Source organism: Bacillus sp. FSL W8-0629, assembly GCF_038593225.1.
GTDB classification, from domain to species: Bacteria; Bacillota; Bacilli; order Bacillales; family Bacillaceae; genus Bacillus; species Bacillus altitudinis.
On sequence record NZ_CP151975.1, the window covers coordinates 461374 to 887500 of the forward strand.

Below are 426127 nucleotides of genomic sequence, written 5' to 3' on the forward strand. Positions count from 1 at the left end.
GAGACAAGCACAGCCGTCCCGATAGAGCCGCCCATTTGTCTCATCGTATTATTCATTGCTGTCCCGTGCGGAATCAAATGCGGTGGTAACGAGTTAATACCTGCTGTTGTCAGCGGCATCATGATCATCCCAACCCCAATTAAGCGAAGCGTGTAGGCCACTGTAATGAGGGCAATCGATGAATCAAGGCTCAGCATCATAAATGGCAGGGAAGTGACAGCTAATATCGTAAACCCGCCTAGAGCCAGCCCTTTACCGCCTACTTTGTCAAAAATTCGTCCGATAATCGGTGATAGGAATCCCATAAAGAGAGCCCCTGGCAATAAGATCAGCCCTGTATCAAGGGCAGATAACCCTCTGACATTCTGCGTATAGAGCGGCAGAATCGTCTCTGTTCCAATCAGTAAGGCAAAGACGAGCATACCGAGGAAGGTCGTTAAGCTAAAGATCGCAAACTTAAAGACGCCAAACTCAAGCATCGGTCTTTTCAAATTCGACTGACGCAGGATAAAGAAGAACAAGCTCACAGCACCGACAATGAGTGAAATCAGAACGGTCGCACTCGTCCAACCATACGTTCCGACACTTGAAAATCCGTACAGCAGTCCGCCAAATCCGAAGGAAGACAGGATCACCGATAAGACATCGATACGAGTGTCTCTTTGCTGTGTGACATTTTTCATTAAGAAGAAAGCAAGAATGAGATCAATAATACCGATTGGAAGAACAATATAGAATAAGAACTTCCAGCTAAAGGAATCGACAATCCAGCCGCCAAGTGTTGGTCCAAGCGCCGGTGCGAATGAAATCACTAGTCCGACCATACCCATGGCTTGCCCGCGTTTTTCTTTTGGGAAAATGGTTAAAAAGATCGTTTGCATGAGCGGCATCAAAATTCCTGCGCCGGCTGCCTGCACGATACGTGCTGCAAGAAGCACCGGGAAATTCGTGGCGAACGAAGCAAGAATGGTACCTGCTGTAAAAATGCTAAGAGCCGTTAAGACTAAGGAACGGCTTGAAAATTTCTCAATTAAAAAGGCCGTAATTGGGATGAGAATCCCGTTTGTCAGCATAAAGGCTGTGGTCAGCCATTGGCCTTTACTGACATCAATATTGAACTCTTCCATGATATGCGGGATCGCTGGAATGAGAAGCGTTTGGTTTAAGATCGCAACGAACGCCCCAACGAGGAAAATCCCAACAATCACAGACCGGTTATACGATGTTGTTGATTGGTTCATATTATCCCTTCTTTATCTATAAAATAATGCTTTTCAGCTGTGACACGTTTTGAGATAAAACGCTGTGTTTGCCTAAATAATCAAGCAATGAGCTGATTAAAAAGGTTCTCGGTTGGTCCTTTGACAGTTCTTGACTCAGCAGTTCAAACGCAGAGAGGAGATCGTCCTTTTCTTCTCCGTTTGATAGTGTGTGAAGCTCTTGTTTTATTTTTGTTAAGTACGAGATGACAAGCTTTTCTTCATCATATTCTTCCTGTGTGGAAAGCAAATAAGAGTCCATCAGCTGATCTGTTAGCACAGGCTCAATGGAGCAAGGCTTTATTGATACACGATCCATCACACCGATGATCATTTCGGCGGCATTTTCTAATTGGATGTTCTTGTGCTCGATCGCCAACATCAAGATGAATTCTCTCATTAATCCGTTGAGGACAATCACAAGATCCCACACATAAGGCGCAACAGATTCACCATATGTGCTTAAAATGATGTCTCTGTGTCGCTGCATGATAATGGAGCGTGTCTCACGTAAATGCTTAATGACGATGGGCGAATGCTGTGAAAAAGCTTCAAAGGACAGCATATTCAAAAATTTATGATTCTCTTTAAACTCTTCAAGCTCAAGCTTAATCTTTTTTGTGAATTTTTCCTTTTTGGACAGCGTCGTTTCGGAATGAATGATCTGAGAAATCTCTCTCATTTTGCGCTGATTGTATTTAATCAGTTCCAATAGAAGAGCTTCCTTTGAATCAAACAGTTTATAAATAGACGCTTTTGATATTTTACAGGCATCAGCAATTGACTGCATGGAGACACTCATATAGCCTTTTTGAGAAAATAATTTCTTCGACACCCGCAAAATCTCTTCTTGCTTTTCGTTCATCTTCATAAGTCCTTTCCGAATCGGCAAAACCATATGGTCACAATGGAAACCGAGTGGTCACTTTTGCTATGATAACAAAACCAATGGCACATGACAAGAAAATGAACTTAAAAAAATACCTATCTGATGACAGGTATTTTATCCTTCCGCATGTGCGGCATATATGTGGATTTGTCCGTTACGTTCGATGATCAAAAGATCTTCCCGCTCCTTGACAGAGTAAATAGGTGTTCCTTTTTTCAACCGAGAAGCTGTTCCATGTTCAAAATGTGTGGCAGCTGTTTTCTGAATGACACCTACTTGCTGATGTTTTGTTACATTTAATGATTTTGTCCAATCTATGTTTGTTTCATAGATCGTTTCTTCCCATTGAAATAAATCTGCCTGTGGATCGAGAGCTAATAACTCTTCTGCACTAGGTGGTTTTGACTCAAATTGCTGAACAGATTGGCAGGCGCATAAGCTCGTTGCCAATAAGAGCATGAATAAGCAAGTCCATATTGTACGTGTCAAATAAGGTTCTTCCCTTCAAAATAGTGTCTATGAGTCATAGTCGTTTCCAAAGGTTGTCTTGTTACAATGTCATAGGCGAGTAACGAGATTGTATGTTAGAACAAAATACGATACATTTATCGTATGAATAATCCAAATCATCCAACCCAAGAAAACATGAGACTCATTTCTGTGCTGCAAGCATTGGCTGACCCTGTTCGGCTGGAAATTGTCCGCTGCTTAGCAGAAGCGGGTGAAAGAACATGCGGTACGTATGATATGAACATTGCCAAATCCACGCTCTCCCATCACTTCAAAGTGCTGAGAGAGGCTGGCGTCGTGAAAGTGAGAATTGACGGGAAGCACCGTTACTACTCTCTCAGAAAGGACGACATTGATACCGCTTTTCCAGGCCTCTTGTCATCCGTATTAGCTGTAGACAAGGAGCGGTGGTAAGAGAATTTTGCATCAATAAATGACAAATCCCCAAGGCATTGTAACCTTGGGGATTTGTGATGCGTCTCGTGTAAAAGGGAATTAGGCCATTGAATGATCCATAGACAGATGGATAATCTCATAAGTGTGAATTTGCTTCTCTATATTCACTGGCAATGAGTCTAGAAAAGAATATTTGACGCATTTCCATTTATCGGGGTTATATACGATGACTTCACCCTTATTGTCGTTAAAATGGGAAAAGAGTTGAGCGATATCTAGGTTTTCCAGACAATCAGTAGGATGAATCGTCACATACTCTTCAAGAACGAATGTGCTACGATGAAAATCATCTGTTAAACGAACGGAATACGTGATGCCAATATTGATTTGTTTCCAGCCAAAAGAACGTAAAATATGATCAAATGACCCCTTAAACACAAAATCCGTCATGCCCTCAGATTGTTTCCAAATATACAATGGGCAATAGCCATTGTGTAAACTCCTATGTTTGTCTTTTTCAGTGATCAAATAAGCTTTAAATAATAAATCCTGATATCCATCTGTTTTCCATCCATTGTTTCGTACTCTTTTTCTAATGATATTCATATCATAATCCGCAGGCAGATCCACATGATATTGCATGGCATGCATAGAAACACTCCCTTTCAATAGCCATCATAATCGACTTAAAACCAGTTGAATAATACATATTTGTGTTATTGTTATCACAAAAAGTGATAGGTGATCATGATGAATATAAATGATTTGATTATTTTTATAGAGGTGTATCAAAAAGAATCGATTAACCAAGCGGCTAAAGCTTTAGGGTATGCGCAATCCAATATTTCTCAAAGAATCAAAGCGCTTGAAACTTTATATGATGCAACATTTTTTATCCGGCATCATCATGGAATCAGTTCAACAGGACAGGGGGATTTATTTTATCAGTACGCTCAAAAAATCGTAAAAGAAACGAAGGCCATTCAACAAAAATTGACTTCAAAGAAGAAGACCGTTTTATGCTCTGAGCTTCTATTTAACGTTTTATACGAGCAGCATGTTTTAGAGGATATTCAAGCCACTGATTTTATCATTGCTTCATCAAGTACGATCAACAAAAAATTAACAGAGGATGTGTATGATCAAATTATTTCTTTTAATCAAATGGAAAAAGCGGAATATCAATTAAAAGAGGTAAAGAGCTTGGCATTGAACGTATATGGAAAATCTAAAGAGATATACGATGATGATATTTCATTGGTCGTGAATCGTGATCAGCTTTGCCCATTAAGACATGAGGCCAGACGTATGCTGGGTGATCGAACCCTATTTGAGTTAGATTCGTTTGAAGGAATGATCAAAATCGTTGAACAGGGAGATGGTATTGCGTTACTGCCAACCAACTTAAAAAGCCTTCAAACACTCGTAAAATTGCTAGAAAAAAATATTCACATCAACTATTACGTTTATGAAAGAATGTGATCGTAACACTCCTCTATGGGTTTAGTCCCGTCAAAGGAGCGCCACGATTCATCTACATGAGCTGTTTCATTTCCCATAAATCGAGTCATACAGGCGTTTCACCGCTGGCTTAATATCCTCTGGCCGCATATGAGAGAAACCGAGGACGAGCGGGACAAAGCCTTCTTTGTGACCGGGTACATGCTCATCAAGGGTGAAACGGTCCATTCCGTACATTTTTAGCTTTCGCTCTTTGGCACGCTGTAAAATCTCATGCTGCGTCCGATCAGAGCGGAACTCTGCGATAAAATGAAGACCAGCATTTTCACCAATAATCCGCACATTGTCAGCAAAAACCGTATTGAGCTCTCCAATGAGCTGTTTTCGTTTTTCCTCATATAGCCCATTCATTCTTTTAATATGCCGCTGATAGGCGCCATCTTTTATAAAATAAAGAAGGGTGTATTGTGTAAAGAGATTGGCCGTTTGAATAAAAAAGTGCTGTTCTTCTTTATAGCGTCTTAGTAAATGCTGCGGCAGCACCATGTAGCTGATCCTCAAGCCGGGCAGCAATGATTTCGAAAAGGTCCCCATATAAATGACTTTGTCATAGCGGTCAAGGCTCTGCAGTGCCGGTATGCTGTCTGTGCCATACTTAAATTCACTGTCATAATCGTCCTCAATGATATAGCGGTCTGGCTGATCAGCCGCCCAGTTTAACAGCTGTATCCGCCGGGAAATCGGCATGATCACCCCTGTTGGGAACTGATGAGAAGGCGTAATGATCAACACATTTGGCTCTTTCTTCTGAATATCGCTCATCCGCACCCCTTTTCGATCAATGCCAATCGTTTCAATCCGGTGATGATTGTTTTTCAGCATTTGATACAGTCTGCGGTAGCCGGGGTTTTCTAATCCGTATATTTGATCAGCTGGAAGGATGCTAGATAACGAATGAATGAGCGACTGTGTACCCGCACTTAAAATGAGCTGTTCAGGGTAGCATTTGACCCCTCGTGCAAGTCCAATCAGCCGGGCAATCGTTTCCCTCAGCTCATAGACGCCTTGTGGGTGCGGAAGCTCACCAAAGGCTTCTTGGTGGAGATGAATCGCTTTTTGCTCACTTTTCAGCCAGCTTTTAAAAGGAAAATTGGCTGTATCAACAGAAATATGTGAAAAGGAATACCAGTCATCTCGCTCAATCGGATTCTCTTTTAAATCCGCTGGAAGGGAAGAGGGTTTCAGTTGACCTGATTCATGAAATGTTTCCAGTGATTCCACGAAAAAGCCTTTCCGTTCAACTGAATATAAATATCCCTCGGCAAGCAGCTGCTGATAGGCGCCATTCACTGAATTGACGCTGACGTTTAAAGTATCTGCTAACTCTCGTTTAGACGGTAATTGATCGTGTGGTTGCAGGTTGCGGTTTAAAATTTCCTCTTTAATTTTCGTGTAAATTTGATGATAAATAAACCCGTTTTCCCCTGTTTGATCTAGTTGAATTGTCAGCATCTCGTCATTCCATCCTCTCTGGTACCATGAAAAAAATGATATTGGTACTTTCTATCATACCAAAAAATATTCAGAATAATAAAAAAGACATAAAGGGGATGGATGACAATGAGTCAAACGACAACAAACCGTTTTTCAACAGAGGAATGGCAGGGGAAAAGAGATCAATACGTCGCAAGAGGCGTAAGTAATGGCAACCGTCATCTTGCAGCAAAAGGGAAGGGAGCCGAGCTTTTCGATATTGATGGCAATCGTTTTATCGATTTTGCAGGCGCCATCGGTACATTAAATGTAGGACACTCCCATCCAAAGGTTGTGGAAGCAGTCAAAGCACAGGCAGATAGCCTGATTCACCCAGGATTTAATGTCATGATGTACGAATCCTATATCGAATTGGCAGAAAAACTATGCCACCTCACACCAGGCGACCACGACAAAAAAGCCATTTTCTTAAATTCAGGTGCCGAAGCAGTTGAAAACGCAGTGAAAATTGCCCGTAAATATACGAAAAGACAAGCGGTTGTCTCTTTTACAAGAGGGTTCCACGGAAGAACGAATATGACGATGAGCATGACCAGCAAGGTCAAGCCTTATAAATTTGGATTCGGACCATTTGCGTCAGAGGTGTATCAAGCGCCGTATCCTTATTACTATCAAAAACCTGAAGGATTAAGCGATGCAGCCTACGACGAATACATCATTGATCAGTTCAATCAATTCTTTGTCGCAACCGTTGCACCAGAAACAGTCGCTTGTGTGGTGATGGAGCCAGTCCAAGGGGAGGGCGGATTCATTGTACCATCGAAGCGTTTTGTCCAGCACGTCGCTTCATTCTGTCAGCAGCATGGCATCGTATTCGTGGCAGATGAAATCCAAACAGGATTCGCAAGAACAGGGAAATACTTTGCGATTGAACACTACGATGTGGTGCCAGACTTAATCACTGTGTCAAAATCACTTGCAGCTGGCCTGCCGCTGAGCGGTGTCGTTGGCAGAAAAGAATTACTTGATGCAGCGGACCCAGGGGAGCTAGGGGGGACGTATGCTGGCAGTCCATTAGGCTGTGTGGCAGCATTGGCTGTACTTGATATTATTGAAACAGAACAACTGAATGAACGATCTGAACACATTGGACAAGTCATTGAGGACAAAGCGAATGAGTGGAGAAGTCAGTATTCATTCATCGGGGAAGTCCGGCGATTAGGGGCAATGGCGGCCATTGAAATTGTGGAAGATCAAAAAACGCGTACACCAGATAAGAAGACAGCCGCAGCGATTGCAGCCTATGCAAACAAGCACGGACTACTCTTATTAACGGCAGGGATCAATGGGAATATTATTCGCTTTTTAACACCACTTGTCATCACAGATGAGCTGCTGCAAGAAGGACTAGGGATTATCGAAGACGCCTTCACAGCACGCTAAACAACAAAGGGGGATGGTTGTATGCAAAAACAACAAATGGCTAAAACCATGTCGCAGTCAGACGTACTGTTTTTATCCATTGGTGCAATGCTTGGCTGGGGCTGGGTTGTACTTTCGGGAGATTGGATTTTAACAGCTGGATTTTTAGGAAGTGTGATTGCCTTTGTCATAGGGGGCATTCTCGTCATCTTTATTGGACTAACGTATGCAGAGCTTTCCTCTGCGATTCCAGAAACAGGCGGAGGACTTGTCTTTGTCCAGCGGGCATTTGGGATCAAATCAGCGTTTGTCTCCGCATGGGGCGTATTGTTCGGTTATGTGTCCGTGATTACGTTTGAAGCGGTCGCACTTCCGACAGTCATTGACTATGTCATTCCAACACAGCATGTTGGTTTCCTATGGAATATAGGAGGATGGGATGTTTACTTTACATGGGTATTGATTGGATCTGGCGGTGCGCTGTTTTTAACAGCTCTGAACTACATTGGCGCAAAGCCTGCTGCTATTTTTCAATCGGTGTTCACAGTGGCCATTATCCTGACAGGTTTTCTTCTATTAGGCGGAGCTACATTTAATGGAGATTTTGCAAACCTTGAGCCGATGTTTCAAGGCGGGGTTGGCGGTCTGATGGCTGTGTTAGTGATGATTCCCTTTTTATTCGTAGGGTTTGATGTCATCCCGCAGGTAGCGGCGGAGATTAACGCACCGAAGAAAATCATCGGGAGAATTTTGATTATCTCCATTGTGAGTGCGGTTGTATTTTATCTGCTCATTGTCTTTGGAGTAGCGGCAGGATTGTCAAAAGGTCAGCTTGAGGCTTCATCACTAGCAACAGCAGATGCTATGGTACAGCTTCTTGGTCATCAGGCGTTTGGGACTGTGCTTGTCATTGGCGGTGTAGCAGGTATTGTGACGAGCTGGAATGCATTTATTATTGGTGCAAGCCGTATCCTCTACGCAATGGCGGAAAGAGGCATGATTTCCAAATGGTTTGCGTATATTCATCCGAAGTATAAAACTCCGACAAATGCCATTTTGTTCTTAGGTGCATTGGCCTTTTTTGCACCATTACTAGGCCGACCTGCCCTCGTGTGGATTGTCAATGCAGGGGGTGTGGGCATCATCGTTGGGTATCTGATTGTGTCCATTGCCTTTATGAGACTTCGCAAGACAGAACCTGAGCTTGAGCGTCCATACCGCATTAAATATTGGCGGACGACCGGCGTTTTTGCCATTGGACTTAGTTTCCTTTTTCTTTCATTTTATTTTCCAGGGATGCCGGCTTCCTTGTCATGGCCAGCTGAATGGATTTTGCTTTTAGGTTGGGCACTCATTGGGTATATACTATATGTAATGAATCCAAGAACGAAGGAGAAGGTAGAGCATGACAAACGAACTCAAAGTGTATAATCCTGCAACCGGAGAAGAAATTGCCTCAGTTGCTCAGCATACAAAAGAACAGATTGAAGATGCGATCACTCGCTCACACAAAGCATTCAAAACATGGGCAAAAACGTCAGCCCATGAACGTGCAAATATCATTCGCAAATGGTTTGATCTCATGATCGAGCATAAAGAAAGGCTTGCAAAAATCATCACAGAAGAAAACGGGAAGCCGTATCAAGAAGCATTAGGAGAAATTGTCTATGCCGCTGGATATATTGAGTGGTACGCAGAGGAAGCAAAGCGGATTTACGGCAGAACGATCCCGTCTCATACGACAAACAAACGCCTATTTGTCACAAAACAGCCAGTCGGTCCTGTTGCCGCCATTACACCATGGAATTTCCCTGCGGCGATGATTACAAGGAAGGCGGCACCAGCGCTTGCGGCGGGCTGTACGTTTATCGTAAAACCTGCTGAAGACACGCCACTTACGGCCATTGAGCTTGTGAAATTAGGCCATGAAGCCGGAATTCCAGAGGAAGCCTTGCAATGGGTGATTGGAGATGGAAAAGAAGTGGGGGAAATTTTCACAGATAGTCCATTGATCCGCAAGATCACGTTTACTGGTTCAACACCAGTTGGAAAACATCTCATCAAAAACAGTGCGAGCACAGTGAAGCACGTTTCTATGGAACTTGGGGGTCATGCCCCGCTGATCGTAGATAAGGACGCCAACCTTGAATTGGCTGTGAAACAAGCAGTGGCATCTAAATTCCGTAATGCAGGCCAGACGTGTGTTTGTGCCAATCGCTTAATCGTCCATGAAGAAATTCATGAAGCATTTGCGCAAAGCTTCAGCAAAGAAGTGGAAAAGCTGAAAGTAGGAAATGGGTTTGAAGAAGGCACGTCCATCGGACCGATTATCAATAAGCGAGGCTTCAATAAAATTGTCGACCAAATTCAAGATGCCGTGGATAAAGGGGCGAAAGTTCTTGTCGGCGGCGATACACATTTTGACGAGGAGAAGTCGTATTATTTTGTTCAGCCGACGGTGCTAACTCATGTCGACCCTTCAATGAACATTATGCATGAAGAGACGTTTGGTCCAGTTGCACCAATTACGACATTTAGCACATTAGATGAAGCCATTGAATTAGCGAACGATACACCTTTTGGACTTGCGGCTTATTTCTTTACAGAGAATTACCGCAATGGCCTCTATATATCTGAGAATCTAGATTACGGGATTATTGGCTGGAATGACGGGGGACCATCCGCTGTGCAGGCACCTTTCGGCGGTATGAAAGAGAGCGGTATTGGCCGTGAAGGCGGCATCGAAGGCATCGAACCTTATTTAGAAACGAAGTATGTGTCAATTGGTTTAGATGAATAACATGTGAAAAAGACTGTCCGAGAAGTCTCGGCAGTCTTTTTTATGTTAAACAGCCGGTGGGAAAAGTTGATCCACCGTTTCTTTTGTTTCTTTGAGAATCTCGTGGATGTCGTCTGCAGATGCTTGTTCCATGCTGCTGAACAAGAGCCGTTCGACTGGCTCAACGCCGATCAGATCGAAGGCGGCTGTATCTGTCGTCATCTGATGGCTGGGGGTGATGATCATATTTGAATCAAGAAAGGTCCTCGGTGCATCATGCGTATTAATAATGACCCCTTTTTTGTCTCGAAGCAGATTTTTCACCACTCCGTTTTCATTGATCTCATACGCAAACCCCTCTGAAAAAACGCGCTCTACATAACCCTTTAGCATCGCCGGCAAGCCTGTCCACCATATTGGAAAGATAAATGTGAGGACATCGGCTTGCTGAATCAGCTTCTGCTCTCTTTGAACCGGTATCGGCACATGCCCATTTTTCATGGCAGCCTTTTCTGCTGTTGTCAGCTCTGGCGGAAAGCCAATGGCATACACATCACGAACTGTCACATCATGACCATTGTTCAAAAGAGTGCTTACAACAAGATCTAATAGGGTTTGATTTAAGCTTTGCTGGGGATGAGCAAATATGATTAGATGGTTCATCTCATAGCCTCCTAGGTGGTCATGTGTCTCATTATGGCATGCACGAGTATCCTATTCAATCCTATATTGGAAATGATAGGTTGGGAAAATAAAAAGCGACCGCTTGAAAAAACGATCGCTCATGTAAGGTTTATTTCTTTCTAAAAGCAAGCCCAAGTGCAATCAATGCCACAACTAAGGCTGCAATGGACAGACCAAGAACAAGGGGTGAAGAAGAAGCAGAGGCTGTTTCAGATGCCTTTTCTTCTTTTGGTTTTTCTTGCCCATGTGAATCCGTTAAGGTATTAGACGCAACAATATTTGTGATTGAATGAGGCTTATCAGCGTCCTTGTCGCCAGTCCATTCAACTACTGTTCCATCCTTATAATATTGATACGCATCCCATGCCGCTTCGCCGGCTTTTTCAGGGTTTTTTGCGACAAACACGAATTGCTGGAACTGCCCAGCAAGGACACCATCGCCAGTTGCTTCCCAAGTGACTCTTGTGACTTTTCCGTTTTTCTCTTCAGTTGTTGTTTTCCAGCCAGGCACTGGCTCATATTGCTGGAATTCTACGCCTTTAGGCATCGTGATGACAACCTTTGTTGTCGGACTGTCGCTTTCAGAAGGTACTTTTAACGTATAGGTTTCCCAAGCATTAGTTGCAGATGTATCAGGTTTGACTGTCACGTGTGCACTTACAGGAATCGCCAGTAAAAATGAAGCGAGAAGCATTGGTAATAAAGCTTTAACGTATTTTTTCATATCATATAAACTCCTTTTAGTTTCTTCTAATGAATGTCGTATCGATGTTGTCAAAAGAACCAGTTAACGCATGAATGTTAATTTTCCAAGTGCCTTTTTCATTTAGTAAGAGGTTTTCAGCCGAGAAGTGTCCATTCTTTAATCGTTTCAGCTGAAACTCGTTAGGCGTTTCATCACCGAACAAGGAGACTTTGTGGATCTTAGCTGTCACAGATTGAATGTCTGTGATCGTTTGTCCATCCTTCTTCGTAAATGCCACCTCGAACGTGTTTTTACCAGGAGCATTCGGGGTAATGCTCAAAGACACAAGGTCACGATGCTCCACCTGATTGGCTGCAAAGAATGGCTCTGGTGCAGGCGGCGGAGGACTTGGGATATTGGTGAATACGGCTGTTAATAGTAAAATAGCGATCCCAATGATCCACTCTGCTCGTAAAGATACGTTTCGTTTCTGCTTCTTTTCCCATCTCAGCATCAAATAATGGACGAGCCCAAGAAGACCCATGATGATAAATAAACCAAGTTTGATTAAGAAGGTGCGTCCATAAGCTGATTGGAAAAGGGCATCAAATGATTGCAGAATAAAAATCGCATTCACAAACCCAGAAAACACAATCAGTCCAACCGAGAGCAGTGCCCACGGATGAAAAGCTGTCAGGGTGCTGCGTATGAGCGGCTGATCTTCATTCGGCAGTTTCTTCATCAAAAGAAGAACAATGGCTGTTAAGCCGCCGACCCAAATGGATGCAGAAACGAGATGAATGAAGTCAAGTGACGTTGTCAGTATTTTATTATCTGTTGCGGCTGGATGACCGATTTGTGCTTTCAGCCAAAGGAGCACGATGAAAATGAGCAGTGGAAACAGCCATACCCGGAAGGAAGTGAAGTTTCCTTTTTTCATCGCCACAATCGTCCAGATCGTCAGTAGAACAAATGACGCCATTAGCATCATCCACAGACTCCCGCCTGAAGTCGACGCAATGGTTTCTTGTAAAAGCGATGGTTGAAATGCCCCTAAAAAGGACACGTCTGCCGCTGATTTAGTTTGAATCGGCAGCTGGAACAAGAGTGCTCCGCCCATCATGATCAATGAAACAGTTAAGAGTCGCTTCATTCGCCGGGCTAAAACGTCGGTTATGGCCGCTTTAAACCATAGAAGCCCAAATAAAATGGTTCCAAGAAATAAGCTAAATGACGTATACAGAAAGGCTTTGTCAATGGTTGAAGCCATATCGATGGATTCACTCGACTGTCCTTGATCTAATTGATCAAATCCTCCATCCGCTTTTCCGATACTAAACGGAATCATGCCAGACACAGAGTGTCCATCGGCTGATACCGCATTCCATTGAATGGTGTAAATTCCTTTAGGTAAATTCTTTTTTAAAGCTGCTTCCATGATCTTTTGCTCTTTGATGACCGTATCTCCTTGATCTACACGATCCCCTTTTGCATTGAACACCTTAATGGCATGAAATCCACTTTCGATTCCTTCACTAAAGGTGATCGAGACTGCAGGAGGCTGCTGATCTAGCTCTTCATTTGCCACTGGATTTGAGCTCACCACATATGCATGAGCAAATGCCTCTTTTGGCATGAAAAAGGAGAACATGAAGATGAGCAGCAAAAGCCACTTACTATATTTCAACAATGTGAATAACCGCCTTTCTACCTATGAAAATGTCTCATGTATCAGAAAGAAAGCGGCAGTAAACTGTGAGTCACAGAAAAACCGCTCTTTCTATTGTACCGCCCACTCTAAAAGGTAAACGAAACAAATAGCAAGATGGTTCACTTTTTCTGTGTCATGTCTTGTCTGCGCAGACGTTTCTTGAATGTTTGATCAATATAAGCCTATTCGATTTAAGTAGAGGAAACAAGAAGTGACCATTTGAAAGTTGTGAAATTCCAATGAATTTTGCGCCAAAACAACAGTAGATTCAACTTTTACCCCGCTATCATCTATGGTATGCCGAGAGGTGTCACATTATTTTTCAATTTTGTCACACACTAAGTGACAAAGTGACATTTAGTTTCAATTGAAGGGAAAGTGAAAGCGTTTTACGATAGGTATAAGGGCTTCACTGACTCTTGTTCTTATATCTTTTGACCTATAAAGCCCGAAATAAAGGGAGAGAAGAAAGGGGTTTTCACAGATGCAGGAAAAAAGCGGATTCCGCGTGAAAGTACAGCGCTTTGGAAGCTATTTAAGCGGCATGATTATGCCGAATATTGGTGCATTTATTGCATGGGGACTGATTACAGCTTTGTTCATTCCAAGTGGTTATCTTCCGAATGAGCAATTAGCTACACTCGTTGGACCGATGATTAACTACTTACTGCCGCTCTTAATTGGTTACACAGGCGGTAAACTCGTCTATGACCATCGAGGCGGAGTGCTCGGTGCTACGGCTACGATTGGGGTCATTGTTGGCTCAGACATTCCAATGTTTTTAGGTGCCATGATCATGGGGCCGCTGGGCGGTTATCTTATTAAGAAAATCGACCAGCTGTTCAAAGACCGAATCAAATCTGGCTTTGAAATGCTTGTGAATAACTTTACGGCAGGTATCCTCGGTGCCATTCTTGTTGCCATTGCATTCTATGCTATCGGCCCAGTGGTACTAGGTCTGAATAAAGCCCTTGCGGCAGGTGTAGATATCATTGTCAATGCTCATTTACTACCGCTGGCAAGTATCTTCATTGAACCTGCAAAAGTATTATTCTTAAACAACGCGATTAACCAAGGTATTTTAGGTCCGTTAGGGGTCGAGCAAGCAGCGAAGACAGGGCAATCTGTTTTGTTCTTGCTTGAAACAAACCCAGGGCCAGGCTTAGGGGTTCTTCTTGCGTATATGTTCTTTGGAAAAGGAAATGCGAAACAGTCTGCACCAGGTGCCATTGTCATTCAGTTCTTAGGAGGAATCCATGAAATTTACTTCCCGTACATCTTAATGAAACCAAAACTTATTTTGGCTGTCATTGCAGGGGGAGCAAGTGGTGTCCTGACGTTCACATTATTAAATGCAGGATTAAAAGCTGTGCCGTCACCAGGAAGTATTATTGCGCTTATGCTGATGTCTCCAAAAGGCGGTCACCTTGCCGTTTTAGCAGGTGTTGTCGTAGCAGCTATCGTATCGTTCCTTGTCGCATCGGTCATTTTGAAAGCATCTAAAGAAGTTGACGAAGATTTAACAGCAGCAACAGAAAAGATGCAGGACATGAAAGGCAAGAAAAGTGCAGCAGCCGCTGCTCTTACGGCACAAAAAGAAGACGCTCAAGCAAACGAGCAAGCAGCATCTCCAAGTGATGTCAATCCAGATGACGTGAACAAAATCATCTTTGCCTGCGATGCAGGGATGGGTTCAAGTGCAATGGGTGCGTCCATTCTGAAAAACAAAGTGAAAAAGGCAGAGCTTGATATCGATGTGACAAACACTTCTATCAGCAACATCCCAGACGATGCGGATGTGGTCTTTACTCATAAAGATTTAACAGACAGAGCCAAGGCAAAGCTGCCAGGCGCTGTGCATATCTCAGTGGATAATTTCTTAAACAGCCCGAAATATGATGAGCTGATTGAGAAATTGAAAAAATAACATGACGAAACGGGTTGAGTCCAATTTTTCCTAATTGAACTCCCCGTTTTGGTTGTTTTCCTGATTTTTATTCTAAAAAAGGTGTGTGATCATGTATGAAACAAGTACTTTCTAAAGACAATATTTTTCTAAACGAACAAGCAGGTTCTAAAGAAGAAGCCATCAAAAAAGCAGGCGAAGTCCTCGTAGCAAACGGCTATGTCACAAGTGATTATGTCGACAAAATGTTTGAAAGAGAAGAGATCTCTTCTACATTTATGGGGAACGGCATTGCAATCCCTCATGGAACAGAGGATGCGAAAGCGGCAGTCCTTCATTCAGGGATTTCGATTATCCAAATTCCAGATGGTGTTGAATATGGTGAAGGAAATGTGGCGAAAGTCGTCTTTGGGATCGCTGGGAAAAACAACGAGCATCTTGATATTCTGTCTCAAATTGCGATTGTCTGTTCAGAAGAAGAAAATGTAGAACGGATCATTCATGCAAAGGATCAGGATGAACTGATCGCCATCTTTAATGAGGTGAACTAATATGAAGGCACTTCATTTTGGAGCAGGGAATATCGGCAGAGGGTTTATCGGATCTTTGTTAAAGACATCAGGCTTTGAGCTTGTCTTTACCGATGTGAATGAAGCGGTCATCAATGAGCTGAATGAAAGAGGAGAATACACGGTTGAACTGGCAGCACCAGGGCAGAAGCAAGAAGTAGTCGGGCCCGTATCAGCGATCAATTCTTCGCAAAATCCAGCAGCATTAACAGAGGCCGTTGCCACAGCCAATTTGATTACAACAGCGGTTGGACCAGCCGTATTGAAGATCATTGCCTCATCAATTGCTGAAGGATTAAAACAAAAAAAGCCTGACCATATCATCAACATCGTGGCATGTGAAAATATGATTGGGGGAAGTGCTCATTTAAAAGAAGCGGTGTTCTCTCATTTAACAGCAGATGAGCAAGCAGCGATATCACAAACCGTGGGTTTTCCAAACGCTGCGGTTGACCGCATTGTTCCGATTCAGCACCATGAGGACATTCTCAAAGTGTCGGTTGAACCATTTTTCGAGTGGGTCATTGATGAGACGGGCTTTATTGGAGATGTTCCGCAAATTGACGGAGCGACCTTTGTCCAAGATTTGACGCCGTATATTGAACGGAAGCTTTTCACCGTCAATACAGGACATGCACTAGCGGCTTATGTCGGGTATCAGCAAGGCGTAAAAACCATTAAAGAAGCTGTTGATACACCAGATATTCGTCAAGTTGTCGAAGGTGCCCTTCATGAAACGGGCAGTTATTTAATTGACGCGTATGGCTTCCAAAAAGAAGAACATGATGCGTACATTCAGAAAATCATCAAACGATTTGAAAATGCTTTTATCTCCGATGAAGTGACTCGTGTCGCACGCTCTCCTCTTAGAAAGCTGGGAGCAGATGACCGTTTAATCGGTCCAGCGAAAAAGATCAAGCAGCCAGTGTACTTAATAAAAGGGATCGCTGCTGCTTTGGCTTACGACTTTGCAGAAGACGAAGAAGCGGTTCGCTTGCAGGCATTAAGGAAAGAAAAAGGCATTGAAGGTGTGCTTCAAGAGGTATGTGGACTCAAACCTGAAGACGATCTCTATCAAGCCATCCTCAAAGAAACCGAGCGATAATCAAAAGATCCCTTTCTAACGTGAAAGGGATTTTTTCTATGACTTTTTTAATACTTTCCCCTGCATGACGATATATGTAGTAAGGGGGAATTAGAACATGAAAAAGAAAGCGTTTGCTTCAAGAAGTGTCTTTTTTCAATTGATGTCAGCCATTATCGTTATTACGATTTTAACAGGCGGACTTGTAGGAACAACGGGGTATTTTTTAGCGAAAAATGTCTTAATTGATGCAGGGAAAGCAGATTTAAAACACATCGTAAATGGAGCGATGGCCACTCTTGAACAATTGAACGACCGTGTGGAGAACAAAGAACTGACGCTTGAACAGGCGCAGGAACAAGCCCGTATTTACTTGAGCGGGCCTAAAAATGACGACGGCAAAGGGTATCAATTTCAAAAATCAGATTTCATCTATAAAAATAAAGGCTACCTTGTCGCATATGGAGCCGATTATTCATCACAGGTTCATCCGGTTAACGACATCGGCGTCATCCCAGATAACACGACAAATCGTCAAAAAATGGTCGCTGGCGCTACAGCAAAAGGCGAGGATGCACACTATATCACCTATATGGATAAAGACGATGCCACGGGGGAAGAAAAGCAAAAACTCGCTTATATGAACCAGTTTACACCGTGGAATTGGAGTATAGGAATCGCCGTATTTCAGGATGAATTTTATAAAGAACTAGAGCAGATGAAGCTCTATATTATTCTCATTACAGCAGGTGTCGCTCTTTTAAGTATGGGTGTCTTTTATTTGGCAGCCCGAGGAAAAGTGAGACTGCTCAAGCAAGTTACGGCTGCTTCAAAAGAAATTGCGGCGGGCAATATTGAACGCACCAGCTTAAAAGAAACCTCGGATGAAATTGGGCAGTTGGCAAAAGGCTTTAATCATATGTCAGGAGAGCTTAGAGCACTTGTGAGCGGTTTGCAGGAAACGAGCAGCCAGCTCGTCGAATCTGCGACAGATCTATCCGCCATCTCTGAAGAAACATCCGCTAGCAGTGAAGAAATTGGCCGAGCGATTGGGGATATCTCAACTGGGACACTTCATCAAGCATCAGACCTTGAGGTAGCCAATCAACAAATGACTCAGTTCAATCAATCCATTGAAAACGTCAAAGAACAAAGCGACCAGATCAAACGAATTTCAGACCAGTCGAACCAATCTTCCGAGCAGGGTCAGCAAATTGTCCAGCAATTAAAACAATCAAATGAGCAATCCATTCAGGCATCTCAAGGTATTCGATCAGGGATTGAGCAGTTAAGTACAAAAGTACAAGATATTTCTCAAATCACAGATACCATTGAAAGCATTTCAAATGAAACGAACTTACTGGCCCTGAATGCGAGCATTGAAGCAGCTCGTGCAGGAGAGCATGGCAAAGGATTCTCGGTTGTGGCGAGTGAAGTGCGGAATTTAGCTGAACAGACAAAGCAATCAGCCGTTCAAATCCAGCAGATGATTCAAGGCATTAAAGAAGAAACGACGGCTACAGCTGGCATGATGTCCAAAACAATGGATCGTTTTGCCGAGCTTGATGAAGCGGTTCACGCAACAGAACAAGAATTCAATTCCATCTCTACATCGATTTCACAAACCATCGTTGAAACAAATGCGATGGCAAAAGAGCTGAACACATTACTGGAACAAAACGACCTCATCACAAAAGCGATGCATGGTGCAGCCCATATTTCTCAAGAAAATGCCGCAGCGATTGAAGAAATCACTGCATCTACAGACGAACAAGTCACCGCCATCTCCAATGTGGCGAAGGCAGCAGAAAGGCTCAATGAGCTAAGCATGCGATTGAATCAAGATATTGCACGTTATCGTTTATAAGGTATGGTCAAACGGACGTCGAGAAGTCGATGTCCGTTTTTTTATTTAGACAACTTTCGTCCTTATTGCCCGTCGCTTTTGATTTGTTTGGTACGTTCGATAGGCTTTCCAAGCATTGGCACATAAAAGCCCTGTGAGTAAGTAAGATAGGCTGTTAAATAAATAGAAGTCCACACACGAAACGACAGCACACAGGATACCAAAGATGATTTGATCACGATTCTTTGCTGGTGAAGTAGGTGGATCAGTCAACATAAAGAACGCAAGAAACAAGACAGCATTCAAGTAGGGCGTAATAAAAGCAGATGAAGCATCCGTTAAGCCAATGAATCCCAATATGAGGTGGATCAGGCCGTATGCTGCTAGAAAGGCGAAAACTTGCGGGAATTTTTGTACGCGGCTGGTCACCAAATAACCGCCGACCACCACAAGGAATAGGGTCCACCAAGGTAGAAGAGACATACCGCCCCACCAGCTTTGATTGGAAGAAAATAAAATGACTGAGAGCCATAAACCAAATGCGGCTGGATTCAAAATTGGTTTCTTTTGATAAGTGATGACATGCTTAGATAAAATGGCTGCTGCGGCTGTGAAAACAGAAACAGCAAAAGAAGTAGCTGGACTTAGAACAATGCCAATAATCAGCCCTGTGAGCAGAGCTCCATCAGGGAATGTGTGTTTATTGTTTTTCCAAATCACTCTTGAGATGAAAGAGTCAAGAATTAGTGCTGTCCCGATGCTGGTAGCAACTGTAGCGAGACCACTAAGAAAACCAGCGTGCAGACTCCCGGCGGATAAAAGGACCAAAAGAATGGCGATGACATACCGTTTCGGTGTCCGAATGTAGGCTTTTAGTGAGGGTGATGGTTTCAAAAATGTTTGGTTTGTGATAGGTGCTGGTTGTGATTCCATGAGTGAACCTCCTTCATCTCCGGTGTTACGATCATATCAGCGGTTTGATCTACCATCACGGCAGGTATTTCATGTTCGGCTAAAAATGAATAACCCTCTTCTCGACCTAATAAAAAAGCAGCTGTGGATAGACTATCGGCGAGCATACCGAGTGGTGCAATGACGGTACAGCTTAACAAACTTTGTTCAGACTGTTTCGTTTGAGGGTGTATCAAATGGTGCGTATGAGGATCATAACGACTGATCCGTTCATAGCTTCCAGATGTACAAATCGCACAATTGGTGGTTTGAATGACCGAGATGTTGGTCTGTTTGTGGATGGGATGCCGAATCCCAATTGTCCACTCTTCTTGTTGTTCGTTAAATCCAGATACCAACACATCCCCACCAGCATTCATCATAAAGCCTTCCCATGCTTCAAGTTCTTTTGCGGCAAGATCGCACGCAAATCCCTTTGCAATAGAACCGAAATCCAAAATCAGCGGTTTGTTCAAATAAATCGTCCGATTCGTCTCGTTTAACTGGACGTCACGGTAATGAACAGCTGTATGTGGAACGTCATGTGATGAAAAAGTTTGTCCTGTCGTATATAAACGATCGAATCCTTTTTGTTCCATGATTTTTCCGATGGTTGGATCATACTTGCCATTTGTTAACTCGGCTAACTCTAGCGCATAGGCTGTTAAATCGAAAAGCATTTCACTGACTAATACCTCTTGCTTTGAACGATTGGCTAACTTCATGACTTCAGAATCAGAGCGGAAACGGCTAAAACGATGCTCGATATCGTAAAAAATGGAAAAGGCACGGTTGATGTCTTCTAAAACAGCCCGTCGATCTTCTTCATAGGCAACCACTTGAATATTGATAACAGTTCCCATAGCCAGCATGGATTTTTGAAAAGTAATGAGTTTTTGTTGTCCTAACCATTTCATCATGGTGTCTCCTCTCTATGCCTTTGCCTGCTCTAAAGCCTGAGCAACGGCTGTTTCAAAATCCTGAGTACTTAATGTTGCGCCACTCACCGTATCTACATCAGCACTTTGTCTGATGACCACTTCATTGGGTAATGATGAAATGGAGCTTTGTCCGTATCTAGTGTTATCACTCGTAATCTCGACAGAAGTGATATTTCCTTGTTTGATGGTAACAGATACACTAATAGAGCCAATCTCATTTGATCCAGTACCAGAGAAAGTACCATCCGTGAGTTCAGTTTCTGAAGTGGTATCTTCTGTTTGAGCGGCGGTAGTATCTGATGTGAGAGATGTATGATTTGAAGAAGCGTCTGTTTGTGTATTTGATTGTGCTGTCTGAACGGCTTGCGCGTGATGGGTAGTTGCATAACCAGTGATGTATAAGCTGCTGATAGCTGCGGTGCAAAGACTAATCATTTTCTTATTTATTTTTGCCATGATGTATCCTACCTCCTATTACGATCTACTATATAGAAGAAATTTGAACAAACCATGAACAAGAAAAGAACGATTTTAGATAATAGGCAATAAGAATCAAGATATTGCACGTTATCGTTTATCATTTATTTTTGACTGTGGTTCATTTATCAGGTAGGATGAAATGAATCTAAACCTTGCTCACGCAATCAAAAAGGAGTGTTTCGTCCATGAAAAAGAAAATATTGATGTTCTTACCTTGTGGCTACGGATACTCCACTGCTGTTTTCTTTTAGGATAGACAAAAATTGGTGAAGTCTGTCTACAGGAAGAAAAACACGCAGAAAAATCATAGTGAGTGAGGGATTTACATGGAGAAAATTACGAGAAAAAATCCAGAAAGTATGCCGAAACCCGTTGGCAACTACAGTCATATCACAAGGGTGCCAAAGGGTGCGGGGTTATTTGTGACATCAGGTCAAGTAGGGACAGGAGCGGATGGACAGATCCCATCAAGCTTAAACGACCAAGTCACCAATACGTTTGAAAATATAAAGAGAATCCTTGCATCAGAAGGGTTGAATGAAGAACACGTCATCAAAGTCAATATTTGGGCAACAGAAGAAATTGATTGGGATCATCTATACCCACAGTGGGATGCAATCTTCAAAACGGCATATCCATCAATGACCGTTGCCTATGTGACTGCATTAGGGTGGCCAGAGCTGAAAATCGAAATAGAGCTATGGTGTGCCGATATTTAATCAAAAAAAGAACAGTGTAAACTGTTCTTTTTTTGATGAGTATTTATGAAACAACTTGGAATCGCTTTGTAATGAACGCACCGAGAAATGCACAGGCTGTGTAGATGATGACCCAAATGAGAAAAGATTCATTTCCACCAATAGAGGTGAACATCAGAATCACACTCGCAACCAGCACAATCAATGTAGGAAACCAAATGTTCTTTAAAAACAATGTGCCGAAAATACCAATCAGCAAAGAGATCATAGGTAAACCAAATACAACGAATAAGACAAAAACAGCCATGTTAATTACTCCTTTGAACCAAATCAACTATTTACATAAAAACATACAACAGTGCTGCACCCATATGCGGAAGGGCAAAGATGATGAAAAGAAAAGCCGTATCAAGACGAAACATCCGGTGTTCTTTTGTTTCAGAGTGATAGGCCGCTCGTGCCTCTTCCCCGTTGGTCCATGCACCCATAAGAAATCCAGATGCAACGAACGCAATAATAGAGATTCCACCACTGACGAATCCAATCCATTCATGGTGCTGTAATATGAGCGCCGCACTGCAAATCAACAGCATGGAGCAAACACCAGCAAAAAAAGCATGTTTCTTTCTCATTATGCTTCACTCCTTCAGACAGCTATTAGGAGACCGCATCACATATTTCAATGAAATGTCCATCAGGATCAGACACATAACTGACCGTTTGTCCCCACGGCTTCTTGGCAGGTTCCTTGATGACAGGTACTCCTTTTTCCTTCAAGGATGCAATTGTTTCATTCACATCATCCACAACAAAGCCAATCTCAAACGTTTGTGACGAGCTAACTGCCTCTGGAACAGGCAGACCAAGTGACTCTTTCACATCTTGGCGTGAATTAATCGATAAGGTCACTTCTCCTGTATCAAACTCAACATAGGATTCAACTCTTAATTTAATCGGGAAACCGAGGATATGATGGTAGAACTGAATACTTGCTTCAACATCGTTTACATATAGAATGGTATATTTCATTTTCATGTGGAAAGCTCCTCTCTTCATATACGTGTCAAAACCGGAAAGGTTTCCCACTCATTTTACCACATAGGCAATAAGATTCATTTAATTCCAAAAAAACCAATATTCCTACCTCGTTCGTCTTGAAAAACAAAATGTGGTGACATATGATAAAAATGTAAAATGAGAAAAAATAGGGGGGAACTTACATGTTGAAAAAAATCATGGTGGCTGTCATATCTTTCGGTCTTTTACTTAGCTTTACACAAGTTGACACTCACACAGCGGATGCAAAGACAGTCAAGTACAAAAACTGCAAAGCACTCAACAAAGTGTATAAAGGCGGCGTGGCAAAAAGCAAAAATACGAAAAACAAAGGTGGAAAAACGAAGTACAAGCCTTATGTATCAAAAGCACTCTACTTAAAAAATACACACCTTGACCGTGATAAAGACGGCATCGCATGTGAACGTTAAGAAGAAGAAAAAAGACCTGTCACAAGGTCTTTTTTCTTTGGGATCAAACTCGTCCCTTTGTGCCATCTTCATCTTTATATTAAAATAAAGATAGATTCAAAAAATGATACAAAGTGGGGTACTCAATTTGTCAACACAAGCTGATAAGAAAGACATCCGATTGATTGCCATTGATATGGATGGCACGCTGTTAAACAGTGAGCACGTCATTCCTGAGGAAAATAAACAAGCCATTAAAGAAGCAGAAGCCAAAGGGGTCCATGTGGTGATTAGCACAGGACGTACGCTGATGACATGCCGAGAGCTGGTCGAGCCGCTGAAACTCTCTTCTTATCTTGTCACAGCGAACGGAAGTGAAATTTGGGATTCAAACTTCCAGTTGATCGAACGGGAACTGCTGCATCCTGATCACGTTCAGATGATGTGGGATCTAAAAAACAGATACGAAACCGATTACTGGGCATCTACTGTGGATAAGGTGTGGAGAGGAGAATTCCCTGAACGCATTCATGACCACGAATGGTTGAAATTTGGTTTTGATATTCATGACGATGCTGTTCGTGAGGAAGTCCTCCATACATTGAAAACAAATGGACAGCTAGAAATCACGAATTCCAGTCCAACCAATATCGAAGTCAATGCAGCAGGCATTAACAAAGCGGCAGCTCTTGCAAAAGTAGCAGAACGCATTGGCTGCACAATGGACAACGTCATGTCACTTGGCGACAGTCTGAATGATATGGCGATGATTCAAGAAGCCGGATTAGGCATTGCAATGGGCAATGCACAAGAAGTTGTGAAAGAAGCGGCTGATTGGATTACAGCTCCTAATACAGAGCACGGGGTAGCAAAAGCCATCCAACATTGGGTGCTGTCTAAATAAACGAGTAGAAAAAGTGAGAGGACATGACCTCTCACTTTTTTGTTTTCTACTAGTTCTATTGTTATATTTTCTGACAATTTCATGTGCAGTCTATCCAAAGTTGGTATAATCAATATAAATTCGAATATTCGGACTTTCTATTCCGCAATTCGGAACGACAAGGAGGGGTCCTATGTATCAAGTGGATATTAACTGTGATTTGGGAGAAAGTTTTGGTCAATACACCATCGGTTCAGATGAACAAATTCTTGAATATGTTACCTCAGCCAATATTGCATGCGGTTTTCATGCGGGAGATCCAACTGTGATGAGAAAGACGGTTAAAATGGCACTGGATAAAGGGGTCCAAATTGGTGCACATCCAGGTCTGCAAGATTTAGTCGGTTTTGGCAGACGTCCAATCGCTATCTCAGCAGAGGAAGCCTATGATCTTGTGATCTATCAAATTGGTGCACTATCAGCCTTTCTGAAAGCAGAAGGCGGCATGATGCAGCATGTCAAACCACATGGTGCCCTTTACAACATGGCGGCTAAAAATACTGAATTATCTGAATCAATTGCAAAGGCTGTGTATGATATTGATCCTAACCTTGTGTTATTTGCGCTGTCAGGCAGTGAACTTGCGTCAGCAGGGGAAAGAATCGGTCTTCAAGTGGCACATGAAGTTTTTTCTGATCGGACGTATCAACCAGACGGGACACTGACATCACGCCGTGAACCTCATGCACTTATTGAAGAGGATGAAAGGGCAGTTCAGCAGGTCATCCGTATGGTAAGAGAGGGGAAAGTCCGGACAGTGCAAGGGGAAGATGTTCAGCTCAAAGCAGATACGGTGTGCATCCACGGGGATGGCAGTCACGCGCTTCAATTTGCAAAAACCATTACAGCGAAGCTAAAAGAAGCCACTATTCAACTCAAGGCCTTTCGATAAATCGTCATCAAAGGGGGAAACAGCATGAAAAGAGAGAAAGCCAAACACATGAAAGTTCAAAAAGGGAACCGTTCTATGCTGATGGGCGCAGCCTTTTTAATGGCAACGTCCGCCATTGGACCGGGATTTTTAACACAAACAACGGTGTTCACACAGCAGCTCGCAGCTAGCTTTGGGTTTGTCATTTTGATTTCCATTTTGCTAGACATTTTTGCGCAAACAAATGTATGGCGTATCATTGCCGTCTCGGAAAAAAGAGGACAGGACATTGCCAATATGGTTCTGCCGGGGCTCGGATATGTGTTAGCCTGTTTGATTGTCATTGGGGGTCTTGCCTTTAATATTGGAAATATCGCTGGTGCGGGTCTCGGTTTTCAGGTCATATTCGGCGTCGATCCCCGCATAGGGGCTGGGGTCAGTGCAGTCATTGCCATTCTCATTTTTGTCATCAAAGAGGCAGGAAAAGCGATGGACCGATTCACACAAATCGCTGGTTTTGTCATGATTGGTCTGATGCTGTATGTGGCTATTTCCACAGCACCGCCAGTTGGAGAAGCGGTCATGAGAACTTTCGTGCCAGAGAAAATTGACATGTTATCGATTGTCACACTTGTCGGCGGGACAGTTGGTGGCTATATCGTTTTTGCTGGTGGTCATCGTCTGCTGGATGCTGGCATTAAGGGGAAGGAAGCATTGCCGCAAGTGACGAAAAGTTCCATTTTCGGTATTTTGATCACATCCGTAATGCGTGTGGCTTTATTTTTAGCCGTTCTAGGAGTTGTCTCAAAAGGCTTACAGATTGATCCGTCGAACCCGCCTGCGTCTGTTTTTCAATTAGCATCTGGAAATGTTGGATATAAAATGTTCGGGATTATTATGTGGGCTGCTGCCATTACCTCAGTCATTGGAGCGGCATACACCTCCGTTTCCTTCTTTAAAACCTTCTCACCAAAAATCGAGAAAAATCAACGAGGCATTATCGTTGGATTCATTGCGCTCTCGACCATTTGTTTTATAACGATTGGAAGACCTGTGAACATATTGATTTTGGTTGGGGCCATCAATGCATTGATCTTGCCGCTTGCACTCGGAACATTGCTGATTGCTGCCTATAAAAAAGAAATTGTCGGTGATTATCGCCATCCATTCTTTTTGACCGCAACAGGTGCGTTTGTTGTTGTCATCATGGCAATCATGGGCGGATATACCATCATGAATGAAATTCCAAAACTATGGAGCTGATCACATGAAAGCATATCAAACCTATAAGCCGTCACAAATAAGGGAATTGATTCGTAAGCAGAAGATCACAGGACCAACGGCTGGCTTTGCTGAGGGATTTGCGCAAGCCAACTTAATGATCGTCAAAAAAGAGCTGGCCTTCGATTTTCTTTTATTTTGTCAGCGGAATCCGGCTTCGTGTCCTTTGCTTGATGTGCTCGACCCAGGTGATCCAGTGCCAAGGCGTTCAGCACCTGATGCCGATATTCGAACGGATTTCCCTAAATACCGTGTTTACAAAAAAGGGGTTCTTCAAGAAGAGATAACAGATATTTCTTCCTATTGGGAGGATGATATGGTGGGCTTTCTCATCGGATGTAGCTTTACGTTTGAGCATGCACTCATGCTGAATGACATTCCTGTCCGCCATATTGAAAATGGACATAATGTCCCAATGTATCAAACGAACATTTCATGTGAAAGGGCAGGTGTATTCCATGGTCCGATGGTTGTCAGCATGAGGCCGATCCCAGCGCATCAAGTCACAAGAAGTGTTCAGGTGACGTCTAGATTCCCATCGGTACATGGCGGTCCTATCCATATAGGTGATCCAGCTGTGATTGGCATAGAACATGTAGATCAACCAGACTTTGGAGAGCCATCTGTGATCAAAGAAGGGGAAGTTCCGGTGTTTTGGGCATGTGGTGTGACGCCGCAAGCCATCGTCATGCACACTAAGCCAGACATTGCGATCACCCATGCACCCGGTCATATGTTTATCACAGATGTAAGAGATCAAAAGCTCGGTGTCCTGTAGAAAGAGAGGTGTCATAAGAGTGACATTTTCAACGATAAAAGATACGATCACGTTCCACCCGCTAGGAGACGCAGCCATTGTCATCCAAGCCGGGACTGATATAAGTGAAGACATTCATGAGCGTGTGAAGCAGCTGTTTTCGTGTATTGAACAGCATCCATTTGAAGGATATGTGGAAGCTGTTCAAGCTTTTACAAACGTGACCGTCTTTTATGAGCCCTATAAGGTGTATCAATCTGCTCAGCTTAAGCAACGTGCGATCTCTCCGTATGAATGGGTCAAAGACTATATTGAAAACCTCCTTGAAGACAACTGGCACGAGGGGAATCAGGCAAAGCGCCGGATCGTCGACATTCCTGTATGTTATGGAGGAGAGCTCGGTCCTGACTTAGAAGAAGTCGCCCGTATCAATGATTTGACGCCTGAAGAAGTTGTACGCATTCACACCTCCGGGACGTATCTTGTCTATATGATTGGGTTTGCTCCTGGGTTCCCGTTTTTAGGCGGACTTTCTGAAAAAATTGCAGCTCCGCGCAGACAAACACCAAGAATGTCGATTCCAAAAGGATCTGTGGGTATTGCAGGGAAGCAGACAGGGGTTTATCCGATATCTACACCCGGAGGCTGGCAGCTCATTGGACAAACCCCTTTGTCCTTATTTCGACCGAATGCTGAGAGACCTAGTCTACTAAAGGCAGGGGACGAGGTTCGATTTGTTCAACTGTCTGAAAAGGAATTTTTCAGCATGAAGGAGGAAGATCGTTGAGTATGCATGTCATCAAGCCAGGAATGTTCACCACCATTCAAGATAAAGGGAGAATAGGCTATCAGAAGTACGGTGTGTTAACGAGCGGCGGCATGGACCCGCTCTCTCTCCGAATCGCCAATATCCTCACCGGGAATCAAGAAAACGAAGCGGTGCTGGAAATCACTTTAATGGGGCCCGGCCCAGTGTTGACATGTCAGAAGGATCAGCTGATTGCCTTGACCGGTGCTGATGTGGAGATTGAGATTGACGGGGAACAAGCGCCTCTATGGAAACCACTCTTCATTCGAGCAGGAAGCACGATCACCTTTGGCCCTTGTAAGAGGGGATGCCGCTCCTACCTCGCTGTAGCCGGTGGATTTGATGTTGAGCCGGTGATGAAAAGTAAAAGTACGTACGTCAGAGCGAAGATAGGCGGGATAGAAGGGCGTCCGCTAGAAAAAGGAGATGTCCTGCCAATTGGAGAACCGTCACCACTGGCGGAGCGCCTCGTTCACATGTTAAAAAGCAAAGGGGAACGTGCGCCAGACTGGACAGTCAATCATGCGCATTTTTTGCCTCTCGGGAAATCACCAGTCATTCGGGTGCTTGCAGGCAGACATTTATCTCATTTTCAGGAAGAATCGCAGCAAGCTTTTTTCGAGCGGTCTTATCAGGTCACTCCCCAATCTGATCGTATGGGATGCAGATTGAAAGGGGAACCGATTCGTTTAAAGCAAAAACTTGAATTGATTTCAGAAGCGGTTGCTTTTGGCTCTATTCAAATTCCTCCTGACGGCCAGCCGATTATTCTACTCGCAGATCGTCAAACGACAGGTGGATATCCCCGAATTGGTGAGGTGGCAACAGTCGATTTGCCGCTCATTGCGCAGGCGATGCCTGGAGCGAATCTCACGTTTCAACAAATTGGCCGCCAAGAAGCAGAGCAAGCCGTATTCACACAAGAAGCGGAGATGAAGGACCTGACGGCAAGATTAAAACTCGAAGCATTTTCATTTTAGAAAAGGTGAGGAACATGCAGAACACAAATAAAACCGTTGTGAAATCAATGGAGATATTACGGCTTTTTATCACACACGAACAATTAACGTTAAATGACATGATTGAGCTCTCGAGCATGCCTAAAACATCTGTACACCGAATGGCCAACTCGTTAGCCGATATGGGGTTATTAGAAAAGCATCCTTCAGGTGTTTACCGATTAGGATTGATGTTCCTTGAATACGGTCAGCTTGTCGCAGACCGCCTTGATATCCGTAGAATTGCAAGGCCCTTTATGGAAAACTTGCGTGATGAGGTAGGTGAGGCTGTTCAGCTCATTATTCGTGAAGGAGATGAAGCCATTTATGTGGAGAAAATGGAAGGAACGCAGCCTGTCCGGCTCTATACCGCTGTCGGAAGAAGATCTCCATTATATGCGGGAGCTTGTGCGAGAAGTATTCTTTCCTTTTTGCCAGAGGAAGAGAGACTTTCCTATATTGATTCGGTAGAGCTCGGGAAAATCGGGATCGGAACTATTACCGATAAAGATGTCCTGCGAAACATGATCGAAGAATCAAACAGGCGTGGATATACGTTAAGCTATTCAGAGCTTGAAAACTATACTGCGGCTATTGGAGCGCCCATTTTCAATCATCACGGAGAAGTGGCAGCAGGCATTAGTATTGCAGGGTTTGAGGCCGGCTATCAAAAGGAACGGCTTCCTTATTTAATTGAGCAGGTCAAAAAAGCGGCCAGCGGCATTTCAAAAGAATTAGGTTTTGCAACTGAACAAATAAAAAGCCAATGATCGTTAAGATCATTGGCTTTTTGCGTGTTCATGATTAGAAAGTTTTACCTAAAGCTTTTGCACGTTCGATCGCATCTGCTTTAATTTGTTCTGCTTTTGCAGGCTCAGCATTGTGACCTTCAACAATAAGACCTTCGAAAGAAGGAATACCGAAGAAGTTTGCAATTGTTCCAAGGTAACGGTGACCTGCTTCTAGTTCAGCAGCAGGACCTTCAGTGTAGTATCCGCCACGTGCTTGGATGTGTAGCGCTTTTTTGTCTGTTAGTAATCCAACAGGACCTTGTTCAGTGTATTTGAATGTTTTACCAGCTACAGCAACAGAGTCGATGTATGCTTTAAGAACTGGTGGGAATGAGAAGTTCCAAAGTGGTGAAACAAATACGTATTTGTCAGCAGAAACGAATTGATCGCTTAATTCGTTTAGGCGAGCAACTTTCGCTTGCTCTTCAGCTGAAAGTGTATCGAAGCCAGCACCAGATTGAAGCTTGCCCCATCCAGCGAATACATCTGCATCAATGTGAGGAATGTTTTCTTTGTACAAATCGATATGTACAACCTCGTCACTTGGATTTGCTTCCTTATAAGATTCGATAAATGCTTTAGCAGTAGCCATACTGTAAGAAACTGTTTCATCATGCGGATGTGCAGTGATGTATAAAACTTTTGCCATGTTCATTCAATCCTTCCTGTTTCAATGATTTTTTTAGTGTATCCCAAAGATACACTGAATATGTGGCATCTTTAATCATATTGGAATGATATGAAAAAGATGTAACAAGCACAGTTACATAAAAACTGATATTTTCATTGTAATCACTATATAGTTTGAAGTCAAGGTATAAAGTCTTGAAATCAAGATAAAAAGTTTGTAAATTTTTCTGAAACGCTTCAAGTCCGCGATTTAAGCAAAAAAACCCTACTCCCATTGAACAAAAAATGGATCGATATCGCAAGTAAAGTGTTTGTAAATGCGCTCATCCTGCGTTTTTGAAAAAAAGGTGGATGCCTTTAAGCCATCTGCTACAAGCATTTCTTCTTCTTTTTCGTATATATAAGAGAAGGCAGGAGAGAGTGAGGGATAAGAGTGGGACGATCCTATGTTGCGATTGGAGATTCCTTAACGGTTGGGGTGGGGGCACGTTTATTTGGCGGCGGTTTTACGGAGCGATATGCGGCGAGGCTTGAAAAGAAGCTGCATATACCGGTGAAACTGTCCGTATTTGCGAAATCAGGGTTAACAACGGAAGAAATCTTGCAGCTTTTTCAGCGGTCTGATGTAAGACGGGCGATTGCTCATGCTGACATCATCACCATCACAGGCTGCGGGAATGATCTTGTTCAAGCTGTTCTGCAGTATGAAAAAGGTGAAGATGAAAAGAAACTGCTGCAAGCGTCTATGCATTGTCAGGCGAATTTTAGCAAAATGGTTCAAGAAATTGCCCTGATAAAAAGAGGACAGCATCAACCATACTGCGTATATTTATTGAATTTATATAATCCTTTTCCTGAGATTCCGATCGCCGAGAGATGGCTGAAGCAATACAACCATCACCTTCGCCAGCTTGCTACGAATCCACATGTAGAAGTGGTGGATATATACGGTGTATTTGAAGGTCATCAAAGCGCATACTTATCGATTGATCAATTTCATCCGAACCACAAAGGATATGAAGCAATGGCAGAAGCGCTGTTTCAACAATCCGCTAAGCAACTGTGATCCCGCGGGATTACAGTTTTTTTCATTCTTTTAAATGAAGGGCTGTTTCGATATGATAAAAGAAACAAAGACAAAAGAGGTGTATGCATGCAGGAGATGAGTGCGTATTTTCATGAATTGAAAGGAACAGCTTATGAGGTAGGAAAGCAGCAGGCTATTTGGCTGAAGGAACGCCCTTTGCTTAAGAAACAATACATTCAATCAGAACCGTTATCAAAAGAGGCTGTGAAGGAAACAAAGCAGCTGATTCGCCCATTTCTTCCTCAGTTAGAAGAAGAGCTCTCGGGATTTTGTGATGAAATGCAAATAGATGAAAGCGATTTGACCTTTTTCTATTCTTCGCATCTTCAGCCAGGCTGTTCCCATTGTGTGATGCAGGGGAATGAGGCTGCCAATCAACAGACGGTGATGCTTCGCAACTATGATTTTTCTCCGCTGTTTGATGATATGCGTCTTGTATCTACACATGTGAAGGGCTCAGCAGTCCATACAGGCTCATCATTAATCTTATTTGGTCGATCGGATGGGATGAATGAGCATGGTCTATCGGTAACATTTTCTGCATGCGGTCCGCCTGTTGGCAACGAACCAGGCTTAAAGCCGCCGGCTGTTGCTGGCTTGCAAGTATATCATGTCATTCGTGCTGTGCTAGAGTCCTGTAAAACGGTGGAGGATGCCGTCCGTTTGGTACAGGAAATGCCCGTCGCGTCAAATGTTCACCTCATGCTTGCTGACCGGAAGGGAGAGGCGGCTGTGATTGAAATGATTGATGGGCAAAAAAAGGTGAGAAGGCCGGAGCGTGGATTTATTGCGGCTACGAACCATCCGCTCGCTGATCACACGGCAAAAGGGTTGACGAAACATCATTCTGTTGTCAGGTACGACATGTTAATTCAAGCTTTAGAAGAACAGCCGTCAAGCGAGTCTCTTACGGAACTATTTCAGACAGAATACCCTGCTGGTCTGACTGTGCACAATTATGAAGAGCTGTTTGGGACGATGCGAACCGTCATGTTTCGGCCGGAGGAAGGGACGATGGAGTATTGCTTTGGCTCTCCCGTCTATAATCCTACCTATTCATTAAAGGTCGGGGGCACACTGCCATTTCATGAACAAACGATTCAATTTCATCAAAAGGATTATGGACCTTCCTTTTGGAGAAACGTGTGAGTCTTTCATTTTGTCACAGCCTGTGTGCCAAATTTAGATCAACTTCAGGTTGCATCGATCAGTGAAAGCGTTTTATATTAAAGTGTGACAATAGACCTATTTAAGCAGAAGGAGGCATTTCATGTACATAACGGCACGAGAACAGAAAGTGATCAAATATATGATTCAGCAAAATCGTTATGTCACCATTCGTGAGATCGCCGATTCTGTTCAGGTAAGTACAAGAACCATTCATAGAGAACTTAAATCCATTAAACCTATTTTAAAGAATTACAACCTATCACTTGATAAACAGCCGGGGAAGGGCTTGAAGGCGGTCGGTGAACAGGAAGACAAACAGCGGCTTCTGTCTCATATCTCAAATGAAGATCAAATTGAATATAGTTCTGATGAACGGAAGCTCTTAATCCTGTGTGCCCTGCTTGAAGCAAAAGAACCGGTGAAATTATATACACTTGCAGCCGACTTGCAGGTCACAAATGCGACCATCAGCTACGACTTAGATGAACTGACGGACTGGATCGCTCCTTACGGTTTACTGCTTATCCGCAAGCGTGGGTACGGCATTGAATTAAAAGGACCGGAGGAAGCCAAACGAAAAATTGTCGGGAACCTGATCGTTGACCGTCTCGACATTCAATTATTTCTCGAAACGATTGAGATGAATATTAAACATCGAACGAAAGCGACTGAAAAGGTGTTTGGGGTAGTCAGTCGAGGACAGCTGCTCAAGGTAGAAAGGCTGCTCTTTCATTTGAAAAACAGACTCTCTCTCTCATTGTCAGATAGTGCCTATATTGCACTTGTCGTTCACTTAACCTATGCCATTGAACGCATTCAAATCGGTGAAACCATTCGGATGGAAGAGGAAGAATTGCTTGAATTAAAGCGGACGAAGGAATTTGAATCTTCACTCAGAATCGCGCGAGCATTAGAACGCATGTTTAATGTAGAGATTCCTGAAGCTGAAGTTGGATACATGACCATCCATTTGCGCAGTGCAAATCGAAGCTTTACGGCAGAATACCGCATTGATGAGATTGAGTTAGATATCGCGCTGAGAACGAAGAAACTCATTGATTTTATTTCTCATAAAACAGGCTATCATTTAAATGAAAACGATTCATTGTATGAGGGACTCGTGTCTCATCTTGAACCAGCTATGAACCGATTAAAAGAAAAGATGCGTATTTACAATCCGCTCACACAACAAATAAAAAAAGACTACTTCTTGCTGTTCATGGCGATTGAAGAAGGTGTGGAGCGCTTCTTTCCTGAGATCGAATTTCCAGAGGATGAAATTGCCTTTATCGTGCTTCATTTTGGTTCGGTGCTTGAAATTAAAAAAGAAGAAACCAAGATTCATGCATTGGTCGTTTGCTCAAGCGGTATCGGTTCGTCAAAAATGCTCGCATCACGATTGAAAAAAGAATTGCCTGAAATCGCCAAATTTGATCTATCTTCCTTAATGGAGCTAAAGGAAATCGACGCTGCAAGCTATGACATGATTGTATCAACCGTGCCGATCCCCTATGAGCATATTGATTACATTATGGTCAGCCCGCTCTTAAACGAGGATGACGCGGTGCGGGTCAAGTCTCATATTAAACGAAAAATTCCTTATCTGATTGAGAAAAAAAGAGCGCAGGAATCTGCAAAAGAATCGGTGGAGGAAACGGTTGATATGATAGGAATGGCAGAGCAAATCACGAATTATATGTCAGTGATTCGCAGCATCTTGTCCCATTTTACAATCGAAAAAAAGAAGACGACAGAGCAGCATGAGTCAACAATGAGAGAGCTGATGCGTCAGGTTGAAAGTCAAGGCTATTTAGAACGTGCAGACGAAGTGGCAGCCGGTTTGCTTGAGCGTGAGCAGCAAGGTGGTTTAGGCATTCCAGGAACCGAGTTTGCTCTTTTTCACTTAAAGCATGATCTCATTAAGAAACCGGTCTTTCATATCTATGATCTTGATGAGGCATACGAGATCAAAAGCATGGATGGCGGGCAGCAGCTCATGTCCAGAATGCTCCTCATGCTGGCGCCGCTAGAGCTTGGCAAAGAAGGGTCTGAAATGTTTAGCCTGATCAGTTCATCCATCATTGAAAGCGAAGAAAGCATGGCACTTTATGGACAAGGAACAAAGGAAGAGATTGAACAGAAATTACATCAACTTTTTTATCAATTTGTCAAAGAGGCAAAATGGTAAAAAAAAGCCGAGAGCTTATTCGCTTCTCGGCTTTTTTGCTGTGACACAGACAGCGAGGGTGGGACGAATCTCCTCATATTCAACAGAAAACTGATCAAATCCAGCAAATTCTAAATCATTGAGGATGCTTTCGCCCATTTCTTTTGTCCGATTGGCGTCCGCTCCTTTTTCTCTTGGTTGCATCACAATGACGAGTGTTCCGCCCGGCTTCAAGGTGTGATAAAGGTTGAGTGCGCCAGCCTTTGGGTCATCCCAAATCGTATAATTGTTAACAGAAAGTACTTTGTCATACTGATCCGCCGGCAGGCGCGTTTTTTCAATTTTCCCGACATACAGCCGGACCTGCTTCTCTTTGGATCGTTTCTTTATACGCGAATGCGCCTGTTCCTTCATAGTTGAAGAAGCATCTAGTCCATCAATGTGAAGATCGTCAAAATGCTTGAGCATATGTTTGATGCTATAGCCGGGGCCATAGCCTATTTCCAATATGTTTTCACCATCTGATAAATCTAAATGCTGGATCGCCCATTGATTCAGTGCCTTATTTTCATTTGCCATAATAAAACCTGCGATGCTTCCGAGCCAGCCTTTTGGTCTGCTAAAGGTTTTAGAAATGGTTGACAGCATGTGAGAACGCTCCTTTTTTGTGTTTATGTAACCGATTTTTCCCATCCTGAAACCTGTCAGTTTTCAAAACGCATCGATGACGCATAGGGATGTTTGAGTGAAAAAATGAAGTGGTAATGAAAGGATACATCAACAAATCAAGGAGGAGCTTACACATGGATTTACGTGAATACTTAACAAATGGCATTCCGCGCCAAACGCAGGATCAGCAGCCAGGCAGTGAAAGAGAAATGAATCCTGCCCCGATCTATGAGGATGAATCGTATAAAGGGTCTGGTAAGCTAAAAGGTAAGGTAGCGCTGATTACAGGTGGAGACAGCGGAATTGGACGTGCCGTTTCTGTTGCGTATGCCAAAGAAGGAGCTCATGTCGCGATCGTATACTTAAATGAACATGAGGATGCAGAGGATACGCAAAAACGTGTAGAACAGGAAGGCGTCAAATGTTTAACAATTGCAGGGGATGTCGGGGACGAAGCCTTTTGTGAGAAAGCGGTAGAAAAGACAGTTGAAGCCTTTGGACAGCTGGACATCTTAGTCAATAATGCGGCCGAACAGCATCCGAAAGAACGTATTCAAGATATTTCTAGTGAACAGCTTCACCAAACCTTTAGAACCAATTTCTATTCCTATTTTTATTTTACGAAGAAGGCACTCGATTACTTAAAACCGGGAAGTTCCATTATTAATACAACATCTATTAACCCGTATCGAGGCAACAAAGTGCTCATTGATTATACAGCGACAAAAGGGGCCATCAACGGCTTTACTCGTTCTATGGCACAGTCGCTTGTGAAAGATGGAATTCGGGTAAACGGTGTAGCACCCGGTCCAATTTGGACGCCGCTCATCCCATCTACATTTGATGAAGACAGTGTCGAAAGCTTTGGGGCCGAGACGCCAATGGGAAGACCAGGACAGCCTGTGGAGCATGTAGGCTGCTATGTACTGCTTGCTTCGGACGAATCGTCTTATATGACGGGACAGACACTTCATGTCAACGGCGGTTCCTTTATGAATACATGATCAATAGCACGCCGCCCAGATTTAATTGGGCGGTGTGTTTAGTATTTCTTCCGATTCTTCTGTACAGATGAGACAGACCATATGATAATGCCCACAACAACCGCTGCAATAACAAGTGAACTCAAATGGAACATCGTTTCATGATGCATATTCAACTTCCCCTTTCAATTATCCGTTTTTTATAGCATCAGCTAGAAGATGTCTTTTTATGAAAAGCACATTTCTTTGTTTAATGAATGGATTGTCGTGGAAACCTAAGAGTACGGATAACATTTTGAAGGAGTGAAGATACATGTCACAAGAAGAGTTAAAACAAAAGGTAATGAATTTATTAGACGAACAAAAAGTCGGAACATTGGCGACTGTTGAACAAGATAAGCCGCATACCCGCTATATGACTTTTTTTCATGAAGGGTTGACATTATATACACCAACAAGCAAAGAAACACATAAAGCGGATGAGATTGAAAAAAATCCGAATGTTCATATTCTCATTGGTTATTCAGGTGAAGGATTTGGGGACACATATGCAGAAATCGCAGGTAAAGCCACATTAACTGATGATCCAGAACTGATCGACCGCCTTTGGTCAGATGAGATGGAGAAATGGTTTAAAGGAAAAGATGATCCAAACCTAGTGATCCTTAAGATTGACCCAACCTCCATTCGTTATATGAACGAAGGAAACCGGACACCAGCAGAATTATCACTTTAACACTTGCGTAAGTTGGGGGAACGTGTTATAGTTTTATATTAAGTGTTGAAATAGCAAATAAATAAAGAAAGTAAACTTTCTTTTTTCTATGACATAATGAGAAGCAATAGAGCTTCTACTTGATAAGAACGAGACGCTGTCAAAGCGAACAAACTTATTCTTTTCCTTCTGCAACCGCCCCCTATAAAAGCGGAAGAATGGAAAAAAGACGTTTTGATTTACAATTCACACTGGCACGGCTTCGGAGCCGTAAGGACGAATGAGAGGTAGGGCTTTCGTTGTCTTGTTATCCAGAACTTCCATGGCGTTTACTTTCAAACGTAGGTTCACTCGGAACACATATGACACACTGATATGATCGAATCTTAATTCATACACTCCGTGACGGAGATTAAACATTGATTATTTATTTGCATGAAAAGAGTAAGAAACGGGCTGCCATCTATTTGGCAGCCTTTTTACGTTTTAAACAATAAAATAGGAAAAAGGAAGATAAAAGCGGACACCGTCCGCATGATATCTCCTTCAAAAAGATCCGCCGCCAACAATAGAACAACGAACACTCATCGACAGAAAGAGGAAATGCTTCATCATTACTCACTTCGCCCTTTCTTCTGATACCTCCAAATCCGGCCAATAAAAAAGAACATCACCGTAAACAAAATAGAGAAGATCAACATGTCCAGCAGTGTCACGCCTCTATCTGGATGCACAACCCCAAACCAAACCCATTGAAGAACAAAAGAGATAGCAAAATAAAAGATGGATTCTTTCATGAAATTCTCCTTTTTACTTGTTTTTTTGACTGTTTAGCCACACCAACCAGATGAAGAAGGAACAAATGGCGCATGCGAGCAAAGTAACAGGCGGCAAGGTGTACCAGCTAGTCAGCCCCTTTACAAAGCACATATAAAAAAAGAAAATGGTAATAGATACGAGCACCCCTTGCTTGAACCAACGGGGAACACGCAGCCAAGCCGCTAGAATGATCGATGATAGCTTATCCATTGAGATAACATCCTTTTTTGAATCTGATTGGATTTTATCGTAAATAATCAAATATGTAAAATATGGATTTAGAAAGTTGGAATGGTATTCTTCTAGCATGAAACATTCTCGCTGCACTGACGTATGAGAAAAAGGAACTCCATGAAAGGAAGCGATCAAGTGAAAAGAATACCAGTGATTTTCCTCAGGTATATTGTCTTCTTTATTCCAGCAATCATTCTTAGTGTCTTGGTGTGGAACCATTACCAAGATGATTTGTCAGCAGGGAAAGCGACAGAGTATGACGTCAAACGAATGTTTACATTCGATGAAGGAAAACGAGTGGTGAGTGCTGTATCAAAAAACCAGCAACTCCATTTTGCAATGTATGATCCTCAATCAGGAAAAAGAATCAGTGAATGGACCACGGAAAGCGATACGTTTAATGAAATGCTGCCATCTATTCAAGGGAACCATCTCTTACTTGCTTTAAAAAATAAAGACGAGCAGCTGTTGATCGAGAAACTGTCTCCAAGCGGAGCAAAGAAAGAACTCGTTAAGCAAAGATTACAGATTCCCTCATTTTTAAAAACGAATACATATCAATGGAATGGACGACTCTTGTTTACAGGAGAAAAGGAAGGCGCTGCTGCGGTCCTCGGTGAGCTAAAGAATGGTCAGTTTCATGTCCACAATCTCAACGAGCTGAAGCTGCCAGCAAGACCTGTTTCCATCGATGTCGTCATGAATTCTTTTAGAGGGCAGACCCCATTCCCTATGTTTGAATTGACTTTGAAAAATGACCAGAAGGCGTATGTCAGCGGAATCTCAAACGAGAAACATCAGCTTGGGGTCTATGTCTCCAAAAGTGCTGAACCGTTCAGCCTCATTGAAGATAAAGTCGTGCAGCAGCTGCAAAAAACGATCGGATCATCACAAAACGTTGCTGTCGCTGTCGAATCCACCTATCCAAAAAGACCAAGGAAAGTGGATGCAGAGGGAAGGCTTGGGGAAGTCGTCCCAACACCAAAACCGATTTACCAAACCTTTATCTACCAGCTGAATGAAGAAGAAGTTCTTCTTGCAGGCTCTACAGCAAAGGACGAAGCAAAAGGCAAGCTGACTGGTTATATTTATAATCATCGCACGAATAAGGCGACGTCTGCCAGCAAGCTTTTTCAGTCGTTGTCATATGAATCTTTACAAAAAGAAGATCTCTCTTTTCATAAAAATGTGAAGAGCGATTGGCTCTATTATTCACTTGGCAACCAATTATCGGGGGCATTTGAGGCGAAAAGCAAACAGCTAAAGGAATTCCCTTTGCAAAAGGTCATCTCAATCGAAAATGCCAGTCCAGCCCACCAAACGTCTGTTGACACCTTTATACAATATGTCATGAAGGGCGGACCACTCATTCTCAACTGGGCGATATGGCTCTTTATCCCACTGCTGTTATTTGTGCTAGCGATCTTCCTGCCGCCGATTTTGAGACTGGTGAGAAAGAACAAGATAAAGGACAGTGTCACATTAGAAGCCAATATTGTATCTGTCAAAGAAACGGGTACCTACATCAATGAACAGCCGCTGGTCAACATGCAGCTTCAATTTCAATATGATGGGGAAAATATCGAGAAGGCGGTTAAAACGGTTGTATCCTATACTCAGATACCGCAACCGGGTCAGCGTATCGCCATTCTCTACAATCCGAAAAAGAAAAAAGCGATGCTCTTAAAAGAGGGTGACTTCTCGCAGCCGAGCGAGCCAAAGTTCATCAAAGGCGCTATTTTAAGAAACATAGAATCATATGGAACCGTAGGACGAGGCACCGTCTTATCGCTTACATTTGAAGCAGATCAGAAAAGGTATACCATTCCGATGATTCAAGCCGCTGGTTTTGAGTTTAGAACAGGAGAAAAAGCCGATCTCGTTGTCATCAGCGGTCAGTTGAAAATGGCAGCCTATGGGCATGAAGTGCGGAATCGTGCGGGGAAAGACGTGACATTAACAGGAACGATCCAGCGGGTGAAACAATATCCAGTCACAATTCATGATCAGAAGCCTATTATGCTGGATGTGACGGTTTCTAGCGGAGATCAATCCATCACAAAAACGGTCAGTCAATTCATCCCTGACCATATGGAGGTCGCGCCAGGAACTCAAATCACGATGCAGACAAAACAAGAAGAGCTGGATAAAGAAATCAGTCTTATGCAAGAGAAACAAGGAAGTGCAAAAGTGACCCATGTCTCATTTTCCGGTGTCATCGGCAACCAGCCGTTAGCGATCATTCAGATTGAGAGAGATGGCGTGATGTATGAAGTGAAACAGCCAATCGATCCGATCACTAGCGTACTGCCTGGTGATGAATTATGGGTGGCGTATCACGACATGACGCGTCAAGCAGCCATTGTGAAATATGCATCGATTTAAAAAAGCGTTCCCCAGCGTGAAAAAAAGGGCTAAAACGAATTTCGTTTTAGCCCTTTTGATTAAGCTTTTGTATCATACTGGCGAAGCACCTTATCATAGGCGAAGTTGCCGAAAGGAATGAATGCCGCAAAGAATCCGGCGATGGACCATTTCAAATGCCAGCGAACTTTAAAGGTCACATATGCCAAAATGAGCATGTAGATCACAAACAATGCGCCATGAAGAGAGCCCACAATGGTGACCGCCATCGGAATATCCGCAAAATATTTTAGAGGCATGGCAATTAAAAGAAGGGTTAAAAGAGACATACCCTCAATAAAACCCGCCTGTCTCAGACGGCTGATACTTGTATGCATATACAAATCCTCCTGTATAAAAGCTAGTTTCTCATCTTCTAATATAAACGAAAGATCGTCTGGACATGCGGAAATCTACGAAAAATTCAAAATATGTTCATGTTATTTTTAAAAAATGGGAGAATTGCAGCTGTGATGGATTTTAAAGATTAATCGATATCATGAAATGAGCTAGGTCATAAATGCTAAATTCTTTTTTCTAACGCCTTTTGAATACAGAGGGGTTTTTGTATGACTGGAAAACATAAGATGGAACGAAAATTTGACGGGGTGGTGCATATGCGGCACTACAAGTTCTTATTTCGTGGTACTTTCTGAATACGTTTCAGTGTAGATATGTCTCTATTTCAAGTGTGTTGTCTTTACACTAGTATTTCAGCTCTATTTCTCATTTATGTTCAGCCATTAGAACCGCATCTCCACGTCTGCTATAATAAAAGGATGGATAGAAGAAAGAGATGTGAAATTTCGTGTCAAAAACAGTTGTATTAGCAGAGAAACCTTCGGTAGGACGTGACCTTGCACGTGTGCTGAAGTGTCATAAAAAAGGAAATGGTTTCTTAGAAGGAGATCAATACATTGTCACGTGGGCGCTGGGCCACTTGGTGACACTGGCTGATCCAGAAGGCTACGGGAAAGAATTTCAATCCTGGCGCCTAGAGGATTTACCAATTATTCCAGAACCACTCAAGCTTGTCGTGATGAAAAAAACAGGGAAACAGTTCCAAGCGGTCAAAGCGCAGCTGGCGAGAAAAGATGTAAAAGACATTGTCATCGCAACAGATGCTGGACGTGAAGGGGAGCTTGTGGCAAGGTGGATTCTTGAAAAAGCACATGTGAAAAAGCCTCTAAAACGTCTATGGATTTCGTCTGTTACAGACAAAGCCATTCAAGAAGGGTTCAAACGATTAAAAGACGGCAGAGAGTATGATAACCTGTATCGCTCGGCGGTTGCGCGTGCAGAGGCCGACTGGATTGTAGGGATCAACGCAACAAGAGCGCTGACAACGAAGTTCAATGCGCAGTTATCCTGTGGACGTGTGCAAACGCCAACGATTGCTATGATCGCCAAGCGAGAGGAAGACATTCAGCAATTCCAGCCGAAGCCGTTCTTTGGGCTGACTGCACAAGTTGACGGACTGACGCTGACTTGGCAGGATGCAAAGACAAAACAAAACCGTACATTCCAAGAGGATGTAGTGAAGGAGCGCTTGGCAGCCTGTAAAGGAAAATCTGCAGTGATTGATGCACTGAAAAAAACAGCGAAAAAATCCTTTGCTCCAGGGTTGTATGACCTGACAGAATTGCAGCGTGATGCCCATAAACGCTACGGTTTTTCAGCAAAAGAAACACTGTCTACACTTCAGCGTCTGTATGAGCAGCATAAGCTCGTCACGTACCCGCGTACGGATTCACGTTTCATTTCGGCAGATATCGTGCCTACATTAAAAGATCGACTCAAAGGAATGAACGTTAGACCTTACGCGCAGCATGTGAATCGCATTTTACAATCAGGCATTAAAGCACATAAAGGATTCGTCAACGATGCCAAAGTGTCAGATCACCATGCGATCATTCCAACCGAGGAAGAGCTGTATCCAGGTGCATTAAGCGATAAAGAACGTAAATTATATGACCTGATTGCCAAGCGATTCCTTGCTGTACTGATGACCCCTTTTGAATATGAGGAAACAACAGTGATCGCCAAGATCGGCAGTGAGACATTCACAGCGAAAGGAAAAATTGTGCAATCAGCCGGCTGGAAAGCCGTGTACGATGATTCCTATGAGGACGAGGAATCAGCCGAAGCAGATCAGCACTTGCCGGCATTAACAGAGGGGCAGTCACTTGACGTACGCCAATTAAAAGAGACAAAAGGCGAAACGAAACCTCCTGCTCGTTTTAACGAAGCGACCCTTTTATCTGCCATGGAGAACCCGTCTGCATTTATGGAGAACAAGGAAAAAGACTTAGTGAAAACCCTTGGTGAAACGGGTGGATTGGGGACAGTGGCAACTAGAGCTGATATCATTGAGAAACTGTTTAACAGCTTCTTAATTGAAAAAAAGGGCAAAGACATCTTCATCACATCGAAAGGGAAGCAGCTACTTTCTTTAGTACCTGAAGATTTAAAGTCACCTGCGTTAACAGCGGAATGGGAACAAAAGCTTTCTAAAATTGCGAAAGGCCAATTGAAAGCTTCTCAATTCATGAGTGAAATGAAGTCATATGCAAAACAAGCCGTATCTGAAATCAAACAAACGAATCAAACCTTTAAGCATGACAACATGACAGGCACACATTGCCCTGACTGCGGAAAACTCATGTTAAAAGTGAACGGGAAAAACGGCACCATGCTTGTTTGTCAGGATAGAGAATGCGGACATCGAAAAAATGTGGCAAAGAAAACAAATGCACGCTGCCCGAACTGTCATAAAAAGCTTGAGCTGCGCGGGGAAGGCGATGGCAAAATATTTGCCTGTGTTTGTGGTCATAGAGAGAAACTGTCTGTTTTCGAAAAACGCAAATCACAATCCAATCAAAAACGAGCCAGTAAGCACGATGTGTCCAAATATATGAAGAAACAAAAGAAAGTGGAAGAACCAATCAATAACGCACTTGCAGAACAATTGAAGAAACTAAAATTAGATCAATAGTCGTGTAAAAACCCATGTGAATTCGCATGGGTTTTTTGTTTGTTCGAGTATTTTGACATGTTGTTTTTCTGTAAATGGGAATATGTAAGCGAAAAGACTCGTAATTTGGTATAAAATATTTATTTTCATTTAAACAGAAACGCTCTATAATAAATCGTTAGATGCTTAGAGAGAACAAGGATTGAAAGGGGACACGAATGGATACACCCATATATCGTACAGCTATCGCTATACTCATTGTCATTCTACTAGGCGGATGTACCTGGAAACAGCAGCAACATTCAGCTCAACCAGAACCTGCAAAGCCAGTATTGTCAGGAGAGTACTTTATGACTCACCACTTAATGACAGATCAAGGCATGATCCGGACCTCGCTTGCGGAGCAGCCTACTTACTTATCAGAATCGCTCGGACTTTGGATGGATTATCTTGTTAGAAAAAAAGATCAAACATCTTTTGATCAACAGGTAGATGTCCTGCGCACTCAATTCTTACTGGAACATGATCTTCTTAGCTGGCAAATCGAATCTCATCAAAAAAGCAAAGTCAATGCTTTAGTTGATGACTTACGTGTAGTAACAGCACTTCAAAAAGCAGATCAATTGTGGCAGAAGTCAGTGTATCAAACCACAGCCAAAAAAATCGCAAAAGCGTTAAAAGACAAAAACATGTTCAAGGGTATGTTGACCGACTATTATGATGCATCGACAAAGCAAACTTCACATACAATCACACTTTCATATCTTGACCCAAAAGCAATCAAAGAACTAGTATCCCTCCACCTATTCACAGAACAAATGATGAACAACCAATTGGCCATTCTAAAAAATGCACCGAGACAAAAAGGATTTTTTCCAAAATCTTATGACATAGCGAAGAAAGTCTACTCGTTTGATCAGGAAATCAACTTGATCGACCAGCTTTATACGGCTCTTTATGCCGAACGTGCACAGGTTGATACATCAGTCATCATGAAATGGCTGAAAACCAACTTCCAAAAGGAAGGAAAACTGTATGGACGATATAAACTGAGCACATTACAGCCAGCAGTGACGTATGAATCGCCTTCAGTCTATGCACTGGTGATCTTATATGCACTCAAACAGGGAGAAGATGATTTTGCAAAAGACGTCTATCACCGAATGAAAGAGCTGCAAATCCAAGATCCTCTCAAGCCTTATTACGGAGGCTACATGAACGAAAAAGATACACACTCATTTGATAATTTATTGCCTCTAATTGCAGAAAGGGAGCTTCTAAATGAAAAGGTTATTCAGTAACACCTATCGCACGTATTATACGCTGCTCCTCACGTTTGCGGGACTCATTTTATTTATGGGCTACTTGAATGGACGTGATGCGGAGAGTGTCATGATCATCACACTCACATTTGTCGTGATAGGATGCGGCATTTTATTTGGTATTTTGCCAGCATTGGTTTTTACTTTGTTGATTTTGTTCTTTATAGGAAGCGGGATGTTCTTTACAGAGCTTGGTCACACAAATTCACTCTTTTCTAATCAAACGTTGCAAGATGTCGTGATATGGGGCGTGGCGCTTCTCTTTTTTGCTATTTCTGCTGGAAACGTGCATGAGCGAATAAAAACGATGCGTTACACCATTGACCAACAAAAGAGGGCCATCAAACAATTTGTAGCGATTGACTCAACCACAGGCTTTGACAATGCAGAGCGGATGAGGCTCGAATTGTCTGAGGAAATGAAACGAGCAGAACGATATAAACAGCCATTCGTCTTTATCCTTCTTCATATGCACTACTCAGCGGAATTCAAAACATTATATGGAGAAAAAGAAATGCAGCATCTTTTCCAGCAACTCAGTATGAAGATTCGCGAAAGTGTGAGAGAAACCGATAAGAAATTTCGATTATCCGAAGAACGAATCGGGCTGCTGCTCACTCACACACCTGCAGAAAACGTCTCGATCGTTCTTGAAAAGCTAAAGGATAAACTGCAAACGCATGTCCTGCTAAATGGTCGTGAAGTGACCTTAACTTTTCATGTCTGTCATTTAACAAGCAGCTCGGACTATCGGACACCAGAGCAATTTTTAGAAGAACTAGAAAACGAGATGATGATGAATGAACTTTAATGTTTTGACGAAATGTTGTTTGTTAATCGTTCTTTTCTCTATGCTTTCGATCAAAGACAGTACATCAGCCGGTGCACTTGAGAAAGAGTCAAGGACCCTCATCGTCTATTCCACACAATCAGGTGAGACAACGCCAACTGTTCATATGCTTGATGTACTTGTGGGGCATTTTTCCACACGAACGACCATTTTATCTGATGAACAAATCACTGAAAAGAACCTCAATGACTCTCAGCTAGTTATCTATATAGGTGAAGAAAAGAGAACGTTGAAAGCACAAACCATTCGTCTCATAAACGAATCAAAACGCTTAATCGCAATAGGATACAATGCGGAACAGCTTCGTCCATTCTCCAAGCTTACTTTTCACAAACAAGATCACATCAGTCAAATCAAAGATGCTGATGATCAAGAATACCGTCAGCTAGAGAGAGGAATCACAGCTCAGACGGTTCAAGGGACAGATCTGCAACGTAAATTCTTATTGAAGAAAAATCAAGCTGAACAGCCATTTGTGATTCAAACAAAAGAAGGTGCGGCATATGTCGGAATGCTAAATATCCTTCAGCACGACAAGCTGCTTGCAGAGGTGCTGGAAAGTCTCCTGTCGGCTTCTAATCAAACGACGACAAAGTACTTACAGCTTGGGAAGATTAACCCCGTCACGGATGAGAAGAAGTTACTTGAACTTGGACGATACGTAACAGCTCGCCACATCCCTTTTCTGCTGGCGGTGACCCCTATATGGATTGATCCAGCAACAGGGGATGAAGTGACGCTCAGTGACCGGCCTAAACTTGTCCACGTGTTAAAACAATTGCAAAGCAATGGAGCTAGTGTCGTTATTCACGGGTTTAGCCGTACGTATCGAACGGAGGAGTCGGGTAAAGGCTTTGAATTCTGGGATGTCAAGTACGATCAGCCCGTTACGTCAAATGAACCAGAGAAAGCTGATCAGCAGCTGAACAAAAGCTTTTTTCCGAATGAAAAAGATTTTAATGCGTATATCACATCCAATCAACATCAAGAAGCCATCTATACAGAAGAAAAGCTGACAAAAGGCATTGAACTGCTTGCGCAGCAGGGGTTATATCCGCTTGCATTTGAAGTGCCGAATGATGCCATTTCCCTGCAAGGCTATGAAGTGATTTCCCGCCATATGTCCAGTCTATTTGGACAGGTGCAGCTCTCAGACCGTACATGGAAATCAAGTAGTGAATCACCATTTTTGTCGACACCCGCCATGCTTCATGGCATGACTTTATATCCTGAACAGTCTATAGATACAGCGTCTGACCAAGAAGGTGCAAACATACTGACTGAGCAAACAATTCAATCCATGCAGCATATCCAATCCGCCGCCATTGGGCTGTCCTATGATGTGGAAGCGGGGATAGATGGGCTGCAAGATGTAATCACACAAATGGATGCGATCCCTTCTAGTGAATGGCTAGATTTAAAGAAAACAAAACAGACTGTTCAAACTCAGAATGTCCAGATCAAAACAGCAGGAAATGGACATATTCAAATAGAGCAATCCAATATAGCTGAACCAAAAACAAACAAACGAAGCGGGATGGAAAATATGCTTCGAATACTCACAATGGTGGTGCTGCTCTTTATTGTGGCATTTGCTTTTTACACATTGTATTTAAGGCTGACGATGAAAAAACGGATCTTTAAGGAGAGAAAATTAGGTGGCTGATATCTTATTTTACCTATCATTAATACTGATTTGGATCATGCTCCTATATCATATGTTTCTGATGCAGGGAGGCTTTCAGCACTATTTAACTTACGAAAAAGTGCTGCCTAAATGGACGAAACAAGGGAAAGATCTGCCGACCGTCAGCATTCTCATTCCAGCACATAATGAAGAAGTGGTCATTCGGCAGACGCTAAAAGCCATGGTCCAGTTATCCTATCCCAAACACCTTCTTGAAATCATTGTGATTAATGACAATTCCTCTGATCGTACAGGGGAGATTGTGCAATCATTTAGTGAGCTATACGATCATGTTCATATGATTGAAACAAAGCCGCCATTTGCAGGGAAGGGGAAATCTACTGCACTGAATGAAGGCTTGAAGGCTTCGACAGGAGACGTTATTTGTGTATACGATGCAGATAATATGCCTGAAAAGAAAGCTGTCTACCATTTGGTTCTTGGATTATTGAATGATCCTAAAGCAGGTGCTGTTGTCGGGAAATTCAGGGTCATCAATGCAGCCAAAAACCTCCTGACAAAATTCATTAACATAGAAACGATCTGCTTCCAGTGGATGGCGCAAGGCGGGAGATGGAAATGGTTTGGCATTGCGACAATACCAGGCACCAACTTTGCGATCCGTAGGCACATTTTAGAAGAGCTTGGCGGCTGGGATGTCCATGCACTAGCTGAAGACACTGAATTAACAATTCGTGTGTATAATCTGGGCTATGTGATTCGGTTCTTTCCTGCTGCGATTACATGGGAACAAGAGCCTGAAACATGGAAAGTCTGGTGGCGGCAACGAACACGCTGGGCTAGAGGCAACCAATATGTTGTGCTCAAATTTTTAAGGCAGTTTATGAAATTAAAACGAAAACGAATGATTTTCGATTTATTTTATTTTTTCTTTACGTATTTCCTATTTTTCTTTGGTGTACTGCTCTCCAACGGCATTTTTATCGTAAACTTATTCGTTGATCTTCACTTATCTGTGGGAGCTGTGGCACTCATCCTATGGGGATTAGCCTTCTTCCTCTTTTTAACAGAAGTGATGATTACGTTAAGCATAGAGAAAACAGAGCTGACCAAACAAAATATTCTCATTGTCGTTCTCATGTACTTTACCTATTCTCAAGTATGGATTGCGCTTGTTGTGTACTCCTTATGTGTAGAGGTGAAAAGCCGATTATTGAAACAAGAAGTGAAATGGTACAAAACCGAGCGTTACAATCAACAACAAAAGAAAAGCGGGTGACATATTGAAATCGTTAAAATGGTTGATTTATATATTAGGATTATCCTTAGCGATCCAGCCTTTTTTCATGGCAGGTCAAGCAATGGCGCAATCCAACCGAGTTCAAGTCAAAGATGATTGGGTTCAATCTTCAAAAGAAAGCAAAACAAAAACGCAGCATCTATCAGAAGACGTAGTGACCTTATATGGGCAAGAAGACCGCACTGAATTTACCTATCAAGTGGATCAGGAAAAAACAGAGTCAAGCACATTGACGTTCAATATAGAGGCTTCACCATTATTGATTTCACCTTCCTCATTCACTGTTATGATTGATGGAGAGATCGAAAAGACCATCCCTGTATCAGGGAAAAACCAGAAAAAGTCGATTCAAATCAAGTTGAACAAAGCACAATTGAAAAAAGGTACTCACCGCATTCAGGTCACATTTTATGGTGTTTTAAAAGAAGGCGTGTGTATCAACCAAGAGACACCTGCTAATTGGCTAAAAGTGTATCCTGAAAGTGAACTTACATTCAAAGGAATCCAGACAAAAGATTTCACATTAGATAGCTTTCCATCACCTTTTATTCAAACAGGTGATCAGAAAGAACAGACAGACATTGTAATTCCTAATTCACCGGATGCAGCTGAATTAGAAGCAGCCATCAAAGTATACCGTACGTTGAAAAACAAAGATCGCCAAAAAGAGATCAAACTTATCCAAGAAAAGGACATCAAGCAAGTGGCTCACCCAACGATTGCTGTGGGAGCTAAAGGAAGCTGGGATGGACGGATGAAAACGATTGAACAAGCTGCAGGAATTAAAACGAAAAGCAATCATCTTACGTTAGCGATGAGAACTTTGACAGCAAAGAAAACAGAACAGCCCATTCTATTTGTGACAGCGGAAAAGCCTGTGACAATCGCTGAAAAAATCAATGTTCTAACTCAGTCAGAATTAACGGATCAACTGACTGGAACAGACCTAGTGCTTCAAAAGGCTGCAGCTCAAACGTCTAAATCATCTCACAAGATTCGTTTGAAAGATTTTGGCGGAGATGATGTCACGGTTGGGACCAACAAGACGGCATCCGACCACTACTATTATCCGAAAGCGCTACTGGCTAACCAAAAATCAGGTGCAAAGCTCAATCTTTCATTCAAAAAATCTGATACAGCGGCAAGCAAAACAGAACGGTTAACTGTTATGATCAATGACGAACCGCACGACGTACCATTAACAAAACTAGGCAGTAAAGATGCGAATGGATTCTATCATGTCTCGATTCCAGTCGATTCAAAGATACTTCAAAAAAATGAATATATTGATTTGCAATTTGTCACAAGTGGTTTTAAAAACATGGAATCCTGCAGACATACGGATGAAGAAGGCTGGATATTCATTGACAAAAATAGCTCTTTACAAATACCAGAAGGAACAACGAGTGAAAAGACAGATTTAGCCGCATGGCCGCTTCCGTTCACTTCGAAAAATACATTGATCATCATACCAGATCAAATCAAACGTGAAATAATCAATCAAATGGCCATGTTGACGGAATCTTTTAGTCAGCCAGAAGTAGCTCAATATCATTTAATAAAAGCTTCTCAAGTAACAAATGAACAATTGAAAAATCACCCTCTCATTTTTATTGGAGGCATTCAAACATTCTCTCTTCTGAAAGAAAAAGCAGCCGATCTCGTTGTTCCGGTGAAAAAGGATCAGTATGATGTATCTTCTTTCGGCATGATCAACGAAACAACGGCTCGAATTGTATGGACGCAGCCATCTGTTTGGAATAAAGAACAGACAATGACAGTCTTTTCAGGAATGACTGCAGCTGAAGCTAACGTGTCAAATGAAGTAATACAATTTCTTCAAACAAATACAGAAAAAGCAACAGTTGCAATAGAGAGTAAAAACAAAGGCGTGTTTACTAATCATCAATCCGTCAGTAGCACATCGAGCAGTCTGAAAACAAGTGAAAAACAAAGCAGTAGCGAGTCTTGGATTTACTTTGCGTGTATCGCTGCACTCATCCTTTTTGTGCTTGTGATGATTGTCTATTTCGTACGAAAAAACCGTAAAAAGACTGAGTTCTAAACGATCAAAAGACCTTGAAAAAATCTCTTTACTTTGGTGTCAAACGGGAGTATGATCTCTTTTATAAAAGACCAATCGCTGAATCATTTCGATGAGCGGGGGAACCAATTGTGGTGGTATAAAACACCACGTGGGGTGAATCCTTTTAAGGTAGGGCAAAATCTCATGCGCCCGAATCCGTCAGCTAACCTCGTAAGCGTTAAAGAGAGCAAAGACCAACCTGTGATCTAAACAATAGGCACAGGGGCATTCTATTGCCTCTGTGTCTTTTTGGCGATCCAAATTTTGTAACTCAAATCGTTTGACACTAAAGGAGCGGGCATCACATGTACAGTTTGATGAAGCGTATTTTAATTGGTAAACCATTAAAATCACAGGCAGCAGGAGAACAAAAACTATCAAAAATCAAAGCTTTGGCATTATTGTCATCAGACGCATTGTCGTCAGTCGCATACGGTACAGAACAAATCTTGATTGTTCTATCAGTTGTTAGTGCGGCAGCGTTTTGGTACTCACTCCCGATTGCAGGTTGTGTATTAATTCTTTTAATGGCGTTAATTCTATCTTACCGCCAGATTATTTATGCTTATCCAGAAGGCGGCGGGGCGTATGTCGTCTCCAGCAGAAACTTAGGTGAAAAACCAGGGCTGGTTGCTGGTGGATCATTACTCGTCGATTACATTTTAACCGTAGCAGTGAGCATTTCTGCTGGGACCGATGCGATCACATCGGCTTTTCCAGCTCTATATCCATATCATGTCATGATCTCAATCGTATTAGTCCTAGTAATTATGGTGTTAAACCTTCGTGGACTGACAGAGTCGGCATCTATTTTGGCTTATCCTGTGTACTTATTTGTCTTTTCATTGCTCATTTTAATTGGGGTGGGCGGGTTTAAACTATTAACAGGGCAAGTGCCGCCAGCACCTGAACATACAGCATTTGGCACACATGTATCAGGCATCACGTTATTTCTTTTATTAAAGGCATTTTCGTCTGGCTGTTCTGCTTTAACTGGTGTTGAAGCGATTTCTAATACAATTCCATCCTTTAAAAAACCAGCTGCACAAAATGCAGCGAGAACTTTATTGATGATGGGGGGATTACTGGCCGTTCTATTTGTAGGAGTGACATTGCTTGCGTTTGGTTTTGGCATCTCGCCAAAGCCAGAAGAAACGGTTGTGTCACAGATTGCATCAGACACATTTGGACGGACATTTTTCTACTATGTCATTCAAGCTGTCACAGCTTTAATTTTAATATTAGCGGCAAACACAGGTTTTTCAGCTTTTCCATTATTGGCTGTCAACTTAGCAAAGGATAAATATATGCCGCGCATGTTTACAGTGAGAGGAGATCGACTCGGTTATTCCAATGGTATTATCTTCTTAGGTGTAGCTTCTATGCTGCTTATTTGGCTATTTGATGGGAGAACGGAACACCTCATTCCACTTTATGCTGTCGGTGTGTTTATTCCATTTACCTTGTCTCAGACAGGTATGTGTGTAAAGTGGATTCGTGAAAAACCACAGGGATGGAAAGTGAAAATGCCTATCAATATCGTGGGAGCACTTATTTCATTTACGGTTTTCATGATTCTCATTTTGACCAAGTTCCATCTTGTATGGCCGGTATTTGTTTTCATGCCAATTGTTCTATTTATTTTTCATTCTATTAAGAAACATTATCTGTCTGTTGGAGAACAATTACGTTTATTGAATGCAACCGAGCCTGTCGAAATCAAAGGAAATGTAGTCATCGTCCCAATAGCAGGTGTCACACGTGTCGTCGAACAATCTGTGCAATATGCAAAATCCTTATCAGACCAGGTCATAGCGGTTCATGTATCGTTTGATAAAGAGAAAGACAAGAAAATTGAAGCTGATTGGGAAAAGCTGAATAGTGATGTGCGTCTTGTGATTTTACATTCGTCTTATCGAAGTCTCATTCACCCGCTTGATAAGTTTCTTGAAACGATTGAAGCGAAAGCAAATGCGCATCAATATAGAGTGATGGTACTCGTCCCTCAATTTATTCCGAAAAAAAGATGGCACACCATTTTGCATAATCAATCTGCTTTCTTATTAAGGTTCCGTTTATTATGGAAACGGGATATTGTTGTCGCCACTCTTCCATATCACTTTAAAAAGTAACAAGAGCAAGTTGAAACGTTTGATCAAAAGGGTGCGGTGGTATGGAGTAAGAAAAAAGGAGTTTTCTCACATGCCGCAAAGAACCGCAGGAAAAGAAGTAACAGCGCTACTGGAAGAGTGGGGCGTGAAACATATTTATGGAATGCCCGGCGACAGTATTAACGAATTAATCGAAGAACTAAGGCATGAATCAAGCAAAATTCAATTTATACAAACAAGACATGAAGAAGTGGCAGCACTTTCAGCAGCAGCTGATGCGAAACTAACAGGCAAACTTGGTGTTTGTTTATCAATTGCTGGGCCAGGTGCTGTCCACTTATTAAATGGACTATACGATGCAAAAGCGGATGGTGCACCTGTATTAGCGATTGCAGGGCAGGTTGCCTCAACTGAAGTAGGCAGAGATGCATTTCAAGAAATCAAATTAGAGCGGATGTTTGACGATGTTGCTGTCTTTAATCAGCAAGTACAAACAGCAGAAGCTCTGCCTGACTTATTGAACCAAGCCATCAAAGCTGCGTATACCCATAAAGGGGTGGCAGTTCTCACTGTCTCAGATGATTTATTTTCTCAGAAAATTAAGCGGAGTCCCGTTTATACATCACCTCTTTATGTAGAGGGAGATGTGCGGCCGAAGAAAGATCAACTGCTAAAGGCTGCTCAACTCATTAACAATGCGAAGAAGCCAGTCATCTTAGCAGGAAAAGGATTAAGAAATGCTAAAGAAGAACTTCTTTCGTTTGCAGAAAAGGCAGCTGCACCGATCGTCATTACACTTCCAGCAAAAGGTGTTGTTCCAGACAGGCATCCATACTTTTTAGGGAACCTAGGTCAGATCGGGACGAAGCCTGCATATGAAGCGATGGAAGAGTGCGATTTATTAATCATGCTTGGAACCTCCTTCCCATATAGGGATTACTTACCGGAAGACACACCTGCCATTCAATTGGATATCAAACCGGATCAGATCGGTAAAAGATATCCAGTAGAAGTGGGGATTGTAAGTGACAGTAAGACTGGTCTTCATGAACTAACCTCTTATATTGAATATAAAGAGCAGCGCGGTTTCCTTGAAGCTTGTACAGAGCATATGATGAAGTGGCGAGAAGAAATGGATAAGGAAAAATCTATTGCCACATCACCGCTTAAACCGCAGCAAGTCATCGCTAGATTAGAAGAAGCGGTCGATGATGATGCCATTCTTTCAGTTGATGTCGGTAATGTGACGGTATGGATGGCACGTCATTTCGAAATGAAGCAGCAGGATTTCATTATTTCCAGCTGGCTTGCCACAATGGGCTGTGGTTTACCTGGCGCAATATCAGCTAAATTAAACGAACCAAACCGCCAAGCCATTGCTGTCTGTGGTGACGGAGGCTTCACAATGGTGATGCAAGATTTTGTGACGGCAGTAAAATATAAACTGCCAATTGTCGTTGTGATCTTAAACAACAACAACCTTGGTATGATTGAATATGAACAACAGGTAAAAGGCAACATCAACTATGGTATAGAGCTGGAAGATATTGATTTTGCAAAATTTGCAGAAGCATGCGGTGGTAAAGGAATCTCGGTGTCATCACATGAAGAACTAGCACCAGCCTTTGATCAAGCACTTCAATCTGATAAACCTGTGATCATTGATGTTGCGGTGACCAATGAACCACCGTTACCTGGTAAAATCACGTACACACAAGCAGCAGGTTTTAGTAAATATTTATTGAAAAAATTCTTTGAAAAAGGTGAGCTGGATATCCCTCCACTCAAGAAAAGCCTTAAACGCTTTTTCTAAACAGCAGGTAGTCGGTCTTCCAATTAGGGAGACTGACTTTTTTTGTTGAATAGGTAAAATCGTTTCAATTGTCACTTGTTTTCTTCTGTATAAAAATATAGAGACTGGATTTTTTGCAACTTAAAGCCTATTTTTCCAATTCGGTGAGAAAGGTAAAATAGACTTTATGATCAATAATGGAGGGAGTGGCTTAATCTGGGCAAGATACTTGATGCAAAAGCACTAACCAGTGCCATGGATACAAGGGCAAAACACTATCAGGAACTCCGTGAACAAATGATAGATTTAAAAAAGGCACTTCAAGGTGTTGCCAATCTCGGTGACGACTTCACTGGAAAAGGTGCCGATAACATTAAAAGCTTCTACAAAGAACTTGCAGGAAATGTGGACATGTTTATTAGCTTCATTGATAAACAAAAAGCCTTTCATGAAGGTGTTTCTGGGACACTTGATGATACAAATTTTGGCGGCGACACCTTTGTAGAAGAACACTTTTTAGACAACGCTGTACATATGGGAATCAAGAATGCCAAAAGCATCGTGAAGGATCAAAAAAAGGCACTCAAAACGATTTTTCAAGATATTGATGACCTCATTTCTCTGGAGGTATTTGATAGTAAAAACTTTGACGAAAAGATTGCAGATGCGGAAGATGAACGGAAGAAAACGGTTAAAGATTTAATAGAACTTGATCAAAATCTAAAAGATGAATATGCTTTGTCAGAGACTGAGGAGAAGGCTACAATGGCATTGTACGCAGAAATGATCAATGCCACAAATGACGGAAAATCCATTTCGCCTATGAATTTTGACAAGAAAGCGTATCAAAATAGTGAAATCTACAAGGCAAAAAGCGATATTGAGAAGCAAACTTCTGAATATCTAAAAATCAAAAAAGATCAAGAAGAAGCCCGCAAGATCGCAAAGGAACAAGAAGCACTCGCCAACCGTCCGTGGTATGAAAAAGCTCTTGATTACGGAGGAAATATCGTCAATGAACTGACAGGCGTGAACGATGCAAAACGTGCCGCAACAGGTGTCGATCCGATCACAGGTGAAGAACTTACCGCAGGCCAGCGAGTCGCCGCAGGCGGCATGGCAGCAGCAGGATACATCCCGATTGTCGGCTGGGCAGGACGTATTTTCAAAGGCGGAAAAGCCGTCTATAAAACGACTCAAGCCACGTCCGCCGCAGTCAGAGCGGTCGACATTTACAAGACATCACAGAAGTCTTTCGATGCGTTGAAAACATCACAAAAAGGCTTATATGGACTCACCGCGACCAACGGCTTCAGCGAAGCGATTACGGGTCGAGACATGTTTGGAAATAAAGTCTCGAAAGAACAACAGGAAGCGAGTATGAATGCGGCGCTTACAATGCTTTTACCGTTTGGATCGAAAGGTTTTCGTGGGAAGATGGGGATTAAGAGTACGAGTGAACTTAAGCATCCGGTTTTAGATAATCCAAGAGTAGGTAGTGCATTAAAAGATGATTTTTATCATAGATTTAATGATATTATTGACAACTATGCAGTTCATTCTAAAAGATTTGATTTGCCGAATAGAAGAGGACATATGGATTCGTTGTATCAAATTGAGGGATCAATGGTTAAGTATGAGACAAAGTTTGTAAAAATTAAGAATAATGCACCTGAAATGATACAGTCGAAAGAGATAAGAAATGGCGTGTTTGAATGGGTTGTAGATCCAACAACTAACAAAGTAACCCATAGAACTTTTATACCTGACGGCAAAGTTACAGGAAAAATAAATCAATGGGGGAAATAAAAAATTGTATAAAATTGAAATAATCAAGAAAAGTGGATTTGAATGTAATTGGGCTACGTTGTTTGTTGGTAGACAGTATAATTTAATTCCTGCCTTAGAAGTAACAAACTATGCAGTGGAATATCTAGAAAATAACCCTCATGATGATAACGAGCTCATTCTTGAATTAGCGTGGGAACAAGAAGAAGTAAAGGTAGATGATATACTTGAAAGCATAATCTCTGATAATTCTTCGGAAGACATGACGAGAGAATATCATAAGTGGCTATATAGTATTATGAAAGAAGCATATACTCACTCAACTGATGATACCATCTTTGAAGAAATTGAACATATTTTCTCAGTCTTTCACACGCCCGAAAATATGTATGATTTTTTTAGAGAAGTATCAGACGCATTTTATTATCCCCATGATTCACAAAAAACAATGAAAGAACTTGTAGAAGAGTTTTTAGAAAATGAAAAACAATTGATTTTAAATAAGTAGAGAACTTAAAGAAAACGATGGATAAATAAGCCATCGTTTTTTCGTACATAAGATTGTTTGTCTAATGACCTTTCTCTTGAGCATAGGGATTTTCATGCAATTGTAGAAGTCCTTTGGTGATTGAATTCTACGTGGAATGTTATATATAGGATCATTTTATAAAATTTTGAAAGAAACGGTGAAAACATAGATTGACAATAAAATAAGTATCATATCCGAGAAATTTGAAAATAAAAATATGGGTGAACTCGTAGAAGGAATTACGATTATCATAGATGGAAAATTTCACCTTGATTTTTCTGATAAAATCAAGGTTTTTTAAACTGTAAATTCACTTTCATACCAAATCACCCCACACATAATTGGGAATCATATGTTAAACTAACCCAATCACCACAAAAAAAGGGGAATAAACCATGCTATGGATTTTCACGCAAAACGAACAAAGTTTCGTTAATGTTCACGAAGTCACAGTAACCGGTAAAAAGATTGAAGGGTTTATCGCAGGCAGTGATTCTTGGGTCAAGACGCTCGGCAAGTATGACTCAAGCGATCGAGCGTCAGAGATCCTTCAAGACATTGTGAAAGTAATTGAAAAAAACCCAAATGGTACGATGACCTATCGAATGCCTCAGCAGTAAAAAAGAAACCACCTTTCCATCGCGAAAAGGTGGTTTTGTTTATGAAGGTGTTTTGGTAAAGGCTAAAAATAACGGGATGCCTGTGCCGACAAGTGTAGTGGCGAATAGGAACATACCGCAAATGAATAGAAAATGACTGGCTGAAAAGACGAGTGCCAGAATGAGAAACACGATGCTGAGTCCTGCCATGCTATATGATGGGACAAAGCGGCGTTTGTATGTGGCTTTCTTTGTTAGGAATGAGAAGAAAATGCCAAATAATAAAGGGACAATCCATAAGTAAAATAAAATAATAAGAGACATACATCATACCTCGATTTTTCCTTCTATTTTATCAGATGCCAATCACAACGGATACTACAAAGCTTCACTTTGTAAAATAGTTCATGCAATCGACACAATTAAGTGGGCTGATTGATCGAATTCGTTTTTTGTTTCATATATTCAGGCTGTAAAAGTGCGTACACACAGTGATCGGCAAAGTGGTCGCCCAGCCATTCACATTGTCTTAATATGCCTTCAAGTGAAAAAGATAAACGCTCTGCGATGCGTCTGCTTTTTTGATTATCAACAGCGGCCCTTATTTCAATGCGATGCAGACCGCACTCTTCAAATAAATAGTGAATGACCGCTTTGCATGCTTTTGTCATGATGCCTTTTCCTTGATAGCCTTCCCCGAGCCAATAGCCAATGGAAACCGTCCGATTAATCCAATGAATTTGGTGGGTGCCAATGATACCAACGAGTTCACCATGTGACCAGATTCCAGCCTGAAAACCATTGTTTTGCAAAGCTTGCTGCATGGCACCTTGAATAAACGCCATGCTGTCTTCTTCTGTCTGCGTCGAATCGACCCATAGCATCCATTCACGTAAGTGCTCTCTTGAGCGTTGGATGAGCAGATACAGACTTCTCGCGTCTCTTGGTTCAAGCAGCCGCATGGATAGATCTTGATCCTGATAAAAAAACATGTGATCACATCCTCTCAAGGGAAATTCTACCACAACCCGATATAAAAGACAGCATGATCACTGTCTTTTACATAAACGTATCCACAATTAAAAACAGATTAAGTGCGACAACAAGAGCTGCTATCACCCAAGATATTCCGGTTACCCAGCGAGCATTCGTCAAATCGCCCATAATTCGTTTTTTACTTGTAAACAAAATGAGTGGAATTAAAGCAAACGCAATTCCAAATGATAAGACCACTTGACTCATCACAAGCGCAGATGTCGGATTGACCCCAGATGCAATGATCGCAATAGGGGGAATGATGGTAATCAGCCGGCGGACATACAGCGGAATTCGGTACTGAATAAAACCTTGCATAATAATATCGCCTGACAGTGTACCGACAGAAGAACTGGAAAGTCCGGCTACAAGCAGACCTACACCAAATAAGATCGCTGATACAGGACCTGCGAGAGTTCCAAAATGCTGAAATGCTACATCTAAATCCTCAACAAAAAGACCATTTTTAAAAAATAAAGCAGCTGCTACAATCAACATGCTGGCATTGATGGCGCCAGCAACTATCATCGCAATGAGGATGTCTAAAAACTCAAAACGAAAAATCAGCTTTTTCTCTTTTTCCGTTCTGCCGACGACTCTTCTTTGGGTTAAGGCTGAATGGAGATAGATCGCATGCGGCATCACCGTAGCGCCTAAAATACCAGCGGCAAGCAGTACGCTGTCTGTCCCTTCAAACCTTGGAATGAACAGTCCACCGGCGACACTTGCAAGATCAGGTTTGGCGACAAAGGTTTGTACAGCGAAAGCAATCACGACAACAAACAGCATACCGGTAATTCCTGCTTCTAATGCTCGATAACCTCGTCTTTGGAGCTCTAAAATGGCAAAAGAACCGATCGCTGCAATAATCGATGCTTCAAGCAACGGGATACGAAAGAGTAAGTATAAACCAAGGGCAGCCCCGATAAATTCGGCTAAATCTGTGGCGATAATGACGAGTTCGCCCTGAATCCATAAACCGATCGAGACTGGTTTTGGAAACTCTTCTCGAGCAATTTCAGGTAAATTTTTCCCTGTTGCGATTCCAAGCTTTGCAGACAAAGACTGGATGAGTAAGGCCATGAGATTGGATATGAGAATGACCCATAACAGAAGGTAGCCATATTTCGAGCCAGCCGCAATGTTGGTCGCAAAGTTTCCTGGATCAATATAGGCAATGGCGGCGATAAAAGCAGGTCCGAGAAAAGGAAGAAGCCTTCTAAAACCCTTCACCTTTCCTTCAAGTGCACGCTCCGCTGCCACTGACATGTGGGCCTGTGCCTCGATGTATTTGTTTGTCATATGTCATCACCTAGATTCTACAAAGTTTTGCTTTGGCACAAAAAGTTTACTCGATGCAATTTTTAATCATCATATGCCCATCTTCATGAAAAGTCAACTATCTGAACTAATAGGTTTGTTTATCATATGTAAGTGAAAAAAATAGATACCTTGTCAATCAACACATAAAAAACACCGCCTCTTATCTTAGGCGGTGCATCCTCTGCTTCCTCTTCTTTTGTATCGTTTTTTAAGAAACCCTTGATCCAACGCTGCGGAAGATCAAGCTTAAAATAATGACGAAAATGGCTGCTCCTAAGATCGCTGGAATGATCGCAAATCCTGCCAGACTAGGACCCCACGTTCCAAGTAATCCATGACCAATCCAAGCACCTGCAAGCCCAGCAATCATTGAACCGATCCAGCCTCCTGGTACACTGCCTCCAGCGAGTGCACTCCCAATGAGACCAATGACAATCGCCACAACTAATGAAATCAGAAATCCTAACATGTTGATCACTCCTCTTTTGTTTGTTTACTAAGCAATAACCGTTTTAAAAGAGATTAAAACCTTTCGGAACCGCTTCAATGTTCGATACGTATGATGGACAAGGATTGTGTATAATAACAGACATATACTTGAACGGCATCTAAGGAGGCAAATGGCATGGAGGAAAGAGAGTGGCTAAAAGCACAATTAAAAGAGATTGAAAAATGGGAGAAAGACCAGCAAAAGGTATGGTTTTGGGAGAAACTCAGCCGGCTTCCATTTCAAATGCTGGACAAGCTGACCCCTGCCTTTATTCAAAAGAAAATCGGTGTGTTATTAGATGAGATGGGGCACTACATTCAATCAGGCGGTGTCTATTTGACGTCAGAGAAAGGCATTATTCATCAATTTCAAAAGAAATGTGCCGATGAATCGATTCAGCGTATTGAAGATATTGAGGCGGCTCCGATCGAGGTCATGGATGCCATTAGTGATCAGATGGGGAAAAACCGAACAAACCTCGCCACTGTACAAGGTGCGACAACAGGTGTCGGAGGTATGTTTACATTAGCGGCAGATATCCCGGCTGTCCTCGGTCTCTCTTTAAAAACATTACAGGATATTGCCGTCACCTATGGCTATGATCCGAAAAATAAAGAAGAACGAGTCTTTATCATTAAATGTTTACAGTTGAATTCTGCTGACGTTGTTGGGAAAAAATCAATATTAAAAGAGCTGAAGAGCTATCATGCATCAGAAGGGAAGCACGAAAACATGATCTCTCAAATTCAAGGATGGCGTGAGGTCGTATATAACTACCGTGATTCGTTTGGCTGGAAGAAGCTGTTTCAACTTGTCCCAATTGCGGGGATTTTGTTTGGTGCAGCGTCCAACCGCTCACAGTTAAAAGGAATTGCTGAAACAGGCATCATGCAATATCGAAAGCGCAGAATATTAACAAGATTAGAGGAGCTCGCTCAGCAAGAACAGCGTGACTCCGGCGCATAAAAAAATCCCTCTCTAAAGGGATTTTTTATTTGGTCTCAGCATCTTCTTCAAACGCTTGAATCAGAGAATATTCATAGCGTGCCCGGAGCTCGCGGATTTGTTTAATCAAGGTGGAACCGATGATCCTTTCTGCTTCATCATACAAAGGATCGAGCGCCTTCATCCATTTTTGCCGCTCTGCTGGTGTTAATTCGTGTATGGCAATTGGAGATTCGCGTTTAATATCCTCCAGCTGATCCTTGTTCATTTGTTCGGCATGTTTTTCGTTCCATGCCGTTGTTTCTTCCATCGCTTCGAGTAAAATTCGCTTCGTCTCAGGTGTTTGACGATCAAAAAAGGATTGATCTGTTAAGACGACATACCCTAAATACCCGTGATTACTGATCGTCATATAGTCTTGTATATGATAGAATTTTTTTGAATAAATATTTGAAATTGTATTTTCTTCACCGTCTACTTTTTTTGTTTCTAGCAGCTGAAAAGTTGAATTAAACGATTCCTGATAGGGTTTTGCGCCAAGAAGCTTGAATTGCTTTTCAATCATGTCACTTTGCATAATACGGAGAGATTGTTTTTTTAAATCACTAGGCTGCTTGATTGGGCCTTTATTCGAAGTGATTTGCTTAAAGCCATTTGTCCAGTAGGCCATTCCCTTTAGTCCGTCTTTTTGCAGTGTGCCGAACAGTCTCTGTCCAATCGCACCATGTAACCCTTCTTGGACAGCATCGTAGTTAGAAAAGGCAAAGGGCAGATCAAGTGCCAGCCATTCAGGGGACAGCATGCCGAGCTTTGACGTAGACGGAGCAATAAATTGAACTTGATTCTCTTTTAGTGCATTAATTTCTTCAATATCAGAATAAAGACTCCCGTTTGAAAAGATTTGAATGCTGATCCTGCCGTCGGATTTTTTATGAACAAGCTCAGCAAATTTCTTTGCAGCCAGCCCTTTTGGGGTATTATCTGCGACAACATGGCTGAATTTGAACACAAGCTGATCCTTCAGCCCAGTCTGTTCATCGTCGAAGATCGTCGCTGATTTAGGCATCATATGATAAAAACCAAAGTATAAAGCGGTTACAAAACCGATGATGAGCAATAGCGTATAGGCGAGTAAATTCTTCATGCGTTAGATCCCCCTTATGTCAAGGATACTTGACAGAGGAAGAATTCGTAAAGATACAGGTGAAAAAATGATGAGAAATCGACTGAAATTACAACAATTATCTATTAGATGGAAGCTCACCATCCTCACATATTTCGTTGTCATTTTTGCCCTTTTAATCGGAGGAATTGTTCTAGTCGGGGGAATTCAGCAAACAGAGGAACGAGAACTTCGAAAAAGGCTCATGAACACGGCAAGAACAGTAGCTGAGATGAATGAGGTAAAGCAGGCATTGGATGATCAGACAAAGGAGCGTGCGCAGTTACAGCATGCCATTGAAGAGATTCGGATTATCCAAGATGCTGACTACATTGTTGTCATGGATATGGATCACGTGCGATTGACACATCCAGTGAAAACAAGGATTGGCCAGCGCTCTGAGGGGACAGATGAAGAACCTGCCTTTGCAGAGCATATCTATTTCTCAGAAGCACAGGGAGAGCTTGGCACAGCCATTAGAGCCTTTTATCCAGTAAAGGATGAAAAATTTAACCAAACAGGGGTTGTACTAGTCGGAAGAACATTGCCGAGTATGGCAGATATATTAGGAGAAATGAAGCAGGATATCCTCATGATCCTTTTGCTCACGCTCAGCTTTGGTCTTGTCGGTTCATTTTTGCTCGCCCGTCATATTAAACAGCAAATGTTTAAGCTAGAGCCGCATGAGATTGTCAGAATGCTAGAGGAGCGCACCGCTACCTTTCATTCCATTAATGAAGGGGTCATTGCCATTGATAACCAGCACATGATCACCATTTTTAATGAAAAAGCAAAGCAAATTTTCAGCGTGACAGGTGATGTAGTGGGCCGAAATATTTGGGATGTGCTGTCAGATACAAGGCTTCCAGAAATCATTGACCGCGCAGAACCCGTCTACAATGAAGAAATTCATATGAGCGGAAAGCGGATCATGAGCAGCCGAATTCCAATTGTGATGAAAAAGAAAATCATCGGAGCGGTTGCGATTTTTCAGGACCGGACAGAGGCGGCCAAATTGGCGGAGGAATTAACCGGGGTGAAGAACTTCGTTGATGGCCTGCGGGTGCAAAATCATGAACATATGAATAAGCTTCATACAATTGCGGGATTAATTCAGCTGGGGAAAGCCGATCAAGCACTCGATTTAGCGTTTCAAACGACCGAAGAGCAGGAGCATGTGACGGACTTTCTCCACCGTGTGATACAGCATGACGCAGTGGCAGGTTTATTGATGAGCAAGATAAGAAGGGGCAAGGAGCTTGGCATAAAGGTTGAAGTAGATGAAAATAGCAGTCTGCGCGATTTCCCAGAGCGGCTGGATCAGCATGATATGACGAAGCTACTTGGCAACCTGATCGAGAACGCCTTTGCCGCGTATGATACTGTAGAAAGAGACACAAAACTCATTTCTATTAGTATTGATCAAACAGAGGATGTCCTTGCGATCTTAATTGAAGATTATGGATCTGGAATAGAAGAGGACATGATTCCTCATATTTTCGACAAAGGCTTTACTCACGGTAAAGAAGGCGGAACAGGCTACGGACTGTATATTGTAAAAACGATTATCGACAAAGGGATGGGAAATGTAGAAGTCACATCAAGCATCGGCATTGGTACCACCTTCTCAATCGAATTCCCAATGACAATAGAGGAGAGAGACAGATGACTCAGATTAAGGTGCTATTAATTGAAGATGACCCGATGGTGCAAGAAGTCAATAGAGAGTTCATTAAGAGTGTCCCTGGCTTTCAAGTTGCGGCTGTAGCAGGAAATGGCGAGCAGGGCATCCAGATGATCAAAGACATTCGCCCAGATCTTGTGGTGCTCGATGTGTATATGCCTAAAAAAGATGGCGTCAAAACACTGCAAGACATCAGAAAGCAAAAGATGCAGGTGGATGTGATTGTTATTTCGGCAGCAAAGGACAAAGAGACGATCGGCACCATGCTTCAAAATGGTGCCCGAGATTATATCATTAAGCCATTTAAGTTTGAACGGATGAAAGAATCTCTTGAAAGCTATAAAGCGTTCAAATCAAAAATTCGTACCGCAGCAGAATTTTCTCAAGAGATGCTCGATGATATCATACGAAAGCCTGCAGTTAAGCAGGAAGAGACATGGCTTCCTAAGGGGCTGAATGTGCATACGATGAATGAAATTAAAGCCTATATGCGTCTGCAAGAAGGAGCGCAGTCTGCAGAGGAAGTCGCCAATGCACTTGGGATTGCACGTGTCACGGCACGCCGTTATTTAGACTTCCTTGTAAAAGAAGGCGAGCTGAAATTAGATATGCAATATGGCGGGGTCGGACGCCCTGTGAATAAATATATCGTACATTCTGACTAAGAGACCAAAAAGACCAAAATGTACGATATGTCCATAAGCTTCACAGCCTTTGATGAAATCGCTATCATTTATCTACAGATAACAGTTAAGCGTTTACATCAAAGGGTGAGGGAGTTGATTTTTTTATGAAGAGGCTATTGAAGAACCTGACATTTCAGGTCATTGCAGCTGTCATTATCGGGATCATTGTTGGGATGGTTTGGCCAAACGTCGGAAAAGAAATGAAGCCGCTTGGTGACACATTTATTAATGCAGTGAAAATGGTCATTGCACCCATTATTTTCTTAACCATTGTTCTTGGAATTGCCAAGATGGGGGACATGAAAAAGGTTGGAAAAGTTGGGGGAAAAGCTTTTATCTATTTTGAAGTTGTGACGACGCTTGCGCTTGTCATCGGACTGTTTGTGGTCAATATCATGAAGCCGGGAGCGGGTCTTGACTATAGTAAGCTTGAAAAAGGGGATGTCTCGCAATATACCCAAAATGGGGGACAGGGTATCGACTGGATGGAGTTTGTCACACACATTGTGCCATCTAACATGGTAGATGCCTTTGCAAAGGGAGATATTTTACAGGTCTTATTCTTCTCTATTTTATTCGGTGTTGCGCTCGCTGCACTTGGCGAGAAGGGGAAAGGCATCATCGAATGGCTTGATAAACTGTCGCTTGTCTTCTTTAAAATCATTGGTTACATCATGCGTGCCGCGCCATTAGGGGCATTTGGAGCAATGGCTTATACAATCGGACACTTCGGTTTAGCTTCAATTAAACCACTGGCTAGTCTGATGCTTTCCGTTTATATGACGATGTTCCTGTTTATTTTCGTCGTGCTGAACATCATTTGTAAAATGTATGGCTTCAGCCTGTTCGGTTACCTCCGTTTTATCAAAGATGAAATTTTAATTGTTCTTGGCACAAGTTCTTCAGAATCTGTCTTGCCAAGAATGATGGATAAAATGGAACGCTACGGGTGCTCTAAGTCGGTCGTTGGACTTGTCATTCCGACAGGCTATTCTTTTAACTTAGATGGAACCTCAATCTACTTGTCCATGGCCGTGGTCTTCTTAGCGCAAGTGTTTGGGGTGGATCTATCCATCGGACAGCAGATCACGATTATCCTTGTTCTGATGCTCACATCAAAGGGAGCAGCTGGAGTCACAGGAAGCGGATTTATCGTGCTGGCTTCTACACTTGCTGCACTTCAGGTTATCCCGCTAGAAGGTCTTGCACTGCTATTAGGGGTCGACCGTTTCATGAGTGAAGGAAGAGCGATTACGAACCTGATTGGAAATGGAATTGCGACAATTGTTGTAGCGAAAAGTGAAGGGGAATTTGACGAAGCGAAGAGTAAAACAGCGCTACAGGAAATGCGAAATATCAAGCAGGCTGTTTAGTATAAAAACAACCAAAAACCGAAACCTTATGTCTACATGGGGTTCGGTTTTTTCTTGTGTAAAAAAAGAAAAAACATAAAAGCTTGATTAATTTAGGACGAATCGTAAGACCTCATTGACCTTTTGTTATATAATTTACAGAAAGATCCGATATAATGAATATGAGATCCAACGAAAAATAGACTTTAGTCCTGGCAGGTGTGTAACGTATGGCGGCATTTTTTAAATTGTTCGAAAAACCTGGTGTCAAGAGGTTTTCAGTATTTGTAGTATTAGCCACAGCATTATATCTATTAAGAGGAATGATGAATTTAATCCTCCTGACCTTCATTTTCACTTTTTTAATGAACCGGTTAGAAGAGGTCATAAGAGGCTTTTTAAATCGCTTCCTGAAAATAGGACAGAAATCAGTCATCACCATTTTGTACATCCTTCTGGCTGGTGGATTGACGTTTGGCGGCTTTGTGTTTGTGCCCATCATTGCTAAACAGGTGGAACAGTTATTTCATTTAGGGAAAAAGATTGCAGATCATCCACAAGATTTACCCTTCTTTGACGTCGTCACCAATGTGTTCGGAGATTTCAAAATATCTTCTTTCTTCGAGAAAGGGTTTAATTTCCTCTATACATACTTAACAGATTTCAGCACGTTCAGTATCCAGGTCATTATGTCCTTAATATTAAGCATGTTCTTCCTGTTCGAAAAGGAACGCCTCATTCAATTCATGAATAAGTTCAAAACGAGTAAAATCTCCGTGTTCTATCATGAAATTGCCTTCTTTGGACGTAAGTTTTCCAGAACATTTGGTAAGGTACTTGAAGCACAGTTCATCATTGCAACAGTTAACTGTGTCTTAACGACAATTGCGCTTGGCATTATGGGCTTCCCGCAATTATTTGGATTAGCGGTCATGGTCTTCTTGTTAGGTTTAATTCCGGTAGCGGGTGTGGTCATCTCCCTCGTTCCACTCAGCATCATAGCGTATACACTTGGAGGCGGAATGTACGTCCTATATATTGTGCTGGTGATTGTGATCATCCATGCCATTGAAGCCTACTTCTTAAATCCGAAGCTCATGTCAGCTAAAACAGAGCTCCCTATTTTCTTCACGTTTATTGTCCTGATCTTTTCTGAACACTATATTGGCATTTGGGGACTGATTATCGGCATCCCAATCTTTGTGTTTATCTTAGATATCTTGGAGGTCACGAATAAGGAAGAAAGTAATTAAAAAGTTCATATGAACCTGTTTACAATTTTCTGAAAATAAGGTATAAATAGTATGAAAATATCATATTACCACACGCTTAATCCTTCTAAAGGAATGGGGGACCCAAGTTTTTGGGGTGAATTTTTCTTATTTTAAGAAAAAAGGACATCTCTTCGTCCTAACCCGTCAGCTAACCTCATCAGCGTGAAGAGAGTAGACAGTGGTACACGTATGGACACGCAGGCCCACGAGAAGACTCTCTCGTGGGCCTTTTTGACGAGGAAGGGGAGATTTTATTGAAGCTTGCGACGAAAATTATTATTGCTTTAATTGTAGGTGCAATCACAGGACTACTACTCAACATTTTTGCTCCAAACGTATTCAAAGTGTTAGACCCTTATCTATTTACACCTCTAGGTCAAATCTTCTTAAACCTGATTAAAATGTTAGTTGTACCGATTGTCTTCTTTTCGATCACACTTGGTGTAGCAGGCCTTGGCGATCCGAAAAAACTTGGCAGGATCGGCGTAAAAACCATTACTTACTTTCTACTCACTACAACTTTTGCCATCATTATTGGCATTTCATTGGCCTTACTTATTAAGCCAGGCGCATTTGGCAATTTTGATACGAAAGCGGCAGAATATTCCGCAGAGGAAGCCCCATCAATGGCAGATACACTACTCAATATTATTCCAACCAATCCAGTCCAATCTCTAGTTGAAGGAAATATGCTTCAAATTATCGTCTTCTGTGTATTTTTAGGTCTTGGCATTGCCTTGCTCGGTAAAAAAACAGAAGGTTTGCTGAAGCTGTTTGAACAAGGAAATGAATTAATGATGTATCTTGTCGGTGTTGTGATGAAATTCGCACCGTACGGGACATTCGGTTTGATCGCAACGGCAATTGGCAGTCAGGGGCTCGATGCCATGAAAGCGATGGGACTTTACTTCTCAGTCGTCTTAATTGCGCTGATCTTGCATTTCTTCCTGACCTATGGGTCAACCGTTGCCCTATTAGCTAAACGAAATCCAATGGCATTCTTCAAAGGATTTTCTCCAGCGATGGTTGTGGCATTTAGTACATCAAGCAGTAACGCAGTACTGCCAGTATCAATGGAAACAGCTCAAAAGCGTTTGAAGGTGCCAGAACCTATTTCAAGCTTTGTGCAGCCGCTAGGTGCGACCATTAATATGGATGGTACAGCGATCATGCAAGGGGTTGCGACTATTTTTATCGCACAAGTGTATGGAGTTGAATTAACCCTTGTTCAAATGCTGACAGTTGTCTTAACGGCAGTACTAGCAAGTATTGGCACAGCAGGTGTCCCAGGGGTAGGGCTCATCATGCTAGCCATGGTTTTAAATTCCGTGAATCTTCCTGTTGAGGGCATTGCGCTGATCCTTGGCATAGACCGCTTATTAGACATGGCAAGAACCGTGGTCAATATTACAGGTGACGCAGCATGTGCGGTGATTGTTTCTGAAACCGAGAAGAAACATGAGAAGGAAGCACCAACACCTAATTTATCACTGTAACAACAAAAAGGGCTGACTGGATCAGCCCTTTTTTTCGTGGAACGGCTTGTCTAGCGTGATATACTTTTTACAGGATGAGCGGCCGTAACTGCCGCCATAGGTTTTACATCAGAAGGAGGAACCACTTTGCAGTCTGCTGTTCTACACATAGAGAACGTCGATAAACAAATTGGCCGGCATCAAATTTTGCAACATATTTCGATGGACATTAGGCAAGGAGAAATTGTCGGTTTACTTGGACCGAATGGGTCTGGAAAAACGACCTTGATTCGATTGATTGTTGGCTTGATGAAAAAAAACAACGGCCGGATCATCATTAATGGATATTCTCAAGATGATGATCATCTAAAAGCGATGTCATCTGTTGGGGCGATCATAGAAAATCCGGAATTTTATTCATATTTAACAGGTTTTGAAAACCTTGAGCTGTATGCGTCTATGCATGATGGAGTTTCAGAAGAGCGCATTTTTGAAGTGGTAAAAAGAGTTCGTCTGGAGCACGCCATTCACCAGAAGGTCAAAACGTATTCACTAGGGATGAAACAAAGGCTCGGGATTGCACAAGCCATTTTGCATAAGCCCAATCTGCTCATTTTAGATGAACCAACAAATGGGCTTGATCCCGCAGGAATGAAGGAGTTTCGAGAGCACTTGCAAATGCTTGTACAAGAAGAAGGTGTCTCTGTGTTATTTGCTACACATCTTTTGCATGAAGTAGAAGAGCTTTGTGACCGCATGATCATCATCCAAAAAGGACAGATCAAAGCCAATACAAACCTTCGCGACATGGAAGGAAAAGAGCAGGTGCTGATGAATATTCAGCCAGTAGAAAAGGCAGTTTCATGGCTAGATACGCAAGGATATACATATGAACAAAGGGATCAGCATGTACTGGTTCAACTGAATAAAGACCGTGTGCCGGAGCTGAATAAACAGCTTGTCTTAGCAGAATTTGATGTACTTGAAATGACGCCTCAAAAACAATCAATTGAAGAGGCCTTTATGAAATGGACGGAAGGCGGGACGGAAGATGCTTCAACTCATCAAGAATGAACATAAAAAAATCACGAGACAAAAGATCACATTCATTGCACTTGGACTGATTGTTGTCTTTCAATTGACGATGGCACTAGCATTAAAACGAGTCATTTCCGGGCTTGGCGGGCAAGATACAGTCGCGAACTATTTTGCTTATTCCACGAATGTTGTGTTTATTTTACAAGTGTTCGCTGTCGTGATTGGCGCCACATTGATCTCAACAGAGTTTCAAAAAAGAACCATCAAGTTCTTGTTGATTCGGCCGAAGACAAGGCTTCATATTTTTTTGTCAAAATATATCACTCTTGTGCTGATGGTCCTTTACCTGTTTGTTTTTTATTATGTGTTCGCTTTTCTTTTTGGCCTTATTTTCTTTGGTACTGATTTTGATGAAAGCACTGGGCGGTTATTTCTGCACACATTTGCTGTGATTGGATCACAGTGGGTGGAAGTGGTCATGATGGCAAGCTTTGCTTTTCTGTGCTCAAGTTTGTTTAGAAACAGTCTGATTGCACTTGTGACTTCATTTTTCGTCTTATACGCGGCGAAATCACTAGTGTCGATCATGTCTCTGTTAGAAAATCAGTGGGGGAAGATTCTACTTTTCGCTAATACGGACTTCACACAATACAGTTTTCAAGGTCCGCCGCTCTTTCAGGGCATGAGCCCTCTGTTTTCACTATTCATTGTAGGGGCGCATTTCGTTTTCTTTGTTGGTGCTGCTTGGCTCCTTTTTTGGAAGCGTGATGTAAATGTGTAAAAATTGTGTCAAATAACAAGAAAAATTCGTGACATCTTTGTGAAAACGAGTCTGTATTTCACGATAACCGGCTGATTTTGTCTTATAATAAGACAGAGTCATGGAGGTGGCACTATCGTGAAAAATTTTATTACGGCTTTACCTATTTTGCTGCTGTTGTCGTTTTCGTTTGTGTCTTTTGCCTTCCAGTTTGATCATCTTGTTTATTTCAGACTAGCGCTAGGGATCTTTTCATTAGCGGGTCTTTTCTTTCTGTATACACTTAAAAGAAACATGAAATGGTTCATGGTCTATTTATATGCGAGCTGGATCGTTCTTGCTGCCGTTACGACATTTGAAGAACCCGTGTTTTCACAATTCTTCTTCGGTGGTTTAACGATGACAATGGGTTATCTAACATATATGCTCATCTATTTAGGAATGAAACAAGACCGTGTAGCGAAATCACATTAAAACAAAAGCCGATAAAATCGAAGAATAGATTTTATCGGCTTTTTCTTTTCTTCAGGCAAATAAAAAAGCAGCCATCTGTTTGACTGCTCTTCTTGTGTTTATGATTCACGTCCAGCAGCGGCAAGCTGCTTCTGGTGCTTTTTGTCGATGGTTTCGTATATACTTTCCATCATTTTAGGGTCTTGCATGATTGCTTCCTTGTTTTCTTCGATCAATTGCTGATACGTTTTGATTTTCTTCTTAGACATGTAACTCAACGCTCCTTTGGTAGAATGGACTCTATAAGATTTCACACAGATGAAATTGATAATCATTTTCAATTAGCATCTCCATTATACAAAGCAGAATGTCATAAGTAAAGATTCAATTCAGAAAATTCACGTAACCGACATATTCCCATCCATATCGACGATGAATTCTTTCCCAGGAAATAATCCGCTGTCAAACCTTGTCATGAAATCAGATCAAACATTCCTGCCTATGTTGAAACATTTTAGCCGCACATCTCGTCTTATGAAGAGATTTGATTTAAAAGGATATAAAAAAGACACCAGCATGAGTTGGCTGATGTCTCCATTCAAATGAGTTATGAAACGTGTTCTTGAAGAAACTCTGTTACTTCTTCAGGTGATTTAGCGTTGGCACTGTGTAAATGACCTGTTTTTTCGCCATTTTTGAAAATTAACAGGCTAGGAATTCCCATGACCTGATACGTTTCCGCTAACTCAGGAAAGTCGTCTTTGTTTATTTCAAACCATTCATTCTGAGCATAAGCCTCTAAGATGTCTGGAATGAACATGTCCATTCTAGTGCAATCAGGGCACCATGTCGCAAAGAATTTAACGATGACCTCTTTGTCTGATTGAATGATTTCGTTGAATTGTTCAGTGCTTGTAATTTTTTTCAATTTGTCACAACTCCTTTTCAATGTCATTTTAATATAAAATAAAGGCGAATGACATACAAATGCTCGGGGGGCGCTTACAACCTTTACAAATCATTTCAATTCCGTAACAACAAAAATTAATTAGAGCATTTTTGCTTGAAAGTGATAAGATAGTAAAGATGAATTTTAGTGGGGGGAGTATCCATTGAAAATAAGTTTAGGATTGGTTTACGGCGGAAAGTCAGCCGAACATAATGTATCACTGCAAACAGCCCTTGCAGTTACAAAAGCACTTAACACTGAGAAGTTCGATATACATCCAATTTATATTACAGAAGAGGGCGAATGGCTAAGAGGAGAAAAACTCACTGAACCAGTATCAAACGTCAAAATGCTTCAATTTGAACAAAATGCAAAGACGTTTTTACCAACTTCTTTAAATGAAAGCATGTTTCCACAGCCTGCATCAGCTGATGAAAAGATTGATGTCGTCTTTCCATTGCTACATGGGCCAAATGGTGAAGATGGGACCATGCAAGGGTTACTTGAACTATTGAATATCCCGTATGTCGGTAACGGCGTTCTCGCGTCTGCTGCGGGTATGGATAAAGTCATGATGAAAGATGTGTTTGCTCAAGCTGGGCTTGCGCAGGCAAAGCATCTTTCCTTCAATAAAAAGGATTATGAGAAAGCCATATCAGACAGTCTAGAACAGGTAGAAGCAGTTCTCGGGTATCCTTGTTTTGTGAAACCTGCCAACATGGGATCAAGTGTCGGAATTAGTAAATGCCGCAGCAAAGAAGAGCTGCAAACAGCATTTGATTTGGCTTTCCAATATGATCGTCGTGTTGTTGTGGAAGAAGGCGTTGTAGGACGAGAAATTGAAATTGGTGTATTAGGAAATGACGAGCCGAAATGCTCAGTCGTTGGTGAAATTGCACCTAAAACAGATTTTTATGACTACAAAGCAAAATATGAAGATGGCGATACAGATTTGATCATTCCTGCGAGTGTGACAGAGGAAGAGTACAAGACGATTCACGATATGGCGATTAAGGCTTTTAAAGCCATTGATGGATCTGGCCTCGTACGTGCAGATTTTTTCCTAACAGAAGAAGGCGAAGTGCTGATCAATGAAGTGAATACAATGCCAGGATTCACACCTTTTAGTATGTTCCCGCTGCTTTGGAAACATACTGGTGTAGAATATCCTGAGCTGATTGAGAAGCTGGTGTCACTTGCAATTGAACGCCATCAAGAAAAACAAACCATTAAAACCACTTTTTAATGTAAGAAGCAAGCAGACACTATCCTACAGGTAGTGTCTCTTTTCCTTCAAACGTGAAATGAGAAAGAGAGGCGAAAAAACATGATCAAACGTACAGTGAAACAAGTCGCCCAAATGGCTGGTGGCACATTATCGAATGAAGCTTTTGGCGAAGAACAGATACACGGAGTGACAACAGATACACGAAAAGTATCAAAAGGCGCACTATTTATCCCGCTTATTGGGGAACATTTTAACGGTCACACTTTTGCTTCAAAAGCAGTGGAGCTTGGAGCGGCAGCGGTTCTTTGGAATCAAACAGAAGCGAATCCACCGTTCGGTGTACCTGTCATACTTGTAGAGGATACTTTGACAGCACTCCAACAGCTTGCAAAATCATACTTAAAAGAGGAAAACCCTCGAGTTGTCGGTATTACTGGAAGTAATGGCAAAACAACGACGAAAGATATGATCCATTCTGTCCTACAAACGACATACAGAGTCCACAAAACAGATGGCAACTTTAATAATCACATTGGACTTCCACTGACCATCCTTGCGATGCCAGAAGGAACCGAGATTGCTGTACTAGAGATGGGCATGAGTGCAAAAGGGGAAATCGAATTTTTATCTAAACTCGCTGAACCTGATGCAGCTGTCATCACGAATATTGGGGAATCTCATATGCAGGATTTAGGATCAAGAGAAGCCATTGCAGATGCAAAATGTGAGATCACAAAAGGGTTAAAAGAGGATGGGACTTTTTATTATTTAGGAGATGAGCCTTTACTCCGCCAAAGAGCAAATGCCCTGGCACGCAGCGTAAAAACGTTTGGAGAATCAGAGGACTGTGATATCAAGGTGATTCACATCCACCAACTCGCTGAAGGCACTGAATTTCAAGTGGAGGGATATGCTCAAGGGTTTCTCATTCCTGTATTAGGGAAACACAATGTAAAGAATGCTCTTGCAGCTATTGCAATCGGCCAGCATTTCGGTCTGAATGAAAGACAAATTGCCCAAGGGCTGTTGCAAACGAAATTGACAGGCATGCGTTTAGAACTGTTTAAAACAGATAAGGGCATCACGGTTATCAACGATGCGTATAATGCGAGTCCTACGTCGATGAAAGCAGCGATTGATCTTGTAGGAGATATGGATGGCTTTGCTAACCGCATTCTCGTACTCGGAGATATGCTGGAGATGGGCAGTGAAGAAGAGACCTATCATTTTGAAGTAGGGGAGTACATCAAGCCTGAGTTTATTGATCATGTTTTAACGTTTGGCCGTCTTGGCGCATTCATTGCTGAAGGAGCAAAGAAAGCATTTGGAGACGACCGCGTGTCTTCTTATATGGACAAAGAAGAATTGAAGAAAAAACTAGCGGATGTGGCAGGACCTGACGATGTCGTTCTGGTCAAAGCTTCCCGTGGCATGAGATTGGAAGACGTTATTACTGCACTATAAATCAGATCGGCAAAGAAGGTGACAGGGTGATTGGCTGTCTATGTATACACGGTTTTACTGGTGCCCCGTATGAAGTAGAGCCGCTTGCGGAATATTTAAAGCAGACGACAGATTGGACGGTACAATCTGTCACGCTTCCGGGGCATGGGGAGGAACTTCAGCTCAAAGGTATTCTCTATCAGGAGTGGATTGCCACCGCTGAATTAGAACTCTTATCCCTTTACCGAACATGTGACACCATTTATTTGGTCGGCTTTTCTATGGGCGGGATGATTGCCTCGTATTTAGCAGCGAAGTATCCAGTGGCCCGTCTTGTTCTGTTAAGTGCTGCTGCTAAATATGTAAACCCAAAACAAATGATTCAAGACACAAGGCAGATGGTGAAGGAATCCTTGTCTGGTTTGATTGATACGAACCCATTGTATGATCGATATCGTCATAAGCTGACGAGTACACCGCTATCAGCTGCTGTAGAATTTATGAAATTGGTGAAGCAAACGAAAGGTTCTCTTGAAAAGCTTCATCTACCTGTCTTGATCGTTCAAGGTGAAAGTGATGGGATCGTCCCCGCTTCTAGTGCAGAATTCATTTATCATAAAATCCCGTCCCGTCAGAAAGAAATGTTCTATTTACCTGATTGTAAACATCACGTTTGTCATGAGCCTTGTGCACAGCAATTGTTTGAGAAAGTCGAACAATTTCTAAAAAAAACAATTTAATCTATAGAAAAGCTAAAATGTGGCTAAACTAATATAAATTGAATCCCACTTGTTAAAATTTGCATCATTTTTGTCGAATGAGTGACAGGCCTATGTTACAATAGGTAAGAAAAGGTGGTCGATTCGGTTGTTTCAATATGACGGAAAAACCTTTATCCCGCAGTCTAATTCGAGCAATGGGGAAGTATCGGAAGGAACCATATTTCAATATCGTCAGGACGGGAATATTTTAACGGGCACATATCAAGGCGGCAGTATTCAATCTGGCGTGCTTGTAGGAACTGTGAATATAGACGGAGCACTTCATTTTAGATATCATCATGTAAGTAAGGATGGCAGCATGAGAAGCGGTTCATGTCATTCCACTCCTAAGCAGCTGGATAACGGAAAAATTCAACTGTTTGAAAAGTGGAAATGGATGGACGGAGATCAAAGTGAAGGTGAATCGGTCATTGTCGAGCAGTAGATATATCCATTTCTGTCTTGTTGAAAAACAAATAGTGTAATGGTAAGATATAATGTAGGGTAATTCGGGCTTTGTATATAATGGACCTGTCCTTTCATACAAAGGGCAGTTTTTAATGATCATTCACGAGATTACTGAAACAGCAATTAGAAGGAGTTTGAATAATTTGACTATAACGTTTCAAGATTTTCAATTAAGCGAAAGTCTCATGAAAGCTATTAACCGCATGGGATTTGAAGAAGCAACACCGATTCAAGCGGAAACAATTCCTCTCGGTCTTCAGAATAAAGATGTCATTGGACAAGCACAAACAGGAACAGGAAAAACTGCAGCGTTTGGTATTCCTCTTGTAGAAAAAATCGACCCAGCGTCTCCAAATATCCAAGCGATTATCATTGCGCCAACAAGAGAATTAGCGATTCAAGTATCTGAAGAGCTATACAAAATTGGCCAAGACAAGCGTGCGCGCGTACTTCCGATTTACGGTGGACAAGATATCGGTCGCCAAATCCGTTCGCTCAAGAAAAATCCTCATATCATCGTAGGGACTCCAGGACGTTTACTCGATCACATTAACCGTCGTACAATGCGTCTTCAAAATGTTGAAACTGTTGTGCTTGATGAAGCAGACGAAATGCTAAACATGGGTTTCATCGAAGACATTGAATCGATCCTTTCAAATGTACCAAGTGAACACCAAACACTTTTATTCTCTGCGACAATGCCTGCACCAATTAAGCGTATTGCAGAACGTTTCATGACAAACCCAGAACACGTAAAAGTAAAAGCGAAAGAAATGACTGTATCTAACATCCAGCAGTTCTACTTGGATATCCATGAACGTAAAAAGTTTGATACATTGACTCGTCTTCTTGACATTCAATCACCTGAGCTTTCAATTGTCTTCGGCCGTACAAAGCGCCGCGTTGACGAATTGACTGAAGCACTGAACCTTAGAGGTTATACAGCTGAAGGAATTCATGGTGACTTGACTCAAGCGAAACGTATGGTTGCGCTTCGTAAATTCAAAGAAGGTTCAATCGATGTGCTTGTAGCAACAGACGTTGCAGCACGTGGACTTGATATTTCAGGCGTAACACACGTGTATAACTTTGACGTGCCACAAGATCCAGAAAGCTATGTACACCGTATTGGTCGTACTGGACGTGCTGGACGTACAGGTATGGCGATGACATTCATCACACCACGTGAAAAAGATATGCTTCGTGCGATCGAGCAAACGACTAAGCGTAAAATGGATCGTATGAAAGAACCAACACTAGATGAGGCAATCGAAGGACAACAACAAGTAACCATTGATCGTCTGCGCACAATCATCAGTGAAAACAACTTAAACTTCTACATGACAGCAGCTGCTGAATTATTAGAAGATCATGATTCTGTTACAGTGGTTGCGGCTGCCATCAAAATGATGACAAAAGAGCCAGATGCAACGCCTGTTCGTTTGACAGATGAAGCACCAATGGTTTCAAAACGCAATCGTAACAACCGCAGCTCTTCAAAACGTAGAGACGGTGGCGGCGGAGGCGGCTATCGCGGAAAAAGCCGTTCATCTTACGGTGATAAAAAGCGTTCTTCAAATGACCGCAATCGTTCTTCTAACGATCGTCGTCAAAAGAAATCTTATAACAACTAATTCAAAAGCGAATCCTTTGCAGGGTTCGCTTTTTTTAACAGGCCTAATGAAACTTTTTAGGCTTTCTTTCGTAATATATTGATAGAAAAGTAAGAGAATGGGGGAAGAATGTGAGAAAACAGCCGCAACGTCAAATCAGCTTAAATGGATTAAAAGTATGGCGTCTTCAAAATGGAATTATCTCATTGATTTTCTTATTCATCATCATTGGGGTATTTGTAGCTAGTTATTATTTTCAATGGCCATATTGGATTGGAGCCATCCTCATCGGTTTGTGGATTTTACAGGTCATCTTCGGAATCTGGCTCATACCGAAAATCCGCCATCACATCTGGCGCTACGAAGTATTTGAGAACGAAATTGAAATACAGCACGGACTGATTCGTGTCACACGTGTCATTGTGCCAATGGTACGTGTTCAGCATGTGGATACATCCCAAGGGCCGCTTTTAAGGCGCTACCGGTTGGCATCTGTTCAAATTTCTACTGCTGCGACAGTGCATGATATTCCGGCACTGGAATTAGAAGAGGCAGATGAGCTTCGCGATTACATATCTCGATTAGCAAGGGTGACGGAAGATGATGTCTGAACCAAAACGTGTACATCCAATCTCGATGTTCATTGATTTTATATCAGATGCCGTATCCATGATCAAAAACTTCATTATCCCTTTTTTCGTGCTTATTTTTGTGAACTCGAATTCAAGTATTCGTTTTTATGCGTTTATCATTCTTGGTGTGCTTCTTTTATGGAAAGCTGTTTCAACCGTTTTAGCATGGAGACGATTCACCTACCGAATGGAAGACGATGAATTTCGAGTAGAATCAGGTGTCATCACCAAAAAGAAAAAGTATATCTCATTAGAACGAATTCAAACGGTGAATACAAGTGAAGGCATCTTCCAGCGGATTTTCGGTTTGGTTCGGGTGCAAATCGAAACGGCAGGCGGGACGGATGGACCTGAAGTGAGCCTGACGGCCATTACAAAAGCAGAAGCTGAGCAATTAAAGCAATCGATTTTCAACCGGAAGAAAAGCTTGCAACAAGAAGAAATGAATGATGAAAATTTAGATCTCCCTGATCCTCTGACAGCGCAACAGCCTGTAGAAAAAGAAATCAGTGTTTCCTACCGAATGGGTATACCAGAGCTGCTTTTGGCTGCGACCACTTCAAGCGGAATCGGCGTCATTATTTCTGGGTGTCTCGCCATTTACACACAAATAGATGAAATTCTGCCTTTGGACGGATTCTTCAAACGGTTTTCTTTTTTAAGTCATGCGAGTGTTGAGATTTATGCGATTCTCATATTTATTGCCGTATTGATTGCGTGGATTCTTAGTGTTGGGGTAACAGCCCTTCAATATGCGAATTTTAACGCAAAACGAAAAGGGAAAGACATCATCATCACAAGAGGACTCATCGAAAGGCATCAAATGACCATTCCGCTTGCGAGAATTCAAGCAGTGAAAATCAAAGAAAATATTCTGCGTGAACCATTTGGTTTTGCGACGGTCATGCTTGTCAGCGCAGGAGGTTCCATTACAGAAAAAGAGACTTCTTCTGTCTTATTTCCACTCATACGGAAGAAAAAAATCAATGAATTGTTAACGCAATTTACAGATCAATATCAGCTGGCACCAGAAAGTGAATTGAAAAAAGTGCCGAAGCGTTCACTGAAACGTTATCTGATATCTTACGGATTTGTTCCATTACTTGTAGGTATAATCCTTTCTGTACGTTTTCCACCATGGGGATATTTGGCGCTGATTCCATTACCATTTGCCTTGTTTTTTGGGTATTTAGCCTATAAACAATCAGGATATGTGATCAAAGATCAACTGATTCAATTAACGACAAGAGGTATCGGCAAGACCACCGGAATTGTTTTAAGAAAACGAATGCAAAACTATACGATGACCCAATCTTATTTTCAAAAGAAAGGGAGGGTGGCAAGTATTCACACCTTTGTGAAGTCCTCTGCCTTGCTTGATTCCTTTGGTGTGCATCACCTTGAAGAGGAAGACGCTGCACGTGTATGCGATTGGTATTCCTATGAAACGAATCAATCAACTTAAACCAAAAAATGTCGATCAGCTCCCGTTAAACAGAGTGATCGACATTTTTTATGAGCTTAATAGCGTCGTTTTTTTGAATGGAAGAATAGGGTGATCGGTGCTAGGATCATGCCGCCTATCAATCCAAATAAGTGGGCCATGATGTTGATGTTCGAGTTGACGAACGTCATAATGACAGAAACGCCGAGAATCGTTAAGATGACCTGAGAATTACCACGGTCCATCATATGTGGTTTAAATAGGACAAGATAAAGATAGACGCCAAATAAACCAAATATCGCACCAGAAGCCCCGACATGTACGTACTCTAAAGGCTCCACCCAATAGGTTCCGAGATTGCCAATGAATCCAGCACCCAGATAAATCACAAGAAATCGAACCTTTCCAAGCAAATACTCAAGTGCTGGAGCGAATAGGAAGAGCGACATGGAATTGAACAGAATATGTGTCAGACTTCCGTGAAGAAAAATAGGCGTTAAAAGCCGCCACCATTCTCCTGCTGCAACACCATAATTAAAACCAACGAGATGGTCCTGCCCAAGCTGGATCATTGGAATAGGGATTGCAAATAAAAGCCATAGGCCGATTTGCAAAGCAAGGATCGCTGTTACGATTGGATACGATCTAATAAATTGTTGAAAGCTCTCCGTTCGAATAAACATAACAAACCCCTTTTGACTAGATAATGGTAAGTTTATAGTAACACGTTTATGAAGCGAACAACCAAATTAGTACGAGTATCATAGGAGGTACCTCATGATTAAAGGAATCGGTATGGATATTGTAGAGATCGGCCGGCTGTCACGAGTGCTTAGCAGGCAGCCCCGTTTACCAGAAAGAATTTTGACTTTACGTGAACAGGAAGTCTTTCGCACACTAAGTGAAAAGAGACAGCTGGAGTTTCTAGCAGGCCGTTTTGCGGCGAAGGAAGCATTCGCAAAAGCATACGGTACGGGAATTGGTCAGTATGTCAGCTTTCACGACATCGAGATACAAAAAGATGCGAACGGAAAACCTCTCATCAAAAGTGAGAAAACAAAAGAAGACTACGTTCATGTATCCATTACACACACAAAAGAATATGCTGCAGCACAAGTTTTAATTGAAAGGTTGTCAAGCTAGTCTGCATATTGTTTGTCCCCCCTTCATATATTGGGTAGTGCGATAAGGAAGGGCGAGTTGCTAACAGGCTTTGATGGTTCGCGGTACGCAGTTAACTCTTGAGGCGTACTGTTAAAGTCAAACAAGCGGTTTCTTCCTTTTAACACAATTAACGAAGGGGTTGAAAAGGGTGAGAAAAAGCTTTGTTTTGCTTGTAACGGGGATCCTTTTTGTACTGATTCTCTCCGCATGCGGTCAAAAATCTCAACAGGATATCGTTGGAGATTTAAACAAAAAGGCAGAGGAAATGACATCATACAAAGCCAAAGCAAAAATGACCATTGAGACAGGAAATGATCCGCAGGAATACCATGTGGAAATTTGGTACAAGAAGCCGGAGCTTTACCGTGTCTACTTAGAAAATCCGAAGAAGGATCAGAGTCAAGTCATTTTAAGAAATGGCAATGGTGTATTTGTGCTGACACCTTCATTAAACAAAAGCTTCCGCTTCCATAGCGATTGGCCGAACAACAGCAGTCAGGTGTATTTATTTGAATCACTTGTGAAAGACATTAAAAATGACAGTGCAGCTCAGTTCAAAGCAAAAGAGTCGAAGTACGTTTTTGAAACAAAAACCAACTATCAGCACAACCAAATGCTGCCGACCCAAGAGATTACCTTTCATAAAAAAACAATGGCGCCTGCCAGTGTGAAAGTACTGGATAGCGATAAAAAGCCAATGGTGAAAGTAGAATTCTCTCACTTTGAATTCAACAAATCCTTTGACAAAGACGCCTTTGATGAGAAGAAAAATATGACACTTTCTCAAATGGATGTTGCCACAAGTGCAGATCCATCTGACAGCTTTGCGGTGAAAACACCTGTGGATATGCCAGAGGGCGTGAAGAAAATGGAAGAGAAAGAAATGACAACAGATGCCGGGAAGCGTTATGTGATGACGTATGGCGGAAAGAAATCCTTCACACTCATTCAGGAAAAAGCGCGGGTAGCAGAAGCGTCTACGCCTGTGACAATGAATGGCGAGCCAGTCGATCTTGGCATGACAGTGGGTGTTCTGACAGACAAATCTCTTTCTTGGACATCTGATGGAGTTGACTACTTAATTTCTTCAAGTGATCTATCGAAGGAAGAGCTCTTGATGGTTGCAAAGAGTGTAGAAGGCCAGTCAGCTAAATAAATACCTCAGGCGAGAGCCTTAGATATGAAACATCAGCCCTATACATGGGCTGATTTTCTTTGATTTGTTTCACTTTATTCCTGATTTTTAGTATCATATGAGGGGATTGAATCATTCAATAGGGAAGTGTGACGGATGGACACAAACGCCTTTTATAGAGACACATGGGCAGAAATTAATTTATCAGCAATCAAGCATAATGTTTCACATATGAAAGATCATATCGGTCAAAATGTTCAACTAATGGCTGTGGTGAAAGCCAATGCATATGGACATGGAGATATAGAAGTGACAAGAGCTGCTCTCAAAGCAGGAGCAGACGTATTAGCTGTCGCCTTTTTAGATGAGGCTATTTCTTTAAGAAATAAAGGCATCAAAGCACCAATACTGGTACTCGGCGCTGTACCTGCTGAATATGTCAAAGTCGCCGTTCGATTCAATGTCATCATGACTGCATACTCCATCGATTGGCTGAGAGACGTCACCAACATGATGAAAGGGCAGATGGGACAGCCTATACGAATTCATTTGAAAATAGACAGCGGAATGAATCGATTAGGTGTGAAAACGATTGAGCAAGTGAACGAAGTGAAAAAACTTGTCAGCGAGCACTCTTATTTACAGCTGGAAGGCGTATTTACTCACTTTGCGACAGCAGATGAAAAGGATGAGTCCTACTTTGATCGGCAGGTCGACACCTTTCAAACACTGCTTGAGCCGCTTCATACGGACAAGCTGCTCGTTCATTGCGCCAACAGTGCAGCGGGTCTAAGGTTTAAAGACGTCTTGTTTAACATGGTTCGCTTCGGTATCAGTATGTACGGGCTGTCACCGTCAGAAGAAATCAAGGATGAACTGCCTTTCAAGCTCGAAGAAGCTATGTCTCTTCATACAAAACTTGCCCATGTGAAGCACATTCAAAAGGGTGAGAGTGTCAGCTACGGAGCAACGTATACAGCCAATCAAGATACGTGGATCGGCACGGTTCCAGTTGGCTATGCAGATGGATGGATCCGGAAGCTGGCAGGAACGGAAGTACTTGTTGGCGGAAAGCGCCGGAAGATCGCCGGAAGGGTTTGTATGGATCAATTCATGGTTGAACTGAAAGACAAGCTTCCAGTAGGGGAACCGGTCGTTTTAATTGGTAAGCAAGGAGAAAACATGGTACCAGTCGATGAAATCGCTAAAAGACTTGAAACCATTAACTATGAAGTCACGTGCTCGATTGGCCACCGTGTTCCAAGAGTATATATAGAAGACGGCAAAAGAGTGCAAGTGCGGAATCCACTCCTTCAAGGCGGGTCAAGTTTTTTATAAACAACATTCAAAAAGAACGATAGTCAAACTGACTTCGTTCTTTTTTATTCGACAAAAATAGGGTAAACATTCTCCCTTTTTTAGAAATTTTGGAAATACCGTATGATTTTCGGAAAAAAGCGTATAATGGGAAAGAGGAACTCCATTATCATCTTGATTTACGGGTGGCGAGCCGCTTCATGTTCTAATAAGAAATCATGAAAAAACAGCTTTGCTTGTGCATTGAATAATGGTATGATTAGTCTTGGAATGGATCGATACGGTATCCGTAAGTTTTGTGGAGGTGTATGTTTTTTGTCTGAATCCAGCGCAACAAACGAAATGAAGATTCGACTGCCGGAGGCTTTGATGTCTGAGATCGAACGAGTAGCAGAGCAGGATAAGGTAACAAGAAATGAATTGATCTACCGAGCGACAAAAACGTATATTCGTGAACGTAATATTCGACAAAATCGTGAATCGATGAGACGCGGCTACATGGAGATGGCGAAAATTAATCTGAATATCTCTTCAGAAGCACAATACGCAGAGTTTGAGGCTGAGAATACAGTTGAGCGATTAGTCAGCGGGGGTTAAACATTTGATTGTTAAACGCGGTGATGTTTACTTTGCTGATTTATCTCCTGTTGTTGGCTCCGAGCAGGGCGGGGTTCGCCCAGTATTGGTGATTCAAAATGACATTGGAAATCGCTTCAGCCCGACTGCTATCGTTGCAGCCATAACAGCCCAAATACAAAAAGCGAAATTACCGACTCACGTCGAAATTAATGCAAAGCGCTACGGCTTTGAACGAGATTCTGTCATTCTTTTGGAACAGATTCGTACGATCGATAAACAAAGATTGACAGATAAAATCACACATCTTGATGATGAGATGATGGAGAAGGTTGATGAAGCCTTACAAGTTAGTTTGGCTCTTATTGATTTTTAATATGGTGATACTTGGTTGCTCTATTGGGAGCAACTTTTTTTGTGTTCAATTTTTTTTAACGTTATAATGAAGAAAGACTAAAGAAGAGCTTTAAATGTAAGTAGGGGGTAAAACATGTCGAATCATATCGTGTTAGCTTTTGCAAGAAAGCACCAAAAGGAATTAGAAACAGAGTGGACGGACATTTTAAAACGACTCGGAGAAAAAGAAACGGACATGATGCTGAACGACAAAATGTATGAAACCATCTGTTCGGAATATGTTCAACTTATCATTACATCTCTTTCAGAGGGGGATCATGAGGATTTTGAAGAAAAAGTGCAAAATTTTGCTTTGAAAATCGTTCAAATGGGTATATCACTTAAGTTACTGGCAAACGGTCTAACGGAAATCCGTACACATTTATATGAAAAAATGAACGATGACAAAGATACAACACAAGAAAGTCATGACCTCATCTGGCAAATCGATCGATTCATCACACCCATCCATAATGAGATCTTAAACCAGTATTCCATCTCATGGGAAAAAACCGTCAGCCTTCAAAAAATTGCGCTGCAGGAACTTTCTGCCCCGCTAATCCCTGTGTTTGAGCACATCACCGTCATGCCACTTGTTGGCACAATTGATACAGATCGTGCGAAAAAAATTATGGAGAACCTGCTTAATGGTGTCGTCAAACATCGCTCACAGGTCGTCCTGATTGATATCACGGGTGTACCTGTCGTAGACACAATGGTGGCACACCATATTATTCAAGCGTCAGAGGCTGTGAGATTAGTAGGAGCGAAGTGTTTACTTGTCGGTATTCGCCCAGAAATAGCCCAAACGATCGTTAACCTTGGAATTGATTTATCTCAGGTTACAACAAAGAATACCCTTCAAAAAGGAATTCAAACTGCTTTGGAAATGACAAATCGAAAAATTGTTTCATTGGAGGGATAACCAATTGAGAAATCACCCGAAGATTCCAATCTTAAAATTATATAATTGTCTTCTGATTTCAATACAGTGGGAGCTTGATGATCAAACGGCTCTTCACTTTCAAGAAGACTTACTGAATAAAATTCATGAAACAGGAGCAAACGGTGTGGTCATTGACTTAACATCCGTCGATATGATTGATTCATTTATCGCAAAGGTATTAGGCGATGTGATCACCATGTCCAAGCTCATGGGGGCAAAAGTTGTATTAACAGGAATACAGCCGGCAGTCGCTGTGACGCTTATTGAACTTGGCATTTCACTGGAAGAAATTCAGACAGCACTAGATCTTGAACAAGGGCTTGAGACACTGAAGCGGGAATTGGGGGAATAGATATGAAAGACCAATCCTGTGTAAAAATATTGACGGAATGGGACATAGTTGCAGCAAGACAATTGGGGCGGAATGTTGCAAAAGAACTTGGTTTTGGAACAGTTGACCAAGCAAGAATTACGACGGCCATTTCAGAATTAGCTCGTAACATCTATTTATACGCTGGTAAAGGTCAGATTTGTATAGAAGAAGTGATGGAGCGCGGAAAGCGTGGACTCAAAGTCATCGCAGCCGATGAGGGGCCTGGCATCATGGATATACGTAAAGTAATGGAAGACGGATTTTCTACATCAGGCGGACTCGGAGCAGGCTTGCCGGGCGTCAGAAGACTGATGGATGAATTTAAATTAGATTCCGCACCAGAACAAGGAACTGAGATACAAGCTGTCAAGTGGCTTCGCTAGGAGGGAAACCATGGATTTTAAGGAGGTAATGGAGCAGCGTTATCATCAGCTGCTCAGTCGTTATATCAGTGATTTAACTGAAACATCGCTTTATCAAGCTCAAAAATTTAGCCGTAAAACCATTGAGCATCAAATACCTCCTGAAGAAATAGTGAGTGTTCACCGAAAAGTGATTCAGGAGCTTTACCCTGATTTGCCGGAAGATGTCTTTCATTCACTAGACTTCTTAATTGAAGTCATGATTGGATACGGACTTGCCTACCAGGAGCATTTAACACTAAGAGGCATCCAGCAAGAAATTAAGTCGGAAATTGAAATTGCTGCAAATGTTCAGCAAACCCTTCTGGAAACGAAAATTCCAGAAGGAGACACATTTGATATCGGAGCCATCAGTGTGCCGGCAAAACAGATGAGCGGGGATTATTACCATTTCGTAACAGATCACGATACAATCAATATCGCGATTGCAGACGTCATTGGGAAAGGCATTCCAGCTGCGCTCTGTATGTCGATGATTAAGTATGCGATGGACTCCTTGCCAGAGTCAGGAAGCGGCCCAACGAAAGTGCTCAAAACCCTTAATCGTGTGGTCGAGCAAAACGTAGACCCAAGCATGTTTATCACCATGTTTTATGGCAGCTATAATAAAGAAACACATGAATTTAAGTACGCATCGGCTGGACATGAGCCGGGCTTTTTCTATTGCAAAAAAGAGAATCAATTTTACGATTTAGATGCGAAGGGTCTTGTGCTTGGAATTGCACCAGATTTTGATTATAAGCAGTATGAGAAGCATTTGGACGTAGGGGATATGGTGATCTTATTCTCTGATGGTGTCACAGAATCCAAATCGGAGGATGGCTTCCTAGAGCGTGAGGATATCAAAGCCCTGATATCTGAGAACCTATCCTATTCAGCTCAGGAAATGGTGGATTCCATCTATGACAGCTTACTCAAGCTGCAAGAATTTCAGCTGCATGATGATTTTACGTTACTTGTCCTCAAAAGGAAGGTTTAGAAAGTGCATAGACGGGTATATAAAATTCAAGGAAACAAGAATTTCGAGGTGAATGCATAATGAATATGTCTGTAAAAGAGCATCAAATAGATCAAAAAACAAAAATTAGTGTTAGTGGAGAAATCGATGTATACTCTGCTCCTCAGCTAAGAGAAACACTCATGCCTAAAGCCGAGGCGGGCGAGCATCTAGAGATCTGTTTGAAGGATGTTACGTATATGGATAGTACAGGATTAGGTGTATTTGTTGGGTTGTTTAAAGCAGCTCAAAAAGCAGGTGGAACACTAAAGCTTGAGAACTTGTCAGAGCGGCTTGTAAGGTTGTTTGAAATTACTGGATTAAAGGACATCATTGACATTTCTGCAAAGTCAGAGGGTGGGGTACAATGAACGAATCAGTAGATCTAATCGAGATGAAAATACCGGCGAAACCAGAATACGTAGGCATCATTCGTCTGACTCTTTCAGGCGTTGCAAGCCGGATGGGCTATGCCTACGAAGAGATTGAGGACTTGAAAATTGCCGTCAGTGAGGCATGTACAAATGCAGTTCAGCATGCCTATAAAGGTGCAGATGGCGAAGATGGAGAGGTAGCGGTTCGCTTTCTTGTCTATGAAGATCGTCTAGAAATCATTGTCGCTGATAAAGGCGGTAGCTTTGACTTTAAGCAAAAGCAGGAAGACCTAGGGCCGTACACATCTGCTCATACGGTGGATCAATTGGCAGAAGGAGGTCTTGGTTTATACTTAATGCAAACATTGATGGATGAAGTCGAGGTGCAAGCAAACTCCGGAGTTACCGTGGCGATGACAAAGTTTTTAAACAGGGAGCGAGTTGACCATGACACAACCATCCAAAACTATGAAACTAACTAAAGATGAAGTGGATCGCCTCATTCAAAGCTATCAATCCAACCAAGACGAGCAGGCGCAGCTAACACTAGTTGAGTGTTATACAAATCTTGTGGATATGCTCGCAAAGAAATACTCCAAAGGAAAAAGCTTTCATGAGGATTTAAGACAAGTTGGAATGATTGGTCTACTTGGCGCAATTAAGCGTTATGATCCACTTGTCGGTAAATCATTTGAGGCATTTGCCATTCCAACCATTATCGGGGAAATCAAACGCTTTTTACGTGATAAAACATGGAGTGTCCATGTACCAAGACGAATTAAAGAGCTTGGACCAAGAATCAAGATGGCAGTTGATCACCTGACAACGGAAACGCAAAAGTCACCTAAAGTACAAGAAATCGCAGAATATCTAGATGTAACAGAAGAAGAAGTTCTTGAAACAATGGAGATGGGCAAAAGCTATCAAGCGCTGTCTGTTGACCAAGGCGTAGAGGCAGATTCTGAAGGAAGCACTGTGACGATTTTAGACGTCGTCGGCTCACAAGAAGAAGGGTACGAACGTGTAAACCAAAAAATGATGCTTGAAAGTGTGCTTCACGTTCTGACAGATAGAGAAAAAGAAATTATCAATCTTACGTATTTGCAAAATAAAAGCCAGAAAGAAACAGGCGATTTACTCGGCATATCTCAAATGCATGTATCAAGGCTGCAGCGGAAGGCAGTTAAAAAGCTACGAGATGCATTGTCAGAAGATGCGTCTATGGAGCTAGGGTAATGAAGCAGATCGAACAGCATGAGCATGTAAACGCCATTATCTATCAATCGAACAAAGAAGGAAAATCATGCTGCGGGGACAGTTTTTTTATTAAAGCAGATGATGAAGAACTAATTTGTGCTGTAGCAGACGGATTAGGCAGCGGCCAGTTCGCCAATGAATCATCTTCTTTAGTCAGCGAAATTGTCGAAGAATATGGACATGAGGATGTGACAACCCTCATCGATAGATGCAATCAGGCCATGAAAAATAAACGCGGAGCCACTGTGGCCATATTGAAGGTAAATTTTTCCCAGCAGCAGTTTACCTATTGTTCGGTTGGCAATATTCGATTTATCTTGAATGCACCTTCTGGCGACTATATTTATCCACTTCCGACATCAGGATATCTATCAGGTAAACCTAGAAAATACAAAACATACACCTATTCCTACGAAAAAGGTTCGACATTCATTATGTATTCAGACGGGCTGAATGTGCCAAACATGCGAATGTGTTTAAAGCATAGCCATTCAGTTGCAGACATCGCAAAAGAACTTGAAACATACACACAAGACAAGAAAGACGATCTCACCTATGTACTTGGTCAGCTTACATGAAATAGCTGACCTTTTTTCTGTTTTGCCGGTTTTTTTGATACACTAAAAGAGAAGACACAGTGAGAGGATGCAAAGTATGAAGACATCTGACTTTTTATTGAAACAAATTGCGACAGAATTAAAGCTTTTAACAAAACAAATTGGAAGTGTGATCCAGCTATTAGAGGATGGCAACACCGTCCCGTTTATTGCACGCTACCGGAAAGAGCAGACAGGCTCACTAGACGAGGTGCAAATTCAAACCATTTCCGAACGCTATACATATATCCAAAATGTGACGAATCGAAAAGAAGAAGTGATTCGCTTAATCGCTGAACAAGACAAATTAACAGATGAATTAAAACAGAAGATCGAACAGGCGCATAAGCTGCAAGAGGTCGAAGATTTATATCGACCATTTAAACAAAAACGAAAAACGAAGGCCAATGTAGCCAAAGCAAAAGGACTTGAGCCGCTTGCGGAGTATTTACTGCAGCTGCCAAACGATGATATCAAAAAGAAAGCATCGGCTTTTATCAATGAAGAAAAAGAAGTCACAACCGCAGAAGAAGCACTGGAGGGCGCCCAGCACATCATTGCTGAACAGCTTGCGGATGATCCTGATATGCGGAAATGGATTCGCAGTGAGACGTACCAAAAGGGAAGTCTTGTCACATCAGGAAAAGACGTTGAAAACGACGAGAAAAACGTCTATGAAATGTATTACGACTATCAAGAGCCGATTAAAAAAATTGTGCCTCATCGTGTACTCGCAGTCAACCGAGGCGAGAAAGAAGGGATTTTGAAAGCAGCCATCGAACCACCTGCTGAAAATATTCGTTTCTACCTCGATAAACAAGTCTTAAAAGGCAAGCAAACGACGGCGAGGCCTTACATTGAAGCGGCCATTGATGATGCATACAAGCGCTTGATTCAGCCTTCAATTGAACGGGAAATACGAAAAGAGCTGACAGAAAAAGCAGAGGAACAAGCCATTCATATTTTCGCTGAAAACTTAAGAAAGCTCCTACTTCAACCGCCGATGAAAGGGAAACGTGTACTTGGGGTGGACCCTGCGTTTCGTACAGGCTGTAAATTAGCCGTCGTGGATGATACAGGAAAAGTCCATCATATTGGCGTCATTTATCCGCACCCGCCTGTGCAGAAAAAAGCGGAAGCCAAACAAAAAGTGAAAGAAATCATTCAATCATCCAACATTGAAGTCATTGCGATCGGAAACGGAACAGCCTCAAGAGAGACCGAACAATTCATCGCAGACTTGATCCAAGAGCTGGACCAGCCGGTTTCATATTTGATCGTGAATGAAGCAGGGGCAAGTGTATACTCTGCATCTGCACTGGCAAGAGAAGAGTTTCCAGACTTGCAAGTCGAAGAACGAAGCGCTATATCCATTGCTCGAAGATTACAAGATCCATTAGCAGAGCTCGTAAAAATAGATCCAAAATCTGTCGGTGTAGGACAATACCAGCACGATGTGAGTCAAAAGCAATTAAACAGCTCGTTAACCTTTGTGGTAGAGACGGTTGTTAACCAAGTCGGTGTGAACGTTAATACAGCTTCACAGGCACTGCTGCAATATGTGTCAGGTCTTTCAAAAGCCGTCGCAGGGAACATCGTCAAGCGCCGTGAAGAGATTGGGAGATTCACAAGCAGAAAAGAGCTGAAGGATATCCCAAGGCTTGGTGCAAAGACATATGAGCAGTGTATCGGCTTCCTGCGCATCACAGATGGACAAGATCCACTTGACCGCACAGGTATTCACCCTGAAAGCTATAAAGAAACAAAACAGTTTTTACGCATGATTAAGATGACGCCAGACGATCTTGGTACAGAGCAGTTAAAAGAGAAAATCGCAGAGGTCAAGCTAGACGAAGCCGCACAGCAGCTTGACATTGGTCCAATTACACTCCAGGATATCATCGATCAGCTGACAAGACCTGAGCGTGATCCGCGCGATGAAGTACCAAAACCTCTTTTGAAAACAGATGTGTTGAAATTGGAGGACTTGAAGCAAGGAATGGAGCTACAAGGAACGGTGAGAAACGTCGTAGACTTCGGCGCATTCGTTGATATTGGCGTAAAACAGGATGGACTTGTCCACATTTCCAAGCTAAGCAATCGCTTTGTGAAACATCCGCTCGACGTTGTATCAGTCGGTGATATTGTGACCGTATGGGTAGACTCCGTTGACCAGGCAAAAGGTCGGGTGGCTCTTTCGATGCTAAAACCAGATTAAACAAAAAACGAGGCGCACCTTAGGATGGGGTGTGCCTTGATGTGACTGAATGTTTTTTTCTATAGAAGTACCAGCATTGATTAAGCAATTTGATTTGATAATGATTTTTCTCATAAAATGCTTTCTGCATCTGATTTTTCAGCCAGTTGGGCATCGCCCATTCCTCCTTTGATCAAAACAGTGGGTGTACCTTCAATGTATGCAAAGAGGAAATTGTCCCGTTCGAGGTTTTTATAGAAAGGAACGATCTTGATTGAACGAGAGAGAGTTACAGCAGTTAACAGAAGACATTTCAGAGCAGTTCTTTGGTAAGACGTTTCGCCATCAGGCTGTTTTCAATCCCCGTTTAAAAACGACAGGCGGGAGATATTTACTTGGAACACACAATATCGAATTGAACCGCCGATACCTAGAAGAACATGGACGAGAAGAATTAATCGGGATCATCAAGCATGAACTGTGTCATTATCATCTGCATCTTGAGGGAAAAGGCTATCAGCATCGGGACCGTTCCTTTAAAGAGTTATTAAAACAAGTAGGAGCCCCGCGTTTTTGTACAGCGCTAAAGACCGTACAAAATAAACGACGTGGACAGAAGCGACAAGAATATGTTTGCACAGGATGCGATCAGTATTTTATCAGGAAAAGGCGAATTGATACCTCTCGTTATGTGTGCGGCGTCTGCAAAGGAAAATTAAAATGGCAGCGTACAATCGGTTCAGAGTGATATGCATTCCTTTATGGGATGCTTTTTTTGTGAGATGAAGTAGACATATTGAGACAAATAGAGACGCGAGTCTCATTTTGTCTCTTTTTTGATCGATGGGAATCGCTCAAATCCTAAGCTTTCAAGCGCCATGATGTTGGCACGCTTTTTGCTTGTATAGAAGTGCAAGCAAAAAAGATAGGAGGTTTTATCATGGAAATGGCACTTACAAAAGAAAAAGCCGTTTGGATGTATCAAAAAATGCAGGAGATTCGCCAATTTGAAGATCAAGTACACATGCTTTTTACAAAAGGGATCTTGCCAGGTTTTGTCCATCTTTATGCTGGTGAAGAAGCTGTTGCTGTAGGAGTCTGCGCTCACCTGAATGAACAAGACAGTATTACAAGTACACACCGTGGCCACGGTCATTGTATCGCCAAGGGCTGTGATCTAAAAGGAATGATGGCAGAAATCTATGGAAAAGCCACAGGTCTTTGTAAAGGTAAAGGTGGATCTATGCACATTGCAGATTTTGATAAAGGAATGCTCGGTGCCAACGGGATTGTTGGAGGCGGCTTTCCACTTGCGTGCGGGGCAGCCCTCACGGCTAAATATAAAAAGAAAGATAATGTAAGCGTTTGCTTTTTTGGGGATGGTGCTAACAATCAAGGGACTTTTCACGAAGGAATCAATCTCGCTGCCATCTGGAAACTGCCAGTCATTTTCATCGCAGAAAACAATGGTTATGGGGAAGCGACGCCATTTTCGTATGCTTCAAGCTGCAAATCGATTGTGGATCGAGCCGGCAGTTATGGTATTCCGGGTATTCAAGTGGATGGAAAAGATGTGACAGCCGTTTATCAAGCAGCAGAACAAGCGATAGAACGAGCAAAAAATGGAGAAGGTCCGACATTGATTGAATGCATGACATATCGGAATTATGGTCATTTTGAAGGAGACGCTCAGCGCTACAAAACCAATCAAGAAAAAACCGAACATCAAGAAGAGAAAGATGCCATCACTCTTTTTAAAAATGAATTATTAAAGCAGCAGCTGCTAACGGATCAAGAAATATCAAGTATTGAAGCGTCTGTAGCAGAAGCGATAGATGAAGCCGTGAGATTCAGTGAAGAAAGTGAATATCCAGATCAATCCGAATTATTGACCGACGTATATGTTTCGTATCAATAAATCAGAAAGGGGAGAGGGAAATGACAAGAGAAATCAGCATGTCTAGTGCTTTGAATGAAGCGATTAAACTGGTAATGAGAAGAGACGAAGATGTCATTTTAATGGGGGAAGATGTTGCGGGAGGTGCTCATGTAGATCACTTACAGGATGATGAAGCATGGGGCGGTGTTCTTGGTGTAACAAAAGGGATTGTTCAGGAATTTGGGCGTGAACGTGTCCTTGATACACCGATTAGTGAAGCTGGCTATATAGGTGCGGCCATGGCTGCTGCTTCAACAGGGCTAAGACCAATTGCAGAGCTTATGTTTAATGATTTTATAGGTACTTGTCTCGACCAAGTGCTGAACCAAGGCGCAAAATTTCGATACATGTTTGGCGGAAAAGCAGAGGTGCCTATCACGATTAGAACGACACATGGGGCGGGTTTTAGAGCAGCTGCCCAGCATTCACAAAGTTTGTATGCGCTATTTACAAGCATCCCTGGTTTGAAAGTAGTTGTGCCTTCTTCACCATATGATGCCAAAGGGCTGCTGCTGGCAGCCATCGAGGATCAGGACCCTGTCATCTTTTTTGAAGACAAGACGCTTTACAATATCACAGGAGATGTGCCGGAGAGGTATTACACATTGCCGCTTGGTCAAGCAGATGTGAAGAGAGAGGGATCTGATGTAACCATCTTTGCCGTGGGCAAACAAGTGTATACAGCACTCGAAGCGGCAGAGCAATTGTCTGCTCAAGGTATTGAAGCGGAAGTAATTGATCCAAGAAGCTTGTCGCCGCTCGATGAGGAGGCCATTCTGACTTCAGTAGAAAAAACTAATCGACTTGTCATTGTCGATGAAGCAAATCCAAGGTGCGGAATTGCCGCAGATATCTCTTCTTTGATTGCAGATAAAGGATTTGATTTACTGGACGCACCAATCAAAAAAGTGACGGCTCCTCATACACCGGTGCCATTTTCACCGCCTCTTGAAGATATATATTTGCCAACACCCGATAAAGTTGTGAACACCGTATTAGAGATGATTGGCAAGAGTCATGACAAGATCTTGAACTAAAGAAAGGAGAGAGGGAGATGGCTGTCGAAGTTGTGATGCCTAAATTGGGCATGTCGATGAAAGAAGGAATTGTATCTGTCTGGAATAAAGAGGTCGGTGAGACCGTAAATAAAGGAGAAAGCATTGCAAGCATCAACTCCGAAAAAATTGAAATGGAGATCGAATCACCTGCTGAAGGAACCATATTGGATATAAAAGTACCTGAGGGAGAAGGTGTACCGCCTGGCACGGTCATCTGCTATATCGGTGAAAGAAATGAACAGGTGGGGGAAAAGAAAGATAGAGACATCCAGTCAAAACCAAAGAAAGAGAGAAAGAAAATCTCCCCTGTTGCCCGTAAAATGGCGAATAGCGCAAATCTAGACATTGATACGCTGGTGGGGACAGGACCAGGTGGAAGAATTACGAAAGAGGATGTGCTTCGTGCACTTCCTGAACGGAAAGAGAAGAAACAAAACGAGACAGTGCAACAGCCTATTAACATGATGCGGAAAACAATTGCCTCAAGAATGATGGAAAGCCTGCAAACAAGTGCACAATTAACCATTACGATGAAAGCGGACGTGACAAAACTGAAAAACCTACAACAACAGCTGAATGAAACAGCCATCGCACGTTACGAGACAAGGTTGACCATCACCGATTTTGTAGCCAAAGCAGTGATCCTATCGTTGTTAGAACATCCTGCGATGAACAGTCAATATCATAACGGAGTTGTCGAAACCTTTGAGAATGTTCATCTTGGGATTGCTGCTGCGTTAGATAACGGATTGGCTGTACCGGTCATTCGGGATGCGGAGCGGTTAACGCTGATAGAGCTGGCGAAGGGCATTAAATTGTATGGTAAAAAAGCACGTGAAGGAAAGCTTCTACATGACGAAATCAAAGGTTCTACCTTTACCATCACCAATCTTGGAGCGTATGGTGTAGAGCATTTCACACCAATTTTGAATCCGCCGGAAGCGGGGATCCTTGGTGTCGGAACAATGTATGACACCCCTGTTTATCGAGAGGATGAGTTGTGCAAAGGGACCATCCTACCACTCAGTCTTACGTTTGATCACCGCGTGCTGGACGGGGCGCCTGCCTCTGCATTTTTATCAACGGTCAAAGCACACTTAGAAGAACCAATATCCATTCTTTTATAGGAAGAAGGTGAATGTACCATGACACTGGTCATTATAGGAGGCGGACCAGCAGGTTATGTGGCGGCCATAACAGCCGCCCGTTTTGACAGGGAGGTTGTGTTAATTGATCAAGGTAAGCTGGGAGGTACCTGCCTCAATGAAGGCTGTATCCCGACCAAAGCACTTTTGCAAAGCGCCGATATGTATGAGCATGTGAAATCGGCTGGACATTTTGGGATTGAGCTTCCAGAACATGAGCCTATCATTCAATGGAATGCTGTCCAAAAGCGGAAACAGTCTGTCGTCAAGCAGCTCACTGATGGTGTTCGTTACTTGATGAATAAAAACAAAATTACCGTGGTAAATGGGAAGGCTTCATTTCTATCAGCACATGAGCTATTCATAGAAAGTGAAGGAAATTCTGAAATCATTCAAGCAAAACAAATCATTATTGCAACAGGGGCTGTGCCTGTGGCTTTACCGTTTGCACCTTTTGATGGCGGATGGATCATTCACAGCAAGGACGCCATGTCACTTTCTTCGATCCCAGATTCACTTTGTATCATTGGGGGCGGGGTGATTGGCTGTGAGTTTGCGAGCATCTTTAGCAGAATGGGATCAAAGGTTGTCATGGTTGAACGGGCAGTGCACATTTTACCAGAAGAAGATCGTGATACAGCACAATGTCTTCACGAGCAGCTCGAAGAAACGGGTGTAAACATTTTGACGTCCGCCGCAGTCAAACAGCTTGATTCCTCTTCAAGAAAAGTAGTGGTGGAGAATAATCAAGGAGAACGTTGTGACATCCAGTCGGATCTTTGCTTAGTGGCCATTGGCAGAACTCCGCAACTTGGAGAGTTACATCTTGATCAGATTGGAATTGAATTTGATAGAAACGGAATCTATGTCAATGAACATATGCAAACCAATCTCCCGCATATTTATGCGTGCGGTGATGTGACAGGTGGGGTCCAGCTTGCTCATGCTGCCTTTCATGAAGGGACGGTTGCGGCTTCCCATGCATCAGGTGAACATATAAAGGTCAATGAACAAGTGATTCCGAGGTGCATCTACACCTCTCCAGAAATCGCGAGTGTTGGTTTAAATGAAGAGAGTGCTAGAAAACAATATGAGGAGATTCGGATAGGGACATGTGCATTTTCTGCAAATGGAAAAGCATTAATCTTAAATCAACCAGCCGGTCACGTAAAGGTCATTGTAGAACCGCAATATCAAGAAATATTAGGCGTTTCAATCATTGGACCGAATGCAACAGAAATGATTGGACAAGCGGCGGTGATGATGCATGCAGAGTTGACCGCTGATACATTAGAGCAGTTTATTGCGGCACATCCGACACTGTCAGAGGCAATACACGAAGCCGTTCTGCAAACCATTGGAAGAGCGGTGCACTGCTGAAAAAGACTCCTTTTCTATCCAATTGACTTCTTGGGTTAGCCAATGATAATTGAAAGCGCTTTTATGTTTATCTATAATGAATAAAAAGCCCCCAGAGGAGAGGATGGAATGAATCCGACGCCTTGTTATTTAAATACGTGGAAACGTTTTGTTCGTGAAGGTTTGCTTGATCAGTCTCGTCTGAATAAGAGAGTGGCAGAATCATGGCACAGGTGTAAACAGGCAAATGTGAATCCGTATTTAGATAAAGGACAGTCGTTGTTAGAAAAGGAACGATTCAGTGCCCAAAAAAAGAAATATTCATTATTCCTAAATGCGGCTCTTCCTTACTTAAATAAAATCAATCAGCAATTAAAAGATTCTGATATGCTGGCCTTACTCATCGATGCAGATGGTTATGTGCTAAGTCTGACAGGAAGCGAAAGAACGATGGTGGAAGCCAGAAGAATTAATTTTATGGAGGGTTCACGCTGGACTGAAACAGATGTAGGGACAAATGCGATCGGAACGGCACTCGTCATCGGAGAAGCGGTGACGATCAACGGAACGGAGCATTTTTCTATCGCCTCTCATCATTGGAGTTGTTCAGCTGCTCCAATTCGCGATGCGGACGGTACAATCATAGGGGTGATTGACATCTCCTGTATGACGGATAACAAGCACCCTTTTATGCTTGGAATGGCTTCAACGGTTGCTTATGCCATAGAGAGAGAAATTCAAGTCGAGCAAAAAAGGAGAGAGATGGAACTGATCACTCATTGTCTTCAGCAGGTGGAAGCAGATGAACCGTATGTGGTCTGTAATGAAAAAAAGCAAATTGTGTCTGCCAGCAGGTCGATTAGAGATCGATTTTCAGACTGGTATGGAATGGATGTTGAGCGGCTTAAGGATCATCCATTTGTTATCCGGGGAAAGCAGATCATTCAATCAGAGCAAGACGGGAAGGTGCTAGGCATATCCCTTTCTCTTGAAGAAGTAGCGAAAAGCAGCATGACCGTTTCTTTTGCTCAATTTCCCGGGGAATCAGGAACAAGTAAGGTATTTCAACAGACGCTTAGTGAGATGAAGAGAGCGGCACAAACAGATGCTCATGTGTATATTTGGGGAGAAACAGGGACAGGGAAGGAACTCGCCGCTAGAGCCATTCACTCCGCCAGTGAAAGGCATAAAGGGCCGTTCATTGCTGTTAATTGCGGAGCCATTCCTGAAAGCCTGTTAGAAAGTGAGCTGTTTGGCTATGCTGAAGGTGCTTTTACAGGAGCAAAACGTCACGGAGCTAAAGGAAAATTTGAACAAGCCCATAAAGGAACACTCTTTCTAGATGAAATAGGCGAAATCCCATATGCGATGCAAGTAGCGCTTCTTCGGGTGATAGAAGAAAGGGCAGTCGTACCGCTCGGCGGGACACACGAAATCCCTTTGGATATTCGAATCATTACAGCGACTCACCGTAATATGAACGAACTGCTGAAGGAAGGAAAAATACGAGAAGACTTGTATTACCGTCTTCATGTCTATCCGATCAATATCCCGCCGCTTAGAGAAAGAAAAGAAGACATTCATGATTTGTATCGTTATTACCAAAAGAAGCATCACTGGAATGCCGCGTTGCCTGAATCATTTTTTCAGAAATTACAGGCGTATCATTGGCCAGGGAATATACGAGAGCTTTTTAACCTGTTTGAACATCTAAGGGTCCTCTTTCCGAAAGGTGGATGGATTGGTGAATCGCAATATGCTTCAGTATTAGAGACGATTGATCAGAAAAAACAGAAGCTGCATCCAGCGGAGCAACCCGAGACTTCAAAAGAACTCACATTCAGGGAACGCATTCAAAAGCAAACAGTGATAGACGCACTGCATAAAACAAAAGGTCATGTGTCAGAAGCAGCGAGGTTAGCAGGAGTGCCAAGAAGTACTTTTTATAAGTGGATGCGAAAGTTTCATTTGTCTTAATCTTATGAGGAAGGCTGCATCAAGGCCCTTGGTCTACGTGGAGGTCGGGGGCTTTCTGTCAAGTTAAACAAATGGCATGGAAAAAGGCTTGACTGTTATATTAGTATATGTTAAATTATAAAAGCCGTCGCAAATGAAGCAGGAATGAAACGTTTAAAAATTCTTGACACATTTTTCTGGCATAGATATAATGAAACATGTCTCATTATTCCGCAGTAGCTCAGTGGTAGAGCTATCGGCTGTTAACCGATCGGTCGTAGGTTCGAGTCCTACCTGCGGAGCCATAATGGAGAAGTACTCAAGTGGCTGAAGAGGCGCCCCTGCTAAGGGTGTAGGTCGCGCAAGCGGCGCGAGGGTTCAAATCCCTCCTTCTCCGCCATTATCATATGGCCCGTTGGTCAAGCGGTTAAGACACCGCCCTTTCACGGCGGTAACACGGGTTCGAATCCCGTACGGGTCATGTTTTCTTTTTTATGTTGATTCGTTGGGCTATAGCCAAGCGGTAAGGCAACGGACTTTGACTCCGTCATGCGTTGGTTCGAATCCAGCTAGCCCAGCCATTTTTTTATATATGTTTTTCTGCATAGCAGATGAGCCATTAGCTCAGTTGGTAGAGCATCTGACTTTTAATCAGAGGGTCGAAGGTTCGAGTCCTTCATGGCTCACCATTGTCACGCGGGTGTGGCGGAATTGGCAGACGCGCTAGACTTAGGATCTAGTGTCTTTATGACGTGGGGGTTCAAGTCCCTTCACCCGCATTGTTTTTTCAAACAGTGCACTTATGAATATATGAGCACATCATACACGCGGTCGTGGCGGAATGGCAGACGCGCTAGGTTGAGGGCCTAGTGGGTGAATAACCCGTGGAGGTTCAAGTCCTCTCGGCCGCATCTAAGAAACCAAAGGTTTTAGACCTTTGGTTTTTTTGTGTTATTTTCAATATTTTTATTTTGGGGAGAAAAATTTGTATAATATTATATTCCTCGAGTAAGAGCATTATATGATCTGTGTTAAATTTTTAAACTTCCCCCTAAGTTTGGTTTTGTTACAAATTCGTCATAAAATGTGAAATATTTTCATTGTATGGATGTCGAGTATATTTCGAAATTTAATAATCTTCAAGGTCTGTATTTAAAAGAAGATAAGCATTTGTTAGACCGATGTTTTGGGTTCTTAAAAAGTAGGAAAATGTATAGTGATATTGAAGACTTTGAATTAGAAGCAGCTGAATACTTTAGAAGAGCTGGAAGATTTGAAATGGCTACCAAGCATGCACCTTTTGCAACAGAAAAATTAAATAATGTCATGTCAATTGATGGTTTATTTGTTATCAAGTAAATTTATGATACGTTTTCCCCGTCCACCTCCAGTTTCTAAGGAATGATGTGCTTTGGCAACATCAGATAAACGATAAATGCTATCAACAACTGGTCTGACCTTGTTGGAATCTACATAAGATGCTAATTCTTTTAAAATTTCATTTTTGGGGTTTGCGCTGAATGTGCGAACTCTACGAGAACCGAAAATAGTTGAAGTTAATATATATATGAAGGACGAAAAACTAGGAAATCCAATAGTAATCATTCTTCCGTTCTTTGTAAGCAGGCGCCTATAATGTTTGAGGTCAGTTCCAACTGTGTCCATGACTACATCAAACTTTTTAAGATCAGTAGGAGATGTTTCTTTATAATCAAATACTTCGTCTGCACCTAGCTCTTAAAGAAAAGTAAGATGTTTTTCGTTTGCAAGAGCAGTTACATGAGCACCTAACATTTTTCCAATTTGAATCGCAATGCTTCCAACTCCACCACTTGCACCACGTACAAGTAACTTTTCGCCTTTTCTAAGGTTCGCTTTGTATTTTAAGGCAATAATTGCAGTAGCACCTACGCCAGGCAATGCCGCGGCTTGTATGAGATCAATCTTTATAGGAGTTTTAGATATTTTCTCAGGTGATATAGCTACATATTCAGCAGCACTACCAATTTGGTTCCTTAAATTAATAGGGAGAACCCCCCACACATTATCACCTAATTGATAACTTTTTACGTTCGACCCTACTTCAACAACCTCTCCAGAAAAATCTGCTCCAGTCCCTTTAGGGAATTGATTACCCGTTAATAGTTTTAACTTACCTGATCGAAACAGTGTATCCATAGAGTTTACACTCGACCCATGTACACGAATGAGTACTTCTCCAGGTTCTATAACTGGTCTTGATATAAAATCTTCAAAAAGAACATTCGGTGATCCATAATTAGTGTATTGTGCAGCGCGCATCTTCTCATTTTTCATTTACTCACTCCATCTCCTTGAAAAAGTATTAACTTGAAGGATTTTTATAATCAATTTAGCTCTCTATTACATGGATGACACGGTTTACATATTTGATTATAATAAATGGAATTGATTTAACAAGTACGCAATATAAACTGCTTAAGGAAGGAAAAACTGACTAAGGGGTGGATAAAATATGACTGAAAGTGAGCTGAATAAAGCGATAGCTCCAGCGAGTTATGCATTAAATATATTAGCAGGAAAATGGAATTTAAAAATCTTAGCTGTACTATGTAGTTACAAGGAGATTCGATATAATGAGTTAAAGCGTAAAGTGTATGGAATTACAGGAACAATGCTCAATCAATCATTAAAGGACCTGATTGAAAACGGAATTGTTCAACGAGTTCAGTATAATGAAGTTCCATCAAGAGTAGAATATTCATTGACTGGGGCAGGACTAGAACTTATCCCTATATTCGAACAACTTCTTTTATGGGGTGAAAACCAATTAGAAAAATCAAAGTCATAATAAAATCCATCTGCGTGAGAAGTTCGTTGGGGAATCATAGCATAGCTTCCTAACAAAGATTTTATTCACTTTAAGCTATGATGAAGAAAAACAACAAAAAATCTTGAGATTACTAGGGAAGCGCTAGAAAAGGGGATGCAAATACATGTCAATTTACCATAAAGTCATTGGAGAAGGATTTCCGATCGTGATATTGCATGGTTGGACACTTGACCATCAAGTGATGTTACATGCATTGGAACCGGTATTTGAAAAACAAAGCGGTTGGAAAAGAATATACATAGACTTACCGGGGATGGGACGTTCCCAGCCTCACCCATCTATTCAGAACTCTGACGATATGTTAGAAGCGGTATTGCGTCTTTTGGATGAGATTATTCCTGATGAACAGTTTATTGTTTGTGGTTATTCATATGGAGGGTACATAGCTAGAGGGATTGTTCATTCACGCAGGGAAATCGTTCGTGGATTACTACTTGTGGCACCAATGACGATACCTACATTCGATGAAAGAGTCGTACCAGAGAAGACAGTTCTAAAAAGTGACAGCCACTTGATATCGCATTTGTCTTCAGAGGAGGCGGATGCATTTTGCTCCATGGCGGTTGTGCAAGGAAAAACGGAATGGGAGAGGTTTCGCGATGAAATTTACCTTCCTTCTAAACAAACAAATCATGAATTCATCAATAACATTCTTCAAAATGGGTATGGCTATACCTTCGACATTTCAGCTGAATTTCAGTATCCCACGCTCATGATCACAGGGCGTCAAGACGATGTAGTCGGATATCAAGATGCGTGGCGGCTGATCGAAGACTATCCAAGGGCCACTTTTGCAGTGCTTGATATGGCAGGTCACAACCTGCAGATTGAACAACCCGATGTGTTTCATTCATTAGTCCATAACTGGTTAAACAGACTTGAGTCGGAAAATATGTAGTTGTACACCTTTGTATAAATAGAAATTTTCTTGATTCGGGTTCGTGGCTGTATTAATAATTTTTATAGTTTCTGAACGAAAAAGTCCACTCATCTTATGTGAGTGGGCTTTTTGTATGAGTTATCATATAATAAATGTCATTCTAATCGATCGAATGGCTTCAAACTATTGAAATTTCCAACTAAACAACGAAATGATAAGGTGGGGTTGAGCTTATGCTTGGATTGCCAAGAGGGGAAGTTTTTTTAGTTCCCTGGTCTGCTGAATGGGGCAAAGAATTTGAAAGGGAAAAGAAACGCATAGTAGAGGTCATTGGTCAGTATACAGTGAATGTCCATCATATTGGAAGTACAGCAGTTAATGGTTTGAGTGCGAAACCCATTATTGATATTGCGATTGAAATAGATTGTTTTTTTGACGGGAAACAGTGTGTAACAGCTTTGCAAGGGCTTGGTTATTCATATAGAGGGACCAAAGTTTTACCTGAGAGACACTATTTTAACAAAGGAGAACCACGTACTCACCAAATTCATATGTATCAAACAGGCAATAGATATTTACTTGAACAGTTAAATTTCAGGGATTATTTAAGAAGTAACAAATTAGTAAGAATTGAGTACGAGCAACTCAAACTGAACCTATCTAGCTTAATTAAAAATGACAAACACAAATATGCCGAGGGAAAAACTAACTTTGTCCAATCGATTTTAGAGAGAATTTAGATAAAGATTTCTTTTCATGCTGAAAAAAGCTGATTTTATGCACAAATGATTGAACATAGCTAAATAAACATTTCATCATTAAATCTCTGTCTTATTTGTGTTACCATAGCACATTCGGTGCTCTTTTAAATCCTAAATTGCAATAATTTCCGATTCATGTTACAATAAGAATAATTATTTTTGTTCGGCGTAAAGGATAGCATGAAGAAAGACTTTTCGTCTTGAGGATACTTTGGGCAAGGATAGTATAATACATTGTGTGGTAACGCACTAGGAGGCAACAAACATGGAACAAGGTACAGTAAAATGGTTTAACGCAGAAAAAGGTTTTGGATTTATCGAACGTGAAGAAGGAGACGATGTATTCGTACATTTCTCAGCTATCCAAGGTGACGGATTCAAATCTTTAGACGAAGGTCAAAAAGTAACTTTTGACGTAGAGCAAGGTTCTCGTGGAGCTCAAGCTGCTAACGTTCAAAAAACTGCTTAATCTTCATTTTTTAAAACAGGTTCTCTGTAGAGAGCCTGTTTTTTTGTGTTTTCATTTATTTCTGCAATAAAAAACCCTACTCAGCGTACAAGTAGGGAGATGTTACAAGGTAATCGTAAAAAAATTCATGCTTCAAAGGTTTATCAACAGTATAGCATATTGGATTTACAATATGCGGAATTTGCTTAAATAAATTCTTTTTTCTTTACTGGTCGAAGATAGAGGGATTTGTTCGTAGAGAAAATGTATTCAAAAAATGGGGAAGCAGGTAGACAATATTAGCAGAAACTCTTGATTTGTTTTTCAGTGATTCCTTTGATGACTTCTAGCTCACTAATCAAATAACCATAAGCATCGTCAAGCATTTTCTTTTCGCTTGCATTCAGTTTTTTTTCTTTCTTCATTCGCATGAGATCACGTACCACTTCAGCGCCTTCTAGTATGTCGCCCGTTTTGATTTTGTCGGTGTTGATTTTATATCTCTCTTTCCATGGCAATAACTTATCTGATGTTCCATTTTGAAAAGTGTGCATAATGTTCTTTAAAGCAAGTATATCTGTAACAGGTCTTATTCTTGACCTTGACATCTTCCTTGTAGGAATCATCACTTTCATATGGCTAACGGCCATCTTAATGACATAATACTGTTGTTTTTCATCAGAGAATTCTTTTTCTTCTATGGCTTCAATTATACCTGCTCCGTGCATTGGATAAACAATGTTATCACCAATTTGAAACATATCATCCGCCTCCATATCATGTATCTACTTTAAGGGTACCACACTTAGAGGTAAAATAATCAAATTTTTAATAATAACATGTTTATTTATTTTTTGTCAATAAATTTTGTTCTGAAAAAGAGAGATTTTTTCATGTGAATTTCGGATGGTTTTTGATCATATCCTCAAGAATCCTTGCTACAAGAAAAACAGAATATCCACCATTAAAAAAGACCAGCCATTGAGCTGGTCTTTCCAAATAGAATCCGATCATAATGTCGAAATATCAATCACAAACCGATAACGCACATCACTATTGAGCACACGTTCATATGCTTCATCGACTTGGTTTGCGTTGATCACTTCAATTTGTGGTGCGATATTGTGAGCAGCTGCGAAATCGAGCATTTCTTGTGTTTCTTGGATGCCGCCAACGAGTGAGCCGGCGATGCTGCGACGTCCCGTAATTAATGAAAACACATGGAAGTTGTCTGGCTTTGGTGGTGCACCGACGTTCACTAATGTTCCGTCAACACGAAGTAAGGACAAATAGGCATCCACGTTGATATTGGCAGAGACGGTATTGAGAATGAGATCATATTGACCGGCTAGTGTCTTAAACGTATCAGGGTCACTTGTAGCAAAATAGTCTTTTGCACCAAATGACAGCGCCTCTTCTTTTTTATTCAAAGAACGACTTAATACAGTCACTTCTGCGCCAAGTGCGCGTGCAAATTGAATGGCGACATGACCTAGACCACCCATTCCAACAATCGCCACTTTTTTGCCAGGCCCAGCCTTCCAGTGTTTTAACGGAGAATACGTTGTGATGCCGGCACAAAGAAGGGGGCTGGCGACATCGAGGGAAAGCTGGTCAGGAATATTGACAACAAATCGTTCTGTCACAACAATTTTCTGACTGTAGCCGCCGTAAGTTGGTTCTCCATCATAATCCAGGTTATTATAAGTTTGAACGACTCCTTTCTTGCAATATTGTTCATCTCCATTTTGGCAATATTCACATGTACCGCAAGAATCGACAAAACAACCGACGCCTACACGATCACCAATGTTGAATTTCGTGACAGCATCCCCAACAGCTGAAACAACTCCAGTAATCTCATGACCCGGAACCATTGGGAAAATACCGCCGCCCCATTCATCAAAGGCACTGTGGATATCTGAATGACAGATCCCGCTAAACTGAATATCAATTAAAATATCATGTGGACGAAGTGCTCTTCGTTCAATGGTTGTCCGTTCAAAGTTTGCTTTTGCATGGGAAACACTTAAAACGTTTGATTGGTGCGTCTGACACATTCTTGATCATCCTTTCAAAAGTAAGATTCGGTCCTTCCTCTATACTGTACGTCTTAAAGTGAACTTTAAGTCAACATAGAACCCTCTGATCGCCTCAATTCAGGCTTTAGCATCAGCCTTGAATCAAGATTTGAGCCAAAAGTATCTTGTCTTCTCGATAAAAATGGAGATGATGGGAAAAGGGAGATCGTCAAGTAAGAGAAAGAAGAGAAGGGTGAAAACAATGAAAATAGCACAAGCCGCCAAACAGCTCGATTTATCTACTGCTACGCTCAGGTATTATGAGAATATAGGTTTAATTAGACCGATCAGGCGTGATGAAAATGGTGTTCGTGATTATACAGAAGAAGATATTCAGTGGATAGAATTTATTAAATGTATGAGAAATGCGGGTCTGTCAATTGATGCTCTTAGAGAATATACGGCTTTATTTATCGAGGGAGAGGATCGTACATTGTCCTCAAGAAAGAGTATTTTGGTCAATGAGAGAGAAAGGCTCGTAGACAAACAAAAGGAAATCGAAGAAACGATTAAACGGTTAGATTACAAGATCGAAAGTTATGAAGATATTATCCACAGTTATGAACAAAAACTAGTTCATCAATTAAAAACGAGCTCTATTTAAATGAAGAAAACCTGTGACTTGTCACAGGTTTTGTGATGTGGTTATCTTTTTGTGTAACGCACCCAATTGTAATGAGCGTAAAGTGGAGTAACACCGTTGTAGGAGCCGAGCCATTCATCGACACCTGCACCATTCCATAAGTTCATCATAATCTTTCCAGGTGTTTGAGGGATTTGAGTAGTAGCCGTATGTTTTAATTGACCGTCCACATACCATTTAATCGAGTTAGGCTGCCAGTCGAACGCATATGTGTGATAAGAGTTTGCTGCATCAAAACCAAGGTTGATGATTTTTTCATGATTTCCGACACCATTGGTATAATAGTTAAACTGAACCTTTGTCGTATCTTTTCCTAGAAATTCGATGTCGATTTCATCCCAAGGCGTACCATCAGTCGGTCCCGTATAAGTAAAGAACGAAGACACGATCCCAACATTTTTGGCTGGTTTCATGCTGACTTCATAAAGCCCATAGCCATATGTTTGAGTAGAACGGTTTTCTCCGCAGTCAAACTTATTATAGGAAGGACTTGTGAGCGATAATCGCATTTCCCCTAACGACGTCATGGAGACATTGTTTGCGCGCCACGTACAGTTAAACATATTTCCGTTCGAGTACCCATCGGCTTTTTGCCATAACCCGGTATTATAGTTGTTGAACGGTTCATAAAACGACCCACCCGTTTGTGCCGAGGCACTTGCAGCAAATGTGGACAAACTTAAGAATAATCCAGTGACAAGCAGCATCAACATTCGTTTTACACGGTAAGACATGTAGGCATTCCCCTCTCTTTTTGAAAGCGTTTTCTTTTTGATCATACATGATTCTCTCAAAATGGAAAATCGGTCTAAATAATGATAAACAGTGTGTTTTTTTAATAGAATGAAAAGAAAATTGATAGGTAAAAAATAATGATTGACAAAGCGGACAGTTGTCCGTAAGATAATACCGGTACAATTGTCCTAATGAAAATGAAAGAAATTTGATTTACACATAGAGATATATGCAAGGTGGATGAAGGTAAAGAAGGTGAAGCATCATGGAAAAGGATATTGGAAAGGAAATTGAAGAGGTCGCTTTTTCTTTGTTTCAAGAGTTTGGTGTAGAGAATGTCAGTATGCATAAAATTGCTAAAACAGCTGGTGTTGGACAGGGTACTCTTTACCGCCGATATGCCAATAAAAGTGATTTATGCCTTTCGATCCTTGGAGAAAAATTTGAACAACTGATCCCTGCGTTGCATCTTTACTTAAGTAAAATCAGTGATCAGCCGGTTCGTGAGCGTTTACGATATGTTCTTGAAGAAATTCATCTCATTGTTGGTCATCATTTAGATTGGATTCGCATGCTCACAATCTCTGGGAACTTAGAGCAGACAAGTAAAGTATATGATTGTCATTACAGTCAATCACTCAAACAAATCATTCGTGATTTGCTCGAGGAAGCGAAAGTAAAGGGAGAAGCGAACATACAAGACATTGAGTTGACGACATTATGTATGTCCTCTCCAATGACGCCTGAACTCATGTTTTATATTCATGAATCCGGCTACTCAATCGAAAAAATTGCACAATTCGCTGCGGAAAAACAAATTTTATCTGTTTTTCAACGACAATGAAGTGGCTCATTTCTGACTAGCCTGACTTCCTAAGATTGCTCAATATTGAAAAAGAAAAGGAGCCAACTTAATATGAACAAACAGAAAACAGCAGCTTCCGACATTCGAACGCTGCCCATTATTATTTCATTTATCACAGCTGGATTTATTGGACTGTTTAGTGAAACGGCACTCAACATGGCGCTGAGAAGTTTAACATTAGACTTTGGTATTGAAGCAACGACTGCTCAGTGGCTTACAACCGGCTATTTATTAACACTAGGGATTCTTGTTCCAATTTCAGGCCTCATTCTTCAATGGTTTACAACAAGACAGCTTTTCATAACTTCACTGGTCTTTTCGATCATCGGTACATTTATTGCGGCCGTTGCACCAGTCTTCAGTATTTTAATGGTGGCACGTGTGGTGCAGGCAGTAGGAACAGCCTTGCTCCTTCCATTGATGTTTAATACGATTTTGGTTATCATTCCGCCTCATAAAAGAGGTAGATCAATGGGGATTATCGGTCTTGTCATTATGTTTGCCCCAGCAGTTGGTCCAACGGTCTCTGGTCTCATTCTTAAATCGTTAACATGGCATTGGATTTTTTGGATTTCGCTTCCGTTATTATTTGCTGCACTCGTATTTGGGTATATTTTTATGCAAAATATTACGGAACCCACAAGACCGAAAATCGACATTTTATCGATTGTGCTATCAACCATCGGTTTCGGTGGAATTGTGTATGGCTTTAGCAGTGCTGGTGAAGGCGGCGGCTGGAGCAGTATGCATGTGATTGTGGCGATTGTTGTAGGTGTCATTGGCATTCTTGTGTTCTCCCTAAGACAGTTAAACATGAAAGAACCGATGTTGAATTTAAGCCCATTTAAATATCCAATGTTTGTGATCGGGTTACTTCTGATTTTAGTGTGTATGATGGTGATGCTGTCTGCTATGATGATTTTGCCATTATATCTGCAAACGTCCTTGGCACTTTCTACATTTACAGCAGGTTTAATGCTATTACCAGGTGGAATTATCAATGGACTGCTATCGCCAATCATGGGTGGGCTTTTTGATAAATTTGGGCCGAAGTGGCTTGTCATCCCAGGCCTTGTCATCGTTGCAGCGACCATGTTTGGCTTCACGAACTTAAGTGTGAATACGTCCATCGGTTATATCGTGACGCTTCATATTACGTTAATGATAGGAATTGCGATGATCATGATGCCTGCCCAAACAAATGGATTAAATCAGCTGCCGCCAGAGCTATATCCGCACGGTACAGCGATTATGAATACATTGCAGCAAGTGTCAGGAGCGATTGGGACTGCGGTTGGTATCTCGATCCTTTCATCAGGAGCGCGCAGTTTTATGGAAAATGTGGCTGATCCCGCAAATCCAGTCAATCAGCTGCTCGCCTTTACAAATGGCGTCCAGCATGCCTTTATCTTTGCTGTCATTATGACAGTGATTGGTTTGGTGATTGCTTTCTTTATTAAACGAGTGAAAGTAGAACAACAAGTATCATAATATATGAAAAGCACTGAGGACTTAGCGCCGCAGTGCTTTTTTTATTTACTCATAGGGGTGAATGTTTGTTTCAAAGAAGCTGAAAATGGGGAGATAGATAAAAAGTAACGACTCTCTGACGACATTGAAGGAAAAGGCGAAATTCGTAACGAATGGATAGAGATAAAAGAATAAGATAGGAGATGAGATCATGAACTTAGACGAACAAATTAAAATGGCTGAGTCATTGCGTCAACCAGCTGAAGATTCATTAGCTGGTCAATCAGAACTTAAGCCAGTCCACCCTCCTGAAGTGAACAAAATGGAATATGATATCCCAACGGGTGCTGGTGAAACAAAGGTGTGGGTATTTAAACCTGTGAAAACATTGAAACAACCCCTACCTGTTTTCGTGAATTTGCATGGGGGCGGTTTTATACTTGGAAGTGCTGAAATGGATAATCATTGGTGTCCAGTCATAGCAGATCGTGCGGAGTGTATCGTCGTCAATGTGGAATATCAGCTGGCACCGGAACACCCTTTTCCGGCCGCTCTTCATGAATGCTACGATGTGATGAAATGGTTATATGAACATCCTGATGAACTACAAATAGACCCAAATCGATTAGCCATTGGCGGTCATAGTGCAGGTGGGAACTTGGCAACAGCGGTTTGTTTGCTTGATATCCAAAAAGGGAACAAACTTCCGATTGTCTATCAAGTGCTTGATTATCCGCCGCTTGATTTGGCTACTGATCCAGCACAAAAGCCAGCGTTTGAAGAAGCAATTCCAGTTGAAATGGCGAGACTGTTTAATGCCTTCTACCTGCAAGGTCAAGATCCGCACAATCCGCTCGTTTCTCCAGTCTTTGCAGAGAGAGAAGTCTTAGCACAAATGCCCCCAGCTCTTGTTATCACAGCTGAGAAGGATTCACTAGCTGAAGAAGCTGAGCATTATGCGGACAAGTTAAAAGAAGCAGGGGTAGATGTCACATACAAACAATTTAAAGGAGTCCCTCATGCGTTCACTCATGCCGGAGATTTAGAGATAGCTGAAGAGGCTTGGCATCTGATGAGCGATCAGCTTAAGAAGGCGTTTGAATAAGAAATATTCGGATATAAGTAAAAAGCACAGACCTTTTTTTCTGTGCTTTTTTTGTGTTCTTGCTGACGTCCTGAAAAGAAGTGTAGATACAACAATCACAACTGTCGATATAATAGAAAGATAGAAGACAACTAAAAAAGGAGCTAATAGAATGAAAAAAGAGACACTACAGGCATTTTGTCTTTCTTTACAAGGAGCAACCCACGACTATCAACCTGAGTGGCAGGCAGATCGTTATCATATAGGTGGAAAGATGTTCGCCATGATGGGGGGAGACGTTGATCGCAAGCCAGTCATCACTTTAAAATGTGATCCGCAACGCGCTGAAGAATTAAGAGAAATGCATGAAGGAATTATTCCCGGCTATTACATGAATAAGACGCATTGGAATTCTATTTATCTCGATGCAGATATTCCATCTTCATTTGTCGAAGAGCTAATTGAACATTCCTATCAACTGGTTTTTCACAAATTAACAAAAAAAGCTCAGCAGGCTATCCTCCAACATGATTCAAAAGAAACCGATTAAAAGTTGAACGTTCAGTTGTTCATGTCTCTTTGAATCTCTTCAAAATTGACTAGAGTCATATGCTCTCGCTATACTTTAAACAGCTAGAAGATACGAATAGGGGGATATACAATGGGCTATACAGTCATTACAGGGGCAAGTTCAGGTATTGGGTATGAAACGGCTTTGGCCTTTGCAGCAAGAGGAAAAAATCTGATCTTAGCTGCACGCCGGCTTGATAAACTCCAAGAACTGAAAGAAAAGATTCTAGAAACATATCCCGATATTCAAGTGAAAGTCCAGTCTGTTGATTTAACAGACAGAGAGCAAGTGTATTCTTTCTATGAGTCATTAGCTGGTGATGAGCTGGATACGTTCATTAATAATGCCGGGTTTGGCCATTTTGGTTCAATAGGAGAGCAGGATGTGAAAAAAATTGGGGACATGCTTCATCTCAATATTGAAGCGTTAACAATTTTATCCACTCTGTTTGTCCGTGATTATGAGCAAAAAGAGGGGACGCAGCTAATCAATATCTCTTCAAGAGCGGGTTATACCGTCGTCGGCAACGCTGTCACTTATTCAGCCACGAAATTTTATGTGAGCGCCTTTACAGAAGGGCTGGCCCTAGAATTGAAAGAAAAAGGAGCCAAATTACAGGCAAAAGTATTAGCGCCTGCTGCGACAGAATCGGAATTCGCAAAGCGTTCATTAGATGTCGATCAATTCGAATATGAAGGCACTATCAAGAAATATCACACATCAAAAGAAATGGCAGCGTGCTTGCTTGAGCTTTATGACAGTTCAAAAACAGTTGGTATCGTTGATGGGAAGACATTTGATTTTGAATTGAAGGACCCCATTTTTTCACACGCTGGCACAAGCATGAAATAAAAAGTTCCAATCACTGAGATAGATTCTCTTAGCGATCAGCAGGTCACCGAGCTGAAAGATGTCTTGGATACTGTGGAGCACTGTCAACACATACTAGAATAGATAAAAACACCTACACATTAGGTGTTTTTTTTATGCTTCTTTGATGAATGAAAGAATCGCAGGTCCAGTAGATGAGACTGCTGACAATTATGATCGGAAGGGATGTGGAGCTCTCAATTCCATCCATAACAAAAAGCATGACAATCATTGCTATCAGTAAGTAAGCCGCTAAATAAAGAGGATGAAAAGCCTTGGGCTGTAAAGAGAACAACAACTGTAAAGGTACCGCAAAGATGAAATAATAAACAAAAAAGATGGGAGTGTAAAACATCATAAACGCAGGCTCGCCCTGAATCGGTGGATATAAACATACGAACAAGCTGAGTAAAATGGAACTGAAGAATAGTGTGAGTAGGATTTTGTAAAATGGTTGAACGAAACGCACTGTATGTATTCCTTTTTTGTAAGATTTCCTATATTTTATCATAAATGGGTTGAGAACAATTTCTGAAATCAATTTAGGTATTATGGTATAAATAAATTTTGATAATAGTGTCCTTTTTACTTTATTTGGCTCTGTGACTTTCACCTCATGCTGATGAATGAAGGAATGGTATAAAGTAAACCCTATAGATAGATAATTATTCATCACATTTAAGAAAAGAGATGATCTTATGAACGTAACAAAATGGTTTGGTGCTACCCTTCTTTCTGTTTCACTATTGGTGACCGCAGCTTGTGCGAATGATAGCACTCAAGAGAATAATCAAAGTAATCAAGAAAGCACTACCAGTGAAACAAAAGAAAAAAACACGGCTGTTGAGACAGGGAACAAATCTTTATCCAATATTAAGGTGCTGGCAACAGGCGGAACGATTGCCGGTAGTTCAGATAGTAATACAGATACGACTGGATATAAGTCTGGTGCACTTGGAATCGATAAAGTCATTGCTTCCGTACCACAGCTGAAGGATATTGCAAATGTCACGGGTGAGCAAGTAGCGAACGTCGGCAGTGAAAATGTGGATAACGCTCTTCTTTTAAAATTAGCGAAACGAGTCAATCAGCTTTTAAATGATGATCAAGTGGATGGCATTGTGGTGACACATGGTACAGATACTTTAGAAGAAACGGCCTATTTTTTACATTTGGTTGTAAAAAGTGATAAGCCAGTGGTGGTCGTGGGTTCCATGAGGCCAGCATCTGCCATTAGTGCGGATGGCCCGCTTAACCTGTATCATGCAGTGAAAATTGCTTCGACAAAAGAAGCCAAAGGCAAAGGTGTAATGGTGACATTAAATGACCGAATTGCCTCTGCTCGTTTTATTACGAAGACAAATACCACCACAACCGATTCGTTCAAATCTCTTGAGCAAGGGTACATTGGAGAAGTGGCGGGTGAAGTTGTCTCTTTTTATAACGAACCGACAAGAAAACATACAGCTGACAGTGAATTCGATATTTCAAAGCTAAAAGAGCTACCGCAAGTGGATATCTTATACGGCTATCAAAATGATCAAAAGTATGTGTATGATGCTGCGGTTAAAGCAGGAGCGAAAGGCATTGTCGTTGCCGCCGCAGGAAATGGAACGATGTCAACAGAAGCGATCAATGGGGCAACAGATGCAGTGAAGAAAGACGTGGTGATCGTGAGGTCAAGCCGTGCAGGAAATGGCATTGTCACACATGAAAAAATGGATGATGAACATCATTTTGTCTCATCGGATTCATTAAATCCACAAAAAGCCCGCATTCTACTCATGCTGGCTCTGACGAAAACAAAAGATCCAGATAAAATTCAATCCTATTACGAGCAGTATTAAAAAGAAAAAGACCCGACGTATCATTGGGTCTTTTTTTATATGTGTACCTGATGTTCAGCCCGTTTTTTTAAAGAGAGTAAAATGTCTCTCCAAACATCATCTATATCAGTAAGAAAATGTCCTGCTTGCTCGATATAGTGCGTTTTGGCGTTTGGAATGTTCGGAGCAATGCTTTCTATCTCTGCAAAAGGGGCCATCTGATCCTCTTTTCCATGCCAGACATCCACAGGGATTTGTATATCTTTCATATCGAATGCCCATGACCGTGAGAGTAAATCTGGTTCATGAATACATTCATCAACCGATTGACGAGTAGCTTCGTATAAATGCATCATCATCAGCTCCAGTTGCTCATCGGTTTGAAGAAATTGCCGATCCGATGGATGTAAATGTTTGTTCCCTTTTTTCGTTAGTTTCTTGAATTTCTCTGGTTTCTTTTCAATTAGTTTTTTCTGAGCGCGATAACTTGCCTTTAAGAGCCAAGGCATTCTTTTACTGAGGAAAAAGGCAATCTTGTTCTCCTTTAGCATACTTTTAGGCGGTTTACCATCCTGAAATGGGGTGGTACTTGAGACGAGAGCAACCGAAAGAATGCGATCTGGCAATTGATAGGCACAACCAGCAGCGAATGCCCCACCTCCAGAGACACCAATCACTGAAAAATGGGAGATGTCAAGATGATCGGCCACTTCCTGTACGTCTTTTGCCCAGTCTAAAATGGTGCGGTCAGGTTGCGGATCAGATAAACCAAAACCAGGTCTGTCTAAAGAAATGAGACGAATGCCAAGCTCTTTTGAGATTGGATCATCATCTAAAAACATCACTCTCGATCCAGGTGTCCCATGAAAAAAGAATACTGGGAATCCTTCAAGATCACCGTATTGAGACAAACCAATATGACGTCCATCTTGCAAATGAATCCTGTCCATATGATCATCCCCTTCATCGTTTATCTAGCTTACATATTCATGCATGAAAGGCCGGGTTAAGGCGTTTCTTTCGCAATTTGATAGATTTTTTCGTAAAGCGATAATAATGTTTTTAGATCTTCTTTTGAAAGCTTGGCATAGTATTTTTGAATAAGATGTAGCTGAATTTTTTCAATATCTTTATGATAGTCATGGCCCTTTTGAGCAAAATCAACAATGATTTCTCTACGGTTATGTGGATTAATCTCTCTTTTCACATATCCAAGCTGTTCAAGCTTTGATATGAGCTGGCTAGCGGCACTAGATGAAATGGAGAAATAATCAGCTAGTTCATTGATTGTTCTCGTCTTCGACCGCAGCAATTCAAGTGTCAGTTCTTGTTTGCTTGTTAAATCTGCATACTCATTTTTCAAGAATCGTTGATACTCTTCTACATAGATAGAGCCTAGTGCGTTTGAGTACTCAATGATTTTTTTGCTGTAATGAATGATATCCTCATCCAATGACATCACCTCTTTTCTCCTATATTATATGTGATCTTAATATTTAAGTGAAGTTAAATGTTAAGAAAAATTAAATAAAAGGAGGATAGACTGATGAGAAAATGACCTCTACCTCCACTTTCTCATCAACAATGGACAAAGAATACTTCCTGTTATCCCTAAGCATTCATAAAACATAGTTGGTTTGATTTTGAACATGTAGTAGGCTGAGGTGGCAATGAATAGATCATAGAAGAAAAACAAGTATACGTCCTTTTTGGTGATGGCATAAATGATCGTTTTGTTTGTTTTCACTGAGATTCACTCCTTAGGAAGTCGATGACTTTTTCATTGTATTATGGGCGATCTCCATTTATAATAAAAAAATAAACCAACTGGTCGGTTTTATTTGTCCGTGTGAAGAAAAGCAAGGTAGAAGGGATTGTTCATAGATGACAAGTACACAAAGCGGGGCTGGAAAAAGTGAAAAGACGAAGCAGAAGATTGTCACCGCTTCACGTGATTTATTTGCGAAAAAAGGATATTCCGAAACATCCGTGCGAGATATTCTAGAGGCGGCTGAGATTAGTAAAGGCAACCTCTATCATCATTTTAAAGGAAAAGAGTTTTTGTTCCTTCATATTATGGAAGAGGATCATCGATTCATGATGGAGACGTGGCATGAAGAGAAACAAACGCTGCATCGGGCCATTGATAAGCTTGCAGGGTTTGCAGAGCTGCTTAGTCAAATGGGGATTAACTATCCTTTAATGAGAGCGAGTGAAGAATTTTGTGCCAGTGCATTTACATCAGATGAAGTCATGGAGCGGCTGAACAAGATTGATGTAGACTTTGATGATGTAATGCGAGACATCCTGCTTGAAGGAAACGAAGATGGCAGCTGGTCGATTCAGCATGTTGAATCAAAAGTGAAAATATTACTTTCCGTATTCTATGGATTAGACGTGTTATATAAAAATGACACGATGCAGCAGAAAAAGGAATTACAAAAAGAGGCGATCTCATTGTTTATTCACGGAATTAACCATCATGAGTAACAAGTGAGTCAGTAAAGGGGAAACAAACATCATGCAAAAACCGATTCGTGAGCAAAAAGCGGTACTTGTTATTTTATTAAGTAATATATTTATTGCGTTTTTAGGTATCGGTCTGATTATACCTGTCATGCCGCTCTTTATGAATGTCATGCATTTAACGGGCAGTACGATGGGATATCTTGTGGCAGCGTTTGCTGTTGCACAGCTTATCGCATCACCTGTTGCGGGAAGATGGGTAGACCGATACGGAAGAAAGATCATGATTGTGTCTGGTCTGTTTCTATTCGCGTTATCAGAACTCGTTTTTGGCTTAGGAACACACGTATATGTTCTGTATTTTGCAAGGGTTCTTGGCGGCATTAGTGCAGCATTTATCATGCCGGCTGTCACCGCTTATGTCGCCGATATCACAACCGTTCAAGAAAGATCAAAGGCAATGGGGTATGTATCCGCTGCTATTAGTACCGGATTTATCATTGGCCCGGGAATTGGCGGATTTATTGCAGAATATGGCGTTCGCCTGCCGTTTTTCTTTGCAGCAGGGATTGCATTTATTGCTGTGATTTCGTCTATGTTTATGCTGAAGGAACCATTAACAAAAGAAGAGCGAGAGAAACAAATGGATCAAGTGAAGGAATCGAGCTTCTTTAAAGACTTGAAAAAATCGATTCATCCAAGCTATCTCATCGCCTTCATCATTGTCTTTGTGCTGGCGTTTGGACTATCTGCATATGAAACGGTCTTTAGCTTGTTTACAAATCACAAGTTTGGATTTGGTCCGAAGGATATTGCGATTATCATTACCGTCAGTTCAATTGTAGCCGTCATCATCCAAGTCCTCGTGTTTGGTAAAATGGTGAATGCGCTTGGGGAGAAACGAGTTATTCAACTATGCTTGATTGTTGGAGCAGTTCTCGCTTTTGTTTCCACAGTCGTGTCAGGCTTTATGGTTGTGCTGATCGTGACGTGTGTGATTTTCCTTGCGTTCGATTTATTGCGCCCTGCACTCACGACCTTCTTATCAAAAATCGCTGGCAATCAGCAAGGGTTCGTCGCAGGGATGAACTCTACCTACACAAGTCTTGGTACGATCTTTGGCCCGGCACTTGGCGGCATTTTATTCGATCAAAATATTCATTTCCCTTTCCTGTTTGCAGGTGTTGTCTTATTTCTTGGATTGGGCTTAACCCTTATTTGGAAGGGGAAGGCGACGGTTGAATCTGATTAGATTAGGGGCTCTAACTAGGGCTCTTTTTTTTGTTCCTTTTGGATAGATGATTGAAAAATAATCACAAGGTCCCTGTTGATAAGGTGTTATACATGTTAATCTAATACATGTTTTACCAAAATGCAGGAGGATGTTCAATGCAAATTAAAGAGATTTTTTATATTCGGTGTATCTCGTGTTTGAGTGTTGTGCTCATTCATGCAATAGCCATTTTATCTAGCTCTCATTCATCATCTATTCTTGTAGCACTACTCATGTTCAGTACCCCGAGTTTTATTTTCATTTCTGAGTTTTTATTGGCTCATGCTTATCCGAATGGTACCCCTAAAGGGTTTATGTGGAAGAGGGTGAAAGCCATCTTTTTCCCATTTGCTTTTATTGGGATTGTCGATGGTTTTTTGCATTCGGCATCGTTAAATGGAGGGGCAGCTGACTTTTTTAAAAGAGCTTCAGCAAATGTCTTATTGGGGAATTATATTGGTTATTTTGTTCTGATTATTTTTCAATTTTACTTTTTGCACATGTTTTTTCACAAAATGGCTAAGCGTACCTCAGCCAAATGGGTATTGCCGATCTCCTTTATCATCACAGTTGGTTATTTAAGTGTCATGAACCTCGTCAAAATCCCACAACCTCAATTACCTAATCCAATGTTCGGCTTAGAATGGATTCCATTTCCAGGGTGGTTGTTCTATTTTTGTTTAGCCTATTATTGCGGAGCGAATTATCAGCAGTTTATCACAAGACTTCATCGTTTTAAGTATGCCGTGTATGGACTTGTTTTGATTTCAGCAGCGACCCTTTTAAGCAATTCATATGTAGGCTTTTTCGAGTCTTCTTCTAAGAGGCCAGACGTTGTTCTTTATACAGTCAGTATTGTCTTCTTATGTTTTCTCTTGTTTTCTAAAGTGAAAAGCGTTCCACCTTTCGTAGCTGTCATTAGTCAATATTCATTCACCATCTATTTGCTTCACGGGTATTTTCTAGGTATCTCTGTGTTACTATGGGGACAATTAAAAGATTATCCATTCTTTGTAGGGACAATCATAACATCAGCACTTGCAATTGCTGGACCTATCCTATTGTCACGGATAGCAAATCATTATAAATATGGCTATATGTTTGTCGGTAAAATCAACAGAACGAGGCGAAAAACAGTCGCTTCATAAACGTTTTAAAGGGGATCTTAAGAAGATGCCCTTTTTTTGTTGCCTAAAAGTACAATGCTTCTTGCCCGAAAGTACAATTTCAATCGACCATCTCATTGCTTAGAATAAAGAGATCAAGTTCACGAAGTTGAAGAAAAAGGAGTAAGTGAATGGCAAAATTTTTATATCATTTAGGAAAAAGTGCATTTTCTAAGCCGAAACGGATGATTATCGGTTGGTTACTTGTTTTAGTAGCTGTTGTGGCGGCAACAATAGGGACAGGAGTTTCATTTAATGGCGATATGTCGATTCCAGGAACAAAGTCAGAAAAGGCAATGGATCTCTTGGAGAAAAAGTTCCCAGCAGGTGATGATGGCGGGACGATTCGTCTGATCTTTAAAGCACCTAAGGGTGAAACATTAGAAACAAAAAAAGTAAGAAACAAATTGAACGAAACGATCAAAGAAGTCAAAAAAGATAAAGCAGTCAAGCAAGTGACGGATTTATATCAGACATTTGCTATTAGTAAGGATAAGAAAATAGGGTATGCGGATATTACATACCGGGTAAAGGCGGATGAGGTAAAAACATCCTCAAAAGAGAAAGTATTAGATAGTATTAAGATTTCAAGAAAGGCTGGCATCCAAACAGAATTAGGCGGCTCCGTCACATTCTCAGAAATTGAGGTAGGCGGGATTTCGGAAGTCATAGGTATTGTCATGGCCTTCTTTATTTTAGCCTTTACCTTCGCTTCACTATTGATTGCAGGACTACCGATCTTGACGGCTGTCATTGGGTTAATAATCGGCGTGATGGTCATATTAATTACCTCAAATTTTGTTGAGATGTCTGCATTTAGTCTTACATTAGCTGTGATGATTGGACTTGCAGTAGGAATTGATTATGCATTATTTATCATTTCTCGTTATCGACAGTTATTAGCAGAGGGTTACGAATTGAAAGAAGCAGCAGCTAGAGCTGTTGCTACAGCAGGCAGCGCTGTATTGTTTGCAGGTGTTACCGTCGTAATTGCACTATGCGGACTTGTATTAGTCGGTATACCATTTTTAGGCGTTATGGGTCTTGTAGCTGCATTCATGGTACTATCAGTTATGCTTGTGTCTCTCACAATTGTTCCTGCCATACTAGGGATTCTTGGTGATAAAGTAAGCCCTTCAAGAAAGAATAAATGGTTCTCTAAATTACAATCTCAACAAAAAGAAGAAGCTACAGCTTGGGGAAGGTTTATCAAGAAGTATCCAGGTAAGATCATCCTAGGTGTCATTGTATTGACTGGTCTACTCAGTTGGCCAGCACTTCATATGGAGTTGGGTCTTCCTGATAACGGCATGAAGGGGAAGGAAACAACTGAACGTAAGGGCTATGACCTGTTAGCAGAAGGATTTGGTAAAGGGTTTAATGGGCCACTGGTTGTTATCATTGATGCCTCCCATGCAAATAACGCAATGAAATCTATTGAGAAAACAACAAAAGTATTAGAGAAGATGGATGGCATCAAACAAATGGCACCGCCTGTTCCTAATCCATCGGGTAAGTACGCCATGCTGACCATCTTACCGAAAAGCGGTCCGGAAGATAAGGCGACAAAGCAATTAGTCAAAGATATACGAAATGAATCTAGTCAGACTGCTGCAAAGTATGATACGAAATTACTTGTTACTGGTTCTACGGCAGTTAATATAGATATTTCAGATAGACTCAGTGAAGCGTTACCGAAATTTGCAGGAGTCATTATTGGATTTGCTTTGATTTTGATGATTCTTGTGTTTAGGTCATTCCTTGTTCCATTAAAAGCGGTTTTAGGATTCCTTATGACATTGACCGCTACACTAGGTTTTTCTGTCTTTGTTTTACAGGATGGACACCTTGCGCCATTGTTTGGAATACCAGCAAATGGCCCATTGTTAAACTTTATGCCTGTACTAGTAACAGGAATATTATTTGGTCTTGCAATGGATTATGAGGTCTTTTTAGTCAGTCGAATGAGAGAAGATTTCCTTCTATCAGGTGATGCGAAAAAGTCCGTTGTATCAGGTTTGAAGCATAGTGGGAGAGTAGTGACTGCCGCAGGCTTAATCATGATCTTCGTCTTTGCTAGTTTTATCTTTGCAGATGACTTGATTATCAAAACAATGGGGTTAACTTTGGCATTCGGTGTTCTGTTTGATGCATTTGTCATAAGAATGACTTTTATCCCAGCTTGTATGATGCTGATCGGACGAGCTGCTTGGTACTTACCCAAATGGTTTGAAAGCTGGCTTCCACGTATAGACATTGAAGGTGAGTCTATTTCTCAGAAGGATGAGAAAGAAGAGAAGGTGATTTAGTCACTGATAGTCTTACATGGTATGATTGATGATACCGCCATTACCTCGATAAAGGGTGGGCGGTATTTTTTGAGTGAATATGAGGCTCGGATGGTGATATTTATGGCGAAACGACGGGTAGACCCTTTTAATGAAATGATCTATTCGCGAATTCCAACATTATTATGGGTCATTCTTGTTTATATTGCAGCAATGATATTTCAGTTTATAACCACCCCATTAGCACTTTCTGGCCTGTTTTTTTCTGCACTTATTGCCATACATCTGATTCTGCATTGGTGGTCATTTTACTGGTTTCGGCAGAATCCATGGGTATATTTTCTGATTCAAGGAATAGTGATTCTACTTTGTGTTTCAGTCATGCAGGCGGCTTCCCCTGTGATCTTAATTGGTCTGTTACCGGTACTAATAGCGCAAAGTATTGGGGTATATTATCATACATTGAAGGTGATTTTGACAGGGCTTAGTTTTTATGTTCTTTTTTTTCTTGCCCTTATTTTGGTCAATGATACAGATGATTTGACCGTATACATTCCTATTTTGTTTTTGATTCTGATTGTAGTCATCGCATACTCCATTTTATTTTTTAGACAAGTCAAAGCTAGAATTCGTACACAAACATTTTTAAAGGAACTTGAATTGGCACATCAACAAGTGGAAGAGCTGACACTTGCAAATGAGCGTCAAAGAATGGCGAGAGATTTACATGATACCCTTGCACAAGGGCTGGCAGGTATTATTATGCAGCTAGAAGCGGTCCATGCCCATTTAGAGAATCAGAATGTTGAGCGTGCTCAAAGCATTATTAAAGGTTCAATGAGCCATGCGCGGACGACATTAGGTGAGGCGAGATTGGTCATTGACGACCTTCGAACATACAGCCAGGATCAATATGACTTAGCTGATTCTGTGAAAGATGAAGTGAATCGGTTTATGACGGCGACGAATATTCCAGTTCATACAAAAGTGGCTGTCTCTTATCAAGTGTCCCCTTTCCTCATCGAACATACTGTATACATTGTCAGTGAATGTTTGACGAATATTGCCAAGCATGCCAAAGCAAGTAAGGTCGAATTGATGATGAAGCAACAAGATGATCACATCTCCTTGCAAATCACAGACAATGGAGTGGGTTTTGATGAGAAAAAACAAGAATCCACTTCCGGGCATTACGGTCTAATTGGTATGTCAGAACGTGCCCGACTGCTTGATGCACAGCTACACTTGAAAAGCGAAAAAAATGAAGGTACACAAGTGACGGTAACCATACCTTTGAAAAAGGAGTAAAAACAATGTCTTATCAAATTGTGATTGTCGATGATCATTTTGTTGTTAGAGAAGGATTAAAATTAATTCTTGAGACAGATCAACGATTTGATGTTGTTGGTGAAGCAGAAGATGGAGCAAAGGGTTTAGATATCTTGAAAGAGAAGGCTCCAGACCTTGTATTACTTGACCTCAACATGCCTAACATGAGTGGGCTTGAGATGTTAAAAGAGATGCAGTCTCTTCAATTAAAAGTACCGGTCCTGATTCTCACTACCTATAACGAAGAGAAATTAATGATTGAAGGGCTGCAACTTGGAGCAAAGGGCTATCTTTTAAAGGATGCCAGCAGAGAAAATTTATTTTATACAATTGAAGCAGCTATCAGAGGGGATATTCTTCTTCAAGCAAACGTCGCTGCTAAAGTATTTGAATCAACAGAGCATCAAGTGACTCCGACCCATTTGAAAAAAGAAATAAACATGCTGACTGAAAAAGAGATGCTTGTCTTGCAAGCAGTGGCTAGAGGATATCGAAGTAAGGAAATTGCATTTGATATGGGGATTTCCGAGAGAACTGTCAAAGCTCATTTAACAAATATTTATCAAAAGCTGGAGGTCACTTCAAGAGCGGAAGCAATTAAAGCAGCAGTGGAATTAGGGGTGATTCATTTTTAGAGAGAATGAGTTAGCAGCAGAATAATAGACAAGAGACCTTTCAAATAAGGTCTCTTTTTTTAAGGCTGCGGCTTCAGGTGATTCAGTGCCTGCGCCAGTTTTTGATTTTGTTGCTTTTTGTAAAACAGAAAGGCGATGATATGGCCTACTAATGTGAGAAAGGCTATACCGATAAAATAAGGCATGATCCATTCGAGCAGTGTAGTCGAATATAAAGCGACGGCTCCTACTTGAAACCCTAAATTGACGACAGTGGAGATGAGAATGTTGATGGGTGCTGGAAAGGTAAAGTAGTTCCATAGTAAAGGATACATGACCCCAAAGACGATGCCTGCCAGAATACCGATGGCAATGATGTGCCACACGTAATGAAAAGGGATAGAGGATGACCATTGAGTGATTGACAGGATGAGTGTCAGCCATACGATAGAGACAAAAGCTGTTTGTATAAATTGATGTTTTAGTTCCTTGATCATTTGAATCGCTCCTTTATATATTTGGCGTAATGACGACTGACGGTGTAGCTGTTTTTCGAGATGGTTTCGACCTCTAAGCGAGCGTACGTACCAGCGACAAAGCTGTCGACTTGCGCTAAATTGAGAATGACTGCATTGTTGATACGATAGAAATGTTCACGCTCTAACGACTTCAGATCCTTCAGCCGTTTACTGAGAAAATACGTCGTACCCTGAGTCGTGATCACCTTTGACAGATGTCCAAGCGCAGAGATCGCTTCAATTTGTTCTAATGGTAAAAGAGACTGCCGATCATTTTTTGGATCTTTGACCGTTAGAGATGTACTAGTCTCCAGTATTGATGCCATCTTTTGTAAACGTTCTTGATTATGTGGATGGCTGATGACGTCTACTTCCGTCACATCCTTTTCTTGATTCCAGATCAAACGAAATTTCATCCATAAACCTCCTCTCACAATGAGCATAGCAATAGATGAAAGCGAATGCGATTGAATGTTGCTTTGATGCAGAAGAATTCTTTTTGTTGCAAAGATTCACCGTGTGTCTGCGGCTTTCCTTTATAATGAAAAGATACTCGTTCGTGAATGGAGGAATGATGTTGTATCTTGTAGATCAACAAAGGACAGGAGCGGTAAAAGAGGAAATTCGGCAGATTGATCCTGCCTATCCAGTGTTCGTAGATGCGATACTCGATGGCGTGATACAAGGAGATTTATATGTGGATCACCGAGATCACCCGTGTGTCTATTTTGCAGGGACGACAACCGGCATTTATTATGTCGCAGGCAAGACAGAAGCAGCACTCTCATTATGTTCAACGTTCATTGTGGATGTTTATAAAAAGCAGAAAAGAGAGAACAGACGGTTCACTTTGTTTTCAGCAAATCCAGCATCAGATGAGATGATGAAAAAATGCTTCGGTTCCCAACTGAATGAAATGCAAAGACATGCGTATTCTTATGATTTGACCTCTCCTGATCTGATTGTGCCTGATCAAGACGAAATGATCAAACGCACGAATGAACAAGTCATTGCCGCAAGCAAAGTATTCCCATCCAGCTATTATGAAGCATATTGGGGAGGAGTAGATCACTTTTTATCTAATGGCGTCGGAGTTGCCATCTTAAATGGTGAAGATGTGGTCAGTGAATGTATCTCTATTTTTTTAAGTGAAAAACGTGTGGAAATCGATATTTGGACAGATGAAGCCTGCCGTGGAAAAGGGTTGGCTTTGTTAGCAGCTCAGCAAATGATCAGCATCTGTGTTGAAAAAGGGAAGACACCGCATTGGGATTGCGATGTCCATCATGCAACCTCGGCAAAATTGGCAGAGAAGCTAGGTTTTCAGTGGACAAAGACGTATCGCTTATTTTATGCCTCACGCTGAAAAGGTTTTGAGATACCAAGCATCCATGGCAGAATGCTCTGAGCCTTCAATCGGTGCAGGAAGAAGAGAGAAGTCATACCGTTGATAAAGACCAGTAGCAGCTGTTAATTCACTGCGGGTTTCTAAATAACAAGCATCGTAGTATGTAGCAGCATATTGCAGGGCCGTATCCATCAGTTTCTTGCCCGCACCTTTGCCTTGTGCTTTTGGGCTTAAATAAAGCTTTTGCAGCTCACAAATGCCATCTGTGAAAGGGGCAATGCCAACGCCACCAACAATTTCACCATGTTCTTCGGCAATCCAATAGGCTGCATGAGTCAATGATTGATAGTATTCGAAAAGCTGATCAAGGTGTGGGTCTGTGTAGGCTGTACCTTCAATCGCAAGATTCGCTGATTCTAATGACTGGCGGATAATGGCCGCGATAAAAGGATTGTCCTGCTTTTGAATCGGTCTAATATTCATTGGAAAAACCTCCGTTGTCATAGGATAAAAAAGAAAAGGAGTTGATGCGATATGTTCTGGCTACAAACCACTATTTTTACTGTCATTGTACTCTGTCTCTCGTGGTGGGCAGGAAAAAGACGCAGGCATCGCCATGCCGGGCTGATTGTTCCGATATGTATCACTTTGTTTGGATTGCTCTTATTGATCGGGAGTTTCTTCATTGGCAGATGGGAAGGGATGGCGCTCAGCATATCAAGCGTCTCTATCGTTCTCTCTTCTATCATTTGTTTGATCATCGTTACAGGGGTTCATTTGTTTAAAAAAGATGACCCATCGTAGGCTGGGACATCTTTATGATTTGATTCTATCGTATTCCTCACGAAGGATGCCCATCATGATGACATCCGAATAAGCACCGTTGAAATAGAGCGCTTGACGTCTTTTTCCTTCATATTGAAATCCGGCTTTCTCATAGCTTCGAAAGGCTCGTGGGTTATGGGAAAAAACTTCAAGCTCAAGCCGATTGAGTTCTAACGTCTCAAAGGCAAATGTTTGAACCATCCGAACAGCCTCAGTACCATACCCTTTGTGAAAATGCTCTGGACCATGCAGCGCAATGCGGAAACTTGCCGTATGGTTTATCGGATCAATATCCACAATCGCCGCATCCCCGATCATTTCTTTCGTGTCTAGCAGACAAATAGCAAAGTCTCGTCTACTGTCATCCAGCAGAAAACGGGTATAGGCTGAACGAATTTCTTCTAGTGTGAACGTTTTGCGTGTGCCAGTCATATAAAGTGTTTCTGCATGCTGGCATCCCCTATGAATACCAGGATAATCTTTTTCTTCAATCGGTCTCAAAAATAATCGAGTCATGATGGATCAGCCTCCTCTATATATCGGGAGATTTCAATTAAGTTCATATCAGGATCACGGATATAAATGGATTCAATCGGACCTAATGCACCAGAACGTCTGACCGGGCCTTCTTCAATTGGAACAACCTGCTTTCGAAGATGAAGCAATAAACTGTCTATATCTAAATCGGTGATAAAACACAAGTCAGCAGATCCAGGCTGGGGATGAGCAGCTTTTGGTTCAAATTCATGACCCGCTTCATGAAGGTTAATCTTTTGTAAGCCAAAACGAAGGGCTTTACGGCCTTCTCCAAAAGTTTCTTCCTTCATTCCTAATACGTTTGTATAAAAGCGAATGGTTTCCTCCATATGTTGTACAGTCAACACGATATGATCAAGTCGTCGTATCATCAGTCTCTCCTCCAAGTATGATCATTGTTTGAACTGCTTCTATTATATCATCCCTTGAAGAAGATACCTTATTTGATCACGGTTTTATAACTCCAACTTTCTAGGGACATGTTTTCTCCGTGCAGTACTCTCTCATCAAACTCCGTCCACCCATTTTTTCGATAGAAATGACGATTGGCCTCGTTGTGTGTAATCAGTGTGAACAGTCCGCCGCCTTGCCGGGCGATAAAGGGGAAAAGACATTGCTTTAACATACGGCTTCCAAGTTTTTTTCCTTGTTGGTCTTTTGCAACGACAAGTGCTTCTAAATACCAGTAAGGTTTCTTTAAGGAAGAACACGCTTTTTTTGCCTCCTTTAACATACGGAACACATGCTGAATCGCCGATATGCCGCCAGTAAAGAGCAGCTTTAACCCACCAGATAACACATAATCCATGAGTCCTGGTTCAGGAAGACGGGGATGTTTTAACAGGGCGGCAGACACAATTTTCTCGTTCTCAACCCCGACCAAACAGATTTGATGCTGAAAATATACCCTTGTATTGATCAAATGCAGCTGACGGGCGAAAGCAGCACGCTTGGTAACCTTTTCGCATAATAAATCAAAAAATGAATAGTTCTGAAATGAATCATCTAACAACGCTGCCACTTGAGGCAGTTCATCCTCTCTAGCAAGTCTGAATTGAAACATATGATGGCCTCCTTTTTTTTGAACAGATATAGATTATTGAACATGTGTTCATTATAATGAGAGGAAAATAAACCGAACATCGGCAATGAATGATCTCTTGTTCATAAATAGACAGGTATAGCCAGATTGTTCAAAAATGGAGGGTGTTTGATGAAGGACAGACGAACAATCAAAACCAAAAAGGCGATACGGGAAAGCTTTCTTGAGCTTTTAAAGGAAAAAGATGTTCAGCAAATTACAGTATCAGAGCTATCTAGAAGAGCGGATTTAGGAAGAGGGACTTTTTATTTGCACTACCAAGATGTATTTGATTTGCATGAACGGCTTGAGAAGGAACTATTCGATCAGCTTGGCGGACTATACGATGAATCGTTTCCAAGCCAGGACCCGCTTGATATGCTGTCCTTTTTAAACAAAACAACTGAGTATTTAAAAGAAAAACAATTCATGATGACGTTGTTTGTCAAACCGAATAGCCCAACGACGAATCAATTCAAATCGTTTTTTAAAGAAAAAATCATGAAAGAGTGGCAGCTTGATCAGCGTCAAATTACGGAGCATGAACAGATTGTGGCCTCATTTGTTGTGTCTGGTGTTGTTGGTGTACTGGAGGAATGGATTCATGAAGGGATGACAGTCGAAGCGGGGCAGCTTGCACACATCTTGTACAAGCTTCTTATGAAGGTAGAACAGGAATCGTAAGAAACGAATTAATCATATACTCTTTTTCTTTTCTGTCTGTTAAGATAAGAATGTATGTTCTTAATTGAAGTGGGGAGTGGTGAGATTGAAAAGGAAATTACTATTTTATGGGGCAATGAGCATTGATGGATATTTAGCAAGGGATGATCACCGTTTAGATTGGCTCATAGGAACAGAGGGCGAAGAGGATACGAGATATGAGGAATTTTATGCTTCAGTTGATACGCTGATCATGGGACGGAACACATATGAACAGGTTCTAAAGCTCTCACCTGATGGGTTTCCTTATGAAGACAAGACATGTTATATCGTTTCTCGCACTTTACAAGACAGTCATACAGGAACCCGTATCATTCGTGAAGATGTTCTCTCATTTATCCACAACTTAAAAAATGAAAAAGGGCAGCATATCTGGATAGTAGGAGGCGGGGAACTGCTTCAAGCATTATTAAAAGAAAAATTAGTCGATGAGCTGTATCTCCAAATCGCACCTGTCATGATTGGAAAAGGAATCCCTCTTTTCCCTCCAACTGAACAGGAATCTAGATTTTCATTACAACAAGTGAATCAATACAAACAAATTGCTGAAATGCATTTTGTGTTAAAAGAAGACCACTAAATCAAAGGGGTCTTTTTTTAATCAAACAAACACGTTGACAAGAAAATATCCTAGTGTTAGGATAAATTTATCCTAGTTTTAGGATTTATTGAAAAAGGAGTAGTTGCCATGGTGAAGCAAGATCAGGAATTAGACTTAAGGCTTTTCCGAGTGTGGATGAAAGCCTACCATGCCCTTTTTGCAAACATCCAAAAAGACATTGAACGTTATGATATCGGATTTGAAAACTTTCAAATTCTTGAATTACTGTATAGTAAGGGACCGCATCCCGTTCAAAAAATTAGTGAGATTCTATCCATTCCAAGTGGGAGCATCACCTATGTGGTCAACAAATTAGAAAAGCAAGAATTAGTCAAAAGACAATGTGCACCTTCTGATAAACGTGTATTCCATGTATTACTGACAGATAAAGGGAAGCAGCTATTTGACGATATTTTTCCAAAACATACAGATGTCATTTCACAAAATCTGTCCTTTATCGAAACAGAGGAAAAAGAGCAGCTCATTGAATGGTTGAAAAAAATCGGTTTAGGTGCAAAACAACTTCACGAAAAGGGGAAACAAGATGACGCACAGCTTTGATACATTGGTACGTGAAAGACGATCAGCATCAAATTTTTTGCCAAATATCTCGATTTCGAGAGAAGAGCTTAATAGTATCTTTGAAGAAGTGAAGCTGGCACCTTCAGCCTTTAATTTACAGCATACGCAATATGTCGTCGTCCAATCAGAAGCGCTTAAAGAGCAAGTAAGAGATGCTGCATTTGGACAATATAAGGTGCATTCCGCTTCAGCAGCGATCATTGTGCTCGGCGATCCGAAAGCTTATGAGCAAGCAGGAAACATTTATGAAGGCCTAAAAATGCTCGGCATCTTAAATGCGCAACAATATGAGGAAATGGTCAGAGAGACGATGAGTTTTTATGTGCAGAGAGGATCAGACTTTCAGAAAGAAGAGGCGATTCGCAATGCTTCATTATCTGCCATGCTATTTATGCTTGCCGCCAAAAACAAGGGATGGGATACTTGCCCGATGATCGGCTTTGACCCCGAAGCAATGAAAAAGGTGTTAAACATCGAATCAGATTTGGTTCCTGTATTAATGATCACGCTCGGAAAAGAAAAAGTAGAAAGCAGACAAGCGAGAGGCTACCGCAAGCCGGTCTCTGAATTTGTGACATATTTATAAGATAGGGGGTTCCATTCATGGAACTAGGAATTAGTACATTTGTAGAAACAACACCTGATTTTCAAACAGGAAAAACAGTCAGCCACGCACAGCGTATTCGTGAAGTAGTAGAAGAAATTATTTTAGCAGATCAAGTGGGTCTGGACGTTTTTGGTGTAGGAGAGCATCATCGTGAAGATTTTGCCGCATCAAATCCAGCAGTCGTATTAGCAGCTGCGGCAACGCAAACAAAGAATATTCGTCTGACAAGTGCCGTAACTGTTCTTTCATCGGCAGATCCTGTTCGTGTGTTTCAAGATTTTGCGACATTAGATGGCCTTTCTAACGGGCGTGCAGAGATCATGGCTGGCCGTGGATCATTTATTGAATCGTTCCCGCTTTTTGGCTATGACTTAGATGATTATGAAGAATTATTTGAAGAAAAACTAGATTTACTGTTGAAATTACAGCAGTCAGAGCGTGTGACGTGGAGCGGTAAGCACCGTCCAGCCATTCAGGATGTCGGCGTATATCCAAGACCTGTTCAAGATCCGCTTCCCATCTGGATTGGCAGTGGAGGAAACAGAGAATCTGTCGTACGTGCTGGATTATTAGGATTACCACTTGTCCTTGCCATTATTGGCGGCAGCCCTAGACAGTTCGCACCGCTAGTGCAGCTCTACAAGCAAGCTGCGATTCACGCTGGACATGATCCTGAGAAATTAACGGTGGCATCCCATTCACATGGATTTGTTGCGGAGGAAACAGAATTGGCAGCAGATCAATTCTTCCCTTCTACACAGCATGTCATGAATACATTAGCAAGAGAACGAGGCTGGGGACCTTATACCCGTTCTACATTCGATGCAGCAAGAACATTAGAAGGTGCATTGTATGTAGGAGATCCAGATGCCGTGGCAGAGAAAGTGATACATCTGCGAAAAAATGTAGGCATTACGCGCTTCATGTTGCACGTACCGGTCGGTTCGATGCCGCATGATCAAGTGATGAAAGCTATTGAGTTATTTGGAAAAGAAGTGGCTCCTAAAGTAAGAGAAGAGGTTGCCCGCTGGGAAGCAGAGCAAGCATAACAAAAAAGTCGATCAAGTGAATAGGCTTGATCGACTTTTTCTTATGCTTAAGGATCAATAACACATGGTTTCACTGTAGGGCATGAAGCAGCAGAAGCAAATGGTGTGGCCGTCAAGGTGAAGAGGAAAACAAGTTGAAAACAGATAAGCCATTTTTTCATGAAATCACCTCCGTTATCAATTGTTTCACTAGAACGAGGTGAGGATAAAAGCATAGAAGTATGTAACACCCTCTATCCAGCATAAGACAATCATATCATAATTTTCAAAAAAATGAAAAAATAACTTACGAAAGTTCTAAATTATGGTATGGTTAATATGTTCAACAAAAAAAGGGAGGGATTTTTTGTATGAAAAAGGTCATAACTTCTGTTTTGGTTGGAGCAATTGTTTTAACGGGTGCGGGTGTCACCGCTGTCCCGGTAGAAGCGAAGGGGAAAGTAAGCAGTGAAGTAACGGTACAAGCAAGTCGAACCGTCTCGGAAACGAGAACATATACGACGTCAAACATCCCATCAAGTATTACATATGCAAAGGATGGATGGGTCGGTATTCTCTATCAATCGTCAATTGAAGAGTTAGGTTTAGGAAAATATAGAGTTACCTTTACTGGAACGGTTGTACGCGATCCAGGATTTAATTAAATGTAAAATGTAAAGCTGACAGGTGGACAAGCCTGTCAGCTTTTTTTAATGGGGATAATAAAGAATCATTTGCAGCCTGACCATCTGTTCTCCTGATTGTTTATACTCATGGGCACGGTCAGCTTTAAACCGAATCGAGTCGCCAGCTTGTAATGTGTATTGCTCATCACCGATCGATAAATCAAGTGCTCCCTCAAATACGGTAATCAATTCCTCTGTACCGCCGATATGTTCTTCCGCACTTAACGACCCATGAGGATCAATTTCTACCTGATAGACTTCAAATTTTCTCAGGTCATCAAATGGGAACGTCGTATATACCCGATACTTTCCCTCATCCTCGGTTAAAACTTGTCCTTCTTCTTTTCGCACGATCTTAATTTCAGGTTGCGGTGCGTATATGAGTTCACTAAAAGACACCTTCAACCCATTGGCGATTTTCCACAGAGTGGTGATGGTCGGTGTGGATTCTCCTCTTTCGATTTGCCCAATCATCGTTTTACTCACACTTGTTACCTCAGCCATCTTTTCTAGGCTTAATTTCTTTTGCTCTCTTAGCAGTTTGACATTTCTAGCAATAATTGATTGTACATCCTCCATCAAAAAACTCCTTTCTTTTATTTACTTTATAACGACCGAATAGTACAATGAAACGTAATATACGCAATAAAGACTTTTGAGTCTAAATAACGTATGAAAAGGAGGTAACGATTTGATTGTTTCCATGTTGATTTATGCTTTTGTTACCAGTTTCACCCCTGGGCCGAATAATATCATGGCGATGGTCTTTACGAATAAATATGGGGTCAAGCAAACATTTCGATTTTGTTTAGGGGTTGGGATCGGATTTTTGGTCATTTTGTGTTTGAGTGGTTTCTTTAATCTCATTCTTTATCAAGTCATGCCGAAAATCGGCTGGGTCATGGCTTTCATAGGAGCCGGTTACATGATCTATTTGGCTGTTAAAATCATGAAAAGTAAAGGCGGAGATGACGAAACATTAGACCGCTATAATCATTTTATCCCGGGAATGCTGCTGCAATTTATTAATCCGAAAGCCATTTTGTATGGGTTAACCGTCATTTCCACTTTTGTTCTGCCGTATGGACAGTCCAATATGCAATACATGTTGTTGACGCTGATTCTTGCCATCATTGGTTTTTTAGGCACATTTAGCTGGAGTTTATTTGGCTCTGTATTCAAGCGTTTTTTGACTCTTTATCAGCGGCCGTTCCAGTTCGTCATGGGGCTGCTGCTTATGTATAGTGCGATTTCGATGATCTGGAGTTATGTCATGTAAGCGGTCAGGAGACTGGCCGCTGCCTGCCCATCACAACCGTATCATAATACATGCCGTCCGCCAGCCGTTTATCTTTTTTTAACAAGCCTTCAATCTCAAAGCCATAGTGTTCATATAAACGAATGGCTTTTTGATTGGTTTCCATTACTTGAAGTGACATCTTTTGAATGCCTTGCTGATCTGCCCAGTCGATCGATGTAGCTAAAAGTTCTTTCCCGATGTGATAGCCCCAAGCGGCCTTCTGTACGGCGACGCCAAACGTTACTTTGTGAGCAGAGCGCTTAAGAGAATGTCCTTCGCATCTTGAAAAACCGACAATGTCTCCTTCAATATCTGCAACTAAAAAGAGATGACGGCATTCCTTGGAATCCTCTTGAATCAACGCCTCGAACCCTTTCTCATCAATAAAAGCTTCACCCGGTTCACGATCTAAATATTCGGTTTCACCATCGATTTTCAGTCTGAGAGTTGATAACTGTTTGGCATCTGCTAATGCAGCAGAGCGAATACGATAGGTCACACCACGTACAGTGAACATACTTTCAGAAATGATCATTGAACAGACCACCAACCTTTCATTCCATTATGTCTATCATACCTGAAACGCGCACACAGCACACTCAGATGTTTTGTCATGTGCAAAAAGGATAAATAAACAGTATCAAACGTGGAGGTGGAACAAATGAGTGAACAAAATGGACATATGGATAAAGCGAAAGGAAAAACAAATCAAGTCAAAGGTCAAGTGAAAGAAAAACTTGGCGAAGCGACAGATCGTGAAAACCTGAAAGCAGAAGGAAAGAAAGATCAAGTAAAAGGAAAGCTTCAAGATAAAAAAGGTGACGTGAAAAATAAGCTGAATCAGTAGTTTGCGCATACTTGCAGGTACTCGCCCCATGTATCCATCATCACATTCCTTTCATCAATAAAATCAATAGGTGTGTGAAAAGAATTGATTATAAATTCTTGCTTCCGTCATGTAGACTTTAAATAGAAGACATGAACAAGGGAGATGGATGAAATGGAGCAAGTATGGGGGAAAGTTGACGAGTATATCAAAGACAAATTGATGGCCAAAGATGACGTATTGGAGCAAACTCTTATCAAGAATAAGCAAGCCGGGTTACCAGAAATAGATGTGTCGCCGGCCCAAGGAAAACTGCTTTATTTGTTAGCAAAAACCAAGGGTGCAAAGCGCATTTTAGAAATCGGTACACTTGGCGGTTATAGTACCATTTGGCTTGCCCGTGCACTTGAAGCGGATGGAGAACTCATGACATTAGAGGCTGTCAGTCATCATGCAGAAACCGCACAGCAAAACATAGACAGAGCAGGCCTAGCAGAACGTGTCACCATTTTACAAGGAAAAGCGTTAGATACTTTATCTCAGTTAAAAGAACAGGATACGCTCCCGTTCGATTTGATTTTCATTGATGCAGACAAACCAAACAACCCGCAATATTTGAAGTGGGCGTTACATTTCTCAAAAAAGGGAACAGTCATTATTGCAGACAATGTGGTCAGAAATGGGGCAGTTCTCCATGCCTCTGATCAAGATGAGCGAGTGAAGGGAACGCGTGAATTTTTCGATTTACTCAAACAAGAGTCGAGAATTGAAGCAACCGCTATTCAAACTGTTGGCGAAAAAGGCTATGACGGCTTTATATACGGTATCGTAAAATGACAAAAAGCTTAACCGCATCCGGTTAAGCTTTTTCTATTAGAAAAACCATCTAGCTGTGCCCATCAGCATGACGCCTACTAGAACGGTGAGGGACAAGCTTTTTGTCCAAATAGCGATTAACACAGTTGGAACCAAGACAGCAAGGTACATCCAGTGAATGGTGACGCCTTCTGTAGTATGTATGAAAAGATGTTCTGCAATCAAAGCGGTAAATATACAAATAGGAATAAACGATAACCATTTGAGCACCACTTCTGGCATCTGGATACTCCTTACAAATAAAAATGGAACGACTCTTGGGATGATAGTCACAATCATACAGCCAAGAATGAGCCATAACATAAAACTACTAATCATTTATCTGTCACCACCCCAATAGTGGCAACAAGCACAGTTGCCAACAAAACAGCCACGTGTGAAGGAACAAAATGAAGCAGCACAAACATCGCAACAAACATATATAAAACAAGTGACAAGCGATGGGTTAGCTTATTTTTTGGCACCGTCTGTAAAGAAAGAATGAGCAGCGCAGCAAACATCGCGGATAGGGCAAAATCAAGACCAAGCGCCTCTGGATTTGAAATCCAGTGTCCGAATATTCCGCCAAGTGTACATGCAGCAATCCAGCATAAATAAGCTGTAATATTCAGTCCATGCATCCATCTGTTATTCAATTTTCCTTGCTGTGCTAATTTATTCATCGCTACGCCAAAGGATTCATCAGTAAGCAGAAGACCAAACCCGATGTTCTGCTTTACAGAGTAGCGTGTAAAATGGGGGGCAAGCGTAAGGCTGAGTAACAAATGCCGTAAATTGACAATGAACGTGGTGAAAATAATAGCGGAAAGGGGGCTTCCTGTCACAAGTAATGCACAGATGATAAACTGTGAAGCGCCAGCATAAATAAAGATAGAGAGCAGCGCGATTTCCCATATACTTAACTGCGAACTAATGCCAACAATTCCAAAGGCAAACCCAATGCTCATATAACCAAGCAAGGTTGGCACACAATCTTTTATTCCCTCAAGAAACGGTTCGTTTCCGGCAGTGGGAATGTGTTTCCTAGCTTCAACATCCAAAGACCTCTACTCCTTTTCTGTGTAAACATCAATTGTTTTACTTACTATAAGAAAACGAATTCATCATGTCAATCCTATTGAACTTCTATTATATGAAGAAACATGGGTGATAAAAAAGGATTGAAGTGAACCAGATTTTGTTATAAAGTAATCAGAAAATAAAAACAATTGGGGTGACTGATATGCAATGGAAGCCTTTATTTGAACATGATGTACCAAATCACCTCCGTCCATAACGGAGAGTGATCTCCGTTTATGGATATCGCAGTGAATATATCCAGTAACGGAGGGGAAAAAATGAATGAAAAATATATAGGAGCCCTTTACTTAGCGTTAGCTGCTAGTATTTGGGGCGGTATGTATGTAGTGGTCAAAGTAACAGTTGCGGTGGTCCCGCCACTTGAGCTCGTCTGGATGAGATATGCAATAGCTGGAGTCGTTCTTGTGTTCACGATTTGGCGTTTGGGCTACTCTTTTCGGTTAGATAAACAGGATATCCCGCTGATTGTGGCGATTGGATTGATTGGCAACTTTCTCTCGATCGTGACCCAAGAAATTGGCACAATGTATACGTCTGCACAAATGGGTGCCGTCATCACATCGGCCACACCTGCTTTTATGGTGCTTTTCGCTTTCTTTCTATTAAAAGAATCATTCACAGTGAGAAAGTGTGTCTCCATTCTGCTTGCTACAGTAGGTGTACTGATGATGATTGGGCCTGTCGCTGTTCAAACGGATGAGTTTGTTGGCGGTCTTTCACTGGTTATTGCTGCATTAACATGGGCGCTCATGTCTGTTCTTTTGAAACGAGTTCCAGGAAAGTATCCTCAAGTAGTGACGACAACATATGCGATCATTGTGGCCTTTATCGTGTTAACACCACCTGTCTTGTTTCGTTTGCCTCATCTTGATGTGCAGCAAATGGCAAGACCGGAAATATGGGGCGGCATTCTGTATCTAGGTATCATCTCAACGGCCCTTGCTTTCTTTTTGTGGAATAGAGGGCTTCAACTGATGGACGCTTCAAGCGGTGGTCTTTTTTTCTTCTTTCAACCAATCGTTGGCACGGTCCTTGGATGGATGCTTCTAGGTGAAGAGATGGGCTTACGTTCGTTTGTTGGGATTTTGTGTATTTTCGCAGGTGTATATACTGTCCTGCGTCAGAGAGAGTAAGACGAGATTCCCCTTGGAGAAGGGGAATTTTCTTTACAAAGAATAGATGAGAGACTCATAGAAGGTGGAGGTGAGCAGGATGATCCAGTATCCGCATTTGAAAAAGGGACAAACAATTGGTGTGACAGCACCATCCTCAGGTGTACAACCCTCTTTGCATGAGATGTTTCAACTGTCTTGCGATCGGATGAAAAAAAGAGGCTATGAAGTTATATGTGGAGAGACAGTATGGCAGCAGGAAAAAGCGAAATCAGCCCCTGCAATCAAACGAGCTAATGAGTTACAGCGGATGATGACTTGTCATGAGATTGACCACATCATCCCGCCATGGGGCGGACAGCTGCTTATTGAAGTGTTAGAGCATCTTGATTTCTCAGTGATGCAAAAAAAGTGGATTCTTGGTTACTCTGATACAAGTCTCCTTCTATTAGCTTTGACATTAAACACAGGCATTGCGACAGCGCATGGACCGAACCTTGTGGATCTTCAGGGGGAAGAGCTTGATCAGGTGACGGCTATGTGGGAACAAATACTTTCCACTCCAGAGAAAAAGGACGTTACTCAATTTTCTTCTGATATGTATCAAAAGGAATGGCAGCATGACCATCCAAGCATTCATGTCTTTCATTTAACCGAGCCAACCGCATGGCGTACTGTTGATCACTTAGAGACGACAATGAAGGGAAGACTGATGGGTGGCTGTATTGATGTGATCCGGCATTTAGCTGGCACGCCTTTTGGAGATGTCAAAGCTTTTCAAGAAACATACCTGAAAGGTGAACCCATTCTATGGTATTTTGAAAACTGTGAATTAAATGCTGCGAGCATGAAGAGGTCTCTTGTTCAATTAAAACTAGCAGGCTGGTTTGATCATTGCTCTGGCATCATGTTTGGCAGGAGTGCAGTGGACACTCCTGTGGAAGGATATGAATATACGGATCTATATGAAGAATTGCATAAGGAATTACACATACCGATTGTTTACGATATTGATTGTGGACACGTACCGCCTCAAATGACCCTCATTAATGGAGCATATGCGGAGGTGCAGTTGCAACAAGAAGGTAAAGCCGTGCTGAAGCAGACATTTTTGCCATAAAAAAAGGAAAGGGCGACCCCTTTCCTTCATAAAAAACATTACATTCCTTTTGTTTCTTCACCTGCTTTTGGAACTTCCCATGCAGACTCTCGGAATACTTTTTCCCATTTAGAAACGACAATACAGGCAACCGCATGTCCAGGAACATTCACGCCTGTTCGAGCCATATCCATAATTCGGTCAACCCCGGCGATAATAGCGACACCTTCTGCTGGCAGACCTACTGCATGAGCTGTTGCCAAAAGAACAACAAGTGAGCCAGACGGGACAGCTGCAATGCCTTTACTTGTTAAAACAAGGACAAGCATCATGAGGAGCTGCTGTGATAAACTCATATCGACACCAAACGCTTGTGCAAGAAACACACAGGAAACCGATAAATATAAACTTGAACCATCGCAATTAAGGGAAAGACCTGACGGGATGACGAAGGAAACGATTCTTTTTGGACAGCCGTATTTCTCCATCCGTGACATGAGCTGTGGAAGAACAGTTTCTGTACTTGTAGTAGAGAAGGCAACCAAAAACAAATCCCAAATCATTTTCAACACTTCGAAGTAGTTAAAACGGAAGATCAGTGCGACAAGAGGGAACAAAACAAATAGAATAATAAACAATCCTAAGAAGACAGTGCCAACAAGTTTCATCATAGGAATGAGTAAAACAATGCCGTATTGTCCAACAGAAGCTGCCATTAATGCTAAAACTCCAATAGGAGCTGTCACCATGACCATTTGTGTGAGCTTAAACATAATTTGTGCTACTGATTCAAAGAAGGTAAGGACAGGAGCGGAAGCTTTCCCAATGCCGCTTGCGGCTACACCGAATAAAATAGCGAAGAAAATCACTGCTAGTAAATCATTCTGAGCCATGACATCGATGATATTGGTTGGAATGATGTCTAAAACCATCTGTTTAAAATCGACGACCTTTTGAGTATAACCATCGAGTTCCCCAATATCTTTCTTAGCTAATTGAGAGAAATCGAGTCCAACGCCTGGCTTTAACACGTTGGCCAATAAAAGCCCAATTCCAAGAACGATGGTCGTAATGACTTCAAACCAAATGATTGTCTTTAATCCGAGACTGCCCATTTTCTTCATTCCACCGCTGCCAGCTGCGCCGATGACAATCGTAGAGAAAACAATAGGGACTACAATCATTTTAATCAATCGGATAAAGCCATCCCCAATGGGCCGCAGTGCCATTCCGAAATCAGGGAAGAAGTGGCCGATAAGAGCTCCTATCACCAAAGCGATCATGATTTGAAAAGCGACAAACTTTTTCATCATCTCCTACCTCCTTTAAATGCATGGAAAATATTAAGAATTTTCCAATAAATAAAAATTCTAGGTGACCATGTTTTGTCCTCCTTTGGATTTAGAAAGATTTTATTTAAGAATCATTAGAATTATGAAGAAAGAAATGAAAATAGGGCGATTGAAACTCTATTTATCTAACAAAAGAGCACTTCTTAAAAAACATTAAACTTTTTTAGAAAAATGTATTGACCCTTTTGTATGATCCATGGTATATTTTTATTCGTCGCTGATGACGCATCTGAAACACTGATGCTCAGACAGATACGACAAACAAACTTTAAAAAGATGTTGACTTAATAAAAACGATATGTTAAGATAATTAAGTCGCCTGATTAAGCGCCCGTAGCTCAATTGGATAGAGCGTTTGACTACGGATCAAAAGGTTAGGGGTTCGACTCCTCTCGGGCGCGCCAATAACATTTAACCACGCGGGTGTAGTTTAGTGGTAAAACCTCAGCCTTCCAAGCTGATGTCGTGAGTTCGATTCTCATCACCCGCTCCATTTTTAAAAAAATGATCTTTGAAAACTAAACAAGACAAAACGTACCTGTTAATTCGAGTTTTTATAAAAAAATCCTATGATACATCATAGGTAGTCAGTCAAACGCTGACGAAAAACAAAACTTCGGTTTTGTACTTTTTCGGAGAGTTTGATCCTGGCTCAGGACGAACGCTGGCGGCGTGCCTAATACATGCAAGTCGAGCGGACAGAAGGGAGCTTGCTCCCGGATGTTAGCGGCGGACGGGTGAGTAACACGTGGGTAACCTGCCTGTAAGACTGGGATAACTCCGGGAAACCGGAGCTAATACCGGATAGTTCCTTGAACCGCATGGTTCAAGGATGAAAGACGGTTTCGGCTGTCACTTACAGATGGACCCGCGGCGCATTAGCTAGTTGGTGAGGTAACGGCTCACCAAGGCGACGATGCGTAGCCGACCTGAGAGGGTGATCGGCCACACTGGGACTGAGACACGGCCCAGACTCCTACGGGAGGCAGCAGTAGGGAATCTTCCGCAATGGACGAAAGTCTGACGGAGCAACGCCGCGTGAGTGATGAAGGTTTTCGGATCGTAAAGCTCTGTTGTTAGGGAAGAACAAGTGCAAGAGTAACTGCTTGCACCTTGACGGTACCTAACCAGAAAGCCACGGCTAACTACGTGCCAGCAGCCGCGGTAATACGTAGGTGGCAAGCGTTGTCCGGAATTATTGGGCGTAAAGGGCTCGCAGGCGGTTTCTTAAGTCTGATGTGAAAGCCCCCGGCTCAACCGGGGAGGGTCATTGGAAACTGGGAAACTTGAGTGCAGAAGAGGAGAGTGGAATTCCACGTGTAGCGGTGAAATGCGTAGAGATGTGGAGGAACACCAGTGGCGAAGGCGACTCTCTGGTCTGTAACTGACGCTGAGGAGCGAAAGCGTGGGGAGCGAACAGGATTAGATACCCTGGTAGTCCACGCCGTAAACGATGAGTGCTAAGTGTTAGGGGGTTTCCGCCCCTTAGTGCTGCAGCTAACGCATTAAGCACTCCGCCTGGGGAGTACGGTCGCAAGACTGAAACTCAAAGGAATTGACGGGGGCCCGCACAAGCGGTGGAGCATGTGGTTTAATTCGAAGCAACGCGAAGAACCTTACCAGGTCTTGACATCCTCTGACAACCCTAGAGATAGGGCTTTCCCTTCGGGGACAGAGTGACAGGTGGTGCATGGTTGTCGTCAGCTCGTGTCGTGAGATGTTGGGTTAAGTCCCGCAACGAGCGCAACCCTTGATCTTAGTTGCCAGCATTCAGTTGGGCACTCTAAGGTGACTGCCGGTGACAAACCGGAGGAAGGTGGGGATGACGTCAAATCATCATGCCCCTTATGACCTGGGCTACACACGTGCTACAATGGACAGAACAAAGGGCTGCGAGACCGCAAGGTTTAGCCAATCCCACAAATCTGTTCTCAGTTCGGATCGCAGTCTGCAACTCGACTGCGTGAAGCTGGAATCGCTAGTAATCGCGGATCAGCATGCCGCGGTGAATACGTTCCCGGGCCTTGTACACACCGCCCGTCACACCACGAGAGTTTGCAACACCCGAAGTCGGTGAGGTAACCTTTATGGAGCCAGCCGCCGAAGGTGGGGCAGATGATTGGGGTGAAGTCGTAACAAGGTAGCCGTATCGGAAGGTGCGGCTGGATCACCTCCTTTCTAAGGATATATGGAGCAGCGTACGTTTTTCGTCTTGTTTAGTTTTGAAGGATCATTCCTTCAAAACATGTCTCTAGCGAGACAGGATTGTTCTTTGAAAACTAGATAACAATAAGTAATACATTCACATTGAATGCAATGCAAAGTTCATCACACATAGTGATTCTTTCTAAAGTAAGAAATGGTTAAGTTAGAAAGGGCGCACGGTGGATGCCTTGGCACTAGGAGCCGATGAAGGACGGGACGAACACCGATATGCTTCGGGGAGCTGTAAGCAAGCTTTGATCCGGAGATTTCCGAATGGGGAAACCCACTGCTCGTAATGGAGTAGTATCCATACTTGAATACATAGAGTATGAGAAGGCATACCCGGGGAACTGAAACATCTAAGTACCCGGAGGAAGAGAAAGCAAATGCGATTCCCTGAGTAGCGGCGAGCGAAACGGGAACAGCCCAAACCAAGAGGCTTGCCTCTTGGGGTTGTAGGACACTCTATACGGAGTTACAAAGGAACGATATAAGCGAAGAGGTCTGGAAAGGCCCGCCAAAGAAGGTAACAGCCCTGTAACTGAAATGTTGTTCTCTCCAGAGTGGATCCTGAGTACGGCGGAACACGTGAAATTCCGTCGGAATCCGGGAGGACCATCTCCCAAGGCTAAATACTCCCTAGTGACCGATAGTGAACCAGTACCGTGAGGGAAAGGTGAAAAGCACCCCGGAAGGGGAGTGAAATAGATCCTGAAACCGTGTGCCTACAAGTAGTCAGAGCCCGTTAACGGGTGATGGCGTGCCTTTTGTAGAATGAACCGGCGAGTTACGATCCCGTGCAAGGTTAAGCAGAAGATGCGGAGCCGCAGCGAAAGCGAGTCTGAATAGGGCGCATGAGTACGTGGTCGTAGACCCGAAACCAGGTGATCTACCCATGTCCAGGGTGAAGTTCAGGTAACACTGAATGGAGGCCCGAACCCACGCACGTTGAAAAGTGCGGGGATGAGGTGTGGGTAGGGGTGAAATGCCAATCGAACCTGGAGATAGCTGGTTCTCTCCGAAATAGCTTTAGGGCTAGCCTCAAGGTAAGAGTCTCGGAGGTAGAGCACTGATTGGACTAGGGGCCCCTACCGGGTTACCGAATTCAGTCAAACTCCGAATGCCGATGACTTATCCTTGGGAGTCAGACTGCGAGTGATAAGATCCGTAGTCGAAAGGGAAACAGCCCAGACCGCCAGCTAAGGTCCCAAAGTATACGTTAAGTGGAAAAGGATGTGGAGTTGCTTAGACAACCAGGATGTTGGCTTAGAAGCAGCCACCATTTAAAGAGTGCGTAATAGCTCACTGGTCGAGTGACTCTGCGCCGAAAATGTACCGGGGCTAAACGTATCACCGAAGCTGCGGACTGTTCTTACGAACAGTGGTAGGAGAGCGTTCTAAGTGCAGTGAAGTCAGACCGGAAGGACTGGTGGAGCGCTTAGAAGTGAGAATGCCGGTATGAGTAGCGAAAGACGGGTGAGAATCCCGTCCACCGAATGCCTAAGGTTTCCTGAGGAAGGCTCGTCCGCTCAGGGTTAGTCGGGACCTAAGCCGAGGCCGAAAGGCGTAGGCGATGGACAACAGGTTGATATTCCTGTACCACCTCCTCACCATTTGAGCAATGGGGGGACGCAGGAGGATAGGGTAAGCGCGGTATTGGATATCCGCGTCCAAGCAGTTAGGCTGGGAAATAGGCAAATCCGTTTCCCGTGAAGGCTGAGCTGTGATGGCGAGCGAAATTTAGTAGCGAAGTTCCTGATTCCACACTGCCAAGAAAAGCCTCTAGCGAGGTGAGAGGTGCCCGTACCGCAAACCGACACAGGTAGGCGAGGAGAGAATCCTAAGGTGATCGAGAGAACTCTCGTTAAGGAACTCGGCAAAATGACCCCGTAACTTCGGGAGAAGGGGTGCTTCTTAGGGTGTTAAAGCCCCGAGAAGCCGCAGTGAATAGGCCCAGGCGACTGTTTAGCAAAAACACAGGTCTCTGCGAAGCCGTAAGGCGAAGTATAGGGGCTGACGCCTGCCCGGTGCTGGAAGGTTAAGAGGAGCGCTTAGCGTAAGCGAAGGTGCGAATTGAAGCCCCAGTAAACGGCGGCCGTAACTATAACGGTCCTAAGGTAGCGAAATTCCTTGTCGGGTAAGTTCCGACCCGCACGAAAGGCGCAACGATCTGGGCACTGTCTCAACGAGAGACTCGGTGAAATTATAGTACCTGTGAAGATGCAGGTTACCCGCGACAGGACGGAAAGACCCCGTGGAGCTTTACTGCAGCCTGATATTGAATGTTGGTACAGCTTGTACAGGATAGGTAGGAGCCTTGGAAACCGGAGCGCTAGCTTCGGTGGAGGCATCGGTGGGATACTACCCTGGCTGTATTGACCTTCTAACCCGCTGCCCTTATCGGGCAGGGAGACAGTGTCAGGTGGGCAGTTTGACTGGGGCGGTCGCCTCCTAAAATGTAACGGAGGCGCCCAAAGGTTCCCTCAGAATGGTTGGAAATCATTCGCAGAGTGTAAAGGCACAAGGGAGCTTGACTGCGAGACCTACAAGTCGAGCAGGGACGAAAGTCGGGCTTAGTGATCCGGTGGTTCCGCATGGAAGGGCCATCGCTCAACGGATAAAAGCTACCCCGGGGATAACAGGCTTATCTCCCCCAAGAGTCCACATCGACGGGGAGGTTTGGCACCTCGATGTCGGCTCATCGCATCCTGGGGCTGTAGTCGGTCCCAAGGGTTGGGCTGTTCGCCCATTAAAGCGGTACGCGAGCTGGGTTCAGAACGTCGTGAGACAGTTCGGTCCCTATCCGTCGCGGGCGCAGGAAATTTGAGAGGAGCTGTCCTTAGTACGAGAGGACCGGGATGGACGCACCGCTGGTGTACCAGTTGTTCTGCCAAGGGCATCGCTGGGTAGCTATGTGCGGACGGGATAAGTGCTGAAAGCATCTAAGCATGAAGCCCCCCTCAAGATGAGATTTCCCATTCCGCAAGGAAGTAAGATCCCTGAAAGATGATCAGGTTGATAGGTCTGAGGTGGAAGCGTGGTGACACGTGGAGCTGACAGATACTAATAGATCGAGGACTTAACCTATATTCTAATGTGAAAAATGAACATTGTTATCTAGTTTTGAGAGAACATTCTCTCCATCAGGTTTGGTGGCGATAGCGAAGAGGTCACACCCGTTCCCATACCGAACACGGAAGTTAAGCTCTTCAGCGCCGATGGTAGTTGGGGGTTTCCCCCTGTGAGAGTAGGACGCCGCCAAGCTTGTCATTTTATATCGTCGCGGGGTGGAGCAGTTCGGTAGCTCGTCGGGCTCATAACCCGAAGGTCGCAGGTTCAAATCCTGCCCCCGCAACCAAATTATTTTACCTCTTAAATAGGGAGTACTCATTGAGTACAGCCAAAATGGTCCGGTAGTTCAGTTGGTTAGAATGCCTGCCTGTCACGCAGGAGGTCGCGGGTTCGAGTCCCGTCCGGACCGCCATTTTTATGACTTGTAAACGAAAACGTATAGTTTCGTTTTTTTTTATGTCTTTTTCTTTCAATAAGTATCCTAGATGCAATGAAACTCCTTGTGTTTGGCTACACTAAATGTGATAAGAAAAGATCATGACTTCAACAAACAACGCCTGGTTTTTTTATACCAGGCTTTCTTTATATCGTTTTTAGTTGGAACCGAGGCTCATATTCGCTACACTAATACTAACTGTGTCTGACATCATGTTTGCTCAATCAGTTGATTGTATGAAGGGGCTGTCTTTTATGGATGAATTTGATCTTATTCGCCGAATTACACCAAAAGAAACGCATCAGCGTTCTTTGGTCATGGGCATCGGTGATGATGCTAGTGTTTATCAACCTCATTCACATTGTGAAGAGGTCGTTTGTGTTGATACAATGGTAGAGCATGTCCATTTTCGATTTGATTTTTCCACACCCTTTGAGGTTGGATTTAAAGCGCTGGCAGTGAATATCAGTGATATCGCAGCCATGGGAGGAACCCCTAAGTATTATCTTGTATCAATTGCGATCCCGCCTCATGGGGATGAAGCAATTGTCGCAGCTTTTTACGAGGGAATGAAAGCATTGGCTGACAGATATCATATGGATTTAATCGGTGGAGATACTGTAGCCACCCGCAGTGACTTTGTCATCACAGTAACGGTCATTGGTGAGATTCCAAAGGGAACAGCCTGTTACCGTCATAGTGCTCAGACAGGAGACATTGTCTTTGTCACAGGTGAACTAGGTTCATCAGCTGCTGGGCTATCCCTTTTAATGAATGAAGTAAATGCTGTACATTCGATTGACACTGCTTTTTTTCTAGAGCGACACAAAATGCCGCAGCCACATATTGCTGCTGGCCTTATTTGTTCAAGCTTCCCCCGGGTGACCTTGAATGATGTGAGTGACGGATTAGCGAGTGAGCTGAACGAAATAGCGGAGGCCAGTCGTGTAACGCTGGAAATTGAGGCTGATCAACTCCCAAAACATCCACATCTCCCGTTGTTACATAAAGAGTGGATGGAATGGGTCTTGTTCGGTGGAGAGGATTTTGTCTTAACTGGTACGATCCCTGAAACGGATTGGAAGCGATTTGAGACGCAATGTAAAAAAGATCACATTCAGGTCACGCGTATTGGACAAGTCAAAGATGATCGAGCGTCCAGCGTTATTTTAAAAGACCATGATCAACAAACAATTTTAATGAAAAAAGGATATAATCATTTTAAGAAATGAGGTGACTCCACCATGAAGTTAACGTGGACAACAAAAGGTGCGGATGAGACGAAACGAATTGCTGCTGCCTTGGCTACACTTGTGATGCCCGGCGATGTCTTAACATTAGAAGGAGACTTAGGCGCAGGTAAAACGACTTTTTCAAAAGGTTTTGCAGAAGGCTTAGGTATTACCCGTATCGTCAACAGCCCTACTTTTACAATTATTAAAGAATATACGGATGGCAGACTGCCACTTTATCATATGGATGTGTATCGTATGGAAGATGCGGAAGAAGATATTGGACTGGGCGAATATTTTGAGGGGGAAGGTGTATGTTTAGTTGAATGGGCACATCTCATTGAACCTCAATTGCCTTCATCGTATTTAAAAATTGAAATGCTGAGAACAGAACGTGAAGAAGAACGTCATCTCACGTTTTATGCAAAAGGGGAGCGCTATGAGGCCCTTTGTAAGGAGATGAAAGACATTGACCATACTGGCAATTGATACGTCAAACCATACACTCGGAATAGCTCTTGTCCGTGATGACACTGTGGTTGGGGAAAGTATTACGTACTTAAAGAAGAATCATTCAGTACGAGCAATGCCGACAGTTGAAGCACTGATGAAAGAATGCGGCGTAGCACCGAACGAATTAAGCAAAATTGTTGTAGCCAAAGGACCCGGTTCTTACACTGGCGTTAGAATCGGTGTGACCATTGCAAAAACACTTGCTTGGACGCTGTCTATCCCGATAACTGCTGTTTCAAGTTTAGAAACGCTGGCGGCAAATGCTCGATATTTTGATGGAATGATTTCTCCTATATTTGATGCAAGAAGAGGACAAGTTTATACAGGGTTATATACATTTGAAGGTGGAAAGATAAAAGAAGCGAAACCAGATCAAAATATCCTGCTCACTGATTGGCTTCAAGAGCTGAAAAAGGAAGGGAACTCTGTTTTATTTCTTGGACATGATGTGCATCTTCATCAAGAGAATGTTCTCTCCATACTTGGAGAAACTGCTGTGATCGCAGACGAGGCATTTCATAACCCAAGACCTTCAGTGCTCGCATTTTTAGGGGCAGACCGCCCTGCTGAAGATGTCCATCAGCTTGTTCCTAATTATATTCGTTTGGCAGAAGCGGAAGTGAAATGGCTTGAAGGACAAAAATAATCTCAACACAGTAGAGATGCGAAGAATGACAGTAGAGGACATCCCAGAGGTATATACGATTGAAGTGCATTCGTTTACAGCGCCTTGGAAAAAGGAGTCGTTTGTCTATGAAATTCTCCATAACCAATACAGCCATTATTTCCTCATTGAAGAAGATGGTCAGCCTGTTGGGTATTGCGGCGTTTGGATTGTCATGGATGATGCACAAATTACGAATATTGCGATTCTCCCTGAGCACCGGGGAAAAGGATATGGGGAAGCGCTGCTTCGATATGTCATGGAATTTTGCAAAGAAAAAAAGACAGATCATCTTTCACTAGAAGTGCGGGTATCAAATACGCCAGCACAATCCCTTTATGAAAAGCTAGGTTTTAAACCAGCTTCTATTCGAAAGAATTATTATACGGATAACGGGGAAGATGCATTAGTCATGTGGGTGAAGATAAATGAGTGAAAAAAAAGATCGATTCATATTAGGTATAGAAACAAGCTGTGACGAAACAGCTGCGTCCATTGTGAAAAATGGGAAAGAGATCGTAGCGAATGTTGTCGCTTCACAAATAGAAAGTCATAAACGATTTGGCGGCGTGGTACCAGAAATTGCTTCAAGGCATCATGTGGAACAAATGACGATCGTGTTAGAAGAGGTCATGGAGCAGGCCAATATGTCCTTTCAGGATTTAGACGCTATTGCTGTGACAGAAGGTCCGGGCTTAGTTGGTGCACTTTTGATAGGTGTCAATGCAGCCAAAGCATTGAGTTTTGCACATCAAATTCCGCTTGTTGGTGTTCATCATATTGCTGGACACATTTATGCGAACCAGCTCGTTGGTGAACTGGTGTTTCCTTGTTTAGCTCTAGTCGTCTCTGGTGGGCATACTGAGCTTGTTTTGATGAAAGAGCATGGGTCTTTTGAGGTCATTGGTGAAACGTTGGATGATGCGGCTGGAGAAGCGTATGACAAAGTAGCTCGGACAATGGGTCTGCCATATCCAGGGGGACCTCACATTGATCGATTGGCACATGAAGGGGAGCCAACGATTAAGCTTCCTCGAGCGTGGCTTGAAGAAGGATCCTATCATTTTAGCTTCAGCGGTTTAAAATCAGCGGTTATCAACACGTTACACAATGCGTCTCAAAAGGGCGAAACCATTGCGCCAGAGGATTTGGCTGCAAGTTTCCAAGAAAGCGTGATTGAGGTGTTAGTCGGAAAGACATTAAAAGCGGCTGAAGCGTATGGTGTGAAACAAGTCGTTCTAGCTGGCGGGGTTGCTGCCAATAAAGGTCTTAGAGAAGCCCTTACTTCAGCATTTGCGAAGCTATCTGAAGTGAATGTCATGATTCCGCCATTGTCTCTTTGTACAGACAATGCAGCCATGATTGCTGCTGCGGGAACCATTGCATTTGAAAAGGGAATAAGAGGCGACATGGCAATGAACGGTCAACCTGGACTGCCGCTTGTCTCCTATGAATAAGAACTCCTGTGGATACAGGAGTTTCAGCGTGTAGACAAACCCTCGCATTCTTTGTCAGTCCTGCGCGCTGGTGCTCACGAATGTCAAATTCGCTCCGCGCCAGTACTCGTCCTTCCTAGACTGCAAAGGTTTTCTATCACGCTGAAAAGAAGACAAAGGGCTAAAATCAAGTTCATTTTAGCCCTTTGTCAAAAATTTGGAACTCCTGTGGATATACAGGAGTTTTTTCTATTGAAATGAAAGCGATTTATTCACATGTAAACGTTATATATCCACAATTGTTAGAAAATTCGTTTTAAAATGAAGAGAATGTGTATAAATGTGATCTTTTGTGTGGATATGTGATTAAAATACTGTGGATAAAGTGGATAACTTTAAAATATTTAAGAATAATCAAGATGTTATTGTGGGTATCATTGTGGATAAATATTCTCACCTTAAAAAAGAGCACCCGTTAGGGCACTCTTTATGCATCTGATAGATCTTCCCATTCCGCAAAAAGTGATTCCATCTCTTGATTGAGCGCATCATTTTCTGTTTGAATGGCTTGTACTTTCTCGTGATCTTGGAAAATAGCAGGATCACATAGAAGCTCTTCGTTTTCACCGAGCTTGTCTTCGATGACAGCGATACGCTCTTCAATTTCTCCAATTCGGCGCTGCTTTTGTCTTTCTTTCTTTTTGAGTTCTTTCTCTTCTGCATAGGAAAGTTTTGCTGTTTCTACTGGTTTTTCTGCTTGTTTTTTATGCGTCTCCTGAGTTTGGAGTGCTTCAAGCTCTAATTGTTCGTTTTTCTTTTCAAGATAATAGTCGTAGTCACCAAGGTATTCTTTTGTTTCATTTGGTGACAACTCGAGAACTTTAGTTGCCAGGCGATTGATAAAGTAACGGTCATGTGAAACAAACAAGATGGTGCCTGGATAATCTATTAGTGCATTCTCTAATATTTCCTTACTGTCCAAATCAAGATGGTTCGTCGGCTCATCGAGAATGAGGAAATTGGCTTTTTGGAGCATCAGCTTTGCCAGCGCAAGTCGTGCTTTTTCTCCACCACTTAAAGTATGGACAGGCTTTAAGACGTCATCACCTGAAAAAAGGAAGTTTCCTAAACAAGTCCGAATGTCTTTTTCAGTCATATGGGGATAATCATCCCAAAGTTCATTTAACACTTTTTTGGAGGATGTCAGCTTGGCTTGTTCCTGATCATAGTAGCCAATCGTCACATGAGAACCAAAGCTGATCTCGCCTTTTACTGGTTTTAACGTATCCGTTAAGGTTTTTAAAAGAGTTGATTTCCCGATACCGTTAGGACCGATGAGTGCCACGCTATCCTCCCGTTTAATATGAAAAGAGAGGGAGGAGAGGAGCGGCGTTTTTTGATCGTAACTAATATCGAGATCATGCACCTTCAGCACGTCATTTCCGCTTTGCCTCATAATATCGAAATGGAAGTTTGCGGATTTTTCATCTCCTAACGGCTTATCTAAACGATCCATCCGTTCCAGCTGTTTCCGCCTGCTTTGAGCACGCTTTGTGGTGGATGCTCTTGCTAAGTTGCGATCCACGAAATCTTGAAGCTTCGAAATTTCTTCTTGTTGTTTTTCATACAGCTTCATATCACGCTCTAGCTGCTCAGCTTTTTGGTCAAGATACTTACTATAGTTCCCAGCGAACTTTTTCATCGCTGTTCTTGACACTTCATATACATGGTTCACGACTTTGTCTAAGAAGTATCGGTCATGGGAAACGATGAGGATGGCTCCTGTATAATTTTGCAAATACTGCTCAAGCCATGATAAGGTATCAATATCTAGATGGTTGGTTGGCTCATCCAAAATCAAGAGTTCTGGTTTCATCAATAATAGCTTTCCTAGCGCTAGACGGGTTTTCTGACCGCCGCTTAAGGATTGGACGGTTGTATGGTCTTCAAAATGACTAAAGCCGAGTCCGTGTAAAATGGAGCGGACATCTGCTTCATATTGATAGCCGCCTTGATCTTTAAATGCTTGCTGCAGTCTGTCATAGGTTTTCATTAGAGAATCTAATTCTGTTCCTGTAGAAGAAGCCATTTTCTCTTCTATGGTTCTCATCTCTTGTTCCATTTCTTTTAAATGATCGAAAACGGATAGTAGTTCGTCTTTTAGCGTACGTGTAGACGTCACATCTGTATGCTGTGCTAGATATCCAATGGATAGGTCTTTCGGTTTGATGATCTCACCTTGTTCGTAAGACATTTGACCGGCAATGATTTTTAAAAGCGTGGATTTTCCTGCACCGTTACGACCGACAATGGCAATACGATCCCTCGCTTTGACTTCCAATTTTATATTCGTTAAAACGGTATCAGCGCCAAACGATTTGGACAGCTGATTCACTTGTAGAATCATCATGTAACTTCACCTCTGCTATAATATGTTAAGTGTAGCTTATCAGCAGTAAACCGGCAAATCTTACATACGGCTGCCATGGTCAAATGAAAGACAGATAGGAAAAAATAGTGTATGATTTGAGTGAGGGAGCGTTGAAAGATGAGTCAATTTAGCCACTTTAACGAACAAGGAAGAGCAAAGATGGTCGACATTAGTGACAAATCGTCTACAGTGAGAACTGCCGTTGCTGTTTCAAGCGTTCGTATGATAAAAGAAGTATTTCATCAAATACAAAAGCATGACATTGGAAAAGGGGATGTACTATCTGTCGCACAGGTAGCTGGCATCATGGCAGCAAAGCAAACGTCCAGCATCATTCCAATGTGTCATCCGCTTGCATTAAAAGGTGTCGATATCTCCTTTGATTGGGAGGAAGACGGAAATGCGTACATTCTGAACATACAAGTACAGGTGAAAACAAAAGGAAGTACGGGTGTGGAGATGGAAGCGCTCACTTCTGCCTCAGTATGTGCACTGACCGTTTATGACATGTGCAAAGCAATAGACAAAGGGATGATCATCGGCCCGACCTATCTAGTAGAAAAAACAGGCGGGAAAAACGGTGATTTTCACAGAGCATCTGATATTTAAGTTGGAGGATCTTATATGAATATAGACCAGTCAAAAATTCCACAAGCGACAGCCAAACGTTTGCCGCTTTACTACCGTTTTTTAAAAAATCTGCATGCATCAGGAAAACAAAGGGTGTCATCGGCAGAGCTTAGTGATGCAGTCAAAGTGGATTCTGCCACCATTCGCCGAGATTTTTCTTACTTTGGTGCACTTGGGAAGAAAGGGTATGGCTATAATGTCGATTACCTCTTGACCTTCTTTAGAAAGACCCTTGACCAAGATGAAATGACGAATGTCATGCTCATCGGTGTCGGGAATTTAGGGACTGCTTTTTTACACTATAATTTCATTAAAAATAATAATACAAAAATTTCAATGGCTTTTGACGTCAATGAGAGTAAAATAGGAAGTGAGATAGGCGGCGTGCCTGTCTATGATTTGGATAAGCTTGAAGAGCATGTGCAAGAGGTAGGAGATATTCCTGTTGCGATTTTGACAGTGCCTGCCGTAGCAGCTCAATCCATTACAGATCGTTTGATTGCCCTTGGCATCAAAGGAATCCTTAACTTTACGCCGGCTCGATTGAATGTGCCGGAACACATTCGAATTCATCATATAGATTTGGCGGTTGAACTTCAGTCTCTTGTGTATTTCTTAAAGCATTACTCTGTTACACAGGAGGACTGACGAAAAGGGGTAAAGGGGGTGGAGCAAATGGGTCCGATCGGTCCTGGAAGTTTGGTTCTGATTGCGGTTGTTGCGCTCATTATTTTTGGGCCGAAAAAGCTTCCTGAATTAGGAAGAGCAGCAGGAGATACATTACGTGAATTCAAAAATGCCACAAAAGGTTTAGCTGATGATCAGGAAGAAAAAAAGAAAAAAGAAGATCAGTAGAATAGGATGAGCTTCATGAATGTCAAAGATATGCCGCTTATGGAGCATATTGTGGAACTGCGAAAACGTTTAGTGATCATTGCGATGTTTTTTGTCACCTTTATGGTGGCAGGTTTTTTTCTCGCTAAGCCGGTCATTGTGTATTTACAAAATACCGATGAAGCGGCCACACTGACATTGAACGCGTTTAAGCTCACAGATCCACTGTACGTGTTTATGCAGTTCGCTTTTGTCATTGCTCTTGTTTTGACGTGTCCCGTGATCTTATATCAGCTTTGGGCGTTTGTGAGTCCTGGCTTATATGAAAAAGAAAGAAAGGTGACACTTGCTTATATTCCGATTGCACTGCTTTTATTTCTGAGCGGTGTGGCTTTCTCTTATTTTATTTTGTTTCCATTTGTCGTCGATTTTATGATACGGATGTCAAATGATTTACATGTGGAGCAAGTGATTGGGATTCATGAGTATTTTACATTTCTGATGCAGTTAACACTTCCATTTGGCTTTTTGTTTCAGATGCCTGTCGTGTTGATGTTTCTCACTAGACTTGGTATCATTACACCGATGTTTTTATCAAAAATACGGAAGTATGCCTATTTTGTCCTCCTTGTCATTGCCGCACTTATTACACCGCCAGAGCTCGTTTCTCACCTCATGGTTACCTTGCCAATGCTCGTTTTGTATGAAGTGAGTATTGTCATTTCAAGAGTGACCTATCGCAAAATGCAGCAAACAGAGACAGAGGAGAAAGAAAATGATGTTGTCTCATAAAAAAGCATCGTGATCCAAATAGGGGTCACGATGCTTTTTCTATTGTGAAAGAAATTGATTGATTGCTTGAAAGAGATGCTCATAATAGGCAGGTTCATGCGGGACAAAATCATGTACATGGACCTCTCTCTTTTCCTCACGTCGCTTGCCGTCTGCATCCACTTCAAAGCCCTCGATTTTCATTTTTTCGCATTCTCTATTTAAAAGCTGCTGTGCATCGATCAACCTTGCTCTATAAAGTCCAGCAACTTCTTCTTTCTGTAGATGGACATCCATGTGCTCTTTTTGATCCATATAAAAATACACATGGCAAAACTCACGATCGGTAAACGATGGCATATGGATTTCATCTTTAATGACACCAGCAAAGGTAAGGTTCTCAAACGAGATGGAAAGACCAAGCTCTTCTTCGACTTCTCTGATGCCATCAGAAGGCTGTTCATCTGCGAGAAGGTGGCCTGCTGCTGTGATATCAAGTAGAGAAGGAAAATCCTTTTTGGAGGGACTCCTCAGCTGAAAATAGAGAAACACTGTGTCATCTTCCTTTTTTAAAAGCCAGAAATGAAAGGTTTCATGCCAAAGGCCCTCAGCATGGATATCAGATCGAGCTGCTGTACCAATCGTTTCATGCTGATTGTTCATGATGTTCAGTTTTTCGTGTTCCATGAAAACATGACCTCCATAAAAAAACCATTTTCCAAACGGCGGAAAATGGTTTTTGCTTTATTTTTGCTGCTGTTTTTTCATTTTGACAGAAAAAGCAAACATTTTTAACGCGATATTGATATTATAGGCCGCAAACACCATCAGCAAAATGCTGTAAAATGACCACATGTCACCTGGATTTTGAATGGCCATATAGGTGAACGCCACACCTACGGCAAAATAAATAATGCCCCATACGACAGGGTTTCTCATGAGAAAAAGCCTCCAATAATCATTTGCATTGTTTGAGATTGTTCTTCAATCATTTTTCTTACTGGCTCAATCTGCACAAGGATAACGAGCGAGTTCATCAGCATATGAGCACCGATGGGCACAATGATTCGTTTTGTTTTCGCATATAAAAAGGCAAATGTAAAGCCCATTGCGGTATAGAGCAAGATATGTGGGAAATCATTGTGTACAGCAGCAAAAACCACTGAACTGACAAGTGCGCCAATGAAAAAATTCGTTTTTTCATAAACCACACCAAAAATGATTTTTCGAAAAATGATTTCTTCTAATATCGGTCCAATCAGAGCGATGACGATTACAAGCCATGGAACTGCATCCATAATGGCTAAAATGTTTTGAGTATTTTCGGATTCTCGGCTAATGCCAAATGCATATTGTTCAATCGCCCCCGCAATGGATTGTGCAAAGAGGGAAAGAAAGAAACCGCCAATGATCCAAGCGATTGCCACGCCGACTGATGCCGGTGCTTCATTTCGAAGTGAAGCTTTTGGTACAGTCCGAAGGATGAGCAGAATAATGATTAATCCGACACAGAAGCTAATGATTGTCCAGGTTCCTGACAATTCAGAGAGCTCTGCTTGTGTCATCGGTGTCTGAATGTATCCTAACCATTTCATAATGAACACATAAGGAATCGCAGAAACCTGCACCAATATATACGTTAAGATGATGTACCAATATTGTTTTTTCAAGTAACGAAAACCCCTTTACTAAAAGAACTAGATTTATTGTAACACAAGTCTTCTTTTTCGTTGAAAAGGAAAGAATCGGTGATAAAAAAAGATCATGAAAGCGTAAAAATTTTTAAAGGTTTTTACTTGAAATTACAGAAGACATTCTTTATTATAATAAATGTGTTAGCACTCGTTGATGATGAGTGCTAAAAAAGACTACATATAAAAATTGAGGAGGTTGTTTCTTATGTTAAAGCCATTAGGCGATCGCGTAATCATTGAACTCGTTGAATCTGAGGAAAAAACCGCTAGCGGTATTGTCTTACCGGATTCTGCAAAAGAAAAACCGCAAGAAGGTAAAATTGTTGCAGCAGGTTCAGGTCGTGTACTTGAAAGTGGTGAGCGCGTTGCGTTAGAAGTAAACACAGGCGACCGCATTATCTTCTCAAAATATGCAGGTACTGAAGTGAAATATGAAGGAAAAGAATATTTAATCCTTCGTGAAAGCGACATTTTAGCTGTTATTGGTTAATCACATAAACAAAGATTGAGATATATTTCTAAAAAGACTGAGGAGGTTTCGTTATTATGGCAAAAGATATTAAGTTCAGTGAAGAAGCACGTCGTGCGATGTTACGTGGTGTAGATGCACTTGCAGATGCTGTAAAAGTAACTTTAGGACCTAAAGGACGTAACGTGGTTCTTGAGAAAAAATTCGGTTCTCCACTTATCACAAATGATGGTGTAACGATTGCAAAAGAAATCGAATTAGAAGATGCATTTGAAAACATGGGTGCAAAACTTGTGGCAGAAGTTGCAAGCAAAACAAACGATGTAGCTGGTGACGGTACAACGACTGCAACAGTTCTAGCTCAAGCAATGATCCGTGAAGGTCTTAAAAACGTAACAGCTGGTGCAAACCCTGTTGGCGTTCGTAAAGGAATCGAAGAAGCAGTGAAAGTAGCACTTGAAGGCTTGCACGAGATTTCTAAACCAATCGAAGGTAAAGAATCAATTGCTCAAGTTGCGTCTATTTCTGCAGCAGATGAAGAAGTCGGCAGCCTAATTGCTGAAGCGATGGAGCGTGTAGGAAACGACGGCGTCATCACAATTGAAGAATCTAAAGGTTTCACAACTGAGCTTGAAGTGGTTGAAGGAATGCAGTTTGACCGTGGATATGCTTCACCATACATGGTCACTGATTCTGATAAGATGGAAGCGGTTCTTGAAAATCCTTACATCTTAATCACTGATAAAAAGATCACAAACATTCAAGAAATCCTTCCTGTACTTGAGCAAGTCGTACAACAAGGAAAACCATTATTGATCATTGCTGAAGATGTAGAAGGCGAAGCACTTGCAACACTTGTTGTGAACAAACTTCGTGGAACATTCAACGCAGTGGCAGTAAAAGCACCTGGATTCGGTGATCGTCGTAAAGCAATGCTTGAAGACATCTCTGTTCTAACTGGCGGAGAACTTATCACAGAAGACCTAGGACTTGACCTGAAATCAACTGAAATTGGTCAGCTTGGCCGTGCGTCTAAAGTGGTTGTTACAAAAGAAAACACAACGATCGTAGAAGGATCAGGAGATTCTGCTCAAATCGCAGCACGCGTGAACCAAATTCGTGCGCAAGTAGAAGAAACAACTTCTGAATTCGATAAAGAAAAATTACAAGAACGTCTTGCAAAACTAGCTGGCGGCGTTGCTGTCATCAAAGTTGGTGCTGCAACTGAAACAGAACTAAAAGAACGTAAACTACGCATTGAGGATGCACTGAACTCAACTCGTGCAGCAGTTGAAGAAGGTATCGTATCCGGTGGTGGTACAGCACTTGTGAATGTATACAATAAAGTTGCTTCCATCGAAGCTGATGGTGACGTTCAAACAGGTGTGAACATCGTTCTACGTTCTCTTGAAGAGCCAATTCGTCAAATCGCTCACAACGCAGGTCTTGAAGGATCAGTCATCGTTGAGCGCTTGAAAAACGAAGAAATTGGCGTAGGCTTCAACGCAGCAACAAACGAATGGGTAAACATGATCGAAAAAGGAATCGTTGACCCAACAAAAGTCACTCGCTCTGCACTTCAAAACGCAGCTTCTGTAGCAGCTATGCTTCTTACAACTGAAGCAGTCGTAGCTGACAAACCAGAAGAAGGCGGCTCAGGCGGCGGAATGCCGGATATGGGCGGAATGGGCGGAATGGGTGGCATGATGTAATAACGGATTTAAACCCTTGATTGATAAGGGTTTATCCGTTAGTCACACTCATTTTGGTGCCATTTTGATACCATATAGAAAAATTAGAGGCTTTTCATTAGTTCCCTGAACTCTTGAGAAGCCTTTTTTTCATTTTTTGTGTTACGTGGGGTACACATTATTCGTAATCTGGTGACCGAGTCGATCCATGATTTGTTCGAGTGATACACGGGCTTTGGCAAGCACTGATGTGATTGATGTACGGAAACTCTAAATATCATTTAAATTTCATAGACTTTGGCTCACTAATCGCTAGGGTAATTTATATTAATAGATACTAAAAAAGCGAGTTTTTATACCTTCTTTTTTTGGGCAAAAATATATAAAAAGAAGTCGCTCTTCAACAATATGAGCGGCTTCTTATTTGTTTATATGTGATTTAAGAAATTTGATAAATACACCTTCTATTTGTTTAATAATCTTTTTAGCATACTTTTGGGTTTTACAGGATTTGAACTTTCAAGGATAAGAGTAGATAATTTCCCAAGCATTTCAGTTAATTCATTTTCGAATTCTATAGTATTATCATCAGTGTTTGTATGAGCGTGCACCAACTCGTGCACAAGTGTACCTGCGAATGATTGTATATTTTTTAGTTGGCTACGTTTAATGATAATTCGTTTAGTGGACGGCTCCCATAACCCAAGTGCATCAGAACCCGTATAATTGTCTGGTCGCATTGAAACGGAAATCACAATATCACGGACAAGGTTATTCTTTTTTGGGAACCAACTTACTATGGTATTCTTGTAATTGAAAATTTCTTTTTCTTTAGCCGTTAATTGGTTGACGTTTACGATATCAAATTCGAATTGTTCGTTCCATTCTAACGCATAAGTCTCCAAGTTTCTGAAATTATTTCCATTCAGATCTTTACTAGTTTCAAGTTTATTCGCTAGTGAATCAGGAACAGTAATGATACGTATTCCTTCCTCTTTTGCGTAACTTAAGTATTTACCGCCATCCATTAAATCATAAGCACTTAAAAACATCACTTTTTTGTCCTGACTACTTAATATTTTACAGGCGTGTAGTTGAACATCAATCCATTGTAATTCATCGTGATAATTTCCTGTTTGAATCCTTTGTAAATCATCGACCAATTTTCCAGCGAATGTTGGGCTCTTACATTCTAAGAGAATAGACTTTACCCTGTCTGTGTAAGCACTTCTTCCTACATTTGTCCGCTCCCGATTTAACGATTGACGAAGTTTCTTAGTGGTAGAAGTGATATTGTAAGAAAAGAGTAAATTGTCTTCCTCAGCTACACAAATTCCGTTAACGTAGATTCTTGAACGATTTTTTTTGTTTTCAATGAGTTCCCCATACTTCGTTTTTTCAATCGTCTTTTCTCCAGAATAAAGTAAGAAGAATTCCTTGGCTTTTTCTATATCATCATCTTTGAGACCAGTAAACATAAAGTCTGTGCCTACCAAATTAGGATTAGTCGGACTATTAACGATGGCGTGCAAAGTTACCACATCGTCAAAGTCTCCCTTAGATAACTTCTTTATTGTAATATCACTATATTTTGATTGGATGAGGATTTCTACGTTCCTTCGATCGAATGTCGCCAATGCATCTTTTAAACCTACCCCGAACTTGCCAATGACTTTATCCGGATTCTCTGTCTTTTCTATATTCTCATTTTGTGTTAGATGTTCATACTTTAGACCTCTCCCAAAATCTCTTATATGCCATTTATTGTCTTCATCTTTAAAAATAAGAGGCTCTTTGGTGCTCGTTAAAATTGATTCATCCAGTGCATTTGCTATGATTTCTCTTAAGGCGTGAGGAATGGTCCAGTGCTCTAATACTTTTTCGATGTTCAAATCGAACTTTTTCATTATTAATGCTTCTCCTTTGCAATTGGTATTTTTTATAAGATGATTATACCTTATGCTTTTGAAACTAGACTATAATTTGATGTTTATTTGTGGTTTTGTCCCCAAAAATAGAACCTGTTAGTATATTCAAGATTGCCTCTTCTTTAATCTGAAATTATCTTCTGTATAAAATTCATTTCTAAAATAGAAAAATCCAAGTTGTGAAATACGATATTATTTAGTATTTAAATTATGATAAAAAGATGAGGTGGTTGATTTGACAGACTTCAGAGAGTTTTTATGGAGACGTCGTCTGAGAAACTGTTAGCAAAGCAAAATGAAAGGTATAGTAGGCTTTAAGTTTATTGATGAAGTTCAGGCTGCTTTTAAATTAATCCAAAATCAACACGAAAGGGATTATGCCGGCATCATCATTGAACAGATGAAAGCAGAGGGAGAAGTGGAAATGGCTGATGCGATGAAAAAAATTAGAAGAAGCATGAGAAATGCACTCTGACGATTAAAAGTGCTTTTGTTGATTTGAGAAACAAGAGATTTCATAGAGCATACAGTTTTTTCTTTAAAATTACATAAAAAAATCCACTATTTCCATAAAAAATCAGCTGAATTCCTTATAATAAAAGTATCTGAGAACGGGGAGTGAGTCGAGATGGACCAAAACGTGCTGCAAATGGATCAAGATAGATCAGAGAATGAATTCGCGGTTCTTAATATATCTTCTAAAGAGATTGGTGCTCTATCAAAGGGAGCAGCGGAGCAGATTTTACAAACGGGAGATACGGACCGTATTCATCAGCTGATGTACGTTCCGATTGAAAAGAAAGAAGATTTGAATTGGCTGATCCAATGTGTTGGGGAGGCGTTAAAGAATGAAGTTGGTGATGACGTTGCACTAGAAGTAGCTGATTTGCTCTATTTCTTTGTCATTCCGTATTATGGGAAGTATATGTTGAAAGATCGTCATTTGTATGAGGATATCGATCATTTACTGGTACGATTAGCATCTAGAGCTCACTCGGATATTGACACGCTGATTGATATCATAAGAGAAGATTTAAATGAAAATATACAATAAAAGAAGCTTGTAGAGTGGCCCTCTACAAGCTTTTTTATATCAACTTTATTCAGCTGGAACTGTTTTGACAGGCTCTTTTCTAAACACACCCATGCATCCTGCGATGAGGATTAAAACAGCTGGAAGGATAAAGAACATAGAAATAGAAATAATACCACCAACAGCAGATACTAATAATAAAATCCCGCCAAGCTTTGCTTTTTTCTTCACGATAACAGATGCCACAATCGCAAGAATAGAGAAAAGCATCGCTGCCCAGCCTAATCCTGTGATTTGACTCGTACCTGATTCACTAAATGCCGCATCGAGTCCTCCAAACGCAATGGCAAACATTGCACCGAAAAATCCAAAAATTCCTCCAATTAAGCCTAAAACAAATTCCGTTGTTCTTTTCATGATACTTTCCCCCGATATGTAAATAAGAATTATTGGTACTTAAGAACCAACACAATCTTACTCATCGGCATTCTTTTCACAATGTTAATAGTTTTGTTAAAAAAAACAAGAAAATCCATAAAGAATTTTCTTGTCCAATTACTGGGCTCTCTCCCAGGTAATCTTTGTTTCATTTGTTGTTTTCTTTCCTTTTGCCAGTACTTTTCCGTTTTCCTGTTTCACGGTAATGTTTAGGTCATAAAAGGAGTAGAGGGCGCCGAGGCTGTCATTTTCCGGTTTATGCAGGTTGTTTTCCTTTTCAGTGGATGCACCAATAGCTAGTGTTTTGGCAAAGTTCAAACCAATGACTTCAGCGTAATCACTATTGGTCTCAGATGAAGCCGTCACGTTTAAGGAAATGACTTTTTTCTTTTGATCAACTGTGATCGCTGTGTCTTTTACGAGCTTAGACTGCTCCATAACCTCTTTCGTTTCATTTTGAATGCGTTCATTAATCGTTGGAAGTGCCGTAGATTCTGTTTTTTCTTCTTTTGCCGTATTTGAGCATGCTGCTAGGATAGAGAAGGTTGCAACAAGACTCATGAAAACAAGTAGACTTTTTCTCACGTTCTTTCTCCTTTGTTCTTCAAAGTATGTATGCTTATGTTACCACGAATTGATGTTTTGATTAAAAGAGAAGTGTTGATAAGCTGTGAACAATCAAAAGCACCCAAAGTTGGGTGCTCCAGCGTGTAGACAAACCCTCGCATTCGGTGTCAGGCCTGCGCGCCGGTGCTCACGAATGTCAAATTCGCTCCGCGCCGGTGCTCGCCCTTCCTAGACTGCAAAGGTTTTCTTGCACGCTGAAAAGAAGACAAAGAGCTAAAATAAAATCATTTTAGCTCTTTGTCAGCAATTTTGAAGCACCCAAAGTTGGGTGCTCGTGTTTTATTGTGCTGAAAGGGTTGTACTAAGTGGGATAGACGAAATGACTGTGAATTTTGGAGCCGGAGCACCAGATTCTAGATTTTTGCGTAAAAGAGATGATTTGACGGTGCCGTCCCATTTTTTGTAGACACTTCCAGATGTATTTGCACGAAGCTGTACATTAGAGAAGCTTGCTTGCGAGTAGCTGTTTGTTCCATTATCTTGTACGCCGTGTACCATTTTGACGACATCGAGGTCTTTCAGACGACTAGGGTTGAAAACAGGCTGTTTATAACGCAGTTTCCCGTTGACGTATAGTGACACTGTGCCATCACCATTGTTGATGAGCTTTAAGTTGACACGTGCACCATCTTTAATACTTGAATCGTATTCGCTGTTCCAATATTGACTGCCGCCTTGGGAGCCGGTGCCCAGGAATACCTTATAACCAGAAGATGTTTTTGAAATCCCGCTCTCAACAACGGCAGAACCGAGACCAAGATACCAGTCGGCATAGCCATTTTTAATAGTGGCTGTTTTTGGCAGCACAATATCAGCCGAGATACCTGACCATTTGGCTTCATCCGTTTGTGTCACGATGGCGCCGTGACGAGGACCAGCCGCAGAGGCAGGAATACTTGAAAGCATCAATACGAAGGTCAAACTTACACTCAAAACGATGAACCACTTTTTCATGAAAATTCCTCCTTATCTTTGATTCATTTCTATTATATAAAACAAAAGGGAGGGATCTACTGACAATGTTCTGGCTGTTTTTGGTGAAATTTATGAACAAAATCGGTCATTAAGTGGTCAACTTGTATTCGAATTGTAATGTGACTGTAAAATAACTGGGTGCATCTTCATGTATAATAGGGTCAGAAACCAAATACGGAGGATTTTTTAATGAATAAAAAGCTTATCGCGACAATCGTAACAGTAGCTAGTTTATTTTTAGCGTTTAGTTTCTCACATGGAGCAAGTGCAAAAAAAGTAAGCGGCAATATTACATGGTATAATGGTGTCGGTAAAAAAGGCGCAGATGGAAAAAAACTCGGTCATTGGGATGCAGCAACAAAAATGGGATTTGACGTACCGAAAAAAGGTACAAAACTAAGAGTGACAACAAAAGCGAAACCACATAAAGTGATTACAGTATATAAATATGATGTAGGTAGAATGCCAAACGCAGTATTAGACGTAAGTCCGAAAGCATTCAAAGCACTTGGGTATAAAACAAGTAAAGGTGTCGTTAAAGGGCATTACACTTATTAATACATAGGCATGCAAAGAAGCGGGAAAAGTACATTTTCTGGCTTCTTTTCTTGTGGAGAGGGTCTGAAAATCAATGAAAAAATCAACATGGTGGATCATCACAGTGATTGGAGTCGCAGTAATTGCGGCCGTCATCTTCTTCATGATGAAGCCGGGGCAAGAGGCAAAACATGTAGGAAAAGTGAAAACAAATCAAGATGCAAAAGACGAATTGCTTGTTTCATTTACGGATCAAAAGTTAAACAATACTTATTACTTGCATGATAAGGCGCTTCATACAGAGAAACTGACAGCATATCCTTCAATTGCTTATGATCAGGCGAAACAGCTTTTATACTACACGTATACAGATGAAGACACACAAAAAGTAAGTATACGGGAATTGAATGTGAAAACGGATAAAGAAAAAACGCTCTTTACGAGTGACGATTCAATCGACAGTATGAGACTTTCTGGTGACGGAAAACAGTTATATCTAAGGTATAACAAGGATTCAGGTGAGCAATTTTATGTAGCGTCTTTTGATTTGAAAACACAGAAAGTGAAAGTGTTATATCCAGAAAAAAGTAATGATGATACGGTGAGTTCTTTTGCTTATGATCCAGCATCAAATCTGTTGGCCATTCAGCATTATTCGTTAAAAGAGGATTATAAAAAGACGGATGAGGCAAATGAAAAAGGAATGGATCCTGAACCAACGACCATGAAGATTACCCTTCAAACAGGTGAGAAGGGTAAGCGAATTGCACGTATTTCTCAAACCATCAATGATATTTCTTTTTCACCAGATCATAAAAAACTCATTTATACAGAAGTGAAGGTTCGAAATGAAAAAGAAGTATCATCTATTAAGGTGATGGATGTAGATACAGGAAAAACAAAGCCACTTGTTAAAAACAGCCAAGATGTGCGTATTTTAAGTGCTGCCCAGCCACAATTTTCTGCGGATGGTACATCTGTTTATTTCTTAGGTGTTGCAAAGAACGCAAAGGAATTAAAGGATGACACAGGACGAAAGGCGAAGGTCAGAACCATTTTTGAATATGATATTAAGAAGAAAACAGTAGAAACCGCTTGGGAGAAAGAAGGCGGGATTGTTAACAATTTCACTGTCAATCGGTAAAAGGTGCGCGTTCAGTTATTTTATATAACTGGACGTTTTTTTATTTTGTCATGGGATGTGTCGGTGAAAAATGCGGATTTGTGAAATGAACATCACTTTTTAAGCAAGGAAATGAGTGGTATTTTGATATTTTGCTACTGTGACAGAATCAGCGTAAGAGAGTAAAGTAAGTGGAAATAAAAAAACGAGAGGACAGAAGACTTCTCGTTTTCTCTTATTTATTTATTGTTTTCATCTAGTAAGTTTTGAAAAATAAACAAGGCATTAATGGAATGAGGGAATCCTGCAACCTTTGTACAGTGCTTAATGATCTCCATAATCTCTATAACAGAGAGCCCGATATGTAATGCTTGTACAAAATGAGCTTTTAACTCTTCATCACAATCACCTTTTGCAATGAGAGCCGATAATGTGCTGATGGTCTTCTGTTTTTCATCTAATATGAAGTGATTGAATTCTTTTTGTTCACCGAGTTCAATTGTTAGTTGTTCAATGTTTGATCGAATGCTCTCGTTTTCATGAATTGAAAGCTTCTCCCTGTTACCTGCCACTGTTTCTTGCTTGACATGGCAAGTCTCTTTTTCTTCATTCAAATTGAACTCCTCCGTTTTTTATGACGATTTTCTATTTGTTCGTGCTTGGTTTCTTAAGTGCCTTTTGATAGAGGTAATGGGTATATAGTAGTATTATCGGTTTACTTCGTCAACTTTTTAAGTGTGGAATGTTCAAAAAAATGCCATTCATGCGATACATTGTTCGTTTTTCTCATGGAGATTGAAAAGAAAATAGAGGGCTAATATATAGAAGCTGTTAGCCCTTTTTATATTACGCAATTAAGAGAGAGGAGGTTTCATATTTACTAAATGATATCCATCGGCCGCATCATGTCATAATCCTCGTGTTCTAAAATGTGACAATGCCACACATATCGTCCGCTATATGGGACAAACCGAGCGATGATGCGAATGACTTCACCGGCATGCGCCTGAATTGTATCCTTGTAGCCTTGTTCATGCAAAGGAGGCGCTTCATTTGGTCCTGTATACACGATTTCACCTGTTGATTGATAGATGTCTGTATCGAATGGTCTTCTATCAATCACCCGAAATTGAACAAGATGTAAATGAATAGGGTGTGTGCCCCTTGTTGGGTTGACAATGTTCCATACCTCTACACTACCAAGTCGAGGATTTTCCGTGACAGGATCATTCCAAAACCGGTTATCTAGCAATAAAATCGGGCGCCCATATTTATCTTGTGTGCCAGTAAGCGTTAGCGTTCGCTCGTTATCAGCTCGGCTCGGTCGGAGCGGTGGCAGTGGTTTGAAGATCGGACGTAATGTTTTAGCTGCTCTTCCTTTGAGCGGACGAGTGACTTTAAACTGCATAATGTTCGCATCTGTTTCTGGATTGACATCCTGACCGCAGCCTGCCGTATTTTTTAAAACAATCGTTTTGTTTTCATAAGCTGAGAAGTCGATGATGACATCAAAACGTTCAGCAGGTGCAATGCTAAAAGATTGGTGATGAACAGGTCTTGGCAAAAAGCCGCCATCAGATCCAATTTGTAAGATTGTGGCGTCGTTATCTAGATGAAGCTCGTAAGTTCTTGTATTGGACGCGTTTAAGATACGAAAACGATATTTTCGCGGCTCTACTTCTAAATACGGCCAAACTTTTCCATTGACTAAAATCGTTTCCCCGCAAAAAAATGGCACGATGGAGGGATCTGGAAGGTCACTATCTTCTGGTGTGTTATTTGGTCTACTTGGATAAAACAGTGCGCCATCCTCCTGGAATGTCCGGTCCATGATCATTAAAGGGATATCATATTCATCTTTCGGTAATTCGAGTGATTTTTCAAACGCATCTGAGATCAAATAAAAGCCAGCTAATCCGGCGTATACATTTAATCGTGTTAATGCCATGGCATGATCGTGATACCACAATGTGCATGCTTGCTGGTGATTAGGGTATTCGTAAACCTCTCGTTCAAAGAAGGGACCGGTCGCTTCAAAGTCTCGCGAAAACCAAGCCTCCGGATAACCGTCACTGCTTGCAGGTGTCACGCCCCCATGCAGGTGAACGACTGTTTTGACTTCGGGTTCATCATGATGTCCAGCGTGAATGGTATGATCGACAGGCAGGAAGTGTTTCAGCGGCAATTTGTTCATCCATTTCACTTTGACCTTTTCATTTCGATTCGCTTTAATGGTTGGACCCGGCAAACTGCCATTATAGGTCCATAGCTTGGTTGGGGGCAGATCTCTATGAACTTTTAGGAACACCTCCTCCATAGCGATTTCATAATACGTTTGTCTTGGGTTTTTTTTGACGGGCTCTGCGACTTCTGGAATTGGCAGCTCGTCAACAAACTTTTCTAGGTTCATGTTGACTAATCCTCACTTAAAATCAATTTGATACATTATAAGTGCGGACATCCAAATAGGTGAATAAAATAAAAAAACCCGCTTTTCAGCGGGAGAATTAAGGGTGTTTATTTTCAAGCGCTGCACTTGCAGGCACTTTTTTATTCGGTTTAAAGATGAAGTAGGCGGCTAGTACACCGATGGTAATGATGCTTGTCAGTATGAGCTGAGGTCTCATCGATTCGATAAACAGCATAGAGGCCAAGATGGCGCAGATGACCAAAATGGTAAAGTACGTAAGGTATGGGAACAGCCACATTTTGATTTTGAGTTGCTCTGGATTTTCTTTTTCAATTTTACGACGCATTCTTAATTGTGAAACGGCAATGACCAAGTAGACAAGAAGTGCAATGGCACCAGAGGCATTGACTAGAAATAGAAAGATGGTTTCAGGGTAAAAGTAGTTCATCATGACGGCAATATAGGAAAAGAAGGTACCTGCGACTGTCGCTGCTACAGGGACACCGCGTTTGCTGATTTTCATAAAACGTTTTGGTGCTTCGCCTCTTTCAGCTAATGAATAAAGCATTCTGGACGTTGTGTATAGGCCGGAGTTTAAACAAGAAAGAACGGCTGTTAAAACAATGACGTTCATGACTTGAGCGGCTGATGGGACACCGATGTATTCTAATACTGCAACGAACGGGCTTGTTAAAATATTCGCTGAATTCCATGGGAGTAAAGTGACAACGACGGCGATCGACCCGACGTAGAACACAATAATACGCCATACAACTGAACGGGTAGCTGTTGTCACAGATTTGACAGGGTCTGCTGATTCACCTGCGGCAATTGCCACAATCTCGGTTCCCATGAAGGAAAAGATGACAACGACAATCCCGAGGAGCACAGAGCCGAATCCGTTTGGAAGGAAACCGCCATTCCCCGTTAAATTGGCAAGACCTGCAGTATGATGACCGCCAAAACCAAAGATAAATGCAAAACCAATGAGTAGGAATAGAATAATGCTGATGACTTTAATCAATGAAAACCAATATTCAAATTCGCCAAAAGATTTAACAGAAAAGATATTTGTCAAAGTTAAGAGGATTGTGAGGATAAGACTTGTGAGCCAAACAGGTGCATCTCCATACCAATATTGAATAATGGCAGCACCGGCAATGGCTTCGATGGCGATGACGATGACCCAGAAGAACCAGTAAAGCCAGCCGATTGTAAACCCGGCCCACGGGCCGATGGCGTCGCTCGCATATTGTGAGAAAGAGCCGCTTGTCGGATAGGCACATGCCATTTCTCCAAGCATTCTCATAATAAAGATGACCAGAAGTCCGGCAAATGAATAGGAAAGAATCGATCCAGGCCCTGCAGAATGAATGACAGCACCACTACCAACAAATAGCCCTGCCCCAATGACCCCGGCAATGGAGATCATTGAAATATGTCTTGTCTTAAGGTTTTTTTGAAGACCGTTTGTCATGTTGGACATTTCTTTACCTCCAAACATTTCTCTTTTATTCGAGAGTTTGTTTTTAGAATATTTTAAATTTTATCATACTGAATTGTCATTCAGCATTGGACAGGTTATCAAACTGACATTTCAAACCTCTTAACATGATGTTAAAAAGTATAAAGGATTTGAGAGATTATGTTCCCTCATTTTCCTCTGCCCATTCTTAAAAATAGCATAAGAAGGAAGAAAGAAAAGTTGTGTTTTGAAATAAAACTATTCTGACAATTAGATAGTAGAGTGATTTTGTTCTTTTTCATTTTTCGGGGTGGTTTTGAAAAACATTGATGGGAGTAGGTCTTGAGGTCAATTGACCTTATAAAAATAAGTTTGCTTAGGTCAACACATTTCTATGTATCCTATTTTGCTGATTCAAGCGAATCATGTTGCTGTAGACCCACACGGGCTTGGCTTTGTAAGATAAATATAGAAAAGTAATGTGTGAGGAGGCGCTGTTCGGTATGGAGCGCTACAACGAATTAAGACAAGGTGAAACAGGTGCTTGGGTCAGCATTATAGCCTATGTGATCTTATCTGCTGTCAAACTGATCATTGGGTATGTGTTTCATTCAGAAGCCCTTTCCGCAGATGGCTTGAATAATACGACTGATATCATTGCTTCGCTGGCCGTATTAATTGGGCTGCGTATTTCTCAGAAGCCACCTGATGAGGATCATCCATACGGTCATTTTAGAGCTGAAAATATTGCGTCACTTGTGGCTTCCTTTATTATGATGCTTGTCGGGCTTCAGGTTTTGCTGAGTGCAGGCCAGTCGCTTTTCTCATCAGAGCATCAAACGCCTGATATGATTGCAGCTTGGACGGCAGCAGGAAGTGCTGTTGTGATGTATGGTGTGTATATGTATAACCGTAAACTGTCTAAACGAATTAATAGCCAGGCGCTATATGCGGCAGCGGCTGATAATAAATCAGATGCTTATGTGAGTATCGGGACGTTTGTCGGAATTATCGCCTCTCAATTTCAGCTGGCGTGGGTTGATACGCTTGCTGCGTTTGTGATTGGCTTAATTATCTGTAAAACAGCGTGGGAGATTTTCAGAGATGCGTCTCATTCGTTAACGGACGGTTTTCATATAAAAGATATGTCTAAATATAAAGAGACGATTGAAGCGACACCAGGAGTGGGCGATTTGAAAGACATTAAAGCTCGTTATCTTGGAAGCACCGTCCATGTGGATGTGGTCGTTGAAGTAGAACCGCATTTAAACATCGCAGAAAGCCATGATATTGCAGATGAAATTGAACGCAGAATGAAGCAGGAACATGATATTTTACACTCTCATGTTCATATGGAACCAGCAAGTGAGCCTAAAGAGGAGCAGAAGTCTTTTCCATCGTGAGAAGGCTTCTTTTTTCTACGTGTTGATGTTTCATGCAAATGTGTGTTGTATGGTAAAGTTAGACTATATGAAAATTGACGGAAACGTGATAGGAGGATCAGGATGGCATTTGATGAACCGATGCATTCAGATTTACAAAAAATCGTAGATAACATCAATAAAGTGATGGTGGGGAAAAAAGATATTGCGATATTAAGCCTTGTTGCGATTTTGGCGAAGGGGCATGTGCTATTAGAGGATGTGCCTGGCGTTGGGAAGACCATGATGGTTCGTGCTCTGGCAAAATCCATTGGGTGTGAGTTTAAGCGAATCCAATTTACGCCTGACCTTTTGCCTTCAGATGTAACAGGTGTGTCGATTTATAATAAAAAGACAAACGAGTTTGAATTTAGACAAGGACCGATTATGGGGCAGATTATTTTGGCTGATGAAATCAACCGAACCTCTCCTAAAACACAATCAGCCCTTCTTGAAGCGATGGAAGAAGGCAGTGTCACAGTGGACGGAGAAACGATGCCGCTGGCAGATCCTTTCTTTGTGATGGCTACGCAAAATCCAGTGGAGTATGAGGGAACCTATCCACTTCCAGAGGCGCAAATGGACCGTTTCTTGTTCAAGCTGCAGATGGGGTATCCAACCATGCTGGAGGAGCTTGAGGTGCTGAATTTGCAGGAGAAACAATCGCCAATTGACACGCTTCAGGCAGTCATGACAAAAGATCATATCCATGCTTTGCAGCAAGCGGTTCAGACCGTACATGTGGATGCATCGATTAAAGAATATATTGTCGAAATCGCCCAAGCGACGCGAAATCATCCGTCTGTCTATTTAGGTGTGAGCCCAAGGGGTTCAATTGCATTGATGAAAGCGGCTCAGGCGTATGCGCTGTTGAACAGGCGGGATTATGTGATTCCTGATGATGTACAGTATTTGGCGCCTTACACATTGCCGCATCGCATGATTTTGACATCAGAAGCAACATATGAAGGGAAGAAGGCGGAGACACTGTTGCGACAGATGATTGAGCATATTGGCGTACCAGTTCAAAAGTCGATGACTCAATGAAGTCACGTGACCGTTTCGCTTTTTCACTATGGTTACGGGTGTTTATGCTCCTTCTCCTTACAGCAGCAGCCTTTTGCTATGCCATGTTTCAGGGCGGCTTTGTGAGCTGGTTCCTTTTTTATGCATTTTCACCATATGCTTTGTATGCTTTGTTGTTTGCCCTTGTTCCACTTCGTGCAACAGCCAAAAGGACATTACAGCATACCCGGTTAAAGGCAGGGGATGTGCTGTCTGTTGACCTTGAAATCAAGCGGACGAATTTATTTCCGTACGTGTACGTCATACTTGAGGATGACCCGCCGGATACCTTCCATTTACAGGAACAGATTGAAATGAAGCGAATGATCTTTCCTTGGTTTCGGAAAACGTGGCGATTTTCATATCAATTCAATGACATCGTGCGGGGAGAGCATCAATTGACGGCGGTTAGAATTAAAACGGGTGATATGTTTGGGTTTGTTGAAAAAGAAGTGATTCTTCCATTAGAGAAAACATTGCTTGTGTATCCGAAAATGTTGAATATTCCTGTAGAATCTGCTGCATCGGTGAATGAAAATGGAGGCAAAGCGGTGCACTCTTGGTTAAATGAACCGACAAATGTGACGACAGGCGTGCGTGAATACCAGCAAGGAGATCGTTTCGCTTGGGTGGACTGGAAGACAACAGCTAGAAGAGGTCAGCTTATGACGAAGGAGTTTGAACAGAATCAGACAAAGGATCTGGTGGTGTTTGCTGATTTTACAGATGAAGCCGCTTTTGAAACGATTGTGTCTATGGCTGCGTCTGTTCTGCAAACGGCTGTGAAAAAAGGGGTGCCGGTAGGCCTTGTCCCGCTTGGGGATCAGCACTTATTTCGAGTGGATCAAGGAGAGTGGCATTTACAGGACATGCTCTACTATTTAACAAAGGTGCAGTATCAGCCTTCTCGTGCACCTGATTATCAATCATTAACATCGAGTGAGCACCAGCAGACAGGAAAGTATGTGGTGACAGGTCATCTGCAAGAAGAGCTTGCTGCCATTTTACTTGGGAATCGAAACAGAAAGAACATCACCGTTCTTTTAGTGAAGAGAGCCGTTGATCGATTGACGGCAAAAGAAAAACAGCTTGTGGACCGGCTTAAAGCTTCTGGGATACACACGACCCTTTTATTTGAGGACCGGCTGCACGAAAGAACTGTGAGGTGACAAACATTTATATGCATCAGCGGCAAAGCCGTTTTGAGTTGTTCATCTATTATGCTGTCGCATTTCTGCTGCTTTGGGAGTGGCTTCGTCCACTTCAAGATTTTACAGAGACGAGTCATACGTCTTATTTCATCATTTTTATAGGGCTTACGTGTTTGTTTACGTTCTTTCGATTGAAGTGGTATGTGACGTTTCCTATTTGTGCTGGATTGATCTTGCTCGCATTATATTTGATTTTTTATCAATCAGAGCCAAGTTATCTGCCTGCGCTGTTTGCTGATATTCAAGATAATATTTCTTTGATGAGCATGGGCATGTGGAGTGACATGTATCCGTCTTTCCGCACATTGTTGTTTTATATTTTGCTTTGGCTACTTGTTTATTTGCTTCATTATTGGGTTGTGTATCAGCAGCGTATCTTTTTCTTTTTACTGATGACGATTGTATATGTCACGATTCTTGATACGTTTACACCTTATGATGCGACTTTTGCGATCGTTCGAATTATGGTATTTGGCTTTTGTTTGCTTGGCCTGCTCTATTTCGACCGGCTTCGTTTGGCTGAAGGTGTGCGGGTGTCACAGAAAGCTCGTCTCAATTGGTTCTTACCCATGCTGGCACTTGTTCTTGTATCAGCATCACTCGGTGCTTCTTTGCCAAAATCTGATCCGAAATGGCCTGACCCTGTCCCGTTTTTTAAAGCGGTCACGAATCAAGATGGTTCTGCCGGGCAGAATAAGGTGGGATATAGTGCGGATGATTCGTCGCTTGGGGGACCGTTTAGTGAGGACCGTACACCGGTATTTAAATGGAGCGGAAAAGAGCCGTCTTATTTTCGTGTAGAAACAAAAAGTATTTACACGGGGAAAGGCTGGGAGGATGCTTCAAATGATACGAAACCTACTCGGTTAAAAGGGAATGAAGTGCCGAACCAGTGGTTTACCAATCGCGTGAAAACAGAGGAGCATGAAACGAGAGTCGATATGGAATCAAATTATCGATTTAATCATGCTGTTTATCCGATTGGTACGGTTATGATGACGCCGATGGAAAACATTCCACTGCAAATGATGGGCAAAACGGAGAAAATTGTCCCGTCCACTCAAAACCCGCCCAAAAATTTAGGGAACTATCGAGTCAGCTTCTTATCACCTACATTTATCCTAGAGGACTTACAGCGGATCAAAGTACCGACCAAGCAGCAAGTGAACCAGCAGGTCGGACGTGAATACTTGCAGCTCCCATCCTCGCTACCAGAGCGTGTGAAAACATTGGCGAACAGCTTAACGGAAACGAAGGATAATATGTATGATAAAGCAAAAGCGATTGAGGATTATTTAGGATCTGCGAAGTTTTCATATGAAACCCAAAATGTCGCTGTGCCTGGGCGTGACGAAGACTATGTGGATCAGTTCTTATTTGATACGATGATTGGCTATTGTGATAACTTTTCAACCTCTATGATTGTCATGCTTCGCTCGATTGGAATTCCGGCGAGATGGGTGAAAGGGTACACGTCAGGTCAGTTATATGAAACACAAATGGATGGAAACAATGTGTATGAAGTGACCAATAACAATGCGCATTCATGGGTAGAGGTGTATTTTCCAAACCGTGGCTGGGTGACTTTTGAACCGACAAAAGGGTTCACGAACCCAGAGACATTTACGAATGAAACAACGGCTAACAACGACCAAACAGATGATCAACAGGATGAAAAAGATCAGCCCGCATCTGATCAACAAGAAAACGAGCAGACACAACAGCCGCAGCAACAAGAACCAGAACAGGCGGCAAAACAAGAGGAACAAGCAACTAAAGCAAAGCCAAGTATGGTTCATGTTGGTTCAATCTTGGGCTACGCAGCAGGTGTCATTGTCTTTCTTGGATTTATAGGCTGGATGCTTTACCGGTTTAGAGCAAGATGGCTGCCAATCTTTATTGTGAGAAAGGTAAAACGTCTGCCAGATGAGGAAGCTTTTTTCTACGCATATGCTGCTCTATTAAAACAGCTAAGGCGCAGAGGGATCGATAAAAAGCCAGGCATGACGCTAAGAGAATTTGCTTCTTTGATCGATGACAAGGAAGGGAATCATCACATGTCTGAGCTAACGCAGTTCTATGAGCGGGCGCTCTATCGACAAGAAGATGCGTCGGCGCTTTGGCGGCAGTCGGTGAAGTTATGGGAAAATTTAATAAACAGGAGATAGTCTTGACCCCGTACCTTCCTGTTGTTAGAATAGGTGAATATTAAAACCTTCTAAAATACATGAAATTGAAGCGTTCGGATGTGAGTCTGGGCGCTTCAAAAGCGTGATTTACACTGAGAGCAGGTTTTCTCCTCTCATTTTTTCTGTGCGTTTATAAAAACTATATTGGACATAGAGGTGACACCATGACAAATTTAGTAAATGAAATGATTTTGGTTCTCGATTTCGGTAGTCAGTACAATCAGCTGATCACTCGCCGTATTCGTGAATTTGGTGTGTACAGTGAGCTTCATCCGCACACTTTAACTGCTGAAGAAATTAAAGAAATGGCGCCGAAAGGAATCATCCTTTCTGGTGGACCAAACAGTGTATATGATGAAGGATCTTTCCGCTGTGACGAAAAGATTTTTGATCTAGGTATTCCGGTTCTAGGCATTTGCTACGGCATGCAGCTGATGACTCACTATTTAGGTGGGAAAGTAGAAGCGGCTAGCCAGCGTGAATATGGAAAAGCAGACATCCATATTAACGGAACACCTGATTTATTCAAAGACCTTCCAACGGATCAAGTCGTTTGGATGAGCCATGGTGACCTTGTCGTTGAAGTACCAGAAGGCTTTACAGTTGATGCAACAAGTGCACATTGTCCAAACTCAGCGATGAGCTTAGCTGAGAAGAATTTCTATGGCGTTCAGTTCCACCCAGAGGTACGTCACTCTGAGTACGGAAATGATCTATTGAAGAACTTTGTCTTCGGCGTATGTGAGTGCGATGGCAAATGGTCAATGGAGAACTTCATTGAAATCGAAATGCAGAAAATCCGTGAAACAGTAGGCGACAAACAAGTATTGTGCGCACTAAGCGGCGGTGTAGATTCATCTGTTGTGGCTGTATTGATCCACAAAGCCATCGGCGATCAGCTGACATGTATTTTCGTTGACCACGGTCTTCTTCGCAAAGGCGAAGCAGAAGGGGTTATGAAAACATTTAGCGAAGGTTTCAACATGAACGTGATTAAAGTAGATGCGAAAGATCGCTTCTTAAACAAGCTAAAAGGTGTGTCTGATCCTGAGCAAAAACGTAAAATCATCGGTAACGAATTCATCTATGTATTCGATGACGAATCGGACAAGCTAAAAGGAATCGACTACTTAGCACAAGGAACTCTTTACACTGACATCATTGAGAGTGGAACAGCAACGGCACAAACAATCAAATCTCACCACAACGTTGGCGGTCTTCCAGAAGACATGCAGTTTGAATTGATTGAGCCACTCAATACACTATTCAAGGATGAAGTTCGTGCTCTAGGGTCAGAGCTAGGTATTCCAGACGACATCGTATGGAGACAGCCATTCCCAGGTCCAGGACTAGGAATCCGTGTACTAGGTGAAATTTCTGAAGAAAAACTAGAAATCGTCCGTGAATCGGATGCGATTCTACGCGAAGAAATTGCCAACTTCGGCCTTGAACGCGACATCTGGCAATACTTCACTGTCCTCCCAGACATTCGCAGCGTAGGTGTCATGGGTGACGCAAGAACATACGACTACACAATCGGTATCCGTGCTGTTACGTCTATTGACGGTATGACGAGTGACTGGGCAAGAATCCCTTGGGATGTACTTGAAAAGATCTCGACTCGTATCGTGAATGAAGTGAAGCATGTGAACCGCGTGGTGTATGATATTACGAGTAAACCGCCTGCTACGATTGAGTGGGAATAGTTATAATAGAGCTAGAAACCTTTGTGTATCAAGGGTTTCTAGCTCTTTTTTATGTTTAATTGCAGCACTTTTTCCTTCCATTTTATTGTATGAATTCATCATTCCATCCCTTACACACATCAATCCATTGTGTATAACCGGAGTGTTTTTCTAGTTGTTTGATTGTGAGTTCAATAGCACTGTTACTGCTGCCGCAGGCTGGATAGACTGTCTCAAAACGTTTGAGTGACATATCTAAATAAACAGAAACACCATTCTTTATAGCAAAAGGACATACTCCGCCAATTTCATGACCGACCAAGTCAACGACCTCTTGAGGAGGCAGCATTTTCGCTTTTGTTTTAAAATATTCCTTGAATTTTTTGTTATCAACTTTTGCATCGCCAGAGGTCACAACTAAAATAGCTTGTCCATTTACTAGAAAGGAGAGTGTTTTTGCGATTCTTTCAGGTTCGCAGCCCAATGCAGAAGCAGCTAAGTCTACGGTTGCACTAGATACTGAAAATTCCTGAATTCGAGTATCCATTTCATATTGTTTAAAATAATCTTTTACTTGCTTGAGTGACATGATGATGTCTCCTTTTTATTCGTATTGATTTGACATTTTCTTGATTTTAAAATTTTACTTTAAAGATAAGTGTCATACATTCTGCTCATTATGTTCTATTATTTAAACGATATTGATGTGGTGTTAGGTGATACTTTTTCTTAAATAAACGAATGAAATGCTCTACATTTTGATAACCAACGGCTCCCGAAATATGATCCACTTGTAAATTACTACCGGTTAGCATTTCGCAGGCTTTTTCCATTCTTATTTCTTGTCGAATTTCACGAAATGATTTGCCGAGTTTACGAGCTATATATTTAGACAGGTAAGATTGTGAAAGGTTAAATTCCTCTGCCATCTCCTGAATTGTTATATGCTCACAACATTGCTGAATATATTGAAGCATTTGAATCATACGTATATCACTATATTGTTTGACCTGAATGACGTTCATATGACTTGGTTTGAATCTTAATAAGAGACATAATAATATCTCAAACAAATTATTCATAATCAACTGGTAACTAGGAAATCGATTGTGATTTTCTATAAATAGTTGAAGAGAGCAGTCTAGCAAATTTTTATCCAAGTGACTATGGAAAATAAGAATATGTTTATTTTCTTTTATATACAATGCATTCAAAAAGAACTCTGAAATGACATGATTTCCTTTTAACATTTTAAAAAACACTTTTTGAAAAGTACTTTTACGGATCATGATTTGTATTGCGATTGTATTCTCCATTACAAGTGGCTTGTGTATTGTGTCAGGTGGAATAAAGGCAATATCTCCTGATTTTAAAACGATTTTTTTATCTTCCACTTCTACATACATCTCATTTTCCAGAACATAGATCATCTCAAAGAAATCATGGATAGCCGACAATTGAGACATAAAACGGCTATACTTTCTCACTTCGATATCTTTCTCCTGACCTAACCACATGGTATCCTCTTTTTCAAATTCGTTCTGCCCTTTTAGCAAAAATTCTTCTATATATATTTGCTTTTGCATGAAATTGTTTTGATCATAATCCTTCAAAAATAATTGCAATGATTGATTGTCATGCTTCTTCTGTTGGTATTGTTGATAAAAGATTTCTTGTTCGTTATATTCTCTTAAAAATTGCATTGCTTCATGTTTTTCAAGTTTATCTGTTTCCATCTACATCCAAACCTCTAGTTTATTTACTGCAACCACCAGGGCCTTCACTGTTGCTTCTATAATATCTTTATCGATTCCAGCACCCCAATGCATTTTCCCTTGATTTGAAATACCAATCTGTGCACAGGCTTTTGCTTGAGAATCGTTGCCCAAAGAATTCTGTTCATAGACTTCCAAATCATACTCGAGATGAAAATGTGCTTTTAACGCATTACTGATTGCATCTAAACTTCCAGTGCCAGTTCCTTGTATGTCAATTTGTTGATGATCTCTCAGCAAAGTTAAGGTGACTTCTTGATTCTCTCCTTTATGAAATTGATAATCAAGCAGCTGGAAATGAGGGTGAAAATCAACATACTGTTCTTCAAAAACATGATATATTTCTTCGACAGACAATTCCCTATTTGTCTGATCAGATACTTTCTTCGCTGCATATCCCATGGCTTCATTCATTTGATAAGGAAGTTGAATGCCATAATATGTTTCTAGGATATAGCCTATGCCGCCTTTTCCAGACTGGCTATTGATTCGAATTACATCCGTTTGATAATTCCTCCCCAAGTCAACTGGATCAACTGGGATATACGGAACGTCCCATTTATCAACATGATGTTCCTTTCTATATTTCATCCCTTTAGATATCGCATCTTGATGTGACCCAGAGAATGCGGTGAAAACCATCTCACCAGAATATGGCTGTCTCTCATGAACAGTGATTTTTGTTAGTTTTTCATATTTTTTACGAATCGCTTCTAGGTTATTGAAATTCAATTGTGGATCATAACCTTGTGAGTACATATTCATCGCCAAGGTAATCAAGTCTACGTTCCCTGTACGTTCACCGATACCAAATAATGTCCCTTCGACTCTTTCTGCGCCAGCTAGCACACCAAATTCTGCATCACTCACTCCAGAGCCACGGTCATTATGAGGGTGAACAGACAATGTCACACTGTCTCGGTAAGACAGATTTTTGTGTATATACTCAATCTGACTTGCAAAGATATGAGGCATTGAATATTCAACTGTTGTCGGAATATTGATGATCGCTTTGTGATGTGGTGTCGGTTTCCAAATATCTAAAACACTATTACAAATATCTAATGCATAATCCACTTCTGTTCCTGGAAAGCTTTCAGGACTATATTGAAAATAAATATCACTTTCTGTTTTTTCGGCCAGTTCTTTTACTAAAATAGCTCCATCAATGGCAATTTGTTTTATTTCATCTTTTGTTTTCTGAAATACTTGTCTGCGCTGCGCTTCTGAAGTCGAATTATATAAATGAACAATCGCTTTCGGTACCCCCTTAATGGCTTCGAAGGTTCGGCGGATAATATGCTCTCTTGCTTGTGTGATCACCATAATCGTGACATCGTCTGGAATCATATGACGATCAATCAGTGTCCGTAATAGCTTAAACTCCGTATCATTAGCAGCTGGAAATGCGATTTCAATTTCTTTAAAACCTATCTCTACTAGTAGCTGAAACATGTCCAATTTCTCTTCTAAGTTCATAGGAATAGGTAATGCTTGATTTCCATCCCGTAAGTCCACACTGCACCATATCGGAGCACGTTCTAATGTTTCTTTTTTCACCCAATCATAAGTAAGGTTCGGTGGCAAAAAGTATTTCTTTTCGTATTTTTTGTGGTTAAACATCATCGATTCCTCCTAGTAAATAGAATAAAAAAAGTCCTTCATCTCCAATATTTTCATTGGAGACGAAAGACTTCTTCTTACGCGGTACCACCCCTGTTTCATGATAACTTTACATTATCATGCGCTTATTCGGATACAGATTGTTTGATCTGATATCCTTCCCGTATAACGGCGGGGTGCCGACCTTAACTACATCAATCATTTTCATTTCACTAAGGCTACTCTAAGGTGAGTTCCCTACCTTTATGTTATTGCTTCTCATCAACCAGCAACTTTCTGAAAACATTTCGGCAAGTATTATTCCTTATCATCGCATTCTCATTTTTCTGATTTTTTCTATTATACCAAGATGACAAAAAAGTGATAGTGGTAGGGATGTCTTTTTTAATTGATTTTTTTTGTCCTATGGGTGTCTTGTCTTCATTTTACTTCTGTTTTAATGGTGAAAGTGAATTCTAGAATAACTAGCGTGTTTTGCTAGAATTTGAAGCGGTAATTCATCTTTCAGATGTTAATGGTCTTTGAACCGTTTTCTCATTCTTGATAGGACAACCGAGCACATCTTTACCTTACGAGTTTAGTATAACGGAAATCATTTTTAAGAAACTTGACTTTTTGTGCTATGGAAATTGAATGATTATTTTGTGGAAGGTTATTTAAAAATAGCACAAATGATCAAAAAATAAGAGGAGGAAAGTAATAAAATAAAAGGTAGAGGAGGGAGAAACAATGGATTACTATAAGAGAATACAGCTTTCGATTGAGTTTATTGAGGAGAATCTTCAAAACAATATAAGTATAAAGGATATTTCCTCGAAATCCTGCTTTTCAGCGTTTCATTTTCAGCGACTGTTTCAAGCCATTACAGGATTTTCTGTGCAAGAGTATATCAGAAATAGAAGGCTCTCTGAAGCTGCTAGGTTACTGAAAGAAACAAATCAGAATATTTTACACATAGCGATTGCGTTCCAGTATGGTTCTCAAGAAGCGTTTGCCCGTGCTTTTTTACAATTCTTTGGGGTGACACCAGGCAGGTTTCGAAAAGAGGAAATGGTGTTAAAGAAACAAAACAAAATGGATTTTTTAGCGTATCAATCTAAGTTAGACAGTGAATTCAATATGAATAAACCTGTCATGACTCAATTAAACAAATTTTATATTATTGGTTACGAGTATCAAACGAATCTTCAAAGTGAGGAATATTTCACGGACATTCCTTTGTTTTATATGGATTTTGGAAAAAAGGAGTATTATCAACAGATTCCAAAGAGAAAAGCACCTCATATGGCTTATGGTGTATCTACTTCTTTTCATGATGATGGCCGTTTTTCGTTTGTGGTAGGGGAAGAAGTGGAGGAATCCGATATAGATTTAAATGAAGGGTTTGTAAAAATAGTGATTCCTGAGGGGAGATATGCAGAATTTAAAGTGAGTGGCTCTCATGAAATGGTGCAAAACACTAGAAGGTATATCTATGGTAGCTGGCTTCCAAATTCTAATTATGAAAGAACGAGCGGACCAGATTTTGAAATAACAGATGTCCTACATTCAAATGGTCCGAACGATATCAAAATGAAAATCTATATTCCTATCGAGGAATAAGGGGGATTAAGAGATGAAAATAGAAAGTCTTTTTGGCACTTTTCCTGTAGTTGCGTCAAAGAATCTATTATTAAAAAAGGTGGAAGAACGTCATTTGCCAGAGTTGTTTTCAATTTACGACAATGACACAGTCTTTCAGTATTGTGGGATCATTCCCAAACATAATCTCCAAACGGTAAAAAAAATGATTGGACATTTTGAACGAGATTATACGAAGAAAAGCAGAGTGAAATGGGGAATCTGTCAAAAGGATAATCCTCATACGCTAGTTGGTATCATCGAAATAATGGACATCAATCAAAAAGTGAATGCGGTGACGATTGGCTATTTCTTTGCAGAGGAACATTGGGGAAAAGGCATCGCAACAGAAGCTGTCTCTACACTAGTGAAATTTCTGTTTGAAGAGATTGATATCAATAGAATTCAAGCGGAAGTCATGCCAGCAAATGAGGTATCAAAAAAAGTCCTGTCGAAAAATGGTTTTATCAAAGAAGGACTGCTTAGACAAGCTGTTTTATGGTCTGGCAAAGGAGTTGTTGATGTAGAAATATACAGCATGCTGAAAGTGGATTACATGAGTGAATAAGCTTGATAACATGATGCTGATATAGCGTTTAAGATATCAGCTTTTTATGATCTCATTTTTCTTTTATCGGAACCCTTTTAGAAAATAAAAAAGCGAACACTGAGCTCGCTCATTATGGTTAATTCAATTCGTTGGAAAATCGAATTTGTCTATCTTTTAGTTCATCATAGAATGTGAAGTGTTGTAACTTCAATTCTTCACAGACTTTTTTGATCATCCATTTGCCTCGTTCTTCGATTCTGAGATTTACTTTATGTAGGAACTCACTTAATTCTTGTTCATTTTGAGGTTTTAATTGATTGTAATTTCCTATACCTGCAAAATGACCTTCCCAAAATTCACTCACTGTCCATTCCTCATCATTGTTCACATAAGGTTGAAGGAAATATCGTTCGACGAACTGTTTCCAACAGCCTAATGGTTTAAAAAAGCCAAAGAATGATTGTAATGTCACATCCCAATAATCTTGAGAGAAACTGTATCGACCAGTGTTCATCCAATGAGGTAATACAGTGAAATTTCCAATATAATGAGAAGAAGTAGCGAATTTTTCAAACGCTGCAATATTATCTTTGATCTGTTTAAACTCTTTGAATTTCTCATTAGAAATCAATAAATGACATTGATCTATAAGAGGGTTTTTGGGGTTAATGCCAATTTCATTGTATAAAGCGTTTTTATTTTCTGAGCTTATCACACTGTTTTTATAAGTTGTCCAAAACGAATTCATTGTTTCGCCGCGGAGCAAATCATAATAATCTAAATGGTGTTTTGATTTAAGCTCAGGATCATTCTCTGTACCCCATAGTAATTGATAAATATGAAAAGGTTCTTTATCACAATCAGCTTTACTACGCGGTTTAACTTTAGCTTTGAGTTTACCCATTTTATACTCTAACATGATCTTAATTGATGATGTATCTTTGATCGGCTCTTTGATATAGCTTTGTTTAAAATCCCATTCCCAAGGCTTGATTTCAAGTTCTTCACACTTTTCAAACCAGCCTTCTATCCATGTGTTCCCCTTCATTTCTTTCCTCCTCTTTTCATTATCTATTGAATACTTTTTTCATTCTTAATCTTCTCCACAACACCACCGCAAGAACAAGCAAAATGACACATTGAATCGAAAGCAAAAGCATTTGCATTCCCACAGACGTTTGCCCATTTGTGGTTTGATCCACAATATTATGAACCGCATGCCATAAGATCACCCATTGCAAGCTGTTCGTGAGTGCAACGATTTCAGCTGCAACGAATCCAAATAAAAAGGCGAATAGGATTTGTGCGACGGTTAAGGTGAGGCTTTTTCCGCTTAGTAGATTCGCAGCATGGCCAAGTCCGAATAGTACGGCGGAGCCCCATATGGCAGTGCTCAAGTTAATTTGTTTTAAATATTGAAACAGAATGCCTCGAAAGATTCCTTCTTCAAAAAGACCGACACACACCATGAAGAAACAAAGTGCTAGAAAGGAATAAACGGTTAAATCCTTGTTGAATCCAGCAATAAACGGAATGGCCTCGATGATAAGGATCGGAAATATCCACATCCCAAGAGACCCTTTTCGAAAACCTATTTCTTTCAAGTGAAAACGACTTTTTTGAATAATGAATAGAAGTAAAAGACACCCAGCTAGCATGGTGCAGCCATTGATGAGATAGATGGTCATCGGATCGGTTACTTCTTTGATGGATAAATAGACACCTGCACTTGTTGGAATGATTAAAGAAAAGAGCAGTAGAAGTACTGATTTTCGAATGATTGTGATTGGTTTCATGTGTTGATTCCTCCTCTAACCTCAGAGTAGTGGAATCATGCAGAAGTCACAATGAAATCTTCCTAACATGTCAATATTTAGCCCTAAGATGCACATTAAGATGTTGTTCGTTTCTTTCGTTGCTGTAAAAGTTCGTTGATTTCCTCAGCAGTTGCTTGATCTTTTTTATACAATAGATACTTCATCAAAAAGAATAAAGCCATGACCACAAGGAAATTCACGATAAACGAAAGGGGGCTGATTTCACCGCTGACGATGATGATGGTGGTCATAATCATACACATCACAAGGACGATATATAGAATTTGTTGAAAAAGAATCCGTTTATGGCTGTACGTTTGTTTTGGGTATAGCAAGAAGGTCAGGGCGCTTGAAAAAAAGGAACTGAACATGATGGCTTGTAAAATATAGATGGGCATCGTTCCAAACGTGAAACAGTAAATCAATACGAGTGCAGTAAAGATCATACAAAATGTGATCAAAAGATTTGTGATATAACGTTTCATTCTGTTCACTTCCTCCGTAATCCAAGCTTCTCTTTTAATGCTTGGATATAAAAACGTGAAATCATTACTTTTTCTTTATTTGTAAGGCTTGCTTCAAAACGGCCACTCGTTTTAGGAGAAATAGCGGCAATAGAATCTATATTCAGAATCATCGATTTTGAAATCCTGACATAATCGTGCGCTTCAAGCCGTTTTTCAAGTTCAAATAACTTTTCCTTTAAGAGAAACACTCCATCTGACGTATACAAGAACGATCTTTTATCAACGCTTTCTATATATAAAATGTCGTGATAATAGACCTTTTTCACTCTTTCTTTCGTTGGTTCTTGTGCTAAGAAATAGGGGGCTGACTGCTCCACTTGCTGGACAAGTTTTTCAACCGCCGGATTGAGTTCATAAATGTGAAAAGAAACATACTCTGGTTGCGGCTTTTGGATGAAATGAATATCCGTTTTCATTTGTTTCTCCTCTGTTTAATAGGATTTTTCGTAATCTCTCTTCAAAATTGAATACATATACACATCATCGAATCCCTTCTGACCCAATTCATACTCTCTTAATAAACCCTCTTGTACAAAATGTATCTTCTCCAATAATTGAACAGAAGACGTATTTGCTGGATCAATGATCGCTTCAATCCGATTCAAGTTCATCTCCTGAAATCCATACCGCAACACCGCAGTAATTGCTTCCTTCATGATGCCTTTTCGCCAATGATCTTGGTGTAATTCATAGCCAATTTCCGTACGGCGGTGCTGTTTTTCTAGATTGAGAAAGCCGCAGCTCCCGATGATGGTGGGGTTGTTTTTTAAAGAAATGCCCCACCGGATGCCTGTTTGTTCTTTGAAGATATTGTCATACCACTTGATTTCTCCTTTTGTGTCTTCGATGGTTTCATGTGCATCAATGCCCATGTAGCGGCAGACAGTTTCATTGGATAAATAGATGTGCATATCCTCAGCATCTGTGATCGTTGCTTGTTTTAAGATCAGTCTTTCGGTATGTATCGTTGGAAATGATTGTGGAAATATCAGTTTATGTCTAGTCATATGTATCTCCTATAGTTTATTTTATTTAAATTATACCTGTATTGGTACAATTTGTGGAATGCTCTGATATAATATGAATTTATCATTGGGGTAATCATTTACATTCGAATTTTACTAAAAAAAAGAGGATAAAAGAAATGGGCATTTTTCTGATCATGATTTGTATCATGATGATCACCGTATCTTTAATGATTTATTTATTTAAAAAGGGAGCCTTTCGTTCTAAGGTGTTAGTGATAATAGGTTCTGTTTTAGGTGGAGCCATACTAGTTGTCTGGATAGCAATGTTTTTTAATTTTCACTCTATCACTTTAACAGATGAATCGATAGGTCATTTTAAGATTGGTCAAACATTTAAAGGAGATCATCAGTTTGTTGAGAATTCTCAATTCTCTCATCAAAAACAGACGGTCTACATGGAAAAAGAAAATGAAGATTTTGTCGTATCAGTTGATCAACATCATCGAGTAACATCTATTTACAATCAGTCAACTCAAAAAAGTTTTCAAACATCTAAGGGTGTTACAATTGGGGCAGATTATTCATCTGTGATACAAATGTATGGAAATCAATTCAAGCAGCTTTGGTTTGTCGAAGGGTATAGCAAAGGTATACAATACCAAGATCAATCAAATGGCATCATTTTGGAGTTCTTTTTCAATGAAGAGACACTAGCACTCATTGAACTTCGCAGTAAGCGGGAGTGAAATAGTAAAAAGTAAAAACGAGCATTCTATTGAAGTGCTCGTCTTTATGTTGTTTTTTCATAACATGCCTTACAATAAAAAACTCCTTCATTTCTTAGCCAAGCCTTTACTTCTGTCATTCCTCGTCTCTTTGGATAGACCAGCTTAACGTACACTTCTTCGTTTCCTTCTATTTTTTTCTGACAGCTAGCACACGTGGGTTCTTCGAATCGAAACAATCGACATACTCCTTTTTGTAGATATTTCTTCAATTATATCAAATATCCAACTTGTTCTTTCGACTCCATTCTTCACTTTCTCTATTTTTATCCGACATATGTTGAGTAAAAGAAATTTTTGTTTGTTGAAACCGTTTGAGAGAAACCTTGCTCTAACAGGTGTAGGAGGTGTGGATGAGATGAAGCAAGTGCGTCTAATTAAAAAAGCACAAAAAGGGAATGTCCCAGCATTTGAGACATTAATGCTGATGTATCAAGAGCGTTTATATAAAACGGCTTTTCTCTATACAAGAAATAAAGAGGATTCGTTAGATGCTGTTCAGGAGACGGTCATTAAAGCATTTAAGCATCTATCGGGCTTAAAAGAACCGGCTTATTTTTCTACATGGCTGACTAGGATTTTGATTCATACAATTTTTGCGATGAAGAAAAAACAGCAAGATGTTGTTCCGTTTGAACAGCATCATGAGAGCGTTGAGCGGCATGATTTTTTGGAAGACAAGCTGGATTTAAAAAATGCACTAGATGTATTAGATGAGCAATATCAGCTCGTGATTCAGCTATTTTATTTTCAAGATTATTCGATTTCAATGATTTCTGAACAGATGGGTGTGCCCGAAGGAACTGTCAAAACTCATTTGTATCGAGCAAGAAAGTTATTAAAGCAAACATTGGAGAAGGAGGAGAGTGTCGATGGAACGAAAAGAAATGAAAAAGCTCTATGATGAGATTGATGTACCAAAGGTTGAATTGACCTCTGCGGTTCGCCAAGCAATAGGAGATGTGAAAGCGGAAAAGAAAAGAAATTGGTTTAAATGGAATTGGAGAACGCCAATCTATTCAGTTATCGCCCTGGTTGTCCTTTACTTTTCATCAGGCTTCATTTTTCCTTCTCTTAATACAGCGATGGCTCGAGTGCCGTTTGTTGGACAGTTATATATGATGTTTCACGATAAAGTAGGAATGTCTCTTTTTCAGAGTGAGTTGGTGAAGCATGTCAATGAGGGGGCTGAATCAAGAGGGGTTACTGTGAAAGTGAACAGTGTGTATTATGATGCCGGGCGGCTTGTTTATACGTTTACTGTGGAGAACTTGAATACAAAGGAAGATTCTGTACCATTCATAGTCAACAACTTCGATCATAAAAATGACACTTTCCAACCGAGTTACGACAATCAAGGATTGAAAAAAATGAAAGATGGCCGCTATGTTGGGCAGACAGAAGTCTATACAAATGGACAGACGATCAAACAAGGTCAGCAAGTGCCACTTGTCATTTCGAAGATTGGGGATATTGTAGGGAATTGGCGCTTCAAATTACCTGTTGTCAAGCAAAAAACCACCTTATTAGTGGGGCAAAAAGACGTGTCTATTTTAAACGGCCGTTATCAAATAAGAAATGTAAAGGTAGAAAATGGAGTGAATGGCTCTGCTATTCAATATGCCATTGATTACAATGGTTTTGCCAAAGATGATAGAGTTAGTATTGATAGAATGAAGGATAATTTAGGTAATGAGTATGAGCTTGAGATTGGAACCGTTTTAAGAAAAAAACAACTGACTTCTGACAAAACTAGAAAAGATCATTTGACAATTTTGAATCAGCCGATCAATCCAAAGGCGACTGAATTGACATTTTACACAGATGTGAGATACGAACGAGAATACAGCCACATCATTCCTCTCAAGACAAAGCTGCCTGTTCAGTTCAAAACAAAACACCATGGCATCGGAATCAAAATCATTAAGATAGAGCAAAAAGACCGTTCTGTGAATGTTGATTATCAATTTACTGGAGTAGATCAAAAAGAATTAGATCAGGATGTGATGGAGAATATAGGTGAATTCATTGGATTAGGCGATGTTGAAAAGATGAAATCATGGCCCGATCCACAAGCAGACTATGAAAGCGGATATTACTTGAAGGGGAACCATGCGAAGGTGACGAATTTAAAGACAGCTTCCATGCAATCCACCTTTGAATTTGATGATAAGAATTTAGAGACTTTATCATTAAACCATTTTTCTTTTAAAGAATATGGGCTTTATCTTGATTTGACTGAACTGAACATGTTGGCACCACAGAAGGCGATAACGGTAACCATTCCAGTCAAAAAAGAAACATCAAAAGCTAATCGATAAATCAGAAAGCGAACATAATTACACATGTTCGCTTTTTATCTGTTGATGCGCCAGTCGATGACGATTGAACGAGTACCGAATCAACATCAATGCAACAAAACTAGCTATCCCACCAATCCAACTTAAATTCGTTACATTTGTATATTGAATAATCAGACCACCCATTGATGAGCCAAGCATCATGCCGATATTCATAATTGCTGTATTAAAGCTCAGCACAGTTTCCGATGTTTCGGGTTTTAGGGAGATGAGATAAAATTGCTTCGCTGGTGTTGTCGTCCATGTGGCGGTGCCCCAAATGGCGAGCGTGATGAAGACGCCAACTACAGAAAATTGTGTAAAAGATAATGCAAAGAGCATGAGCATCTGAACCGTGATGCTGATTGAAATGGTTCGGTTTGGTCCCCATTGATCGACAGCGTATCCGCCAAAGCGTGATCCGATAAAAGCAGAAATCCCTAAGACGAGCAAGGCAATGCTTGTCATTTCGAGCGTAAATCCGGATGTCTGTCGCAATAATGGCGAAATGTAGGCAAATACCATTGTGTAACCTAAAATCCAAAAGGCTGTCGTGGCTAATCCGCTTAACACCCTACGGTCTTGAAGAATTTGCATTTGCTGCTTAAATGGCACATGGGAATGTCCCTCCATAGGCGGTAATAATCGATACAGAAGAAACAAGAGACAAGCGGTTCCTATTGCAATGATGAGAAAAATGGCATGCCAATCTACATATCCTGCTAAAAATGTTCCAATCGGTACACCGAGTACTAGTGAAACTGTAAATCCAGTGATCACCGTGGCCATCGCACTCCCCTTTTTTTCTGGCGGGGCGAGCTGCGCTGCATAATTTGTTGCGAGTACAATATATAAGCCGCCACTCATGGCCATGATGACCCGTGAGAGCATGAGCAGCATAAAGTGATGGCTAAAAAAAGCAAGCACATTCCCTGCTATAAACATGGAAATCGCCGATAAAAGAACCTTTTTTCGATTCAATTTCGATGTGGCCATGACTAAAAAGAGGGCACCCACGGCATAAAAAAGAGAATAGATGGTGATGAGCTGTCCCGCAACCGGGATGGAGATGTGCAGATCGTCAGAAATGATGTCCAGTATGCCTGATACGACGAATTCTGAAGTGCCTGTGACGAAAGAACCGACGGCTAAAAGAAATATGAGCAATGGATAAGATGTACTTTTCATTTTGAACCCTTCCTTTATGTTGAAACGTTGTATTCATTTTAAATTCCGTGCTAACATAAGTAAAATTGATGTTTTTCATGAAAGGGATGAGTGATTACTCATGAGCTTTGTTCGTTTCGAAACGATGGCTAAGGTGGTCGAGCTAGGCAGTTTTACCGCTGCAGCTGAAGCATTAAATATGACACAGTCTGCCGTGAGTCATGCGGTGGCAAGTTTAGAGACGGAGTGGGGCGTGTCTTTATTCGTGCGTGACCGAAAAAAGGGCATTACGCTGACAGACATCGGTGAAACCCTTCTTCCGCATATAAGAGAAGTGTTAAATCGAGTAGAGAAAATTCAGCAGGAAATTGCGCTCACCAAAAATATTGAATCTGGCTTGATTCGGATTGGAACATTTGCCAGTGCATCCGCTTGTTTGTTGCCAAAACTGCTTGTGAGCTATCAGAAAAAGCATCCAAAGATTGAATTTAAATTTTATGAGGGGACATATGAAGAAATATTGGAGTGGCTCGATTCTGGCATTATTGATGTTGGGTTTGTTGTAAAAGGTAAAGCGGATGAAGCGTTTCATCTATTGCCACTTATGAAAGATAAAATGGTGGTCGCCTATCACGAAAATCATCGTTTTAAGCAGCAGCCAATTGTAGACATGGAAGAATTAGCAGATGAACCATTTATTATGCCAACTGGCATGTATCAATCCCATGTAGAGGATATTTTTTCAGAGGCGCAAATCAAGCCGTCTATTTTATTTGAAGTGCATGATTGTACGACCATTGCCCGCATGGTTGGGGAAGGACTTGGTGTGACGATAGGTCCTGAGTTATTCCTAAAAACGCAGCAACTTGTGCAGATCAGTCATCTGAATGTATCGCATCATCGTGAGGTGGCGCTTGCCTGTCCATCGGTCACGCAAGCTTCTCCTGCTGTGAAGGCATTTTTCGATGTAGCAGAAACGGTTTTTGCCAGAATTCAGTGATGGGTGTATAAAGAACTAGATGTGATTTTCCAAATTCGTGTAATAAGACGAATGAAGCGGACATTTCTTTGAAAAATGTTCGCTTTTTGTATTGTGTTTTAAAAATGAAGTTGGTACAATAGACACAGAAATCAAATAGATAGAAGTCGTATAATCGCGGGGATATGGCCCGCAAGTTTCTACCAAGCTACCGTAAATGGCTTGACTACGTCAATTCACACTCGTTTGATATAAATCATGCATTGTTCTTGTTTGATGTCACGGTCTGAATTCACATTGTAGTCAAGCGTCCCAAAAACTGTTGGGGCGTTTTTTATTTGACTTGTGAATGGGACAGACTAAAGCAAAAGGACATGAAGGGAGTCAGTTGGCTTTGAAACAGTTTTTTCAGTTTGATGAGTTAGGTACGAATTATCGCAGAGAGATCATCGGCGGTTTAACGACATTTTTGTCGATGGCTTACATCTTGTTTGTTAATCCGATCACACTTGCTTTAGTAGCAGTACCGGATTTTCCAGATAAATTACGAATTGATCAGGGGGCTGTCTTTACAGCTACGGCGTTAGCTTCTGCGGCAGGTTGTTTCCTGATGGGATTGATCGCCAGGTACCCGATTGCGATTGCACCAGGTATGGGTCTGAATGCGTTCTTCGCTTTCTCAGTGGTTCTTGGTATGGGGATTTCATGGCAGGCAGCACTTTCCGGTGTGTTTGTTTCAGGATTGATTTTCGTTGCTCTTTCTTTAACAGGTTTTCGTGAAAAAATCATCAATGCCATTCCAAGTGAGCTGAAGCTGGCTGTTGGTGCAGGGATTGGTTTGTTCATTACATTTGTGGGTCTTCAAGGCTCCGGTATTATTGCCAATAACGATAATACGCTCGTTTCGATTGGAAACATTCATAGTGGTCCTGTATTGTTGACGGTATTTGGAATCGTTGTGACTGTCATTTTAATGGTTCTTCGAGTGAATGCAGGTGTCTTCATTGGGATGCTTGTGACAGCTATTGCTGGGATGATCCTTGGTCTTGTGCCAGTTCCATCTCAAATTGTAGATAGCATTCCAAGCTTGTCTCCAACTTTTGGTCAAGCCTTGATTCACTTGCCAGACATCTTCTCCATTCAAATGCTTGTGGTTATTTTAACGTTCCTATTCGTTGGGTTCTTTGATACAGCTGGTACACTTGTGGCTGTGGCAACGCAGGCTGGTTTAATGAAAAATAATGAGCTGCCGCGTGCAGGGAAAGCGCTTCTGGCGGATTCTTCTTCTATCGTCGTCGGTTCTGTTCTTGGTACATCAACGACGACGTCTTATGTTGAATCTAGTTCAGGTGTTGCTGCGGGTGCCCGCTCTGGTTTTGCAGCTGTCGTGACAGGTATTTTCTTCTTACTTGCGATGTTCTTCTCGCCGCTTTTATCTGTCGTGACACCGAATGTAACGGCACCTGCTTTAATCATTGTCGGTGCACTGATGGTTGCACCTCTTGCGAAGATCGCATGGGATCGTTTTGAAATTGCGGTACCGGCCTTCTTAACGATGATTATGATGCCACTCACATATAGTATTGCAACAGGGATTGCAATTGGGTTCATTTTCTACCCGATCACCATGATCTTTAAAGGAAAAGCAAAAGAAGTGCATCCAATTATGTACGGACTGTTTGTCATCTTTATTCTATATTTTGCTTTCTTAAATCATTAATGATTTGTCTGAAACAGCAGCTCATGGAGGCTGCTGTTTTTTGTAGGGGAATTTTAAAAACATAGTTGACTTATAGGAATTATATGTTTATGATAAAAAGACATAATTCGCTGATTGGATCACCAAAGGCGCTTTGATTTCCTTTTTTCTATAGAAGGGTTCAGAGTGCCTTTTTTCTTGCATTCATTATAACGGGAGGGGATGACTTGTCACGCTGGCTTAGGCAGGTGATTGAGCGGAAAAAGCAGGTATTGATTGAGCAGCTCCTTTTATGGGGGCATGAAGAAAAACATGAAGCGCTCATGCATTATACGATTCATGAGCTGGAAAATGAGGTTCTCTATTTAAAAGAGCGAAAGCAAAATTAGTGGGATGGGGGATGAGCGATGGATGAACAAAAGCTGAATTTTATTTTATCTGCCTTAAAAGGGATTGAATACGGGTCGGTGGTGATCACCATTCATAATGGACAAATTACACAAGTCGATACGACAGAAAAGACTCGTTTCCCAGCACACCAGGAGAATCTTCGGATTCAGAAAGCAAAGCAGGGGCGCTATCGTTCATGAAAAGTAATGAAAGATGATGAAAAGCTGATCCACTCATCAGCTTTTTTGTTTTGTCTTATTTTCTCTCCATTTAAAACCTCTTCATTCTTTTATCCGTCTATTCGTATGAACGTCAAGGAATCTTGACTGAATAGAGAGACTCCGCTACTTTAATAGGAGTCATTCGGACAGGTCACCTGAGCCTGTGCGGATTGTCTGAGATAGGAGTTGATATGGGATGTTAGAGAAAGATCAAGAGCAGGTCACATCTGAAACGAAAAACGAAAACGAAGAGCCATCAATAGATCAAGAAACGAGGCAGTCCCGCCTCAGCCGCAGTGCTGCAAAACGAGGAAGAACGGCTAAGCCAGCTGATGAAGAGCGTTCAGCCATTCAGCGCATTGCAAGAAGTGTAGGAGGTGCGTTTAAGCGCTATGGCTCATATGGGCTCGCGATGTTAAAATCACCGAGCCGTGCGATCCATCAAGCGGACACTTTACGCATGAAGTACGCCTGGATTTCAATTGTGTTATTCAGTGTGTTTTTTGCTTTAGGCAACTACGTTCAATTAAAGGCGTCAAAGACCCGTTTATTAGGTTTTGGTATTCATTATTCTTTTGGTGACGCCTTTTTGAAGGTAGCGGTCTTTACACTCATTTTGTTGACACTGATGATGCTGACGGTTTGGGTGCTCGGTAAGTACATGCTGAAAGGGAACATATCGCTGAAAGAAGTGATCATGAAGTTCGGTGCCGTGCTTGTGCCGGTTTTGGTTTTATCTATCCTTTGGCTTGTATTTGCCATGCTGAATATTCCATATGTAACGGTGATTTTATCCGTCATGATGTTTTTTGGTCTTCAGCTGATTGCCATTGTGCTCTTCCGCTCCATTCAATCCGAGCAAGAAGCTGTGCGGGGAGACTTGATGTATGCCGGCTGGGTCTTTTTGTTGATTGAGCTCGTCATCATTGCCCTTTTATGGGGCATTGTCGGAGAGTATTTGATCCCATCACTTGTTCCAGTTCGGTTTGGATAGAATACGTTTCAGCGTGTACTCGGTCTTTTTAAAATTCAAAGGTTTTCTATCACGCTGAAAAGAAGACAAAGGGTTAAAATAAAGTTCATTTTAGCCCTTTATCAACCATCTAAAGCCTCCTTTTGAAAAAGGAGGTTTTTCATGTTGAGAAGAGGAAAAAACGGGTAAACTCTTGGTAACAAAGACCACCCCTTGTTGTCGAAAGATATATGTGTTTTTCTCGCGCAAATTTGATTGTATCAAGGTTTGTTCTCTAGTAGAATATGGGGTGCTTTATTTGATTTTTAGTGCAGGGGGTTCGAATCGTGCTTCAACAACTTTTATCCAATGCGTTCACCATGGTTTTGATTATTTTAGTGATTAACATTGTTTATGTTTCTTTTTCCACTATGCGTTTAATTTTAACAATGAAAGGCAGAAGGTATGCAGCCGCTTTTGCTGGTACTGTCGAGATGCTGATTTATGTCATTGGTTTGAGTATCGTATTAGATAACTTAGATCAAGTACAAAATGTCATTGCGTATGCGCTAGGTTATGGAATTGGAATCATTGTCGGGATGAAAATTGAAGAGAAGCTGGCACTTGGCTACATTACTGTGAACGTGATTACAAAAGAAATCGATCTAGATCTCCCAAAACAATTGAGAGAAAAAGGATATGGCGTCACCAACTGGGTAGTAGGAGGTCTTGAAGGAGACCGGTCAGCGATGCAAATTTTAACACCGAGAAAATATGAACTGCAATTATATGAAACGATTAAAACGCTTGATTCAAAGGCGTTTATCATTTCGTATGAGCCCAAAACGATTCATGGCGGCTTCTGGGTGAAGGCTGTGAAGAAAAGGAGAATTAAAGAATGACCGCAAAACCAAAGAAAAAGAAATTCTACGTGGAAGACAACATGACGATTGAACAAGTGTTGTCCCAGATGGCAGAGGAAGGCTACTCACCTGTCCGACGAATGGAGGAGCCCATCTTTCAGGAAAAGAAGGAAAATGGGTCGATTCAGATCATTCCGATTGGGAAAAAAATCGTATTTGAGGGAAAAATACTCTAAATCCGAACATTAAAACGACGACTTCATAGATTGTTCGATAAATCCGTTGACATCATGAACATCCGTTGTTAAGATAAACATGAAATCAAAACACGAGCCTCATATAATCTTGGGAATATGGCCCATAAGTTTCTACCCAGTTACCGTAAATGACTGGACTATGCAGGATAGTGAACAAAACTGACATGGCGTTTTAAAAGCGAACAGCGCTTACCATGGCCCGGTTTGTGTTGCTTCCTAACAATGCAATACAAACCGGGCCTTTTTGTTCGGCGTTTGACAAGCTACTTAGGTTTGGGAAGCGTGTCAAACGATACAAAATCGAATAATAGCTTAAAGGTGGGGACAAAATGAAGCCGCTTGTAGGTGTCATCATGGGAAGTACATCTGATTGGGAAACAATGAAACATGCGTGCGATATCTTAGAGGAATTAAACATTCCGTATGAAAAACAGGTTGTATCCGCACATCGGACACCTGATTTGATGTTTGAATATGCGACTGAAGCAAGAGGTAAAGGACTCAAGGTCATTATTGCCGGTGCTGGAGGCGCAGCACATTTACCGGGGATGGTCGCAGCAAAAACGACACTGCCGGTCATTGGTGTGCCCGTACAATCAAAAGCATTAAACGGGCTGGATTCCTTATTATCCATCGTTCAAATGCCAGGCGGTGTACCTGTTGCCACAGTGGCAATTGGCAAAGCCGGTGCAACAAATGCAGGCCTTTTAGCTGCACAAATGATTTCAGCATTCGATGAAGCCGTTGCAGCACGCCTTGAAGAAAGAAGAGAGCAAACAAAACAAACTGTATTAGAAAGCAGTGATCAGCTTGGCTAAGCAGACCATTTTTCCAAACGCAACCATTGGTATCATCGGCGGCGGACAGCTTGGCAGATACATGGCCGTCAGTGCAAAGCAAATGGGCTACCGGGCAGCAGTCCTTGACCCAGTCACACTTTCTCCTTGTGGACAGGTTGCTGATACAGAAATTACAGCCGCATACAGTGACCTTGAAGCGATCAGACAGCTGGCGGACATCAGCGATGTGGTCACATATGAATTTGAAAATATTGATTATGATGCACTCAATCAGCTGAAGGAAGAGGCGTATTTACCGCAAGGAAGCGAACTCCTTCTTTTAACCCAAAACCGTGAAACGGAGAAAAAAGGGATTGTAGATGCAGGCTGTGAAGTCGCCCCTTATCGCATCGTTCATGATGAGAAGGAGCTGAAAGATGCAGTAAATGCGCTTGGTTTGCCAGCTGTGCTGAAAACATGCAGAGGCGGTTACGACGGTAAAGGACAGTACGTTATCAAAGAGAAGGATCAGCTTCATGAAGCGGCTGCACTTCTCACGCATGGAACGTGCATTTTAGAAAGCTGGGTTCCTTTCCAAATGGAACTGTCCGTGATTGTGACGCGGTCTGTTCATGGGGAAATTGCGACATTCCCAGTCGCTGAGAACATTCATAAGCACAATATTTTATTCCAAAGCATCGTGCCTGCTCGGGTAGATGGCAGCATTCAGGAGAAAGCAAAAGAGCTGGCAACAACGCTTGCTGAAAAGCTAGGGCTGGTCGGTACGCTTGCTGTTGAACTGTTCCTGACAAATGAAGGGAAGCTGCTCGTCAATGAACTGGCACCGCGCCCGCATAACTCTGGACATTACACATTGGATTTATGTGAGACGAGTCAGTTTGAACAGCACATTCGCGCCATATGCGGTTTGCCGCTTGGCGGAACAGCTCTTTTATCAGAGGGTATGATGGTGAATTTGCTGGGCGATGAAGTGGACATCCCAAAAGAACATCCTGAGCTTTTAAAGGAAGCGAAGCTTTATCTATATGGCAAACATGAAGTAAAAGCCGGCCGCAAAATGGGGCATATGACATTTATGAAACAGCTTGATGATGAATGGATGGCAAACATCACAAAGATATGGACTGAAAGAGATGGAGGAAACGGGAAATGATCGAACGTTACGCACGACCAGAAATGTCAGCAATCTGGACAGAGGAAAACAAATTTAATGCATGGCTTGAAGTAGAAATTCTCGCTTGTGAAGCTTGGGCAGAACTTGGCATCATTCCGAAAGAAGACGTTGTGACAATGCGCAAGAATGCAAGCTTTGATATTGGACGTATTTTGGAGATTGAACAAGACACGCGCCACGACGTGGTTGCCTTTACGCGTGCTGTATCTGAATCTCTAGGAGAAGAAAGAAAGTGGGTTCATTACGGGTTAACATCTACAGACGTAGTGGATACGGCGCTTTCATATCTATTAAAACAGGCGAACGATATTTTGCTCAAGGACATTGAGAGATTTGTTGACATACTAAAAGAAAAAGCAAAAGAGCACAAATATACAGTCATGATGGGCCGTACGCACGGTGTACACGCTGAACCGACAACATTTGGCTTGAAGCTTGCTCTTTGGTACGAGGAAATGAAGCGTAACTTAGAACGTTTTAAACAAGCAAAAGCCGGCATCGAATACGGCAAAATCTCTGGTGCTGTTGGCACATATGCGAACATCGACCCGTTTGTTGAGCAATATGTATGTGAGAAACTTGGCATCAAAGCTGCACCAATTTCAACCCAAACCTTGCAGCGTGACCGTCATGCCGATTACATGGCAACCCTTGCTTTAGTGGCAACAAGCATTGAAAAATTTGCTGTTGAAATTCGTGGTCTTCAAAAGAGTGAAACACGTGAAGTAGAAGAGTTCTTTGCAAAAGGACAAAAAGGATCATCCGCGATGCCTCATAAACGAAACCCGATCGGTTCTGAAAATATGACGGGGATTGCCCGCGTGATCCGTGGTTATATGCTGACTGCTTATGAAAATGTACCGCTATGGCATGAGCGTGATATTTCTCATTCATCTGCTGAACGCATCATTTTACCAGATGCAACGATTGCACTGAACTATATGCTGAACCGTTTCTCTAACATTGTGAAGAACTTGACGGTGTTCCCTGAGAATATGAAACGCAACATGGACCGCACACTTGGCTTGATCTACTCTCAGCGTGTTCTTCTTGCACTTATTGATACAGGCATGGCACGTGAAGAAGCATATGACACGGTTCAGCCAAAGGCGATGGAAGCTTGGGAGAAACAAGTACCATTCCGTTCATTAGTAGAAGCAGAAGAGAAAATCACTTCACGCTTAACACCTGAACAAATCGCTGACTGCTTCGATTACAACTATCACTTGAAAAATGTCGATATGATTTTCGAACGTCTAGGTCTTGCGTAAGAAATGGGCCGCCTGCTAGTCAGGCGCCTAATCCTGAAAATTGCCAACATTCAAATTAGGAGGCCAATCTGAATGACTGTGAAACAAGAACTTCTCTACGAAGGCAAAGCGAAAAGAATCTATCAGACCGATGACGAGCATATTTTATATGTCGAATATAAAGACTCAGCTACAGCATTTAACGGTGAAAAGAAAGCGGAAATTGAAGGAAAAGGCAGACTGAATAACGAAATTTCTAGCTTGATTTTTCAAATGCTACATGAGAAAGGGATCAACAATCACTTTGTGAAACGCCTATCTGAAACAGAACAGCTCATTCAAAAGGTAGACATCGTACCGCTTGAAGTCGTTGTGCGAAACGTGGTGGCAGGCAGTATGTCAAAACGTCTTGGGATTCCAGAGGGAACGAAACTGGACACACCTTTGATCGAGTTTTACTACAAAGATGATGCACTCGGCGATCCACTCATTACAGAAGATCATATTCGCATTTTACATGCAGCGACACCTGAGCAGGTCGAGGAAATGAAACAAATCACAAGACAAGTGAATGAAGAATTGAAGCAAATCTTCTCAGATTGCCATGTGAATTTAATTGATTTCAAGCTTGAATTCGGAATAGATCACGAGAATCGTATTTTGCTAGCTGATGAGATTTCACCTGATACGTGCAGGCTTTGGGACAAAGACACAAACGAAAAGCTTGATAAAGACGTGTTCAGACGAAACCTGGGCGGCTTAACAAATGCATACGAAGAAATTTTCAAAAGACTTGGAGGCCATAAACATGTATAAAGTGAAAATTTTTGTCAGCTTAAAAGAGAGCGTTCTTGATCCACAAGGAAGTGCCGTGCAGCACGCTTTGCATAGCATGTCTTATCAGGAAGTAAAGGATGTCCGTATCGGGAAATATATGGAGCTAGTCATTGAGAAATCAGAACGTGACTTAGATACAGTGGTCAAAGAAATGTGTGAAAAATTGCTTGCCAATACGGTGATTGAAGATTACCGCTATGAGGTGGAGGAGGTTGTCGCACAGTGAAGTTTGCAGTGATCGTCTTGCCTGGCTCTAACTGTGATATCGATATGTACCATGCGATTCAAGATGAGTTAGGTGAACAAGTTGAATATGTATGGCACGACGAAACGAGTCTTGATGGTTTTGACGGTGTACTCGTACCAGGCGGTTTCTCTTATGGGGATTACTTAAGATGCGGTGCGATTGCTCGTTTTTCTAACATCATGCCGGCTGTGAAAAAAGCAGCTGCGGAAGGAAAACCTGTTCTTGGTGTTTGTAACGGGTTCCAAATTCTTCAGGAGCTTGGCATTCTGCCAGGCGCAATGAGACGGAATAAAGATCTGAAATTTATCTGTCGTCCAGTTGAACTCATTGTAGAGAACAACGAAACGCAATTTACAAGCGGCTATCAAAAAGGTGAATCGATTACGATTCCTGTAGCACACGGTGAAGGTAACTTCTACTGTGACGAAGACACGTTAGCGAAGCTGATTGAACGAGGCCAAATCGCTTTCACTTACGGTGACGATATTAACGGCAGTGTCAATCGAATTGCAGGTGTAACGAATGAACAGGGCAATGTACTCGGCATGATGCCGCACCCTGAGCGCGCGGTTGACTCATTACTAGGCAGCGCAGACGGACTTAAATTGTTTCAATCTATCGTGAAAAATTGGAGGGACACTCATGTCACTACTGCTTGAACCAAGTCACAAGCAAATTAAAGAAGAGAAATTGTATCAGCAAATGGGATTGAGTGATGAAGAATTCGCTTTAATCGAATCCATTATTGGCAGGCTGCCAAACTACACAGAAACGGGCATCTTTTCTGTCATGTGGTCAGAGCATTGCAGTTATAAAAACTCAAAGCCTGTTTTAAGCAAATTCCCGACAAAAGGAGAGCATGTTCTTCAAGGTCCTGGGGAAGGCGCTGGAATCGTTGATATTGGAGACAACCAAGCGGTTGTATTTAAAATCGAATCACATAACCATCCATCTGCAATTGAACCGTATCAAGGAGCGGCAACAGGTGTCGGCGGAATCATCCGTGATGTATTCTCCATGGGGGCTCGTCCAATTGCGGTATTAAACTCTCTTCGTTTTGGTGAACTGACTTCACCGCGCGTGAAGTACTTGTTTGAAGAAGTAGTGGCAGGGATTGCAGGCTATGGAAACTGTATCGGTATTCCAACAGTCGGCGGAGAAGTTCATTTTGATCAAAGCTATGAAGGCAACCCGCTCGTTAACGCGATGTGTGTAGGGTTAATCAACCATGAAGACATCAAGAAAGGGCAGGCAAAAGGTGTTGGCAATACGGTCATGTACGTTGGTGCTAAAACGGGACGTGACGGGATTCACGGTGCAACATTTGCGTCTGAAGAATTTTCTGATGAATCAGAAGAAAAACGTTCAGCGGTTCAAGTCGGCGATCCGTTCATGGAAAAGCTTTTGCTTGAAGCATGCCTTGAAGTCATCAAAAATGATGCGCTTGTGGGCATTCAAGATATGGGAGCGGCTGGCTTAACTAGCTCAAGTGCAGAGATGGCAAGTAAAGCCGGTTCAGGTATCGAAATGAACTTAGACCTGATCCCTCAGCGTGAAACCGGCATGTCAGCGTATGAAATGATGCTGTCTGAATCCCAAGAGAGAATGCTGTTGGTCATTGAAAAAGGCCGTGAGCAAGAAATCATTGATATTTTTGAAAAATACGATCTTGAAGCAGTCTCAGTCGGTCATGTGACAGATGATAAAATGCTTCGTTTACTCCATCAAGGAGAAGTAGTGTGTGAGCTTCCAGTTGATGCACTTGCAGAAGAAGCACCGGTTTATCACAAGCCGTCAAGTGAGCCTGCATACTATCGCGAGTTTTTAGAAACAAAAGTGGAAGCTCCAGCGATCACAGATGCAGCAGATACGTTGAAACAGCTGTTAAAACAGCCAACGATTGCGAGTAAAGAATGGGTTTACGATCAATACGACTATATGGTTCGTACAAACACAGTCGTTGCACCTGGCTCTGATGCGGGCGTGCTCAGAATCCGTGGGACGAAAAAAGCTCTTGCGATGACAACAGATTGTAACGCACGTTATCTCTACCTTGATCCAGAGGTTGGCGGTAAGATCGCAGTTGCAGAAGCCGCACGTAACATTGTCTGCTCAGGCGCTCGTCCGCTTGCAGTAACAGATAACTTGAACTTCGGTAACCCGGAGAAACCAGAAATCTTCTGGCAGATTGAAAAGTCTGCTGACGGCATTAGCGAAGCTTGCCGTACATTAAGCACACCGGTCATCGGCGGTAACGTCTCTTTATATAACGAGTCAAATGGAACAGCCATTTACCCAACGCCAGTTATTGGCATGGTTGGTTTGATTGAAGATACAGCTCATATTACGACTCAATCGTTCCAACAGGCAGGCGATGTGATTTTCGTCATTGGTGAAACGAAGGAAGAATTTGCAGGCAGTGAGCTTCAAAAAATGACAGAAGGCCGTATCTACGGAAAAGCACCAGAAATTGATTTGGATGTAGAACTGGCGCGTCAAGAAGCCCTATTAGCAGCGATTCAAAACGGACTTGTTCAGTCAGCACATGATGTCTCTGAAGGCGGTCTTGGTGTAGCACTAGCTGAAAGTACATTTGGAACAGATGGTCTTGGCGCTGATATCCAGATCGATCTAAACAGCGCAGCATCACTATTCAGTGAATCACAGTCACGTTTTGTCGTCACAGTGAAACCAGAAAATCGCGAAGCGTTTGCTGCGGCTGTGCAAGATGCAAAAGAAGTCGGAACGGTCACAAATGATGGTGTATTCACTGTCAAAAATCAAGAAGGACAACAATGGATTCATGCGGCAGTCAACGAGCTTGAACGCGCATGGAAAGGAGCGATCCCATGCTTGCTGAAATCAGAGGCTTAAACGAAGAATGTGGCGTCTTTGGGGTTTGGGGACACGAAGAAGCCCCGCAAATCACATATTACGGATTGCATAGCCTTCAGCACCGAGGACAAGAAGGTGCGGGAATTATTGCAACAGACGGTGAAAACTTGACGTCACACAAAGGCCTTGGACTGATTACGGAAGTGTTCCAAAATGGTGAGCTTAAGGATTTAAAGGGAAAAGGTGCGATCGGACACGTTCGGTATGCGACAGCAGGCGGAGGCGGCTTTGAGAATGTGCAGCCCCTCTTCTTCCGCTCGCAAAACAATGGCAGTCTTGCCCTTGCTCATAATGGAAACTTGGTCAATGCAACGCAATTAAAACAGCAGCTAGAGAACCAAGGAAGTATTTTTCAAACGTCTTCTGATACCGAAGTGCTCGCTCACTTAATTAAGCGTAGCGGATATATGGATTTGAAGGATCAAATCAAAAATGCTCTGTCTATGTTAAAAGGAGCTTATGCTTTCCTAATCATGACGGAAACAGAAATGATCGTAGCGCTTGATCCGAACGGATTACGTCCACTTTCACTTGGTATGCTTGGGGATGCTTATGTTGTCGCTTCTGAAACATGTGCCTTTGATGTCGTTGGTGCTACCTATTTACGAGATGTAGAGCCTGGCGAAATGCTGATCATTAATGATGAAGGCTTAAAATCTGAGCGCTTCTCGATGAACATTAACCGCAGCATGTGCAGCATGGAATACATTTATTTCTCAAGACCGGACAGCAATATCAATGGCATCAACGTGCATAGTGCGAGAAAGAATCTTGGTAAGAAACTTGCAGAAGAAGCACATGTCGAAGCAGATGTCGTGACAGGTGTGCCAGACTCCAGTATTTCTGCAGCGATTGGCTATGCCGAAGCAACAGGTATTCCATATGAGCTAGGTTTAATTAAAAACCGTTATGTTGGCCGGACATTTATTCAGCCGTCTCAAGCATTGCGTGAGCAGGGCGTGCGCATGAAGCTGTCTGCTGTGCGCGGGGTGGTCGAAGGCAAACGTGTCGTCATGGTGGATGATTCCATCGTACGCGGAACCACAAGCCGCCGGATTGTGACGATGCTAAGAGAAGCGGGAGCGACGGAAGTGCATGTACGCATTAGTTCACCGCCAATCGCTCATCCGTGTTTTTATGGAATTGATACGTCTACACACGAAGAGCTGATTGCATCATCTCATTCAGTGGAAGAAATTAGACAGGAAATCGGTGCAGACACCATTGCATTTTTATCTGTAGACGGTTTAATGGACGGGATTGGCAGAAAGTATGATGATCCGCAGCGTGGTCAGTGTTTAGCATGTTTTACTGGAAAATACCCGACCGAAATTTATGAAGATACTGTCCTTCCTCATGTGAAGGAAACAGTCCTGACGAAATAATCGAATAATGGAGCAGCAGTCAACGTGATTTGATATGCTGCTCTTTCATTCTGCCGAAAATACATGGAAGACAAGCAGATAAAAGGAGTGAATGGGATGTCAGAAGCATATAAAAACGCCGGTGTCGACATCGAAGCAGGATACGAAGCCGTTAAACGAATGAAAACACACGTAGAACGTACAAAAAGAGCAGGTGTCATGGGGGCTCTAGGCGGATTTGGCGGTATGTTTGATTTATCTGAACTGCCATACAAAAAGCCCGTTCTTGTCTCAGGAACAGATGGTGTTGGTACGAAATTAAAGCTGGCATTTTTAATGGATCAACACGATACGATCGGTGTAGATGCTGTTGCTATGTGTGTGAACGATGTACTTGCACAAGGGGCAGAGCCGCTCTTTTTCTTAGATTACTTAGCAGTTGGAAAAGCAGATCCTTTGAAAATTGAATCCATCGTCAAAGGTGTAGCTGACGGATGCGAGCAGTCTGGTTCAGCGCTTGTCGGCGGAGAGACTGCAGAAATGCCGGGTCTTTACACAGAAGAAGAATATGATATTGCTGGATTTTCTGTAGGTGTCGTTGAAAAGGATGAAATCGTCACAGGTGAGAACATCAAGGAAGGGCATTTGCTGATTGGACTCAGCTCTAGCGGAATTCATAGCAATGGCTATTCTCTTGTACGAAAAGTATTGCTGGAAGACGCAGGTCTAGACCTTCACCAAACGTATGAACCTTTTACAAGACCGCTTGGAGAAGAGCTGCTGGAACCGACGAAAATTTATGTCAAGCCTGTTCTTAAACAAGTGAAAGCTGGCAAGGTTGACGGTATGGCACATGTGACAGGCGGCGGCTTTATTGAGAATTTACCACGTATGCTACCTGAAGGACTTGGTGTGGAGATTGATAATGGCTCATGGCCGGTCCCGCCTATTTTCTCCTTTATTCAAGAAAAAGGGCAATTGAAAGCAGAAGACATGTTCAATGTATTTAATATGGGCATCGGCTTTGTCCTAGCCGTCAAAGAGGATGATCTCGTCGATGTGATCAGTGGACTTGAACAAGACGGAGAGAAAGCCTTTCTTATCGGACGAGTTCAAAAAGGAGAAGGCGTCACTTTCGGTGGTGGAAGCCTCTCATGAAAAAGTTTGCGATCTTCGCCTCTGGAAGCGGGACAAATTTTCAAGCCATTATTGATACGTTAAAAGAAGAACAGTGGCCGGCAAAAGCCGCCATTGTGATCTGTGATAAACCGGGTGCGAAGGTGCTGGAGCGGGCAGAGAAAGAGGGCATTCCGTCTTTTTCTTTTACGCCGAAGGCTTTCCCAAGTAAAGCCGCTTTTGAGCAAACCATCATTGAACAGCTGAAGCTGCATGAAGTGGAATGGATTTTCCTCGCTGGGTATATGCGACTGATCGGCCCGACATTGCTTGATGCATTTAGAGGGAAAATCGTGAATATCCACCCTTCTTTACTGCCAGCATTTCCTGGACTCGATGCGATTGGACAAGCCTATCAAGCAGGAGTCAAAGTGGCTGGCATCACGGTTCATTATGTCGACGAAGGCATGGATACCGGCCCGATTATTGACCAAGCCGCCATTCATATTGAACAAGGGGAAGACCTTGAATCCATTGAAAAAAGAATGCATGAATTAGAACATACACTATATCCAAAAGTGATCAAATCACTTTTAGAATTATCTTAATGAGGTGACAAAGGCATGACGATCAAACGCGCATTAATCAGTGTTTCCGATAAAACAAATCTTGTACCTTTTGTGAAAGAACTAACAGAACTTGGCGTTGAAGTGATTTCAACTGGTGGTACACACAAACTTCTTCAAGAGAACGGCATTGATGTCATTGGTATTTCTGAAGTGACTGGCTTCCCAGAAATCATGGACGGACGTCTCAAAACGCTTCATCCGAACATTCACGGTGGACTGTTAGCAGTGAGAGAAAACGATGAGCATATGGCACAGATCGAAAAGCACGGCATTCAGCCGATTGATCTTGTCGTTGTGAATCTATATCCATTCAAAGAGACCATTTCCAAAGACGATGTCACGTATGAAGAAGCGATTGAAAACATTGATATTGGCGGACCGGGTATGCTTCGTGCTGCGTCTAAAAACCATCAGGACGTCACGGTGATTGTAGACCCGCGTGATTATGATTCTGTCGTTCAACAAATCAAAGAAGGCGGCGTATCACTAGAGAAAAAACGTGAGCTTGCAGCAAAAGTATTCCGTCATACAGCTGCTTACGATGCCCTGATTGCGGATTACTTAACGAACTTTGTTGGCGAAACAGAGCCAGAACAGTTCACAGTCACATTTGAGAAAAAGCAATCTCTTCGTTATGGAGAAAACCCGCACCAAGCGGCGACGTTCTATGAAAATGCGCTTCCATGCAAAGGCTCTTTAGCTACTGCAACGCAATTACATGGAAAAGAACTTTCCTACAACAACATCAAAGATGCAGATGCAGCACTTCAAATTGTACGTGAATTTACGGAGCCAGCGGCTGTGGCTGTAAAGCATATGAACCCATGTGGTGTTGGGACAGGGGAAACGATTGCAGAAGCATTTGATCGTGCATTTAAAGCAGATGAAACATCTATTTTCGGCGGCATTGTGGCGCTTAATCGTGAAGTAGACAAGCAAACGGCTGAGGTACTCCATACGATTTTCTTAGAAATCGTCATCGCACCATCGTTTAGCCAAGAAGCACTTGACGTGTTAACAGCGAAAAAGAACCTTCGTCTACTAACATTAGATGTAGAAGCAGATCTTGGGAAAAAAGAAAAGCAGCTCACAAGTGTTCATGGTGGATTGCTCGTTCAGGATATCGACACATACGGCTTAGAGGAAGCAACGATCTCTATCCCAACGAAAAGAGAGCCGACTGAAGACGAATGGAAAGACTTAAAGCTCGCTTGGAAAGTCGTCAAGCATGTGAAATCAAATGCCATCGTTCTAGCGAAGGATCAAATGACAGCAGGTATTGGTGCTGGTCAAATGAACCGTGTTGGCTCGGCTAACATTGCGATTGAGCAAGCAGGTGAAAAAGCAAAAGGCAGTGCACTAGGTTCTGATGCATTTTTCCCAATGGGCGATACAGTGGAAGCTGCTGCAAAGGCAGGCGTCACAGCGATCATCCAGCCAGGTGGTTCCATTCGTGATGAAGAATCAATCCAAAAAGCAGATGAATACGGCATCGCCATGGTCTTCACTGGCGTTAGACATTTCAAACATTAAGGGGATGACAGTGTGAACGTATTAATTATCGGCAGAGGCGGAAGAGAGCATACCATCGCATGGAAAGTGAATCAAAGCGAACTTGTCAGCCAAGTATATGTCGCACCCGGCAATGATGGAATGACAGACGCAGCAAAGCTTGTACCGATCGACGAGGGAGATCATGAGGCGTTAATTCGTTTTGCAAAAGACAATAACATCGGTTTAACAATTGTCGGTCCAGAGGTTCCTTTAATTGCAGGTGTCGTCGATGCATTTGAAGAAGCAGGTCTAAAGGTATTTGGACCGAATGCAAAAGCCGCAGTCATTGAAGGCTCAAAAGAATTTGCAAAAGACTTAATGAAAAATTATGAGATCCCGACAGCCGCTTACGCCACTTTTACATCGTTTGAAGAAGCGAAGGCATATGTGGAAGAAAAGGGTGCCCCAATTGTCATTAAAGCAGATGGGCTTGCCGCAGGAAAAGGCGTGACAGTGGCAATGACGCTTGAAGAGGCAATCAACTGCCTACATGACTTTTTAGAGGATGAAAAGTTTGGCGATGCGAGTGCATCGGTTGTCATTGAAGAATTTTTAACAGGTGAAGAGTTTTCTCTGATGGCCTTTGTCAATGGAGAAAAGGTGTATCCGATGGTGATCGCACAGGATCATAAACGGGCATTTGAAGATGACAAAGGACCAAACACCGGCGGGATGGGCGCTTATTCACCGGTTCCACAAATTTCTGATGAAGTCGTACAAAAAGCGGTGGAAGACGTCGTCAAACCAGCAGCTCTCGCGATGGTGCAGGAAGAGCGTTCGTTTACAGGCATTTTATATGCGGGCTTAATGCTGACACCAGAAGGCTCTAAGGTCATTGAGTTCAATGCACGCTTTGGCGACCCTGAAACGCAAGTAGTGCTTCCTCGTCTTGAATCAGATCTAGTTCAAGTCTTCCTAGACATTCTAGATGGAAAAGATGTGGACTTGCAGTGGAAAGACACAGCCGCTGTCAGTGTCGTTCTTGCATCAGAAGGATACCCGGAAGACTACGCAAAAGGCACACCAATCGGTGCTTTGCAAACAACGGTCTCTGATGTCGTCACCTTCCACGCAGGAACAAAAAAGGAAAACGATCAATTCGTCACAAATGGCGGCCGTGTAGCAAATGTGACCGCATTTGACGACACATTTGAAGCGGCAAGATCAAGAGTGTATGAAGCGGTTGAAGAAATCATTCAGCCAGGTTTATTTTATCGCCGTGACATTGGCGCCCGTGCGCTGAAGGCTGCGGGGAAAACTACATGATTATACTAGACTCTCTCACTATGTGAGTGGGTCTTTTTTTATATTATAAAACTCACAGATAAACCTTAAAATTACTTTAAATGTATAAAAAAACCTTTTTATTTTCATTTTAATGTTATAAATTTAATATATTACAAAGGGAGGTATAATAATGAAAAAAGTGATGTCATCAGTTCTTCTAGTTCTCGTATTAGTAAGCTCAGCTTTTGCTATTCCTGCACCAACTTCTGCTAAAGAATTTGGTTCTATCAATCTTAATAAGGTTCATAATTTAGGTAAAACAGGAAATACCAAAATTGAAAAAATTTCATATGATCAATATGTTAAGGAAGTATCCAAATCAAGGGGTATCTCTAAGAAAGAAGTTCAAAAATCTTCTACAAATTTATCAAAGAAACAATTTAGTACAGCTGCAACAAAATACAGTATGCATAAAATGACAATTGTTCAGGATGTAGGTTTTTTATATCAACCTAAAGTTCAAATTTATGCTTGGACATATGCGAGTGGATCATTTGTACAATTTAAATATATTGAAGATATAGACTTAGACAGATATTCTAGCCTTGGTTCAAAACATTTTGCTGGTAAAGTTAAAGCAAAAATAACTTCTCCAACTGCTATTTGGTGGTATGTAAATGGAGACTTCTATAATAATGGAACCACTAATGTATCAATAAGTGGAAGTGGTTCTGCAGCAGTAAAAGGGGTAACAGTAACTGGTAGTTTCTCAGTTTCTAAATCTTCAAATCATTATAAATATTGGAATAATAGTGGTACTAAACATCGTTAATTATAGAAATTATTTTCTGAAATTTTCGAGAAAATTGGTTTAATCAAAACACCTTTCTATCTGACGAGATGGAAAGGTGTTTTTTCTTCTTTTGATGATTAGAAGGGATAAAGCCCGAATATGGAGAAGTGTTATTGGATGACCCATTCACGAGGAGGCAACATGGAATTTAAGGCAATTATTCTCTTTGCAATATTCATGATCATTTTATTTCTCATAAACATAAATAATATTATGTTATTTGCCATTAAACACAATAAAATGAAAAAAGCTTCAGCCATTAGTTATATGATCCTATCCATTTTTTCTGGCGTTGCTATTTCTTCATTTTTAATTTGGAAGTTTTTCATTAGCTAAGAGGGGAATGAGTGTATGGTGCAATTAAAGAAACTTGCAAACGAGCGTTTTTCTGCTTTGATCTGTATGGATCCATTCAATGAGCGAATTCGTTTGGATGACTATAGCGGCAGGGTGCAGGATGTGATTCAATCCGTGCTTCAGGAAGCGGCGGACTGCAAGGCGTCTAAGGTTATTGTAAAAGTAAGGCGCGAGCATATGCCTCTTTTTTTAGCAAAAGGCTTTCGGCTTGAAGGCGTGTTTTCTCATTATTTCCTCGGAAGTGATGCGTACGGCATGTCGCTCTTTCTGACCGAAGATCGAATGAACAGCCCATTTTGGCTGAAGGAAGATGAAATCGTTGCGTCTATTCAAGAAAAGCCGATGAAAAAAGACCAAGGCGTGTGGCAAGATGAGTATGTGATGAGGAAAGCTGGTCCAGAGGATGTGCACAAGCTGGCAGCGCTCTATGATACGGTCTTTGAAACGTACCCCACGCCAATGAACGAGCCAGATTACATCCAAAAGGTAATGGAGGAAGGGACGGTTTTTTATGCCGTTGAACATGACGGTCAACTTGTAAGTGCCGCATCCGCTGAAATCAATGTGCTGTATGGTCATGCAGAATTAACAGATTGTGCAACCCTTCCCACATACAGAAAACTAGGATTCATGCATCATTTGATTCTAGCCCTCGAACAAGAGCTTCAATCCATGCACATTTATGTCTTTTATTCTCTCGCCCGTGCACTGTCCTATGGAATGAATCAAGTATTTTATCAGCTCGGGTATACATACACCGGACGCTTTCAAAACAACTGCTATATTTTTGACAAAATTGAAGATATGAATCTATGGGTCAAAACGCCAAATGAATCATGAAATGGTTCTCATCTGATCAAGCAGACCAGATAGGCGGTACGCCATGATACTCAGCTGCAGCTTCATCCGATCATCAGTGGATTTGAGGCTGCAGCCTGTTCTCGTTTCAATTTGTTTCAACCGGTAGCTTAACGTATGCCGGTGAATAAACAATTCCCCCGCTGACTTTTGAATATTTTCATTGTGTGCCAAATACACTTCGAGTGTATGAATGAGGTCAGCTCCTTGTTTTTTTGTATAAAGCAGCGGGCTTAACAGCTCCACATAAAAGTCATGCAAATTCATTCCGGCTTCGTTCATTTCAAGCAGCATCCCATATAGGCCGAGCTTCTGATAATGAATGATGCTGTCATCTGTTTTCAAAAGAGGAAGAAGCCTTGCTGCATACTGGGCTTCTTTTGCACTTTTAGCAAAGAGACTGATCTGGTCGTAGGCTCTTCCAATGCCAATCACAATGGGATGGACGGGGAAAAAATAAGACCAAGTACTGCGGCATTCTTCTGATGCACGATACCAATTTGTTTCTTGATATGTGTTTTTTCCTGCGGGTGTCAGAACGAAAATGGAATCAAGCCTTGCTTTTAATAAAAAAGGAATTTGTCTGCGTTCAAAAATGGATGTGAGCAATTGGGATAGGCGCTGCACCATTTGATGATCGAGCTGTGTGTGCTGATGCTGAAATTGAAAGTAGATGACGACTTGTTCTTCGCTCATATCATATTGCAGCTTTCTTGCTTGTTCGATGACATAACTTTCTTCTGTGTATTGCTGTTGTAGCATATCATCCAATAAATGCCCCTGCATTTGGTTTTCTGTATCTTGAATGGCTTTTTGTTTCAACCATTCAATCGCATACACCGCACCGGCATGCTCAATGGCGATGGCATCGAGATGGTGCCACGTCTCTTTTTTCTTTAACGCCACAATGAACCCGAAAATATCCCCCATTGCAATCACAGGGCATGCCGCTAGAACAAACGCACCATATGTGTCATAGACGAGCCTGCCTTTTTCCTCTGCCTGCTTGAGCAGAGAAGAGGTTTCAATCGGTTCGTCATCTGTTAGAAAGCCAAAAGCAGGAGAATAGGTCACTTCGTCTGTTTCGAGATGAGCTGCTGTTTGGTGCAAAAACACATCCAGTACGACGATATTTGCTGCTGTGAGATGTGCCAGTTCATCCGTAATTTGCGTGACATTTTTATTGCTCACATTTAAATGGGTCAGTCTTTGATGAATCGCAGAAGAATATTTGAGCTGATGGAGCTGACTGCTGACGATTTGTTCTAGAACGGCTTTTGTGATGTCTGAAAAATTGACATGGGGCGGAATCTCGATGAGCGGAATACCGCTATTATCGGCGGCTTCAATGAGTGATGCGGGAATTTCCGTTAAGTACACGCCTTTATAAATGGCAATGGCTGAAAGACGATGAGATTGAATCAATTGTTCAAGCCGGATGCGTCTTTCTTTATTTTCTGTCAGCCCAAATCCAGTTGTAACAAGTAATTCTCCTTCGGAAAGTCTAGACGTGTCCTCAATAATTTCCACAATGGTCACCCACTGGATAAGACGATCCAGTCCATTTTCTCCAGCAAGCAGTTTGGTTTCTTTCATCATATCGAGCGAGAGTGCATCTTTGACGAGAATCGCCATAGACTCATGACCTCCTTTTGAACACTCTTATACACCATGTATAAAAAACACATGTGAAATTCGGGCATATGGCGAATGGAGGATGACTGCCCTCTTGATTAAGCTAATCTTATACCAAGTATACAAAATTTTCTTGCGATTCATGTAAAAAGAAAAGTGCAGCTGCTGACAAGAGAGGGAGGAATGACAAAGTGGAGACCCGGGATTACTTAATCAAACCGATGTTAAATCAGCAATATCCTGTGGCTGTGAGAGGAGAGGGGATTTATTTATATGATCGGGACGGAAAAAAATATATAGATGGCTCATCAGGGGCAGTCACGGCAAGTATTGGACATGGCATACAAGAGATTATTGATGCGATGACGGAGCAAGCGAAAAAGGTGAGCTTTACGTACAGGTCACAATTTACGAATGAACCAGCGGAAGAACTAGCGTATGAATTGAGTACACTTTGCCCAGGTGATCTGAACTGGTCTTTTTTTGTAGGGAGCGGTTCAGAGGCAACGGAGACTGCTATGAAAATGGCGATTCAGCATTGGCAGGAGCAGGGGAAGACGGAAAAAAATCATATCATCTCAAGATGGATGAGTTACCACGGCATTACATTAGGGGCGCTGTCGATGTCAGGTCATATTGCAAGGAGAGAGCGCTTTGAACCACTGCTTGAAAAGCATCCAGTGCTGTCTCCGCCCTATAGTTACAGGTCATGGCTGCCAAAGGAAGACAGCAAGCAGGTCGAGTGGTATGTCCAGGAATTTAAGACCGTCATCCAGCGTATAGGAAAAGAGAGGATCGCCGCATTGATTGCTGAACCGATTGTTGGCGCAGCGGGAGCGGCGCTCCTGCCGCCAGACGGTTATTTCGAAGCAATGAAGCGAGTCTGTGAAGAAAACGACATTTTATTGATCGCAGATGAAGTCATGACGGGCTTTGGACGAACTGGAAAAATGTTTGCGATGGAACACTGGGGCACGGTACCAGATATCATGGTTCTCGGAAAGGGCATGAGCGCAGGTTATTCTCCAATCGCAGCAGTTGTCTCAACGGATCGTGTGATGGCACCGATTATCAGCGGCTCCGGCTCTGTCATGGCAGGGCACACATATAGTGCCAATCCGCTTTCAGCAGCTGTTTCATTAGCGGTCATTCGATATATGAAAAAGCATCAGCTTCCCGAACGGGCTGAACTTTCCGGGCGATACATGATGAATGCTTTAAAAGATCTGCAAGTAGCCCATTCCATCATAGGGGATGTAAGAGGGAAGGGATTGCTTATTGGCATTGAATTTGTCGCAGATTGTTTATCTAAAACGCCATTTCCTGCACATGCTCAGATAACCAATCTCGTCGTTGAAACGGCAAAACAAAATGGACTGCTGGTGTATCCAGCAAGCGCTGGAGAGAATGGGGTCGGAGGCGCAGCGGTTATGATCGCACCGCCGCTTTCCATCACACAGCAGGAAATGGATGAACTCATTGATTTATTCGGGCAGACCATCACACAAGTCGAACAAGAAGTGATCAATCGAGGATTTTTCCCATCTGCTATGTAAGGAGGAACGAACATGAACAAAACTGTGGGTTTGGATGAAGTGATGACGCGATTAAAAGATGGCATGACCATCATGTTTGGCGGATTTGGCGGCGTGGGTTCACCACCATCGTTGATTGATGCCATTTTGCAAGCAAATATTCAAGATCTGACATTGATCGGAAATGATGCAGGTTTCCCGCAAATTGGTGTGGGCCGGCTCATCACAGAAGGAAGAGTGAAAAAAATCATCGCCTCTCATATCGGCTCAAATCCCATTGCCGGACAGAAAATGCAAGCTGGTACATTAGACGTTCATTTTTATCCGCAGGGCATTCTTGCAGAAAAAATCAGAGCAGGCGGAATGGGGCTGGCGGGCATTGTGACAGATGTTGGGATGGATAGCCTGAATCTCGATGAGAAACAATTGGTTCAACTGAATGGGAAGAATTATATGTTAGAGCCTGCGCTCACAGCGGATATTGCCATCGTCAATGCCTACAAAGCAGATGAAGTGGGAAACCTGATTTTTGATAAAAGCGCACGGAATACAAACCCGATTGTGGCGATGGCAGGAGACTGGACCATTGCGGAGGCAGAAGAAATTGTGGCAGCGGGGCAGCTCGATCCAGAAGAAATCGTGACGCCAGGCGTATTTGTGAATCAAATCGTGCAATCAAAAGGAGTGAACTGGACATGGGCATGGGAGACATCGATTTAAGACACCGCATTGCTAAAAGAGCAGCACAAGAAATTGAAGACGGCATGATTGTGAATCTTGGGATCGGCATTCCGACCCTAGCAGCAGATTACATTCCAGCACATTATGAGGTGTGGCTGCATGCAGAAAACGGCATTATGGGGGCAGGAGCCTCGCCTCTGCAAGGGGAAGAAGATCCGAATTTGTGCAATGCCGGTGGTTTTCCCATTACGTTGACAAAGTGCGGCTCGTACATGGACAGTACGACTGCTTTTGGCATCATCCGAAAAGGCATGCTGGATATGACGATTTTGGGTGCACTTGAAGTAAGCAGCCAAGGGGATCTTGCCAATTGGATTGTACCGGGGAAAAGAGTACCGGGTATGGGCGGAGCGATTGAGCTGGCGCAAAAAGCGAAAAAAGTGGTAGTGGTGATGAGCCATCTGGATAAACACGGTCGATCTAAAGTGAAAACGGCTTGTACATTGCCATTAACCGCTAAAGCGTGTGTCGATTTGATTATTACGGATATGGCGGTCATTGAGGTCAAGTCTCAGCTGCTGATTTTACGTGAAGTCATGCCACCATTTCAGCCGGAAGATGTCATAAGGGCGACTGAAGCGCCATTAATTTTAGCGCCTGATGTCAAATCTGTTGTGTAGAAAGGATGAACGACTTGCAGCCAATGACACGTATCAGAAACTGGATGAAAGAGCATCAGGATGAAGCCATTACGCTTCTTCAGCAAATGGTGCAATGTGACAGCACCCAAGGAAATGAAGAAGAGGTTCAGCAGATCGTGGCCAATAAACTGTCCGCCATTGGCTTTGATGTAGACGTTTGGGAAATTGGCGGCGATGAATTACTAGAGCATCCTTATTTTTATTCCCCACGCCGATCTTTTCAAGGGAGTCCCAACGTTGCTGGACGATTGAAAGGGAAAGGTGGTGGCAAATCGATTTTATTAAACGGGCACGTAGATGTGGTTCCGGCAGGAGATAAGAATCAATGGACATATCCGCCTTACAGCGGGCATATCATAAACGGGAGACTTTATGGACGCGGGGCAACAGATATGAAAGGTGGAAACGTTTCTTTACTCTTTGCGCTTGAGGCACTGCATGCGCTTCAGATTCCCCTGAAAGGAGATGTGGTGTTTCATAGTGTCGTCGAAGAGGAAAGCGGCGGAGCAGGCACACTTGCAGCAATATTGAAAGGGTACACAGCGGATGCTGCCATCATTCCAGAGCCAAGTCATATGAACATTTTTCCGCTTCAGCAAGGATCAAAGTGGTTCAGGCTGCATATTAAAGGAAGGGCAGCTCATGGCGGAACAAGGTATCACGGTGTTTCTGCTATTGAAAAGAGCACGGTGGTCCTTTCTCATATAGAGGCACTAGAAAAAGAAAGAAATCAGCGAGTGACGGAGCCGCTGTTTCAGCATATCCCGATTCCAATTCCAATCAACATTGGGAAAATTCAAGGCGGTGATTGGCCGTCCTCTGTCGCAGATCTTGTCACAATGGAAGGCAGGCTTGGTGTGATGCCAGGTGAGACAGTTGAGCAGGCAGAGAAGGAATTAGAAAATTGGATGACTGGACTCGCTGAAAAGGATGCTTGGTTTCAAGAACATCCTGTGGAGGTGGAGTGGTTTGGTGCTAGATGGCTTCCAGGGTCAATCGACTCTGATCACCCGCTTTTAGGTCTATTGAAGGAACAATATGAAGAGGTCATGCAGCACCCGCCAAAGGTGGAAGCCGCCCCTTGGGGGACAGACGGCGGATTACTGTCACAAGCAGCGGATATCCCAATCATTGTGTTTGGACCTGGAACGACAGTGCTTGCCCATTTCCCGAATGAATCCATTGAGATCAAACATGTGATTGAAGCAGCAGAAATCATTGCTGGTACGTTGGTCAAATGGTGCGAAGCAGCGGAATGATTCACACACAAAAAAAGAAGGCTGTCTACTCAGCCTTCTCCAGCGTGCAGATAAACCCTCGCATTCGTTGTCAGGTCTGTGCGCCGGTGCTCGCCCTTCCTAGACTTCAAAGGTTTTCATGTCACGCTGAAAGGAAGACAAAGGGCTAAAATAAAAATCATTTTAGCCCTTTGTCAACAATCTGACGAAGGCTGTCTACTCAGCCTTCTCTTTATGTGTATTCTGCTGTTCACACATATAGGTCACTGGACAAAAACGAAGAATACCAGAACCCAATTTTAATCCGCCGAGCATGATGCCAAAAAGCAGCATTTTACTCCATGGTTTTCGAGCATATAAGGATCCAGCTACAGTACATATCGTCATTCCGCAGGCAATTCTCATGAGCGCTTCCATTAAGCCAAGATTAGGTTTCATTGCAAGTGATTCTCCTTTTTTAAATTATTTTAAGTGTGATTTCAAGAAATTGTAACGTTTCATTAATGCGTAACGTGGTTCGTTATGTTACGATAGGGCTAATACAAATGAAGGAGAGTATGTGAATGTCCGAACGTACTTTTAATTGGAGAAACAATGACATCCGCACACAAATCGATGTAGTCGACTCAAAAATAGTTCCAACACTCCTTTTAACGAATGGACTCGTGCTAAACCCGTTTTTGAAGCAATGGGTGAAGGCAAATATTTGGATACATGATGATCGAATTGTTTATGTCGGAGCAGAGCTTCCTCAAAATAAATCAGCTAAACGTGTGATTGATTGTGAAGGTAAATACATTGTGCCGGGGTATATTGAACCTCACGCGCATCCGTTCCATATTTATAATCCCCAATCACTTGCAGAATATGTGTCTCAATTTGGCACAACAACGATGGTCAGCGATAACTTATTTCTTCTTTTGCAAAGCAACGAAAAGAAAGCGCTTTCCACTCTGTGTGAATTAAAAAAGCAGCCATTTCAGTACTTCTGGTGGTCCAGATACGATCTTCAAACCGAGGTCAGGTATGAAGATGAGATGCTTCCTATTAACTATCGGAAAGAATGGATTGATCATCCCGACGTCCTTCAAGGCGGCGAATTAACGAGCTGGCCAAGATTAATGGACGGTGATGATCTCATTTTATATTGCATGCAAGAAACGAAGAAGCAGAGAAAACGAATTGAAGGGCATTTCCCTGGGGCTTCTGAGAAAACGCTAACAAAAATGAAGCTGTTTGGAGCGGACAGTGATCATGAAGCAATGAATGCAGACGATGTGCTCAAACGCTTGTCTCTAGGTTATCATGTGTCCTTGCGTCATTCTTCCATCCGCCCAGATTTAGTGAACATTTTAAGGGAATTGCATGAGCGTGACTTTAGGCACTACGATCACTTTTTCTATACAACAGATGGATCAGCGCCTCACTTTTATGAAGAAGGCATGATCAATCGTCTCATTTCCATTGCCCTTGAAGAAGGCGTGCCTACTATTGATGCGTACAATATGGCGACTTTTAACATTGCGAAATACTATCAAATTGATGACTTATTAGGCGTGGTCGGTCCTGGCCGATTGGCTTCTTTGAATATTTTAGATGATCCGATGAATCCAAATCCAGAAACGGTGATTTCTAAAGGGGTAATCCTGAAATTAGAGGGGGAGAACCAGCATCAATTCCAAGAGACAAAATGGGAAAATGGTGGGCTTGAACCATTAGATTTAAGCTATGACCTGACAATGAGTGACTTGCAATTCTCAATGCCTCTTGGTGTCAAAATGCGCAATGCTGTCATCATGGAGCCTTATACAGTGGAGATTGATAACTCTGTCAATCAGCTGTCCTGTGACCATGATCAAAGCTTCTTCAGCCTGATTGATCGAAAAGGCGAGTGGCGCGTGAACACAATGTTAAAAGGATTTGCAAACAAGGTGCAAGGGTTTGTCAGCTCATTTTCAACCACTGGTGACATTTTAGTGATTGGGAAAAATAAAGATGATATGATGCTCGCTCATAAGCGAATGAAAGAAATTGGCGGTGGAATTGTGCTCACAGAAAACGGAAAGATTTTGCATGAAATCCCGCTGCAATTATCAGGCTGTGCATCAGCTGAACCGTTTGAAACGGTTCTTCAGCAGGAGCAAACGTTACGCAAGCTACTCATTGAGCGAGGGTATCCATTTGACTGCCCGATTGATACACTTGTCTTTTTCCAAAGCACACACTTGCCGTATATTCGAGTGACACCAAGAGGAATATTTGATGTCATGAAAAAAACTGTACTCTTTCCGTCTATAATGCGTTAAAATATAACAGAGTGGAGCTGTATCATATTTGCTAGATTTCTGACCGCTGTTATAGGGCAGGAGTAAGCAAAAGATCTCTTCGCTGCTAGATATGGTGACAAAGCATAGGGCTTTGACATGACGAATGAAGTGCCCAATTGTAAAATGAATCTGTCGGTTACGCTGGCCGACCAACATATTTTGAATAATTAAGCAAGGCGGGGCGCAGGTTTGTCGTCTCGCCAAGCTTTCTACACATACTGTTTTTTAGGGAAAGACTTAACAGAGCAGAAGTGTTCTAGATATCGGAGGCAAACAAGTTTGTCAGATTGTCGCACAAGGAATATGACAAAACTTGTCGAATTTGTTTACGATAAAGAAGCTTCGGCTTACGAAAGAACCTGATGGCATTTTCAGCGTAGAACCAAACCTGTCATGATTCGTTCAAAGCTCATTGCTGAGGTTGAAAAAAATGAGTCAGGAAAGATACCGCTTTCTCGGAAAAGTCAGTGCGGAGCGGTGTGCCAATAGTAAAGGAGAAGATGTATAAAGATGCAAATTGATAAATTAAGGGGCAAAAGCTTAGATCAGCTATTCAACTCCATCTTATCCCTTAAAGACCTGGAAGAATGTTATCGATTTTTTGATGATTTGTGCACCATCAATGAAATCCAATCTTTATCACAGCGTCTTGAAGTAGCGCGTATGCTTCGCGAGGGAAATACGTATCATAAAATTGAGACGGAAACAGGTGCAAGTACAGCCACTATCTCACGTGTCAAACGCTGCTTGAACTACGGAAATGATGCCTATACGATGGCACTTGACCGCGTAGCAGAGCAACAAGCAACGGACGAAACAAAATAAAGTAGCTTTCACTGCAGACATTCTTTATGATTTGTCGTTTTGAAGTTGAACAAATAGAGCCATTTCAGTTGAAATGGCTCTATTTGATATCATCAAGTTCTCCCATAAACCATCGTTCACCTTCATAGGACACTTCATCGTCATCAGTGATCACTTCCTTAAAACCGATGGTTCGCATATTTTGCGCAACAGATAAATCCCATTCTTTTTGAATATTTCTCTGATCAGAAAGGGGAAGCCATGTCTGATACTCATCTTGTCTGTTGAAGAAATCTTTCACATAAGAATCCCCTTTAAACACAATGATTTGTGAATGCCATAATCCAGGCAGATCGACTGCGACCACGACACGATATATGTCCCCGTCGTTTGGTTTCAAATCAATGAGATGCTCAGCTCTATTCAATAGAGTTTGAATGCATAGACGTTTGATCTTTTTCGGTGTTCTGTTGGAAGTCATAAAATCATAAGCCGCTGGTAGAGGAAGGTGCCAGTAGTCAGAAACATTCGCCGGAAACGACTGCGTATTTGCGTTCATTTCTTTTATGATCTGTTGAGTCTTTCGTTTCATACCGCGGACCTTTTTTTCACGCATACTCTTTCTCCTTATCAAAGATCTATTAAGTTCTTTATACGTGATTGAGCAAGAATGTCAACGAAAAAAGGTGCGGAAACGCACCTTTTTAAGCTAGACAGACTGCTCTGTGCCTGAGAACATAGGGACTTCACTTGTCTGGCCGTTTTCTTGTCTAAAAATAATATGTTTCTCATTAAAATGAATGGGAGATTCAATTCCAGCTGCTGCGCATAAATTAAACAAACCTTCTCTAAGAGAAAGGATATAATTACAGACGCGGTATTTCTTTTCTTCAATGGATAAACCCTTTTGCAGCTTTGGATCTGTGGTGGCAACCCCAACAGGGCATTTATTCGTGTGGCATACTTGCGCCCGAATACAGCCAACCGAGAACATCAAGCCCCGTGCGATATTCACAAAATCCGCTCCCATGGAAAGGGCAATGGCGATTTTATCAGGGGAGAGAAGTTTACCAGACGCAAACAGCTTGAGTTGATCTCGAACCCCATATTTCTTCAAAATTTGATGGACCATCGGCAGTGCGGTGAAAATGGGCAGGCCTGCGGAATCAGCCAGTTCATGAAAGGAAGCACCTGTGCCACCTTCTCCACCATCCACTGTAATGAAATCAGGATGTTTTCCGCTTTTTTTCATATAGAGAGCAAGCTCCTCGATATCTTCTTTATGTCCAACAACTAGCTTGATTCCAACTGGTTTTCCGCCGATGTTTCGCAGTTGTTCAATAAAATCAAGCATGTCAGGAATGGAGTGAAACATCTCGAACCGGTTCGGACTGTCAATGGATTGGTGCGGCGGCAGTTTACGGATTTGGGCAATTTCTTCTGTGACTTTTTCACCGTCAATGTGTCCTCCGCGTGTTTTTGCTCCTTGTGCTAGCTTGAGTTCAAAGGCTTTTACTTCATCATGTTCACTTTTTTTCTTAAACTCTTCAAACGAAAATGCGCCATCCTCTGTTCGAACCCCAAATAAACCAGGCCCAATCTGGCAAATGATATCGGCGCCCCCTTTGAGATGGTAAGGCGAAAGCCCGCCTTCACCTGTGTTCATCCACGTACCGCCAGCCATCTTTAATCCTGAGGATAATGCTGTAATGGCCCTGTCGCCTAAAGATCCGTAGCTCATGGCTGACTGACCAATCAGGCCTTTTACACGAAAAGGCTTTTGACATGTGTGCTCGCCTATCACTTGTACATCGTCTTGATGGAGATAGTAAGGTTTTGCTTCGACCTCTTTGGTATGTTCACTTCTTCTCAGTAAATTGTCTTGATCGATCTGATACACTTTTGTTTGGATTTTTTCAGATTGATCGATGCGTAACTCATCTCGCTGCTTTGGAAATAGGACGTTGCGAATATAGTAACCAGGCTTGTCAAAATCACGTTTTGATCCAAAGCCCATTGTCCGGCTTTTGTACTTCCCAGACATGACAGCTTGCTCGTATTCTCTTCTTGAGAAAGGAAGCTCCTCTCGATCATTTAGAAACAGATATTGACGAAGCTCAGGTCCTATTTTTTCAAAAATAAACCGTAGCTTTCCAATGACCGGATAATTTCGTAGGACAGAATGCTCTTCCTGTTTTTCATCTCGCATCCAAATCCAGATGAATAAAATGATTGGTATGATGAAAAAAATCACTAATAATGCGCCAATGACAATGAAAGTTGTTGTCACGAAAATCCCCTCTTTTCTCTATCATTACTGTTGTTATTCCACTTTTCATTGAAAGAGAAACCACTTCAACAGATTGTGACGTTTAGAAATGAAAAGGCAGGGTAACTTACAAATAAGATCATAAGGGGAGGGAACATACATGAATAAGCGTCCGAATGCGTATGTACTTGCAGGATTAGGGGTTGGTGGTGCCGTGTTATTAGCAGTGAAAAATAAACAGCATCTCAAAAAATGGGCAAGCATGTTCCGCTCAGATGAAAAGGTTCCTGAAAAAGCTGGTCACCCTGATCCGTTAGATATTCAAGACAACAAGATGGTCGATGAAGGGGCCATGACATCTGTTCATTATTTTAATGAAGTGAGACAATAGTTTAGAAAAACCGTTTTGACCATTCAAAACGGTTTTTTCTTGTCTTTTTTTTGATGTGATATCGAAGAGGATCGACAATCGTAAAACCGATCAACCCTTCGTGATCAGGCGTCGAGAAAAGAAATTCAATGCCCGATAAATGATAGGTTGAGAGAACTTCCTGATCCGTGAAACGTAACGAAAGCTCGTCCTCATAAACGGGTGTGTGCTTCAACACCTTGGCTTCTTCTGCAAATAACTCCAGCCCAGCCACTCGGCCCTCTTTGTCGATGTCTACGTTCACACATTCATTCACGTCTAATTCAATGGTTTCTTTGATTGTCCCGATTCGAGGCGGGATGAGATAGATGTATCCGATGTCGATCGTTTGATCATATGTGATGGTTCTTTTCAAATCATTCACCTGCTTGGTCGATAGTAAAATGTTCCTTTCATGTATAATATCATGTGATGAGATGAAGTAGCTCTCATTTCAGTTCAGCATCCATCTATTGATCTCCCTCGGCTCCTCTTGAAGTGGAGCTTTTCATATAGTCTCCATTCACCTCGCCTAAAGTGAAAATCGACTATTTTCAAAAGAATGAAACTTTTAGCTGAAGGAGGTTACCCATTTTTTGCGGTGTCTGATTTTGTTATAATATTTAAATGGAATGAAACGAATGGAGGAACGTTTTTCATGTATGATGTTACCGAGTGGAAGCATGTCTTTAAACTCGATCCAAATAAAGAGATTTCCGATGAACAACTTGAAGCGATTTGTGAATCCGGTACGGATGCCATTTTAATTGGCGGCAGTGACAACGTGACAGAAGACAATGTGCTGCAACTGATGTCAAAGGTGCGCCGCTTTCTTGTGCCATGTGTTCTTGAAATCTCGACACATGAGATGATTGTGCCTGGCTTTGACCTGTATTTTATCCCCACTGTGTTAAACAGCGCTCATCCTGATTGGATTGTTGGTCTGCATAAGGATGCGATGAAGGAATACGGTGATTTGATGTCAATGGAAGAGATTGTGCCGGAAGGATATGTCATCTTAAACGAAGAGTGTAAAGCGGCTAAGCTGACAGAGGCCAATACGTCGCTGGATATAGATGACGTAAGGGCATATGCGAGAGTGGCAGAGCACTTGATGAAACTGCCCATCTTTTACTTAGAATACAGCGGGACGCTTGGAGACATAGAGCTTGTGAAAGAAACCAAAGCAGTGCTACATGAAACGGTTCTATTTTATGGCGGCGGTATTGAAAGCAAAGAGCAGGCGAAAGACTTTGCACAGCATGCAGACGTTGTCGTAGTGGGAAACGTCATTTATGACAATTTTAAAGAAGCGTTAAAGACAGTCGACGCAGTGAAAAAGTCATCATAGTCAAACAAGACGAAACGGGTTAAAATAGAACATAAGTTCGAATTGGCGGTGAATGAAATGAATGAAATATCGAATCATCTATTAGAAGGGCTGAATGACGCGCAGAAAGAAGCGGTCAAAGCAACAGACGGGCCGCTGCTACTGATGGCAGGAGCAGGTAGTGGAAAAACACGAGTGCTCACGCATCGAATTGCGTATTTAATGGCAGAAAAGCATGTGGCACCGTGGAATATTTTAGCGATTACCTTTACAAATAAAGCAGCAAGAGAAATGCGTGAGCGTGTACAAGCGATTTTAGGGCCTGGTGCGGATGACATTTGGATCTCTACGTTCCACAGTATGTGTGTGCGCATTTTACGACGCGATATTGACCGTATTGGTGTGAATCGCAACTTTTCTATATTAGACACATCTGATCAGCTTTCAGTCATTAAAAACATTTTAAAAGAACGAAATATCGATCCTAAAAAGTTTGATCCACGTAGTATTTTAGGTTCAATCAGTAGTGCAAAAAACGAACTCATTGACGCAGAGGAATACGCTAAAACTGCTGGTGATTTCTATGATCAAGTGGTCAGCGACGTCTACACAGATTATCAAAAACGATTACTCAAGAACCAATCACTCGATTTTGATGATCTTATTATGATGACGATTCGTCTGTTTGAGCGGATCCCTGAAGTATTAGAACACTATCAGCGAAAATTCCAATACATTCATGTCGATGAGTATCAGGATACAAACAGAGCGCAGTACATGCTTGTGAAATTGCTCGCTCAGCGTTTTCAAAATATATGTGTGGTCGGTGACTCGGATCAGTCCATCTACCGCTGGCGTGGAGCGGATATTACAAACATTCTTTCCTTTGAAAAAGATTATCCGTCCAGTGAAGTGATTTTGCTTGAGCAAAATTACAGATCAACTAAACGTATTCTGAATGCCGCAAACACGGTCATTCAAAACAATTCAAACCGTAAGCCAAAAAACCTTTGGACAGAAAATGACGAAGGAGCGAAGATTGCCTATTACCGCGCAGATAATGAATTCGGTGAAGGTCAATTTGTCGCTGGAAAGATTCGTCAGCTCCATCAGAGCGGCAAGCGTAAATTATCTGATTTTGCGATCCTCTATCGAACGAACGCTCAGTCACGTGTCATAGAGGAAACGTTAATGAAGGCAAACATTCAATACAACATCGTCGGCGGCACGAAGTTCTATGACAGAAAAGAGATCAAGGACATTTTGGCTTACTTACGCCTTGTGTCAAATCCAGATGACGATATTAGTTTTGCGCGCATTGTCAACGTACCAAAGCGTGGAATTGGGGCGACTTCTGTTGATAAAATTGCCGCATACGCAGAAATGAATGATCTCTCTATGTTTGAAGCCCTTGGTCAGGTGGATTTCATTGGACTCAGTGCAAGAGCAGCCAATGCACTTGATGAGTTCAAACAGCTCATTGACCAAATGACAAACATGCAGGATTATTTATCTGTCACTGAATTAACGGAAGAGATCCTAGAGAAAACAGGTTACCGTGAAGCGCTGAAGATTGAAAAAACGATTGAAGCACAAAGCCGCTTAGAGAATATTGACGAGTTTCTATCGGTCACCAAAAACTTTGAAGAACAAAATGAAGATAAATCACTTGTCACCTTCCTGACAGACCTCGCCCTCGTCGCAGACATTGATAAGCTGGATGAGGCTGAGGAAGAAGATCAGGATGCGGTCATTTTAATGACCCTCCACGCAGCAAAAGGACTTGAATTCCCTGTTGTGTTCTTAATGGGTATGGAAGAAGGCGTCTTCCCGCACAGCCGTTCACTAATGGAAGATGCCGAGATGGAAGAAGAGCGCCGTCTTGCTTATGTAGGGATCACACGGGCCGAAGAAGAGCTTTATTTATCAAGTGCGAAGATGAGAACGTTATTCGGCCGGACGAACATGAATATGGAATCACGATTTATCAGAGAAATACCAGCTGATTTATTGGACAACCTAAATGAGAAAAAAGAAACGAAAACACCGTTTGGCCAAACGAGAGAAAGACCACAAAGGCGAGGGCCTGTCTCACGTCCCCAAACGCAAACCATTCAAAACACAGGCGGCGGCAGCATTGGCTGGGCTGTCGGTGATAAAGCCGCTCATAAAAAATGGGGCGTTGGCACGGTTGTGAGTGTAAAAGGTAGTGGGGATAGTACAGAGCTTGATATTGCCTTCCCAAGCCCTACAGGCATTAAGCGTCTCCTTGCCGCATTTGCGCCAATCGAAAAGCAATAAACTGATAGGACTGACAAAACGGATGAAGTGAAAGGAAGAAGCAGATGGATAAAGAAGCAGCGAAACGCCGGATCGAGGAACTACACCAGATTTTGAATCAATACAACTACGAATATCACACACTGGATCGTCCAAGTGTTCCTGACGCTGAATATGATGCGCGGATGCGTGAGCTGATCTCTCTGGAGGAAGAATACCCTGATTTAAAAGCAGCGGATTCACCCTCGCAAAGAGTAGGAGGTGCTGTTTTAGACGCCTTCCAAAAAGTACGTCACGGTACACCGATGCTCAGTCTCGGCAATGCGTTTCATGAACAGGACCTTCTTGATTTTGACCGCCGGGTTCGTCAGGCAGTCGGTGACGACGTCGCTTACAATGTCGAGCTGAAAATTGACGGACTCGCTGTTTCTCTCCGTTATGAAAATGGCGTGTTTGTCCGGGGTGCCACGCGGGGTGATGGGACAACAGGTGAGGATATTACCGAGAACCTCAAAACCATTCGTTCCATCCCGCTCAAAATCAATCGGCCTCTGTCGATTGAAGTGAGAGGCGAGGCATTTATGCCAAAACCTTCTTTTGAAGCCCTTAACGAAAAAAGATTACAAAACGAAGAAGAGCCGTTTGCGAACCCGCGTAATGCGGCTGCTGGCTCACTTCGTCAGCTCGATACGAAAATTGCAGCGAAACGAAACCTTGATATCTTCGTCTACAGTATAGCGGAGCTTGATGAAATTGGTGTTGAAACGCAAAGCGCAGGACTTGATCTTCTCGATGAGCTTGGCTTTAAAACGAACAAAGAAAGACGGATGTGCCAAACCATTGAAGAAGTGATCGACCTCATTGAAACACTGAAAACAAAGCGTGCTGATTTCTCATACGAAATCGATGGCATTGTTATTAAAGTCAATTCACTGGCTCAGCAAGAAGAACTAGGCTTCACAGCAAAAAGTCCACGCTGGGCTGTTGCGTACAAATTTCCGGCCGAAGAAGTCGTGACGAAGCTGATTGATATTGAACTAAGTGTGGGGCGTACTGGCGTCATCACCCCAACAGCGATTCTTGAGCCTGTAAAAGTGGCAGGGACGACAGTGCAACGTGCTTCTCTTCATAATGAAGATTTGATCAAAGAGAAGGATATCCGCCTTTTTGATCAAGTGATTGTCAAAAAAGCGGGCGATATTATCCCAGAGGTTGCAGGGGTTCTTGTTGATCAGCGAACAGGAGAAGAAAAGCCGTTTCACATGCCGACTGAATGTCCAGAGTGTCATAGTGAGCTGGTCAGAATTGAAGGAGAAGTGGCGCTTCGGTGCATCAATCCACAATGCCCCGCTCAAATACGTGAAGGACTCATTCACTTTGTGTCTCGTAATGCGATGAATATTGATGGGCTAGGCGAGCGAGTCATTACACAACTTTTCAAAGAACAACTTGTCTCTCGTGTATCAGACCTTTACCGTTTAACAAAAGAAGAGTTGATTCAGCTAGAACGAATGGGCGAAAAATCAGTCGATAACTTACTGCGTTCGATCGAGCAATCGAAAGAAAACTCTCTTGAACGTTTATTATTTGGACTCGGTATTCGGTTTATTGGTTCTAAAGCAGCGAAGACGTTGGCCATGCACTTTGAGGATATCGATCAGTTAAAACAAGCAACGAAAGAACAATTACTTGAAGTAGATGAAATTGGTGAAAAAATGGCCGATGCAGTTGTCACGTACTTTGAGAAAGAAGAAATACTAGATCTGCTAAATGAACTAAAAGAACTTGGGGTCAATATGACCTACACAGGGCCAAAACCGGTGAAAGTAGAAGAAAGTGATTCCTACTTTGCAGGAAAAACGATTGTGCTGACGGGGAAATTAGAAGAAATGTCTCGTAATGATGCAAAGGCAGCGATCGAAGCATTAGGCGGCAAGTTAGCCGGTAGCGTAAGTAAAAAAACAGACTTAGTCATTGCCGGCGAAGCAGCTGGAAGTAAGCTGACAAAGGCAGAAGAACTCAATATTGAAATTTGGGACGAAGCCAAAATGCTCGAGGAGCTAAAGAAATAAGAGGAGTGTTTTCTATTGAAAAAGTTGCTATTGCTGCTGACAATGCTCACACTGGTATTGTCAGCGTGTGCACCTTTTGGGGGAAAGGATGAGGAAGAGGTCACACAAAAAACGGATGAAACGAAAGAAACAGCGATCATCCCAATGTACAACATCTCTGATTCCTATTACAAAATGGTGCTGCCGTTTAAACAAGGAGCGGCAAGAGGACTAACAGCAGAGCGTCTCAATACACGCTTAGACATTGATGAATTTGAAACAGGACTCATGCGCCTGGCAACAGAATCATTCAATACAAACGACTATTTGTTCCAAGAAGGACAGCATTTAGATGAAGATACTGTTCTCAGCTGGCTTGCCCGCAAAAAAACAGGCAGTGATCTGAAAAAAGCTGAAAAAGAAGACAAAGACTTTAAGAACTTAGGCTTAAACCCTGCTCTTCCAAACTCAGGTTCAACAAAGTCAAAAAATGAAAATAGTCCAATCTACTTAGCTTCCATGCTAGAACATAATTACTTAATCAGAAAAGATAAAAATAGCTTACAGCTTGGCGGGGTTGTCATCGGTCTTGCGCTTAACTCTGTCTATTATTATCGCGAAAATATCGGGGATCCTCAGCAAGAGGTGACCATCGATTCATCGAAAAATTCAAAGAAACTTTTAGCAGAGGGCGAAAAAATTGCGGAACAAGTCATTAAACGCCTTCGTCAAATGGACGGACTGCAAAAAGTCCCAGTCATGATTGCTCTTTATAAACAAGCACCAAAATCATCTATTGTTCCAGGAAACTTCATCGCTAAAACCGATGTAAAAGCAGGATCAGCTGATATTGGCAGTTGGGATACGATTAAAGAAGAGAATGTCTTCTTCCCTTCAGATAATGCCAAGAGCAGCTACAAAGATGATTCAGAGCGATTTGACCGCTTTAAGACAAAGGTAGAAGACTACTTCCCGAATTACACAGGTGTGGTAGGCAAAGGTTTCTATAAAAACGGGAACTTGCAAAAAATGAAAGTAGAAATTCCAATGCAATTCTACGGAAAAACAGAAGTCGTGGCATTCACGCAATACTTAACAGGTGAAGTCATGGATTACTATAAGAGCACCAATATAGAAATCAACATCACCTCTTCTGATCAGCAAGAAGCCCTCATCACAAAAAATGCTGAAGACAAAGAACCAACGGTCCATATATATGACTAAATAAAAACTGCCTTTTGGCGGTTTTTAGCGTGTAGACAAACCCTCGCATTCTTTGTCAGTCCTGCGTGCTGGTGCTCACGAATGTGAAATTCGCTCCGCGCCAGTACTCGTCCTTCCTAGGGCTGCAAAGGTTTTCTATTACGCTGAAAAGAAGACAAAGGGCTAAAATCAAGTTCATTTTCGCCCTTTGTCAACCATCTGAAAACCGCCTTTTGGCGGTTTTTTATTTCTAATTAGAGGAATTTTTCAACTTTTGTCAAAGTATGTGAAGAAACCAAAAGGAAAGGCAGGTATGTTGATGCTCGTATAAATGCTGATTACCGTCATGTATAAGTAAAAAGACGATAAAAGGAGAATCAGCATGCATAAAGAAGTAAAAGCACGATACGATGAACAAATGGTCTTAAAGAAAGCGGCTCTACTCTATCATTTTCAGCCAGAACAGGTCACATTTCTAGCCGATGCAGAAAATTATGTGTATGAATATACGGATGAAAAAGGGTCAAGTTATATATTGAAAATTACCCATACCATTCGCCGCTCCCGCACATATATTTTAGGAGAAATGGACTGGATTCGGTATTTATTTCAACATGGAATCTCAGTAGCTAAACCGGTTTTATCCACAAGAGGAAAAGATGTTGAAGCGATTCCCGATCAAGCAGGAGGCGCTTTTTTGCTGAGAGTGTACGAAAAGGCGCCCGGCAGAAAAGTGACCGAAGCAGATTGGAATGGACAGTTGTTTCAAGCGTTAGGAGCCTATACTGGGCGTATGCATCAAACGACTAAACAATATCAAGTGAAAGATCCTCGCTATAAGCGTCAAGAGTGGTATGAGGAGGAGCAATTAAAGCTTGAAACGTATATTCCTTCTGATCAAACGGTTGTGTTGCAGAGAAAAGATGAACTGATGCAAAAGCTTCACCAGATCCGAATATCCAAGGATGTCTATGGACTGGTGCATGCGGATTTACATCACGGGAACTTCCATTATCATCAGGGAGAAATCATTGCATTTGATTTTGATGATTGTGGGTATCACTGGTTTATCAATGATATAAGCATTTTGCTATACAACGTTCTTTGGTATCCGGTGATTCCGTATGAGGATAAAGCTGAATTTACGGGTGAATTTATGAGCCATTTTCTCAAAGGCTATCGACAGGAGAATGAGCTTGATGACGCATGGCTGGCGACAATACCAGATTTCCTTATGCTGCGTCATATGCTTATTTATGGGCTTTTACATCAAGCATTTGATCTCCGAACACTAAGCGCTGAAGAAAGTGCCATGCTGGCGCGTTTTCGAAAGGAGATTGAGGACAAAACCCCAATTACGCCTTTTGACTTTCATCAGCTAACAACATAAATAGAAAGCCCCTTGCTGTTTCACATAGCAAGGGGCTTTTTATCCTAAACCGTATCACACTTCACACCAACAACGCCTTCTAAATCTTTAATATCAAAGTACACATCGGTTGTATAGCGGTCTTTATGTACGCGAACACGTACTTCCATGATCGGATAGTCCTTTTCCTTTAAATCATCAATACGTACAGAATGAATACGAATATTGAGTGCTTTCATTTCTTTTAAAATCTCTGTCATACGGTTTCGATCAGAAAGTGACATTCTGATGCGGATTTCTTTTTCCTGTAAGCGAATGGGTCCAATCCGCTGGAAGAGCCAAGGTAAAAATTCCACACTGACAAGAATAAAGAAAAGACTAAGGAAGGCTTCTTTATAAAAACCTGCACCTGTTGCAACCCCAAGTCCTGCTGCTCCCCAAATCATCGCAGATGTCGTAAGACCTGAGATGACGTCATTGCTTTTGCGAAGAATCACACCTGCTCCAATAAAACCAACACCAGATATAATTTGCGCCGGTAACCTGAGTGGGTCCATTTGAAGCTTAGAGACTCGAGGGAAATTGTAGGCTGCATCAATGCTGATGATGGTTAATACGCAGGAGCTGACAGCAATGACAATACACGTTTTCAGCCCAAGCGGCTTTTTCTTAAGTTCGCGTTCAAGACCGATGATCAAACCGATTAAGGTGGCAACGGCTAATTTTAAGACCGTATCCCATTCAATTGTCCAAAACATGCGTATCGCTCCTTTCACTTCATGTACGTTTCACATCATGTATATGATCTTCTCACAGCCCATATGGCTGCACAACTTCTATTTTATTCAGAAACGGGAGAAAGAAAAGCATTTTATTTAAAAATAAAGAGAGTCATCCGCATAATGCAGATGACTCCTCATGTCTGGTTATTTTGTTTCTTCTTCGAGATGGTCTTCCATTTTGCTAAATAGCTTTTTAGAAGCTTTAGACGGTTTATTTGTTAAGAGGCTGACAATAATAGCAGTCAAACCACTTAAAATAAATCCAGGAACCATTTCGTACAATCCAGTCGTGTTGTTTAAGCCTGTTGAAATCCAAACGAGAACGACAACAGCCCCAACAATCATTCCGGCTAAAGCGCCATGATGATTCATTCGTTTCCAGTATAGACATAACAAGATGACTGGACCGAATGAAGATCCAAACCCAGCCCAAGCATAACCGACAAGGTCAAGAATGGTATCACTTGGGTTTAGAGAGAGACAAATGGCAACAATCGCTACGACTAGTACAGAGATACGTCCAATCATCACAAGTTCTTTGTCAGAGGCTTTTCTTCTAAAGAATGTACGGTATAAATCCTCTGTCATCGCACTTGCAGTGACAAGTAGCTGAGAAGAAATTGAACTCATAATTGCAGCTAAAATGGCAGAAAGTAAAAATCCAGTAATATATGGATGGAATAACACTTTAGAAAACACAATAAAGATGGTTTCTGGGTCTGCCAAAGTGGTGCTTGTTTCATGAACATACGCCACGCCGACTAAACCGACAGATAGTGAACCAATGACAGACACAATCATCCAGCTCATACCGATACGACGTGCTGGCTTTAAATCTTTTACAGTCGTAATCGCCATAAAGCGAACAATAATGTGCGGCTGTCCAAAGTAACCGAGTCCCCAAGCGAGGAAGGAAATAATGCCAATGACGCTCGTTCCTCTAAAAATATCAAGCAATTTAGGGTCAATCTGTTGAATATCATTGAATGTGGCAACAGGTCCACCTAATTGAGTAAAGGCAACGATCGGCACGAGCACTAATGCTAAAAACATAATAGCTCCTTGAACAAAATCAGTTAAACTAACTGCCAAAAAGCCGCCGAATAGTGTGTACAAAATTACGATACTAGAAGTTAAGATTAAACCAAACATATAATGAGCACCAAACGCTGATTCAAATAAGCGTCCGCCTGATACCATACCTGATGAGGTGTAAAGCGTAAAGAAAATCATAATGATGACAGCTGAGACAGCTTTCAATAAAGTAGATGAGTCTTTAAACCGTTTGTCAAAAAAGTCTGGAATGGTAATCGCATCATCAGCAACTTCTGTATACGATCTCAATCGTGGCGCTAGGAATAGATAGTTTAAGTAAGCCCCACTAATTAAACCAACAGCAAGCCATCCAGATGAAAGACCAGTTGTATACATAGCGCCTGGAAGCCCCATCAGCATCCACCCACTCATATCAGCTGCACCAGCAGATAGAGCCGTTACATAAGGACCTAACCCGCGTCCGCCTAACATATAATCATTCAAGTCATTTGTTTTTCTGAATGCATACCAGCCAATAGCAAGCATTCCAATAAAATAAATAGATAGAGAAATTACAATCTCAATACTCATGTTTCCATATCACCTTTTTCGTATTAATTTGACATCACCTCAATCAAAATATACAAAGAACAGCCTATTGAACTGTCTGCTCACTGCTATGGTTACTTAACCTATCAGAGTATTCCCAAGTGATCAACCTTCTTAAACATCTTTATCTTTAAGAAAAAATGCACGGATCGGTGATAAGCGTCTATATGTATGCGTTTACAAAAATAAACTAAAGTAAAAATTTTCTGAAAAATAAAAAGGTACTTCGATGAATATTTTAGACACTGGCTGCACCACAATGACATATTAGGGGATAAAGCCTTTCTGGGCGACCTCGTAAAGTTGCTTTAGAACAGTAAAATTTGATATGATAAAGTGTATATGACTTATGATCATGACCACGAACACGTATCATTTTTGGAGGTGAACCTGCATGTCAAGAATTTCAATAGAAGAAGTAAAGCATGTTGCGCATTTGGCACGGCTTGCGATTACAGAAGAAGAAGCTGAGATGTTTACAGAACAGCTTGATAGCATCATTTCATTTGCAGAGCAGTTAAACGAGGTAGATACGGAAAACGTTGAACCAACAACACACGTATTAAAAATGAAAAACGTCATGAGAGAAGATGTTCCGAATAAAGGTCTTTCCATTGAGGCAGTCATCAAAAACGCGCCTGATCATAAAGACGGCTATATTCGTGTGCCATCAATTTTGGACTAAAGGAGGCCTGAGGCATGTCACTGTTTGACCACAAAATTTCTGAATTAAAAGAGCTTTTACATAAAAAGGAACTGTCTGTTTCTGATTTAGTGGACGAGTCTTATAAACGAATCCATGAAGTAGACGGGAAAGTACAAGCATTCCTAGCGCTGGACGAAGAGAAAGCACGTGCGTACGCAAAAGAATTGGACGAGGCCGTTGGTGAAAAGGACGAGCTTGGTCTATTGTTCGGTATGCCGATCGGTGTCAAAGATAACATCGTGACGAAAGATTTACGTACAACGGCATCAAGTAAAATCTTGCAAAACTTCGATCCTATTTACGATGCAACCGTTGTGAACCGCTTAAGAGAAGCGGAAGCTGTCACAATCGGTAAATTAAACATGGACGAATTTGCGATGGGATCTTCTACGGAGAACTCAGGCTTCAAAGCAACGAAAAACCCGTGGAATTTAAATACAGTTCCAGGTGGGTCAAGTGGTGGCTCAGCAGCATCTGTTGCAGCTGGAGAAGTACCATTCTCTCTTGGATCAGATACAGGCGGCTCCATTCGCCAGCCGGCATCATTCTGTGGTGTTGTTGGTCTTAAACCAACGTATGGCCGTGTATCTAGATACGGTTTAATCGCATTTGCTTCATCATTAGATCAAATTGGGCCGATTACGCGTAATGTTGAGGACAACGCATATGTTCTTCAAGCGATTTCTGGTGTTGATCAAATGGACGCAACGAGTGCAAATGTCGATGTCCCAGATTTCCTTTCTTCATTAACTGGCGACATCAAAGGCTTGAAAATCGCTGTGCCAAAAGAATATCTTGGCGAAGGTGTTGGCGAAGAAGCAAAAGAGTCTGTTCTTCAAGCGTTGAAAGTATTAGAAGGACTTGGTGCGACATGGGAAGAAGTGTCTCTGCCGCATTCTAAATATGCGCTTGCGACGTACTACTTACTGTCATCTTCAGAAGCATCTGCAAACCTTGCGCGTTTTGACGGTATTCGCTATGGCTACCGTACAGACAATGCAGACAACTTGATTGATTTATATAAAAATACCCGTTCTGAAGGCTTTGGAGACGAAGTGAAACGCCGCATCATGCTTGGCACATTCGCTCTAAGCTCAGGATATTACGATGCATACTATAAAAAGGCACAAAAAGTCCGTACGCTGATCAAAAAAGACTTTGAAGATGTTTTCGAAAAGTATGATGTCATTGTAGGACCAACAACACCAACTCCGGCATTTAACATTGGTGAAAAGACAAGCGATCCACTCACAATGTATGCAAACGATATTTTAACGATCCCTGTTAACCTTGCAGGCGTTCCAGGAATCAGTGTGCCTTGTGGATTTGCAAATGGTCTTCCATTAGGACTACAAATCATTGGTAAACACTTTGATGAAGGAACCGTTTACCGCGTGGCACACGCTTTCGAACAAGCAACAGATCATCATAAAGCAAAACCTGAACTGTAAGGGGTGAATCAGAATGAACTTTGAAACGGTAATTGGACTTGAAGTCCACGTAGAGCTCAAAACACAATCAAAAATTTTCTCAAGCTCACCGACGCCTTTTGGTGCGGCTGCCAATACGCAAACAAGTGTCATCGATCTTGGTTATCCTGGCGTACTGCCTGTGCTGAACAAAGAAGCGGTGAACTTTGCGATGAAAGCAGCAATGGCACTGAACTGTGAGATTGCAACTGATACAAAATTTGACCGTAAAAACTATTTCTATCCTGATAACCCAAAGGCGTATCAAATTTCTCAATTTGATAAACCGATCGGTGAAAACGGCTGGATTGAAATTGAAGTAGACGGCAAAACAAAACGAATTGGTATTACACGTCTTCATTTGGAAGAGGATGCAGGAAAACTGACGCACACAGGCGACGGTTATTCACTCGTCGATTTCAACCGTCAAGGAACACCACTTGTTGAAATCGTATCTGAGCCTGACATTCGTACGCCAGAAGAAGCGTATGCTTACTTAGAAAAATTAAAATCCATTATTCAATATACAGGCGTCTCTGACTGTAAGATGGAAGAAGGCTCACTGCGCTGTGATGCCAACATTTCTCTTCGTCCGATCGGCCGTGAAGAGTTTGGAACGAAAACAGAGCTGAAGAACTTAAACTCATTTGCTTTCGTCCAAAAAGGTCTTGAGTTCGAAGAAAAACGCCAAGAGCAAGTATTGCTTTCTGGCGGCTTGATCGAACAAGAAACTCGCCGCTATGACGAAGCGTCTAAAAAGACGATCCTCATGCGTGTCAAAGAAGGTTCTGATGATTACCGCTACTTCCCAGAACCAGATTTAGTGGAGCTGTATATTGATGACGAGTGGAAAGAACGCGTAAGAGCATCCATTCCAGAGCTTCCAGACGAGCGCCGCAAACGCTACATTGATGAACTTGGACTTCCTGCATATGACGCAATGGTACTGACGCTGACAAAAGAAATGTCTGATTTCTTTGAAGCGACCATTTCAGAAGGTGCTGAAGCGAAGCAAGCATCAAACTGGCTCATGGGTGAAGTATCTGCCTACTTGAACTCGGCTCAAAAAGAGCTGGAAGATACGAAGCTAACGCCGCAAGGACTGGCTGGTATGATCAAGCTTATCGAAAAAGGAACGATTTCTTCTAAGATTGCCAAAAAGGTATTCAAAGAACTTATCGAAAATGGGGGCGACGCAGAAACAATCGTCAAAGAAAAAGGACTTGTCCAAATTTCTGACGAAGGTGCACTGCTCAAACTTGTCACAGAAGCACTTGATAACAACCCGCAATCCATTGAAGACTTCAAAAATGGAAAAGACCGCGCAATTGGTTTCTTAGTCGGACAAATCATGAAAGCATCGAAGGGCCAAGCAAACCCGCCGATGGTCAACAAGATTCTTCTCGAAGAAATCAAAAAACGATAAATTGCAAAAACCGCCTCATGGAAGAGGCGGTTTTTTTGTTGATGGATATGACAGGGTCTTATCACAGATTCAGACCACCGCCGTATATCAATTCATTGGTTCTTTTTTTATAATGAAGCATAAGCTTTAGCACATATTCGAAGGGGATAAAGGTGAACTAAAGTGAACATCGCCACGTATTGTCATTGGAGGAATAGCTTCAATTGTTCCACAGCTCTTTGGACAGCGGAGTCCTCACACGTTTCTAAATTTGTCAGCATCCCTTGAATGACCGGCTTGCGAGGCTCAGCTTTGGCCAATTCTTCTTCAATAACTTCAATGGATACAAGGGTATCATCCGAAAGCAGATGCTCAGATTTTAACAATCGAAGCTCTTCTTGAAGAGTAGCGGCATTTGGCGCTTCATCATCCCAAATGTTTTGCTTCAGAATCGGCTTCGCATGAGAACGGAGAAGCCCATGCACCAAATCATCAAATCGGTCGAGAATAAAGGATGAGAGCTCATCACATGATAATTGCATCTGATCTTGCAAAAGCAGTACCTGCACATAAGATTGGATAATTCCTTGAATCATGACTGACAGGTCAGTTATATATGGTTCGATCTCCTGTCCATACGTGGTCAAAATAGAAATTTGGATTTCATCATTCATCTGTTTTTTAACCGTTTTGGAATACTTTTTAATTTGCTGGTTTTCCGGAATAATGTTCTCGCTGAGGATCAAAATGATAAAATCCTTGTTCTCAGCAAAGTGCTGGAACTGTTCAGCGATTTGTTTCTGAAAGATATCTCTAGGCGCAAGATGTTGATTTTCTTTTCGAATCTTTTCAATACTTTGCATAGACGTGTCGATATAATATTCAAACGCTCTGTTGAAAAGCTGTTCTTTTGATTTGAAATGCAAATAAAATGCACCTTTAGAAATTCCGCATTCATCTGCAATTTCCTGAATGGTCGTAGAAGAAAAACCTTTTTTCGCAAACAACTGAATGCTTGCTTTAATGATCTTTTCTTTTTTTTCGTTCATGAAATAAGGCCCCTTCAGCTTTAGAATGTTACGTCAAACGCAAGTGAAATGGTTGACGGCATTGTATATCACCGTTTATTATGATATAGAATGACCAGTCAGTCAATACATAAAGGAAAATGGAGGACATAATGAATTCGATCATCAATTTTGTATTAAAGAACAAGTTCGCTGTATGGCTCATGACGATTATCGTAACAGTTGCTGGTCTATATGCCGGATTGAATATGAAACAAGAATCAATCCCAAATATCAACACTCCAGTCATTACGGTTTCTACAACGTATCCTGGCGCAACGCCGGACGAAGTATCAGATAAGGTGACAGATCCAATTGAGAAGTCGATACAAAATCTCAATGGGGTGAATGTGGTCACTTCTAATTCTTTTGAAAATGCCTCATCGATTCAAATCGAGTACGATTACAATAAAGATATGGATGAAGCAAAGAAGGAAATTGAAGATGCCATTAGCAATATCAATTTCCCAGAAAATGCAGAAAAACCAAAAATCGCACGTTTTAGCATCAATGCGATTCCAATCTTAGCTCTTAGTGTCTCTGGTGATAAAGAATCATTACAAGACCTGACACAAAAAGTGGAAAATGACCTTATTCCTTCTCTTCAAGGCTTAGATGGTGTCTCTTCTGTCGAAGCTTCTGGACAACAAATCAAAGAAGTAGAATTTTCTTTTAAACAAAAGAAATTAAAGGAATATGGTTTAGATGAAGAAACTGTCCAAAACATGATTAAAGGCTCTGATGTCAATGTACCTTTAGGGTTATACACATTTGGCAACAAGCAAAAATCAGTCGTAGTGGATGGCAATATTTTAAGTGTTAAAGATTTGAAAAACATGCGAATTCCTGTTACACCAAGTGCAAGCGGCGGTGCGGGAAATGCAGGAGCTCAAGGTGCTGATCAACAGGCTGGAAGTGCAAGTCAGCAGCAGGCAGCAGCTCAGCAGCAAACTGGTGCAGGTGCAGCAAGCGGTCAATCGGTAGAGCTGCCGACGATCAAACTTTCTGAGATTGCAGATATTAAAGTCGTGAAAGATGCAGAATCGATTTCTAGAACGAACGGAAAAGACAGTATCGGTCTGCAAATTGTCAAAGGCTCTGATGCCAACACAGTGAGTGTAGCAGAAGCAGTCACAAAAGAACTTGAAACATTCAAAAAAGACAATAAAGGAATCAAAGTCAGCACGACATATGATCAAGCAGAGCCGATTAAAGAATCTGTCAGCACAATGCTGAACAAGGCGATCATCGGAGCAATCTTTGCGATCATTATCATCATGTTGTTCCTTCGAGATATCAAATCAACATTAATTTCGGTCATCTCTATTCCGTTATCCCTGTTGATTGCTGTTTTATTATTAAATCAGCTAGATATCACATTAAATATCATGACACTTGGTGCCATGACAGTCGCCATTGGACGTGTTGTCGATGACTCGATTGTCGTCATAGAAAACATCTATCGACGAATGGCGTTAAAAGATGAACCGTTAAAAGGCAAAGCACTCGTTAGAGAAGCAACAAAAGAAATGTTTATTCCGATTATGTCTTCGACGATTGTCACAATTGCGGTATTCTTGCCATTAGCGCTAGTGGGTGGAATGATTGGTGAACTATTCATCCCATTTGCATTAACCATTGTGTTTGCTCTAATGGCTTCATTACTTGTCGCCATTACAATCGTTCCAATGATGGCTCACAGCCTATTTAAAAAGAACCTGTACGGCAAAGCGAAAAAGGTAAAAGAACACAAACCAAGCAAACTTGCTGGTGGTTATAGACGTGTACTCAATTGGACATTGAACCATAAATGGATCACGTCAGGAATTGCGATTTTGATGCTGGTCGGAAGCTTATTCCTCGCACCACTTGTCGGTGTTAGCTTCTTACCACAGGAAGCAGAAAAAACGGCAATGGTGACATACACGCCAGAGCCTGGACAAACGAGAGAACAAGCCATTGCTGAAACGAAAAAGGCAGAAGATTACTTAATGAAACGGGATCATGTCAATACGGTTCAATATTCATTAGGCTCTTCAAATGCACTGACAGCAAGTGTTGGTGGAAACTCTAACGGTGCATTATTCTTCGTACAATACGACGATGACACACCGAACTTTGATAAAGAAAAAGATCGTGTGGTTAAAGCCCTTCAAGACAAAACGTCTAAAGGGGAATGGAAATCACAAGACTTCTCATCTGCTGGCGCAAGCAATACAGTGACGTACTATGTGTACGGTGACAAAGCAAGTGATATTGAAGGCACAGTCAAAGATGTCGAGAACATTTTAAAAGATGAGAAGAACTTGAAAAACGTCAGCACAAGCTTATCTGAGAAGTATGACGAATATACGTTTAATGCAGATCAAGAAAAACTGGCGAAACTAGGCTTGACCGCTTCACAAATCGCACAGGCGATCGCTCCTCAAAGTAATGAAACAACGTTGACGAAAGTAACAGAGGACGGCAAAGAACTAGATGTGAAGCTTCAAACGGAAAAAGATGAATACAAGAGTAAAAAAGATCTAGAGAATAAAAAGATCACAACACCAACAGGACAACAAGTCCGAATTGGCGATGTGGTGAAAGTGAAAGATGGCACAACAGCAAACACTGTGACAAAGCGTGATGGGAAGATTTACGCTGAAGTATCTGGTGACATGACAACAGACGACGTATCAAGTGTGACACAAGATGTCCAGAAGAAAGTTGACAAGCTTGATTTAAAATCTGGCGTTACGATTGATACAGGTGGTGTAAGTGCGGATATTGAGGAATCCTTTACACAGCTAGGACTCGCAATGCTTGCAGCGATTGCTATTGTATACCTCGTTCTCGTCATTACATTTGGCGGAGGTCTTGCACCATTTGCGATTCTGTTCTCACTTCCATTTACGATTATTGGTGCACTCGTTGGATTGTTTGTAGCGAAAGAAACCATCAGCTTAAATGCCATGATTGGATTGCTGATGCTGATCGGAATCGTTGTAACAAATGCCATTGTCTTGATTGACCGAGTGATTCATAAAGAAAAAGAAGGACTTTCAACAAGAGAAGCCTTACTTGAAGCAGGTACAACAAGATTACGTCCAATCTTAATGACGGCACTTGCGACAATTGGTGCATTGCTGCCACTCGCATTAGGTTTTGAAGGCGGAAGTCAGATCGTATCAAAAGGACTTGGCGTCACCGTTATTGGCGGTTTAACAAGTTCTACACTTCTCACATTGGTCATCGTGCCAATCGTGTATGAAATCTTAAGCAAGTTTAGACGTAAGAAAAAGTACGCTGAAGAAGAGTAAGAGGAAGCCCCGCTAATAAGCGGGGCTTTTTTATGATGAAATCTGACAAACCGCTTTTCTCATAAGCTCTTCAAAGGCTTGGAAAAAGACATCTCGATCAACGTGGTCAATGACTTGAATCGATTTTCCATCTGGATGTTCTTCGGTACGTCCTTGTCTTGGCGATTCGGTATAAACAATTGCATTCATTTCTTTTGAACGGGTAAATGAGGTGGATGCAAGAGTGATCGTTGTCAGCACATCCCATAAGTAGTAAGTCGAGTTCGTTTCGTGATGAATGAGAGGCGGACAAAAGGCATAACATTGTCCAATAAAGTCAATCCCGATGTGAGAGCGAAGGGAAGCCCATCGTTGACGGACATCGAGTGTGAGCGGGACTTGATTCGTGCTTTCCAGTGCGACCATTTCAATTGGAAAACGCTCTTGAAATACGGTGCTCACAGCATAAGGGTCCCAAAAAGCATTCCATTCTGCTGTTCCATCATGCTCGGGTTCTTCGACATTGCCTTTTTCAAGGAATGTGCCGCCCATCCACACCAGTTTCTCAATTTTATTTGAGATGGAAGGATCTTCTTCTAACGCGCGTGCAAGGTCTGTAAGCGGTCCTGTAAAGAGTAGCGTAACAGGTTCGGTTGACTTTTTCACCGTTTCAATCAGGTGAAGATGTGCAGGAAGCTTAGATACTTTTGTATCAATAGCGCCTTTTTCATTTAAAATCGGCAGGGCATCTACATAAAAAGCATGCATACGCCATTCCTTTGGAAATGGATTCACACCTCTAGAATTGGAAGCAGCTACTTCAATCTCATATGGGCTAAAACGATCAATAATTTTCTGAGAAGCGCTCAGCGCAGGCTCTAAATAACAATCAGCAGGAATCACAGACATCCCGATCACTTTCAGGTGTTCCATTTGAAGAAGCAGAAATAAGGACACGAGATCATCAACACCACCGTCATGGTTGAAATAGACAGGCTTTTTCATGGCATACCATCCTTTTCATCGTTTTCTTTTATCTTATCAGAATGCTGATCTGCTGAGGGAAACGTACCGTGAGATTTCAAATATTAGGGGGTTGTTCTGTTGCCATTTTCAAATCTCATAGTATAATTAAAGGTTGTTAGTGGTGAAAATAGATTGCATAATGATAATAGGATGATGATGAATGAAACGTGCTCGAATTATATACAATCCGACATCTGGACGTGAACTCTTTAAGAAGAATTTACCGCAGGTTTTGCAAAAATTTGAACAGGCTGGCTATGAAACATCTTGTCATGCGACGACATGTGCAGGAGATGCAACACAAGCAGCCGAAAAAGCCGCACAGAGAGATTTTGATTTAATTGTAGCAGCTGGTGGAGACGGCACGATTAATGAAGTCGTCAATGGATTAGCACCGCTTGAAAAAAGACCAAAATTAGGAATCATTCCAGTTGGAACGACCAATGACTTTGCAAGAGCACTTGGCATTCCAAGAGAAGATATTTTAAAAGCGACAGATGCCATCATTGATGGTGTAGCAAAGCCGCTTGATATTGGTAAAGTGAATGGACAGTATTTCATTAATATTGCGGGAGGCGGCCGATTAACAGAGCTGACCTATGAAGTGCCTAGTAAGCTGAAAACCATGCTAGGACAACTTGCGTATTATTTGAAAGGCATGGAGATGCTTCCTTCCATTCGCCCGACAGAAGTCGAAATTGAATATGACGGCAAATTGTTTCATGGAGAAATCATGCTGTTTCTTGTTTCACTAACAAACTCAGTAGGCGGCTTTGAAAAGCTCGCACCAGATTCCATTCTAGATGATGGGATGTTTGACCTGATCATTCTAAAGAAGGTCAATCTAGCAGAAGCCATTCGAGTGGTCAGCCTTGCACTCAGAGGCGAGCATATTCATGATAACAATGTCATCTACGCAAAAGCGAATCGCGTAAAGGTAGATGTAAAAGATAAAATGCAATTAAATTTAGATGGTGAATACGGCGGCATGCTGCCAGGTGAATTTGAAAACTTGTATCGCCATATTGAATTTATTGTGCCAAAAGCAACAGCTGAAAAAATAGGGTGAAGACTGAACTTGGTTCCTTATGGCGACCAAGTTTTTCTTTGCAAATGAGGTGATAAAATTGGTGAAAATGAAACCGCCTGTTGAAAAGAATGAATACTACAATGTAACCTTCGAAGATTTAACGCACGAAGGTGCAGGTGTAGCGAAAATTGAGGGTTTCCCTGTGTTTGTACCGAATGCCCTTCCTGACGAACAAGGGAAAATCAAAGTCACACGTGTCAAAAAAGGATTTGCTTTTGGACGACTCATGGAGCTGACAAAGGAAAGTCAGCACAGGCAAGATGCGCCATGTCCTATCTATAAGCAGTGCGGAGGCTGTCAAATTCAGCACATGAGCTATGAAGGTCAGCTGCTTTTTAAACAGAAACAAGTAAAGGACGTATTGGAGCGGATCGGCAAGCTTGATATGAGCCGTGTAAAAGTTCATCCTGTACTCGGCATGGAAGACCCTTGGAATTACAGAAACAAAGCACAAGTACCAGTTGGTGAACGAGAAGGCGGACTTGTTGCAGGATTTTATCAGCAGCGTACCCATGAAATTATTGATATGGAAAAATGCTTGATCCAGCAATCAGAAAACGATGAAGTCGTTCAAGCTGTCAAAGAAATATGCCAAGCGTTCGGTATCAAAGCATATAACGAAGAACGTCATAAAGGCTGGCTTCGCCATGTCATGGTTCGCTACGGTATTGCAACAGGTGAAATGATGGTTGTGTTTGTCACAAGAACGGCTGATTTTCCGCAAAAGCAACAAGTGATTGAGCAGATTATAGCACGCTTCCCACACGTTCGGTCAATTGTACAAAACGTGAATTCAAAGAAGACAAATGTCATTTTCGGAGACGAAACGACTGTTTTGTGGGGAGAAGAATACATTTATGACACGATTGGCGACATCAAATTTGCTATTTCAGCCCGCTCGTTTTATCAAGTGAATCCAGCTCAAACAAAGGTGCTTTACGATAAAGCCCTTGAATATGCCGAGCTGCAAGGAGAAGAAACCGTGATCGATGCGTATTGCGGAATCGGTACAATTTCCTTATTTCTCGCACAAAAAGCAGGCAGAGTCTATGGCGTAGAAATTGTGCCAGAAGCAATTGAAGATGCAAAACGCAATGCTGCCTTAAACGGAATCAACAACGTTGAATTCGCAGTCGGCGAAGCAGAAACCGTTATCCCAAACTGGTACAAAGAAGGCATCAAAGCAGATACGCTAGTTGTCGATCCGCCAAGAAAAGGCTGTGATGAAGCACTGCTTGACACCATTTTAAAGATGAAACCAAACCGTGTTGTGTATGTGTCCTGTAATCCTGGGACGCTAGCTCGTGATTTGCGTATTCTTGAAGATGGTGGGTATGTGACGGAGGAAGTGCAGCCGGTGGATATGTTTCCGCATACGAGTCATGTTGAATGCGTTGCTAGTCTTGTGATTCAACAGTCATAATGTATTGAAGCATCCCGATTTCGTGATATAACACCGATATCGGGATATTTTTATTTTGGCTGCCCTTCACTTGAATACAAAACGGAAATTATAGGTCGAAAATTAATTTTTACCCCGTATTTGGTTTTGAAATGTCCTTTTTTGCAATTTTGCCTAGTTCATATTAAAGTATATAATGATAAAAATTGCTGAAAGAATTTACAGAAGGACATGCCCTAAAAGGCGCTATGTCATGAGAGGAATTGGATGAAAGATGAGTAAAAATTTCTGGCGTGATTTACCACGGCCATTTTTTATATTAGCACCAATGGAAGAAGTGACAGATGTTGTGTTTCGTCATGTTGTGAGTGAGGCGGCGAGACCGGATGTGTTTTTTACAGAGTTTACGAACAGTGAGAGCTACTGCCACCCTGATGGCATTCAAAGTGTGAAAGGCCGCTTAACGTTCACCGAGGATGAGCAGCCGATTGTTGCTCATATTTGGGGAGATAAGCCTGAGAACTTTAGACAAATGAGTATTGGAATGGCGGAGTTAGGATTTCAGGGGCTCGATATTAATATGGGTTGTCCTGTCCCTAATGTTACGCAAAACGGAAAGGGCAGTGGATTGATTCTTCGTCCAGACGTTGCGGCAGAGCTGATTCAAGCGGCAAAAGCAGGGGGATTACCTGTTAGTGTGAAAACAAGACTAGGGTTTACAGAGGTTGATGAATGGCGTGGCTGGCTCAGACACATTTTGGAGCAAGACATTGTGAATTTATCGATTCACCTTCGCACAAGAAAGGAAATGAGCCAGGTGGATGCGCATTGGGAGCTCATTCCTGAGATTAAGAAATTGCGTGATGAAGTAGCACCTGATACGCTTTTGACGATCAATGGTGATATTCCTGACCGTCAAACTGGCTTAAAGCTAGCTGAGCAGTATGGAGTGGACGGAGTGATGATTGGGCGTGGGATTTTCCATAACCCATTTGCTTTTGAAAAAGAGCCGAAAGAGCATACGAGTGACGAACTGTTAGGTCTTTTAAGATTACACCTTGATCTTCATGATCAATATTCTTCATTAGGTTTGCGTCCATTTAAGGCACTGCATCGTTTCTTTAAGATTTATGTAAAAGGATTCAGAGGAGCGAGCTTCCTAAGAAACCAATTAATGAACACATCATCAACAGATGAAGTGCGTGCAATGCTAGATGAATTTGAAGCGAGAAATCAGGAACAATCATGATCAACAAGAGGAGGGGGAACCCTTCTCTTTTTTATGAATAGGACTATTAAACTAGTTCTCTCAAATGGTAAAATGAGATAGAAATAACAATTGAAGGTATTTTATTTGAAGCCATTTTGGGATACAGACAGAGAAAGTGAAGAGACATTTAAGAAAATCAATGAAAAAGGCATTGCAAAAGCGGAAAAGAAACTAGGCATCATCTTGCCTGATACATATAAGAAACTGATTCTTGAACAAAATGGAGGTTATACCTTGCATAATGCTTTTCCAACGGACCAGCCGAATGGATGGGCAGAGGATCATGTGTCATTTGATCATTTAAGAGGAATTGCCAAAGGCGAAGGTATTATGGATAGTGATTATTTAATAGAAGAATGGGAATTGCCAGAGGGGCTTGTACTGATTTGTGGGGATGGTCATACGTGGATCGCATTGGATTATAGAGAAACAAAGGAACATCCGCCAGTTCATTACTTTGATCTAGAATATGAGACGAATTTTAAATTAGCGGATTCGTTTGATGAGTTGATTGCGGGGCATTATACCGCAGAGGATAGTGAAGAAGATGAAATGTCAGATGAAGAATGGCTGGCTGAATATGAAAAACAGAATAAACCATTATCAAAAGAAGAAGTGAAAGATATCTTTTTAACCAAAGACCCTGAGCAACTTTCAAAAATCGCGAATTTCCAAGTGAAACAAATTGATGATATCAAGTGGATTTTTTCTGAGGTAGAAACGTATATGGATAGCCTTCAGAACGAAGAAATGTTAACGACTGCTGGTTGGGCAATCAATACGATCTTTATAATGAATGACGAAATGATTAAGCAGCATGCTGATGTTGTCGAGCATGCACGTCGTTTTGCGAAGCATTTGAATCAATCAGAAATAGATGAAATGCCCCACATGGCCTTTAATATATCAATCGCATTGGAATTTGATTTAGAGGAATAAGTATCTATCATTTTAAAAATAGACCCCCTTCCTAAAAAGGGGGTCACCAATTCCTTTACTCCGCACTCTCCTCAACATCACGGCTATCTTCTGTTTCACCAATATAAATAGGACCGTTTGCATGGTCGATTCGGATTGGCCATTCGTATGGGACTTGCAGGCGTCGTGCGATGGCTCTCCAAAACTTTGCAGAATCAAATTCTAGTTCTTGAAAGTCTTTAAGCAATTCTTTATAAGAAGATCCATCAAATTGAATGTACGAGTCTTGCAGACGCATAAAGGCGTAATGTCTCACTTCTAATGCTGCCGCAGCTTCCATTTCTTCTTCTGTTGCTTCGCCAATGATTGTTCCTGCGGGTGGAAGCATGTCGTATACGTTAAATTCCTCTTCTTCTTCGTGTGCTGCATTGTGCTGTTGATCTGACATTTTGTTCACTCCTTCTAGTCTTCATCAAGCTTTTATTCGTGCTTACTTCTATTATCGGAAGGAAATGCGAAATGTGGAATGAAAAAAGAAGCAGATCCACAATACTTGCTTTTTCTTCTTGAATCTTTTATGATCAATTACAGATATAAAAGGTCTACAATAGATAGAAAGGAATGTTTCTATGAAATATTCTAAAGCGACCAACTATGCGCTGCATACGATGGTATTTTTAACCCTTGCACCAAAGGGGAAAGCAATAGGCGTTGAGCCTCTCGCCAAGATGCAAGATCTTTCACCTACCTATTTATCCAAAATTTTAACAAAGCTTGTGAAGGCGGGATTGATTGAATCAACACCTGGCGCAAAAGGTGGTTACACCATTCTGAAAAAGAAGGAGGACATTTCGTTTCTAGACGTCATTCAGGCGGTAGAAGGACAAACCCATTTATTTCGTTGTTCTTTAGAACATGATTCTTTCATGCCTCATGATGACTGTTTGATTGAACAAGTCATGCAGGATGTTGAAACGAAAATGCAGGAGACGTTAAGTCAAAAGCGGTTAGTTGATATTGCAAGTCAAATAGAGCAGACAGAAAAAAATCCATTTTTCAACATGTGATTTTTTTGAGCAAATTATAGATATTAAGAGTCTTTAAAGTCTTGGATGAAAAGGAGCGGTTTATATGATATTAGATTGTGCCATTATTGGAGGCGGGCCAGCCGGATTAAATGCAGCTCTTGTTGTGGGGCGGGGCAGAAAACAGGTCATGATATTCGATGACGAGATGCCAAGAAATCGGGTGACTCAGGAATCACATGGATTTATTACAAACGATGGAATGACACCGTTTGAGATCAGACAAGCGGGAGAAGCGGATCTTCAAAACTACCCCAATATCCAAATCAAACGAAGTAGAATTGTGGAGATACAAAATCATGAGGAAAACTTCGCATTACTGACACAAGAAGGAGAAAGATTCGGAGCGAAGAAAATCATATTGGCAACAGGACTTCAGGATATACTGCCAGAAATGAAGGGGATTCATGAAGTGTATGGAAAGACGTTGTTTAGCTGTCCTTTCTGCGATGGCTGGGAGCTGAAGGACAAGCCACTTGCCCTGATTGCAGAGAACCAGCGCGCTTTGCATATGGCGAAACTTCTTTCCAATTGGACAAACGATTTGATTGTGTTTACAAATGGACAGCAAGTGTTAGCTGAAGAGGAGAAAGCACTGCTATCAGCACATTCTATTCAAGTTATTGATGTGCCAATTGTAGCGATCCATCATGACAATGGTCAGCTACGCTCTCTTCAGCTTGTAAATGGAGAGATAGTGATAAGAGAAGGCGGATTTGTCGCAAGTGATTTCAAGCAGTCAACCCCTTTTGCTGAAAAACTAGGCTGTCAAATGACGAAAAATGGGGGCATTGAAACAGATATTCTTGGGCGTACAACCGTCAGCGGTATTTTTGCATGTGGTGATAATTTAGGCGGACCTGCTCAGCTTGTTCTTGCAGCAGCAGCTGGAAGTCAGGCAGGAATGGGCGTCATTCATGAACTTGTGCAGGAAGAGTTTCAACAAAAAACATCTCTGTAAAAAGAGATGTTCAGCGATGAGCGATTTTCCGTTTTACTAAGACGTGAGCAGTCCATTCAAAAAGTGCGTAGATGACAAAGAAGATTAGGATCCAGCTACTGACATCGACCCATACATTGTTGATATGAATGATGTTCGCCTGATCAAGTCCAGCCTGTATCCACATCGTGATCAATGCGGTGAGGAACACCTGTAAAAACCATTTTTTCAATTGGTCACACCTCCATCTCTTTCTATCATATAAGAAATGACAGTTTATTTCCAATTGAATTTCCATCAGTTTCAACGGTAAAATAAGATATAAAACCAATGGAAGGACATGAGATGAGCGATCAAACCAATCGTTTTTTAAAAAGTCATTTTCCTGATCTTGTCCTCACACCGCCTCTTTTTTATAAGTGGCCTTTTGGTCTTCGCTTTGAAGTGGCAGATTGGTCATTAGGAGAAGAATCGGTTGTATTAGAAAAAGCAGGCGATCGGGCTTTAAAAATTGTCAGATATGCTTTTGATCCAGAAGACGATATTCTACTTGTCACGGATGTTTACACGCAGCATGAACATGAACTAACGAGGCAAAAGCTCCTTGTTTATCAAAAATATGCCGACCGACAAGTGCGTCACCGATTGCGTCACGAGCGTTTGACCTATGTACAACCAAAACAAGAAGAAACAATGAAAATAGAGAGATTTACACTCAAGTGTCAGCTACAAGATATTCGATTGCGCCCGCTATTACAAGCCATATGCCAAGAGGATTTCTACAAACCGAATCAAATCTTGAAAGGAAAGCTTGGTTATGACATTTATCTCATCAATCTCTCAAAACAGATGATTTTCCACTTATATGATGATCGAGGCTGTGATCTTATTGCGACAGATCCAGAACATCTGCGTCCAGTTTATGAAGGTTTACAGCACTGGCTCTTAGACTATGACCGTGCTCAGATGGATCAGTTGTTTGCCTGGAAATAAGAAAAACCGCACTTTTGACAAGTGCGGCTTCTTTTTATGCTTCTACTTTATTGAAAAACTGTGGTAAGTAGTCTTTGTGTGCTTCTAGCATTTCATCTAGGATGCTTTTTGCAATGGCATCTGATGGGACGAGCGGATTGATGGTCATGGCGACAAGTGCAGTGTTGTAGTCGCCTGTCACGGCTGCTTCAGCGGCTACACGTTCAAAGGATTTAATTTGAGAAATAAGTCCTTTGACAGCGACCGGCATTTCACCAACAGCGATTGGTTTTGGGCCGTCTTTTGTGATGACACAGTTCAGTTCAACGGCAGAATCATTTGGAATGTCACTGATGGCGCCATTGTTGATCGTGTTTACAGGCTGAATGTCATGCTTGTCGTTATAAATGGATGCGATCAAGTTACATGCTGCATCACTGTAGTAAGCACCGCCTCGTTTTTCAAGCTGTGGTGGCTTAATATCAAGATCAGGATCTTTGTAAAGCTCGAACAGGTCATTTTCTAGTGCACGGACGACTTCTGCACGAGTTCCTTCATTTTCTGCTGCTTTCTTCTCCTCAGCCAGCATATCACTTGTTTTGTAGTAGTAGCGGTGATATGGACAAGGGATCACGCCAAGCCCTTTTAAGAAATCTGCATCCCACGGAATGGCGTGAATGTTGTTCATGGACATGGTGGAGTTTGGATCTGCCATGTCTTCGATCACTTGATCCATGATGCTTTTGCCATCTAAGAACACGTTCAGTCCAAAGACCATATGGTTTAATCCAGCAAAGCTGACTTCGACTCTGCTTGCGTCGACATCAAGTCCTTTGGCGATGCCCATGCGAATGCCGATTGGTACGTTACATAGTCCAACGACTTTGCGGTGGTTTGAATAGCGAAGTACGGCTTCTGTGACCATACCAGCTGGATTTGTGAAATTCACAAGCCAAGCATCCGGGCATAATTCTTCAATATCTTTCACAATCTCAAGAATGACAGGGATGGTGCGCAGACCCTTGAATAGACCGCCTGGACCGTTTGTTTCTTGACCAATGACATCATATTTTAAAGGAATACGTTCATCCTTCATACGTGCTTCCAGTAATCCGACGCGGAATTGTGTTGTGACGAAATCAGCGTCTACCAGTGCTTTCCGGCGATCTAAAGTTAAATGAACCTCGATTGGAAGCCCTGCTTTTTTCACCATGCGTTTTGCAAGATTTCCGACGATCTCAAGCTTTTCTTTACCTGCTTCGATATCGACGAGCCAAAGTTCGCTAATTGGAAATTCCTCGTACCGTTTAATAAATCCTTCGACAAGTTCTGGTGTATAGCTTGATCCTCCGCCGATTGTGACAACCTTTAATCCTTTTGCCATGTTCTGCACCTCCGAATAATGTAACGCACAATGTTATAATAGAGTGAATCAATCTTTTATCATTTGTTTGTACATCTATAGCTTATCGTGAGAGTACCTTGTGCGTAAACGGTTTCAGCGTCTTTAGGCAAGGGTGCCCTATTTAGAGATTTGTTACATAAAAGAAACGTGTTGTGTCATGTTGTTGGAGAAAGGGGAAGTCAGATGTTTTCAAGTGAGGTCATTTCCAGCTTTAATGAACTAGAAAGCGCTTTATACCGATACATTATGGAAAACAGTGAAAAAGTCGTCTATATGAGAATTCGTGATTTGGCAGATGCCGCACATATATCGACCTCATCTGTCCTTCGCTTTTGTCGAAAAGTGAATTGTGAAGGCTTTTCAGAATTTAAGGTGAAGCTCAAAATGTATTTAGAAGCAGAACAAACACCTTCTTTGAAAAGCACGCAGCATTTCCTGTATGAATTTATCGAACGGACACTTAAAGGAGATTTTGAGGAGAAGATTAAAGAGGCAGCGAAGCTCATTGCGGATGCAAAGAATGTGCTGTTTATTGGGACGGGCAGTTCTGGTATTTTGGCGCAGTATGGGGCAAGGTACTTTTCAAGTCTGGAGAAATTTTCGTTTTACATCAACGATCCGTTTTTCCCGATGAATATGCAGTATTTAGACAATAGTGTCACCATTGTGCTGTCGGTATCAGGAGAGAACAGTATTACGATTGATCATATTTCGAAACTTAAAAGAGAAGGCGGCACGATCATTAGTATTACTAACAATCAGCACTGTACAATTTCTCGTATTTCTGACTTAAATATTGCTTATTACGTTACAGACGAACGAGTCCATAGAGCCAACATTACTACACAGACACCCGTTGTGTATATCCTAGAAGCAATGGCGCGTGACATGTTTGCGATGTTAAAAGAAAAGTAAAAGAGCCGCTGCCTTAAACAGCGGCTCTTTTTTTCTGCATCATGAAAGTGGTGATGGCAATGCTTGAGCAGATGAGTACAAACAGTCCGCCTAACAAATACACAAATCTCGCTCCGAATGTATCCGCAATTAATCCAACAAAGAAAATAGATAAACTGACAGACATAGAAGAGAGAACGTATTGAGCCGAATACACCTTTGATAACTCATGGACTGGCGTTTCCGTTTGGAGGATGGTTTGCTGCGAAACATCCCGAATTTGATAGGCAGGCCCCATTAAAATACAAAGCAGCAATGCAAGCCATGGCAGGCTGTTTAGTGAAAATAGGATCGTCAGCACTGCATAAATAAAAGAGCCCGCTGCCATAAAGAGGAGAAGTTGTTTTTGAATAAACTGACTTAGCCATGCAGCCATGAGTCCGCCTATAATGGCACCTATATAATATGCGGCATTGATATATCCCCACCATTCCGCACCTTCATTTAAAACAAGTGTGACAAAGGCAAGCGTAACCGGTCCGACCCACAAAGCACCTGCAATATTTTCACTAACATCCATGAAAGTCAGGATGCGAACCGTTTTGTTTGTCCAAATGATCTTCCAGCCATCCTTGAAACCGTTCATCTTATTTTCTTTTTGAACCGTGTCTTCTTGCTTGAGTAGAGAAAAAACAGGGATGATCAATAGATAGGACAACACAATCATGAAACAAGAGGCCCACATTAAATAAAATGGACCAATCAACAGGACGAGCATTCCAGTAAACGAATAGCCGGCGATTTGAACAGATTGATAAAAAACGGAGGCTGTACTGTTCGCTTTCACAAGCTGATTTGCTGATACAAGCATCGGCATGATGGCCTGTAATAAAGGGCTGATGAACCCGCCTGTGATGGAAATCAAAACGAACGCACTAAACAGCCAGATCAGGTGCTGCTGAAAGAAATCAAATTGGGTCGTGAATACGACGAGCATTCCAATACGTAAAAGAGGGACCCATTTCAATAGACGCTTGGCTTGAAAGAGTTCTGTCAAAACAGGAGAGAGGAGCCCAGCCAATAGCTGACATAGTGTTCTTATGAGCGGAAATACAGCCGCATAGGCGACAGATTGTGTATCTTGATAAATAACCAATGTGACTGTCATCAAAAATAGAATATCACTTAGCATGAGAAGGCTTTTACTGCCTGTATAAAACCAAAACTTATTTCCCATATCCAACCGACTCCTTTTCAAAAACAAGTTCAGTATAGCATGTTGGCGAAGTGTGCAGAGGTTTTCCATTGAAAAATACATCTTAAGGATGAGAGGATTGTGATAAGCTAAATGAAAGAACATCGTAAGGAAAGGGGTTCAATCCATTGAAAAAATTACCAGCACATGACTTTTTGGACAAGCATGGCATCCCGTATGACATCAAAACATTTTCTGCCGACACAGAGAAGGGCGCAGCGAATGTAGCGGCTGCTCTTGGTTTTAGAGAAAGACAAATGATCAAAACATTGATCTTTGAAACAGGGGAAGGGGAGCAGCTGCTTGTGATGGTTGGTGCTGACCAGCACATCAAATCAGGGAAACTAAAGAAAGCCGCAGGCTCTCGCAATATCAAAATGGCTTCACCAGACACGGTGCTTGAAGTGACAGGCTATCGCATTGGCTCCATCCCGCCATTTTGTTGGCAGCCTGAAGGGTTCCGCACGATTATCGAAGCATCGCTATTAGAAGAAAAGATATTAGGCGTTGGAGCAGGAGAATGGGGAAATGAAATACTCATCACACCAGAACAATTAGTGAAAGCCTCAAAGGCGGTCCCATTTGATCTAGTTCAACCATCCGAATAGAAAAAGTGCCTGTTGCTGAAGCAGGCACTTTTTTAATTGGAGTCAGGTGCTATAAAGGGTCCAATGTCTTTCATTTGCAGAAAAGCATTCACCGTCCTATTTTCCTCAAGGTCATTCGCCCGTTTGCAGACCACAACAGGTCTGATAATGTCAATTCCTTCGATATACACGCGCCCAATCTCTCCACGTTCTAAGCTTCGCTGAACAGCGTCACGAGGAACAAGGGTGATGCCATAGCCAGCTTTGATCATTTGAATGGCTTCGTGGACACCACTGAATTGTAAATCAACGGTCGGTTTTTTAATTCCTTTAGCGGTAAAAAGGGAAAAAAGCTTGTCTCTCGTTGAACTGCCTTCTTCTCGCATTAAAAAAGGTTCATGGCTCAGTCGTTCTAGTGGGACGGTTGTTCCATTTAACGGGTGATCCACAGGCACGATAAAGTCATAACTTAAATCAGTCAAGTGAGAGGTGTGAAGATCTTCGTGGTGCAGATCCTCTATTACGGCGATCGCCACATCTGATTGATATTGAAGCAGGCTTTCGATCACTTGAGCGGAGTTTCCGCTTTTTAATTCAATATCTGTCTGTGGCGATGATGTTTTAAAAGAGGCAAGCCAATCAGGCAGCAAAAAGTTAAGTGGTACATAGGTAGAAGCAATTCTGAGTCTTCCTTTTTTTCCGTTTTGCAGAAGGGTAATCTGATATTCTACTTCTTTTTCCGCCTCGAATACTTGCCGGGCATATGGATACAGGATCTTCCCCATCTCCGTCAGGGTAATCCCCCGGCCGTTTCGTTTGAAAAGACGAAAACCGATCTCTCGTTCAATGCTTCGTAATTGTGCCGTCACAGCCGGCTGCGTCAAAGACAGCACGTCTGCCGTTTGTGTGACACTTTTTGTTTCGGCTACCTTTGCAAAAATACGGAGGGCATGTAAATTCATCTTTGCACCGCCTATCAATTATTTTGATGATTCAATCAAAAACATTCATTAGATTTATTATAAGGTATCCCTTATCGTAAAGGTAGCGAAGGGGGAAGAAAAAATGGATCGTCGTCAAAAGCAAGTGGTGTCAATTGCGCTCATCACAGCATTTGCCCTTATTGGGGATTCAATGCTCTATATTGTTCTCCCGGTCTATTGGAAAGAGATTGGTTTATCATCCATTTGGGAGGTGGGGTTACTGCTGTCTATCAACCGATTCATTCGTATCCCGCTAGCACCTGTCGTATGGTGGCTTTATCGATATATCCCAATGAAGACCGGTGTACTGATCGCAATTTTGATCGCGTCAGTGACCACGATATTATATGGTATGAGTGGATTTTGGCTGCTATTGATTTGCCGCTGTGCATGGGGTCTCGCTTGGACGTTACTCCGTATGAGTGGGATGAGGGTCTTGGCTGAAATAGACGAAGGCTCACAAGGACATTTGACGGGTCTTTATAATGGGCTTTACCGGCTTGGCAGTTTATTTGGCATGTTATTTGGGGGAATCCTTGCCAGCTTGATCGGTTTTCAGTCCATGACGCTTGTCTTTGGCTTACTCACATTAATGGGCTGCATTTTTTATGTATCGTTGGATGAAATTGAAAAGAGAGAAGGCACGCAGGTGTATCATGGCATCAAACAGAAGTGGTTTACACGAGATGTGGTAAAAGTACTGATAACAGGCATGCTGATCGCACTGATCATCCAAGGTTTATTCGCATCCACGCTGAGTCATGTCATTGAAGCAAAGATTGACCAAGATGAATTGACTCTGTTTGGCTTTGTCATCGGAGCTTCGGCTTTAAGCGGTGTTATTCAAGCACTCAGGTGGGGATGGGAACCATTTCTCGCACCGAGAACGGGCAAATGGTTTGATCGTCTTGTGATGAAGGAACGAATGTTATGCTGGATGTTTCTTTCATTTGGAGGTCTCAGTTTTCTTGTGATCATGCTGAAGGTAAGCGGCTGGTTCCTATTGATGCTGCTTTTGATGCAACTAATGGCAACAATTGTCACAACGTTCACCGATACACTTGCCTTTCAAAAAGCTTCTGCTCAAACAGATAAGAACCGCTTTCTCGCCAGTTATTCTTTTGTTCAAGATATGGGGGCTGCTTTAGGACCTTTGTGTGGGTATACGTTGATCCAGTTTTTCGGAACAAACAGCGTCTTTTGGCTGATGCTTATCATAAGTTTCATGCTCGTCAGCATGTGGATAAGAAGCGGGCAGCATGTTTCTTCTAGTGCAGTGTAAGAAATAAAGCGTTATATAAAAAACTGCCTCATGCAGCTAATCGCAGGAGGCAGTCATATTCTCTTATTCTAAGTCTGAATCATAGGCTTTTTGCGTCAGCTGGCTGACGACCTCTTTCAAGCCATTGGGTTTATGGAATTCAACAGGTGTGCTTCCTTTTTCAAATACAATTTGATCTGCTTCAACGAGCACGACATATCGATTGTTGACCTTTGCGATATGAATCGAGTGGCCGAAGTCGGCTAAAAGTCCTTTAATTTCTGTTTCGCCTAGACGCATCTTCATCGTGATATCAGGGGTTTGTTCAACAATGTGTGAAGCGGCTAGCGTGACCTGTTCTGTATCGAGTGTTTCTCGAATCTCCCGTTTTTCACTTGCTTCCCATATTTCAAGGTCCTCTTCAAATTGTTTTAATTCTTCACTTTCATCCTGAAATGTTTCAAATACATGTTCCTGCACCATATTCATGACCTGTGATTTCATGATTTCAGGCATCGATTCCCCGTATTCGACGAATTTTAGAAAGTCTTCAAAATAACGAGCGTGTGAGGATTGATGAATTTTCACTTCGGCTTCCTCTGTCATGCCCTCTTCTGGCATGAACGGGTATTGAATCGATTTCATGTTTTTTGTTGTAATCGCCATTTCTACTTTTTTGATCAAGGTAGATGTATCAGCAATAGAAGCGACTTTCTGTTCAAAATCGCATTTCATGATAAAGACAAAAGAGTCATCGAAATATTTTTTAGGAACCGCAGATGCAACCAAAAACACGCCGCCTCTGACAGCACTTGTATCTAAATAGGTGCGAACAAATTGTTCACTGCATTCGTTAAATACTTCTTTTGTATCTGCAAATCTCGTCTGATGAAATAAATTGTAGTTTGGATTTGAATCGAGTTCATGCCCGGGTTCGACAATAAATCGGCCAATTTTAGTAGGTACTTGCTCAGACTTAGGGTGTCTGTCCACTTTTCGTTTGACGATTTTTTTAAGCTCACCGTCTAGAAAGTCTTTCAGCTCACTTTGTTCAAATTCCTCTTGGTCTAATGTTTGGTAATGTTTAAACCGTTTATTTGCTTGTTCTTCTTTGCCTTCTATTTCAACCACATAGAATGATAGAAATCGTATCGTAAAATCCACTGATTGGTCACCACTTTTTCTTCTTTGGATATGTTGAGTATAGAAAAAGGAGTGAAAATCGTCAACGAATGGAGAAATATCGTGTCATTATTTCCCGAGAAATGTTTCGTGAAAAACGCTTGATAATAATTATCATTCTTGATAGAATGATAAAAGAAAAGAAGGAACCTGCCAGTTCCTTCATCTCAGAAAATCATGTATTATTTTGTTTCAAATGTTTCGCAATCCGTTTCAGCATTGCGAGTCACGTCAGTCATTGTGCTTTTACCAATTTTAATGGTAGAAGCTGTACAGCTGTTGTCAGCCCAAAAACGGCAAGAGTTCACTTCACAAAGTACATTTTGTGCCATGGGAATTCACCTCCGTGATTCATATTAAGAATGAAGCAAGCTGCCACTTGAGTTCATTCAATCTAGTAGTCTCTTTATCGAAAGAGGCTGTTTGTGCTGTATATGCACATGTTTATCATACCATCTACCCTGAAAATATACAATTTAAACTTTGAAAGAGCGAGAATGCAAATCTCGCTCTTTTTTGTTTGTAAAAATAGTTAAATGCTAGGTGGCACCCTCTCTTATTCCGACATATGAATAGAGTAGATTCAAAACCTGATGTCGGACAAAGTATAAGGGTACATGTACTGATTTTCCGCATGAAGATAGGGTTTTCAATCAAAAATTTTCATAGAGAGATGAGGGGAGAAGATGAAAGCAGTCATTCTCTGCGGAGGAAAGGGAACGAGAATGAGTGAGGTCACACAAGCGCTTCCTAAACCACTTGCTATGATCGGAGACCGGCCTATTCTATGGCATATTATGAAAATCTATCAGTATTACGGTGTAGACGAGTTTATCTTATTGCTTGGATATAAAGGAGAGAAAATCAAAGAGTATTTTCTCAACTACGACTGGCGGCATCACAGCATGCAGCTGGATATGTCGACAGGGGAAATGAAGCTTTTAGGTAATTCGGAGAACTGGAAAATCACTTTTTTAGATACGGGTGAGGATACAATGACAGGCGGGCGGTTAAAGCAGGTACAGGATTATATTGGTGATGAGACATTTATGATGACTTACGGGGACGGACTTGCCAATATCAATATGTTTCATTTGCTCAAGCGCCATCAAGAGCTTGGAGCAGCTGCCACTGTCACAGGAATTGAAAAGAAATCACAGTACGGCACGCTGAAGGTGTATAACGGGATGGCACAATCCTTCTCTGAGAAGACAGACAGTATCGGGATGATCAATGGAGGATTTTTTGTGTTGTCTCCAAAGGTTTTTGATTATTTAACAGATGATGATCAATGTGTGTTCGAAGCAGAGCCTCTTCAGAACTTGGCGAATGATGGAGAGCTAGCAGTCTATGAGCACCACGGATTTTGGACAGCAATTGATACGTATAAAAACTTGAAAGAAATCAACGGCATGTGGGCAGATGGAAAACAACCATGGAAGGTTTGGTGACAGCATGAGCGGATTTTGGAATGGGAAAAACGTATTTGTGACCGGGTGTACGGGATTGTTAGGGAGTTACCTCGTCAAGGAATTGATTGATCAAGGAGCAAACGTAACAGGGCTTGTACGTGATCAGGTGCCAAGATCGAACTTATATCAAGGTAGTCAATTTGAAAAGATGAATGTCGTCCAAGGCGCACTGGAGGACATGCAAACGATAGAACGTGCGTTAGGAGAATATGAGATTGATACAGTCTTTCATTTGGCCGCCCAAGCGATTGTTGGGGTCGCAAATCGTCACCCAGTTTCTACATTTGAAGCCAATATTTTAGGAACATGGAATGTGCTGGAGGCATGCAGAAGGCAGCCGCTTATCAAACGAGTGATTGTGGCATCGAGTGATAAAGCATACGGGGATCAAGAACAGCTTCCTTATGATGAAGACATGCCGCTTAACGGCAAGCACCCATATGATGTGTCAAAAAGCTGTGCAGATTTAATTTCTCACACGTACTACAACACATATGGTCTTCCGGTTTGTATTACGCGCTGCGGTAATTTATATGGAGGCGGGGATTTGAATTTTAACCGAATCATTCCGCAAACCATCCAGCTGGTGTTAGAGGGAAAGGCGCCAGAAATTAGAAGTGACGGAACCTTTATCCGTGATTATTTCTATATTGAAGATGCGGTCAAGGCTTATTTACTGCTAGCTGAAAAAATGGAGGAAAAAGGGCTTGCAGGAGAAGCATTTAACTTTAGTAATGAAATTCAGCTGACTGTGCTTGAGCTCGTTGATAAAATCTTAAAGGCGATGGGCAGTGAACTAAAACCTCGTATTTTGAATCAAGGAACGCATGAGATTAAGCATCAATATTTATCAGCAGAAAAGGCGAGAAAGCTGCTTGATTGGAAGCCTGATTACTCCATTGATGAAGGGTTAGAAAAGACAATTGAATGGTACCGCGAATTCTTTCAAAAATAGAGGTGTATACAGATGAACAGCATATATTGTACGGTTCTATCAAGTGGAAGACTTTATCAAGCCATTGCGTTTTTCTTATCGTTGAAGCAAGTAGAAGATGATGCTGTCATCAAGACGTTATGTATGGATGATGCTGCATTTGGTTTGCTTCATCAAATGAATTTCCCGCATGTCGATCTTGTTCATGTACGAGATCTTGAAACGCCTGAGCTTCTAGAGATCAAAAAGGAACGAAATGATTCGGAATATTGCTGGACATTAAAACCGATTTGGATTGAGTGGCTATTTAAGCAGGACCAGGCGGAGGAAGTGACGTATCTAGATGCGGATTTGTTCTTTTATGAGAGTCCACAAGTGATTTTTCAAAACCAGCCTGATGCCTCTGTGCTTCTATCAAGAGGGGATATTGTCATTCCAAGCTTTGATCCAGAGGAAGTGAAGATGCTTCAGAAACTTTTAGGGCGCTATAATTCAGGATTCCTGCATTTTAAAGGAGATGAAGCCGGCCGGAAGTGCCTGAGCTGGTGGAAAGAAGAATGTCTAAAAGAATGCAAAAATGCGCCTGGAGAAGGGAAATTTGGGGATCAAGGGTATTTGGACCATATGCCGGTGCTGTTTGAAAAAGTAGAAGATATTCAAACAAAGGGTGTGAATATTGGTCACTGGAATTATGGCCAGCATTCTTATCAGGAAGAGAATGGACGTATTTTGCTTGAGGATGGAAGCCCACTCATTTGCTATCATTTCAGTGGTTTTCGGATCTTAAGCAAAGATGATATGCAGCAAATCCATGAAAAAGGAAGAGATGACTTGCCATTTTTCCAAGAAGCCTATCGGGAAGTGCTGCGTCATGTGATTGAATCGGTAGAACAAGTCAATCCGATGTTTAACGGCTATGCCAAACTGGAGGAGGATGGCGCATGAATGAAAAGCCGAAGGTGAGCGTCATTATTCCGAGTTATAATGCGAAAGAGCGTTTAGAAGGGAGCCTCTTTTCCTTAACGCTTCAGGAAACCGATATTCCATTTGAGGTCATTGTTGCTGATAATGGGTCAACAGACGGCACGATGGAAATGCTCGAAAACATTGAGGTGAACTTTCCATTCAAAAAGGTGCGTATTCCTGTCAATCAAGGAATTGCCAAGGGGCGCAATCATGCCATTCGTGAGGCAGAGGGAGACCTCTTAATATTCCATGACAGCGATATGTTGGCAGAGCCCCAATTTATTCAAAAGCACGCAGAGGCACATGCTGATCATGAGGATCGTGTCATTTGTGGTGTTTGCTGGAAGCGAATCTACCGTTATTTTTACACCGGTTTTGATCAAGATCATGTGAAACGATTAAAAAAACAAGGGCTGTATCAGCGGAAAATGAAAGACAAAACGTCTCTTGTGTCGATGGAGGAAGTGAAAAGCGGCGCATTTCTAGAGAGAAGCTTCGACTTGCAGTCCGAATTTATTGATATCCTGAAAGACATTTTAAGCACGTATGACTATGATTTAAGTTCTTATCAATTGCCGTGGCGATTTTTTATCACAAATAACTCTTCCGTCAAGCGAAAGCATGTCATGGAACTAGGGATGTTTGATGAAAAAATCGTTCGATACGGGTTTGAGGATTATGATTTAGGCATTCGTCTGCATCAGCTTGGCCTCTCATTTGAGCTGCGTGAGGATATTTTAAGTGTGCATCAGGAACATCCAAGTAATTTAACGTCATTCGATGACATCAAATATAACATTTTGTATATGTGCGAGAAGTACAACAATATTGATTCGATTGATGTTCATTTGGCTTTCTCTGGACCATTTTCTCATACCGTGACAAATGATATCGTGAAAGACATTCGCCAGCTGCGTAAGAATGAAGCATATGATGATCTGCTCGCTTATTTTTTGGAGCTGCTTCATATGATCACAGAGCGGAATGTGGGCATTAAACGTGATCAAAAGGACGTGCTGACGGCAAAGCATTTCCCTTTGAAAAAGCTGTCAGAGGCGGCCCAACTTGCCAAGCAGGAACATGGATGCACGGTGCTGGCAGAGGCCATTCAAGGGCTCACAAAAGAGCTACTGCATGTTGACTTGTTCCAAGTGGATGTGTTGTAGATGGCATCCTATCATTTCACAACCATTGTGTCCAATACCCATGTATTTAAGCTGCTGGCGCTGATTCATTCACTTGAGCAGACGGCTCAATCATACAAACTTTCTGTCTTATGTGCTGATCCTTTGGCTTACAAGGTGTTAAGTCAGTTTCCTCATCCACATGTCCAATATGAACAGCTTGAAGATGTGGAAGATGATTCGCTGCGAAAAGCAAAGGCGGATCGTACGTTCCACGAGTATTGCTGGACGCTTAAGCCTGCGTTTCTACTCAAAATTCTTGAGTCCTCTGATGCAGATTATCTCGCTCATTTGGATACAGATTTGTATTTTTATCATGATCCAGAGGCGATATTTGCAGAAAATCCACTCGCTCATGTATTTTTGACAGATCATATGAATTCCAAGCGATTCTATCACTTTTATGAATTATCCGGCCGTTTTAATACTGGGTTTGTAGGCTGTCGAAACACAGATGTGGCCAAACGGGCTGTGACGCAGTGGAAAGAGAACTGCATTGCGCACTGTACAGTAGAAATGGATACGGAAAAAAAGACATATGGTGATCAGCGGTATGTTGAAAGATGGGTCGATGATTTTGAGGGTGTCCATGTGGTGGCATCTAAAGGTGCCAATGCAGCGATTTGGAATATTGAAAACTATAAGCTCTCCGTTGTGAAAGGAGATATGTATCTCGACGAATGTCCACTGCTGTTCTATCATTTTTCTGCCTTTACGATCATTGATGAAAATACCTTTAATCTGAATTGGTATTACTATATGACAGAACACACTCTTGTGGATCATTTGTATATTCCGTATGCTGATTTGATTCATCTGAAAATTAAACAGGTGCAAAAGGTCTTTCCAGACTTTCAGCAGGGGTTTATTGCAAAGAAGCATGTTCCTGACACACATTTTTATAAGATATGAAAAAACCGCTCATTTATTGAGCGGTTTTTACCTTTTATGATTCATTCCATTTCGCTATGGTCTGATCGCTTGGCAGTAAGAAGGCTAGGATGCCTAATATCGGTAAAAAGGCGACACCAATCATGGTAGGTGTTAAACCGACTGCATCAATTAATGAGCCGAGGGCAACGGATCCAATCGCTCCCATACCAAACGCAAGCCCAACAGTTAAACCAGACATTGTACCAATTTTCCCGGGAAATAGTTCTTGGGCATAGACCACGGTGACAGAGAAGCTTGAGGTCAGAATGATCCCAATGAGTCCAAGTAAAACATAAGCAAAAACTGGTCCGGCAAATGGGAGAAGCAGGGCAAGCGGAAAGGATGCTAATAAAGAAATTAAAATGACGGTTTTCTTGCCGAAGCGGTCTGCAAGCGGCCCGCCTAAAAATGTCCCAATCGCACCCAATATAAGAAATAAGAAAATATAAGTTTGTGATTCTTTAATCGTCAAACCATATTGTTCAATCGCATAAAACGCATAGAAATTCGAGATCGCATTTCCATACCAAGAACGCGCGAAAATAAGAAAGACGATAATGCCAAGTGCTGTGAGCGCTGACTTGCGGTGAAGTTCAGATCTTGCTGCTTTTGCAGGCGCTTTTTTCGCTTGTGCTCGAATGGTTTGAAGTCTTCCTGCGTACCATCTTGAAATATAAAGAAGGAAACCGACAGCAATCATTCCAACAATCGTAAACCAAGCCACACCTGGCTGACCGAGAGGGACGAGCATTAATGCAGCGATTAGCGGAGCAAAGGCTTGACCTGTATTTCCGCCGACTTGATAGATGGATTGAGCAAGACCCCGTCTAGGACCAGCTGCCATGTTGGCAACCCGTGAGCCCTCTGGATGGAAAATCGCAGAGCCGAGTCCAATAAAGACGACGCACAGTAGGATGGTCGCAAATGATGGTGCAAACGCAAGGCCGAGAATGCCGACAGCACTTGAAAATAATGCGATAGGCAGTGCATAGGGCATCGGCCGTTTATCTGTGTACCACCCGATCGCAGGCTGCATGACAGAGGAGACCATATTTAATGTAAAGGCGATTAGCCCTAATTGAGTAAAGGTCAGCCCCATTGAGCGTTCTAAAATAGGGAACATGGCAGGAATCACGGCTTGCAATGTGTCGTTGAGCATATGGCAAATACCAATAATCAATAAAATAGGATAAACCGTTGAACCGGTGACCGCTTTTTGAGGTTTATTCTTTGTTTGAGCAGCAATAGCCAATGAGACTTCCTCCTTTCATTCAACTTGTTTCTTTTTTTCATTCTCCTCATTTTATTCATAAGGTGAACTATAAAACAATAGCAAATTGTCATGATTTAGAAAAAAAGAGACACATGCGCTTGATGGAGCGTGTGTCTCTTAAGGGTTATTTATAGAAAGAAGCGATGACAGGCTTCATTTTTTGAATGACAAGTCCACTGCCTCCACGGTTTTTCACACCTTCAATCATGCCGACGAGGACATAATCTTCTTTTTTAGGATTAAACGCAAGTAAAAATCCATTTTCAGTACCGTCTGTCGCACCTTGTTTGCTCTTTAGTTCCGCTGTTCCCGTTTTAGCGGCTATATCAGCCCCTTTTATTTGCAACGAGTGAGCGGTTCCGTTTGAATTGGTGACGACTTGAGTTAGTGCATCCTTCACCGTATTTGCTGTATCTTCTTTGATGATCTGTTTTGGTGATGCTGTTTTTTCATTCTGAATGACTCGAGGGTACACAAGCTTTCCTCCTGTTGCAAATGGAGAATAGGCATGTACTTGTTCAATTGGAGACATGAGTAATTCTCCTTGGCCATATGCTGAGTCGGCAAGTAAGATGTCTGATTTGATCCCGTCGTTAGACACTTGTGCTGGCTTCATTGTAAACGGCATGTTTAAATTATCGCCAAACCCAAATGTTTTCACTTTTTTCTCGTATTGATCTTTGCCGATTTCAAGGGCTTCCTGTCCAAAATAAATATTATCTGAGTACACGAGGGCATCGACCATATTGACTTGTTCTTTGTCATGAACCCGTGTAATGCGATAATTTCCCCATGATTGATCCTTTTGCCATTTCAGTCCATGAATGGTGCGCACTTTATTAGGTTTTGTGACACCTGTTTCCAGTCCAATCGCTGCTGTAATGGTTTTGAATGTAGATCCTGGTGCATATCTGCTCGCATATCGAGCTTGGAATGGGAGATCAGGATTTTCACTGTATGCTTGGTATTGTTTAGGCGTGATCCCGTTGGTCATTAAATTAACATCGTAAGAAGGGGTGCTAACAAGCGCTAATAAATCACCTGATGATGGATTCATAATGGTGACAGCCCCTTTTTCACCTTTCAGCTGTTGATAGGCTTTTTTCTGTAAAGATGCATCAATGGTCAGTTTGACTGTTTTTCCGTCTTTTCGGTCTGTTTTTTGTAATGTTTCTTCAATACCTGTTTCATCATGGATAATGAGGATGCTTCCGCCATCTTGTCCTCTTAAGTTCTTGTCAAATGTGAATTCAAGGCCGGTTTTGCCGATGATTTGATCCGCCTTTAAAGCTGGATTTCTTTTGATATCATCCGCATTTGCTTTTCCCACATAGCCTGTCAGATGAGCAGCGGCTTCGTTATATGGATAGTAGCGCATTTCCTTCGTTTGATAGGTGACGCCATTTATGTCTTTTGGAATCGGCTTTTGCTCTAACATAGACTTTAGCGGGACAAATGTGTCATCTGTGACCCATGCTTGTTTCAGCTGATTTTGAATCAGCTCTTCATCTATATCAAAAGCGCTGCTGATTTTTTTGATGTTGCTTTCTTTTTCCGTGCCTGTCCCGAGCTTTCCAGGGATGATGCCAAGCGCGTGTCCACCAGTTGTTTCTGCTAACGTGCGCCCTTTTCGATCTACAATATTTCCGCGTACCGCAGGATCCGTTGTCACTTTGATGGTGTCACCCTTTTCCATTTGCGGGAAGATGAGATTTGGTTTCCAGTCTACTTTCCACTCGTTATCCTCTTCGGAGAGAACGCCCTTGTAAGAGAGTTTGTTCAGTTTTCCAAGTGACGTTTTCATCGTGACTTCATAGGTGAATTGATACCCATTTCCTTTATCCTGTTTTTCTACGTTGACGTTTGAGACGTTTAGTTCATTCGCACCGATGCCGCTAAAGATATGATCGTATTTTTCGGCAAATTGTTTTTTAGAAAAGTCATTGGCTTTCAGAGAGCCGCTTGTGACCTCATCTGCCAATTTTGTGAATTCTTTTTTCTCCAGATGTTTCGTAAAGGATTCAGCGGCTTTCAGCGCCTCTTTTTCTTTGGAGAAAAGCGTATCTTTTAAGAAAAAGAGAGCAGCAGCAATCGCGATGATGCTAAGAAGGGGAATGATGACTTTTTTCTGTTTCCAAAATGATTTTCGTTGATCTGTATACAATGAAAACACCTCAATTTTTGATTAGATCCTCTATAGTTTACAGTTACTGTGTAGGATTTGTATAGTTTCTCCTATGAAAATAGACCAAGTCATGAAGTGGAAATATGAAGCAAGACACAGTTGCTGCTTAAGGATATCTTCATTTTTTCTTATGATTTAAAGGATTTTTTATGTGATCATCGAATGTGAAAAATTAGAAAAAATTAAAAGCGTTTTCATGAAGGAGGAATTGTGATCGTTTATAAAAAAGTGAATCTGACTGGACTTGTTCTTGGACCGATCTTCTTTTTGCTTATTTTTTTGCTCATTCCAGAAAGTGAATTGACCTATGCACCAAGAGTGGTACTGGGCGTTACGGCTTGGACTGCGACATGGTGGGTCACAGAAGCTTTGCCTATACCGGCTACCTCTTTATTGCCCATCATCCTTTTGCCAACACTTGGCGGGCTATCGATGGAGCAAACATCAAGAGCTTATGGAGACCCGATTGTTTTTATGTACATGGGCGGATTTATGATTGCCATTGCTATTGAAAAATGGAATTTACATAGAAGAATGGCCTTACATATTTTAAACATCATTGGCACAAGAAGTGACCGCATTGTATTAGGGGTTATGATGGCAACGGCCTTTTTATCTATGTGGATTTCAAATGCAGCCACAGCACTGATGATGCTGCCTGTGGCACTGGCTGTGATTAAAGAGGTGAAGGCGAACGATATTTTGTCTGGTGCATCTCTTGACCGATTCAGTAAAAGCATTCTATTATCGGTCGCTTATTCAGCCTCTATTGGCGGACTGGCGACACTCGTTGGGTCTGTGCCAAATGCTGTTTTTGCAGCGATGTCAAAAAAGCTATTAGATCGAGAAATTATGTTTTTTGAATGGTTTTTGTTTGGTTTTCCGGTGGCGGCTGTTCTGCTCATTCTCTTATTTCTGTATTTGACCAAGATACAGTTCAAGGTAGAGCACACAGGGGAAATGGGAGCAGCGTTTATACGGAAGGGTTTAGAGGATTTAGGCAAAATGAAACAAGAAGAAAAATGGGTTTTTGCTATTTTTCTTATGACGGCTTTTTTGTGGATTTTTAAAATCTTTTTGTTTGGCGGGCTTCCTGTCTCGGATACGTCGATCGCAATCTTTGGGGCGATGCTGTTATTTCTTATTCCAGCGACAAATGGAGAGAGAATACTAGAATGGCAGGATATGAAGCAGTTGCCATGGGGGCTTTTGCTTTTGTTTGGAGGCGGGCTTTCGCTCGCTACAGGATTTGCGGAAACGAATCTAACAGGATGGATCGGGGAAAATTTACAGCATTTAAATGGGTTGTCGTACCTCATGCTGCTAATTATTTTAACGGCTTCTATTTTATTTATGACCGAAATTATGTCTAATACAGCAGTTGCGAACATGATCATTCCGATTACAGTAGGGCTTGGACTTGCAATTGGCATGGAGCCGTACGGCTTAATGGCTGCGGCTGCGTTAGCATCTTCATGTGCGTTTATGTTGCCAATCTCCACACCACCAAATGCGGCTGTCTTTAGTGCGGACGTGCTGAAAATATCTGATATGGTCAAGGCTGGCTTTTGGCTAAATGTGATCAGTATTGTAGCGATTGTGCTTGCGGTTTATTTCTGGCTTCCGGTCGTGCTGAGATGAAGACTTTGATCGAATGGAGACTTTTGGTGTTTTTGTTTCTTTTGGCTTCGGTACTGAAGTTGCCTTTTTGAGGTGCGGGTCCTTTGGCGTGTAATAGGTGGCTCCAATGTTGAGTCTGCCTTTAAGCTGATCAATGGAAAGCTCACCAAACTCTAAATGGTAGTCAATTTTGTCCACATGCAGTGATTCAATGTGAATGTGCGTATCCTCCGAGACAGGCGGAGCAGGTGCAGACATTTTCTGCTCAAGAGCGGTGAGTCTTTTTTCCAGCTCGACGACAGATGGGGATGGACTGGCTTCGGTTTTTTTAAAGAGTGATTGAATGAAATGTTTCAAGTGGACCACAACCTTTTCTTTCGCCTTGCTCTAGTCTATGGAAAAGCTGCCCGGTATATACTTATAGAGATACATGAAAGGGGAGAAGTGCATGCTGCCTACACGCATTCAGATTACCCATATGAAGACGAATACGATTGGTACAGGGTCCTCGATGACATTCGGTTCGACGATCGTACGAAATCACTGCTCGACGATCAAAAGAAACAATGGTTTTGGTGAACAAAATGCCGATGGCGTGATCACGATCTTGCCGATTGAAACGATTGATGATCGTGATCTAATAGACGCAGTCAGTATCAATATTCGTCATCTATGATTATCGCAGTTGCTTTTCCTTCATCCTTTTGCAAGCGAATGTATAGCACGCCGTCTTTAAAAGCCGCATTCATTTGACCAAGAATCATATCTGGGAGCCGAATTTTTCTTTCAAACGGACCATACTTTCCTTGTTTTTGGCGAAAATCTTGTTCGTTAAAAAAGGAAAAACGCTGTCCTTTTACAACTAAATATTCACCATATGACAGCACCTGAACATCTTCCTTCCGGTAGCCAGGCAGATAAATTAAGTACTGAAATTCAGTAGGGGTTTCCACAATGTCGACTGGTGGAAACGATGCATCTGTTCCTCGCTGATCTTGCTGCGAGAATGTAAAGGGAGACGGACCATTTGCCATAAAGGGAGATCTTTGCTCATCATCGAATATCATTTTCCAAAAATCATCTCCATGCATTTGCTGGGCAATGTCCATCCACTGCTTCATTTTTTCGAAGTCCATGTGAAGACCTCCTGTTAACATACTTGATGGGTGCTCGCATATACCTATAAAAAGGAGGTTTATCTGTGGTTCAACCAACTCCGTATATCAATATTAATATTTTCATGTTAAAAATTAATTCCTTTGAAAATGCGTCGGCGGTGAATGTCGGACAAAATTTGTTAGCAGAGTGGCAAAACTCAGATAAAAAAAATCAGGGGTACGGACAGAATTTTGGAGATGCCAGCGGTTTTGTCGGAACAAAGAGCCATGTAGATGATCGAGATCAAGTGGACTCACCTGCCTCTTTTTCGCCAGCAGCTAAACCTATTCCAAGGAAGTGATGTGTGATGTTATTCTCACCCTCAGTCGTCAATGTCGGTGCTTTTAAAATCAATGCAATGGATCGGGGGGCATCACTGACGCTAGGACCTTATCAGCAGATCGATTATTTTCTCTCGATGAAATTGAACCAGGGTTTTGGTGAGGACAATGGAGATTGTTCACCGCTTGTCATTCCGATTTCAAGCGTACTCGATCCAGATATGGTGGATTCGAATTCAGTGAAAAACAGTGTGATTTAAACAAAAAAAGAGACCGGGATACCCCGTGTCTCTTTTCTATTGTGTTTGATTCAGATGGCTTTTGCGTCTTGCATAGGTAAAATACACAACGACACCAATGGCTACCCAGATGAGGAAGGCTCGCCATGTCTCCCATTTCAGTGTGGCAGCCAAGATCATACAAATGACCGCACTAATGATGGGAAGGACAGGAACAAAGGGTACTTTAAACGCTGTTTTCATATTCGGATGTTTTTTCCGGAGTATGATCACAGCGATCGAGATCACCGTAAAGGCCGCAAGTGTACCGATGCTGACTAAATTAGCAAGTGTTGATAAGTTGACGAATCCAACGATACATGCCGCAACAGCGCCTGTCAGCCAAGTGTTGGCAACCGGTGTCTTCGATTTTGGATGAACGTTTGAAAAGATTTTCGGCATGAGTCCATCACGGCTCATGGCAAAGGTTAAACGAACCTGAGCGTAGACAAGTGCAATTAACACTGTCGTAATCCCGATAATAGCACCTGCCGATATAATACCAGCGACACTATTCAGGCCAACCACTTGTAAAGCAAAAGCGACAGGGTCACTGACATTCAGCTTCGTGTAGTGAACCATGCCTGTTAAGACAAATGAAACCCCGATGTATAAAATCGTACAAACACCGAGCGCACCAATGATTCCGATCGGCATCGCTTTTTGTGGGTTTTTGACTTCTTCAGATGCATTAGCGATTGCATCAAATCCAAGGTAAGCAAAAAAGACAGTGGCCGCTCCAGCAATCACGCCATGGAAGCCCATTGGCATAAAAGGTGTCCAATTTTCAGGTTTAACGTAAGCAAAGCCTGAAATGATAAAGAGGAGGACAATGGCAATTTTGATGAGCACAATGATGTTATTCAGCTTTGTGCTCTCTTTTACGCCTCTTGAGACAATAAAGGTAATGAGTAAAATAATGAGTGCGCCTGGCAGGTTAAAGATGGCCCCATCAGCGGCTCCGGGTGCAGCCGATAAAGCCTTCGGTATGTGCAGACCAAATCCACTGAGCAGTGATTGAAAATAGGATGACCATCCGCTTGCCACAGCAGAGAGCGCAACAACATATTCAAGCATTAAATCCCAGCCCATTAAAAAGGCGAGGAATTCTCCAAGTGTTGCGTAAGAATACGTATAGACACTTCCTGACACTGGAATGGACGAGGAAAATTCAGCGTAGCAAAAAGCAGCAAGGGCGCATGCGATCGCAGCCAAAATAAAAGATATAATAATCGCAGGTCCCGCATCTTTCGCAGCCGCAACCCCCGTTATTACAAAAATGCCAGTCCCGACCACACAGCCAATGCCAAGCAAGATTAAATCAAATGTATTCAAAGAACGGCTCAGCCGCTTCGTTTGACTTTCAAGCATGAGCTGGTCGAGAGACTTTTTTCTAAATAAAGAACTCATGTTGACCTCCTAATGGATAAATCTTTTCGTAAGACGAATGTTAGTATATGCGTAAATGACAATTTAGTCAATTGGTTGAAAAACGCTTTAAATCACTAAAGTGTTAAACGTCACAAAAGGCTAATGTGTATCAAAAGACATCCGCCGTCATGTGACAGGCGGATGTGATAACAGGAGATTTACGTTTGTTCAGCAAATATTTTTTCGTTGTACAGCACACTCGGATGGGTTGGGTAATGGGCTGAGGATGCAAGATGATGGGTTTTGGCTTGAGCCAAATCACCGAGCTGATAATAACAATAGCAAAGCTGAAGGTGAGGATACCATGTTTTATATTGTGTCAGTGTAAAGGCTGTTTCGATTTCAGGTGCCTTCAGTGCCTGCTCATACCAATAGATGGCCGCTTTGTATTTATTTTGTGCTTTGAAATGATCCCCAATCCGGCAACAAAATTCTGGACGGGGTTGATCATATAAGAAGGATCGCAATAAGGAGGATAAGGCGGCTTCCTCAAAACCGACTGCATAATAGCAGTCAGCTAAATTTTGGCATGTGCGAATTTCATCCTCAATCCAGCATTGTTTTGTGGCTAAAAATTTGTGATAAAAGCGAATCGCCTTCACATGCTGCTTGTTATCTCGTAATTCATTGGCGAAGTAAAAGAGATCGCGAGGCGTCATCTCTTCGCCTTTTGCAAGCATGTTTTCATAAATGCGAAGATTGCGTCCAGGCTCTCCAGCGGTTGTTTTCTTACGCTTTTGATGGGTGACGGCGATATCAGCCGGTAAGATGTTGCCATACACCTGAAGAAACTCATGAACGGCCCCGTACCACTGAAAGTTCAAGGCACGCTTGACGAGCCGATTTCTTCTATATTTAAAATTCACCTGACCGTCCTCACTAAATCCAACGTGGTAAAACATCGAGACGGCATCTACTGCGGGATCAAGCGTCTGTTTGAGCTGAAGCAGTTTTTGCTGGTCCTCTTCAAGTAGGACATCGTCGGCATCCAGCCATAAGATATACTCTTTTGTCGCATGGGAAAAAGCGAAATTGCGTGCTTTTGCAAAATGCTGGACCCATTCAAAGTCGAGTACCTTTGCTGAAAAGGAGTGAGCAATGTCCTTTGTTTGATCCGTTGATCCTGTATCAACAATGATCATCTCATCTACAATGTCTTGAACAGAAGACAGGCAGTCAGCCAAAACCTCCTCTTCATTTTTCACAATCATACATAAACTAATGGTTATCATCTTTAGATCACCTCTTCATAGTGTATCGAGCATCAAAAGGAAACATTCTTTTCAGCAGCGGGTTTTTTTAAAACTAGTTTTCTGCTACTGGCTGATTTAAAATAAAGGAAGAATCTATGTAAGGGCTGATAAAATGAGTTTATTGAATGTAGAAGGATTATATAAAACCTATGGCGAAAAAACGCTGTTTGACCATATCTCTTTTCATATAGAACCAAAGGAACGCATCGGGTTAATTGGACCGAATGGAACAGGGAAGACAACGCTTTTAAAAGTCATTGCAGGACTTGAATCATTTGAGGAAGGCGACATCACAAAGGCAGGGACACTTGATATCGAATTTCTCGAACAAGATCCTGAAATGAGCGGGGATGAAACGATTCTCGACTATATTTTTTCAGGAACAGCACCGATGATTCAAACGATGAAAGCCTATGAAAAGGCGCTGGCTGATTTAGAGCATGATCCACAAAACGAGGCAAAACAAGAAGCGCTTATGCGTATGCAAAATAAAATGGATCAGGACGACGCATGGGATGCGAACCTTTCGGCGAAAACGATTTTGACAAAGCTTGGCGTTAAAGATGTGAGCCGATCTGTTCATGCGTTATCAGGCGGACAGAAAAAGCGTGTGGCGATCGCCAAAAATTTAATTCAGCCTGCGGGTTTGCTGATTTTAGATGAGCCGACAAACCATCTAGACAACGCAACCATTGAATGGCTTGAAGGATATTTGAGTCAATACAGCGGGGCTGTCATTCTTGTCACCCATGATCGTTATTTCTTAAACCGTGTCGCCAATCGGATTTATGAATTAAATCAGGGGCAGCTTTACACATATAAAGGAAATTATGAAGTCTTTTTAGAAAAAAGAGCGGAACGAGAAGCAGAAGCTCAAGTAAAAGAAACGAAACGTCAAAACCTGCTTAGACGTGAGCTTGCATGGCTCAGAAGAGGGGCAAAGGCTCGAACGACAAAGCAAAAAGCACGTATCGGCAGAGTGGAAGAGCTGAAGGATCAAAAGGGACCTGATGCAAAGGGAGAGCTTGATTTTGCGATCGGTTCTCACCGGCTTGGAAAACAAGTGATTGAGGCAGAAGAGATTAGCATCACATTTGCTGGTCAAACCCTTGTGGACCAGTTCAGCGATTTAGTCGTGCCAGGTGATCGTATCGGATTTATCGGACCGAATGGAGTGGGCAAAACGACTTTACTCAATTGCCTGGCGGGTAAAATCGAACCGACGAATGGACAATTGACCATTGGACAAACAGTCCGCATTGGCTATTACACGCAGGACCATAACGAAATGAATGAAGAGCTGAATATCATTGATTACATCAAAGAAACAGCTGAAATTGTCAAAACGGCAGATGGCGTCATTGTGACAGCAGAGCAGATGTTGGAGAGATTTTTATTCCCTAGATCCATGCAGCGCACATTTATCCGCAAGCTGTCAGGGGGAGAGCGCCGCAGATTGTATTTATTGAAGGTATTGATGGAAGAGCCGAATGTTCTCTTTTTAGATGAGCCGACGAATGATCTTGATACAGAGACGCTCAGCATTTTAGAGGATTATTTGGAGCAGTTCCCAGGCGTAGTCATCACCGTGTCGCATGATCGTTATTTCTTAGACCGAGTCGTCCATCGTCTGCTTGTGTTTGAAGGAAATGGACGTATTTCACACTTCCAAGGTGCTTACAGCGATTACATGGAGCAAGAAAAAGAACAGAAGCGGACAGAGACAAAACCAGCTGAAAAACAAGGAGAAGCTGCACCGAAAAAGAGAAAAAAACTATCCTATAAGGACCAGCTTGAATGGGATGGGATTGAAGATCGGATACAAGCACTAGAGGACAAACACCAGCAGCTCGAAGCCAGCATTGCTGAGGCTGGCAGTGATTTTGGGAAAATTCAAGAGCTGATGGACAAGCAAAAAGCCGTCGCTGAAGAACTAGAACAAGCAATGGATCGCTGGACAGAACTGTCGATGATGATTGAGGAATTAGAAAGTAATGAAAAATAAAGGTTGGCAAAAAAAACTGTAGAGACATTCTACAGTTTTTTTTGATAAGAACATTTGGCATAAGCATCGTGCTGGTGAATGGATTCTTCATTTCGACACTCAATTTGAAAGCCTTTAACCCAGTTTTGTTCGTACAACTCTGCGGCAATTAACCTCGCAACATCCTCTACAAAACGTGGATTTTCATAGGCCTGTTCTGTCACGTGTTTTTCATCTGGTCTTTTGAGTACAGGGTAAAGGGGTGCACTCGCATTAGACTCGATGATCTGCAGTAGATCTGCTTTCATGTCATCAGGGAGTTGACCTTGTTCAAACAGCTCTACCTGAATAGATACAGTGCCGCGCTGATTATGTGCGCCGTATTCACTGATTTCTTTTGAACAAGGACATAACGTTGTCACTTGAGCAGTGCAGCCAATATGACAAATCCATCCGTTTTCTTCATGAAAGTGGATGTCATATTGCACGTCTGCATGCATCAAACCGGACTTTCCGCTGATGGGACTCTTTTTTTCCATGTACCACGGAAAGGAAACTTGAATCGAGGCAGATGGCTGATTCATATGCTTGGCAAGCTGTGCTGTCAATTCTTTTAAGGAATCCACATCAACCGGCTTTCCGCTCTCATAAAATGAGTGAAGCTGCTCGGTGAGACGGCTCATATGAATACCTTTTTGATGAGCTGGCAAATATGTACTCAGCGTAAAATCAGCGGAAGCGGTTTGGTGCTGTGGAGCCGTTTTAGACAAAATATGTACAGGGTACGACACACGGCAAATTCCGACCTGTTCCAGATCAAAATAAAAGTCCTGTTCGGTTTGTTGGATGTCTATCATGTCCTCTTTTTGACAAGGTTTTGTTCTAGCGCTTGGCGGGACAGAACCGAATTGTGCGTGTCGTTCTTTTTTGGATGGAAATGAACGCATAGGGTACCTCCTTTAAAACGTAATGATTCCTATTTATTCTGCATCAAACCACAATAGAAATCAAGTGATCAAACATTAACGTTTACGTTAAGGTCATAAAGGTGTATAATAAAACATGAATTGATGAGCAGGAGGCACTGGTGATGGAATGGATGAAAATTGATCAAGTGGCGAAAAGAAGCGGTCTGACGAAACGGACGATTCGTTTCTATGAAGAGATTGGTTTATTATCAGCACCAAAGCGGACAGAGGGCGGTGTCAGACTTTACTCAGAGGATGACATGGAAGAACTGGAGAAAGTGATGCAGGCCAAAGAAGTACTTGGCTTTTCTTTACAAGAGCTTCAATCGTTTATGGAAATCGGAAAACAGCTTGAGCTGAATAAAGAAGGCTACTTGTTGTCACTTGACCCGAAGGAACGATTAGAAAAACTGTTAGATATTGATGCGCAGCTGACTGTGCAGCATCAATTGATTACAAAAAAGCTAGAAACGATTCAATCCTTTAAAAAGGATCTTGAAATGATGAAAGAAAGAGCGGCTCATGCCATTGAGCAATTACAAAAATAAACACCTCAGCGTGTTTATTTTATTTTGTTAAACAACTGTAGGAAAGGTTCTGATGGAATGAAGGAAGAAGAAGTGTTGAAACAGCGTACAAGTCTGCTTAGGCAGCCAAAAGCCGTCTGGGCCGTTGCCTTTGCATGTGTGATTTCATTTATGGGCATAGGGCTTGTAGACCCGATTTTGCCAGCCATTGCATCACAATTACATGCATCTCCAAGTCAGGTGTCTCTTTTATTTACGAGCTATTTGCTTGTCACCGGCTTTGTGATGTTTTTTACCGGTTTTATTTCTAGTCGGATTGGTGCGAAATGGACGTTATTAATCGGACTTATTTTTATTATTGTCTTTTCTGCTTTAGGGGGTACCTCTTCAACGATTAATGAATTAATCGGCTTTAGAGGGGGATGGGGCATTGGGAATGCCTTATTCATTTCAACGGCTCTCTCTGTCATTGTCGGCGTGTCTGTTGGAGGAAGTGCGAAGGCCATTATTTTATACGAGGCTGCACTAGGTCTTGGGATTTCGGTTGGACCGTTGCTTGGCGGAGAGCTTGGGACGATCTCTTGGCGCGGTCCATTCTTTGGCGTTGCGGTGTTAATGCTTGTTGCTCTTTTAGCCATTACGTTTATGCTTCCGCCGATGCAAAAACCCCAGAAAAAGGTGAAATTATTCGAGGCTGTCGGGGCGTTAAAATATAAAGGACTTTTAACGATGGCTTCTGCCGCTTTCTTATACAATTTCGGTTTCTTTGTGCTTTTAGCGTATTCGCCATTTGTGCTTCATCTGGATGAGCATGGTCTTGGTTATGTCTTTTTTGGATGGGGACTATTTTTAGCTGTGACTTCCGTCTTCTCAGCGCCGGTCATTCATCGCAAGCTTGGAACATTGACTTCTCTTGTGGTTCTGTTTGCTTCGTTTGCTGTGATTTTATTCGGTATTGGAATCTGGACTTCACATGTTGTAGTCGTCATCTGCGGAATTGTCATTGCTGGGGGTATTCTTGGTATGATCAATACTGTGCTCACGACCGCAGTGATGGGATCAGCACCGGTTGAGCGTTCCATTGCTTCATCCTCTTACAGTGCCGTGCGGTTTATTGGGGGCGCGATTGCTCCTTGGATTGCCGGCGTACTTGCTGAATCTTTTACTGCAAGCACCCCTTACTATGTTGGGGCGGCTGTCGTTCTGTTAGGCATGATCATCCTGCTAATTGGCCGGAAACATCTCATCAATATTCAAGCAGGTCATTAAATAGAAAAAGCCTTATATCTGCATGAGATATAAGGCTTTTTTGTGATTATAATACTTTGGTTGTCCAGGATTCACAATTCCAAGTTTCAGTGGCCACATCTTGATAAAATTCAGGTTCGTGTGAAATCAATAGGACGCTGCCTTTATATTCTTTTAACGCGCGCTTTAATTCTTCTTTGGCATCGACATCCAAGTGGTTTGTCGGCTCATCGAGAACAAGTAGGTTGGTTTCTTCATTGATCAGCTTACAAAGGCGGACCTTCGCTTTTTCACCACCACTTAAAACAGACACACGGCTTTCAATATGTTTTGTCGTTAAACCGCATTTGGCAAGGGCAGCTCTGACTTCATATTGTGTGTACGATGGGAAGGTGCTCCACACCTCTTCGATACAAGTGTTGCTGTTTTGCTCTTTTACTTCTTGTTCAAAGTAGCCTATATGCAGGAATTCTCCGCGTTCCACCTCACCAGAAATGGGAGAGATTTCTCCAAGAAGACTTCGGAGCAGTGTCGTTTTTCCGATACCGTTGGCACCGTATAATGCAATTTTCTGCCCGCGTTCCATTTTTAAATTCAATGGACGAGAGAGCGGTTCGTCATACCCAATGACTAAATCCTTCGTTTCAAAAATCAATTTCCCTGATGTGCGTGCTGGTTTAAAGTGGAATTCTGGTTTTGGTTTTTCCGCTGCTAATTCAATCATGTCCATTTTATCGAGTTTCTTTTGACGAGACATCGCCATATTTCGAGTGCTGACACGTGCTTTGTTTCTCGCGACAAAATCCTTTAATTCAGCCACTTCTTGCTGCTGCCTTTTATACGCTGCCTCTAGCTGCTGCTTTTTCACTTCGTACACTTGTTTAAATTGATCATAATCACCAACGTATCGCGTGAGTTCTTGATTTTCGACATGATAAATCAAGTTAATGACACTGTTTAGGAACGGGATATCATGTGAAATGAGGATAAATGCATTTTCATATTCCTGCAAATAGCGCTTCAGCCACTCAATATGCTGTTCATCTAAATAGTTGGTCGGCTCGTCAAGAAGAAGAATTTCAGGCTTCTCTAACAGCAATTTCGCAAGCAGTACTTTTGTCCGCTGTCCGCCGCTCAGCTCTGTCACATCACGATCGAGCCCGAGATCTGTTAACCCAAGACCTCTTGCAATTTCCTCTACCTTGGAATCAATAATATAAAAATCATTGTTTGTCAGGGCATCCTGAATGACGCCTACTTCTTCTAAAAGCTTTTCCAGTTCATCAGGATCTGCTTCACCCATTTTTTCGTAAATGTCATTCATTGCGGCTTCCATTGAGAATAAATAATGGAATGCATCTTGAAGGACTTCACGAATGGTTCTTCCTTTTTCAAGCACGGTATGCTGATCGAGGTAGCCGACACGGACATTTTTTGCCCATTCGACCTTTCCTGCATCTGGCTCAAGCTTGCCAGTAATAATATTCATAAACGTTGACTTTCCTTCACCGTTGGCGCCGATCAAGCCGACATGCTCGCCTTTTAATAACCGGAAGGAGACTTCGTGGAAAATGGCTCTGTCGCCAAAGCCATGACTTAAATCTTTAACAGATAATATCATTTTTTACACCTCAAATAGATTCAAAACGGCTAGTGCCTCTCATGATTATATCGAACTGTCCGGCTCGATAAAAGCACCAAAAGAAAAATTGCGTTTCAAAGCTGATTTTGAGATACTTAAGGATAGATTGAATGAGGATAAAGGAGATCAACATGACGGAAAATTGGGCATTTTTGAAAGAAGCAAAGCCATTTATTCAAAAGAACTTTGAAGCGGCTGGCTTTGAGAAGCCAACAGCGATACAAGAACAAACAGCAGAGTGGATTACGGAAAAACGCGATGTGATCGCAGAATCACCGACTGGAACAGGGAAGACACTTGCGTATGTTCTGCCGCTTTTAAATAAAATTGATGTGAGAATCAAACACCCGCAAGTCTTAATCTTGGCACCTTCAAGAGAGCTTGTGATGCAAATTTTTGATGTCGTGCAAGAGTTCAAACAAGGTTCAGACATCAAAGCTATTTCCTTAATAGGCGGGGCAAACATCAAGAAGCAGCAGGAAAAGCTAAAAAAACACCCGAATATCGTGGTGGCGACACCGGGTCGCGTACAAGAGTTAATCAAAATCAAGAAACTGAAAATGCATGAAGTGAAAACGATCGTGTTAGATGAGGCAGACCAGCTTCTTGTCCCAGAGCATATGAAAACGATCCAAGCGATCATTAAATCCACATTAAAAGAAAGACAAATCCTTTGTTTCTCTGCGACGTTGAAAGAGGAAACCGTTCAACTGATCAAAGACATTGCATCTGAACCAGAGGTATTGAGAATTAGCAGAAGCCAAGAAGAAGCGCAGAAGGTAGGGCATTATTACCTGTTATGTGATCAGCGTGACAAGGTGAAATTACTGCAAAAGCTATCACGGCTTGAGGACATGCAGGCACTTGTCTTTGTGCGAGATATTACGAATTTGAGCATTTATGCAGAAAAATTAGCGTATCACCATGTCGACCTCGGTGTGCTTCATAGTGAAGCGAAAAAAGCAGAGCGAGCTATCATCTTAAAGGAATTTGAACAGCGTGAATTCCCGCTTCTTCTTGCAACAGATATCGCAGCAAGAGGGATCGATATTGACGATCTGCCTTACGTGATCCATGCCGACCTGCCAAACGAAGAAGGCTATATCCACCGTTCAGGCAGAACCGGTCGCGCAGGAAAAGAAGGGGCTGTTATCAGCCTAGTCACATCTCAAGAGCATTCAATGCTTAAAAAAATGGCGAAAAAGCTAAATCTTTCGCTTCAGGAAATTGTTTATAAGCAAGGTCAGCTGCACCTTGCGCCCAAGCAAGCATAAAAAAAGGACCCTCCCACATGGAGGGTCCTTTCTTTTTATGAAACTTTGACAAGCTGTTTTCCGACATTTTCCCCTTTGAATAGTCCGAGGAATGCATCTGGAATATGGTCAAAACCTTCGATAATGGTTTCTTTGTAAGTCAGTTTGTCTTCTTTTACCCATTGTGCGAGATCTTTTGCCGCTTCTTCAAAACGATCAGAGTAGTTGGCAACAATGAAGCCCTGCATCAATGCACTTGTTTTAATTAGTTTTGTTTGCACACGAGGCCCAATGTCTTCGCTTGCACTAATGTTATAAGAAGAAATGGCGCCGCAGACTGGAATACGTGCAAAACGGTTCAAATGATTCATCACAGCATCAGAGATTTCGCCGCCCACATTGTCAAAATACACATCGACACCGTTTGGACAGGCTTTTGCAATGGCGTCATCTAAATCATTTGTTGTTTTATAATTAATGGTTTCATCAAAGCCCAGTTCTTTTAAATAAGCCAGCTTATCATCAGATCCGGCAATTCCAACGACGTGGGCACCTTTGATTTTAGCGATCTGTCCGACAACAGAACCAACGGCACCTGCGGCTCCAGAAATGACAACAGTTTCGCCTTCTTTTGGCTGACCAATCGCAAGAAGTCCAAAATAGGCGGTTTGTCCTGGCATGCCCAAAATCCCTAAATAATAAGATAACGGCGCAATGGATGGATCAATTTTTGTCAGAGACTCTGCTTTGGCAGTAGAATATTCCTGCCAGCCAAGGAATCCAAGTACAAAATCACCTTTCTCAAATTGAGGAGATTTGGACTCGACGACTTCTCCGACCACTCCACCCTGGATCACTTCATTGAGTTTAAACGGAGGTGTATAGGATTTGGTATCTTGCATTCGTCCTCTCATGTAAGGATCTACAGACACATATTTCGTTTGAATCAAGACTTCGCCATCTTGCGGCGTTGGTATATCAACTGTTTCAAAATGAAAAACATCTTTAGTAGGTAACCCTTTTGGACGTTTTGCTAATTGAATTTGTTTTTGTTGACTCATGTCAAATCCTCCCTTTCACTTGCAACCTAGATTTACATTAACATGATGCTTCTTTTCGTTCAAAACATACGGTCTTTTCCAAGCACATACAAAAAAGCAGCCACCATCTAAAAGAAGGGGACTACTTTTTTTGAAGAGAGACAGAAAGGAGCGGCGGGAGACAACCAAACAGTTGATACTCATCCGCATCACGTTCTTTTAATAAATATTCATTTGCATTTTGCATGGAGGCTTTCATCATATCGTGCGTCACAAAAGGAAAAAGGATATTTAAATATGAGGACAACAGGTCTTGTGGATCTTGTTCGATTGACTCGATATCTCCAATGTTAATAATAATAGAAAAGAGATAATCGATGCAGATGTGAAAGTGCTGTTCAGCAAACAAAGTAAGCGGCTTTGCTTTTGATTCTTCAGGATTCCATTTTTGAAAAAGCTGTTTCACCAAATCACTGACAACCCATGCATTAAACTGCTGCTCAGCTGAAAAATAATACATCAGCTCCACCCCATTTCTAGCCTCCAGTATAAGAATTGTACAACAAATGACAAGGAATGAATACAATTTTTCAGAAAATTTAGTCATATTCACAGTCTTTTTGTCAAAAATAAGTCCATAGACGCATTAAGTTCACAGAGTAAAAATGGATGTGCTGGAGGAAGGTTTAATGACAAAAGTGACGGGTAAAAGATTCGTAAGACGTTAAAGGAGGAATAATAAATGAAACCTGTTGTAAGAGAGTATTCAAATGATGAAACACTTCAAAGAGATGTGGAGCAATTAAAACAACTCGGTGTTGCAAGAGAGGACATTTATGTTCTGTCCCATGACGATGATCGAACTGAGCGTATTGCAAGTAACACAGATGCCAATACGATAGGTCCAAAAGAAGTTGGACTCAAGCATGCGGTTGGAAACATCTTTAGCAAAAAGGGAGATGAACTCCGCAATAAGATTCACGAAATTGGTTTCTCAAAAGAAGAAGCTGAGACATTTGAAGAACATTTAGACGAAGGAAAAGTTCTTCTCTTTGTGACTGACCATGAAAAAGTGAAAAATTGGGCATAAACGCCATCGTAAAAAGCCTCTTACTTTTGTAAGGGGCTTTTTTTCAGATTGTTGACAAAGGGCTAAAATGAACTTGATTTTAGCCCTTTGTCTTCTTTTCAGCGTGATAGAAAACCTTTGCAGTCTAGGAAGGACGAGCACTGGCGCGGAGCGAATTTGTCATTCGTGAGTACCAGCGCGCAGGACTGACAAAGAATGCGAGGGTTTGTCTACACGCTGAAAGCCTCTTACTTTTGTAAGGGGCTTTTTTTCATGCTGCGATAATTAAAATCTACCATCTGTCTTTTTCACTATAATAAGAAAGGTTGAAAAATTGGGATAAACAGTAAAATGTCTAATTGAAAATATAGAAATATCAAAGGGTACCATCAAAAAATGAAAAAAGTAGTGAAAATATCACAAAAAACCATTCGGGAAATAATTATGATATCTTTATTTTTATTTCAAAATGAAATAAAAATCTTGTGTAATTTAGTAGATAAATTTCTTAGTTCTATTGGTTTAAGTTGTATTTTTGTGTAGAAATAAGTGTTTTAAGGTCAAAAAACCACGAAATATACCTGTATTTTCAATTAGAAAATCATTCTAATGTTTAGGAAATAATTTGTTGACAAAATAATCTAAAAACAATATATTTGGCTTAATCAAGTTATTATGGAATTAGTTGTTAAATTTTTGATGGGTGGATTTCAGGATCAATTCGGTAAATGATGATGCATTAAGACCTAAGGGAGAGCGCTTCTGAGGCAGAGCGATACTGAAGAAATATCTATTAGACAAAAAAATAGATGAAAGATAGCTTAGAATGGTAGATTCGTCTTTCTACTATGCCTATTTCTCAATGATATTGTTCAAGGTATTCAGAGGATCATCATAAAGAAAGCGCTTTCTTATCGCTGTTAAGGAGGTGAATCCATATGAAGAAAATGTATAACAAACTGAGGCGCTGTAACAGTTGAATGGCTGTGGTTGTATGTGAAGATGAGTGCTGAAAAAGAAGAGTGACATGTGGGATGCTTCTCTCCTTTTTCAGAAAACAGATTTCCTAAAAAATCCATCTTTCATTTTATCATAAGGCTTTTTGCTTGAAAACCACCTTTATTAGGAAAGGTGATTGTGAATTGAAGGAGGTCACGTGATGAAAAAGGCTTTGTATCATGAAGACAGCGGGTTGTATTTAGAGAAAATGCGCATGGCTTTTCAAGAACACTATGAGCAAAGAACAGATATGTGGTCCACTGATCCATCATTAACAGACGCTGCTGTGATGTCTCTGAAGGCATGGCGTTCCAGGGAAAAGGATGCACTTGCTTCGGTGCTGGATATCGGCTGCGGGAACGGCAGGGCTCTTGAACATTTACAAGGACTGTCGGCATATACCGGCATTGATCTTTATGAGCATGAGGAATGGCAAGGATTAAAGAAGAGAAAAGAGGTTCCTGTCCATTTTTATCATCAAGATTTTATGTCCTGGTCGATGAATCAAGGGCGCGAGTTGACGTTTGATCTGATTTTAGATCATGGCTGCTTTCACCATCAGCACCCTGATGACCACGAACGATACTTAAAGCAGATTTCCTCGCTGCTTCATGAAGGTGGTGTGTTTTCCCTTGTTGTATGGGGAGAAGAGTGGAAAACAGGCTTAATCGGAGAAGATGGACGCTTCCATTTTTCATTCTCAGATACTCAGCTTGTAGAAAAGATTTGTACATCAGGACTTGAGCTCGTTTCGATTACACCATTACAAGCGAAGGCTGGGATCAGCCAGCATCATGTCATTGCTGTCAAAATCTAGTGCAAAGGAGGATAAACGCGATGTTTGATGTGATGGTTCTTGGTGCATACCTAGGCGGGTGTCATGCTTCAATCAATATAGCTGAATTGAAGTACGGACTATTCATCCAATCAAAGAGCACAACCGGATGACGTGCATTTGAAGGACCAGAGCTTCTAGTAAAGGAGAAAGCAGCTCGAAGCTAGCAGAGATATTCTTTTAGAGAAAGAGCATGTCAGTTTCCATTCAAGAATCATCAAATGGTGTTGCTCTCTTACAGAGAATACAGCGTATGAAGCTCGATTTCTGCTCCTTTGTACTGGACAAGTGACAGTCTAAAAAGAGTCTTTATGAAAGGTACTGATGGATGATTGGCATCGCACATCTATTCAGCCAGTATGACAGGAAATTTCTCCTGAGCCATGATTCTAGCTGGAACCGGTGCTCAGGATGCAAAGGGAGTGCATACACATATTCATCACGCCATCACTGCGCTGAGAGAGTTCAATGGGGTGCAGTGATGAATAGGGGGAGACAAATGAACAAGTTTGTAGCTGAACTACAATCAATGATTCATCATTTTACATTTCAAGAAAAACACTATTTGCTCGTGGGGCCAGTGAACCTGCCGATCTCTATTGAACATGAAGAAGTGCAGTTTACATGGTATGCCTTTGCGTCTGTAGAAGCTGATACAACGCCAACGGTTGAGTCTATTGTACAAATGAGTACCGAGCAGCAAACATTTTCCTCTTGTCTCCTTTTTGGCGACTTTGAAAATGAAGTGCCGCCGCTTGTGCGAATTCATAGTGTCTGCCAAACAGGGGATGTGTTTGGGTCACTGAAATGTGATTGCGGTCCACAGCTTGCATCATCGCTAAAAAAAATCACTGATTACGGAAAAGGCATGCTTGTGTATATGGCCAATCAAGAAGGGCGCTCTATTGGGCTAATGGCCAAAGCCTTCACGTATAAATTACAGGAAATGAAACTGGATACATTTGAGGCGAACAGGTTGATCGGCTGCGGAGATGATGATCGGCATTACGAGGAAGCAGCGGCTGTCTTGCACTATTTAAACAAAGGGAAACCATTGCATCTCTTAACCAATAATCCAGATAAAGTCGATTCCATTGCTGCTTACGGTCTTCCGGTTTTACGGTTTGATCATACGGTAGAAGCCTCTCTCTATAATGAGGCGTATTTAAAGGCAAAAGCAGCATCAGGGCATATGGTCGATGAGAAGAAATTAATTAATCAGTAGATGAGTTTATTTAAAGAAGGCGGGAGAAAAGCGTGAAACCTGATATCAATTGGATTCAAATCCCAAGCGGCTATGCGACGATTGGAAGTAATGAAGAAGATATGAAAAAGGCATCAGAATTTTGGAAGGACAAACTTCTGAATCCAGCCTATGGCCGTGAGAAAAAATTTCAAAAATGGCTGTACAAAGAATTTCCATCTTATCAGCCGTATATGAGCGAATTTTTCATTTCAGATACGGTCGTCACCAATGAATGGTATCAAAGCTATTGCGACGAGACAGGAAAGCCTTATCCAGAGAGCTTGACGAACCTAGAACTTGGCGGGGGAAAAGACCATCCAGCTTGGGGCATGGACATCGAGGAAGCTTTCTCATTTTGTCAGTGGCTGAGCGGGAAGCTTGGATATGAGGTATCGATCCCTACTGAGGAAGAATGGGAATATGCTGCCCGGGGCAATACGAGACATCAATATCCTTGGGGAGATGAGTTTGATCCCTCTTACTGTAATACGCACGAATCAAATATTGAAAAAACGACACCTGTCCGTCATTACGAAAAAGGAAGATCTCTATTTGGACTATATGATATGGGTGGCAATGTCGAAGAATGGGTCAACACCAAGTATCACATATATGAAGGCGGAATTGAGGTTGTAGATGATTTAACCGAGACACTCGGCAGTGATTACTACATTTTAAAAGGTGGCTCCTTCGCAAGAGGCGGAGATTTATGCAGAGTCGCAAGAAGACACGGGAAACACCCAGACCCTGTTTTTCGATTTACTGGTTTTCGTGTAGTTACTCGTCAAAAACAACATATAAAGGTGGGAGTGTAAAACCATGCATAGAGGACCGATTACATCCGTTTTATCAACTCAGCATGACCAAATTGTCTACACAGGCGGCTATGACCGCTGTATTTATAAATGGGACCGGGCCACGGGAGAAGGAACATTCATTGGCAGTCACGAGCATATCATCAACTCTTTATCCCTTTCGGAAAATGGAACGTATTTAGCGAGTGCATCGTCAGACTATACCATTCAATTATATGATACTAGCACACATACAAGAATTCGTACGTTATATGGTCATGCGGATGATGTGGAAGCTGTCGCATTTGCAAAGCAGGATACGCTTCTTGTATCGGTGTCCAGAGACAGAAGATGCTTAGTTTGGGATATTGAAACGGGAGCCATTTTAAGAGAATTTCATGGACATAGCAAGGATGTATTAGCTGTATGGATTCATGAGGATAAAGCTTATACAACTGGTGACGATGGTTATGTCCTTGTATGGCTCTATGAAACAGGAGAAATTGTAGGTGAAATTGGCCCGTTTGATTATGAGCTGGATACCATCAGCGGCAGCAATCAAAAAGAAGTATTCGCCCTTGGTAGAGACGATGGCACGGTCATCATTTATGATGCCGCTACATTACAGGAGAAAAAAATCATTAAAGCTCATTTACAAGGTGTGAAACGTGTGAATTTTTCGCCGAGCGGTAACTACTTGCTTACTGCGGGTTATGACCATTTAATTAAGCTGTGGAATTATGAAACCGGTGATTTAATTGATACGCTGCTGCCTCATAAATATCAATGGGAGCGCTCGCTTGTTTGGACAGAAGACGAGCAAGCCATTTTAGGAGCCAGCTTTGGGAAAACGTATTGTGAATGGTCAATTCAAGAAGGAAAAGTGATCTCTGATGAGCAGGAATTGGCGACACCTTCTATTAATGATATTGCGTTGACTGAAGCGGGTGATATTATCACTGCATCAGATGACGGAAAATTCAGAAAGAATGGAATCGAAATCGCAAAATCAACAGGTGTTCTCACAAATGGAGTGGCTGTTGCACGGGATGGAAGCTATTATGCATGGGGCGATCATGCGAGTCAGGTGCATATTGTACACGAGTCATTGCAGCAAATGGTCTCTTTTGATCTCAACACAGGTCCTGTCAATAGTGTGTATTTCCATGAGGAGGATCGTCAATTTTATATTGGCACTTATGGCGGTTATGTGCATGTCATTTCGACTGAACACTTAAAGGAAATCGGCCGTTCTAAAGCACATGATTGCGCGGTCAAAGCATTAAAGGTAGAAGGAGATCATATCATCACAGCGGCAGTTGAAGGAACCATCTGTCTTCTCGATAAAAAGAGTTTGTCCTTAACAGCAGAATATATCGGGGCGACAGAGCTGTTAAATGATGTATTTATTGATAGCAAAAGAGATCGTATTGCCATTGTCAGCCGTGATAAAAACGTCCGATTGTTTGATTTGCATACAGGCAGAATTTTAAATCAGCACAACGAGCATCAATATTCCATTAAATCCATCACTGTGACAGACTCTGGCTATATTGTGAGCGGAGACTATTGGGGATATATTGTGGTATGGAATCCAGAGCTAGATGTCAATACAGGTCCGATTCGAATTGCTAAGAATGGTATTAGTGCCATTAGACAACTAGGAAATGATGTATATGCAAGCTCATATGACGGTGGTATTTATCATATTCGAGAAGATGGCACACATACGGAAGTACTGCGCTTATTTGAACAATTTCCGAAAGAAGTAATCTCTCATTAAGAAAAAGAATGTAAGCGGGGGATTCTCATGATAAGTGTTTGCAAGGAACATATGAAAAAAGGTCTGACTGTACTCAATTGTCCGCATGTGCTCCTCATTAATAAATATGAATGTCGCAAATGCTGTTTTTGTAAACAACGAGCATCATATAAACTGTTTTATTCCTTGCCTTACTATGATCGATCTGAAAAGAAACGGCTTGAGAAAGTTTAGCACATGAGAATAGAACTCCTTCATTTTCTGAAGGAGTTCTTTCCCTTGAGAGAAGAAAGGAGCCCGAGATGAAAGACGATGTTTTTTATATGAAGCTGGCGATTGCCAACGCGAAGGCGATGAAAGGACAAACCTCACCCAATCCGCTTGTTGGTGCAGTGATTGTTCAGAGCGGTGAGATTGTTGGGATTGGTGCGCACATGAAGGCGGGCGAGCCTCATGCTGAAATTCATGCGCTGCAAATGGCAGGAGAAAAGGCGAAGGGAGCTGACATGTATGTGACACTCGAACCTTGTACACATCACGGAAAAACAGGCCCTTGCACCGAAGCGATCATTAGCAGTGGTGTGAAGAAAGTGCTGATTGCCACCCAAGATCCGAATCCGGTTGTTGCAGGTAAAGGAATTGCCTTTTTGAAAAAGGCTGGAATTGAAGTGGAGCAAGGGATATGTAAACAGGAAGCAGATCGTTTAAATGCGCCTTTTTTTCATTTGATGCAAACAAACCTTCCTTATGTCATTTTAAAATCAGCTATTTCGATAGATGGGAAAATTGCCACGGCTGATCAAGAAAGCAAATGGATCACTGGAATAGAAGCGAGAACAGAAGTGCAGCGCTTACGTCAAGAAGTAGATGCGGTGCTAACAGGAGTGGAAACGATTATTCAAGATGATGCCGGCTTAATTGTAAAGGATTCATTCAACCATCAGCCCATTCGTGTCATTTTAGATTCAACATTAAGGATACCGCTTCATGCCAAATGCTTAACAGATCATAGGGCAGAAACCATAATTTGTACATCACAAGATTATGATCATCAAAAGTATCAACAGTTGATACAAAAAGGTCATCAAGTATTTGTCACAAGCGGAGAACACCGGACAGATCTTCAGGATGTGTTACACCTGTTGAAGAAGCGCTCTGTGATGTCAGTGCTTGTAGAGGCAGGGGGCAGTGTGAGTGCGTCATTTTTAGAAGCATCACTTGTGAACGAAGTTGTTATCTATATGGCACCTTTATTAATCGGAGGGAAAGATGCACCTACTTTTTTTGAAGGAGAAGGTGTGAAAAAACTAAAAAAGGCGATCCGTCCAGCGGATATTGAATATAGTATGGTAGGAAAAGATTTAAAAATGACGATGACATTTTAACGATGGAAAGAGGTCCTTGCACGTAGAGTGCAAGACCTTTCAAATTTTTTGATAAAAATAAAATTGTACATACACCTTTATCGATCATGATGAATACGATGGATGGGGGTGATTCTATGAGAAAATGTAGACAATGCGGAAAGATATACCCAACTCATTCGACAGACCACTACCAAAAAGGAAGCTGGTATGATGCGTATAAGGATGATGGCTGGGAATGTGATAGTTGTAAGAAAGGTAAATCAGACAAACCAAGGAAACCAGTAAAAAATCCATGCTGCGGAAAAGATCCTTGTGTGTGTGTCATTCAAGGACCGCCAGGGGGAAGAGGAAGGAGAGGCCCAGCAGGTCCGGCGGGTCCAGTGGGTCCAGTAGGCCCAGCGGGTCCAGCAGGAGCAACGGGCGCCACGGGAGCAACCGGCGCAACCGGTGTAGGCTTAACTGGTATCGTAGCATTTGATCCAGCGGATGCCCCATCCTATCCAGTAGGTCAAGTGGTGACATTTGATGGAAGTACGTATGTGGTGAATACAGCTTCACCAACAGGTACGCCAGGTACGTCTCCAGATTATACATTGTTAGCAGCTGCGGGAGATACGGGTGCCACGGGTGCCACGGGAGCAACAGGAACAGGAGCGACCGGTGCAACTGGAGATACAGGCGCAACCGGAGCGACCGGAGCAACAGGAGATACGGGCGCAACGGGAGCAACAGGAACAGGAGCGACCGGTGCAACTGGAGATACAGGCGCAACCGGAGCGACCGGAGCAACAGGAGATACGGGCGCAACGGGAGCAACAGGAACAGGAGCGACCGGTGCAACTGGAGATACAGGCGCAACCGGAGCCACCGGAGATACGGGTGCCACAGGAGCAACAGGAACAGGAGCGACCGGCGCTACTGGAGATACAGGCGCTACCGGAGCGACCGGAGCCACAGGAGATACGGGCGCCACGGGAGCAACAGGAACAGGAGCGACCGGAGCAACCGGAGATACAGGCGCAACCGGAGCGACCGGAGCAACAGGAGATACGGGCGCAACGGGAGCAACAGGAACAGGAGCGACAGGAGCCACCGGAGATACAGGCGCAACCGGAGCGACCGGAGCCACAGGAGATACGGGTGCCACGGGAGCAACAGGAACAGGAGCGACCGGCGCTACTGGAGATACAGGCGCAACCGGAGCGACCGGAGCCACAGGAGATACGGGTGCCACGGGAGCAACAGGAACAGGAGCGACCGGAGCAACCGGAGATACAGGTGCTACCGGAGCGACCGGAGCCACAGGAGATACGGGTGCAACAGGAGCAACAGGAACAGGAGCGACCGGAGCAACCGGAGATACAGGTGCTACCGGAGCGACGGGTGCAACGGGAGATACGGGAGCGACCGGAGTAACCGGAGCCACAGGAGCAACGGGAGATACGGGAGCGACTGGAGTAACCGGAGCCACGGGTGCAACAGGAGATACGGGAGCGACTGGAGTAACCGGAGCCACAGGAGCAACAGGAGATACGGGAGCGACTGGAGTAACCGGAGCCACAGGTGTAACGGGAGATACGGGAGCGACCGGAGTAACCGGAGCCACAGGAGCAACGGGAGATACGGGAGCGACCGGAGTAACCGGAGCCACTGGCGCTACGGGAGATACCGGGGCAACTGGAGTAGGGTTAGCTGGTATTTTGGCATTTGACCCAGCAACAGCTCCAACCTATCCAGTAGGTCAAGTGGTGACATATGAAGGTGGAACGTATATCGTAAATACAGCGCCACCAACTGGCACACCAGATACGTCTCCAGATTATACGTTATTGGCAGCCGCAGGTGTGACAGGCGCCACGGGAGATACAGGAGCGACCGGAGTAACCGGAGCCACGGGTGCAACGGGAGATACAGGAGCGACCGGAGTAACCGGAGCCACGGGTGTAACGGGAGCAACCGGAGTAACCGGAGCCACGGGTGCAACGGGAGATACGGGAGCGACCGGAGTAACCGGAGCCACGGGTGCAACGGGAGATACGGGAGCGACTGGAGTAACCGGAGCCACAGGTGTAACGGGAGATACGGGAGCGACCGGAGTAACCGGAGCTACAGGTGCAACAGGAGATACGGGAGCGACCGGAGTAACCGGAGCTACAGGTGCAACAGGAGATACGGGAGCGACCGGAGTAACCGGAGCCACAGGTGTAACGGGAGATACGGGAGCGACTGGAGTAACCGGAGCTACAGGTGCAACGGGAGATACGGGAGCGACCGGAGTAACCGGAGCTACAGGTGCAACGGGAGATACGGGAGCGACCGGAGTAACCGGAGCCACGGGTGCAACGGGAGATACGGGAGCGACTGGAGTAACCGGAGCCACAGGTGCAACAGGAGATACGGGAGCGACTGGAGTAACCGGAGCCACAGGTGCAACGGGAGATACAGGAGCAACCGGAGTAGGGTTAGCTGGTATTTTGGCATTTGACCCAGCAACAGCTCCAACCTATCCAGTAGGTCAAGTGGTGACATATGAAGGTGGAACTTATGTCGTAAATACAGCACCACCAACTGGCACACCAGATACGTCTCCAGATTACACGTTATTGGCAGCCGCAGGTGTGACAGGCGCCACGGGAGCAACCGGTGTCACCGGAGATACAGGTCCAACAGGAGCGACCGGAGTCACAGGAGCCACAGGTGTAACAGGAGATACGGGTGCAACAGGGGCTACAGGAACAGGCGCCACGGGAGCAACCGGTGCAACAGGAGCCACAGGTGCGACAGGATCAAGTGCGATTATTCCATTTGCATCTGGTACGCCAGCTGTTTTAACCACAATCGCAGGCGGTCTAGTTGGAACATCTAGCTTGGTCGGATTCGGTAACTCGGCGACAGGTGTCAGTATTGTAGGCGGAATCATTGATTTAACCGGAGCAGCAGGCACATTGTTGAACATGGCATTCTCCGTTCCAAGAGCTGGAACCATTACGTCATTTGCCGGCTATTTTAGCACGACTGCAGCCCTTTCTTTAGTTGGCACGAGTATTACTGTAACTGCTAGTCTGTTTGCTTCACCAACACCAGATAACAGCTTCACACAAGTAGCGAGCGTCACATTGGCTCCAGCGTTAACCGGGATTTTAACGCTAGGGGCTATTACAAACGGTATCGCTACAGGTCTGAATGTACCGGTCACACCGCAAACAAGATTACTTGTCGTATTCTCGGCATCAGCTACAGGTCTTTCCTTAGTGAATACTGTAGCAGGCTATGCAAGTGCTGGTTTATCCATCACGTAATAGGCACACAGGGATGACTCAATACTGAGTCATCCTTTTTTATCTGTGTGAATTTTCTCTTAACTTCATGAGAAAAAATGATATGATTTTCTTAGAGTCTATTCGGGTGAATCTACTGAATTAGGGGTTGTGGCGGTGAGGATGGGCAAAAGGAAAGTCACTTTACAAACAAAAATTTTGGGGTTAATTATTGGTCTTTTACTTGTTGTTATTGCCTTATTGACCATTTGTTTTGGTTTTTTGCAGACATCAGAAAGGCAGAGCCAAGCTGAACAGCTGGCGGTGCAAACTGCTAGAACGATATCTTATATGCCGCCTATTAAAACATCGGTGGCCACGGGAGATTCGCAAAATGAAGAACAGGCTGTGCTTGAGCAAATGAAAGAGCAAGTAAGAGCGCATGCCATTTTTATCACCAATCAAAAAGGAAAGGTTCTTTTTCATACGAATCATGAGGATGTAGGGAAAACCATCAGTGTGTCGGAAGGAAGAAGTACACTGCTATTTGGAGGAACTTCCATATCAACGGGTGATTCTGATGGTGAAACCGTTGTCAGAGGAAGTGCTCCGATCATGAAAGAAACTGGCAGTTATGAAGAGATTATTGGGACAGTCAGTGTCGAATTTTTAAAAAGAGATATCGATCAAGCGACAGCTCATCAACTCTTCAAATTAAGTTATATTGCCCTTCTTGTTTTGCTGCCTGGGGTTTTTGGAGCGATTTTTTTAACAAGGAGTATTCGAAAAGATATATTAGGGCTTGAACCGCATGAAATTGCTTCATTATATCGAGAAAGAGAAGCGATGCTGCATGCGATTAAAGAGGGAATCATTGCATTTGACCGTAAAGGTGCCATTACGATGATGAATACATCAGCTGAACAGATGCTACGCGTCTCTTCAACGCTGCCTCTTCATATTGATCAAGTGTTGCCAAATGCCAATCTTCTTTCCTATCTAAAGGTAGAGATGATTGAACCTAACATAGAATCAATCGTCAATGATAAAACCTTCGTGCTAAATGTCAAAAAAGTGGTGCAGGACAATCGAGTATTTGGAGGAATTGTGAGCTTCAGGGAGAAAACAGAGCTGACAAAGCTGCTGGATACATTGACAGAGGTCAGTCAATATTCAGAAGACCTTAGAGCACAAACACACGAATTTTCGAATAAACTGTACGCTATTTTAGGCTTGCTTGAGTTGAAACAAGTGGATGAAGCCATTGAGTTAATTAAAGAAGAGTATACACTTCAAAATCGCCAGCATGACTTACTCATGAAGCAAATTCGCTCTCCGAAGATACAAGCCATTTTACTTGGGAAGTTAGGAAAGGCATCTGAGAAAAAGGTTCATTTTCACATTGATGAAAATAGTTCATTGGAGCCGCTCCCAGCCCATTTAAGTTTATCTCACTTTATTACCATCATTGGCAATCTCGTAGACAATGCGTTTGAGGCTGTATTGAATAAAGAGAAAAGAGAAGTCAGCTTGTTCATCACAGATATTGGATTTGATATTATCATAGAGGTATCTGATTCAGGGGACGGTGTAGATGAAGGAGCCATTTCACAACTTTTCACAAGAGGACATTCATCAAAGGGAGAAGGGCGAGGTTATGGACTTGCCAATGTCAAAGAAGTGCTAGATGAACTTGGGGGCTGGATTGAAGTTGCGAACCAAAAAGAAGGCGGTGCCATCTTCACTGTTTACATACCGAAAGGCACAAAGGGGGAATAGGTTGTGATAAAGGTACTCATTGCGGAAGATGATTTTCGAATCGCTGCGATTCATGAATCTTATATACAAAAGGTACAAGGCTTTCAAGTGGCCGGCAAGGCAAAGAGTGCAAAGGATCTGTGGGAGGCACTTCAAAAAGAACAAGTGGATCTCATTTTACTTGATGTCTACATGCCTGATGAGCTCGGCACGAACCTTTTGCCGCTGTTAAGAGAGCGCCATCCTGAAGTGGATGTGATCATTATCACGGCTGCAACGGAAACGATGCTGTTAAGAGACGCATTGCATTATGGAGTCGTTCATTATTTAATCAAACCAGTGACCGCCCAAAAATTCACGCAGGTTTTAACCGAATATCAAGAGAAGAGAGAGTTAATCAATTCAAAAGAGGAAGTCAATCAAACGATGATTGATCTGTTTTTTGGTCAGATGCAGGAAGAATCGCAGCAAAAGGATGAGCGAGACTTGCCAACAGGCATTAATTCATTGACTTTGGACAAAGTGAAAACATTCATGGCAGCAGAGATGAACGGAATTACAGCGGAAGAACTCGGAGAAAAAATGGGCGCATCACGTACAACAGCAAGACGATACGTAGAGTATCTTGTGACAACGGGAGAATGCCGGGCAGAGCTGGCGTATGGAATCATTGGTAGACCAGAACGAAAATATTATCCCGCCAAAAAACAAACGGAGTCATAAAAATGAAAAAAGGAATACTCTTACTCATTTTGGTCTGCCTTTGTACAACGCTCACCTTTAATGAAAAAACAGCAAAAGATTCTTTCCTGAAGCACAGCCCATTATATATTGTGGTATCAGGTGTACCTGATGGCGGATTTGACCAAACAGCTCAAGTGATGAAAACCGTACTAGAACAAGAAAAGCTGGTGAAGGAGCCTGTGCATATTCTTTATCAAAGAGGTGGAACGGTTGATAAAGGATGGACCTATATGATGGAGCGAGATGCCAATTATATCAGTTTAAATTCAAGCTTATTATTAAGCCGTAATTTGCTGGGCAGCAGTAACGTGACCATGAATGATGTCACCCCGCTTGCTATTCTTGCGGAAGAGTGGCAGGTAGTCGCAGTGCCAGTTGATTCTCCTTTCTCAAATGGAAAAGAGCTATTACACGCATTAAAAAAGAAACCAGATTCCTTAAAAATTGGGTTTGCCCCGGACTTTGGAAATGATGATCAAATCTCATTCGCACGGGCTGCCGAAATGGCAGGAATTGATCCGTACCGCATTCAGTTTTTAAAATTTGACAGTGCAGATGATTTATTTCAAGCACTCATTGACCATGAGGTAGATGCGGCAACCACGACCATTACGGAGGTTCGTCATGATTATGAAAAGAAAAGACTGAAGCTTGTTGCGACCACAACGAATCAGCGTTTAGAAGGATTCAAAGACGTGCCCACTTGGAAAGAACAGGGGATTCCGCTCATCTTCTCTCATTGGCGTGGTGTGATGGGACCAAAGCAAATGAATCTGCACGACATTCGAGCATGGGATCAGCTTCTTCAAAAAATGACGCAAACGAAGTCATGGAAAAATCAGTTAAAACAAAAAGGCTGGACAAGCCGTTATATGAACAATAAAGAAGCAAAGGTCTTTATGGAAGATCAATTAAGGCGATATGAGCAATTTATACAAGGAGAACAAGCGGTCAAATGAGACCGCTTTTTTTCATGGAAGCAACAAAGAACAACAATTGCACAAAATGAACAAAAAGCATTTATCGACCAAAAAAGAATTAAAATTCATAATATTTACTTCAATTCAGGCGTCAGATATCATGACAGAAAGGGTTGGAAATGGGATACCAACATTTAATGAAAGCGTATACAACATAAGGGGTGAACAAAATGTTAGCGATCTTAGGATTTCTTATGATGGTTGTATTTATGGTTTTAATTATGACGAAACGTATGTCTGTTCTAACGGCATTGGTATTAACACCGATTGCATTTGCTCTTATTGCAGGTTTTCATTTTACAGAAATTTCAGACATGATTGTCAAAGGTGTACAGCAAGTTGCACCAACGGCGGTCATGATCATGTTTGCCATTTTGTACTTCGGGATTATGATTGATGCAGGTTTATTTGATCCGATGGTGGCAAAAATTTTAAACATCGTCAAAGGCGATCCATTAAAAATTGTTGTCGGAACAGCTGTCCTGACGATGCTTGTCGCACTTGACGGTGATGGAACCACAACGTACATGATTACAACAACAGCCATGCTTCCGTTATTTACACTGCTTGGCATTCGTCCGATTATTTTAGCGGGTATCGCCGGAGTCGGCATGGGGATTATGAATACGATTCCATGGGGAGGGGCAACACCTAGAGCGGCAAGTGCACTTGGCGTTGATCCATCACTTTTATTTGGCCCGATGATTCCAGTCATTGGCGCAGGGGTTTTGAGCATGATTGTGGTGGCATACTTTCTTGGGAAGTCTGAAAGAAAACGTCTTGGTGTTATTGAGCTCGAACAGCCGATTCATGCCAATGAAATGGCAGCGGCTCTGCAAGATGATATTAAGCGACCGAAACTTTGGTGGTTTAACCTGACACTGACTTTGCTATTGGTTCTCTTGCTTGTGTCAGGAAAAGTAAGCTTAACGGTTCTGTTTGTTCTTGCCTTCTGTGTTGCCATTATCGTGAACTATCCGAATTTAGAACAGCAGCGTGAGCGGATTGCGGCTCATTCAACAAATGTTTTGGCGATTGCTTCGATGATTTTTGCGGCAGGTGTTTTTACAGGCATCTTAACTGGGACGAAAATGGTTGATGAAATGGCGATTTCGATTGTTTCAGCTATTCCAGAGCAGCTTGGCGGGTTTATTCCAGTCATTGTCGCGCTAACAAGCGGGATCTTCACTTTCTTTATGCCGAATGATGCATACTTTTATGGGGTACTGCCGATCCTATCAGAAACAGCGGCAGCATACGGTGTCGATAAAATTGAGATTGCGAGGGCATCTATCATTGGTCAGCCGATTCATATGTTAAGCCCACTTGTTCCATCGACTCATTTACTTGTTGGACTCGTTGGGGTATCACTAGATCAGCATCAGAAATTTGGCATGAAATGGGCGGTTCTTGCAGTCGTCGCCATGACAGTGATGGCGGTTCTAATTGGAGCCATTTCGATCTGGTAATGAGAAGAGTGTCTGCTGCTCATGCAGGCGCTCTTTTTTAGGTCCTATTGCAGGGCAAGCTCCATTCATTTGCCCTATATAAAGCCATACATGATTCCTCCAAAAGATATATTTTTGAAAAATGCTGACACTTTTGCTGTTTTTTTCTTTATAATGCAAATCAACGAAGGGAGAGGATAGCATGTCCAAACAGAAAAGTACCATTCTTTTTGCTGCTGTATGCCTCATGGCAGGAAGTTTGTCGATGGTGACCCCAGCTTCAGCGAATGCAGAGACCCCTTATTATGGAAAAAGCTATGAGCAGCCAGCCTCGGTTCAAAAACTGTATCCTGAGCCTGACGAAACGTTTGATACCCCTGCTTTTCAGAAAAAAGGAAAAGCATTTACCACACAAGAAGAGCTTCAAGATTTTTTACGTGACATTGTCAGTAAAAGTCCTTACGCCACGCAGAAACAGATTGGAACATCCATTGAAGGCAGGTCCATTCCAGCCCTCTATTTTACAAAGGATCGTCACATCTCTCCACTGTCAAAAAAGCCAACGATCTGGCTCCAAGCACAAATACACGGAAATGAACCAGCCTCCGGTGAATCTGCCCTTGTCATCGCCAAACGACTAGCAGGTGATGAAGGAGAGCGTATCCTGAGCCATGTCAACGTCATCATTGTCCCAAGAATCAACCCAGATGGTTCTTATGCATTTGACCGCAGGCTTGCAAACGGAATGGATGGCAACCGTGACCACATGACATTAGAATCTCCAGAGCTGACAGCCCTTCATCAAGAATTTAATCGCTATGCGCCCGAGGTCGTCATCGATGCCCATGAATATGATGTCGGTCAAAAGCAGTTTGAAGACATCGGTGCATCAGGTGCTCTTAAGTATCACGATTTGCTGATATTATCCGGTAAGAATTTAAACATTCCTGAAAGCATTCGTTTCACGTCAAATGAATTGTACGTCAACGGAGTACGTGAAACATTGACGAATAAAGGATTTTCCAACGATTTATATTATACAAACACAAGAGGAAAGGACGGAAAGATCGACCTTTATGAAGGCGGAACCGATGCACGAATTGGCCGAAATGCCCTGGCGCTTTCACCAGCTTTATCATTTCTTGTAGAAAGTAGGGGGATTGGAATTGGCAGAGAGGACTTTACTCGGCGTGTGGCAGCACAAGTCACCACTCATGAAAAAATCATTGAGACAACAGTGAAGCATGCTAAGCAGGTGAAGCAGCAAATGGTGACGGAGCGGCTGAAACTTGTGAAAAAAGGTCTTCAATCAAACGATGATGATCAAGTAGTCATTCAAGATGCTTTCAAGGCGCCTGTGAACGATTCACTTGAAATGGTGGATATTGAGAAAGGACAAACCACCAATGTCCCAGTGCGTTTTCATAGTGCAAGTGATGCGGTTCCTGTATTGACAAGAGAACGGCCAACAGCTTATCTCATTCTCCCTGGACATGAAGGGGTAGATCGAAAACTTAGAACTTTAGGACTGAAAAGTGTGACTTTGCCAGTTGGCATGAAAGTGCCAGTTCAAGCCTATGAGGTGACAAAACGAGTGGAAACAAGCAAAACAGATATTCAGCTTGAAACGAGACTCGTTGAAAAGAAACGTCAACTGCCAAAAGGAACAAAGGTATATGTGACTGCACAGCCAGAGACCAATTTGTTGTCACTTGCCCTTGAACCAGAATCAAAAGACAGCTATATGTCATCAGGTTTTATTGCATCGAAAGTAGGCGATGAACTACCAGTTTACCGATTCTTGTTATCTCAAAAGACGTTAGGTATAAATAAAAAGGACTAAAATCAAGTTCATTTTAGCCCTTTGTCAACCACCCTAGAAGCGGCACAGTGCGTGCCGCTTTTTCTATTTTCGTCCAGCTCTGATCTCATCGGTCATGCCTTCATACGGTGCTTCTGCGATAATCGTTTCATCGTTTACCCCAGCATGGTGGATGTACGTAATGTCTGCGAATTCTGGTACGACATACTTCGGATAGGTTTCATATTTTTCACGGGATTCTTTCATGAGGTCGATATAGTCATTTTGATAGCAAACGGTGATATCTGGACGTTCATGCACCCATTTTGGGAAGAAAATGACGCCATGCATGCGTTTTTCCTCAGGCATAAAGTTTAAAGACACGTCTGTCCCAGTCGGTTCCGTCCAGGAAACTTTGTATACCCCTTTTGTCAGTTTCACAATATTCACTTCTTGATCACGAACCCAGCGGCCTCCAACCATTCCGCTATGAATGCGGTAATCAATGGTGTGATCATTTTTAATGTAAATCTCATATTCCCAGCCATTTTCATACGTATAAATCATATGAAGTCCAACGAATTGATCCATGTTTATTCCTTCTTTCAATTAAAATGATGTTGTTTCAAACATGTCACGATTTACATGTTTATTTTAGGGTGTATGGTATACTATTGTCAAAGAATATGCGTTGGAGGCATGTCATGAGAGTACTGAAATATGCCATTCTTGGCTTACTAGATCAGCGTGAGCTGACGGGATACGATATGAAGAAACACTTTGAAGATTCCCTTGGACAGTTTTGGAGTGCGAAGCATAGTCAAATATACCCTGAATTAAAGCGGCTAACAGAAGAGGGTTTTATTGAATTTGATATTCACATACAAGGAAAGAAGCTAGAGAAGAAGGTTTATCAAATCACTGATGCAGGAAAAAGAGAACTGCATGAGTGGTTAAGGAAAAAAGGCCCGATTCCAGACACAACAAAAGATGAATTTATGTTAAAAACGTTCTTTATCTCATCTATGGATCAAAAAGAAGCGGCCGGTCTCTTCTCACATCAGCTGCTGGAGCGAACAAAGAAAGTAGAGATGCTTGAACAGAAACTGAACGTTTTAACAGAAGAAGATCCATCTGCCCAATCACTGCATTCAACACAATTCGGGCATTATTTAGTGCTGACAAGAGCAATTGAAAGGGAAAAAGGGTATGTTCGCTGGCTCCAAAAGACCCTTGAAGTCATTGATTCATCCATTGTCTAAGGACAATCGTCGCACGATATGATAAAAAATGGTTTGAAACAAGTGAATTTATCAATAGAAACCGCTACAATGGATATATTCGTATTAAAGTGAGGCGAGTATGTTTGAGTAACCAAGAAGCGTTGTGGAATGAAGCAGAAGCTTTTATTTCTGTATGCTATGAAGAATTAGGCAAGTCAAATGAAGAAAAAGCAGCACGTCTGCATGAAATAAAAAAAGAAATTGAGTCTGACGGTATGTATACTCATACGCAGGAAGAATTAGCTCACGGGGCAAAAATGGCATGGCGCAACAGCAACCGGTGCATTGGGCGCTTGTTTTGGTCAACACTGCATGTGCATGACTGCCGGCACGTGACAACAGAAGATGAGGTGAAAGAGGCACTCTTTCATCATATTGAGTATGCGACAAATGGGGGTAAAATCAAACCGTCCATTACCATCTTCCCACCAGAGAATAAGGGACGGAAGGAAGTCGTTATTTATAATCATCAACTCGTTCGTTATGCGGGATATGAGTCGGAATATGGCATCATTGGGGACGAGGCATCACTTGAATTAACCAAGTTGTGTGAAGCGCATGGCTGGAAAGGCGAAGGCACGCATTTTGACCTTCTGCCACTTATGTTTCAGCTAAAAGATCAGCCGCCGGTTCTGTATGATCTTCCGAGAGAGATCGTTCAAGAGGTAGAGATCACCCATCCTGAATATGATGGATTCGGTGATTTAGGACTGAAATGGTATGCTGTTCCGATTATTGCTGATATGAAATTAGAAATTGGCGGCATTCATTACAATGCGGCACCGTTTAATGGATGGTATATGGGAACAGAAATTGGCGCACGAAATCTAGCTGACGAAAACCGCTACAATATGCTGAAAAAAGTTGCTTCTATTTTAGGACTGGACACGACAAAGAATGCGTCACTTTGGAAGGACAAAGCCATTGTCGAGTTGAATGTGGCGGTTCTTCATTCTTACCGGGAAGCAGGGGTGACCATTGTGGATCATCATACAGCTGCCCATCAGTTCAAACAATTTGAAAAACAGGAAGAAAAGGCTGACCGTAAGCTGACTGGTGATTGGACATGGCTGATTCCGCCAGTATCACCAGCTGCTACGCATATCTTCCATCGTCACTATGACAATACGATCGTGAAACCGAATTATTTTTATCAGGAAAAACCCTACCACGGGACGGAAAGAGCCTAGCGAAAAGCTAGGTTTTTTTGTATGAAATGAGTCTTTTGAATGTTGTTTGATTTGGTAAATGATGGTTTAATGTCGGTGAAATCAAAAAGGGGGAATAGAGATGAAAAAAATGACGTTGCTCATATTTTTGGCTGTATTCAGTTTCAACGGATTTCTACCGCTAGGTGATGAGAGAGCTAAAGCAACTACTGGAACAATAGTTCAGAATGTCATCGATTTAAAGGTGACAACCGATCGTTCAACTTATACTTCGCTTCATCCTCAGGTCAACGTCAACATGACCGCAACAACAAATGAAACACTTTATTATACAGCTGCTATTCGAAAACTTACTTTCCCAGTGACACCAGTCTTTACACACGAAGGGTCTATCTCTGGACAAAACGCTTTCGCAGCACCTACTCGTTTATTACTTCCTAACAGTGGATCAGCCAACTATGATGTTCATGTGAGTCTCTACAAAGATGCTTCACGTACAACCTTGATTGGTTATTATGTTGCAAACCCATTTACTGTTGTGAAATAAAGGGTACACATCAACTATCCTCTAATCCGAAAGTCTTGATAATGGGCGAACTTGGTGAGCGGCTCCATGTCCAAATGTGTGACTTTTGAAAAAGGACTACCTTTACGGACGGTCTCTAAAAAGTCAAAAACCTCCTGCTGCTCTCCTTCTACTTTTAACTCCACGTGACCCTCATCTGTGTTGCGTACCCAGCCTTTTATCCCTCGATTGACGGCTTCTCCTTGAACAAAATATCGAAAACCGACTCCTTGCACTCGTCCTTTTACAATAGCGTGATAATGAACCAATGTCATCTCTCCTTTTTTCTCATCGTACCATAACCTGCCTCGTTCCTTCACGTACCGACTATGATTTGACTGTCAAACCATGTAAAATAAAAGGCAATCAGACAATCAAAGGAGATGGCGAGAGTGGGGCAGACAAGGTACGACATCGAAGGAATTCAAGTAGGGCAACCTATCACCACCTATGTGAATGGTAAAGAAATCAAAACAGCCATCAACAAAAAGCGTATTCACGAGCCTGTTTATTTGAGTAAGCTCAATTTTGATGGAGATGGCCAGGGTGATTTGGTCCATCACGGAGGTGATGATAAAGCCATTTGCGTCTTTCCATATGATCACTATACTTATTTTGAGCAATTTTTAGGGGTGCCGTTACAGGAGGCAGCCTTCGGTGAGAATGTGACCGTGCATCAGCTTGTAGAGACAGAAGTCCGTATTGGAGATGTATTTCAGTTTGGGGAAGCGATTGTTGAGGTCAGCCAGCCAAGACAGCCATGTGTGAAGCTCTCTCTTAAGCATGGAAACATGAAGCTTGTGAAGGAAGTGCAGCAAACGGGATATACCGGTTTTTATTTGCGTGTGCTGAAAGAAGGAATGGTCTCTCCTGATGAAGCTCTTGTGTTAGTCGAAAAAGCGCCCCATCCCATCACTGTCCACGAAGTCAATGAAGTTAAATACCGTCAAGTAGATCAAAACAGGCTGAAAGCAGTTCTTGAAGTAGATGCCTTAGCAGATGTGGTCAGGAAGTCTTTAGAAAAACGTGTTCAGCCCATATAAAAAAGCCGTACATCTGATATGGATGTACGGCTTTTCAACATTTAAGAGCTCGTTTTCTTTTGCTCAAGAAGATTTGCAAGGAAATAAGTTTTAAAGCTTTGAAGCTTTCTTCCTTCATGCTTGGTCACACCAAGCTTCTTTAATTCTTCGACATACCAGCCTTTGCTACCATAATGCATGATAGAAAACTCCTTTCAATGGAAACTGCCTGCATTGTAACATCTCAAAAAAGGACGTGAAAAGTGTGCAGGTGTTTAGAAATGAAAACTGATTCTATCTGCCTATGATCTATGTATATGCTGGAAATAATCATTTATGAATTTGGCGGGTTGAGGGTAACGATGATCATGCCGACTGTCATAATCATGATGACAATACCGAGGTAGGTCATCATGGATTGTTTTTTCTTAATACCTACAACCGTTAAAATAATACTTTCAATAAAGAAGATAACACCGATGATGATGAACCACATATCAAATAAGACCCCTTTCGCATATCTTTGCCTATTTTACCACAGGCATTTTTGTTTAGTCGTGACAGATTCGTGAAACGGGCATGAAAAAATCCCCTCCAGTGAAGGAAGGGACCCGCTTGCTTACAGCTTTGTTAAAATAATCGGTTCGTCTTTTGTGATCACAATCGTATGTTCAATCTGTGCGACCAGGCTCTTATCAGGTGTTTTAAATGTCCAGCCGTCATCTGCTTGATAAATCGATTCAGCATTTGTTGAAATAAAAGGTTCAAAGGCGATGACTGTCCCATTCTTAAACAAAGCATTATCGAATGGATCATAATAGTTCAAAATATGGTTAGGTGCTTCATGCAGGCTTTTCCCAATACCGTGCCCTGTCAAGTTCTTAATGACGGTAAATCCTTGTTCTTTCGCTGTATTGTAGACCGCACGGCCAATTTGATTTTGTCTTTTACCGGCTTTCGCATGCTTTAATCCTTCAAGGAATGCATCCTCTGCACACTGGCATAATGCTTCAAGACGAGCATCTCCTGTACCTAAAACGAATGAAATCCCAGTATCGGAATAATATCCATCAAGCTCTGCTGAGATATCAATATTAATGAGGTCGCCCTCTTGTAAAATGGTTTTTTCACTTGGAATGCCATGTGCGACTTCATCATTGACACTGATGCAAGTCGTACCGGGGAAATCATATTCTTTTTCAGGAGCTGAATTGGCTCCATGCTCTTCTAATATTTTTTTCCCAATCAAATCTAATTCTTTTGTAGACATGCCTGGTTTCGCTTGGCTTTTCATTTCTTCTCTTGCCAAAGCGACAATTCGGCCGACTTTTTTTAAGGCTTCTAACTCATGATCATGTTTGACAATCACTGTTCATTCCCGCTTTCTATAACTTCATTCTATTCAATAGCTTACCACATTTTACGCCAAAAGAGTAAAGGCTGAGATTCGGGTGAGATGTGGACAAATTGGTATAGATAACTAGATGTGCATATGATATATTTTTTATGAACATCATGAGAGATTTGTTCATGATGATGACGAAGGGGGGAGAAATAAGATGGTGTTTCAGTTTTTTCAAAAGTTAGGAAAATCATTTATGCTTCCAATCGCTGTGCTTCCTGCAGCGGGTATCATTTTGGCTATTGGGCGTGAAGATGTATTCAACATCCCGTTTATTCATGCAGCAGGAAATGCAATTTTTGCGAATTTGGCTTTAATTTTTGCTATGGGTGTAGCGATTGGTATTTCAAAGGACGGTAACGGGGCAGCGGCGTTATCTGGAGCGATCTCTTATTTTATTTTGTCAGCTGGTACCACGTCGATCAATTCGACCAACAATATGGGGGTATTGGGTGGTATTTTGTGCGGACTTTTGGCAGGTTACGTTTACAATAAATTTAAGGACACGAAACTGCCGGAATACTTAGGTTTCTTTAGTGGAAGACGGCTTGTGCCAATTATGACAGCACTTTTTACCATTCTATTAGCAGCCGTTTTTGGATATGTATGGCCTCCAATTCAAAGTGTGATCAATGATTTGGGAGAGTGGATTTTAAGTCTTGGAGCAACGGGTGCCGGGCTGTTTGGCTTCTTTAACCGCTTGCTCATTCCATTAGGACTTCACCATGTGTTGAATAATCTATTTTGGTTTCAATTCGGTGAATTCAGCGGAGCGACAGGTGATTTAGCACGGTTCTTCAAAGGCGATCCAAGTGCAGGTGTCTTTATGACTGGTTTCTTCCCAGTGATGATGTTCGGGCTGCCAGCGGCATGTCTTGCGATGGTTGTGACCGCAAAGCCTGAAAAACGAAAAGCAACAGCCGGTCTTATGATTGGAATGGCACTGACGTCATTTATTACAGGAATCACAGAACCAATTGAATTCTCATTTATGTTTTTATCTCCACTTTTATATGGTGTTCATGCGATATTAACTGGTCTTTCGCTCTTTATTGTCAACACCTTAGGCATTCATAGCGGTTTCGCTTTTTCAGCGGGTGCGATTGATTACGTTTTAAGTTTTGGAATAGCACAAAAGCCCATTCTGTTACTTGTAGTTGGGGTCATCTATGGCGTGATTTACTTTGTTGTTTTCTATTTCCTGATTAAATTGTTAAAGCTAAAAACACCGGGCAGGGAAGATGATGACATCGAAGATATCTCAGGTGATGATACACATACTGCTGGAGCAAGTATGCTCGTAGAGGGACTAGGCGGCAAAGACAATATCACCACAATTGACCATTGTGCAACCCGTCTTCGTTTAACAGTAGAAGATACCAATTTATTAAATGAAGGTACATTGAAAAAAGCAGGTGCCAAAGGGGTACTGACGTCAGGAAAAACTTCCGTACAAATCATCATTGGAACAAATGTCGAATTTGTCGCCGATGATCTTCGCAAGGAAGTCGCTCGGGACTAAAAAAAGCGTTCAGCCAGATCAAATGGGCTGAACGTTTTTTTGTTTTCGCTGTTCGATCACCAGTACAATGCTGATGACAACAAGTAAAAACCATGAACTGATTTTACCAAGATGGACGAGAGACCAAGCATGCTGCTGATTTGGATATTGCCATGCTCCTAAAAAGGTCGTGACATTTTCGGCCACCCAAATAAAAAAGCCAATCAGTAAAAACGAGATAACAAGCGGCATGCGAAAGGTCGATGAACCGACCTGAAAGGACACGGTTGTTTTTCGAAACACAACCACTAGGAGTAAGGTCAGCCACCAGCGTAGATCATAAATCCAGTGATGAGTAAAGAAATTGAGATAAATACATAAACTGATCCCCACTGAAAGAAACGGGTGAGGCCACGCATTCACCTTCACGCGAAGCCGAGTCAGTGCCTGATAAATATAGCTTGCCACACTGGCATACATAAAGCCGCTGTAGAGCGGAACCCCAAAAATTTTCGTATAAGCTTCTTCAGGATAGGACCATGAACCCATATGTACTTTGTAGATTTCTAAGCCTATTCCAATCACATGAAAGAGACAAATAATCTTCAACTCTGTCAGTGTCTCAAGCCGCAGCATCAGCATGAGGAGCTGTGCGATAAGGCAAAGCAGAAGAATAACATCATATCGAGGAAGAAAAGGAATAGACACGATCTTTGATAGGGCAAGCGCTGTAAAGATCATGACGGGGAATAGACATGAAATAGCCTGTAAATAAGCAAAATGAAATAATGTTTTCATACAAAATGTAACCCCTTTTTACTGTCTGAAATAACTTAGACGGAAATAGCAAGGGAAAAGTTTACCTCGACTAGATATTCATGAACAATTTGTGAATATATATGTGAAAAGGATCACAAATGATATTTACATAGTATAATAAGATCATAAAGAAAATGTGAAATATTTCACATAATTTAAAAGGAGGCATCATCATGTTTACAAAATTCTTACAAACGAATGTATGGGCAGCGGTTATCCTTTTGGCAGCAAGACTTTATATCGGATGGACTTGGCTGACATCTGGTATTGGAAAACTAACAGGCGGATTCGATGCATCAGGATATTTGCAATTTGCCATAGCTGAACCTGTTGTGAAAGATGGACATCTTGTTTATCCGTTCTATGTCTGGTTTTTAGAAAATGTCGCGTTGCCAAATGCCGGACTCTTCAGTGTCATGGTCATGTGGGGAGAAATCTTAGTTGGTCTAGGACTAATTGTTGGATTGTTCACAACAACGGCAGCCTTTTTTGGAAGCGTGATGAATGTCTCTTTCTTACTAGCTGGAACCGTCTCTGTTAACCCGCTTCTTCTTCTGATCGCCGTCTTTATCATAGCAGCGAAAGGAAATGCCGGAAAATTTGGTCTTGATTATGTAGCAGGTCCAATCCTTAAGCGAAAACTGAAAAGAAAGCCGCATTTAGAAGTGGCATCATAATAAAGAAAAGCATCCTGAGAAAACTCAGGATGCTTTTTATTTAAGAACCGGCTTTGATGAAGTTAATATGCACCACAGTCAGCTCGTGCTGACTGATATCTGGATCATGTCCGACGATAAATTCGAGCTCATAATCACCGGTCTGATAAACGTATTTTTTCTCTTTTGTTTGCGGGATGGTGCTGACTGAATCTGCTGGTCCAAGCTGTTTCTTTAATAGGGAAGGAGTCATTCCTCCGATATTCGTTTCTTTTTCTACATTTGTTCCAAAATAACGGATTTCGTTAATCTTGCCTTTTTTGTCATAGTGAAAAGCAAATCCAGGGTTGCCCATCTCAGCATGATACAAATCAAAGCCGCTTTGACCGGTTTCTGGATAAGGCTGTCCTAGTTTATGCCGAACGTCTTTTTTTGTTTGAACCCCTATTTTGAGTCCTTCTGCATAGTATGGCATTTGTCCTTGATGTGCTAGCTGATAAATGCTGTTTAGCGCTGCTTTCGGCCCTTGAGGAATGGACTGTTCTGCCTGCGTTTGGGTCATGGTGTGCGCTGAAATCGCCGGGCTAAAACCGAATAAGGTGGAAGAAGCGAGTGAAGCGGTCACGACAAAAGCTGCTGTTTTTTTCATGATTAATCAATCCCTCCTTCTTCAACTATACCCGGTGCCATGTGGATCAAACGTAAAAAGCCCCAGCTGATCTTGGATCGGCTGGGGCTTTAAAAGAGGAAGTTATTTGGAAGACGAGCTGGATTCATCTTTGGCGGAAGAGGAATCTTTTTCATCCTGTACTTTCTTTGTGTAGTCATAATCATTGCGCTCAATTGGTGTAAAGCCTTTAGGTTTGTAGAAACGGAGTAAATCTTCCGTGACAATCTTATCAGATGTCTCTAGCATCTTTTTCACCGTTTCGTTTTCTTGTGATGCCTTTTCAGTCGGCTCGATTTTTTCACCTGTTTTGTTGCTGTAATAGTTGTTGCCTACTTTCGTGTAGTCCTTAGACACGAAGTCTCCGTTTCTAAATGGCACAAGCTCTTTAAAGTTCTTCGATAAGATATCAGAACCAGACATTAAATAGTTCTTCGTATCATCTCCGAGCAGGTGGAGAAGGGTAGGCGCAACATCCACTTCACCAGAGTATTTATGAATCTGTCCGCCTTTTACGCCTGGCACATGGATAAAGAGCGGCACACGCATAAGCTGGGCATTTTCATAGTCTCCAATTTTTTCGCCAGTCACTTTTTCCATCGCTTCATTATGGTTTTCTGAAATGCCGTAGTGGTCACCGTACATAATGACGACGGTATTGTCATAGAGACCAGATGTCTTCAAGTCATTAAAGAACTGTTCGATGGCTTCATCTAAATAATGAGCAGATTGGAAGTAGTTATCAACGACGGAGTCTCCAAAGTCGCCAGGTTCAAAATCAGTATCACCTTCATCCATACCAAATGGGAAGTGGTTTGACAGCGTAATGAATTTTGAATAAAACGGCTGTTTCAGATTTTCAAGCATTGGCATGGATTCTTTGAAGAACGGTTTGTCTTTCAATCCATAGTTCTTCGTATCTTGTTCATTCATATCGTAGTACTCAGAATCGTAAAATCTGTCATATCCAAAGGACTTAAACATTTCATTTCGGTTCCAGAACGTTTTCGTATTCCCGTGGAATTCTGCGGACGTGTATTGGTCCTTTTTCAAAATGCCAGGAAGCGCCTGATATGTGTTTTGAGCTTTGTTAATAAATACAGAGCCTTGTGATAATGGGAAAAGCCCCGTATCCATCATAAATTCCGCATCAGATGTCTTTCCTTGTCCTGTTTGATGGAAGAAGTTATCAAAATAAAACGTTTTGTTGTCATGGGCTAATGAATTTAGGAAAGGAGTGACCTCTTTTCCATTCACCTTGTAATCAATGACAAAGTTTTGCAGTGATTCAAGAGAAATCGTAATGACGTTCATGCCTTTCGCTTTCCCGTAATAAGCCGGGTTAGGATCAGCGCTGTTCGCCTTTAGATAATTCTCTACATCTGTCACGTCACTTGAATTTGCCAGGGCACGCTGGCTGTTTGATTTCACATTTTGAATGGCATCAAACACCGTAAAATTATAAGCACCCAAGTATTTGACTAAATAATTGCGGTCGAACGATCTTGATAAAAGCTCTGGGCGATCAATTTCTGCTGCGATTAAGTTGACAACAAAGATCAGAACAGAGGACACAAGAACGAGTCTAAACGATTTTGTTTTTTGAACAGGTACAGTCGCTGTACTTGTTTGCTGCTGTCTTTTCATGCGGACTGCGAGTACGATCAAGATGATGGTATCGAGAAAGTAAAACATATCAGTCCAACGCATGAGTGAAAATGCACTATCACCTAATTGTCCGCCATTCGTTCCTGCCTGCATCACTGTAGGCAGCGTGATAAAGTCATTGAAGAATCGATAGTACACGATGTTTGCGTAAAGTAAAAAAGACATGAAAAAGTGAATCACAATGATAGCGGCAGGCTGCCATTTTTTCTTGAACAATAAAGCAAAGCCAAGAAAGAACAAGCTGGAGCTAATAGGATTCACAAAAAGCAAAATATGCTGAAGCACATTTGATATACCAAGTTTAAATTCGATTAAATAAGCTGTATACGTCTTGAGCCATAACAAGATGGCTGCAATCACAAAGAAGCCGAGGCCTCTTTTTTGAATAAATGTTTTCATTTAAACACTCCTTTTCTCCGTTAAACGGAAGAGGCGGAACGAAAGAAAACGAACCATTAGAATATACCATGAAATGCACAAATAGAAAAGTCATAACCGGTGAGCACCTAAGGCAGCCTGTCCGAGCTAGAGTTGGGAAGACATCGAAAACATTCGATTTCCGAAAAATTTTTTGTGAAATCCATCCTAATAATTACAGAAAATTCTGTATTTTTCCTGTTGCTATTTCAATAAAACAGGTAAAAAGACACAAGTCTAAAGAATTAATTTGATTTCTACAATGGTGCATTTAGGCGGATTTCCAGTGTTTATTAATGTTTATGCAGGTTAAGTAAAAAAAATGAATGAATAAGCAGCTGAATTGTCTGGATAATAATTCCTTCATGGAAGTATATTAATATATTTTATTGTTTCACAAACATAATGGTTTTGATGTGTATTGTAAGGGTTTTATTCGTTTTGACGAGCGAACAAATTATCTAAATATACTTAAGCGAACAGTTCGACACTATAAACTTTTGAAACGGGGTCGATATAGACAGTGACAGGAAATCTTCCATTGAAAGGATTGATAGTATATGACTGTACGAGCACAGAACCTCGTTCAGAACTGGTTTCCGAGTGAGGACGGAAATGCAGAAGAGCGGAAAGAACTCATTAAATTAATGGAACAGATCATTTCAGGGGTCGATGACCTGAAGGATCCGAACCGTGCTCACCTAAAAGGTGAAAAGAATCGTGAGGAGGACTTTTACAAAAGGCTCATTGAAACAAGTCAAATTCCGATGAACGGACAACAAGCGGAACTTGTGAATGAAGAATTACTGAAGCTTTTACATAATCATCCATACCACACGAAGTATTTCTTCACGAACATTTTGCCAATGGCAAGTACACCAGGAATTCTAGGCATGCTGACGGCTATGCTGGTTAACGGAAACAACCTATGGGATGTGTATGGACCAGCAGGCGCAGAAGCTGAGGTCAGAGTGGTCTCAATGATGTCTAAGCTCATCGGATATGATCCAAATGTGAGCGGGGGCTACACAACATGGGGAGGTCAAGGGGCTATTTTCTCGGGGCTTCGTTTAGCAATTTCGAAAGTTGCACCGGAGTCATTACGAAAAGGTGTTCCGCAAAATCTTTATGCGTTTTGTTCTGATGCAGCACATTACAGCTTATTTAAGTCAATGGAAGCAACAGGGCTTGGCACAGACAACTTAATCAGAATTAAGACGAATAAAGATCATTCGATGGATATGGAAGATTTGCGTTGTCAAATGGAACGTGTTGCCCAAAATGGCGGAATTCCCGTTTATATTGTGGCAACAACCGGAACAACAGATGCCATTGCAATTGATGATGTAAAAGGGGTACGTGAAACGGCAGAAGCCATTGCTGAGGAGTATGGTCTCAAGGTGCCGCATATTCATGCGGATTCGGCGCTTGGTGGATTCTTTGCTTTCTTTAATGAGTATGATGTATCTGAAAACCCGCTGCAATTCTCAGACGGTGTTCTTCGTATGCTAAAAGAAATCAAAGCGAAATTCCAGCATCTTTCTCTTGCTGACACGATGTGCTTTGACTTTCAAAAGCTCGGCCAAACGCCTTACACATCTAGTTTATTCTTAGTGAAAAACGCAGCAGACCTAAAGCGTTTAGATCTGGAAGAACAAGAGACACCATACGTTGGTCATAGAGGCTACGGCGAATACCATACGGGTTATACACTGGAATGCTCAAGAATGGGAAGCTCCATCAGCATGCTAAGTGTGCTGTTAACGTTTGGAATTGAAGGATACCAGCGCTTGCTCGGTCAATTTTTAGAGGTGAACCTTGCATTTAGAGAAGCACTTCGTCAGGAAATTCCACAAGCAGAAGTCGTCAATGATGACAATGTCGGAATGGCTACATTGTTTAGAATTTACCTAGACGGCTCTCCTCGTTTTAAGGAAGAAGTGTCTGGAGAAGCAACTGCTATGGAAATTGAGCGCAACAATGATTTGAACAAAATCCTCTTTGAAAAGCTTGGAGAGAAAAGAGACGAAATGTTCTTTGGCGATACAACGAAGTTTTTACAAGTCAATGCCAAAGAAGGTCAAGAATTCTATCTAAGTGTGAGTAAATTTTTTGTGATTTCACCTTATACGTTACCGGAGCATATCCCTCATATCGTATCTTATTTAAAAGATGTCATTGCATCTGTTTGTGGACAATTTGAAAGTGTAGAGGCTTAAATTAAAATTGAGAGTGGAGATGTAGAAAAAAATGGCGAAACAAAGGAAGTTTGGAGGACTTACGATATCCTCCAAAATCATGTCAGTCGTTGTCGTAACATTACTCGCAACCGTTGCATTATTCGTTCTAACATTTTATTTAGTCAGCCAGGATTTATCTTCCCAATTATTAAAGCAATTTGATTATCGATTAACAACAGATATTGATACAGCGAAAAAAGAAATCGATAATATGGATGGAAATGTCCTTAGCATTAGTGGGAAGGATGATCCTATTTATGTGGAGATCAAAAAGAAATTCACAGAGCTGAAAGAAGATCATACGCTTGAGAACTTATACGTGTTATCAAATAAGGGCGGCAAAGAAAGAATCATCGTACTAACAGGGGAAGACAATGATTTTGATCAAGATTATGTCTTTTCAGATGAAATGAAACAAGCTCTTTCTGAAGATAAAATGGTCAAAAGTGACATTTACGTTGATTCGTATGGGACTCATAAATCCGTCTTTTTACCAATTAAAGATTCAGGCGGTGAACTCACGGGGATTTTAGGAATTGACTTAGATGCGTCTGTTGTTCCAGCAACAACGAAAAAGCTGACAATTTATATCACAGTAGCATCTGCGATTGTGCTCATCGGTGGATTACTCTTCTCATTCTTCATGGGAAGAAGAATTGCAAAACCAGCACGTTCATTAATGGAATCAGCAGATCGAATTGCAGATGGTGATTTAACTGGCATGGTAGAAGTTCAAAGTAAAGATGAGATCGGTCAATTAGCAGCTTCCTTCCAGAAAATGCAGGGACGGATCAAAGAGCTTATTGGAAAGATCTCAAACTCATCAAGTGAAGTGTCGAAAATGTCTTCACAGCTTCGCACAGTGACAACGGAATCTAGTCAAAGTGCACAACAAGTGTCAGAAGCGATGACGAATATGAGTGAAGGAATCAATGATTCAGTCGCAAACATTACAGACTGCACAACATCTGTTGCGGAAATTGATACTCAAATCGAAGGCGTGACAAAAGAAGTGGATGAAATGAAATCTGTTTCATCAGAAGTACAAGAGCAGTCAGAATCTGGTCAAAAATTGGTGCAGCATGTGCTTGAACATCTCAACATGTTACACGACATGATGACAAGCTCAAAGCAGGCGGCAGAAGAATTGCAATCACATTCAACAGAAATTGAAAGTGTCATCTCCATTATTACGGACATTTCAGCGCAAACGAATCTGCTTGCACTGAATGCTTCTATTGAAGCCGCACGTGTAGGAGAAGAAGGAAAAGGATTTGCTGTTGTGGCTGATGAAGTCCGTAAGTTAGCTGAACAGTCAGCTGATGCAGCTAAAACGGTCTCAGACTTAGTCATTGGCACACAGGAAAATAGTCAGCGTGTCCTTGAAAGCGTGGAGGAAAGCAGTAAAGCAGTGGAAGAAGGCCGTGAGCAAATGAAAGGCACCTCGCAGAACTTCGCTGGTATTTATGATGGAGTGTCTCAATTTGCAAGCAGAACGAACAATTTGCTTCAATCTATTAAGCAGGTAGAACGCGCTTATCAAACAATTTCTACATCGATTGAACAAATTTCGGTCGTGTCAGAAGAACATGCGGCAAGCTCTCAAGAAGTAGCGGCAGCAACAGAACAACAAAGTGCTGGCATGCAGCAAATTTCAAGTGCGATTGAACAGCTCTCTGACATGTCAGAGGACTTGGCACAAATGGTATCTACTTTTAAAATCGACAAAAAATAACGAGAAAGCTGGCTCTTGTGAGAGAGTCAGCTTTTTTGCTATGCTTAACCAAAATATCAGACGATCTGAAAGGAGACGTGTCATGGATTTTGCGCAGAGATTGTCAGAAGAACGGATCAAAAAGGCGATGGACCATGGAGCTTTTGAAGGACTATCAGGCTTTGGGAAACCTCTGCCAAAGGATGATGCTGCTCATGTACCTGAAGAACTGAGGATGGGCTATCGAATCATGAAAAATGCTGGCTTTGCCGGGGAAGAAACAGCTTTGAAAAAAGAACTAATGACGGTCAAAGAGTTACTGAAAACGAGTATAGATGGAGAAGAAAGAAAAAAACTCTCTCTCGTATGTGAGGAAAAACAAAAACGCCTTGATGAACTCACATCCAAGCGCCAAACGTTTGCTCGACCAGCCTCCTCCTTTTATAAGAATAGGGTCTACGAAAAACTAACGGAGCATAAAAAAAGATGATGACACGCTGCCTCTTTGAGCACATTGAGGGAGCTTTTTTTATGAAAGCGCTACATTTTCTTATTGACTACATGTATATACAAATATAAAATATGAAGTGAACATGTATATACAAGTTTTGATTCTTTTTTCTTATAAAAAAACGGTCTCGGAGGGGATAGCATGGCTGATTATCAGACAGCGGCAGATCAGATTGTGAAAGCCATTGGCGGCAAAGAAAACATTGATCAAGCCACACATTGTGTGACAAGACTTCGTTTTGTGCTAAAAGATGAAGGTAAGGTGGATGAGAAAGCACTAGAACAAATTGATGAAGTGAAGGGATCTTTCTCAGCGAATGGCCAATACCAAGTGGTCATTGGTCAAGGAGTGGTGAATCGGGTTTATGCCGAAATGGTCAAACAGACGGGAATCGGCGAAGCGACAAAAGAGGACGTCAAGCGTGCCTCTGATCAGAAATTAAACCCACTTCAGCGTGCTGTGAAAACGCTTGCAGATATCTTCATTCCAATCCTTCCAGCTATCGTGACAGCCGGTTTATTGATGGGGATTAATAATATTTTAACAGCTCCTGATATTTTCTTTGATCAAAAATCCATTGTGGATGTGTATCCGGCATGGGCGGATTTAGCAAACATGATCAACTTGATTGCAGGTACTGCCTTTACCTTTTTGCCAGCATTAATCGGCTGGTCGGCTGTCAAGCGGTTTGGAGGTAATCCGCTTTTAGGGATGGTCCTCGGACTGATGCTTGTACATCCAGATCTGTTGAATGCGTGGGGGTATGGAGCGGCGGAAAAGACAGGTGACATACCTGTATGGAATTTGTTTGGACTTGAAGTACAAAAGGTAGGTTACCAAGGGCAGGTTCTTCCGATACTTGTCGCCTCCTATTTACTCGCAAAGCTCGAATTATTTATAACAAAAAGGACACCTGAAAGTATTCAGCTGTTAGTTGTTGCACCAATTACATTACTACTCATTGGGTTTTTATCATTTATCGTCATTGGTCCCGTTACATTTGCGATCGGAAACGTATTAACATCTGGACTCGTCACTGTATTCCAGCAATTCGCAGCACTTGGTGGCCTTTTATATGGCGGATTGTATGCAGCGTTAGTCATTACAGGCATGCATCATACATTCCTAGCGGTCGATATTCAGCTGATTAACTCAAAACTGCACGGCACGTTCCTATGGCCAATGCTCGCGCTATCTAATATTGCTCAAGGGTCGGCGGCACTTGCGATGATGTTTGTCTTAAAAGATGAAAAGCAAAAAGGGCTCTCGCTGACATCAAGTATTTCTGCTTACTTGGGTATTACTGAACCGGCGATGTTTGGGGTGAACTTGCGCTATAGATTCCCGTTTATTTTTGCCCTGATCAGTTCAGGGATAGCTGGTATGTTTATTGCCTCACAAGGGGTACTGGCAAGTTCAGTCGGCGTTGGAGGCATTCCAGGAATCTTCTCGATCATTCCGAAATATTGGGGTGCATTTGCCATCGGAATGGTGATTGTGCTGATCGTCCCATTCATTGGTACCCTTTTATATGCAAAACTTAAAAAGAAGGATGTATCACAAGAACTTAACTAGTGGTGGTGAAGGAAATTGAATCAACAAACAAACGAACCGTGGTGGAAAAAAGCCGTGGTCTATCAAATCTATCCGAAGAGCTTTTTAGACACAACAGGCTCTGGTACAGGTGATATCAATGGTGTGACGAAAAAGCTCGACTATATTAAAGAGCTAGGGGCGGATTGTATTTGGCTGACTCCTATGTATGAGTCACCACAGCATGACAACGGTTATGATATTAGTGATTATACAAAAATCCATGACATGTACGGCACAATGGCCGATTTTGAGCACATGCTGAAAGAAGCACATGAACGAGGGATTCGTGTCATCATGGATCTCGCTGTGAACCATACATCTATTTTCCATGAGTGGTTTCAAGCCTCCCGAGAGTCGAAGGAAAACCCGTATCGAGACTATTATATTTGGAAGGAGCCGAAAGCGGACGGCTCTCCTCCGAATGACTGGCAGTCAAAGTTTGGCGGGCCAGCGTGGGAATTAGATGAAGCGACAGGTGACTATTATCTTCATTTATATGATGTTACCCAGGCAGACCTCAATTGGGAACATGATGAAGTGCGCAGGAAAGTATATGACATCATGCACTTTTGGTTTGAAAAAGGGATCGATGGATTCAGACTGGATGTCATCAATAACATTTCAAAGGATCAACGCTTTTTAGATGATGCTGGGCAATCAGTGCAAGGTGACGGGCGTATGTACTATACAGATGGGCCGAGAATTCATGAATTCTTGCATGAAATGAACCAGGAAGTGTTTTCGAAATACGATAGCATGACCGTGGGGGAAATGTCTTCAACGAATATTGCAGACTGCATTCGGTATACAAGACCTGATCGGCAGGAGCTGGATATGACGTTTAATTTTCATCATTTAAAAGTTGACTATCCTAACGGTGAAAAGTGGGCCATTGCGCCATTTGATTTTCTAGAGTTGAAATCAATTCTGTCAGAATGGCAGACGAAAATGCATGAGGGCGGCGGCTGGAACGCACTCTTTTGGTGCAACCATGATCAGCCACGCATCGTGTCTAGATACGGTGATGATGGCACGTACCATCAGCAATCAGCGAAGATGCTGGCGACCACCATTCATTTGATGCAAGGCACTCCTTATATTTATCAAGGTGAAGAAATTGGGATGAAGAATCCTCGCTTTGAGGACATTTCGTCATACCGCGATATCGAATCACTGAATATGTACGAAGTCATGCTTGAAAAAGGGAAAACAAAGGAAGAAGCTTTGGCGATTTTACAGGTCAAATCAAGAGATAACGCAAGGACACCTATGCAATGGACTTCGGAAAAAAATGTGGGGTTCTCAAAAGGTACGCCTTGGATTGAACCAGCTCAAAACGGCATTTCAGTAGAAGCTGCCTTAAAAGATGAGAAGTCGATTTTTTATCATTATCAAGCCCTTTGCAGGCTTCGTAAGGAACTTGATGTAATCACCTATGGAAGCTTTACTTTATTGCTGGCAGATGATCCAAAGGTGTTTGCGTATGTACGGGAAGGCAAAGATGAGAAGATTCTCGTGATCAACCATTTTTATGCAGGCGAGACGGACTTTACACTTCCAGATGAGCTTGCAAAGGATGTCAATGAAATGGAAGGGCAAGTCCTGCTGTCCAATTATGAGGATATGCCGGCAGATATCAAGGGATTTACGTTGCGCCCATATGAGTCAATCGTTTATCATTTAACCAAACGCTAGTAAATGGGGCGGAGGGAAAATGAAAGAGAATAAGTTTCGAGTGATTTATGATCAGCTCGCAAGACGAATTGAACAAGGTGAATGGCAGGATAAAGGCATCCTCCCATCAGAACATGAGCTATCTGTCATGTATGACACATCCCGTGAGACGGTGAGAAAGGCATTAAACATCCTTGTGCAAAATGGCTATATCCAAAAAATTCGTGGGAAAGGCTCAGTATTGCTGAATCGAGAGAAAATGCAGTTCCCAGTTTCGGGTCTTGTCAGCTTTAAAGAGCTTTCCCAAACGCTTGGGCGAAAGACGGTAACAACGGTTCATGAGTTCGGTTTAATCAAGCCAGATCAGTATATTCAGTCTCAGCTGAAAATCAGTGGGCAGGAGGACGTTTGGGAAGTCATTCGCTCTCGCAATATTAGCGGAGAAGAAGTCATTTTAGACAAAGATTACTTCTTGCAAAAACATGTGCCGTTCTTGTCTAAGGACATTTGTGAAGGATCGATCTATGAGTATATTGAAGGAGAACTTGGGGTCTCGATTAGTTATGCTCAAAAAGAATTTGTGGTCGAGCCATGTACTGAAGAAGATGAGAGGTATCTCGATTTGAACGGGTTTGATCATGTGGTGGTGGTGAAGAATTATGTGTTCTTGGAGGATACGAGTCTATTCCAATACACCGAAAGCCGCCACCGGCTAGATCGTTTCAGATTCGTGGATTTTGCTAGAAGAGAGAAGTAGACAGGGCCGAGGCTCTGTCTATTTCAGGTTGCAGGGAAACAAGAGCAACATTCTAGGAGGACAAATGATCAGACTGAATAGACCATTAAAATTAAGAGATTTAGAAATTTTTAGCGTGATGAAAGATCACAGGATTTTATGTTATGTCATCATTGAAGACACGCGAAAACCGTTTACGGAAGAAGATAGAAAATTAGAGCCGTTATGTTATATGGATGAAGAAGACATTCAAGCGATTTTGAATGTATTTCATATTTCAATTATCAGTGATGAAACATTAAATGAAGAAGATTTAACCCTTGTGAAATCGTACTTTGCTGAATTTGTGAATAACACGAACTTAACGAATTTCATTACGAGAGAATATGTTCAAAAGGATTTATATGCCGTTGATGATGAAGATGATATCACGTTCTTTAATAGAATGCTGCGTCATATAGGGTCAGATGATGTGAAAGAATTTGATGACCGTCATTGGATGTATTTATCCCAAGATTGATAGTGAGATGGAAAAAGGACAGAGCCGAAGCTCTGTCCCCAGCGTGTAGACAAACCCTCGCATTCGTTGTCAAATCTGTGCTCCGGTGCTCGACTTTCCTAGACTGCAAAGGTTTTCTATCACGCTGAAAAAAAGACAAAGGGCTAAAATCAAGTCCATTTTAGCCCTTTGTCCTCAATCTGAAAGGACAGAGCAAATGCTCTGTCCTTTTCTATTAAGATGATACTTTGTTTCTTGTACGTTTGCGCTGGTAGTAATAAAGGATACCGCCTGAGGCGAGCATGAGCAAGCCAATTAATACCGCTGTATACATCATTGTTGCAGTATTCGGCAGTGTGCCGCCTGGCATGCCGCTTCCATCCTGACTTGGATCCGAACCGCCTGGAGCAGAAGTTCCACCGTCTCCGCCAGTTTGGTCTGGAGCTGTTCCAGCCGCTTCACTTTGATTGAGTACGGTGTATTCACTAAAGTGCTCCGTTTTACCTGAGACAATCCCGTTTTCGAATGAACCGTTACTTGTTTTGGCATAGCGGTTTTTCTCACGATCGACATAATAGACACCTGGTTTCTTCGCTTTTTCAGGCGCGTCTAATGTAAAGAACAGTGTGACGGGATCTTTAAAGGTAGAGACATTTTTCTGATCTTGTTTGATTTGGAAATCGTATGTGTCGGTTAATGCGTTTTTCACTTTATTTGTTTTTGCCATTGATATATCTGTTTGTTGCTCTGACAAATTGGAGAGCGGTAATGCTAGACCGACTTTGTCATGATAGATGGTGACGTTTGGATCTTGCTCTCGTTTCTTCAGTTCAGCTATTTGCCCTTTTGATAGAGACAATTGAACCTTTTTCGCTTCGGTTGCTTTGTCTAAATAGAGCAATGCTTTGTTCGTATGCTGCACATACGTTTGGAATTTCTCATCATCTTGAATGTCATAGGCGCCTTTTCCTTTCAAGCGAGGAAGGAATACTTCTTTCACTCGATGGTCGATGACTGGAGAGATATGACCGTCTGCCTGTTCAATTTGTTCTTTGAAGATTTCATAGTCAACATAGCCTAAGTCTTCACCATGAGACGCTTCTGTAAAGACGCTGTAGCCATCACCGCCTGTGCCGACGAATGCGTTAGTCGCCACGCGGTATGTTTTCTGATCATCAATGTCAGTCAGGTTGCCCTTTTGATCTTTTAATTTGACATCAATCAGTCTACTACCAGCTGGTTTACTCAGTGTAAACGTATATTCAATACCGGCTACATGAGGAAATGCGCCTCCGCCTTCTTCAATGCCTGAAAGACCTTGTTCAAGCGCTTTTTTAATTTGACTGCCTTTTAAATCTGCGACATATAGTGTGTTTCCAAAAGGCATCACGGTTAAAATATCCCCTAATGTGATATCTCCTTTTTCAATGCTGCCTCGAATACCGCCACCGTTTGTAATGGCAAGGTCAGCACCAGCAGATTCTTGTGCTTTCTTTAACATGCCATCTGCAATAAAGTTTCCAAGGTTAGTTTCCTTTGCACGGACGTGTTCACGCTGTCCATCTAAGAAGACATCTGACGTCCCGACTTTTTCGGTTTTTAAATCTTGGATATCTGCTTTGTACTGATCAAGAATCGCTTTTGCGTCCGCATCTTCTTTCACAGAGTCGTCGATCGTGATGAGGTCAAAAGTAGATTCTAATGGCTGTACGACGCCTTTTTTGTCAAAGGCCACGTCTACTTTTCCTAAAAATTGTCCGTAGTCTTTTACTTGCGCAACAATCGTTGGTTCTTTTTTATTGATGACCTTTAATTTTTCAACAAGGGTGTGGGTGTGACCACCAATGATGAGATCAATGCCATCTACTTTTTGAGCCAGCTCTAGATCACGGTTATAGCCAATATGTGTGAGCGCAATAATTTTATTGATTTTTTCTTCAGTTTGAATGGTTTTGACTGTTTCTTTTGCTTTTTTGTATGCATCTTGAAATTGAATGTTGGGACCACTGCTGGATGTAATGGCTGTGTCTTCAGTGGTTAGACCGAATACAGCGACCTTTTCACCATTTACATCAAGCAGAATGTAAGGGTAAATGCCAGCTTCTTTTTTCTCACCAGCTTTAAATGTTGCTGGTTTTTTCACTAAGTCGCTTAACTGTTTTTCCTTAGAGACATTCACGTTTGATGACACGATCGGGAAGTTCGGTTTTTCAAACTGATGACGGTTTTTAGCATCTACACTGGATGCGTCACCTGTCAGGAATTGACGAAGGACAGATGGACCTTTGTCAAATTCATGATTCCCAAACGTCATGGCATCGTATTTCATTAAGTTCATCAGTTTCAGATCGGCAAGTCCTTGCCATTTTGTGAAATAGAGATCACCAGAGAAGACATCTCCAGCGTCTAATAAAATATTGTTTTCGCTTTGGGCGCGAACTTCTTTGATCTTGGTTGCGCGTCTTGCTGCATCATCCAGATGGGCATGTGTATCGTTTGTATGCATCACCGTTAAATGCCAATTGTCTGTTGCAGGTGGTTCTGTTGTACCATCATCTTTAAACGCTAGCTTGTACACGCCAAGTCCGTCTGTGCTGGCATTCCGAATAAAGTCGACGCTGCTTGATTTCTCTGCGAACGGTTTTGCAAGTAGAGAAGATTCAAAGGTGACTGTTGCGCCTTTTACTGGTGCAATGGACCAGTTTTGATCTGCGCTTGGGTTAATGGTTTTTTGTTCAATAATATAATCCATCAGCACTTGGCGGTTCTCATCTGCTGAGGCAAGCACGACTTTATCCTGTGTGAGGTGCGGGAAGCCTCCGCCGCCAGATGCACGGTAGTTGTTTGTCACGACTAAAAATTCTTGATTGTCAGAAACGGGTTTTCCATTGTAAGACAAGTTTTTGATGCGGTTCGCACTAGCGTTAACAAGTGTGCCTGTTGTGCTGTATTTAGCAGGCTGTGTGACATCTACTTGGTACGTCACACCATCGATCACATCAAAATTATATGAGCGGTATTCTTCGTTTAAAATAGGCTGTTCATTTGAAGTATTTGGTTTGATTTGGTTAAACTGACCAGCAGACATTTCAAGCCAGTCTTTTACTTCACTGCCTTTTAGTTTTACAATCTGTACGGTGTTATCGTAAAGATAGAGATCGCCGATGTTTTTAATCGCTAAATCACCTTTTGCGATATTTGTATAATAGTTCACACCGTTGCGTCCGCCGGCTTTAAATGGCGCACCCGCAGAGAGAATCGGCAAGTTTTTGTACGAAGTATCTTTCATTTTTTCTTGTGCATACCATTTCTGGGCATCTGTCACGATTTGAATAGAAGGGTCATCCATCACTTGAGCGAAAAAGCTGTTAATGTCTGCTTCTGTTTTTCCAACTGGCTTTCTGACGTAATCTAGGGTGTTTTGGTGAGTTGTTTGAATGGCATCTTTCACTGTACTGTTTTGAGATGTCACCCCGGCAACGGATTCGATTTTGCCTGTTCCGTCTGTGACTTTCCAGTTGCTTCCGTCTGGTTCTAGCGTTAAATCAATGACCCCGAGGTAGCTTCCCCAGTTTTTTGACATGACGACAGGAATGCCATTAATGGTTCCCTTTGCGACATCAAATTTGTCGACGCCGCTATATTCAGCGCTTGGGAATGTGCCATGCTGGTGGCCAGACACAATCGCATCAATGCCTTTTGTTTTCGTGGCAAGGTCAAAGATCATATTTTCTGATCCTTTAGGTGAAGCTGTTTTTTCAATTCCTGTATGAGCAAGAGCGACGATGACATCTGCGCCTTTTGCTTTCATTTCTGGAATGGTTTCATTGGCAGACTCCACAATATCTTGCACTTGAACTTGCCCATCTAAATGTTTCTTATCCCACGTCATAATTTGTGGTGGTGCGAACCCTATGTAACCGACTTTCACAGTTTGGGAGGCTCCGTTTGCATCTTTAAAGGTTTTATCCTGAATGACATAAGGAGTAAATCGGTGTTCTCCGTTTAACTTTTTGACGTTCGCATTGACAATCGGGAAGTTGGCGCCCGCAATGGTACCGTCAAGAAAAGATAAACCGTAGTTAAATTCATGATTGCCGAGTGTACCTGCATCATATTTTAATTTGTTGAGTGTATGAATAATGGGGTGAACCTTTGTTTGATTGATGATGCTGTCTTTTTCATTTTTATAAACGTATTCTCCAAGAGGGGTTCCTTGAATCAGGTCTCCGTTATCAACAAGGAGTGTATTGGGATTTTGTGAACGGTGCTTGTCAATCAGCTCGGCTGTTTTTGCCAAACCGAATTCATTTGTTTCTTTGTCGCTGTAGTAATCGTAATTCATCATGTTCGCATGAACATCCGTTGTGGCTAAGATACTGACCTTTACGGCGCTGCCGCTTTCTGTTTCTGCATGAGTAGGTACTGCTGGGAGAATGAGACTAATCAACATAATGGAAGTGAGCAGAATAGACAGGTTTTTCCTTCGTTTAGACCTATGTGCTTGCTTCTTCACCTGATCTCCGCCTTTCTAATTTTTTTGACCACAATACCTATTGTAGAAATGTTTCGTTAACTTTTGTAGTTATTTTTTGCAGATTATTGTAAAGATAACATAAATCATACGAATTACCTTGTTAAGGGAATGTGAATGAGTCTAAATGCTTATTTTTATGAAAGGGGGTTTTCTCATAGGGATAGGATGTTTGATTTCAATTGGCGGGGGTATAGTGTGTAGTGTAAACGATAATCAAGCAGGAGGGTTTCTACATGGGTAAGAAAATTGCAGTTGTCTTAACAGATTACTTTGAGGATGTTGAATTCACCGAGCCTGCAAAAGCCTTTAAAGACGCAGGCCATGAGATCACAGTAATTGAAAACGAAAAAGGAAAAACAGTGAAAGGAAAGCAAGGAGAGGCAGAAGTAAGAGTCGATGCGTCTATCGATAACGTGAAACCAGAAGACTTCGATGCACTTCTGATTCCTGGCGGCTTCTCACCAGACATTCTGCGTGCGGATGATCGCTACGTGCAATTCACAAAAGCCTTTATGGACGAGAAAAAACCAGTATTTGCGATCTGTCATGGACCGCAATTGCTTATTACAGCGAAGACGCTGGAAGGAAGAGGCGCGACCGGCTATACATCCATTCAAGTAGATATGGAAAACGCAGGCGCCAAATTCAAAGATGAAGAAGTCGTCGTTTGTCAGGATCAGCTTGTCACAAGCCGTACACCTGATGACATTCCAGCATTTAACCGTGAATCATTAAAACTGCTCGCAAAATAAGTAGTTTTGACAGGATAAACAAAGCCAGCACCTTGCGAGGTGCTGGCTTTTTCTGTGCATGGATGTAAGAAAGCGGCGTCAACCGCAATTCAGTATCAGGTGCACGATTATTTTCTTAAGCTTTTCAGCTCGCTTGCAATGGCTTGCATTTCACTTGGGCTGAATGAAGATTTTTTCATCACCATTTGGTGAAGAAATTCAATATCTTCATACTTATCTGGACTGAAGTCTTCGGCTTTGATGACTCCAATATTCAGCATATTGAGCTTTTGCGAAATGTCTTCAATCAGCTGATTGACTTCAGCCGCTTTTTGCTGTGACAAGGGCGGCACGTCCTTTCCTGCATGTGTCGAATAATATGTCTATTTTAACAGAAAAGCAAAAGAATAAAAGGGCTATTATGACGACACTGAAATGTTTTTTTCCTTTTTCTCCTCTTTGATCTTATCAATGATTCGTTTGGATTCAAACACCACAACACCTGATAAACCGATGAGGCCAATTAAGTTTGGAATGGCCATCAGTCCATTGAGCATATCTGCTACGCCCCAGACGAAGTCATTCTTAAACACGGCACCGAAAAAGACAGCTATCACAAACACGATGCGATAATACATGACGTACGAATCCTTCGCCAAATATGTAAAGCATTTCTCTCCATAATAGGACCAGCCAATGATGGTTGAATAGGCAAACAGGAGCAGCCCGATTGCCACGATGATTGAGCCAGCTGGACCGAGGAAGTGAGCAAAGGATAACGAAGTCAGCGCATCACTTTTTTCTGTTAAATACATATCTGCCATGACAATCGTAATGCCAGTGATAGAACAAACAATGATGGTGTCAATAAACACTTGCGTCATAGAGACGAGAGCTTGACGGGCAGGCATATCCGTTTTCGCAGCTGCAGCAGCAATTGGTGCTGATCCAAGACCAGCTTCATTGGAAAAGACTCCTCGTGCGACACCCCAGCGAATGACAGTTCCAATTGCACCACCTGCCACGGCTTGACCTGTAAAGGCATCTGAGAAAATAAGACTGACTGCACCAGGAACAAGATCAGCATTCATGACAAGAATGATGAGCCCGCAAATGACGTAAAATAAAGCCATGACTGGTACAAAAATAGATGTCACTCGGCCGATACTTTTAATTCCGCCTAAAATCACGAGTGCCGTAAAGGCAGTAATGATGATACCTGTTACCCATGTTGGAATTTGAAAAGTAGAATTCATGACGCCTGAGATGGAATTAGACTGTACCAGATTGCCGATCCCAAAGGCAGCACTGGCACCGAAAACAGCAAATAGCACACCTAGCCATTTCTGTTTTAAGCCATGCTCTAAATAATACATAGGTCCGCCAGACATTTCGCCTTTTTCGTTTTTGACCCTGTATTTTACAGCCAGAACAGCTTCTGCAAACTTGGTGGCCATCCCGAAAAATGCAGCAAACCACATCCAAAATACTGCACCAGGACCACCTGCAATGACAGCTGAGGCAACACCGACGATATTCCCTGTACCGACAGTTGCAGCAAGAGCCGTCATTAATGCTTGGAAATGGGAGATATCTCCCTCTGATGTTTTGTCTTGTTTTGAAAAAGCGAGCTTTAAAGAATAAGGAAGTAATCTAATTTGAATGAAGAGGATCCGAAAGGTGAGGTAGATTCCAGTACCAACAATTAAAATCAACAGGGGAGGCCCCCACAAAAAATTGTTCATCGTCGTGACAAACTGCTCAATGATTCCCATCTAATGTCCCCCTTTGTTTGTGTAATTCTCCTAAAGTTTCTCCTTTTTTTGTGTATTTTGTCAATGCCGATGGGAGTTTTTCTTGCAAAGTTTCCAAAAGAAAAAGGGCTTGATATGATAGAGAAAAGGTTTTCCAAAGGGATTCTTAGGGAAAAGATAGGAGGAGAATGAAGGATGATTCATGTATTATTTGTGTGCCTCGGCAATATTTGCAGATCACCGATGGCAGAGGCGATGTTTAGAAAACGAGTCGAAGACGAAGGGCTGAGTGAACACTTTGTGATTGATTCAGCAGGCATTGGTGGCTGGCATCAAGGCAGTCCTCCGCATGAAGGAACACGAAAGCTACTTGATGAAAAGGGCATCAGCTATGAAGGAATGACTGCAAGACAAATCATGGATAAGGATATCACCACATACGACTATATCATTGCGATGGATGCTGAAAATGTAGGCGCCCTCCGCAGTTTAGCCGGCTATGGAAAACATCACTTTATTGGCCGTCTTCTTGACTTTGTAGAAGACGACGATCGAGACGATGTGCCAGATCCTTATTACACTGGGAACTTTGAGGAAGTACATGATTTAATTGAAACAGGAATTGATCGTTTTTTGACGTATGTAAAAAAAGAGAAACACCTTTAACTGAAAGGAGATCAGATGAGATGGAAGAGAACAAACAAATCGTGCTTCGGGGAGCTGTTATAGGCGCAGCCTGCGGCATATTGCTGACATTATTTCATCGTCCAACAAGAACTGTACTGAAAGAAAAATGGAATGACTGCCAGCAAAAGCTGGATGAATACCGCCTGGAGCCTGGCAAGATGTCTGCTTGCGTGAAGGAAAAAATGGAAGAAACGAAGCAATTGATGAGAACGGTCTCAGATGATTTGTCTTTTCTGAATGAACAGGTGAATCAGTTAAAGGAAACAACACCAAAGGTATTAGAGATTATTGAAGAAACAAAGGATCACTTTCAAAAGAAACAGAAAGATTGATCATTGGAGATGAGGCGTATGGGTTTTGTTAAAGCGTTAATCGGACGCTTTTTGCTGCATGAAGGACCGGCAAAATCAGCTGAACTTGCGTATTTCTTTTTGCTTTCATTATTTCCGTTTCTCATCTTTGTGCTGACGCTTGTTGGTTATTTGCCGCTGACATCAAAGGATGTTCTAAGCGTCATTTCTGGTTATGCGCCAGAGGGAGCGCTTTCGATGATTGAATCCATTGCCGAAGAGACGCTGAATAACCGTAACGGCGGATTGTTGTCATTCGGGATTATTGCGGCACTCTGGTCTGCATCCAACGGTATTAATGCGGTTGTCAGAGCATTTAACCATGCTTACGAAGTCGAGGAAAATCGTTCCTTCATTCTCGTACGTTTAACATCGATTATCTTAACCATTGCGATGGTGCTTACGATTATTTTTGCCTTGATGCTGCCTGTCTTTGGAAAAGAACTTGGCTTATTCGTTGCCAAATTAGTAGGGCAGTCAGATGCGTTTCTCACCATTTGGACCGCCATGAGATGGATTATTAGTCCACTGATTTTACTAATTGTTTTTACATCCCTATATTATTTTGCCCCTAACATCAGGCTGAAATTGAAATTTGTGCTGCCGGGTGCCATATTCGCATCTGTTGGCTGGATTCTCGTCAGCATGCTGTTCTCATTTTATGTAGGCGAATTTGCTAACTATAGTGCGATGTACGGAAGCATTGGGGGAATCATTATATTAATGATCTGGTTTTATTTAACCGGCATTATGATCATCCTCGGCGGCGAGCTCAATGCGCTTTTACATAAGCGTAAAATCGTACCAGGCAAGGTGTGAAGAAAACCGGGCATCCTAAAGGAGAACGAACATGTTCAATCTTGACGGATGGGGGAATACCGAATGTCTAAACAATCGAAAAAAGGCGGAAGCAACACAAAACAAAACAAAGGCCATCAGCCAAAGCACAAAACAAGTGGAAGTGCGAATGGGCAAAATGGGTATCACTAGATGAAAAAACTCCTCTGCATAGGTGCAGGGGAGTTTTTAATGATTCAATTTCCGTATATAACGTTTCAGGAGAAAAGTTGCTTCAGGCTTTGGCTGATAGTTTGGATCGAGCTGAAAGCCCGCTTTCATCGCAACACGTTCACTTCTGACATGCCCAACAGGACAAAAGATTTCAAATTCATCGACTTCAGGAGCAAAGGCATCTGTCATACATTTCACTGTTTTGGTCACAATACCTTGCCCTTGCGCATCTTCACCAATCCAATACCCAATATTGCCTATCCGATGCTGAAACGTCATGCGGAATACACCGATTAATTGATCGTTTAATACGATACCCGCTTCTATATCTTTTTTTTCAGCATAGGCAGCGCGGGCAGATTGAATAAATGATTGAACATCTTCTATGCGATGACAGTGATTCACCCATGGTAGCCACTCTCCCAAGTGATCTTTATTCTGCTGGATAAGTGCAAATAATGGCTCTGTATCGGCTACTTGTAAACACGCCAATTTTAAGTCATCTGAAATGTTAAATGTAAACAAAATAGATCCTCCATTTAGTTACTTTCAACCACTGCTAGCGTCTTCCCAAATCGAACACAACAAAATACAAATAAAATCACAATGCTAACAAGGTAAAGTAAATTCATGCCCTCGAACGTCTGCACAAAGAATCCGCCAAGAACCGGACCGAGAATACTTCCTGCACTAAACGCCATCCCGCACATCAAATTCCCAGCAGGCAGCAGATGCTTTGGCAATAAGTCCGTCATATAACTGATGCCAAGTGAGAAGGTCGAACCTACAGCCATACCTGCGATAAAGAAACAGATCGCAACAGCCAAAACGGACTGAATGAAAATCCCTGCTAAAAGGAAAAAGAATGAACCGACGAGTGTCACAACTAAAATCATGCGTCGTCTGCCGAAACGGTCACTCAGCATCCCAAGAGGAAGCTGAAAAACAATACTCCCAATCGCAAACGCAGGTAAAATAAACGCAACAGCATCTATCGTCACCCCACTTCTCAGCGCATACACAGGGAAGTTACTATTGAGCGTCGTTTCTAAAAAGCCATAGCAAAACGGCATCATAAACGCTACCCAGCCAAATTGAAACGCCTTCTTGAAGCGCTTCAAACTATTTGTCTGCTCTGACGTCTGCATTTCACCTGTATCAGGATATGTATTTTTTAAAACAAACACAAGCAGCCAAATACACAAACTAACTGCACCAGACACAATAAACGGCAAAGATGGATTGATTTCAATGAGTGGTGTTAAAAAAGGGCCGGCGGCAAAACCGAGTCCAAAGGATAACCCATACAATGAAATATTTCGCCCGCGATTTCTAGATGATGAGGCATAGGTTACCCACGTCTGTGTGGAGAAATGAAGCATATGATCACCGATGCCGATCAACAGCCGCAAGAAGAACCAGACGACATAAGATTCAATAAAGACAAAGCTAAACAAACTTAAAAAGACAGCAGCGCCCCCAATGACGATCAATGGTTTAAATCCGAAGCGGCGCAGCGGCGCTTCCATAAAAGGAGACGCAAGCAGCACGCCGAGATATAAGCCGGTGGCATGCAGTCCGTTTAACGTCGGGGAAGTGCCGGCATGTTCGAAAATAATCGAAATAACTGGCAGTAACGCTCCCTGCGAAAAACCAGATACGGATACAAGTAAAATTAAAATCATAAAATGAATTCTCGACATAAGAAGCTCCTTACAAGTTCATGCTTTCATCGTACAATGGAACCATAGGGGTTTCAATAGAAAGGTGGAAAAGGAATGAAGCTGATATACGAAAATGGTCGGTGGGTCGCAAATGCTGATCAAAGGCAGCTGTCTATTTCGGGAAATGAAGAAGCGGGATACAGGCCGTATCAATTGTTCACCTCGGCTATTGCGGGCTGTTTTGGAGAAATGGTCATTCATGTATGCCGGAAAAAACGAATATCCTATCAAGGACTGACCATTACGCCTGAAACGACAAGAGAAGGAACTGTAAACAAAATCACTCATATTCATTTACATATGATCTTTGAAAGCATCAGCACCTCTGATGAACAGCTGGAAAAAGTAATGAAACTTGCGTTGAAGCATTGCTCCATGGTGCAATCCGTGAAAGGAACGATTGATATCACCCTTTCACACGAACGAATCTAAATGTATATGATGCCGGCACTCACGAAAGAATAACAGTCAGATATGATGTAAAGGAGATTGGCTGTATGAATCGTTTGTTTCTAGTGATTGTCGCAATCGGTGTTCCATTATCTGTAATTGGTAGTTTTCTTCATTTTCCGCAGGCTGTCATGTTCGCCGTCTATTGTATCGCCATCATCGGTCTTGCAAGTTTTATGGGAAGAGCGACAGAGAGTCTTGCCATTATAGCGGGACCAAGAATTGGCGGTTTGTTAAACGCTACTTTTGGAAATGCAGTGGAATTAATTATTTCATTTTTTGCATTAAAACAAGGACTCACCGCCATTGTCCTTGCTTCACTCACTGGCTCAGTGATCGGCAATTTACTGCTCGTGGCTGGACTGTCTTTTTTCGTTGGCGGATTGAAATTTAAACGACAAGAGTTCAATGTCCACGATGCAAGGCATAACTCTGGGCTGCTTATGTTTGCGATTATTGTGGCATTTGTCATTCCAGAAGTCTTTTCCATAGGGATGGCAGAAGATCGTCAATTTGTTTTAAGTATCGGCATTAGCATTGTGATGATTTTGCTTTATGTTGCAGCACTCTATTTCAAACTGGTCAGCCACAGAGGTGTTTATGTTGCCAAGCAGGAAATTGCGGAAGGGGAAGCAGCGACGGAAGAAGAAACACCAGAATGGTCGGGGAAGTTTGCCACGGCGATTTTACTCCTTGCGACAATTGCTGTGGCGTATATTTCAGAGCGGCTCGTCCATACATTTGACACAGTCGGAGAACAGTTTGGCTGGAGTGAACTGTTTATCGGGGTCATCATTGTTGCGATTGTCGGTAATGCAGCAGAACACGCTTCTGCTGTCATTATGGCGTATAAAAACAAAATGGATGTCGCGGTCGAAATTGCTTTCGGTTCTACGCTTCAAGTCGCCATGATGGTCGCACCGATCCTTGTGATCAGCTCGCTGTTTTTTGAAAAGCAAATGCCACTGATCTTCTCATTACCAGAGCTCATTGCCATGGCATCCTCTGTTTTACTAACGGTCATCCTCTCAAATGATGGGGATACGAACTGGTTTGAAGGTGCTACATTGCTCGCTGCCTATTTCATTATGGCGATTGGATTTTTCCTTTTATAATCTTTTGTGGATAAGGGACGTCTTTCGAGAAAATACTATGGAAAAATGAATGAGAAAGAGTGATGATATGAAAAAGATGCCCCGCATCATGTTTGTTGTTCTCTTATCCTTAAGTTTTCTATACAGTTTTCCAGCCGAGGCAGCAAAGCCGTTTAAGGTGCCATCGTCTGTCGCCAGTATCTCAAAGGAAAATACGTATCCAAATGCGTCACAAGATCAACCGCTGCTACAGCCGAGCGAGCTGACGGCCGAATTATTTAAAACAACAAGTGTACCAATTGAAAATACACACTTAATTAAAATGCTGAATGAATCCAGTATCTCAGGTACACCGCTAGCAGTTGGCTACAGGGCAACGATTTTTCTTGGAAGATGGGCACTCAGCTATGATTCAAACGAAACCGTCGCCAATTGGGAATACAAAAAAGTGAACACGAATCACATTGATAATAGAGGCGGAAACAAAACAGCCATCGGCAAATATGTGCAAAAGCAACAAGTAAAAGTAAGTGGAGGGCTCACAGCAAAAGTACCAAACCCAGAAGATGTGAAAACATTGATGATGCAAAAAGCCATCCAAAAAACAAAACTTCCGCTCGCCTTCGACACAGTGATTGGTGCAGGAACAAAGCGAGATCAGTCCTACCACGTATCTCCGAAAAAAGCAGCATCCCTGCATGCATACGCTCCAGCCATTAACGAAAAAGGAAAGGTTACTTACGGAGAAGTGTATCTTGTGCTCAAGGGAAATAAACGCAAACTTGTCGTAAAAAATGTGACCTCACAAGGAATCGGCGCTTGGATTCCTGTTCAGGATCACCTGACGTTTGGGTTTCAAGGGATGAATTAAAAACAGTCATCTCCTCTTACCAAGGGGAGATGACTGTTTTTTGATTAAGATGTCCTATCTTTTTTCTTTTTCATTTCATGAATGTAAAAATCAAAGGCGTTATATAAAAGATATACAAAGAAAAGAAAGAGAAAGACTTTCGTGAATATCGTCAAATTGTTGAAAATTAAGCATAGACCAATAAAAGGGAGGATCATAAAGCCATAATACGAAAACCACCATGTTTTAAAAATGAAACTCAGCTCCTTGGTTATTTGTGGAAACGACTCTTTCTTCATATTACATGGTCTTGAGTAGAACGTAAACCTTACCTAGACAATAAAAAAGCCAACGCAGAAGTTGAATGAATCCAACAACTACGATGGCTTAGCTCATTATTCCCCTAAATCCACATTATGATAAACTTGCTGCACGTCTTCAAGCTCTTCTAATACATCGATGAGTTTTTCAAATTGTGCTTTCGATTCATCATCTAATGTCACTTCGTTTTGAGGCAGCATTGTGATTTCAGCGACAGTAAATTCTTCTACGCCTGCCTGTTTGAAGGCTTCTTGAACTTGATGGAATTGATCTGGTTCAGCGTAGACGATCACCGTATCATCTTCTTCCATAATGTCACGTACATCAATGTCTGCTTCCATTAAAAGTTCAAGCGTTTCTTCTTCACTTTTCCCCTCGACACCGATCACCGCTGTTTGGTCAAACATGTAAGCAACAGATCCACTGACACCCATATTTCCGCCGTTTTTCCCAAATGCTGCACGAACATCTGACGCTGTGCGGTTGACGTTATTGGTCAGGGCATCAACAATCACCATAGATCCGTTTGGACCAAATCCTTCGTAACGCAGCTCATCGAAGTTCTCTTCTGCGCCGCCTTTTGCTTTTTCAATCGCACGGTCCACAATGTGTTTTGGGACACTATATGTTTTTGCACGTTCTAGGACAAAACGAAGTGCTTGGTTTGATTCTGGATTTGGCTCACCTTGCTTGGCAGCCACATAGATTTCACGCCCGAATTTTGCGTAAATACGACTTGTATTGGCATCCTTTGATGCTTTCTTTTCTTTAATGTTGTTCCATTTACGACCCATCTTATTCACTCTCTTTCAATTAGTAAATACACAGTATGAGGGTCCCCATGCTGCATGAAATTAATCTGCTTTCTATTATACATGAATCAGTCAAGAGGATAGAAGTAAGAGGGCTGAAAAGAAAAGAATTCCTTAGCTGATATGTCCAAGTTGTTCAAGCGTCTTATTTTTCTCATGCGGTCTAGTCAGCTCATCACACCGAATGATCATGTGAACTACATGCATGATAATTAACTAATTAACAAAAAGTGATCAAAAAAATAACCCCATCACAAATGAGGTTATTTTGCAGGCTGTGGATAGACGAGATCCTCAAGCAATTTCACATCATGCTGGTGAAGTTGTGTGATCATTTCTTTTCGCACAGCGAGGGCGGCTTCGAAGTATTTTTCATCCTCGACCATTCCTTTTACGGTGATCTCAATCCCGCGATTCAATTTATTGAGCCCCATAATGCCATGAACCTGAAAAGGTTCAATGGCGTTTTGGAATTCATCTTTTTTCAGTAAATCATGATGCATTTGATTTAAATGATTACATGCTGTTTCTAGCGCCTTGAAAGCAATGTCAGGATTTTGGTTTGCGCTGATCAAGACTGACTCTGTGATACGCATGTAGTGCATATTGTAGTTTTGGATTTGACGAATGTCTCCGTTTGAAATGGTTAACAGCTTGCCGCTCCATTCTCTAATTTGCAAAGACCGGAGACCAATTTCTTCAATGGTTCCGTTAAAAAGATTATTGACCGTCACATAGTCACCTTTATGAATTTGCCTTTCATAAATGAGGAAGATGCCGGCTAGAATATCACGAATCAAGGTCTGAGCGCCAAAACCAATGACAATTCCAGCAACACCAGCCCCCGCAAGAATCTTCCCAAAGTCATGAAAAAATAGAGAAATCACATATAAGACAAAACATATGGAAGCTGTATACTTTGAAACCGATTTGACCAAGCTCTCAATCGTTTTTTTCTTCTTGTCTTCAATGAATTCAGTGCGTTTAAAGAAGATCTGAAGCGCTTTGTTGATCATAAAGACGGCAAGCCAAAGAATGAGGCCAACAAGGAGAATTTCAATGTATTTGTTCTTGACCACTGTCAGAAATGTTTCGTCCATCTATCGGTTACCCCCTGGCTGTACGAGAAGTAAAATCAACATCTTGATAATAACTGTTTTTCACAAGAACATTCGGACCAAGGCATTGCACACTTGGGCAATGACAATTCAGTTCTTTTGCCAATTTTGTGTTCATCCAGCGTGTATAAGCTGATTGCAACGTATCGGTTTCAATATTTCCTAATGGCGGTGTATCGCCAAAGTCTGTCACAATAATATTCCCATCAAAAATATTCACATTCAACCGTGAACGGCCATCAGGGTCATTTCGTACTGTCACATTTTTCGCTTGACGCAATCGAGTCAAGAGGCGCTGGTCTTCTTCATCTGTGCTGCATGAATAAAATGGCAATGTGCCAAACAGCATCCATGTGTTCTCATCACGAACATCGAGCAACTGATGAATCGCATCCCGCATTTGCGGAAGCGACAATGATTCAAGGGCGCTGGCAAAATCACTTGGATACATCGGATGAACTTCGTGGCGCTGGCATTTCATCTCGTCCACGATTTGACGATGGATGTGTTCAATATAAGGAAGCGTACGCTTATTCAGCATCGTTTCAGCAGATACGGTTACACCCGCTTTCACAAGTGCCTGACTATTCTCAATCATGCGGTTAAACAATTTCTCGCGCTGCTCAAAGGTTGGCTTTCGGTCCATCATTGCAAAACCAACTGTAGCAAACTCTTCGACTGTTCCCCAGTTATGTGAAATGTGTAGGACATCCAAGTATGGAATAATCTCTTCATATCGAGCCAAATCAAGTGTTAAATTCGAATTAATTTGGGTACGGACGCCGCGTTCATGGGCATACTTTAATAAAGGAACGACATATTCCCGTACAGATTTCAGAGACAGCATCGGCTCTCCGCCTGTGATGCTAAGGGAACGCAAGAGCGGTACTTCATCTAAACGGCGAAGCAGTAAATCGAGTGGCAGTGCATTCGGATCTTTTGGCTGCAAAGTATAGCCAACCGCACAGTGCTCACATCTCATGTTACACAACGTCGTTGTCGTCAATTCAATATTTGTCAGCTTCATTTCTCCGTAATCCTGCACATCGAGATAGGCTTCCCAAGGGTCGAATGCAGGTGTAATCGGGCGAAGTGCTGTTTTTTGGTTCATGGTATCTATCTCCTTTTCATTCGGGCAAACATAGACCCGCCAACAGTTAATTTTAAGCCCCATCACCGTTATACGCAAGAGGGGACACAATTGATTTACAAAGGAAAAAAAGATAAGCTATAAACAAATGCTAAAGGGAGTGTATCTATGGGCAAGGCAGCAGACAGCAAAGAACAGCAGGTTGATTATTTAAAGAACCGATTAGATATGTTTATGAATGTGATTGATTCATTAGATCCTGAATCCACAGACGTTGAGGATATAGACAGACTCATCCAGATGATCGACGACCTGGAAGCGAAATATGAACGGTTTAAAACCGATTGGAAGGAAGAATAGCTCGCGCTGATGCGGGCTTTTTTCTTTAAATTGGCAGGTCAAAAAGTGTATGAGTACCCGGTATATTCTGCACAATAGAAGAAAAACCGGGAAGTGACGTAAATGAAAAAATGCATACTGATCTGTCTATGTGCGCTTTTTGTATCGATGCCTTTTTCAAACTTAGAAGCCGTGTCTAATCAGCCGATTCATTGGGGATTTGCTAAAAGCAAACAGCACAAGCCAGCAGATGCCGGCAAGGAACTGACGACACTCTTAAAGAAATATGATGCTTTCTATTTAGGAAATACGAAAAAGAAAGAGATTTATTTTACATTCGACAATGGCTATGAAAATGGGTACACACCCAAAATCTTGGATGTGCTGAAAAAACATCAAGTACCCGGCACCTTTTTTGTGACTGGGCACTTCGTAAAGGACCAGCCTAAGCTCATCAAACGTATGGCAGAGGAAGGTCATATTATTGGCAACCATTCCTATCACCATCCAGATTTAACAACAAAGAGTACGAAAGAAATCAAAGAAGAGCTAGATCGTGTCAATGAAGCGGTATACAAAATCACAGGAAAACAAGATAACCTCTACCTTCGTCCACCGCGCGGGGTGTTCAGTGAAAGGGTACTAAAGGAAACGAAACAGCTTGGCTACCAAACCGTTTTCTGGTCAGTAGCGTTTGTAGATTGGCACATCCACCATCAAAAAGGAAAACAGTATGCGTACAATCAAATGATGAAACAGGCGCATCCGGGTGCCATTTACTTACTTCATACCGTCTCAAGGGACAATGCCGAGGCACTTGATGATGCCATCACTGCTTTAAAAAAACAAGGATATACCTTTAAAAGCTTAGACGATCTCATGCTTGAAAAAGTATGGCATCTTCCTCAGCTATAGAAAAAAGCTTGCAGACATCTGCAAGCTTCAGCGTGTAGCCAAACCCTCGCATTCGCCCGCAGTCCTGCGTGCTGGTGCTCACGAATGTGAAATTCGCTCCGCGCCAGTACTCGTCCTTCCTAGACTGCAAAGGTTTTTTATCACGCTGAAACGAAGACAAAGGGCTAAAATCAAGTTCATTTTAGCTCTTTGTCAACAATCTGAGGCTTGCAGACACTGCAAGCTTTTTGACTTATCCTTCTCTTATTTTACGCTGGAACAAAAGGGGACGATGACGAGTAAAGGAGTCAATCAAGCCCTCACCGAAAATCGTGATGCTTTGCTCCCAAGGATGTCCTAGTAAACCCCAGGTCATCTCTTTTGATAAAAAGAAATAGTAATCTCCATTTGGGAGCACAGGAACTCTCCATTCTCCAAATTCATCTTTTTCAAATGAGCCGTATGGTGTGATCCAATAGCAGTCGTGGTGCCAATCAAGTACCTGCATATATTCGTCCGTTCCGGTGATATTCTCCTGAAAAGACAGCAGTGCCTTCTTTTCAAGGTCTTCATCCCCACTTAGGAGAGAAGGGTCCTCGAAATAAGCAGAGATATCATATGTGATGTAAGGAGATGGTGCTTGAAAACCGGGAAAGCGAGAGATGCTTGGGTTAAATTTAAACTTTTGATCAAATGTTTTCCATGCGTACTTTAGTTCTTTGTCTGTCAGTGGAATCCAGTTTTCCATAGTATCTCCCTTTCAAGCACTTCTCTCAAAAAACTATTTAAAAATCCTAAACCATCCTTTATGTTTAAACCACAAAAGCATCCCTGAGACAAGCAAACCCATGAAAATCAGTACACCAAAATAGCCATATTTCCAGTGTAATTCAGGCATGTTATCAAAGTTCATCCCATACACCCCAACAATAAAGGTCAGTGGAATAAAAATCGTCGAGACAATGGTCAGTGTCATCATGATGGCATTCATTCGGTTGGAATTTAGTGTTTGATAGCTGTCTCGTAAATCGGCTGTCATATCACGGTTTGACTCAACGATCTCTGTTAGTTTCAATAAATGATCATAAATATCATTAAAATATGCTTGCCGGTTTGCATCGCTTTTCATCATATTCGTGTTCACAATTCGATATAAGAGGTCCCTCATCGGGATAATGGTTCTGCGCAGTTTGAGCAAATCGGATCGAATACCGAATACTTCGTTCATTAATGTACCATACGTTTTATGCCCTTCTTCATCCTCGATTTCATTGAGCCTGTCCTCAATTTGATAAATAATAGGAAAATAATCATCGACGAGCTGGTCAATCAGCATATAAGCCATATGCTCTGGACCGCTCTCTCGTGCTTTATCAGACCCTTTGAGCTTTCGGATGACTCGATCAATGTAGGGTGCTTCCTTCAAATGAAAAGTAACGATATAGTTTTCTCCAACAAACAGGTCGACTTCTTCAGATCGAAGTGTTTTTTGATTGAGGGCATGAAGAACGAAAAATAAATACCCTTCATAAAAATCAAGCTTCGGCCGCTGTAAATAATGGAAGCAGTCTTCAATCGCAAGCGGATGGAACTGAAAAAATTCCTTTAACAGTGCTGCTTCCTTTTCCGTTGGCGCATAAAAATCAATCCAATACCAAGCAATATCGGGGCTTGAAAGCTGCTGCAATGTTGCATGTTCAATCAAGTCGCCGTTTTTTGTCACTGCAAGTTTTTTCAGCATGTGCACCCCTCCAGACTTGCATTATATCATGAAGTACCGGCGGTGAACTTATACGTTTTCACCATAAAAAAGCCGATCTCATCGCTGAGATCGGTCCAATGTGCGTGTATGATTGATGGATAAAGCGAGAATTAAGGACGACGGAAGTTGACGAAACCACCGTTACGGTCGAACCAACCTCTAAATGCCCAGTTGATGTAACCGCCATCACCTTTGTTTGTGAAAGATCCATTTTCAAATACCCAAACTCCGTACGTAATGCTTCCGTATTTAACAGTAGCAAACGTTTTAACACCGTTGAAACGAGTCTCATAGCCTTGGCTTAAGTTAAAGACCATGACATTGTATTTTGCGCCAGCAGCATAGAAAGCAGACTCCATTAATCCTTTGACAAAGCCTTCACGGTTCGTGTTAGCATTTGCAGCATTAATTAATGCATTGGCAATTCCAAGTACGTCAAAGTTAATGTTAACATTTGTCGCATTTGTTGAAGCTTTACCTTCAGCAGCTTTGTTTAACACAGTTTGCTGAATAGTTGTTGAAACTGGAGCAGTTTTTTGCTCAGCAGCGTCAGCGAATACTGGTAGTGTCGAAGAAACAGCAGTGGCAAGGGCAACAGAAAGAATTGTTTTTTTCATTGGTCGGATCTCCTTTGTTTTTAAATTTTGGGTCTTCTTTTAGTAAAACGTGAAACTAGGTGAAGCCGGTTATCAATGAGGTAAATATGTTCCTGCAAGATGAAACAAATGATTGCCTAATCCGCTAATTCCTTTGTTCACCTCCTTGATATGTCATAATTATACAAATATTTTTGAAATAGAAGATATCACCCATAGGTTCTATTTCTAATTTAAGGAAAATGATCCTAAAATGTTGAAGATTGCTGTCGAATTTTAGCTGAATTCGACTAAAAATTTTCATCTATCCAAAAGGAGAATGACCATAAATAAGGAAGATATAACTGATAAATTCTTGTACTCTTTATATTTAAAAGTATTCAATATAGAGAATCATTCATGCAAAGTGAAACAATCACATCTGCGTGTGTTGGCAGAAAGGAAGAGGAAAAACATGTGGGAAAAACACCTATTGGTTGAACCGCCCTATCACTTCGATCAAGTGCTGAGACGTTTGTCGAGCGATCCATTAAAGGCGGTCGATCTGGATAAAAGAGAAATCAAAGTACCGATGAGGCTGAATCATAAACCGTACGTTGCAGTCGTTCAAGCGACAGGAACAAAAGAAGCGCCTTCGTTCCGGATACAGGCTAACGGGCCGGAGGAAGCGATCCTTTCTGAGGTGAAGCGGATATTTGGCATGGAGCATCAATTACACGCCGTGCATGCCCATTTTGCTCAAACAAATCTTGCGCCCATTTTTGAACGTCATATCGGAACGCCGCTTATGCTGGATTTCCATCTATATCATTGCTTGATGAAATGCATCATTCATCAGCAGCTCAATCTTGCCTTTGCTTATGAGTTGACGAAACGGTTTGTTCATACGTATGGTGAGCAAATCGACGGCGTCTGGTTTGACCCTTTACCGAAAACCATTGCATCACTTGAAACCGACGATTTGAGAAAACTGCAATTCAGTCAGCGAAAAGCGGAATATGTGATTGGTGTCTCAAAGCGAATAGTGAGCGGCTCTCTAAATTTAGAAGAATTACACGACTTAACGGATATTGAAATTGAAGAACGTCTGCTTCCGATTAGAGGGATTGGACCTTGGACGGTTCAAAATGTCCTCATGAATGGACTTGGAAGACCAAATCTCTTTCCAATGGCAGATATCGGGGTTCAAAATGCGATCAAACGTCACTTTGACCTGCCAGAAAAGCCAACAAAAGAAGAGATGGCAGTTTTAAGCAAGGAGTGGGCACCGTATTTAAGTTACGCCTCCCTTTATTTATGGAGAAGTATAGAGACAGATAAATAATTGAAAGGCATTTTCGCTCTTCGTCCAAGTCGTGATATACTATTCAGATGGAATAAAATGAGGACAACCGATAAAGGTTTAAATAGAACGGAGAGAATAAACGTGAAAGAAAAACAGCAAGGAGCCCTTCTGCAAAAGGGGCAGCAGTTCCCGCTTACCATTAAACGCCTTGGCATTAATGGGGAAGGGGTCGGTTATTTTAAAAAGCAAGTAGTCTTTGTCCCAGGTGCACTTCCAGGTGAGGAAGTAGTAGTTGAAGCAACGAATGTCCAAGCGAAATATGCAGAAGGTACGGTGAGGAAAGTCCGCAAGCGCTCAGAACATCGAGTGAAACCGCCGTGCCCAGTATACGAAGAGTGCGGAGGCTGTCAGCTTCAGCATTTGGCATACGAGCAGCAATTAAAGGAAAAACGCGATATTGTCATTCAATCAATGGAGCGTCATACAAAGCTGTCGGTTGAAAAGATCGATATTAGACCAACAATCGGTATGGAAGATCCGTGGCACTACCGGAATAAAAGTCAGTTCCAAGTCGGAAGATCACATAGCGGCGACATCATCGCAGGGCTTTATGGGCTGAATTCTCATAAACTTGTTCCGATCAAGGAATGTATCGTCCAGCATCCGAAAACGAACAAAACAACAGGCGTCGTCCGCAAAATTTTAGAGAAATTCGGCGTATCTGTCTACAACGAGCGGACAAGAAAAGGCGACGTGCGCTCGATTGTTGTGCGTGTCGGCTTTGAAACAGGTGAAGTACAAGTCGTCCTTGTCACATCAAAGCCTGAGTTTCCAAAGAAAAAAGAAATCGCCGAAGCCATTCAAAAACGTCTGCCAGAAGTGACGTCTATTATGCACAATATTAATGGCGAAAAAACGTCAGTCATCTTTGGGCATAAAACATCGCACCTAGCTGGCAACATGGTCATCCAAGAATTTTTAGGAGACGTCTCCTTTGAATTGAGTGCACGGGCTTTCTTCCAATTGAATCCGAAGCAGACATTAAAGCTTTACGACGAAGCGAAAAAAGCGGCCAAACTGACTGGCAAAGAAAAGGTAGTCGATGCGTATTGCGGCGTTGGAACCATTGGAATGTGGCTCTCAGATGGAGCAAAAGAAGTAAGAGGTATGGATGTCATCAAAGAATCAATTGATGACGCGAAGAAAAATGCCAAAAAACACGGCATGAAAAACGCAACTTATGTGACAGGCACAGCCGAACACTGGCTGCCAAAATGGGTCAAAGAAGGCTTCCGTCCCGATGTTATCGTCGTCGACCCGCCAAGAACAGGCTGCGAACGCACTTTCCTAGACACCGTCAAACAAGTCAAACCAAAACGTTTTGTCTACGTCTCTTGCAACCCATCTACACTAGCAAAAGACCTCGAATACATGTCAAAAGACTATAAGATCGAATACATGCAGCCAGTGGATATGTTTCCGCATACGGCGCATGTGGAGTGTGTGGTGTCTTTAGTCCTTAAATAATAGTGGGCAAAGAACCGCGAAAGGCCATTATGATCATTTAACCTTCTAATATGAAGTAATCACCAAATTTTTTTTAAGTGAGCATAAATATCACCAGTCATGTTTTATCAATGGAAGTTTTATATGAATATATGCATGGTGTTATCGCAGATGGTATATATGGTCCAAAACCAAAGAAAAAGGCGCAGCTCGAAGCCTTCTTGAAGTAAACAAATAGTCCCCTTGAAATTCCAAGGGGACGTTTTTGTTTATTCGATGATTTATCCTCTTTTTAATACTCGCATACTTTATCTTCGCACTCGGGTTTTTCTTTAGCATCTACAGTGAAAGATATGACTTCGTCATTGCCCTTATCATAGATTCCCCATATTTCTTTTTTCTTATTTTCATTGAGATAACCATTAATTTCAATACCGCCCATTGGGTTTATCTCATAATCATCAGTATAATCAATTCGTTTAATATCATTATAGTTTGTTTTAATAAAGTCAGTCATTCTTTTCTTAGCCAAGGAATACAATTCTTCTTTTTTAGCTTCTTGGGCAGCTGTTTTTTTGTCGTGTTGTTCCTTCATAAATATCCCTCCAAGTGTTATAATAACCAAAGTTATAAGGATAATTATGTATTTTTTCATAAAACCATCCTTTCTATCTTAGATTTTACATGAGAGAAGGGGCATTGTACATGAATACAAAGACGGACATACCTAATTTAACAGATAAAGATTATTTTTCTCTGAGCCAAAATACATATAGTGAAAAGAAAATGAGAAAAGCCTATGAGAATAAGACACCACTTGTAAATGATTCAAAAAAAGCTTTTTATGTAGACAAAATCAAAAAAGACCCAGACACAGGCCTAGATGTTTACGTATTTGTCCAAGCCAAGAAAAAAGAAGGTAAATGGGTTAAACCAAAAGAACCTGAGAATGTTGTCGTAGGTTTTCAAGGAACAAATCAAGAACAAATCAAAGCTGACGTGATAAGTGCAGATGGCGGCAACGTGGTAATGGGTCAAGACCCGAAAAAGAAAGTCAAATACATCATGAAAAAAGAGGCACCTGAAAACTCTAAAGCGATTACCAAGTATAACGGTAGTATGGAACAAGCCATGTTGTTGAAAAGTGGAGAATACAAAATTGTCACTAAGACATCTCAATTTGATCAAGGTGATAAGCTCGTCGCCAATGAAGTGAAAAAGTATGCTGGCACTAATACAGTGATTTCAACAACGGGTCACTCACTTGGAGGGGCAGATGCAGAATACGCTGGTGTAAACAATCATGTTTACAGTGTAGCCTTTAACAACCCTTCCATTGTTAAACTGCATGATGAAGAAACTCAGAAGAAAATCAGAAACGGCGAATTTGATTTGTATCATAAAGCCATCATTAATCCTGATGATATGGTGGGGGCAGGTTGGTTGTTGGAATATGACAGGCACAATGGAACGACAATTTATACGAAAGATCCTAGTCAATCACGAAGAGAGCGTATAGATCGGTTTGTGTCTCCGTTTGGTGTTCCTGGGGTTTTAGGAAATTTGATTACTTCCTTCTATGGCCAAGCATTCGCAAAAGATCCGGATACTCATAGTTTAAATGAGTCGAACTTTACTTTTGATAAGAATGGTCATATCAAAAGTGTGGATGGAAGCAAAGGTGTTTATAACCAGAATATCGAATCGTTCTCATCTTATTCAGGTATGAATGGACAAACCATCAAAGTGGATGCCAAATATGCAAAAGAATTAGCTCGTCGATTACAGGCAGCTATCGAAGACTTAAAAACAAAAAAACAAGCAATTGAACAATTCCCTCACGATCACAGCAAAATGATTTATGACGTGAAATCTATTTGCGGAAAGAGGTTAGGAGAATTCAATGATTTAGATCCAAGTGACGTTGAAAAAGCTATATTGTTTCACGCCCCTTTTGTGAAAGATGGAGCAGCATTTTATGACTCAGAAGAACAGTATCAAACTGAGGCTTCTCTACATTATTTGATTAGAGATTTAGAGGATATTAGTGAGTTTATTGTGAAAATGGCGGAGGATTTAAAAGATAAGGATAATGAATTAGCAAGATGGTTACGGTTGTAAGGAGGATTTCAATTGCCATATGGAGTTAATATGGATGCAGATGAGTTTTACAGACGATTACAACAGAATGAGGAATTAAAAAAAATTGTAGGTTCAAGTTTAAAAACGCATTGTCAGAATCTAAAAGAAGACACAAAACATGCGTCAGACTTTTCTTCAGCACAACAGGTTGTAGCTGAAGTGTATGTTGCTTTACTCTCTTCATTTGAAGGAAAAGCTAAGGATGCATTGATACAAAGACTCAATGAAAATGCGAAGATGCTGACAAATGCCACAGAGAACAGAAGTGCCTTTCTAAGAAGTATAAAGACAAAATAGTGAACATAACCTCTTCGCAACGATGTGACAGAGGTGTTTTTTTATTTGGGAATCGTCTTATAAATTCCTTGACGCTTTATTCACAGCTGGTATCAGCTTATTATTTAATATGACACATAAACGTTGACGAGCAAGATGATTAATACCGTGCATGTGGAGACAGTTGTATCGATGGTACGAGTGTAAAAAGTGAAATGAATAAAAATGGTTCGTGACTTGAATACTGGCTTCTAGTTTGTACGATCATCACGGACTTTTTTATTAACTTATTGAGAGAGATCGATCAAAGAATTTTTAATTCATGGAAAGGTGGAGGATGAGATTGAGTCAATTTAACATCTTAACAAACTATATCCCAATGCTTCAAGGCGATGATATTGGTGAATGGGTCATAGATAAAGAAAATGATGGAACAGCAGAACACCCGATTCAGATGCCCTTTGTGAATTATTCCGAAACGGTCCGTCGTTTTATCGAGGATGTCTATACCTTTGCAGAACAACATCAAGAAATGGAGCTTACCCGCTACAGTGAGATCCTCAAAGAAAATGGCATTGAGGGTGGAACGAACGATATGGAGAATGTGGACATCTCAAATGTAAATGCGCAGTGTGTACTGGCTCTCATCATGGGGGTTCTGAGAGCTGAACGATTTTGCGATGGTGTCATACTCGATGTCTTTACAAAAGGAACTATTGTCAAGTGGCTTGAAAGATTGGAACGTTTGGAGTAAGAGAGACTAGTTTTCGGGGTGATCAAATGAAAAACAAAACAGATGTAGCCCACATGTTTCCTCCTATGAAAATAGAAGAAATTGATCATATTTTATTATATGATTTTGATGCAATAAAAATGGAAAAAGAAGATGAACGTATAAAATTCATTTTACAAGATCCCTATTGTCCTGATAAACATCATATTCACAGTGTGTATGTCATCTATAAAAGGTCTATACTCAATTTACTTGAAGGTAGGATTCGTTCTATTCATAGTCATGAGTTCATGACTGCTAAGAAAAAGGATCGAACGATTTCTATAGAAGATATAGAATATGTATTAGAGATCGCTACAGTTGTGGTTGTTGCAAGTGAAAATAATGGAATATTGACGAATTATTTTTATAGTGGAGTCGGACAAAGGTTAGATTGTATCTTTAATCTATGCATAGGTTATTCAACAGATTTACAAAAGAAAGAGCATAAAGTAAGTTTGCAACGATTTATGGATGATATAAAGATTGTTGAAGAGATGGGATTGTTAGAAAAAATAGTAGGATAATGAGCAAAACCTAGATTTTAGAGAAATCTAGGTTTTTTCGTGCTTTTGAAAAATTTAATCAACTTCTTGTTGACCTTCCCCTTAACTGAAAGGTTTATACTGTGATCAGATCAACAAATCGGAGGAGATGCAGGGTGTTCAAGATCGGCGATTTTTCTATGTTAAGTAAAGTGCCTGTCAAAACCTTAAGATATTATGACCAAATTGATTTATTAAAGCCTCAGCAGATCGATCAAGATTCGGGATACCGTTATTACTCAGCGGAGCAGTTACTTGAGGTCAATCGAATTTTTCTCTATAAGGAATTAGGCTTTACGTTAAAGCAAATGGGGCAGCTTCTTCGTGAAGATATCTCAGTAGAGCAAATTCAGGGCATGTTTCTCTTGAAAGAGAGTGAGATTCAGCAATTGATCGAGAGAGAACAACAGAAATTAGCCCGTATTAAGGAGCGGATGCATCTCATCAAACGAGAGGGGTGTGTTGAAAAAGAACAGGAGGTCATCATTAAATCTGTTGAAAGTAAACGCATCATGTCTTTTCAATCCAACGGAACTGTTGAAGAAATCCCTTCATTCTTTCAAATGTTTCATCATTTATTACATAAACATCAACAAGAATCGATCTCGGGACCACAAGTAGTGTTATGGAGAGAATCACTGGATAAAGAAAGTGAGTTCGAATTTGAGGTGGGGTATTCCGTCAAATCGTTAAGGTGCTCGCTTCCTCAGGGAATGACAATTCGCACGTTACCTGCAGAAGACACCATGGCAACACTCTTATTTCATTCACATTCTCCATCCGCACAAACTGCTTGTGTTGACCTGGCGACATGGATTGAACATAACGGATACCGCGTGAAAGATGATCAGCCGGGCCGAGAAATCTATTACCCATTGTCAGAAAATGAAGAAGGCAGACTCATTGAAATTCAAATTCCTATTAAGAATGAAATCAAATCGTAAACATGGCCCAAAGGAGAAACGTCACGATGCAAAATAAAACCGTTGTCTATTTACTTGCTTTAGCAGCTTTTTTAATCGGAACGATCGAATACATCATTACTGGCATTATTCAAATGGTCGCACATGATTTACATGTCACAACGTCTACTGCTGGCTTATTGGTCACATCTTTAGCACTTTCGGCCGCAATCGGTGCACCGATTGTCATCGCACTGACCATCAATATGGACCGCAGAAAAATATTAACATGGACGCTGATCACTTTTATTTTAAGTAACTTCATCACAAGTATCAGCCATTCGTTTGAAATGGTCATGATCACAAGAATTTTACAAGGAATCAGTGGGGGAACGGCGATTGTAGTGGCGATGGCGGTTGCAACTCGTCTTGTAGAACGGGAAAAAAGAGGAACAGCGATTGGCATCATTTTAATGGGATTAAGCAGCTCCTTGGTTTTAGGCGTTCCAATTGGGACATTTCTAAGCAGTATGATCGGATGGAAAGCATTATTCGCAGCCATTGGAGTGATCACGCTTATTCCGCTGATTGTGGTGTATAGGCGAATCCCCTCTATGAAAGAACAAGAGCCGGTGACGCTTCGTATGCAATTATCGATTTTAAAAGATAAGCGGATATTACTTGCGGTGGCAGTGACGCTATTTTATGTAGGTGGATATTCCACGTTATTTACCTATTTAACGCCCTTCCTGCAAGCATCAGCAAACCTTAACATCACAGAAATCAGTGGCATTTTGTTACTAGCGGGAATATGTAGCTTTTTAGGGTCAAGCCTTGGAGGGATGGCAGCAGATAAAAAAGGACCCATCTTCACGATTTTTTCTGGCATCATCTTGCAAATCATGATGCTCATGCTACTAGCATTTGTCACAGGGAATCTCGTGATCATGGTGGCTGTTATCATGATATGGATGATCGCAACATGGAGTACATCACCAGCTCAGCAGCTATATCTAGTAACCCTTGTTCCGAAATCTCCTGATATCGCATTAAGTGTTAATACATCATTTATTCAATTCGGATTTGCTTTAGGCTCGGGGTTAGGGGGGATTGTATTGAGCAGGACATCTATAATGCACCTGAGCTGGATCAGTGCTGGAACGGTTCTTCTCGCTTTACTCATGACCATCTTGATGGTGGCGTTTGACAGAATCTCTCAGCAGAAGAGTTTGAAGGTGATCGAGCAAGGAAGGTAACTTAAATTCAATTTTGTATGGAAGGGACTACTTATTTCGGGTAGTTCCTTTTTGGTTTGAAGAATGCACCAGTAAAGTTGTTTATTTGATACAATAGGGGGCAATATCCAAAGATTGAAGGCATTCATATATTTCTTTTAAAAACGATGAATATCAAACAAAAGCACCACTAGACGAGGAGAGAAAATAAATGCAAATAAGCGAAGAGATCATCAATCGAAAAGGTGCTCGAAAGGGGACTGATATCCCTCATGACGTCTTGTTCCTTTTGAATCAGGGAAAAATAGAGAGTGTGAATTTAACTGAATGGCTGGCTGTCAATCATATGACGTTATTACGTCAAGTTTTGCCATCCGTTGGTTTAGACCATCATTTAGACGGCTTAACATCTAAGATCACTCAACAAAAGGCTGAGTCTGGAATGAAAGCAATTCGTCTTATCGGTCAATTGTTAGATGAATGGCTACAGAAAGAGAATGGGGAAAAACAAGCGGAAGTGCTACAGGCATTTACTCACCATGTATCTGATAGCGTCCGCTGTTGGGCTGCTTATATGAACAAACACCGTTTATCAACTTTGGAAGAGAAATTGGCGTACATTCAGCCATTTGCAGCTGATCATCATTTTGGAGTTAGAGAAATTGCGTGGATGTCAGTGAGAGAAAGCCTAACGGATCAGCTCGATCAAAGTATAGAACATTTAACAGCATGGGCTAAAAGTAAAGATGAAAATATTCGCCGATTCTCAGTAGAAGCTATTCGCCCAAGAGGTGTTTGGACAAAGCATATTGAGTCATTAAAACAAGAGCCAATGAGGGCACAGCCTATTCTAGACTTGCTCAAATCTGATCCATCAACATATGTTCAAGATTCTGTTGGAAACTGGCTCAATGACGCTAGTAAAACACAACCAAATTGGGTCATAAACCTGTGTGAACAGTGGTTAAAAGATTCTGATACAAAAGCAACCAGCAGAATTGTCAAGAAAGCCAAAAGAACGATTGTGAAGGGGAACTTGTGAAGAAATACATAAACTGAATTTCCCTTTTTGGAGGGTATTTCTATCAATAGATCATTAGAAAGAAAGTCTCAAAGTTAGCTCAGTAAACTGACTGCCCCATTTCGTGGGGTTCTTCATTTTTTATAAAAAATCTAGTCTCCCCAATTCTGCATTCTTTATATAGGTCTTATCCTCTCATCGTCGTACTTTTGAATGAAATTGACTCAATAGAATTGACGTAAGAACCATGAATAGGCGAAGATGATATAAAATGTAAGATAAAGGGAGACGAATAATGATACATATCGTATTTGGGGCAGCAACTGCTGGTAGTTTAAAGCAAGCATTACGTGAAATGAAGCAAAAACCAGTGGAAGACATCATCACCTTTGATGATATCTACTCCATTGGCCCACTTACACACTTACATGAACGTCAAGGACAAGAGACTCGTATGGAGTGGCTTCGTCATGTCATGTCCAATGAGTTTGGTAGATTTGATGATATGGTAATCGATCAGCAAATAATGATTCAACAAGTGAAGGATATAAAAGATGGCTCACATATGATGATATGGATAGGCAACAATGCACACGAACAAATAGGTCTACGATTTGCCATCTATTTATTAAAAGGAAAAAACGTGGACGTGTCTGTCATTAATACAGCGATTGCATATGATCACCATTTTAATACAAAGACGATTCGCATGGACCTTCGACATACTGGGGAAATCCCATCTGAAAAATTTAAAATCATTTATGAAAGTAAAAATCACTTTCACACCATTTCCAAGGAAGAAAGAGAACGATTACAAGAAGAGTGGCTTCACATTGCCGAAACAGATCATACACTTAGGATATGGCGAAATGAACAAACGCTCAACGTATCAGAGGATGAATTTGATGCTTATTTAGTAAAAATGGCTAAGCGGCTTCATCTGTCCGAGCCAGAAGAGGAATACATCGTAACTCCACGCTTAATTGGAGAAGTCCTTGGTCATTTAGAACAATATATCGGAGATGATTTTATTGAGTATCGGCTAAAGAAGCTGATTGATCAAGGTGTTTTTGCTATGAAAGGAAAACGAACGTCCATGCGTTATTACTCGATAAAACTGACAACATTTGGTCAGGACTTCAAAAAATGGGTATGCTGTCGTGATTTTGAGCACCAACCTTATGTGAAAATTGAAGGAACCTATGGTGGCGAACCTTTTCAATGCGGACATTGTCAATGTCATTTAGAAAGAGATGATGTACCTATAAGCGATGTACTATTCTCTAAAATATGGAATTGGGCCATACAGTATGGTTGTTGGTTTGATGAAGAAACAGATGACTTGTTGCCAGAAGGGGTAGAAATGGAAAAGAAGTTTAATCAAGCAGGGGAGTGTATAACGGAAGAAGTGAAGAATGCGTTATCTCCTAAGTATCAAGTCGAATATAGCCCCAGTGAAATGACAAGACATTTCATTTAAAGAATAAAATTCAATAGCACTGTACAAAATAAATCTTTACATCATTCCCCATCATCATGTAATATATGGAGAAATCAAAAGCGAAGAAAAGGACATGAGCAGCTTTTATCGGTTCACAGAGAGGGAAGTCACGGTGAAATCTTCCTAACGCAGAAAAGTTGTCTTACCACCTTTGAGCTGTATTGGGGAAATTACAGTATCCAATACCGTCTACGCCACGTTACGGCACCAGAGCCATAAAGCGAATACGCATTATGGGAATTTGGGTGGAACCACGGATCACACATTCGTCCCTTTATGAGGGATGGGTGTGTTTTTTTGTTTACTTTTATAGCATGATTGCTTTGAAAAGGACATGAGCAGCTTTTATCGGTTCACAGAGAGGGAAGTCACGGTGAAATCTTCCTAACGCAGAAAAGCTATCTTACCACCTTTGAGCTGTATTGGGGAACATTGCAGTATCCAATACCGTCTACGCCACGTTACGGCGCCAGAGCCATAAAGCGAATACGCGCGTTATGGGAATTTGGGTGGAACCACGGATTACACATTCGTCCCTCTATGAGGGATGGGTGTGTTTTTTTATTTCAAAAAAGAGAAAGGTGTGTCAGTGATGAGAGAAAAAATGGTAAAAATTCAATTTCCAGATGGAAAGATCAAGGAGTTCTCCGCAGGTACGACAGTCGCAGAGGTTGCCTCCCATATTAGCCCAAGTTTAAGAAAAAAAGCAGTAGCGGGAAAGATCAATGATCAGACAGTGGACTTAAGTTATCCGTTAAACAACGATGCGGGGGTTTCGATTCTAACACTTGATTCAAAAGAAGGGCTGGAAGTGTTACGTCATACAGCTGCACATGTATTAGCCCAAGCTGTGAAAAGGTTATATGACAATGTGACACTGGGGATCGGACCTGTCATTGAGAATGGATTTTACTATGATATGAAGCTGAATCAAACGTTAAGCGTAGAGGATTTGGCAATGATTGAAAAAGAGATGAAAAACATCATAAACGAGAATCACCTTATTCAAAGAATGGAGGTCTCTTACAAAGAAGCTGAAGTGATGTTTGCACATGATCCATATAAACTGGATATTTTAAAAAGTCTCCCTCGACAAGAAGCCATCACGATTTATCAGCAAGGAGAATTTATAGATTTGTGCCGTGGACCTCATTTGCCTTCTACAGGGTATTTAAAGGCATTTAAACTAATGCGTGTGGCAGGGGCATATTGGTGGGGAGATAGCAATCAGGATGTCTTGCAGCGAGTGTATGGTGTAGCATTTCAGCATCCAAATCATCTAGTTGATTATCTTCATTTCATGGAAGAAGCAAATAAACGTGATCACCGGAAATTAGGGAAACAGTTATCCCTCTTTATGTTTTCAGAAGAAGCGCCAGGCATGCCGTTTTATTTACCAAAAGGTCAGATTGTCAGAAATGAATTAATGGCCTTTTCTAGAGAAGTGAGAGGTCAAGCGCAATATGAAGAAGTAAGTACTCCATTTATGATGAACCAAGAACTTTGGGAAAAGTCAGGCCATTGGGATCATTATCATGAGAATATGTATTTCTCAGAAGTAGACGATACAAGTTTTGCTTTAAAACCGATGAACTGTCCAGGGCATATGCTCATGTTCAAAAATAACTTATATTCCTATAGAGACCTTCCAATTAGAATGTCTGAATTTGGTCAAGTGCATCGTCATGAATTTAGCGGAGCATTAAATGGATTGTTCAGGGTCAGAACATTTTGCCAAGATGATGCCCATATTTTTTTAAGAGAAGATCAAATCGAAGCTGAAATCAAACGGATTTTTCAATTAGTTGATCATGTGTATCGGACATTTGGTTTTGAGTATTCAGTCGAACTATCCACTCGCCCAGAAAAAGCATTAGGGGATGACGCTATTTGGGATATATCCGAAATAGCGCTAAAAAATGTGCTTGATCAGTTAAAGATTAACTACTACTTAAATGAAGGAGATGGGGCATTTTATGGTCCGAAGATCGACTTTCATATTCAAGATGCACTAAAGCGGAGCCACCAGTGTGCCACAATTCAGCTGGATTTTCAAATGCCAGAGAAATTTGATTTAACATATATCAACGAGAAAAATGAAAAGGTGCGGCCAGTTGTCATTCATAGTGCCATTTTTGGTTCACTTGACCGGTTCCTTGGTATTCTCATTGAACATTTTGCCGGCGTCTTCCCGTTATGGCTCGCACCAATCCAAGTACAAATCATACCTGTCTCAAGCGTTCACCTTGATTACTGCATAGAGGTGCAGCAGCAATTAAGAAATATCGGAATTAGAGTCACAATCGATGAACGGAATGAAAAACTCGGCTATAAAATGAGAGAAGCACAAATGCAAAAAATTCCTTATATCGCTGTCATTGGAGATACAGAAATGCAAGAAAAAACACTGAACATCAGACAACATGGAGAAAAAATGTCAAAGCTGCTGTCTATTGATGACTTTAAACACTTGGCGGCCCAGCAAATAAAAGACAGAACAGCTCAAATATGATGTGCTGATTTCATGAAGAAGGATAAGACGTCCATTGAATGTGGGCGTCTTTTCATTTGTGAAAAAGCCGAATTGACAATTGAAAGGGAAAATATTGAAACATTTTTTCGTTAAAATCGTAATAAGGATAGAGCGTTTATCAGAAAAATTTGAAACGAGGAGGAGTTTATCACATGGAACAAGCTGCACTAAAAAAGATGAGGACAAAACAAATCGCTATCTCTAATTTATTTGTCGGACTTATGATCATCATTTTTTTTATGTTGATTCAAATTGTTAAAATCAAACTGACACATTTCCTTTTTTGTTTAGGAATTCTAATGCTTATTCAAGGCATTTTAGGCTTTATTAGAAAAGGAACAACAAAGTCTTTCATACCTATTTTAGAGCAGGTAGCTATTTATGAAAAAGAGAAATTAGGGAAAGAGTGGGAAAAGGAAAAACGGTTAGATCATGTGTGGAAAATCATATTGAGTGTCATTATGTTTATTCAATCATTCACTTTACAAAATGTGGATAATGCATTCAGTGACGTCGATCCTGCATTGATCATTTTCTTGTTTTTGATGGTTCTAGCCATTTTAAATATAAGCATGCTTTTTCGTTTTAGAAAAATCGACCGATCGACTGTAGGTGAATTAACAGGCTACACAAAAGAGTCAAATATAATGGCAATCGCTTTAGGATTTTTTATGGCAATCGTTATTTTTATCTTTATCGTTATTTTTGTTCTTCCATAAAATATCATCATTTAGAGGTGAAACAAATGAATGCAAACATTCAAAAACTGATCGATCAGACAAAGGCGAAATTTGGCTTAGATCTTTACTATCTAAAAAGACACAGTTTTCATCGCTACGTCAATATGTTCAATGAAACGGTGTATACATTGAATATGGAATGGTTTCCCTCTCATGAAACGGAACCCGAGGACGATGATCTAAACCCAGACGGCACAGCTGTCATTGAAGTGAACTTGAATACAGGACAGACCGAGTCGGTTATTTTTGTTATGGACAAAACCTATGCGCAGCATGGTGTCACGTTTAAGAGACCTTATCCAGCTCATGTCATTCAATGGATCGAACAAGAAACAGGATTGATCTATGGAGAGCATTTTCATATGCATCAGAAGGAGAAAGGGGAACTTTCTTTCGAAGAAGCAATAGATGGTGTGAAAGTAGCACCTTCAGGCAGAATCGAAGTGAAATGGAATGAACATGGACAGCTCATGTACTTTACACACCACGGTCCATTTTTAGCCAAAACATTACTGAAAGATGAGAAATATGTGCTTTCCCTTGATCAGGTGAAGAACTTAGCCAAGCAGCAAGTACAGATGTTTCAATGGCCTTCCTTCGAGCACAATCAAATCCGTTCTATTTATGCTTTAGAAGAAATCTATGTGAAGAACGATGGAACGGGAACTCTTCCGTTTGAGGTTGGGCGTGAAGAAACGCATTGTATACACATGAATGAAGTCATTGAGTGGAATGAACCGATAAACAATGCCTTTGAAAAAAAGGAAATGGACATTCATGAGAACATTTCAGCTGAACAAGCTTTCTCATTGGAACCGTCACCAGATTCCCTCCCGATATCAAAAGAAGACCAGGATGAGTGTATCAAAGCGGTTCGAACCTTTTTGGCGCAAAAATATTCAAACGATACAGGGAAGTGGGTTCTAAAAACACTCCAACGTGATCATGGATACATCCATGCGATATTAAAAACGAATGAGCAAGAAGGCTGTGGATTTATGGATAAAATCAAGGTCTTCATTGATGCCAACACTTTTGAAGCCATTCATTACATAGATAAAAAAGAGATGTTTCAAGTATGTGGGATACTCAATCCATCTCAAACAGCTAGTGAAATCACCATAACTCAGAAAGAAGCCTTTGAAACATTGAGAGAACGCCTCGAACTTACACCCATCTATGTCTATGACGATGTGCAAAAACAATATGTTTTATGCGGCAAGCTCGATTGTCATGATGGCGTTGATGCAGTGAGCGGCGAAGTGTTCTCTTTGACAGACCTTTCATAATTTCCAAAAGAACAGTGAGGAGCTGTTCTTTTTTTGTCCCAACTCCCTCTTTTTTGCAGAAAAATGGAATATTGTAGCAGGAAGTTGTCGTTTCATCACGAAAGAAAACAGGTAAGAATATGATCATAGGTCCATTGTTTGAATTCGTGGTGGAGTCAATGAGATGACATAGGAAACGTTATACATATTGAACATTCGTTACAGTACAGTTGATCTACAGTTCATGTCTAAAAAGTGAGTGATCATGTCTCAAGCCGTATGCGAAAATACGTGTACCGAGATCATATGATGAGTTGGTTCCGTTTGTTTTTAGGTGAGTTTGAAGCCAAGTTAGAAGAAAGTGAGGATATCTACCTTGAGTACATTGGAAGTGTTTCGTCAGTTTTTGGTTGACCATTATCCTGCGTTACAAGATGAGCTTTGGCTGAAAGATGTTGATACCCTTCGAATCTCTCCTATTCTTCATCCTTTTCTGAAAAGCAAGCTGCCAGAAGGGATTGAAAAATTCACTTGTGTCCTATTCACGCAGCAAACAGATCAAACCACTGCCCCGCTCAAAGTATACCTTCTATTAGATGAATATGGGCAATCGCTTTACGCCATTGATTTAATGAATGAACAAATCGTGCTTCATTAATACAGAACCAAAAAGCTGCTTGAGAATGTCTCAGCAGCTTTTTTTTATGATGAACATTAGTTTGTCATATCAATCAATCTTCGGTGTAAGTTGTCCAATTCTTTTTTTGTTGGAAAAGAGCTGATCAGCAGCGTAGATCGACCGAATTGAAGAGGAAGCTCAGTATCGGTCACAATCATATCAACCCCAAGTTGATCCATCGTGACATCATTTAACGAATTTTCTGGACTTGTGAAAATGTGAATGAGAGGAGGCACGCTTAATTTAATTAAATCAGCAATAAACAAACTATGATAATAACCTAATGTTGAAATAACAAAAATGTTCAGCACGTTTCTCCGTTCCATCTCCAAATGAACAAGCCCTCTCCAAGAAGATGTAATGATACGAATCAATTCCCGTTCATTTTTCACAAAAGAAGCAAGGATATCGTCTGTTTTTAACTCTTGGATGATATGACTAATCCTCGAATAGAAGTAGGGAAACTGTTTTTTCACCTCTGATAAATAGCTCGATTTCTTTTTGAAAAGGAATCCATCTCTCACGGTAATTTCATTGGAATACACATAATATTGGAGAAGAACGAGTGTCATCACCTTACGATTCGCTATTTCTTGATGAAAAATCGACTCCAACTGGGTGATAAATGAATAAATGGCATCATAGAGGCGTGGTGTATGCGACTGAAAGAACGTCAATTTTTCTTCGACAGTTTCAATTGATTTAAAGTGTCCAATAGCTGGTTCGATCAATAGCAAAAAGACAAATTCATGATGATCCAGCGTCACATCAAATACGTCTTTGGCCATTCGGCAGATGTGCTCTTCCCATCTTCTAATTTGATCATAGATTCCTTTAGCCGTAGAGGTTTGTTTTTCTTCAGTCATTGAGTATGTATATTTACGGCTGATTGTAAAACCTTTTCGCATTCGGTGAATGGAAACGCCGAGCCACAGGCAGTATTTATCTATCGCGACATCTGGTACATTGACTTCGAGCACCTGAAATAGTTCTTGTAATAAATGAACTGCGTCTTGTTTTTGAATATCATCAAATGGCCAAAGCCGGCTTCCATACACTTCAAATAAAAATTCAACAAAGAATTGACGAATTTCCTTCTCATTCCCATGAAACTGCATACTATCTGGACGTAACTCAATGTCATAGGATGTAAGGATCGAGTTGATTTTATGAATCGTGTTATACAGTGTGGATCTACTGATATTAAGCGTATCCATCCATTCATAGAAAGACCTGTTTTGTTCGAAAAAAATGCCGTCAATCAATCGGATTTCAATCGTATCCTTTAGAATTTCTTTGATATAGTAATCCACTCGTATCGTCTGCGTATTACAAATGGATATGCCTTGTCTTGGCTTTATGTGGATTAACGGTTCTCTATTCTCGGTTTGGAACGATTTCATTTGTTCTATATCGCTTTGAATGGCTCGAACAGAACCGATATGTTCATTCGATATCTCTTGAAGGCTCCACCACTTATTTTTGGATACAAGCAATTTTAAAATGTTTATCCATCTCTTTGATTTATTATCAATGAGCTCCATCAAACAACTAACTCCTTTCTTTGGCTTACCTCTATATATTATGAAGTTCAGATGAAGAACATTTGAGCTCAAAATAGGCATGAAATGATTGTAATGTTTTGCCTAAATCGTTTTGTCTACACTTTTGACGATAAAAGAGAAAAAAATTAGACGAAAACAAATGTTATTCGCTGATTCTCCATATTTTTCTTTTAAAAGGTGATAAGTATGCCATGAATCCTATAAAAATGGATCATTTTGTTTATTTTTTTGCTGCTTAAACGGTAAATGTAAGAATAAAAAGCATCGGCTTTTTGATTACCATATGAAAGGGAGTAGAAGGAATGCGATCTATATGATGCTGAACTATCTCACCATACATACCATATGAGTCATGCTTGTTTTATATGAACGTTCTATATGTGAATACATGCTTATATATGCATGTACTAATCATTTGGTGTTCATTCCAGTATAAATAGAAAAATTCACATGTCTTCTTTTCATGTTCCCTCTCACTATTCCCCATTGCTATAGACCCCTATCCAGCTACTATATCTACTACTCATGATGACCTTTCAAACTCATGATTCATCAACTCATTTTATTCATTGGGTCTTAAGGTGCAATTTTTAGAAAAATTTGATCAGAAGCGGAGTGATTGATCAGACAGTATACAAATGATTTTTTAATCGTTGTTGAAAAATAATTGTAGAAAAGGGTGGATGTATTGAAAAGAATATTGTCGGTGGCACTGATGACCATGTTAGTCATACAGTCTATTATATTAGGAATCTTGCCTTTAGCAGGGGCACAAGCTAAAGTCATTCAAGAGAATATTTATGGGAATATTGAGTTTGCTGATAGCGAAGGAAACAAGTTATCAAGCATAGAAGATCAGCAAGTTAGAAAGGCCATTGTGCATTGGTCTATTAAAGGAATTGATCTCAAAAAGCAATATCCTTATATTCTCTCTCTTCCTTCAGTCATTCAGGTAGAGAAGGAGCAGAAAGAACTCATTACTGTCGATGACATACCTGTTGGTGAGTATACCGTTTCGAAACAAAATGAAGTGACGGTCACATTCAATGAGGATATTGAGCTTGATCCGAATTTAGAAGGATCTATAGATATTGACGTCACCAGTATAGCTGAGAAAAAAGAGAAAACAAAGCAAAACGAGCGTGAAGGAAATCTTTCAAAAGATGATTCAACCTCATCGGAGAAAGACAAAGCTGCTAACAATCAAGAAACTGCTCAAAAGACACAAAGCGATGAAGATGAGTTACTAAAAAACAAAGTGAACGTGTCTAATCGTGTAGGATTGCAAAGTGTCTCAAAACAAATGACGATCCAAGAAAATCTTCTCACTGATGCGCAATTGATATTTGAAGATCAAGAAGGAAATTCAGTAGAAAGGCCTGATATCAACTCACTGATTTCCATTAACTATAAGTGGGCCATCCCGAATGGTCATAACTATAATGGCGGCGATGAATTCCATTTCAAGGTTCCAGAGGAATTAGTCATTTATGAAAAAATCGATCGTCTCGAGATGAAATTTAATCAATCGACCATCGGTTATTTTTCTGTAGATGAAAGCGGAAATGCCTCCATCGAGTTCACAGATTTTATTAAACAATATTCAAATATCCAAGGAACACTTCAAGTATGGACACAATTAGATAAAAAAACAGTGATCACTGAAGAAAAAGAAGTGGTGATTACCCCGATTGAAGGCAAAGATACGATATCGATCCCGATTCAATACATTCCAAATGGTCCAAATGTCTCGAAAAAGGGAGAACCCAATCGATCTTACAATGCTGAAACCATTCAATGGACAGTCGATTTTAATATGGACTTAGATGATGTGAAACAAGCGAAACTGTTAGATCCGATTCAAGAAGGTCAAGCGTTAAAAAAAGATTCAATCAAGCTTTATCGTGTAGATACAAAGCTAAATGGTGAAACATCGCTTGGACAGCTGCTTGACGAAAACCACTACACAATCGGCCAAACAGCAGATGGTCAAGATTTCACGATTGAATTTAAAGATGACGTGCATCTCGCTTACCGTTTAATGTATGAAACGGACATTACGAATCAAGATCAGTCTGCGTTTCGTAATAAAGCGTCCCTTGTTTCTGCTGATAAAGTGATTAGTTCAGCAGAAGGAACAGTGAATGTGACAAGAGGCAGTCCTTTAAATAAAAAAGCCGCCCACTACGATCCAGTCACACAAACGATTACTTGGGAAATTCGGTATAACTATAACGAAAAAAAGCTGGCTCAAAAGGATGCTTTGATAGAAGACTTCTTTAACGGTACACAGGCGCTAATATCTGACTCAATTCAAGTCAAAGAAGTCACAATTGATCAGAACGGCAACGAAGCAGGAACAAAAGCATTTGAAAATTACGTGGTTCAACCTCAAAAAAAGGATGAACAAAACGGGTTTACCTTGCAATTCAATCAAGAAATTCAATCGGCTTATCTCATCACATATCAAACAAAAGCAACTGATCGAATTTTCGAAGCTGAAGAGATTATCAATACTGTGACAGCTGGCAAAGAGAGCAAACAAGCGAAGCAAAGAATTGATCAGCAAATCCTAACGAAAAACCACGGAACACCGAATTACAAGAACAAGACCATTCCATGGCATATCACCTTTAACAAAGATCAACAAACCATGAACAACGTGATATTAAAAGATACGTTCACAAACGAAGGATTGACGCTGCAAAAAGATAGTTTAAAAGTGACGACAGGTAATACAGTGCTTGAAGAAGGCACAGATTATCAAATCGTTGAACATGCAAATGGATTTGATATTCAATTTACGAAAGAAATCAAGACAGAACATACCATCACATATACAACGTCTTTTGATTATGAGAAAAGAGCAGATAAAGATCAAAAGAACCTGCGTAACCATGTAAAACTTGAATGGATAAATGAAGATGGCAAGGATTTGACGAAGGAAAATCAATCTGTCTTTACGCCTGACACATACACGCAGTCAAATGGATTCAAGAACGGAACATATGATGCAAAGAAAAAAGAGATCACATGGAATATTGGTGTGAACTATAATTTGAAACATCTAGAAGAGGCAAAAATCGAGGATTTCATTCAAGGAAATCAGCGTTTGCTTAAAGATTCAATTATCGTCTACTCGCTTGATTTACAAGGCGGGGAAAATGGTGCGGAAGAAAAAGAAGTATTAGCGAAAGAACATTATGACATCAAATTCCTTGAAAACGAAAAGGGAGAATCAGGCTTCGAAGTCATTTTCAAACATGCCATTGACTCCCCATACAAAATCACGTATCAAACAAGTGTTGAAGGAATGGATTTAGTACAGAAAACCTACGAAAATAAAGCGACCCTTTATGATGGAAAGACGAAAGAATCAGATGTGAATGCTGTGGTGTCCATTCCAAATGGAGGGAAATACACGAGCAAATCAGGAAATCAACAAGGGAAAGTCATTGATTGGAAACTGAATATCAACTTTGGTCAATCAACAGTCCAAGATGCGACGATTATAGACCATCCGAGCAGTAACCAAGCCATAATAGAAAACTCATTTCATCTGTATTCGACAACAATAGATGAAAAGGGGCAAGTGACCAAAAAGGAAGAACTGGAAAAAGGGAAGGATTATGAACTAGACCTTGAATTCGATCCAGATTCTTTTCAAATCAAATTTAAAGAAGAAATCACGAGACCCTATATTTTAGAATACCAATCTCTCATTTTAGATAAGGTGGGAAGTACACTTCAAAACGAAGTAACGTTTAGAGGTGAAAATGTAAAAGAAATCAAAAAGGAATCCGAAGCCTCAATTGTGGTCAAACGTACCGCTGGCATGGGAGATGGCACAGGAGCGATTGGCGCTTTAACCATTCATAAGGTAGATGCGAGTAGTGGAAAAGCGCTAAAAGGAGCAAGCTTTTCTCTGACAGATGCTGCGAGCGGTATCGTCATTGGAACAAAGACAACAGATGAAGAAGGAGCTCTTCGATTTGATCGTCTTCTGTATGGTGACTATATCGTGACAGAAGAGAAAGCACCTGATGGTTATTTGAAAACGAAGGAACCGATCAATGTCACGATTGATCAGCCTTACGAATCAGGAGATCAAACGAAAACAGGAAATAGCATGACGGTGCAAAACCAAGAAATCCGTCAGCATGTCAAGCTCACGAAAAAAGATAAAGAAACGGGTGCGGCATTAGAAAATGCAGAATTTGAACTGAAAAATGAATCTGGAGATACCGTCCAAACCGATTTGAAAACGGATGAAAAAGGAGAAATCCTTTTCAAACATCTTGAGCCAGGTTCCTATTATTTTGTTGAGACAAACGCACCAAAAGGCTATCAATTAAATCAGCAAAAATGGCCGTTCATCATTAAAGAAAATCAAACAGAAACAACGGTTGTCACCGCAGTAAATGACATCATCAAAGGCTCTGCAGAATTGAGCAAAATAGGTGAAGGCGGAGAGAGACTAGAAGGTGCACAGTTCAAGCTCTTAGATCAAGATGGGCATGAGCTAAATGATGCGCTTGTCACAGGAGAAGATGGCAAGATCACGATCAACGAACTAAGACCGGGTACGTATCAGCTCATCGAAAGAAAGCACCCGATGGTTATGTATTAGATGAAACACCGATCACATTTGAAGTACCACTCGATCCAAAAGAACCAGTCATCATTTCACAAAAGAACCTCTATGAAACAAGTGCATTAGAAGTGTTGAAAGAAGGAGAAGATGGCAAGAAGCTTCAAGGTGTTCGCTTTGAAATCACGGATCAAAATGACAAAGTGGTACGTAAAGATTTGACAACAGATGAAGATGGAAAGCTTTTGGTCGACAACCTCAAGCCGGGCAAATATCAGCTTGTGGAGACAGAGAGTATTGATGGTTACCAAAAGAAAAATAAACCTTATCCGTTTACCATCGAAATCGCACAAAAAAAACCGGCAGAGATCAAAGTGATCAATGATCTCAAAACTGGAGCTGTCCAGCTCACGAAGCTTGGTGAAAAGAATGAAGCGCTTGAAGGAGCAGAATTTAAGCTTGTAGATGCAAATGGAAAAGAGATAAAAACAGGTCTCGTCACAGATGAGAACGGGAAGATCATCGTCAACGATCTGAAACCTGGAACCTATCAGTTTGTTGAAACGAAGGCGCCATTCGGTCATGAGCTTGACGAAATACCTGTCACTTTTGCTATGCCATTTAACCCTGAGAAGCTGGTCAGTGTGACAAAAGAAAATAGCCGCACAACTGGCGGAGTGCTGTTACACAAAAAAGGTGAAGATGGGAAATCATTAGAAGGGGTTGTCTTTGATCTATCTGATGCCAAAGGAAAGATAGTGGCAGGAGGAGAAGGGATTACAACCAATCAGGATGGAAAGGTTACCTTCACAGGTCTAAAACCTGGAACCTATCAATTTGTTGAAAGAAAGAGTCTTGAAGGCTATGAATTGAGTACGAAACCACTTGTCTTTGAAGTTGAATTAGGTCAAAAAGAATTGATTCAAGTGGAGGCCATCAATCAGCTCAAGAAAGGTTCTGTAGAACTCACAAAAATAGGGGAAGAACAAGAAAGATTGAAAGGCGCAGAATTTACCCTGTTCAATGACGATGGTAAAGAATTGATGTCAGGTTTAACAACAAATGAAAAAGGCATCATCACTGTCAACGATTTGAAACCAGGCGCTTACCAATTGGTTGAAACGAAGGCTCCTTTTGGACATCAACTTGATGCAGAACCAGTAGACTTCAAGATTGATTTCAATCCAAATCAACTGGTGAAAGTGACAAAAGAAAATATCCGGACGACAAGTGCTGTGAAGCTTGAGAAAAAAGGGGAGGATGGTCAATTGCTCGCTGGCGTGACCTTTGACCTGATTGATGCGCACGGTCAGCGTGTGAAGAAAGACTTAAAGACAGACAAAAACGGTCAACTGACAGTCGATCAACTGAAGCCAGGAACCTACCAATTTGTCGAAACAGCAAGCATTGCCGGCTATGAATTGGATCAGAAACCTGTCTCATTTACGATTCGATTAGGGCAAGACAAACCAGCAAAAGTAGAAATGATCAACAAACTGACGCCGGGAGCAGTGGAACTGACCAAAGTAGATGCTGAAGGACACACGCTGAAAAACGCAGAGTTTGCTCTTCAGAGTAAAGACGGGAAAACGTTGAAGAAATCACTTGTAACGGATCAAAAAGGAAAGCTTCACATCAACGATCTAAAACCGGGAGAATATCAATTCGTTGAAACGAAAGCGCCTCACGGCTATGAATTAGATGATCAGCCGATCCGGTTTACGATTGAGAAAAATCAGCAGAAGCCTCTTCAATTAACAGCGAAGAATCACTTGATTTTAGGAAGTCTGCGTATCATAAAGGTAGACCAGCAGACAGATAGAACCTTAAAAGGTGCAGCCTTTGACATTCGTACAAAAGCTGGGAAAACGATAAAATCTGTGACAACAGGAAAAGACGGAGAAGCCATTGTTAAAGGGCTTAAACCTGGTGATTATACACTCACAGAGACGAAAGCTCCAAATGGTTATGTAGCGTTAAAAAAACCACTCGCTTTTACAATTCAAATGGGCGAAGTGGAGATCAAGACATTGATTGTAAAAAATGCTCCAATGAAGAATGAAGGGGACCACACGAATCCTCCAGCCTCAGATCAAGGGGATCAACATCCGCCTCATGACTCAAACGGTGAATTGCCAAAGACTGGAGAAGAATGGCTACGTTATTTGATGTATGCAGGGATTTTACTAGTAGTGTCTGGAACTGTTCTTCTTGTAGTCAGAAGAAGAACCATTCAGTAAAAGGAAGGAACGAGTGTATTGATGAAAAAAAGAACCTTATTAGGCAGCTTTTTGGTGGTCGCGGGACTAATGCTCATCTCCGTTCCTTTTCTATATGAGTGGCGAACTTCTCAGGAGACAGCAGCCATGGAACAGGCATTGAAAATGATTGAAGAAAATGACAGTGATGCCCTTTCTTCTATTCCACATTTAACAGTGTCAGAAGAAGACCTGCGAGATACGATGGAGCTTGAGATCCCGTCAATTGATTTAAACGAAAAAGTGCTTCCTGTTACAACAAAAGAAAATTTAGGGATTGCACTGACTCAAATCAAATCTCATCAAATGCCAGGTGAAGGAAATTTCACGATTGCAGGCCATAGAGGGTATAGAGGCGACCGGCTTTTCCGGCAGCTGCCAGAGGTGCCTAAAGGAGAAAAAGTCGTCTTACATCATCAAGCTGAAACATACGAATACAAAATTGTCAGCTCAGCTACGATTGAACCGACGGATGTTGATGTACTAAAGGATCGCGGGAAAAATGAACTGACATTGATCACTTGTACTCTTGATGGCCAGAAACGATTTGTCTTAAAAGGAATACGAATCAATGCTTCAAAGGATAAGCAACCGTCGGATGTATAACACCAACATAATAGATGATGGGTATGCTGGAAAAGCAGCGTTCACGACCGACATGTTACACCAACTGTTAGTAGAGCATTATCCCACTTTAAAAAACGAACGTTGGGATGTGGATATAGATACAATTCGGACTTCGCCTATTCTTCATCCTTTATTAAGAAGAAAGATTCCGATAGGTATTGAAAAATTCACCTGTGTTTTGTTCACGCAGCAGACAGAGTCCTTTGGAGAGCCTTTGATTGTGTACTTTTTATTGGATGAAAAAGGCGAATCGATTTACGCAATGGATCTCTTGCTAGAGCAGCATGATCCACATTAAATAAGAAATAAAAAAGGAAGGTCTTTAATTAACGGGTACGGTTTTAACGTGGGAAAATTGTATTAGTCATATAATGAGGACTCTAATTCGTATATGAATTGGAGTTCTTTTATTTGTTTATATGAAAGAGTACGAGCTATCGTCAAGACCTGTGCAGAATATATGGAGTATAGTGAAAATCGTTGATATGTTGTTGCTCCATATTTTAGATGATAAAGATTTTATAAATCGGAAAGAATAATATTTTGACTCCAAACTTCTGATAAAATTCATTTAGATATCCATCATTCGTAGGTGTGGAGGTAAAAGAATGCTCAAAGAAGACCCTGATTATATTTTTCGTCATGATGCCCAACCAGAAGTTGTTCATGATTTAGCCGATGTAGATGAAAATGCCACCGAGTTGTTAATCACAGGAAAAACAAAAAATATTGAAAGGTTGAACTCTTTTTCTAACCTCACGACATTGTGGATTTACAAAGTGAGCCAAAAGGAATTCAATACGATCTTGAGCTTAGTTAATCCCAAAATGCTCTATATGCGTGAACTGAGAGTAGAAGATTTATCAATCATCAGTTCTCTTCAAGATGTTGAGGTATTGGCACTTGAATGGAATACAAAGGCACAAAGTTTATGGGATCTATCAAAAAACACTTTTTTAAAATCTTTATACTTAACAGATTTTTCAAAGTTGAATGACATAGCCCCTTTGCAAAAAAACACTGGTTTAGAATGGTTGCAATTGTCAGGCGGGATTTGGAATACATTAAATTTAAATACTCTACAACCTTTAAGATACCTTAAGAATTTAAAATATCTGTGCTTATCAAATATAAAAGTGAAGGACGAGTCTTTAGAACCAATATCGGCATTAGAGGGACTCAAGGAACTTGACATTTCAAACCAATTCCCGGCAGAAGAATACGCTAGATTATCCGTAACCCTTCCAAATACGAAGTGTGATCGTTTTGCACCATACATCTTTTTATCAAGTCCTATTGTAGATAAAGATGTAATGGTAATTGGAAAGCGGAAACCGAAATTAAATTCAAAAGTAGATGGGAAAAAATTACAAAAATACGAAAAACAATTTAAAGCGTACCAAGAAAAGTATAAAAATTAACTTAAAAAGCAATGGATAATCTATTCCATTGCTTTTTCTATTACGCAAACAACTTCAGCCCAACGACGCCAATCACAATCAGCAGCAAGCTGAGGATACGAATCATGTTTTTCGGCTCTTTAAATAGAATCATATTAAACAAGACAGAACCCGCTGTTCCAAGTCCAATCCAAACCGTATAGGCAACGGACACTTGAACGGAAGAGAACGAGGCGTACAAAAACAAAAAGGATAAGGCAAATCCGCCGACAAATAAAATGCCTGTCGTGAGTTGCTTTTTCTTACTGAACATATTGAGACCAATGGTTCCGCCAATTTCGCAGGCAGAGGCCAACAGTACAAAAAACCAGCCCATTTATACCGCTTCTCCTTTCTGCTCATGTGCATCTCCATCAGACACTTTCAATCCAATAATTCCGAGAATTAAAATGCCCATAAATAAAAGCTTTTCTAATGAAAACGAACCGCCGAACAGCGCATAATCCATCAAAGACGTACCAATCGTTCCAACTCCGGCAAACACGGCGTACACAGTCCCAGTCGGCAGCTTCTCGCAAGCTTTCATTAAAAAATAAAAATCAACCGGGATCAGGCAGATAATGATCCCCCACTCCCACACAGCATCAGCTCTATTTAAACCAAACACCCAAAGTAATTCAAATAAACATGTGAGTGCAACATACATCCAGCTTTTTTTCATCGTATTTCCTCCTAAAACTGAAAACTGACGATTCGTCATTTTGAAGCCAAAAAAGAGCGTACAGCAAGTGCTGTACTAAGTTAAGGTGTCTCTATGCCGAGTGCGTAAAGAAGGAATTGCTTGACCTCTCGCTTTTGAATCAGAACCTCTTCTGTATCTGTTTCTGTAAATAAGTACATTTGCTCAGCTGATGATTCAAGTAAACCGATAATGAATTTCGCAGCATATTGACAGTTCAAGTTCGCACGGACTCTTTTGTCCTGCTTTGCCTTTTCTAAAAAAGAAGCGACCCATTTGTAAATCGGCTCATAAATATCTTCCCATTCCTTTAGATGCTCGGTGGCAGCTAAACCTGAGTAGGTCAGGGCAAGGACATCACGGTATTGTCTTGTAAAAGCGAAAATGAATTCAACAAGCGCATCTGCTTGATCGAGGACATCTGCATGCTGAGTGAGTTCCTTTTCAATGGCAGGTACCATCTGTGCGATCAGATGTTCAGCGATGGCAGGCATGACGGAAAGCTTTGAAGGAAAATATAAATAAAACGTTCCTTGCGCTACTCCTGCTGCTTTCACAATATCCGAAATGGTCGTCTTTTCGATTCCTTTTTCTTTAAACGCGTCAATGGCAGCAAGCATAATCTTATCTCGTTTCGACACATCATCACCGACCTTAAATGACTGAATGTCAGTCAGTTTAGCGGAAAACTGACGATTTGTCAATATGGGTTTCTCGTCATTGAATAGGAGAATAAGTGATGAATAGATGCGGGCAGGCCTGAATAAGCTGTAAATATGGTCAAGCATGATGTGAGAAAGGGGCAGCTCTCCGTATGACATTCAGTGCGATGTTTTCCATGACTTATTTTCTCTTGCTCGTCCCGCTCTATTTACATATGAGATACAGACAGGCGAAAAAACAAAAACGATTTATCTATTTACGAACTGAAATCGTTCTTGCCTGTCTGTTTATGTATACAAATGTTTTATTATATTTGACGGTCTTTCCTAATCGGTTTTCCGCTCCAAGGGATCAGGTTAGTGTCAACCTCATGCCTTTGCAGTCCATTTATCAAAATCTCCATGCCTATCATCATGGCTATCCCAATCTTGTTTTTTTAAATTTGGCAGGGAACATTTTGTTATTTGTGCCACTTGGTTTTTTTCTTTATCAAGCATTCCGAACCTTGCGCTTGCAAAAGGCAATTCTTGCTGGCTTTTTCTTGTCAACAATAATTGAAGTGCTTCAATGGATATTCTCGCAATCTGGTATGATTACAAGAAGCAGCGATATTGATGATATTCTCTTAAATACACTTGGCACAGCGCTAGGTTGTATGTTGTATCGGATGTATCAACGAAGGAAGGAGAAAATCAAGTGAAGCGAGTTTGTATCATTCCATGTGGGGCGAAGAAAATATGGGACGTCCATCCAGAGGCAGGGAGCCAGCCGGCGAACCTCGTTTATTTAAGCCCGCTGCATCAGCGTACGAAAAGCTATGCCCGAACGTTCTTTTCAGACTACCTAATCATTTCAGCGAAGCATGGATTCTTAAAGGCAGATGATATTATTCATGAAAATTATGATGTGGCTTTTGGTACACCGCATACTGATCAGATAACAAGAGAAGCACTAAGTCAGCAATTTCATGAAAAACATCTCACTGCATATGATGAATTAGTGATACTAGGTGGAAAGAAATATCGAAAGGTGATCGATCCGTTATTACTTCCTCATCAGACAGCGATTTATCCGCTGGCTCCATATAAAGGAATTGGCTATATGCTTCAGGCGTTAAAGCAAGCCGTTGAGACAAAAGTAGAACTTCCGCCGCATATTTAACGTATTCACATCTACCGGTAAGCAGGGTTTTGATCATTAAAAAGAGAATGAATGAAGTAGCGATGCTGATTGTTTCATATCTTTTCAGCAGCCACTTGGATGTCCGCATCGCTTATTAGAGTGGCTATATGAAAAAGGGGGCGTATGAACATGACAACCATCTATTTAGCTGGTGATTCAACCGTTTCATCTTACCCAGATCGTCCTGTTCAAGGAGGATGGGGAGAGTTTTTACATCGCTACACAGCGCAGGGTGTGAGCGTCGACAACCGCGCAATCGGTGGAAGAAGCTCAAAAACATTCATTGAAGAAGGACGGCTTGATAAAATATTGGCTGACATTCAGCCTGGGGACTGGCTGTTTACACAAATGGGGCACAATGATGCTTCAACGGAGAAGCCCGAACGGCATACAGATCCTTTCACAACGTATAAAAGCTATTTGTCTCAATATATTCACGGAGCAAGAGCGAAAGGAGCTACACCGCTTTTATTAACGCCAGTCGGCCGCTTTCATGAAAAAGACGGAGAATATATCAATGATTTCCCTGATTACTGTGCCGCTATGAAAGAACTAGCTGATGAAGAAGAAGTCCTTCTTGTAGATTTAAATACGGCAAGCCTTCAGTTTTATCAAATTTCCGGCATAGAGAAAACGACTTCTTACTTTATGCTGTCAACAGGCATAGAGGATCGCACGCACTTTACAAAAGAAGGAGCAGATGCGATTGCAAGGCTTGTTTCGCTGGAATTAAAGGACCTTGGATTAACGATTGTGTGATGGATGACAGGACGAGAAAGCGCTCGTCCTGTTCTTTTTTTGCAGAAAGCTATTGATTCCCTTCACCAGAGTAGACTACAATAGGTACATATGATAATGAGAATCAATATCACTTATAAATAGATCAATCGATGAAAAAACGGAGGGACTCAAATGACAGATCAGCTTGAATTGTTTGACGTCACCATTATTGGCGGCGGTCCAGCAGGAATGTACACCGCCTTTTATAGCGGGATGCGGGATTTAAAGACGAAGGTACTGGAGTATAACGAAAGCCTTGGCGGAAAAATCCTCCTCTATCCTGAAAAAGTCATATGGGATGTGGGTGGTTTGCCACCAACAAGAGGTGAACAACTGATTCAGCAGCTAGAAACGCAGGCGAAAACATTTGAACCAGAGATTGCGTTGAATCAAAAAATCACGCAATTCGAGCGGGATGAGAATGGTCATATCCTGCTGACGGCTGAAAATGGCGATCGTCATTTGACAAAGACCCTCATCTTAGCCATGGGTCACGGAATACCAGTTCAGCGAAAACTTGAAATCGAGCATGCAGACCGTTATGAAGTAACAAATCTTTATTACACCGTACAGGAGCTAAAGACGTTTGCAGGGAAGCGGGTGGTCATCTCTGGAGGCGGAGATTCAGCTGTTGATTGGGCAAATGCCCTCGTTCCAATTGCTGAAAGTGTGACCGTTGTGCATCGTCGTGATATGTTTGGCGGACATGAAAAAAACGTCGCCAACATGAAAGCATCTAGTGCTCGCATTCTCACACCGCATGAACTCACAGAGCTTCATGGTCAAGGTGACAAAATTGAAGCCGTCACCATTCAGCACTTAGAAACAGGCGACATCGAACGAATCGAAACCGATGCTGTCATCGTCAACCATGGCATGAAAGGTGATTTAAGTGTTCTATCAGAATGGGGACTCAAGCAAGGTGAGTGGGGACTCATCGAGGTCAATGAAAAGATGGAAACCAATTTACCTGGTGTCTATGCAGTTGGCGACTTATGCACACATAAAAGTAAAGTGCGTTTAATTGCCGGTACGTTTGTTGATGGAGTCAATGCACTCAATAGCGCAAAGCTATACATCGAACCAGAAGCAGAAAAAGTAGCGTACGTGTCTTCACATAATGAACGCTTTAAAGAGAAAAACAAAGAATTACAAACGGCTGGAGCGCGATAATCACCATTCAGTCAGACATTGAAGTGCTAAAATGGTTTATTTTAGCACTTTTTTATATGGAAGGAGAAAGAGGAAATGACCGCCTATACTCATACAATTCTTCGCATGAAAGAAAGCAGTAAACGATCTCTTTCTGTGAAACAAACGGACTCATGGCAAACATCTTCACTGATGTTCTTGACTACGGACGGTGCGGTAAGACTTGACATGGAAGGAATTCGATATGAGCTAAACGCCAAAGACAGTGTGTTGATCCGCTCAGGAATAGATGTCATGGTTCAATCTTTATCCAGCGAGCAAGTGGTAATCTATACTGTCACATTTGACCAATTCACTCTGGCACAAGATGCACAAAATGAATTGGTCTATAAGGTGAATCACGATAATCTCCCTGATAACGGGGAAGTGGTGAAAGGCTCTGCCGTCCTTTTTTCTTACATCAAACAAATACAGACGAGCCAAATCATACAAGAACAGGCGAAATGGCTGGAAGAAATCATGTTCATTTTCCGCAAACAATCCAAGCCATACAACGAAAAAGTGCATTATTCGATTAACATGATCTTGCAGTATATGGCTGAGCATTATGATCAAAAACTAACAAGAAAAGACTTAGCTCATAAGATGGGGTTTCATGAGAGTTACTTTTCTACCTTTTTCAAACAAAGTATGGGGATGAGTGTGACAGAATACATTGCACAAATTCGAATAGACGAAGCCAAAAAACGTCTTCTGCAAACAGACGATCAAATTCAAATCATAGCACGGCAAGTCGGGTATGCAGACAGTTTATATTTCAGCAGGAAGTTCCGTCAAAAAACAGGGAGAACGCCCAGTCAGTTTCGAATGAACCGAAGACCAGAGCGTATTGCTGCTTTTCAATTTGTCGGGTCATTGGTTGCAATAGGCATTGAGCCTGTTTGTATTGACGAAGAAACCTATCTCCATTCAGATATATTGAAAGAACAACTGGCCGGTTCGCTCGTCATAAATGAACATACGCCTGATGACGTCTTTAAATCACTTCAATTAGATGTCATCATCGTCCCTAACTATTATTATTCAAAACCTGCATTGATCAAGCGGTTGGAGCAAATCGCACCAGTTCTTGTTCTGCCATACGTCGGTCATCATGCTGTACCAGAGGTACTGTCTATAGGACGCCTTTTAGGAAGAGAAAATGAGGCAAACGATTGGGTGAAGCGATTTGAACAGCATAGTCAACAGGCAAGAAACACCCTGTCTTCCTTTAGAGAAAAAGGCGAGACCGTTGCAATCTATGAAATGAGAGGACATGACAAAGTGTATATGTGGTCCTATGAGGCAAGAGGGGCCTTCTATCTTTACGAAACGCTTGGCTTAAAACCTCCAAAAGCCATTTTAGAAGAAGTTCTTCTTCCTAATCAACATACAGTCATTCCTTTAGAGAGACTTGGAGAATACGAGGCGGATCATATGTTTTTTATTGTCTCTGACCAATATGGGTGGTATAAGCAAATGGACAAGCGAATGGAAGAAAGTGATGTTCTTCGTCAATTATCGGCTGTGAAAAATGGTACCTTTTATCCAGTAAAACTGGAGGAGTTTCGATTTGATGAAGGAGAGCGTGCACTTCTTTTGATGGACCGGTTTGTCTCTCAATTGACACACCCAGCCTATCCAACAATTGTCCATATGTAAGTTGCGAGAATCCTCCATAGACCACTACGGGTGAGGTTGATAGAATACATGAGACTAGTAATTGATAACTATTCTCATTTGTAGTGGCGAAAATGAAGGAGGAATATGGAGATGAAAAAGACGTATTGGATATGTGCTGTCATTCTTCTAATGATATTGACGGCTTGTGGCAATAAAGAACAAGCCAAAACAGCAGAATCAAAGCAAGAAACGAAAACGGTTGAAACAGTGAAAGGAAAGATAGAGATTCCAGCTGAACCTAAACGAATTCTCGTAGATGGATATTTAGGGAGTGTGATTGCACTTGACGTTCAGCCTGTTGGATCGACCACGCAGGATTTAAAGAACGTACACTTAAAGGACAAGATAAAAGGAATAGAGGACATCAGTGACGAGCGTTCAGCTGAAAAAGCACTTAGCTTAAAGCCTGATCTGATTATCACAGCAGTACAGGATGAAAAAGTCTATGATGTGTACAAAAAAATAGCGCCTACCATCGTGTATCCTTACGGTTCTTTCAAAGATGCACATGAAGAATTGACGACGCTGGCAAAAATTTTAAATAAAGAAGAGGAAGGAAAAGCATTCCTCACCGCCTTCGATCAACGAATCGAGGCTGCTAGGAAAAAAGTGAAGTCTGCTTTAAAAGAGAATGAAACGGTCTCGATCATGGGCGCTTTTAAAAATGATGTCTATGTATATGGTAACGGAATTTATCGAGGCGGGCAGGCATTATATCAGCAATTACAGGTAAACCCGCCAAAACAGGTCAGAGATACGATTTTAAAAAGTAAGACAGGGTATGAAGTCATTTCTTATGAAACCCTTCCTGAATATGCAGGAGATTACATTTTCATTGATGAAAGCAACGGCGGAACATTTGATAAAAACAATTCTATTTGGAAGAGTCTAGAATCTGTCAAAAAAGAGCAGACCTATCAAATGGATACAGAGTTCTTCTGGCCTTACGATCCGATTGCAGTAGCAAATCAAGCGGAAGAGTTTGCTGACATATTGACAGAAATGTCTGATCGGTAGGAGGTCTGTCAATTGTTAAAGCGTTTCTTCTCATACTACAAACCATATATGGGGCTGTTTATATTAGATTTTTCCTGTGCGGTACTGGCAGCCTTACTCGAATTATCCTTTCCCCTTGCCATCAGTAAAGTGATGGACGATTTGCTGCCAAATGGTGATTGGGATGCCATTTGGTTTTGGGGCATTCTGCTCCTCGTTTTATACGTGATCAGTTCTACGATGCATTATGTCGTGACCTATTTTGGGCACAAATTAGGCATTAATATAGAAACGGATATGAGGAATCAGCTATTTTCTCATGTGCAAAGAATGTCCTTTCGCTTCTTTGACAAAAAGAAAACGGGAAAACTCGTGTCCCGTATGACAAATGATTTAATGGATATTGGTGAAATTGCGCATCATGGCCCGGAGGATTTATTTATCGCGATCATGACACTCACGGGTGCCTTTGGCTTGATGCTGTCGATTAATTGGCAGCTGGCAGTTCTCACATTTATTGTCGTTCCATTCTTGATCGGATTATCCGTCTACTTTACGAAAAAAATGTCTGCTGCTTTTGATAAAATGTTCTCGAGTATTGGTCAATTCCATTCACGTGTGGAAAACAATATTAGTGGCATACGGGTTGTGAAAGCATTCGGAAATGAATCACATGAAATGGACCGATTTATTGAACATAACGAGCAATTTAGAAAGACAAAGCTAACCACATATCAAATGATGGCTGTGCATACCGCTGTCAGTCATTTTCTTATTAAGAGTGTGACAGTGTTTGGCCTTGTATGCGGCGCATGGTTTGTGCTGCAAAAAAATATGACGTATGGGGAATTTGTGTCATTTGTACTTTTAACAGGCATCTTCTTAGGACCCATCCAACAAATCAATGCAGTCATTGAAATGTATCCAAAAGGTGCAGCGGGCTTTAAACGATTTGCATCACTCATCGATCAATCACCAGATGAAAAGGATGCGGATGATGCCATTGAAGTTGATCAGTTAAATGGGGATATCGTTTTTGAGCATGTGTCTTTTCAATATGAATCAGACAAACCGGTTCTTCATGACATCAATCTTGAGGTAAAACAAGGAGAGACCATTGCGGTCGTAGGTCCCTCTGGTGCTGGGAAATCGACGCTTTGCAGTTTGCTGCCACGTTTTTACGAATGGCAGGAGGGTACCATTACAATTGATGGCATAGAGACAAGAAAGATGACACTGCCTTCGCTGCGGAGACAAATTGGTGTCGTCCAGCAAGATATTTATTTATTCCATGGGACCATTCGAGAAAACATTTTATACGGAAAACTCGATGCATCTGATGAAGAAGTGTGGCAGGCAGTGGAGAAAGCCCAACTGAAGGATCTTGTAAATAGCTTGCCAAATGGGCTTGATACGATCATCGGTGAACGCGGAATGATGTTATCTGGCGGACAAAAACAGCGTATCTCTATTGCACGTATTTTCCTTAAAAATCCGCCAATTTTTATTTTAGATGAAGCCACATCTTCTCTGGATACGGAGACAGAATCCTTTATTCAGGGCTCACTTGAAGAACTATCTGAAGGACGAACCACGTTTATTATTGCGCATCGCCTAGCGACCATCCAGCATGCTGATCGGATTGTGGTTTTAACAAAAGAGGGCATCAAGGAGCAAGGCAGGCATGAAGACCTGCTGGAAATGGACGGGATGTACCGGCGTTTGTATGAAACACAATTTAGAATGTAAAAGAGGAAAAGCCGGTATATTGCCGGCTTTTTAGCGTGTGATCATCATCCGACCATTAACTGCGGGGGGCAAATAACATCACACTGACACCAGCTAAACAGATCAAAGCACCCATCCAGTCATAGAAATCAGGGGTTTTGCGATCGACCCACCAGCCCCAAAACACAGCGAGAACGACAAAAACACCGCCATAGGCCGCATAAACCCGCCCAAAGGTCGGGAACTGCTGGAATGTAGGGATGACGCCGTAAGCGACCAAGATGAGGCTACCTGCGATTCCGTAGCTGACGGGTTTTGCTTCACGCAGCCACAGCCAGACAAGATAACCGCCACCTATTTCAGCCAGACCAGCTAATAAAAAAAGAACAATCGTTACAATCATTTTCGGACACTCCAGTTCTCCAGTTTCGTTCTATTATGACATGATGAAAGGATGCGTTCTACCTGATATAAATTGAGAGCCTGACGAGAGTTTGCTAAAATCAACTGAACAGTGAATGAAACACATGGATTCTTGACTTTCCTTGAGGCGAGTGATCCAAATGGTCAATCCATCCGTTGAGTAAGTACATTCTCATGAGGAACACATTTCCTTTTTCAGCGCTCTTTTTTTCTCCTTGAAAAAAGAGTAAAGTACAAAGGAGGCTTATCTCAGCAATTTGAGTGATGAGCCATACGTGAAGATTTCATGATGAATGCATAATGCTCTTTCTCATGAAAAAGGAAGGAGATGACCATGGACACACTGAAGGATTTTGAGCTGTATCACAAGATCAAACATGATCGACATAAGCCCTCGCTTGAATTATTGTACGATCGCTATGAACGTGTGTTATATTCGTTTATTTATAAAATGACTGGAAACCGTGAGCTGGCGGAGGAAGTGCTTCAAGAAGTCTTTATCAAGCTTTGGCGCGGCATAGGAGAATACAATACAGATAAAGGGAAATTTTCCTCATGGTTATTTATGATGTCACGAAACACGGCAATCGATCTATTAAGGAAACACCGAAATGAAACAGCTCTTGAAGATGAGCATATTGAATACTTGGCAGACCATCAAGAAGATGTGTCAAAAGAAGTAGAATGGAACGAAGAAAAACAAATCATACGTGAAGCAGTATCAACATTGTCGAAAGAACAGCAAACCATCATCGAAGATGTCTATTTTAAAGGAATGACACAAAAGAGCATTGCGGAAAAACTAGGCATCCCTATTGGAACGGTGAAGGGAAGAGTTCGATTGTCATTGAAGCATTTACGAACGAAACTGTCTCGCGGAGGAAAGGAGGAAGAGGCATGACTCAGTGTAAACATCAAGTCATTGATTACTTTAACGGGCATTTACAAGGAGAAGAAAAGACGCAATTTGAAGAACACATCAAACATTGCTCGGATTGCAAAGAAGAGCTTGAAGAACTGACATCGCTCATGTCTGATATTCCGTTTCTAGCAGAGGACGAAACGCCTCCGGCAGGGATGAAAGACCGCATTTTATCAAGAGTATTTGAAGAAGAGATACGAGAGAAAACAATCGCTGCAAAATCGAACCCGCCTCAAGATCTCAAAATAGTTCGTGATGCAAATGAGATGAAACTGCCAATGAAGAAGAAAAATCAATGGCTTTTGCCTCTCGTTGCCGCACTACTTCTCATTTCTGCAGCTGGGAACGTGTATTTCTTAACAAATGGAACAGATCAAGCAGAACAACCTGTCAAAGTTGTTGCGACAAAATCACTGGCATCTGCCGAATCGGCAAAAACAACGGGTGCTTTTTCAGTGATTGAGCATCACGGCAAAAAAGAGCTTGTAGTGAGTGCCGACGGATTAAAAGGCCAGCTTGATTCATCAGCTGTTTATCAAGTATGGCTCATTAAAGGAGATCAGCCCGTTCCGGCCGGTGCCTTTAAAACAGATAGCAAAGGGGAGGGCACCGTCACCTATGCGTTATCTGAAAAAGAAGCAAACGAATCATGGGATACTGTGGCTGTCACCCTTGAACCAAAAAAGGATAACAAGCTTCCGCAAGGCCCTGTCGTACTGAGTGCTGCATTTTAAGCTTGATTCATGAAGGATGCCTTTTTCAGGGCATCCTTTTTTGATAGGCAGAAGGAACCTTATGACAAATGAGACGTACTACATATAGAGGTGAGACACATGCAGCGATACATAGAAAAACAACTATTTCTCTTATCAGGTAGACACGCATTTACCGCATTTTATTTTTTGGTGATCCCATTCATTATAAAAGATCTTTTTAAATCAACTCCTTTACTTATGGTCATGATCGCTCTTTTTATCATTCATCATTTAGTGACAAGTATCGTATGGTTTTATAAATCAAGAAACATTCGAAAGCGTCAATCAGGTGACCTAACCAAACGGGGACATCTCGTTGTCCAGATCATGCAGAGGCTCGAACAGCTCATGATGCTCGGTTTTGTGATGTTATTGATCAGTGGATGGATGCAGGGAGACATTGTGACGTTATTATTCACAATTTTTCTGTTCATCGTCGTTTTCTTGCAGCACATTCAGTTTTATTATGTTCAGTACTTTTTTAAATCGAGCGGCTGGTTCACCTATGTCCTCTCTTTACAAAAGGCTCGTCCTTCTTACATCGTGAGGGAACGAAGGGCTTTGAAGAACTCCTAAATGTGCAATCGCTTGCTGACTGATCCATCAGCATCAGAAATGTATGATAAAATGTGGAAAAGAAGCATGGAGAAAGGGAGTGCGAGCGAGTGAAAGCAGTTGGATTATTTGAGTATTTGCCAATTGAGCATGAACAAAGCTTGATCGATCAGGAGGTGGCAAAGCCCAAAGCAGCTGGCAGGGATGTTTTGGTGAAGGTAGAGGCTGTGTCGGTGAATCCAGTGGATACAAAGGTGAGGTCACCGAAGAATCAGAAGGAAGAAGAACTGAAAATTCTTGGCTACGATGCAAGCGGTACGGTGGTGGAAGTAGGCGAAGCGTGTACGTTGTTTCAGCCGGGTGACCACGTCTATTACGCAGGAGATATCACGCGACAAGGCTCAAATAGTGAATACCAGCTTGTGGATGAGAGAATTGTGGCGAAAAAGCCTGCAAATCTCTCTTTTGCCGAAGCAGCTGCCATGCCTCTTACAACAATTACGGCATATGAAGCGCTATTTGACCGAATGCATATGAAGCGGAATGCAGAAGGCTCGACCTTGCTGATCATCGGTGGTGCAGGCGGAGTGGGCTCCATCGCCATTCAACTCGCCAAATTAGCAAAGGCGACTGTGATCGCCACTGCATCAAGACCTGAAACAAATGAATGGTGTCTCTCATTAGGGGCTGATCATATCATTGACCATCACCAGCCGCTCTTAGCGCAGCTTCAGGAAAAAGGGATTGGCGAAGTGGATTACATTTTATGCTTAAATGATACAGATGGCCATTTCAAAGGGATGGCAGAAGCGATTAAACCTCAAGGGACGATCTGTACCATTGTTGAAAATCAGCACCATTTAGACATTCAATTACTCAAAAATAAAAGTGCTGCATTTGTATGGGAATTCATGTTCACACGGCCGATGTACAAAACCTCGGATATGATGAAGCAGCACGAGCTTTTAAAAGAAGCGAGTACATTATTTGAAGAGAAGAAGTTAAAACATACATTAACAAAGGTGCTCAGCCCCATCAATGCCGCCAATTTGAAGCAGGCACATCAAACACTTGAGCAAGGGAAGATGATAGGTAAATTTGTTCTAGAAGGATTTTAAGGAGGGGCAGCAGATGACATCATTACAATATCCGATTGGCTTATATGAACCGGTGGACCAACAAACGAAAAAGCAGCTGGAGGCATGGATTGATGAGCTGGCACTCATTCCTCAAAAGTATGAAGAGGCAGTTGTCCCATTGACAAATGATCAGCTGGATACCCCATATCGGCCAGGAGGATGGACCGTTCGTCAGCTCATTCACCACGTAGCGGACAGCCATCTGAACGCCTACTTGCGATTTAAACTTGCGCTGACAGAAGAAACACCGCACATACGTCCATATGATCAAGAAGCATTTGCTTCACTTCCTGACAGCAAGGCGCCTATCAGTCTATCACTGCCGTTAATCAGCAGTCTGCATCGCAGGTGGGGCACATTACTTCGCGAGATGACAGAGGAAGATTTCAACGCTGCATATTACCATCCAGCCGATCAACAAACGGTGTCCTTATATGATGCAACAGGAATGTACGTCTGGCATTCACAGCATCATCTCACCCATATCACGGAATTAATCAAAAGAAATCAGTGGAAGTAAAGGAGTCAACACATGTCTAGTAGAAGAATTGTCGGCGCTATGTTTATCTGCACGGCGGCATTGTTTTATATAGCGAAATACGTTTTGTTTGAGATTCGCTATGGTGGAAATGTAAGCACAGTAAGAACGATCGAGGAGCTGGAAGATATACTCCCAGGCGGTACGTGGATCAGCATCATTTTTCTCATTATCGGTTTAGGTTATCTCTTGTGGGATGACCGGGAAGTCATTCGTCAATATCTTTTCACCCCAGATAAACAAGGAAAAGAAGAATTAAAAAAGACGGACCTCAAGTGACCGTCTTTTTTTCTTTTTTATCCACGTTCGGGACGAAGTGCTTTTTCTAAAATAGCTAGACCTTCATTGACTTTTTCTTTTTCTTCGTCATTGAGCCGTTGCAGGGAATTTTTAATTTTTTCATGCCCTTTTTGATAAATACTTCTGAAAATATTTTTCGCTTCCTCTGTTAATTCTACGACAATGATTCGACGGTCACGCTCAGAATGCTTTCGTTCCACAAAGTTCGATTGTTCTAACCGATCAAGCAGCCCTGTCATATTGGACAAAGAAGCCCCCATTTTTTCAGCAATTTCGGACACCTTAAGAGAGCCATGGTTATTGAGCAGCATGAGCACCTTCATTTGAGGCATACTCATATCCAGCTTCATCCATTCAGAAACATCTCCAAGTCCTGCAGCAGTGAGTACTTTCATATACAGCACCCATGTCTTTTTTTCCTCAGGAGATAGGATTTCCTCTTTTAGTACGGTGGTGTCATGAATATTATATTCCACGCTTGTTCACTTCCTTTAAGCGGCTCTTTTCTTTATATTACTGATTTTTACTTCTAATTGAAAGTATCATGAAGCTTTTGAATGTTAAACTGCATGAATTAAGTGGTATTTGTTGTATAATAATGGTCAGTTGAAATTAATGAAGCAACTTAGAAAGTTGGGAAAAACATGTGGAACAAAAAAACGGGTATGACGATCTTAAAAATGCTCTTTCCGATCGTGATCATCCTTGTCTTAATTTTTGTCGCCAAGCAGGAGCTGAGCGGCCTTTCCATTAAAAAGACGTTTTATATTATTGACAGCTTGAATCGAATGGACTTGTTTATTCTTGTCTTTCTTGGACTTGTCGCTGTTTTATCCATGTCCTTATATGATTTTATTTTAAGAAAAAGCCTTAATATGCCTATCAGCGGCTGGAAAACGATCCGAATTTCTTGGATCGCCAACTCCTTTAATAGTGTGCTTGGTTTCGGTGGTTTATCAGGAGCAGGGCTTAGAACGCTTCTATACAAGGAATACATAACAGATACGAAAAAACTGTTGAAAGGCATTGCCCTTTTAACATCCTCTGTTCTGCTGGGCTTATCTATTTTCAGTGATTTGATTTTAGTTAGGGTCCTGCCTGTTGAAAGTATTATTAGTCAGGAGCCGTGGTTATGGGCATTTGTCATTATTTTTGCTTGTATTGTGCCCATTTACATCATCATGGCGTCCATTCGAAAAAGCTCGATTGAGAGCGGTGAAAACGGACTGAAGCACCCGATCTATGCTTATATTGGTGCATCGTTTTTAGAGTGGCTGGCAGCTGGTCTTGTCATGTACATGGCTGTTGTCTCTATGGGGATGAACGTTGATGTCCGTATTGTATTAGGCGTCTTTGCGATTGCGTCAATCGGCGGTTTAATCAGTATGGTTCCGGGCGGATTTGGTTCGTTTGATCTGATCTTTTTACTCAGTATGCAATACATTGGGTTTGATAAAGAGATGGTGCTGACAGCGCTTGTATTGTACCGCTTCGTTTACTCCATTTTCCCGTTTATTCTTGGACTTTGTCTAGCGGCATACGATTTAACTGGAACAACACTCAGGCGTCTTGAAGGCAATCCGAGAATGGCGCCTGCTATTGAAACAACAAACGTCTTAATTGTTTTGCACCGAGCTTTGCTCATCCGTTTATTGTACGGATCTTTGTCCATTTTAACGTTTGGAAGCGGTTTGCTCATTATGGCTTCCGTTGTGCTTCCTGTTGATCGTTTAGGTGTGATTACAACCATTCCACGCTTTTTGTTATCAGGATTTAATGGTCTTTCTTTAATGTTCGGGATCATTTTAATGATTTTGTCCATTGAAGTGTATAAAAGAACGAAACGGTCTTATCTATTGACAATGATTGCCCTAGCAGGCGGCTTTGTGTTTACTTTACTAAAAGGGTTTAACCTGAGTTTGATCTTTATATTGCCGGTCATCATGGTGGTATTTTTCTCGCTTCGAAATCAATTTGTGAAGCAGCAGGCCCCTTATTCTTTGAATCAGTTTGTGGCGGCCGCCGCCGGATATTTACTCGTGTTGTTTAACTATAATGTCATTGGGAACTTCATTTGGATGAAAATTGGTCATTTCCTAAGCAAGGACTATTTGGTTCATAATGAACGGCATATCACGATGACCAGTATGATTGCTTTAATTGGTGTTCCTCTTTTCTTTTTCATTAGCAAATTGATTTTTAATAAAAAAGCAGTTCCAATCGGTGAAGAAGCCGATGAAGAAAAATTAAAAACTTTTCTCGAAGAAAAGGGAGGAAATGCTCTTAGTCATCTAGGTTTTTTGGGAGACAAAAAATTGTTTTTCTCAAGTGATGGGGAGGCGATGCTTCAGTTTGGCCGGATTGGCCGTTGCGTTATTGTGCTTGGAGATCCTTCTGGGCGTAAAGCCTCTTATCCGCTTGTACTGGAAGAATTTTTGGAGCAGACAGAAAAAGCAGGCTATCGTGTCGCTTTTTATCAAGTAGAACGTGAAGGAATGGCGCTTTATCATGACCTAGGTTTTCACTTCTTTAAGCTTGGGGAAGAAGCGATGGTCAATTTAGAAACGTTCTCTTTGTCAGGAAAGAAAAAATCAAACTTACGGGCTGTCGCAAATAAATTTGAACGAGAAGGCTATACGTTTGAAATGCTGGAGCCGCCCTTTTCAGAGGAATTGATCTCAACCTTAAAACAAATCTCTGACAGCTGGCTGGGCAAGAAAAAAGAAAAAGGATTTTCATTAGGCTATTTCAATGAAGACTACCTTCAAAAAGCACCGATTGCGATTTTAAAGGATGAACAAGGGCAGATCATATCTTTTGTGTCCTTAATGCCGATGTATCAAAAAGGAGAGATATCCATCGACCTCATGCGTCATATGCATGATGCACCGAACGGGATGATGGATGCACTCTTTATCCACCTGTTTCAATGGGCGAAAGAAAAAGGCTACACATCCTTTAACATGGGAATGGCGCCATTATCGAATGTTGGCACGTTCCATCAGTCCTTTCTGACAGAACGTTTGGCGAGTGTCATCTTCAATAACGTCAGATATATGTATAGTTTCAGCGGCTTACGGTCGTTTAAACAGAAATATAAACCAGAATGGCGCGGAAAATATTTAGCGTATAAAAAGAATACATCACTGCCTGTCACAATGGTGCTCGTCACTAAGCTGATAGGAATGGACCCAAATCGAAAACGGCGTCCATAAGTCCAAAGAACCTTTACCTTTCACTAGGTGAAGGTTTTTTTAGACAAAAGAATAGCAAAAGTGGTAAAGTTGAAGGGTAAGGGGGATGTTCACATGACACTAAATGAATGGTTTACAAAGGGATTAGCTGAACGTACATATGTACACAACATGGAGAAAAACCGTGAAAACTTACTCACGGTGTATAACCAGTACGCAATTCATCAAAAGGAAAAAGAGCTGCTTCAAAAACTTCAAAAGAAAAAGCTCAGAGCGCTTGTGATCACGGCAGATTGGTGCGGTGATGCGATGGTTAATGTACCTATTTTCATGCGTATTGCAAATGAAGCACTGATTGATGTGCGCTATTTCATTCGGGACGAGCACCTAGACCTGATGGATCAGTATTTAACGAACGGGACCGCAAGATCGATTCCGATTATCGTCATCATTGATCAGGACGGGAAAGAAGTGGGGAAATGGGGACCTCGCTCAGCAGAAGCTCAGCGCTTTGTCGACGAGAAAAAGCCGGATAAAGATGCACCCGATTTTGAGGAAGCATTTAAAGTGTTTGCGAAAGAAGCCGCACATCACTATACGACAGATCGTTACTTATGGAAAGATATTGAGAAAGAAATAGTAGAAGTTTTGGCAAAAATATAAACCAAAAGACTACTTCGCCGCAATGGGAAGTAGTCTTTTTTTATCTTGTTTTTGCGTTTTACCTACAAAACACCGCATAAAGATGTAGAAAAACCGCAGAATTCTATCAAATACCGCAGAAAACCGCAAAGCATCACGATTTTCCCAACCACTTTTAGTTGAAAAACCTCATATATGCCATGAAATCAGCTGTTTTGCCCTTATCTAAAGGCTCATATAACGCACGTCGGATGGCTTTTTCCCAATACAAGAGGCCCAGCAACTATAGTAATCTAGTTGTAATCTCCTTTGAACGAACTAAAAAAATAAATGAAGGAAAAGGGCTGGCGATCAATTTATGAAAAAAATCATCTATCTCGATCAAGAAAAAAAGAAGCTCGCTGAATCAAAGAAAAGAGAACAGCGTTCCATCAAATCACTCAGACTGCTTGTGTTTTATGACGGACAAAGTCCTTCATGTGCAAAAGCAATTGACCTGTTGAAATCACTCGATTGGAAAAACCGAATTCACTTTGAATCATTTAGAAACTCACAGCTGCTGAGACTGAATAAAATTAGTGAAGAGAAGGCAGAGAAACGAATCGTGTCTATTTCCTTAGCGAAAAATCAAAAAAACTCAGGGATTTATACGTGGCTGAGAATGGCTTGTCACATCCCTGCATTATGGGGAACGGTCCCATTCATTGTACTCAGCATTTGGCTTGGCTTTGGGCAGCATGCTTACGATTATTTTGCGAGAAAACGGTACATTCATTCTGTCGAACAAGTCACCCGTCCCGATACAGATCAACAAAAGACCATCTAATCATAGAAAAAGCATGACCTTCGATCGGCAGAAGGTCATGCTTTTTTATAATACGGGATATATGATGCTAAGTGATCAAGCAGCTTCGTTGTGTAAGACATATATGCACGCTTATCAAGCTCAGAAGCCGCATAGGAAAGCAAGGTTCTAAGAGCAAACAAGTACTCATTGTGGAGCTGATTGTGTTCAAAGTAAGGAATCGCTGCTTCTACTAAATAAGTTTTCAAATCATGAGGATTCTCTTCAATCATCAATTTATAGATTTTAATCATATATAAACAGTTTGGTTGAATACGAGGCTGTTTGAGCAGCTCGTGTATATATGGAAGCGCCTTTTTGCGATCATATTCCGCATACAATGTCGCGATTTCATAAAGCGTTTCACAGTAACGATCTTCTATCTGTTCTTGATTAAAATAATTGAGTGAATCTAGTAAATAAGGCACAGCGGATGAGAAATCGCCTTGGCGTTTTAAGAGAACCCCGTAATAAAAATAAGCTGTCATCTTAATATAAGCATCAGGGTGAAGCGATGTGTGTAAAATCACTTCTTTTAAATATCTTTTAGCTGTTTGAAAGGCCTTTAATTCCAGTGAGATGACCCCATGAATGAGTGTACAATGAATGACCCGCTTGAAATTATTTTTTTGTCTATACAAATCCATTGCTTGATGTGTGGCCTCAAGCGCATCACCGAGATGCCCCATGGCTCCAAGTGCTTTTGCATAGTGATAATACAGGTCGCTCTGTTCAACAGAAGCGTAAGAAAAGCAGCTTTCAAGTCTTTTCAATCCTTCTTCGAGCTGACCGATTTTAATCTGGTGGATGCCATCTAGATATTCAAACGTTTCTTTTTCTGTGTCAATAAAGGTTTTTTCAAACTTCTTAAGCACGCGGTGCGTTTTTAAGGCAAGCTGCTGTTTTTCTGTTAATAAATAAAATTGAAATAAGGACAAATGATACTGAATCCCTAAATCTAGCGAAAAGAACTGTTCCTCGTGATGAATGATCATTTCTGCATTTTGCTCTGCTTGATCGAGCGCATAGAAATACATGTTCATCTGAAACTCATCGAGCAATGACAACAGATGACGCGCCTTTTGCGACAGCGTTTCTTGACTAATTCCAAGCCGTTCAAGCAAAAGATTGATCGTATCTTGATTGGCCTCTTTTGAGCCATTTTCAATTTTACTTAAATGAGAGACAGAACAAATTCCTTCTGCCAACTCCGATTGGGTCATATTTTGTTTATAACGATAGAGCTTGATGATTTGCCCAATATTGATTTTCATTCCATTCAGAAGCCTCCCTTCCAATCATGGGTTGAAAGCTTTTTGAAAAAATAGCCGCATTTAACAAAGTGGAAATACCTGAAACCATTTCATCATCTTGGCTTTTTTCTCAAAATTTGTTTAAAACGTAATATGATTGTAACATTACTTGAAAAAGTCAAACAACTTTTTAGCAGAGAGGTGAGGTCTTATTTGCAAACAGCACATGATCATGTTTATAATGTGAATGAGAATCAATTTCAATTAAGGTTGATTGAAAGGATGACATATATGCCAGAAACAAAACAACAAACAGAAGCGTTAACGGTTCGAGACGCTGTCAGATATAGACGATCGATTCGAAAATTCAAAGAAACGCCGGTGAGCATTGAACAGCTTCAGCCATTATTAGAGGACGCAGTCTATGCACCCAATCATAAAATCACGGAACCTTGGCGTTTTTTATATGCAGTGACGGATGAAGCAAAAGAGGTATTTGTTGAGCGGTTTATTGCTTTCTTTAAACGCAACAATCCAGACGCAAAAGAAGAAAAGATCAATCAGTACAGAGATTATTTTTCTAAAGTACCAGCACTTTTACTTGTTGTTCTAAAAGAAGACGAAAATCCAGTTGTGAGAAATGATGATTTTGCCGCTGTGAGTGCGCTCATTCAAAACTTCCAGCTGCTGGCTTGGGATCAAGGAATCGGTATGGTATGGAAGAGCGGCCGTATCTTATACGACAAAGGGTTTCAACAGGATATGGGATTAAAGGAAAACGAACGCTTTGCCGCGATTCTTCACATCGGTTATCCAGAAGAGGTACCTGAGGAAAAGTCACGTCAGAAGGCATCAAGTCTGCTAACTGAAATCAAATAAAAACAGACCTTTTGATAGGGTCTGTTTTTTTTACTTATTGTTTTTTGGCACGCTGATCGGCTGCTTTCATACGTGCCATCGCTTTTACGTCATTCGGATCTGCAAGTTCTTTGGAAAATTCAACATATTCGCCATCCGTCTCTTGTGCCGCAAGCTGGTGGTTGGATTTTTTGTGTTGGTCTTTTTTCAAAGCTTTTCCCTCCTTTACAAGATCACTTTAGTTATGTGCTTGTAAAAGAGGAATATCCGTTTTATTTGTTTCTTTTTTCTGCTGCTCTTTCCGCTTTTTTGAATTCCTGCTGATACAGAACTTCCTGGGTTTTCTTCAGTTTTGAAGTCGGCTGGTGTTCTTTTTTCTTCATCAAAATCGCCCCCTCATCTCATTTTTAATAGGATGGGTGTTTTTGACAAAATTTATTCCTCTGAATGCAAAATCGCTTCTTTTAGCTCAGGGTGTAAAAATTCATAAGAAGACAGCAGTGCCTTTTTCGGCAGAGCACGTTGGCCTTCTAATACAAGCAATGACATGTCGCCAAGTGCGGTTTTGATGACAAAGGACGGCACCTTCAGCCAGTGAGGGCGATGAAGGGTAGATGCAATAGTTTGCCCCAGCTGCTTCATTTGAACAGGATTTGGAGATGTGACATTGAGTGGACCTGATATGTGTTCATGTTGAATGGCATACGCAATGAGGTGTGCTACATCCTCCACGTGAACCCAAGATACCCATTGCGAGCCAGAGCCAATCGTTCCACCGGCAAACAGCTTGTATGGCAAGGTCATAAGAGGAAGTGTGCCTTTTTCTCCTAGCACTACCCCAAAGCGTGTATAAACCGTGCGAATACCGAGCGCCTCAATTTTTTGCCCTTCAGCTTCCCAAAGTTTAGATGTATGACTTAAAAAGTCTGTATCGGCTGGAGGGGCCTCCTCCGTAAAGTCTTCTGTCTTGGAAGTGCCGTAGATACCGACAGCACTTGCTTGAATGAGCACAGATGGTTTCGATTCCTGCGCTTCTATAATGCGTCTCACTTCTTGTGTGGATTGAAGACGGCTGGAGAGAATGCCTTTTTTTGCTTTGTCCGTCCAGCGTGTGAAAATGGATTTTCCAGCAAGGTTAATCCATACATCAATCGCAGGCAATTCATGTTCAGGCTTAGCACCTTCTGTCAGCCACTGCACGTAATGTAAATGATTTTGTTCGGATTCCTTTGGATTTCTTGTTAAAATATATAGATGATGTCCTTCAGCTGCGAGCACCTTTGTGACATGCTGGCCGATAAACCCGGTTCCTCCGGTAATGGCGATATTCAATTGACATCTTCTCCTCTCATATACATACCTATATCTTTCACGATTTTGAATCAGAAGAAACATCCTGACTGTTTGAAAAAAGGAGTGATCACAGGATGCCCTATATTACGAAAATCTCTGCTCAGAAAAACAATACAGAACGCGTGAACATCTTTCTTGATGAAAAGTACGCTTTTAGCGTTGATCTAGATGTGCTCGTCCAGCATGATTTGAAAAAGGGAAAAGAGCTGGACGAAGCCGATATCATAGAGATTCAATTCGGTGATGCAGTAAAAAAAGGATTTCAGCAGGCCGTCGATTATTTATCGTATCGGATGAGATCAGTGAAAGAAGTCACCGATTATTTGACGAAAAAAGATATACCAGCACCTGCTATTAGTGAAATTATACACAAATTAAAACATTATAAGTATGTAAATGATCTTGAATTTGCAGAAGCGTATGTAAGCACCCACCGAAAAACGAATAGCAAAGGCCCGTCAGTGCTAAAAAAAGAATTAAAGCTGAAAGGCATAGACGATGACACCATCGAACAAGCACTATCGCAATATCCGAATGATTTGCAGCTAGAGGAAGCAGTGAAACAAGTGCTAAAGCTGGTTAAGAAAGAGAAAAACCGGTCCGCAAAAGAAATTGAACAGCGTATCAAATTGCAGCTTCAGCGAAAAGGATTTTCATTTGATATCATTGATAAAGCCCTTCAAGAAGCCTATGATGGACAAGAAGAGGAAAAGGAAGAAGAAGCCCTTCACTATATGCTTGAGAAGGCAAAACGCAAGGTAGGTTATGACGGATCATTTGAGAAAAAAATGAAAGTGAAGCAATTCCTTTACCGAAAAGGATTTGATCTTGATACAATTGATCACGTTTTAGACAAAGGGGAATGACAGATGGAAAAACGCTATAGTGAAATGACAGAATACGAATTAAAGCAGGAGATTGCCGCTCTTTCTGAAAAAGCAAGAAAGGCTGAGCAGCTAGGCATTGTGAATGAATATGCCGTGTTGGAGCGGAAAATTGACATGGCGAAAGCCTATTTATTAGATCCAGCTGCTATTCAAACCAAAACGACTTATCACATCAAAGATACAGACGAGCAGTTTTATGTGGAGTATTTAAATGGTGTTTTTGCTTGGGGCTACAGAGTATCAGCGCCAAATAAAGAAGATGCTCTGCCGATTTCAATGCTTACGCAAAAGGACTGATCCCTAGAGATCAGTCCTTCAGCGTGTAGACAAACCCTCGCATTCTTTGTCAGTCCTGCGTGCTGGTGCTCACGAATGTGAAATTCGCTCCGCGCCAGTACTCGTCCTTCCTAGACTGCAAAGGTTTTCTATCACGCTGAAAAGAAGACAAAGGGCTAAAATCAAGTTCATTTTAGCCCTTTGTCAACAATCTGAAGGACTGATCGTTAGAGATCAGTCCTTTTCTTTACTTCGAACGTTGTTTACGGACGTTGTTCTGAAGTACGATGTCGTGCTGCGTTTGCTGCGTTTCTCCGTTGACCTGAGAGGCAGAATGTTTAGCATTCGCCCATGGTTGAGGGTAAGCGGTTGTTCTTAATTGAACAAAGTCTTCCATATACGATTTCCCATTTGAACTCATATCTCAAGCACTCCCTTTGGAAAAATTAGCGTTTCCCTGACGCCCTCATACGTTCCTGTGGACGTGTATTCGTCTCACCGTTCGGCCTTTTAGACGCATAAGCATCTGTGGCCCCTGGTTCGCCTTCAAACTTGTGATTCACTTGATTTGGAAAGCCCTTTGCTTTATTACGCATACTGATTCCCTCCAAACAATACAAATCATTTGCGTCTTTTGAAGACGTAAGGGTAGTATATGAAAAAAGAGATTTTTTTAAAAAGGCACTTTCTGCTAGATGAAGGAGGAACCAGTATGGAACAATATTTTGAGCGATTAACCGAACAACTAATGGAAAAAAACAATATGCTCACATATGAAGAAGCACGTACATGGGTAGAGCTCCTTTGGAGTGATTTTGAAACAACCTATGCAAAGGCTGGCCGCAAGTATAAAGGACAAGAAACGACTGAACGGATTGTCCGAGAATGGATCGAAAGCTACGGCGCTCAGCTGCATTTATTTCAAAATAAACAATCGAAGGCAAATGAGCATCTGCAACAAAACGACAAAGGGCTGCTGCATTAAAAGGGTTGCCCTTTTCACTTCCACTCATCTTTTTCAATAAACAGGAAAATATATAATTGACCAAACAATTTTATGAAACAATACCCAGTCTGTGATCAAAATTACAGGCTTTTTACAATGGATAAACTTAAAATTACATTAAATTCATGTTGGTGAAAATCACTGGAAATAAAACTCTGATATAATGTAACGATTAAGGATACATGAAATTTATGGATAATAAAAAAGGGTTTCGTTTTCTGACAAAAAAGGAATAATGAACATAACAGACTATGTGAAAAAAGTGAAGAGAAGGTGCGATATGGAACGGGAACTGCTCTCTGTTATAATTCCTTCTTACAATGAAGGTGAAAACATCAGACGAATCTTTGAGGCACTCGAGGAAGAGTTTCGCGATTTTCATTATGACTTTGAAATCATCTTTGTGAATGATGGAAGCAAAGACAATACGCTTCAATACATGAGAGAGCTCTCTCACAAAAGTGCAAAAGTCAAATACATTTCCTTTTCTCGTAACTTTGGGAAAGAAGCTGCAATTTTAGCAGGTCTTGAGCATGCAAAAGGGGAAGCTGCGATCATTATGGACGCCGACCTGCAGCACCCAACGTATTTGATTCAGGATTTTGTTAGAGGCTACGAAGAAGGTTATCATCAAGTCATTGCCAAACGAAACCGTAAAGGGGACAGCAAGCTTCGTTCTTACCTATCATCGATGTATTATAAAGTGATGAACAAGGTGGTCGAAGTGGACTTGCGTGATGGTGTAGGAGATTTCCGCTTAATTTCCCGTCAAGCGATCGACGCATTGCTTCAGCTAAAAGAGGGAAATCGTTTTTCAAAAGGCCTTTTTTGCTGGATTGGCTTTGAAGAAAAGGTCATCTATTATGAAAATGTGGAAAGACAGCACGGTGATACAAAATGGTCACTAAAGAAATTATTTAACTACGGGATTGATGGTGTCATTTCCTTTAACAACCGCCCGCTGCGTATTTGTTTTTATACGGGTATTTTGATCTTATTTCTCTCTTTGATTTACATCGTGGCGACCTTTATTCAAATCGTCAGAACGGGCATCATGGTACCGGGTTATTTCACTTTAATCTCAGCTGTGCTTTTCCTCGGTGGTGTCCAGCTCTTGAGTCTAGGTGTGATCGGAGAATACATTGGCCGGATTTACTATGAAACGAAAAAGAGGCCGCATTACTTAATTCAAGAATCAAATGTCATGGAACAAGAGACAAGCTCAAAAGAACAAGACCGAGTGTTAACACAGTTATTTAAATAACGTGGAGTCAAATAACCGGCAAGCACGAATCGCTTGCTGGGTTGTTTTGTTTCAATGAACAGTGGATCTTTTGGAGAAAGGATTTAGATGATGAAACGTAGATGGATACTCATTGGAATGTGCCTCATTCTTGCTTTATTAGGACACTCCTTTTTCTTATATGAATATACGCAAGGCCGATATATGACGGGAGATGGAGATGGCATTTCGCAAATGCTCCCGTTTAAAAAGCTGCTGTATGACGAATACGTCAAAGGAAACTTCTTTTATTCCTATCAATTTGGTCTAGGCGGCGGTACATATACGCAATTAGGTTATTATTTTACAACGTCGATGGTCTTTATGGTCACAGTCGCTGTTGTCTGGCTGTTAAATGTGCTTCACCTTGTACAGTCAACAGACATTCACTTTTGGGCAAATGCTGTTATTTGGCTGAGTGTGATCAAGCTGACAGTCATTCTGTTCATCGCATATCGTGTGCTTCTTTCGATTGTGCAACATAGGCTGGGGGCGCTGACAGGTGCCGGTATTTACGGACTGTCTATTGTGTACTTTCGGCATCAAACGTTTTGGGAGTTTTTCACCGACAGCATGATGTGGCTTCCGCTGCTTGTGCTCGGGGTTGAACGGATTTTTAAAACAGGCAAGCCGGCATGGTTTATTGCGGCTTGCAGTCTCATGCTGATCAACAATTTTTACTTTGCTTACATTCACTTTATCTTTTTAGCCATTTATCTCGTCTTCAGATATATGATGAAGCTTCAAAGCGAGGAGCGAGGCTGGAAGGTGTTCTGGACACTTGCGATCTCTACGTTGTTATCGTTTGGGATCAGTGCTGCCTTTTTTATCCCGTCTGTTTACGGCTTTCTCAATAATGTAAGACCGCCGTATGAACAGGCAATTCCTTGGTTTACGCTGCATGATCATCTGCTGTTTACAAGCAGGGTGTACTTATTGCCGGTCATCTTTCTGATTTGTCTGTTTCTCGTTCCGCTATACCGGAACAGATGGTTTTTCATGTTCACATCGATCAGTGTTCTGCTGATCATTTTTCACTACAGTCCAAAGATGGCGAGTGTGTTTAATGGTTTTTCTGCACCGCAGTACAGATTTGAATATATTCTTGCTTTTACAGTTGGAGCAGTCATAGCCATCACCATCAAGCATTTCTCGCAAATGGAGTGGAAGTGGAAAACACGTGCGGTTTTAGGCGCTTGGATTGTATTCCTTCTCGCAGTCGCCCTTTCAGAACGAGCAAAGGGAAATATGGATGTTGTTGTATTTACCGGAATAGGACTGCTTGTGATCAGTTTGTTCTTCCTCTCGATACATGCGGGAAAACGTCTGCACCTTCGTCTCTTGTCAGCTGTGCTCATCGTTGTGAGCTTACTGACAGCAGGCGTGTATCAGCAGGGCTACTTATTTGAAAGAAGCAATATTAAGAGCGTATCAGATACGTATCTGAATAGTGAGGCGTATGCTGGACATGAGCAAATGAAGCTCATTCAGCAGATTGAAAGCCGCTCAAAAGAAGATCCGCTTGCCCGGATTGATTGGATGAACGGCGTGCGCAACAACACCCCGTTATTTGAAGGCTTTCAAGGCATGAGTGCGTATTCAAGTATATTGAATCAGCATCTGCTCCATTTCTACTGGAATGACCTGCAAATTGATATGGGACGGGAAAGTGTCAGCCGGTATGCAACAATGGGGGACAGGGCGAATTTATACAGTCTGACCTACGGGAAGTATTATATGAGAGACAAATCGATGTCTTTCTCACCGCCGGTTTATTTTAAGCCCATATTGGAAAGCGAACATTATGAAGTGTATGAAAATACACGCCCGCTCCCATTTGCAAGAACAACGAGTACCGTCTATTCAGAAAAGTCACTAGAGCATGCGTCAGCACTTGATAAAGAACATGCGATGTTGCAAGGTGTGATCTTAAACAAAAAAGGAAATGCTGAAATCGACCAATCGCCTGATCGAATAAAGGATACAAACATTCATACTGAACAAGCGGTATACGAAAATGGCGTGCTTGATGTATACGGGAAAACGGGCGGGCTGAATATCACCCTTCCAGATGATATCGCTCGCGTGGGGGATGTGTATGTGAGCTTTTATGTGAAGCGGACCGACCGTAACGAAGGGTTTCAGTTATCTGTGGATGACTACGTCACATCACGCAAAAGCAATACGTCTATCTACAAAACAGGCGTTAATGACGTGACGATTCGCGTCCCTGCGGAAAAAATCCTTTCCATACAAGTTCCAAAAGGGACGTATGAGCTGAGTCAATTAAAGCTGTATCATGAGCCTTACCGCACCCTTGCGCGGGCATATGAAAAAGAAAAACAGGATGATGGCAGCCAGCAGGTGAAGCTTAAAAATAACCGCTTTACGATTTCTTATGAGAACAAGCGCGGCGATGATTATATGATTCTGCCTGTTCCATATGAAAAAGGCTGGGAGCTCACGGTGAACGGCCATCAAACCGAGATTGAACAAGCCAATTATGCGTTTATCGGTTTTCCAATAGAAAAAGGAAAAAACGAGATCGTGCTAACCTACTATCCGCCTTATATCAGAATTCTCGCATTGATTTCACTCGTCAGTTTGGTCGTTGCGATTTTATATGCACGGAGAAAACACAAGAAACACCACTTTACATCATAAGTGGTGTTTTTTCTCATCATTGATACAATCTACATAAAAGCATGTGAATGGGGGAGACCATTTGACGTTAAACAAAGAGTCCACTATTGCTCATTTTGAACACTCCATTGAATGGGTACAGTCACTAACGGAATTAACAGACAAAGAATGGCGCAGAGCGATCGCTGATGGAAAATGGAGCACCGCTGAAATCATCGCCCATTTCGTTCCATGGGATGAATTTATTTTAAAGGCTCGACTAAAGGAATTTTGGAACGATCGGCCATTACCTCAAGCTCCTGATGTGCACAAAATGAATCAGCAGTCAGCTGAAAGAGCGAGAAAGGAAAAGAAAAGCGAGACGATCGTTCGATTTATTGCTGTCAGAACAGAATTACTTCAAGAAATGAAGAAAATTGAACCATCTCGCTGGAATGAACCTTTTTTTATTGGTCAAACCAAGCTGACGTTATTAAGTTATTTCCAAGGACTGATCGAACACGATACCCATCATATGAAGCAAATCAAAGAAGCACTCTCGTCAGAAAGAGAGTAGAGTCATGAAGCTTCTTTCTCAAATGGAAACGTCGCATAATCAAACAAAAAATGAAATAGCCAAAGACTTAGCGCAAAGAGAATTTCTTCAGAAGTAGTCAGCAAAATGCCGTCAACCAATTCGTCTGATACATAGACAGCACCCCAAATAAACAAAAGGTGAAATAAAACGGCATAGAAAACGATGGATCGTTTTTTGGACCGACACTTACGAACAAACCGCATGAGCACGTGTTCCAGATGTTCAAAAGAGATTCCAAGTACAACATAGATGCCCATAAACAGAATCAACGATAAAATCGATTGATAAAAAGCACCGGTCAAATGAAAGAACAGCACACAAAACAACAAAAATATGTAACAGACAGCTGATAGCGCCATGAGCCATTTCAGCCCTTGCCATAAAGCGTGAACAGATTGTTGCATGGGTAAACAACACTCCTTTACATGAAGATACCTGCAAAAAGGACAGCCTTTTTGCAGGAAGGTGGAATTAATCCTCTTTTTTAGGTGCAGCGATGACAGGGTGTTTTTCTGTATCAAGCAATTTCAAGAATTCTTCGCCTTGATCTAAATGATCCAAAACAAGCTGTTTCGGTGTGACCGCAAGCCACTGATTGAGCGAGATATCTGCATAATGATCGCTCTTAAAGATTTCTAAGAAATAGAGCGGTTCGTCGCCTGTATTTTCTACATAATGCCCCATCGCAAATGGCACATAGCCAACGTCTCCCGCCTGATAGTTGAAGGTTCTCGCATGTCCATCAGAAGCAAATACCGTCATTCGAGCTTTTCCAGAAATGAAATATTGCCATTCATCCGTATTTGGGTGCCAGTGCAGCTCACGGATGGCACCTGGATCAACTTTCACAAGAGCAGAGGCAATCGTTTTAGAAGCTTTGAAATTGGTAGAATCCGCAATCCACACTTGTCCGCCGCTTGACGTAATCGGCTCTTGCTTTAACAGCTCATATTTAAAGGAGTTCGGGACTTCTCCTTGCTCTGTTTGCACCTTGTCACATTCAAGGGAACCAGGAATTCCTTTTTGGAAAATATACTTCTCTTTCTCTGGCAGCTTCTCAAATTGCTCCTTTGTCATTCCAAAGTTTTGGAGAACGACTTCCTCTGGGGTATGAGCAAGCCAATCAGTCACTTGGAACGTACTATTTTCAGAGAAGGAACCATCATCAAACACAAGCAAGAATTCAGCTCCTGGTTCAAGTGCTTGAATAGAGTGCGGCAAGCCAGAAGGGAAGTACCATAAATCTCCCTCAGTCACATCCTCTGTAAAATTCCGCCCCTCTGCATCAACCGATGTAATTCGGGCTTCCCCATAAATCATGTACGCCCACTCCGCTTCCTTATGCCAGTGAAGCTCACGAATCGCACCAGGCTTTAGCCGCATGTTCACAGAGGCAAGACTTTTAGAGATTGGCAGTTCACGTACCGTGACTTCTCTTGCGTAACCGCCTTTTTCTAAACGGTTGTGCGTATCAGAAAAAGAATATTTCATGTTGGAAACCGTTCCATGATCGGTTTCTGGTGGCGTGAGCATATCTGGGTTTTGTCTGTCTCGCTCGAGATTACGTGGAATTTTGACCGTTGCTCCTTTTTCTCCTCGAATCGGCTGCGGTACACCATTTTGCTTTTCACTCATGATAAAATCCCCTTTCAACATCGTATTGTGTGAGGTGACAAAAGGCCTTTCATTTCGCCCTCGTTTTCATAAGGTGAAACGAATCAAGAAGATGTCAATCTGATTCATCATTTTTTTGAACAGCGACCAATCGTTGGATGAGTTTGCTTAATTCATCAAACTTTCGTTCAAAACGTGTCAGCAAATAAATCGTCAAAATGGCAGGAAAGCCAGCCTGACCGAGCTGCTTCAGCCATTCCTCCGAAAAAAAGGTCTCCATTTGTCTCACCTCCCAGCGGATGCTCGTCTTCTCTATAGGTGGTATGAAAGAAGAAATAGGAAATCAAAAGGGGAGAAAATGAACCATTAGACCCGTTTCACAAAGTTTACTTTTTTTAACTTTTGTCCACTTAATGCAAGTAGAGAGAACAAAGGGGAGGATGCACATGGATTATCGGCTGTTATTGAAAGCAAAATGGAAGGAAATCGTTGATCACCCGCTCATTCAGCAGTTTTTAAGCAATCCTAAAAACCAGCAGCTGCTCCGGCAAGTCATGGAAGAGCCAAACGAGGAAAATGCGAAAAAACTAGATTCCGAGTTCAAGCAGTTTTATCAAAAAATCCGCATCATCAAGTATATTTCCACAATGATCCGCATCTTTTCAGTCGACTTTGACAAACGAGTGAAAAAAAAGCAGCAACGTTTTCCGCTCATACTCGATCATCCTGATACGCAAGAAGTGAAAGACCCTGTTCAAACAGATACGTATGAAGCTGTGCTCTTTAACCAGCAAGACTTAGGGGAGCACCTGCAAGACCCAAGATTGTACAAGGCCTATCAGCAGCTCACAGACAAACAAAAAATGGTTTTAACCCATATTTATGTTGAAGGTCAAACAATGAAAGAAATAGCCGACCGGCTAGGCGAAACGAGACAAAACATCTCAAACATCCACAAAAAAGCACTCAACAAACTAAAAGAAGAAACAGGGGGAGATGTCCGTGCAAGAAGACAAAATGACCAATGGAGAAATGGAAGAACTCATTGAAACCTTCACACCCATGATCAAAAAGAAACTACAAAACACGGCATATCAAGAAAGAGAAGACCTCGAACAAGAACTCTACATCAAACTCATCGAAAAAATAGACCGGCTGATTTACCAAGAAGGACCTGGCTTTTGGGAGTTTATTGTGGAGTATATGACGAAGATGTAAGAGGAACTGATGGTGCGAATGTCAGGTGAACATAAAATCCCCGGGACATTCGCACCTTTTCATTCGACAAAATTGAGGAAAAATGTATATTTTATAAAGGAGAAAACAAAATTCTTTATTGAAAGTTGAGGATTTTACCTATCATTTCCTAAAAAATGTTACAATTAGGGCAGAAATCGCAGTCGCACTCTACATGAGTGCGTGGATTGAAATCACAGCCATTTCATGGGGTTTTGATTGCGTGGATTGAAATTGTTTATCCGTGTATGCTTGTTGTTGCTTTTTAGTCGCACTCTACATGAGTGCGTGGATTGAAATAACGCTGAGGATGCACCAGAAGGAAAGAAAGACGCGTCGCACTCTACATGAGTGTGTGGATTGAAATACAGTAGCCGTATTAATTACAGGTCTTATATTTGTCGCACTCTATATGAATGTGAGGAATAAAATTCTTGTCAGTAGGTAGCTTGAAAGATTTATTGACATTGCGCTTGAAATAGGTGTGAAAAACATAACTCTGTCTCAGCCATTTTATTAATGAATTCAAAGATGTTGATGAAGCAGCGAAATAAGTATGATTATCATCAGTAATAGTTTTTAATTAAATAGGATTAAGAGAGATTCGGTGCGAATGTGAGGTGAACATAAAATTCCTGAGGCATTCGCACCTTTTTATTCGACAAAAATGAGAAAAAATGTATATTATTTAGAGGTGAAAACAAAATTCCAAATAGAAATTGAGGGTTTTGGCTATCATTTCCTAAAAAATGTTATAATTAGGGCAGAAATCGCAGTCGCACTCTACATGAGTGCGTGAATTGAAATTAACCCATTATCCGTAATCATCCTATAAACACCATGTCGCACTCTACATGAGTGCGTGGATTGAAATTCTCAGGCAGACTTTTCTGTAGCGGAGAAAGTAGTCGCACTCTACATGAGTGCGTGGATTGAAATCGCTCTCCAATCGACCGTTTTTGCACCTGCATAGGTCGCACTCTACATGAGTGCGTGGATTGAAATGATTTCTTCGTCTGTTAAATCTTCATAGTATTTGTCGCACCCATATATGAGGTGCGCATGGTTTTCAATGATTGTGTCTTAAACGGTTATGACTACCTTAAAGATCATCTTCTTACAACATCCTCTTTCAAATAGCCATCAAATATACTGTTCATTTGTACAGTGAAAACATGACTCCTTGCAGTCATGTTTTTTTCTTCTTCTTTTTCCTAAATAAACCTTAAAAAATCTCAAAATAAGTCGAAATGAAAAGTAGTCATTTAGATTCAAATTTTATCCATTCGTAATGTGGTGAAGGAGGAATTGGTTTGGGTGAAACGGAGCGAACCGGTAAAGTTGAGCAGCTGATCTTAGAGAATTATCAAAGATTAAACAGCATGATATCCGAAGAAGTCGACTTTGCTTCTAATCATGGCGGGCTGACAGGAGATTCTAGAGAAGTGATGTGGTTGGAGTTTTTTCGGAAAATCATTCCTAAAAAATATTCATTAGCACAAGGTGTCATCATTATTGACTCAGAAGGAAATCATTCTAACGAAGTCGATATTGCCGTTTTTGATGAGCAGTATACGCCGTATGTGTTCCAACACAATTCGTTGAAGTTTATACCGATTGAGGCGGTTGCGGTTGCTATAGAATGTAAAAGTTCAAATTTCGATGTTGATAATTTAAAAGTTTGGTCTGACAATATAAAAAAATTAGTACCGAAAACAAAAGGAATAGCTAGGATGGCCGCTCAAGGGGTTGTCATGGTTGAAAATGATACACAGAAACGAACACGTCCTATTTTAATTTTAGCAAGTAATTTAAAAAGGCAAACAGCAAATTCATCTTCAAAGATGTTTGAAATATTAGACAAAGCATTTGACTTTATACTTATGAAACAAAAGAGTGTATTTCATTTAAGAGCTCCTAATGAAGATAAACACCTAGGATGGTGGGCTAATGAATTAAATTGTTATGATCCAGAAAGGTCTAGGGAACAAGAGGATGAAGAAAAGAAAGAAAATAATGAAGATGATAGTGAAGACAAAGTGATTTTGAACAAACTCAGTGAATTACGTATTGATCACAATGAGCTGTTAACGCTAAACTTCCAATTAAATCAATTGCTGATGCTCATCAATAATCCCATGTTTTTCCCTCACTATGCATATGCCGAGCTATTTCAGAAACAGATAACAAAGTGAAGAAAGGAGAGCGACATGACAAGGGAATCTAGAAAACCCAAAACGAATTGGCATGATGTGAAACATGCGATCGACACAAACATTCATGAAGACCAAAAACTTTTTAAAGAGCCGCTTACTATTCATTTGGTTACGCCAATGTTTGGGGGAGGGCCCCAATCAAACTCAATTGATCAAGACAGACCGATTCGAGAAAGTGCAATTCGTGGTCATCTTCGTTTCTGGTGGCGTGCAACTCGAGGAGCTGCCTGCAAAAATGCGAATGAATTATCTAAAAGAGAAGCAGAGATATTTGGTCATACAGAACAAGCGAGCCAGATTCAAGTGGTAACCCATTATGAAACAGACGAAGTGAAAAGAAATTCAAAAGTATTTTTAAAAAAGAAAAATCATCCTTTTCCACGGTATGTTCTTTCAAATATGAAAGATGAAACACCATACCTCATGAAGGCGCAATTTTCTTTAAATATCCGGTTATCTAAAAAAACAACCGATTTTGAGTTAATCAAAAAAGAAGTTGAAGCAGCATTATGGGCTTGGATCAACTTCGGTGGGCTTGGGTCAAGAACGAGACGTGGGTGTGGCAGTTTATATTGCAAGCAATTTTCACCACACAACAAGAGGACAAAAAGCCAATTGGAAAAATGGTTTGAGCAAAAGCTTTTAGAATATGACATTCAATTGCCAGCATCAAGTCGAGCATGGCCGACGCTTAGTCGTGAATTCAAAGTACAGGGATTTCCATCATCTATGATCTCATGCTGGCAATCCGTCATTCAGACATATGAAACATTTCGAAGAAGATCAAACCCGTACAAAAAAAGGGGAAGAAGTTGCTGGCCGGAAGCAGATACTATTCGTCTGTTAACAGGTAAGGCTAAATCAGGTCATCACATCCCTTATCCAAAAGAGAAACCATTTAAATATCAAGCATTTCCTAGAGCTCAATTTGGTTTGCCTATTCAGTTCCGATTTGCTCCTAAAGATAGTGGGAAAGATCCAGATCCTGTAACGCTCCCACCTAAAGGAAAGGATCGTTTGGCTTCACCACTCATCTTAAAACCGTTAGCTATTAATCAAAAGGAATCAGTGGGCATGGTGATGGTGTTGCAGCAACCAAAGATCGAAGCTTTATCGCTTTTAGGGGACAGAAAGCCTTTGCCCGATGTGACAGATGAACAAAGTATCTATCCAACAGCCACCTACTCAAACAACCCATTACAAGACGAGAGTGGCCGTACGCACTCATCGGCGATTCAAGCTTTTTTACATAGCAAGGAGGTGCAAACATTTTGTCAGTAGAATCACAAAAACAAACATTAATGCTATTTTCGATAGGGCCTGTTCAAGAATTTATTGCGCAAGCAAGGCGGACGCGTGATTTATGGTTTGGCTCTTTTCTTCTATCTGAATTAAGTAAAGCAGGTGCGAAGAAATTTCAAGAACTGGGTGGAACGCTTATTTTCCCTGTGTTCAACGAATCCTCTGCAAAAACAAACAACGCACCAAACAAAATATTGGGAGGAATTTCACACGAACAACCTTCATCCGTTGCAAGACAAGTAAAAAAAGCAATATATAACAAATGGAAGGAATACGCAGACTTCGTAAGAGGGATTGTGGATCCTTATATTCAAATAGGCACATGGAATCGACAAGTAGATGATTTAATAGAATTTTATGCTGTGTGGACTGAGATGCAAACTCAAGAGGAAGCGGCAAATGCGTCCGCAAGTCCATATCATATGGCTCTTCAAGAAGTCGAAGGTTTAATGGCTGCAAGGAAGACTTTAAGAGATTTTAAACAAAATGAGCCAGGGGCGTTATTCGGTGAACCAAAATCATCACTTGATGGTGGCCGGGAATCAGTTTTCCAAAAGCAAAAAACACCACAGCAAGTGGCGCAATTAGCAAAATGGGGAATTGGTGAACATGAATCATTAGATGCGATTTCAGTGATCAAACGATTGTCCTTACATAAGCACCCGAGTATGACATTTCCATCAGTCTGCGATAAAGCATTTGCTCCCTATCAAAACATGTTGGAAGAAAATGAACAGATGAAGAAAGCTGCCACTCAATATGTGAAAGATGTAGAAATGTATCTTGAGAATATGAATCTAACAGTAGCTCCTATTGTTTTGAGTGAGGCATCGCTTTTTTATGAAAGAAGAATAGAAGATTATCTTGAACAATGTGGACTTGTCGGGACCACACGAACAGAAGCGAAAAATGATATCACACAGCTGCTTGAAAAATATTTCAAAGGTGAATACAGCAAGCATCATGGCCAGCCGGTTAAACCACCAGCACCTTCACCTTACTATGCCTTTCTCATGGCGGATGGAGATAAGATGGGCAGCCAACTACGAAATATACAGCATGTAGAAAGCCATATTGCATTTTCTAAAACGCTCTCAACTTTTGCTTCAAAGGCTCGTGGGATTATTTCCAAATGTGAAGGTACATTGATCTATGGCGGTGGAGATGATGTCATGGCTTATGTACCGGTTCACAAATGCTTAGAAGCAGCTGGGAAATTACAAAGAGAATTTGTTTCAACGATGAAGGCTCATCAACATAGTGAGACACCTCCTTCGATTTCAATTGGCATCGCCATTGTTCATATGCTTGAGCCTCTTGAAGAAGTAAGAAGTATGGCACGTCAGGCTGAACAATATGCAAAACAAGAGCGAAATTCATTAGCGATTCATTTCCAAAAGCGAGGCGGAGGAGACACAATGAATATCTCAGTCTCATTTCAAATAGATCCAGTGGACTCTATCCAAGAGATGACGACGTGGTTAAAACAGTCTTATTTCACGACTGGCTTTGCATATGGCTTACGAGAGTTGTATCAAACATACGAACAGTCTCCATTTAAAAAACAGCCAGCAATTTTAGATGAACTCATTCCACTAGAGATAAGACGTCTTGCATTCAAAAAGAAAACGGAAGCAAAAACAGAGCAAGAAACGAAAGAGTGGATCGATCAATTGATTGCGAAGTATATACCGAAGAAGAATACATTAGAAGAATTACATACAATCGCTGAATGTATGATCATTGCTCTTCAACTAGAGGAGGTAAGTGGACATGCCTGAAAGATGGTTTCACATTCAACCGCTTGATCCGCTGCTTATTCGTGATGCACGCCCATTTCAAAGTGTACCGGGTATAAGGGCGCGTTCATTAAACGATGTTCCGCCGAGTGTGGTCGCAGGAACACTTCGTACAGCTCTAGCGAAGAAACGACAATCAATAAAACACACGACGCCACTTTCTTATTATGCGAAATCTCTTGTGCGAGGTCCTTTATATCGCTGGCATGATCATTTATATGTTCCAATGCCTCATGACCTTGAGTTATTCGATGATGAGTATGGCATGTATCAAGTGAGACCGAAGCCAATGATGTCGAAAGGCCAGGGCTTTTTTGGTACAGGAAAAACAGGCCGTTTTAGTGAGGCATTATGGCCGCCAATTGGAGCTGGTGCTCGTAAAAAAATGAAATCGCCGCCTGCTTTTGTATCACTAAAGTGGATGGTGAACTGGCTGACAGACGCAGTGGATGAGAGTCAGGTGAAGGAAGCCTTGACTGAATACCAACACTTGCAGAAGGAAAATCATTCGTTCAAAAATGATGCACCACCTGCATTTATTCCAGCATTACAGCGTCAGGAACGAACACAAATTGAGGTGGAAACTGGCAGTAAAAGAGCAAAAGATCAGCATCTATTTTCAACTGAATCGCTCTTATTCCCAGATGACTTTAAATTGGAGGCAGGAATAGATTTATCTACTGAAGAGTCAGAAGAATTAAAGCCTTTCTCAGGCATTCACCCAATCGGTGGTGAACGGCGGCTGGCTCATATAGAAGACCGGCCACATGTATACCAACAAGATTGGACATGTCCGGATCCTATTAAAGAATCGCTCAAAAACAAGCCGTATGTTCGCATGATATTGGCGACACCTGCTTATTTCAGTAAAGGATGGCAGCCCGGATGGCTGGATGAACAGCTCATGTCAAAACCACTATTTGATACAAATGTACGACTGAAATTGGTTTGGGCCTCTGTTCCACATTGGCAGCCAATTTCTGGATGGAGTTTAGCGAATAAAGACAAAGGGCGTGAAAAAGCAATACGACGCTTAGTCCCCGCAGGTAGTGTTTACTTCTTTACAGTAGAAGAAGGAGATCCAGCAGAACTGGCCGAAAAAATGTGGCTTCAATCAGTATCTGATCGTAACCGGCGTAAAGAAGCGTTTGATCGTGAAGATGGCTGCGGGTTAGCACTTTGGGGAACATGGAAGCCGAATGAATAAGAGGAGTGAGATGATGGAAGCAAGCCGTTGGTTTTGGATACATTGTTTATCCCCCCTCCATATTGGAGCGGGTGAAGGAATTGGCGTGATTGATATGCCTATTCAACGAGAAAAAGTAACAGAATGGCCGATTATACCTGGAAGCAGTATCAAAGGCGTGCAGCGTGAGCATTATCGCGCGAAAGGACAAGACACATTCGTACAAAAAGTATTTGGTACACAAGGAGATCAAGATGGAAGCGCAGGAGCAGTCGTCATGACAGATGGCCGGTTATTTTCATTCCCGGTGGCGAGTAGATACGGTACATTTGGATATGTGGCAAGTCCACTCATATTGAAAAGATTAGCCCGTGATGCAAAAGCATTAGGTGTATCGCTGGATATCCCTGATCTCATAGAAGAATCAAGCACGCTAGTCACCATGAATTCTAAATTAGTAGAGAATGACGAATTATATCTAGGTGAATTTCAAGGGGCTGCAAAAAAATCTCAACAACTAACCGATTTTGCTGAACAGATGGCCAAACTTTTATTCGACGATAAACAATCACAAACTCTTTGGATAGAACGATTTGTGATTGTAAGTGATGACGTTTTTCAATACATTGTCACTATGAATTCTGAAGTGACACCTCGTATTAGAATTGATCATGAAACCCAAACAGTTAGTAAAGGAGCTCTCTGGTATGAAGAGTATGTACCAGCAGAAGCCATATTTTATGGGCTCATGTGGTGTGATCGTGTCGATGGAAGAAATGATTTATCTGTTAGACACCAACTTTTAAATCAACTAGAAAAACAGATGTATCTTCAATTAGGTGGAAACACAAACGTAGGTAAAGGAAGAGTATCCTGGCGTATGACAGGAGGGGAGAGATCATGAAACTCATTCAACATCATTATGCTGAGAAAGCGTATCAACATGTGATGAATGCCAAAACGAATGAGGAGAATTTCTCAAATCAATATGGACAACTCTGTCACAGATTCGCCTCAATGATCTTAACAAATGGATTAAGGCTCACCATTACATTTTTTGAAGCAAAATCAAAAAAAGGAAATGCTTATCAACAATTCGTTCAGGATATAAAAGAAACACTAGATATACAAGGAGATTGGTCAGCTTCTAATCGAAATTACTTAATCAAATCAAGACAAGCTTTAAGTGCATCTGTTTGGTTAAAAAGATATGCGGAATCTATTTTAAAGGTGGAACAAGGGGCGGAAAATGTGGAGGACATCCAATGAATCTGTCATTAACCTTAAACAAAAGCAAATGGGAGATTGATGGTTCTGCATTGTCGAACATCATAAAGGACAGTTCGAAAAAGCAGTCATTTTATGAAAATGTGATTAGTCTACATCGAAAACAATGGGGAAAAAATCGCTTATTGTATGAAAAATTTTTGGAGCGATATTATACCGATACGAACCCCACATGCTTAGTCAAATCCATATCGCCGTTAGTCATTGGACATGGAGGAGAGGGTGTGCTTGAAACGGGATTGTTATTACACCCGATATACGGCGTTCCTTATTTACCAGGAACAGCTTTAAAAGGCGTAGCCTCTCATTATGCCCACTCTGTATTAGGTGAAAACTTTCCAGAACTAAAACAAGGTGGTAGTGATTACAACACATTGTTTGGAACAAACGAACGTGCTGGCATCATCGAATTTCATGATGCGCTCATGATGCCTGAGACGGTAGGAGAAGCATTCAAAGTAGATGTGATGACACCACATCATTCAGACTACAACAGCGTCAAGCTAGATAAGATAAACAAAGGGGGAAGTGTTCCAGCCCCTCGAGACGATGACTCACCAACACCTATTCATTTCTTAACGGTGGTCAACGGCCGCTTTCAACTTCTATTGAAAACAAAAAAGAATCTACCAGAAGAATCGGAATGGCTCGAACTCGCCAAAACCATCTTACTAGGCGCTTTAGAACACGAAGGAATCGGTGCTAAAACAAATGCGGGTTATGGAAGACTTAAAATGGACGACGTCATTTCTTAAGCCATGGTGCGAATGTGAGGTGAACATAAAATCCCTGGAACATTCGCACCGTTTCATTCGACAAAAATGGTAAATAATGTATATTTTTAGGGAGGAAAACAAAATTCTATATAGAAACTTGAGGATTTTGATGATCATTTCCTAAAAAATGTTATAATTAGGGCGGAAATCGCAGTCGCACTCTATATGAGTGCGTGGATTGAAATTAGAAAACTGTTGACATATTGGTATTACCTGAGTGTCGCACTCTATATGAGTGCGTGGATTGAAATGGATCGGTAGCATATCCCGCCGCCTTGATTTGTTGTCGCACTCTATATGAGTGCGTGGATTGAAATTCTTCAAAGAATTTTGAGGCTTCAAGTCGATCTTGTCGCACTCTATATGAGTGCGTGGATTGAAATCTGTAGCTCATGACAAGCATAAAGACTCGGTTAGTCGCACTCTACATGAGTGCGTGGATTGAAATTCTATCTTCTTAAAGGTTTTCCAGTCATGACTATCGTCGCACTCTACATTAGTGGATGGATTAATAATTGCGAAAACTAACTCTGCCTCCTGCCTCAGTAGTCATGAATCTAATTGAATTCAATTGTTGCTGAAATATAAAGAAGTATGATGAACAAGTTTCAATAGATTTCATACTAAGAAAAAGTCGGTGCGAATGTGAGGTGAACATAAAATCCCTGAAATATTCGTACCGTTTCATTCAATAAAATGAGAAAAAATGTATATTATTTAGAGGGGAAAACAAAATTCTATATAGAAACTTGGGTTTTGACGATCATTCCCTAAAAAATGTTATAATTAGGGCGAAAATCGCAGTCGCACTCTATATGAGTGCGTGGATTGAAATAATGGAATTGCGTAGTAAACGATATCTAAATTCGAGTCGCACTCTATATGAGTGCGTGGATTGAAATTTGCATTTTCTTGGAGTCTCTCTGTCTCTTCGCGTCGCACTCTACATGAGTGCGTGGATTGAAATAGTCATGCTAATCATCCTCCTCCAAATTTAATGCCGTCGCACTCTACATGAGTGCTTGGATTGAAATGGTGAATGGTGGGAAAAGACAGGAAAGCCTGGTGTCGCACTCAACATAAGTGCATAGTTCACAGTTTCTGCGAATTACATACATTCAAATATCTATCCCCCTAAATCCAAGCTCTACACAACAAAAAAAGACTCGCTCACACAGAGCCGAGTCTTAATTTTTTTTGCAGTTTTTCTTCACTGAAAATCCAGCCGGTATAGGAATTTTTGATTTGGTGGTCCATGTCGATATGGCAGATCGCGACAAAAGGATAGTGACCTTTGCTGCGGTAGCGCAAATCAATGAACCGTACCTCATAATGATCCTTGTATTTATCCACTTCCCACCGGTAGACAGGGGAGAAGGAGAGAAAGGCTGAAATGTTTTCATCCTGTTTGGCAATTTTCATAATCTCAGTATCAGGGACCGGCACACGGTTAAAGGTGTCTAAAATGATGATCTCACCATTCATACTGCGTCCAACATGGAAAGAGGATTTACATTTCACGGCAATGCGCCATTGTCTGAACTTCATTGTAGGCGAAATAATAATGTCTTCAATCTCATCGAATCGTGCACGCAGCTGGCGTTTAATCTGAAGCTGCATGATGACCCTGACGATATAGTAACAGAAAATCACGGCATACAGCGTAATGAACGTATAGCCGGGATGCCCGCCAATCCCCCATACGACAATGGCGACAAGATGTGTAAAAAAGATAAACGGATCAAACGTGTTAATGATCCCAAGCGCTACCCATTTCTTTGAAAATGGACGAATGGCCTGCGTGCCGTAAGCATTGAAAATATCGACAAACACATGAAGCACGACGGCTAATAGTGTCCATAACCAAAGGTGAAGTAAATTTGCCCCCGGCACAAATGGGAAAATCACAGCCGGAATTAGCAATGACCAAAACAGTACAGCCGGAATGGAATGAGTAAATCCCCGGTGATTTCTTATATAAACTGCATTATTTTTTAGTTTTAGCACAGTATCAATGTCTGGTGCTTGGGAGCCGGCGATGGTCGCGATCATCACGGCGTGTGCCATGTGTGGATCTGCGCTGACGGCTGGATCTAAAAGCGCAAGTCCCCCAAGAGAAATGCCCATTACTACATGAGTACCAGTATCCAATTGATTACCTCCTAGTTGTCATGCTTAGGAACAATCATACAAAGTATACGTCTCTCATCAAGACTATGTGCAAAATCACTTTTGCTTTATCCCGATTTAATGTAACATGTTAACGTATCTACAAACAGTATACAACAAATAAGGTTCTTTTCAGAACGTTAGCCCTCGGTCCAATGAGAAGGAGTATAGATATGAAAGACATTCAAGAAAAGCTGGACCGCAAAGATATTGCGGGCTTTCAGCATGATTTAATCGATTGGTATGAAAAAGAACAACGTACACTTCCATGGCGTGAAAATCAAGATCCATACCGCGTCTGGGTATCAGAAGTGATGCTCCAGCAAACGAGAGTGGATACGGTCATTCCGTACTTCAATCGGTTTATGGAGCAATTCCCGACGGTGAAGGATCTTGCTTTAGCTGATGAAGAAAAGGTCATGAAAGCATGGGAAGGTCTTGGCTACTACTCACGAGTGCGTAATTTACAGGCAGCTGTGAAAGAAGTCTATGAATCCTACGGGGGCGTTGTTCCTGATACGAAAGAACAATTTTCAAAGCTGAAAGGTGTAGGCCCATATACGAGCGGCGCAGTGCTGAGTATCGCCTATAACAAGCCATACCCTGCGGTAGACGGCAACGTGATGAGGGTCATTTCCCGTATCTTGTCCATATGGGATGATATTGCAAAACCAAAAACGAGAAACATTTTCGAATTTGCGGTTGATCAGCTCATTTCCCGGGAAAAGCCGTCAGAATTCAATCAAGGGCTAATGGAGCTAGGTGCGCTTATTTGCACCCCAACCTCTCCTGCATGCCTCATTTGTCCTGTAAACATGCATTGCTCGGCACTTGAGGAAGGCGTTCAGCATGAGCTGCCGGTGAAAAGTAAAAAGAAAAAGCCGACTGCGAAATCAATGGCAGCGGTGGTGTTATTTGATGATGCAGGCCACCTCTATATTCATAAGCGTCCAAGTACAGGTCTGCTTGCGAATTTATGGGAGTTCCCAAACATGGAAACAATGAAGGGAAGAAAAACGGAAAAAGAGCAGCTGATTGATTTCTTAAAAGAGGAAGCGGGTGTACAAGCAGAACTTGGTGATTTAGAAGGCACCATTCAACATGTATTTACCCACCTCATCTGGAATATTTCTGTTTTCTTTGGACGTGTGACCTCTGTATCTGATGACACGATGCTGAAAAAAGTCACAACAGAAGAATTTGAGGCATATGCTTTGCCAGTCTCACATCAAAAAATATGGAAGATGGCACTTGAACAGCCTAGTCATATTTAACCGTTGTACCATGGGTATAATCGGCTTCATTTCGGTGCAGACCCCCGCGGTTTTCAATTTCAGAAATGATTTCTCGATACTTAGATTGCCCTTCTTCGTTTAAATAAGGTAAAATTTGTTGGAAAGCATGATGAAAAAAAGCAAGCTCAGTATCTTTCCATTGATCCTTTGACATCATGCCAAGCTGGCTTAAATCGCGTCCGACATACATGAATGTAACCTCCTAATAGGAACTTTCCTATTAGTGTGAAGCGAATGGACGAAAACTATTCAAATCAGGAGATGAACCATAATGAACAAGCGTAAATGTGCACTAATTACAGGCAGCAGTAGAGGTGTCGGGAAAGAAGTAGCCCTTCGCCTGGCTGAAAAAGGATATGACATTGTCATTAACTATGCAAGAAGCAAAAAAGCAGCACTTGAAACAGCTGAAGAAATTGAAGCGATGGGTGTTAAAACATTAGTTGTCAAAGCCAACGTTGGTCAGCCAGAGAAAATCAAAGACATGTTCCAGCAAATTGACGAAACGTTTGGCCGTTTAGACGTATTTGTGAACAATGCGGCATCTGGCGTTCAGCGCCCAATCATGGATCTTGAAGAAAATCATTGGGACTGGACCATGAATATCAATGCGAAAGCCTTGTTATTCTGCGGACAAGAAGCAGCCAAATTAATGGAGAAAAACGGCGGCGGACATATCGTCAGCATTAGCTCACTAGGCTCTATCCGCTACCTTGAAAACTACACGGTGGTTGGTGTATCTAAAGCAGCACTAGAAGCTTTGACACGCTACCTATCCGTTGAGCTGTCACAAAAAAATATCGTCGTGAATGCCGTATCAGGCGGCGCCATCGATACAGATGCACTCAAGCACTTCCCAAATCGTGAAGAGCTATTAGAAGATGCTAAGAAAAATACACCAGCAGGCCGTATGGTGGAAATTAAAGACATGGTCGACAGTGTAGAATTCCTTGTATCAGGCAAAGCAGATATGATTAGAGGACAGACGATTATCGTCGATGGCGGACGTTCTTTGCTTGTTTAAAAAAATCATGAATAAGATGTACACCTTCTGCACAAATTAATGTGCGTGGAGGTGATAATGATGGATAAACAACAAAACAAAACAAACGCACAACAAGTGAAAAAACAAAACCAAGCTGCTGCACAAGGTGGTCAATATGGCACTGAATTTGCTAGCGAGACTGACGCACAGCACGTAAAAAAATACAACCAAAAAGCTGAGCAAAACAAACAACAAAACAGCTAATCACTGAAACAAAAGGAAGCACTTCATCTACGAATGAAGTGCTTTTCTTTTTGCCTCTCCCCACCATCCGACAAAACCTGTAAAACCTCTACATAAACAGTCAAAGGACTTCTTCCTTCTTTCAAGAAATGGTATAGATACAAAAAGTCGATACGAATGAAAGGGAGGAGTTAGATGTCTGATTTCGATCAGCTTGTCAGAGAACAAATGCAGCTTATGGATCAGCTGCTCGATGTACAAGGAGAACTCGATCTGTACCTAGAGACAGAAAAACGATTGCTGCAAGGTGAAAAAAAGGAAGAGCGGCATAAGCTTCATGATCAAATCAAACAGAAACGAGAGGAACTGCAAAAAGTCCAAACACTATTTACAAAACAGACTAAACAAGTCATCAATTCGTATAAACAAATGGAGAAGAGCTCAACCGTGATGTAAAAGAGTGTGCCGTTCAATTGGGTTGAATGGCTTTTTCATTTCATTTTTTAATGATGTAACGGTATAATATAATAGAGACATGTTTAGTTGGGAAATTAGGTCTTTGGACTGTTAGGTTTGTTTGTTATAGAAAGTAGGGGAGAAAATATGGGCTATCCCAAGGAAGGAGAAACCATCCAAATTCAAAGCTATAAACATAATGGCTTGATCCACAGGATTTGGAATGAAACCACCATTCTGAAAGCAACGGAATTGTGTATCATTGGTGCAAACGATCGAACAATGGTGACTGAATCCGATGGCCGAACATGGATGACAAGAGAACCGGCTATTTGCTATTTTCATGCAAAACAATGGTTTAATGTCATTGGGATGCTTCGAGATGATGGGGTGTATTATTACTGCAACATCAGCTCTCCTTTTGCGACAGATGAAGAGGCGATTAAGTATATTGATTACGACTTAGATGTCAAAGTCTTTCCGGACATGACGTATAATATTTTGGATGAGGATGAATATGCAGATCATAAGAGGCAGATGAATTATCCAAAAGAAATCGATAGTATCTTACGAGAGCATCTAAATACATTACTGCATTGGATTCACCAGCGGAAGGGACCGTTTGCTCCAGAATTTGTGGATATGTGGTATGAACGTTTTTTGCGTTATACAAAATAAGTAACAGCAGCTAAAACCTGTTTGGCTTTTCAAAGCCAACAGGTTTTTGATTGCGTACGGATAAGAGGCACTGATAGATTGGGAAGGAGATTTACATGGGGGTCATAAAACGTTACATGGCTTTTGTAACACCGTATAAAAAACAGATTGCATTGACAATGGTGATCGGAATGATTAAGTTCTCGATTCCCTTAACATTGCCTCTGCTTTTAAAGTATGTCATTGATGATGTGATTCAAGGCTCTGGATCGGCTGAAGAAAAAACATCCACTCTCTTTATTATTATGGGAATCATGCTTGTATTATTTTTAGTGATGAGACCGCCTGTTGAGTACTACAGACAATACTATGCGCAGTGGACAGGCAGTAAAGTATTATTTGATATTCGGGAAAAACTGTTCTCGCACATTCAAAAGCTAAGCCTTCGTTATTACGCCAACACGAGAACAGGGGAAATTATTTCAAGGGTCATCAACGATGTGGAGCAAACGAAGGAATTTGTCATCACAGGGCTTATGAACATTTGGCTTGATTTGATGACCGTCCTGATTGTGATAGCCATTATGTGTACACTGGATCTTAAACTCACCATTGTGTCTGTCATTATTTTTCCGCTGTATGCGTTAGCAGTGAAGTATTTTTACGGACGGCTTCGCAAGCTGACAAAAGAGCGGTCGCAGGCACTGGCTGAGGTACAAGGGCACCTGCATGAGCGAGTACAAGGAATGCCTGTCATTCGCAGCTTTGCGATTGAAGAATACGAACAAGAGAATTTTCACGATGAAAATAAAAATTTCTTAAACAAAGCGATCAATCATACGAATTGGAATGCCAAAACATTCGCCGTCGTCAATACGATCACAGACATTGCGCCGCTGCTCATTATTGCTTTTGCTGGCTATACCGTCATTAACGGGTCGCTTTCAATTGGGACAATGATTGCCTTCGTCGGCTACATTGACCGGATGTACAACCCGATTCGTCGTCTCATTAACTCATCGACGACTTTAACTCAGTCAGTAGCATCAATGGATCGTATTTTTGAGTTTATTGATGAACCGTATGAAGTAACAGACAAGCCGAATGCAAAAGAAGCCAATCACTTAAAAGGAGAGGTAGAATTTAAAGATGTGTCGTTCCGTTACGAACATACACAGGAAGAGATTTTACACAATATCTCCTTGAAAGTAGAAAAAGGTCAAACCGTTGCGCTTGTAGGAATGAGCGGCGGAGGGAAGTCGACACTCGTCAGTTTAATTCCAAGATTTTATGATGTCACAAGCGGATCACTTGAAATTGACGGCATTGATATTAAAGAGTACAAGGCAAGAAGCCTCCGGAATCAAGTCGGGATGGTGCTCCAAGATACGTTCTTATTCAGTGACACCATTAAAGAAAATATCGCTGTGGGAGACCCGGAAGCATCCTTTGAGAAAATTGTGTCGGCGGCCAAAGCGGCTAATGCCCATGAGTTCATCATGTCTCTTCCTGAAGGATATGACACAAAGGTAGGAGAACGTGGCGTAAAGCTATCAGGCGGTCAAAAACAACGAATTTCAATTGCGAGGGTATTTCTTAAAAATCCACCGCTGCTTATTTTAGACGAAGCGACGTCTGCACTTGATTTAGAAAGTGAACATTACATTCAAGAAGCGATGCAAAAGCTGGCAAAAGATCGCACAACTTTTATTGTTGCGCACCGTTTATCAACGATTACACATGCGGACCTCATTGTGGTCATGGAACAAGGCGAGATTGTGGAAAAAGGAACACATGAAGAATTAATGAACCGAGACAGCCACTATCGTCATCTATTTACCATTCAAACATTAAATTAGTAGAAGCCTATCCGATTCTAGCGGATAGGCTTTTTTATGCTTGTCAAAAACATGACATATTTCCCAGCTTGTCTCAATACAATTTTAAAAAGTATGACGGGATGGTGAAGATGTGAAAGAACAAGAAGTATTGCTAGATGTCAAACAGCTGTCTATTGCCTTTCAGCAAAAAAAGCAGAGAGTGCCGATCGTCCATGACATCTCATTCTCTATTCAAAAAGGAGAAACCTTAGGTATTGTGGGCGAATCTGGCTGCGGGAAAAGCATCACATCGATGTCTTTAATGGGGCTGAATCACCAAACAGAAACAACAGGTCACATACAATTTGAAGGTCAAAACCTGCTGTCACTGTCGGAGAAACAATGGCGAGAGGTCAGAGGGAATGACATCTCAATGATTTTCCAGGAACCCATGACTTCTCTCAATCCACTCATGACCATCGGCAAGCAAATGACAGAAGCCCTTTTCACACATCAGACTATCAGCCAAAAAGAAGCAAAAGTGAAGGCGGTAGATTTGCTTCAAACGGTTGGCCTGAAACAAGCAGCGTCATTACTCAAAAAATATCCACATGAACTTTCGGGCGGCATGCGTCAGCGTGTGATGATTGCGATGGCGATGCTGTGTCACCCAAAGCTCATGATTGCAGATGAACCAACGACTGCACTTGATGTCACCATCCAAGCACAAATTCTTCGTTTGCTCAAAAAGTTAAATGAAGAGATGGACACCGCTATATTATTTATTACTCATGATTTAGGCGTCGTGCGGCAAATATGCCAGCGTGTCATGATTATGTATGCCGGTCGAATCGTAGAAGAAGGAACCGTTGACCGTATTTTCCAAAAACCTCTCCATCCCTACACGAAAGGTCTTTTCGCCTCTGTTCCATCATTTAAAGAGAAAAAAGAAAAACTCATGTCTATTGCGGGTCATGTACCTAAGCCAGGAGCTATTCGGTCCGGCTGTCAATTTGCACCACGCTGTCCATATCAAATGACGCAATGTCTTGAAAAAGACCCATCTTTACAATCCATTTCACACAATCACCGCGTCGCATGTTTTCTAATGGAAGGAGGAGAAGACACTGAATCACCCACTGTTGCAAGTGAATCAACTGACGAAGCGTTATGACACATCGGCATTTTTTTCTAAACACAAACAGACGACTTTGGCTTTAAATCAAGTGTCCTTTCACGTGAAAGAAGGGGAGACGCTCGGCATTGTGGGCGAATCTGGCTGCGGGAAATCAACCCTTGGCAAAAGCTTAATGAGATTAATCGAACCGACTTCTGGCTCAATCCAAATGAAAGGAAAAGAAGTGACGCTTCTGAAAGAACGAGACATGCGTTCCTTCAGAAAAGACATTCAAATGATTTTCCAAGATCCATACGCTTCCTTAAATCCACGAATGAAAATCAAAGACATTTTAGAAGAACCGCTCATTGTTCATAAACATGGAACAAAAGCAGAAAGACAAAAGCGGGTAAAAGAGATGCTGCACATTGTTGGGTTTGACCCATCCTATGGAGACCGTTATGCGCACCAATTCAGCGGCGGTCAGAGGCAGCGTATTGGAATTGCTAGGGCGCTGATTACTCATCCAAGTCTTGTGATTGCCGATGAGCCAGTTTCCGCTTTAGATGTATCGGTTCAAGCGCAAATATTGAATTTAATGCTCGAATTGCAAAAGACGCTTTCTCTGACGTACTTGTTTGTTTCTCACGATCTAGGCGTTGTCAAGTATATGAGCGACCGAATTGCAGTGATGTACGCTGGCCGTATTGTAGAAATGGGTCCTGCGGAGGACGTATTTCACAAGCCGCTTCATCCTTATACATCGCTTCTTCTGAAATCCATTCCACATATGGATCACGTGCTGGAAACGCAGGATGTGTCAGCGGAAGAATCCAACCTGGTGTCAGAAGATGGCTGTCCTTTCTATAAAAGATGTCCAAAAAGGTGGGCGCAATGCTTGCAAGATGTTCCGCCTTTGTATGAGGAGGAAACAGGCCATGCAGCTGCGTGCTATTTATATCAAAAGGAGGAACACAATGAAGAAGACATGGTTATTCAGTAGTTTCATTCTTGTGCTAGCACTTGCGTTATTTTTAGGGGGCTGTTCATCTTCATCAACATCAGAAGAAAAAGCCACCAAAGACACTCTCGTATTCGGCAGAGGAGGGGACTCTACGTCACTTGATCCGATTACAACAACAGAAGGCGAAACCTTCAAGGTTACAGAGAATATGTTTGAAAAGCTTTTGAATTACGGTGAAAAAGACACGACCATCCATCCGGGCCTCGCAACAGAATGGGATGTTGCAAAGGACGGAAAATCGTACACGTTCTACTTAAGAGAAGGTGTGAAATTTCACGATGGCACAGATTTTAATGCAGAAGCAGTGAAATTCAACTTTGACCGCTGGATGAATGGAGATGCCGAAAAATTTCCTTACTACGGCATGTTTGGCGGCTATAAAAAAGATAAAGGGCATGTCATTAAAGACATCATCGTTAAAGGAGAGCATGAAATTGAATTTCAACTCAAACGCCCGCAAGCAACATTTCTGAAAAACATCGCCATGTCACCATTTGGTATCGCTAGTCCTGCAGCAGTTGAAAAAAGCGGTGATTCATTTAGAGAAAACCCAGTGGGCACAGGACCATTTAAGTTTAAAGAATGGAAGCAGAACGACCGTATTGTCTTAGAAAAGAACGAAGATTACTGGCAAAAAGATAAACCAAAACTGAAACAAATCATCTTCCGCTCTATTCCTGAAAACTCTGCTCGTTTAAATGCGCTTAAAACAGGCGAAATCGACTTAATGGATGGCGTCAATCCGTCCGATTTAGATGGCATTAAAACAGACAAAGCGCTCCAGCTGATTGAAAGACCATCCATGAACGTAGGTTATATCGGGCTGACAGTGACTAGAAAGCCGCTTGATAACAAGTTGGTTCGTCAGGCACTCAATTATGCAGTTGATAAAGAATCAATCATCGAGTCGTTTTATGGAGGACTTGCTGAACCAGCAAAAAATCCACTTCCTCCGTCATTAGAAGGCTACAATGACGAGATTGAGCCATATCCATATGATCCGGAAAAAGCAAAAGAACTATTGAAAGAGGCAGGCTTCCCTGACGGTTTTCGTATCAAGCTTTGGGCAATGCCTGTGCCGCGTCCATATATGTCAGACGGGATGAAGGTAGCTGAAGTCATTCAGTCAAACTTTGAAAAAGTTGGTGTCAAAGCCGAAATCGTCACATATGATTGGGCGACTTATTTAGATAAAGCAAGTAAAGGCGAAGCAGATGTGTTCTTATTAGGATGGACAGGGGACAATGGCGATCCTGATAATTTCATCTATACATTATTAGATAAAGACAGTATTGGCGGTAACAACTATACATTCTTCCAAAACGATAAAATGCATGACATCCTCATTGAAGCGCAGACCGATACGGATCAAAAGAAGCGAAATGAATTATATCAAGAAGCTCAAGAAATCATTCATGATGAAGCGCCTTGGATCCCATTAGTCCATTCAATTCCAATGCTTGCCGCATCTAAAGATTTAAAAGGCTACCAGCCGCATCCGACTGGTTCCGAAGCATTGACTGACGTATATTTCGAATAAGCAAATAAGGGAGATCGTTCGATCTCCCTTATCCAAACAATGAAAAGGCGGTGAAAGCTGTTTGTTTGCTTATTGTATGAAGCGAGCAGGAATGCTCATTCCAGTACTGATCGGAATGACCTTAGTTGTATTTTCTATTATTCGGTTTATCCCTGGAAATCCGGCGCAGGTCATCTTAGGACAGCGGGCAACGAAAGAAGCAGTAGAGCAATTGACGATTCAGCTTGGTTTAGACCAGCCGTGGTACGTACAATATGGTCACTACATGCTGGGGCTTTTAAAAGGTGATCTAGGGACTTCCATACGAACAGGAGCGGCTATTGCCCAGGAAATGAAGCCTTACTTATTCGCTACATTAGAATTGACTTTCTTCGCTATGTTGCTGGCGATTATTGTCGGTGTGAATGCCGGAATCATTAGTGCATGGTTTAAACATTCTTTCTTTGATTATGTGGCCATGTTTATTGCGCTCATTGGGGTGTCCATGCCAATTTTCTGGTTAGGCTTAATGGGACAGTGGCTATTCTCGATTGAATTAGGTATTTTGCCGACAACAGGACGAGAAAACGTCAGAAATCCGGTAGAGTCGATCACCTATATTCATACGCTGGACACGCTTTTGCAAGGGCGATTTGATCAATTCTTTGACAGCATCAAGCATTTAATTTTACCAAGTACCGCTCTCGCAACGATTCCTGCTGCGATTATTGCAAGGATTACGAGGGCAAGTATGCTAGAAGTTCTTCATTCAGATTTTATTCGAACAGCAAAAGCAAAAGGGGTACGTTCATTTTTCATCATTTATCAGCATGGGCTGAAAAATGCGCTTATTCCGATTTTAACGATTATTGGTCTTCAAACAGGTCTCTTGCTAGGCGGAGCCATTTTAACAGAAACGATCTTTGCTTGGCCGGGAATTGGGCGGTATATTTACGATGCAATTAGCTATCGTGATTATCCTGTTATTCAAACTGGCATTCTTGTTGTTGCGCTCATATTTGTGCTGATCAATTTCATTGTGGATATCTTGTATGCAGTCATTGATCCGAGGATTAAATACTAGAGAAGGGAGAGTGACGACATGGAAGCGCAAAAAGAGCTTCAAGCACCTAAACAAAAGGAAGAACGCTCTCAAGCACTGATTCTTGAATCGATGAAACTGTTCTTTCAGCACAAGCTGGCGGTCATTGGCACTGTGATTGTCTTTTTATTTCTTATCCTAGCAATCTTTGCACCGCTCATTGCTCCTTATGGAATCAACGAGCAGTCACTAGGCGAACGATTTAGTGCCCCTTCAGCTGCGCATTGGTTTGGTACGGATGATTTCGGGAGAGACATATTTTCTAGAGTCGTGCATGGAGCTCGGATTTCATTATGGGTGGGTTTCTTCTCTGTTCTCGGGTCGGTTATTTTAGGGACATTGCTTGGATTGATGGCAGGTTACGGCGGTAGATTACTGGATGCTGTCATCTCAAGACTATTTGATATTTTACTCGCTTTTCCTAGCATTCTATTAGCGATTGCGATTGTTTCCATCTTAGGACCTTCCTTACAAAATGCCCTAATTGCCATAGCGATTATTAACGTCCCCACATTTGGCCGGCTGGTTCGTTCAAAGGTGCTGAGCATTAAGCAAGAAGAATATGTTTTAGCAGCAAAGGCAGTCGGGATGTCACACCGCCGCATCGTTCTTCGTCACATTCTGCCAAATAGTATGGTGCCGGTCATCGTTCAAGCGACGCTTGCGATTGGTACTGCCATTATTGAAGCGGCCGCTTTAGGATTTTTAGGATTAGGTGCACAAGCGCCAAGCCCAGAGTGGGGGAAAATGCTTGCAGATGCGAGACCTTATCTCGTACAAGCGCCATGGACTTTATTTTTCCCGGGGATTGCGATCATGCTGACGGTTCTTGGCTTTAACTTGATGGGAGATGGATTAAGAGACACCCTTGATCCTAAAATGAAGAAAATAAAATAAGATCGATTCTAAGAATTGGTCACAGTGTGTAGACAAACCCTCGCATTCTTTGTCAGTCCTGCGTGCTGGTGCTCACGAATATGGCATTCGCTCCGCTCCAGTACTCGTCCTTCCTTGATTTCAAGGGTTTTCAACTACGCTGAAAAGAAGACAAAGGGCTAAATAAAGATCATTTTAGCCCTTTGTCAAAAATGTAAGCCCGATTCTTAGAATCGGGCTTTTGTATTTAAGCTTCTTTTTCTTCTGTCTCAATCTCACTATCTTTTGGGTGATACGTTTGGAAGCTTGTAATTAAAGTATCTAGATGCTCCAATTCATCACGGTATTCAATAATACTCGACATCACATTCAGCATATTGTAATCCAGCAAGTCGTTTTCTTGATTTTGCTGATGCTGAATAAATGATTTCGTTAATGTTTCAAGACGAAGAGAGCATTCATTTTGGAAGTCATCGTCCTGCGGTTTCATTTTTCCAACAAATTTCATTAAGGTACGTTCATGCCAATAAAGTAAATAATCAATCTCATCTGTTAAGCTCTCTCTGAAATGCTCTGGCATCAAATGAATTTCATTTTCTAACTTATGAAGCTTTTTCAGCAAGTACAGTGCTCGATTAGACGTCATGATTGCCTGTCTGAATAAAACAAGCTTTCTAGATTTGACATAAGTTGTTTTCTTTAAATAGCTTCGTTCTTCTTTGTATAACAAGTAAATGTGATCTAATTTGATCATACGTTCTTTTATTTGATCGATGTCATCCTTTAAAGTGGAATGATCAGTAGACTGTCTGGAGCTCAGACGGATCCATTTTAAAATCTCCTCCGTATTTTCCATAATGTGATGAACAAGCTTTGTTTCATACTTTGGCGGCAGGAAAATCAAATTCACTAAAAATGAAGAAAGTACGCCTAACACCACAGTTGCTGTTCGAATTAAGGCAAAGGAAAGGAAATGATCCCCTGCACTTTCTAAAATCGCGATGACGGTTACGAGTGCAATCGGAATCGTGTGTTCAATCTTCAGCTTTAAATTAATCGCAATGACCATGACGGCAGTTAAGCCGATGATGACTGGTCCTGTGCCAAAAAGCAGACCGAACGTAATGGCAAGTGCTGCTCCAATAATATTGGCTTGCACTTGATCAACAATCGTTAAAAATGATCGATAAATAGATGGCTGGATAGCAAATACAGCTGCAATTCCCGCGAAGACGGGTGTCGGCAACCCAAGCCATGTTGCCAGGTAAAGCGCGAGTACAATGGCAATACCAGTTTTTAAAATACGGGCTCCAAGTTTCATTGGTTTTGTCCCTGCATTCCTTTCTTTTCGATAATAGATGACCACTTGTCATATATCATAAATATTTTGATGAAACAACTAAGTAATATACAGCGGTCTTCCGAAATATTCAAGTGATTTTTGAAAGTTCATGAAAACATCAAAAGAAGGTATTGAGAAAAAATGTAACAGATTCACTTGCTTTTGACAATCAAGAGCTGGTAAATAAAAAAACAGACGCATGAATTTACGTCTGTTTTTCTCTTCATTATGATTGTTTCAGCTGTTCAAACGCATGATCTACTGCTTTGAGCGTTTCAGAAATATCATTTTCAGTATGTGCAATGGTTAAGAACCAAGCTTCATATTTAGAAGGGGCGAGGTTAATACCTTGTGCGAGCATGAATTTAAAGAAACGGGCGAACATTTCACCATCCGTATTTTCAGCCTGCTCGTAGTTCACAATCGTTTCCTTTGTAAAATAAATGGTGAGAGCACCTTTTAAGCGATTCACTGTAATATCTACTTGATGTTTTTTTGCGTGGGCTAAAATTCCCTCTTCTAGCATGGCCCCGAGCTGATCAAGACGTTCGTAGACCCCGTCTTCTTTTAACACTTCCAAGCATGCAATACCAGAAAGGATAGAGGCGGGATTACCTGCCATCGTACCAGCTTGGTAGGCTGGTCCAAGCGGGGCGACTTGCTCCATAATTTCTTTTTTGCCGCCGTAAGCGCCGATTGGAAGACCGCCGCCGATAATTTTACCTAATGCAGTGAGGTCAGGTTTTACTTGAAGCAAGTCCTGTGCACCACCATACATAAAGCGGAAAGCTGTAATGACTTCATCATAGATGACTAGAGCCCCTTTTTCATGAGTCAGGTCATTAACCTGCTGCAGAAAACCGTCTTTAGGCTCTACGATGCCAAAGTTCCCGACAATTGGCTCGACAAGAACAGCTGCTACTTCATCACCCCAGCGGTCTAATGCTTCTTTGTAGCTGTCTATATCGTTGAATGGAACGGTAATGACTTCATTGGCAATACTTTTAGGCACGCCCGCTGAATCTGGTGTTCCTAAAGTGGAAGGTCCAGAGCCGGCCGCAACTAGCACAAGATCAGAATGGCCGTGGTAACATCCGGCAAACTTAATGATCTTTGTTCTGCCTGTATAAGCGCGAGCGACACGGATTGTCGTCATCACAGCTTCTGTACCTGAATTGACAAAACGAACTTTGTCCAAAGCAGGCATCGCTTCCTTCAGCATCTTAGCAAAAGTGACTTCATGCTTCGTTGGTGTTCCGTAAAGGACACCCGTCTCGGCTGCTTTCGTGATGGCTTTTGTAATATGAGGATGAGCATGTCCCGTAATAATTGGACCGTATGCTGCTAAATAGTCGATATAACGGTTTCCGTCAACATCCCAAAAATAAGCGCCTTCTCCTCTTTCCATTGCAACAGGTGACCCGCCGCCCACTGCTTTATATGAACGAGATGGGCTGTTAACCCCTCCAACAATATGCTCCAGCGCCTCTTGATGTAATTTTTCTGATTCGGTGAATTTCATAAATAGCCTCCTATCTCAACGTATCACGTCGTCTATCATTATTTTAACATGCCGATGCAAGCGTCCTTAGTTGAATATCTTCTCGAAATTGGATAGGCTAATGAAAAAATAGGTTGGAGGGATTGTATCATGACAATCGAAGTGGGGCAGCAAGTACCTGATATTGAATTACTTGGTGATAATGGAGAGAAAGTGAAGCTCTCTGATTTTAAAGGGAAACACATTGTCCTTTATTTTTATCCAAAAGATATGACGCCAGGGTGTACAACGGAAGCCTGTGATTTCCGTGACCGCCATCAAAGCTTTGCCGAATTAGATGCTGTCATCATCGGCGTAAGCCCAGACGGTCAAGACAAGCACCAAAAGTTTAAAGAAAAACATGACTTACCTTTCCTGCTTCTTGTAGATGACGAACAAAAATTGTCTGAAGCTTTCGGTGTATGGAAGCTGAAAAAGAACTTTGGTAAGGAATACATGGGAATTGAACGCTCAACGTTTCTTATTAATAAAGAAGGAAAGCTTGTGAAAGAGTGGCGTAAAGTAAAGGTGAAAGATCATGTGGAAGAAGCGCTTGAGGAACTGAAAACTCACGCTTAATATGTTGACGAGATGAGATCGGCAGTCGTGCCGGTCTTTTTTGTATAGAAGAATAGGTAAAAAAGAGGATTGTAATTGACAAAGTTTCGGCTCTGGGGGTACACTATTTATAAAGATTATAATATAAGAATATTTTTGAAAAGAGAGGTGCATGATGAAATGGCTGCTCACGAACTAAAAGACGCTTTAGATGCTCTAAAAGAAACCGGTGTTCGAATTACTCCGCAGCGCCATGCCATCTTGGAGTTTCTCGTAAATTCTATGACACACCCAACCGCGGACGATATATATAAGGCACTTGAAGGAAAATTTCCTAATATGAGTGTAGCAACGGTTTACAACAATTTACGAGTCTTCCGGGAATCTGGATTAGTAAAAGAATTAACGTATGGGGATTCCTCAAGCCGATTTGATTTTGCGACATCTGACCATTACCATGCGATTTGTGAAAACTGCGGAAAGATCGTTGACTTTCACTATCCTGGCCTTGATGAAGTAGAACAGCTTGCATCCCATGTAACAGGTTTTACAGTAAGTCATCATCGCTTGGAGATCTATGGCACTTGTCAAGAATGTGCAAAAAAAGAAAATCATTAATGAAAAAGCTGACCAGTTGAATGGTCAGCTTATTTTTATGACTTTTTTCGATTGTAGGATTCATCAAACTCTTTGCCTTCTAATGCTGGATCGAGTGTAAGTGGCTCTCTGCAATGCATGCACATGTCCACCCGCCCAAGCACTTTTGTTTCCTTCTCACAGCCTGGACATACGACCCGGACTGCCTTCGTAGAAAGCATACCGATCCAAAAGTAAACGGCTGTACTCAATCCAATCGATAACACGCCGAGTAGCATAAAGAAGGTCGACAGCCAGACCGATTCCTTGAAGAACACACCGATATACATGATCAAAAAACCAACAAAAACCAAACTAAGTGCAAATGTTCTGATTTTATTAATCTTACTGGAGTATTTCGCCATCCCTAGACCCCCTCATCTCCAATATAGCACATTTTACCTTTCTGTTTGAATTAGTTATAGAGTTTTGTGAATAAATTGCTTATAATGATTCAACGATCTTTTTTCATGTATTGAAGGAATTTTGATTCTATGAGGAGAAATACATAGCATTAGAGAAGAACCTTACACCCGAGTATTGGAGGAATCACTATGGAAAATCTTCTCCGTCCTATTTATCAAGAGAGAGCAAGTCATCCAGATACATTAGCTGTGATTATAGTAGAAAGAAGGCATAAAGTATCTTCTGAGACGGATAACTTTGATGCAGCGCTTCTAGTCATCGTAAAGGATGCGGAAGAACCTTTATTTATTAAGCACTATGAATCCGATCACCAGACAGCTTCTTTAAATGTTGTCACAGATGATCAGCTGAAGGAATGGATTACCTTAGGTACCAACAGGCGTATTATTGATTGGATTTTAAACGGAAAAGTCCTGTTTGATCGAAATGAATATATTTTCAACTTGATTGATGAACTGAGTACATTCCCGTTTTCTAACCGTAAGCTCAAAATTGGTTTAGAATATGGCAAGCTCATTCGCAGATATATAGAAGGAAAAGCATTTTTTGAATCAAATCAATTCCTCGATGCATATAATTCCATTGTGCATGCCCTGCATCATCTGGCGCGTATTGAAGTGATTGATAAAGGCTTCCACCCAGAAGTGACCGTTTGGAACCAAGTACGTCATATGGAGCCGGAAGTATATAAACTTTATTCAGAGTTGATTGAAAGCCACGAAAGTCTTCATAAACGGTTAGAACTTTTATTCCTAGCGAATGATTTCTTGATTCATTCAAAAGCAGAAATTGGTGCGGCTCATTTGCGTCATGTCATGGAACAGCAGGATATTTGGCTGTTTGGCGAGCTTCTTGCACATCCTGATCTCAAACATTTCACACCTGATCTTAGTGTGATGATTGATTTCTTTGTGGAAAAAGGAATTGTGCTAGTAGAGCCAATTGAGACGAAGGGGCAAAAAATCTATCATCGAGGATATTTTGTTAAAAAAGATATTGACGTATGAATATTATGATGGTATATTATTAAACGTCGCTAATGAGCAACTGAGTTGCTTTGAAAGAAAAGCGGACAAAAAGAAATTCAGAAAAACACTTGACGCACACGATGCTCAAATGTTATATTAAGAAAGTCGCCTCTGAGCGATAATGAAGATGATCTTTGAAAACTAAACAAGACAAAACGTACCTGTTAATTCGAGTTTTTATAAAAAAATCCTATGATACATCATAGGTAGTCAGTCAAACGCTGACGAAAAACAAAACTTCGGTTTTGTACTTTTTCGGAGAGTTTGATCCTGGCTCAGGACGAACGCTGGCGGCGTGCCTAATACATGCAAGTCGAGCGGACAGAAGGGAGCTTGCTCCCGGATGTTAGCGGCGGACGGGTGAGTAACACGTGGGTAACCTGCCTGTAAGACTGGGATAACTCCGGGAAACCGGAGCTAATACCGGATAGTTCCTTGAACCGCATGGTTCAAGGATGAAAGACGGTTTCGGCTGTCACTTACAGATGGACCCGCGGCGCATTAGCTAGTTGGTGAGGTAACGGCTCACCAAGGCGACGATGCGTAGCCGACCTGAGAGGGTGATCGGCCACACTGGGACTGAGACACGGCCCAGACTCCTACGGGAGGCAGCAGTAGGGAATCTTCCGCAATGGACGAAAGTCTGACGGAGCAACGCCGCGTGAGTGATGAAGGTTTTCGGATCGTAAAGCTCTGTTGTTAGGGAAGAACAAGTGCAAGAGTAACTGCTTGCACCTTGACGGTACCTAACCAGAAAGCCACGGCTAACTACGTGCCAGCAGCCGCGGTAATACGTAGGTGGCAAGCGTTGTCCGGAATTATTGGGCGTAAAGGGCTCGCAGGCGGTTTCTTAAGTCTGATGTGAAAGCCCCCGGCTCAACCGGGGAGGGTCATTGGAAACTGGGAAACTTGAGTGCAGAAGAGGAGAGTGGAATTCCACGTGTAGCGGTGAAATGCGTAGAGATGTGGAGGAACACCAGTGGCGAAGGCGACTCTCTGGTCTGTAACTGACGCTGAGGAGCGAAAGCGTGGGGAGCGAACAGGATTAGATACCCTGGTAGTCCACGCCGTAAACGATGAGTGCTAAGTGTTAGGGGGTTTCCGCCCCTTAGTGCTGCAGCTAACGCATTAAGCACTCCGCCTGGGGAGTACGGTCGCAAGACTGAAACTCAAAGGAATTGACGGGGGCCCGCACAAGCGGTGGAGCATGTGGTTTAATTCGAAGCAACGCGAAGAACCTTACCAGGTCTTGACATCCTCTGACAACCCTAGAGATAGGGCTTTCCCTTCGGGGACAGAGTGACAGGTGGTGCATGGTTGTCGTCAGCTCGTGTCGTGAGATGTTGGGTTAAGTCCCGCAACGAGCGCAACCCTTGATCTTAGTTGCCAGCATTCAGTTGGGCACTCTAAGGTGACTGCCGGTGACAAACCGGAGGAAGGTGGGGATGACGTCAAATCATCATGCCCCTTATGACCTGGGCTACACACGTGCTACAATGGACAGAACAAAGGGCTGCGAGACCGCAAGGTTTAGCCAATCCCACAAATCTGTTCTCAGTTCGGATCGCAGTCTGCAACTCGACTGCGTGAAGCTGGAATCGCTAGTAATCGCGGATCAGCATGCCGCGGTGAATACGTTCCCGGGCCTTGTACACACCGCCCGTCACACCACGAGAGTTTGCAACACCCGAAGTCGGTGAGGTAACCTTTATGGAGCCAGCCGCCGAAGGTGGGGCAGATGATTGGGGTGAAGTCGTAACAAGGTAGCCGTATCGGAAGGTGCGGCTGGATCACCTCCTTTCTAAGGATATATGGAGCAGCGTACGTTTTTCGTCTTGTTTAGTTTTGAAGGATCATTCCTTCAAAACATGTCTCTAGCGAGACAGGATTGTTCTTTGAAAACTAGATAACAATAAGTAATACATTCACATTGAATGCAATGCAAAGTTCATCACACATAGTGATTCTTTCTAAAGTAAGAAATGGTTAAGTTAGAAAGGGCGCACGGTGGATGCCTTGGCACTAGGAGCCGATGAAGGACGGGACGAACACCGATATGCTTCGGGGAGCTGTAAGCAAGCTTTGATCCGGAGATTTCCGAATGGGGAAACCCACTGCTCGTAATGGAGTAGTATCCATACTTGAATACATAGAGTATGAGAAGGCATACCCGGGGAACTGAAACATCTAAGTACCCGGAGGAAGAGAAAGCAAATGCGATTCCCTGAGTAGCGGCGAGCGAAACGGGAACAGCCCAAACCAAGAGGCTTGCCTCTTGGGGTTGTAGGACACTCTATACGGAGTTACAAAGGAACGATATAAGCGAAGAGGTCTGGAAAGGCCCGCCAAAGAAGGTAACAGCCCTGTAACTGAAATGTTGTTCTCTCCAGAGTGGATCCTGAGTACGGCGGAACACGTGAAATTCCGTCGGAATCCGGGAGGACCATCTCCCAAGGCTAAATACTCCCTAGTGACCGATAGTGAACCAGTACCGTGAGGGAAAGGTGAAAAGCACCCCGGAAGGGGAGTGAAATAGATCCTGAAACCGTGTGCCTACAAGTAGTCAGAGCCCGTTAACGGGTGATGGCGTGCCTTTTGTAGAATGAACCGGCGAGTTACGATCCCGTGCAAGGTTAAGCAGAAGATGCGGAGCCGCAGCGAAAGCGAGTCTGAATAGGGCGCATGAGTACGTGGTCGTAGACCCGAAACCAGGTGATCTACCCATGTCCAGGGTGAAGTTCAGGTAACACTGAATGGAGGCCCGAACCCACGCACGTTGAAAAGTGCGGGGATGAGGTGTGGGTAGGGGTGAAATGCCAATCGAACCTGGAGATAGCTGGTTCTCTCCGAAATAGCTTTAGGGCTAGCCTCAAGGTAAGAGTCTCGGAGGTAGAGCACTGATTGGACTAGGGGCCCCTACCGGGTTACCGAATTCAGTCAAACTCCGAATGCCGATGACTTATCCTTGGGAGTCAGACT

At 41.7% G+C, this 426127-nt stretch carries 419 protein-coding genes, 11 tRNA genes, 5 rRNA genes, 2 pseudogenes, 3 CRISPR repeat arrays, 4 riboswitches and 2 other annotated features (2 of these 446 running past the window's edge); of the genes and pseudogenes, 302 read left to right on the forward strand and 135 right to left on the reverse strand.

Translation table 11 applies throughout. The features are described 5' to 3' along the window. The 3 genes from NSQ17_RS02240 to NSQ17_RS02250 all read right to left on the reverse strand — a co-directional run. Positions 1 to 1241: the 5' portion of an MDR family MFS transporter gene (locus NSQ17_RS02240; protein ID WP_342467806.1), read on the reverse strand. It extends 193 nt beyond the left edge of the window; only the first 1241 of its 1434 coding nucleotides appear in the window; the start codon lies at positions 1239 to 1241; the stop codon falls past the left edge of the window. Positions 1242 to 1257: 16 nt separating this feature from the next. After that, the gene (locus NSQ17_RS02245) at positions 1258 to 2124 is read right to left on the reverse strand and encodes a TetR/AcrR family transcriptional regulator (RefSeq protein WP_008347242.1); all 867 of its coding nucleotides are present in this window, start codon (positions 2122 to 2124) and stop codon (positions 1258 to 1260) included. 138 nt (positions 2125 to 2262) lie between these two features. Then, positions 2263 to 2637 (reverse strand): hypothetical protein, encoded by a 375-nt coding sequence (locus NSQ17_RS02250; RefSeq protein ID WP_251185567.1) that lies wholly within the window; start codon positions 2635 to 2637, stop codon positions 2263 to 2265. A gap of 123 nt (positions 2638 to 2760) precedes the next feature. Between NSQ17_RS02250 and NSQ17_RS02255 the strand changes: the two genes are divergently transcribed. Beyond that, positions 2761 to 3072 carry a metalloregulator ArsR/SmtB family transcription factor gene (locus NSQ17_RS02255; protein WP_039166227.1) on the forward strand — a complete coding sequence of 104 codons (312 nt, stop codon included), beginning with the start codon at positions 2761 to 2763 and terminating at the stop codon, positions 3070 to 3072. A gap of 81 nt (positions 3073 to 3153) precedes the next feature. Here the strand turns inward: NSQ17_RS02255 and NSQ17_RS02260 are convergent, their stop codons facing one another. Further along, a complete protein-coding gene (locus NSQ17_RS02260) occupies positions 3154 to 3705 on the reverse strand; it encodes a DUF4865 family protein (protein ID WP_342467807.1) in 552 nt (183 codons plus the stop codon). Between the two features lie 96 nt (positions 3706 to 3801). On the opposite strand from NSQ17_RS02260, the gene NSQ17_RS02265 reads away from it, so the two are divergent. Then, the gene (locus NSQ17_RS02265; protein ID WP_342467808.1) at positions 3802 to 4536 is read left to right on the forward strand and encodes a LysR family transcriptional regulator; all 735 of its coding nucleotides are present in this window, start codon (positions 3802 to 3804) and stop codon (positions 4534 to 4536) included. Positions 4537 to 4602: 66 nt separating this feature from the next. Here NSQ17_RS02265 and NSQ17_RS02270 read toward each other — a convergent pair whose 3' ends face one another. Then, on the reverse strand, positions 4603 to 6027 hold the full coding sequence (locus NSQ17_RS02270; RefSeq protein WP_268363175.1) for a PLP-dependent aminotransferase family protein: 1425 nt from the start codon (positions 6025 to 6027) through the stop codon (positions 4603 to 4605). Between the two features lie 108 nt (positions 6028 to 6135). On the opposite strand from NSQ17_RS02270, the gene gabT reads away from it, so the two are divergent. The 3 genes from gabT to NSQ17_RS02285 are packed head-to-tail and all read left to right on the forward strand — an operon-like array spanning position 6136 to position 10231. Next, positions 6136 to 7452, forward strand: coding sequence for a 4-aminobutyrate--2-oxoglutarate transaminase (gabT, locus tag NSQ17_RS02275; protein WP_039166217.1), 1317 nt, complete (start codon positions 6136 to 6138; stop codon positions 7450 to 7452). A gap of 21 nt (positions 7453 to 7473) precedes the next feature. Beyond that, positions 7474 to 8862 (forward strand): APC family permease, encoded by a 1389-nt coding sequence (locus tag NSQ17_RS02280; RefSeq protein ID WP_342467809.1) that lies wholly within the window; start codon positions 7474 to 7476, stop codon positions 8860 to 8862. After that, a complete protein-coding gene (locus tag NSQ17_RS02285; protein WP_342467810.1) occupies positions 8837 to 10231 on the forward strand; it encodes an NAD-dependent succinate-semialdehyde dehydrogenase in 1395 nt (464 codons plus the stop codon). Before NSQ17_RS02280 ends, NSQ17_RS02285 begins: the two co-directional genes overlap by 26 nt. A 45-nt stretch (positions 10232 to 10276) precedes the next feature. Here NSQ17_RS02285 and NSQ17_RS02290 read toward each other — a convergent pair whose 3' ends face one another. The 3 genes from NSQ17_RS02290 to NSQ17_RS02300 all read right to left on the reverse strand — a co-directional run bounded on the left by NSQ17_RS02290 (position 10277) and on the right by NSQ17_RS02300 (position 13269). Then, positions 10277 to 10873 carry an NAD(P)H-dependent oxidoreductase gene (locus NSQ17_RS02290; RefSeq protein WP_058336806.1) on the reverse strand — a complete coding sequence of 199 codons (597 nt, stop codon included), beginning with the start codon at positions 10871 to 10873 and terminating at the stop codon, positions 10277 to 10279. A gap of 130 nt (positions 10874 to 11003) precedes the next feature. After that, positions 11004 to 11618 carry a DUF1775 domain-containing protein gene (locus tag NSQ17_RS02295; RefSeq protein ID WP_259254017.1) on the reverse strand — a complete coding sequence of 205 codons (615 nt, stop codon included), beginning with the start codon at positions 11616 to 11618 and terminating at the stop codon, positions 11004 to 11006. 16 nt (positions 11619 to 11634) lie between these two features. After that, entirely contained in the window at positions 11635 to 13269 is a 1635-nt protein-coding gene (locus NSQ17_RS02300) for a copper resistance protein CopC (protein ID WP_058336805.1), read from the reverse strand. Between the two features lie 505 nt (positions 13270 to 13774). On the opposite strand from NSQ17_RS02300, the gene NSQ17_RS02305 reads away from it, so the two are divergent. The 4 genes from NSQ17_RS02305 (at position 13775) to NSQ17_RS02320 (ending at position 18716) form a co-directional block, all read left to right on the forward strand. Beyond that, positions 13775 to 15217 (forward strand): PTS mannitol transporter subunit IICB, encoded by a 1443-nt coding sequence (locus tag NSQ17_RS02305; RefSeq protein ID WP_144679602.1) that lies wholly within the window; start codon positions 13775 to 13777, stop codon positions 15215 to 15217. 95 nt (positions 15218 to 15312) lie between these two features. Beyond that, positions 15313 to 15747, forward strand: coding sequence for a PTS sugar transporter subunit IIA (locus tag NSQ17_RS02310; RefSeq protein WP_019743148.1), 435 nt, complete (start codon positions 15313 to 15315; stop codon positions 15745 to 15747). A gap of 1 nt (position 15748) precedes the next feature. Continuing rightward, on the forward strand, positions 15749 to 16870 hold the full coding sequence (locus NSQ17_RS02315) for a mannitol-1-phosphate 5-dehydrogenase (protein WP_144679598.1): 1122 nt from the start codon (positions 15749 to 15751) through the stop codon (positions 16868 to 16870). A 97-nt stretch (positions 16871 to 16967) separates the two neighbouring features. After that, positions 16968 to 18716: a methyl-accepting chemotaxis protein gene (locus NSQ17_RS02320; RefSeq protein ID WP_039166197.1), complete on the forward strand. Its 1749-nt coding sequence runs from the start codon at positions 16968 to 16970 to the stop codon at positions 18714 to 18716. Between the two features lie 45 nt (positions 18717 to 18761). Here NSQ17_RS02320 and NSQ17_RS02325 read toward each other — a convergent pair whose 3' ends face one another. The 3 genes from NSQ17_RS02325 to NSQ17_RS02335 are packed head-to-tail and all read right to left on the reverse strand — an operon-like array spanning position 18762 to position 21043. Beyond that, positions 18762 to 19628, reverse strand: a complete 867-nt coding sequence (locus NSQ17_RS02325) for an RnfABCDGE type electron transport complex subunit D (protein WP_259254012.1) — start codon at positions 19626 to 19628, stop codon at positions 18762 to 18764. Next, positions 19586 to 20566, reverse strand: coding sequence for an FAD:protein FMN transferase (locus NSQ17_RS02330; RefSeq protein ID WP_342467811.1), 981 nt, complete (start codon positions 20564 to 20566; stop codon positions 19586 to 19588). The genes NSQ17_RS02325 and NSQ17_RS02330 overlap by 43 nt, the downstream gene beginning before the upstream one ends. A 12-nt stretch (positions 20567 to 20578) precedes the next feature. Next, positions 20579 to 21043, reverse strand: coding sequence for an FMN-binding protein (locus tag NSQ17_RS02335; protein WP_144679592.1), 465 nt, complete (start codon positions 21041 to 21043; stop codon positions 20579 to 20581). A gap of 350 nt (positions 21044 to 21393) precedes the next feature. Between NSQ17_RS02335 and NSQ17_RS02340 the strand changes: the two genes are divergently transcribed. Continuing rightward, positions 21394 to 21786: a RidA family protein gene (locus tag NSQ17_RS02340; protein ID WP_007498112.1), complete on the forward strand. Its 393-nt coding sequence runs from the start codon at positions 21394 to 21396 to the stop codon at positions 21784 to 21786. Between the two features lie 43 nt (positions 21787 to 21829). On the opposite strand, the gene NSQ17_RS02345 is transcribed toward NSQ17_RS02340, so the two are convergent. From NSQ17_RS02345 to NSQ17_RS02355, 3 genes are read right to left on the reverse strand one after another with little or no spacing between them, the layout of a single operon-like run. Next, complete coding sequence (locus tag NSQ17_RS02345) at positions 21830 to 22072, reverse strand: DUF2651 family protein (RefSeq protein WP_327878062.1); 243 nt, start codon at positions 22070 to 22072, stop codon at positions 21830 to 21832. Positions 22073 to 22103: 31 nt separating this feature from the next. Continuing rightward, positions 22104 to 22397 carry a DUF5316 family protein gene (locus tag NSQ17_RS02350; protein WP_017358499.1) on the reverse strand — a complete coding sequence of 98 codons (294 nt, stop codon included), beginning with the start codon at positions 22395 to 22397 and terminating at the stop codon, positions 22104 to 22106. Between the two features lie 25 nt (positions 22398 to 22422). Continuing rightward, a complete protein-coding gene (locus NSQ17_RS02355; protein WP_058336799.1) occupies positions 22423 to 22800 on the reverse strand; it encodes a VOC family protein in 378 nt (125 codons plus the stop codon). A gap of 185 nt (positions 22801 to 22985) precedes the next feature. On the opposite strand from NSQ17_RS02355, the gene NSQ17_RS02360 reads away from it, so the two are divergent. The 8 genes from NSQ17_RS02360 to NSQ17_RS02395 all read left to right on the forward strand — a co-directional run bounded on the left by NSQ17_RS02360 (position 22986) and on the right by NSQ17_RS02395 (position 29659). Next, positions 22986 to 23252: an excalibur calcium-binding domain-containing protein gene (locus tag NSQ17_RS02360; protein WP_080673874.1), complete on the forward strand. Its 267-nt coding sequence runs from the start codon at positions 22986 to 22988 to the stop codon at positions 23250 to 23252. Positions 23253 to 23379: 127 nt separating this feature from the next. Continuing rightward, positions 23380 to 24135 (forward strand): Cof-type HAD-IIB family hydrolase, encoded by a 756-nt coding sequence (locus NSQ17_RS02365; RefSeq protein ID WP_008347194.1) that lies wholly within the window; start codon positions 23380 to 23382, stop codon positions 24133 to 24135. A gap of 172 nt (positions 24136 to 24307) precedes the next feature. Beyond that, positions 24308 to 25066, forward strand: a complete 759-nt coding sequence (locus NSQ17_RS02370) for a 5-oxoprolinase subunit PxpA (protein WP_007498099.1) — start codon at positions 24308 to 24310, stop codon at positions 25064 to 25066. A gap of 24 nt (positions 25067 to 25090) precedes the next feature. Then, positions 25091 to 26308 carry an NRAMP family divalent metal transporter gene (locus tag NSQ17_RS02375; RefSeq protein WP_144668144.1) on the forward strand — a complete coding sequence of 406 codons (1218 nt, stop codon included), beginning with the start codon at positions 25091 to 25093 and terminating at the stop codon, positions 26306 to 26308. 4 nt (positions 26309 to 26312) lie between these two features. Then, positions 26313 to 27104, forward strand: a complete 792-nt coding sequence (locus NSQ17_RS02380; protein ID WP_144679586.1) for a putative hydro-lyase — start codon at positions 26313 to 26315, stop codon at positions 27102 to 27104. 19 nt (positions 27105 to 27123) lie between these two features. Beyond that, positions 27124 to 27870, forward strand: a complete 747-nt coding sequence (pxpB, locus tag NSQ17_RS02385; RefSeq protein WP_327878061.1) for a 5-oxoprolinase subunit PxpB — start codon at positions 27124 to 27126, stop codon at positions 27868 to 27870. Then, the gene (locus NSQ17_RS02390; RefSeq protein WP_342467812.1) at positions 27867 to 28871 is read left to right on the forward strand and encodes a biotin-dependent carboxyltransferase family protein; all 1005 of its coding nucleotides are present in this window, start codon (positions 27867 to 27869) and stop codon (positions 28869 to 28871) included. The genes pxpB and NSQ17_RS02390 overlap by 4 nt, the downstream gene beginning before the upstream one ends. Positions 28872 to 28885: 14 nt before the next feature. Then, positions 28886 to 29659 (forward strand): IclR family transcriptional regulator, encoded by a 774-nt coding sequence (locus tag NSQ17_RS02395; protein WP_135010107.1) that lies wholly within the window; start codon positions 28886 to 28888, stop codon positions 29657 to 29659. 34 nt (positions 29660 to 29693) lie between these two features. Here the strand turns inward: NSQ17_RS02395 and NSQ17_RS02400 are convergent, their stop codons facing one another. After that, positions 29694 to 30329, reverse strand: coding sequence for an FMN-dependent NADH-azoreductase (locus tag NSQ17_RS02400; RefSeq protein WP_024720223.1), 636 nt, complete (start codon positions 30327 to 30329; stop codon positions 29694 to 29696). A gap of 414 nt (positions 30330 to 30743) precedes the next feature. Here NSQ17_RS02400 and NSQ17_RS02405 point away from each other — a divergent pair, with 414 nt between their 5' ends. From NSQ17_RS02405 to NSQ17_RS02415, 3 genes are all read left to right on the forward strand, one after another. After that, the gene (locus NSQ17_RS02405; RefSeq protein WP_058336793.1) at positions 30744 to 31376 is read left to right on the forward strand and encodes a GDSL-type esterase/lipase family protein; all 633 of its coding nucleotides are present in this window, start codon (positions 30744 to 30746) and stop codon (positions 31374 to 31376) included. An 87-nt stretch (positions 31377 to 31463) separates the two neighbouring features. Further along, on the forward strand, positions 31464 to 32546 hold the full coding sequence (locus NSQ17_RS02410; protein WP_024720224.1) for a C45 family peptidase: 1083 nt from the start codon (positions 31464 to 31466) through the stop codon (positions 32544 to 32546). Between the two features lie 121 nt (positions 32547 to 32667). After that, positions 32668 to 34755, forward strand: a complete 2088-nt coding sequence (locus NSQ17_RS02415; protein ID WP_342467813.1) for a BglG family transcription antiterminator — start codon at positions 32668 to 32670, stop codon at positions 34753 to 34755. A 15-nt stretch (positions 34756 to 34770) separates the two neighbouring features. Here NSQ17_RS02415 and NSQ17_RS02420 read toward each other — a convergent pair whose 3' ends face one another. Continuing rightward, a complete protein-coding gene (locus tag NSQ17_RS02420) occupies positions 34771 to 35382 on the reverse strand; it encodes a class I SAM-dependent methyltransferase (protein WP_045035030.1) in 612 nt (203 codons plus the stop codon). 155 nt (positions 35383 to 35537) lie between these two features. Between NSQ17_RS02420 and NSQ17_RS02425 the strand changes: the two genes are divergently transcribed. Both NSQ17_RS02425 and NSQ17_RS02430 read left to right on the forward strand, forming a co-directional pair. Next, the gene (locus NSQ17_RS02425) at positions 35538 to 36407 is read left to right on the forward strand and encodes an SDR family oxidoreductase (RefSeq protein ID WP_024720227.1); all 870 of its coding nucleotides are present in this window, start codon (positions 35538 to 35540) and stop codon (positions 36405 to 36407) included. A 292-nt stretch (positions 36408 to 36699) separates the two neighbouring features. Further along, positions 36700 to 37122, forward strand: coding sequence for a pyridoxamine 5'-phosphate oxidase family protein (locus tag NSQ17_RS02430; protein WP_008347166.1), 423 nt, complete (start codon positions 36700 to 36702; stop codon positions 37120 to 37122). A gap of 593 nt (positions 37123 to 37715) precedes the next feature. On the opposite strand, the gene NSQ17_RS02435 is transcribed toward NSQ17_RS02430, so the two are convergent. Next, positions 37716 to 37898: a hypothetical protein gene (locus NSQ17_RS02435; RefSeq protein ID WP_008347162.1), complete on the reverse strand. Its 183-nt coding sequence runs from the start codon at positions 37896 to 37898 to the stop codon at positions 37716 to 37718. 13 nt (positions 37899 to 37911) lie between these two features. After that, positions 37912 to 38130, reverse strand: a complete 219-nt coding sequence (locus tag NSQ17_RS02440) for a hypothetical protein (RefSeq protein ID WP_082708258.1) — start codon at positions 38128 to 38130, stop codon at positions 37912 to 37914. 159 nt (positions 38131 to 38289) lie between these two features. Here NSQ17_RS02440 and NSQ17_RS02445 point away from each other — a divergent pair, with 159 nt between their 5' ends. Beyond that, complete coding sequence (locus NSQ17_RS02445) at positions 38290 to 40539, forward strand: hypothetical protein (RefSeq protein ID WP_342467814.1); 2250 nt, start codon at positions 38290 to 38292, stop codon at positions 40537 to 40539. A 59-nt stretch (positions 40540 to 40598) separates the two neighbouring features. Here NSQ17_RS02445 and NSQ17_RS02450 read toward each other — a convergent pair whose 3' ends face one another. Then, positions 40599 to 40895, reverse strand: a complete 297-nt coding sequence (locus tag NSQ17_RS02450) for a DUF3817 domain-containing protein (protein ID WP_008347156.1) — start codon at positions 40893 to 40895, stop codon at positions 40599 to 40601. Positions 40896 to 41365: 470 nt separating this feature from the next. On the opposite strand from NSQ17_RS02450, the gene NSQ17_RS02455 reads away from it, so the two are divergent. From NSQ17_RS02455 to NSQ17_RS02505, 11 genes are all read left to right on the forward strand, one after another. Further along, positions 41366 to 43552 carry a DNA topoisomerase III gene (locus NSQ17_RS02455; RefSeq protein ID WP_045035034.1) on the forward strand — a complete coding sequence of 729 codons (2187 nt, stop codon included), beginning with the start codon at positions 41366 to 41368 and terminating at the stop codon, positions 43550 to 43552. Positions 43553 to 43749: 197 nt separating this feature from the next. Continuing rightward, entirely contained in the window at positions 43750 to 44832 is a 1083-nt protein-coding gene (locus tag NSQ17_RS02460; protein WP_326242431.1) for a glycosyl hydrolase family 8, read from the forward strand. Further along, positions 44813 to 45664 carry a GGDEF domain-containing protein gene (locus NSQ17_RS02465; protein WP_035703799.1) on the forward strand — a complete coding sequence of 284 codons (852 nt, stop codon included), beginning with the start codon at positions 44813 to 44815 and terminating at the stop codon, positions 45662 to 45664. The genes NSQ17_RS02460 and NSQ17_RS02465 overlap by 20 nt, the downstream gene beginning before the upstream one ends. After that, positions 45654 to 47369 (forward strand): DUF2334 domain-containing protein, encoded by a 1716-nt coding sequence (locus NSQ17_RS02470; RefSeq protein WP_342467815.1) that lies wholly within the window; start codon positions 45654 to 45656, stop codon positions 47367 to 47369. The genes NSQ17_RS02465 and NSQ17_RS02470 overlap by 11 nt, the downstream gene beginning before the upstream one ends. Next, complete coding sequence (locus NSQ17_RS02475; RefSeq protein WP_047946135.1) at positions 47362 to 48630, forward strand: glycosyltransferase; 1269 nt, start codon at positions 47362 to 47364, stop codon at positions 48628 to 48630. Before NSQ17_RS02470 ends, NSQ17_RS02475 begins: the two co-directional genes overlap by 8 nt. 4 nt (positions 48631 to 48634) lie before the next feature. Then, the gene (locus tag NSQ17_RS02480; RefSeq protein ID WP_342467816.1) at positions 48635 to 50716 is read left to right on the forward strand and encodes a cellulose biosynthesis cyclic di-GMP-binding regulatory protein BcsB; all 2082 of its coding nucleotides are present in this window, start codon (positions 48635 to 48637) and stop codon (positions 50714 to 50716) included. A 66-nt stretch (positions 50717 to 50782) separates the two neighbouring features. Next, a riboswitch (cyclic di-AMP (ydaO/yuaA leader) is annotated at positions 50783 to 50930 on the forward strand. A gap of 112 nt (positions 50931 to 51042) precedes the next feature. Next, on the forward strand, positions 51043 to 52869 hold the full coding sequence (locus NSQ17_RS02485; protein ID WP_342467817.1) for an APC family permease: 1827 nt from the start codon (positions 51043 to 51045) through the stop codon (positions 52867 to 52869). 70 nt (positions 52870 to 52939) lie between these two features. Then, positions 52940 to 54661, forward strand: a complete 1722-nt coding sequence (locus tag NSQ17_RS02490; RefSeq protein ID WP_135010083.1) for a pyruvate oxidase — start codon at positions 52940 to 52942, stop codon at positions 54659 to 54661. A 195-nt stretch (positions 54662 to 54856) separates the two neighbouring features. Further along, positions 54857 to 56449 (forward strand): T7SS effector LXG polymorphic toxin, encoded by a 1593-nt coding sequence (locus NSQ17_RS02495; protein WP_342468079.1) that lies wholly within the window; start codon positions 54857 to 54859, stop codon positions 56447 to 56449. Positions 56450 to 56453: 4 nt separating this feature from the next. Further along, positions 56454 to 56936 (forward strand): DUF2247 family protein, encoded by a 483-nt coding sequence (locus NSQ17_RS02500; protein ID WP_024720474.1) that lies wholly within the window; start codon positions 56454 to 56456, stop codon positions 56934 to 56936. A 416-nt stretch (positions 56937 to 57352) separates the two neighbouring features. Continuing rightward, positions 57353 to 57577: a hypothetical protein gene (locus NSQ17_RS02505; RefSeq protein ID WP_024720475.1), complete on the forward strand. Its 225-nt coding sequence runs from the start codon at positions 57353 to 57355 to the stop codon at positions 57575 to 57577. Positions 57578 to 57616: 39 nt separating this feature from the next. Here the strand turns inward: NSQ17_RS02505 and NSQ17_RS02510 are convergent, their stop codons facing one another. The 4 genes from NSQ17_RS02510 to NSQ17_RS02525 all read right to left on the reverse strand — a co-directional run bounded on the left by NSQ17_RS02510 (position 57617) and on the right by NSQ17_RS02525 (position 60383). Continuing rightward, complete coding sequence (locus NSQ17_RS02510) at positions 57617 to 57880, reverse strand: hypothetical protein (protein ID WP_008346966.1); 264 nt, start codon at positions 57878 to 57880, stop codon at positions 57617 to 57619. Between the two features lie 98 nt (positions 57881 to 57978). After that, positions 57979 to 58548 carry a GNAT family protein gene (locus tag NSQ17_RS02515; RefSeq protein ID WP_008346964.1) on the reverse strand — a complete coding sequence of 190 codons (570 nt, stop codon included), beginning with the start codon at positions 58546 to 58548 and terminating at the stop codon, positions 57979 to 57981. Between the two features lie 67 nt (positions 58549 to 58615). Further along, a complete protein-coding gene (locus NSQ17_RS02520) occupies positions 58616 to 59893 on the reverse strand; it encodes an Nramp family divalent metal transporter (protein ID WP_072368454.1) in 1278 nt (425 codons plus the stop codon). 229 nt (positions 59894 to 60122) lie between these two features. Next, entirely contained in the window at positions 60123 to 60383 is a 261-nt protein-coding gene (locus NSQ17_RS02525) for a GlsB/YeaQ/YmgE family stress response membrane protein (protein ID WP_003214275.1), read from the reverse strand. Positions 60384 to 60539: 156 nt separating this feature from the next. Between NSQ17_RS02525 and NSQ17_RS02530 the strand changes: the two genes are divergently transcribed. Beyond that, positions 60540 to 61370 carry an EcsC family protein gene (locus NSQ17_RS02530; protein ID WP_024720476.1) on the forward strand — a complete coding sequence of 277 codons (831 nt, stop codon included), beginning with the start codon at positions 60540 to 60542 and terminating at the stop codon, positions 61368 to 61370. A 25-nt stretch (positions 61371 to 61395) separates the two neighbouring features. On the opposite strand, the gene NSQ17_RS02535 is transcribed toward NSQ17_RS02530, so the two are convergent. Continuing rightward, positions 61396 to 62493, reverse strand: coding sequence for a TRAP transporter substrate-binding protein (locus NSQ17_RS02535; protein ID WP_341015012.1), 1098 nt, complete (start codon positions 62491 to 62493; stop codon positions 61396 to 61398). 82 nt (positions 62494 to 62575) lie between these two features. Between NSQ17_RS02535 and NSQ17_RS02540 the strand changes: the two genes are divergently transcribed. The 8 genes from NSQ17_RS02540 to NSQ17_RS02575 all read left to right on the forward strand — a co-directional run bounded on the left by NSQ17_RS02540 (position 62576) and on the right by NSQ17_RS02575 (position 71254). Further along, complete coding sequence (locus tag NSQ17_RS02540; protein WP_162835672.1) at positions 62576 to 64180, forward strand: sensor histidine kinase; 1605 nt, start codon at positions 62576 to 62578, stop codon at positions 64178 to 64180. Continuing rightward, complete coding sequence (locus tag NSQ17_RS02545) at positions 64177 to 64860, forward strand: response regulator (RefSeq protein WP_284724852.1); 684 nt, start codon at positions 64177 to 64179, stop codon at positions 64858 to 64860. Before NSQ17_RS02540 ends, NSQ17_RS02545 begins: the two co-directional genes overlap by 4 nt. A gap of 125 nt (positions 64861 to 64985) precedes the next feature. After that, positions 64986 to 66254, forward strand: coding sequence for a C4-dicarboxylate transporter DctP (gene dctP, locus NSQ17_RS02550; RefSeq protein ID WP_007496516.1), 1269 nt, complete (start codon positions 64986 to 64988; stop codon positions 66252 to 66254). A gap of 209 nt (positions 66255 to 66463) precedes the next feature. Beyond that, positions 66464 to 67486, forward strand: coding sequence for an AI-2E family transporter (locus NSQ17_RS02555; RefSeq protein WP_007496515.1), 1023 nt, complete (start codon positions 66464 to 66466; stop codon positions 67484 to 67486). Between the two features lie 63 nt (positions 67487 to 67549). Beyond that, positions 67550 to 67684: riboswitch (cyclic di-AMP (ydaO/yuaA leader) on the forward strand. Between the two features lie 77 nt (positions 67685 to 67761). Beyond that, positions 67762 to 69003, forward strand: a complete 1242-nt coding sequence (locus tag NSQ17_RS02560; RefSeq protein WP_025206789.1) for a dicarboxylate/amino acid:cation symporter — start codon at positions 67762 to 67764, stop codon at positions 69001 to 69003. 126 nt (positions 69004 to 69129) lie between these two features. Continuing rightward, positions 69130 to 70056 carry an ABC transporter ATP-binding protein gene (locus tag NSQ17_RS02565; protein WP_138278134.1) on the forward strand — a complete coding sequence of 309 codons (927 nt, stop codon included), beginning with the start codon at positions 69130 to 69132 and terminating at the stop codon, positions 70054 to 70056. Then, positions 70034 to 70801, forward strand: a complete 768-nt coding sequence (locus NSQ17_RS02570; RefSeq protein WP_024720482.1) for an ABC transporter permease — start codon at positions 70034 to 70036, stop codon at positions 70799 to 70801. Before NSQ17_RS02565 ends, NSQ17_RS02570 begins: the two co-directional genes overlap by 23 nt. A gap of 117 nt (positions 70802 to 70918) precedes the next feature. Then, positions 70919 to 71254, forward strand: a complete 336-nt coding sequence (locus NSQ17_RS02575; protein ID WP_017366657.1) for a hypothetical protein — start codon at positions 70919 to 70921, stop codon at positions 71252 to 71254. A 98-nt stretch (positions 71255 to 71352) separates the two neighbouring features. On the opposite strand, the gene fbpB is transcribed toward NSQ17_RS02575, so the two are convergent. Both fbpB and NSQ17_RS02585 read right to left on the reverse strand, forming a co-directional pair. Then, the gene (gene fbpB, locus NSQ17_RS02580; protein ID WP_065461547.1) at positions 71353 to 71502 is read right to left on the reverse strand and encodes a Fur-regulated basic protein FbpB; all 150 of its coding nucleotides are present in this window, start codon (positions 71500 to 71502) and stop codon (positions 71353 to 71355) included. A 338-nt stretch (positions 71503 to 71840) separates the two neighbouring features. Next, positions 71841 to 72161, reverse strand: coding sequence for a thioredoxin family protein (locus NSQ17_RS02585; RefSeq protein ID WP_008346934.1), 321 nt, complete (start codon positions 72159 to 72161; stop codon positions 71841 to 71843). A gap of 184 nt (positions 72162 to 72345) precedes the next feature. On the opposite strand from NSQ17_RS02585, the gene NSQ17_RS02590 reads away from it, so the two are divergent. The 7 genes from NSQ17_RS02590 to NSQ17_RS02620 all read left to right on the forward strand — a co-directional run bounded on the left by NSQ17_RS02590 (position 72346) and on the right by NSQ17_RS02620 (position 79792). Next, the gene (locus tag NSQ17_RS02590; RefSeq protein ID WP_024720483.1) at positions 72346 to 73428 is read left to right on the forward strand and encodes a D-alanine--D-alanine ligase; all 1083 of its coding nucleotides are present in this window, start codon (positions 72346 to 72348) and stop codon (positions 73426 to 73428) included. A gap of 81 nt (positions 73429 to 73509) precedes the next feature. Further along, positions 73510 to 74874 (forward strand): UDP-N-acetylmuramoyl-tripeptide--D-alanyl-D-alanine ligase, encoded by a 1365-nt coding sequence (gene murF / locus NSQ17_RS02595; protein ID WP_342467818.1) that lies wholly within the window; start codon positions 73510 to 73512, stop codon positions 74872 to 74874. Between the two features lie 26 nt (positions 74875 to 74900). Beyond that, the gene (locus NSQ17_RS02600) at positions 74901 to 75593 is read left to right on the forward strand and encodes an alpha/beta fold hydrolase (protein WP_008346929.1); all 693 of its coding nucleotides are present in this window, start codon (positions 74901 to 74903) and stop codon (positions 75591 to 75593) included. Positions 75594 to 75720: 127 nt separating this feature from the next. After that, a complete protein-coding gene (locus tag NSQ17_RS02605) occupies positions 75721 to 76059 on the forward strand; it encodes a n-acetylglutamate synthase (protein WP_113767287.1) in 339 nt (112 codons plus the stop codon). Positions 76060 to 76225: 166 nt separating this feature from the next. Continuing rightward, positions 76226 to 77716, forward strand: coding sequence for a DEAD/DEAH box helicase (locus NSQ17_RS02610; RefSeq protein ID WP_041507152.1), 1491 nt, complete (start codon positions 76226 to 76228; stop codon positions 77714 to 77716). 110 nt (positions 77717 to 77826) lie between these two features. Next, positions 77827 to 78306 (forward strand): PH domain-containing protein, encoded by a 480-nt coding sequence (locus NSQ17_RS02615; RefSeq protein WP_008346922.1) that lies wholly within the window; start codon positions 77827 to 77829, stop codon positions 78304 to 78306. Then, positions 78296 to 79792 carry a PH domain-containing protein gene (locus NSQ17_RS02620; RefSeq protein WP_144668450.1) on the forward strand — a complete coding sequence of 499 codons (1497 nt, stop codon included), beginning with the start codon at positions 78296 to 78298 and terminating at the stop codon, positions 79790 to 79792. The genes NSQ17_RS02615 and NSQ17_RS02620 overlap by 11 nt, the downstream gene beginning before the upstream one ends. A gap of 56 nt (positions 79793 to 79848) precedes the next feature. On the opposite strand, the gene NSQ17_RS02625 is transcribed toward NSQ17_RS02620, so the two are convergent. Continuing rightward, the gene (locus NSQ17_RS02625) at positions 79849 to 80454 is read right to left on the reverse strand and encodes a rhomboid family intramembrane serine protease (protein ID WP_007496491.1); all 606 of its coding nucleotides are present in this window, start codon (positions 80452 to 80454) and stop codon (positions 79849 to 79851) included. A 94-nt stretch (positions 80455 to 80548) separates the two neighbouring features. On the opposite strand from NSQ17_RS02625, the gene acpS reads away from it, so the two are divergent. From acpS to NSQ17_RS02695, 14 genes are all read left to right on the forward strand, one after another. Further along, complete coding sequence (gene acpS, locus NSQ17_RS02630; protein WP_017366663.1) at positions 80549 to 80914, forward strand: holo-ACP synthase; 366 nt, start codon at positions 80549 to 80551, stop codon at positions 80912 to 80914. A gap of 160 nt (positions 80915 to 81074) precedes the next feature. Continuing rightward, a complete protein-coding gene (locus NSQ17_RS02635) occupies positions 81075 to 82091 on the forward strand; it encodes an outer membrane lipoprotein-sorting protein (RefSeq protein ID WP_007496489.1) in 1017 nt (338 codons plus the stop codon). Between the two features lie 135 nt (positions 82092 to 82226). Beyond that, positions 82227 to 83408, forward strand: coding sequence for an alanine racemase (gene alr, locus NSQ17_RS02640; protein ID WP_342467819.1), 1182 nt, complete (start codon positions 82227 to 82229; stop codon positions 83406 to 83408). 294 nt (positions 83409 to 83702) lie between these two features. Beyond that, the gene (locus tag NSQ17_RS02645; protein ID WP_003214273.1) at positions 83703 to 83984 is read left to right on the forward strand and encodes a hypothetical protein; all 282 of its coding nucleotides are present in this window, start codon (positions 83703 to 83705) and stop codon (positions 83982 to 83984) included. Positions 83985 to 83988: 4 nt separating this feature from the next. After that, positions 83989 to 84339, forward strand: coding sequence for a type II toxin-antitoxin system endoribonuclease NdoA (gene ndoA / locus NSQ17_RS02650; RefSeq protein ID WP_003214169.1), 351 nt, complete (start codon positions 83989 to 83991; stop codon positions 84337 to 84339). A gap of 114 nt (positions 84340 to 84453) precedes the next feature. After that, entirely contained in the window at positions 84454 to 85284 is an 831-nt protein-coding gene (locus tag NSQ17_RS02655) for an RsbT co-antagonist protein RsbRA (protein ID WP_017358395.1), read from the forward strand. Positions 85285 to 85288: 4 nt separating this feature from the next. After that, the gene (gene rsbS, locus NSQ17_RS02660) at positions 85289 to 85657 is read left to right on the forward strand and encodes an RsbT antagonist protein RsbS (protein WP_003214235.1); all 369 of its coding nucleotides are present in this window, start codon (positions 85289 to 85291) and stop codon (positions 85655 to 85657) included. A gap of 2 nt (positions 85658 to 85659) precedes the next feature. Continuing rightward, entirely contained in the window at positions 85660 to 86061 is a 402-nt protein-coding gene (locus NSQ17_RS02665) for an anti-sigma regulatory factor (RefSeq protein WP_003214085.1), read from the forward strand. A gap of 10 nt (positions 86062 to 86071) precedes the next feature. Then, positions 86072 to 87079, forward strand: coding sequence for a PP2C family protein-serine/threonine phosphatase (locus NSQ17_RS02670; protein ID WP_017358394.1), 1008 nt, complete (start codon positions 86072 to 86074; stop codon positions 87077 to 87079). 59 nt (positions 87080 to 87138) lie between these two features. Then, on the forward strand, positions 87139 to 87468 hold the full coding sequence (locus NSQ17_RS02675) for an anti-sigma factor antagonist (RefSeq protein ID WP_017358393.1): 330 nt from the start codon (positions 87139 to 87141) through the stop codon (positions 87466 to 87468). Further along, on the forward strand, positions 87465 to 87953 hold the full coding sequence (gene rsbW / locus NSQ17_RS02680; RefSeq protein WP_007496471.1) for an anti-sigma B factor RsbW: 489 nt from the start codon (positions 87465 to 87467) through the stop codon (positions 87951 to 87953). Before NSQ17_RS02675 ends, rsbW begins: the two co-directional genes overlap by 4 nt. Beyond that, positions 87919 to 88707, forward strand: a complete 789-nt coding sequence (sigB, locus tag NSQ17_RS02685; RefSeq protein ID WP_012009000.1) for an RNA polymerase sigma factor SigB — start codon at positions 87919 to 87921, stop codon at positions 88705 to 88707. Before rsbW ends, sigB begins: the two co-directional genes overlap by 35 nt. Next, on the forward strand, positions 88707 to 89306 hold the full coding sequence (locus NSQ17_RS02690; protein WP_017358391.1) for a PP2C family serine/threonine-protein phosphatase: 600 nt from the start codon (positions 88707 to 88709) through the stop codon (positions 89304 to 89306). Before sigB ends, NSQ17_RS02690 begins: the two co-directional genes overlap by 1 nt. Before the next feature lie 76 nt (positions 89307 to 89382). After that, positions 89383 to 91542: a Tex family protein gene (locus NSQ17_RS02695; RefSeq protein ID WP_342467820.1), complete on the forward strand. Its 2160-nt coding sequence runs from the start codon at positions 89383 to 89385 to the stop codon at positions 91540 to 91542. A 19-nt stretch (positions 91543 to 91561) separates the two neighbouring features. On the opposite strand, the gene cmpA is transcribed toward NSQ17_RS02695, so the two are convergent. Further along, complete coding sequence (gene cmpA / locus NSQ17_RS02700; protein ID WP_008346893.1) at positions 91562 to 91696, reverse strand: cortex morphogenetic protein CmpA; 135 nt, start codon at positions 91694 to 91696, stop codon at positions 91562 to 91564. A gap of 99 nt (positions 91697 to 91795) precedes the next feature. On the opposite strand from cmpA, the gene NSQ17_RS02705 reads away from it, so the two are divergent. The 14 genes from NSQ17_RS02705 (at position 91796) to NSQ17_RS02770 (ending at position 100337) form a co-directional block, all read left to right on the forward strand. Continuing rightward, the gene (locus NSQ17_RS02705; protein ID WP_216896078.1) at positions 91796 to 92269 is read left to right on the forward strand and encodes a SprT family protein; all 474 of its coding nucleotides are present in this window, start codon (positions 91796 to 91798) and stop codon (positions 92267 to 92269) included. A gap of 192 nt (positions 92270 to 92461) precedes the next feature. Beyond that, positions 92462 to 93439: a thiamine pyrophosphate-dependent dehydrogenase E1 component subunit alpha gene (locus NSQ17_RS02710; protein WP_342467821.1), complete on the forward strand. Its 978-nt coding sequence runs from the start codon at positions 92462 to 92464 to the stop codon at positions 93437 to 93439. A gap of 20 nt (positions 93440 to 93459) precedes the next feature. Continuing rightward, positions 93460 to 94497, forward strand: a complete 1038-nt coding sequence (locus NSQ17_RS02715; protein WP_342467822.1) for an alpha-ketoacid dehydrogenase subunit beta — start codon at positions 93460 to 93462, stop codon at positions 94495 to 94497. A gap of 17 nt (positions 94498 to 94514) precedes the next feature. Beyond that, positions 94515 to 95645, forward strand: coding sequence for a dihydrolipoamide acetyltransferase family protein (locus NSQ17_RS02720; RefSeq protein WP_342467823.1), 1131 nt, complete (start codon positions 94515 to 94517; stop codon positions 95643 to 95645). A gap of 18 nt (positions 95646 to 95663) precedes the next feature. Continuing rightward, positions 95664 to 97043, forward strand: coding sequence for a dihydrolipoyl dehydrogenase (gene lpdA, locus NSQ17_RS02725; protein WP_342467824.1), 1380 nt, complete (start codon positions 95664 to 95666; stop codon positions 97041 to 97043). 108 nt (positions 97044 to 97151) lie between these two features. After that, positions 97152 to 98999: a sigma-54-dependent Fis family transcriptional regulator gene (locus tag NSQ17_RS02730; RefSeq protein ID WP_342467825.1), complete on the forward strand. Its 1848-nt coding sequence runs from the start codon at positions 97152 to 97154 to the stop codon at positions 98997 to 98999. Between the two features lie 209 nt (positions 99000 to 99208). Continuing rightward, positions 99209 to 99283 (forward strand) — tRNA-Asn (locus NSQ17_RS02735). A 4-nt stretch (positions 99284 to 99287) separates the two neighbouring features. Beyond that, positions 99288 to 99378 (forward strand) — tRNA-Ser (locus NSQ17_RS02740). 9 nt (positions 99379 to 99387) lie between these two features. Then, a tRNA-Glu gene (locus NSQ17_RS02745) sits at positions 99388 to 99459 on the forward strand. 25 nt (positions 99460 to 99484) lie between these two features. Further along, a tRNA-Gln gene (locus tag NSQ17_RS02750) sits at positions 99485 to 99559 on the forward strand. Between the two features lie 32 nt (positions 99560 to 99591). Next, positions 99592 to 99667 (forward strand) — tRNA-Lys (locus tag NSQ17_RS02755). A 7-nt stretch (positions 99668 to 99674) separates the two neighbouring features. Continuing rightward, positions 99675 to 99757 (forward strand) — tRNA-Leu (locus NSQ17_RS02760). A gap of 48 nt (positions 99758 to 99805) precedes the next feature. Beyond that, positions 99806 to 99889, forward strand: a tRNA-Leu gene (locus tag NSQ17_RS02765). Between the two features lie 193 nt (positions 99890 to 100082). Beyond that, positions 100083 to 100337, forward strand: coding sequence for a hypothetical protein (locus tag NSQ17_RS02770; RefSeq protein WP_342467826.1), 255 nt, complete (start codon positions 100083 to 100085; stop codon positions 100335 to 100337). Here the strand turns inward: NSQ17_RS02770 and NSQ17_RS02775 are convergent. Together NSQ17_RS02775 and NSQ17_RS02780 are read right to left on the reverse strand one after the other, a co-directional pair. After that, positions 100320 to 100700: pseudogene (locus NSQ17_RS02775) on the reverse strand (zinc-binding dehydrogenase); the annotation flags it as partial. The gene NSQ17_RS02770 and the pseudogene NSQ17_RS02775 sit on opposite strands and share 18 nt — an antisense overlap. Positions 100701 to 100715: 15 nt before the next feature. Next, positions 100716 to 101294 (reverse strand): NAD(P)-dependent alcohol dehydrogenase, encoded by a 579-nt coding sequence (locus tag NSQ17_RS02780; protein WP_342467827.1) that lies wholly within the window; start codon positions 101292 to 101294, stop codon positions 100716 to 100718. Between the two features lie 178 nt (positions 101295 to 101472). Between NSQ17_RS02780 and NSQ17_RS02785 the strand changes: the two genes are divergently transcribed. From NSQ17_RS02785 to NSQ17_RS02800, 4 genes are all read left to right on the forward strand, one after another. Next, positions 101473 to 101808 (forward strand): helix-turn-helix domain-containing protein, encoded by a 336-nt coding sequence (locus NSQ17_RS02785; RefSeq protein WP_034666063.1) that lies wholly within the window; start codon positions 101473 to 101475, stop codon positions 101806 to 101808. Between the two features lie 145 nt (positions 101809 to 101953). Then, positions 101954 to 102748 (forward strand): alpha/beta hydrolase, encoded by a 795-nt coding sequence (locus NSQ17_RS02790; RefSeq protein ID WP_342467828.1) that lies wholly within the window; start codon positions 101954 to 101956, stop codon positions 102746 to 102748. A 215-nt stretch (positions 102749 to 102963) separates the two neighbouring features. Further along, entirely contained in the window at positions 102964 to 103470 is a 507-nt protein-coding gene (locus NSQ17_RS02795) for a GrpB family protein (protein WP_144668423.1), read from the forward strand. Positions 103471 to 103756: 286 nt separating this feature from the next. Continuing rightward, entirely contained in the window at positions 103757 to 103960 is a 204-nt protein-coding gene (locus tag NSQ17_RS02800; RefSeq protein WP_003214229.1) for a cold-shock protein, read from the forward strand. A 278-nt stretch (positions 103961 to 104238) separates the two neighbouring features. Here NSQ17_RS02800 and NSQ17_RS02805 read toward each other — a convergent pair whose 3' ends face one another. Together NSQ17_RS02805 and NSQ17_RS02810 are read right to left on the reverse strand one after the other, a co-directional pair. Further along, positions 104239 to 104700, reverse strand: coding sequence for a CarD family transcriptional regulator (locus NSQ17_RS02805; protein ID WP_047947007.1), 462 nt, complete (start codon positions 104698 to 104700; stop codon positions 104239 to 104241). Positions 104701 to 104949: 249 nt separating this feature from the next. Further along, the gene (locus NSQ17_RS02810; protein WP_050826995.1) at positions 104950 to 105999 is read right to left on the reverse strand and encodes an NAD(P)-dependent alcohol dehydrogenase; all 1050 of its coding nucleotides are present in this window, start codon (positions 105997 to 105999) and stop codon (positions 104950 to 104952) included. A 223-nt stretch (positions 106000 to 106222) separates the two neighbouring features. Here NSQ17_RS02810 and NSQ17_RS02815 point away from each other — a divergent pair, with 223 nt between their 5' ends. Continuing rightward, the gene (locus tag NSQ17_RS02815) at positions 106223 to 106624 is read left to right on the forward strand and encodes a MerR family transcriptional regulator (RefSeq protein ID WP_039169850.1); all 402 of its coding nucleotides are present in this window, start codon (positions 106223 to 106225) and stop codon (positions 106622 to 106624) included. A 41-nt stretch (positions 106625 to 106665) separates the two neighbouring features. Here NSQ17_RS02815 and NSQ17_RS02820 read toward each other — a convergent pair whose 3' ends face one another. Beyond that, a complete protein-coding gene (locus NSQ17_RS02820; RefSeq protein ID WP_144680371.1) occupies positions 106666 to 107397 on the reverse strand; it encodes a glycoside hydrolase family 16 protein in 732 nt (243 codons plus the stop codon). A 266-nt stretch (positions 107398 to 107663) separates the two neighbouring features. Here NSQ17_RS02820 and NSQ17_RS02825 point away from each other — a divergent pair, with 266 nt between their 5' ends. From NSQ17_RS02825 to NSQ17_RS02845, 5 genes are all read left to right on the forward strand, one after another. Beyond that, positions 107664 to 108242 carry a TetR/AcrR family transcriptional regulator gene (locus tag NSQ17_RS02825; protein ID WP_039169846.1) on the forward strand — a complete coding sequence of 193 codons (579 nt, stop codon included), beginning with the start codon at positions 107664 to 107666 and terminating at the stop codon, positions 108240 to 108242. Between the two features lie 72 nt (positions 108243 to 108314). Further along, complete coding sequence (locus NSQ17_RS02830; protein WP_342467829.1) at positions 108315 to 109754, forward strand: DHA2 family efflux MFS transporter permease subunit; 1440 nt, start codon at positions 108315 to 108317, stop codon at positions 109752 to 109754. A 190-nt stretch (positions 109755 to 109944) separates the two neighbouring features. Then, positions 109945 to 110838 (forward strand): alpha/beta hydrolase, encoded by an 894-nt coding sequence (locus tag NSQ17_RS02835; RefSeq protein ID WP_019743361.1) that lies wholly within the window; start codon positions 109945 to 109947, stop codon positions 110836 to 110838. A 151-nt stretch (positions 110839 to 110989) separates the two neighbouring features. Next, positions 110990 to 111367 carry an MmcQ/YjbR family DNA-binding protein gene (locus NSQ17_RS02840; RefSeq protein ID WP_019743360.1) on the forward strand — a complete coding sequence of 126 codons (378 nt, stop codon included), beginning with the start codon at positions 110990 to 110992 and terminating at the stop codon, positions 111365 to 111367. Between the two features lie 111 nt (positions 111368 to 111478). Further along, a complete protein-coding gene (locus NSQ17_RS02845; RefSeq protein ID WP_041507603.1) occupies positions 111479 to 112240 on the forward strand; it encodes an SDR family NAD(P)-dependent oxidoreductase in 762 nt (253 codons plus the stop codon). A gap of 112 nt (positions 112241 to 112352) precedes the next feature. Here NSQ17_RS02845 and NSQ17_RS02850 read toward each other — a convergent pair whose 3' ends face one another. Next, entirely contained in the window at positions 112353 to 112931 is a 579-nt protein-coding gene (locus NSQ17_RS02850) for a UPF0715 family protein (protein WP_342467830.1), read from the reverse strand. Between the two features lie 25 nt (positions 112932 to 112956). Here NSQ17_RS02850 and NSQ17_RS02855 point away from each other — a divergent pair, with 25 nt between their 5' ends. After that, positions 112957 to 114105, forward strand: a complete 1149-nt coding sequence (locus tag NSQ17_RS02855; RefSeq protein WP_024719179.1) for a type II asparaginase — start codon at positions 112957 to 112959, stop codon at positions 114103 to 114105. A gap of 35 nt (positions 114106 to 114140) precedes the next feature. Here the strand turns inward: NSQ17_RS02855 and NSQ17_RS02860 are convergent, their stop codons facing one another. The 3 genes from NSQ17_RS02860 to NSQ17_RS02870 all read right to left on the reverse strand — a co-directional run bounded on the left by NSQ17_RS02860 (position 114141) and on the right by NSQ17_RS02870 (position 115831). Then, the gene (locus tag NSQ17_RS02860) at positions 114141 to 115034 is read right to left on the reverse strand and encodes an alpha/beta hydrolase (RefSeq protein WP_342467831.1); all 894 of its coding nucleotides are present in this window, start codon (positions 115032 to 115034) and stop codon (positions 114141 to 114143) included. Positions 115035 to 115090: 56 nt separating this feature from the next. Beyond that, positions 115091 to 115543, reverse strand: coding sequence for a MarR family transcriptional regulator (locus tag NSQ17_RS02865; RefSeq protein ID WP_019743356.1), 453 nt, complete (start codon positions 115541 to 115543; stop codon positions 115091 to 115093). 102 nt (positions 115544 to 115645) lie between these two features. After that, complete coding sequence (locus NSQ17_RS02870) at positions 115646 to 115831, reverse strand: hypothetical protein (protein WP_342467832.1); 186 nt, start codon at positions 115829 to 115831, stop codon at positions 115646 to 115648. Positions 115832 to 115968: 137 nt separating this feature from the next. Here NSQ17_RS02870 and NSQ17_RS02875 point away from each other — a divergent pair, with 137 nt between their 5' ends. The 6 genes from NSQ17_RS02875 to NSQ17_RS02900 all read left to right on the forward strand — a co-directional run bounded on the left by NSQ17_RS02875 (position 115969) and on the right by NSQ17_RS02900 (position 123241). Beyond that, complete coding sequence (locus NSQ17_RS02875) at positions 115969 to 116574, forward strand: TetR/AcrR family transcriptional regulator (protein ID WP_007496429.1); 606 nt, start codon at positions 115969 to 115971, stop codon at positions 116572 to 116574. A gap of 31 nt (positions 116575 to 116605) precedes the next feature. Continuing rightward, positions 116606 to 117802: an MFS transporter gene (locus NSQ17_RS02880; RefSeq protein ID WP_135010031.1), complete on the forward strand. Its 1197-nt coding sequence runs from the start codon at positions 116606 to 116608 to the stop codon at positions 117800 to 117802. Positions 117803 to 117939: 137 nt separating this feature from the next. After that, the gene (locus NSQ17_RS02885; RefSeq protein ID WP_096881057.1) at positions 117940 to 118971 is read left to right on the forward strand and encodes an acyltransferase family protein; all 1032 of its coding nucleotides are present in this window, start codon (positions 117940 to 117942) and stop codon (positions 118969 to 118971) included. A 149-nt stretch (positions 118972 to 119120) separates the two neighbouring features. Further along, on the forward strand, positions 119121 to 121298 hold the full coding sequence (locus tag NSQ17_RS02890; protein ID WP_342467833.1) for an MMPL family transporter: 2178 nt from the start codon (positions 119121 to 119123) through the stop codon (positions 121296 to 121298). A gap of 102 nt (positions 121299 to 121400) precedes the next feature. Further along, positions 121401 to 122585, forward strand: coding sequence for a sensor histidine kinase (locus NSQ17_RS02895; protein ID WP_072368474.1), 1185 nt, complete (start codon positions 121401 to 121403; stop codon positions 122583 to 122585). Between the two features lie 5 nt (positions 122586 to 122590). Further along, entirely contained in the window at positions 122591 to 123241 is a 651-nt protein-coding gene (locus NSQ17_RS02900; protein ID WP_017358441.1) for a response regulator transcription factor, read from the forward strand. A gap of 59 nt (positions 123242 to 123300) precedes the next feature. On the opposite strand, the gene NSQ17_RS02905 is transcribed toward NSQ17_RS02900, so the two are convergent. Further along, positions 123301 to 123717 carry a hypothetical protein gene (locus tag NSQ17_RS02905; protein WP_342467834.1) on the reverse strand — a complete coding sequence of 139 codons (417 nt, stop codon included), beginning with the start codon at positions 123715 to 123717 and terminating at the stop codon, positions 123301 to 123303. Further along, the gene (locus tag NSQ17_RS02910; protein ID WP_342467835.1) at positions 123714 to 124154 is read right to left on the reverse strand and encodes a LytTR family DNA-binding domain-containing protein; all 441 of its coding nucleotides are present in this window, start codon (positions 124152 to 124154) and stop codon (positions 123714 to 123716) included. The genes NSQ17_RS02905 and NSQ17_RS02910 overlap by 4 nt, the downstream gene beginning before the upstream one ends. Positions 124155 to 124315: 161 nt before the next feature. On the opposite strand from NSQ17_RS02910, the gene NSQ17_RS02915 reads away from it, so the two are divergent. Further along, a complete protein-coding gene (locus tag NSQ17_RS02915; protein ID WP_342468080.1) occupies positions 124316 to 125104 on the forward strand; it encodes a GNAT family N-acetyltransferase in 789 nt (262 codons plus the stop codon). On the opposite strand, the gene NSQ17_RS02920 is transcribed toward NSQ17_RS02915, so the two are convergent. Beyond that, on the reverse strand, positions 125096 to 125569 hold the full coding sequence (locus tag NSQ17_RS02920; protein ID WP_008346715.1) for a GNAT family N-acetyltransferase: 474 nt from the start codon (positions 125567 to 125569) through the stop codon (positions 125096 to 125098). The two genes, NSQ17_RS02915 and NSQ17_RS02920, sit on opposite strands and share 9 nt — an antisense overlap. A gap of 51 nt (positions 125570 to 125620) precedes the next feature. Between NSQ17_RS02920 and NSQ17_RS02925 the strand changes: the two genes are divergently transcribed. Next, entirely contained in the window at positions 125621 to 125890 is a 270-nt protein-coding gene (locus NSQ17_RS02925) for a YesK-like family protein (protein ID WP_100325770.1), read from the forward strand. A gap of 12 nt (positions 125891 to 125902) precedes the next feature. Here the strand turns inward: NSQ17_RS02925 and NSQ17_RS02930 are convergent, their stop codons facing one another. The 3 genes from NSQ17_RS02930 to NSQ17_RS02940 all read right to left on the reverse strand — a co-directional run bounded on the left by NSQ17_RS02930 (position 125903) and on the right by NSQ17_RS02940 (position 127511). Continuing rightward, positions 125903 to 126427 (reverse strand): GNAT family protein, encoded by a 525-nt coding sequence (locus NSQ17_RS02930; RefSeq protein ID WP_024719169.1) that lies wholly within the window; start codon positions 126425 to 126427, stop codon positions 125903 to 125905. Beyond that, positions 126424 to 126819 (reverse strand): VOC family protein, encoded by a 396-nt coding sequence (locus NSQ17_RS02935; RefSeq protein WP_008346708.1) that lies wholly within the window; start codon positions 126817 to 126819, stop codon positions 126424 to 126426. The genes NSQ17_RS02930 and NSQ17_RS02935 overlap by 4 nt, the downstream gene beginning before the upstream one ends. A gap of 68 nt (positions 126820 to 126887) precedes the next feature. Then, positions 126888 to 127511 carry a GNAT family N-acetyltransferase gene (locus NSQ17_RS02940; protein ID WP_135010023.1) on the reverse strand — a complete coding sequence of 208 codons (624 nt, stop codon included), beginning with the start codon at positions 127509 to 127511 and terminating at the stop codon, positions 126888 to 126890. Between the two features lie 150 nt (positions 127512 to 127661). On the opposite strand from NSQ17_RS02940, the gene NSQ17_RS02945 reads away from it, so the two are divergent. The 6 genes from NSQ17_RS02945 to NSQ17_RS02970 all read left to right on the forward strand — a co-directional run bounded on the left by NSQ17_RS02945 (position 127662) and on the right by NSQ17_RS02970 (position 131735). Beyond that, complete coding sequence (locus NSQ17_RS02945) at positions 127662 to 128213, forward strand: TetR/AcrR family transcriptional regulator (protein WP_144680353.1); 552 nt, start codon at positions 127662 to 127664, stop codon at positions 128211 to 128213. 79 nt (positions 128214 to 128292) lie between these two features. Next, the gene (locus NSQ17_RS02950; RefSeq protein WP_024719166.1) at positions 128293 to 128832 is read left to right on the forward strand and encodes a dihydrofolate reductase family protein; all 540 of its coding nucleotides are present in this window, start codon (positions 128293 to 128295) and stop codon (positions 128830 to 128832) included. Between the two features lie 108 nt (positions 128833 to 128940). Continuing rightward, the gene (locus NSQ17_RS02955) at positions 128941 to 129414 is read left to right on the forward strand and encodes a MarR family transcriptional regulator (protein ID WP_135010021.1); all 474 of its coding nucleotides are present in this window, start codon (positions 128941 to 128943) and stop codon (positions 129412 to 129414) included. Beyond that, entirely contained in the window at positions 129398 to 130021 is a 624-nt protein-coding gene (locus NSQ17_RS02960) for a nitroreductase family protein (RefSeq protein ID WP_039170198.1), read from the forward strand. The genes NSQ17_RS02955 and NSQ17_RS02960 overlap by 17 nt, the downstream gene beginning before the upstream one ends. A gap of 17 nt (positions 130022 to 130038) precedes the next feature. Further along, complete coding sequence (locus NSQ17_RS02965) at positions 130039 to 131091, forward strand: LLM class flavin-dependent oxidoreductase (protein WP_268432502.1); 1053 nt, start codon at positions 130039 to 130041, stop codon at positions 131089 to 131091. Between the two features lie 350 nt (positions 131092 to 131441). After that, positions 131442 to 131735, forward strand: a complete 294-nt coding sequence (locus NSQ17_RS02970; protein WP_024719163.1) for a hypothetical protein — start codon at positions 131442 to 131444, stop codon at positions 131733 to 131735. 45 nt (positions 131736 to 131780) lie between these two features. Here the strand turns inward: NSQ17_RS02970 and NSQ17_RS02975 are convergent, their stop codons facing one another. Further along, the gene (locus NSQ17_RS02975; protein WP_058336358.1) at positions 131781 to 132335 is read right to left on the reverse strand and encodes an XRE family transcriptional regulator; all 555 of its coding nucleotides are present in this window, start codon (positions 132333 to 132335) and stop codon (positions 131781 to 131783) included. Positions 132336 to 132447: 112 nt separating this feature from the next. Between NSQ17_RS02975 and NSQ17_RS02980 the strand changes: the two genes are divergently transcribed. After that, a complete protein-coding gene (locus NSQ17_RS02980; RefSeq protein ID WP_039170191.1) occupies positions 132448 to 133035 on the forward strand; it encodes a LysE family transporter in 588 nt (195 codons plus the stop codon). 4 nt (positions 133036 to 133039) lie between these two features. Here the strand turns inward: NSQ17_RS02980 and NSQ17_RS02985 are convergent, their stop codons facing one another. Beyond that, positions 133040 to 133591 carry a GNAT family N-acetyltransferase gene (locus NSQ17_RS02985; protein WP_144668396.1) on the reverse strand — a complete coding sequence of 184 codons (552 nt, stop codon included), beginning with the start codon at positions 133589 to 133591 and terminating at the stop codon, positions 133040 to 133042. A gap of 126 nt (positions 133592 to 133717) precedes the next feature. Between NSQ17_RS02985 and NSQ17_RS02990 the strand changes: the two genes are divergently transcribed. Continuing rightward, positions 133718 to 133903, forward strand: coding sequence for a CsbD family protein (locus NSQ17_RS02990; RefSeq protein ID WP_024719159.1), 186 nt, complete (start codon positions 133718 to 133720; stop codon positions 133901 to 133903). Positions 133904 to 134056: 153 nt separating this feature from the next. Further along, on the forward strand, positions 134057 to 134719 hold the full coding sequence (locus NSQ17_RS02995) for an O-methyltransferase (protein WP_045035200.1): 663 nt from the start codon (positions 134057 to 134059) through the stop codon (positions 134717 to 134719). Between the two features lie 36 nt (positions 134720 to 134755). On the opposite strand, the gene NSQ17_RS03000 is transcribed toward NSQ17_RS02995, so the two are convergent. Both NSQ17_RS03000 and NSQ17_RS03005 read right to left on the reverse strand, forming a co-directional pair. Then, a complete protein-coding gene (locus tag NSQ17_RS03000) occupies positions 134756 to 135076 on the reverse strand; it encodes an AzlD domain-containing protein (protein ID WP_058336356.1) in 321 nt (106 codons plus the stop codon). Then, entirely contained in the window at positions 135073 to 135798 is a 726-nt protein-coding gene (locus NSQ17_RS03005) for an AzlC family ABC transporter permease (protein WP_007496390.1), read from the reverse strand. Before NSQ17_RS03005 ends, NSQ17_RS03000 begins: the two co-directional genes overlap by 4 nt. Positions 135799 to 136095: 297 nt before the next feature. Here NSQ17_RS03005 and NSQ17_RS03010 point away from each other — a divergent pair, with 297 nt between their 5' ends. Together NSQ17_RS03010 and NSQ17_RS03015 are read left to right on the forward strand one after the other, a co-directional pair. Continuing rightward, positions 136096 to 136971 (forward strand): DMT family transporter, encoded by an 876-nt coding sequence (locus tag NSQ17_RS03010; protein ID WP_342467836.1) that lies wholly within the window; start codon positions 136096 to 136098, stop codon positions 136969 to 136971. Between the two features lie 79 nt (positions 136972 to 137050). Further along, positions 137051 to 138070 carry a S66 peptidase family protein gene (locus tag NSQ17_RS03015; protein ID WP_342467837.1) on the forward strand — a complete coding sequence of 340 codons (1020 nt, stop codon included), beginning with the start codon at positions 137051 to 137053 and terminating at the stop codon, positions 138068 to 138070. Between the two features lie 38 nt (positions 138071 to 138108). Here the strand turns inward: NSQ17_RS03015 and gltP are convergent, their stop codons facing one another. After that, a complete protein-coding gene (gene gltP / locus NSQ17_RS03020; RefSeq protein WP_024719154.1) occupies positions 138109 to 139359 on the reverse strand; it encodes a glutamate-aspartate/proton symporter GltP in 1251 nt (416 codons plus the stop codon). A gap of 369 nt (positions 139360 to 139728) precedes the next feature. On the opposite strand from gltP, the gene NSQ17_RS03025 reads away from it, so the two are divergent. The 12 genes from NSQ17_RS03025 to tsaD all read left to right on the forward strand — a co-directional run bounded on the left by NSQ17_RS03025 (position 139729) and on the right by tsaD (position 148980). Next, positions 139729 to 139805, forward strand: a tRNA-Arg gene (locus tag NSQ17_RS03025). Positions 139806 to 139820: 15 nt separating this feature from the next. Further along, positions 139821 to 139894: transfer RNA gene (locus NSQ17_RS03030), tRNA-Gly, on the forward strand. A 136-nt stretch (positions 139895 to 140030) separates the two neighbouring features. Then, positions 140031 to 141579, forward strand: a 16S ribosomal RNA gene (locus tag NSQ17_RS03035). Positions 141580 to 141762: 183 nt separating this feature from the next. Next, positions 141763 to 144693: ribosomal RNA gene (locus NSQ17_RS03040) — 23S ribosomal RNA — on the forward strand. Between the two features lie 61 nt (positions 144694 to 144754). Beyond that, positions 144755 to 144870: ribosomal RNA gene (gene rrf, locus NSQ17_RS03045) — 5S ribosomal RNA — on the forward strand. Together the 16S, 23S and 5S rRNA genes with 4 tRNA genes alongside form the textbook arrangement of a ribosomal RNA operon. A gap of 17 nt (positions 144871 to 144887) precedes the next feature. Next, positions 144888 to 144964: transfer RNA gene (locus tag NSQ17_RS03050), tRNA-Met, on the forward strand. A gap of 49 nt (positions 144965 to 145013) precedes the next feature. Continuing rightward, positions 145014 to 145090 (forward strand) — tRNA-Asp (locus tag NSQ17_RS03055). Between the two features lie 278 nt (positions 145091 to 145368). Beyond that, the gene (thiL, locus tag NSQ17_RS03060) at positions 145369 to 146346 is read left to right on the forward strand and encodes a thiamine-phosphate kinase (RefSeq protein ID WP_342467838.1); all 978 of its coding nucleotides are present in this window, start codon (positions 145369 to 145371) and stop codon (positions 146344 to 146346) included. A 12-nt stretch (positions 146347 to 146358) separates the two neighbouring features. Beyond that, on the forward strand, positions 146359 to 146835 hold the full coding sequence (gene tsaE / locus NSQ17_RS03065) for a tRNA (adenosine(37)-N6)-threonylcarbamoyltransferase complex ATPase subunit type 1 TsaE (protein WP_007496038.1): 477 nt from the start codon (positions 146359 to 146361) through the stop codon (positions 146833 to 146835). Continuing rightward, positions 146816 to 147505: a tRNA (adenosine(37)-N6)-threonylcarbamoyltransferase complex dimerization subunit type 1 TsaB gene (tsaB, locus tag NSQ17_RS03070; protein WP_061418121.1), complete on the forward strand. Its 690-nt coding sequence runs from the start codon at positions 146816 to 146818 to the stop codon at positions 147503 to 147505. Before tsaE ends, tsaB begins: the two co-directional genes overlap by 20 nt. Before the next feature lie 25 nt (positions 147506 to 147530). Next, positions 147531 to 147959, forward strand: a complete 429-nt coding sequence (rimI, locus tag NSQ17_RS03075) for a ribosomal protein S18-alanine N-acetyltransferase (RefSeq protein ID WP_008344382.1) — start codon at positions 147531 to 147533, stop codon at positions 147957 to 147959. Continuing rightward, positions 147952 to 148980, forward strand: coding sequence for a tRNA (adenosine(37)-N6)-threonylcarbamoyltransferase complex transferase subunit TsaD (gene tsaD, locus NSQ17_RS03080; RefSeq protein WP_178929655.1), 1029 nt, complete (start codon positions 147952 to 147954; stop codon positions 148978 to 148980). Before rimI ends, tsaD begins: the two co-directional genes overlap by 8 nt. Positions 148981 to 149446: 466 nt before the next feature. Here tsaD and NSQ17_RS03085 read toward each other — a convergent pair whose 3' ends face one another. Beyond that, positions 149447 to 151369, reverse strand: coding sequence for an ABC-F family ATP-binding cassette domain-containing protein (locus NSQ17_RS03085; RefSeq protein WP_342467839.1), 1923 nt, complete (start codon positions 151367 to 151369; stop codon positions 149447 to 149449). Positions 151370 to 151507: 138 nt separating this feature from the next. On the opposite strand from NSQ17_RS03085, the gene moaC reads away from it, so the two are divergent. Genes moaC through tatC form a run of 4 tightly spaced genes read left to right on the forward strand, consistent with a single transcriptional unit; the run spans position 151508 to position 153646 of the window. Next, entirely contained in the window at positions 151508 to 151999 is a 492-nt protein-coding gene (gene moaC, locus NSQ17_RS03090; RefSeq protein WP_026050052.1) for a cyclic pyranopterin monophosphate synthase MoaC, read from the forward strand. Between the two features lie 15 nt (positions 152000 to 152014). Beyond that, on the forward strand, positions 152015 to 152668 hold the full coding sequence (locus tag NSQ17_RS03095; RefSeq protein ID WP_008355687.1) for a redox-sensing transcriptional repressor Rex: 654 nt from the start codon (positions 152015 to 152017) through the stop codon (positions 152666 to 152668). A 27-nt stretch (positions 152669 to 152695) separates the two neighbouring features. Next, entirely contained in the window at positions 152696 to 152875 is a 180-nt protein-coding gene (locus NSQ17_RS03100; RefSeq protein ID WP_008344374.1) for a twin-arginine translocase TatA/TatE family subunit, read from the forward strand. A 6-nt stretch (positions 152876 to 152881) separates the two neighbouring features. Beyond that, positions 152882 to 153646, forward strand: a complete 765-nt coding sequence (tatC, locus tag NSQ17_RS03105) for a twin-arginine translocase subunit TatC (protein ID WP_096881072.1) — start codon at positions 152882 to 152884, stop codon at positions 153644 to 153646. A gap of 39 nt (positions 153647 to 153685) precedes the next feature. On the opposite strand, the gene NSQ17_RS03110 is transcribed toward tatC, so the two are convergent. The 3 genes from NSQ17_RS03110 to NSQ17_RS03120 are packed head-to-tail and all read right to left on the reverse strand — an operon-like array spanning position 153686 to position 155295. Next, entirely contained in the window at positions 153686 to 154312 is a 627-nt protein-coding gene (locus NSQ17_RS03110) for an NUDIX domain-containing protein (protein ID WP_342467840.1), read from the reverse strand. Positions 154313 to 154369: 57 nt separating this feature from the next. Further along, entirely contained in the window at positions 154370 to 154564 is a 195-nt protein-coding gene (locus NSQ17_RS03115; RefSeq protein ID WP_017366710.1) for a YdiK family protein, read from the reverse strand. Further along, positions 154561 to 155295, reverse strand: coding sequence for a CPBP family intramembrane glutamic endopeptidase (locus NSQ17_RS03120; protein WP_138278165.1), 735 nt, complete (start codon positions 155293 to 155295; stop codon positions 154561 to 154563). The genes NSQ17_RS03115 and NSQ17_RS03120 overlap by 4 nt, the downstream gene beginning before the upstream one ends. Before the next feature lie 229 nt (positions 155296 to 155524). Between NSQ17_RS03120 and groES the strand changes: the two genes are divergently transcribed. Both groES and groL read left to right on the forward strand, forming a co-directional pair. Beyond that, on the forward strand, positions 155525 to 155809 hold the full coding sequence (gene groES / locus NSQ17_RS03125; protein WP_003214120.1) for a co-chaperone GroES: 285 nt from the start codon (positions 155525 to 155527) through the stop codon (positions 155807 to 155809). 56 nt (positions 155810 to 155865) lie between these two features. Beyond that, complete coding sequence (gene groL / locus NSQ17_RS03130) at positions 155866 to 157500, forward strand: chaperonin GroEL (RefSeq protein ID WP_007496015.1); 1635 nt, start codon at positions 155866 to 155868, stop codon at positions 157498 to 157500. 443 nt (positions 157501 to 157943) lie between these two features. Here groL and NSQ17_RS03135 read toward each other — a convergent pair whose 3' ends face one another. Beyond that, positions 157944 to 159386 carry an ATP-binding protein gene (locus NSQ17_RS03135; RefSeq protein ID WP_342467841.1) on the reverse strand — a complete coding sequence of 481 codons (1443 nt, stop codon included), beginning with the start codon at positions 159384 to 159386 and terminating at the stop codon, positions 157944 to 157946. A 316-nt stretch (positions 159387 to 159702) separates the two neighbouring features. On the opposite strand from NSQ17_RS03135, the gene NSQ17_RS03140 reads away from it, so the two are divergent. Continuing rightward, positions 159703 to 159882, forward strand: a complete 180-nt coding sequence (locus tag NSQ17_RS03140; protein WP_058336442.1) for a hypothetical protein — start codon at positions 159703 to 159705, stop codon at positions 159880 to 159882. A gap of 153 nt (positions 159883 to 160035) precedes the next feature. Further along, positions 160036 to 160461 (forward strand): hypothetical protein, encoded by a 426-nt coding sequence (locus NSQ17_RS03145; protein WP_039170032.1) that lies wholly within the window; start codon positions 160036 to 160038, stop codon positions 160459 to 160461. A 45-nt stretch (positions 160462 to 160506) separates the two neighbouring features. Here NSQ17_RS03145 and NSQ17_RS03150 read toward each other — a convergent pair whose 3' ends face one another. The 3 genes from NSQ17_RS03150 to NSQ17_RS03160 form a co-directional block, all read right to left on the reverse strand. Further along, entirely contained in the window at positions 160507 to 160857 is a 351-nt protein-coding gene (locus NSQ17_RS03150; RefSeq protein ID WP_008344359.1) for a DUF4064 domain-containing protein, read from the reverse strand. A 138-nt stretch (positions 160858 to 160995) separates the two neighbouring features. Next, positions 160996 to 161463 carry a hypothetical protein gene (locus NSQ17_RS03155; protein WP_017366718.1) on the reverse strand — a complete coding sequence of 156 codons (468 nt, stop codon included), beginning with the start codon at positions 161461 to 161463 and terminating at the stop codon, positions 160996 to 160998. 321 nt (positions 161464 to 161784) lie between these two features. Beyond that, the gene (locus tag NSQ17_RS03160; protein ID WP_041093255.1) at positions 161785 to 162459 is read right to left on the reverse strand and encodes a hypothetical protein; all 675 of its coding nucleotides are present in this window, start codon (positions 162457 to 162459) and stop codon (positions 161785 to 161787) included. Between the two features lie 210 nt (positions 162460 to 162669). On the opposite strand from NSQ17_RS03160, the gene NSQ17_RS03165 reads away from it, so the two are divergent. Further along, the gene (locus NSQ17_RS03165) at positions 162670 to 163038 is read left to right on the forward strand and encodes an RlpA-like double-psi beta-barrel domain-containing protein (RefSeq protein WP_003213878.1); all 369 of its coding nucleotides are present in this window, start codon (positions 162670 to 162672) and stop codon (positions 163036 to 163038) included. Between the two features lie 73 nt (positions 163039 to 163111). Continuing rightward, the gene (locus NSQ17_RS03170) at positions 163112 to 164161 is read left to right on the forward strand and encodes a hypothetical protein (protein ID WP_342467842.1); all 1050 of its coding nucleotides are present in this window, start codon (positions 163112 to 163114) and stop codon (positions 164159 to 164161) included. A 218-nt stretch (positions 164162 to 164379) separates the two neighbouring features. On the opposite strand, the gene NSQ17_RS03175 is transcribed toward NSQ17_RS03170, so the two are convergent. The 3 genes from NSQ17_RS03175 to gabP all read right to left on the reverse strand — a co-directional run bounded on the left by NSQ17_RS03175 (position 164380) and on the right by gabP (position 168036). Continuing rightward, a complete protein-coding gene (locus NSQ17_RS03175; RefSeq protein ID WP_212361029.1) occupies positions 164380 to 164754 on the reverse strand; it encodes a carboxymuconolactone decarboxylase family protein in 375 nt (124 codons plus the stop codon). Positions 164755 to 165020: 266 nt separating this feature from the next. Then, positions 165021 to 166550, reverse strand: a complete 1530-nt coding sequence (locus NSQ17_RS03180) for a multicopper oxidase domain-containing protein (RefSeq protein WP_072367833.1) — start codon at positions 166548 to 166550, stop codon at positions 165021 to 165023. A gap of 97 nt (positions 166551 to 166647) precedes the next feature. Then, a complete protein-coding gene (gabP, locus tag NSQ17_RS03185) occupies positions 166648 to 168036 on the reverse strand; it encodes a GABA permease (RefSeq protein WP_340959988.1) in 1389 nt (462 codons plus the stop codon). Positions 168037 to 168518: 482 nt separating this feature from the next. On the opposite strand from gabP, the gene NSQ17_RS03190 reads away from it, so the two are divergent. The 5 genes from NSQ17_RS03190 to guaA all read left to right on the forward strand — a co-directional run bounded on the left by NSQ17_RS03190 (position 168519) and on the right by guaA (position 175607). Next, on the forward strand, positions 168519 to 169418 hold the full coding sequence (locus tag NSQ17_RS03190; RefSeq protein ID WP_008344349.1) for a cation diffusion facilitator family transporter: 900 nt from the start codon (positions 168519 to 168521) through the stop codon (positions 169416 to 169418). A gap of 102 nt (positions 169419 to 169520) precedes the next feature. Then, complete coding sequence (locus NSQ17_RS03195; protein ID WP_017366721.1) at positions 169521 to 170483, forward strand: MoxR family ATPase; 963 nt, start codon at positions 169521 to 169523, stop codon at positions 170481 to 170483. After that, positions 170480 to 171670, forward strand: a complete 1191-nt coding sequence (locus NSQ17_RS03200) for a DUF58 domain-containing protein (protein ID WP_342467843.1) — start codon at positions 170480 to 170482, stop codon at positions 171668 to 171670. The genes NSQ17_RS03195 and NSQ17_RS03200 overlap by 4 nt, the downstream gene beginning before the upstream one ends. Before the next feature lie 11 nt (positions 171671 to 171681). Beyond that, positions 171682 to 173880: a transglutaminaseTgpA domain-containing protein gene (locus tag NSQ17_RS03205; protein WP_342467844.1), complete on the forward strand. Its 2199-nt coding sequence runs from the start codon at positions 171682 to 171684 to the stop codon at positions 173878 to 173880. A gap of 185 nt (positions 173881 to 174065) precedes the next feature. After that, positions 174066 to 175607, forward strand: a complete 1542-nt coding sequence (gene guaA, locus NSQ17_RS03210) for a glutamine-hydrolyzing GMP synthase (RefSeq protein ID WP_041506683.1) — start codon at positions 174066 to 174068, stop codon at positions 175605 to 175607. A gap of 82 nt (positions 175608 to 175689) precedes the next feature. On the opposite strand, the gene NSQ17_RS03215 is transcribed toward guaA, so the two are convergent. From NSQ17_RS03215 to NSQ17_RS03225, 3 genes are all read right to left on the reverse strand, one after another. Next, positions 175690 to 176175: a YbaK/EbsC family protein gene (locus NSQ17_RS03215; RefSeq protein WP_342467845.1), complete on the reverse strand. Its 486-nt coding sequence runs from the start codon at positions 176173 to 176175 to the stop codon at positions 175690 to 175692. An 88-nt stretch (positions 176176 to 176263) separates the two neighbouring features. Beyond that, positions 176264 to 177322: a helix-turn-helix domain-containing protein gene (locus NSQ17_RS03220; RefSeq protein ID WP_342467846.1), complete on the reverse strand. Its 1059-nt coding sequence runs from the start codon at positions 177320 to 177322 to the stop codon at positions 176264 to 176266. After that, positions 177323 to 178984 (reverse strand): 2-isopropylmalate synthase, encoded by a 1662-nt coding sequence (locus NSQ17_RS03225; protein ID WP_342468081.1) that lies wholly within the window; start codon positions 178982 to 178984, stop codon positions 177323 to 177325. A gap of 55 nt (positions 178985 to 179039) precedes the next feature. Beyond that, positions 179040 to 179304 (reverse strand) — a binding site (T-box leader). A gap of 409 nt (positions 179305 to 179713) precedes the next feature. On the opposite strand from NSQ17_RS03225, the gene NSQ17_RS03230 reads away from it, so the two are divergent. Continuing rightward, complete coding sequence (locus NSQ17_RS03230; protein WP_256689055.1) at positions 179714 to 180586, forward strand: AraC family transcriptional regulator; 873 nt, start codon at positions 179714 to 179716, stop codon at positions 180584 to 180586. A 13-nt stretch (positions 180587 to 180599) separates the two neighbouring features. Further along, entirely contained in the window at positions 180600 to 181172 is a 573-nt protein-coding gene (locus tag NSQ17_RS03235) for a GNAT family protein (RefSeq protein WP_160758074.1), read from the forward strand. A gap of 118 nt (positions 181173 to 181290) precedes the next feature. Here the strand turns inward: NSQ17_RS03235 and NSQ17_RS03240 are convergent, their stop codons facing one another. The 5 genes from NSQ17_RS03240 to NSQ17_RS03260 form a co-directional block, all read right to left on the reverse strand. After that, a complete protein-coding gene (locus tag NSQ17_RS03240; RefSeq protein WP_256689057.1) occupies positions 181291 to 182202 on the reverse strand; it encodes a hypothetical protein in 912 nt (303 codons plus the stop codon). Positions 182203 to 182221: 19 nt separating this feature from the next. Continuing rightward, positions 182222 to 182950 carry a CPBP family intramembrane glutamic endopeptidase gene (locus tag NSQ17_RS03245; RefSeq protein ID WP_342467847.1) on the reverse strand — a complete coding sequence of 243 codons (729 nt, stop codon included), beginning with the start codon at positions 182948 to 182950 and terminating at the stop codon, positions 182222 to 182224. A 95-nt stretch (positions 182951 to 183045) separates the two neighbouring features. Continuing rightward, complete coding sequence (locus NSQ17_RS03250) at positions 183046 to 183456, reverse strand: hypothetical protein (RefSeq protein ID WP_017359835.1); 411 nt, start codon at positions 183454 to 183456, stop codon at positions 183046 to 183048. A gap of 5 nt (positions 183457 to 183461) precedes the next feature. Continuing rightward, positions 183462 to 183914, reverse strand: coding sequence for a LytTR family DNA-binding domain-containing protein (locus NSQ17_RS03255; RefSeq protein ID WP_017359834.1), 453 nt, complete (start codon positions 183912 to 183914; stop codon positions 183462 to 183464). A gap of 15 nt (positions 183915 to 183929) precedes the next feature. After that, positions 183930 to 184505: a GNAT family protein gene (locus NSQ17_RS03260; protein ID WP_017359833.1), complete on the reverse strand. Its 576-nt coding sequence runs from the start codon at positions 184503 to 184505 to the stop codon at positions 183930 to 183932. A gap of 137 nt (positions 184506 to 184642) precedes the next feature. Here NSQ17_RS03260 and NSQ17_RS03265 point away from each other — a divergent pair, with 137 nt between their 5' ends. Beyond that, positions 184643 to 185212: a hypothetical protein gene (locus tag NSQ17_RS03265; RefSeq protein WP_072367847.1), complete on the forward strand. Its 570-nt coding sequence runs from the start codon at positions 184643 to 184645 to the stop codon at positions 185210 to 185212. Between the two features lie 44 nt (positions 185213 to 185256). Here the strand turns inward: NSQ17_RS03265 and NSQ17_RS03270 are convergent, their stop codons facing one another. Next, positions 185257 to 185430: a Fe3+ hydroxamate ABC transporter substrate-binding protein gene (locus tag NSQ17_RS03270; protein WP_072367848.1), complete on the reverse strand. Its 174-nt coding sequence runs from the start codon at positions 185428 to 185430 to the stop codon at positions 185257 to 185259. Between the two features lie 179 nt (positions 185431 to 185609). Here NSQ17_RS03270 and NSQ17_RS03275 point away from each other — a divergent pair, with 179 nt between their 5' ends. Both NSQ17_RS03275 and NSQ17_RS03280 read left to right on the forward strand, forming a co-directional pair. After that, entirely contained in the window at positions 185610 to 186155 is a 546-nt protein-coding gene (locus NSQ17_RS03275; RefSeq protein ID WP_041093219.1) for a sigma-70 family RNA polymerase sigma factor, read from the forward strand. Continuing rightward, complete coding sequence (locus NSQ17_RS03280) at positions 186124 to 187572, forward strand: DUF4179 domain-containing protein (RefSeq protein ID WP_342467848.1); 1449 nt, start codon at positions 186124 to 186126, stop codon at positions 187570 to 187572. Before NSQ17_RS03275 ends, NSQ17_RS03280 begins: the two co-directional genes overlap by 32 nt. Positions 187573 to 187590: 18 nt before the next feature. Here the strand turns inward: NSQ17_RS03280 and NSQ17_RS03285 are convergent, their stop codons facing one another. Further along, on the reverse strand, positions 187591 to 188778 hold the full coding sequence (locus NSQ17_RS03285; RefSeq protein WP_327872517.1) for an MFS transporter: 1188 nt from the start codon (positions 188776 to 188778) through the stop codon (positions 187591 to 187593). 100 nt (positions 188779 to 188878) lie between these two features. Here NSQ17_RS03285 and NSQ17_RS03290 point away from each other — a divergent pair, with 100 nt between their 5' ends. The 21 genes from NSQ17_RS03290 to ablB all read left to right on the forward strand — a co-directional run bounded on the left by NSQ17_RS03290 (position 188879) and on the right by ablB (position 209261). After that, entirely contained in the window at positions 188879 to 189757 is an 879-nt protein-coding gene (locus NSQ17_RS03290; RefSeq protein ID WP_047946432.1) for a LysR family transcriptional regulator, read from the forward strand. Positions 189758 to 189883: 126 nt separating this feature from the next. Then, a riboswitch (purine riboswitch) is annotated at positions 189884 to 189985 on the forward strand. A 145-nt stretch (positions 189986 to 190130) separates the two neighbouring features. Continuing rightward, positions 190131 to 191456, forward strand: coding sequence for an NCS2 family permease (locus NSQ17_RS03295; protein ID WP_035703624.1), 1326 nt, complete (start codon positions 190131 to 190133; stop codon positions 191454 to 191456). 206 nt (positions 191457 to 191662) lie between these two features. Further along, entirely contained in the window at positions 191663 to 191824 is a 162-nt protein-coding gene (locus tag NSQ17_RS03300; protein WP_008344307.1) for a hypothetical protein, read from the forward strand. Positions 191825 to 191842: 18 nt separating this feature from the next. After that, positions 191843 to 192025, forward strand: a complete 183-nt coding sequence (locus tag NSQ17_RS03305; protein ID WP_008344304.1) for a YezD family protein — start codon at positions 191843 to 191845, stop codon at positions 192023 to 192025. Between the two features lie 217 nt (positions 192026 to 192242). Then, on the forward strand, positions 192243 to 193040 hold the full coding sequence (locus NSQ17_RS03310) for a hypothetical protein (protein ID WP_024719394.1): 798 nt from the start codon (positions 192243 to 192245) through the stop codon (positions 193038 to 193040). A gap of 305 nt (positions 193041 to 193345) precedes the next feature. Continuing rightward, positions 193346 to 193900 (forward strand): DUF5698 domain-containing protein, encoded by a 555-nt coding sequence (locus NSQ17_RS03315; protein ID WP_008344300.1) that lies wholly within the window; start codon positions 193346 to 193348, stop codon positions 193898 to 193900. Then, positions 193897 to 194097 carry an NETI motif-containing protein gene (locus tag NSQ17_RS03320; RefSeq protein ID WP_017359825.1) on the forward strand — a complete coding sequence of 67 codons (201 nt, stop codon included), beginning with the start codon at positions 193897 to 193899 and terminating at the stop codon, positions 194095 to 194097. Before NSQ17_RS03315 ends, NSQ17_RS03320 begins: the two co-directional genes overlap by 4 nt. A gap of 79 nt (positions 194098 to 194176) precedes the next feature. Further along, positions 194177 to 194278: riboswitch (purine riboswitch) on the forward strand. A 169-nt stretch (positions 194279 to 194447) separates the two neighbouring features. After that, a complete protein-coding gene (gene purE / locus NSQ17_RS03325; protein ID WP_017359824.1) occupies positions 194448 to 194936 on the forward strand; it encodes a 5-(carboxyamino)imidazole ribonucleotide mutase in 489 nt (162 codons plus the stop codon). Next, positions 194929 to 196071: a 5-(carboxyamino)imidazole ribonucleotide synthase gene (purK, locus tag NSQ17_RS03330; RefSeq protein WP_025206860.1), complete on the forward strand. Its 1143-nt coding sequence runs from the start codon at positions 194929 to 194931 to the stop codon at positions 196069 to 196071. Before purE ends, purK begins: the two co-directional genes overlap by 8 nt. Then, entirely contained in the window at positions 196068 to 197363 is a 1296-nt protein-coding gene (gene purB / locus NSQ17_RS03335) for an adenylosuccinate lyase (RefSeq protein ID WP_008344295.1), read from the forward strand. The genes purK and purB overlap by 4 nt, the downstream gene beginning before the upstream one ends. 72 nt (positions 197364 to 197435) lie before the next feature. After that, the gene (purC, locus tag NSQ17_RS03340; protein ID WP_007496901.1) at positions 197436 to 198158 is read left to right on the forward strand and encodes a phosphoribosylaminoimidazolesuccinocarboxamide synthase; all 723 of its coding nucleotides are present in this window, start codon (positions 197436 to 197438) and stop codon (positions 198156 to 198158) included. After that, positions 198151 to 198405, forward strand: coding sequence for a phosphoribosylformylglycinamidine synthase subunit PurS (gene purS, locus NSQ17_RS03345; protein WP_008344293.1), 255 nt, complete (start codon positions 198151 to 198153; stop codon positions 198403 to 198405). Before purC ends, purS begins: the two co-directional genes overlap by 8 nt. Continuing rightward, the gene (gene purQ / locus NSQ17_RS03350; RefSeq protein WP_008344292.1) at positions 198402 to 199085 is read left to right on the forward strand and encodes a phosphoribosylformylglycinamidine synthase subunit PurQ; all 684 of its coding nucleotides are present in this window, start codon (positions 198402 to 198404) and stop codon (positions 199083 to 199085) included. The genes purS and purQ overlap by 4 nt, the downstream gene beginning before the upstream one ends. Next, the gene (purL, locus tag NSQ17_RS03355; RefSeq protein WP_008344291.1) at positions 199069 to 201300 is read left to right on the forward strand and encodes a phosphoribosylformylglycinamidine synthase subunit PurL; all 2232 of its coding nucleotides are present in this window, start codon (positions 199069 to 199071) and stop codon (positions 201298 to 201300) included. The genes purQ and purL overlap by 17 nt, the downstream gene beginning before the upstream one ends. Continuing rightward, positions 201276 to 202706 (forward strand): amidophosphoribosyltransferase, encoded by a 1431-nt coding sequence (gene purF / locus NSQ17_RS03360; protein WP_017359819.1) that lies wholly within the window; start codon positions 201276 to 201278, stop codon positions 202704 to 202706. Before purL ends, purF begins: the two co-directional genes overlap by 25 nt. 96 nt (positions 202707 to 202802) lie before the next feature. Beyond that, on the forward strand, positions 202803 to 203843 hold the full coding sequence (gene purM, locus NSQ17_RS03365; protein ID WP_019743757.1) for a phosphoribosylformylglycinamidine cyclo-ligase: 1041 nt from the start codon (positions 202803 to 202805) through the stop codon (positions 203841 to 203843). After that, positions 203840 to 204409: a phosphoribosylglycinamide formyltransferase gene (purN, locus tag NSQ17_RS03370; protein ID WP_008344288.1), complete on the forward strand. Its 570-nt coding sequence runs from the start codon at positions 203840 to 203842 to the stop codon at positions 204407 to 204409. Before purM ends, purN begins: the two co-directional genes overlap by 4 nt. A gap of 15 nt (positions 204410 to 204424) precedes the next feature. Next, positions 204425 to 205963: a bifunctional phosphoribosylaminoimidazolecarboxamide formyltransferase/IMP cyclohydrolase gene (gene purH / locus NSQ17_RS03375; RefSeq protein WP_243824955.1), complete on the forward strand. Its 1539-nt coding sequence runs from the start codon at positions 204425 to 204427 to the stop codon at positions 205961 to 205963. A 12-nt stretch (positions 205964 to 205975) separates the two neighbouring features. Continuing rightward, a complete protein-coding gene (gene purD, locus NSQ17_RS03380; RefSeq protein WP_342467849.1) occupies positions 205976 to 207250 on the forward strand; it encodes a phosphoribosylamine--glycine ligase in 1275 nt (424 codons plus the stop codon). A gap of 151 nt (positions 207251 to 207401) precedes the next feature. Then, entirely contained in the window at positions 207402 to 208043 is a 642-nt protein-coding gene (locus tag NSQ17_RS03385; RefSeq protein WP_342467850.1) for a hypothetical protein, read from the forward strand. A 372-nt stretch (positions 208044 to 208415) separates the two neighbouring features. Further along, positions 208416 to 209261 (forward strand): putative beta-lysine N-acetyltransferase, encoded by an 846-nt coding sequence (ablB, locus tag NSQ17_RS03390; protein WP_138278180.1) that lies wholly within the window; start codon positions 208416 to 208418, stop codon positions 209259 to 209261. Here the strand turns inward: ablB and NSQ17_RS03395 are convergent. Further along, on the reverse strand, positions 209256 to 210914 hold the full coding sequence (locus NSQ17_RS03395) for a PucR family transcriptional regulator (RefSeq protein WP_144667843.1): 1659 nt from the start codon (positions 210912 to 210914) through the stop codon (positions 209256 to 209258). The two genes, ablB and NSQ17_RS03395, sit on opposite strands and share 6 nt — an antisense overlap. 191 nt (positions 210915 to 211105) lie before the next feature. Here NSQ17_RS03395 and NSQ17_RS03400 point away from each other — a divergent pair, with 191 nt between their 5' ends. The 4 genes from NSQ17_RS03400 to NSQ17_RS03415 are packed head-to-tail and all read left to right on the forward strand — an operon-like array spanning position 211106 to position 215090. Beyond that, complete coding sequence (locus tag NSQ17_RS03400) at positions 211106 to 212470, forward strand: aspartate aminotransferase family protein (RefSeq protein ID WP_342467851.1); 1365 nt, start codon at positions 211106 to 211108, stop codon at positions 212468 to 212470. Positions 212471 to 212482: 12 nt separating this feature from the next. Beyond that, positions 212483 to 213169, forward strand: a complete 687-nt coding sequence (locus tag NSQ17_RS03405) for a CoA transferase subunit A (RefSeq protein WP_056408197.1) — start codon at positions 212483 to 212485, stop codon at positions 213167 to 213169. Then, a complete protein-coding gene (locus NSQ17_RS03410; RefSeq protein ID WP_342467852.1) occupies positions 213145 to 213810 on the forward strand; it encodes a 3-oxoacid CoA-transferase subunit B in 666 nt (221 codons plus the stop codon). Before NSQ17_RS03405 ends, NSQ17_RS03410 begins: the two co-directional genes overlap by 25 nt. 14 nt (positions 213811 to 213824) lie before the next feature. Continuing rightward, a complete protein-coding gene (locus tag NSQ17_RS03415; protein ID WP_138278183.1) occupies positions 213825 to 215090 on the forward strand; it encodes a peptidase in 1266 nt (421 codons plus the stop codon). A 195-nt stretch (positions 215091 to 215285) separates the two neighbouring features. Here the strand turns inward: NSQ17_RS03415 and NSQ17_RS03420 are convergent, their stop codons facing one another. After that, complete coding sequence (locus NSQ17_RS03420) at positions 215286 to 215507, reverse strand: DUF2892 domain-containing protein (RefSeq protein WP_008344274.1); 222 nt, start codon at positions 215505 to 215507, stop codon at positions 215286 to 215288. A gap of 125 nt (positions 215508 to 215632) precedes the next feature. Between NSQ17_RS03420 and NSQ17_RS03425 the strand changes: the two genes are divergently transcribed. Both NSQ17_RS03425 and NSQ17_RS03430 read left to right on the forward strand, forming a co-directional pair. Further along, positions 215633 to 217375, forward strand: a complete 1743-nt coding sequence (locus tag NSQ17_RS03425) for an adenine deaminase C-terminal domain-containing protein (RefSeq protein WP_058336462.1) — start codon at positions 215633 to 215635, stop codon at positions 217373 to 217375. A gap of 531 nt (positions 217376 to 217906) precedes the next feature. Then, entirely contained in the window at positions 217907 to 218221 is a 315-nt protein-coding gene (locus NSQ17_RS03430) for a YerC/YecD family TrpR-related protein (protein ID WP_007496879.1), read from the forward strand. Positions 218222 to 218300: 79 nt separating this feature from the next. Here the strand turns inward: NSQ17_RS03430 and NSQ17_RS03435 are convergent, their stop codons facing one another. Next, positions 218301 to 218816, reverse strand: coding sequence for a DUF3916 domain-containing protein (locus NSQ17_RS03435; protein ID WP_025206871.1), 516 nt, complete (start codon positions 218814 to 218816; stop codon positions 218301 to 218303). 93 nt (positions 218817 to 218909) lie between these two features. After that, entirely contained in the window at positions 218910 to 220490 is a 1581-nt protein-coding gene (locus tag NSQ17_RS03440) for an FMN-binding glutamate synthase family protein (RefSeq protein WP_024719408.1), read from the reverse strand. 139 nt (positions 220491 to 220629) lie between these two features. Between NSQ17_RS03440 and NSQ17_RS03445 the strand changes: the two genes are divergently transcribed. Continuing rightward, positions 220630 to 220860 carry a hypothetical protein gene (locus tag NSQ17_RS03445; RefSeq protein WP_017366762.1) on the forward strand — a complete coding sequence of 77 codons (231 nt, stop codon included), beginning with the start codon at positions 220630 to 220632 and terminating at the stop codon, positions 220858 to 220860. Position 220861: 1 nt separating this feature from the next. Here NSQ17_RS03445 and NSQ17_RS03450 read toward each other — a convergent pair whose 3' ends face one another. After that, the gene (locus NSQ17_RS03450) at positions 220862 to 221263 is read right to left on the reverse strand and encodes a DUF2283 domain-containing protein (RefSeq protein ID WP_234833540.1); all 402 of its coding nucleotides are present in this window, start codon (positions 221261 to 221263) and stop codon (positions 220862 to 220864) included. Positions 221264 to 221536: 273 nt separating this feature from the next. Between NSQ17_RS03450 and NSQ17_RS03455 the strand changes: the two genes are divergently transcribed. From NSQ17_RS03455 to NSQ17_RS03475, 5 genes are all read left to right on the forward strand, one after another. Then, entirely contained in the window at positions 221537 to 222229 is a 693-nt protein-coding gene (locus NSQ17_RS03455) for a heptaprenylglyceryl phosphate synthase (protein ID WP_327855045.1), read from the forward strand. Positions 222230 to 222286: 57 nt separating this feature from the next. Continuing rightward, positions 222287 to 224509, forward strand: coding sequence for a DNA helicase PcrA (gene pcrA / locus NSQ17_RS03460; RefSeq protein WP_138278189.1), 2223 nt, complete (start codon positions 222287 to 222289; stop codon positions 224507 to 224509). Between the two features lie 44 nt (positions 224510 to 224553). Then, entirely contained in the window at positions 224554 to 226560 is a 2007-nt protein-coding gene (ligA, locus tag NSQ17_RS03465; protein ID WP_007496867.1) for an NAD-dependent DNA ligase LigA, read from the forward strand. 42 nt (positions 226561 to 226602) lie between these two features. Next, complete coding sequence (locus NSQ17_RS03470) at positions 226603 to 227763, forward strand: CamS family sex pheromone protein (protein WP_223255677.1); 1161 nt, start codon at positions 226603 to 226605, stop codon at positions 227761 to 227763. Between the two features lie 361 nt (positions 227764 to 228124). Beyond that, on the forward strand, positions 228125 to 229132 hold the full coding sequence (locus tag NSQ17_RS03475) for a phosphotransferase (protein WP_342467853.1): 1008 nt from the start codon (positions 228125 to 228127) through the stop codon (positions 229130 to 229132). A 44-nt stretch (positions 229133 to 229176) separates the two neighbouring features. On the opposite strand, the gene NSQ17_RS03480 is transcribed toward NSQ17_RS03475, so the two are convergent. After that, the gene (locus NSQ17_RS03480) at positions 229177 to 229875 is read right to left on the reverse strand and encodes an MgtC/SapB family protein (RefSeq protein ID WP_169476135.1); all 699 of its coding nucleotides are present in this window, start codon (positions 229873 to 229875) and stop codon (positions 229177 to 229179) included. Between the two features lie 162 nt (positions 229876 to 230037). Continuing rightward, entirely contained in the window at positions 230038 to 231519 is a 1482-nt protein-coding gene (gene putP, locus NSQ17_RS03485) for a sodium/proline symporter PutP (RefSeq protein WP_061418249.1), read from the reverse strand. A gap of 412 nt (positions 231520 to 231931) precedes the next feature. On the opposite strand from putP, the gene gatC reads away from it, so the two are divergent. The 3 genes from gatC to gatB are packed head-to-tail and all read left to right on the forward strand — an operon-like array spanning position 231932 to position 235138. Further along, positions 231932 to 232222: an Asp-tRNA(Asn)/Glu-tRNA(Gln) amidotransferase subunit GatC gene (gatC, locus tag NSQ17_RS03490; RefSeq protein WP_003213898.1), complete on the forward strand. Its 291-nt coding sequence runs from the start codon at positions 231932 to 231934 to the stop codon at positions 232220 to 232222. 14 nt (positions 232223 to 232236) lie between these two features. Further along, on the forward strand, positions 232237 to 233694 hold the full coding sequence (gene gatA / locus NSQ17_RS03495; protein WP_007496857.1) for an Asp-tRNA(Asn)/Glu-tRNA(Gln) amidotransferase subunit GatA: 1458 nt from the start codon (positions 232237 to 232239) through the stop codon (positions 233692 to 233694). A 13-nt stretch (positions 233695 to 233707) separates the two neighbouring features. Next, positions 233708 to 235138 (forward strand): Asp-tRNA(Asn)/Glu-tRNA(Gln) amidotransferase subunit GatB, encoded by a 1431-nt coding sequence (gene gatB, locus NSQ17_RS03500; protein WP_007496855.1) that lies wholly within the window; start codon positions 233708 to 233710, stop codon positions 235136 to 235138. Positions 235139 to 235320: 182 nt separating this feature from the next. On the opposite strand, the gene NSQ17_RS03505 is transcribed toward gatB, so the two are convergent. Beyond that, positions 235321 to 236166 carry a TetR/AcrR family transcriptional regulator gene (locus NSQ17_RS03505; protein ID WP_039168537.1) on the reverse strand — a complete coding sequence of 282 codons (846 nt, stop codon included), beginning with the start codon at positions 236164 to 236166 and terminating at the stop codon, positions 235321 to 235323. Positions 236167 to 236297: 131 nt separating this feature from the next. Here NSQ17_RS03505 and NSQ17_RS03510 point away from each other — a divergent pair, with 131 nt between their 5' ends. After that, positions 236298 to 239486 (forward strand): efflux RND transporter permease subunit, encoded by a 3189-nt coding sequence (locus NSQ17_RS03510; RefSeq protein ID WP_342467854.1) that lies wholly within the window; start codon positions 236298 to 236300, stop codon positions 239484 to 239486. A 30-nt stretch (positions 239487 to 239516) separates the two neighbouring features. On the opposite strand, the gene NSQ17_RS03515 is transcribed toward NSQ17_RS03510, so the two are convergent. Further along, positions 239517 to 240470, reverse strand: a complete 954-nt coding sequence (locus tag NSQ17_RS03515; RefSeq protein ID WP_342467855.1) for a nucleoside hydrolase — start codon at positions 240468 to 240470, stop codon at positions 239517 to 239519. A 181-nt stretch (positions 240471 to 240651) separates the two neighbouring features. Between NSQ17_RS03515 and NSQ17_RS03520 the strand changes: the two genes are divergently transcribed. The 4 genes from NSQ17_RS03520 (at position 240652) to NSQ17_RS03535 (ending at position 245192) form a co-directional block, all read left to right on the forward strand. Next, positions 240652 to 241560 (forward strand): diacylglycerol kinase, encoded by a 909-nt coding sequence (locus NSQ17_RS03520; RefSeq protein ID WP_007496845.1) that lies wholly within the window; start codon positions 240652 to 240654, stop codon positions 241558 to 241560. A gap of 61 nt (positions 241561 to 241621) precedes the next feature. Further along, entirely contained in the window at positions 241622 to 243004 is a 1383-nt protein-coding gene (gene rlmD, locus NSQ17_RS03525) for a 23S rRNA (uracil(1939)-C(5))-methyltransferase RlmD (protein WP_251211095.1), read from the forward strand. Positions 243005 to 243257: 253 nt separating this feature from the next. Then, positions 243258 to 244232 carry a tRNA-dihydrouridine synthase gene (locus NSQ17_RS03530; protein ID WP_017366774.1) on the forward strand — a complete coding sequence of 325 codons (975 nt, stop codon included), beginning with the start codon at positions 243258 to 243260 and terminating at the stop codon, positions 244230 to 244232. Between the two features lie 105 nt (positions 244233 to 244337). Further along, positions 244338 to 245192 carry an SMI1/KNR4 family protein gene (locus tag NSQ17_RS03535; RefSeq protein WP_342467856.1) on the forward strand — a complete coding sequence of 285 codons (855 nt, stop codon included), beginning with the start codon at positions 244338 to 244340 and terminating at the stop codon, positions 245190 to 245192. 55 nt (positions 245193 to 245247) lie between these two features. Here NSQ17_RS03535 and NSQ17_RS03540 read toward each other — a convergent pair whose 3' ends face one another. Further along, positions 245248 to 245619, reverse strand: coding sequence for a hypothetical protein (locus NSQ17_RS03540; protein ID WP_007496834.1), 372 nt, complete (start codon positions 245617 to 245619; stop codon positions 245248 to 245250). Positions 245620 to 245800: 181 nt separating this feature from the next. Between NSQ17_RS03540 and NSQ17_RS03545 the strand changes: the two genes are divergently transcribed. Together NSQ17_RS03545 and NSQ17_RS03550 are read left to right on the forward strand one after the other, a co-directional pair. Continuing rightward, positions 245801 to 246238, forward strand: coding sequence for an Rrf2 family transcriptional regulator (locus tag NSQ17_RS03545; protein ID WP_041093161.1), 438 nt, complete (start codon positions 245801 to 245803; stop codon positions 246236 to 246238). Positions 246239 to 246302: 64 nt separating this feature from the next. Next, on the forward strand, positions 246303 to 247217 hold the full coding sequence (locus NSQ17_RS03550) for an NAD(P)/FAD-dependent oxidoreductase (protein ID WP_274660848.1): 915 nt from the start codon (positions 246303 to 246305) through the stop codon (positions 247215 to 247217). Between the two features lie 10 nt (positions 247218 to 247227). On the opposite strand, the gene NSQ17_RS03555 is transcribed toward NSQ17_RS03550, so the two are convergent. Continuing rightward, the gene (locus NSQ17_RS03555) at positions 247228 to 247428 is read right to left on the reverse strand and encodes a hypothetical protein (RefSeq protein ID WP_024718613.1); all 201 of its coding nucleotides are present in this window, start codon (positions 247426 to 247428) and stop codon (positions 247228 to 247230) included. 113 nt (positions 247429 to 247541) lie between these two features. Here NSQ17_RS03555 and NSQ17_RS03560 point away from each other — a divergent pair, with 113 nt between their 5' ends. Further along, positions 247542 to 248189 (forward strand): DUF3885 domain-containing protein, encoded by a 648-nt coding sequence (locus NSQ17_RS03560; RefSeq protein WP_274660847.1) that lies wholly within the window; start codon positions 247542 to 247544, stop codon positions 248187 to 248189. 34 nt (positions 248190 to 248223) lie between these two features. On the opposite strand, the gene NSQ17_RS03565 is transcribed toward NSQ17_RS03560, so the two are convergent. Next, a complete protein-coding gene (locus tag NSQ17_RS03565) occupies positions 248224 to 249552 on the reverse strand; it encodes a 6-phospho-beta-glucosidase (RefSeq protein ID WP_039168556.1) in 1329 nt (442 codons plus the stop codon). A gap of 204 nt (positions 249553 to 249756) precedes the next feature. Here NSQ17_RS03565 and NSQ17_RS03570 point away from each other — a divergent pair, with 204 nt between their 5' ends. Next, positions 249757 to 250488: a MurR/RpiR family transcriptional regulator gene (locus tag NSQ17_RS03570; protein WP_342467857.1), complete on the forward strand. Its 732-nt coding sequence runs from the start codon at positions 249757 to 249759 to the stop codon at positions 250486 to 250488. A 13-nt stretch (positions 250489 to 250501) separates the two neighbouring features. On the opposite strand, the gene NSQ17_RS03575 is transcribed toward NSQ17_RS03570, so the two are convergent. Next, the gene (locus NSQ17_RS03575; protein ID WP_342467858.1) at positions 250502 to 251704 is read right to left on the reverse strand and encodes an MFS transporter; all 1203 of its coding nucleotides are present in this window, start codon (positions 251702 to 251704) and stop codon (positions 250502 to 250504) included. 146 nt (positions 251705 to 251850) lie between these two features. Here NSQ17_RS03575 and NSQ17_RS03580 point away from each other — a divergent pair, with 146 nt between their 5' ends. Then, complete coding sequence (locus tag NSQ17_RS03580) at positions 251851 to 252330, forward strand: YbaK/EbsC family protein (RefSeq protein WP_024718610.1); 480 nt, start codon at positions 251851 to 251853, stop codon at positions 252328 to 252330. A 32-nt stretch (positions 252331 to 252362) separates the two neighbouring features. On the opposite strand, the gene NSQ17_RS03585 is transcribed toward NSQ17_RS03580, so the two are convergent. Next, complete coding sequence (locus tag NSQ17_RS03585) at positions 252363 to 253271, reverse strand: LysR family transcriptional regulator (protein WP_058336478.1); 909 nt, start codon at positions 253269 to 253271, stop codon at positions 252363 to 252365. A 103-nt stretch (positions 253272 to 253374) separates the two neighbouring features. On the opposite strand from NSQ17_RS03585, the gene NSQ17_RS03590 reads away from it, so the two are divergent. Then, positions 253375 to 254574, forward strand: coding sequence for an MFS transporter (locus tag NSQ17_RS03590; RefSeq protein ID WP_335350706.1), 1200 nt, complete (start codon positions 253375 to 253377; stop codon positions 254572 to 254574). A gap of 63 nt (positions 254575 to 254637) precedes the next feature. Here the strand turns inward: NSQ17_RS03590 and NSQ17_RS03595 are convergent, their stop codons facing one another. Then, positions 254638 to 255717: a DUF3900 domain-containing protein gene (locus tag NSQ17_RS03595; RefSeq protein ID WP_017360425.1), complete on the reverse strand. Its 1080-nt coding sequence runs from the start codon at positions 255715 to 255717 to the stop codon at positions 254638 to 254640. Positions 255718 to 255917: 200 nt separating this feature from the next. After that, positions 255918 to 256067 (reverse strand): DUF1540 domain-containing protein, encoded by a 150-nt coding sequence (locus tag NSQ17_RS03600; RefSeq protein WP_008344201.1) that lies wholly within the window; start codon positions 256065 to 256067, stop codon positions 255918 to 255920. A gap of 354 nt (positions 256068 to 256421) precedes the next feature. Here NSQ17_RS03600 and rfbF point away from each other — a divergent pair, with 354 nt between their 5' ends. Genes rfbF through NSQ17_RS03625 form a run of 5 tightly spaced genes read left to right on the forward strand, consistent with a single transcriptional unit; the run spans position 256422 to position 261203 of the window. Next, entirely contained in the window at positions 256422 to 257186 is a 765-nt protein-coding gene (gene rfbF, locus NSQ17_RS03605; protein WP_024718606.1) for a glucose-1-phosphate cytidylyltransferase, read from the forward strand. Between the two features lie 4 nt (positions 257187 to 257190). Continuing rightward, positions 257191 to 258162, forward strand: coding sequence for a GDP-mannose 4,6-dehydratase (locus NSQ17_RS03610; protein WP_025092661.1), 972 nt, complete (start codon positions 257191 to 257193; stop codon positions 258160 to 258162). A gap of 12 nt (positions 258163 to 258174) precedes the next feature. Continuing rightward, the gene (locus NSQ17_RS03615; protein ID WP_268363744.1) at positions 258175 to 259086 is read left to right on the forward strand and encodes a putative nucleotide-diphospho-sugar transferase; all 912 of its coding nucleotides are present in this window, start codon (positions 258175 to 258177) and stop codon (positions 259084 to 259086) included. Then, on the forward strand, positions 259083 to 260273 hold the full coding sequence (locus NSQ17_RS03620) for a glycosyltransferase family 2 protein (RefSeq protein WP_217967452.1): 1191 nt from the start codon (positions 259083 to 259085) through the stop codon (positions 260271 to 260273). The genes NSQ17_RS03615 and NSQ17_RS03620 overlap by 4 nt, the downstream gene beginning before the upstream one ends. Beyond that, entirely contained in the window at positions 260274 to 261203 is a 930-nt protein-coding gene (locus NSQ17_RS03625) for a putative nucleotide-diphospho-sugar transferase (RefSeq protein ID WP_047946786.1), read from the forward strand. Between the two features lie 34 nt (positions 261204 to 261237). Here NSQ17_RS03625 and NSQ17_RS03630 read toward each other — a convergent pair whose 3' ends face one another. Beyond that, complete coding sequence (locus NSQ17_RS03630) at positions 261238 to 262476, reverse strand: MFS transporter (protein WP_144740868.1); 1239 nt, start codon at positions 262474 to 262476, stop codon at positions 261238 to 261240. A 145-nt stretch (positions 262477 to 262621) separates the two neighbouring features. Continuing rightward, positions 262622 to 264661, reverse strand: a complete 2040-nt coding sequence (locus NSQ17_RS03635; RefSeq protein ID WP_326241550.1) for a penicillin-binding transpeptidase domain-containing protein — start codon at positions 264659 to 264661, stop codon at positions 262622 to 262624. Between the two features lie 231 nt (positions 264662 to 264892). Here NSQ17_RS03635 and NSQ17_RS03640 point away from each other — a divergent pair, with 231 nt between their 5' ends. Then, positions 264893 to 266323, forward strand: a complete 1431-nt coding sequence (locus NSQ17_RS03640) for a DASS family sodium-coupled anion symporter (RefSeq protein WP_024718600.1) — start codon at positions 264893 to 264895, stop codon at positions 266321 to 266323. Here the strand turns inward: NSQ17_RS03640 and NSQ17_RS03645 are convergent. After that, positions 266255 to 266659 carry a hypothetical protein gene (locus NSQ17_RS03645; RefSeq protein ID WP_138278211.1) on the reverse strand — a complete coding sequence of 135 codons (405 nt, stop codon included), beginning with the start codon at positions 266657 to 266659 and terminating at the stop codon, positions 266255 to 266257. The two genes, NSQ17_RS03640 and NSQ17_RS03645, sit on opposite strands and share 69 nt — an antisense overlap. Positions 266660 to 266750: 91 nt before the next feature. Here NSQ17_RS03645 and NSQ17_RS03650 point away from each other — a divergent pair, with 91 nt between their 5' ends. Further along, a complete protein-coding gene (locus NSQ17_RS03650; protein WP_017360415.1) occupies positions 266751 to 266978 on the forward strand; it encodes a hypothetical protein in 228 nt (75 codons plus the stop codon). On the opposite strand, the gene NSQ17_RS03655 is transcribed toward NSQ17_RS03650, so the two are convergent. After that, a complete protein-coding gene (locus tag NSQ17_RS03655) occupies positions 266959 to 267438 on the reverse strand; it encodes an Hsp20/alpha crystallin family protein (protein WP_008344182.1) in 480 nt (159 codons plus the stop codon). The genes NSQ17_RS03650 and NSQ17_RS03655 overlap by 20 nt on opposite strands. 65 nt (positions 267439 to 267503) lie before the next feature. Here NSQ17_RS03655 and NSQ17_RS03660 point away from each other — a divergent pair, with 65 nt between their 5' ends. Both NSQ17_RS03660 and NSQ17_RS03665 read left to right on the forward strand, forming a co-directional pair. Then, positions 267504 to 267761, forward strand: a complete 258-nt coding sequence (locus NSQ17_RS03660) for a hypothetical protein (RefSeq protein WP_008344180.1) — start codon at positions 267504 to 267506, stop codon at positions 267759 to 267761. A 6-nt stretch (positions 267762 to 267767) separates the two neighbouring features. Then, positions 267768 to 268001, forward strand: a complete 234-nt coding sequence (locus NSQ17_RS03665) for a hypothetical protein (RefSeq protein ID WP_008344178.1) — start codon at positions 267768 to 267770, stop codon at positions 267999 to 268001. Between the two features lie 36 nt (positions 268002 to 268037). On the opposite strand, the gene NSQ17_RS03670 is transcribed toward NSQ17_RS03665, so the two are convergent. Both NSQ17_RS03670 and NSQ17_RS03675 read right to left on the reverse strand, forming a co-directional pair. Continuing rightward, positions 268038 to 269429: an amino acid permease gene (locus tag NSQ17_RS03670; RefSeq protein ID WP_008344176.1), complete on the reverse strand. Its 1392-nt coding sequence runs from the start codon at positions 269427 to 269429 to the stop codon at positions 268038 to 268040. 179 nt (positions 269430 to 269608) lie between these two features. Further along, positions 269609 to 270682 carry a glycosyltransferase family 2 protein gene (locus NSQ17_RS03675; RefSeq protein ID WP_041090656.1) on the reverse strand — a complete coding sequence of 358 codons (1074 nt, stop codon included), beginning with the start codon at positions 270680 to 270682 and terminating at the stop codon, positions 269609 to 269611. 133 nt (positions 270683 to 270815) lie between these two features. On the opposite strand from NSQ17_RS03675, the gene NSQ17_RS03680 reads away from it, so the two are divergent. Beyond that, complete coding sequence (locus NSQ17_RS03680; protein ID WP_342467859.1) at positions 270816 to 272708, forward strand: ABC-F family ATP-binding cassette domain-containing protein; 1893 nt, start codon at positions 270816 to 270818, stop codon at positions 272706 to 272708. Between the two features lie 29 nt (positions 272709 to 272737). Here NSQ17_RS03680 and folE2 read toward each other — a convergent pair whose 3' ends face one another. Continuing rightward, complete coding sequence (gene folE2, locus NSQ17_RS03685) at positions 272738 to 273634, reverse strand: GTP cyclohydrolase FolE2 (protein WP_342467860.1); 897 nt, start codon at positions 273632 to 273634, stop codon at positions 272738 to 272740. 143 nt (positions 273635 to 273777) lie between these two features. Between folE2 and NSQ17_RS03690 the strand changes: the two genes are divergently transcribed. Then, positions 273778 to 274203, forward strand: a complete 426-nt coding sequence (locus tag NSQ17_RS03690; protein ID WP_017366797.1) for a MerR family transcriptional regulator — start codon at positions 273778 to 273780, stop codon at positions 274201 to 274203. A 57-nt stretch (positions 274204 to 274260) separates the two neighbouring features. Then, positions 274261 to 275451 (forward strand): MFS transporter, encoded by a 1191-nt coding sequence (locus NSQ17_RS03695; protein ID WP_135009828.1) that lies wholly within the window; start codon positions 274261 to 274263, stop codon positions 275449 to 275451. 46 nt (positions 275452 to 275497) lie between these two features. Here NSQ17_RS03695 and NSQ17_RS03700 read toward each other — a convergent pair whose 3' ends face one another. After that, positions 275498 to 277051, reverse strand: coding sequence for an ABC-F family ATP-binding cassette domain-containing protein (locus tag NSQ17_RS03700; RefSeq protein ID WP_008343192.1), 1554 nt, complete (start codon positions 277049 to 277051; stop codon positions 275498 to 275500). 152 nt (positions 277052 to 277203) lie between these two features. Here NSQ17_RS03700 and NSQ17_RS03705 point away from each other — a divergent pair, with 152 nt between their 5' ends. Then, entirely contained in the window at positions 277204 to 278346 is a 1143-nt protein-coding gene (locus NSQ17_RS03705) for a DEAD/DEAH box helicase (RefSeq protein ID WP_342467861.1), read from the forward strand. A 35-nt stretch (positions 278347 to 278381) separates the two neighbouring features. Here the strand turns inward: NSQ17_RS03705 and NSQ17_RS03710 are convergent, their stop codons facing one another. Continuing rightward, positions 278382 to 279386, reverse strand: a complete 1005-nt coding sequence (locus NSQ17_RS03710; protein ID WP_096881116.1) for an NADP-dependent oxidoreductase — start codon at positions 279384 to 279386, stop codon at positions 278382 to 278384. A gap of 121 nt (positions 279387 to 279507) precedes the next feature. Continuing rightward, complete coding sequence (locus NSQ17_RS03715; protein WP_017366799.1) at positions 279508 to 279885, reverse strand: YfmB family protein; 378 nt, start codon at positions 279883 to 279885, stop codon at positions 279508 to 279510. A 222-nt stretch (positions 279886 to 280107) separates the two neighbouring features. Between NSQ17_RS03715 and NSQ17_RS03720 the strand changes: the two genes are divergently transcribed. The 12 genes from NSQ17_RS03720 to NSQ17_RS03775 all read left to right on the forward strand — a co-directional run bounded on the left by NSQ17_RS03720 (position 280108) and on the right by NSQ17_RS03775 (position 297467). Next, on the forward strand, positions 280108 to 280455 hold the full coding sequence (locus tag NSQ17_RS03720) for a general stress protein (RefSeq protein ID WP_017360406.1): 348 nt from the start codon (positions 280108 to 280110) through the stop codon (positions 280453 to 280455). Between the two features lie 1138 nt (positions 280456 to 281593). Continuing rightward, the gene (locus tag NSQ17_RS03725) at positions 281594 to 282250 is read left to right on the forward strand and encodes a methyltransferase domain-containing protein (protein ID WP_058336489.1); all 657 of its coding nucleotides are present in this window, start codon (positions 281594 to 281596) and stop codon (positions 282248 to 282250) included. A gap of 517 nt (positions 282251 to 282767) precedes the next feature. Continuing rightward, positions 282768 to 283493: a GTP cyclohydrolase II gene (locus NSQ17_RS03730; protein WP_017360404.1), complete on the forward strand. Its 726-nt coding sequence runs from the start codon at positions 282768 to 282770 to the stop codon at positions 283491 to 283493. Between the two features lie 32 nt (positions 283494 to 283525). Further along, entirely contained in the window at positions 283526 to 284329 is an 804-nt protein-coding gene (locus NSQ17_RS03735; RefSeq protein ID WP_024718589.1) for an SUMF1/EgtB/PvdO family nonheme iron enzyme, read from the forward strand. A gap of 4 nt (positions 284330 to 284333) precedes the next feature. Beyond that, a complete protein-coding gene (locus NSQ17_RS03740) occupies positions 284334 to 286091 on the forward strand; it encodes a WD40 repeat domain-containing protein (protein WP_035391378.1) in 1758 nt (585 codons plus the stop codon). Between the two features lie 281 nt (positions 286092 to 286372). Then, on the forward strand, positions 286373 to 287455 hold the full coding sequence (ribD, locus tag NSQ17_RS03745) for a bifunctional diaminohydroxyphosphoribosylaminopyrimidine deaminase/5-amino-6-(5-phosphoribosylamino)uracil reductase RibD (protein ID WP_338706007.1): 1083 nt from the start codon (positions 286373 to 286375) through the stop codon (positions 287453 to 287455). Positions 287456 to 287571: 116 nt separating this feature from the next. Beyond that, complete coding sequence (locus tag NSQ17_RS03750; protein WP_342467862.1) at positions 287572 to 290736, forward strand: collagen-like repeat preface domain-containing protein; 3165 nt, start codon at positions 287572 to 287574, stop codon at positions 290734 to 290736. Positions 290737 to 290877: 141 nt separating this feature from the next. Beyond that, positions 290878 to 292473, forward strand: coding sequence for a sensor histidine kinase (locus tag NSQ17_RS03755; RefSeq protein ID WP_144680263.1), 1596 nt, complete (start codon positions 290878 to 290880; stop codon positions 292471 to 292473). A gap of 3 nt (positions 292474 to 292476) precedes the next feature. Further along, positions 292477 to 293175 carry a response regulator gene (locus tag NSQ17_RS03760; protein WP_338706009.1) on the forward strand — a complete coding sequence of 233 codons (699 nt, stop codon included), beginning with the start codon at positions 292477 to 292479 and terminating at the stop codon, positions 293173 to 293175. A 2-nt stretch (positions 293176 to 293177) separates the two neighbouring features. Next, positions 293178 to 294155, forward strand: a complete 978-nt coding sequence (locus NSQ17_RS03765) for a tripartite tricarboxylate transporter substrate-binding protein (RefSeq protein WP_342467863.1) — start codon at positions 293178 to 293180, stop codon at positions 294153 to 294155. A gap of 191 nt (positions 294156 to 294346) precedes the next feature. Continuing rightward, on the forward strand, positions 294347 to 295645 hold the full coding sequence (locus NSQ17_RS03770) for a citrate:proton symporter (protein WP_024719341.1): 1299 nt from the start codon (positions 294347 to 294349) through the stop codon (positions 295643 to 295645). Between the two features lie 181 nt (positions 295646 to 295826). Beyond that, a complete protein-coding gene (locus NSQ17_RS03775; RefSeq protein WP_135010350.1) occupies positions 295827 to 297467 on the forward strand; it encodes a M14 family metallocarboxypeptidase in 1641 nt (546 codons plus the stop codon). A gap of 63 nt (positions 297468 to 297530) precedes the next feature. Here NSQ17_RS03775 and NSQ17_RS03780 read toward each other — a convergent pair whose 3' ends face one another. Beyond that, positions 297531 to 298016, reverse strand: a complete 486-nt coding sequence (locus tag NSQ17_RS03780) for a phenolic acid decarboxylase (RefSeq protein WP_008341777.1) — start codon at positions 298014 to 298016, stop codon at positions 297531 to 297533. Between the two features lie 113 nt (positions 298017 to 298129). Here NSQ17_RS03780 and NSQ17_RS03785 point away from each other — a divergent pair, with 113 nt between their 5' ends. The 3 genes from NSQ17_RS03785 (at position 298130) to NSQ17_RS03795 (ending at position 300424) form a co-directional block, all read left to right on the forward strand. After that, positions 298130 to 298687, forward strand: a complete 558-nt coding sequence (locus tag NSQ17_RS03785) for a PadR family transcriptional regulator (RefSeq protein WP_024719344.1) — start codon at positions 298130 to 298132, stop codon at positions 298685 to 298687. 104 nt (positions 298688 to 298791) lie between these two features. Further along, positions 298792 to 299898 (forward strand): nitric oxide synthase oxygenase, encoded by a 1107-nt coding sequence (locus NSQ17_RS03790; protein WP_047946767.1) that lies wholly within the window; start codon positions 298792 to 298794, stop codon positions 299896 to 299898. A gap of 100 nt (positions 299899 to 299998) precedes the next feature. Next, positions 299999 to 300424, forward strand: a complete 426-nt coding sequence (locus tag NSQ17_RS03795; RefSeq protein ID WP_342467864.1) for a hypothetical protein — start codon at positions 299999 to 300001, stop codon at positions 300422 to 300424. A 14-nt stretch (positions 300425 to 300438) separates the two neighbouring features. On the opposite strand, the gene NSQ17_RS03800 is transcribed toward NSQ17_RS03795, so the two are convergent. Beyond that, positions 300439 to 300711, reverse strand: a complete 273-nt coding sequence (locus tag NSQ17_RS03800; RefSeq protein ID WP_039962563.1) for an acylphosphatase — start codon at positions 300709 to 300711, stop codon at positions 300439 to 300441. A gap of 123 nt (positions 300712 to 300834) precedes the next feature. Between NSQ17_RS03800 and NSQ17_RS03805 the strand changes: the two genes are divergently transcribed. Continuing rightward, positions 300835 to 301485 carry an MOSC domain-containing protein gene (locus NSQ17_RS03805; RefSeq protein ID WP_060780871.1) on the forward strand — a complete coding sequence of 217 codons (651 nt, stop codon included), beginning with the start codon at positions 300835 to 300837 and terminating at the stop codon, positions 301483 to 301485. Positions 301486 to 301526: 41 nt separating this feature from the next. Here the strand turns inward: NSQ17_RS03805 and NSQ17_RS03810 are convergent, their stop codons facing one another. The 3 genes from NSQ17_RS03810 to map form a co-directional block, all read right to left on the reverse strand. Then, entirely contained in the window at positions 301527 to 301664 is a 138-nt protein-coding gene (locus NSQ17_RS03810) for a YflJ family protein (RefSeq protein ID WP_008341771.1), read from the reverse strand. 134 nt (positions 301665 to 301798) lie between these two features. After that, the gene (locus tag NSQ17_RS03815) at positions 301799 to 301960 is read right to left on the reverse strand and encodes a hypothetical protein (RefSeq protein ID WP_008341770.1); all 162 of its coding nucleotides are present in this window, start codon (positions 301958 to 301960) and stop codon (positions 301799 to 301801) included. Positions 301961 to 302083: 123 nt separating this feature from the next. Further along, positions 302084 to 302833, reverse strand: coding sequence for a type I methionyl aminopeptidase (map, locus tag NSQ17_RS03820; RefSeq protein WP_008341769.1), 750 nt, complete (start codon positions 302831 to 302833; stop codon positions 302084 to 302086). A gap of 190 nt (positions 302834 to 303023) precedes the next feature. Between map and nagE the strand changes: the two genes are divergently transcribed. Then, positions 303024 to 304388 carry an N-acetylglucosamine-specific PTS transporter subunit IIBC gene (nagE, locus tag NSQ17_RS03825; RefSeq protein ID WP_048002726.1) on the forward strand — a complete coding sequence of 455 codons (1365 nt, stop codon included), beginning with the start codon at positions 303024 to 303026 and terminating at the stop codon, positions 304386 to 304388. Between the two features lie 18 nt (positions 304389 to 304406). On the opposite strand, the gene NSQ17_RS03830 is transcribed toward nagE, so the two are convergent. Beyond that, positions 304407 to 305165: a DUF817 domain-containing protein gene (locus NSQ17_RS03830; protein ID WP_058336533.1), complete on the reverse strand. Its 759-nt coding sequence runs from the start codon at positions 305163 to 305165 to the stop codon at positions 304407 to 304409. A gap of 194 nt (positions 305166 to 305359) precedes the next feature. Here NSQ17_RS03830 and NSQ17_RS03835 point away from each other — a divergent pair, with 194 nt between their 5' ends. Continuing rightward, a complete protein-coding gene (locus NSQ17_RS03835; RefSeq protein ID WP_058336532.1) occupies positions 305360 to 305863 on the forward strand; it encodes a DoxX family protein in 504 nt (167 codons plus the stop codon). Between the two features lie 40 nt (positions 305864 to 305903). Here the strand turns inward: NSQ17_RS03835 and NSQ17_RS03840 are convergent, their stop codons facing one another. Next, complete coding sequence (locus tag NSQ17_RS03840) at positions 305904 to 306491, reverse strand: YjgB family protein (protein WP_342467865.1); 588 nt, start codon at positions 306489 to 306491, stop codon at positions 305904 to 305906. Between the two features lie 102 nt (positions 306492 to 306593). After that, a complete protein-coding gene (locus NSQ17_RS03845) occupies positions 306594 to 308576 on the reverse strand; it encodes an LTA synthase family protein (RefSeq protein ID WP_008341764.1) in 1983 nt (660 codons plus the stop codon). Between the two features lie 578 nt (positions 308577 to 309154). On the opposite strand from NSQ17_RS03845, the gene NSQ17_RS03850 reads away from it, so the two are divergent. The 7 genes from NSQ17_RS03850 (at position 309155) to NSQ17_RS03880 (ending at position 317585) form a co-directional block, all read left to right on the forward strand. Further along, a complete protein-coding gene (locus NSQ17_RS03850) occupies positions 309155 to 310813 on the forward strand; it encodes a pyridoxal-dependent decarboxylase (RefSeq protein WP_342467866.1) in 1659 nt (552 codons plus the stop codon). A 31-nt stretch (positions 310814 to 310844) separates the two neighbouring features. Then, a complete protein-coding gene (locus tag NSQ17_RS03855; RefSeq protein WP_024720238.1) occupies positions 310845 to 312569 on the forward strand; it encodes a methyl-accepting chemotaxis protein in 1725 nt (574 codons plus the stop codon). An 82-nt stretch (positions 312570 to 312651) separates the two neighbouring features. Then, positions 312652 to 313038 carry a DUF1992 domain-containing protein gene (locus NSQ17_RS03860; RefSeq protein WP_035391356.1) on the forward strand — a complete coding sequence of 129 codons (387 nt, stop codon included), beginning with the start codon at positions 312652 to 312654 and terminating at the stop codon, positions 313036 to 313038. Between the two features lie 162 nt (positions 313039 to 313200). Beyond that, complete coding sequence (treP, locus tag NSQ17_RS03865; protein WP_008341760.1) at positions 313201 to 314634, forward strand: PTS system trehalose-specific EIIBC component; 1434 nt, start codon at positions 313201 to 313203, stop codon at positions 314632 to 314634. Between the two features lie 15 nt (positions 314635 to 314649). Then, positions 314650 to 316350 carry an alpha,alpha-phosphotrehalase gene (treC, locus tag NSQ17_RS03870; RefSeq protein WP_342467867.1) on the forward strand — a complete coding sequence of 567 codons (1701 nt, stop codon included), beginning with the start codon at positions 314650 to 314652 and terminating at the stop codon, positions 316348 to 316350. Positions 316351 to 316369: 19 nt separating this feature from the next. Next, positions 316370 to 317086 carry a trehalose operon repressor gene (gene treR, locus NSQ17_RS03875; RefSeq protein ID WP_017358787.1) on the forward strand — a complete coding sequence of 239 codons (717 nt, stop codon included), beginning with the start codon at positions 316370 to 316372 and terminating at the stop codon, positions 317084 to 317086. A gap of 64 nt (positions 317087 to 317150) precedes the next feature. Beyond that, positions 317151 to 317585, forward strand: coding sequence for a hypothetical protein (locus NSQ17_RS03880; RefSeq protein WP_041090690.1), 435 nt, complete (start codon positions 317151 to 317153; stop codon positions 317583 to 317585). A gap of 214 nt (positions 317586 to 317799) precedes the next feature. On the opposite strand, the gene NSQ17_RS03885 is transcribed toward NSQ17_RS03880, so the two are convergent. Continuing rightward, positions 317800 to 322080: a multifunctional 2',3'-cyclic-nucleotide 2'-phosphodiesterase/3'-nucleotidase/5'-nucleotidase gene (locus NSQ17_RS03885; protein ID WP_342467868.1), complete on the reverse strand. Its 4281-nt coding sequence runs from the start codon at positions 322078 to 322080 to the stop codon at positions 317800 to 317802. A gap of 254 nt (positions 322081 to 322334) precedes the next feature. On the opposite strand from NSQ17_RS03885, the gene NSQ17_RS03890 reads away from it, so the two are divergent. Continuing rightward, positions 322335 to 322853 (forward strand): type 1 glutamine amidotransferase domain-containing protein, encoded by a 519-nt coding sequence (locus NSQ17_RS03890; protein WP_007496591.1) that lies wholly within the window; start codon positions 322335 to 322337, stop codon positions 322851 to 322853. A gap of 107 nt (positions 322854 to 322960) precedes the next feature. Here the strand turns inward: NSQ17_RS03890 and NSQ17_RS03895 are convergent, their stop codons facing one another. Then, positions 322961 to 323176: a DUF1128 domain-containing protein gene (locus NSQ17_RS03895; RefSeq protein ID WP_008341757.1), complete on the reverse strand. Its 216-nt coding sequence runs from the start codon at positions 323174 to 323176 to the stop codon at positions 322961 to 322963. Between the two features lie 75 nt (positions 323177 to 323251). Continuing rightward, complete coding sequence (locus NSQ17_RS03900) at positions 323252 to 324607, reverse strand: sodium:alanine symporter family protein (protein WP_041090695.1); 1356 nt, start codon at positions 324605 to 324607, stop codon at positions 323252 to 323254. A 174-nt stretch (positions 324608 to 324781) separates the two neighbouring features. On the opposite strand from NSQ17_RS03900, the gene NSQ17_RS03905 reads away from it, so the two are divergent. Genes NSQ17_RS03905 through NSQ17_RS03915 form a run of 3 tightly spaced genes read left to right on the forward strand, consistent with a single transcriptional unit; the run spans position 324782 to position 326442 of the window. After that, positions 324782 to 325252 (forward strand): low molecular weight protein-tyrosine-phosphatase, encoded by a 471-nt coding sequence (locus NSQ17_RS03905; RefSeq protein ID WP_008341755.1) that lies wholly within the window; start codon positions 324782 to 324784, stop codon positions 325250 to 325252. A 20-nt stretch (positions 325253 to 325272) separates the two neighbouring features. Then, on the forward strand, positions 325273 to 325605 hold the full coding sequence (locus NSQ17_RS03910) for a hypothetical protein (RefSeq protein ID WP_259255003.1): 333 nt from the start codon (positions 325273 to 325275) through the stop codon (positions 325603 to 325605). 18 nt (positions 325606 to 325623) lie between these two features. Then, complete coding sequence (locus NSQ17_RS03915; protein ID WP_008341753.1) at positions 325624 to 326442, forward strand: YhjD/YihY/BrkB family envelope integrity protein; 819 nt, start codon at positions 325624 to 325626, stop codon at positions 326440 to 326442. 207 nt (positions 326443 to 326649) lie between these two features. On the opposite strand, the gene NSQ17_RS03920 is transcribed toward NSQ17_RS03915, so the two are convergent. Both NSQ17_RS03920 and NSQ17_RS03925 read right to left on the reverse strand, forming a co-directional pair. Beyond that, a complete protein-coding gene (locus tag NSQ17_RS03920) occupies positions 326650 to 327159 on the reverse strand; it encodes a GNAT family N-acetyltransferase (protein ID WP_096881131.1) in 510 nt (169 codons plus the stop codon). A gap of 14 nt (positions 327160 to 327173) precedes the next feature. Then, a complete protein-coding gene (locus tag NSQ17_RS03925; RefSeq protein ID WP_342467869.1) occupies positions 327174 to 328337 on the reverse strand; it encodes an MFS transporter in 1164 nt (387 codons plus the stop codon). A 75-nt stretch (positions 328338 to 328412) separates the two neighbouring features. Here NSQ17_RS03925 and NSQ17_RS03930 point away from each other — a divergent pair, with 75 nt between their 5' ends. The 3 genes from NSQ17_RS03930 (at position 328413) to NSQ17_RS03940 (ending at position 330773) form a co-directional block, all read left to right on the forward strand. Then, a complete protein-coding gene (locus NSQ17_RS03930) occupies positions 328413 to 328790 on the forward strand; it encodes an OsmC family protein (RefSeq protein WP_342467870.1) in 378 nt (125 codons plus the stop codon). Positions 328791 to 328855: 65 nt separating this feature from the next. Next, positions 328856 to 329923 carry a calcium/proton exchanger gene (cax, locus tag NSQ17_RS03935; RefSeq protein WP_060832170.1) on the forward strand — a complete coding sequence of 356 codons (1068 nt, stop codon included), beginning with the start codon at positions 328856 to 328858 and terminating at the stop codon, positions 329921 to 329923. An 88-nt stretch (positions 329924 to 330011) separates the two neighbouring features. Continuing rightward, positions 330012 to 330773 (forward strand): YfkD famly protein, encoded by a 762-nt coding sequence (locus tag NSQ17_RS03940; RefSeq protein WP_223255680.1) that lies wholly within the window; start codon positions 330012 to 330014, stop codon positions 330771 to 330773. Positions 330774 to 331147: 374 nt separating this feature from the next. Here the strand turns inward: NSQ17_RS03940 and NSQ17_RS03945 are convergent, their stop codons facing one another. The 3 genes from NSQ17_RS03945 to yfkAB all read right to left on the reverse strand — a co-directional run bounded on the left by NSQ17_RS03945 (position 331148) and on the right by yfkAB (position 334114). Continuing rightward, positions 331148 to 331867, reverse strand: coding sequence for a YebC/PmpR family DNA-binding transcriptional regulator (locus tag NSQ17_RS03945; protein WP_007496614.1), 720 nt, complete (start codon positions 331865 to 331867; stop codon positions 331148 to 331150). A gap of 281 nt (positions 331868 to 332148) precedes the next feature. Further along, positions 332149 to 332985 carry a mechanosensitive ion channel domain-containing protein gene (locus NSQ17_RS03950; protein WP_342467871.1) on the reverse strand — a complete coding sequence of 279 codons (837 nt, stop codon included), beginning with the start codon at positions 332983 to 332985 and terminating at the stop codon, positions 332149 to 332151. A 7-nt stretch (positions 332986 to 332992) separates the two neighbouring features. Then, entirely contained in the window at positions 332993 to 334114 is a 1122-nt protein-coding gene (gene yfkAB, locus NSQ17_RS03955) for a radical SAM/CxCxxxxC motif protein YfkAB (protein WP_017358799.1), read from the reverse strand. 147 nt (positions 334115 to 334261) lie between these two features. On the opposite strand from yfkAB, the gene NSQ17_RS03960 reads away from it, so the two are divergent. Next, positions 334262 to 334453: an SE1561 family protein gene (locus tag NSQ17_RS03960; RefSeq protein WP_003218031.1), complete on the forward strand. Its 192-nt coding sequence runs from the start codon at positions 334262 to 334264 to the stop codon at positions 334451 to 334453. A 102-nt stretch (positions 334454 to 334555) separates the two neighbouring features. Next, positions 334556 to 335347, forward strand: coding sequence for a delta-lactam-biosynthetic de-N-acetylase (gene pdaA / locus NSQ17_RS03965; protein WP_342467872.1), 792 nt, complete (start codon positions 334556 to 334558; stop codon positions 335345 to 335347). A 232-nt stretch (positions 335348 to 335579) separates the two neighbouring features. Here the strand turns inward: pdaA and NSQ17_RS03970 are convergent, their stop codons facing one another. From NSQ17_RS03970 to NSQ17_RS03980, 3 genes are all read right to left on the reverse strand, one after another. Next, on the reverse strand, positions 335580 to 336074 hold the full coding sequence (locus NSQ17_RS03970; RefSeq protein WP_342467873.1) for a DUF2716 domain-containing protein: 495 nt from the start codon (positions 336072 to 336074) through the stop codon (positions 335580 to 335582). A 33-nt stretch (positions 336075 to 336107) separates the two neighbouring features. Next, positions 336108 to 337067 (reverse strand): magnesium/cobalt transporter CorA, encoded by a 960-nt coding sequence (corA, locus tag NSQ17_RS03975; protein ID WP_007496624.1) that lies wholly within the window; start codon positions 337065 to 337067, stop codon positions 336108 to 336110. A gap of 131 nt (positions 337068 to 337198) precedes the next feature. Next, positions 337199 to 337705 (reverse strand): hypothetical protein, encoded by a 507-nt coding sequence (locus tag NSQ17_RS03980; RefSeq protein WP_024720250.1) that lies wholly within the window; start codon positions 337703 to 337705, stop codon positions 337199 to 337201. 433 nt (positions 337706 to 338138) lie between these two features. Here NSQ17_RS03980 and NSQ17_RS03985 point away from each other — a divergent pair, with 433 nt between their 5' ends. Together NSQ17_RS03985 and rlmD (NSQ17_RS03990) are read left to right on the forward strand one after the other, a co-directional pair. After that, positions 338139 to 339008 (forward strand): DNA-3-methyladenine glycosylase, encoded by an 870-nt coding sequence (locus NSQ17_RS03985; protein ID WP_342467874.1) that lies wholly within the window; start codon positions 338139 to 338141, stop codon positions 339006 to 339008. A gap of 96 nt (positions 339009 to 339104) precedes the next feature. After that, complete coding sequence (gene rlmD, locus NSQ17_RS03990) at positions 339105 to 340496, forward strand: 23S rRNA (uracil(1939)-C(5))-methyltransferase RlmD (RefSeq protein ID WP_045034519.1); 1392 nt, start codon at positions 339105 to 339107, stop codon at positions 340494 to 340496. Between the two features lie 271 nt (positions 340497 to 340767). Here rlmD (NSQ17_RS03990) and NSQ17_RS03995 read toward each other — a convergent pair whose 3' ends face one another. Then, the gene (locus NSQ17_RS03995; RefSeq protein WP_178896506.1) at positions 340768 to 341130 is read right to left on the reverse strand and encodes a DUF1433 domain-containing protein; all 363 of its coding nucleotides are present in this window, start codon (positions 341128 to 341130) and stop codon (positions 340768 to 340770) included. A 50-nt stretch (positions 341131 to 341180) separates the two neighbouring features. Here NSQ17_RS03995 and NSQ17_RS04000 point away from each other — a divergent pair, with 50 nt between their 5' ends. From NSQ17_RS04000 to NSQ17_RS04055, 12 genes are all read left to right on the forward strand, one after another. Further along, on the forward strand, positions 341181 to 342596 hold the full coding sequence (locus tag NSQ17_RS04000; RefSeq protein ID WP_342467875.1) for a lipase: 1416 nt from the start codon (positions 341181 to 341183) through the stop codon (positions 342594 to 342596). Positions 342597 to 342608: 12 nt separating this feature from the next. Next, positions 342609 to 342914 (forward strand): hypothetical protein, encoded by a 306-nt coding sequence (locus NSQ17_RS04005; RefSeq protein ID WP_041506592.1) that lies wholly within the window; start codon positions 342609 to 342611, stop codon positions 342912 to 342914. A 322-nt stretch (positions 342915 to 343236) separates the two neighbouring features. Beyond that, positions 343237 to 343647 (forward strand): DUF6508 domain-containing protein, encoded by a 411-nt coding sequence (locus NSQ17_RS04010; RefSeq protein WP_217967434.1) that lies wholly within the window; start codon positions 343237 to 343239, stop codon positions 343645 to 343647. Positions 343648 to 343673: 26 nt separating this feature from the next. Next, a complete protein-coding gene (locus NSQ17_RS04015; protein ID WP_342467876.1) occupies positions 343674 to 344192 on the forward strand; it encodes a hypothetical protein in 519 nt (172 codons plus the stop codon). Positions 344193 to 344326: 134 nt separating this feature from the next. Next, positions 344327 to 345154, forward strand: a complete 828-nt coding sequence (locus NSQ17_RS04020) for a MerR family transcriptional regulator (RefSeq protein ID WP_025206945.1) — start codon at positions 344327 to 344329, stop codon at positions 345152 to 345154. 26 nt (positions 345155 to 345180) lie between these two features. After that, a complete protein-coding gene (locus NSQ17_RS04025; RefSeq protein WP_342467877.1) occupies positions 345181 to 346368 on the forward strand; it encodes an MFS transporter in 1188 nt (395 codons plus the stop codon). Between the two features lie 190 nt (positions 346369 to 346558). After that, a complete protein-coding gene (locus NSQ17_RS04030; protein ID WP_342467878.1) occupies positions 346559 to 347389 on the forward strand; it encodes a DNA alkylation repair protein in 831 nt (276 codons plus the stop codon). Between the two features lie 274 nt (positions 347390 to 347663). Next, positions 347664 to 348848: a DUF1835 domain-containing protein gene (locus NSQ17_RS04035; protein ID WP_144667996.1), complete on the forward strand. Its 1185-nt coding sequence runs from the start codon at positions 347664 to 347666 to the stop codon at positions 348846 to 348848. 74 nt (positions 348849 to 348922) lie between these two features. Beyond that, positions 348923 to 349146: a binding site (T-box leader), on the forward strand. Between the two features lie 315 nt (positions 349147 to 349461). Then, a complete protein-coding gene (gene thrS, locus NSQ17_RS04040) occupies positions 349462 to 351381 on the forward strand; it encodes a threonine--tRNA ligase (RefSeq protein WP_342467879.1) in 1920 nt (639 codons plus the stop codon). 173 nt (positions 351382 to 351554) lie between these two features. Next, complete coding sequence (locus NSQ17_RS04045; RefSeq protein ID WP_327861816.1) at positions 351555 to 352121, forward strand: hypothetical protein; 567 nt, start codon at positions 351555 to 351557, stop codon at positions 352119 to 352121. Positions 352122 to 352147: 26 nt separating this feature from the next. Beyond that, complete coding sequence (locus tag NSQ17_RS04050) at positions 352148 to 353431, forward strand: hypothetical protein (RefSeq protein WP_327861817.1); 1284 nt, start codon at positions 352148 to 352150, stop codon at positions 353429 to 353431. Between the two features lie 355 nt (positions 353432 to 353786). Further along, a complete protein-coding gene (locus tag NSQ17_RS04055; RefSeq protein ID WP_024720262.1) occupies positions 353787 to 354068 on the forward strand; it encodes a hypothetical protein in 282 nt (93 codons plus the stop codon). A 56-nt stretch (positions 354069 to 354124) separates the two neighbouring features. Here the strand turns inward: NSQ17_RS04055 and NSQ17_RS04060 are convergent, their stop codons facing one another. After that, on the reverse strand, positions 354125 to 355633 hold the full coding sequence (locus tag NSQ17_RS04060) for a helix-turn-helix domain-containing protein (RefSeq protein ID WP_342467880.1): 1509 nt from the start codon (positions 355631 to 355633) through the stop codon (positions 354125 to 354127). Between the two features lie 709 nt (positions 355634 to 356342). Between NSQ17_RS04060 and NSQ17_RS04065 the strand changes: the two genes are divergently transcribed. The 5 genes from NSQ17_RS04065 (at position 356343) to NSQ17_RS04085 (ending at position 364551) form a co-directional block, all read left to right on the forward strand. Then, a complete protein-coding gene (locus NSQ17_RS04065; RefSeq protein ID WP_342467881.1) occupies positions 356343 to 360284 on the forward strand; it encodes a collagen binding domain-containing protein in 3942 nt (1313 codons plus the stop codon). Positions 360285 to 360376: 92 nt separating this feature from the next. Beyond that, positions 360377 to 362485: a SpaA isopeptide-forming pilin-related protein gene (locus tag NSQ17_RS04070; RefSeq protein ID WP_342467882.1), complete on the forward strand. Its 2109-nt coding sequence runs from the start codon at positions 360377 to 360379 to the stop codon at positions 362483 to 362485. A 21-nt stretch (positions 362486 to 362506) separates the two neighbouring features. Next, positions 362507 to 363109 carry a class D sortase gene (locus NSQ17_RS04075; protein WP_041506702.1) on the forward strand — a complete coding sequence of 201 codons (603 nt, stop codon included), beginning with the start codon at positions 362507 to 362509 and terminating at the stop codon, positions 363107 to 363109. Then, positions 363102 to 363428, forward strand: a complete 327-nt coding sequence (locus NSQ17_RS04080) for a hypothetical protein (protein ID WP_024720266.1) — start codon at positions 363102 to 363104, stop codon at positions 363426 to 363428. The genes NSQ17_RS04075 and NSQ17_RS04080 overlap by 8 nt, the downstream gene beginning before the upstream one ends. A gap of 310 nt (positions 363429 to 363738) precedes the next feature. After that, on the forward strand, positions 363739 to 364551 hold the full coding sequence (locus NSQ17_RS04085; RefSeq protein ID WP_342467883.1) for a leucine-rich repeat domain-containing protein: 813 nt from the start codon (positions 363739 to 363741) through the stop codon (positions 364549 to 364551). Between the two features lie 40 nt (positions 364552 to 364591). On the opposite strand, the gene NSQ17_RS04090 is transcribed toward NSQ17_RS04085, so the two are convergent. The 3 genes from NSQ17_RS04090 to NSQ17_RS04100 form a co-directional block, all read right to left on the reverse strand. After that, positions 364592 to 364906 (reverse strand): multidrug efflux SMR transporter, encoded by a 315-nt coding sequence (locus tag NSQ17_RS04090; RefSeq protein ID WP_007496650.1) that lies wholly within the window; start codon positions 364904 to 364906, stop codon positions 364592 to 364594. Beyond that, positions 364907 to 365251: an SMR family transporter gene (locus NSQ17_RS04095; protein WP_335350758.1), complete on the reverse strand. Its 345-nt coding sequence runs from the start codon at positions 365249 to 365251 to the stop codon at positions 364907 to 364909. A gap of 80 nt (positions 365252 to 365331) precedes the next feature. Beyond that, positions 365332 to 365889 carry a TetR family transcriptional regulator gene (locus NSQ17_RS04100; protein WP_046344945.1) on the reverse strand — a complete coding sequence of 186 codons (558 nt, stop codon included), beginning with the start codon at positions 365887 to 365889 and terminating at the stop codon, positions 365332 to 365334. A gap of 194 nt (positions 365890 to 366083) precedes the next feature. On the opposite strand from NSQ17_RS04100, the gene NSQ17_RS04105 reads away from it, so the two are divergent. From NSQ17_RS04105 to NSQ17_RS04135, 7 genes are all read left to right on the forward strand, one after another. Beyond that, positions 366084 to 366632, forward strand: coding sequence for a VanZ family protein (locus NSQ17_RS04105; RefSeq protein ID WP_256689105.1), 549 nt, complete (start codon positions 366084 to 366086; stop codon positions 366630 to 366632). Next, positions 366629 to 367093 (forward strand): DUF6884 domain-containing protein, encoded by a 465-nt coding sequence (locus NSQ17_RS04110; protein ID WP_025206957.1) that lies wholly within the window; start codon positions 366629 to 366631, stop codon positions 367091 to 367093. The genes NSQ17_RS04105 and NSQ17_RS04110 overlap by 4 nt, the downstream gene beginning before the upstream one ends. Positions 367094 to 367243: 150 nt before the next feature. Then, positions 367244 to 367873, forward strand: a complete 630-nt coding sequence (locus tag NSQ17_RS04115; RefSeq protein WP_039167979.1) for a rhamnogalacturonan acetylesterase — start codon at positions 367244 to 367246, stop codon at positions 367871 to 367873. Between the two features lie 153 nt (positions 367874 to 368026). Further along, positions 368027 to 369067: an NAD(P)/FAD-dependent oxidoreductase gene (locus tag NSQ17_RS04120; RefSeq protein WP_024720272.1), complete on the forward strand. Its 1041-nt coding sequence runs from the start codon at positions 368027 to 368029 to the stop codon at positions 369065 to 369067. 75 nt (positions 369068 to 369142) lie between these two features. After that, a complete protein-coding gene (locus tag NSQ17_RS04125) occupies positions 369143 to 370747 on the forward strand; it encodes an AraC family transcriptional regulator (protein ID WP_342467884.1) in 1605 nt (534 codons plus the stop codon). A 111-nt stretch (positions 370748 to 370858) separates the two neighbouring features. Next, complete coding sequence (locus NSQ17_RS04130) at positions 370859 to 371785, forward strand: ABC transporter substrate-binding protein (protein WP_024720274.1); 927 nt, start codon at positions 370859 to 370861, stop codon at positions 371783 to 371785. Positions 371786 to 371797: 12 nt separating this feature from the next. Next, on the forward strand, positions 371798 to 373513 hold the full coding sequence (locus tag NSQ17_RS04135; protein ID WP_007496669.1) for an ABC transporter ATP-binding protein: 1716 nt from the start codon (positions 371798 to 371800) through the stop codon (positions 373511 to 373513). 55 nt (positions 373514 to 373568) lie between these two features. Here the strand turns inward: NSQ17_RS04135 and NSQ17_RS04140 are convergent, their stop codons facing one another. Beyond that, positions 373569 to 373895: a YnfA family protein gene (locus NSQ17_RS04140; RefSeq protein WP_017358827.1), complete on the reverse strand. Its 327-nt coding sequence runs from the start codon at positions 373893 to 373895 to the stop codon at positions 373569 to 373571. A gap of 354 nt (positions 373896 to 374249) precedes the next feature. Here NSQ17_RS04140 and NSQ17_RS04145 point away from each other — a divergent pair, with 354 nt between their 5' ends. The 6 genes from NSQ17_RS04145 to NSQ17_RS04170 all read left to right on the forward strand — a co-directional run bounded on the left by NSQ17_RS04145 (position 374250) and on the right by NSQ17_RS04170 (position 378103). Continuing rightward, on the forward strand, positions 374250 to 374816 hold the full coding sequence (locus NSQ17_RS04145) for a sigma-70 family RNA polymerase sigma factor (protein ID WP_017358828.1): 567 nt from the start codon (positions 374250 to 374252) through the stop codon (positions 374814 to 374816). Next, positions 374813 to 375571, forward strand: a complete 759-nt coding sequence (locus tag NSQ17_RS04150) for an anti-sigma factor (RefSeq protein ID WP_342467885.1) — start codon at positions 374813 to 374815, stop codon at positions 375569 to 375571. The genes NSQ17_RS04145 and NSQ17_RS04150 overlap by 4 nt, the downstream gene beginning before the upstream one ends. 99 nt (positions 375572 to 375670) lie before the next feature. After that, a complete protein-coding gene (locus NSQ17_RS04155) occupies positions 375671 to 376168 on the forward strand; it encodes a hypothetical protein (RefSeq protein WP_135010415.1) in 498 nt (165 codons plus the stop codon). An 89-nt stretch (positions 376169 to 376257) separates the two neighbouring features. Next, on the forward strand, positions 376258 to 377265 hold the full coding sequence (locus NSQ17_RS04160) for a zinc-binding alcohol dehydrogenase family protein (protein WP_342467886.1): 1008 nt from the start codon (positions 376258 to 376260) through the stop codon (positions 377263 to 377265). Between the two features lie 13 nt (positions 377266 to 377278). Next, positions 377279 to 377806, forward strand: coding sequence for a YfiT family bacillithiol transferase (locus NSQ17_RS04165; protein WP_342467887.1), 528 nt, complete (start codon positions 377279 to 377281; stop codon positions 377804 to 377806). A 12-nt stretch (positions 377807 to 377818) separates the two neighbouring features. Next, on the forward strand, positions 377819 to 378103 hold the full coding sequence (locus NSQ17_RS04170) for a hypothetical protein (RefSeq protein WP_024720280.1): 285 nt from the start codon (positions 377819 to 377821) through the stop codon (positions 378101 to 378103). Between the two features lie 17 nt (positions 378104 to 378120). On the opposite strand, the gene NSQ17_RS04175 is transcribed toward NSQ17_RS04170, so the two are convergent. Next, positions 378121 to 378600 (reverse strand): MarR family transcriptional regulator, encoded by a 480-nt coding sequence (locus tag NSQ17_RS04175; RefSeq protein ID WP_008341672.1) that lies wholly within the window; start codon positions 378598 to 378600, stop codon positions 378121 to 378123. A gap of 168 nt (positions 378601 to 378768) precedes the next feature. Here NSQ17_RS04175 and mprF point away from each other — a divergent pair, with 168 nt between their 5' ends. The 3 genes from mprF (at position 378769) to NSQ17_RS04190 (ending at position 382786) form a co-directional block, all read left to right on the forward strand. Further along, positions 378769 to 381339 (forward strand): bifunctional lysylphosphatidylglycerol flippase/synthetase MprF, encoded by a 2571-nt coding sequence (gene mprF / locus NSQ17_RS04180; protein ID WP_342467888.1) that lies wholly within the window; start codon positions 378769 to 378771, stop codon positions 381337 to 381339. A gap of 93 nt (positions 381340 to 381432) precedes the next feature. Continuing rightward, a complete protein-coding gene (locus NSQ17_RS04185; protein WP_039167961.1) occupies positions 381433 to 381981 on the forward strand; it encodes a thioredoxin family protein in 549 nt (182 codons plus the stop codon). A 337-nt stretch (positions 381982 to 382318) separates the two neighbouring features. Then, positions 382319 to 382786 carry a DUF393 domain-containing protein gene (locus NSQ17_RS04190; protein ID WP_024720282.1) on the forward strand — a complete coding sequence of 156 codons (468 nt, stop codon included), beginning with the start codon at positions 382319 to 382321 and terminating at the stop codon, positions 382784 to 382786. A 35-nt stretch (positions 382787 to 382821) separates the two neighbouring features. Here NSQ17_RS04190 and NSQ17_RS04195 read toward each other — a convergent pair whose 3' ends face one another. Beyond that, on the reverse strand, positions 382822 to 384078 hold the full coding sequence (locus NSQ17_RS04195; RefSeq protein WP_008341668.1) for a transcriptional regulator: 1257 nt from the start codon (positions 384076 to 384078) through the stop codon (positions 382822 to 382824). Between the two features lie 270 nt (positions 384079 to 384348). Between NSQ17_RS04195 and NSQ17_RS04200 the strand changes: the two genes are divergently transcribed. Beyond that, positions 384349 to 384936 carry a nitroreductase gene (locus tag NSQ17_RS04200; RefSeq protein ID WP_024720283.1) on the forward strand — a complete coding sequence of 196 codons (588 nt, stop codon included), beginning with the start codon at positions 384349 to 384351 and terminating at the stop codon, positions 384934 to 384936. Positions 384937 to 384970: 34 nt separating this feature from the next. Here NSQ17_RS04200 and NSQ17_RS04205 read toward each other — a convergent pair whose 3' ends face one another. The 3 genes from NSQ17_RS04205 to NSQ17_RS04215 form a co-directional block, all read right to left on the reverse strand. Further along, on the reverse strand, positions 384971 to 385126 hold the full coding sequence (locus NSQ17_RS04205; protein ID WP_008341997.1) for a YfhD family protein: 156 nt from the start codon (positions 385124 to 385126) through the stop codon (positions 384971 to 384973). A gap of 61 nt (positions 385127 to 385187) precedes the next feature. Then, positions 385188 to 385298: a YfhE family protein gene (locus NSQ17_RS04210; protein ID WP_017358836.1), complete on the reverse strand. Its 111-nt coding sequence runs from the start codon at positions 385296 to 385298 to the stop codon at positions 385188 to 385190. 52 nt (positions 385299 to 385350) lie between these two features. Next, positions 385351 to 386247, reverse strand: coding sequence for a TIGR01777 family oxidoreductase (locus tag NSQ17_RS04215; RefSeq protein WP_046342996.1), 897 nt, complete (start codon positions 386245 to 386247; stop codon positions 385351 to 385353). 95 nt (positions 386248 to 386342) lie between these two features. Between NSQ17_RS04215 and recX the strand changes: the two genes are divergently transcribed. Together recX and NSQ17_RS04225 are read left to right on the forward strand one after the other, a co-directional pair. Next, entirely contained in the window at positions 386343 to 387134 is a 792-nt protein-coding gene (gene recX / locus NSQ17_RS04220; protein ID WP_017358838.1) for a recombination regulator RecX, read from the forward strand. Between the two features lie 3 nt (positions 387135 to 387137). After that, positions 387138 to 387452: a YfhH family protein gene (locus NSQ17_RS04225; protein ID WP_008341991.1), complete on the forward strand. Its 315-nt coding sequence runs from the start codon at positions 387138 to 387140 to the stop codon at positions 387450 to 387452. A gap of 226 nt (positions 387453 to 387678) precedes the next feature. On the opposite strand, the gene NSQ17_RS04230 is transcribed toward NSQ17_RS04225, so the two are convergent. Both NSQ17_RS04230 and NSQ17_RS04235 read right to left on the reverse strand, forming a co-directional pair. Beyond that, entirely contained in the window at positions 387679 to 387852 is a 174-nt protein-coding gene (locus NSQ17_RS04230) for a YpzG family protein (RefSeq protein ID WP_003217811.1), read from the reverse strand. A gap of 25 nt (positions 387853 to 387877) precedes the next feature. Further along, positions 387878 to 388027 (reverse strand): small, acid-soluble spore protein K, encoded by a 150-nt coding sequence (locus NSQ17_RS04235; protein ID WP_003217849.1) that lies wholly within the window; start codon positions 388025 to 388027, stop codon positions 387878 to 387880. 116 nt (positions 388028 to 388143) lie between these two features. Between NSQ17_RS04235 and NSQ17_RS04240 the strand changes: the two genes are divergently transcribed. The 4 genes from NSQ17_RS04240 (at position 388144) to NSQ17_RS04255 (ending at position 392918) form a co-directional block, all read left to right on the forward strand. Next, entirely contained in the window at positions 388144 to 388416 is a 273-nt protein-coding gene (locus NSQ17_RS04240; protein ID WP_017366871.1) for a YfhJ family protein, read from the forward strand. Positions 388417 to 388717: 301 nt separating this feature from the next. Next, on the forward strand, positions 388718 to 389701 hold the full coding sequence (locus tag NSQ17_RS04245; protein WP_008341983.1) for a glycosyltransferase family 2 protein: 984 nt from the start codon (positions 388718 to 388720) through the stop codon (positions 389699 to 389701). Between the two features lie 87 nt (positions 389702 to 389788). After that, positions 389789 to 392383 (forward strand): YfhO family protein, encoded by a 2595-nt coding sequence (locus NSQ17_RS04250; RefSeq protein ID WP_342467889.1) that lies wholly within the window; start codon positions 389789 to 389791, stop codon positions 392381 to 392383. A 61-nt stretch (positions 392384 to 392444) separates the two neighbouring features. Next, on the forward strand, positions 392445 to 392918 hold the full coding sequence (locus tag NSQ17_RS04255; RefSeq protein WP_039167943.1) for a DinB family protein: 474 nt from the start codon (positions 392445 to 392447) through the stop codon (positions 392916 to 392918). Between the two features lie 2 nt (positions 392919 to 392920). Here NSQ17_RS04255 and NSQ17_RS04260 read toward each other — a convergent pair whose 3' ends face one another. The 3 genes from NSQ17_RS04260 to NSQ17_RS04270 all read right to left on the reverse strand — a co-directional run bounded on the left by NSQ17_RS04260 (position 392921) and on the right by NSQ17_RS04270 (position 394833). Further along, positions 392921 to 393343: a regulatory YrvL family protein gene (locus tag NSQ17_RS04260; RefSeq protein WP_144680181.1), complete on the reverse strand. Its 423-nt coding sequence runs from the start codon at positions 393341 to 393343 to the stop codon at positions 392921 to 392923. A gap of 67 nt (positions 393344 to 393410) precedes the next feature. Then, the gene (locus NSQ17_RS04265) at positions 393411 to 394574 is read right to left on the reverse strand and encodes an oxalate decarboxylase family bicupin (protein WP_342467890.1); all 1164 of its coding nucleotides are present in this window, start codon (positions 394572 to 394574) and stop codon (positions 393411 to 393413) included. A 94-nt stretch (positions 394575 to 394668) separates the two neighbouring features. After that, positions 394669 to 394833: a YvrJ family protein gene (locus NSQ17_RS04270; RefSeq protein WP_073415715.1), complete on the reverse strand. Its 165-nt coding sequence runs from the start codon at positions 394831 to 394833 to the stop codon at positions 394669 to 394671. 166 nt (positions 394834 to 394999) lie between these two features. Here NSQ17_RS04270 and NSQ17_RS04275 point away from each other — a divergent pair, with 166 nt between their 5' ends. From NSQ17_RS04275 to cmr6, 9 genes are all read left to right on the forward strand, one after another. Beyond that, positions 395000 to 395602 (forward strand): sigma-70 family RNA polymerase sigma factor, encoded by a 603-nt coding sequence (locus tag NSQ17_RS04275; protein WP_047947015.1) that lies wholly within the window; start codon positions 395000 to 395002, stop codon positions 395600 to 395602. Then, positions 395550 to 395771 carry a sigma-O factor regulator RsoA gene (gene rsoA, locus NSQ17_RS04280; RefSeq protein ID WP_061418431.1) on the forward strand — a complete coding sequence of 74 codons (222 nt, stop codon included), beginning with the start codon at positions 395550 to 395552 and terminating at the stop codon, positions 395769 to 395771. Before NSQ17_RS04275 ends, rsoA begins: the two co-directional genes overlap by 53 nt. 793 nt (positions 395772 to 396564) lie before the next feature. Next, positions 396565 to 396794: direct repeats of the CRISPR family, unit length 32 nt; unit sequence GTCGCACTCTACATGAGTGCGTGGATTGAAAT. A gap of 308 nt (positions 396795 to 397102) precedes the next feature. Further along, a complete protein-coding gene (locus NSQ17_RS04285; RefSeq protein ID WP_034284196.1) occupies positions 397103 to 397984 on the forward strand; it encodes a DUF6602 domain-containing protein in 882 nt (293 codons plus the stop codon). Between the two features lie 15 nt (positions 397985 to 397999). Next, positions 398000 to 399286 carry a type III-B CRISPR module RAMP protein Cmr1 gene (gene cmr1, locus NSQ17_RS04290; RefSeq protein ID WP_342467891.1) on the forward strand — a complete coding sequence of 429 codons (1287 nt, stop codon included), beginning with the start codon at positions 398000 to 398002 and terminating at the stop codon, positions 399284 to 399286. Beyond that, on the forward strand, positions 399277 to 401088 hold the full coding sequence (gene cas10 / locus NSQ17_RS04295; RefSeq protein ID WP_342467892.1) for a type III-B CRISPR-associated protein Cas10/Cmr2: 1812 nt from the start codon (positions 399277 to 399279) through the stop codon (positions 401086 to 401088). Before cmr1 ends, cas10 begins: the two co-directional genes overlap by 10 nt. Further along, on the forward strand, positions 401081 to 402313 hold the full coding sequence (cmr3, locus tag NSQ17_RS04300; RefSeq protein ID WP_342467893.1) for a type III-B CRISPR module-associated protein Cmr3: 1233 nt from the start codon (positions 401081 to 401083) through the stop codon (positions 402311 to 402313). The genes cas10 and cmr3 overlap by 8 nt, the downstream gene beginning before the upstream one ends. Positions 402314 to 402323: 10 nt before the next feature. Then, entirely contained in the window at positions 402324 to 403196 is an 873-nt protein-coding gene (gene cmr4, locus NSQ17_RS04305; RefSeq protein WP_342467894.1) for a type III-B CRISPR module RAMP protein Cmr4, read from the forward strand. Next, positions 403193 to 403561 (forward strand): type III-B CRISPR module-associated protein Cmr5, encoded by a 369-nt coding sequence (cmr5, locus tag NSQ17_RS04310; protein WP_041106375.1) that lies wholly within the window; start codon positions 403193 to 403195, stop codon positions 403559 to 403561. The genes cmr4 and cmr5 overlap by 4 nt, the downstream gene beginning before the upstream one ends. Further along, the gene (gene cmr6 / locus NSQ17_RS04315; protein WP_342467895.1) at positions 403558 to 404334 is read left to right on the forward strand and encodes a type III-B CRISPR module RAMP protein Cmr6; all 777 of its coding nucleotides are present in this window, start codon (positions 403558 to 403560) and stop codon (positions 404332 to 404334) included. Before cmr5 ends, cmr6 begins: the two co-directional genes overlap by 4 nt. A gap of 174 nt (positions 404335 to 404508) precedes the next feature. After that, positions 404509 to 404870: a CRISPR direct-repeat array (repeat unit 32 nt; unit sequence GTCGCACTCTATATGAGTGCGTGGATTGAAAT). A gap of 288 nt (positions 404871 to 405158) precedes the next feature. Continuing rightward, positions 405159 to 405389: a CRISPR direct-repeat array (repeat unit 20 nt; unit sequence ATGAGTGCGTGGATTGAAAT). A gap of 136 nt (positions 405390 to 405525) precedes the next feature. Here cmr6 and NSQ17_RS04320 read toward each other — a convergent pair. Further along, a complete protein-coding gene (locus tag NSQ17_RS04320) occupies positions 405526 to 406506 on the reverse strand; it encodes a metal-dependent hydrolase (protein WP_041090769.1) in 981 nt (326 codons plus the stop codon). A 191-nt stretch (positions 406507 to 406697) separates the two neighbouring features. On the opposite strand from NSQ17_RS04320, the gene mutY reads away from it, so the two are divergent. Further along, positions 406698 to 407798 carry an A/G-specific adenine glycosylase gene (gene mutY / locus NSQ17_RS04325; RefSeq protein ID WP_039167932.1) on the forward strand — a complete coding sequence of 367 codons (1101 nt, stop codon included), beginning with the start codon at positions 406698 to 406700 and terminating at the stop codon, positions 407796 to 407798. On the opposite strand, the gene NSQ17_RS04330 is transcribed toward mutY, so the two are convergent. Next, positions 407785 to 408009, reverse strand: coding sequence for a hypothetical protein (locus NSQ17_RS04330; protein ID WP_008341962.1), 225 nt, complete (start codon positions 408007 to 408009; stop codon positions 407785 to 407787). The genes mutY and NSQ17_RS04330 overlap by 14 nt on opposite strands. Positions 408010 to 408090: 81 nt before the next feature. Here NSQ17_RS04330 and fabL point away from each other — a divergent pair, with 81 nt between their 5' ends. From fabL to NSQ17_RS04380, 10 genes and pseudogenes are all read left to right on the forward strand, one after another. Then, entirely contained in the window at positions 408091 to 408843 is a 753-nt protein-coding gene (fabL, locus tag NSQ17_RS04335; protein WP_007496726.1) for an enoyl-[acyl-carrier-protein] reductase FabL, read from the forward strand. A gap of 75 nt (positions 408844 to 408918) precedes the next feature. Further along, positions 408919 to 409068 (forward strand): annotated as a pseudogene (locus NSQ17_RS04340) (gamma-type small acid-soluble spore protein); the annotation flags it as partial. A gap of 174 nt (positions 409069 to 409242) precedes the next feature. Beyond that, entirely contained in the window at positions 409243 to 409503 is a 261-nt protein-coding gene (locus NSQ17_RS04345; RefSeq protein ID WP_206116094.1) for a YgaB family protein, read from the forward strand. Positions 409504 to 409650: 147 nt separating this feature from the next. Next, entirely contained in the window at positions 409651 to 410181 is a 531-nt protein-coding gene (locus tag NSQ17_RS04350) for a DUF402 domain-containing protein (protein ID WP_008341956.1), read from the forward strand. 95 nt (positions 410182 to 410276) lie between these two features. Next, a complete protein-coding gene (locus tag NSQ17_RS04355; protein ID WP_008341950.1) occupies positions 410277 to 412019 on the forward strand; it encodes an ABC transporter ATP-binding protein in 1743 nt (580 codons plus the stop codon). Between the two features lie 112 nt (positions 412020 to 412131). Beyond that, the gene (locus tag NSQ17_RS04360; protein WP_019743186.1) at positions 412132 to 413154 is read left to right on the forward strand and encodes an ABC transporter ATP-binding protein; all 1023 of its coding nucleotides are present in this window, start codon (positions 412132 to 412134) and stop codon (positions 413152 to 413154) included. After that, the gene (locus NSQ17_RS04365; protein WP_342467896.1) at positions 413123 to 414100 is read left to right on the forward strand and encodes an ABC transporter ATP-binding protein; all 978 of its coding nucleotides are present in this window, start codon (positions 413123 to 413125) and stop codon (positions 414098 to 414100) included. The genes NSQ17_RS04360 and NSQ17_RS04365 overlap by 32 nt, the downstream gene beginning before the upstream one ends. After that, positions 414075 to 415661, forward strand: a complete 1587-nt coding sequence (locus tag NSQ17_RS04370) for an ABC transporter substrate-binding protein (protein ID WP_342467897.1) — start codon at positions 414075 to 414077, stop codon at positions 415659 to 415661. The genes NSQ17_RS04365 and NSQ17_RS04370 overlap by 26 nt, the downstream gene beginning before the upstream one ends. Before the next feature lie 61 nt (positions 415662 to 415722). Continuing rightward, entirely contained in the window at positions 415723 to 416724 is a 1002-nt protein-coding gene (locus NSQ17_RS04375; protein ID WP_007496737.1) for an ABC transporter permease, read from the forward strand. Positions 416725 to 416742: 18 nt separating this feature from the next. Then, on the forward strand, positions 416743 to 417639 hold the full coding sequence (locus tag NSQ17_RS04380; protein ID WP_342467898.1) for an ABC transporter permease: 897 nt from the start codon (positions 416743 to 416745) through the stop codon (positions 417637 to 417639). Between the two features lie 226 nt (positions 417640 to 417865). On the opposite strand, the gene NSQ17_RS04385 is transcribed toward NSQ17_RS04380, so the two are convergent. Both NSQ17_RS04385 and NSQ17_RS04390 read right to left on the reverse strand, forming a co-directional pair. Next, positions 417866 to 418939: an aromatic acid exporter family protein gene (locus NSQ17_RS04385; protein ID WP_024718258.1), complete on the reverse strand. Its 1074-nt coding sequence runs from the start codon at positions 418937 to 418939 to the stop codon at positions 417866 to 417868. Between the two features lie 247 nt (positions 418940 to 419186). After that, positions 419187 to 420482 (reverse strand): glutamate-1-semialdehyde 2,1-aminomutase, encoded by a 1296-nt coding sequence (locus tag NSQ17_RS04390; RefSeq protein ID WP_285529413.1) that lies wholly within the window; start codon positions 420480 to 420482, stop codon positions 419187 to 419189. A gap of 129 nt (positions 420483 to 420611) precedes the next feature. Here NSQ17_RS04390 and bcp point away from each other — a divergent pair, with 129 nt between their 5' ends. Together bcp and perR are read left to right on the forward strand one after the other, a co-directional pair. After that, entirely contained in the window at positions 420612 to 421079 is a 468-nt protein-coding gene (gene bcp / locus NSQ17_RS04395) for a thioredoxin-dependent thiol peroxidase (RefSeq protein WP_342467899.1), read from the forward strand. Positions 421080 to 421238: 159 nt separating this feature from the next. Next, positions 421239 to 421676, forward strand: a complete 438-nt coding sequence (perR, locus tag NSQ17_RS04400; protein WP_003217782.1) for a peroxide-responsive transcriptional repressor PerR — start codon at positions 421239 to 421241, stop codon at positions 421674 to 421676. 35 nt (positions 421677 to 421711) lie between these two features. On the opposite strand, the gene NSQ17_RS04405 is transcribed toward perR, so the two are convergent. Continuing rightward, a complete protein-coding gene (locus NSQ17_RS04405) occupies positions 421712 to 422059 on the reverse strand; it encodes a YgzB family protein (protein WP_007496750.1) in 348 nt (115 codons plus the stop codon). Positions 422060 to 422248: 189 nt separating this feature from the next. Between NSQ17_RS04405 and NSQ17_RS04410 the strand changes: the two genes are divergently transcribed. The 3 genes from NSQ17_RS04410 to NSQ17_RS04420 form a co-directional block, all read left to right on the forward strand. Then, positions 422249 to 423127 (forward strand): nucleotidyltransferase-like protein, encoded by an 879-nt coding sequence (locus NSQ17_RS04410; protein ID WP_025206981.1) that lies wholly within the window; start codon positions 422249 to 422251, stop codon positions 423125 to 423127. A gap of 273 nt (positions 423128 to 423400) precedes the next feature. Beyond that, a 16S ribosomal RNA gene (locus NSQ17_RS04415) occupies positions 423401 to 424949 on the forward strand. Positions 424950 to 425132: 183 nt separating this feature from the next. Then, positions 425133 to 426127: ribosomal RNA gene (locus tag NSQ17_RS04420) — 23S ribosomal RNA — on the forward strand; it runs 1936 nt beyond the window's last position.

What these genes read in the sequence shown, in the direction of transcription:
- NSQ17_RS02245 (WP_008347242.1), bottom strand. Translation starts at nt 2,124, where the DNA reads ATGAACGAAAAGCAAGAAGAGATTTTGCGGGTGTCGAAGAAATTATTT.
- NSQ17_RS02255 (WP_039166227.1), top strand. Translation starts at nt 2,761, where the DNA reads ATGAATAATCCAAATCATCCAACCCAAGAAAACATGAGACTCATTTCT.
- NSQ17_RS02260 (WP_342467807.1), bottom strand. Translation starts at nt 3,705, where the DNA reads ATGCATGCCATGCAATATCATGTGGATCTGCCTGCGGATTATGATATG.
- NSQ17_RS02265 (WP_342467808.1), top strand. Translation starts at nt 3,802, where the DNA reads ATGATGAATATAAATGATTTGATTATTTTTATAGAGGTGTATCAAAAA.
- NSQ17_RS02270 (WP_268363175.1), bottom strand. Translation starts at nt 6,027, where the DNA reads ATGCTGACAATTCAACTAGATCAAACAGGGGAAAACGGGTTTATTTAT.
- gabT (WP_039166217.1), top strand. Translation starts at nt 6,136, where the DNA reads ATGAGTCAAACGACAACAAACCGTTTTTCAACAGAGGAATGGCAGGGG.
- NSQ17_RS02280 (WP_342467809.1), top strand. Translation starts at nt 7,474, where the DNA reads ATGCAAAAACAACAAATGGCTAAAACCATGTCGCAGTCAGACGTACTG.
- NSQ17_RS02285 (WP_342467810.1), top strand. Translation starts at nt 8,837, where the DNA reads ATGACAAACGAACTCAAAGTGTATAATCCTGCAACCGGAGAAGAAATT.
- NSQ17_RS02290 (WP_058336806.1), bottom strand. Translation starts at nt 10,873, where the DNA reads ATGAACCATCTAATCATATTTGCTCATCCCCAGCAAAGCTTAAATCAA.
- NSQ17_RS02295 (WP_259254017.1), bottom strand. Translation starts at nt 11,618, where the DNA reads ATGAAAAAATACGTTAAAGCTTTATTACCAATGCTTCTCGCTTCATTT.
- NSQ17_RS02305 (WP_144679602.1), top strand. Translation starts at nt 13,775, where the DNA reads ATGCAGGAAAAAAGCGGATTCCGCGTGAAAGTACAGCGCTTTGGAAGC.
- NSQ17_RS02310 (WP_019743148.1), top strand. Translation starts at nt 15,313, where the DNA reads ATGAAACAAGTACTTTCTAAAGACAATATTTTTCTAAACGAACAAGCA.
- NSQ17_RS02315 (WP_144679598.1), top strand. Translation starts at nt 15,749, where the DNA reads ATGAAGGCACTTCATTTTGGAGCAGGGAATATCGGCAGAGGGTTTATC.
- NSQ17_RS02320 (WP_039166197.1), top strand. Translation starts at nt 16,968, where the DNA reads ATGAAAAAGAAAGCGTTTGCTTCAAGAAGTGTCTTTTTTCAATTGATG.
- NSQ17_RS02325 (WP_259254012.1), bottom strand. Translation starts at nt 19,628, where the DNA reads ATGGAATCACAACCAGCACCTATCACAAACCAAACATTTTTGAAACCA.
- NSQ17_RS02330 (WP_342467811.1), bottom strand. Translation starts at nt 20,566, where the DNA reads ATGATGAAATGGTTAGGACAACAAAAACTCATTACTTTTCAAAAATCC.
- NSQ17_RS02335 (WP_144679592.1), bottom strand. Translation starts at nt 21,043, where the DNA reads ATGGCAAAAATAAATAAGAAAATGATTAGTCTTTGCACCGCAGCTATC.
- NSQ17_RS02340 (WP_007498112.1), top strand. Translation starts at nt 21,394, where the DNA reads ATGGAGAAAATTACGAGAAAAAATCCAGAAAGTATGCCGAAACCCGTT.
- NSQ17_RS02345 (WP_327878062.1), bottom strand. Translation starts at nt 22,072, where the DNA reads ATGGCTGTTTTTGTCTTATTCGTTGTATTTGGTTTACCTATGATCTCT.
- NSQ17_RS02350 (WP_017358499.1), bottom strand. Translation starts at nt 22,397, where the DNA reads ATGAGAAAGAAACATGCTTTTTTTGCTGGTGTTTGCTCCATGCTGTTG.
- NSQ17_RS02355 (WP_058336799.1), bottom strand. Translation starts at nt 22,800, where the DNA reads ATGAAAATGAAATATACCATTCTATATGTAAACGATGTTGAAGCAAGT.
- NSQ17_RS02360 (WP_080673874.1), top strand. Translation starts at nt 22,986, where the DNA reads ATGTTGAAAAAAATCATGGTGGCTGTCATATCTTTCGGTCTTTTACTT.
- NSQ17_RS02370 (WP_007498099.1), top strand. Translation starts at nt 24,308, where the DNA reads ATGTATCAAGTGGATATTAACTGTGATTTGGGAGAAAGTTTTGGTCAA.
- NSQ17_RS02375 (WP_144668144.1), top strand. Translation starts at nt 25,091, where the DNA reads ATGAAAAGAGAGAAAGCCAAACACATGAAAGTTCAAAAAGGGAACCGT.
- NSQ17_RS02380 (WP_144679586.1), top strand. Translation starts at nt 26,313, where the DNA reads ATGAAAGCATATCAAACCTATAAGCCGTCACAAATAAGGGAATTGATT.
- NSQ17_RS02395 (WP_135010107.1), top strand. Translation starts at nt 28,886, where the DNA reads ATGCAGAACACAAATAAAACCGTTGTGAAATCAATGGAGATATTACGG.
- NSQ17_RS02400 (WP_024720223.1), bottom strand. Translation starts at nt 30,329, where the DNA reads ATGGCAAAAGTTTTATACATCACTGCACATCCGCATGATGAAACAGTT.
- NSQ17_RS02410 (WP_024720224.1), top strand. Translation starts at nt 31,464, where the DNA reads ATGCAGGAGATGAGTGCGTATTTTCATGAATTGAAAGGAACAGCTTAT.
- NSQ17_RS02415 (WP_342467813.1), top strand. Translation starts at nt 32,668, where the DNA reads ATGTACATAACGGCACGAGAACAGAAAGTGATCAAATATATGATTCAG.
- NSQ17_RS02420 (WP_045035030.1), bottom strand. Translation starts at nt 35,382, where the DNA reads ATGCTGTCAACCATTTCTAAAACCTTTAGCAGACCAAAAGGCTGGCTC.
- NSQ17_RS02425 (WP_024720227.1), top strand. Translation starts at nt 35,538, where the DNA reads ATGGATTTACGTGAATACTTAACAAATGGCATTCCGCGCCAAACGCAG.
- NSQ17_RS02430 (WP_008347166.1), top strand. Translation starts at nt 36,700, where the DNA reads ATGTCACAAGAAGAGTTAAAACAAAAGGTAATGAATTTATTAGACGAA.
- NSQ17_RS02435 (WP_008347162.1), bottom strand. Translation starts at nt 37,898, where the DNA reads ATGAAAGAATCCATCTTTTATTTTGCTATCTCTTTTGTTCTTCAATGG.
- NSQ17_RS02440 (WP_082708258.1), bottom strand. Translation starts at nt 38,130, where the DNA reads ATGGATAAGCTATCATCGATCATTCTAGCGGCTTGGCTGCGTGTTCCC.
- NSQ17_RS02450 (WP_008347156.1), bottom strand. Translation starts at nt 40,895, where the DNA reads ATGCATACAAGTATCAGCCGTCTGAGACAGGCGGGTTTTATTGAGGGT.
- NSQ17_RS02460 (WP_326242431.1), top strand. Translation starts at nt 43,750, where the DNA reads ATGGATACACCCATATATCGTACAGCTATCGCTATACTCATTGTCATT.
- NSQ17_RS02465 (WP_035703799.1), top strand. Translation starts at nt 44,813, where the DNA reads ATGAAAAGGTTATTCAGTAACACCTATCGCACGTATTATACGCTGCTC.
- NSQ17_RS02470 (WP_342467815.1), top strand. Translation starts at nt 45,654, where the DNA reads ATGAACTTTAATGTTTTGACGAAATGTTGTTTGTTAATCGTTCTTTTC.
- NSQ17_RS02485 (WP_342467817.1), top strand. Translation starts at nt 51,043, where the DNA reads ATGTACAGTTTGATGAAGCGTATTTTAATTGGTAAACCATTAAAATCA.
- NSQ17_RS02490 (WP_135010083.1), top strand. Translation starts at nt 52,940, where the DNA reads ATGCCGCAAAGAACCGCAGGAAAAGAAGTAACAGCGCTACTGGAAGAG.
- NSQ17_RS02505 (WP_024720475.1), top strand. Translation starts at nt 57,353, where the DNA reads ATGCTATGGATTTTCACGCAAAACGAACAAAGTTTCGTTAATGTTCAC.
- NSQ17_RS02510 (WP_008346966.1), bottom strand. Translation starts at nt 57,880, where the DNA reads ATGTCTCTTATTATTTTATTTTACTTATGGATTGTCCCTTTATTATTT.
- NSQ17_RS02515 (WP_008346964.1), bottom strand. Translation starts at nt 58,548, where the DNA reads ATGTTTTTTTATCAGGATCAAGATCTATCCATGCGGCTGCTTGAACCA.
- NSQ17_RS02520 (WP_072368454.1), bottom strand. Translation starts at nt 59,893, where the DNA reads ATGACAAACAAATACATCGAGGCACAGGCCCACATGTCAGTGGCAGCG.
- NSQ17_RS02525 (WP_003214275.1), bottom strand. Translation starts at nt 60,383, where the DNA reads ATGTTAGGATTTCTGATTTCATTAGTTGTGGCGATTGTCATTGGTCTC.
- NSQ17_RS02530 (WP_024720476.1), top strand. Translation starts at nt 60,540, where the DNA reads ATGGAGGAAAGAGAGTGGCTAAAAGCACAATTAAAAGAGATTGAAAAA.
- NSQ17_RS02535 (WP_341015012.1), bottom strand. Translation starts at nt 62,493, where the DNA reads ATGAAGAATTTACTCGCCTATACGCTATTGCTCATCATCGGTTTTGTA.
- NSQ17_RS02545 (WP_284724852.1), top strand. Translation starts at nt 64,177, where the DNA reads ATGACTCAGATTAAGGTGCTATTAATTGAAGATGACCCGATGGTGCAA.
- dctP (WP_007496516.1), top strand. Translation starts at nt 64,986, where the DNA reads ATGAAGAGGCTATTGAAGAACCTGACATTTCAGGTCATTGCAGCTGTC.
- NSQ17_RS02555 (WP_007496515.1), top strand. Translation starts at nt 66,464, where the DNA reads ATGGCGGCATTTTTTAAATTGTTCGAAAAACCTGGTGTCAAGAGGTTT.
- NSQ17_RS02570 (WP_024720482.1), top strand. Translation starts at nt 70,034, where the DNA reads ATGCTTCAACTCATCAAGAATGAACATAAAAAAATCACGAGACAAAAG.
- fbpB (WP_065461547.1), bottom strand. Translation starts at nt 71,502, where the DNA reads ATGTCTAAGAAGAAAATCAAAACGTATCAGCAATTGATCGAAGAAAAC.
- murF (WP_342467818.1), top strand. Translation starts at nt 73,510, where the DNA reads ATGATCAAACGTACAGTGAAACAAGTCGCCCAAATGGCTGGTGGCACA.
- NSQ17_RS02620 (WP_144668450.1), top strand. Translation starts at nt 78,296, where the DNA reads ATGATGTCTGAACCAAAACGTGTACATCCAATCTCGATGTTCATTGAT.
- NSQ17_RS02625 (WP_007496491.1), bottom strand. Translation starts at nt 80,454, where the DNA reads ATGTTTATTCGAACGGAGAGCTTTCAACAATTTATTAGATCGTATCCA.
- acpS (WP_017366663.1), top strand. Translation starts at nt 80,549, where the DNA reads ATGATTAAAGGAATCGGTATGGATATTGTAGAGATCGGCCGGCTGTCA.
- alr (WP_342467819.1), top strand. Translation starts at nt 82,227, where the DNA reads ATGGACACAAACGCCTTTTATAGAGACACATGGGCAGAAATTAATTTA.
- NSQ17_RS02655 (WP_017358395.1), top strand. Translation starts at nt 84,454, where the DNA reads ATGTCGAATCATATCGTGTTAGCTTTTGCAAGAAAGCACCAAAAGGAA.
- NSQ17_RS02665 (WP_003214085.1), top strand. Translation starts at nt 85,660, where the DNA reads ATGAAAGACCAATCCTGTGTAAAAATATTGACGGAATGGGACATAGTT.
- NSQ17_RS02670 (WP_017358394.1), top strand. Translation starts at nt 86,072, where the DNA reads ATGGATTTTAAGGAGGTAATGGAGCAGCGTTATCATCAGCTGCTCAGT.
- NSQ17_RS02675 (WP_017358393.1), top strand. Translation starts at nt 87,139, where the DNA reads ATGAATATGTCTGTAAAAGAGCATCAAATAGATCAAAAAACAAAAATT.
- rsbW (WP_007496471.1), top strand. Translation starts at nt 87,465, where the DNA reads ATGAACGAATCAGTAGATCTAATCGAGATGAAAATACCGGCGAAACCA.
- sigB (WP_012009000.1), top strand. Translation starts at nt 87,919, where the DNA reads ATGACACAACCATCCAAAACTATGAAACTAACTAAAGATGAAGTGGAT.
- NSQ17_RS02690 (WP_017358391.1), top strand. Translation starts at nt 88,707, where the DNA reads ATGAAGCAGATCGAACAGCATGAGCATGTAAACGCCATTATCTATCAA.
- NSQ17_RS02695 (WP_342467820.1), top strand. Translation starts at nt 89,383, where the DNA reads ATGAAGACATCTGACTTTTTATTGAAACAAATTGCGACAGAATTAAAG.
- cmpA (WP_008346893.1), bottom strand. Translation starts at nt 91,696, where the DNA reads ATGCCCAACTGGCTGAAAAATCAGATGCAGAAAGCATTTTATGAGAAA.
- NSQ17_RS02710 (WP_342467821.1), top strand. Translation starts at nt 92,462, where the DNA reads ATGGAAATGGCACTTACAAAAGAAAAAGCCGTTTGGATGTATCAAAAA.
- NSQ17_RS02715 (WP_342467822.1), top strand. Translation starts at nt 93,460, where the DNA reads ATGACAAGAGAAATCAGCATGTCTAGTGCTTTGAATGAAGCGATTAAA.
- NSQ17_RS02720 (WP_342467823.1), top strand. Translation starts at nt 94,515, where the DNA reads ATGGCTGTCGAAGTTGTGATGCCTAAATTGGGCATGTCGATGAAAGAA.
- lpdA (WP_342467824.1), top strand. Translation starts at nt 95,664, where the DNA reads ATGACACTGGTCATTATAGGAGGCGGACCAGCAGGTTATGTGGCGGCC.
- NSQ17_RS02730 (WP_342467825.1), top strand. Translation starts at nt 97,152, where the DNA reads ATGAATCCGACGCCTTGTTATTTAAATACGTGGAAACGTTTTGTTCGT.
- NSQ17_RS02770 (WP_342467826.1), top strand. Translation starts at nt 100,083, where the DNA reads ATGGATGTCGAGTATATTTCGAAATTTAATAATCTTCAAGGTCTGTAT.
- NSQ17_RS02780 (WP_342467827.1), bottom strand. Translation starts at nt 101,294, where the DNA reads ATGAAAAATGAGAAGATGCGCGCTGCACAATACACTAATTATGGATCA.
- NSQ17_RS02785 (WP_034666063.1), top strand. Translation starts at nt 101,473, where the DNA reads ATGACTGAAAGTGAGCTGAATAAAGCGATAGCTCCAGCGAGTTATGCA.
- NSQ17_RS02790 (WP_342467828.1), top strand. Translation starts at nt 101,954, where the DNA reads ATGTCAATTTACCATAAAGTCATTGGAGAAGGATTTCCGATCGTGATA.
- NSQ17_RS02795 (WP_144668423.1), top strand. Translation starts at nt 102,964, where the DNA reads ATGCTTGGATTGCCAAGAGGGGAAGTTTTTTTAGTTCCCTGGTCTGCT.
- NSQ17_RS02800 (WP_003214229.1), top strand. Translation starts at nt 103,757, where the DNA reads ATGGAACAAGGTACAGTAAAATGGTTTAACGCAGAAAAAGGTTTTGGA.
- NSQ17_RS02805 (WP_047947007.1), bottom strand. Translation starts at nt 104,700, where the DNA reads ATGTTTCAAATTGGTGATAACATTGTTTATCCAATGCACGGAGCAGGT.
- NSQ17_RS02810 (WP_050826995.1), bottom strand. Translation starts at nt 105,999, where the DNA reads ATGTGTCAGACGCACCAATCAAACGTTTTAAGTGTTTCCCATGCAAAA.
- NSQ17_RS02815 (WP_039169850.1), top strand. Translation starts at nt 106,223, where the DNA reads ATGAAAATAGCACAAGCCGCCAAACAGCTCGATTTATCTACTGCTACG.
- NSQ17_RS02820 (WP_144680371.1), bottom strand. Translation starts at nt 107,397, where the DNA reads ATGTCTTACCGTGTAAAACGAATGTTGATGCTGCTTGTCACTGGATTA.
- NSQ17_RS02825 (WP_039169846.1), top strand. Translation starts at nt 107,664, where the DNA reads ATGGAAAAGGATATTGGAAAGGAAATTGAAGAGGTCGCTTTTTCTTTG.
- NSQ17_RS02830 (WP_342467829.1), top strand. Translation starts at nt 108,315, where the DNA reads ATGAACAAACAGAAAACAGCAGCTTCCGACATTCGAACGCTGCCCATT.
- NSQ17_RS02835 (WP_019743361.1), top strand. Translation starts at nt 109,945, where the DNA reads ATGAACTTAGACGAACAAATTAAAATGGCTGAGTCATTGCGTCAACCA.
- NSQ17_RS02840 (WP_019743360.1), top strand. Translation starts at nt 110,990, where the DNA reads ATGAAAAAAGAGACACTACAGGCATTTTGTCTTTCTTTACAAGGAGCA.
- NSQ17_RS02845 (WP_041507603.1), top strand. Translation starts at nt 111,479, where the DNA reads ATGGGCTATACAGTCATTACAGGGGCAAGTTCAGGTATTGGGTATGAA.
- NSQ17_RS02850 (WP_342467830.1), bottom strand. Translation starts at nt 112,931, where the DNA reads ATGAATAATTATCTATCTATAGGGTTTACTTTATACCATTCCTTCATT.
- NSQ17_RS02855 (WP_024719179.1), top strand. Translation starts at nt 112,957, where the DNA reads ATGAACGTAACAAAATGGTTTGGTGCTACCCTTCTTTCTGTTTCACTA.
- NSQ17_RS02860 (WP_342467831.1), bottom strand. Translation starts at nt 115,034, where the DNA reads ATGGACAGGATTCATTTGCAAGATGGACGTCATATTGGTTTGTCTCAA.
- NSQ17_RS02865 (WP_019743356.1), bottom strand. Translation starts at nt 115,543, where the DNA reads ATGTCATTGGATGAGGATATCATTCATTACAGCAAAAAAATCATTGAG.
- NSQ17_RS02875 (WP_007496429.1), top strand. Translation starts at nt 115,969, where the DNA reads ATGACAAGTACACAAAGCGGGGCTGGAAAAAGTGAAAAGACGAAGCAG.
- NSQ17_RS02880 (WP_135010031.1), top strand. Translation starts at nt 116,606, where the DNA reads ATGCAAAAACCGATTCGTGAGCAAAAAGCGGTACTTGTTATTTTATTA.
- NSQ17_RS02885 (WP_096881057.1), top strand. Translation starts at nt 117,940, where the DNA reads ATGCAAATTAAAGAGATTTTTTATATTCGGTGTATCTCGTGTTTGAGT.
- NSQ17_RS02890 (WP_342467833.1), top strand. Translation starts at nt 119,121, where the DNA reads ATGGCAAAATTTTTATATCATTTAGGAAAAAGTGCATTTTCTAAGCCG.
- NSQ17_RS02895 (WP_072368474.1), top strand. Translation starts at nt 121,401, where the DNA reads ATGGCGAAACGACGGGTAGACCCTTTTAATGAAATGATCTATTCGCGA.
- NSQ17_RS02900 (WP_017358441.1), top strand. Translation starts at nt 122,591, where the DNA reads ATGTCTTATCAAATTGTGATTGTCGATGATCATTTTGTTGTTAGAGAA.
- NSQ17_RS02905 (WP_342467834.1), bottom strand. Translation starts at nt 123,717, where the DNA reads ATGATCAAGGAACTAAAACATCAATTTATACAAACAGCTTTTGTCTCT.
- NSQ17_RS02910 (WP_342467835.1), bottom strand. Translation starts at nt 124,154, where the DNA reads ATGAAATTTCGTTTGATCTGGAATCAAGAAAAGGATGTGACGGAAGTA.
- NSQ17_RS02920 (WP_008346715.1), bottom strand. Translation starts at nt 125,569, where the DNA reads ATGAATATTAGACCGATTCAAAAGCAGGACAATCCTTTTATCGCGGCC.
- NSQ17_RS02925 (WP_100325770.1), top strand. Translation starts at nt 125,621, where the DNA reads ATGTTCTGGCTACAAACCACTATTTTTACTGTCATTGTACTCTGTCTC.
- NSQ17_RS02930 (WP_024719169.1), bottom strand. Translation starts at nt 126,427, where the DNA reads ATGACTCGATTATTTTTGAGACCGATTGAAGAAAAAGATTATCCTGGT.
- NSQ17_RS02935 (WP_008346708.1), bottom strand. Translation starts at nt 126,819, where the DNA reads ATGATACGACGACTTGATCATATCGTGTTGACTGTACAACATATGGAG.
- NSQ17_RS02940 (WP_135010023.1), bottom strand. Translation starts at nt 127,511, where the DNA reads ATGTTTCAATTCAGACTTGCTAGAGAGGATGAACTGCCTCAAGTGGCA.
- NSQ17_RS02945 (WP_144680353.1), top strand. Translation starts at nt 127,662, where the DNA reads ATGAAGGACAGACGAACAATCAAAACCAAAAAGGCGATACGGGAAAGC.
- NSQ17_RS02955 (WP_135010021.1), top strand. Translation starts at nt 128,941, where the DNA reads ATGGTGAAGCAAGATCAGGAATTAGACTTAAGGCTTTTCCGAGTGTGG.
- NSQ17_RS02960 (WP_039170198.1), top strand. Translation starts at nt 129,398, where the DNA reads ATGACGCACAGCTTTGATACATTGGTACGTGAAAGACGATCAGCATCA.
- NSQ17_RS02965 (WP_268432502.1), top strand. Translation starts at nt 130,039, where the DNA reads ATGGAACTAGGAATTAGTACATTTGTAGAAACAACACCTGATTTTCAA.
- NSQ17_RS02970 (WP_024719163.1), top strand. Translation starts at nt 131,442, where the DNA reads ATGAAAAAGGTCATAACTTCTGTTTTGGTTGGAGCAATTGTTTTAACG.
- NSQ17_RS02975 (WP_058336358.1), bottom strand. Translation starts at nt 132,335, where the DNA reads ATGGAGGATGTACAATCAATTATTGCTAGAAATGTCAAACTGCTAAGA.
- NSQ17_RS02985 (WP_144668396.1), bottom strand. Translation starts at nt 133,591, where the DNA reads ATGATCATTTCTGAAAGTATGTTCACTGTACGTGGTGTGACCTATCGT.
- NSQ17_RS02990 (WP_024719159.1), top strand. Translation starts at nt 133,718, where the DNA reads ATGAGTGAACAAAATGGACATATGGATAAAGCGAAAGGAAAAACAAAT.
- NSQ17_RS02995 (WP_045035200.1), top strand. Translation starts at nt 134,057, where the DNA reads ATGGAGCAAGTATGGGGGAAAGTTGACGAGTATATCAAAGACAAATTG.
- NSQ17_RS03000 (WP_058336356.1), bottom strand. Translation starts at nt 135,076, where the DNA reads ATGATTAGTAGTTTTATGTTATGGCTCATTCTTGGCTGTATGATTGTG.
- NSQ17_RS03010 (WP_342467836.1), top strand. Translation starts at nt 136,096, where the DNA reads ATGAATGAAAAATATATAGGAGCCCTTTACTTAGCGTTAGCTGCTAGT.
- NSQ17_RS03015 (WP_342467837.1), top strand. Translation starts at nt 137,051, where the DNA reads ATGATCCAGTATCCGCATTTGAAAAAGGGACAAACAATTGGTGTGACA.
- gltP (WP_024719154.1), bottom strand. Translation starts at nt 139,359, where the DNA reads ATGAAAAAGTTTGTCGCTTTTCAAATCATGATCGCTTTGGTGATAGGA.
- thiL (WP_342467838.1), top strand. Translation starts at nt 145,369, where the DNA reads ATGGATGAATTTGATCTTATTCGCCGAATTACACCAAAAGAAACGCAT.
- tsaE (WP_007496038.1), top strand. Translation starts at nt 146,359, where the DNA reads ATGAAGTTAACGTGGACAACAAAAGGTGCGGATGAGACGAAACGAATT.
- rimI (WP_008344382.1), top strand. Translation starts at nt 147,531, where the DNA reads ATGACAGTAGAGGACATCCCAGAGGTATATACGATTGAAGTGCATTCG.
- tsaD (WP_178929655.1), top strand. Translation starts at nt 147,952, where the DNA reads ATGAGTGAAAAAAAAGATCGATTCATATTAGGTATAGAAACAAGCTGT.
- NSQ17_RS03085 (WP_342467839.1), bottom strand. Translation starts at nt 151,369, where the DNA reads ATGATGATTCTACAAGTGAATCAGCTGTCCAAATCGTTTGGCGCTGAT.
- moaC (WP_026050052.1), top strand. Translation starts at nt 151,508, where the DNA reads ATGAGTCAATTTAGCCACTTTAACGAACAAGGAAGAGCAAAGATGGTC.
- NSQ17_RS03095 (WP_008355687.1), top strand. Translation starts at nt 152,015, where the DNA reads ATGAATATAGACCAGTCAAAAATTCCACAAGCGACAGCCAAACGTTTG.
- NSQ17_RS03100 (WP_008344374.1), top strand. Translation starts at nt 152,696, where the DNA reads ATGGGTCCGATCGGTCCTGGAAGTTTGGTTCTGATTGCGGTTGTTGCG.
- tatC (WP_096881072.1), top strand. Translation starts at nt 152,882, where the DNA reads ATGAGCTTCATGAATGTCAAAGATATGCCGCTTATGGAGCATATTGTG.
- NSQ17_RS03110 (WP_342467840.1), bottom strand. Translation starts at nt 154,312, where the DNA reads ATGGAACACGAAAAACTGAACATCATGAACAATCAGCATGAAACGATT.
- NSQ17_RS03115 (WP_017366710.1), bottom strand. Translation starts at nt 154,564, where the DNA reads ATGAGAAACCCTGTCGTATGGGGCATTATTTATTTTGCCGTAGGTGTG.
- groES (WP_003214120.1), top strand. Translation starts at nt 155,525, where the DNA reads ATGTTAAAGCCATTAGGCGATCGCGTAATCATTGAACTCGTTGAATCT.
- groL (WP_007496015.1), top strand. Translation starts at nt 155,866, where the DNA reads ATGGCAAAAGATATTAAGTTCAGTGAAGAAGCACGTCGTGCGATGTTA.
- NSQ17_RS03135 (WP_342467841.1), bottom strand. Translation starts at nt 159,386, where the DNA reads ATGAAAAAGTTCGATTTGAACATCGAAAAAGTATTAGAGCACTGGACC.
- NSQ17_RS03140 (WP_058336442.1), top strand. Translation starts at nt 159,703, where the DNA reads ATGAAAGGTATAGTAGGCTTTAAGTTTATTGATGAAGTTCAGGCTGCT.
- NSQ17_RS03145 (WP_039170032.1), top strand. Translation starts at nt 160,036, where the DNA reads ATGGACCAAAACGTGCTGCAAATGGATCAAGATAGATCAGAGAATGAA.
- NSQ17_RS03150 (WP_008344359.1), bottom strand. Translation starts at nt 160,857, where the DNA reads ATGAAAAGAACAACGGAATTTGTTTTAGGCTTAATTGGAGGAATTTTT.
- NSQ17_RS03160 (WP_041093255.1), bottom strand. Translation starts at nt 162,459, where the DNA reads ATGAAAAAGTGGTTCATCGTTTTGAGTGTAAGTTTGACCTTCGTATTG.
- NSQ17_RS03165 (WP_003213878.1), top strand. Translation starts at nt 162,670, where the DNA reads ATGAATAAAAAGCTTATCGCGACAATCGTAACAGTAGCTAGTTTATTT.
- NSQ17_RS03170 (WP_342467842.1), top strand. Translation starts at nt 163,112, where the DNA reads ATGAAAAAATCAACATGGTGGATCATCACAGTGATTGGAGTCGCAGTA.
- NSQ17_RS03180 (WP_072367833.1), bottom strand. Translation starts at nt 166,550, where the DNA reads ATGAACCTAGAAAAGTTTGTTGACGAGCTGCCAATTCCAGAAGTCGCA.
- gabP (WP_340959988.1), bottom strand. Translation starts at nt 168,036, where the DNA reads ATGTCCAACATGACAAACGGTCTTCAAAAAAACCTTAAGACAAGACAT.
- NSQ17_RS03190 (WP_008344349.1), top strand. Translation starts at nt 168,519, where the DNA reads ATGGAGCGCTACAACGAATTAAGACAAGGTGAAACAGGTGCTTGGGTC.
- NSQ17_RS03195 (WP_017366721.1), top strand. Translation starts at nt 169,521, where the DNA reads ATGGCATTTGATGAACCGATGCATTCAGATTTACAAAAAATCGTAGAT.
- NSQ17_RS03200 (WP_342467843.1), top strand. Translation starts at nt 170,480, where the DNA reads ATGAAGTCACGTGACCGTTTCGCTTTTTCACTATGGTTACGGGTGTTT.
- NSQ17_RS03205 (WP_342467844.1), top strand. Translation starts at nt 171,682, where the DNA reads ATGCATCAGCGGCAAAGCCGTTTTGAGTTGTTCATCTATTATGCTGTC.
- guaA (WP_041506683.1), top strand. Translation starts at nt 174,066, where the DNA reads ATGACAAATTTAGTAAATGAAATGATTTTGGTTCTCGATTTCGGTAGT.
- NSQ17_RS03215 (WP_342467845.1), bottom strand. Translation starts at nt 176,175, where the DNA reads ATGTCACTCAAGCAAGTAAAAGATTATTTTAAACAATATGAAATGGAT.
- NSQ17_RS03220 (WP_342467846.1), bottom strand. Translation starts at nt 177,322, where the DNA reads ATGGAAACAGATAAACTTGAAAAACATGAAGCAATGCAATTTTTAAGA.
- NSQ17_RS03225 (WP_342468081.1), bottom strand. Translation starts at nt 178,984, where the DNA reads ATGTTTAACCACAAAAAATACGAAAAGAAATACTTTTTGCCACCGAAC.
- NSQ17_RS03230 (WP_256689055.1), top strand. Translation starts at nt 179,714, where the DNA reads ATGGATTACTATAAGAGAATACAGCTTTCGATTGAGTTTATTGAGGAG.
- NSQ17_RS03235 (WP_160758074.1), top strand. Translation starts at nt 180,600, where the DNA reads ATGAAAATAGAAAGTCTTTTTGGCACTTTTCCTGTAGTTGCGTCAAAG.
- NSQ17_RS03240 (WP_256689057.1), bottom strand. Translation starts at nt 182,202, where the DNA reads ATGAAGGGGAACACATGGATAGAAGGCTGGTTTGAAAAGTGTGAAGAA.
- NSQ17_RS03245 (WP_342467847.1), bottom strand. Translation starts at nt 182,950, where the DNA reads ATGAAACCAATCACAATCATTCGAAAATCAGTACTTCTACTGCTCTTT.
- NSQ17_RS03250 (WP_017359835.1), bottom strand. Translation starts at nt 183,456, where the DNA reads ATGAAACGTTATATCACAAATCTTTTGATCACATTTTGTATGATCTTT.
- NSQ17_RS03255 (WP_017359834.1), bottom strand. Translation starts at nt 183,914, where the DNA reads ATGAAAACGGATATTCATTTCATCCAAAAGCCGCAACCAGAGTATGTT.
- NSQ17_RS03260 (WP_017359833.1), bottom strand. Translation starts at nt 184,505, where the DNA reads ATGACTAGACATAAACTGATATTTCCACAATCATTTCCAACGATACAT.
- NSQ17_RS03265 (WP_072367847.1), top strand. Translation starts at nt 184,643, where the DNA reads ATGGGCATTTTTCTGATCATGATTTGTATCATGATGATCACCGTATCT.
- NSQ17_RS03275 (WP_041093219.1), top strand. Translation starts at nt 185,610, where the DNA reads ATGAAGCAAGTGCGTCTAATTAAAAAAGCACAAAAAGGGAATGTCCCA.
- NSQ17_RS03280 (WP_342467848.1), top strand. Translation starts at nt 186,124, where the DNA reads ATGGAACGAAAAGAAATGAAAAAGCTCTATGATGAGATTGATGTACCA.
- NSQ17_RS03285 (WP_327872517.1), bottom strand. Translation starts at nt 188,778, where the DNA reads ATGAAAAGTACATCTTATCCATTGCTCATATTTCTTTTAGCCGTCGGT.
- NSQ17_RS03290 (WP_047946432.1), top strand. Translation starts at nt 188,879, where the DNA reads ATGAGCTTTGTTCGTTTCGAAACGATGGCTAAGGTGGTCGAGCTAGGC.
- NSQ17_RS03305 (WP_008344304.1), top strand. Translation starts at nt 191,843, where the DNA reads ATGGATGAACAAAAGCTGAATTTTATTTTATCTGCCTTAAAAGGGATT.
- NSQ17_RS03310 (WP_024719394.1), top strand. Translation starts at nt 192,243, where the DNA reads ATGTTAGAGAAAGATCAAGAGCAGGTCACATCTGAAACGAAAAACGAA.
- NSQ17_RS03320 (WP_017359825.1), top strand. Translation starts at nt 193,897, where the DNA reads ATGACCGCAAAACCAAAGAAAAAGAAATTCTACGTGGAAGACAACATG.
- purE (WP_017359824.1), top strand. Translation starts at nt 194,448, where the DNA reads ATGAAGCCGCTTGTAGGTGTCATCATGGGAAGTACATCTGATTGGGAA.
- purB (WP_008344295.1), top strand. Translation starts at nt 196,068, where the DNA reads ATGATCGAACGTTACGCACGACCAGAAATGTCAGCAATCTGGACAGAG.
- purC (WP_007496901.1), top strand. Translation starts at nt 197,436, where the DNA reads ATGACTGTGAAACAAGAACTTCTCTACGAAGGCAAAGCGAAAAGAATC.
- purS (WP_008344293.1), top strand. Translation starts at nt 198,151, where the DNA reads ATGTATAAAGTGAAAATTTTTGTCAGCTTAAAAGAGAGCGTTCTTGAT.
- purL (WP_008344291.1), top strand. Translation starts at nt 199,069, where the DNA reads ATGTCACTACTGCTTGAACCAAGTCACAAGCAAATTAAAGAAGAGAAA.
- purF (WP_017359819.1), top strand. Translation starts at nt 201,276, where the DNA reads ATGCTTGCTGAAATCAGAGGCTTAAACGAAGAATGTGGCGTCTTTGGG.
- purM (WP_019743757.1), top strand. Translation starts at nt 202,803, where the DNA reads ATGTCAGAAGCATATAAAAACGCCGGTGTCGACATCGAAGCAGGATAC.
- purN (WP_008344288.1), top strand. Translation starts at nt 203,840, where the DNA reads ATGAAAAAGTTTGCGATCTTCGCCTCTGGAAGCGGGACAAATTTTCAA.
- purH (WP_243824955.1), top strand. Translation starts at nt 204,425, where the DNA reads ATGACGATCAAACGCGCATTAATCAGTGTTTCCGATAAAACAAATCTT.
- NSQ17_RS03385 (WP_342467850.1), top strand. Translation starts at nt 207,402, where the DNA reads ATGAAAAAAGTGATGTCATCAGTTCTTCTAGTTCTCGTATTAGTAAGC.
- ablB (WP_138278180.1), top strand. Translation starts at nt 208,416, where the DNA reads ATGGTGCAATTAAAGAAACTTGCAAACGAGCGTTTTTCTGCTTTGATC.
- NSQ17_RS03395 (WP_144667843.1), bottom strand. Translation starts at nt 210,914, where the DNA reads ATGGCGATTCTCGTCAAAGATGCACTCTCGCTCGATATGATGAAAGAA.
- NSQ17_RS03405 (WP_056408197.1), top strand. Translation starts at nt 212,483, where the DNA reads ATGAACAAAACTGTGGGTTTGGATGAAGTGATGACGCGATTAAAAGAT.
- NSQ17_RS03410 (WP_342467852.1), top strand. Translation starts at nt 213,145, where the DNA reads ATGGGCATGGGAGACATCGATTTAAGACACCGCATTGCTAAAAGAGCA.
- NSQ17_RS03420 (WP_008344274.1), bottom strand. Translation starts at nt 215,507, where the DNA reads ATGAAACCTAATCTTGGCTTAATGGAAGCGCTCATGAGAATTGCCTGC.
- NSQ17_RS03425 (WP_058336462.1), top strand. Translation starts at nt 215,633, where the DNA reads ATGTCCGAACGTACTTTTAATTGGAGAAACAATGACATCCGCACACAA.
- NSQ17_RS03430 (WP_007496879.1), top strand. Translation starts at nt 217,907, where the DNA reads ATGCAAATTGATAAATTAAGGGGCAAAAGCTTAGATCAGCTATTCAAC.
- NSQ17_RS03435 (WP_025206871.1), bottom strand. Translation starts at nt 218,816, where the DNA reads ATGCGTGAAAAAAAGGTCCGCGGTATGAAACGAAAGACTCAACAGATC.
- NSQ17_RS03445 (WP_017366762.1), top strand. Translation starts at nt 220,630, where the DNA reads ATGAATAAGCGTCCGAATGCGTATGTACTTGCAGGATTAGGGGTTGGT.
- NSQ17_RS03455 (WP_327855045.1), top strand. Translation starts at nt 221,537, where the DNA reads ATGTATGATGTTACCGAGTGGAAGCATGTCTTTAAACTCGATCCAAAT.
- pcrA (WP_138278189.1), top strand. Translation starts at nt 222,287, where the DNA reads ATGAATGAAATATCGAATCATCTATTAGAAGGGCTGAATGACGCGCAG.
- ligA (WP_007496867.1), top strand. Translation starts at nt 224,554, where the DNA reads ATGGATAAAGAAGCAGCGAAACGCCGGATCGAGGAACTACACCAGATT.
- NSQ17_RS03470 (WP_223255677.1), top strand. Translation starts at nt 226,603, where the DNA reads ATGCTCACACTGGTATTGTCAGCGTGTGCACCTTTTGGGGGAAAGGAT.
- NSQ17_RS03475 (WP_342467853.1), top strand. Translation starts at nt 228,125, where the DNA reads ATGCATAAAGAAGTAAAAGCACGATACGATGAACAAATGGTCTTAAAG.
- putP (WP_061418249.1), bottom strand. Translation starts at nt 231,519, where the DNA reads ATGAGTATTGAGATTGTAATTTCTCTATCTATTTATTTTATTGGAATG.
- gatC (WP_003213898.1), top strand. Translation starts at nt 231,932, where the DNA reads ATGTCAAGAATTTCAATAGAAGAAGTAAAGCATGTTGCGCATTTGGCA.
- gatA (WP_007496857.1), top strand. Translation starts at nt 232,237, where the DNA reads ATGTCACTGTTTGACCACAAAATTTCTGAATTAAAAGAGCTTTTACAT.
- gatB (WP_007496855.1), top strand. Translation starts at nt 233,708, where the DNA reads ATGAACTTTGAAACGGTAATTGGACTTGAAGTCCACGTAGAGCTCAAA.
- NSQ17_RS03505 (WP_039168537.1), bottom strand. Translation starts at nt 236,166, where the DNA reads ATGAACGAAAAAAAAGAAAAGATCATTAAAGCAAGCATTCAGTTGTTT.
- NSQ17_RS03510 (WP_342467854.1), top strand. Translation starts at nt 236,298, where the DNA reads ATGAATTCGATCATCAATTTTGTATTAAAGAACAAGTTCGCTGTATGG.
- NSQ17_RS03515 (WP_342467855.1), bottom strand. Translation starts at nt 240,470, where the DNA reads ATGAAAAAGCCTGTCTATTTCAACCATGACGGTGGTGTTGATGATCTC.
- NSQ17_RS03520 (WP_007496845.1), top strand. Translation starts at nt 240,652, where the DNA reads ATGAAACGTGCTCGAATTATATACAATCCGACATCTGGACGTGAACTC.
- NSQ17_RS03530 (WP_017366774.1), top strand. Translation starts at nt 243,258, where the DNA reads ATGAGTAAAAATTTCTGGCGTGATTTACCACGGCCATTTTTTATATTA.
- NSQ17_RS03540 (WP_007496834.1), bottom strand. Translation starts at nt 245,619, where the DNA reads ATGTCAGATCAACAGCACAATGCAGCACACGAAGAAGAAGAGGAATTT.
- NSQ17_RS03545 (WP_041093161.1), top strand. Translation starts at nt 245,801, where the DNA reads ATGAAATATTCTAAAGCGACCAACTATGCGCTGCATACGATGGTATTT.
- NSQ17_RS03550 (WP_274660848.1), top strand. Translation starts at nt 246,303, where the DNA reads ATGATATTAGATTGTGCCATTATTGGAGGCGGGCCAGCCGGATTAAAT.
- NSQ17_RS03560 (WP_274660847.1), top strand. Translation starts at nt 247,542, where the DNA reads ATGAGCGATCAAACCAATCGTTTTTTAAAAAGTCATTTTCCTGATCTT.
- NSQ17_RS03565 (WP_039168556.1), bottom strand. Translation starts at nt 249,552, where the DNA reads ATGGCAAAAGGATTAAAGGTTGTCACAATCGGCGGAGGATCAAGCTAT.
- NSQ17_RS03570 (WP_342467857.1), top strand. Translation starts at nt 249,757, where the DNA reads ATGTTTTCAAGTGAGGTCATTTCCAGCTTTAATGAACTAGAAAGCGCT.
- NSQ17_RS03575 (WP_342467858.1), bottom strand. Translation starts at nt 251,704, where the DNA reads ATGGGAAATAAGTTTTGGTTTTATACAGGCAGTAAAAGCCTTCTCATG.
- NSQ17_RS03585 (WP_058336478.1), bottom strand. Translation starts at nt 253,271, where the DNA reads ATGAATTTACATGCCCTCCGTATTTTTGCAAAGGTAGCCGAAACAAAA.
- NSQ17_RS03590 (WP_335350706.1), top strand. Translation starts at nt 253,375, where the DNA reads ATGGATCGTCGTCAAAAGCAAGTGGTGTCAATTGCGCTCATCACAGCA.
- NSQ17_RS03600 (WP_008344201.1), bottom strand. Translation starts at nt 256,067, where the DNA reads ATGGCACAAAATGTACTTTGTGAAGTGAACTCTTGCCGTTTTTGGGCT.
- rfbF (WP_024718606.1), top strand. Translation starts at nt 256,422, where the DNA reads ATGAAAGCAGTCATTCTCTGCGGAGGAAAGGGAACGAGAATGAGTGAG.
- NSQ17_RS03610 (WP_025092661.1), top strand. Translation starts at nt 257,191, where the DNA reads ATGAGCGGATTTTGGAATGGGAAAAACGTATTTGTGACCGGGTGTACG.
- NSQ17_RS03615 (WP_268363744.1), top strand. Translation starts at nt 258,175, where the DNA reads ATGAACAGCATATATTGTACGGTTCTATCAAGTGGAAGACTTTATCAA.
- NSQ17_RS03620 (WP_217967452.1), top strand. Translation starts at nt 259,083, where the DNA reads ATGAATGAAAAGCCGAAGGTGAGCGTCATTATTCCGAGTTATAATGCG.
- NSQ17_RS03625 (WP_047946786.1), top strand. Translation starts at nt 260,274, where the DNA reads ATGGCATCCTATCATTTCACAACCATTGTGTCCAATACCCATGTATTT.
- NSQ17_RS03650 (WP_017360415.1), top strand. Translation starts at nt 266,751, where the DNA reads ATGCTGCCTACACGCATTCAGATTACCCATATGAAGACGAATACGATT.
- NSQ17_RS03655 (WP_008344182.1), bottom strand. Translation starts at nt 267,438, where the DNA reads ATGGACTTCGAAAAAATGAAGCAGTGGATGGACATTGCCCAGCAAATG.
- NSQ17_RS03665 (WP_008344178.1), top strand. Translation starts at nt 267,768, where the DNA reads ATGTTATTCTCACCCTCAGTCGTCAATGTCGGTGCTTTTAAAATCAAT.
- NSQ17_RS03670 (WP_008344176.1), bottom strand. Translation starts at nt 269,429, where the DNA reads ATGAGTTCTTTATTTAGAAAAAAGTCTCTCGACCAGCTCATGCTTGAA.
- NSQ17_RS03675 (WP_041090656.1), bottom strand. Translation starts at nt 270,682, where the DNA reads ATGATAACCATTAGTTTATGTATGATTGTGAAAAATGAAGAGGAGGTT.
- NSQ17_RS03680 (WP_342467859.1), top strand. Translation starts at nt 270,816, where the DNA reads ATGAGTTTATTGAATGTAGAAGGATTATATAAAACCTATGGCGAAAAA.
- folE2 (WP_342467860.1), bottom strand. Translation starts at nt 273,634, where the DNA reads ATGCGTTCATTTCCATCCAAAAAAGAACGACACGCACAATTCGGTTCT.
- NSQ17_RS03690 (WP_017366797.1), top strand. Translation starts at nt 273,778, where the DNA reads ATGGAATGGATGAAAATTGATCAAGTGGCGAAAAGAAGCGGTCTGACG.
- NSQ17_RS03695 (WP_135009828.1), top strand. Translation starts at nt 274,261, where the DNA reads ATGAAGGAAGAAGAAGTGTTGAAACAGCGTACAAGTCTGCTTAGGCAG.
- NSQ17_RS03700 (WP_008343192.1), bottom strand. Translation starts at nt 277,051, where the DNA reads ATGATATTATCTGTTAAAGATTTAAGTCATGGCTTTGGCGACAGAGCC.
- NSQ17_RS03705 (WP_342467861.1), top strand. Translation starts at nt 277,204, where the DNA reads ATGACGGAAAATTGGGCATTTTTGAAAGAAGCAAAGCCATTTATTCAA.
- NSQ17_RS03710 (WP_096881116.1), bottom strand. Translation starts at nt 279,386, where the DNA reads ATGAGTCAACAAAAACAAATTCAATTAGCAAAACGTCCAAAAGGGTTA.
- NSQ17_RS03715 (WP_017366799.1), bottom strand. Translation starts at nt 279,885, where the DNA reads ATGTATTATTTTTCAGCTGAGCAGCAGTTTAATGCATGGGTTGTCAGT.
- NSQ17_RS03720 (WP_017360406.1), top strand. Translation starts at nt 280,108, where the DNA reads ATGAAACCTGTTGTAAGAGAGTATTCAAATGATGAAACACTTCAAAGA.
- NSQ17_RS03725 (WP_058336489.1), top strand. Translation starts at nt 281,594, where the DNA reads ATGAAAAAGGCTTTGTATCATGAAGACAGCGGGTTGTATTTAGAGAAA.
- NSQ17_RS03730 (WP_017360404.1), top strand. Translation starts at nt 282,768, where the DNA reads ATGAACAAGTTTGTAGCTGAACTACAATCAATGATTCATCATTTTACA.
- NSQ17_RS03740 (WP_035391378.1), top strand. Translation starts at nt 284,334, where the DNA reads ATGCATAGAGGACCGATTACATCCGTTTTATCAACTCAGCATGACCAA.
- ribD (WP_338706007.1), top strand. Translation starts at nt 286,373, where the DNA reads ATGAAAGACGATGTTTTTTATATGAAGCTGGCGATTGCCAACGCGAAG.
- NSQ17_RS03750 (WP_342467862.1), top strand. Translation starts at nt 287,572, where the DNA reads ATGAGAAAATGTAGACAATGCGGAAAGATATACCCAACTCATTCGACA.
- NSQ17_RS03755 (WP_144680263.1), top strand. Translation starts at nt 290,878, where the DNA reads ATGGGCAAAAGGAAAGTCACTTTACAAACAAAAATTTTGGGGTTAATT.
- NSQ17_RS03765 (WP_342467863.1), top strand. Translation starts at nt 293,178, where the DNA reads ATGAAAAAAGGAATACTCTTACTCATTTTGGTCTGCCTTTGTACAACG.
- NSQ17_RS03770 (WP_024719341.1), top strand. Translation starts at nt 294,347, where the DNA reads ATGTTAGCGATCTTAGGATTTCTTATGATGGTTGTATTTATGGTTTTA.
- NSQ17_RS03775 (WP_135010350.1), top strand. Translation starts at nt 295,827, where the DNA reads ATGTCCAAACAGAAAAGTACCATTCTTTTTGCTGCTGTATGCCTCATG.
- NSQ17_RS03780 (WP_008341777.1), bottom strand. Translation starts at nt 298,016, where the DNA reads ATGGATCAATTCGTTGGACTTCATATGATTTATACGTATGAAAATGGC.
- NSQ17_RS03785 (WP_024719344.1), top strand. Translation starts at nt 298,130, where the DNA reads ATGAGAGTACTGAAATATGCCATTCTTGGCTTACTAGATCAGCGTGAG.
- NSQ17_RS03795 (WP_342467864.1), top strand. Translation starts at nt 299,999, where the DNA reads ATGAAAAAAATGACGTTGCTCATATTTTTGGCTGTATTCAGTTTCAAC.
- NSQ17_RS03810 (WP_008341771.1), bottom strand. Translation starts at nt 301,664, where the DNA reads ATGCATTATGGTAGCAAAGGCTGGTATGTCGAAGAATTAAAGAAGCTT.
- NSQ17_RS03815 (WP_008341770.1), bottom strand. Translation starts at nt 301,960, where the DNA reads ATGTGGTTCATCATCATCGGTGTTATCTTCTTTATTGAAAGTATTATT.
- nagE (WP_048002726.1), top strand. Translation starts at nt 303,024, where the DNA reads ATGGTGTTTCAGTTTTTTCAAAAGTTAGGAAAATCATTTATGCTTCCA.
- NSQ17_RS03830 (WP_058336533.1), bottom strand. Translation starts at nt 305,165, where the DNA reads ATGAAAACATTATTTCATTTTGCTTATTTACAGGCTATTTCATGTCTA.
- NSQ17_RS03835 (WP_058336532.1), top strand. Translation starts at nt 305,360, where the DNA reads ATGTTTACAAAATTCTTACAAACGAATGTATGGGCAGCGGTTATCCTT.
- NSQ17_RS03840 (WP_342467865.1), bottom strand. Translation starts at nt 306,491, where the DNA reads ATGAAAAAAACAGCAGCTTTTGTCGTGACCGCTTCACTCGCTTCTTCC.
- NSQ17_RS03845 (WP_008341764.1), bottom strand. Translation starts at nt 308,576, where the DNA reads ATGAAAACATTTATTCAAAAAAGAGGCCTCGGCTTCTTTGTGATTGCA.
- NSQ17_RS03850 (WP_342467866.1), top strand. Translation starts at nt 309,155, where the DNA reads ATGACTGTACGAGCACAGAACCTCGTTCAGAACTGGTTTCCGAGTGAG.
- NSQ17_RS03855 (WP_024720238.1), top strand. Translation starts at nt 310,845, where the DNA reads ATGGCGAAACAAAGGAAGTTTGGAGGACTTACGATATCCTCCAAAATC.
- NSQ17_RS03860 (WP_035391356.1), top strand. Translation starts at nt 312,652, where the DNA reads ATGGATTTTGCGCAGAGATTGTCAGAAGAACGGATCAAAAAGGCGATG.
- treP (WP_008341760.1), top strand. Translation starts at nt 313,201, where the DNA reads ATGGCTGATTATCAGACAGCGGCAGATCAGATTGTGAAAGCCATTGGC.
- treR (WP_017358787.1), top strand. Translation starts at nt 316,370, where the DNA reads ATGAAAGAGAATAAGTTTCGAGTGATTTATGATCAGCTCGCAAGACGA.
- NSQ17_RS03880 (WP_041090690.1), top strand. Translation starts at nt 317,151, where the DNA reads ATGATCAGACTGAATAGACCATTAAAATTAAGAGATTTAGAAATTTTT.
- NSQ17_RS03890 (WP_007496591.1), top strand. Translation starts at nt 322,335, where the DNA reads ATGGGTAAGAAAATTGCAGTTGTCTTAACAGATTACTTTGAGGATGTT.
- NSQ17_RS03900 (WP_041090695.1), bottom strand. Translation starts at nt 324,607, where the DNA reads ATGGGAATCATTGAGCAGTTTGTCACGACGATGAACAATTTTTTGTGG.
- NSQ17_RS03905 (WP_008341755.1), top strand. Translation starts at nt 324,782, where the DNA reads ATGATTCATGTATTATTTGTGTGCCTCGGCAATATTTGCAGATCACCG.
- NSQ17_RS03910 (WP_259255003.1), top strand. Translation starts at nt 325,273, where the DNA reads ATGGAAGAGAACAAACAAATCGTGCTTCGGGGAGCTGTTATAGGCGCA.
- NSQ17_RS03915 (WP_008341753.1), top strand. Translation starts at nt 325,624, where the DNA reads ATGGGTTTTGTTAAAGCGTTAATCGGACGCTTTTTGCTGCATGAAGGA.
- NSQ17_RS03925 (WP_342467869.1), bottom strand. Translation starts at nt 328,337, where the DNA reads ATGTCGAGAATTCATTTTATGATTTTAATTTTACTTGTATCCGTATCT.
- NSQ17_RS03930 (WP_342467870.1), top strand. Translation starts at nt 328,413, where the DNA reads ATGAAGCTGATATACGAAAATGGTCGGTGGGTCGCAAATGCTGATCAA.
- cax (WP_060832170.1), top strand. Translation starts at nt 328,856, where the DNA reads ATGAATCGTTTGTTTCTAGTGATTGTCGCAATCGGTGTTCCATTATCT.
- NSQ17_RS03940 (WP_223255680.1), top strand. Translation starts at nt 330,012, where the DNA reads ATGTTTGTTGTTCTCTTATCCTTAAGTTTTCTATACAGTTTTCCAGCC.
- NSQ17_RS03945 (WP_007496614.1), bottom strand. Translation starts at nt 331,867, where the DNA reads ATGGGTCGTAAATGGAACAACATTAAAGAAAAGAAAGCATCAAAGGAT.
- NSQ17_RS03950 (WP_342467871.1), bottom strand. Translation starts at nt 332,985, where the DNA reads ATGGACGAAACATTTCTGACAGTGGTCAAGAACAAATACATTGAAATT.
- yfkAB (WP_017358799.1), bottom strand. Translation starts at nt 334,114, where the DNA reads ATGAACCAAAAAACAGCACTTCGCCCGATTACACCTGCATTCGACCCT.
- NSQ17_RS03960 (WP_003218031.1), top strand. Translation starts at nt 334,262, where the DNA reads ATGGGCAAGGCAGCAGACAGCAAAGAACAGCAGGTTGATTATTTAAAG.
- pdaA (WP_342467872.1), top strand. Translation starts at nt 334,556, where the DNA reads ATGAAAAAATGCATACTGATCTGTCTATGTGCGCTTTTTGTATCGATG.
- NSQ17_RS03970 (WP_342467873.1), bottom strand. Translation starts at nt 336,074, where the DNA reads ATGGAAAACTGGATTCCACTGACAGACAAAGAACTAAAGTACGCATGG.
- corA (WP_007496624.1), bottom strand. Translation starts at nt 337,067, where the DNA reads ATGCTGAAAAAACTTGCAGTGACAAAAAACGGCGACTTGATTGAACAT.
- NSQ17_RS03980 (WP_024720250.1), bottom strand. Translation starts at nt 337,705, where the DNA reads ATGAAAAAAACAATTCTTTCTGTTGCCCTTGCCACTGCTGTTTCTTCG.
- NSQ17_RS03985 (WP_342467874.1), top strand. Translation starts at nt 338,139, where the DNA reads ATGTGGGAAAAACACCTATTGGTTGAACCGCCCTATCACTTCGATCAA.
- NSQ17_RS03995 (WP_178896506.1), bottom strand. Translation starts at nt 341,130, where the DNA reads ATGAAAAAATACATAATTATCCTTATAACTTTGGTTATTATAACACTT.
- NSQ17_RS04000 (WP_342467875.1), top strand. Translation starts at nt 341,181, where the DNA reads ATGAATACAAAGACGGACATACCTAATTTAACAGATAAAGATTATTTT.
- NSQ17_RS04015 (WP_342467876.1), top strand. Translation starts at nt 343,674, where the DNA reads ATGAAAAACAAAACAGATGTAGCCCACATGTTTCCTCCTATGAAAATA.
- NSQ17_RS04025 (WP_342467877.1), top strand. Translation starts at nt 345,181, where the DNA reads ATGCAAAATAAAACCGTTGTCTATTTACTTGCTTTAGCAGCTTTTTTA.
- NSQ17_RS04030 (WP_342467878.1), top strand. Translation starts at nt 346,559, where the DNA reads ATGCAAATAAGCGAAGAGATCATCAATCGAAAAGGTGCTCGAAAGGGG.
- NSQ17_RS04035 (WP_144667996.1), top strand. Translation starts at nt 347,664, where the DNA reads ATGATACATATCGTATTTGGGGCAGCAACTGCTGGTAGTTTAAAGCAA.
- thrS (WP_342467879.1), top strand. Translation starts at nt 349,462, where the DNA reads ATGAGAGAAAAAATGGTAAAAATTCAATTTCCAGATGGAAAGATCAAG.
- NSQ17_RS04045 (WP_327861816.1), top strand. Translation starts at nt 351,555, where the DNA reads ATGGAACAAGCTGCACTAAAAAAGATGAGGACAAAACAAATCGCTATC.
- NSQ17_RS04050 (WP_327861817.1), top strand. Translation starts at nt 352,148, where the DNA reads ATGAATGCAAACATTCAAAAACTGATCGATCAGACAAAGGCGAAATTT.
- NSQ17_RS04060 (WP_342467880.1), bottom strand. Translation starts at nt 355,633, where the DNA reads ATGGAGCTCATTGATAATAAATCAAAGAGATGGATAAACATTTTAAAA.
- NSQ17_RS04075 (WP_041506702.1), top strand. Translation starts at nt 362,507, where the DNA reads ATGAAAAAAAGAACCTTATTAGGCAGCTTTTTGGTGGTCGCGGGACTA.
- NSQ17_RS04080 (WP_024720266.1), top strand. Translation starts at nt 363,102, where the DNA reads ATGTATAACACCAACATAATAGATGATGGGTATGCTGGAAAAGCAGCG.
- NSQ17_RS04085 (WP_342467883.1), top strand. Translation starts at nt 363,739, where the DNA reads ATGCTCAAAGAAGACCCTGATTATATTTTTCGTCATGATGCCCAACCA.
- NSQ17_RS04090 (WP_007496650.1), bottom strand. Translation starts at nt 364,906, where the DNA reads ATGGGCTGGTTTTTTGTACTGTTGGCCTCTGCCTGCGAAATTGGCGGA.
- NSQ17_RS04095 (WP_335350758.1), bottom strand. Translation starts at nt 365,251, where the DNA reads ATGAAAAAAAGCTGGATGTATGTTGCACTCACATGTTTATTTGAATTA.
- NSQ17_RS04100 (WP_046344945.1), bottom strand. Translation starts at nt 365,889, where the DNA reads ATGCTTGCTGCCATTGACGCGTTTAAAGAAAAAGGAATCGAAAAGACG.
- NSQ17_RS04105 (WP_256689105.1), top strand. Translation starts at nt 366,084, where the DNA reads ATGACATTCAGTGCGATGTTTTCCATGACTTATTTTCTCTTGCTCGTC.
- NSQ17_RS04115 (WP_039167979.1), top strand. Translation starts at nt 367,244, where the DNA reads ATGACAACCATCTATTTAGCTGGTGATTCAACCGTTTCATCTTACCCA.
- NSQ17_RS04120 (WP_024720272.1), top strand. Translation starts at nt 368,027, where the DNA reads ATGACAGATCAGCTTGAATTGTTTGACGTCACCATTATTGGCGGCGGT.
- NSQ17_RS04125 (WP_342467884.1), top strand. Translation starts at nt 369,143, where the DNA reads ATGACCGCCTATACTCATACAATTCTTCGCATGAAAGAAAGCAGTAAA.
- NSQ17_RS04130 (WP_024720274.1), top strand. Translation starts at nt 370,859, where the DNA reads ATGAAAAAGACGTATTGGATATGTGCTGTCATTCTTCTAATGATATTG.
- NSQ17_RS04140 (WP_017358827.1), bottom strand. Translation starts at nt 373,895, where the DNA reads ATGATTGTAACGATTGTTCTTTTTTTATTAGCTGGTCTGGCTGAAATA.
- NSQ17_RS04145 (WP_017358828.1), top strand. Translation starts at nt 374,250, where the DNA reads ATGGACACACTGAAGGATTTTGAGCTGTATCACAAGATCAAACATGAT.
- NSQ17_RS04150 (WP_342467885.1), top strand. Translation starts at nt 374,813, where the DNA reads ATGACTCAGTGTAAACATCAAGTCATTGATTACTTTAACGGGCATTTA.
- NSQ17_RS04155 (WP_135010415.1), top strand. Translation starts at nt 375,671, where the DNA reads ATGCAGCGATACATAGAAAAACAACTATTTCTCTTATCAGGTAGACAC.
- NSQ17_RS04165 (WP_342467887.1), top strand. Translation starts at nt 377,279, where the DNA reads ATGACATCATTACAATATCCGATTGGCTTATATGAACCGGTGGACCAA.
- NSQ17_RS04170 (WP_024720280.1), top strand. Translation starts at nt 377,819, where the DNA reads ATGTCTAGTAGAAGAATTGTCGGCGCTATGTTTATCTGCACGGCGGCA.
- mprF (WP_342467888.1), top strand. Translation starts at nt 378,769, where the DNA reads ATGTGGAACAAAAAAACGGGTATGACGATCTTAAAAATGCTCTTTCCG.
- NSQ17_RS04185 (WP_039167961.1), top strand. Translation starts at nt 381,433, where the DNA reads ATGACACTAAATGAATGGTTTACAAAGGGATTAGCTGAACGTACATAT.
- NSQ17_RS04190 (WP_024720282.1), top strand. Translation starts at nt 382,319, where the DNA reads ATGAAAAAAATCATCTATCTCGATCAAGAAAAAAAGAAGCTCGCTGAA.
- NSQ17_RS04195 (WP_008341668.1), bottom strand. Translation starts at nt 384,078, where the DNA reads ATGAAAATCAATATTGGGCAAATCATCAAGCTCTATCGTTATAAACAA.
- NSQ17_RS04200 (WP_024720283.1), top strand. Translation starts at nt 384,349, where the DNA reads ATGCCAGAAACAAAACAACAAACAGAAGCGTTAACGGTTCGAGACGCT.
- NSQ17_RS04210 (WP_017358836.1), bottom strand. Translation starts at nt 385,298, where the DNA reads ATGAAGAAAAAAGAACACCAGCCGACTTCAAAACTGAAGAAAACCCAG.
- recX (WP_017358838.1), top strand. Translation starts at nt 386,343, where the DNA reads ATGCCCTATATTACGAAAATCTCTGCTCAGAAAAACAATACAGAACGC.
- NSQ17_RS04225 (WP_008341991.1), top strand. Translation starts at nt 387,138, where the DNA reads ATGGAAAAACGCTATAGTGAAATGACAGAATACGAATTAAAGCAGGAG.
- NSQ17_RS04230 (WP_003217811.1), bottom strand. Translation starts at nt 387,852, where the DNA reads ATGAGTTCAAATGGGAAATCGTATATGGAAGACTTTGTTCAATTAAGA.
- NSQ17_RS04235 (WP_003217849.1), bottom strand. Translation starts at nt 388,027, where the DNA reads ATGCGTAATAAAGCAAAGGGCTTTCCAAATCAAGTGAATCACAAGTTT.
- NSQ17_RS04240 (WP_017366871.1), top strand. Translation starts at nt 388,144, where the DNA reads ATGGAACAATATTTTGAGCGATTAACCGAACAACTAATGGAAAAAAAC.
- NSQ17_RS04245 (WP_008341983.1), top strand. Translation starts at nt 388,718, where the DNA reads ATGGAACGGGAACTGCTCTCTGTTATAATTCCTTCTTACAATGAAGGT.
- NSQ17_RS04250 (WP_342467889.1), top strand. Translation starts at nt 389,789, where the DNA reads ATGATGAAACGTAGATGGATACTCATTGGAATGTGCCTCATTCTTGCT.
- NSQ17_RS04260 (WP_144680181.1), bottom strand. Translation starts at nt 393,343, where the DNA reads ATGCAACAATCTGTTCACGCTTTATGGCAAGGGCTGAAATGGCTCATG.
- NSQ17_RS04265 (WP_342467890.1), bottom strand. Translation starts at nt 394,574, where the DNA reads ATGAGTGAAAAGCAAAATGGTGTACCGCAGCCGATTCGAGGAGAAAAA.
- NSQ17_RS04270 (WP_073415715.1), bottom strand. Translation starts at nt 394,833, where the DNA reads ATGGAGACCTTTTTTTCGGAGGAATGGCTGAAGCAGCTCGGTCAGGCT.
- NSQ17_RS04275 (WP_047947015.1), top strand. Translation starts at nt 395,000, where the DNA reads ATGGATTATCGGCTGTTATTGAAAGCAAAATGGAAGGAAATCGTTGAT.
- rsoA (WP_061418431.1), top strand. Translation starts at nt 395,550, where the DNA reads ATGTCCGTGCAAGAAGACAAAATGACCAATGGAGAAATGGAAGAACTC.
- cmr1 (WP_342467891.1), top strand. Translation starts at nt 398,000, where the DNA reads ATGACAAGGGAATCTAGAAAACCCAAAACGAATTGGCATGATGTGAAA.
- cmr3 (WP_342467893.1), top strand. Translation starts at nt 401,081, where the DNA reads ATGCCTGAAAGATGGTTTCACATTCAACCGCTTGATCCGCTGCTTATT.
- cmr4 (WP_342467894.1), top strand. Translation starts at nt 402,324, where the DNA reads ATGATGGAAGCAAGCCGTTGGTTTTGGATACATTGTTTATCCCCCCTC.
- cmr5 (WP_041106375.1), top strand. Translation starts at nt 403,193, where the DNA reads ATGAAACTCATTCAACATCATTATGCTGAGAAAGCGTATCAACATGTG.
- cmr6 (WP_342467895.1), top strand. Translation starts at nt 403,558, where the DNA reads ATGAATCTGTCATTAACCTTAAACAAAAGCAAATGGGAGATTGATGGT.
- mutY (WP_039167932.1), top strand. Translation starts at nt 406,698, where the DNA reads ATGAAAGACATTCAAGAAAAGCTGGACCGCAAAGATATTGCGGGCTTT.
- NSQ17_RS04330 (WP_008341962.1), bottom strand. Translation starts at nt 408,009, where the DNA reads ATGTATGTCGGACGCGATTTAAGCCAGCTTGGCATGATGTCAAAGGAT.
- fabL (WP_007496726.1), top strand. Translation starts at nt 408,091, where the DNA reads ATGAACAAGCGTAAATGTGCACTAATTACAGGCAGCAGTAGAGGTGTC.
- NSQ17_RS04345 (WP_206116094.1), top strand. Translation starts at nt 409,243, where the DNA reads ATGTCTGATTTCGATCAGCTTGTCAGAGAACAAATGCAGCTTATGGAT.
- NSQ17_RS04350 (WP_008341956.1), top strand. Translation starts at nt 409,651, where the DNA reads ATGGGCTATCCCAAGGAAGGAGAAACCATCCAAATTCAAAGCTATAAA.
- NSQ17_RS04355 (WP_008341950.1), top strand. Translation starts at nt 410,277, where the DNA reads ATGGGGGTCATAAAACGTTACATGGCTTTTGTAACACCGTATAAAAAA.
- NSQ17_RS04370 (WP_342467897.1), top strand. Translation starts at nt 414,075, where the DNA reads ATGAAGAAGACATGGTTATTCAGTAGTTTCATTCTTGTGCTAGCACTT.
- NSQ17_RS04380 (WP_342467898.1), top strand. Translation starts at nt 416,743, where the DNA reads ATGGAAGCGCAAAAAGAGCTTCAAGCACCTAAACAAAAGGAAGAACGC.
- NSQ17_RS04385 (WP_024718258.1), bottom strand. Translation starts at nt 418,939, where the DNA reads ATGAAACTTGGAGCCCGTATTTTAAAAACTGGTATTGCCATTGTACTC.
- NSQ17_RS04390 (WP_285529413.1), bottom strand. Translation starts at nt 420,482, where the DNA reads ATGAAATTCACCGAATCAGAAAAATTACATCAAGAGGCGCTGGAGCAT.
- bcp (WP_342467899.1), top strand. Translation starts at nt 420,612, where the DNA reads ATGACAATCGAAGTGGGGCAGCAAGTACCTGATATTGAATTACTTGGT.
- perR (WP_003217782.1), top strand. Translation starts at nt 421,239, where the DNA reads ATGGCTGCTCACGAACTAAAAGACGCTTTAGATGCTCTAAAAGAAACC.
- NSQ17_RS04405 (WP_007496750.1), bottom strand. Translation starts at nt 422,059, where the DNA reads ATGGCGAAATACTCCAGTAAGATTAATAAAATCAGAACATTTGCACTT.
- NSQ17_RS04410 (WP_025206981.1), top strand. Translation starts at nt 422,249, where the DNA reads ATGGAAAATCTTCTCCGTCCTATTTATCAAGAGAGAGCAAGTCATCCA.